The 461,373-nt window shown below is 45.6% G+C and carries 362 protein-coding genes and 1 tRNA gene (2 of these 363 only partly in view); 176 read left to right on the plus strand and 187 right to left on the minus strand.

Annotated features, from left to right (window positions below):
• Positions 1-823, minus strand: partial view of a dihydrodipicolinate synthase family protein gene (locus V144x_RS22340; protein ID WP_144988338.1) — the 5' portion only. Its footprint begins 107 nt before the window's first position; the window shows 823 of its 930 coding nt (coding positions 1-823); it begins with the start codon at positions 821-823; its stop codon lies off the left edge, out of view.
• A 165-nt stretch (positions 824-988) separates the two neighbouring features.
• Here V144x_RS22340 and V144x_RS22345 point away from each other — a divergent pair, with 165 nt between their 5' ends.
• The 3 genes from V144x_RS22345 to trxA are packed head-to-tail and all read left to right on the plus strand — an operon-like array spanning position 989 to position 3,304.
• Positions 989-1,894 (plus strand): triphosphoribosyl-dephospho-CoA synthase, encoded by a 906-nt coding sequence (locus tag V144x_RS22345; RefSeq protein WP_144988340.1) that lies wholly within the window; start codon positions 989-991, stop codon positions 1,892-1,894.
• Entirely contained in the window at positions 1,887-2,390 is a 504-nt protein-coding gene (locus V144x_RS22350; protein ID WP_144988342.1) for a 6-pyruvoyl trahydropterin synthase family protein, read from the plus strand. Before V144x_RS22345 ends, V144x_RS22350 begins: the two co-directional genes overlap by 8 nt.
• 50 nt (positions 2,391-2,440) lie before the next feature.
• Positions 2,441-3,304 carry a thioredoxin gene (trxA, locus tag V144x_RS22355; protein WP_144988344.1) on the plus strand — a complete coding sequence of 288 codons (864 nt, stop codon included), beginning with the start codon at positions 2,441-2,443 and terminating at the stop codon, positions 3,302-3,304.
• Positions 3,305-3,312: 8 nt separating this feature from the next.
• On the opposite strand, the gene V144x_RS22360 is transcribed toward trxA, so the two are convergent.
• The 3 genes from V144x_RS22360 to V144x_RS22370 form a co-directional block, all read right to left on the minus strand.
• Positions 3,313-4,473 (minus strand): hypothetical protein, encoded by a 1,161-nt coding sequence (locus V144x_RS22360; RefSeq protein ID WP_144988346.1) that lies wholly within the window; start codon positions 4,471-4,473, stop codon positions 3,313-3,315.
• A gap of 1 nt (position 4,474) precedes the next feature.
• Positions 4,475-6,712, minus strand: coding sequence for a hypothetical protein (locus tag V144x_RS22365; protein WP_144988348.1), 2,238 nt, complete (start codon positions 6,710-6,712; stop codon positions 4,475-4,477).
• A gap of 69 nt (positions 6,713-6,781) precedes the next feature.
• Positions 6,782-8,260, minus strand: a complete 1,479-nt coding sequence (locus V144x_RS22370) for a MotA/TolQ/ExbB proton channel family protein (protein ID WP_144988350.1) — start codon at positions 8,258-8,260, stop codon at positions 6,782-6,784.
• 578 nt (positions 8,261-8,838) lie between these two features.
• Between V144x_RS22370 and V144x_RS22375 the strand changes: the two genes are divergently transcribed.
• The gene (locus V144x_RS22375; protein ID WP_144988352.1) at positions 8,839-12,858 is read left to right on the plus strand and encodes a hypothetical protein; all 4,020 of its coding nucleotides are present in this window, start codon (positions 8,839-8,841) and stop codon (positions 12,856-12,858) included.
• A gap of 92 nt (positions 12,859-12,950) precedes the next feature.
• On the opposite strand, the gene V144x_RS22380 is transcribed toward V144x_RS22375, so the two are convergent.
• Together V144x_RS22380 and V144x_RS22385 are read right to left on the minus strand one after the other, a co-directional pair.
• The gene (locus V144x_RS22380) at positions 12,951-15,062 is read right to left on the minus strand and encodes an elongation factor G (RefSeq protein WP_144988354.1); all 2,112 of its coding nucleotides are present in this window, start codon (positions 15,060-15,062) and stop codon (positions 12,951-12,953) included.
• Between the two features lie 383 nt (positions 15,063-15,445).
• Entirely contained in the window at positions 15,446-16,726 is a 1,281-nt protein-coding gene (locus V144x_RS22385; RefSeq protein WP_144988356.1) for a DUF4013 domain-containing protein, read from the minus strand.
• Between the two features lie 310 nt (positions 16,727-17,036).
• Here V144x_RS22385 and V144x_RS22390 point away from each other — a divergent pair, with 310 nt between their 5' ends.
• The 16 genes from V144x_RS22390 to V144x_RS22465 all read left to right on the plus strand — a co-directional run bounded on the left by V144x_RS22390 (position 17,037) and on the right by V144x_RS22465 (position 44,264).
• Entirely contained in the window at positions 17,037-18,677 is a 1,641-nt protein-coding gene (locus tag V144x_RS22390; protein WP_144988358.1) for a DUF1549 domain-containing protein, read from the plus strand.
• 3 nt (positions 18,678-18,680) lie between these two features.
• Entirely contained in the window at positions 18,681-19,949 is a 1,269-nt protein-coding gene (locus V144x_RS22395; RefSeq protein WP_144988360.1) for a DUF1501 domain-containing protein, read from the plus strand.
• A gap of 184 nt (positions 19,950-20,133) precedes the next feature.
• Positions 20,134-21,408, plus strand: a complete 1,275-nt coding sequence (locus V144x_RS22400; RefSeq protein ID WP_144988362.1) for an outer membrane protein assembly factor BamB family protein — start codon at positions 20,134-20,136, stop codon at positions 21,406-21,408.
• 120 nt (positions 21,409-21,528) lie between these two features.
• Complete coding sequence (locus V144x_RS22405) at positions 21,529-22,404, plus strand: prephenate dehydrogenase (RefSeq protein WP_144988364.1); 876 nt, start codon at positions 21,529-21,531, stop codon at positions 22,402-22,404.
• A gap of 114 nt (positions 22,405-22,518) precedes the next feature.
• Positions 22,519-25,434, plus strand: a complete 2,916-nt coding sequence (purL, locus tag V144x_RS22410; RefSeq protein ID WP_144988366.1) for a phosphoribosylformylglycinamidine synthase subunit PurL — start codon at positions 22,519-22,521, stop codon at positions 25,432-25,434.
• Positions 25,435-25,783: 349 nt separating this feature from the next.
• Complete coding sequence (locus V144x_RS22415) at positions 25,784-26,860, plus strand: AAA family ATPase (RefSeq protein WP_144988368.1); 1,077 nt, start codon at positions 25,784-25,786, stop codon at positions 26,858-26,860.
• On the plus strand, positions 26,826-27,737 hold the full coding sequence (locus V144x_RS22420; protein WP_197998583.1) for a DUF58 domain-containing protein: 912 nt from the start codon (positions 26,826-26,828) through the stop codon (positions 27,735-27,737). The genes V144x_RS22415 and V144x_RS22420 overlap by 35 nt, the downstream gene beginning before the upstream one ends.
• Positions 27,738-27,796: 59 nt before the next feature.
• Positions 27,797-30,064: a BatA domain-containing protein gene (locus V144x_RS22425; RefSeq protein ID WP_144988370.1), complete on the plus strand. Its 2,268-nt coding sequence runs from the start codon at positions 27,797-27,799 to the stop codon at positions 30,062-30,064.
• Positions 30,061-32,520 carry a vWA domain-containing protein gene (locus V144x_RS22430; RefSeq protein WP_144988372.1) on the plus strand — a complete coding sequence of 820 codons (2,460 nt, stop codon included), beginning with the start codon at positions 30,061-30,063 and terminating at the stop codon, positions 32,518-32,520. The genes V144x_RS22425 and V144x_RS22430 overlap by 4 nt, the downstream gene beginning before the upstream one ends.
• Before the next feature lie 60 nt (positions 32,521-32,580).
• On the plus strand, positions 32,581-35,064 hold the full coding sequence (locus V144x_RS22435; protein ID WP_144988374.1) for a hypothetical protein: 2,484 nt from the start codon (positions 32,581-32,583) through the stop codon (positions 35,062-35,064).
• 216 nt (positions 35,065-35,280) lie between these two features.
• Positions 35,281-36,987 carry a coiled-coil domain-containing protein gene (locus V144x_RS22440; protein WP_144988376.1) on the plus strand — a complete coding sequence of 569 codons (1,707 nt, stop codon included), beginning with the start codon at positions 35,281-35,283 and terminating at the stop codon, positions 36,985-36,987.
• A 20-nt stretch (positions 36,988-37,007) separates the two neighbouring features.
• On the plus strand, positions 37,008-38,123 hold the full coding sequence (locus V144x_RS22445) for a hypothetical protein (protein WP_144988378.1): 1,116 nt from the start codon (positions 37,008-37,010) through the stop codon (positions 38,121-38,123).
• A gap of 59 nt (positions 38,124-38,182) precedes the next feature.
• Positions 38,183-39,349 carry an NPCBM/NEW2 domain-containing protein gene (locus V144x_RS22450; protein WP_144988380.1) on the plus strand — a complete coding sequence of 389 codons (1,167 nt, stop codon included), beginning with the start codon at positions 38,183-38,185 and terminating at the stop codon, positions 39,347-39,349.
• Between the two features lie 66 nt (positions 39,350-39,415).
• Positions 39,416-41,173 carry a S1C family serine protease gene (locus tag V144x_RS22455; protein WP_144988382.1) on the plus strand — a complete coding sequence of 586 codons (1,758 nt, stop codon included), beginning with the start codon at positions 39,416-39,418 and terminating at the stop codon, positions 41,171-41,173.
• Positions 41,174-41,262: 89 nt separating this feature from the next.
• On the plus strand, positions 41,263-42,252 hold the full coding sequence (locus V144x_RS22460) for a S1C family serine protease (RefSeq protein WP_232102606.1): 990 nt from the start codon (positions 41,263-41,265) through the stop codon (positions 42,250-42,252).
• A gap of 17 nt (positions 42,253-42,269) precedes the next feature.
• Positions 42,270-44,264 (plus strand): PDZ domain-containing protein, encoded by a 1,995-nt coding sequence (locus V144x_RS22465; RefSeq protein WP_144988386.1) that lies wholly within the window; start codon positions 42,270-42,272, stop codon positions 44,262-44,264.
• A 66-nt stretch (positions 44,265-44,330) separates the two neighbouring features.
• Here V144x_RS22465 and V144x_RS22470 read toward each other — a convergent pair whose 3' ends face one another.
• The 3 genes from V144x_RS22470 to V144x_RS22480 form a co-directional block, all read right to left on the minus strand.
• The gene (locus V144x_RS22470; RefSeq protein ID WP_144988388.1) at positions 44,331-51,011 is read right to left on the minus strand and encodes a hypothetical protein; all 6,681 of its coding nucleotides are present in this window, start codon (positions 51,009-51,011) and stop codon (positions 44,331-44,333) included.
• The gene (locus tag V144x_RS22475) at positions 51,008-54,427 is read right to left on the minus strand and encodes a hypothetical protein (RefSeq protein ID WP_144988390.1); all 3,420 of its coding nucleotides are present in this window, start codon (positions 54,425-54,427) and stop codon (positions 51,008-51,010) included. Before V144x_RS22475 ends, V144x_RS22470 begins: the two co-directional genes overlap by 4 nt.
• Positions 54,428-54,684: 257 nt before the next feature.
• Positions 54,685-55,470: an inositol monophosphatase family protein gene (locus V144x_RS22480; protein ID WP_144988392.1), complete on the minus strand. Its 786-nt coding sequence runs from the start codon at positions 55,468-55,470 to the stop codon at positions 54,685-54,687.
• A 627-nt stretch (positions 55,471-56,097) separates the two neighbouring features.
• Between V144x_RS22480 and V144x_RS22485 the strand changes: the two genes are divergently transcribed.
• The 7 genes from V144x_RS22485 (at position 56,098) to V144x_RS22515 (ending at position 63,084) form a co-directional block, all read left to right on the plus strand.
• Positions 56,098-56,667, plus strand: a complete 570-nt coding sequence (locus V144x_RS22485) for an A24 family peptidase (RefSeq protein ID WP_144988394.1) — start codon at positions 56,098-56,100, stop codon at positions 56,665-56,667.
• 53 nt (positions 56,668-56,720) lie between these two features.
• A complete protein-coding gene (locus V144x_RS22490; RefSeq protein ID WP_144988396.1) occupies positions 56,721-57,140 on the plus strand; it encodes a TadE/TadG family type IV pilus assembly protein in 420 nt (139 codons plus the stop codon).
• A gap of 132 nt (positions 57,141-57,272) precedes the next feature.
• Positions 57,273-58,364, plus strand: coding sequence for a Flp pilus assembly protein CpaB (cpaB, locus tag V144x_RS22495; protein ID WP_144988398.1), 1,092 nt, complete (start codon positions 57,273-57,275; stop codon positions 58,362-58,364).
• A 62-nt stretch (positions 58,365-58,426) separates the two neighbouring features.
• Positions 58,427-59,689, plus strand: a complete 1,263-nt coding sequence (locus tag V144x_RS22500) for a hypothetical protein (protein ID WP_144988400.1) — start codon at positions 58,427-58,429, stop codon at positions 59,687-59,689.
• Between the two features lie 14 nt (positions 59,690-59,703).
• Positions 59,704-61,056 carry a CpaF family protein gene (locus tag V144x_RS22505; RefSeq protein ID WP_144988402.1) on the plus strand — a complete coding sequence of 451 codons (1,353 nt, stop codon included), beginning with the start codon at positions 59,704-59,706 and terminating at the stop codon, positions 61,054-61,056.
• 11 nt (positions 61,057-61,067) lie between these two features.
• Positions 61,068-61,928 carry a type II secretion system F family protein gene (locus tag V144x_RS22510; protein WP_144988404.1) on the plus strand — a complete coding sequence of 287 codons (861 nt, stop codon included), beginning with the start codon at positions 61,068-61,070 and terminating at the stop codon, positions 61,926-61,928.
• Positions 61,929-61,977: 49 nt separating this feature from the next.
• Positions 61,978-63,084, plus strand: coding sequence for a type II secretion system F family protein (locus tag V144x_RS22515; RefSeq protein ID WP_144988406.1), 1,107 nt, complete (start codon positions 61,978-61,980; stop codon positions 63,082-63,084).
• A gap of 81 nt (positions 63,085-63,165) precedes the next feature.
• Here the strand turns inward: V144x_RS22515 and V144x_RS22520 are convergent, their stop codons facing one another.
• Entirely contained in the window at positions 63,166-64,479 is a 1,314-nt protein-coding gene (locus V144x_RS22520) for a Gfo/Idh/MocA family oxidoreductase (protein WP_144988408.1), read from the minus strand.
• Positions 64,480-64,798: 319 nt separating this feature from the next.
• Between V144x_RS22520 and V144x_RS22525 the strand changes: the two genes are divergently transcribed.
• Positions 64,799-65,494, plus strand: coding sequence for an FmdB family zinc ribbon protein (locus V144x_RS22525; protein ID WP_144988410.1), 696 nt, complete (start codon positions 64,799-64,801; stop codon positions 65,492-65,494).
• 4 nt (positions 65,495-65,498) lie between these two features.
• Here V144x_RS22525 and arsC read toward each other — a convergent pair whose 3' ends face one another.
• Genes arsC through V144x_RS22545 form a run of 4 tightly spaced genes read right to left on the minus strand, consistent with a single transcriptional unit; the run spans position 65,499 to position 69,639 of the window.
• The gene (gene arsC / locus V144x_RS22530; protein WP_144988412.1) at positions 65,499-65,843 is read right to left on the minus strand and encodes an arsenate reductase (glutaredoxin); all 345 of its coding nucleotides are present in this window, start codon (positions 65,841-65,843) and stop codon (positions 65,499-65,501) included.
• Complete coding sequence (locus V144x_RS22535; RefSeq protein WP_197998584.1) at positions 65,824-67,212, minus strand: sulfatase-like hydrolase/transferase; 1,389 nt, start codon at positions 67,210-67,212, stop codon at positions 65,824-65,826. Before V144x_RS22535 ends, arsC begins: the two co-directional genes overlap by 20 nt.
• A gap of 20 nt (positions 67,213-67,232) precedes the next feature.
• Entirely contained in the window at positions 67,233-68,063 is an 831-nt protein-coding gene (locus V144x_RS22540) for a sugar phosphate isomerase/epimerase family protein (protein ID WP_144988416.1), read from the minus strand.
• A gap of 40 nt (positions 68,064-68,103) precedes the next feature.
• Positions 68,104-69,639, minus strand: coding sequence for a DUF1570 domain-containing protein (locus V144x_RS22545; RefSeq protein WP_144988418.1), 1,536 nt, complete (start codon positions 69,637-69,639; stop codon positions 68,104-68,106).
• A gap of 464 nt (positions 69,640-70,103) precedes the next feature.
• Here V144x_RS22545 and V144x_RS22550 point away from each other — a divergent pair, with 464 nt between their 5' ends.
• The 6 genes from V144x_RS22550 (at position 70,104) to V144x_RS22575 (ending at position 82,341) form a co-directional block, all read left to right on the plus strand.
• Positions 70,104-72,374 carry a BatA domain-containing protein gene (locus tag V144x_RS22550; RefSeq protein ID WP_144988420.1) on the plus strand — a complete coding sequence of 757 codons (2,271 nt, stop codon included), beginning with the start codon at positions 70,104-70,106 and terminating at the stop codon, positions 72,372-72,374.
• Between the two features lie 16 nt (positions 72,375-72,390).
• A complete protein-coding gene (locus V144x_RS22555) occupies positions 72,391-74,940 on the plus strand; it encodes a vWA domain-containing protein (RefSeq protein ID WP_144988422.1) in 2,550 nt (849 codons plus the stop codon).
• Between the two features lie 169 nt (positions 74,941-75,109).
• On the plus strand, positions 75,110-79,066 hold the full coding sequence (locus tag V144x_RS22560) for a DUF4175 family protein (RefSeq protein WP_144988424.1): 3,957 nt from the start codon (positions 75,110-75,112) through the stop codon (positions 79,064-79,066).
• A gap of 36 nt (positions 79,067-79,102) precedes the next feature.
• Positions 79,103-80,143, plus strand: a complete 1,041-nt coding sequence (locus V144x_RS22565) for a prenyltransferase/squalene oxidase repeat-containing protein (RefSeq protein ID WP_197998585.1) — start codon at positions 79,103-79,105, stop codon at positions 80,141-80,143.
• 273 nt (positions 80,144-80,416) lie between these two features.
• Positions 80,417-81,712 (plus strand): nickel pincer cofactor biosynthesis protein LarC, encoded by a 1,296-nt coding sequence (larC, locus tag V144x_RS22570; RefSeq protein ID WP_144988426.1) that lies wholly within the window; start codon positions 80,417-80,419, stop codon positions 81,710-81,712.
• Between the two features lie 95 nt (positions 81,713-81,807).
• Positions 81,808-82,341, plus strand: coding sequence for a hypothetical protein (locus tag V144x_RS22575; RefSeq protein ID WP_144988428.1), 534 nt, complete (start codon positions 81,808-81,810; stop codon positions 82,339-82,341).
• Between the two features lie 30 nt (positions 82,342-82,371).
• Here the strand turns inward: V144x_RS22575 and V144x_RS22580 are convergent, their stop codons facing one another.
• The 8 genes from V144x_RS22580 to fae all read right to left on the minus strand — a co-directional run bounded on the left by V144x_RS22580 (position 82,372) and on the right by fae (position 91,307).
• On the minus strand, positions 82,372-83,550 hold the full coding sequence (locus V144x_RS22580; RefSeq protein ID WP_144988430.1) for a DUF1501 domain-containing protein: 1,179 nt from the start codon (positions 83,548-83,550) through the stop codon (positions 82,372-82,374).
• 140 nt (positions 83,551-83,690) lie between these two features.
• Positions 83,691-84,674 carry a beta-ribofuranosylaminobenzene 5'-phosphate synthase family protein gene (locus tag V144x_RS22585; protein ID WP_197998586.1) on the minus strand — a complete coding sequence of 328 codons (984 nt, stop codon included), beginning with the start codon at positions 84,672-84,674 and terminating at the stop codon, positions 83,691-83,693.
• A gap of 48 nt (positions 84,675-84,722) precedes the next feature.
• Positions 84,723-85,286: a DUF447 domain-containing protein gene (locus tag V144x_RS22590; protein ID WP_144988434.1), complete on the minus strand. Its 564-nt coding sequence runs from the start codon at positions 85,284-85,286 to the stop codon at positions 84,723-84,725.
• 149 nt (positions 85,287-85,435) lie between these two features.
• Positions 85,436-88,135 carry a BamA/OMP85 family outer membrane protein gene (locus V144x_RS22595; protein ID WP_144988436.1) on the minus strand — a complete coding sequence of 900 codons (2,700 nt, stop codon included), beginning with the start codon at positions 88,133-88,135 and terminating at the stop codon, positions 85,436-85,438.
• A 366-nt stretch (positions 88,136-88,501) separates the two neighbouring features.
• Entirely contained in the window at positions 88,502-89,110 is a 609-nt protein-coding gene (locus V144x_RS22600; RefSeq protein ID WP_144988438.1) for a hypothetical protein, read from the minus strand.
• Positions 89,107-89,685, minus strand: a complete 579-nt coding sequence (locus V144x_RS22605; RefSeq protein ID WP_144988440.1) for an RNA polymerase sigma factor — start codon at positions 89,683-89,685, stop codon at positions 89,107-89,109. The genes V144x_RS22600 and V144x_RS22605 overlap by 4 nt, the downstream gene beginning before the upstream one ends.
• Positions 89,686-89,837: 152 nt before the next feature.
• Positions 89,838-90,701: an NADP-dependent methylenetetrahydromethanopterin/methylenetetrahydrofolate dehydrogenase gene (locus V144x_RS22610; RefSeq protein ID WP_144988442.1), complete on the minus strand. Its 864-nt coding sequence runs from the start codon at positions 90,699-90,701 to the stop codon at positions 89,838-89,840.
• A gap of 108 nt (positions 90,702-90,809) precedes the next feature.
• Positions 90,810-91,307, minus strand: coding sequence for a formaldehyde-activating enzyme (gene fae / locus V144x_RS22615; RefSeq protein WP_144988444.1), 498 nt, complete (start codon positions 91,305-91,307; stop codon positions 90,810-90,812).
• Positions 91,308-91,548: 241 nt separating this feature from the next.
• Between fae and V144x_RS22620 the strand changes: the two genes are divergently transcribed.
• Together V144x_RS22620 and V144x_RS22625 are read left to right on the plus strand one after the other, a co-directional pair.
• The gene (locus V144x_RS22620) at positions 91,549-92,886 is read left to right on the plus strand and encodes an ATP-grasp domain-containing protein (protein ID WP_144988446.1); all 1,338 of its coding nucleotides are present in this window, start codon (positions 91,549-91,551) and stop codon (positions 92,884-92,886) included.
• Between the two features lie 115 nt (positions 92,887-93,001).
• Positions 93,002-94,354, plus strand: a complete 1,353-nt coding sequence (locus V144x_RS22625; RefSeq protein WP_144988448.1) for an enolase C-terminal domain-like protein — start codon at positions 93,002-93,004, stop codon at positions 94,352-94,354.
• Between the two features lie 15 nt (positions 94,355-94,369).
• Here V144x_RS22625 and V144x_RS22630 read toward each other — a convergent pair whose 3' ends face one another.
• Positions 94,370-95,065, minus strand: a complete 696-nt coding sequence (locus tag V144x_RS22630; protein ID WP_144988450.1) for a site-2 protease family protein — start codon at positions 95,063-95,065, stop codon at positions 94,370-94,372.
• 563 nt (positions 95,066-95,628) lie between these two features.
• Between V144x_RS22630 and V144x_RS22635 the strand changes: the two genes are divergently transcribed.
• Positions 95,629-96,897 (plus strand): reverse transcriptase family protein, encoded by a 1,269-nt coding sequence (locus V144x_RS22635; protein ID WP_144988452.1) that lies wholly within the window; start codon positions 95,629-95,631, stop codon positions 96,895-96,897.
• A gap of 144 nt (positions 96,898-97,041) precedes the next feature.
• Positions 97,042-97,836, plus strand: a complete 795-nt coding sequence (locus V144x_RS22640; RefSeq protein ID WP_232102607.1) for a DNA topoisomerase I — start codon at positions 97,042-97,044, stop codon at positions 97,834-97,836.
• 18 nt (positions 97,837-97,854) lie between these two features.
• Here V144x_RS22640 and topA read toward each other — a convergent pair whose 3' ends face one another.
• Positions 97,855-100,596: a type I DNA topoisomerase gene (topA, locus tag V144x_RS22645; RefSeq protein WP_197998587.1), complete on the minus strand. Its 2,742-nt coding sequence runs from the start codon at positions 100,594-100,596 to the stop codon at positions 97,855-97,857.
• A gap of 431 nt (positions 100,597-101,027) precedes the next feature.
• Here topA and V144x_RS22650 point away from each other — a divergent pair, with 431 nt between their 5' ends.
• The 9 genes from V144x_RS22650 (at position 101,028) to V144x_RS22690 (ending at position 115,008) form a co-directional block, all read left to right on the plus strand.
• Positions 101,028-103,424, plus strand: a complete 2,397-nt coding sequence (locus tag V144x_RS22650; RefSeq protein ID WP_144988454.1) for a SurA N-terminal domain-containing protein — start codon at positions 101,028-101,030, stop codon at positions 103,422-103,424.
• Between the two features lie 450 nt (positions 103,425-103,874).
• Positions 103,875-104,642 carry an ABC transporter ATP-binding protein gene (locus V144x_RS22655; protein ID WP_144988456.1) on the plus strand — a complete coding sequence of 256 codons (768 nt, stop codon included), beginning with the start codon at positions 103,875-103,877 and terminating at the stop codon, positions 104,640-104,642.
• Positions 104,643-104,698: 56 nt separating this feature from the next.
• On the plus strand, positions 104,699-107,347 hold the full coding sequence (locus V144x_RS22660) for a Gldg family protein (RefSeq protein WP_144988458.1): 2,649 nt from the start codon (positions 104,699-104,701) through the stop codon (positions 107,345-107,347).
• 103 nt (positions 107,348-107,450) lie between these two features.
• Positions 107,451-109,313, plus strand: coding sequence for a DUF4340 domain-containing protein (locus V144x_RS22665; RefSeq protein WP_144988460.1), 1,863 nt, complete (start codon positions 107,451-107,453; stop codon positions 109,311-109,313).
• A gap of 318 nt (positions 109,314-109,631) precedes the next feature.
• Positions 109,632-110,135 carry a thioredoxin family protein gene (locus V144x_RS22670; RefSeq protein ID WP_144988461.1) on the plus strand — a complete coding sequence of 168 codons (504 nt, stop codon included), beginning with the start codon at positions 109,632-109,634 and terminating at the stop codon, positions 110,133-110,135.
• Positions 110,136-110,206: 71 nt separating this feature from the next.
• Complete coding sequence (locus tag V144x_RS22675; protein ID WP_144988463.1) at positions 110,207-111,559, plus strand: hypothetical protein; 1,353 nt, start codon at positions 110,207-110,209, stop codon at positions 111,557-111,559.
• 106 nt (positions 111,560-111,665) lie between these two features.
• Complete coding sequence (gene panC / locus V144x_RS22680) at positions 111,666-112,532, plus strand: pantoate--beta-alanine ligase (RefSeq protein ID WP_144988465.1); 867 nt, start codon at positions 111,666-111,668, stop codon at positions 112,530-112,532.
• A gap of 131 nt (positions 112,533-112,663) precedes the next feature.
• Positions 112,664-113,314, plus strand: a complete 651-nt coding sequence (locus tag V144x_RS22685) for a sigma-70 family RNA polymerase sigma factor (RefSeq protein ID WP_232098698.1) — start codon at positions 112,664-112,666, stop codon at positions 113,312-113,314.
• Positions 113,311-115,008 (plus strand): anti-sigma factor family protein, encoded by a 1,698-nt coding sequence (locus V144x_RS22690; protein ID WP_144988467.1) that lies wholly within the window; start codon positions 113,311-113,313, stop codon positions 115,006-115,008. Before V144x_RS22685 ends, V144x_RS22690 begins: the two co-directional genes overlap by 4 nt.
• Positions 115,009-115,053: 45 nt before the next feature.
• Here the strand turns inward: V144x_RS22690 and V144x_RS22695 are convergent, their stop codons facing one another.
• Complete coding sequence (locus V144x_RS22695; protein WP_232102608.1) at positions 115,054-116,094, minus strand: SMP-30/gluconolactonase/LRE family protein; 1,041 nt, start codon at positions 116,092-116,094, stop codon at positions 115,054-115,056.
• Between the two features lie 275 nt (positions 116,095-116,369).
• On the opposite strand from V144x_RS22695, the gene V144x_RS22700 reads away from it, so the two are divergent.
• The 3 genes from V144x_RS22700 to gmhB all read left to right on the plus strand — a co-directional run bounded on the left by V144x_RS22700 (position 116,370) and on the right by gmhB (position 118,040).
• Positions 116,370-116,443 (plus strand) — tRNA-His (locus V144x_RS22700).
• A gap of 403 nt (positions 116,444-116,846) precedes the next feature.
• Complete coding sequence (locus tag V144x_RS22705; RefSeq protein ID WP_144988469.1) at positions 116,847-117,440, plus strand: D-sedoheptulose-7-phosphate isomerase; 594 nt, start codon at positions 116,847-116,849, stop codon at positions 117,438-117,440.
• Between the two features lie 24 nt (positions 117,441-117,464).
• A complete protein-coding gene (gene gmhB, locus V144x_RS22710) occupies positions 117,465-118,040 on the plus strand; it encodes a D-glycero-beta-D-manno-heptose 1,7-bisphosphate 7-phosphatase (RefSeq protein ID WP_232102609.1) in 576 nt (191 codons plus the stop codon).
• A 16-nt stretch (positions 118,041-118,056) separates the two neighbouring features.
• Here the strand turns inward: gmhB and V144x_RS22715 are convergent, their stop codons facing one another.
• The 5 genes from V144x_RS22715 to V144x_RS22735 all read right to left on the minus strand — a co-directional run bounded on the left by V144x_RS22715 (position 118,057) and on the right by V144x_RS22735 (position 124,559).
• A complete protein-coding gene (locus V144x_RS22715; RefSeq protein WP_144988471.1) occupies positions 118,057-121,020 on the minus strand; it encodes a response regulator in 2,964 nt (987 codons plus the stop codon).
• Between the two features lie 423 nt (positions 121,021-121,443).
• A complete protein-coding gene (locus V144x_RS22720) occupies positions 121,444-122,247 on the minus strand; it encodes a class I SAM-dependent methyltransferase (RefSeq protein ID WP_197998588.1) in 804 nt (267 codons plus the stop codon).
• Between the two features lie 29 nt (positions 122,248-122,276).
• Entirely contained in the window at positions 122,277-122,516 is a 240-nt protein-coding gene (locus tag V144x_RS22725) for a Trm112 family protein (protein WP_144988475.1), read from the minus strand.
• A 109-nt stretch (positions 122,517-122,625) separates the two neighbouring features.
• Complete coding sequence (locus V144x_RS22730) at positions 122,626-123,645, minus strand: sugar phosphate isomerase/epimerase family protein (protein WP_144988477.1); 1,020 nt, start codon at positions 123,643-123,645, stop codon at positions 122,626-122,628.
• A 179-nt stretch (positions 123,646-123,824) separates the two neighbouring features.
• Positions 123,825-124,559 carry a GntR family transcriptional regulator gene (locus V144x_RS22735; protein ID WP_144988479.1) on the minus strand — a complete coding sequence of 245 codons (735 nt, stop codon included), beginning with the start codon at positions 124,557-124,559 and terminating at the stop codon, positions 123,825-123,827.
• 253 nt (positions 124,560-124,812) lie between these two features.
• Between V144x_RS22735 and V144x_RS22740 the strand changes: the two genes are divergently transcribed.
• Positions 124,813-126,093 (plus strand): Gfo/Idh/MocA family protein, encoded by a 1,281-nt coding sequence (locus V144x_RS22740; RefSeq protein ID WP_144988481.1) that lies wholly within the window; start codon positions 124,813-124,815, stop codon positions 126,091-126,093.
• A gap of 73 nt (positions 126,094-126,166) precedes the next feature.
• Entirely contained in the window at positions 126,167-127,573 is a 1,407-nt protein-coding gene (locus V144x_RS22745) for an aspartate aminotransferase family protein (protein ID WP_144988483.1), read from the plus strand.
• Between the two features lie 88 nt (positions 127,574-127,661).
• On the opposite strand, the gene V144x_RS22750 is transcribed toward V144x_RS22745, so the two are convergent.
• The 3 genes from V144x_RS22750 to V144x_RS22760 all read right to left on the minus strand — a co-directional run bounded on the left by V144x_RS22750 (position 127,662) and on the right by V144x_RS22760 (position 131,147).
• Positions 127,662-128,639 (minus strand): tetratricopeptide repeat protein, encoded by a 978-nt coding sequence (locus tag V144x_RS22750; protein WP_144988485.1) that lies wholly within the window; start codon positions 128,637-128,639, stop codon positions 127,662-127,664.
• A gap of 194 nt (positions 128,640-128,833) precedes the next feature.
• Positions 128,834-130,396 (minus strand): ATPase, encoded by a 1,563-nt coding sequence (locus V144x_RS22755; protein ID WP_144988487.1) that lies wholly within the window; start codon positions 130,394-130,396, stop codon positions 128,834-128,836.
• Between the two features lie 67 nt (positions 130,397-130,463).
• Complete coding sequence (locus V144x_RS22760; RefSeq protein WP_144988489.1) at positions 130,464-131,147, minus strand: hypothetical protein; 684 nt, start codon at positions 131,145-131,147, stop codon at positions 130,464-130,466.
• A 619-nt stretch (positions 131,148-131,766) separates the two neighbouring features.
• On the opposite strand from V144x_RS22760, the gene V144x_RS22765 reads away from it, so the two are divergent.
• Complete coding sequence (locus tag V144x_RS22765; protein ID WP_144988491.1) at positions 131,767-134,217, plus strand: Tex family protein; 2,451 nt, start codon at positions 131,767-131,769, stop codon at positions 134,215-134,217.
• A 44-nt stretch (positions 134,218-134,261) separates the two neighbouring features.
• Entirely contained in the window at positions 134,262-134,834 is a 573-nt protein-coding gene (gene thpR, locus V144x_RS22770; RefSeq protein WP_144988493.1) for an RNA 2',3'-cyclic phosphodiesterase, read from the plus strand.
• Here the strand turns inward: thpR and V144x_RS22775 are convergent.
• The 7 genes from V144x_RS22775 to V144x_RS22805 all read right to left on the minus strand — a co-directional run bounded on the left by V144x_RS22775 (position 134,825) and on the right by V144x_RS22805 (position 140,268).
• On the minus strand, positions 134,825-135,721 hold the full coding sequence (locus V144x_RS22775; protein WP_144988495.1) for a DMT family transporter: 897 nt from the start codon (positions 135,719-135,721) through the stop codon (positions 134,825-134,827). The two genes, thpR and V144x_RS22775, sit on opposite strands and share 10 nt — an antisense overlap.
• 38 nt (positions 135,722-135,759) lie before the next feature.
• Entirely contained in the window at positions 135,760-136,500 is a 741-nt protein-coding gene (hisA, locus tag V144x_RS22780; RefSeq protein ID WP_144988497.1) for a 1-(5-phosphoribosyl)-5-[(5-phosphoribosylamino)methylideneamino]imidazole-4-carboxamide isomerase, read from the minus strand.
• A 47-nt stretch (positions 136,501-136,547) separates the two neighbouring features.
• Positions 136,548-137,153, minus strand: coding sequence for an imidazole glycerol phosphate synthase subunit HisH (gene hisH, locus V144x_RS22785; RefSeq protein WP_144988499.1), 606 nt, complete (start codon positions 137,151-137,153; stop codon positions 136,548-136,550).
• Positions 137,154-137,825: 672 nt separating this feature from the next.
• Complete coding sequence (locus V144x_RS22790) at positions 137,826-138,074, minus strand: hypothetical protein (RefSeq protein WP_144988501.1); 249 nt, start codon at positions 138,072-138,074, stop codon at positions 137,826-137,828.
• Positions 138,075-138,387: 313 nt separating this feature from the next.
• Positions 138,388-138,993: a nitroreductase family protein gene (locus tag V144x_RS22795; RefSeq protein WP_144988503.1), complete on the minus strand. Its 606-nt coding sequence runs from the start codon at positions 138,991-138,993 to the stop codon at positions 138,388-138,390.
• Positions 138,994-139,139: 146 nt separating this feature from the next.
• On the minus strand, positions 139,140-139,523 hold the full coding sequence (locus V144x_RS22800; RefSeq protein WP_144988506.1) for a hypothetical protein: 384 nt from the start codon (positions 139,521-139,523) through the stop codon (positions 139,140-139,142).
• A gap of 274 nt (positions 139,524-139,797) precedes the next feature.
• A complete protein-coding gene (locus V144x_RS22805; protein ID WP_144988508.1) occupies positions 139,798-140,268 on the minus strand; it encodes a hypothetical protein in 471 nt (156 codons plus the stop codon).
• 413 nt (positions 140,269-140,681) lie between these two features.
• Between V144x_RS22805 and V144x_RS22810 the strand changes: the two genes are divergently transcribed.
• The 5 genes from V144x_RS22810 to V144x_RS22830 all read left to right on the plus strand — a co-directional run bounded on the left by V144x_RS22810 (position 140,682) and on the right by V144x_RS22830 (position 145,749).
• On the plus strand, positions 140,682-141,674 hold the full coding sequence (locus V144x_RS22810) for a DUF1559 domain-containing protein (protein WP_232102610.1): 993 nt from the start codon (positions 140,682-140,684) through the stop codon (positions 141,672-141,674).
• Positions 141,675-141,941: 267 nt separating this feature from the next.
• A complete protein-coding gene (locus V144x_RS22815; protein WP_144988512.1) occupies positions 141,942-142,532 on the plus strand; it encodes a TetR/AcrR family transcriptional regulator in 591 nt (196 codons plus the stop codon).
• Positions 142,533-142,568: 36 nt separating this feature from the next.
• Positions 142,569-143,171, plus strand: coding sequence for a hypothetical protein (locus V144x_RS22820; RefSeq protein WP_144988514.1), 603 nt, complete (start codon positions 142,569-142,571; stop codon positions 143,169-143,171).
• A gap of 256 nt (positions 143,172-143,427) precedes the next feature.
• Positions 143,428-143,898, plus strand: coding sequence for a hypothetical protein (locus tag V144x_RS22825; RefSeq protein ID WP_144988516.1), 471 nt, complete (start codon positions 143,428-143,430; stop codon positions 143,896-143,898).
• Positions 143,899-144,012: 114 nt separating this feature from the next.
• Entirely contained in the window at positions 144,013-145,749 is a 1,737-nt protein-coding gene (locus V144x_RS22830) for a phosphate ABC transporter substrate-binding protein (protein WP_144988518.1), read from the plus strand.
• A 30-nt stretch (positions 145,750-145,779) separates the two neighbouring features.
• On the opposite strand, the gene V144x_RS22835 is transcribed toward V144x_RS22830, so the two are convergent.
• From V144x_RS22835 to V144x_RS22845, 3 genes are all read right to left on the minus strand, one after another.
• Positions 145,780-147,426, minus strand: a complete 1,647-nt coding sequence (locus V144x_RS22835; RefSeq protein ID WP_144988520.1) for a hypothetical protein — start codon at positions 147,424-147,426, stop codon at positions 145,780-145,782.
• A 249-nt stretch (positions 147,427-147,675) separates the two neighbouring features.
• Positions 147,676-148,236: a hypothetical protein gene (locus V144x_RS22840; RefSeq protein ID WP_144988522.1), complete on the minus strand. Its 561-nt coding sequence runs from the start codon at positions 148,234-148,236 to the stop codon at positions 147,676-147,678.
• Positions 148,237-148,348: 112 nt separating this feature from the next.
• Positions 148,349-148,726, minus strand: coding sequence for a hypothetical protein (locus V144x_RS22845; protein ID WP_144988524.1), 378 nt, complete (start codon positions 148,724-148,726; stop codon positions 148,349-148,351).
• Between the two features lie 210 nt (positions 148,727-148,936).
• On the opposite strand from V144x_RS22845, the gene V144x_RS29060 reads away from it, so the two are divergent.
• The 4 genes from V144x_RS29060 (at position 148,937) to V144x_RS22865 (ending at position 152,479) form a co-directional block, all read left to right on the plus strand.
• The gene (locus tag V144x_RS29060) at positions 148,937-149,101 is read left to right on the plus strand and encodes a phage integrase N-terminal SAM-like domain-containing protein (protein ID WP_144988526.1); all 165 of its coding nucleotides are present in this window, start codon (positions 148,937-148,939) and stop codon (positions 149,099-149,101) included.
• A 91-nt stretch (positions 149,102-149,192) separates the two neighbouring features.
• On the plus strand, positions 149,193-150,599 hold the full coding sequence (locus V144x_RS22855; protein WP_144988528.1) for a cation:proton antiporter: 1,407 nt from the start codon (positions 149,193-149,195) through the stop codon (positions 150,597-150,599).
• 289 nt (positions 150,600-150,888) lie between these two features.
• Positions 150,889-151,671, plus strand: a complete 783-nt coding sequence (locus V144x_RS22860; protein ID WP_144988530.1) for a helix-turn-helix domain-containing protein — start codon at positions 150,889-150,891, stop codon at positions 151,669-151,671.
• A 172-nt stretch (positions 151,672-151,843) separates the two neighbouring features.
• Complete coding sequence (locus V144x_RS22865; protein WP_144988532.1) at positions 151,844-152,479, plus strand: DUF2306 domain-containing protein; 636 nt, start codon at positions 151,844-151,846, stop codon at positions 152,477-152,479.
• A gap of 36 nt (positions 152,480-152,515) precedes the next feature.
• On the opposite strand, the gene V144x_RS22870 is transcribed toward V144x_RS22865, so the two are convergent.
• The 3 genes from V144x_RS22870 to V144x_RS22880 all read right to left on the minus strand — a co-directional run bounded on the left by V144x_RS22870 (position 152,516) and on the right by V144x_RS22880 (position 154,494).
• Positions 152,516-153,121 (minus strand): hypothetical protein, encoded by a 606-nt coding sequence (locus tag V144x_RS22870; protein ID WP_144988534.1) that lies wholly within the window; start codon positions 153,119-153,121, stop codon positions 152,516-152,518.
• A gap of 397 nt (positions 153,122-153,518) precedes the next feature.
• The gene (locus V144x_RS22875; protein WP_144988536.1) at positions 153,519-154,025 is read right to left on the minus strand and encodes a hypothetical protein; all 507 of its coding nucleotides are present in this window, start codon (positions 154,023-154,025) and stop codon (positions 153,519-153,521) included.
• Positions 154,026-154,125: 100 nt separating this feature from the next.
• The gene (locus tag V144x_RS22880) at positions 154,126-154,494 is read right to left on the minus strand and encodes a hypothetical protein (protein ID WP_144988538.1); all 369 of its coding nucleotides are present in this window, start codon (positions 154,492-154,494) and stop codon (positions 154,126-154,128) included.
• 488 nt (positions 154,495-154,982) lie between these two features.
• Here V144x_RS22880 and V144x_RS22890 point away from each other — a divergent pair, with 488 nt between their 5' ends.
• Complete coding sequence (locus V144x_RS22890) at positions 154,983-155,354, plus strand: DUF2200 domain-containing protein (protein ID WP_144988542.1); 372 nt, start codon at positions 154,983-154,985, stop codon at positions 155,352-155,354.
• A 133-nt stretch (positions 155,355-155,487) separates the two neighbouring features.
• Here V144x_RS22890 and V144x_RS22895 read toward each other — a convergent pair whose 3' ends face one another.
• From V144x_RS22895 to aroE, 5 genes are all read right to left on the minus strand, one after another.
• Positions 155,488-156,183, minus strand: a complete 696-nt coding sequence (locus tag V144x_RS22895; protein ID WP_144988544.1) for a hypothetical protein — start codon at positions 156,181-156,183, stop codon at positions 155,488-155,490.
• A gap of 1,162 nt (positions 156,184-157,345) precedes the next feature.
• Positions 157,346-159,193 carry a hypothetical protein gene (locus V144x_RS22900; protein WP_144988546.1) on the minus strand — a complete coding sequence of 616 codons (1,848 nt, stop codon included), beginning with the start codon at positions 159,191-159,193 and terminating at the stop codon, positions 157,346-157,348.
• A gap of 316 nt (positions 159,194-159,509) precedes the next feature.
• On the minus strand, positions 159,510-160,787 hold the full coding sequence (locus V144x_RS22905; protein WP_144988548.1) for a prepilin peptidase: 1,278 nt from the start codon (positions 160,785-160,787) through the stop codon (positions 159,510-159,512).
• 24 nt (positions 160,788-160,811) lie between these two features.
• Positions 160,812-161,336, minus strand: coding sequence for a shikimate kinase (locus V144x_RS22910; protein ID WP_144988550.1), 525 nt, complete (start codon positions 161,334-161,336; stop codon positions 160,812-160,814).
• An 11-nt stretch (positions 161,337-161,347) separates the two neighbouring features.
• Positions 161,348-162,844: a shikimate dehydrogenase gene (gene aroE / locus V144x_RS22915; protein ID WP_144988552.1), complete on the minus strand. Its 1,497-nt coding sequence runs from the start codon at positions 162,842-162,844 to the stop codon at positions 161,348-161,350.
• Positions 162,845-163,121: 277 nt separating this feature from the next.
• On the opposite strand from aroE, the gene V144x_RS22920 reads away from it, so the two are divergent.
• The 3 genes from V144x_RS22920 (at position 163,122) to rsgA (ending at position 165,326) form a co-directional block, all read left to right on the plus strand.
• On the plus strand, positions 163,122-163,616 hold the full coding sequence (locus V144x_RS22920; RefSeq protein WP_144988554.1) for a cupin domain-containing protein: 495 nt from the start codon (positions 163,122-163,124) through the stop codon (positions 163,614-163,616).
• The gene (locus V144x_RS22925; RefSeq protein WP_197998590.1) at positions 163,594-164,166 is read left to right on the plus strand and encodes a TetR/AcrR family transcriptional regulator; all 573 of its coding nucleotides are present in this window, start codon (positions 163,594-163,596) and stop codon (positions 164,164-164,166) included. The genes V144x_RS22920 and V144x_RS22925 overlap by 23 nt, the downstream gene beginning before the upstream one ends.
• Positions 164,167-164,276: 110 nt before the next feature.
• Complete coding sequence (gene rsgA / locus V144x_RS22930; protein WP_144988558.1) at positions 164,277-165,326, plus strand: ribosome small subunit-dependent GTPase A; 1,050 nt, start codon at positions 164,277-164,279, stop codon at positions 165,324-165,326.
• Positions 165,327-165,640: 314 nt separating this feature from the next.
• Here the strand turns inward: rsgA and V144x_RS22935 are convergent, their stop codons facing one another.
• A complete protein-coding gene (locus V144x_RS22935) occupies positions 165,641-165,874 on the minus strand; it encodes a hypothetical protein (RefSeq protein WP_144988560.1) in 234 nt (77 codons plus the stop codon).
• 491 nt (positions 165,875-166,365) lie between these two features.
• On the opposite strand from V144x_RS22935, the gene V144x_RS22940 reads away from it, so the two are divergent.
• Positions 166,366-166,944, plus strand: a complete 579-nt coding sequence (locus V144x_RS22940; protein ID WP_144988562.1) for a hypothetical protein — start codon at positions 166,366-166,368, stop codon at positions 166,942-166,944.
• An 80-nt stretch (positions 166,945-167,024) separates the two neighbouring features.
• On the opposite strand, the gene V144x_RS22945 is transcribed toward V144x_RS22940, so the two are convergent.
• Entirely contained in the window at positions 167,025-167,516 is a 492-nt protein-coding gene (locus V144x_RS22945) for a hypothetical protein (protein WP_144988564.1), read from the minus strand.
• 286 nt (positions 167,517-167,802) lie between these two features.
• On the opposite strand from V144x_RS22945, the gene V144x_RS22950 reads away from it, so the two are divergent.
• Positions 167,803-170,490 (plus strand): MGH1-like glycoside hydrolase domain-containing protein, encoded by a 2,688-nt coding sequence (locus tag V144x_RS22950; protein WP_144988566.1) that lies wholly within the window; start codon positions 167,803-167,805, stop codon positions 170,488-170,490.
• A gap of 21 nt (positions 170,491-170,511) precedes the next feature.
• Here the strand turns inward: V144x_RS22950 and V144x_RS22955 are convergent, their stop codons facing one another.
• From V144x_RS22955 to V144x_RS22970, 4 genes are all read right to left on the minus strand, one after another.
• On the minus strand, positions 170,512-170,946 hold the full coding sequence (locus V144x_RS22955; protein ID WP_197998591.1) for a VOC family protein: 435 nt from the start codon (positions 170,944-170,946) through the stop codon (positions 170,512-170,514).
• A 66-nt stretch (positions 170,947-171,012) separates the two neighbouring features.
• On the minus strand, positions 171,013-171,813 hold the full coding sequence (locus V144x_RS22960) for a hypothetical protein (RefSeq protein ID WP_144988570.1): 801 nt from the start codon (positions 171,811-171,813) through the stop codon (positions 171,013-171,015).
• Between the two features lie 181 nt (positions 171,814-171,994).
• A complete protein-coding gene (locus V144x_RS22965) occupies positions 171,995-173,542 on the minus strand; it encodes a sulfatase family protein (RefSeq protein ID WP_144988572.1) in 1,548 nt (515 codons plus the stop codon).
• Positions 173,543-173,552: 10 nt separating this feature from the next.
• A complete protein-coding gene (locus V144x_RS22970; RefSeq protein WP_144988574.1) occupies positions 173,553-174,056 on the minus strand; it encodes a hypothetical protein in 504 nt (167 codons plus the stop codon).
• A gap of 695 nt (positions 174,057-174,751) precedes the next feature.
• Here V144x_RS22970 and V144x_RS22975 point away from each other — a divergent pair.
• The 5 genes from V144x_RS22975 (at position 174,752) to V144x_RS28845 (ending at position 181,168) form a co-directional block, all read left to right on the plus strand.
• Positions 174,752-177,373, plus strand: coding sequence for an FAD-binding protein (locus V144x_RS22975; protein WP_144988576.1), 2,622 nt, complete (start codon positions 174,752-174,754; stop codon positions 177,371-177,373).
• Entirely contained in the window at positions 177,370-178,470 is a 1,101-nt protein-coding gene (locus V144x_RS22980) for a hypothetical protein (protein ID WP_144988578.1), read from the plus strand. Before V144x_RS22975 ends, V144x_RS22980 begins: the two co-directional genes overlap by 4 nt.
• 207 nt (positions 178,471-178,677) lie before the next feature.
• Positions 178,678-179,751: a carbon-nitrogen hydrolase family protein gene (locus V144x_RS22985; RefSeq protein ID WP_144988580.1), complete on the plus strand. Its 1,074-nt coding sequence runs from the start codon at positions 178,678-178,680 to the stop codon at positions 179,749-179,751.
• A gap of 176 nt (positions 179,752-179,927) precedes the next feature.
• Positions 179,928-180,134, plus strand: a complete 207-nt coding sequence (locus V144x_RS22990; protein WP_144988582.1) for a hypothetical protein — start codon at positions 179,928-179,930, stop codon at positions 180,132-180,134.
• A gap of 203 nt (positions 180,135-180,337) precedes the next feature.
• On the plus strand, positions 180,338-181,168 hold the full coding sequence (locus V144x_RS28845; RefSeq protein ID WP_232102612.1) for a Clp protease N-terminal domain-containing protein: 831 nt from the start codon (positions 180,338-180,340) through the stop codon (positions 181,166-181,168).
• A 97-nt stretch (positions 181,169-181,265) separates the two neighbouring features.
• Here the strand turns inward: V144x_RS28845 and V144x_RS23005 are convergent, their stop codons facing one another.
• Positions 181,266-182,105 carry an SDR family NAD(P)-dependent oxidoreductase gene (locus tag V144x_RS23005; RefSeq protein ID WP_144988584.1) on the minus strand — a complete coding sequence of 280 codons (840 nt, stop codon included), beginning with the start codon at positions 182,103-182,105 and terminating at the stop codon, positions 181,266-181,268.
• 125 nt (positions 182,106-182,230) lie between these two features.
• Here V144x_RS23005 and V144x_RS23010 point away from each other — a divergent pair, with 125 nt between their 5' ends.
• Positions 182,231-182,569, plus strand: a complete 339-nt coding sequence (locus V144x_RS23010; RefSeq protein ID WP_144988586.1) for a winged helix-turn-helix transcriptional regulator — start codon at positions 182,231-182,233, stop codon at positions 182,567-182,569.
• A 194-nt stretch (positions 182,570-182,763) separates the two neighbouring features.
• A complete protein-coding gene (locus tag V144x_RS23015; protein ID WP_144988588.1) occupies positions 182,764-183,249 on the plus strand; it encodes a hypothetical protein in 486 nt (161 codons plus the stop codon).
• A gap of 107 nt (positions 183,250-183,356) precedes the next feature.
• Here V144x_RS23015 and V144x_RS23020 read toward each other — a convergent pair whose 3' ends face one another.
• On the minus strand, positions 183,357-183,596 hold the full coding sequence (locus tag V144x_RS23020; RefSeq protein ID WP_144988590.1) for a hypothetical protein: 240 nt from the start codon (positions 183,594-183,596) through the stop codon (positions 183,357-183,359).
• A gap of 146 nt (positions 183,597-183,742) precedes the next feature.
• Positions 183,743-184,558: a polysaccharide lyase gene (locus tag V144x_RS23025; protein WP_144988592.1), complete on the minus strand. Its 816-nt coding sequence runs from the start codon at positions 184,556-184,558 to the stop codon at positions 183,743-183,745.
• 170 nt (positions 184,559-184,728) lie between these two features.
• Between V144x_RS23025 and V144x_RS23030 the strand changes: the two genes are divergently transcribed.
• On the plus strand, positions 184,729-185,130 hold the full coding sequence (locus tag V144x_RS23030; protein ID WP_144988594.1) for a hypothetical protein: 402 nt from the start codon (positions 184,729-184,731) through the stop codon (positions 185,128-185,130).
• A 183-nt stretch (positions 185,131-185,313) separates the two neighbouring features.
• Here the strand turns inward: V144x_RS23030 and V144x_RS23035 are convergent, their stop codons facing one another.
• Positions 185,314-185,772, minus strand: a complete 459-nt coding sequence (locus V144x_RS23035; RefSeq protein ID WP_144988596.1) for a hypothetical protein — start codon at positions 185,770-185,772, stop codon at positions 185,314-185,316.
• A 340-nt stretch (positions 185,773-186,112) separates the two neighbouring features.
• Between V144x_RS23035 and V144x_RS23040 the strand changes: the two genes are divergently transcribed.
• Positions 186,113-187,183: an alpha/beta hydrolase gene (locus V144x_RS23040; RefSeq protein ID WP_144988598.1), complete on the plus strand. Its 1,071-nt coding sequence runs from the start codon at positions 186,113-186,115 to the stop codon at positions 187,181-187,183.
• 138 nt (positions 187,184-187,321) lie between these two features.
• Here V144x_RS23040 and V144x_RS23045 read toward each other — a convergent pair whose 3' ends face one another.
• The 3 genes from V144x_RS23045 to V144x_RS23055 all read right to left on the minus strand — a co-directional run bounded on the left by V144x_RS23045 (position 187,322) and on the right by V144x_RS23055 (position 190,266).
• On the minus strand, positions 187,322-187,903 hold the full coding sequence (locus tag V144x_RS23045) for a hypothetical protein (RefSeq protein WP_144988600.1): 582 nt from the start codon (positions 187,901-187,903) through the stop codon (positions 187,322-187,324).
• Positions 187,904-188,145: 242 nt separating this feature from the next.
• The gene (locus tag V144x_RS23050; protein ID WP_144988602.1) at positions 188,146-188,565 is read right to left on the minus strand and encodes a hypothetical protein; all 420 of its coding nucleotides are present in this window, start codon (positions 188,563-188,565) and stop codon (positions 188,146-188,148) included.
• A 6-nt stretch (positions 188,566-188,571) separates the two neighbouring features.
• On the minus strand, positions 188,572-190,266 hold the full coding sequence (locus tag V144x_RS23055; protein ID WP_144988604.1) for a hypothetical protein: 1,695 nt from the start codon (positions 190,264-190,266) through the stop codon (positions 188,572-188,574).
• Positions 190,267-190,471: 205 nt separating this feature from the next.
• Here V144x_RS23055 and V144x_RS23060 point away from each other — a divergent pair, with 205 nt between their 5' ends.
• The 5 genes from V144x_RS23060 to V144x_RS23080 all read left to right on the plus strand — a co-directional run bounded on the left by V144x_RS23060 (position 190,472) and on the right by V144x_RS23080 (position 196,057).
• Positions 190,472-191,845 carry an MBL fold metallo-hydrolase gene (locus tag V144x_RS23060; RefSeq protein WP_197998592.1) on the plus strand — a complete coding sequence of 458 codons (1,374 nt, stop codon included), beginning with the start codon at positions 190,472-190,474 and terminating at the stop codon, positions 191,843-191,845.
• Between the two features lie 84 nt (positions 191,846-191,929).
• Positions 191,930-192,358 carry a hypothetical protein gene (locus V144x_RS23065; RefSeq protein WP_232102613.1) on the plus strand — a complete coding sequence of 143 codons (429 nt, stop codon included), beginning with the start codon at positions 191,930-191,932 and terminating at the stop codon, positions 192,356-192,358.
• A gap of 461 nt (positions 192,359-192,819) precedes the next feature.
• Positions 192,820-194,217 (plus strand): HEAT repeat domain-containing protein, encoded by a 1,398-nt coding sequence (locus V144x_RS23070; RefSeq protein WP_197998593.1) that lies wholly within the window; start codon positions 192,820-192,822, stop codon positions 194,215-194,217.
• Between the two features lie 261 nt (positions 194,218-194,478).
• Entirely contained in the window at positions 194,479-195,492 is a 1,014-nt protein-coding gene (locus V144x_RS23075) for an alpha/beta hydrolase family protein (RefSeq protein WP_232102614.1), read from the plus strand.
• Positions 195,493-195,730: 238 nt separating this feature from the next.
• Positions 195,731-196,057: a hypothetical protein gene (locus V144x_RS23080; protein WP_144988611.1), complete on the plus strand. Its 327-nt coding sequence runs from the start codon at positions 195,731-195,733 to the stop codon at positions 196,055-196,057.
• 54 nt (positions 196,058-196,111) lie between these two features.
• Here V144x_RS23080 and V144x_RS23085 read toward each other — a convergent pair whose 3' ends face one another.
• A complete protein-coding gene (locus V144x_RS23085; RefSeq protein ID WP_197998594.1) occupies positions 196,112-197,029 on the minus strand; it encodes an AraC family transcriptional regulator in 918 nt (305 codons plus the stop codon).
• Between the two features lie 71 nt (positions 197,030-197,100).
• On the opposite strand from V144x_RS23085, the gene V144x_RS23090 reads away from it, so the two are divergent.
• The 3 genes from V144x_RS23090 (at position 197,101) to V144x_RS23100 (ending at position 200,935) form a co-directional block, all read left to right on the plus strand.
• Positions 197,101-198,528: an enolase-like domain-containing protein gene (locus tag V144x_RS23090; protein WP_144988615.1), complete on the plus strand. Its 1,428-nt coding sequence runs from the start codon at positions 197,101-197,103 to the stop codon at positions 198,526-198,528.
• 74 nt (positions 198,529-198,602) lie between these two features.
• Positions 198,603-199,229 (plus strand): SMI1/KNR4 family protein, encoded by a 627-nt coding sequence (locus V144x_RS23095; RefSeq protein WP_144988617.1) that lies wholly within the window; start codon positions 198,603-198,605, stop codon positions 199,227-199,229.
• A gap of 302 nt (positions 199,230-199,531) precedes the next feature.
• The gene (locus tag V144x_RS23100) at positions 199,532-200,935 is read left to right on the plus strand and encodes a DUF1501 domain-containing protein (RefSeq protein ID WP_144988619.1); all 1,404 of its coding nucleotides are present in this window, start codon (positions 199,532-199,534) and stop codon (positions 200,933-200,935) included.
• 23 nt (positions 200,936-200,958) lie between these two features.
• On the opposite strand, the gene V144x_RS23105 is transcribed toward V144x_RS23100, so the two are convergent.
• Both V144x_RS23105 and V144x_RS23110 read right to left on the minus strand, forming a co-directional pair.
• Positions 200,959-201,423, minus strand: coding sequence for a nuclear transport factor 2 family protein (locus V144x_RS23105; RefSeq protein ID WP_144988621.1), 465 nt, complete (start codon positions 201,421-201,423; stop codon positions 200,959-200,961).
• 53 nt (positions 201,424-201,476) lie between these two features.
• A complete protein-coding gene (locus tag V144x_RS23110; protein WP_144988623.1) occupies positions 201,477-202,133 on the minus strand; it encodes an HD domain-containing protein in 657 nt (218 codons plus the stop codon).
• Between the two features lie 130 nt (positions 202,134-202,263).
• Between V144x_RS23110 and V144x_RS23115 the strand changes: the two genes are divergently transcribed.
• The 4 genes from V144x_RS23115 (at position 202,264) to V144x_RS23130 (ending at position 206,859) form a co-directional block, all read left to right on the plus strand.
• The gene (locus V144x_RS23115) at positions 202,264-203,226 is read left to right on the plus strand and encodes a GlxA family transcriptional regulator (protein WP_144988625.1); all 963 of its coding nucleotides are present in this window, start codon (positions 202,264-202,266) and stop codon (positions 203,224-203,226) included.
• Between the two features lie 222 nt (positions 203,227-203,448).
• A complete protein-coding gene (locus tag V144x_RS23120; RefSeq protein WP_197998595.1) occupies positions 203,449-204,480 on the plus strand; it encodes a phosphotransferase enzyme family protein in 1,032 nt (343 codons plus the stop codon).
• Between the two features lie 268 nt (positions 204,481-204,748).
• Entirely contained in the window at positions 204,749-205,777 is a 1,029-nt protein-coding gene (locus V144x_RS23125) for a phosphotransferase enzyme family protein (protein WP_197998596.1), read from the plus strand.
• A 53-nt stretch (positions 205,778-205,830) separates the two neighbouring features.
• On the plus strand, positions 205,831-206,859 hold the full coding sequence (locus V144x_RS23130) for a phosphotransferase enzyme family protein (RefSeq protein WP_197998597.1): 1,029 nt from the start codon (positions 205,831-205,833) through the stop codon (positions 206,857-206,859).
• 117 nt (positions 206,860-206,976) lie between these two features.
• Here the strand turns inward: V144x_RS23130 and V144x_RS23135 are convergent, their stop codons facing one another.
• A complete protein-coding gene (locus tag V144x_RS23135) occupies positions 206,977-207,687 on the minus strand; it encodes an alpha/beta fold hydrolase (RefSeq protein WP_144988633.1) in 711 nt (236 codons plus the stop codon).
• 379 nt (positions 207,688-208,066) lie between these two features.
• On the opposite strand from V144x_RS23135, the gene V144x_RS23140 reads away from it, so the two are divergent.
• Positions 208,067-208,450 (plus strand): two pore domain potassium channel family protein, encoded by a 384-nt coding sequence (locus tag V144x_RS23140; protein WP_144988635.1) that lies wholly within the window; start codon positions 208,067-208,069, stop codon positions 208,448-208,450.
• A 98-nt stretch (positions 208,451-208,548) separates the two neighbouring features.
• Here V144x_RS23140 and V144x_RS23145 read toward each other — a convergent pair whose 3' ends face one another.
• Positions 208,549-209,721 (minus strand): hypothetical protein, encoded by a 1,173-nt coding sequence (locus V144x_RS23145; RefSeq protein ID WP_144988637.1) that lies wholly within the window; start codon positions 209,719-209,721, stop codon positions 208,549-208,551.
• A 333-nt stretch (positions 209,722-210,054) separates the two neighbouring features.
• Between V144x_RS23145 and V144x_RS23150 the strand changes: the two genes are divergently transcribed.
• Positions 210,055-211,071 carry an AraC family transcriptional regulator gene (locus tag V144x_RS23150; protein WP_144988639.1) on the plus strand — a complete coding sequence of 339 codons (1,017 nt, stop codon included), beginning with the start codon at positions 210,055-210,057 and terminating at the stop codon, positions 211,069-211,071.
• 29 nt (positions 211,072-211,100) lie between these two features.
• Here V144x_RS23150 and V144x_RS23155 read toward each other — a convergent pair whose 3' ends face one another.
• From V144x_RS23155 to V144x_RS23180, 6 genes are all read right to left on the minus strand, one after another.
• On the minus strand, positions 211,101-211,496 hold the full coding sequence (locus V144x_RS23155) for a VOC family protein (RefSeq protein ID WP_144988641.1): 396 nt from the start codon (positions 211,494-211,496) through the stop codon (positions 211,101-211,103).
• A gap of 150 nt (positions 211,497-211,646) precedes the next feature.
• Positions 211,647-212,447 (minus strand): DUF4396 domain-containing protein, encoded by an 801-nt coding sequence (locus V144x_RS23160; protein ID WP_144988643.1) that lies wholly within the window; start codon positions 212,445-212,447, stop codon positions 211,647-211,649.
• A 125-nt stretch (positions 212,448-212,572) separates the two neighbouring features.
• On the minus strand, positions 212,573-213,310 hold the full coding sequence (locus V144x_RS23165) for a class I SAM-dependent methyltransferase (protein WP_144988645.1): 738 nt from the start codon (positions 213,308-213,310) through the stop codon (positions 212,573-212,575).
• Positions 213,311-213,528: 218 nt separating this feature from the next.
• Positions 213,529-213,888: a hypothetical protein gene (locus V144x_RS23170; protein ID WP_144988647.1), complete on the minus strand. Its 360-nt coding sequence runs from the start codon at positions 213,886-213,888 to the stop codon at positions 213,529-213,531.
• Between the two features lie 157 nt (positions 213,889-214,045).
• A complete protein-coding gene (locus tag V144x_RS23175) occupies positions 214,046-214,969 on the minus strand; it encodes a hypothetical protein (RefSeq protein ID WP_144988649.1) in 924 nt (307 codons plus the stop codon).
• A 75-nt stretch (positions 214,970-215,044) separates the two neighbouring features.
• Positions 215,045-215,971, minus strand: a complete 927-nt coding sequence (locus V144x_RS23180) for a hypothetical protein (RefSeq protein ID WP_144988651.1) — start codon at positions 215,969-215,971, stop codon at positions 215,045-215,047.
• A 132-nt stretch (positions 215,972-216,103) separates the two neighbouring features.
• Here V144x_RS23180 and V144x_RS23185 point away from each other — a divergent pair, with 132 nt between their 5' ends.
• Entirely contained in the window at positions 216,104-216,622 is a 519-nt protein-coding gene (locus V144x_RS23185) for a hypothetical protein (protein ID WP_144988653.1), read from the plus strand.
• 567 nt (positions 216,623-217,189) lie between these two features.
• Here the strand turns inward: V144x_RS23185 and V144x_RS23190 are convergent.
• The 3 genes from V144x_RS23190 to V144x_RS23200 all read right to left on the minus strand — a co-directional run bounded on the left by V144x_RS23190 (position 217,190) and on the right by V144x_RS23200 (position 221,823).
• Entirely contained in the window at positions 217,190-218,623 is a 1,434-nt protein-coding gene (locus tag V144x_RS23190; protein WP_144988655.1) for a sulfatase family protein, read from the minus strand.
• Between the two features lie 125 nt (positions 218,624-218,748).
• Entirely contained in the window at positions 218,749-220,239 is a 1,491-nt protein-coding gene (locus tag V144x_RS23195; RefSeq protein ID WP_197998598.1) for a glycoside hydrolase family protein, read from the minus strand.
• A gap of 36 nt (positions 220,240-220,275) precedes the next feature.
• Positions 220,276-221,823 carry a sulfatase family protein gene (locus V144x_RS23200; RefSeq protein ID WP_144988659.1) on the minus strand — a complete coding sequence of 516 codons (1,548 nt, stop codon included), beginning with the start codon at positions 221,821-221,823 and terminating at the stop codon, positions 220,276-220,278.
• Positions 221,824-222,037: 214 nt separating this feature from the next.
• Between V144x_RS23200 and V144x_RS23205 the strand changes: the two genes are divergently transcribed.
• From V144x_RS23205 to V144x_RS23215, 3 genes are all read left to right on the plus strand, one after another.
• Positions 222,038-223,471, plus strand: a complete 1,434-nt coding sequence (locus V144x_RS23205) for a sulfatase-like hydrolase/transferase (RefSeq protein WP_144988661.1) — start codon at positions 222,038-222,040, stop codon at positions 223,469-223,471.
• A gap of 129 nt (positions 223,472-223,600) precedes the next feature.
• Positions 223,601-224,614 (plus strand): N(4)-(beta-N-acetylglucosaminyl)-L-asparaginase, encoded by a 1,014-nt coding sequence (locus V144x_RS23210; protein WP_197998599.1) that lies wholly within the window; start codon positions 223,601-223,603, stop codon positions 224,612-224,614.
• Between the two features lie 65 nt (positions 224,615-224,679).
• Positions 224,680-225,792, plus strand: a complete 1,113-nt coding sequence (locus V144x_RS23215; RefSeq protein WP_144988665.1) for a C45 family autoproteolytic acyltransferase/hydolase — start codon at positions 224,680-224,682, stop codon at positions 225,790-225,792.
• Between the two features lie 52 nt (positions 225,793-225,844).
• On the opposite strand, the gene V144x_RS23220 is transcribed toward V144x_RS23215, so the two are convergent.
• Positions 225,845-226,951, minus strand: coding sequence for an alpha/beta hydrolase (locus V144x_RS23220; protein ID WP_144988667.1), 1,107 nt, complete (start codon positions 226,949-226,951; stop codon positions 225,845-225,847).
• Positions 226,952-227,360: 409 nt separating this feature from the next.
• On the opposite strand from V144x_RS23220, the gene V144x_RS23225 reads away from it, so the two are divergent.
• From V144x_RS23225 to V144x_RS23235, 3 genes are all read left to right on the plus strand, one after another.
• Entirely contained in the window at positions 227,361-227,753 is a 393-nt protein-coding gene (locus V144x_RS23225) for a potassium channel family protein (RefSeq protein ID WP_144988669.1), read from the plus strand.
• A gap of 223 nt (positions 227,754-227,976) precedes the next feature.
• Entirely contained in the window at positions 227,977-229,179 is a 1,203-nt protein-coding gene (locus V144x_RS23230) for a M20 metallopeptidase family protein (protein ID WP_197998600.1), read from the plus strand.
• A 4-nt stretch (positions 229,180-229,183) separates the two neighbouring features.
• Positions 229,184-230,782, plus strand: coding sequence for a GNAT family N-acetyltransferase (locus tag V144x_RS23235; RefSeq protein WP_197998601.1), 1,599 nt, complete (start codon positions 229,184-229,186; stop codon positions 230,780-230,782).
• Positions 230,783-230,922: 140 nt separating this feature from the next.
• On the opposite strand, the gene V144x_RS23240 is transcribed toward V144x_RS23235, so the two are convergent.
• On the minus strand, positions 230,923-232,425 hold the full coding sequence (locus V144x_RS23240; RefSeq protein WP_197998602.1) for a PcfJ domain-containing protein: 1,503 nt from the start codon (positions 232,423-232,425) through the stop codon (positions 230,923-230,925).
• 382 nt (positions 232,426-232,807) lie between these two features.
• Between V144x_RS23240 and V144x_RS23245 the strand changes: the two genes are divergently transcribed.
• The 11 genes from V144x_RS23245 to V144x_RS23295 all read left to right on the plus strand — a co-directional run bounded on the left by V144x_RS23245 (position 232,808) and on the right by V144x_RS23295 (position 243,885).
• Positions 232,808-234,565 carry a hypothetical protein gene (locus V144x_RS23245; RefSeq protein WP_144988675.1) on the plus strand — a complete coding sequence of 586 codons (1,758 nt, stop codon included), beginning with the start codon at positions 232,808-232,810 and terminating at the stop codon, positions 234,563-234,565.
• Positions 234,566-234,655: 90 nt separating this feature from the next.
• Entirely contained in the window at positions 234,656-235,060 is a 405-nt protein-coding gene (locus V144x_RS23250; protein WP_144988677.1) for a hypothetical protein, read from the plus strand.
• A gap of 380 nt (positions 235,061-235,440) precedes the next feature.
• Positions 235,441-236,811, plus strand: coding sequence for a radical SAM protein (locus V144x_RS23255; protein ID WP_144988679.1), 1,371 nt, complete (start codon positions 235,441-235,443; stop codon positions 236,809-236,811).
• The gene (locus tag V144x_RS23260) at positions 236,808-237,779 is read left to right on the plus strand and encodes an aminotransferase class I/II-fold pyridoxal phosphate-dependent enzyme (protein ID WP_144988681.1); all 972 of its coding nucleotides are present in this window, start codon (positions 236,808-236,810) and stop codon (positions 237,777-237,779) included. The genes V144x_RS23255 and V144x_RS23260 overlap by 4 nt, the downstream gene beginning before the upstream one ends.
• The gene (locus tag V144x_RS23265; protein WP_144988683.1) at positions 237,776-238,546 is read left to right on the plus strand and encodes a class I SAM-dependent methyltransferase; all 771 of its coding nucleotides are present in this window, start codon (positions 237,776-237,778) and stop codon (positions 238,544-238,546) included. The genes V144x_RS23260 and V144x_RS23265 overlap by 4 nt, the downstream gene beginning before the upstream one ends.
• 44 nt (positions 238,547-238,590) lie before the next feature.
• Positions 238,591-240,108 (plus strand): neutral/alkaline non-lysosomal ceramidase N-terminal domain-containing protein, encoded by a 1,518-nt coding sequence (locus tag V144x_RS23270; protein ID WP_144988685.1) that lies wholly within the window; start codon positions 238,591-238,593, stop codon positions 240,106-240,108.
• A 262-nt stretch (positions 240,109-240,370) separates the two neighbouring features.
• The gene (locus tag V144x_RS23275; protein ID WP_197998603.1) at positions 240,371-241,051 is read left to right on the plus strand and encodes a phosphoribosyltransferase family protein; all 681 of its coding nucleotides are present in this window, start codon (positions 240,371-240,373) and stop codon (positions 241,049-241,051) included.
• A gap of 447 nt (positions 241,052-241,498) precedes the next feature.
• Positions 241,499-242,479, plus strand: a complete 981-nt coding sequence (locus V144x_RS23280; RefSeq protein WP_144988689.1) for a DUF1559 domain-containing protein — start codon at positions 241,499-241,501, stop codon at positions 242,477-242,479.
• 94 nt (positions 242,480-242,573) lie between these two features.
• A complete protein-coding gene (locus V144x_RS23285; protein ID WP_144988691.1) occupies positions 242,574-242,873 on the plus strand; it encodes a hypothetical protein in 300 nt (99 codons plus the stop codon).
• The gene (locus tag V144x_RS23290; protein ID WP_144988693.1) at positions 242,874-243,641 is read left to right on the plus strand and encodes a tetratricopeptide repeat protein; all 768 of its coding nucleotides are present in this window, start codon (positions 242,874-242,876) and stop codon (positions 243,639-243,641) included.
• Entirely contained in the window at positions 243,631-243,885 is a 255-nt protein-coding gene (locus tag V144x_RS23295; RefSeq protein ID WP_144988695.1) for a hypothetical protein, read from the plus strand. The genes V144x_RS23290 and V144x_RS23295 overlap by 11 nt, the downstream gene beginning before the upstream one ends.
• Positions 243,886-244,423: 538 nt before the next feature.
• Here the strand turns inward: V144x_RS23295 and V144x_RS23300 are convergent.
• The 7 genes from V144x_RS23300 to V144x_RS23330 all read right to left on the minus strand — a co-directional run bounded on the left by V144x_RS23300 (position 244,424) and on the right by V144x_RS23330 (position 253,295).
• On the minus strand, positions 244,424-246,196 hold the full coding sequence (locus tag V144x_RS23300; RefSeq protein WP_144988697.1) for a hypothetical protein: 1,773 nt from the start codon (positions 246,194-246,196) through the stop codon (positions 244,424-244,426).
• Positions 246,197-246,726: 530 nt separating this feature from the next.
• A complete protein-coding gene (locus tag V144x_RS23305; RefSeq protein ID WP_144988699.1) occupies positions 246,727-247,035 on the minus strand; it encodes a cyclic-phosphate processing receiver domain-containing protein in 309 nt (102 codons plus the stop codon).
• Between the two features lie 249 nt (positions 247,036-247,284).
• Positions 247,285-248,031 (minus strand): 3-keto-disaccharide hydrolase, encoded by a 747-nt coding sequence (locus tag V144x_RS23310; RefSeq protein WP_144988701.1) that lies wholly within the window; start codon positions 248,029-248,031, stop codon positions 247,285-247,287.
• A gap of 219 nt (positions 248,032-248,250) precedes the next feature.
• Positions 248,251-250,206 (minus strand): DNA mismatch repair endonuclease MutL, encoded by a 1,956-nt coding sequence (gene mutL, locus V144x_RS23315; RefSeq protein ID WP_144988703.1) that lies wholly within the window; start codon positions 250,204-250,206, stop codon positions 248,251-248,253.
• Between the two features lie 130 nt (positions 250,207-250,336).
• Entirely contained in the window at positions 250,337-251,020 is a 684-nt protein-coding gene (locus tag V144x_RS23320) for a UbiX family flavin prenyltransferase (RefSeq protein ID WP_144988705.1), read from the minus strand.
• Between the two features lie 45 nt (positions 251,021-251,065).
• Positions 251,066-251,788, minus strand: a complete 723-nt coding sequence (ubiE, locus tag V144x_RS23325; protein ID WP_144988707.1) for a bifunctional demethylmenaquinone methyltransferase/2-methoxy-6-polyprenyl-1,4-benzoquinol methylase UbiE — start codon at positions 251,786-251,788, stop codon at positions 251,066-251,068.
• A 25-nt stretch (positions 251,789-251,813) separates the two neighbouring features.
• On the minus strand, positions 251,814-253,295 hold the full coding sequence (locus tag V144x_RS23330; protein WP_144988709.1) for a UbiD family decarboxylase: 1,482 nt from the start codon (positions 253,293-253,295) through the stop codon (positions 251,814-251,816).
• Positions 253,296-253,435: 140 nt separating this feature from the next.
• Here V144x_RS23330 and V144x_RS23335 point away from each other — a divergent pair, with 140 nt between their 5' ends.
• Positions 253,436-254,416 carry a bile acid:sodium symporter family protein gene (locus tag V144x_RS23335; RefSeq protein WP_144988711.1) on the plus strand — a complete coding sequence of 327 codons (981 nt, stop codon included), beginning with the start codon at positions 253,436-253,438 and terminating at the stop codon, positions 254,414-254,416.
• 4 nt (positions 254,417-254,420) lie between these two features.
• Here V144x_RS23335 and V144x_RS23340 read toward each other — a convergent pair whose 3' ends face one another.
• Entirely contained in the window at positions 254,421-254,699 is a 279-nt protein-coding gene (locus V144x_RS23340; protein WP_144988713.1) for a transcriptional regulator, read from the minus strand.
• A gap of 504 nt (positions 254,700-255,203) precedes the next feature.
• On the opposite strand from V144x_RS23340, the gene V144x_RS23345 reads away from it, so the two are divergent.
• Positions 255,204-258,143, plus strand: a complete 2,940-nt coding sequence (locus V144x_RS23345) for a hypothetical protein (protein ID WP_144988715.1) — start codon at positions 255,204-255,206, stop codon at positions 258,141-258,143.
• Between the two features lie 345 nt (positions 258,144-258,488).
• Complete coding sequence (gene fbaA, locus V144x_RS23350) at positions 258,489-259,520, plus strand: class II fructose-bisphosphate aldolase (RefSeq protein WP_144988717.1); 1,032 nt, start codon at positions 258,489-258,491, stop codon at positions 259,518-259,520.
• A 62-nt stretch (positions 259,521-259,582) separates the two neighbouring features.
• Here fbaA and V144x_RS23355 read toward each other — a convergent pair whose 3' ends face one another.
• Positions 259,583-260,461 carry a hypothetical protein gene (locus V144x_RS23355; RefSeq protein ID WP_144988719.1) on the minus strand — a complete coding sequence of 293 codons (879 nt, stop codon included), beginning with the start codon at positions 260,459-260,461 and terminating at the stop codon, positions 259,583-259,585.
• Between the two features lie 332 nt (positions 260,462-260,793).
• Here V144x_RS23355 and ispF point away from each other — a divergent pair, with 332 nt between their 5' ends.
• The 5 genes from ispF to V144x_RS23380 all read left to right on the plus strand — a co-directional run bounded on the left by ispF (position 260,794) and on the right by V144x_RS23380 (position 265,743).
• Positions 260,794-261,315: a 2-C-methyl-D-erythritol 2,4-cyclodiphosphate synthase gene (ispF, locus tag V144x_RS23360; RefSeq protein WP_144988721.1), complete on the plus strand. Its 522-nt coding sequence runs from the start codon at positions 260,794-260,796 to the stop codon at positions 261,313-261,315.
• A 67-nt stretch (positions 261,316-261,382) separates the two neighbouring features.
• Positions 261,383-262,939 (plus strand): cysteine--tRNA ligase, encoded by a 1,557-nt coding sequence (gene cysS, locus V144x_RS23365; protein WP_144988723.1) that lies wholly within the window; start codon positions 261,383-261,385, stop codon positions 262,937-262,939.
• Positions 262,940-262,982: 43 nt separating this feature from the next.
• Positions 262,983-263,513, plus strand: a complete 531-nt coding sequence (gene ruvC, locus V144x_RS23370; protein ID WP_232102616.1) for a crossover junction endodeoxyribonuclease RuvC — start codon at positions 262,983-262,985, stop codon at positions 263,511-263,513.
• Positions 263,514-263,549: 36 nt separating this feature from the next.
• Positions 263,550-264,170 carry a Holliday junction branch migration protein RuvA gene (gene ruvA / locus V144x_RS23375; RefSeq protein WP_144988725.1) on the plus strand — a complete coding sequence of 207 codons (621 nt, stop codon included), beginning with the start codon at positions 263,550-263,552 and terminating at the stop codon, positions 264,168-264,170.
• Positions 264,171-264,429: 259 nt separating this feature from the next.
• Positions 264,430-265,743: an HD-GYP domain-containing protein gene (locus V144x_RS23380; RefSeq protein WP_144988727.1), complete on the plus strand. Its 1,314-nt coding sequence runs from the start codon at positions 264,430-264,432 to the stop codon at positions 265,741-265,743.
• Between the two features lie 41 nt (positions 265,744-265,784).
• On the opposite strand, the gene V144x_RS23385 is transcribed toward V144x_RS23380, so the two are convergent.
• From V144x_RS23385 to V144x_RS23415, 7 genes are all read right to left on the minus strand, one after another.
• Positions 265,785-267,143, minus strand: coding sequence for a glycerate kinase type-2 family protein (locus V144x_RS23385; RefSeq protein WP_144988729.1), 1,359 nt, complete (start codon positions 267,141-267,143; stop codon positions 265,785-265,787).
• A 47-nt stretch (positions 267,144-267,190) separates the two neighbouring features.
• Entirely contained in the window at positions 267,191-267,748 is a 558-nt protein-coding gene (locus V144x_RS23390; protein WP_144988731.1) for a hypothetical protein, read from the minus strand.
• Positions 267,748-267,966, minus strand: a complete 219-nt coding sequence (locus tag V144x_RS23395; protein ID WP_144988733.1) for a hypothetical protein — start codon at positions 267,964-267,966, stop codon at positions 267,748-267,750. The genes V144x_RS23390 and V144x_RS23395 overlap by 1 nt, the downstream gene beginning before the upstream one ends.
• Positions 267,967-268,326: 360 nt before the next feature.
• Positions 268,327-268,968: an HAD-IA family hydrolase gene (locus V144x_RS23400; protein WP_144988735.1), complete on the minus strand. Its 642-nt coding sequence runs from the start codon at positions 268,966-268,968 to the stop codon at positions 268,327-268,329.
• Positions 268,969-268,997: 29 nt separating this feature from the next.
• Positions 268,998-269,309 carry a Rieske (2Fe-2S) protein gene (locus V144x_RS23405; protein WP_144988737.1) on the minus strand — a complete coding sequence of 104 codons (312 nt, stop codon included), beginning with the start codon at positions 269,307-269,309 and terminating at the stop codon, positions 268,998-269,000.
• Between the two features lie 197 nt (positions 269,310-269,506).
• A complete protein-coding gene (locus V144x_RS23410; RefSeq protein ID WP_144988739.1) occupies positions 269,507-270,487 on the minus strand; it encodes a lysophospholipid acyltransferase family protein in 981 nt (326 codons plus the stop codon).
• 112 nt (positions 270,488-270,599) lie between these two features.
• Complete coding sequence (locus V144x_RS23415) at positions 270,600-270,893, minus strand: DUF6868 family protein (protein WP_144988741.1); 294 nt, start codon at positions 270,891-270,893, stop codon at positions 270,600-270,602.
• Between the two features lie 228 nt (positions 270,894-271,121).
• On the opposite strand from V144x_RS23415, the gene V144x_RS23420 reads away from it, so the two are divergent.
• The 10 genes from V144x_RS23420 to mnmA all read left to right on the plus strand — a co-directional run bounded on the left by V144x_RS23420 (position 271,122) and on the right by mnmA (position 289,313).
• Complete coding sequence (locus V144x_RS23420) at positions 271,122-271,526, plus strand: superantigen-like protein SSL4 (protein ID WP_144988743.1); 405 nt, start codon at positions 271,122-271,124, stop codon at positions 271,524-271,526.
• A gap of 153 nt (positions 271,527-271,679) precedes the next feature.
• The gene (locus tag V144x_RS23425) at positions 271,680-274,493 is read left to right on the plus strand and encodes a multiheme c-type cytochrome (protein WP_144988745.1); all 2,814 of its coding nucleotides are present in this window, start codon (positions 271,680-271,682) and stop codon (positions 274,491-274,493) included.
• Between the two features lie 65 nt (positions 274,494-274,558).
• The gene (locus tag V144x_RS23430) at positions 274,559-276,457 is read left to right on the plus strand and encodes a CRTAC1 family protein (RefSeq protein ID WP_144988747.1); all 1,899 of its coding nucleotides are present in this window, start codon (positions 274,559-274,561) and stop codon (positions 276,455-276,457) included.
• Between the two features lie 421 nt (positions 276,458-276,878).
• Complete coding sequence (locus tag V144x_RS23435; RefSeq protein ID WP_144988749.1) at positions 276,879-278,177, plus strand: DUF1501 domain-containing protein; 1,299 nt, start codon at positions 276,879-276,881, stop codon at positions 278,175-278,177.
• Positions 278,178-278,303: 126 nt separating this feature from the next.
• A complete protein-coding gene (locus V144x_RS23440) occupies positions 278,304-280,760 on the plus strand; it encodes a PPC domain-containing protein (RefSeq protein ID WP_144988751.1) in 2,457 nt (818 codons plus the stop codon).
• Between the two features lie 100 nt (positions 280,761-280,860).
• On the plus strand, positions 280,861-283,548 hold the full coding sequence (locus V144x_RS23445; protein WP_144988753.1) for a DUF1549 domain-containing protein: 2,688 nt from the start codon (positions 280,861-280,863) through the stop codon (positions 283,546-283,548).
• A gap of 64 nt (positions 283,549-283,612) precedes the next feature.
• Complete coding sequence (locus V144x_RS23450) at positions 283,613-285,745, plus strand: c-type cytochrome domain-containing protein (protein ID WP_144988755.1); 2,133 nt, start codon at positions 283,613-283,615, stop codon at positions 285,743-285,745.
• A gap of 211 nt (positions 285,746-285,956) precedes the next feature.
• The gene (locus V144x_RS23455; protein ID WP_144988757.1) at positions 285,957-286,865 is read left to right on the plus strand and encodes an ATP-grasp domain-containing protein; all 909 of its coding nucleotides are present in this window, start codon (positions 285,957-285,959) and stop codon (positions 286,863-286,865) included.
• A 197-nt stretch (positions 286,866-287,062) separates the two neighbouring features.
• Positions 287,063-288,070 carry a cation diffusion facilitator family transporter gene (locus V144x_RS23460; protein ID WP_144988759.1) on the plus strand — a complete coding sequence of 336 codons (1,008 nt, stop codon included), beginning with the start codon at positions 287,063-287,065 and terminating at the stop codon, positions 288,068-288,070.
• Positions 288,071-288,203: 133 nt separating this feature from the next.
• Positions 288,204-289,313: a tRNA 2-thiouridine(34) synthase MnmA gene (mnmA, locus tag V144x_RS23465; RefSeq protein WP_144988760.1), complete on the plus strand. Its 1,110-nt coding sequence runs from the start codon at positions 288,204-288,206 to the stop codon at positions 289,311-289,313.
• An 8-nt stretch (positions 289,314-289,321) separates the two neighbouring features.
• Here mnmA and V144x_RS23470 read toward each other — a convergent pair whose 3' ends face one another.
• A complete protein-coding gene (locus tag V144x_RS23470; protein WP_144988762.1) occupies positions 289,322-292,294 on the minus strand; it encodes an MMPL family transporter in 2,973 nt (990 codons plus the stop codon).
• 617 nt (positions 292,295-292,911) lie between these two features.
• On the opposite strand from V144x_RS23470, the gene V144x_RS23475 reads away from it, so the two are divergent.
• Entirely contained in the window at positions 292,912-294,051 is a 1,140-nt protein-coding gene (locus V144x_RS23475) for a hypothetical protein (RefSeq protein ID WP_144988764.1), read from the plus strand.
• Between the two features lie 126 nt (positions 294,052-294,177).
• Here the strand turns inward: V144x_RS23475 and V144x_RS23480 are convergent, their stop codons facing one another.
• Both V144x_RS23480 and gltX read right to left on the minus strand, forming a co-directional pair.
• Positions 294,178-295,890: a glutamine--tRNA ligase/YqeY domain fusion protein gene (locus tag V144x_RS23480; protein ID WP_144988766.1), complete on the minus strand. Its 1,713-nt coding sequence runs from the start codon at positions 295,888-295,890 to the stop codon at positions 294,178-294,180.
• Between the two features lie 62 nt (positions 295,891-295,952).
• Positions 295,953-297,524 (minus strand): glutamate--tRNA ligase, encoded by a 1,572-nt coding sequence (gene gltX, locus V144x_RS23485; protein ID WP_144988768.1) that lies wholly within the window; start codon positions 297,522-297,524, stop codon positions 295,953-295,955.
• Positions 297,525-297,763: 239 nt separating this feature from the next.
• On the opposite strand from gltX, the gene V144x_RS23490 reads away from it, so the two are divergent.
• Complete coding sequence (locus tag V144x_RS23490) at positions 297,764-298,429, plus strand: hypothetical protein (protein WP_144988770.1); 666 nt, start codon at positions 297,764-297,766, stop codon at positions 298,427-298,429.
• Between the two features lie 6 nt (positions 298,430-298,435).
• Here the strand turns inward: V144x_RS23490 and V144x_RS23495 are convergent, their stop codons facing one another.
• Positions 298,436-298,810, minus strand: a complete 375-nt coding sequence (locus V144x_RS23495) for a DNA polymerase ligase N-terminal domain-containing protein (protein ID WP_144988772.1) — start codon at positions 298,808-298,810, stop codon at positions 298,436-298,438.
• 11 nt (positions 298,811-298,821) lie between these two features.
• On the minus strand, positions 298,822-299,943 hold the full coding sequence (locus tag V144x_RS23500; protein WP_144988774.1) for a glycosyltransferase family 4 protein: 1,122 nt from the start codon (positions 299,941-299,943) through the stop codon (positions 298,822-298,824).
• Between the two features lie 278 nt (positions 299,944-300,221).
• Between V144x_RS23500 and V144x_RS23505 the strand changes: the two genes are divergently transcribed.
• Positions 300,222-301,250 (plus strand): exonuclease/endonuclease/phosphatase family protein, encoded by a 1,029-nt coding sequence (locus tag V144x_RS23505; RefSeq protein WP_144988776.1) that lies wholly within the window; start codon positions 300,222-300,224, stop codon positions 301,248-301,250.
• A 12-nt stretch (positions 301,251-301,262) separates the two neighbouring features.
• On the opposite strand, the gene V144x_RS23510 is transcribed toward V144x_RS23505, so the two are convergent.
• On the minus strand, positions 301,263-302,459 hold the full coding sequence (locus V144x_RS23510; protein ID WP_144988778.1) for a metallophosphoesterase: 1,197 nt from the start codon (positions 302,457-302,459) through the stop codon (positions 301,263-301,265).
• Between the two features lie 215 nt (positions 302,460-302,674).
• Here V144x_RS23510 and V144x_RS23515 point away from each other — a divergent pair, with 215 nt between their 5' ends.
• Positions 302,675-304,504 (plus strand): UbiD family decarboxylase, encoded by a 1,830-nt coding sequence (locus V144x_RS23515; protein WP_144988780.1) that lies wholly within the window; start codon positions 302,675-302,677, stop codon positions 304,502-304,504.
• On the opposite strand, the gene V144x_RS23520 is transcribed toward V144x_RS23515, so the two are convergent.
• Both V144x_RS23520 and sppA read right to left on the minus strand, forming a co-directional pair.
• Positions 304,501-305,331, minus strand: coding sequence for a tetratricopeptide repeat protein (locus V144x_RS23520; protein ID WP_144988782.1), 831 nt, complete (start codon positions 305,329-305,331; stop codon positions 304,501-304,503). The two genes, V144x_RS23515 and V144x_RS23520, sit on opposite strands and share 4 nt — an antisense overlap.
• 42 nt (positions 305,332-305,373) lie before the next feature.
• Positions 305,374-306,408 carry a signal peptide peptidase SppA gene (sppA, locus tag V144x_RS23525; protein ID WP_144988784.1) on the minus strand — a complete coding sequence of 345 codons (1,035 nt, stop codon included), beginning with the start codon at positions 306,406-306,408 and terminating at the stop codon, positions 305,374-305,376.
• Between the two features lie 423 nt (positions 306,409-306,831).
• On the opposite strand from sppA, the gene V144x_RS23530 reads away from it, so the two are divergent.
• Complete coding sequence (locus V144x_RS23530; RefSeq protein WP_144988786.1) at positions 306,832-308,646, plus strand: hypothetical protein; 1,815 nt, start codon at positions 306,832-306,834, stop codon at positions 308,644-308,646.
• A 94-nt stretch (positions 308,647-308,740) separates the two neighbouring features.
• On the opposite strand, the gene V144x_RS23535 is transcribed toward V144x_RS23530, so the two are convergent.
• Complete coding sequence (locus V144x_RS23535; protein WP_144988788.1) at positions 308,741-309,640, minus strand: phytoene/squalene synthase family protein; 900 nt, start codon at positions 309,638-309,640, stop codon at positions 308,741-308,743.
• A 471-nt stretch (positions 309,641-310,111) separates the two neighbouring features.
• Here V144x_RS23535 and V144x_RS23540 point away from each other — a divergent pair, with 471 nt between their 5' ends.
• The 3 genes from V144x_RS23540 (at position 310,112) to V144x_RS23550 (ending at position 313,263) form a co-directional block, all read left to right on the plus strand.
• Positions 310,112-311,014, plus strand: coding sequence for a DUF1559 domain-containing protein (locus V144x_RS23540; protein WP_144988790.1), 903 nt, complete (start codon positions 310,112-310,114; stop codon positions 311,012-311,014).
• Between the two features lie 194 nt (positions 311,015-311,208).
• The gene (locus V144x_RS23545; protein ID WP_232102857.1) at positions 311,209-312,888 is read left to right on the plus strand and encodes a CehA/McbA family metallohydrolase; all 1,680 of its coding nucleotides are present in this window, start codon (positions 311,209-311,211) and stop codon (positions 312,886-312,888) included.
• A 111-nt stretch (positions 312,889-312,999) separates the two neighbouring features.
• Positions 313,000-313,263 carry a hypothetical protein gene (locus V144x_RS23550; protein WP_144988795.1) on the plus strand — a complete coding sequence of 88 codons (264 nt, stop codon included), beginning with the start codon at positions 313,000-313,002 and terminating at the stop codon, positions 313,261-313,263.
• A 5-nt stretch (positions 313,264-313,268) separates the two neighbouring features.
• Here the strand turns inward: V144x_RS23550 and V144x_RS23555 are convergent, their stop codons facing one another.
• The gene (locus tag V144x_RS23555) at positions 313,269-315,746 is read right to left on the minus strand and encodes a CehA/McbA family metallohydrolase (RefSeq protein WP_144988797.1); all 2,478 of its coding nucleotides are present in this window, start codon (positions 315,744-315,746) and stop codon (positions 313,269-313,271) included.
• Positions 315,747-315,808: 62 nt separating this feature from the next.
• Positions 315,809-316,978, minus strand: coding sequence for an aldose epimerase family protein (locus V144x_RS23560; protein ID WP_144988800.1), 1,170 nt, complete (start codon positions 316,976-316,978; stop codon positions 315,809-315,811).
• Positions 316,979-317,617: 639 nt separating this feature from the next.
• Between V144x_RS23560 and V144x_RS23565 the strand changes: the two genes are divergently transcribed.
• From V144x_RS23565 to dnaA, 4 genes are all read left to right on the plus strand, one after another.
• Positions 317,618-318,250, plus strand: a complete 633-nt coding sequence (locus V144x_RS23565) for an RNA polymerase sigma factor (RefSeq protein ID WP_144988802.1) — start codon at positions 317,618-317,620, stop codon at positions 318,248-318,250.
• A gap of 6 nt (positions 318,251-318,256) precedes the next feature.
• A complete protein-coding gene (locus V144x_RS23570; protein ID WP_144988805.1) occupies positions 318,257-318,820 on the plus strand; it encodes an anti-sigma factor family protein in 564 nt (187 codons plus the stop codon).
• 127 nt (positions 318,821-318,947) lie between these two features.
• Positions 318,948-319,880, plus strand: coding sequence for a GNAT family N-acetyltransferase (locus V144x_RS23575; protein WP_144988808.1), 933 nt, complete (start codon positions 318,948-318,950; stop codon positions 319,878-319,880).
• A 349-nt stretch (positions 319,881-320,229) separates the two neighbouring features.
• On the plus strand, positions 320,230-321,759 hold the full coding sequence (gene dnaA, locus V144x_RS23580; RefSeq protein ID WP_144988810.1) for a chromosomal replication initiator protein DnaA: 1,530 nt from the start codon (positions 320,230-320,232) through the stop codon (positions 321,757-321,759).
• Positions 321,760-321,786: 27 nt separating this feature from the next.
• Here the strand turns inward: dnaA and V144x_RS23585 are convergent, their stop codons facing one another.
• The 4 genes from V144x_RS23585 to V144x_RS23600 form a co-directional block, all read right to left on the minus strand.
• Positions 321,787-323,796, minus strand: a complete 2,010-nt coding sequence (locus tag V144x_RS23585) for a tetratricopeptide repeat protein (protein WP_197998604.1) — start codon at positions 323,794-323,796, stop codon at positions 321,787-321,789.
• 643 nt (positions 323,797-324,439) lie between these two features.
• Entirely contained in the window at positions 324,440-325,039 is a 600-nt protein-coding gene (locus V144x_RS28520; protein WP_197998605.1) for a hypothetical protein, read from the minus strand.
• A 165-nt stretch (positions 325,040-325,204) separates the two neighbouring features.
• The gene (locus V144x_RS23595) at positions 325,205-327,379 is read right to left on the minus strand and encodes a type II and III secretion system protein family protein (protein WP_144988815.1); all 2,175 of its coding nucleotides are present in this window, start codon (positions 327,377-327,379) and stop codon (positions 325,205-325,207) included.
• Between the two features lie 456 nt (positions 327,380-327,835).
• Positions 327,836-328,414 carry a hypothetical protein gene (locus tag V144x_RS23600; RefSeq protein WP_144988817.1) on the minus strand — a complete coding sequence of 193 codons (579 nt, stop codon included), beginning with the start codon at positions 328,412-328,414 and terminating at the stop codon, positions 327,836-327,838.
• A gap of 536 nt (positions 328,415-328,950) precedes the next feature.
• On the opposite strand from V144x_RS23600, the gene V144x_RS23605 reads away from it, so the two are divergent.
• Positions 328,951-329,529, plus strand: coding sequence for a hypothetical protein (locus tag V144x_RS23605; RefSeq protein ID WP_144988820.1), 579 nt, complete (start codon positions 328,951-328,953; stop codon positions 329,527-329,529).
• A gap of 28 nt (positions 329,530-329,557) precedes the next feature.
• Here V144x_RS23605 and mtnA read toward each other — a convergent pair whose 3' ends face one another.
• Complete coding sequence (gene mtnA / locus V144x_RS23610) at positions 329,558-330,640, minus strand: S-methyl-5-thioribose-1-phosphate isomerase (RefSeq protein WP_144988822.1); 1,083 nt, start codon at positions 330,638-330,640, stop codon at positions 329,558-329,560.
• A 233-nt stretch (positions 330,641-330,873) separates the two neighbouring features.
• Here mtnA and V144x_RS23615 point away from each other — a divergent pair, with 233 nt between their 5' ends.
• Both V144x_RS23615 and V144x_RS23620 read left to right on the plus strand, forming a co-directional pair.
• The gene (locus V144x_RS23615) at positions 330,874-331,557 is read left to right on the plus strand and encodes a 3-keto-disaccharide hydrolase (RefSeq protein WP_232102617.1); all 684 of its coding nucleotides are present in this window, start codon (positions 330,874-330,876) and stop codon (positions 331,555-331,557) included.
• 46 nt (positions 331,558-331,603) lie between these two features.
• On the plus strand, positions 331,604-332,893 hold the full coding sequence (locus V144x_RS23620) for a Gfo/Idh/MocA family protein (RefSeq protein WP_144988825.1): 1,290 nt from the start codon (positions 331,604-331,606) through the stop codon (positions 332,891-332,893).
• Between the two features lie 536 nt (positions 332,894-333,429).
• Here the strand turns inward: V144x_RS23620 and V144x_RS23625 are convergent.
• The 6 genes from V144x_RS23625 to glgP form a co-directional block, all read right to left on the minus strand.
• Positions 333,430-334,719: a hypothetical protein gene (locus V144x_RS23625; RefSeq protein WP_144988827.1), complete on the minus strand. Its 1,290-nt coding sequence runs from the start codon at positions 334,717-334,719 to the stop codon at positions 333,430-333,432.
• Positions 334,716-336,224, minus strand: coding sequence for a PQQ-like beta-propeller repeat protein (locus V144x_RS23630; protein WP_144988830.1), 1,509 nt, complete (start codon positions 336,222-336,224; stop codon positions 334,716-334,718). Before V144x_RS23630 ends, V144x_RS23625 begins: the two co-directional genes overlap by 4 nt.
• A gap of 74 nt (positions 336,225-336,298) precedes the next feature.
• The gene (locus V144x_RS23635; protein ID WP_315852400.1) at positions 336,299-337,330 is read right to left on the minus strand and encodes a DUF1559 domain-containing protein; all 1,032 of its coding nucleotides are present in this window, start codon (positions 337,328-337,330) and stop codon (positions 336,299-336,301) included.
• A gap of 279 nt (positions 337,331-337,609) precedes the next feature.
• Positions 337,610-338,275 carry a hypothetical protein gene (locus V144x_RS23640; protein WP_144988835.1) on the minus strand — a complete coding sequence of 222 codons (666 nt, stop codon included), beginning with the start codon at positions 338,273-338,275 and terminating at the stop codon, positions 337,610-337,612.
• A gap of 230 nt (positions 338,276-338,505) precedes the next feature.
• Positions 338,506-339,375 carry a sugar transferase gene (locus tag V144x_RS23645; RefSeq protein ID WP_144988837.1) on the minus strand — a complete coding sequence of 290 codons (870 nt, stop codon included), beginning with the start codon at positions 339,373-339,375 and terminating at the stop codon, positions 338,506-338,508.
• A gap of 402 nt (positions 339,376-339,777) precedes the next feature.
• Positions 339,778-341,931, minus strand: a complete 2,154-nt coding sequence (gene glgP, locus V144x_RS23650) for an alpha-glucan family phosphorylase (RefSeq protein ID WP_144988840.1) — start codon at positions 341,929-341,931, stop codon at positions 339,778-339,780.
• Positions 341,932-342,343: 412 nt separating this feature from the next.
• Between glgP and V144x_RS23655 the strand changes: the two genes are divergently transcribed.
• Positions 342,344-343,219: an NAD(P)H-hydrate dehydratase gene (locus tag V144x_RS23655; RefSeq protein WP_232102619.1), complete on the plus strand. Its 876-nt coding sequence runs from the start codon at positions 342,344-342,346 to the stop codon at positions 343,217-343,219.
• Between the two features lie 44 nt (positions 343,220-343,263).
• Here V144x_RS23655 and V144x_RS23660 read toward each other — a convergent pair whose 3' ends face one another.
• On the minus strand, positions 343,264-344,484 hold the full coding sequence (locus V144x_RS23660; RefSeq protein ID WP_144988842.1) for a C45 family autoproteolytic acyltransferase/hydolase: 1,221 nt from the start codon (positions 344,482-344,484) through the stop codon (positions 343,264-343,266).
• 344 nt (positions 344,485-344,828) lie between these two features.
• Between V144x_RS23660 and V144x_RS23665 the strand changes: the two genes are divergently transcribed.
• On the plus strand, positions 344,829-347,297 hold the full coding sequence (locus tag V144x_RS23665; protein ID WP_144988845.1) for an MMPL family transporter: 2,469 nt from the start codon (positions 344,829-344,831) through the stop codon (positions 347,295-347,297).
• Between the two features lie 24 nt (positions 347,298-347,321).
• Here V144x_RS23665 and V144x_RS23670 read toward each other — a convergent pair whose 3' ends face one another.
• From V144x_RS23670 to V144x_RS23730, 13 genes are all read right to left on the minus strand, one after another.
• Entirely contained in the window at positions 347,322-348,119 is a 798-nt protein-coding gene (locus tag V144x_RS23670; protein ID WP_144988848.1) for a phytanoyl-CoA dioxygenase family protein, read from the minus strand.
• A 148-nt stretch (positions 348,120-348,267) separates the two neighbouring features.
• On the minus strand, positions 348,268-349,020 hold the full coding sequence (locus tag V144x_RS23675; protein WP_144988850.1) for a HEAT repeat domain-containing protein: 753 nt from the start codon (positions 349,018-349,020) through the stop codon (positions 348,268-348,270).
• Positions 349,021-349,058: 38 nt separating this feature from the next.
• A complete protein-coding gene (locus V144x_RS23680) occupies positions 349,059-349,526 on the minus strand; it encodes an NUDIX hydrolase (protein ID WP_144988853.1) in 468 nt (155 codons plus the stop codon).
• A 240-nt stretch (positions 349,527-349,766) separates the two neighbouring features.
• On the minus strand, positions 349,767-350,150 hold the full coding sequence (locus V144x_RS23685) for a hypothetical protein (RefSeq protein ID WP_144988856.1): 384 nt from the start codon (positions 350,148-350,150) through the stop codon (positions 349,767-349,769).
• Between the two features lie 204 nt (positions 350,151-350,354).
• Positions 350,355-351,173 (minus strand): DUF2314 domain-containing protein, encoded by an 819-nt coding sequence (locus V144x_RS23690; RefSeq protein ID WP_197998606.1) that lies wholly within the window; start codon positions 351,171-351,173, stop codon positions 350,355-350,357.
• Between the two features lie 156 nt (positions 351,174-351,329).
• Positions 351,330-351,995, minus strand: coding sequence for a dual specificity protein phosphatase family protein (locus V144x_RS23695; protein ID WP_144988859.1), 666 nt, complete (start codon positions 351,993-351,995; stop codon positions 351,330-351,332).
• Positions 351,996-352,125: 130 nt separating this feature from the next.
• Positions 352,126-352,626: a GNAT family N-acetyltransferase gene (locus tag V144x_RS23700; protein WP_144988862.1), complete on the minus strand. Its 501-nt coding sequence runs from the start codon at positions 352,624-352,626 to the stop codon at positions 352,126-352,128.
• Positions 352,627-352,679: 53 nt separating this feature from the next.
• Positions 352,680-353,150 (minus strand): CYTH domain-containing protein, encoded by a 471-nt coding sequence (locus V144x_RS23705; RefSeq protein ID WP_144988865.1) that lies wholly within the window; start codon positions 353,148-353,150, stop codon positions 352,680-352,682.
• A 116-nt stretch (positions 353,151-353,266) separates the two neighbouring features.
• The gene (locus V144x_RS23710) at positions 353,267-354,004 is read right to left on the minus strand and encodes a carbon-nitrogen hydrolase family protein (RefSeq protein ID WP_144988867.1); all 738 of its coding nucleotides are present in this window, start codon (positions 354,002-354,004) and stop codon (positions 353,267-353,269) included.
• Positions 354,005-354,165: 161 nt separating this feature from the next.
• Entirely contained in the window at positions 354,166-354,654 is a 489-nt protein-coding gene (locus V144x_RS23715) for a hypothetical protein (RefSeq protein WP_144988869.1), read from the minus strand.
• A gap of 180 nt (positions 354,655-354,834) precedes the next feature.
• Complete coding sequence (locus tag V144x_RS23720) at positions 354,835-356,343, minus strand: glutamate synthase subunit beta (RefSeq protein WP_144988872.1); 1,509 nt, start codon at positions 356,341-356,343, stop codon at positions 354,835-354,837.
• A gap of 106 nt (positions 356,344-356,449) precedes the next feature.
• Positions 356,450-361,066 (minus strand): glutamate synthase large subunit, encoded by a 4,617-nt coding sequence (gene gltB / locus V144x_RS23725; RefSeq protein WP_197998607.1) that lies wholly within the window; start codon positions 361,064-361,066, stop codon positions 356,450-356,452.
• Between the two features lie 199 nt (positions 361,067-361,265).
• On the minus strand, positions 361,266-362,255 hold the full coding sequence (locus tag V144x_RS23730) for a LysR family transcriptional regulator (protein WP_144988873.1): 990 nt from the start codon (positions 362,253-362,255) through the stop codon (positions 361,266-361,268).
• 676 nt (positions 362,256-362,931) lie between these two features.
• Here V144x_RS23730 and V144x_RS23735 point away from each other — a divergent pair.
• Positions 362,932-364,182, plus strand: coding sequence for a hypothetical protein (locus tag V144x_RS23735; RefSeq protein WP_144988876.1), 1,251 nt, complete (start codon positions 362,932-362,934; stop codon positions 364,180-364,182).
• 203 nt (positions 364,183-364,385) lie between these two features.
• Here the strand turns inward: V144x_RS23735 and V144x_RS23740 are convergent, their stop codons facing one another.
• Together V144x_RS23740 and V144x_RS28525 are read right to left on the minus strand one after the other, a co-directional pair.
• The gene (locus tag V144x_RS23740) at positions 364,386-364,637 is read right to left on the minus strand and encodes a hypothetical protein (protein ID WP_144988878.1); all 252 of its coding nucleotides are present in this window, start codon (positions 364,635-364,637) and stop codon (positions 364,386-364,388) included.
• Positions 364,638-364,831: 194 nt separating this feature from the next.
• Entirely contained in the window at positions 364,832-364,990 is a 159-nt protein-coding gene (locus tag V144x_RS28525) for a hypothetical protein (protein WP_197998608.1), read from the minus strand.
• Between the two features lie 164 nt (positions 364,991-365,154).
• Here V144x_RS28525 and V144x_RS23745 point away from each other — a divergent pair, with 164 nt between their 5' ends.
• On the plus strand, positions 365,155-365,493 hold the full coding sequence (locus tag V144x_RS23745) for an antibiotic biosynthesis monooxygenase family protein (protein WP_144988881.1): 339 nt from the start codon (positions 365,155-365,157) through the stop codon (positions 365,491-365,493).
• 30 nt (positions 365,494-365,523) lie between these two features.
• Here the strand turns inward: V144x_RS23745 and V144x_RS23750 are convergent, their stop codons facing one another.
• Together V144x_RS23750 and V144x_RS23755 are read right to left on the minus strand one after the other, a co-directional pair.
• A complete protein-coding gene (locus V144x_RS23750; RefSeq protein WP_197998609.1) occupies positions 365,524-367,920 on the minus strand; it encodes a M1 family metallopeptidase in 2,397 nt (798 codons plus the stop codon).
• A gap of 164 nt (positions 367,921-368,084) precedes the next feature.
• Complete coding sequence (locus tag V144x_RS23755) at positions 368,085-369,092, minus strand: glutamate cyclase domain-containing protein (protein ID WP_144988884.1); 1,008 nt, start codon at positions 369,090-369,092, stop codon at positions 368,085-368,087.
• Positions 369,093-369,651: 559 nt separating this feature from the next.
• Between V144x_RS23755 and V144x_RS23760 the strand changes: the two genes are divergently transcribed.
• The 11 genes from V144x_RS23760 (at position 369,652) to V144x_RS23810 (ending at position 380,809) form a co-directional block, all read left to right on the plus strand.
• Positions 369,652-371,007: a c-type cytochrome gene (locus V144x_RS23760; protein WP_144988886.1), complete on the plus strand. Its 1,356-nt coding sequence runs from the start codon at positions 369,652-369,654 to the stop codon at positions 371,005-371,007.
• A 68-nt stretch (positions 371,008-371,075) separates the two neighbouring features.
• The gene (coxB, locus tag V144x_RS23765) at positions 371,076-371,912 is read left to right on the plus strand and encodes a cytochrome c oxidase subunit II (RefSeq protein WP_144988888.1); all 837 of its coding nucleotides are present in this window, start codon (positions 371,076-371,078) and stop codon (positions 371,910-371,912) included.
• A complete protein-coding gene (locus V144x_RS23770; protein ID WP_144988891.1) occupies positions 371,909-373,729 on the plus strand; it encodes a cytochrome c oxidase subunit I in 1,821 nt (606 codons plus the stop codon). Before coxB ends, V144x_RS23770 begins: the two co-directional genes overlap by 4 nt.
• A gap of 32 nt (positions 373,730-373,761) precedes the next feature.
• Positions 373,762-374,727 (plus strand): COX15/CtaA family protein, encoded by a 966-nt coding sequence (locus V144x_RS23775; RefSeq protein WP_197998610.1) that lies wholly within the window; start codon positions 373,762-373,764, stop codon positions 374,725-374,727.
• A 1-nt stretch (position 374,728) separates the two neighbouring features.
• Complete coding sequence (gene cyoE, locus V144x_RS23780; protein WP_144988897.1) at positions 374,729-375,661, plus strand: heme o synthase; 933 nt, start codon at positions 374,729-374,731, stop codon at positions 375,659-375,661.
• A gap of 72 nt (positions 375,662-375,733) precedes the next feature.
• Positions 375,734-376,747 carry a cytochrome c oxidase subunit 3 gene (locus V144x_RS23785; RefSeq protein WP_232102620.1) on the plus strand — a complete coding sequence of 338 codons (1,014 nt, stop codon included), beginning with the start codon at positions 375,734-375,736 and terminating at the stop codon, positions 376,745-376,747.
• A gap of 31 nt (positions 376,748-376,778) precedes the next feature.
• Entirely contained in the window at positions 376,779-377,189 is a 411-nt protein-coding gene (locus V144x_RS23790) for a cytochrome C oxidase subunit IV family protein (RefSeq protein ID WP_144988900.1), read from the plus strand.
• On the plus strand, positions 377,164-378,147 hold the full coding sequence (locus V144x_RS23795; RefSeq protein ID WP_232102621.1) for an ABC transporter ATP-binding protein: 984 nt from the start codon (positions 377,164-377,166) through the stop codon (positions 378,145-378,147). The genes V144x_RS23790 and V144x_RS23795 overlap by 26 nt, the downstream gene beginning before the upstream one ends.
• Positions 378,144-379,004 carry an ABC transporter permease gene (locus V144x_RS23800; protein WP_144988902.1) on the plus strand — a complete coding sequence of 287 codons (861 nt, stop codon included), beginning with the start codon at positions 378,144-378,146 and terminating at the stop codon, positions 379,002-379,004. Before V144x_RS23795 ends, V144x_RS23800 begins: the two co-directional genes overlap by 4 nt.
• A gap of 40 nt (positions 379,005-379,044) precedes the next feature.
• Positions 379,045-380,424: a DUF420 domain-containing protein gene (locus V144x_RS23805; RefSeq protein WP_144988905.1), complete on the plus strand. Its 1,380-nt coding sequence runs from the start codon at positions 379,045-379,047 to the stop codon at positions 380,422-380,424.
• A gap of 73 nt (positions 380,425-380,497) precedes the next feature.
• A complete protein-coding gene (locus tag V144x_RS23810) occupies positions 380,498-380,809 on the plus strand; it encodes a hypothetical protein (protein WP_144988908.1) in 312 nt (103 codons plus the stop codon).
• A 24-nt stretch (positions 380,810-380,833) separates the two neighbouring features.
• Here the strand turns inward: V144x_RS23810 and V144x_RS23815 are convergent, their stop codons facing one another.
• A complete protein-coding gene (locus V144x_RS23815) occupies positions 380,834-381,778 on the minus strand; it encodes a hypothetical protein (RefSeq protein WP_144988911.1) in 945 nt (314 codons plus the stop codon).
• A gap of 320 nt (positions 381,779-382,098) precedes the next feature.
• Between V144x_RS23815 and V144x_RS23820 the strand changes: the two genes are divergently transcribed.
• Positions 382,099-382,419 (plus strand): Dabb family protein, encoded by a 321-nt coding sequence (locus V144x_RS23820; RefSeq protein ID WP_144988914.1) that lies wholly within the window; start codon positions 382,099-382,101, stop codon positions 382,417-382,419.
• A gap of 20 nt (positions 382,420-382,439) precedes the next feature.
• Here V144x_RS23820 and V144x_RS23825 read toward each other — a convergent pair whose 3' ends face one another.
• From V144x_RS23825 to V144x_RS23850, 6 genes are all read right to left on the minus strand, one after another.
• Positions 382,440-383,216: an ABC transporter ATP-binding protein gene (locus V144x_RS23825; protein ID WP_144988916.1), complete on the minus strand. Its 777-nt coding sequence runs from the start codon at positions 383,214-383,216 to the stop codon at positions 382,440-382,442.
• 12 nt (positions 383,217-383,228) lie between these two features.
• Positions 383,229-384,269 (minus strand): FecCD family ABC transporter permease, encoded by a 1,041-nt coding sequence (locus V144x_RS23830; RefSeq protein ID WP_197998611.1) that lies wholly within the window; start codon positions 384,267-384,269, stop codon positions 383,229-383,231.
• Positions 384,270-384,296: 27 nt separating this feature from the next.
• On the minus strand, positions 384,297-385,289 hold the full coding sequence (locus V144x_RS23835; RefSeq protein WP_144988922.1) for an ABC transporter substrate-binding protein: 993 nt from the start codon (positions 385,287-385,289) through the stop codon (positions 384,297-384,299).
• Between the two features lie 135 nt (positions 385,290-385,424).
• Positions 385,425-387,743, minus strand: coding sequence for a 5-methyltetrahydropteroyltriglutamate--homocysteine S-methyltransferase (gene metE, locus V144x_RS23840; protein WP_144988925.1), 2,319 nt, complete (start codon positions 387,741-387,743; stop codon positions 385,425-385,427).
• 746 nt (positions 387,744-388,489) lie between these two features.
• Positions 388,490-389,569 carry a ribonucleotide-diphosphate reductase subunit beta gene (locus tag V144x_RS23845; protein ID WP_144991115.1) on the minus strand — a complete coding sequence of 360 codons (1,080 nt, stop codon included), beginning with the start codon at positions 389,567-389,569 and terminating at the stop codon, positions 388,490-388,492.
• Positions 389,570-389,640: 71 nt separating this feature from the next.
• Positions 389,641-392,490 (minus strand): ribonucleoside-diphosphate reductase subunit alpha, encoded by a 2,850-nt coding sequence (locus tag V144x_RS23850; protein WP_144988927.1) that lies wholly within the window; start codon positions 392,488-392,490, stop codon positions 389,641-389,643.
• Positions 392,491-392,535: 45 nt separating this feature from the next.
• Here V144x_RS23850 and V144x_RS23855 point away from each other — a divergent pair, with 45 nt between their 5' ends.
• Positions 392,536-392,727, plus strand: a complete 192-nt coding sequence (locus tag V144x_RS23855; protein WP_144988929.1) for a hypothetical protein — start codon at positions 392,536-392,538, stop codon at positions 392,725-392,727.
• Positions 392,728-393,278: 551 nt separating this feature from the next.
• Here the strand turns inward: V144x_RS23855 and hpnC are convergent.
• Entirely contained in the window at positions 393,279-394,247 is a 969-nt protein-coding gene (hpnC, locus tag V144x_RS23860) for a squalene synthase HpnC (RefSeq protein ID WP_144988932.1), read from the minus strand.
• A 321-nt stretch (positions 394,248-394,568) separates the two neighbouring features.
• Here hpnC and der point away from each other — a divergent pair, with 321 nt between their 5' ends.
• Positions 394,569-395,981, plus strand: a complete 1,413-nt coding sequence (der, locus tag V144x_RS23865) for a ribosome biogenesis GTPase Der (protein WP_144988935.1) — start codon at positions 394,569-394,571, stop codon at positions 395,979-395,981.
• On the opposite strand, the gene V144x_RS23870 is transcribed toward der, so the two are convergent.
• Positions 395,976-396,854: an amidohydrolase family protein gene (locus V144x_RS23870; RefSeq protein ID WP_144988938.1), complete on the minus strand. Its 879-nt coding sequence runs from the start codon at positions 396,852-396,854 to the stop codon at positions 395,976-395,978. The two genes, der and V144x_RS23870, sit on opposite strands and share 6 nt — an antisense overlap.
• Positions 396,855-397,016: 162 nt before the next feature.
• Between V144x_RS23870 and V144x_RS23875 the strand changes: the two genes are divergently transcribed.
• Positions 397,017-398,864 (plus strand): MutS-related protein, encoded by a 1,848-nt coding sequence (locus V144x_RS23875; RefSeq protein WP_144988940.1) that lies wholly within the window; start codon positions 397,017-397,019, stop codon positions 398,862-398,864.
• A gap of 35 nt (positions 398,865-398,899) precedes the next feature.
• On the opposite strand, the gene mgtE is transcribed toward V144x_RS23875, so the two are convergent.
• The 14 genes from mgtE to csrA form a co-directional block, all read right to left on the minus strand.
• On the minus strand, positions 398,900-400,246 hold the full coding sequence (mgtE, locus tag V144x_RS23880; protein ID WP_144988943.1) for a magnesium transporter: 1,347 nt from the start codon (positions 400,244-400,246) through the stop codon (positions 398,900-398,902).
• A 177-nt stretch (positions 400,247-400,423) separates the two neighbouring features.
• Positions 400,424-401,014, minus strand: a complete 591-nt coding sequence (gene rpsI, locus V144x_RS29065; protein WP_390620777.1) for a 30S ribosomal protein S9 — start codon at positions 401,012-401,014, stop codon at positions 400,424-400,426.
• A gap of 76 nt (positions 401,015-401,090) precedes the next feature.
• On the minus strand, positions 401,091-401,558 hold the full coding sequence (rplM, locus tag V144x_RS23890; protein WP_144991119.1) for a 50S ribosomal protein L13: 468 nt from the start codon (positions 401,556-401,558) through the stop codon (positions 401,091-401,093).
• Positions 401,559-401,856: 298 nt separating this feature from the next.
• The gene (gene flgL, locus V144x_RS23895; RefSeq protein ID WP_144988946.1) at positions 401,857-404,118 is read right to left on the minus strand and encodes a flagellar hook-associated protein FlgL; all 2,262 of its coding nucleotides are present in this window, start codon (positions 404,116-404,118) and stop codon (positions 401,857-401,859) included.
• Positions 404,119-404,172: 54 nt separating this feature from the next.
• Positions 404,173-405,873: a flagellar hook-associated protein FlgK gene (gene flgK / locus V144x_RS23900; protein ID WP_232102623.1), complete on the minus strand. Its 1,701-nt coding sequence runs from the start codon at positions 405,871-405,873 to the stop codon at positions 404,173-404,175.
• 65 nt (positions 405,874-405,938) lie between these two features.
• Positions 405,939-406,460 carry a hypothetical protein gene (locus V144x_RS23905; protein ID WP_144988948.1) on the minus strand — a complete coding sequence of 174 codons (522 nt, stop codon included), beginning with the start codon at positions 406,458-406,460 and terminating at the stop codon, positions 405,939-405,941.
• Between the two features lie 139 nt (positions 406,461-406,599).
• Complete coding sequence (locus tag V144x_RS23910; protein ID WP_144988950.1) at positions 406,600-406,974, minus strand: rod-binding protein; 375 nt, start codon at positions 406,972-406,974, stop codon at positions 406,600-406,602.
• 58 nt (positions 406,975-407,032) lie between these two features.
• On the minus strand, positions 407,033-408,118 hold the full coding sequence (locus tag V144x_RS23915; protein WP_144988953.1) for a flagellar basal body P-ring protein FlgI: 1,086 nt from the start codon (positions 408,116-408,118) through the stop codon (positions 407,033-407,035).
• 38 nt (positions 408,119-408,156) lie between these two features.
• On the minus strand, positions 408,157-409,095 hold the full coding sequence (locus V144x_RS23920) for a flagellar basal body L-ring protein FlgH (RefSeq protein ID WP_144988956.1): 939 nt from the start codon (positions 409,093-409,095) through the stop codon (positions 408,157-408,159).
• Positions 409,092-410,135, minus strand: a complete 1,044-nt coding sequence (gene flgA / locus V144x_RS23925) for a flagellar basal body P-ring formation chaperone FlgA (protein WP_232102624.1) — start codon at positions 410,133-410,135, stop codon at positions 409,092-409,094. Before flgA ends, V144x_RS23920 begins: the two co-directional genes overlap by 4 nt.
• 172 nt (positions 410,136-410,307) lie before the next feature.
• A complete protein-coding gene (locus V144x_RS23930) occupies positions 410,308-410,955 on the minus strand; it encodes a flagellar basal body rod C-terminal domain-containing protein (protein ID WP_144988961.1) in 648 nt (215 codons plus the stop codon).
• Between the two features lie 39 nt (positions 410,956-410,994).
• Positions 410,995-411,795, minus strand: a complete 801-nt coding sequence (flgG, locus tag V144x_RS23935) for a flagellar basal-body rod protein FlgG (protein ID WP_144988964.1) — start codon at positions 411,793-411,795, stop codon at positions 410,995-410,997.
• Positions 411,796-411,864: 69 nt separating this feature from the next.
• Entirely contained in the window at positions 411,865-412,638 is a 774-nt protein-coding gene (locus V144x_RS23940) for a flagellar hook-basal body protein (protein WP_144988967.1), read from the minus strand.
• A 385-nt stretch (positions 412,639-413,023) separates the two neighbouring features.
• On the minus strand, positions 413,024-413,224 hold the full coding sequence (gene csrA / locus V144x_RS23945; protein WP_144988970.1) for a carbon storage regulator CsrA: 201 nt from the start codon (positions 413,222-413,224) through the stop codon (positions 413,024-413,026).
• A 437-nt stretch (positions 413,225-413,661) separates the two neighbouring features.
• Here csrA and V144x_RS23950 point away from each other — a divergent pair, with 437 nt between their 5' ends.
• The gene (locus V144x_RS23950) at positions 413,662-414,318 is read left to right on the plus strand and encodes a hypothetical protein (protein ID WP_144988972.1); all 657 of its coding nucleotides are present in this window, start codon (positions 413,662-413,664) and stop codon (positions 414,316-414,318) included.
• 7 nt (positions 414,319-414,325) lie between these two features.
• Here the strand turns inward: V144x_RS23950 and V144x_RS23955 are convergent, their stop codons facing one another.
• From V144x_RS23955 to V144x_RS23980, 6 genes are all read right to left on the minus strand, one after another.
• On the minus strand, positions 414,326-415,189 hold the full coding sequence (locus V144x_RS23955) for an HDOD domain-containing protein (protein WP_197998612.1): 864 nt from the start codon (positions 415,187-415,189) through the stop codon (positions 414,326-414,328).
• 249 nt (positions 415,190-415,438) lie between these two features.
• A complete protein-coding gene (locus V144x_RS23960) occupies positions 415,439-416,323 on the minus strand; it encodes an RAD55 family ATPase (protein ID WP_144988979.1) in 885 nt (294 codons plus the stop codon).
• Between the two features lie 72 nt (positions 416,324-416,395).
• Positions 416,396-417,511: a D-TA family PLP-dependent enzyme gene (locus V144x_RS23965; protein ID WP_144988981.1), complete on the minus strand. Its 1,116-nt coding sequence runs from the start codon at positions 417,509-417,511 to the stop codon at positions 416,396-416,398.
• A 27-nt stretch (positions 417,512-417,538) separates the two neighbouring features.
• Positions 417,539-418,378, minus strand: a complete 840-nt coding sequence (locus V144x_RS23970) for an amidohydrolase family protein (RefSeq protein WP_144988984.1) — start codon at positions 418,376-418,378, stop codon at positions 417,539-417,541.
• Positions 418,379-418,417: 39 nt separating this feature from the next.
• Positions 418,418-420,409 carry a sodium:solute symporter family transporter gene (locus V144x_RS23975; protein ID WP_144988987.1) on the minus strand — a complete coding sequence of 664 codons (1,992 nt, stop codon included), beginning with the start codon at positions 420,407-420,409 and terminating at the stop codon, positions 418,418-418,420.
• A complete protein-coding gene (locus tag V144x_RS23980) occupies positions 420,406-420,783 on the minus strand; it encodes a hypothetical protein (RefSeq protein ID WP_144988990.1) in 378 nt (125 codons plus the stop codon). Before V144x_RS23980 ends, V144x_RS23975 begins: the two co-directional genes overlap by 4 nt.
• A 246-nt stretch (positions 420,784-421,029) precedes the next feature.
• On the opposite strand from V144x_RS23980, the gene V144x_RS23985 reads away from it, so the two are divergent.
• Positions 421,030-421,992: a hypothetical protein gene (locus tag V144x_RS23985; protein WP_144988992.1), complete on the plus strand. Its 963-nt coding sequence runs from the start codon at positions 421,030-421,032 to the stop codon at positions 421,990-421,992.
• 43 nt (positions 421,993-422,035) lie between these two features.
• On the opposite strand, the gene V144x_RS23990 is transcribed toward V144x_RS23985, so the two are convergent.
• On the minus strand, positions 422,036-423,103 hold the full coding sequence (locus V144x_RS23990; protein WP_144988995.1) for a hypothetical protein: 1,068 nt from the start codon (positions 423,101-423,103) through the stop codon (positions 422,036-422,038).
• A 370-nt stretch (positions 423,104-423,473) separates the two neighbouring features.
• Here V144x_RS23990 and V144x_RS23995 point away from each other — a divergent pair, with 370 nt between their 5' ends.
• Positions 423,474-424,523, plus strand: a complete 1,050-nt coding sequence (locus tag V144x_RS23995; RefSeq protein ID WP_144988998.1) for a metallophosphoesterase — start codon at positions 423,474-423,476, stop codon at positions 424,521-424,523.
• A 30-nt stretch (positions 424,524-424,553) separates the two neighbouring features.
• Here the strand turns inward: V144x_RS23995 and V144x_RS24000 are convergent, their stop codons facing one another.
• A complete protein-coding gene (locus tag V144x_RS24000; RefSeq protein ID WP_144989001.1) occupies positions 424,554-425,129 on the minus strand; it encodes a c-type heme family protein in 576 nt (191 codons plus the stop codon).
• A gap of 310 nt (positions 425,130-425,439) precedes the next feature.
• On the opposite strand from V144x_RS24000, the gene V144x_RS24005 reads away from it, so the two are divergent.
• A complete protein-coding gene (locus tag V144x_RS24005) occupies positions 425,440-427,146 on the plus strand; it encodes an FHA domain-containing serine/threonine-protein kinase (RefSeq protein WP_144989003.1) in 1,707 nt (568 codons plus the stop codon).
• A 35-nt stretch (positions 427,147-427,181) separates the two neighbouring features.
• Here V144x_RS24005 and V144x_RS24010 read toward each other — a convergent pair whose 3' ends face one another.
• Positions 427,182-428,030 (minus strand): SGNH/GDSL hydrolase family protein, encoded by an 849-nt coding sequence (locus V144x_RS24010; RefSeq protein WP_144989005.1) that lies wholly within the window; start codon positions 428,028-428,030, stop codon positions 427,182-427,184.
• A 189-nt stretch (positions 428,031-428,219) separates the two neighbouring features.
• Here V144x_RS24010 and V144x_RS24015 point away from each other — a divergent pair, with 189 nt between their 5' ends.
• Both V144x_RS24015 and V144x_RS24020 read left to right on the plus strand, forming a co-directional pair.
• Positions 428,220-428,969 carry an HpcH/HpaI aldolase family protein gene (locus V144x_RS24015; RefSeq protein WP_144989007.1) on the plus strand — a complete coding sequence of 250 codons (750 nt, stop codon included), beginning with the start codon at positions 428,220-428,222 and terminating at the stop codon, positions 428,967-428,969.
• 13 nt (positions 428,970-428,982) lie between these two features.
• Positions 428,983-429,492, plus strand: coding sequence for a GNAT family N-acetyltransferase (locus tag V144x_RS24020; RefSeq protein ID WP_144989009.1), 510 nt, complete (start codon positions 428,983-428,985; stop codon positions 429,490-429,492).
• A 10-nt stretch (positions 429,493-429,502) separates the two neighbouring features.
• On the opposite strand, the gene V144x_RS24025 is transcribed toward V144x_RS24020, so the two are convergent.
• The 3 genes from V144x_RS24025 to V144x_RS24035 all read right to left on the minus strand — a co-directional run bounded on the left by V144x_RS24025 (position 429,503) and on the right by V144x_RS24035 (position 432,387).
• Positions 429,503-430,117: a hypothetical protein gene (locus tag V144x_RS24025; protein WP_144989011.1), complete on the minus strand. Its 615-nt coding sequence runs from the start codon at positions 430,115-430,117 to the stop codon at positions 429,503-429,505.
• A gap of 147 nt (positions 430,118-430,264) precedes the next feature.
• A complete protein-coding gene (locus tag V144x_RS24030) occupies positions 430,265-431,176 on the minus strand; it encodes a CHAD domain-containing protein (RefSeq protein WP_144989013.1) in 912 nt (303 codons plus the stop codon).
• 50 nt (positions 431,177-431,226) lie between these two features.
• Complete coding sequence (locus tag V144x_RS24035; RefSeq protein WP_144991123.1) at positions 431,227-432,387, minus strand: multidrug effflux MFS transporter; 1,161 nt, start codon at positions 432,385-432,387, stop codon at positions 431,227-431,229.
• A gap of 248 nt (positions 432,388-432,635) precedes the next feature.
• On the opposite strand from V144x_RS24035, the gene V144x_RS24040 reads away from it, so the two are divergent.
• A complete protein-coding gene (locus V144x_RS24040; RefSeq protein WP_144989015.1) occupies positions 432,636-432,905 on the plus strand; it encodes a hypothetical protein in 270 nt (89 codons plus the stop codon).
• 16 nt (positions 432,906-432,921) lie between these two features.
• Here V144x_RS24040 and V144x_RS24045 read toward each other — a convergent pair whose 3' ends face one another.
• The 3 genes from V144x_RS24045 to V144x_RS24055 form a co-directional block, all read right to left on the minus strand.
• Positions 432,922-433,821: a UbiA family prenyltransferase gene (locus V144x_RS24045; protein WP_144989017.1), complete on the minus strand. Its 900-nt coding sequence runs from the start codon at positions 433,819-433,821 to the stop codon at positions 432,922-432,924.
• Positions 433,818-435,044: an inositol-3-phosphate synthase gene (locus V144x_RS24050; RefSeq protein WP_144989019.1), complete on the minus strand. Its 1,227-nt coding sequence runs from the start codon at positions 435,042-435,044 to the stop codon at positions 433,818-433,820. The genes V144x_RS24045 and V144x_RS24050 overlap by 4 nt, the downstream gene beginning before the upstream one ends.
• A 277-nt stretch (positions 435,045-435,321) precedes the next feature.
• The gene (locus V144x_RS24055) at positions 435,322-437,169 is read right to left on the minus strand and encodes a phospho-sugar mutase (RefSeq protein ID WP_144989021.1); all 1,848 of its coding nucleotides are present in this window, start codon (positions 437,167-437,169) and stop codon (positions 435,322-435,324) included.
• 678 nt (positions 437,170-437,847) lie between these two features.
• Here V144x_RS24055 and V144x_RS24060 point away from each other — a divergent pair.
• The 3 genes from V144x_RS24060 (at position 437,848) to V144x_RS24070 (ending at position 441,056) form a co-directional block, all read left to right on the plus strand.
• Positions 437,848-439,431 carry an Hsp70 family protein gene (locus tag V144x_RS24060; RefSeq protein WP_144989024.1) on the plus strand — a complete coding sequence of 528 codons (1,584 nt, stop codon included), beginning with the start codon at positions 437,848-437,850 and terminating at the stop codon, positions 439,429-439,431.
• Between the two features lie 105 nt (positions 439,432-439,536).
• Positions 439,537-440,583 (plus strand): GspE/PulE/PilB domain-containing protein, encoded by a 1,047-nt coding sequence (locus tag V144x_RS24065; RefSeq protein WP_144989026.1) that lies wholly within the window; start codon positions 439,537-439,539, stop codon positions 440,581-440,583.
• A gap of 221 nt (positions 440,584-440,804) precedes the next feature.
• The gene (locus V144x_RS24070; RefSeq protein ID WP_144989028.1) at positions 440,805-441,056 is read left to right on the plus strand and encodes a hypothetical protein; all 252 of its coding nucleotides are present in this window, start codon (positions 440,805-440,807) and stop codon (positions 441,054-441,056) included.
• 39 nt (positions 441,057-441,095) lie between these two features.
• Here V144x_RS24070 and V144x_RS24075 read toward each other — a convergent pair whose 3' ends face one another.
• The 6 genes from V144x_RS24075 to V144x_RS24100 all read right to left on the minus strand — a co-directional run bounded on the left by V144x_RS24075 (position 441,096) and on the right by V144x_RS24100 (position 452,089).
• On the minus strand, positions 441,096-442,397 hold the full coding sequence (locus V144x_RS24075; RefSeq protein WP_144989030.1) for a hemolysin family protein: 1,302 nt from the start codon (positions 442,395-442,397) through the stop codon (positions 441,096-441,098).
• A gap of 18 nt (positions 442,398-442,415) precedes the next feature.
• Positions 442,416-444,161, minus strand: a complete 1,746-nt coding sequence (locus V144x_RS24080; RefSeq protein ID WP_144989032.1) for an ABC transporter permease — start codon at positions 444,159-444,161, stop codon at positions 442,416-442,418.
• Positions 444,162-444,268: 107 nt separating this feature from the next.
• Complete coding sequence (locus tag V144x_RS24085) at positions 444,269-445,261, minus strand: polyprenyl synthetase family protein (protein ID WP_144989034.1); 993 nt, start codon at positions 445,259-445,261, stop codon at positions 444,269-444,271.
• Positions 445,262-445,522: 261 nt separating this feature from the next.
• The gene (moaC, locus tag V144x_RS24090; protein WP_144989037.1) at positions 445,523-446,002 is read right to left on the minus strand and encodes a cyclic pyranopterin monophosphate synthase MoaC; all 480 of its coding nucleotides are present in this window, start codon (positions 446,000-446,002) and stop codon (positions 445,523-445,525) included.
• Positions 446,003-446,073: 71 nt separating this feature from the next.
• Positions 446,074-449,976, minus strand: a complete 3,903-nt coding sequence (locus V144x_RS24095; RefSeq protein ID WP_144989039.1) for an AAA family ATPase — start codon at positions 449,974-449,976, stop codon at positions 446,074-446,076.
• A 100-nt stretch (positions 449,977-450,076) separates the two neighbouring features.
• Positions 450,077-452,089: a flagellar basal body P-ring protein FlgI gene (locus V144x_RS24100; protein ID WP_197998613.1), complete on the minus strand. Its 2,013-nt coding sequence runs from the start codon at positions 452,087-452,089 to the stop codon at positions 450,077-450,079.
• Between the two features lie 462 nt (positions 452,090-452,551).
• On the opposite strand from V144x_RS24100, the gene pyrF reads away from it, so the two are divergent.
• Genes pyrF through V144x_RS24115 form a run of 3 tightly spaced genes read left to right on the plus strand, consistent with a single transcriptional unit; the run spans position 452,552 to position 455,172 of the window.
• Complete coding sequence (pyrF, locus tag V144x_RS24105; protein WP_144989043.1) at positions 452,552-453,493, plus strand: orotidine-5'-phosphate decarboxylase; 942 nt, start codon at positions 452,552-452,554, stop codon at positions 453,491-453,493.
• The gene (locus V144x_RS24110) at positions 453,490-454,125 is read left to right on the plus strand and encodes a DNA-3-methyladenine glycosylase family protein (protein WP_144989045.1); all 636 of its coding nucleotides are present in this window, start codon (positions 453,490-453,492) and stop codon (positions 454,123-454,125) included. Before pyrF ends, V144x_RS24110 begins: the two co-directional genes overlap by 4 nt.
• A gap of 45 nt (positions 454,126-454,170) precedes the next feature.
• A complete protein-coding gene (locus V144x_RS24115) occupies positions 454,171-455,172 on the plus strand; it encodes a YhdH/YhfP family quinone oxidoreductase (RefSeq protein ID WP_144989047.1) in 1,002 nt (333 codons plus the stop codon).
• Between the two features lie 64 nt (positions 455,173-455,236).
• Here the strand turns inward: V144x_RS24115 and V144x_RS24120 are convergent, their stop codons facing one another.
• Positions 455,237-456,034, minus strand: coding sequence for an HpcH/HpaI aldolase family protein (locus V144x_RS24120; protein ID WP_144989049.1), 798 nt, complete (start codon positions 456,032-456,034; stop codon positions 455,237-455,239).
• A 63-nt stretch (positions 456,035-456,097) separates the two neighbouring features.
• Complete coding sequence (locus tag V144x_RS24125; RefSeq protein ID WP_144989051.1) at positions 456,098-456,445, minus strand: cupin domain-containing protein; 348 nt, start codon at positions 456,443-456,445, stop codon at positions 456,098-456,100.
• Between the two features lie 157 nt (positions 456,446-456,602).
• Between V144x_RS24125 and V144x_RS24130 the strand changes: the two genes are divergently transcribed.
• The gene (locus tag V144x_RS24130; protein ID WP_144989053.1) at positions 456,603-457,703 is read left to right on the plus strand and encodes a mandelate racemase/muconate lactonizing enzyme family protein; all 1,101 of its coding nucleotides are present in this window, start codon (positions 456,603-456,605) and stop codon (positions 457,701-457,703) included.
• Between the two features lie 174 nt (positions 457,704-457,877).
• Here V144x_RS24130 and sigJ read toward each other — a convergent pair whose 3' ends face one another.
• The 5 genes from sigJ to V144x_RS24155 all read right to left on the minus strand — a co-directional run.
• Positions 457,878-458,765 (minus strand): RNA polymerase sigma factor SigJ, encoded by an 888-nt coding sequence (gene sigJ / locus V144x_RS24135; RefSeq protein WP_197998614.1) that lies wholly within the window; start codon positions 458,763-458,765, stop codon positions 457,878-457,880.
• 69 nt (positions 458,766-458,834) lie between these two features.
• On the minus strand, positions 458,835-459,347 hold the full coding sequence (locus V144x_RS24140) for a carboxymuconolactone decarboxylase family protein (protein ID WP_144989057.1): 513 nt from the start codon (positions 459,345-459,347) through the stop codon (positions 458,835-458,837).
• 115 nt (positions 459,348-459,462) lie between these two features.
• The gene (locus V144x_RS24145) at positions 459,463-459,954 is read right to left on the minus strand and encodes a hypothetical protein (protein WP_144989059.1); all 492 of its coding nucleotides are present in this window, start codon (positions 459,952-459,954) and stop codon (positions 459,463-459,465) included.
• Between the two features lie 14 nt (positions 459,955-459,968).
• Positions 459,969-460,880: a TIGR01777 family oxidoreductase gene (locus V144x_RS24150; protein WP_144989061.1), complete on the minus strand. Its 912-nt coding sequence runs from the start codon at positions 460,878-460,880 to the stop codon at positions 459,969-459,971.
• Between the two features lie 117 nt (positions 460,881-460,997).
• On the minus strand, positions 460,998-461,373 hold the 3' portion of the coding sequence (locus V144x_RS24155) for a hypothetical protein (protein ID WP_144989063.1). Its footprint extends 5 nt past the window's final position; 376 of the gene's 381 nt are visible here — the last part of the coding sequence; its start codon lies beyond the right edge, outside the window; the stop codon is at positions 460,998-461,000.

The following is a 461,373-nucleotide window of genomic DNA, read 5'->3' on the forward strand; positions in this document are numbered from 1 at the left end:
GGCGTGGTGGACCGAAATCTGCGCCTGTCAAAGTAATCGCATATTTCAGCATACTGATATTGAAACTATCCCCTGCTCTGGCCCGATAGTCTTCAATGGGCAGAATCAGTTGTTGAATTTGCATCCCTCGATCATATTCACCCGAAGCAAAGGCAGCGTGCATAGCCAATGATAAATGCGGACAGAGATTTCCTGCACCACTCGTAAACCCACCTGAACCGGCCAGCATATAATACGGAGCAAATCGCTCGGCTGAACCACAGATCCATTCTAAACTATTTTGATCTGCGTTAACCGTCGTGCGGAACTGATGCATTTGATTCACCGAGTACTTTACTCCAATCGATCGCTTATCGGCGGCTAATTTAAGCAGCAACGAGTCGCTGGGAATGTCTGACTTTTTGTAGTACAAAGTCGGACAATCCACGGCATCCATCACACTCAGATAATACTCTTCCGCACCACGATCACTCATATAAGGGTGGGCAAATGGCATGAACATGATTCCTGTAGCACCAGCATTCATGGCATCAATCGCAGTCTGACAAGCGACACCAACCTGATACCCAATCGGAGCAAAGATAAGGGCATCCGACCCGGCTACTTCGCGCGTAATTTTCACCAACTCAATAATTTCCTCTGGAAGCAAGCTATGAAATTCACTGGTACCCGCTCCGGGTAGAAAAACGCGCATCCCTGCTTCGTATAATTTTGCAGTATGAGCAGATTGTACTTCTGCATTAATCTGATCGTTTTGATCAAAGGCCGTCAGAGTGACGATGTGAACAGTTTGCAGCTGTTGGTTCTCTATTTGGAGGCTCATAAAACAATTCCTGTTACCTGGGGAGATCGATACGCCAGAGACTTCATTTCCGGGGTTTCATCCTGCAAAATTGAAACGATAAACTGAAATCCAGCAAGATAAATTAATTTTCTTTACATACTGTTGTACGCGGAATCCCTCTCGCCATCAATCTCACCGAGGCTTATGAGCAAAAATAATCTACAACTCGAAAACTGGCTTTATTTGGCTTGTTTAATGGAAGCAACCGCCAGAAAACCGGGAAATGTACATCCCGAAGCTTCTTTCCCTAATTTAACCTATCGTGATTTTTTGAAATCTGCCAATGTGATTGCCCCCATACTGGTTAATTCATGTTCACAAAATATAGGTTCTGTTATTAAGGAATGCATCAAAGAGACGCAGAAAGCCATCCCAAGTAACTCAAACCTCGGAATCGTATTATTACTGGCACCGTTGTCAGCTGTTTCGTTAGAAGAAACTGTGGCTGAAGGAATTCAAACTATTTTGAATCATCTTTCCATTGAGGATGCCAGAGAAGTTTACGAAGCAATTCGCATTGCCAAACCGGGAGGGCTTGGAAAAACAGAAGCAGAAGATGTGTCTACTGAACCGACGGGAACGCTTCGAGAAGTGATGGGGCTGGCCGCTGATCGAGATTCTGTAGCCAGTGAATACGCAAATAATTTTAAAATTACCCTGGGCACAGCAGCGCCAGTGCTGAAAGAACTATGGAATACATGCCTTAATTGGGAAGAAGCCATCATTCGACTACAGCTTCAACTAATGTCAGAGTTCCCAGACACTTTGATCGCACGAAAATGTGGTCGTGAAGAGGCACAACAAGCTGGACAGTATGCACGCGAGGTTCAGAACTCTAACCAATTCTCCAAAAGTTTAACTCAATTCGATGCGTGGCTACGCGATAATGGAAACCAACGCAATCCGGGAACTACAGCTGATTTGATTGTTGCCGGCCTTTTTGTAGCAATGCGGGATGGTTTTATTCCCACTCCTGATCTTAGTACAATCACAAAACAGATTCCCCAAAAATATGTAACCGGCTTGAGAATGATCCCAAATCATGAATAATTCAGCACAATACAAAGTACGCGTCACCAAAGATCATCTTGTATTTAGTGCCGCTCATTTCATTACTTTCAATGGAAATATTTGTGAAAGGCTCCACGGACATAATTGGCGAGTCGCCGCTGAATTATCTGGGCCATTGGATGAAAACGGTTATGTGTTCGACTTTATTGCGTTACGAGATCGATTACAAAAAACAGTTGACTCCCTCGATCACCGCGTCTTGCTCCCGATGAAGCATCACATGATTGAAGTATCAGAAATCGATGAAGAGGTCCAAGCAACTTTTGAAAAGCGGCGCTGGGTATTTCCAAAAGAAGATTGCATTTTGCTACCTATTGAAAATACAACTGCAGAATTAATTGCTCATTGGATTGGCCTGCAATTAATGCCTGTGATAGGATCTTATGAGTCGAGTCAGCTCGAACTATTACAAATTGAAGTGGAAGAAAACTTTGGGCAATGGGCTATCTGTCAACTTACCATACCTCAAAACTGATGTTCTACCAAATTTCAAGATAAGAATATGAACCAACCAAGGAATCAAAAATGTCAGCCAATACTGCATGGATTACTGATATCACTGAAGAAAACTTTGAATCAGGTGTCGTAAAACAATCTGAACAAACACCCGTTCTAATTGATTTCTGGGCTCCCTGGTGTGGTCCTTGCCAGCAGCTAACCCCGATCTTGGAAAAACTGGTTGAGGAGTATCAGGGAAAATTTCGTCTCGCTAAAATCAATATCGATGAACAACAGGGTTTGGCGTCTGCGTTTCAAGTACAATCCATACCCACTGTAGTCGCTTTTCTAAATGGGCAACCCGTCGATCACTTCCAGGGAATTTTACCTGAAGAAACATTAAAAGAATGGATCGGTCGACTGATCCCCTCACCTGCTCAAATTCTGTTTCAGGAAGGACAGGAAGTCGAGGAGGAGAATCCTGGACTGGCAGAATCCAAATATCGTGAAGCCTTCCATTTGGAACCTGATAATGATGTGCTAAAATTACGGATCGCAGCGGTGTTAGTAAAGCAGTCTCGATTCGAAGAATGCGCGACAATCATCAATGAACTGGAAGCGAGGGGGTTTCTGGAACCAGAAGCAGAGCAGATCAAATCACAACTCGAACTTCAGGCAGCAGCAGATGAAGCAGGCGGTGTCGAGGAAGCAAGAGCGACTTTGGCTGCCGATCCGGAAAATGCGACTCTAAAAATTGCATTAGCAGATGCCCTGGCGATTGCGAATAAACATGAAGAGGCTCTCGAAATCTGTCTTTCAATCATCGAACAAGATAAAACAGGAGTTGGAGTTGAAGCCAAAGAAACAGCGCTAAAAATCTTTGACGTACTTGGCCCGCAATCGACTCTAACAAGTACTTATCGCAAAAAACTGGCGACACTGCTTTATTAATGATGTGATCATTGTCCGGCAGATCTGGTTCCCTGCGGAGAACCTGCAATCGGTACTCCAAATGGTAAAGGACGACCAGCGACTTGATAGCCTAAAGAGTGCGCATGTTTCTGTAAGGCACGATAAAGCTCAAAGCTATCAGGATAGACCCAGAATGTGAGCGTAGAACCTGTCCCGATATCCGTTAATGCCTGATAAAATCGAGATTGAACCTGAAGTGCGACTTCTTCATTCTCTTCACGCACATCATCATCGCGATCAATTTCCCATTTTGTTACTCCAACGCGAAATCCTCTACTGCCTCCATTCCTTAATTGGTCTATAGCCGAGAGTACCTGTCGTTCAACCACATACTTCATGGTATACCCTCGGATGGGTCCCACCTTACCGTGGTGTTCCCGATATTTGGCAAGCCAATTTCCACGTTTCAGGACCTGATCTCTCAAATCATCAAGTAGTTCGTTGATCGGCACATAAGATACTTTGTTTTCAGAAAGTAAAAAGTGCCACTCTTTATCAGTCACCAACTGACTAACGGGAGTCAACCGATGCTTCAATTGCTTCACTTCATCGCGCGGTACGGAAACCTGTCGAGACTGGGCCACGACCCGTTCCAGCTCTCTTTGTGTTTCTTTATTCGACTTCACTAAACCTAGTAACTTTTCATAACGCTCTTCTAACGTATCGCTTTTTTGTTCAAGCTGAGAAACTAATGATTGTACTTTTCCGCTGACAGTCTGTTTTTGGAACAATAATTCCTGCGCACCGATTTTTCGACTTTGCATCACTTGATCCAACTCTGACAACTCTGCTTCCATTCTCCGTACTTCACTAAGCAATTCTGCAGAAGGTTCTTGGTAGATAATTCTTGGTTGTTGAGGAACAATTTGCTTCGGTTCAGGTGCCTGTTGAGTAAGAAGCAGCCCAGGCGCTTCTGTTGTCGGTGGATCTGGTTCTATTTTGGGAAGAAATGTCTCTAAATCAGTATCAATAATTTCTGGTTGTGGTGGACTAAGCGGTTGGTTCTCAGTCATCGTAACCGGAGCCTGACTCATCCTGACACCAGCAATCACAATCAAAATAATGAGAATCCCCACAATATTGGCAACGATATCCAAAAAGGAATCAGAACCAAAATTAGCTTCCCCCTGTGGTGTGCGGCGACTCATGTTATTGCTCCTTCTCAGATTGGGGAGAAGAAATGGCTGGCAAAGGATCTAATGTATGTTTCGCCGCTGTCTGTAAACCCATTTTCTGGGCTGACGATTTCAATCGTTCATAAAACTGATTCCCGCCCGGACTGACCGTAAACTGAATCGTGGGAACCCAGTAAAAACCTTTTGGTGCCGGCCCCCAGTCATTAACGTGCTGATCCATCACCATAATCATTGACTGTAATAACTCTTCTTGAGTCACTCCCTGATTAAGCTTCACACTTTGATTTTCACCAACGATAATTCTGTCGGCTCCCACCTGAACCAAAATCTCTCTTTCGAAACCGATCCCTGATCGAGATTGATGGGGGCGCCAGCGTTTTTTGTTTGCAGACTCTATTTCTGAATGAGGGTTACCTTTACTTCGATTAAAAGCGAATGAACTCATACTGTTTCCTGCGCCTGAAGCAGATTTCCCGGGAGGGGCTCCTGACGAACGAGCCTGCGATTGAAGGCTTCTTCTCTCTACTTTCGAAATTTTTGATCCAGCTTGGGTTTGGTTTTCGTCATTTTGCGTTCTTTGGCTTTGAGCTCCTTCCCTTCCAAATGCGTTTTCAATCAGGCGATCTGTAGCAGACATCGTTGCGGACCTGCTTCGCTGCTCCTCTTTTCGAATGTCTGAAACGCCACTCGTTTGTGTACTATCAAGAGTAACTAAATGTTGCTCTGCCTGCTGTTTGAGTTGGTCACGTCCCATTACTTTTGCCTGCTTCAATCCGACACCATTACTTTTGCCTTGGCCCTGACCACTTTGTGCTTTTAAATCTGCAAGATCATAAACTTCAGCTCTTTGTCGACTTCCGGGGATTCGCTTGAATGTGTCAGCTTCTTTTAATGTGTCAGCTTCTTTTAGTGTTGAGACAGAGTGTTTTCTGGAATTCAATCCTTGTTGTTCAGAATCGGAAGTTCCTTCACCTTCGTCAGCTACAATATGTCGTTGATTTGCGAGTCGTTGTAAGTACTTTGCACGTGCCAGTTGCTGTCGAGCAGTTAATACGTCACTAAAACGAGACTCACCATCAGTTGCTCCACGCTTACGGGTTGCCCGTTTTCGTGGCTGTTGATGTGATCCTGCCCCCGTTCCCAACTCATCTTCAGGTTCAATAACTCGTACCATGCCGGTACGAGCATCAAATTGTAGTCTGCGGCCTCCGGAACCTGATCCTTCCTGATGCTGTTGTAACTGTGAGACAAGTTGTTTACGTTCACTTAAAACTCGATCGATAGCATCCTGACAAACCTGTTCTGCCATTAAATCTTTTTCAGGTAGCTCAAAATCCCAATCTGCATCAATAAGCTCATAACCAGAATCTAGTTTCAAATTGTTTAGCAACTTTCTCGCAACATAATAGCCCACACTTCCACTTGGTCTGATCAAAATCAAAACATAGGGTTCCTGATTAGGTTGCTGACTTTTATTCTGCCAATGTTTTACTAATGCTTGCGTACCAGCTAGCAAAGGATTGTATCCAGGTGTAAAGTCTTTTAAATCATCCGGAGTCAAAGTGATTCCTTCTGGAAGAAACGTCAGCCCCTTATCAGTACATTCGATCAGAATAGGCCGTTTCGCAGTCCCGGTTTGGCCATCATATGGAATCACAGAATATTTACTTCGAGCAGTCTTTTGTGACTGTTTTTTCTCTTTAAGTGAATGTAATTCTTCTTGAAGCAGTTCAGCAACACGGAGTTTCTGCTTCGTAATTTGCACCATTTTATCATTGAGTTCTTGATCTTTTTGACTTAACACTTGAAGTTGTTGTTTGCTCTCAATCAATAGTTTCTCAGATTGATTCAGTTCATTTTTCAATCGGATCAAATTTTGATTCTGCGATTTCAGATGAGCTAGCTTTTTTGCTCTTTCTAGACTTAAGGCTCTTAACTTGGCTTCCTGCTCTAAAGCTAGATTAATCACTTGAGGTTCTGGCTCTGTGATAATAACAGGCTCTTCCGGTCTTATTATTTGCGGTGCAGGTATTTCCGGTTCAAGAACTTCTGCAGCAAATAACACAGGAGGATAAAAGTCTTCATCGACCACCTCTTCCACGGAGACGCTTTGTACCTGCTGCAATGCCTGGTGACGGATGCGGCGCGTGGTAACGACCAACAGAAAAATCAAAGCCCCCATCGCACAAATAAGAACCGCTAAAAACGGAAATAGCGATACCGAACGTGTTTCGCGACCATGCTTACTCATGAATTAAACCGGGGAAATAGACTTCGTTCAGTATGAAATAAATAAGAATCGCAACATCCGTTTTCAATATCAAGCAGCATTGTTTCGATTTGATCGAGCTGTGAGTAGATGTACTGCCGCACTTAAACTATGCAAAGTTTCTTCAAAAGTCTCTGCTGCACGAATTGCATCCAGATTTTCATTTAATCTATTTTGTAAACCAACAAGATGCTCTTCCTGGCCAACTATTTTCAAGAGGTTTTCACTCTGCGAATTGAGAGCTTCAATCTGTAAAGTCGAAACTTCAGATGTTTCTTTCAACTGATGATTCCACTGTCTGACTTCACCAGCTATTTCTTTAGTGGCTTCCTCGATTTGTAATGTCTGTCGTGTTTGTGCCGATATCACATCCTGATGGACTTCGTTCCAAATCTGGGCCAGATGCTTTGAAAACTGACTGTTCGATTCTTTCTGTGTTTCCTGCCAGCGAGTCATCATGAGCTCAATTTGTTCGGTAGTGGATTGATAGGCACTCAGGAACTCGTTACGCAATGATTCCAATTGTGAAGAGTGAGTATCTAGAGTATTTGACATTCCTTGCTGCATCGAATGATCAAAATTGACTTGTTGCCGCTCCATTACCTCGTTCCAGCGACTCCGCAATGACTCCAGGTTTTGCTGCCAAAGCTCTGTTTGGCGCTGTATCATTTCTTCTGTACTCTGAACCAATTGCTGGGCTGCCTCTGCTTCTGCTAGCTCTAACGGACTAACAGACTTTTCTGAAACACTCATACAAGTCGCAATATTTTGAATACCAAACAGCTCAATTTTCTCAAGTTGTTTTTGTTCCATTCGTTCAACAACAAAAGTCGAAAAGACCAAAACCAAAGACAAACCCAGTGCCAATGCCGTCGTATCAAAGGCAACCGCTAATCCACCAGTTACTTCTGATAGAGAGGTATCCAGTTGATCGGGTGTCACATTGGCAATTGCGATCGTGATACCAATTACCGTTCCCAGAAATCCGATAATGGGAACTGCCCAGGTAATTGTTCGAATGAGAGAATAGCTGGCATGCATCTGCTCAGATGCCAGTTCCGCGAGATACTTGAGATGCTCATCAAGATCCTGAACAGACCTTCGTGCTTTCACATAGGAAACTACATCCTGTAGTCTTTTGCCAAGATAAGTCTCTCCAATCCAACCGGGAAGAATTTCAACCTGATCCTCAAAAACATCAATTCGCTCGTTAATGTCTTCAACTTCACCTATCGTTTCCCAATCAATGTTTGTTTCTGTTAATGATTTATTCTGGCCATGCATACCGATGCCCTTCACACCGATAATTGCCATACCAATAAAGAAGAGAGCAGTCGTTGCGTATTCAAGCGGATGACTACAAAAATACCGTTCTACGAGCGCCTGATATAAAGGAAGATGTGGAATCAGCGCGTAAAATCCAAAGGTGGCAGCTGTCCCCCAAAAAAGGGGAGATTTCAGGACTGCTTTTGACCAATTCAACAAGTGATCTTCTTTTTCACTTTTCGTCAGCAATTCTGCATGTTCCATCTGTATGCTCACATCCTAAAAGGCACGGGTGCTCTATCGAACTTAGTGTTTGGATTTAACCCCATAGGGGTCGTACCGTTTGAGGTCCATCACCTTCTTGCGAAAGCCGATAAACTCGTGGTAATACCTAAAAAACTGGTGATAATGAACTCTTATCAGAGTTTTGTGATCAGAGTCGATTTTGATTCCATTTATGGAAAATCACTCAATTACCTGTCACTTGAGTAATACGCATATTCGTTATAATCGACATATTGTGACATCCAAGTTGAAGAAAAGTTCGGTCTCACGTTGAGAAGGAAAAAGTAATCAAATCCATCCACATGAACACTATCTAATATAGGCAAAACCGATGATGAGTTCTTTGATGAATATTTTTCGATAAACTGCTTTGACAATTGAAGTTAGAATTCACAAACTGGATGCCGTTTTGACTCCAAACTACTAAAAAGAAAAATTGCTTCAGGGATTCAGTCTTTTTGGACTGTTCACGAAGGAAACAGGCTGTTTTACTGCTGATTGGTAGTTGTCTTTGTTCATTTTATTATTTTCTGATTCAAACATTCACGTTTGCTAATATGACTACATCGCGAAATCATAGCTCGGGACAAAATTCATTACCTACCGTTGATAAACTGATCACACGGGAGATTTTGGGATATCTGAATTTTTCCAATGGAAAACCTGATCCCAAGTTTCGCTTTAACTGGAATCAACTCTTTTCCGAATTAGATAGGCTTCCTTCTGCAGAAATACTCTACTCGCTTTTGTCCTCTGAACTGAATGCACTCAAAGGCACAACTCCGGCTTTCCAGGAAATCAAGCAGGCGGAAAATGTGCTTCGAATCGCTTTCAAGGAATGCCTGCCTCAATACAAGCAGCATCATCGCGATTTGTTATTTCATGTCACAGAACAAGAGTTTTTACAGCCTTATTTTTTGGCAGTTCTGTTTGAAGCGATCCTCGAACAGGAAACTCCCTGGGAATCAGACGCACATGTCATTCAAGGGGCGATTGATAAACTAAATGATTTTGTCGGTTTTCGACCTGTAGCAATTCTTGAGAATAACCAAAAAATGCAGGTTTACCCGCATGAGAAATTTCGCCCTATTCCTCTCTACTTTCGTGAAAGCGGTGTTGCCTGTGGAAGATATCAGCGATTAATCGAATTCACCCTTAAGACGTTACAATCCACCCCGAACGATCTGTTGCACCAGGCGCATTTTGGACTGGATAAAATGGATGAAATCGCTATTGATTTACGTGCACACGATCACCTGCATCCCGTTAATAAACGAACCAACTATATGTTTGGGGAATGGGATCCCCACACCATAGACAACCAGGGTTACTATCGTCGGTTTATTATCCGTAAATTAATTCTTGACTCATTGTTAGCCTGGATCGACGAAAACAAAGAGCTGCCTCTGCAAGAACGCTTACAGGATGCTGCCGCTGTCTTGAGTGGTACTATGCTGATGGCGTCTTCGATTAGTGGATCAGGGCCAGATACTCATTCTAGTGAAACCAGCTTAACGTCACTACTTCCTAAAGTCGCCCGGCAGCGTGATGACTATTACAATCGACTATTGGCTTCTGCTTCAGGACAGCGTGCAGAAAGGCTACTGAAAGAAGCAAAACAGTCACAACAACCGTTTGGACACATACGTCATTATCTGAATTTACATTTAGCACGTTACGGAGCGCAACAGGTACAGCATCGCCAGCTTTCAAGGATTTATGCACGCATGGGTTTCGCAACAGCGGCTCGTTGTGAAGCCGCTGTTATTCCGTGCACTTCAGTTCGATTCGAGTGTGAAATCCAATGGAGAGTGACCTTGGTTCACCTTCATTTAGAACGATATGAACTAGAAGAAGCCTGGAATCTCATACCCGAAATAGAGGATTTTTTAACAAGGGGTATCGAATGCGGAGCATTAATTGACCCCTGGAATATCTTAGGGTTTCAAGGTTTATTTCCGCTTTTCATTTCTCGTGAAGACAGCATACCTGATCAACGTAGCGAAGTCCTCCTTGATCTGATGGAAGAAATTTTTTCTGCCTATTCAGCAACTCTCAGTGAAGCGGCTGCTCAAGGAAACAATAAGCTCAAACTTCAAATTTCTGATCGTTTTCAAAAATTGGCAGAGAAATGGGATCGCTATGCCACAACTACGGTTGAAGATTTACCTCAGGTCAATGGTCAGGACTCATTTGAATCAGCGGCACATGTTTCGCAAATTCTGACAGAGTGGAAGAACGGAGGAGAATCTGTAGGAGATATCTCATTCTGGAGACAGCACGTTGACCGGTTCGAATCTGCAAAAGCATATGCATTAACGGTCGATGCACTCTTGCAAAAACGAGACCATGTCGCTGCTATCGGGCTAATCATGCAATGGCTCAGTCAAGTTGATCAAACCGGACTTGAATCGGGACCTTATTCGATTCATGCCGTACTACTACAATGGATGCGTCAACTCACATCCAACCTTGATCCGAATACGATCGCAGGAAACTGTCATTCCATTCGCAAGATGTTCGATTATCTGGAAGCCAATGCTGCCGATTATTGGTCGGTGCCTCGTTTTGACGCAGTCTTACCTGCTCCTGAAAAAGAAATTGAAGATCCTTTCGAAGATAATCTTGAAGATCAGGACGAGGAAGATTCTCTGTTCGATGCCGCATATGAAAATGTCACATTTCGAGACAGTGCCGACGATGGTGTCCAAGGTGAGATGATGGACTCTGGATACTCATCCAGTAACTCTGAAATCGAATCTATCAATCGGCAACTGGAACCACGACTCAAGTTTTTGAATACACTTTCTCAACTTTGGCAAATCTCAGCAGCCTTTTTCTGTGAATCAGAGATCATCCTGCATAAAGAACAAGCCGATAACTCCCAACTTAAAGAACAGCCACAGTTGTTTGACCTTTCAACCAAACAGTCCATCGAAGGCTGGATCCAACATACCGAACACTTGCAACAGGAATTAGTGGTTTTACTCAACTCAATTTGGAATTATCAAATTCCTAAACCGAGTGGAGATCATGATTCAAATATTGAATATGATTTACAGCTCCAGACAAAATTTTATTTGATGCATGCCATTATCATAACAACGGTCAATTGTCGTTCTGCAAGGTTAATGCTGCTCTCTACACTTCCAAAGTCCGAGTCAGAACCAGAACTTACGGAAAATGAGAAAATACTGGTTCCCATCTATCGCGGAGTACTCACTCGAGACATCGACCTGGTGCAAAAAGAATTTCCAACATTTTTGAGTCACATTTCAGAGACGCCACTTCTATATACTCCCCTGGATCAAGGCGGAAAACCAAATGTTGTTCTGAAAGTTCGGTCATTGCAAATGATCTTACGGTTTCTACTATCACAGTTACCCAGTTTGGGAATGCTACGTGAAACCTGGCAATTATTAAAAACCGTATACCGAATGGAGCGTTCTTCACGTCCGGAAGGGATTGCAGTGAGTGAATTTGATCGCCTCTTTAGAACGGCGTTGAGAAGTTCCCTCTCAGCAATTATTCGATCGGCACATGCTTGGGATTCTGAGCAATTGGACGATGAAAAATTGATTGATATTGCAGGAAAACTCGTCGAAAAATATCGAGAACAATGGCTCAAACATAGTCGCACAATGCGACTTTCCAGTGCCGAAGCGTTGAATCAGGAATTTGTCTGGATGGAAGTGAAACAGTTCATCCAACAGTATGGATCGGAATTGTTCCACGCCCAATATCTCACGCTGGGAAATCTGCGGGCCATTCTACATAACGGAATCGAACAATACCTGAATTACTTGGCAGAGTACCATGAACCTGCCAAGCCTATGCTTCTGCTCACTGATCTTGAAGAGGGTGAAATTGACATGGATGAAGCAGTGTCTAATCTCAAGGTCATCTTCGATTCCGTTGTTGATAAATTCGATCGATTCGTAGAGTACAATAGCACAACCACTCAATCAGACTACGGCGAAATGTTCTACTGTTTGTTAGACTTTTTACGTATCGAAGCCGCTTATGAACGTGATGATTGGAAAATGGTCCCATTGTTGATCGCCCATAAAGTTCTCGCCCAAGAAGACCGCAACGAATCAGCATTAATTTGGGAAGCCGTCTTTGAAGCAAACTCTGAAGAGATTGCAAAAAAACATTTGAAAAAACTGAAACAAACCGAATCGGAATACAAAATTAATCTCCCACTGATTTCAGATCACCTGAATGAGAGATTTGTTAAACCATTGGCGGTAAACCGAATGATGGCACTTGTACCCCGTGCCATGAAAGATGCCCGTAATGGAAACGAAGACTCTGCTGCTTTTTCGATTCTCAGAGAGGAAATCGAACGTTACCTGGCATCTACAATCGGTTCAGGAATTGATGTGCCTGACTGGATGAGAAATCTGGAAGATGAAATTGATCGATTAGACGAAAAAGTCACCAGTGAGCAGTATGACATCGAAACAGAAATTAAACTGTCACCAGTTCCAATGTCTCTCGATGATATCAAAAAACAACTGAAATTATGGAATCAACCACTGGCTCGCAATCGAAAGAAAAAGAAAAAAGAGTAAACACAAGACTCTTGCAAGCAATGAGCTGTGATCCCCGCCACAGTGAAGCAATCACTGTGGCGAGGAGAAAACTGCGTTGGACTTAAGCCATCTTACTCCTTGGGTTTGTTGAGCAGTTCGACGATTTTTCCCTGTTCATTAGGTGGAATCATTTCGTAATGACTTAATTCAATATCATAAGTGCCTCGTCCTCCGGTCATACTGGAAAGAGTGCGGGCGTAAGTCATCACCTCAGCTAGCGGGACGCGCGCCTGAATAATTTCGTAACCACCTGGAGAAACCTGCATGCCTTCCATTCGTCCTCGTCGACTGGAAAGATCGCTGCTGATATCTCCCACATTTTCTTCAGGGATGAGTATTTCGATTCGAACAATTGGTTCCAGCAAAGCAGGCCGTGCTTTTTCAAATAACTCGGCAAAGCACTTACTCCCTGCAATTTTGAAAGCTGTTTCGTTACTGTCTACGGGATGGTCCTTGCCGAAGAAGACTTCACAAATTAAATCTTGTGCTTGACAACCTGCAATCACGCCTTGTTTCATCCGCTCCCGCACTCCTTTTTCAACAGCGGGAATGAACTGATTCGGAATGGAACCTCCTGAAATCCGGTCAACAAAAGCAAAATTGAGGTCAGGATCATAATGGTATGATCGGAGATGATCAAAATTCGCTTTTGTAAAATATTCTTCCGGATTAACATCGGGCGGCATCGGAGAAACTTTGAGGTGAACCTCGGCAAATTGCCCTGCCCCTCCGGATTGTTTTTTGTGTCGATAGCTACCCTCGACAGTTCCCATAATCGTCTCTCGATAGGGAACTTTAGGCTGATGCGTAACCACTTCTACCTTGTCGCGATGTAAGAGGCGTTCTTGTACGATTTTCAGGTGCAACTCACTCATTCCCTGCATAACCATTTCATGTGTTTCTTCATCATGGACGACATGAAACGTCTGGTCTTCTTCTTCAATTTTGTGCAGTGCCCCCGAGATTTTCTGCTGATCATTCTGACTCTTCGGCTCTACTGCTAAACCTACAACGGGATGAGGAAATTTGATCTCAGGCAATGATAACCCATCACCGTTCGCATCTGCGGTAATCGTATCCCCCAGTTTTAAATCATCGACTTTAGCCACAGCGAAGATATCTCCCACGGAAACTTCTTCAACGGGTTCCTGTTTTCCTCCCTGCACATCAAGAAATTGATTTAATCTGACTGGTTTCCCGGTACGAACATTAACGACAGAGGAATCTTTACTCAGCTTACCGGAAAAGACTCTTAAATAGTTCATTCTTGAAATGAAAGGATCAATGCGTGTTTTAACAACCTGCGCGACAAACGGTTGATCAGGAGAGGGATCGAGCACCACTGAACGACCATCTTTAGTCTCCTCCATTCGTTGAATATCTTGTGGACATAATGTGTAGTTCGACATTGCATCCATAAATTCAGTAACGCCAACACCGGTTTTGGCGCTCATGAATAATACGGGAATCAAAGTTCCTGCAGCCATTGCTTTCGGTATATTCTCGGACAATTCTTGAGCATTGAGCTCATCACCATCAAAAAATCGTTCCAGTAGCGTTTCATTCGATTCTACGATTGCTTCAATCAAAGCCTGACGCGTTTCCTCTGGATCTCCTAACACGCCGTCTCCTGGCGCATTAGAGTTTTTCACAAGATCATATACGGCACTAAAATCGGCTCCCAATCCAACCGGCAGGTTAATTGGTATGCAATGAGAGCCAAATGTTTCTCGAATAGAAGATAACAAAGAATCATAATCTATATTATCTGCATCACATTTATTGAGGACAATCATACGGGCAATGCCAGCTTCCTGTGACATTTTAGAAACTCGCAAAGCATTGATTTCGACTCCATGGCCAGCGTTCAGTAAAATGATAGCCGTCTCGACAGCACGCAGTGCACCAGAAACTTGCCCTATAAAATCAGGGTAACCTGGTGTATCTATGAGATTAATATGGTGACCGCCATAGTCGAAATGAATTAGCGTCGAAGCGATGGAAATCCGATGGTCGATCTCTTCCTCATCAGTGTCCAACTGACTGGTACCATCATCTACAGAACCTAATCGTGTAGAGGCGCCAGATTGATAAAGCAAAAGGTCGGCTACAGTTGTTTTGCCAACAGCCCCGTGGCCGACCAATGCCACATTCCTTACGTCATCAACCTTGTATTCATTCATCGCTCGTCCTGCCTTTTAAAAAAATGGCGGGGCGTATTGTCTCTGTTCCGTTAAAGGCAACACGCTTAGCCAGGAAATGATGCGAACGTGTGCCGGGGAAAAGAACTTTTCCCTGACATATCCTTAAACCAGTTTTCCTTGAGAAAACTGGACCAGTCTTGCGATAAATTCTCATTTGTGTGCTACACACACTTATATTTTATCCTATTGTTCCTCTAACAAAAGGATAACTTTTGGGTTTCTAAAAGGCGAAAGGATTTTCTGAAAAATAGACTTGCAATCAGAAATAACCCTACATGCCTTAAAATAGGTAGAAGAAAGAAGCCTGCAAATAGAAAGTGGATTTTCGCAAGACGAGCTGATAACGCGGCTTAAAGGCCAATTTAGAATGGAACTGGTAATAAAAATAAATGGTGCTCAAGAAGAACTCCACTTCCATGAACTCCAATAAACTGTGTAAAGAACACAATAAATACATAGACTGCCAAAAGCGGTAGTACGATGGTGCGACTCAACCAACGCCAGCCAAACCAGGCATTTTTTGTCCGGGAAGAAGCACGATAATACACCCAGCCTAAGAGAAGTTTTGTGGGATAGATGGTCGCCACAAAAATCAAAGTAATTCCCCAAACAGCATCTCGGGGTAATGCAGCCACTTTAAACAGATACAACGGTAAAGACAAAACAAAAACCACAATGATCGCCAACATCCATGCTATCGGCGTACGTTTAAATTTGCTTCTGATCGTTCGCAATTCAAACATTGCAGAGAACCGATTCTCTGCTGCAAAATGGGCCTGCAGCAAAGGCAACCAGCCAAGTACAATCACAAGACTCGCTCCTCCTAACAAGGTGATCAAGACGGAAATCCCTTTATTACTCTCAGGAGAACTGGTAGCCGCTAACATCAACGAAGGAATGACCAACCATATGAACGCTCCCAGGAAACCTCGTAAACCCAAAGAAAAATTCTGCCCCAGTTTGAGAGAGGCAACAAATGAACTGACATTAAGCGCTGCCCTGTCGAAGTAACCACCAGCACGAATCTGTTTAATTAACCAAATCGCATTTTTGAGAGGACGAATAAAACAGGAAAAAGTCCCCCCTCTTGCTAATGCAAGACAGAGATGAATCGCGATTAAAATGGATGCCAGTAATGTGAGAGCGTGTAATGTCTGGTCAGAAGGCCCACCCAGTTCAATCAATCTGGCATCTGCAGCGGCTCCTGCCAGTAATAACAATGGTATTAACCATAGTGTCACACCAATGACAATCGTTCCCATACGAGGGGCGATGTCTAATAGAGGAAACGCCAGGCGAATCTTGCCGGTTCGCGCAACGCGTCCTTCAACATCCAACAGATACCCCAAAGCGATAAAATTGACTAAGGGAACAGCCGCAATCAGCGCTAGAAAAATAACCAGACAAACAATGCCAAACGTCATTCGCATCATCCAGAAGGCAGCTTTAATCGGATGTCGAAATAGATGGGGAAAAGGGGGAATATTTCCTACAACTTCGTCAGGATAAAACTGGTCAACCTCAATCGACGCAGTCTCAACTTCAACGTCTTCTGAAATAAAATCCTCTACTTCAAACGCAGTTACCAACTTGCCCGTTTGTGAATCCTCATAATCGTTATCTTGCGCGGAATTTTCGTTCACAAGATGCTCCGTCTGTTTCTTAGAAATTCGGGACGCTGATTTTAAATTTAAGGTTTTCCCAGAATCGGCATGGTTTTTCAAAGTATCACCTGTATATAGGTAAGTCCAACATATAACAGATATTTATCACTGTATCGAGAATTAACGCGGCAATATTCTCCGCAGCTCTCTTAATGGTACTCAGAAAAAAGTCCTAAGTTTCAATAATTGGCTGAAACTTTCGAATTACCGATCTGGTATGATTACATGAAAGCGTGATTGAGTCTCTCAACCGCTGCCTTGTCATTCACATTTATTCAGAGATCATTTCATGAAGCAGAACATTCTCAAGTGGAAAGCTGTTTGCCTGCCGCTCTGTGTTGTAGCTCTGGTTATTACTCTGGTGACGTGGGCGTCCAGTAGCCCTATCAAGAACTCTCCCAAAGCTCCCGTGACCATAGAGGGAAACCCCTTCCAAAATACTGTGAAACAAGTTGACCAGTTTTTTGAAGAGCAATGGTCAGAAAGCAACATCACTGTATCAGAAACCACAGATGACCTTAACCAAATAAGAAGACTTTCTCTTGCCTTGCATGGAACTGTTCCCTCGTTGGAAGAAATCCGCGAGTTTGAACAAATGGAGGGAAACGATCGATTAGAACGCTGGACTCAAAAACTATTAGCAGACCGACGATTCGCCGATTACTTTTCTGAACGACTGGCCCGTGCTTTTGTAGGTGTAGACCAAGGTCAGTTTATCATATTCCGCCGTGATCGTTTCAAAGCCTGGTTGAGCGAACAGATTGAAGCGAATACACCGTATGATGAACTGGCAAAAACTCTGATTTCAGGAGAGGGTCTTTGGACCGGTGATCCCGAGACAAACTATATTACTGCCGCCTCTGCTGACGGAAATCTTGATCGTAACAAGTTAACGGGAAACACAGTACGCGCCTTTCTGGGACAGCGTATCGATTGTGCGCAATGCCATGACCATCCCTTTGACCACTGGAAACAATCCGACTTTGAAGGACTCACCGCCTTTTATGGGCAAGTCGAAGTTCAACTATTTGGAGTCAGACAGAACGAAGATTTAAAATATGAAGTAGAAGATCGAGAAACATTGGAAAAACGTGTTGTTTCTCCTCAAGTTCCATTTCTTAATGAATGTCTGCCTCAAGAGGGAACGCTTCGTGAAAAACTGGCGGCCTGGGTAACACACCCTCAAAACCGAAGGTTTGAACGCGCTTCAGCGAATCGTATTTGGGGACTCTTATTTGGAGTGCCATATATTAACCCCGTTGATGACCTTCCAGCTCCGACAGACCTTTCGGAATTTCCTCCTGATGTACTCGATATTCTGGGGAAGGATTTTCGTGAAAACGGTTATGATATCAAACGGATGATTCAAATCATTGTTGCTTCAAAACCATTTCGGCTGTCTTCGCAATCAGAAAGTCGTGTATCTGAAGAAGAGGTAGAACGATTGAATGATTCCTGGGCTCTGTTTCCACTAGTCCGATTACGTCCCGAACAAATTATCGGTTCAATGCTTCAGGCATCATCGTTAAAGACAATCGATCAGAACTCCAATTTATTTATGCGAGGTCGCCGGTTCTTCTCTGAAATCAACTTTATTAATGAATATGGTGACTTGGGCAGTGATGAATTAAATGATTTCCCTGGAACGATTCCTCAAGCATTACTTAGAATGAATGGTGAATTTGCCCAAGATAACGGCACTGCTTCCCCACTGAACTCCGTAGGACGCATAGCGGGATTAGATTTTTCAGACGAAAAACGAATCGAAACCTGTTTTTTAGTCTGCCTGACCCGTACCCCCACCCCTTCTGAAAAAGACTACTTTTTAAAACAGTATCAGGCCACTCAGAATCAAAACGACCGTATTAAAGTGACGGAAGACCTCTTTTGGTCTTTATATAATTCACCTGAATTTTCCTGGAACCATTGAGCCATGTTTGATCCCATCTCTCTATCAGGCAAAATGAATCGCCGCGACTTATGTAAAATTGCTGTTGGTAGCACGCTCTCATTTGCACTACCCGGCTTCGATTTCAAAGCAGCTGAAAAACGCGGCCCAGAACGGCGGAAATCGGTCATCATCCTCTGGATGGGAGGCGGCCCTAGCCAGTTGGAAACCTGGGATCCTCATCCCGGTACAAAAATTGGTGGTCCAGGAAAAGCAATTAAAACGACAATGCCTGGACTGCAAATTTCCGATATGTATCCGCTGCTCGCCGAACAGCTCGAATCCATGTCAGTCATTCGCTCCATGGTCTCAAAAGAAGGCGATCACGAGCGCGGAACGAAATACTTCAAAACGGGTTACCGCCCTGAACCAACAACAGTCTACCCTGCACTAGGTGCGATTATCACACATCAAGCCCCTAACCCAGATCTTGAAATACCTCAACATATTTCTTTAGGTAACACCGAATTCCCAGCACGCGGCGGCTATCTCGGAGGACATCTGGATGCATTCCGTGTTCGTGATCCTGGAAAAAACATTGGTAACATGCGCGCCCGTGTTGAACCGCCAAGACAAAATCGACGGCTGAAAAACTTAAATATTGTCTCACAGGCATTCCAAAAGGGAAGAACGATCCAAACGCAAAAAACATTGCACCAATCAACTATCGATCGTGCTTTGACAATGATGAGTTCTGAACAGCTTAATGCATTAGAAATTGACAAAGAGCCAGAGTCTGTTCGTAAAGCCTACGGAGATTCTCCCTTTGGACGAGGTTGTTTGGTGGCACGCAGGCTCGTTGAACAAGGAGTCCATTCTATTGAGGTCAACCTTCGTGGCTGGGACAGCCACGCGAATAATTACACGGGACACCAAACTCAGGCCGCGATGCTTGACCCTGGATTTTCAAGCTTGTTAAAAGATCTCAAATCCAGAGACCTTTTGGATTCTACTATTGTCTTGTGTATTGGCGAGTTCGGCAGAACTCCCAAAATCAATCCGCTGGACGGTCGAGACCATTGGCCCACCGGGTTTTCCTGTATCGTGGGAGGTGGAGGAATCAAAGGCAATGTGATCATTGGAGAAACGGACCCTACAGGCAAAGAAAAGAAACCAGCAGAACCAGTTCAAATTCAGGATTTGTACGCCACTATTCTCCAAAAATTGAATATCGACTACACCAAAGAGTTAATCTCACCCATTGGTCGTCCACTGGCACTCAGCGATGGAAATCCTATCAAAAAACTGATTTAAATTTGTTAAATTAATCTCCAAAAGCTCTGTTCACTAAACATAAATTCCACCAAAACTCGAAAAAGACTTGCCTGAGAGAGTAATTCCCTCTAATTTGATGAAATAACGAAACCAGCCTGCGAGATCGTTGTTTCATTACTTAGCATGAAATCTCCTTCCTTCGACTTTTCAATGGAATTTGAACATGAACCGCGTTTGCTCTTTAGTGATTCTGTTATTCATCTCTTCAATCGGAAGTATTTCTGAGTCTCAAGCCGCAGACTGGTCACAGTTTCGTGGGCCATCCGGAAATGGCATTTCTACTTCAACTGGCCTACCCACTGAGTGGAGTGCTGACAAAAATATCACTTGGAAAACAAAGCTTCCCGGCCATGGATCTTCCAGCCCCGTGTTATTTGGCAATCAAGTCTTCCTCACCGCTTACTCAGGGTATGGCTTGAAAGTTGACGATGAAAGTAACCCGAATGAATTGCGATTACACGTGATTGCTGTTAACCGTGAGAACGGCGAAATCATGTGGGATGAATCGGTTCCTCCCTTGAATCAGGTTCAGAAAATCACAAAACGAATTGTCGACCATGGCTACGCCAGTGGTACACCTGCCTGCGATGAAACCGGAGTCTATGCATTTTTTGGAACATCGGGCGTTGTTGCTTACGACTTAAAAGGCAAACTCAAATGGAGAGCCGATGTCGGTGATGGGACAGCTGGCTTTGGCTCTGCCTCTTCACCGATTCTCTACAAAGACTTTGTCATTGTGAATGCCAGCATAGAAAGTGACACAGTTTATGCTTTACATAAAAAAACGGGTGATGTTGTCTGGAAAGCAGAAAATATTGTGAAGGCCTGGACCACTCCCACGATTGTGGATTTGCCAAATGGAAAACAGGAATTGGTTGTCAATCAGAAATATCAGATTCTAGGATTTGATCCTGATACCGGTGAAAAGCTGTGGACTTGTGAAGGAATCCAAGACTATGTCGTACCAGTTGTGATTCAAAATGAGGGAATTCTCTACTGCCTGGGAGGCCGTAGTAATCGCAGCATTGCTGTTCGCCCCGGCGGGCGTGGTGATGTCACAAAAACACACAAGCTCTGGGAAGTAAATGTCGGTGCTAATGTAACTTCACCTGTTTATTACAGTGGCCATCTCTACTGGGCCAGTGACCGTGGTATTGCCTTTTGTTTGAATGCCGAAAATGGAGAAGTTGTTTACAAAAATCGCCTTCCCACTAAAGGACGACTCTACGCATCCATTGTCCTGGCTGATGAGAAACTTTACATCACTACCCGTGATAACGGAGTTGTTGTTTTGAAAGCAGCACCTGAATATCAGGAACTGGCTCGCAACGAAATCGAGACCGATGAAAACCTGTTCAATGCCTCACCTGCCATCAGTGAAGGTAGTATTTACCTGCGAACCAATGGCTATCTCTATCGGATTGCAAATAATAATTAATAAGCAACACAAGAGATTTCGATTAAACCACTTACAGCATAGTAAGACTTTTCGATCAGGCCATTGATACTGCTATCAAGCTGCTGGAAATCCCAATTCAGGGCTTCTACAATACGAGGCATGACTGAACCAATCACCCAAAATTCATCCCTCTTTAAAACGATCGGTATTGTCGGTGTTGGTCTACTCGGAGGTTCCATTGCCGCAGCTGCACGCAAGAGAAAATTAGCAGAGACTATCTTGGGAGCAGGGCGAAATCCCTCTCGGATGCGCGCTGCTCAACACTCTGGACTCTTAGATCGTGGCACGACCAACATAGCCGAAACCTCAGCACAATCAGATTTAGTGATTGTTTGTACGCCCGTAAATCATATTGCTCATTTTATTCGAACAGTCGCACGAAATAGCCGGCCCGGAACGATTATCACTGACGTCGGAAGCACGAAACAACATATCTGTGAGGAACTCTACGGAACTCTTCCCGAAGGAGTGACGTTTGTTGCTTCCCACCCTTTAGCAGGTTCTGAAAAGACGGGTTTTGAATTCTCAGATCCTGAACTGTTCCAGAACCGCTCCTGTGTCGTAACCCCCGTCGATTCACTACCCCAAGAGGCCGTTAACAAGGTTATACAATTCTGGGAAGCGCTTGGGATGAGTGTACTCAAGACTTCTCCACAAAAACATGATCAAATCCTGGCCGAAACCAGCCATTTGCCTCACGTGGTTTCTTCTGCACTGGCAAGCACACTTGCAGATGAAAATCGGAAATTTACTTCGACCGGTTTTCGTGACACGACCAGAATCGCCGCCGGCGATCCTTCACTCTGGGTTGACATACTCTTAAACAATAGAGAGTCCGTCGTGTCAAGCATCGACAAATACACTCAATCATTGCAATCATTAAGAAACGCCATCGATAACAATGATGAAAATGAGCTTCGCATACTTCTGGAAGTTGGTAAAAGGAACCATGATGCATTAAATTCATCTCAGTAATGGAAATATCTACTCAATTCTCTCAAATACAATTCAATTCAACGGATCAGAAAAAACGGGCCTAAAAAGAGCCGCCTGTTTTTCTGACTCGATCAAACCATAATTGGAATGAACATGCTTTGCGAAGTCGAAATCAAACCTGCCAAAAACCAGAAAGACCGTGAGGGAGCTCGAATCCTTAAAGAGTGCCAAGTCCTTGGTACAAATTCAATTCGTTCGATTCAGACGGCACACTCTTATCTTCTGGAAGGTGAATTAGACCAAAACGGGCTGGAAAAAATTGCCCAGTCTCTGCTGTCAGATCCAATTGTGGAAACATTTGAAATTCGAGTTCTATCGAGCAATTCCACTGACTTATCAGATCCCGATCAATTACTAAGTGTACTCTTCAAACCAGGAGTCACAGACAATGTCGCCAACAGTGCACGGCAAGCGATTCATGACCTGGGTCTCTCTGTTGAAAACGTGGCAACATGTCGCAAATACTGGATCAATTCGGATGCAGCATCTGAAGAAATTGATCGGATGGCTGCAAAGGTACTTTCGAATGATGCCATCGAATATGTCGTTCGTGGCCCTCTGAAAATGGATAGTATCAAACTGGGTAGCGAGTATACCTTCGAACTGGTCACGGTCCCGATACGTTCGATGAATGACAACCAACTGGAAACACTCAGTCGTGAAGGACAGCTTTACTTAAATTTGACTGAGATGCAAACCATTAAAAACTACTATGTCGATCAGGGAAAAGATCCCACTGACATTGAGTTGGAAAGTCTCGCTCAAACTTGGAGTGAACACTGTTCGCATAAAACGTTGGCTGGCCGCATCCATTTTCGCGATGGTGACCGAGACATTCATTTCGAAAATATGCTTAAAGAGACCATCTTTGATGCCACAACTCAAATCCGAAAATCCTTGGGTGATCAAGATTGGTGTGTGAGTGTCTTTGCCGACAATGCCGGTGTGATAACATTCGACGACAAACAAGATGTCTGCTTTAAAGTCGAGACGCATAATCACCCTTCAGCCCTGGAACCCTACGGTGGTGCCAATACCGGGTTAGGTGGAGTAATTCGCGATCCACTGGGAACAGGATTGGGAGGAAAACCAGTTTGTAACACCGATGTTTTCTGTTTCGCTCCACCTGAAATTTCTTATGAAGATCTTCCTGCTGGCGTCTTGCATCCCAAAGCGGTCGCTACAGGGGTGGTTTCAGGTGTACGTGATTATGGAAACCGGATGGGAATTCCCACAGTCAACGGTGCCGTTTACTTTGATGAACGCTATCTCGGGAATCCGCTCGTTTACTGTGGTAACGTTGCAATGTTACCGGTGGGAAAATCAGCTAAGCAGAAAGTACAACCAGGGCATTATATCGTTGCTGTAGGAGGACGCACTGGCCGAGATGGCATTCATGGAGCCACTTTTTCCTCCGCCGAATTGACTTCAGAGAGTGAAACACTCTCCGGAGGCGCCGTACAAATTGGGAATGCGATCACGGAAAAAATGACAATGGACGTCATCCTGGAAGCACGAGATAAATCATTATTTTCCGCGATTACTGACTGCGGCGCAGGCGGTTTTAGCAGTGCTGTCGGCGAAATGGGGGAAGATACGGGAGCGGAAGTCTGGTTGGATCAGTGCCCGTTGAAGTATGCCGGACTTTCTTATACGGAAATTTGGATCTCTGAGGCACAAGAACGAATGGTACTGGCTGTCCCTCCTGAAAACTGGGAAGAGTTTGAACAAGTCTGTTCGAGCGAAGGGGTTGAAGCATCAATCATCGGAAAATTCACAGATACACATCGACTGGTGCTGAAATACCAGGATCAAGTCGTTGGTGATCTGGAAATGTCCTTTTTACATGATGGACGTCCCCCTGTAATTCGTGATGCAGTCTATAAAACACCTGCATTTATTCCGTTAACTCCTTCCGAAAAAGAGAACTACACCAAAGATCTAAAATCGATTTTAGGTTCGCTGAATGTCTGCAGCAAAGAATGGATCATTCGCCAGTACGACCAGGAAGTCCAGGCTGGTAGTGTGATTAAACCATTGGTGGGGATCCAGAATGATGGCCCCTCAGATGCAGCCGTTGTCCGTCCCGATCTCTCTTCTGTGCGTGGTCTGGTAATTTCTTGTGGGATGAATCCACGTTATGGAGATTTAAACACACACTGGATGGCGGCATCAGCGATTGATGAAGCGATAAGAAATTGTGTGGCTGTCGGAGCAGATCCAGAAAAGATTGCGATTCTCGATAATTTCTGCTGGGGAAACACAGACCGTCCAGAAACTCTGGGAAGCCTGGTAGCTGCTGCCCTTGCCTGTCAGGAATTCTCTATCGCATATGGCTCCCCCTTTATCAGCGGAAAAGACAGCCTATATAACGAGTTTTCATATGAAAACGAACAAGGTGAGAAAGAAACGGTTGCGATTCCTCCTTCGCTCTTGATTAGTGCCATCGGACAAATTGACAATGTAAGCAAAGCAGTCACGATGGATCTCAAAGCCCCAGGCAATCGTATTTTCCTCGTTGGTTCAACTCAGGACGAACTGGGAGGGAGTCACTTTGCTCTCGTGAATCATTTGGAAGGGGGTGACGTTCCGCAGGTCGACAAAGAACAAGCCCCAGAAGTATTCAAGGCGCTACATGCAGCGATGCAAAAGCAACTAATAAGAAGTTGCCATGATTTAAGTGAAGGAGGCCTGGCAGTCGCAGCGGCTGAAATGTCGTTTGCAGGTGGGTATGGAATGAAGCTGGATGTCGCTCGACTTCCTGAAGCACTGGAGCTTTCGACTGCCAGCTTACTTTTCTCAGAAAGTAATACGCGGTTTCTGATTGAAGTTGAGTCAGACAAAATTGAAGCACTACAACCTTGCTTTAATGATTTACCTCTGGTTGAAATTGGTGAAGTTGTCAGTAGCAGTCAGTTCACTGTCAAAGGGAAATCAGGAAAAACGGTCATTGATGTAGGCTTAGAAGAGCTAAAAGCAGTTTGGAAAAACCCACTGGCCTGGGACTGATGAATTCAAAAAAACTTTGTGTACAACCTGTATTTTCGATTCAGATATCATTTGCTTTAAACGTTGAAAACACGATCTTCTCAATGATCTCTCCAAGATACGCTAAAATAAGGCTTTTCCACCTGCCACATGCGAGTAAAATGAGTGAAACACACTAAAATTTTAACGCTGGTAACTTGCATCGAGTTTTGAAGTAAATCCTTCCTTTTACAGCCCTTCTTCGATTGGAAGGAAACCCCTGTAATTTATTGATTTATGGTCGCAAAGTCCTATCTCAGGCATTACGATAGAGTTAACGGAACTATCTGCGCCCTGCAGTGTTTACCTTTGTAGAAAGGTGTTAAAACGGATGTCGGAAACGAATCATCATACAAATGACTCTCATGAATTCGAGATTACTCAGGAATCGATCGATAAGCTTAGTTCTGCCTATCAACAGATTCATGGGCAGATGTCGAAAGTTATCGTTGGACAGGATCAAGTCGTAGAACAACTCCTGATTGCCCTTTTTAGTCGAGGTCATTGTTTGCTTGAAGGTGTCCCCGGTCTGGCTAAAACACTGATGATCAGTACTTTGGCACAAAGTCTGTCGATGTCGTTTAGCCGCATCCAATTCACCCCGGACTTGATGCCCGCAGATATCACGGGAACAGACGTCTTACAGGAAAATCGAGAAACAGGCGAACGAGAGTTTCGATTCATCCCGGGCCCCTTATTTCATAATGTTATTCTGGCAGACGAAATTAACCGCACGCCTCCCAAGACACAGGCTGCCTTACTGGAGGCCATGCAGGAACACCAAGTCAGTGTCGGCCAGACGCGGCACGTACTCAGTGATCCGTTTTTTGTATTAGCTACGCAAAATCCCATCGAACAAGAAGGTACCTATTCGTTGCCGGAAGCTCAACAAGACCGCTTTATGTTTAAAGTCTATGTACGATATCCTACATTTGAAGAAGAACGCCAAATAGCCAGACAAACAACTTCTGCGACAAATGAAAAAATTGAGCATGTATTAAATGCAGTAGATGTTCTGGAGATCCAAAAAATCGTCCGTCAAGTTCCTGTTTCAGACCACGTGATTGATTACGCTTTGGCGCTAGTCAGGCAAACCAGAGTGAATGAGCCAGGTACTCCCGATTTCATCAACGAATGGCTCAGCTGGGGTGCCGGGCCCCGCGCTGTACAAAATCTGTTATTAGGCGGAAAAACAAGAGCATTACTGAATGGTCATACGCACGTCTCTACTGAAGATATCAGCGCTTTAGCGGCACCTGTATTACGACATCGAATCGTAACGAACTTCTCAGCCGAGTCGGAAGGAATTTCTTCAGATCGTGTAATTGAGAGACTGATTGATGAGACTCCGTCTAAGGAAGGCGAACTGACGAGTGACCCAAGATTACAGAAAATATTTGCTGCCTGAAGCAATTTCCCGAATTTCTCGATTGGAAATTCGGGCACGTTCAATTGTCGAAGGGTTCCTGTCTGGATTGCACCGTAGTCCTTTTTTTGGTCAATCGGTGGAATTTGCTCAGCACCGTGAGTACGCACCTGGAGATGATGCGCGAAATATTGACTGGAAGGTCTGGTCAAAAACAGACAAATACTACATTAAACAATACGAAGAAGACACAAATTTAAGAACGACATTATTGGTTGATGTCAGTGAGTCGATGCAGTTTGGTACAGGTCCACTCAATAAGTATGAATATGGCTGTACCGCGGCTGCCGCTCTGGCATATCTTCTGTTGAAGCAACAAGATGCAGTTGGTTTGATTACATTTGATGATGCCATTCGTTCCAAAGTTCAGGCATTAAGCAAGCGAAACCACCTAAATGCCTTGCTCACTGCACTGGCAACAGAAAAACCTGCTCAAAAAACTGACATTTTCGACGTATTAAAAGAAGTCGCCGAAACTCGGTCTAAAAAAGGAACCATCGTTCTCATTTCCGACCTGTTTGTGAATCGGGAAAGCCTGTTTAAAGGCTTAAGACTATTACAATATCGGGGACACGATGTGATGTTGTTGCATATTCTAGATGACGAGGAACTCGATTTCAGTTATGCAGGTACAACTCGCTTTGAAGGGATGGAAGAGACCGGAGAACTTGTATGTGATCCTCGTTCTTTAAGAGAGGGTTACCTCGACGCAATGCATGATTTTTTAAATGAAATCAGAAGGCGTTGTGCCAAAAATAAATTTGACTATCAAACAATACGAACCAGTGAATATTTAGACGCAGCTTTAGCACATTATCTCAACCATCGAATTGGTATGCAACAATCCATTAGACAATAAGCACTCCCTCAACTTCAGACCTTAACAAGCTTTAACTCAATTAACTGATAACGCATTTTATGGAAACATGGTTAACACAACATTTTGTGAATTCCACGCTGGTCTACGCCGGTGCGTTGATGGTTGCTGCGCCTATTATCATTCATTTAATAAATCGCTTTCAATACAAACGTGTTCAATTTGCAGCAATGGAATTTCTGTTGCAAAGCCAGCAGACGAATCAAAGGAGAGTATTGCTCGAACAATTACTACTCTTGTTGCTACGAATTCTGCTGATTATTTGCCTATTATTATTGATTGCGCGACTGATTCTCGATCCTAATCAATTATCAATGTTTCGTGGTGCTAAATCACATCATGTAATCGTATTGGATGATAGTGGTTCGATGCAAAGTATCTGGGGGGAGCAAACTGCTTTTAATGAAGGTCTACAGGTGATTCGTAAAATTGTGGCAGAAGGAACGAATCGCCCTAACACAGAAAAATTATCTCTGATCGTACTCTCTCGTGCTGATGCACCACTTTTTTTACAAAGAGACATTAATGAAGAACTCATCAATGAACTGGATGCAAAGCTGACTAACCTTACCTGTTCACACCAGAGCCTCGATCTGAATCAAGGCTTAGAGACGGCTGCGGACTTGCTCAATGAAGACCGTGCTGTGATTAAAACTCTCCATTTGATTTCTGATTTCAGAAAGTCAGACTGGCAGGATAAAAAAGGAATTGCCTCCACCATCGAAGAATTCAGTAATGATGACATTGCCATTAATTTAATTAAAACGGTCCCCGATTCTCAACCGAATCTGGCAATTACCGAACTTTCTGGCGCAACAGAAATGGCTGCCGTTGATATTCCTCTGCGTTTAAAAGTCAGGATCAAAAATTTAGGCGATCAGGTCGCAGAAAATGTGCGGGTTGCCGCATTTGTTGATAATAACAAGCTACCAATGAGTATTGTCTTTGACAAAATTGAAGCGGGAAGTGAAATCTCCCAAGACTTTGACGTTGTTTTTAATAAGCCCCATTTACATCAAGTCAAAGTCAGTCTGACAAATGATGTGCTTGCCGGCGATAATGAACGATTTCTGGCCATTAATGTCAAACCTTCAAATCCCGTATTGATCATTGATGGTAATCCCTCTGGTAACGAGTGGATATATATTCAAACGGCGATTGCCCCCGATATTGCGACAACTGGATTTGCACCTTCAGTTGAAAGTTTAGACTATCTTCGCAGACATCCCTTAAATCAATTTAAAAATATTTATCTACTGAATGTTGCCGAGCTTCCACTCGATGCGATCACTCCTTTAGAAGAGTTCGTCTCTGCAGGTGGAGGCTTAATCTGGTTTGTTGGCCCTTCAATCCAACCAGACTTTTATAACGATAAACTATATAAAAATGGGAATGGACTCTTTCCCGCCCCGCTAGAACCATCGCCTCGAGAGTTACCGGCGCGAGAAACCAATTCCACTGTGGATATGCAAGTCAGTGATCACCCTCTCTTTTCCGTATTTGCAGGTCAGGACAATCCACTCATTGAAGCAGTCACGATCTCAAAATATTTCCCTCTTTCACAGAGATGGCTGCAAACAAAATCACAAAATGCATCGGGCGTTAATGTGATTGCCACTCTTAGAAATCAAGAACCATTTATCATTGAACATCGGTTTGGTAAAGGGCGAATTATCACTTGTCTAACATCAGCAGGTCCCTTACTTTCGAATGAAGGCGAACCCTGGAACTCCTGGGCACTCAACCCGAGCTATATTGTGTTTCAATTGGAATTGCAAAAATACCTGGTCCAATCTCAATCCCACGAACAAGCAGAAATTGTTGGCGATCCGATTGCATTTTCTCTCGACGCCTCGTTGTACTCTGATGAGATTCAAATCCAGACACCCACTTCCGAGGGCGAAAGAACCATCAGGCTCAAAGCGTCACCTAAACAAATCACAGATGCGACACAGAGTGGTTTATTACAGTTAATAACGACTTACCGAGAAACAGATCAGCCCGGTGTCTATTCCGTACAATTGAAACGACAAGATCAAACAATTGAACAAAAAATGTACGCGTATAACTTCCCAGTGACAGAAAGTAATCTGGAGTTGACAGCTTCGGATGACTTAATCAAACAGCTTGGAAATAATCCACAAATCCAAATTCAGGAACCGGGAGAGTTCCAATGGATTCAAGGGCAGGAAGCAGGTCGGGAAATCACCAATACTATTTTAATACTCCTGTTTCTTTTACTAATCTGTGAACAGCTATTGGCATACAGGTTAAGCTATCATCCTAAAGTAGCGGGTGCTGTAGCATGAGTTTTTTTTCTCTCATTCCTGATTCATTGATCTTGGCTGTAGACGAAACAACTGCGTTTCGTTCGATCGAGTATGATACGCCCGAATCAGGCTGGGGGTGGATGCTATTACTTTCTGGCCTGATTTTTGTTCTGGTTCTCTCTTTCCGAACTTCCTGGAAAGACTCTTTCCAGCTCTCTCTTCCCTGGCGTTGCTGGTTAATTGGATTGAGACTCAGCGTATTAGTCGCTTTGATGATCATCGTGTTCAATCCACATGAACGAACTCAGAAAATGTCATTTCGTCCATCGCGGGTGGCGGTTTTGATTGATACCTCGCTCTCGATGCGGCATCCAAATCAACAAATTCCTGTGAATTCAAGCTCACCCGCCAATCGTACTGTTCCCAGTCGTATGCAGGCTGTGGAAAAACTACTGTCTGAATCACCATTAATTACAGATTTGCAAAAAAAACATCAGGTCAGCGTTTATACATTCGATCAAAACTTAACTGGGCCACATCATGTCTTTCAAAGAGAACAAGCTACGGATATAGCGATTAACCAAAATCTCGAGCCTAATACCCAAAGGAAAACGACATCCCAAATCGATTGGAACAGCCTCTTGCAACCTCAAGGACTGGAGACAAGATTAGGAGAATTACTGGGACAGTTAATTCGAGAGATCAATGGGCCTACGCTCTCAGGGATCATAATTGCCACGGATGGTGCTTCGAACGCAGGTACTGATTTACTTAGTGCTAATGAAACAGCAAAGGAGTCAAAGGTTCGCCTGATCACACTCGGCGTCGGGAGTCCCACGAAACCAGCGAATGTACAAGTCTCGAAAATTATTGCTCCCACAGACGTGCAATTTGGTGACAGTTTCGAAATCACTGCACTCCTGCAAGCAGTCGGAATGCCGGGCAAAAACATTACAGTTGAATTATTGAAAAAATTAGAAGGAGAAGCACAGCCTACAGTCGTTGAGTCGCGCGATATTCTCCTGCCCACAGAAGAAGGTTTGCCTCTTGATGTGAAATTTGAACGCATCCCCAGCGAAGAAGGTGAAATCAGTTATGTGATTCGAGTGCGGGGAAATCAACTGGTACAAGATGCCAATGCAATGGACAATGAGCTGGAACATTCAGTCAATGTTTTCAGTCGTCCAACAAAAGTGCTGATTATAGCCGGCGGGCCAATGCGTGACTACCGTTTTGCACGCACGATGCTCTTTCGACATCCTTCTATCAAGTCAGATGTCTGGTTGCAAACAGCGTCTCCTGGTGTCACTCAGGATGCCGACCAGATGTTATTTGAATTCCCAGAACGAACCGCATTGTTTGAGTATGACGTGATACTTGCCTTCGATGTGAATTGGGAACTGCTTTCACAGGAACAAATGCAAACTTTGAATGAATGGGTTGCAACCGGAGGCGGGGGAATTGCTCTGGTTGCCGGCGATGTATACACACCTAAACTTGCCCGGGATATTGAACGATTTGAACCAATTCTCGACCTATATCCCGTAGCCATCAACTCATTTGTGCGTGATTACCTTGATGAAGAAGCGACTCAAATCCGCAGAATTGAGTGGACTCAAGCAGGCTTGGATATCGGTTCTCTCATGTTGACCGATGATCCGGCGACGTCCAAACAGTTATGGGAAAATTTCCCTGGTATGTACCGGTGCTATCCTTCTAATGGTGCCAAAGCTGCCGCTACCGTCTATGCCTATTTCCCTGACCCCAAAACACAGACTGAATTCGGTTTCCCAATATTGATGGCATCCCAATATTATGGCGAAGGTCGTTGCTTTTATCTGGGTAGCCCGGAACTTTGGCGTCTACGATCGATTGAAGAAGATTACTATGATCGTTTCTGGACGAAGCTTATCAGGAATATCGGGCAAGGGCGTACCAAAAGAGGTACCAAACGAGGCACATTAGTTTTAGAACGAGATGAATACTTACTTGGTCAAACTGTTTCTGTGCGTGCGAGATTACTCAATCCTGAATTTAAGCCTTTGATTCAGGAGTCTGTACCTATGGAAGTAACCGATCCACGTGGAAGACCTTTAGTTCCTAATTTATTATTAATGCATGATCGAAACCGGCCAGGAGAGTATTTCACGAGTTTCCGCGCGAGTCTTGCAGGGAAATATCGCTTCAAAATCATCGTTCCCAATTCGAAAGGACAAACTGTAGAAGGAAACCTCTCAGTTTTACTTCCCCGACTGGAAGATGAATCTTTGAGCCAAAATGTGAAAGGACTCAAAGAATTGACCCTCGATACGGGCGGTACTTATCTTGCCATTGATGAAGCAGCACAGATTCCGGCACTCTTACCTGATCTGGGGGAAGAGTTTTTAGTAGACGAACGCCTGAAAACCCTCTGGGATCAACAATGGGTTTTCTTTCTGTTAGCCGGACTTTTGGCAACAGAGTGGCTTACTAGAAAGCTATTTAAATTGTCATAAATACCACTCGTTATAAAAGATAATTAGTTTAACTCAATCACGTCAGCGTTAAGTAAACGAATGAACGAACCGTCTAATTCATCAATACCTCATGAAATCACAAACCTGCTGAACAGGTTAAGTAAGAAAATACGTAGATACATTCTACTGGAAGGAACCGCCAGACTGCTGGCAGTCATTGGTCTCATCTTTTGGTTCAGCTTCATTGTCGATTGGGTTTACTTTCAACTCAGCCATCTTGAACTACCCATCTGGTTTCGTGCTTCCTATATTCTCATTTCACTGACTACGATCCTCGTTCTGTCTGGCAGCTTCATCTTCTTGCGGCTCATGAAAAGAATGAAACGAAAAGCATTGGCTCTGGTATTGGAAAAACGTTTTCCAGAACTAAATGATCGATTGGCTACAGCGATCGAATTGAATGAAGACAACAGACCACAAAACGCTTTAACGCAAGCGATGTTGGCAAGAACAGTGAAAGAAGTTGTGCAAGGCAGCCAGCAACTTCCATTGGAAGATGTATTTGATAAACGCCCCTTAAGGCGCGCTGTTTTCGGGGCCTTTGCGTTATTTATTTCGATTCTTAGCCTGGCAGTCATTAACCAACCTGCCATGGCCCGTTGGGCTAAGGGGTATCTCGAACTGCGAAGCGATTACTGGAATCGTGAGACTGGTCTCATTGTGAAAGTGATTGCTCAACCCGGTGATCGAATCAAAGAGTTTCAGGATCTTTCGTATAAACATGGTCTTGGTAATGACCTGACACTGTTGGTAGAGACCGTTGACAGCACCAAAGCCCCCGAACGTGTGCAGTTGACGTATCGCATGCAGAACGGTCGTGGGGGTGGACGAACTGTAATGTCGCGCATGGGTGAAGGTCGATTTAAACATACCATTACTGATTTATTGGATGGGATTCAGGTCTGGGTCACCGGAAACGACTTTACAAACCCTGAGCCCTACGTTGTTGAAGTTGTTGAAACTCCTGTTCTCGACCAGATTCAATTAGATTGTTATTACCCCAAATACACAGGATTAAACCAGGTTGATTCTGATACTGGTAAGCTGCTCTCAGATATGCAAAATGTTCAGGGAACACAAATCGCTCTGCCGATTAATACAAATTTTAATATGATTTCGACCGCTAATAAACCAATCATTCGGTACTCATTTGAAACCGACCAATTGAAGCTCCAGTTAGAACGAAAAACAAGCGATCCAACTAATGCCCTCAGTAATTTCCTGGCATGGAAAAACTCAGACGGAACCGTGATAAATCAGATCGCACTCAATCGATCACAGGTTACGCAGATGATAGACTCCGATGGACGCCATTTTCGAATTCCGTTTGCTTTAATCACTGAAGAGAAACACGAAACCTCTTCTTTGAAAACAGACTCGATTCCGAAATATATTCCCCTGCTAGCAGACCAACCCATTCGTATTTATTTAGAAGACGAGGATGGCTTACTGGTAACAGAACCAATTCGACTAAGCATCAATGGCATCGTCGATCAAGCCCCCAAAGTAGATACACAACTAAAGGGAATTGGTAAGTCTGTTACCCGTAAAGCGATGATTCCGTTAGAGGGGATCATTACGGATGATTATGGAATTCAATCTGCTCATTTTGATTTTCTCGTCGATCAGGAAAAAGACTTCAGGCCGCGTCCTTTCCGTAAGAAGCCAACAGGAAAACCAAAAGAATTTACCCTGCAAAGAAGCGAAAAAAATCGCTGGGAGCGGTTTGAAGTATTACCACTTGATTTAAAAGTCGGACAAAAATTGAGCCTTACTGTTAAAGCCAAAGACGCCGATAACCTAAGTGGGCCACATCAAACTCATGGAGAAATTTATCACTTTGAAATTGTCACTGATGAAGCGCTGCTTTCCCTCCTTTATTCTAAAGAACTAAACCTACGAAAGCGATTTGAGCAAATTTATAAAGAAGTGAGACAAACGCGCGATGATCTAAGTCAACGCATCGAACAATTACAACACTCTCAAACGATCAAAGAAAAACAAAAGCAAGGGCAATCAGCGCCCGGATGGCAAGCAACACTTGTAGAAATCAGCAATGCGGTTGCTACTTCTGCTGATCGCTCTTTGTATGGGACTCGAAAAAATGCGACTGAGACTGCTTCGATTGTCGAATCATTTCATGATATTCGAGCAGAACTAGTCAACAATGGTGTTGCAACTACACAAATTCTGAGTCGCATCGATGACAAAATTCTTCAGCCTCTTACCATCATCCACCTACAAGATTTCCCTGACATTGATCAGCAGTTAGGACTGTTTCGCCTCGCAATCGAAAAAGAAGATAGTCCGTTGCAAGAAATTCAGACAAGTATTGAGCTTTTGGACGCCATGTTGGTCCGTATGCAGAATGTTCTGAATGAAATGCAGGACTTGTTGGAGTTCCATGAAGCCATTGAGATGCTGAAGAATCTGATCGAAAAGGAAAAAGAACTGACAGAAGACACAAAAAAGTTTCGCAAAAACAAACTTTTAGATCGTCTCAAAGGGCTAGGATTGGACTAAAACTCTAGAGATTAAGCAAAATAATAGATTGAAGGACTGAGCGATTACCCAAGCTAAAAAAATGTACAAAAAAACACGCTTCGGCCACAGACAATCACTTGATATAATAATAACAGGGAATTTACGTATGAGTTCTTTAAAAGGGCCAGCAATTTTACATTTATCCTCCCTTATCAGCTCTGAAATTATTATGAGAATTTTGACGGGAGAACCCGCATGTTGAATCGTCCTCAGATCGCCGTTGTACTAATGGCTCTCGTCATAAGTATCGTCACTCCGAGTTTGTGCAGTGCTCAGGATAAGAATCCGCAAGCCAATGCCAGTAAATCAAGCGGCCAAGATCAGAAACTCTCGGACAAACAAGAGGCGATCTCTCAACAGTTTAAACGATTTGAAACGACCCTGCACGATCTAGGCGAATATATGAAAAAGACAGACCCTGCCCGGGCCGATCTTCTTTTTCGTGCGTTTGGTCAAAGTAAACAAAAACAAATGACAGTGGAAATGCAGCAAGTTCTACAGATGTTGCAAAATGGCCAATTAGGTGATGCTGTAGAACGGCAGGAAAATCTTGTCAAAAACATGCAAGCATTACTGGCGCTCCTTCAAAGTGAAGACAGAATGAGCGAAGTGGAAAAAGAGAAGAAGCGTATTCAGGACCTTTTAAAAGATGTCAATCGCCTGTTAGGACAGGAAAAAGATGTCAGAGCTGCAACGGAACGTGGTGGTAAACAAGCTGATTTAAAAAAGAAACAGAAACAAACTGCAAACAACGCTCAGAAGTTGATTGAAAAAATCGATAAGCAAGACACAGAAAAAAACCGTTCGCAAAATTCTGAAAATGACCAACGTAATAAGCAGTCTCAAAAGAGTGAAGGACAGCAAAAATCCCAGAAGGGTAAATCAGGTTCCGAGTCTAAAAATTCTCAAAAGTCAAAATCGAAAGAAAAATCTCCTCAACAAGGAAAGTCGACACCTAAAAAGCAGAGTTCAACACAACAGCAACAATCTCAACAGGGGAAGCAATCACAGTCTCAACAACAGCAGGGGCAACAAAGTCAATCGCAGCAAGGAAAGAACCAAAAGTCTCAAAGTCAACAAGAGAAGCAAACCCCTGGACGAGAGCAAATAGAACAAGCTCGACAAGAGATGGAAAAAGCGATTCAGGAACTGGAAAAAAAACAAAAAGAAGCAGCATCACAACATCAGGATGATGCGATTCGTAAATTAGCAGAAGCAAAAGAAAAACTGGAGGAAATGCTACGTCAGCTCCGTGAAGAGGAGCGAGAGCTTTTGTTGGCCGCAATGGAAGCCAGACTGCAAAAGATTCTGGCACAACAGAAACGCATTTATTCTGGTACACTCTCTATCGGGCAGGTCCCTGAAAATGAACGGAACAGTCGCCATACAGCTAGAGCCGTCCAACTGGCACGCGAAGAGAATGTAATCAGTTTAGAAGTGGAAAAGGCAATGTTATTGTTAAGAGATGAAGGATCATCCGTTGCATTCAGCGAAGCATTATCAGAAGTATGGGAAGACGTTCAAACTGTTGCATACCGTTTAAATCGAACACAGGTCGGAGAACTGACTCAGGAAATCGAAAAAGATATTATCAGTTCTTTGGAAGAAATGATTGAAGCACTTCAGAAAGAAATGGAAAAGTCTGAAGAGCAAAAACAACAGCAGCAGCAACAGCAGCAAGGTTCTCCCAAAGACAAATCTCTGGTGGAACTGTTGGCAGAAATTAAAATGCTGCGTTCTTTACAGCTTCGCGTCAACAAGCGTACTCGCAGGATTGAAAAAATGGCTTTGGAAAAAGACGCAAATCAGGCAGAAATTCTTGAGCAACTGCAGCAGTTATCCGATCGCCAAACCCGAATACAAAATGCTACTTATATTCTGGCAACTGGCAAGAATAAATAATCTGAAGGCTAAAGATTAATATGAGACAATTGAACCATTTTTTGCCGAAACAACAAACATTCGATCATAAACTACGGTTGATAGTACTGGTCGCTCTCGTTTTTGCATTGGCCACCCCTCTTTCTCTACGAGGGCAAGAAAAACAGAAAAAATCGCCTGAAGCCAAAACGGAATTATTTGCGGTCCCCGGAGCTTCTGAACTCAAAATGCATTTACAGAATTGGACTGCGGAGCAAAAAATAAAAAAACCAGACCAGTTAAAGAATGTTGCGAGCTTATTAATAAAGCTGGAGTCTCCACTTTCGAGTGAAGAAAAGCTGGAACTGGCAATACAGGTATTTTCTGAAATGAATCTGGAATCAAAACAACTAATCCAGGCATACCAGATTTCAGACCGACTCCCTCAATTTTCCAGCCATCCATTGTTAGTCGAAGGTCAGGCAGAAACGTTTTACTTGTCAAATATGCGTTATTATGTCGCAAGGAATCTGACACAATTTCGAATGATCGATCAAGCTCTGGATATGTTCAATTCCATTAATCCGAAGTTCTTAATAGATCCCGCGGGTTATCTGTTTTTCAAAGCTGTTTGTGAACACCATTTGTTACAAAAAGAAGAATGTGAAAAGACATTGAAATTACTTCTAAACCATACAGAAAGTGTTCCTCAAAGGTATACACAGGTCGCCACACTCATGCAGGCAGATCTGGCCGATCTTAAAGAAGAAAGTTTGGATGAAATCTCGCGAAAAATGAGTGATGTTGAACGCAGACTCGAATTAGGAAACTCAGGAGAAAAAGTTCAAAAAGTTGAAGACGATATTATTGCCTCTCTGGATAAACTCATAAAACAAATGGAAGATCAGGCAAAAAGCGCATCCTCTTCATCATCAGGCGCAGGTCAGTCCGGATCATCTAGTTCAGGCTCAAACGAAAGCCGTGTAAAAGGTCAGACCGCCCCTGGAGAGATCGACAAAAAAAAGTTATCTGACAACGGTGGCTGGGGACAGCTTCCTCCTAAGAAACAAGCTTCCGCCAAGAACATTATTAACCGCAATTTCCCCTCACACTACCGCAAGGCAATTGAAAAATATTTCAAGAAGTTAGCAACTCAAAAAGCAAGTTCAAGCAATTAAAGATTTTACCGCTAACAGATTTCAACTTGTATAATAGTGAGTTATAAAAAGAGGTTTTCATGCATTCTCTGCTTGTAGTTTCAATGTCAACACTGCTTGCCGTTTCACCTGAAGTCGAATTGACTTCTTTAAATGGAGATTCTGCATCAGGGAATCTACAGTCATTGAGCAAATCTACCATCAATCTGAAACAGGGAGGAACAGTAAAAGAGATTTCACTTTCAGGTGTACTCAATATTCGATTTCCCAAAAACCGTTTTCAACGCAGCCTGCAATCACCAATTACAGTCAGGTTAACTGATGGATCAAAATTTCCTGTCCAGTCTTTACAAAGCAATGAACGACAGATCAAAGTAAGTGGAGAGCCGACTGGAACATTAATCTTGCCAGCAAAGAATGTCTCCTCAATTCGCTTTGAGCCACTGAACTCAAATATTCGAGAAGCTTGGGAAAAGTTACTGAGAGGTAAAAATAGTAAAGATCTGCTCATCGTTCAGAAGGAAAACGTACTTGATTTTATTGATGGTGTGATCGGTTCTGTGACAGATGAAAAAATACAATTTTTTACAGGAGATGATGAGGTCGCCGTCAATCGCAAGCGAGTTTTTGGAATCATTTATGCGAGAGAACCACTTCCAGAAACATCGTCATTTTGTACGATCCGATTAACCAACAATGGATTGATCCAGTCGTCATCAATTACATTTGCTGATAACGAATTTAAGGCAACATTACAAAACGGCATTCAAACTAAATTTGCCGCACAATCGATTGCAAATCTGGACTTCAGTCAAGGAAAAGTACGCTATCTATCAGATCTGGAGCCACGAAATATAGAATACACCCCCTTCTTCGACACTGTTTGGAAATATCGTAAGGACAAACATCGTGATGGGGGCCCACTTCGTCTAGACGGTAAAGAATATGCACGCGGACTTTACATTCATTCAAAGACACTCTTGCAATATCGCATTAGAAATCAATATCGGAATTTTCGGGCTGTTATGGGTATTGATGATTCTGTTCCCGGAATTGGATTTGTCTATGTCGAAATCAAAGGCGACGGCCGCATACTCTATTCTGGAAATGTACGCAGTGCAGACCCTCCAGTAGAATTAAACCTCGATATTCGCGGGGTACGTGATTTTGATATTTTAGTTGATTTTGGTGATAACCTGGAAATTTGTGATCATCTCGATTTATGCGATGCGCGCTTCATTAAATGATCTTTGCCAGGCGAGTTAGCGATATAATGCTGCTTACCTTACTTTTTGAAGTATTAAGGAAATTAGATGCAGAGAAAATTCTTCTGTGCTCAGATAGTAACTAGCATTGTGATAATTTTGTTGCTGCCTGCTTCTTCAAAGTCAGCAGTTGTCGATCCAGCAGTCTTAGCAGCGCAAAAACAGCGTATTGATGTCATTAAAGCAGTCTCTCCTTCAGTCGTTGCCATCTTTGGTGGATCTGGACAAGGAGGAGGTTCGGGCGTGCTCGTTACTCCAGATGGATATGCTCTGACAAACTTTCACGTCGTTTCTGGAGCTGGTAGCTTCATGAAGTGTGGGCTCAACGATGGCAAACTCTATGATGCTGTTATTGTGAGTATTGATCCCACTGGTGATGTCGCAATGATCAGGTTACTCGGGCGTAATGACTTTCCCGTAGCAAAATTGGGAAATAGTGATACGGTCAAAGTTGGGGACTGGGCTTATGCCATGGGAAACCCATTTTTATTAGCAACTGATTTTCAACCGACGATTACCTATGGAATTGTCAGTGGAGTACATCGGTATCAATATCCCGCTGGAACATTTTTAGAATATACAGATTGTATTCAAGTTGATTCATCAATCAATCCAGGAAACTCAGGAGGACCTCTGTTTAATGCGCGTGGCGAATTAATCGGAATTAATGGACGCGGCTCATTTGAAAAACGAGGACGAGTTAATTCAGGTGCGGGATACGCCATTTCTATTAATCAGATCAAACATTTCTGGGATCATCTCAAGAGTGGTCGCATCGTAGACCATGCCGCTTTGGGAGCAACTGTTTCCACGGGTGCTGACTCTACGATTGATGTTTCTGAGATCCTGGAAGAATCAGACGCTTATCGAAAAGGTCTGCAGTTGGGTGATGAGATTGTATCTTTTGCAGGCCGTCCTATGCGTAGTGTAAACCAATTTAAAAATATCTTAGGAATCTATCCAGCAGGCTGGACTTTGCCGCTTGTTTATCGACGGGATGAGAAAAAGACGAAAATCTATGTTCGCCTTCAAAATTTGCATAGCGCTTCGGAACTACAGGAACAAGCGGGACAAAAAAAAATGATTCCTGATAAGTCTCCCATGCCTGAAGACAAAAAAACTCCTCGGATTCCTAATCCACATGCAAAACCAACTGTGACACCACCTCCAGAGAAATATAAACATCTCTACGTTCCTAAAACCGGGTTTGCAAATTATTACTTTAACCAACAACACCAAGACCGATTATTACAGACCTTAACGGATCGTAGTGATTTTTCTGACCGTAAAGGAACTTGGACTCTGACCGGCAAGCAGATTGATGGCGATGAATTTATACTCACGTTAGCTGATAAAGGCGTGGGCTTTGAAATTGGCAATGAGGTGTTCCTGCAATCACTGGAGTCCGGAATCCTGGTGGATGAACCACCTGGAACTGGTGGCCTGTTGGCAGCTTTACATCACTTCCGGTTATTACTATCCGGTCAGACGAAACACTTCACCGACTTTTATTACTTGGGCAGTGAACCCCTTGACGGAAAAAATGAAATGGTTGATGTGTTGGTCGGCACACAAACAGGTGCTATTTCCCGCTGGTACTTCAGTAAATCAGATCTTTCTCTGCGAGGCTTTGACTTTTATCTCACAGAAAATTCAGAAGTTTGTACAATTCGTTTTGAGCAATTTCAAACTCTCAATGGACAAGATTTCCCTAGCGAATTAGATGTCTTTATTGGAAATCGCCCCGTCATGAAATTAAAAATTGAACGGTTGAAACTAGAAACTTTAGAAGACATGAAAAAATAGATTCCGTTAGAGATGAAAGTTAATTTTCAGTGAAAAAAGAGAACATAGTAAAAGTCATTTTCGTTTGTTTATGCCTGATAGGTTCTTGCTTGATAGTCCCGCTTACAGCCAAGGCCTCCTCACAATCAACGATCAATCATGCTTTACCGCGATTGGTAAAAATATTTGGTGCCGGCGGTGTAAAGAATCTGTATGCATATAGCACTGGTTTTCTGGTATCTCCTCAAGGACATATCGCTACAATTTGGAGTCCTGTTCTTGATACTGATCGACTTTCAGTTGTCCTTAACGATGGACGACGATTTGAAGCAGAAGTGCTTGGCGCTGAACCACATCTTGATCTGGCAATAATCAAATTAAAAACAGAACGTGAACTGAATCTGCCCTATTTCGATTTTCGCGAAAAAGTAATCGCTGGTCCAGGTACACGAATATTGGGATTTAGTAACATGTTTCGTGTTGCTACAGGGGATGAACCAGTATCTGTATTGCATGGAGTGATTGAAGCTCGAACGGAATTACCTCGAAGAAGAGGTGCTTTCGAACTCGCTTACTCAGGTGATGTCTATGTTGTCGATGCCATTACCAACAACCCGGGCGCTGCTGGAGGGGCCATTTTGACTTATGATGGCAAACTATTAGGAATGATCGGAAAACAGGTTCGAAATGCCAAAACCAACACTTGGGTCAATTACTCTCTCCCGATTGATGTATTAAGTAAAAGTATCGAGCAAATTATTACCGGCAAATTTGAATCTAGCGAAAATCAAAAAAAACCAGAAACACAAGCACCAGAACGCTATCGTTCTGTCGACTTTGGAATGGTAATGGTACCCGATGTCCTGTATCGCACTCCGGCTTATATTGATAGTGTCCTTCCTGGTTCGTTAGTCGCTAAAGCGGGTCTGAAACCTGATGACTTGGTTGTTTTTGTAAATGATGAGCTCATTAAATCGTGTAAAACACTCAATGCTGAACTAGGAAAGCTTGAGGCTGGCGATTTACTACGTCTAGTTGTTCGTCGTGATAATCAATTGGTCTCTATTGAATTCCAGGTCCCACCTGAAAAAAATAACTAATTTACAATCGAATAATTATGACTCAAACAAACACAAAATTATTTCTCACTTTGACAATGATTGTCAGCGTGCATCTTCAAGCTGTCCATGCTCAGTCTTCTCGCCCTAACCTGGAATTGCTGGAAGAACGAGCCTTCAAACAAGCTGCGGCGTTTGTGAATCCCTCTATCGTCAGAATTGAAACCGTCGGTGGGCAAGATCGCGTAGGAAAAATCGTGACCGGTACCGGCCCCACTTCCGGTGTCATTGTTAGTAAAGATGGTTTGATTATATCCAGTGCCTTCAATTTTATTGGAAAACCAACCTCAATATTGGTGACTCTGCCAGATGAACGCCGCTTTCCAGCACAGATTGTCGCGAGTGACCATTTGAAGATGCTGACTTTATTGAAAATCGAAGCACAAAACCTTCCGGTCCCTTTGGCTGTCCCTGAAAATGAAATCCAAGTTGGCATGTGGTCGATTGCCCTAGGACGAACGTTTAATTTGGAACAACCAAGTGTATCTGTCGGAATTGTGAGTGCCTTGGAGCGAATCTGGGGAAAAGCCATTCAGACCGATGCAAAAATTTCCCCGGTCAATTACGGAGGGCCACTGGTAGACATTAATGGTCGCCTGATGGGCATTCTGGTCCCGCTCTCTCCTGGAGCAACCGGAGAAACAGCGGGCGTTGAATGGTACGACTCAGGAATCGGATTTGCGATTCCCATCCAAGATGTACTAAAAATTATTCCGCGACTGAATACCGGAAAAGATCTCTATCCTGGATTATTAGGCATCACATTGAGTGGAAAAGGGAATCTGTCTACTGATATGAAACTGGATCGCGTTCGCTATGGAAGCCCTGCTCAAGAAGCTGGAATTAAATCTGGCGATGTTTTGACAAAGCTGGATGGCCACACCGTCAGTATGCATTCCCAAGTAAAACATGTCTTGATGAATAAGTATGCTGGCGAATCAGTTAGCCTCACAGTTACTCGAACCGGTTCAAAAGAACCTCTAACTCTTAAAGCAACCCTGGTAAAAAAACTAGTTCCATTTGAATCAGGTTTTTTAGGAATACTTCCCCAACGAGAATTTAACGAACCATCAGAAAGAGGAGTACGTGTCCGGTATGTGTTTTCAAAATCTCCCGCTGCACTAGCAGGCCTGAAATTAAATGACCAGATTTTAGAATTTAATCGGCAGAAGGTTACCAATTCCAAATCACTGGCATCAATGGTCAACCATTTACGTCCTGGTGATTCCGCAGAATTATTGCTGTTACGTGAAGAACAACCGTTAATAGTTAAAGTCACTTTACAATCGATTCCGCATACTGTCGAAAATACGTTGCCAAGCCAGATCGTTTCATCTAAGACTGCCCCCAAAAACAAACCAGCTTTCAAAAAAGGGCACTTTAAAGACACGCTCCCCGGCGATGAACAAAAATTTTGGGCTTATGTCCCTGAGGACTATAATCCCGACAACCAATATGGTCTGATGGTATGGATTCACCCTCACGGAAATACGATGGAATCCAATATTTTAAATAGCTGGAAGAGTATTTGTGAGCAACGTGGAATCATCATTGTTGGTCCGACATCACAAGATGTGATTCGTTGGAATCGAGATGAATCCGAGTTTGTCAAAGAAGTCGTTGAATCAATACTGGCTCAATATTCTATTGATCCAAAACGCATCTTTCTGCTTAGCCATACTGATGGTAGTGATTTCGCCTTCCATCTGGTATTTAAGTATCGAGAACTCTTTCGAGGAATTGCCGTCTCAGAATCATCCATAAAAAATAAGCCTCCTGAAACCGACCCTGACTTCCCACTTAGCATCTACTTTGCCTTAAATGCCCAAAACCCCTTTAATCAGCTTCTACAATCGCAAATAGAAATCTTACGCAAAATGAATTACCCCACGGTATTCCAAATGATTAAGAGTAAAAATCAAGCTGGGCAATATCTTGACAAACCATCTTTAGAAGAAATTGGTCGCTGGGCAGACAGCCTGGACCGAATTTAGCGTCTGTTGTTATCAACTACCACAAAATCAGGTTTTACTTGACACAACCGTCTCAAGAATTGGCTTTTATTCTTTTAAGCTTTGCGTTCCAGAGAAGTTTGTAATCGGCTGGCTTGACCTGGGCGGAATTGTTCGATTTGTTTTGAGTGCCAGGAAGACAGAAATTGAGATAATCACTATCCCAATGACTTGAGGCGATAAAAAGAGAATCCAGAGCAAACCAAGCACCAGTAATCCAACTGTGGGATGAGCATTTAACCATGCAGCAGACCGTGGCTGAATGCATTTACTGGTAATGGGAAGCAAAATTAGTAGACTCAAGCACGCTATAATCATATCCAGAAAAAGATTGGGGATATTCCATACAACTAAAGCTTCCTGGTTTGGGACTGAGTCTCCCGAACTGGCATAGTAACGTACTCTGTCTACAGGAACGGTTGCTAATTTATGCTGAAATTGCTTCACGAATGAGTGTTCTTGAGGAGTCGTTTCTTTTGCTGGTTCTACATATTGTTTTATTACAAACACCCGCTCCTTCAAAGTATCAAAACGATTCAGTTTTTCTCGAATCCCTTGGAATTTGTTCGAAGTATTAGACAGAATTAATTCCAGCTGGTTGAACTCTGTCTGAATTGCACCCCAAGTGGAAGGCGATACGCTTGCCTCTTCCCCCAATTCCAACTCAATTTCAGCAATTTCAAGATGCTTTTCTAACTTGTCTGCCACGTACGAAAAGGGAACGACATGGTTTGATAAAAATATACTGTTCTGGGCTGAAGTGATGATTTTAATAAGATTCTTATCAAGACGAATATTCGATGGTTTCGGAACTTCTAAGTTGATTTTTTCCAAAAAATATTGATGATCAATATGCTGAGACTTCCAGAACAAAGTAACCTCATAAAAAAGTGGCCCACCATTTAAGGGAACTGTCAGCAACCCATTTTTTTGTTCGATTGATGTATCAAGTTCATCGTTCATTAAAATTGCCGTCAACTTAGTATTCCGAGGCCACTCTAACTTCAGCTCTCGGTTCGTTTGATTAAATAACTTAATGTAAGTAGAACCAATAGCCGCGCCATCATTCCCTAAAAGAATTTCTGACTCCATAAATGGAATGAATTCTTGATTAGATTCACCTGTATTAGGCAATCTAGCGTTTAGTTTCCAAGGCGTCTGTGAAGAAATAAATAATCGCTCACAATCTAAATCAGGAGACGCATTACACCTGGCTTGGATCCAATCCGGAATATTTTCTGGTGCAACGATATTCCTCTTTTCTTGATTCGTTAATTCATACTCCAGAGAAGAAGATAACAAAAGAAAGTGATTTTCTGTTTTAGAGTTCTCCATAATTATGGGAATCACATTAAATTCATTGACAGGCTTTAAGATGGTAGACCTGACCGTTACTGTCTTGTCACCCGTTTCAGAGTTACCGGGTTGTAACTCAACTCTTTGTCTACCATCGGACATTTTATCCAGAATTTCGTATGGCATTCCATCTATAGCAAATGCACTACTATAATCTGCAGGGATTATCAGAGATAGTTTTTTGTTCTCACCAGGAGGCATTGAAAAATGCAAAGATTGAGACACTTCAATTTTTGAAGCTTCTAATAATTGTACAATGGTCAGAGAATCAGCAGATACTATGAAATTCCGCGGTTTGATGAGAAGTGATAGCGGCTGATGATGAGACTCAATGGCCTGAAAGCGTCCGACAAATGAATCGAGATCTGTACTTGAAACGGCTTTAGCTGAATCATCTTCAATTCGTTGATAATGCGAAGAGATGAACTTGACGTCAACTTGATTTTTTTTAAATAGTGTCAGTTGTGAGTCTTCAATTTCAGCTCCTTCAATTTGAATATTTGGAACATTCAGTTTTCCAAATTTTCGGACTGGTAGCCATCCATTTAGTGTGAGATCCTGTAACCCAGAGGTTTTATTTTTCAAAAACAATATAATTTTGTTTCCAATTCGATGCCAATGAGCCAACCTTTCTACGTCTTCTTCTTTTATAGAAAGTGATTCAATTCTGAGGCCTTCTGGAACAATGATGGAATGCCGAAAGGCAGGTGCCTGACTAACCCGTAGTTCTGCGGAAAAGTTCCAATCGATATTTTTCCTGTTCACTACAACAGACTGATTGATACGTGCTTTTCGTTCTGGTTTTTTGGATTTGAGGATCAGCGAAATAGGTACAGATTGACTAACCTGAAAGAGCAAAGCAGGAGATTTTAAAATACTACTTTCGATTTGCTTTCCAAGAGACTTAGACGAAATAGACACTACTCCATCGGGCAGTGTTCCTGCCTGCTCTATCTCAAATTCAGGGCCAGATCGCACACCTATTTGATGTGACAGCACCTTAGTCGCTGAGGTTTTAGATTTAACCTTTTCGAAACTAAAATCAATAATTGGAATACTGACTTTTTGCTCTTGAGAACTAACAGCGAAATCGAATACGGCGTCAACTACAAATTCACCTGTTTTGGATTCGGATAATTCTAAGAGCAGCTCTTGGGACCTACTATCTTGTACTGTATTCAATGATGACTTAATACTAATTTCAGGAGATTTCACACTACGTAATATCATTCCAGGAGGAAGTTTCCACGTTAGATAATCCACTTTTCCATTAATTACATTGTATTTAGCTTTTACTTCCAGATGAATTAGAGAAGGAGAAACTTCAGTATTTGTGAAAACGACTGCTTCCAGTTGTAATGGATTATCATCAGAATCTTGATTTGTCATCCATTTTATATTGAGTCGTGAACTCTCTTTAAGAAAAGTAGAAAATTGTTTTTTGCCTGATAACTCATAAATGGACATCCCATTCTCGTCAGTGATTTCGATAAGACGGATAGCATCTTTGAACTGAAAATCGAACTGATTTTTAGAGATACGAGGAATTCCTATTTCAAACTGTCCACTGGTTGGACTCAATCTCACAGCTGGATGTAAAACCAACTCGATCTGGTGATCCTGATATGTTAAAGGAAGTACTGGTTTTTGAGCTTCAACGAATTCTCCCTTTTTTTGTTGTATCTTTGGTAACTGAGTTTTTTTATTTTTTACTTTAATCAATATGCTACGCCCATCTGTGCTTAGTAAAACAGGGCTCACTTTACCATCAACCATACATGAGTTAGGTCCTCCCAAATTACCCCCACTAATAGGTAGTTGGATCATTACAAATGATTTCTCTGCGGGAACTTGAACCTGAAATACTGCCTTAATGGTCAGAAGTTGATTGTCACGCATTGAGCCTGCATAATGAGCAGAGTTCAGCAGGTATTCCGGTTGAGTAGACTCCGTTACATAGTTTTCTAATTCACGAATTAATTCAGACCTGAGATAAACAATTGATTCTGAAGTGGAGTCTGGTGTTTTCGGTATGAGAACTAGCTCTGTTCGTTGTTCCGTTGATTGATCCTTGACTGGTGAATTAGGTGCCAAGGGTAAACTTTGCGCATACACAGTCGCCGTGAGGCTAAGGATTATAAAGAAAAATAATCGGGCTGTAGTATAAATTGAAGAAACTGGTTGCTGATATGCTTTAGTACTTTGATCTTCTACTTGGATTTTACTTTCCTGCCAGAGAAATCGTCGTGGAATCAGCATTACAATTAAGATACCGGTAAAACAACTTCCAGCAATCTGCGCTAATGTAAAAGGCAATATCCAGGAAAATATTAAAGAGATTAGTGCTAAAATTATACAAAGTTTGTTACGAATACCTATACGATAAATTCGTAACAAAAGCCCAATCAAAATTGTTGCTAATAAGACAATCCAAGAGATAATTTTTGCTTGTCTTGTATTCGAAGTTTCAAGAGTTCCATACTTTACTGGAAAGAAGACAGCAGCATGCCATTTTGTCTCAGAGTTTTCAGTTTCCCCTTGTTTTTGCCCTAGGACTCCAAAGAATCTGCGGATTAATGATTCTTCAGGTAAAGCCTCCTGTAAGGCCATGTTTTCAGGGCCGCTGACAAGTTTGATTCCAGAAGGCAGAATGAAGTTCCATTCTGTTGCCAATACATGTTGGTTCACTTGAGGAAAAGGGATCTGACGGGTTACGGTCAATTGGTTTGGTGATGACAAAGTTTGATACTGAATGGTAATCTTGTAAGAATCTAACTGATCAAATAACGGAACCAAATATTGGTCCGTTAATTCTATCGGCGTGATTCTTCTCTCTCCAACTGAAGTTGAAATCAGTTTCACGTTTGCAGGAAAATGGAACGTGAATTTATCATCAAATGATTTTGACAAATCAAGCATTACTGTTGCTTGATGCACATCTGGTTCTCCATCACCGTGTCCAAATTGTGTGTTAACAGTAATTGTTGCAGTACCTTGCTCAGAACTATTATCTGGCATTTCTGAAAATCGCCCGATCGTCAATGCCCCCAATGGTTGCTCATATTCCCATTCATAATTTCTCTGTTTGCGTTGAAAAGTCTTCTTTGTCATTGGATCGGAATTCATGACAAGACCTTCTGATTTGATGCGTAAATTTAATTCATTCGAATTCAAAACACGAATCATGCCACGAAATGGTTTAGCTTGAGGAGCGTAAACCAAGGATGCTCGCACACTATTCAAAAAGGGGCGACTGCGTTCCCCTCGAATTTCAACTTCATTAAAAATCGGAGTTGAAAATGTCAGTTCCCAAAGTTCACCTAAATTGGGAACATGCCACCTTTGATGATTGGAAATGGCTAGCTTTTGACTACTTAATTTTGACTGTAGACCGCTTTCCGAAGATAGCGACCACTTTACGGGCTCACCCTCTTCGTCTTCCGATAAATAAATCAACACGCGCTTCATACCACGAGTTGAAGGCACACAATTGAGGATAAAATTTTCCTGAACCACATCGTTATTAAGTGTGATATAAGTATTAGCAACAACTTGTAACGATTGGTCCAACTCAGAACGATTTACTTGCCCCCATCTTGAACCAGAATAAGGAGAGAGATGAAAATACTGAGACTTACCCAAGCTAGCGACTGGATATTTCCAGTTTTGGGGAAGCTCGCTGGACTCTCTCTCTTCAACCTCTTTAACTGACTCAAAAAATAATTGATTTTCTGAGGTTTTAGTGAGTTCTAAAAATCGATCAATGTTGTTACATCCCAGAGGCTTAACACAGGAAAGGCCAATGGTTCGATTTGATCCAAGAATGATTCGCTTCGCTTGGATCTCAATTGAATAAGGAGAATCAGGCGATACGGAAGTGGGAAGCCGGATTCTCAAATTTTGCTGCTTCCCACTTTGTTCGACATCCCAAACTAAATCTCCAGAAGTATTCTTGGCCAGACTTTTCACTTGAGTAATTTCCCATCCAGCGGGGATGATGGACTCAAGACGATATGTAGAACCAGCTGCTGAAGACCAATGTATACGTGATTTCAATTTCCATTCTTTATCTTCTACTTGAATCTGACTGTGAACTTTTGCAGAAAGATTAAGGTCAGGTAAAGCTAATCGATATGACAAACGCGCATCAGAGGAATACTGCTTGAAATCATAGGCCTCTCCCTGTTCTTCTTGAATCAATACACCTGTTTGGCGTAAATCAGCTGATTTGATCTCATGGGTTTCTAAAGGAGCAGAAATATCAACATGAACAGTTCCCCCTAAAAAATGGGCCTGGGTTAATTTTAATCGAGGAATTATAATTTCTCCCTCTAAAGAGGGTGATGCTAGTGCACGAACCGATAAGGGACGGCTGATGCCCATAAGTGGGTCGATCAAATCAACAATGATCAGACTTTTGTCTTTCTGTTTCTTAATCTCAAATGGTAATGCCAAATCATTACCCAAAGTTACCGAATAAACTTCAAATTCTGACGCAGCTTCAAATTCCAATTTCCTGACAGGTTCATTCAAGACTTCTATTTGAAAATCTTCGCGTAATCTTAAGCCATCTTCTCTAATACCTATTTGAGCAAATTGATGATAAAGAATCTGTGCTGGCGTATTTTGCAGATTCTCTTTTTGATAAATCACAACATGAAACTGGGACTGACCACCTAATTCGATCTTCCATAAATCATAATTGGGAATATCTGATTTTGTTGGCTCAGAGACATAACCTACAGAAGTAGTTAGAATCATTCCTTGTGGAATCTTGAGATGAATCCGAGACACAACTGTTTCTGGTAATTGGAAAAAAAACTCTGTACGGCGAGGAAGCTTTCGACCTTTCAGGCTCCATTGGCCGGCTAATGGCTCATTAAAATGATCGACTAGTAGCAATTTTTTTTGATTAGGTGCCAACCCCCAAACAGCATCCTGATTGCCCCATTTGAATTCATGAATCGCAAGATTTAAATTTGAGAGTTCGACAAAACGCGGTTCGCGTTTGGAACTGTGCAGAGCATAGGTTAAACGGCCATTAATCAGGTGATCATCATCTAGTGTGGCTTCGTAAGTCGCTTCTTGAATCCAAGAACTCTTGGGAGTATTTTTTTTTAACAACGCTCTACTTATAAGCGAATTGTATTTTTTTGCAGAAAAAGGGTACCAATTCCCCTCAGGCCATTGAGAAGGATCTTTACCGGATACCTTAACTTCTTGTATCTCTAATGAAGGTGAAATCTTGAATATTTTATTCTCGGCAGCCTTTAACAAATCCGGTTGAAATAGAAATATCATTCCGAGAAAAAAGAGGTAGGCCATTTTAAGAGTAAAGCTCTGATTCATCTGTATTCTTGACTTCGCTGTCATCGATTCGCCCCGGCTTCTGATGAAGATACGGGTTTGTCAACAAGTTCAGAACCAGGTCTGACAGCTGTGATGTCTTCAGGATCAACTTCCGAAGGTTGAATACGTTCAGAATACGAAGGTGGTGGTATAAAATCGCTGTGTGCTGACATTGACAAAAGCTTGGATTCTCTTCGTTTTCTTGAAGTACCATTTATCAAGGCTGCAACAACGGCTAATAATAATCCAAAAATAGCAGGCTGCAGAAGTACTTCCACAGGAGCGGTATACCACAACGCAACAGCAGAAACCGCAGTCATCATGATCAGTAAAACTAAAACACTTCTGAGGGGAGAGATACTCATTAAAATGAACCCCAGTAGGAGCGAAGTTCCGGCACCAATGAATACAATCATCGAACGGGATAGTGCATGAAATTCCAGAGAAGTCGCTGGGCCGAGCCGGTAAAACTGATAGCTATTCATTCCAATAGAATCATTTGATTCCAGAGGTGCATTCTTCAAAGCGACAGGAATTTCATCCTGTCCTGCAAACTCACGTGACCAAAAAACCCCTTGATTCTCCCAGCGAAACTGAGGGGTATATCCACGTGGAATTGTGAAGAGATGTTGGCTGTTGGGCAGACTTACTTTCCACATTGTCTTTTCCACCCACAAATTATTAGAAAATTCAGCGGCACTAACCGAAAGGAGACTAAATTGTGATTCTCGCATGCGCCTTGTGGAATGGTATTTAATAGTAAGAACGTTTAAAGAATTTTCGTTTCTTTGAATCTGTGGCAAACTGAGTTGGTATTCAGTGGAATTTCCCGGGACTTGAATGAAGGTAACTGGCTCCTCGTTCCACCAAACCTCATCTATTTTAACGTTCGCATTTTCAGGCATTCTGAAAGAAAGAGTTTTTGGGTTAGCAGGGAACTCATATTGAGCATGAGCTTTATACAGGCCTGCTAAATCGAAACTAGAATGAATCCAAGCCTGACGGATCGCGTATGAAAATAATGATCGGGAATCACTTTTTTTCAGTTTCAGGTTGATGTCTGCCTCCGGATCAACGGCTCTCCAAAACGCATCTTTATCCATGGCTAACTGTTGTTGCCAAGCTGTATCTGTACTTTCGACTTCGATGAACTGTGCCCCCTCTTCATTCTGTATTGAAAGTTCAAATCGACTTTCTGAATAAGGAACATCGTCAGAGCGAATGAGTGGCACAGAGACTTCTGTTTCAGATTTCTGAGGTAATAAGTAAATGGCAGTGATTTTCACAGGCCCCAATTTTTTGCTTCGTAATGAAAGTCGTGCTTTTTGAATGGGATCTGTTTCATCCGAGATCCAAGTCGGCACGAGAGGGTTTTGCTCATCATCCAAATAAAAATCAACATGATTTTTCAACGACAGAGGTACAAGCAATCGGATTTCCGAAAGTGGTTCATACTCAACCAGATATTTAATTTCCTGCTCGACACGCACCTTGGAATCATCCATTTCCAGTTTTGCTGCACTTGTCGCAATAATTTCTTGACTATGAATTGAAACGACAGCAGAAAATTCATTCACACCAGGTTGAATTTGGAATTCATCCTTCCTCAATGCTTGAACTTTAGCAGGCAAAGAAAATTTTTCGATTTGCACTAACGGTGAGGAAAGGACTTGCGTTTTAGGAGATGGGGTTAGATCAGTTACGACGTTGAAATCATTGGCAATCACCAGGGAAGTCGCAGAAAGACTGGGCGCCTTGATTTCAGGAAGAGTAAAGCTAAAAGGCTCCTCATCTGCAATCACAGGACGTCGGGCACGGAAGGTAACTTCGAATTCCCCCTTAGATCGTTTTAATAAATTGATGTTAATCCTTCCTGCTTGGCCCTGATCAATCTCAATCGCTGCAGTCAATGAAGGTTCCTGCATCAATTCCAATTCCCAGCCTTCTTCAATGCGATGAGGCCAGTTAATTGCGACTTTATCCAATGCACCTTGAAAGACATTAATTTGTACTCGTGCTTCGAGTTCAGCCCGGTTACCAAACATCTGCACTAGATAAAAGGGCTTGGCAGAAAAGTATGGTTTGACTCGCTCTATTTTCAGAGGCAGTCGAAATGGCTGTTTCAAAAAGCGATACGAACTATCCAAATCTTTCTGATTTGATTTGATTTGGTAGACAAATCGATTTTGCCCCTCTTCGCGAAAAATGCGATATCCATCAAGTGTCTGAATATCAATAATACCAGTTTGTCTCTTCGCGCGGTCTATCTCGAAACCATCAATTAAAAAATGACCTTCCACTTCGGGAAAATCTGTTTCCAGTGTCCACTGTAATTCAATCGGGCCAACAGTAGGCTCAGTCAGAGATACCTCTACTAGATTCCCTTTTGTAACTTTATGGCTTTTATAACTCTCACATTTCACGTCTAGTAATCGAAATGCCTCAGGTAATTTAACTTTGACTGATTGAAAGCTCCCCGTTAAGGCTTTAATTGATTGTGATGCATTCAGTAAAACAGAGTCTGAAGTGAAATCAGTCGTAAGCAATGTTTCAGCTTGTAAAACAGTTTCAACTTTCTTCTCGTCAGGAATTGGCTGCCAGGAAAGATCCAGTTGATCACCTAATCCGAACATTTCGATCAAGCTCTGGTTAGTTGAAATTGCCTTCTTTGATACAGCAACTCCTGTCGGAACCTCAAGACTTATTTGTGGTAAGGGAATTTTTAACTGTAAATTACTCACGGCAGTCTGTGGTAATAATAACTGAAGACGTCTTGAAGGTAATTGCTGTTTAAGTGAGATGCTCAACGTGATATTGATTTTATGGGTGCCTTTACCTCGAAACCACCAGAGATATCCATCATTACGATTAAATCCACCAGGGCTTGACTCTCCATCACCGGAGTAACTTGTTTTCAGGAAGATTGATTCATTGAGCTTCAAAGGAATGCGGACCCATGTATTTGCTTCATTGATCAAAACAACAATTTGCGCCTCAAGAATCGCGCGATCGTCTTCAACCTTGCCAGAAAGAGACACAGAGGAAACCGCATACTTAGGTGAGTGTTCTGGCTGTACCGCCTGCTTCTGTTTCAGATAATCAAGTACTTGATCTAAGCTCAAGTTAGGTACGGGAAAATACTGACCGTCGTCTCCTTTGAAAAACACTTCTTGTTTGGGGTTTGTCTTTTCCTGCGGCTTCTCAATATTTGTTTCTTTGGAACTAGAAACTGATTTTGAAGATTTTGAACTGTTTTTTCCTAAGTCCACAGATTTTTTAAGATCTGTTTCTCTGTCGAATTTACTCTCACTTTTCTTAGCACTATCTGTGGGAGTGGACTTTTTTTGCGCATAAAGATTGTGAGACGCACGTTCCACGCCGAATGACAACAGCACAGACAACCCCAAAGAGGCTATAAGTAAACGAGCAAAAAATGACATAATCGAAGATCGATCCCATATTGCGGGAGCAAGAAAAGTCTGACTGGAAATGATACCTTTTCTTGAGGGAACGAATACACAACGAATCCCCCACACCCGTCCTCTAAAAGCTGAAAGAATGAGAGTCTTCCGGCCTTAAAAGCAGACAGTCACATATGTCCACATTTCATCAAAGTCAAATTCCCATCACGTCCCCTTTGACACTGTATATCATACGTCGTATTTTGGGCACATTAAAGAACGAATCTCAAAGCTGACTAAAAAAGAGGCTCAGCTAACAATGTTTGTAACTCGTTATGAATATTTGTTCCATTTGTTGCTAAAATACTAGGAATTTCAATGGAATAGGAACCGTCTTCGATGGATGTCACTGTACCTCCAGATTCACGGCAGATGAGTACACCGGCTGCCATATCCCAGGGTTTCAGATTGCCGGACCAGTATCCATCGACTCGACCGGCGGAAACATAGCATAAATTCAAAGCAGCAGACCCCGTACGTTGCACTGTCTGTGCTTCGGGTAACACTCTTAAAAATCGTTTAACGGCAATGTCTTGTGCTGAAGTCCCAACTGGTAAGCTGGCCACTACCATCGCTTGATCAAGAGACGGAAACTGAGAAGGGGTGATAGGCTCCCCATTTAACGTCGCTCCCTGCTCACGAAAGGCAGAAAACATCTCATCAGCATTAGGATCATAGACAACTCCCAAGATCAGTTCACCCTTAAATTCGAGGCCGATAGACACGCAATAGTAGGGGAAGCCGTGGACGTAATTTGATGTACCATCAAGCGGATCAATCACCCAACGATAGTCAGATTCTCCCTCCTGGTGAGCCAGTCCCTCTTCGCCTAACATATGATGAGATGGAAACTGCTGGCTGATATGTTCTACAATTGCCGTTTGTGATGCAAAATCAGCATCCGTTACCAGGTCGGCTCTTCCTTTTTCAGAGACTTGGAACTTGTCAACCCAATCCAGCAGGCATTTTGCTCCCAGTCGGGCAGCAGTCTCAGCAGTTTTTATCAATTCAGTGGAATTCAATGTGATACCTTCCTTGAAACGTGTTTTGAGCCGTTGTCCACATAGATCTCAAATCAGATTCCGAATGCCAATTCATGATGTCGCATTAGAATCAGATAAAGTCCTCAGAAAAACGTACCATTTTTTGGGTTATTACAATTATTCAATCTAATGCTATTCTAAGAATCTCATAACTGATCGTGAACCATCAGCATTTTGAATCTGTAATTCTTTTCCACCTTCATCGAATACTCAAAACTCCCTGCCTATCTGAAACACACATTCTCTGACTTCAATGATAGCAACCGCTTACGTTATTTTGCCGGGTCTATTTCACTAGTCCTAAGATTTATCTGCTGATTGGCTTGTCACCACGCAAACTATGACAGACAGATTGTAACGATTTTCACGATTGAACTAAGTAATACGATTGTAACTGATCTATCAATTCCATTAATCGGTGTTGCGTATTGCAAACAGTAAAGGAAGTCAACATGCGGAAATTTTTCAGATAAAATGCATCGGGTAAGAAACATGATGTATATTTTCAACACCTAGTAATAGGTACCAAATTGATGCACTCATATTGCTACCCATCAGTCACGGTAGAAATTTCATAACAAACAAATCTGATTGAAAAGACACCAAATGGATTTTCCGTTAACACAGCTCTCACTATATGTCATGGCAATAAGTGTGGGGATTTTCACAGTCATTGCAGCCATCACGGACCTCAAAGCGAGAAAAATCTATAACGTATTAACCGTCCCTTTCTTTGTTCTTGGTATTGTTTATCAAGCGGTTTTCAATGGCTGGGAAGGTTTGATGTATGGTGGATTAGGTTTTCTGGCAGGGTTTGGATCATTTTTCCTGATCTGGATCGTGGGTAGTGGTGCTGCCGGAGACGTGAAAATGATGGGCGCCTTATCTGTTTGGTTAGGTTTTAAAGCGACACTTGCTGTCATGATTGTTGGTACGGTCTTTGTGCTGTTTGGCTCATTTGCAATATTGTTCTGGAGTGTGATTACAAAGGGTACACGTAAAACGAAAGAAACCTATCTGGCAACTGGTAAGACCTTAAAGAGTAAAAAGAAACAGAAACCTGAAACAAGGGAACAAAAGCAAAAGAGAGGCCTGATGCCTTTTGCACTTCCTGTTGTATTGGCAACCTGGAGTGTGACGACCTGGATGGTGGTTAAATCTGTAGTACTCCAGTAGAGATCGTCTGCAGGAAAAAAAGAGATAAGAAAAACCGATGAAAGAATTCGACTATGAAATTCAAACGAATTCATAAAAGAACTAAGAAGCAAACAAAGCGAAGCGGGTTTCTGAGTATGGAACTCGTGTTGGTACTACCAATCTTCGGAATTGTTTTGTTTGCACTTTTGGAGTTTACACTCCTTTTTTACGCTCGCGCGGATGTAGTTGAAGCCAGCCGCATTGGTGCTCGCCTGGCAACGTTACCAGGTGTAACACAGGAAAATGTAGAACAAGAAGTACTCAAAATACTTCCACCACAATTAGGTCAAGGGGCTGTAATCCAAACTGAGCTGGGAGAACATGCAGGAGACGTTGTAACAGTTGCTGTTAGCATACCCATGTCACTGGCATCACCTAATTTACTTTGGCCCATTGGTTACGATTTAACAGAACAAAATTTGTATTCAGAGACCAGAATGATTAAAGAGTAAACCAAGAACAAACTTACTCAACATCATTTTTTATATATTGAAATAACCGTGTAGCCCTCCGACGAATTAACGGGAGGGAATGTTGGAAGCATTTGAATATACTGCTTCATTCAGTAATGGGAGATTGATCCGGTGAAAAGCCTGACCCCTGCAAAAGTGACTCTGTTGATGTTTGGCATCTTTGGTATCCTGATTGCAGCTTATATCGGAAAGAGACTACTGGCGGGAAAAGAAGAAGCACCGCCTGTGGCAACACGAAACATTCCTATGGCAATCAGTGAATTAGAGCCAGGTACGTTGGTTACTGAAGAGCACTTGGGATTAGGTCCGATCGCTATCAAAGATTTGAAGCCGGAAATGATGACTTCAAATCGTGTCATTGTCGGACGAATTGTGAAAGAGCCAATTCCAGCTGCTACTCCAATCTCAACCAGCCAGCTCTACCCTGCCGGAGAAACTCCACCTCTTAAAATCGATCCAGGAATGCGTGCCATCTCTGTGCCTCTTGAATCATCGGTTGATCTTGTAGATGGATTGATAAAACCAGGAGAATACGTTGATGTCCACATGACTCCCACTGGTATGACTGATGACAGACGCTTAAATGGCGGACTGACTCTCACCTTATTTAAAGGCGTACGTGTCATTGCCATCAATCGAAGCTATACACAAAGCGCTAATTCAAGACGAGGTACAAATGTGACACTTGAGTTAACTCCAGAACAGGCCAATATCATGATTCTCGCTCGTGACAAGGGTGATATCACGATGAGCTATAACCCAGAAGGCAAGGGAGATGGAGGCGTGGCTGTCAGTAGTGCAGATCGAGCAACACTGTATGAAATTCTGGGATTAAAAGCCCCCGAAAAAATAGCGGAGCCTCCCAAACCATTTGTAATCGAAGGCTATTATGGTTCCAGTCGCAGCGTAAATCAATTCGATCGTAACGGTTTGCGTATTGGTGATTATAACAATTTCAATCGTGGCAGTGGCCGTGCATTCAACTCCGGAGGATATCTCAATCCAGATTGGGGACGCGGTCAAGGATACGATTCCTATAACAGAGATTCTATCAGTGCTCCTGCAAACCGAGCATCAGGTCCCCAAGGTAATGGTCAAAGAGAAGTAGGGCCTTCCGCACAAAGAGGACCTCAAGGTACTACCAGTGGTAGACAGGCCTCGGGCACTCGTTCTTTTGCGCAAAACCGAAGAGTGGGGCGTTAAAGAACCACAGAAATTCTCGTTTTTATTATTCCAGTTGTCGTTGAGTATTGAATTTGACACTCATGAAACGTTATCCGAAAACCACCACCAGAGTATCACAGACCATCGCTGGTCGACGAGGGATCATAACCCCTCTGGCTGCGATGGTGATGCTAATTGTAATGGCAGGGATTGCACTAATTGTGAATCGCCTCTGGTTAGATGCGGCTTCTTTGGAAGTGACGACTTGTGTCGAAACAGCAGTGTTAGCGGCTGGCCATGAATTGGCATCTGATGAGTTGTTGAAGGAAAAACCTGATTTCCAGACTCTGATGAATCGAGCCGAAAAGACTGCCAACAAAGCAATTATTCTGAATACTGTCGCAGGGCAAAGAATTGGAATTCAATTGACCAAAGGTGACAATTTACTCTTTGGGAAATCGATTCCCGTGGCTGGTACCGGAGTGAGACAATTTGTTCAAACCGATAATCAACCAACGAGCGTTCAAATTAAAACGCATCATGCAAATCGACTTAATAACCCTGTGGCAGATTTCATGTCTGATTTAATGCAGACAAATCTGGGAACAGCCGGGGCGCAGATTGAAGCTTCCATTGACAACAATATTATTGGGGTCCGTCCTTTTGAAAATGTTTCTATTCCTGCATTTCCGCTGGCAATTCTGAAGAATGATCCTTCTGGAAAACACATGGAGACCTGGGAGCTTCAGATTGATCAGAAACAAGGAAAAGACGAATATCAATTCGATCCTGAAACTCAAACTGTCAAAAAAGGCTCTGACGGAATCCCGGAAATTCGACTGACAAGTAAACCACGTCGAGGAAATATTTCAGACGCGAATATGCAAATTCTGGACTTCGGCTCAAAGTTTAATTCTGAAATTGTTGATCAACAAATTTTATCAGGGTTGTCCGAACAGAATTTAAAAGACTTTCACGGTCAATTACTGTTTGATTCAGGATCAATCCAAATTGCCTGTAGCCCCAATATTGAAGATAGTGAGCAGGATGCGTTTCAGCGAATGATTGCTCAGTGCCGTATTTGTTTCTTGTATGACAAAGTCGATGCGACACCTCGATCTTTTAATGGAATTGCCGATTGCACAAATATGGTTGCCGGAAGAATTATGGCGATTAAGAGACTTGATAATCAGTCCTGCGAAATCATTCTTCAACCCGGAGTGATCACATCGCGTGCTGTGATTCTAGCAGAAATAAATCCATCTGAAACAGACTCAAATTCTGCTCAGAAAGCATCAAAAGAAAAAGACAACAAAGAAGAACGTCAAAATAAATACATTTACAAGCTTTATCTGACCCAGTAAGGGCGGAGATTAAAATGGTATTACAAAGCGAAACTACCGTTGAGACTTCAACAGTAGAAGCCAAAAAAGCCTTTCAAAGGTTGAAAACGCAACTGCATCATCAGATGGTCGACGCCATTGATTTTTCGAAAGCAGGAGAACTGCCTGAGGAAGATTTGCGTGTGAAGTTGCGAGGATTAGCAGAGCATCTCTGCATGCAACAAGATATTGAATTGAACCAAAATAATCGCGATGTGATGGTGCGCGAAATCCTGGACGAAATCTACGGTTTTGGTCCACTGGAACCATTAATGAGTGATCCTGACATCAGCGATGTGCTGGTAAATGGTGCCGACAAGGTTTTCATTGAACGTAACGGGGTTTTGGAACAAACCGATATCAACTTTGCTGACGACGAACACGTAATCCAATTGATTCACCGCCTTGTGGGTCGCGCCGGTCGCCGAATTGACGAAGTATCGCCGATGGTCGATGCCAAACTTCCCGATGGCTCCCGTTTAAACGCTGTCATTCCACCGTTGGCTTTAAAAGGTCCAACACTTTCTATTCGACGTTTCCGAACACAGGCTTTACTCTTTGATGATATGGTGCGAATGGAATCGCTAGCACCTGATATGGCAAAGTTCCTGGAAATCGCGGTTAATGGTCGCCTTAATATCCTGATTAGTGGTGGTACTGGTGCTGGAAAAACGACACTCTTGAATAATCTGAGCCGTTATATTTCTGGTAAAGAACGAATTGTCACCATCGAACAGACAGCGGAATTACAACTTCAGCAACCAGATGTGGTTTCTCTCGAAGCCCGACCTTCCAACATTGAAGGTCAAGGAGAAATTAACCAGAGAGACTTATTGAAAAACAGTCTTCGAATGCGGCCTGATCGCATCATTGTTGGTGAGTCGCGTGGCGGTGAAGTATTGGAAATGCTGCAGGCGATGAATACTGGTCACGATGGTTCGATGAGTACCGTTCACGCCAATGATACACGTGACGCCTTAGACCGGCTTGAGTTGATGATTGCACTATCAGGGGCAGAGCTTCCTAACACTATTGCCCGTCGTTATATCGCTTCAGCCGTTCACTTGCTGGTACACATTACTCGACTCCCCAATGGTAAACGAAAAGTTATGCGTATTTCGGAACTGATCGGGTTCCAGAATGGCGAATATATGGTGGAAGACCTGTTTGTCTATCGCATTACCAACGTTGATTCAGAAGGTGAAGTGCATGGATCATTTTATGCCACCGGTCATAAACCTGTTGCAATGAACTGGTTAACTCAGACTAACTTTAACGACTCCGAAGACCTCTTTCATGCACGTGAATTAGAATTAACTCAAAGACCATCAGACAAGCAGGATGAATAGGAGATTTACCGATGGCAACCGATGCCGCAATTAATACCCGTAATTCTGCAGATGATTTTTCCGAAATCCTCCGCGATCGAAATAAATATGCCACCACCGATTCTAAAGAAATTGGGAATCGTGTGAATGGTGGTTTTGATGAATTGATCGTCCAATCTGGAATCGACGCCCATCCAAGTGTTGTCTTGTTTTTCTGCTTGATGATGTCGATCCTGCTAGGCGGACTAGTCTTTATTTTACAGGAAAATTTCCTTTCCACATCGATGGCTGTAATGTTCGGGGCCATGCTACCTATCGGCTATTTAATTTTCCGACGCAGTCGACGCCAGAAACAAATCAATGAACAACTTTCGGATATGATTGACGAACTGGCTCGTTCTGCAAAAACGGGACGTAGCTTAACCCACTGTTTTATCGATGTCGCAGAAAAAACCGCAGCACCTTTAGGTGATGAACTCAAAAAGTCAGCCCGAAGGTTACAAATGGGCGTTTCGATGAAGGCGGCTTTGGATGGACTTTACGAACAAACCGGTGTAGCGAGTTTGAACATTCTTTCGATGGCATTAATCGTTCATCAGGAAACCGGGGGCGACCTGGTCAAAGTTCTTGAACGACTGGCAAGAACCATTCGTGACCGTATGTTATTTTTGGGTCGATTGCGAACAGCAACTGCCGGTAGCCGTGCGACGGCAGTTTTGATGATTGCCCTGCCCCCTTTGATTTTAGGGTTCTTCATCTTACGTGATTCAACTTATTTGACCACATTGATGGCGTCTTCCTGGGGGCGTGGAGCGACATTTACTGCTATCGCATTACAAGTAATTGGATCCATCTGGGTTCTAAGAGTCCTTAAAACAAGTCAACGTACCTGATCAAACTATAAATTAATGAGACCTGCCACAAGATGGCGAGGGCAATCCTATGTTTACACCAACAACAATTACAGTCTTTTATGCGGTTTGTGGTCTTATCATTCTGTGGATGTTGTATCGCATTATCCGAAAAAAGACTCCTCAGCCAACAGAGCAGGAAACTCATGAAGCTGTAATTGAAACTGAAGAAACGTCATTAACACCTTCAACGACTTCTTCAGCATCTGCCCCTGTAACGTGGAAAAACCGTCAGTTGTTTTCCTCTGATACTACAAGCGGACAAGATTCTGTGACCGCTCTACCACAAGTCGAAGCAGCCGATGTCCCCGTGATGGGTACTGATGACTATGTATTTGGCTCAGCGACCCCTGCCCTGGCTGAAATGATGCCGGAATCTGAAGGCAGACAAGTTCAAACGAAAAAAGAGTTACAGGCAGCGGGCTACTATCAACCACACGCTCTGCAAAACTTTTCTGCGATTCGTTATCTTTCGATTCTCGGCACACTCATGCTTTTTGGAATCGCATTGATCCTGGCACCAGAACGATTTGAAATCCCGATCCTGATTGGCATGATTCTGGTACCCATCCTTGTTTGGGCGACTCCATTCCTCTATATCACCAGCAAGGCTTCTGACCGAAGAAGTGAAATTGAACAGGGAATTCCCGATATGCTAGACATGCTCAACATGTGTGTGTCGCAAGGGATGATGGTTCCTCGTGCCTTGCAAAGAGTGAGTGGTGAATTAGGTAAAGTTTATCCAGCTTTGGCACAAGAGCTAAGAATTGTGATTGAACAGACAAATATTGGAACCTTTTCGCAAGCACTTTCGAATTTCAGTAAGCGAATTGACGTTCCCGAAGTTCATTCGTTCGCCTCTTTGTTGATTCAAACGGACCAAATGGGAACTGATGTGACATCTGCGCTTCAAGAATACAGTGATAATATGCGAGAAAGTCTGCAGCAACGTGCAGATGAAAAAGCCAACAAAGCAACGTTCAAACTACTATTTCCCACTGTTCTTTGTCTGATGCCTGCGATTTATATCTTCCTGTTGGGACCAGCGATTGTAGAACTTTCTAACTTCTTCAATTCTGGTGGAAGCGATAGTCTGAATAGTACGACTGATTTGTTCCGTGATCTTGGAAACCGTTAACCAGATCTTTGAATTCAATAAAAACTTCCTGGCGAGGTACCTCACCAGGAAGTTTTATATTTTGGTATGAATCAGTTGAGATTAGATCTGTGGCAGTTCCCAATTTTGTCGGTATTCTCGTCCCAGGAATCCATTTGCCTGTTCGTCATTGACAAAACGTGCTTGTTTTTTGTCAAAGTGAATTTCTCTACCGACTCGATAAGCAATGTTACCCAGGTGACATAAAGCACTTGAAGTATGGCCAATCTCAATATCAGAAGTTGGTCTGTTTCTTGTCTTGATGCAATCCACAAAATTGCGATGATGTGTTACAGCCTGATCACTGGTTCCGGAAGTAGCAGCCTCTTTCTGATCGTAAACTTTCCACCCCCCCCGATCGACCACAAGTGTTCCTCGATCCCCATAAAAAGCAGCGGCAGCATTACGACCTTCCATGCCATGCACGCTCCAAAGTCGATGCTCCCATAGAAGTGTTTTATCTGCATAACTAAACTGTACAGTTTGGGTATCTGGTGTTTCCTGATCGTCGTCAAAGAAATATTTTCCTCCTGAAGCGGATATTTTCTCTGGTAGTTCTACACCAAGGCCCCAGCGTGCAATATCCAGCATATGCACTCCCCAGTTGCCCATCTCACCAGTTCCATAATCCCAGAACCAGTGCCAGTTATAATGAAATCGATTTGGATTAAAAGGACGTTTCGCAGCCGGTCCCAACCAGAGGTCATAATTCACTCCGGTCGGAATTGATGCATTTTTCTTTTTACCGATTGGTTTCCGACGATGAATCATCCAGGCTTTAGCCAATTTAACGTTGCCTAATTTTCCACTACGTACAAAATCAACTGCAGATTGAAAATGCGCACCACTACGTTGATGAATTCCGGATTGAATCACACGCTGGTGCTTTCTCCCTGCCTCGATAATCTTCATTCCTTCATTGAAATTATGTGAAACGGGTTTTTCAACATAGACATCTTTTCCTGCCTGACAAGCCATGATTGCCATCAATGCATGCCAATGGTCAGGCGTCGCGATAACAACTCCGTCAATTTCCGGGTCATCCAGAACTTTACGAAAATCCGTTACGAAGTCTGGCCCTACTCCCTGTGCCTTTTCAATCGACTTCATTGCTGCAGGTATTACTGATTCATCTACATCGCAGATAGTTTTGAATCGGACATCGGAAAAACCAGCCATACTGGATGTTAAAAATTTCCCCTGCCCACGAACGCCAATCCCGGCCAAGACGACTCGTTCATTTGGCGAAGATTCTGCCAGTGATACATTACTGGCCAAGCCAACAACGCCCGCAGCCATTCCGGCAGCATTTCGCGCACTTCGATCTAGAAATTGACGACGATTCACGTCTCTTTTCAGAAATTCTTCTACGTCCACAAAAAACCTCTCGCTTAACTTACGGACTCATAAGAACTTTTGTATTTCATTCAGTTCATGGATTTATTATGCACAATTGAATGTCTATTATTATATCAGGTATAAGTACGTTTGTCAGACCTTCATTCTATGAAGGAGACCCATTTCTGTTACATTAAAATACGTGTCATCCCTAAGAACTGAACAAAAAATTCTTTGATTCTTTTTACTTGCTTTTCAACATGAATTCATTGTAGTAAAAATAGTTCTACAGACGTTATCAGTATGATGCACTAAACCAGTCCTCCAATCTTGAAAGCGATCAAAAAGAAACTTTCGAATGCCTATCAAATTTCGGTGTCAACATTGTGATCAACTCATGGGAATTTCACGTTCCAAAGCAGGCGAAATTGTAGACTGCCCGACCTGCGGTTTATCGGTGCGAGTCCCTGGTCTGGATGGTCAAATTGCCCCCATCCCTCAGCCTAAGCTGAATCTAAAAGATTCAGAGTTGTCTAATGCGCTGGATGAATTAGCGTCAATCGGTACTAACGTCACGCTTGACAAGCAAGTAAATTCCGATCTCGACCACGATCTTCAGATTCCTAATTCAACAGCCCCTGAACCTCAAGTCAAAGAGCCAGATTCAGCAGAGGCATTCAAAGCTATCCCAGTCAGAGAAATTAATCATAGTGCCCTGGTTCAACAAGTTGAAGAAATCAACCCGACTCCGATGCCGGCAACACCAGTAGCTCCCGTCAACCAGTCAGCAGCAATAGATCAAATCAACCCGACTGATTTAGACCATGAACACGAATTGACCAACCTGGCCAGCCTCGCACAAAAACGTGCCGCCGATATGCTGGTAGAAAAAAAGAAAGCGCGGTTGAAACGTTCTGCAAAGTATGAACTACCCACGGGAACCTGGGTGATTATTCTAATCACATTTGCTGCATTGACTTTTTCAATCGGTTTACTTGTAGGCAGAAATATGTCCAATGTGCTACCTGCCTCTCCAAACGCAACTCAGAATTAATACTTTATAAGAGTTCGTTGACATTCTCTGGAGGCCGTCCCAGTACAGCTTTTCGTCCCTTGACCACGATGGGTCGTTCAATCAATGTGGGATGCTCTACCATAACGGCAATCGCTTCTTCGCGAGACATCTCCTGTTCAGCAAGATTCAGTTCGCGATAAATTTTTTCTCCTTTACGCATTAATTCTTGCGGCTCTCGATTTAACTTTTTCAATATGGAATCCAACTCTTCAGCAGTCGGAGGTGATTTTAAATATTCGATGACTTGTAGTTGATTACCCGACTCTTCAATCAGAGCCAGTGCTTGACGACTCTTACTACAACGTGGGTTATGATAAATTTTGATCATGTTTTTTGCTCTGCTCAAGTCGAGAGGAAAACTGTGCTACGACTTCAGGTAGTTGTGCATGCAACTCGTAGACATCCCATCGGTCCATCGGCTTTTGATAAAGTTGCGTTGTCAGGTTATCACTCAACATTTCAGTCTCTCCAGAATCGAAAGACTCCCGATTAATTGCTAGTCGCAGATAATAAAAATCTGTCGAACGTAATGCAATAGCCTGATCACTGGCGGCATAAATTAAGGGCTCAGAAAAAGCCTTTCGATCAAGAATCACATCGAATAAATTATTTCCAAGGTTGGAATCTATCTCGAGTGGTTTTCCGAACCAGGATGATATTGAGACTGGAAGATCTGCTGGCTGCGAGAGAAATTGCCGTCTGTTACCTTGCTGTTCATTCTTAGAATCGTAAATAAACAAAGGTACGTGGCTTATTTCTTCAAACAGCCCCCAGTCCTCTGCTTGCCGAACTGGTCCTAGAAGTGCGTTTCCGCCCTTCGCTGCTGTCACTATCAATAGAAATGAATGTGTTTCTGCATAATCTAACATTTGATCGAGGAAACGTCCAAACCATTGATCGAGCAATGTTACATAACCTGCATAGATGGCCCGTGCCATCTGTCGTTCATGGTCATCGAGTTCAGACCACTCTTCAGGATTGGTAAATAACTCAGCGACAACCGTGATCAATTCCAGCCAGTCCTCTGGATCAAGATCTGGTTCTGAATAATCCGACGGTTCATCTTCCTCTGATAAGCTTTGCTCAGCATGATCTCCTACAAGATTAACTTCATCAAAATTCTCTTCTTCCGTATCTCCCTGATCGAGTACTTCATCAAGATACAACGTAGAGAAAAACTCCGGAGCTAACGGAGATAAGGGAACCCCTGTGGACCGAATCCAAATTAATCGCTCTTGAGAATCTTCCATCCACTCTGGCAGTCGTTCGATTGCAGCTTGCATCAACTGCGCTATGGGAGTTTTGTCTTCGCTGACTTTGAATCCATTTTTCCCAACTATTGTCTCGACTTGATCGAATTCTACAAAATAATTCTCTTGAGATCGATCAGTTGCATTGCGCCCCGTTTGACTATCTGATTCCACTAGCAAGCTTGACTTCACACCTTTTGTCTTAAGATGTGAAACGAAAGAAGCTCTGTTTTGTTCGCCTGCTTCAAACACATCTGGAATGGTTTTCCCGGTCCACCAGGGAAACGAGTTTTGGGTGGTGCGCAAATCATTGGCAAAATGTTGATCAAAAAGAATGGAAAGTGAAGCCAACCGGTCAAAGTTTGGTGTTTCGATCCACTGATGGCCGTAGCAGCCCAGCATACAAGCTGGCAATTGTTCAAAGCTGACGATAAACGCTTTTTTCATATCACTATATGTACCTGTCATCAACTCAGGGAGTCAAACCAAGCCTTACACCGCACAGCATATGCACGTGCGTCGGCGGCGGTCACAATGCCCTCTGCCTGATGAACTGTAAAAAAGCGATGATAGTCGACTGCTTTTAATCCGGACATCATGTACTTGAAGTCAATTCCTCGCCCGCTTTCATCCCAATAAGGTAATAATTGAAAAGGGCGATCCCCCAGACACCAGGTTTCAAGATGATCAGGACCATCCGTTGTGATCACTAAGTTCTGAACATAAACATTCATGAGCCAGGGCAGAATTTTTTTGAGTGTTGTCTCCCCGTACTCTTGACCACACATCAGTAAACTTGCCGGTTCATAAATCAGACCAAAATTGGGACGATCAATTTGATTCAGAATGACAACAGACTTTTCTACTTCCTCAAAGAGACAAGCTGGGTGGAACTGATGTACCAGTTGCATACCTCGTTCCGCAGCAAGATCGGCAGCTCGTTGTGCATGGAGAATGTCTGCTTCAGATTTCAAACAGACTCGAATCATTTTACATCCCAGCGTCTCGGCCACATTCAAACTGGGTTCGATATCTTTTAGTGCTTCAGGTGCCTGATCGTTATTTTGTGGAATATTAAAATCAGCTGTAACCATTGAAACGACTAGACCTACCCGATCCACTATGGACCGAATCTGATCCAGCTCTGACTGCGAACTCTGAGTACCTACCACACTGGCACGCATACAGAGTGCAGAATAACCAGACTCAACAGCGATATCCGCTAATTCTGTAAATGAAATATTTAACTTTGTCTTGCAAGCAGCTTCAGCAATTCTCACTGAAAGTGAAAGCTTCATCTTTTACCTTTCAACCAACCATAGAGTGCAATCTCAAACATTAATTTGAGGGAGTTATCGTTCTGCGATAAAAAACAGGAACCGGTAAGTTACCCTCGGCCCATTCTTTTGCAGTTTTACTGTTCGTATAAGCAGATTCCACCTCAACATGGTATGTTTTCCAATTGCCTCCTAAACCGCCCTGCATCAATTGCTTAGCATTCTGTGGCTTCAGCTTAATTTTCTTACGAATTCCGACATTAGGCAAGTACCACTCAGCATAAGTACCAGCATTTGTCTGCACTGTGACATGAAAGGTCATGGGACGAAAGGGAGAAATGTTCTGCAGCCAACCTTCTATTCGCGGAGGAGCAAGCCGAGAGTATGATGTCGCCTTCATTTTCACGATGGCCATCTCCTGCTTATGTTTTTCCAGATGAACGGTTCTGTCGTCTAAGGGAGGGAGCTTCAGCTTCTGCTTTAGAATCGATTGCACTAATTCGACTTTAAATTTAAGTTGCAAAGACTCCGGGCGGACTTTCATAATTTCAACAAACTCTTCGTATTGTTGCTTTGGCGATGACACTTCGAAAGGTTCTTTCGCTGAAAGATTCTGCACGTAAGTGAGATACTCCTTCGGATACTGGTTGACCAACATCCAATGCAGACCCCAGGCATGCACATAAGCATCGCCTGATAAAATGCTACCGCGAAATACTCCATTGAGGGCAACCACTTCTCCCCAATTCAACAATTTTGCGACGCCTGACATCAGAGCATAATGTGAATTAATTCGCTCGGGACTTACATTGATTCGATCCCCTTTACCTTCAAATCCGGTTGCAATCCCCTCCATAAACCAGGTTGGAATCGGCGCAAATCGCTTCACAACACCTCGATTGGATGTCTGTAAATGAATGGCTTCATGTAAAGGAGTTTCAAAAGAACTACATTCACTCATTCGAAGAATCAAATTGTTAGAAACGCTTGAATAATAGGCTAATACATTCTTGACACCAGCCCCAAGTGAAGTTGTTTCTTTAGCATAAGCTTCAAAATCATCATCTGATTCGAAGATGAGCATTGCCATTGGAAATTCATAATCAGTTAATTCGATGCCCATTTTTTTACTATAAGTTTCGAAGATGACTTCCACATTTTTTAAGAATCGCCCTGCTTTCTCCAGAAACGTTTTTACGCGGAGTTCTGTCCTGTCAGACCCATCCAATGGTGCAGCCAGTACAACCCCCACAAGGAATGGGCTCTGCAAATGAAATCGAAATTTTTCAGTACCAAATTTCTTTGATAACTCCTCAGACATCTCTTTCACTGTCAGAGGCCTGGGGGCTTCTTTCAGCATGCGTTTTTTGATTTTTCCCTGTGGAACAAGACGGATAGACCCATCGGGTAGTATTAAAGCATGCAGCATCTCTCCCCGTCTCTTTCCAGATCCATAGAGCATTGCCTCAACGGTGACTGACTGGCCAGATTCATCTACATAGGTAAAGAGATCTGCCTGAAGATTCTGACTATAGAGATTGTACGAAGACACAAAAATGAAGAGGCTCAGGATATGTTTGAAAACACGATTCAACATGTATTTACCTTATCGCGTCAGGAACGCTTTGACCGTTTTTATATGATTGAATATTTAAGCTGGGGATTTAGATCGAAGATTTAACGTTCAATCTGAGCTGTTCAGCACTTAAACATTTCCTACTTACTATGTTGAAAGAGACGATAAACAGAATCATTACTAACAAAGACCGGCTCAATTTCGTATTAGCTATGACTATGGATTTAAGTTCATCAAATCATTTCGTGTTTTTTAGTAGAAAATAAAAAAACACTTCACATGCTTACATGAACTCGTTCAGTCCATCATAATCAATCATTCGTCAATTCCAAACCTTCCGCCGCAAATCTGTTTTTATCTCCGACTTAGAGTGTTAATTATGTAAGCAATACCATTTACGACGATTTCAACATATAATTATATACGAACCAGATTTTAAACGATTCCCATGCAAACTCTTCATCTCGCACATAGTTTCAGCGATAATGACATTTGATTTCCTCAATCCGATGATGCTGCTAGGCCTGTTGGGCATTGCGTTACCCATCTTAGTACATTTACTAAGCCGTAAACGCTATGACGTTGTTCAGTGGGGCGCTATGCAATTTCTGCAATTGGGACGGCGCACCAGACGTAAAATCCGGCTGGAAGGTTGGCTGCTACTAGCAATTCGCATGCTGCTCATTGCACTCATCGCATTGGCATTGGCCCGTCCCTGGGTTTCTGGCGGCTTTTTATCAAAATATATTTCGACACAATCTCGCGATGTCGTCTTCATCATTGACGGCTCTTACAGCATGGGGTGGGAGGGTGAGGCAACAACTCCTCATTCTGCTGCAATACAGTGGGTTCACCGCTTTATGGAAGAATTGAATCCTGGCGATACGGTTTCCATCATCGATGCCCGCAATCAACCACGGCTGGTAACGGAGTCACCTACACATCAGTTTGCAGCAGTACGAGAAAAATTAAATCATCTCCCCCCGCCTTCCGGCGCATCGAATCTGGCAAATTCGATTTCCAAAGCCATTCAAACTCTAAGTACAACAACTAACCTGGAACGGGAAATCATCATTCTGACGGATGATCAAGCACTATGCTGGACTCCAGAAGATCCGATCCTCTGGGAACAGGTGCAGGATCTACTGCAGCAATCAGCAATTCCGATTGACCTGTGGGCCACAAATGTTTCCGGGGAAAGAAATCAGGGATTACAATCAAATTTACGAGTAGGACAACTGGCTGTCTCACGCGAAGTCTGTGTCAAAAACCTCCCTGTAAAAATTTCGACGACCATTCGTTATGATGGGCCGGAGCCTACTCTGATCTGTCCGGTGTATTTCGAGGTAAATGGACAGCGTATCAAAGAAAAAACCCAATCTGTGAAAATCGAAAATCACGGAGAAGCAGCTATTGAATTCCAACATCGATTCGAGAATGAAGGTACTCATGTGGTAAGCGTCGTACTCGATTCGGATCAGCTACCGGGTGATGATCGATCTGATGCCGCATTACACGTCACTAGCGCGCTACCTGTTCTGCTGGTTGATGGGACCCCCAACTTTGATGCAACAAGAAGCGAAGTTTTTTTCGCCAATTTAGCATTAATGGCTCCCACTAATCGTACCCCCTGGATCCAGACAACCATTATCGAAAAAGAACAGCTAACAAGCGAGATCCTAAAAAACCAGGCTGTTGTCATTCTGGCAAATGTTGATGCACTCACGGAAGTCCAAGCAGGAGCGTTGATTGATTTTGTCAATCACCAAGGTGGGGGAGTGATGATCACGTTGGGCGATCAAATTGATGTTGAACAATATCAGAAGTTATTGTTCCATCCTGAGGGCTTAATCCCTCTCAAATTAAAGACCCGTGAAACGAGTAGCGGTGTCGAATTCGGAAATCTGACCCAAATTAAGTCAAATAGTTTACAGACACCCTGGTTGACACGATTTCGTGGAGAATATGCAAACGGACTCACCTCAGCCCGCTATAATCAGTGGTGGGATGTTTCGATTGCAAATAAAAAACCTCTGCCAGATGATAAGACAGAATCAGAGACGAAACTTCAAACGGCTCCCATTGAAATTGCCCAGCTCTCTAATGACAAACCACTGATGCTCTTGATGAATCATCAACGCGGCCGCGTGCTCTTAATGACATCATCGCTCGATGCAGATTGGAATAATTTACCTGCCAAACCTGATTACGTCCCCTTCTTACATGAAGCAGTTTTTGAACTTTCATCCGGCCGTGTGTTTCGCAATATCAATACTGACGAACCGATTGTCGTAGGAGTGCCAGCCAAAACAACCATTGATGAATTAGAATTCCTGGATCCCAATAGTGAACCTGCGACAGGAACGATCGACGAATCTACTAATGGCTCAACCTTTCATTGTTCACAAACATCGTTGCCCGGCATTTATGCTTTGAATCCGAAACCTGGTTTTAAGACAGAACTCAAGCCAGACCGCTTTGTCGTCAATTTTGACCGCAGTGAATCAAATTTGACTCCGCTCTCTGAAGAACAACAGAAAACCCTGACTGATGAATACAAACTAACATTTTTTAAAACACTGGATGAACTGAAACAGGCTATGTTTTCCGACGTCTCGGAAACGGAGTTCTGGAGAGTTCTCTTATTGTTCTTTCTGCTTTTAATGATCGGAGAGTTATTTCTCACCCGGCGACTTGTACAAGGTGGCCATAGTGCGCTCCCTGATGGTTTAGAACAATCAAACAATACACTGTAGTAAGACCTCTACTAATATGAGTGAACGGCACTTTCAGTTTAATGGATTTGAATTAAGCGGGTGGACTATCGTCGGAGTCTGCGCTGTAATTCTGGCGATCTTCACCATCGTTCTGCTGTTTCGTTATGAGCGTCGTTTAGTCTCCCACTCAGTTGGAAATACGCTTATCGCTCTCAGAGTGGTCGCACTTGTATTAATCTTGTTCACGTTTCTGGAGCCCGTTCTTACCTGGTCTTTCAATACCGAAAAGACGGGACGGCTCATCGTAGCCCTTGATGTCTCTGACAGTATGAATACCCAGGATCGACACGCTACTGATCTGGAAAAACTGCGATTGGCGCGTGCTCTGAAAATGATCGGCAACAAAAAAGTTGATAGTCGGCTTGATCGCTGGGAAGCCGCTTACGCTGCGAATAAGGAACCAGAATGGGTTGACGAAAATGAAACCGCCAATCCCGAAAAGAAGGCGCAATTAGCCAGTAGTCGCAAAAGCAACCTTCAATCCATTTTTGAAGAACTTGATCAACTCTCCCGTAAGGAAGTTGCGCAAAAATTGCTCTTGAATCCCGCGAATCCCATTCTGGAGAAATTGCAAGAGCGAGGACAAGTTGATCTGGTCCTCTTTGCAGGTGATGCCATTTCTACAGAAAAGGAAATCTTGAATACCACACTGACTGATGTGCCTGACCAGGTCCACATGGAACTATCGAATCTCTCGCAAGCGCTCAAATCTGCCCCGAGTAATTCAGATACAGGTGCTGCCCCCATCTCCAGTTATATTCTGCTGACCGATGGACGAGATAACAGCCAGCTTGATCCTGTTTCTACGGCAGAACAACTGGGGCAGATGCAGATCCCCGTTTATCCGGTTGTACTCGGGTCAGCATATCAACCAAAAGATATTTCTGTTTCCGCACTCGATTTTCCTCAGACTGCGTTTAAAGATGATCGACCATTATTAAAAGCTCGTATTGGCACAAATGGGTACGAAGGCAAAGACGTCCGTGTCATCTTGAAACAAAATGATCGTGAGCTTGACGTAAGAAATTTCACCGCTCGGGGCAAGAGCAAAACTCTTGAATTTGAATTGAAGGCAGACAAACTTGGAAGACAGGAATTTACGCTGCAAACAGATATCTTGCCGGGAGAAACTCGTGACGATAATAATGAAAAAAACTTTGCCATTAATATCGTTGATGATAAGTCCCATGTCTTGCTGGTTGATGAGACGGCTCGCTGGGAATTTCGTTTCTTGCATAATGCTTTGCAGCGTGATAAGCGAATCGATCTGGAACAGGTTCTATTCGAGCAACCTTATCTAGGACTCTTACCAAAACCGTTCTTTCCAAATCAATTATCAACAAAAAAACCTCCTGAAAACGAACCACCAAACCAGGATAAAAGTTCAAATCCGTTTGGTGAAAAGGATTTGATTATCATTGGAGATGTTTCACCCAATCATCTCAAAGAGGAGAATTGGAATCATATCAAAAAATTTGTCGCAGAACAGGGAGGCACTCTGGTGCTACTGGCAGGGAAAAAATATCTTCCCTTAGCACATCGCTCTGAAATTCTGGAAGAATTACTACCACTCGATAAAATGAAAATGGTGAACTGGAATCAGGCGAATTTCAAAGTACCTCCTGCGGAACGAGGTATGCGTCTCAGACTCACTCCAGAAGGAGAAAAAGAGTCACTGTTCCAGTTTGATGTGACTCCGGAATTCAACCGTGAGATCTGGGATCAACTACCAGGACACCTCTGGTTCATCCAGGGAGATCAAAAACCAGGAACAACAGTCTTAGCCTACGGCGTCTCTCCATTCAACGCTCCCCTGGACGAAAGCAAAGATGGCGTCATCATTCATCGTCATTATGGAGCCGGTCAAGTGATCTGGATTGGCATCGATAGTACTTGGCGCTGGCGGTTTCGTGTAGGCGACCGCTATCACCATCGCTTCTGGGGACAATTAGCACGCTGGGCTGCGCGTAACAAAGCAGCCGCAGGTAATGAATTTGTCAAATTCAGTTTGAGTAAAACAGATATCTATGCCGGCGAAATCTCGACCGCCACCGCGCGTTGGACGCAGGCGTATCTTGATCAATTCCCGGATGTGAAATCTACCGTTGCGATTTACAAAACCACAAACCCGGAAAAAGTCATTAATTCATTCGAATTAATCAGACAAAAGAACCAGCCACTCATTCATGAAGCCAACATTCCACCGCTTCCGGCGGGTGAATATGAACTCAAACTAATGACCTCCACTGAAGTAACCCAAGGAAAGGAAATCACAACTCCTTTGTTTGTTCATGAAATTAAAACGATTGAGTTGGGTAATTTGACTTCGAACCCGCAATTACTTACAGAAATCGCTGAGTCCAGTGGAGGGCAATTACTGACTCCCCAGACCATGGACCAACTCTTGGAATTATTGCCCTCATTAAGCCAGGAAACGACGAATCAGGACGAAATATCGCTTTGGGATCACTGGTTTATTCTCGTTTTGATCATGGGTATTCTCACCGTGGAATGGGCCATTCGCAAATTGAATGGTTTGCCTTGAAAAGATTTTGGGCTGTAAACCATTTTTTCATCACTATTTACCACCAAATTTTGTTACAATATCGGGGTATCTGGTCTGCGAAGTCATTCTGATGATACAATAGCTAGAGGTACAGGCTCAATAATTTGCAGCTTTCAATTTGAATAACCACTTCCCGCAGAGATCAACTATGGATGGGCAGTTAACTCTTTTTGTGAACGAACTGAAACGACAGTTAAATCAGCTTGACCGCAGAATCCGTTCGTTGGCTCTGTTACGCGGACTCGGTTTGGTAATTCTCGTTCTGATTTGTTTGATCACGTTACAAATCAGTCTGGATTTTCTGTTCTCATTAGACACAACCGCACGCGTTGTCTTGAGTTCTCTCTCTCTAACGGTTTTGGTCGGCTGTATTTGGTTTGCGATGCTACGCAGGGTATTTCATAAAAGGACGCCTGTCGAATTGGCTGCGATTGTGGAAGAATCGCAATCGACGCTCAACGAGCGACTGACATCTGTACTGGAATTGTCATCGGTTCAAAATGAATCCAGCTCGATTTTAATGCGGGAGCATTTAGCAAAAGAAACGATTGCTTCGCTTACAACATTCAATATCACAGATTCTGTCCCCTCTGATCGTGCCATGCGGTTTATCATGAGTGCGGGAATCGCCATCCTCCTGTTTTTAACTCCCTTACTCGTCTGGCCTGATGCGTACAAACTGTTACTTTCGCGAAGTGTGATTCCCTGGGGTAATTTTGCAACCGTCAGTTCGCTTTACTTTGAAGTTCAACCGGGAGACGAAACAGTTGCGCGCGGCAAAGATTTGCAAATATTAGCAACTCCTCGCTGGCACACAAAACAGCCTGAAACAATCAAAGAAGTGTGGATTGAATGGGAAGACTCACAAGGCGAACCCTTTTCCAGACGTATGGATCTAAACGAGACAACAGGGCAATACACTACTCAGTTTCCGCGCCTGCTGAGTGGATTCCAATATATTATCACTACTGAACGCAGCCGGAGTAAGCGATATACAATTCAGATTTCTGAGCCTCCTTCGATCACTGATACTCTTTTGACGATCACGCCACCTGGATATACGCACGAAAAACTACAAGAGTTCACAGTGCTACCCAGCGAAATCAGCGTTCCTGAACAGAGTCAATTTAAAATCAATCTCACCTTTGACCGCGCTGTTAAAGATGCGACGCTTCAATACCAGCATTATTTAGCTGGCTCCGATAACCAACAGCGCCCCCCAGTTGAACACCAAAAATTTGTATTGAGTGAAGACCGGTTATCAGCACAACTCGAACTTCCTGTCCATAAAAAAAGTTTTGTGTTCCATATTGAATTCATAAGTGAAAAGGGAAATTTGACGACGAAAACATCGGAACATCTTGTAAAAGTGATTCCAGACCGCGCCCCTGAAATTGAAATTTCTCTTTATAACCAGTCAGAATTCTTTAAGCCTGACCAAACACTCTCTGTTCCCGTCAAAGTCATCGATGATTATTCTGTCAAAGAACTGGAAGTCCATGTTCAAAAATTGGATGAGAAACCGATCCTGATCAAAGTTCCTGCGGAACAGTTGGAAACAAAATCGGTCAGTCATGAGTTTAAAATTGACCTCAAGGAAATCAAAGCGAAACAAGCTGATATCTTTACTTATCGAGTCCGTGCTGCTGATAATCGAGAAGTCCCCTCACCAAATGTTGTCTGGTCAACTCCACGTGTTTTCGGAATTGATAAAAATGCCGAAGAGCAACTTTCAGCAGGAGTGATCTCTCGCCAACAGAAACTGCGAGATGAACTTAGAAAAATTCAAGAGGATTTTAAGAAACATCAGAAAGCCGTTGATCAAAAAATTGCAAATTTAAAGCAGCCAACGGAAAAAGGAAAACTAAAAGGAGAGGATCAACAAGAATTACAAGAGTTGAGCAAAGAAGAACGCAAAATCGCGCAACGCCTGGAAACCTTAGCCAATGATTTTCTACAGCTGCCCCTCTATCAGAAACTGGCAGAACAAACGCAAGAGGTTGCACGTCATGATTTCGTCAAACATCATGACACACTGAAATCAGCGGCTGATAAAGAAACTGTTGAACAGGCTCGAAAAGAATTGAGTTCAACTCCTAAGGCGATGTCTGCAACAGACAAGAAACTCGATGATCTTGCTCAGCAGTACGAGAAACTGGTTGAGTTAGAGAATGATTTACTCAATCTGAATCGGCTAGCCGAAGAGACAGACCATCTTGCGAATGATTTGCTTGCCTTTAACAACAAAGTAGAGTCTGCGACTCAACAGCCAGATACAAAAGCAAATGAAAATCAAAATAATCCGAATTCACAAAAAAAACAGCATGCGGAAAAGCAAAAGTTGTCGCCCGAAATCGAACAGGATCTGGCTAATTTTCAAAACGAACTGAAACACCGCCAGTCGCGACTTTCCGAGGATTTAAACAACTTACTGAAACGCAGGCCGGAGTTGGTAGATGCGGCTCGTAATTTCCAATTAAAGCAGCTCGATTCGCTGGTAAATCAAACTTCTCAGCTTGTCGAGCCACAAAGACAGCTTGCTCAGGCAATGCAACAGCAGGCACCTTTAGCGGCCAGTAAACCTGCTACGAATGAACCTCAAACTGTTTCTACCCCTGGAAATGAAACCGCTAAAGGTCCTGAGATCCAAACGGCAGCAGCCGGTCCTGGGGATTCTGAACCGGTGAAAACAGCACAAGCAACCGAACCCCAAATGAGTCCCAATAATCCCCCTGCAGCTCAGAATCAGTCAGAATCTGTTCTGGATTTACAAAAACAACAACAAGATCTAGCCGCAGCTGCAACAAATTTTGTGTTGGAAGCAGCACAAGAATTTGGCCCCCAATCTGAACCGACTCGCAAAGCGACTCAATTAGCCGAAGAGTCAATCAAGGCGCAAAAAGAAGCCAATGCCGGTCGCTTACATGAAGCTAGCCAGGCTGCCAATCGTGCCGCCAAAATCGCCGAAGAAATCATGAGTGCACACGAGGCGCAAAATAAAGATCAGACAGAACGAGACGCCTTTAAAGAACAAACTGAGAAGCTTGCGAATATGCAGCAAGAGCTCGCAGGAAAACTGGAAGAAGCTTCCACATCAGAAGCTTTGCGTCAGGAGGCACTTAAAAATTCACAGCAAGCCTTGGCACAACAAACGAAGGCATTGTCGGAACAACTGGCAGAAACTTCACAAAAGCTAAACACGAATCCGATTGGATTGAAAAAAGAGGGAAAACAAGCGGAACGCACCCAACAGAAAACTGCAAAAGCCGAACAGCAAATGCAGAAAGCAGTAGAAGATCTCTCGAAAGAAGACCTCAAACGCGCGTCGCAACAAGCCCAACAAGCAGCCAGGACCCTGCAAGAAGCGGCACAACAGGCTCAAAAATCGAGGCCACAGCAACCGACAGAGACTCCCGTTCCTGAAAAGGTCGGTAATCAGGTTACCGATGCCGCGATGCAACTACGTAACGCACAAAAACAACTTGAACAAACCCCTGAGTTTAAAGCTGGTGACCAAACACTGGCTCAAAAGAGCCAGGCGAAATCCGGAGAATCGAACTCAAAATCAAATCAAACTCAGTCATCACAACAAGAAGACTCTCAAGCCAGAGATCAAAACAAATTGGAGGACACAAAGCGCGGGAATGACGCACAATCCTCGAAAGAACAGGTCGCCCAGAATTCAAAAAGTCAGAGTCAACAATCGAAATCCGGAAAACCTTCTCAGTCCTCGTCATCTAAAAAAGCGGCAGAAGCGCTGAAACGTGCAGCAGAGTCGCTTTCACAGGCAGCGACAGAACTGAAATCAAAAGCTCAACAAGGCTCGAATCCCGGAAAAGGACAGGAATCACAGACCGCATCCAAAAATATGGCTTCTGGAAAGGGGCAAGGCCGAAGTGAAGGCGGTGGCGCCAGAAATAGTGTCGATTTTTCGCAACTCAAAACGAAGTTAAAAGCAATGTCCAGTCGAAACTGGGGAGAACTCCCGGGCAACCTGGATACGGAAATTTTGCAAGGCTCGCGAAGCAAAACGGATCCGGAATACGCGCGTTTGATCAAACACTATTTTGAAGCAATTGCCAAATCGAAACCTGATAACAACTAAGCCTTAGATTCAAAGCTCAATAACAGGAAATTTTCTATGATGCGCTGGTTGATAGTATGCATTGTTCTTGTTTTTTCTGTATCTACGCAAACTCGTTGCTGGGCTCAAGAACTCGATCAACAAAAAAAACAACTTGATGAAGGTATTCAACGGGCAATTCAGTTTTTATCAATCTCACAACAGCCTTCAGGAGCTTGGTCCTTCAATTCCTATGGTGAATCAACGGCTGCGACTTCGTTGGCAATCATGGCGTTTATGGCCGCAGGCTATGTTCCAGAAGAAGGCCCCTACGGCGAGCAGATGAATAAAGGAATCGACTGGGTCCTGTCTCATCAGGCAGCGAACGGCCTGGTCGTACATCATAAAAGTCACGGCCCGATGTACAGCCACGGCATCAGCACACTGATGCTGGCAGAAGTAGCGGGAATGCTAAAAGGAGAACGAGAGAAAAAATGCCGTCAGGTATTGGAACGCGCCGTGAAAGTGATCATCTCTGCGCAGGATGTTGCCAAAGATAAAAGGAACGCGGGTGGCTGGCGTTATTCTCAAACGAGTAAAGATAGCGACCTGAGTGTCACAGGGTGGCAACTATTAGCACTACGCGCCGCAAAAAATATTGGATGTGATATTTCTGCTGACCATATCGACCGGGCAGTCGCCTATGTGCGTCATTGTCGGGGACGAAATAATGTTGGCTTTGCATACCAACCCGGCGGAGCTCCTAGCGCAACAAGAACGGGTACAGGAATTCTGGCTCTGGAAATCTGTGGAAAACATCACACAAGAGACGCACTGGAAGCAGGCGATTACCTGGTCCAGCATCCTTTGAGACCGGACGAATTTTATTACTACTACGGTGCCTATTACTGCAGTGTGGGCATGTTTAAAATGGGGGGAGAGTACTGGAAAAAGACACGAGCAGCAATCATTCCGCAATTACTGGAAATGCAGAAACATGATGGAAGCTGGCTCGCCACGAAAGGCAGCGAAAAGGGAGCGGGCAAGGTTTATTCCACATCTCTCGCGGTCCTGGCTCTCGCCGTCGAATATCAGTACCTGCCGATCTACCAACGTTAAATTGAGCCTGATTCCCATGCTCGAGACCCTTAACGTGTTTTGGTTCAAACGTAGATCAAGTGATTTCACTCAGCCTAAAAGCAATGAAAACTGCCCTCTTTCTTTAACTACTATCTCCTGCTCTCTAGCATCTGTTTGATATCATTAGAGTTAGCGTATTCTACCAAATCCGACTGGCTTCGAATTGACCTTGGAGAACCAGCGGATTACTCTTAGAATTCGTTTTCGAAATTTTCCAGATCCCCCAAATATTAACACGCTTGGATACTGACTGTGCGGATTGCCTATTTAGATTGTTCTACTGGAATCAGTGGTGATATGACGTTGGCGGCACTGGTTGACGCTGGTGTGAATGCAGATCAGATTTGTGCCGGTATTGATTCGCTTGGACTGCCTGATGTGAAGCTGACTTTTTCTTCCACTATGAAAGGTGGCTTTCATGCAACGTCAGTTCAAATTGATCATCCGGAGCAACACGCTCATCGCCACTTAAGCGATATCGTTAAAATCCTGAAACAATCCAATCAGCTCACTCCGAAGCAATTTGAAATTTCACTCTCGCTGTTCACAGCAATTGCATCAGCGGAGGCCAAGGTTCACGGTTCTACAATCGATCAAGTTCATTTCCATGAAGTCGGTGCTATCGATTCGATAGTTGACATTGTAGGAGTGGCAATTGGTTTCGACCTGTTGAGTGTCGAGCAAGTGATTTCAAGTCCTGTTCCCACAGGTTTCGGACAGATAAAAATCGATCACGGAATTTGTACCGTTCCTGCGCCAGGCACAGCTGAACTCTTGAAAGGGATTCCTCTTGCAGACATTTCTATTGAAGCAGAGCTAACAACCCCCACAGGTGCAGCCATTATTTCGACACTTGTTGATCGCTTTTCAATGATCCCCCCCATGACGATAGAAGAAATCGGATACGGAGCAGGTACGAAAACATTTCCCGAAAGAGCGAATCTCTTGAGAATCTTTGTCGGAGAACTCGCTACAAAAAGTAATACTGACAACGTTACGCTACTGGAAACCAATCTCGATGACGTTTCGGGAGAAATTATAGGCTATACAAAACAAAAACTATTGGAATCGGGGGCGCTAGATGTCTACTCCACTTCGATTCAGATGAAAAAAGACCGACCTGCCACCCTGCTCAGTGTCATTTGCAAACCGGAATCATCGGATAAACTCGAATCGATTCTTTTTCAGGAAACAGAAACACTGGGGATTCGTCGGCATCAATTGCAACGTTCGATTCGGCCTCGCCAACGACACACTGTGAAAACAGCTTGGGGAAACGTCGAAGGCAAAATCTCTCTGACACAACATCAGCAATCACAATTTACTCCAGAATATGAATCGTGTGCACTGATTGCAGTAGAGCAAGGAGTTTCATTGCGAACCATTTATCGTGCGGCTGAAGCAGCTTTTATGATTGAAAGCAAATCAAGTAACAGCCCCAATCTTAACGATGCAAATGTGCCCCACGACCACGACCACGACCACGACCACGACCACGACCACGACCACGACCACGACCACGACCACGACCACGACCACGACCACTAAAAGTCTCTTTAAAGATGATCAGGAAGATCATCAAGAGATCACTTTTGGATCAGCACGTCTGATCTTGTTTGGAAGTAAAGGATGACTTACCAATCATGTTTAATTTAAGTGACCCCAATGTCATACTGACAGGTATATTATTGATTGCAATTGCATGGTCATTAAAGAAGAATTTTCGCATGCAAAAGCGCGTACGCGATCGTGATCCGTTACAAGAAGCAAAACACGAAATTGCCCAAACCGAGCAAAAGCAAGTCAACCGGCTCAACCAACTCGAAGTCAAGCTCTTTGATTACGGTCGAGAAGTAGAAGCGCGTTCCGATGACCGCCTGCGAGTCCTTGATGAATTATTGCAGGATGCAGACCGAGAGATTAATCGACTACGTCAGCAACTGACTCTCACCCAACAGAATTCCAGCGAACCTACCAATCAACCGGGACCTGATATTTCAATGTATGAGAGCTCTCGAAAAATCAGTGCATCACTTGAACAGAGATCAATGATCGTTTTCCTCAGCCAGGCAGGATTTTCAGTACAGGAAATCAGTAACTGTTTTCAACACAGTGTGTCTGAAATAGAAACCATCCTGACTGAAGAAAATGAACAACACAATACAGATGTTGCATGAGTCGCTATTGACTCAAATTTTGAATTCTGGTCACGCGGTTACTAATTCCTGAACCGGTGCTGCTTCTATCAGTTTGATTTCCTGATCATCCGTGTGGGCAAGCAGGCTCTCAGGATTTAAACCCAAATGATGATAAATCGTTGCCGTCAATTCAGACGCATGAACGGGACGATCCACGGGAGCACTGCCCCGCGCATCACTTGCCCCCACAACCTGTCCTCCAGGTGTGCTGCCGCCAGCAATCAATGCCGACCATACATGAGGCCAATGATCCCGACCGCCATAAGCATTGAGTTGTGGGGTGCGGCCAAACTCTCCTGTCGCAACCACAAGCGTATCATCAAGCAACCCTTTTGAAGAAAGATCATCAAGTAATGTTGATAATGCTTTATCAAAGGCGGGCCCCAGTGAATCCCGATAATCATAAACTTTTCCGGATGTTCCCGCTCCCGTGCCATGACAGTCCCAGGACAATTGCTGATGCAGATTATCAAACAAATTGACAATCACACACCGCGTCCCCCGTTCGACTAGCTGCCGAGCCTGAAGCAGTAACCTGCCGAATCGCTGTTTTCCGTATTGTTGCTGGATCGCCATCGATTCTCCGGCGACTTCAATTTCATGTTCGCTCGTAGCCGATAAGTCTCCCATTGATGTTGCAGGCTCGAATTCTTCGCCTAAAAATGTTGCCTGCTGTCCACGATAGGTATTCACTCCTAATGAACCAACCAAACGTGGTAAAACAACAAAGGGAGGCGCATCACCACGTGGCCCCCATTGCCTGGATACGACTGAACCAAAACAAGGATAATTGATTGCCCCTCGCGACAATCTTCCTGTCTGAATGAGTTGATGCCCCGTCTCGTGAATGGGAGCAGCATCGTGATACATTGATCTTATTATCGAGAACTGTCCAGCTCGCTGGGCCAATTGAGGAAAGCACTCGCTAAGAAAAACACCAGGAACAGACGTCGAAATTGCTTTTAGTGGACCACGAATTTCAGAAGGCGCTTCAGGCTTAGGATCAAATGTTTCCAGTTGGCTGACGCCACCTGTCATCATGATCAAGATACAGTTTTTCTGTGAACGATCTCTCTTCGAAGCTGATAAGGCAGCTCGCTCAGACATTGACAATCCGGCGAAGCTCAGGCTTCCGACACGCAGGAAATCTCGCCGCGATACCTCGGAGTGATTTTGCTTGGAACGCATAAAAGACAGTTCTCACTACTTTATGGATTACTTTGTTTTATTTCGGGATGGTAGCATTATAACAAGGTTCGACTATTGGCGAAGATTTCCTCTATTAGATTTCAAAATGTTTCAAGATCTTAGAAATCTAAATCTAATGTTCATGCAATGTTTCTCAACTGAGTATAAGCACCACGGTTTAAAGGCTTTACAATTTTAATCGAACAAAATTCTCCGTAACCATTTTCAAATATTATACTTGAAACATATTCAGCGTGTGTTGAATCCCGGCAAACGACCGATAAAGTCGGCCCCCAGGAGGTCTGGGTAATTCCCAGAATTCCTTTTAAACTCAGTAAATTTTCTAGCTCGGCCATCTGGGGATGAGCAAAGATTCCCCCTTGAGCAGGCTGAAAAAACTCACCTACAGCGTGTCCATACTCTGTCAAACCCGCACTAAAACCTTCAAAATCCTGTACCCTTATTGACGGAATAAGCTGCATCAGAACAAGGCGACAAAGCTTGTCGGTAAGAGAAACAGGCATAGAGCCTAACTTCTGAATGGCTTTCGCTTCTAGGTTACCGGAAATGCCTGCCCGATCGGTGGGCGTGATCAACAAAACTTTCCAGTCTACGGGAAAATCAACGCTCAGAACCAAGGGGCTGATTTCACTTGAATCGATTTTGCCTCCTTCTACAATAAATCCACCCGATTCAAAACCATGTATCCCGAGGGCAGAGCGTGCCCCACGTTGAACGCGCTGTGCCAACTCCATAGAAGAAAACTGGTCTTCATCATTTAACATCAAAATGGCGCGCGCGACTGCCAAACTCAATTGAGTTCCCGAGCCAAAACCACAATGCTGGGGAATTTCAGATTGTACTTCTACAGAATAATAACACTCACGTGATGGACCAGTCAGATTTCGGCGAGTCATGTTGATCACATTTTCAATTTTTGAAATGTAATTCTCACTACACACAACATTATCTTTTTCTTCAGATAATACCTTGACTGAGAGTGTCAATCGCGGTTCATCTACCATTAAACCAATGCCACCAAATTCCCGCCCTGCTAACGGGGCAATCGACAGCAATCCCCAATGTAATCGGCTTCCCGTTGTTACGATGACTTCGCGTGACATGACAGATAAGTGCTTCTGAGAGTTGTTGAGTTTTTGGTTCACGATCATCTAAGCATACGCTTTGGAAATATACTCTTCCAGTAAGTGGAAAGCCGTGTGTTCTTCCGGACCGGCAGTTTTTTTCACAATCTCTGCCAAAGCACGATACTGTGTCTGCAAATCATGTTTCTCTATTATATGAATGCGTGTTGCCAGAATCGCTGCTTCCAGCACAGCATGCTTAGCCCGGTTAAGGCCAAAATAATCCCGAATTCTACCATGATGGACTACTGAAGCCTGCATCACAGTGCGATCGGCAGATTCATCAATCGTATCGATTTGAAATTCATACCAGCGACAAGCTGAGGATATCACATCACCTTCAATTTGCTCCGCAGGAAATGTGTTTGGGGTCTCATCCAACTGACTGATAGCCGCTTTTGCCAGCAATAACACATCATCAACAACGTGGAATACTCCGCAACGGGTCTCCTTCAGATTATGGAAGGTTCGAGACGTCTGAAATGGTCGTAACACAAACTGGCTCATCTCAGGATTGACCAGTGGTCCCATCGGGGCAATATTCAATTCTCCCTGTCGATTTCTACTGCTGACAATGCCTTCCAAAATCATCTAAGCTGCTCTCTGAACGAACAATCTGCCACATAACAAACCACTATCATAGCCCAGAAGAAAGCCCGATGAAACTGGTGGCGACGTAGAAATTCCGTCCTGTCAGCAGTTATATTCACACAAAAGCATTATCGGGAAACATTGATCAATTAACGGGTGAACCCAACGTAGAAGCTGAAGACCTGTGTTTCGTCGAATGTCTCTTTTGCCAATGGAACAGCAAAATCCAAAGCTACTGGAACAGGTCCCATTGCAGGAACTGTTAAACGAAGACCGGCACCCACAGAAACACGGAACTGATCGAGAGAAACACTTTCTTCAACGGTACCAAAATCACTGAAGAACACCATTTGGATCATCTCATCGGCAGTAATCGGAACCATATACTGTGCACTACCGAGGAAGCTCCATCGACCACCTACAGCAATTCCATTTTCCCGTGGTGTGACTCCACGGAATTCAAAACCACGGAAGGTCTGGAAACCACCGGCATAGTATCGTTCAAATACGGGAGTATCTGAATCGGTCCAACCCAGCGAGGCACTGATAGAGAGGATATGACGTCCGCCACCATCGGGGCGACTGAAAAGAGTAAAATATTGACTGGCATTGGTTTCCAGGCGACTATAATCAAAATCTCCAACAGCTTGCTCGACTGCAGCTTCGAAAATATGTCCTTCTGCCGGTAGAAACGCTGCATCACGTGTATCATGTGTGGCAGCAATTCGGAATGTATTCAGCAAATTATTACCCACAGACTGTTGAACGATGGGAGGAGTAGGTGTGCGCGGGTTTCGCAGGTCGACATTTTCCAGTCGGAACTGTCCGTTAATTGACCACTCTTGAGTCAATTGACGCCCCAGAGTCAAACGTGTACCTACGCGTTCTTCATCCCAATCTTCATAGAATCGTGTGAAGTAAAAACCACTGACTCCCAAACTGAAATTGGTATCCAGGAAATAAGGATCGGTCCAGTTGAGTAAATACCGGCTGACCTGATCACCGGGAACTGCTTCCGCACGGAAACGTTGTCCGCCACCACGCCAAGCAGTACCGTCCAGCAGATCTTCTATGCTACGGGGAGGTCTTAGAATATCAAAGTTTTCTTCCTGCAGAACGATTGAACCAACAACCCCAGCATCACTGTTGACGCCGACTCCAAACATCAAACGGCCAGTACGGCTTTCGGAAGCATAAACATCCAAATCCACCCAACCCGGTTGTTGCTGGGGAAATTCGGTTCCCATTGGGTCGCCGAGTGGGCTGTTGCCAAATAAAGGATTCAGAGGTTCTGGAATGCCATTATCGTAATTTTGTCCGCGAAATATTTTGTTTTGTCCACGAAATATTTTCTGGGTTCGATTTTGTTCGTTTAAAATACCGTCATCGTAAATTTGCCCACGTTCATAATCTTGGTCAAGTTCGTTGTATCGAGTACGTTTTATATTTTGGTCACGTTCATTATTTTGACCTCGCAAAACATCGTTTTTGCGACTGCTAATCACTTCGCGTTGCGGGTCGACTTTTGTTACGTTAATCCGTGGCCCATTTTGACCTTTTTCAAAAACATGTCCCCCTTCGATACGACGTTTACTCTTTTGAATCAAACGTTGATTCGCCAGATCACCGGGTGCGACAAGCAGAGGATTTGTCAAAACAGAACTCTTAGTACGCGGATTATCACCAGCGATATGTGGTGTAATACGTCGAATTCGATACGGTTTATCTTCATTGATCTGATAGACCAAATCGACTTGGCCTGGTGCTTCCAAAAATCGGGGAACCGGATTCACTTTTGCAAATAAATGCCCTATTTCTCCATATCTTGTGGTTAGTTTATCAACATCCTTTGAAAGAGTACGACTGTTGAAAAACTCTCCCGAGACTAATTTAAAATCGTCGCGAATTTCTTCTTCCGAGAAAATCCGATTTCCCTGAATCAGAATTTCACGAATTTTGTAGCGTTTACCCTCGTTAACCGTATATTCAATTTGAACGCGAGAACGATCTTTGTTATAGCCTACCTTTTCCTTAATTTTCACATCGAAAAAACCCAGACCGTTGTAGTATTGCTTCAGAGAAATTAGATCATCTTCGACTGTGGAAGGATCATATTTTCCTCCCAGAATACTCAGACCAAGAGGCGCTTTTTTGGTTTGCAGTTTTGTTTTAAGCACACCTGAGCTGACAAATTTGTTACCTCGGAATTTGATTCCCGAAACAACAACCTTGGGGCCTTCTTTGATCTCGAAAATCACTTCACGATCATCGGCAAGACCTCCTTTGACGAGTGTAATCTCGGCAAAACGATATCCGCGTTCTACATAAAGCTGCTTAATCCGATGTACTGATTCCTGATTTGCAGAAACATCAAACGGGGAACCGACTTTTAAACCGGTTGTCGCTTCCAGGCGTTTGGTTTTGACTTTCTTATTACCACGAAATTCGACCTTCTCAACAATGGGACGTTCTTTGACCTTGAAGATCAACACCAAACCTTGTTCCGTTTTTCGATAAACGGGCTCCACGCTGGAAAACCAACGGGTCGCAAAGAGGAGTCGCATATCTTCAAGAACTTGTGTGCGTGAGGCAGGTCGGCCGCGTTGGCTTTTGGTCTTTTGTAAAATCGAGAGTGCTGGAATGGACTCATTTCCTTCCACGCGGATGTCGAAAAGAGGTTCATCCAAGGATATGGTGCTCTTTTTTCCTTCCTGCGCAGAGGCTGACTTCATCACAGGAATATTCCCGTTGATGCAGACTCCGAACAAAATAATCTGTACCAGGATCAGGCTTGATGCCCATCGCAATGCGTTACCGCATCTGGTGTCAGATAAGACACCTCTTATCATGTCGAATCCAATTGTAATTTTTGCGAGAAAAGATACGAGGTTCACTTCTGTGTGACAGGTTGAAAATCTCTTTTTCAATGGCCCTGTGATCTCAGGGAGGAAATGAGAAAAGGGAGTGTTAGACAGGAAATGTTCCCTCCGGTTAACAGTGGGTTGCGTACAAATAACGAAAATTGAAAACAGCCGCAAGATGAGTTTCTCAATGACGATCAGAATTGATGACATCAATTGAAAAAAGTACCTTTTGAGGCGCAATTACTTGTAAGACTTACAAATTTTGTTGCGCTTAGAGCACGAGAAATGGAGACCGAAAAGGCGAAGTGAAGTGAATTGACTGAATTGATTGACGATAATCAGATCCACTTGCTAGTCAGTGTTTGAACTTAAGTGACAGGCAACACAGGACAAAACCACATTGCTGGCTGATATTTTATCCATTTCTGTCCGGAAAGTTCGATTCGCTTTCTCTTCACGCTGGGTGATCCAGAGGCAAGACTGTTGTTTCTGTAAATTATTTGCTCCTATGGGGATGTGATTTTCGGGAGCAAATGTAGAAACTCCCCACCCCATTAGAATTCCAGCAAATAGAATCAATGCTGCGTTCATAAGCCGTCTTTGATAAAGCTTTGATTTTGCAGACCGTTTTGTAAGTTGAGGCGATTCTGCTTCTGCCCTTAAACGTGTTGCCGCTTGATCCGCCATCCGTACAGATTCTGCAGACAAAAATGGATGCCCAGCTTGTGGGAAAAGATCGGACGAATTCTGATCCTGAGTCTGATGAAGATCAGTACCGTACTCGTTAAAATCATCGACTGCCATATCAGCATCTAGAATCTGATGAAATGTATCCAATGCTGGCGCAAGAGTTTCTTTCATCTGCCGACAGCGAGAGCACAATTGAAGATGCCATTGCAACTCTTCGCAATTGTGATCAGTGGGATGAGTAATTAGATCAAACGCTTCGTCACAGTTCATGATGCATCTCCTTCCGAAGTCGAAGCTTCAGAAAAACGATGAGCCAGTTGAAGCAATCCGTTTTTCACACGTATTTTTGCTGCAGACAAACTACAATCCATGGTTAAAGCAATCTCAGTAAATTTCATTCCGCCGAAAAAACGCAATCGCAACGCATCGGCTTGCACTTCCGGCAATTCATGCAGGTATCGCGCCAATAGCGCAAATTGTTCCGTTTTCAAGGCAATTTGTAAGGGAGTCTCTGACGAACTGGGTTCTGGTATCACAACATCATCAGTCATTGACGAATGACTAATTTCACGCGGCGAACGCTGTTCTCGCTTATAATGACGACGACACAAGTTTAAAAAAATAGTCCAGAGCCACGTCGAAAATGCAAATGAAGGGTTATAGGTCTCACGGGCAGCGAATGCAGACAAAAATGCTTCCTGCACCAAATCTTCAGCCGCTGAAAATTTTCCGAATTTACTCCAGGCAAATCGTAACAGACGCTTACGATAACGTATCACCAACTCATCGAACAGAAGATACTCTCCTGCACAGACGCGTTTCATAATGGTGGCATCGTCATACATGAAAATGATCCGGAAGTTAAACTGCTATAGCTCCAAGAGCTTACAAAACGCATTTCCCTTATTTGGAAGTGTATTCTCAACTCACCAATTCTATCGAGACTCAGAGAGTCGATGCAACCTGAATCGTTCATTCTCCAGTTCTTAAGTAGCATTTATTCTTTGAGATCAACGCCAATCTGGTAAATTTCTTCGGTGTCAAGCAGGAGATCATTCGATTCAAATAGCTTTTGGATGGCCGCTTTATGAATCTTCATCTTTGTACCTCCTGCTCCAATCGCTCCGTAACAGAGAACCCCTTCCCGATCTGTAGCCTTATCCATCACGTCAACTTCCTCTATCCCCGCTGGTGGAACCGCATTCAAATCAATGATAACTTTAAGCTGCTTCATCGGCTTCCAACAGGCTGCCGGGAGCAGTTTCACCCCCGCTGCACCAGCGGAAATAATGAGGTTTGTATCCTGATTGACTGCTTCAATCTGCTTGTGGTCTTTTAAAGAGAGGGCTTTTAATTGTGCTCCTTCCACAACAGTCGTAATTGCATCACAGGTAGCCTGAGCGCGCTCTTCAGAACGGGAAGCCACAATCACATTTGCCCCGCGTTTTGCCAGCAATTGTGCTGCACGCTGACCAACTGGACCGGTTCCTCCCAAAATCAATGCAGTCGTTTCAGAAAAGTTGAGATGCTTCCCCGCCGCCAAGACTGCAGCGGCCGCTGTCGTATTGGAGCCATTGGAATCAATCATTACGGAGACACGAACCGGGCTGAAAAACAACTCTTGAACTCTTTGAAAGAGTGTCTCCCCTTCCTGAATCTGGCTCCCCCCCACAAACAACGCCGTGTGATGCAGGTCTTTAGCCCCGCGAGTAAACATCGCTCCATGTACCAACGGTGTCACATTTTCAGGCGTGATATTACCGTAACTCATCAACTCATCAACACCAGCGTCGATGGCGACAACACGATCAAATGTGCTGGGCTGCGCATCAGTATCCAGTTGAATCAAAATCTTTTTCATGTTAGTTCTGAAACTCATCAAAGCCAGGAAATTGTAATAGACAGAACGAAAAACCCCTGCTCTAAATGAACAGGGGTCTGAATTCGATCTTTCCACCTCATCAGAAATTTATCCAGCGTAGAAGGGATGCGAGGCTTCACTCTTCTTGGCTAGCATTTCGTCAGCAGAAGGCTCGCTTTTCATGGCGCGAGCAATTGCTTCCTTGGTGGCTTCATAATTGTAATCAAAGATCTTCTTGTCATCATCTGCTTCCCAGTGAATGAATACACCACAGACAATCACGAGATCTTCACACTGGTCTTTGGGAATGACACCTGCTTCAACACTGTCTGCAACAGCTTTTGCAACAGCGTACTGAGCGGGTCCAAACATTTGAACTGCTTGCTTAGCCCCTTTAATAGTTACCTTTGTCACCATAACTGTAGCAGGTTTCACAGCCAAGTTAGGTGAGAGTACCGCAAGCAGATTGCTATGTCCCATTTTCTGGCTGGAGAGAGCATTTGCAAAAGCCACTCCGACAGGACCATTTTTGTCACCAATCAATAAATCGATATGAGAAACTTCATTACCTTCACCAACAAGTGACTCACCGACAAACATTGACATTCTTCGTTCTCCATTTCGTATTAGGTTCTTACAATTATGTGCAGTGCACAAATTAAAACGGATCACGAATACCGCAGTCCTGGAGGGACGACGAAGCAAACTCTCGTTTTGATTCGCCTTGGATCATTCGTAGCCTGTCCTATTTAATAACAATTTAAGAACAGAATTGCCAGTAATCCGCTAGAATTCACACTAAATCCTCATAAAATTATTATCTCCTACTCCCCCAAATCACAATTTGATGAATAAACAAGAACAAATAGAAATTCCAAAGAACCCTGAGCTACTCATTGTTGGAGCGAGCACACGAGCTGCCGCATGTTCTGCCCTGCGTGCCCAATTCCAACCGCTCTGTGTAGATCAATATGCCGACCAGGACCTTCGTGAAATTGCGCAAGTACTCCCCAAAACAAGCGATGACTCAAATTGGTTGCAGGCCCTTGACGAACATACTTCAATGGAGTGGATCTATACTGGGGGAATGGAAAATCATCCGAACTTCATCGAGCAAATCAGTCGAAAACATCATCTGCGAGGCTGTGATCCAGAAAGTCTATCTTATGCCCGAGATCCTTTTTTTCTGGAAGAAATCCTGGCGCGAGCAAAAGTCCAAACCCCCACCTGCTTTAAGGCTGATTCCAAGCCAGATGGTAATTTGAAATGGTTGAGTAAACCAATACATGGTTCAGGAGGCCACGGAATCCATTTTGTGGACGCTAACTCTTCAAAGTCTCTTAGAAACAAAGCTTGCTATGTACAGCGCTACCAACCTGGAATTCCACTTTCGGCCCTGTTTATAGCATTTCACCACATCTCTGTTTTAGTGGGTATTTCCATGCAATTTATTGGAAATGCCGCTCTCAATGCGAAACCATTTCAATTTTGTGGCGGAATGACTCTCAAAACGGTTCCTGCCTCATGGAATCAAGCAATTGTGGAACTGGGGCAAACGATTGCACAGAAGTGTCACATACAGGGCATTTTTGGCTGCGATCTGATCCTGGATCCAATGCAAGAAAATCGGATCTGGTTGAATGAAGTTAACCCGCGCTATACAGCGATAACTGAATTATTTGAACTACAATCTCAGCTTCCAATCCTATATTGGCACATGGCCGCCTGTCGCACCTTTGAAGAGCAAAAGATAAATCTTGAGACACCGTTACAACTACGGAAACTGCTCCTAAAAGCCCAAAACCAACCGCAACCACAAATTGCCAAAGGGATTCTCTACGCGGCTCAGGATATGACTTGCCCTTACATTGATTGGAACCACAATTTGTCAAAAGACCTTTACCAAATCCCGGAACTCGCTGATATCCCCCATCCAGGAACAGACATTCAAAACGGTTCTCCTATCTGTTCAGTTTATGGAGTCGGAGAGAACCACCAATCCTGTCTACAGTCACTGGCTGAGAGAATCGTCCAGTATTCGCGGCTTTTTCAAGCGGATTCCCGGAGAGAAAACAACGCGAAAGCTGTCTTTAACAAGCTATGGCCTGAAATGAAAACAGAAAACTCCCTTTTTTCCCGTTTTTTCACAAGCGAGAATGAATCGCATTCGTTTCTTGAAGATTGAACGAAATGGTTATAAAATCAACTTAGGAATTGACATTTTAGCAGATGATCTACAAAACAAAAAATAAACCATTGCAATGGTTTATCACGCAGCATGAAGGATTAATTACAGAGCGATGTCCAAGTCAACTGATATCAAAATTGTTGAGGCGAAATTTTCAACTGAAGAAGTTCCATTTCGTACCCCTCTGAAATTCGGTGGACGAGTAATGGACAGCAGTGTCCTGTTAAATGTGGAAGTCGTCGTTGAAACACGCAATGGAAAACAGGGTATCGGAATTGGCAGCATGCCTGCTGGAAACATCTGGGCCTGGCCATCAACTGTTGTCAGCCCCGATGACGGCCTGAAGGCCATGATAGCTTTCCTGGAAGAAGCTGTCGAAATTGCAAATATCTGTCCGGAAATTGCGCACCCGATTGATCTGATGTATCACATTTCGGCTGAATACCATTTCATGGGAAAAAAACTTTCGAAAAAACTAGGCCTTGAGGAGGAAATTCCTGAGCTGGCCCAGCTTGTCGCATCCAGTCCACTAGATGCAGCTATTCATGATGGTTTTGGACGCGCGAATCATATCAACAGCTATAATGGCCTCTCCTCGGAATATATGAATTATGATCTGACGGAATACCTGGACGATCAATTCCAGGGAGAATACCTGGATCAGTACACACTCCGAGATCCCAAACCAACGCTGCCGCTCTACCATCTTGTGGGAGCGCTAGATCCAATTACTGAAGCCGATGTTTCTGAACGCATTGATGATGGTTTACCCGAGACACTGGGAGAGTGGATCAAAGCAGACGGGCTGACCCATCTCAAAATCAAGCTCTCTGGCGATAATCTCGACTGGGATATCAGCCGTGTGATTGCTATTGAAAATGAAGCAGTCAAAGCACAAGGAGAACGAGGGCAAGATACCTGGTTTTACTCGCTGGATTTTAATGAGAAATGTGAAAATGTAGATTATGTTCTCGACTTTTTAAACAAGATACGCGAGCAGACACCGGCTGCCTTTGATCGAGTTCAATATATCGAACAACCCACAAATCGGGACCTCAAAGCCAATCCGGAAAATAAAATGCATGAAGCAGCCAAGATCAAACCAGTGGTTATTGATGAATCTCTGGTCGACTATGATTCGCTGTTACTAAGTCGCGACCTGGGTTATTCAGGTGTCGCTTTAAAAGCCTGCAAAGGTCAAACGGAATCTCTGTTTTTGGGAGCTGCCGCGCAGAAGTTTGATATGTTTCTCTGTGTGCAGGATTTAACTTGCTGCGGTTATTCTTTCCTGCATTCTGCCAGTTTAGCGGCTCGGATTCCAACCATTGCTGCAATAGAAGGTAATGGACGCCAATATTGCCCTGGCCCAAACAAAAAGTGGGCACGCTCTTATCCTGGTATGTTTAACATTACTGATGGCACAGTCAAAACAGCCGAACTCAACGGTGATGGTCTCGGATTCTAAGCACAAGAAACACTTCTACCAGGGATTGTTCCGCTGTTGGTATGCCTGAAAGTTAAAAAAAGCAAATAAGGCAAACATAATGCCTGCAAAGCGGTATTGCTCTTTAAAAAAATAAAAGGCCAGTGCACCTGCAGCAACCATTGAAATCTGTATGGCCAACACATCACCTCGGTAACGTTTGACGGCTTTGCAGATATCCTCACAAATGTGCCCCCCATCCAGTGGGAGAACGGGAGCGAGATTAATCAATCCCCAATATAAATTGATGAAATACAAGTAATGAAATGTAGTACCAACATAGACTGCCCCTTGTTGACCCAAGTTATTCCAAAAACCAAATCTGATGGAAATGTATTTAAAGAACATGACTGCTCCGAGCAGTCCGAAACCGGCCAATGGCCCTGCTGCTGATACAATGATTGATCGCTGGGTTGTCATTCCCGAATAAGGCTGAAACGTAGCCAGACCACCAAAATGATACAACATAATTTCAGGGGGCCAACCAAAGTGTTTTGCCATGACGGCATGACCCAACTCATGAATCAAAATTGATACAAAAACACAGGCAATCCAGATCAGCGTCATTTTCGGATCATTGGCGTTCCACCCCATGAACGCTGACACCGCCCAGAATAATGGATGTACGCGGACTGGAATCCCAAACAGAGAGAAACGTAAATCAAATTCGGTGGGATTAACGTTTCCCAGCATCGTCTTATCTTTCTATTTTTACTTTTGCAAAGCGAACTCGCAGCCAGCAGAGATCAAAGAATTATCAGTCAGCGTACTACCGTTCTACTGAAAATGCACATCGCTGGAACCTCTTAATTCTGTTTTAAATGTATCCTAGCCATAAAATCAGGGCAATTGCAGTTCACGTTGCACTCATAAAGACAATTTTTGTATCAGTTTTATAAAACCAGTTTATAGTACTGAATCGTGTTGGAATATAGGGGCTTTATCCAGATTCACAAGACTTAACATTGACGCAGTTCACGAAAAGGATACGATTTGCAGTCTTGATGGGCAGTGGGTCGCACAAGTTCTGACTCTAACTGAATCCTGACGGATCACTTAGAGTACTGCGGGGATACCCCGTGGGAGAAGTATTGACCATTCTACGAAATGTGAAGGGTCGCTACGATAGACTCTTATCGTAGCAACCCTTCGCCACAGGATCGGTTGTGCGGCCCGCTGGCCATCTTTTTATTATTTTTATAAAGCCATATTCCTGCTGATAATCGCAGTAAACAGAATGACCACGGGATTTTTGAATGGGCTTATTTCAATTCATACGCCGGCTCCTGTTTGGTTCATCATCAGGCCGACCTGTCACTCCCACTGATTCCTATTCGAAACAGAACAAGACTCAACGTGCGTACCGAAAACCTCGATTGAAACCTTTTCGATATCGTCAAAACAGACGAACAGATACAACCGAACTCGAAGAAGTTTCATCTCCTCCTTACGAACTCGCTCGCTATGCATCTCGCACTGGTCATTATTTTGATATGGCTCAGGATACTGATTTTGAAAAACTCGATCAGTACAACTTACCTCGGTTTTGCACACCACTGGAACTTTCCCAATGGTTGGAGTTCCCTCTCGGAAAGCTTGCATGGCTGACACACCGGTTTAATCAATTCGATCGCCCTGATGATGTCAAAGAGTCGCACTACGTTTATCACTGGTTACCCAAACGAAATGGTTTTCGGTTGATTGAAGCACCAAGACCATTCATAAAAATAGCTCAGGAACAAATTCTAAAGGACTTACTAAATAGAATCCCCGTTCATCCGGCTGCACACGGATTTGTTGCCGGCCATTCTTCCGTGACCAATGCATTACCTCATACCGGTAAACGCGTGGTTGTCAAATTTGATCTGGAAAATTTTTATACAAGCGTCAAATTTTCAAGGGTTGTTTCTATTTACCGTAGTATTGGCTATTGCCGCGAAGTCTCACTTTGGCTCGCACGTTTAACAACTTCTGCCATTCCCATGAGCATGCCTTTTCCTGATGGGAGTCTGAGACCACTTTATCCTTATCTCTCTCGCCATCTTCCACAAGGAGCACCAACATCCCCTGCACTGGCGAATCTGTCTGCATTTTCCCTGGACGTCAGGCTCTCAGGTTTAGCGCGATCGTTTGATGCAGAATACACACGCTATGCCGACGATTTAACCTTTTCCGGTTCCGATCAATTTTTGCGTGCTCTGCGTGTCTTTATCCCACTGGTGGAGCAAATCATTCGGTCGGAACGATTTCAGGTCAATCAATCGAAACGACGCGTATTACGAAATAACCAACAACAAAAAGTGACTGGCGTTGTTGTGAATGAACACACGAATGTGCCGCGCAAAGAATTCGATCTGTTGAAAGCGATCCTCACAAATTGCATTCGAAAGGGGCCTGCAAGCCAAAACCGGAAAGGTCACCCCGATTTCGCCAGTCATCTTCGCGGTCGCGTGGCCTATGTTCAACAACTGAACCCAAATCGTGGCCAACGTTTACTCCAGCTTTATCAGCAAATCCGCTGGTAGACTAAACCACTGAGAAGTACCTTGTCTTACTGATAGTTTTTGATACATAATAGATCATCAAATACCCCATAGACTTGGAAAAGTGAAGTCTTTTTTGATCCCTGATTGAGGTGTTTTCGTTTCATCAGTCAGGGAGTAAAACTCGTGCTATTACCATTCGATCAGTTAGGAACTATTGTGGGTGGATTTTTTCGTATCCTGTTTGCAAATCCCTACTTTAGAAACCTGTTAAAACCATTAACACGTTTCTTTATCGGGTTGATTGCGATCCCCATTTTCCATCTGATTCTCAGTAAAGTCATCCGCGTTCAAGAAATTGACGAAGAACTGGAAAAAGACCTCGAACAGTGGTTTCGTGGTTCCTTGCTCCTGCTGGCTGCGACAGCCAACATGGAAGCCGCCTTGTTTGGGTGGGTTCCTATGAGTCTCCAGGGAACTGAAGGCTGGATCTTAATGGGTTTCCGCATCATGTTGGCCATTGGTGTGATTGAAGCCATGCCCGATCAGGAACTGTTTTCGATCATTCATCCTGGTCCACCCACTTTAAAATTATCAAAAGAATACGGAATCTTTCGGGAGCTGAAAGAACAATGGCGCGCTATCCTGAAAGGGCTTGTGTGCCAACATATTAACCGTTCCTCTCCCGTATTTGCGATCCTCTCTGCCATTGCCATTGATGCGGTAGGTTGGGTCTGTTATGGAATTGCGATTACACAGTATTTGATAATCGGCCTGGTGACTTCGCGTGATCGTGCGCTGGATGTACTCTCAGAGTTTGACCGTCAGGTGACAATTCGGCGTCGCGAACTGATTGAGGAATTTGATCTGAGCGATAAAGAAGTCAATGCAGCAAACCGAGAGAAGTGCAAAGAAGAAGACCAGCAAGAGATAAACAACCCAACCACAGACGACCTGGATCAGTCTAAGGCGTCTGCCTGAATTTGATCTATTCCGTTATTATTCAGCAGTTTTTTTCTTGGCGGATTTCTTCTTAGCTGCTTTTTTCGTTGTCTTCTTTTTGGCTGCCGCTTTTTTTGTGGTTTTCTTCGCAGCTGCTTTCGCTTTCTTGGCAGGTGTTTTCTTTGCGGCTGTTTTTTTCGCCTTGGTCCCCGCTGATTTCTTAGTTGTCTTTTTCTTGGCGGCCTTCTTCTTTGTACCTTTTTTAGCTGCTTTCGCTTCCAACCATTCGAGCGCCTGTTCTAGCACCACATTTTCAACTTCGTACCCCTTGGGAATGGTCGCATTGATTTTGCCATGTTTCACATAAGGCCCATAGCGACCATCAAAAATGGCAACCGTTTCTTCGTCTTCCGGATGTTTTCCTAATTCACGAATGGGTGTCGGTGCACTTCGTTGACGCGCCTGCTTTAAGAGTTCCACAGCGCGAGGTAACTCAATCGTCAGAATGTCATCATCCTTCGTCAGAGATTTGTAGACCTTGTCGTGCAAGACATAGGGACCGAAGCGACCAATGCCCGCGTTGACTTTCTTTCCTGTTTCGGGATGCTCACCTAAAAAACGCGGCAGGCTCAAGTATTTGAGCGCCTCTTCCAGACCGATCGTGTCCGGGTCGACCGTCTTAGGGATACTGACGCGTTTTGGTTTTGGTCCATCCTCAATCACATCTCCCAATTGCAGGTAGGGACCAAAAGGACCAAATAACTTGTAAATGGGCGTGTTTTCTTCAGGATGCATCCCGAGTGACTTCGGCCCTTCGCTTTTCTGACGAATCAATTTTTCTGCAAGTTCATTGGTGAGATCTGCTGGTGCGATATTGTCGGGAATCGAAGCGGAAACAGGTTCTTCTTCTGCGCCATCGGTGACATACGGTCCATAACGACCGACACGCACTGCCGACTCAATCCCTTCCAAATTAAGCGTACAGATTTCCCGCGCATCGATTGTTTCTTCCTTGGATTTGACCTGTTCATCGAGGCCTTCTTTTCCGCGGTAGAATTGGTTCAAATACGGTAAACGATCCCCTTCGCCGACGGCGATATCGTCTAATTCCTGTTCCATGGCGGCCGTAAATTGTAGATCCACCAGATTGGGGAAAAACTGTTCCAGTAAGCGAGTGACTGCCAGTGCGGTAAACGTAGGCACAAGTTGGCTACCTGACTTTTTCACATAGCCGCGATCCTGAATGGTTCCGATGATGGAAGCGTACGTACTCGGTCGACCCACTCCTTCACTCTCCAATTTCCGCACGATGGTCGCTTCTGTATAACGCGCGGGGGGTTTTGTTTCGTGCTTGAGGGGATCAACCTGGTTGGCTTCGAGGGCCTGATTTTCCTCCAGCGGTGGCAGCATCGATTCACTGTCGTCTAAAGCGGCTTCCGGATCGTCAACCCCTTCAACGTAGGCACGGAAGAAGCCAGGAAATTCCACATGGCGTCCTGTGGCACGAAACTCAGCATTATCGGCTGTGATGGTCACTGTTTGAAAACGCAGCTTGGCTTCTTCCATTTGTGTGGCCATCGTCCGTTTCCAGATCATCGCATACAGTTTGGCTTGTTGTCCCTTTAGTCCGATTTCTTCGGCCGTTTTCATCGATTTACCGGCGGGGCGAATCGCTTCGTGTGCTTCCTGGGCGCCTTTGGACTTCGTATCAAAACGCCTTATCTCCGGGTTGAGATAATCTTTACCATATAAATCTTCAATCCGATCTCGCGATGCAGAAATCGCTTCATTCGAGAGATTCACGCTGTCAGTACGCATATAAGTAATGTGGCCATCTTCGTATAAACGTTGCGCAACCTGCATCGTTTCACGGGCCGACATGTTCAACTTGCGGTTCCCCTCCTGTTGCAACGTGCTGGTAGTAAACGGCGCAGGGGGCTTGCGTGATTGCAGTCGTTGTTCGACTGAAGTGACAGTCCAATCAGACTTTTTGACACGTTCGAGCAATTCGTCTGCCTGCTGCTCATTCAACAACAACACATCCGCATCGGCCTTCAGCTTGCCTGTGGACTCGTCGAAATCTTTACCGCTGGCAACTTTTTTGCCTCCGACCGCTGAGAGCATCGATTCAAATTCGGCTCCATCGGAAGTCTTTAATAATGCCTTCAAGTCCCAATAGGTACCACTTCGAAACGCAAGTCGTTCCAGCTCTCGCTGGACCAGAATTCGGACCGCGACAGACTGCACACGCCCGGCAGAGAGTCCACGGGCAACCTTTTTCCAAAGTAGGGGGCTTAATGTAAATCCATACAAACGGTCCAGTACACGTCTCGTCTCCTGGGCAGAGACCAGATTCAAATCAAGTTCACGCGGATTAGCAATCGCTTCCTGAATGGCATCTTCTGTGATTTCAGAGAAAACCATGCGTTTTACGGGTACTTTTGGTTTCAATAGCTCAGTCAGATGCCAACCGATACTTTCACCTTCACGGTCTTCGTCAGTCGCAAGAATGAGTTCTTCGGCATCCTTTAGAGCGTCTTTGAGTTCCTTTACCGTCTTTTTCTTCTCTTTGGGTACCAGATAATAAGGCTCAAATTCTGACTCGGTATTGACCCCCAAGGTGGCCCATTTGTGCTTTTTCTTGAATTCGGAAGGAACATCAGAAGCCTTTGCAGGCAAATCACGTACGTGCCCCATACTGGCCAGGACCCGATATTTACTGCCTAAATAGCCACCGATTTTCTTGGCTTTGGCCGGTGATTCAACGATCACCAATGCTTTCAGCTTTTTCTTTGCCACCAGACCTGCCCTTCCTGAGAAACCGACGTAAACCTTGTCACCAATGTAATCTTGGATACAATACGCGGCTTAATTTCTGCCATTATTTTCGTACTTTGAGAACTTTAGCCGGATCAGTTTGAAACTTTATCTCGGCAATCCATAACCGCCACAAAACTCTCTGTCAAGCCTGTATTTATTTTTTCATTCCTAATGTGCGCTCAGAATGAGGTACTTTTTGCCTTAAGATCAGCCAGGAAACAACAGGATTCTTTGAGAGAAGACTTTCACGAATGGCCCGAATAAATTACAACACATAAAATAAACAGAAAACTCTTTTCCAATTTGAAGATACGAAAAGTAGTGATCTCGTCAATCAGACATGGTTGCAGTCAAATTTTCACTACCAAAATTCGATTTCATTCGACTTGCAGACTGAAGAAGGAAACAGAATGGCCTCGCCACTGGAATTGTTTCGTAAAAAACAAAAAGTGTTAATGGTTCCGCTCACCATCCTGGCAATGTTCGCATTTATCGTCATGGACCAGTTGAAACCTGAGCAATTTCCACCGATTTTAGGAATGCTGGTCTTTGGCGCCCTATTCTGGTACCTGGGAAAAGATCGCGGCAAGGGAACGTTATTCGCTGTCATCGGTATCATTATCGGCTTCTTTTTGGGCTATGCATATATGCCCCGACCTGGTGCTGCGATGGTTGTGACCACTACGGCAGGTGACATCGACCAACGGGAATTTCAGGAACTCATCAGGAATCGGCAAATTGCGAATCAGTTCATTGTCAGGACTTACTTTGAGTCATTGACCGAAGAAGAACGACAGCGTGCTCAACCGCCACGTGGATATATGTTTGGTTTTGGTCGGGATACAGAAGATGACATCATTCTGGAATTCCTGTTCCGCAAAGAAGCTGACAAAATGAATCTCATCGTTTCTGACGATGCAGTGACTCAATATATTTCACGCTATACCAATAATAAACTCAGCAGTGAATCCTTTCAAAAAACCTGCCTAAGCATGGGGATAACGGAAGGGCAGATCTATACGATTTTCAAAGATCAACTCAAAGCACGTCTCGTATTTCGATTACTCATGCCTGAAGTTTCACTGACTCCCGATCAATACTGGAACTTCTACAAAAAGTTCAACGTGCGCGAAGAATTAGAAGTGGTCGCGTTACCAGTCAAAGACTTTGAAGATCAGGTCCCTGCCCCTACGGAAGCAGAAAAACAAGCATTCTTTGAGAAATACAAGGCGGTCTTCCCTAATGAAACAGGCCCCGGATCTCCAGGATTACGTCAACCACAAAAAGTGGAAGTAGAATATTTAATGGCCGACTATGAAGAGACTGAAAAGTTGGTCCCCCCTGTGACTGAAGAGGAAATCACCGCATTTTATGAAGTGAATAAAGAGCGGCTGTATAAGAACAATCCGATTCCGGATATGCCTGACATGGAGGCGCCCTCTGCACCAGACCAACCGATCGAAGCAGTGAAACCAGTCAACGATGATCAGAAATCAACGAAAGAAACGACTCCCTCATCTAAAGCAGATAAAGAACCCTCAAAAGAAACCAAACCCAAAGACCCCACGCCCCAAAATGCGACAGAAAAGAAAGCGGAATCGAGCGCTCTTGATTCCGATCTCACCACATTTGTTTCTCTATTAGATGAAAAGCCCTTAGAAAAACCTACGGTCGCAACGAAACCTAATACACCGCCTGTTGAGGATAAGAAAGAAAATCCTACGACAGCACCAGCACCACTCGAACCTTATCGTCCACTAGACGACGATTTAAAAAGTGAAATTCGTGATCAATTATTAAGAGAACGTACTCTCGCTCTGATGAAGGAAAAAATTGCGGCTGCTGTGATCTTCATGAACGATCTTAGCTACCTCATTAATAGCCCTGCGGAAGGTACAACACCGCCCACACCAAAAGAAATCACAGAAAAATTGAAGGCCTATGCGGCCAAACACCAGTTGATCTACAACATTACTCCTCTGATGTCGGCTCAGCAAATTGAAGAGTCTGAAAAATATCCACTGGGAACAGCAAAAGAACCCAGCCTCAATCAATTTACTGCGCAACCCAGAACCGTCATTGAACAATTGTTTGAGACACCCCTTGAGTTGCTTTACACGACCTATGAAGCAGAAGACTCATTTTCAAGTGCGTTAATTGCTTACTGGAAAGTGAAACATGTTGATGCCACGATTCCAAAATTTTCCGACCCGGAAACTCAGGAATCGATTACTCAGCTATTAAAAATGGAAGGTGCCCGCCCTATTGCCACAAAACGGGCAGAAGAACTGAAAAAGTTAATTACCGATGCCGGTGATAAAGAAATGGCCGAAGCGCTCAAAGGTCAAACGATAACTGGTCAAAAGGAAGGAGAAGAACTCTTAACTCAAACGACTGAGTCATTCAGCTGGATGCGAACTTCCACTGCTGGAGCCAGTAATCCGTTTTCAATGCCTCGTCCCGAGTTATCCAGTATTAGCGCCATTGATGGTGCCGGGAATGAATTTATGGAACAGGTATTCGATAACATGGACAACGGTGATGTAGCGGTTGTCATGAATGCAGATAAATCAATCTGCTACGTGGTAAAAGTAATGAATCGTATCCCTTCGACTTCGGGCGGGCTCACTGCCATGTACCAGGAATTTCTAAAAACAGACTTATTCTTCTTTTTCTCTCCTTATCTCCCGCTAGCTCAGATGGAACAACAGCAGACGAACTACGAATGGAGCCGTGGCATTGAAGAAAAATATCAGGTTCAGAAATTCTTTGAGCAGGTGGAAGGACCTGAAGAAAACGTCGAATAAATTCTAATTTTTTGCTAACAGAAAAAGGTTTGCCTCCGTATTAATAGGCATATGCCCTTAATTTCTGATGTTTTGATTTTTAGATTTATGAGAAACTATTTTTCAAAAATCACCAGCGAAAAGACTGGACATCATGAAATTTGTATATTAATCATATAGGAAACCGCTGGTCGTATTTCATTGAAAATAGACCATAGGTAGTCAAAGAGACTTATCAGTTTTTTTGATTTATGATTTTTTACACAAAAGAAATTCAGTTAAGTCAAAACGTAGACTCCCTCTTACGTTGTGTTTTTAACGCTATCAAGTTAAAAATGGACAAGTTCGGTAAATTTGCCATGCCATCCTCACTGGCTACGAATCGAAGACTTTTGAGTTTCAACGAAACCCTAAACATAGACTTATTCTGTTGAATCAACCCACAAGACAATCATCGGGAGTATTATTGCAATGTCGGAACAGGTTCAGCAATCTCCTGCAGAACAGTCAAACAGTTCAGCTCAGGAGATGATGATCGAATCCATTGGATTGAGCAAATTCTATGGTCAGTTCACTGCAACAAAAGATGTCACATTTTCTGTCCCCCGCGGTCAGGTGGCCGCCTTCCTCGGTCCCAATGGCGCGGGCAAATCAACCACAATGAAACTGCTCTCGGGCTTTCTTTCTCCCAGTGAAGGTCACGCGCGCGTGGGTGGTTTTGACGTGAGTACGCATCGGATTGAGGCTAGTCAGAAACTGGGCTACCTTCCAGAAAATGGACCACTTTATGAAGAAATGACACCTCGAGGCTTTTTGAAGTATGCCGGAGGTGTACGAGGAATGTCAAAAGCGGAACTCAGTAACAGGCTAGAGTTCGTGATGGATAAATGCGACTTGAGCAGTGTCTGGAAGAAACCCATTCGGAAATTGTCACGTGGTTTTCGACAACGTGTAGGCATGGCACAAGCATTACTGCATGACCCGGATATCTTAATATTGGATGAACCAACGAGTGGACTCGATCCGAACCAGAATCAGTCAGTGCGCGATTTGATTCGCAGCCTGGGAAAAACAAAAACGATTCTGCTTTCCACGCATATTCTCCAGGAAGTGAAAGCTGTCTGTAGTCGTGTGATTCTGATTAATCAGGGCTCCATTGTTTTTGATGGATCTGTATCAGACCTCGGTGGCAGTCAGGATGATATGGAAACCAGCTTCCACAAATTGACACACGCGTAAACTCTAAACCGATTCATTCTAATTCATGATAAAGCTGACGTAAGGACCCTTCTATTATGTTGCGGAACAACGTTGTACTGGCCATCTTCAAGCGAAACGTACAAAGTTACTTTTCTGGAGTGCTGGGTTATCTGTTTATTGTCGTCTTCGTAGTTGCTGGTGCTTTTGCCGCCTTCAATCAACAATTTTTCGCGAACAACCAGGCAAATCTGGACCAACTGACTCTCTGGTACCCCTTATTGCTGCTATTCATTATCCCGGCAATTACGATGAGCGTCTGGGCTGATGAAAAGAAAATGGGCACCGATGAGTTGCTGTTTACACTCCCTGCTTCCGATGTCGAAGTCTTACTTGGCAAGTTCTTTGCAGTGCTGGCAGTCTATACGATCGCGCTCCTGTTTTCCGTCACACACATCATGGTATTATTGAGAATTGGTAATCCGGATATCGGTTTAATGTTTACCACGTACTTTGGATACTGGCTCGCCGGCGCGTCTTTACTGGCGGCAGGGATGTTTGCTTCAGCATTAACCAGTAGCACCACCGTTGCCTTTGTTCTGGGAACCGCCATCTGTGCGATCCCCATTTTTATCGGTCAGGTCGCCCCCAGTAATAATCTGATTCAGGGTTTGAGCCTTGTCACACAATTTCAAGATTTTGGTACAGGGGTCCTGCCATTAGGCTCGATCCTGTATTTCATCTCGCTGGCTGTGATGATGCTTTATTTGAACCGAGTGCTGATTACCCGCAGACACTGGAGTTCTCAAGAACAAAATTCCATGGGATTGCAATTTTTGGCTCGCACGGTTTCTCTGGCAGTCATCTTGATCAGTGTGAACGTCATCGTCTCTTATGGCAGCAGCCGTATCGACATGACCAATGAAAAAGTATTCAGTCTGTCACAAACAACCAAGGATCTGATCTCGAAAATCGATGATAAGAATCCCGTCACAATTGAAGCATTTATCAGCCCCGATGTTGCACGAGAGTATGTCCCCATTCGCAAACGCTTAATTGGCCTGTTGCGTGAATACAATCAGATCGGTGGGAAAAAATTACAGGTCCGGTTTGTTGATGTCGTACCTTTCAGTAAAGAAGAGGAAGAAGCCAGACTGCTCAATATTACTCCACAACAAGTACAAACAGAACGCGGCGGTCGTGCTTATGTCGATACGATCTTCATGGGAGCTGTCGTTAAAAGTGGTACCGATGAAGTTGTCATTCCATTCTTTAACGTGGGAACTCCCATTGAATATGAATTAACGCGTTCGATTCGTACCGTCTCCAAAGATGATCGGCTGACAGTAGGAATCCTGAATACCGATGCCAACATCTTTGGTGGATTTAATATGGCAGCAGGCGGTAACCAGCCCCCCTGGCTCATTGTCAGTGAGCTCAAGAAACAGTACCGCGTACAACAGGTTTCTCCCGACTCGCCCATTAGTGATACGGAATATGATGTATTGATTGCTGTTCTGCCTTCCTCGTTGACACAACCACAATTAAAGAATCTGGTCGACTACGTGAAAAAAGGAAAACCAACGCTGATTTGTGATGACCCACTGCCTGTCTTTGGCGGTGGTCGAGGTATTCAAGCCGCTCCACGTATGCCCAAACCCAGCCCGGGCGGAGGTATGATGGGAATGCGGCAACCTCCTCCAACCCCTAAAGCAGATGAAGGCAGATTGACCTCGCTGCTCAACGTATTACAGATTGCGTGGAATAATGGTGAAGTTGTATTCGATTATTTCAATCCTCATCCTGAATTTTCTGAAGTCGTTCGTCCTGAGTTGATTTTCATTACCCCGAAAAGTGGTACAAGGGGTGCCTTTAATTTAGACAGTAACATTACCAGTGGGTTACAGGAAATCTTGACGTTCTTCCCCGGTAGCATTCGTCCTCGTAAAGGCAGAGACCTCAATTTTGAACCGCTACTGAGAACGGGGCCGAACTCGGGACTTTTAGATTGGGGAGAAATCACCAGCCCCTTCTTCAACTCGATTAGGATTGCTCAAGATCCACCGCGGCAGATTGATTCTGACGCCCATGTGCTGGCAGCCCATATCACTTCAACACCGAAGTCAAAAGAGAAGAACATTAATGTCATCTTTGTCGCTGATGCCGACTTGATTTCTAATGAGTTATTCAATATTCGTGAACGACAGGCATTCGGCTTAAAGATTGATAATGTGACATTTTTACTTAATTGCGTCGATCAATTAGCGGGCGATGATTCCTATATTGCACTACGAAAACGTCGTTCGAAGCATCGCACACTGACGCTTGTGGAACGGGAAACCTCGGTCTTTGTTAAAGAACGTAACGAGGAACGCGAAAAAGCGACGAAAGATGCAGAAGCAAAACTGCAAGATGCCCGTGATCGTTTGAAAGCCGAGCGTGACAAAATTGAGCAGGATAAATCTCTAGACAATCGTACAAAGCAGATCATGTTACGTATGGCTGAAGAAAATGAAAATCGACGCCTGGAAGTTGATGAAGCAAAGATTGAACGGGAAAAACAGCAACAAGTTGAGAAAATCAAAGCCAGGACAGAGCGTCAGATACGTGAAATTGAGGATCGTATCCGCTGGTATGCGATTCTTGTGCCTCCCTTCCCGGCAATTCTGTTAGGAATCTGCTTTCTGTTTTTCAGAATGAGCAATGAAAACCAGAACATTTCTCCTGATCGAAGATTAAAGAAATAATCACAGGTAAATTGAAGAAATAAGCCTGTAATTGGAAATAGAAGTTAAACTGTGTCCTATTGAATTCAATTGAAACCACCGTTTTTAAGTAAAATCGTTTACCATGAATGAAACGACCAAAACACTGACCTTTGTAGGGATTGCTGCCGTTGCTTTAGTAGCGGCTTTCATAACTGATCGCGCATCTCAACCGGCTCAATTAACTGGCTATGAAAATGTGGGAGAGGAATTCTATCCTGATTTTTCTGATCCAACACAGGCAAAATCGTTGCGTGTTGTGAGCTACAATGAAGATTCTGCTACCCTGAAAGTCTTCAATGTCGAATTCAAAGACGGCGTTTGGAAAATCCCCTCGCATCACGATTATCCAGCTGACGCGGAAGACGAATTGGCTGAAACCGCAGCGTCACTGGTAGGCGTTGTGCGGGGTGCTTTGGAAAGCAGACGAAAAAGTGACCACGAACGCTTTGGTGTGATTGACCCGCTGGACGAATCGAATACGAATCTCAAAGGTCGCGGGCAAAGGCTGACGCTCGCAAAAGAAGGCGGAGCACCACTGGTCGATTTTATTATTGGTAAGGAAGTTCCTGAACAGCCAAACGAGTATTACGTCCGCAAAGTGGACGAAGACTCCGTGTATCGGACCAAACTCAATGTGGATCTCTCCTCAGAATTTTCTGACTGGATTGAACCTGATTTGCTGAAAGTGGAACGAGACCGGCTGGTTGAAATCATTGTCAATAAATATTCAATTGACGAACGACAACGGCGGATTGTGAACCGGGAACTGGCCACACTGAAACGTAAAAAATCGACTGATCCCTGGGAGTTGGAAGGTTTGAATAAAGAAACCGAAAAGCTCAATACCAGTGATGTCAACCAGATGATCAATACGTTAAGCGATTTAAAAATCCAGGGTATTCGTCCCAAACCTCCTGGCATTGCCAAGGAATTGAAAACGTCTGGAAACCTGAGACTTGATCCTCTCGATTTTGTAGATCTGCAAAGTAAGGGTTTTATCCTGGCCAGTGACCCCCAGGGAAATCAACAGCTGGTCTCTAATGAAGGCGAAGTGATTGTCGCCACAAATCAAGGCGTCTTGTATTCACTCTACTTCGGAGAAATATTTACTGGTAGTACTCTGGATATTGAAGCAGGAAACAGCGCTAAAAAGAAAGAAGAAAAACCAAAAGAAAAAGCAGACGCTTCTGATTCAGAGGAAAAAAAAGACTCGGAGGAAAAAGAAGACGAAAAGACGGATGATGGTGCCTTAAAAACCAGTCGCTATTTATTCGTGACTGTTTCGTTTGATCCTTCCTTTGTTGGTGATCCTCCACAAAAACCAGAAGAGCCCCAAAAATCTGCGGGGCTCAAAGAAAAAAAGGCGGAAGATAAAAAGAAAGTCGATACCAAACCTGCTGACAAAAAAGAAGACACCCCTAAAGAGAACACAAAGAAAGAAGAAGAAAAACCGACACCTGAAGAAGAATACGAAATCGCGATGAAAAAGTATCAGTCAGAACTCAAGACTTATGAAAAGAAGTTGAAAGAGTATGACGAGAAAGTGGTGAAGGGTAATGAAATCGTACAAAAACTGAATGAACGTTTTGCAGACTGGTATTATGTGATTTCTGCTAAGAGCTTTGAAACTCTGAGAATGTCACGCAAAGCACTAATTGAACCCATTGAGAAACCCAAGGAGGAAAGCAGCAAAACAACTCCTCCAGCGGGTGCTGGCAAACCAGCAGCCAAGAATGGTAAACCAGCCCCAAAACCAAATGCTGGTTCTAGGAAACCCAAACCATCACCCAACAAGAAACCAGGTCCTTCGAAGAAGGAATCTGACCCCCAACCGAAAAAGAAGCCAGCCAAACAGCCCACGGAGACAAAAGAGTCTGGCACAGCAAAAGATCCCAAAGCAAAACCAAAAGGACCGTCTCAACCCAAAACGCCTCAAAAAAACTGATCTTATATTCAGTATTTTTGTAAAGCCGAATCGATGGTGCACTTCCGTCTGCAAGTGTTTCCCTCAGATACGGCTTTTTTTATAGGCGTTTGAGCCCGCGCTCTACCGGTTAGATAAACTTTACTGGCCACGTCCATATTATGCGGAAATTTCGGATCGAATCGTTCATGAAAGATCCTCATCTCCTACCGATAAAGCTTAATGGATGAGTTATAACGATTTTGTAAGTTCAGCTCTCTTAACCGGGTCATCAAATTATCACTCATATGAGTCAGTTGCAAAGGAATTGCAGCTTGTACTTGTGAAGGAGTCACAGAAATGCAAAGACTTCAAACTAAAAATCAATGGATCCTGACTTGCTTATTGACTGTCCTGTTAGTGGGATTGTTTTTCGATCTCTCTCAGGCAGAAACGAAAACGCGTTCAGCAAGTCAGACGGAAGATCCTATTAACTGGCATACGGATCTGGAAACAGCACATCAAGCTTCATTAAAAAGCAATAAGCCAATTTTTATTGTCTTTGATGCCAGTTGGTGTACTTACTGCCGAAAGCTGGAAAAAGATACACTTTCTGACCCCAGAATGGCTAAATACCTCAATCAAGCCTTCGAGCCAGTTCATCTGGATTTTGATAAAGATCGAGAAATTGCCAACGTTCTGAAGGTAAAATCGATACCCTGTACTGTCATTCTCAGCTCAGAGGCAGATCTCTTGGCACGGCAGATCGGTTATTCGAAAGTCCCTCGATATCACGCGATGCTGGAAAAAGCCCGTAAATTACAGGCCGTTATTCGACACATCGAATACTCAAAAGGACGCTAATTTCGCTGAGAAGCTTGATTCACCCCGGGGCAAATCTTGAAAAATCCTCGGGGAACGTGTACTTTGCGCATATGAATAAAAGCAAAGAGCCTTTTGGCATCAATCCGTCAGGCGAAGGTGACTCTTGGGAGTCTCTCGCCGGTGATCTGTTTGGAATCGATTTCAACCAAGAAGTTGAGCCTGTACCTACGAATATCGAAGAGGAACTGACGGATGAGGGCGAAGAAGCATCCTCTGAAGAACAGACTCCAGCAGAAGAACCTCCGGTTGAGCAACCGGTATCAGAGACTTCATCAGAAGCATATATAGATGACAATCATTTCGGTTCATCCATATTTGAAGAAGATGAGGAATTCAGTCCCTCAGTTCCTGAAACAGCCGACAGCACAGAACAAGATCTTGATTCCGAGGCTGACTTCGAAATTGAAGAGGAAGAGCTGGAAGAAGAGTTCATCGAGGTTTTTGAAGCCGAAGAGGAATTAGAAGAAAGCGAGGTTGAGTTCTCCCCTGTTTCAAATATGACTGAAATAGAAGAGGAAGATGACGCCGAAGAAGAAGAAAAAGATACGTACTGGGACGCGCTTGATGGCTGGAATTGGGATGAAGATGATTCTGCTATTGTAAGTACTGACGTAAAAGCAACCGAAGAAGATGATGAGGCCATAGACGAAACTGTTGAATCTAAGCAACCTGCTCAGAAGAAACCTGCGAAGCCTCGAGCGAAAAAGTCTCGTCCTAAACCAGCAAAAAATAATCAAACACGAGCAGATGAGCGCCTAGACGATGACGATTCCTTCGGTTTTGGGCTCATTTCTCAAGAAGTCGAATTTGAGGAAGTTGCCTTTGATTCTGATGAAGACGAACTCGAATCAGAAGAAGAAGCTGTCGCTGAGGAACGTGAAGAAGAAGCAGAATCAACGGAAACAAAACGTCCTCGCAGGCGTCGACGACGCAGGCGTTCCCGTTCTCGTAAAAATCAGGAGACCATCGAGGGTGCTGAAGACGAACAAGGTGAAGAAGACGAAGATGTCGAACTCCAGACTGATAGTGAAGATGAAGAGTTAGAGGAATCTGAAGAACACAAATCGAAGAGACCTTCACGAAGACGCTCCCGTAGACGTAAAAAAGTGTCCCGTTCGGATTCAACTGACTTGGAAGAACTTTCTGAAGACGAGTCCACTTCACACCCAAATAAAAGTGAAGCAAAAAATAAATATCCCAACGTTCCAAGTTGGGAAGAAGCAATTTCCTATCTTCTGAATCCTAAACTTGTTGATAGTAAATCAGGTAAAGAGGACGAGGGGGAAAAACAATCTTCATCGAAGTCCGATAGTCCCAATCGAAGACACCCTAAACGATCACGACGCTCGTCTAATAAGCGTGGTGGAAATCGTTCACGGTCTTCTAAAAAGTCTTCGACATAACGGTTCTTTTAAGATGGCTGAGTTGTCTCAGTCACTTGAAATAGGCTAATGACTTGACACTCCGGTTTAATCAGGACATCTAGCACATCCTGAAAGTTTTGATCTCATGTCGGAACCATTCACCTCACCTATCAAAACTGTCCAGGAAATTCCCGAACTACGAACGTTAATCCAGTCACAACGTAAACAGGACGCTTCGATTGGTTTTGTTCCTACAATGGGAGCACTTCATGCCGGTCATGTCAGCTTGATTGAAGCAGCACGTCAAGATTGTGATTTTGTCGTTGTTTCCATTTTTGTGAACCCGACTCAATTCGGACCAAATGAAGACTTTGACAGCTATCCTCGATTGTTAGCACAAGATCTGGAGAAATGCCAGACAGCAGGAGCAGATCTGGTCTGGGTACCAACGACCGATATTATGTATCCGCCTCATTTCTCGACATATGTTGAAGTGAAAACACTTTCTGAAATTCTCGAAGGGGCAACACGCACAAATCATTTTCAGGGTGTCACGACGATCGTTACCAAACTCCTCCTGAGTTGTCTGCCTGACAAAGCGTTTTTCGGAGCGAAAGACTATCAACAGCAGGCAATCATTCGACAGATGTGTCTCGACTTGAATATCCCTGTCGAAATTAAAACCTGTCCCACTGTTCGAGATGCGAATGGCTTAGCTCTGAGCAGTCGAAACGCATACCTCTCTGAGGCAGAACGTGAGTCAGCCTTATCGCTCTCACATGCTCTGAATCTGGCGAAAGAAAGAATACAAGCTGGTGAAACTAACCTGAACCACATTAAAACCGAAATGCAACGACTTTTAAAAACAACCCCGTTGGTAAAACTAGACTACGCCACCATCGTGGATGCACAGACTCTGGAAGAGCTTGAAACTCCTCAACCCCAAATGGTCGCTTTGGTGGCTGCTTTTGTAGGAACCACCCGTTTGATCGACAACTGCACCTTAAATTGAGCCTCAATAGACTAAAATCGGCTTTCCTGGTCTGTATTTATCATCTGGTATTGACGTAACGTGTTAAAAAATAAGAAGATACTTACAAATCTCCTAAAATCCCCGTTTTCTTTTGAGAGCGGGAACTTATTTTGTCCCTCATTCGTCAATTAGATACTGTGACCAACAATGATCAACACCTGATTCAAGAATGTTTGGCAGGTCGTACAGAGGCGTTCGATCAACTGGTTCTGAAATATCAGGATCGCCTGTTTCGAACGTTAGTGCGGATTCTGGGTTCGAATGATGATGCGCGCGATGCGGCACAGGAAGGTTTTACACAGGCTTTTTTTAAATTGAACACATTCAGAGGAACAGCCGCATTTTATTCCTGGTTATTTCGCATCGCCTTCAATGCCGCGATTACTCAGAAAAGAAAAATTAAACGAACTTCCACCACACTGGATACACAAGACAACCCGGCTGGCAATTGGCTGGTTGATACACACCCTGAAAACCGCCCCTCCGATGTTGCCGAACTCTCCGAACGAAAAAAAATGGTCCATCAGGCCTTAAATGAATTACAAGAGGAATATCGTACCCCTCTGATACTGCGAGAACTGGAGGGGATGTCATACGGGGAAATTGCAGAGATCACGGAAATTCCATTAGGAACTGTAAGGAGCCGCATATTTAGAGGAAGGAACGAATTAAAACAGAAATTGAACACGCTTTTCCAGACCGAACCAGTCTCGCGTGCTTTCAAATCTGACCACGAGTCATCGGTAAGTGAATCAAAATGAGTAGTCAACAACCATCAAACGAAGATCTTTCTGCTTACTTCGATCATGAAGTCTCACCTGAGGAGCGCAGACAATTAGAGTCGCTTTTAGAGAATTCAGCTGAAGCACGGCAGGAACTACACGAAATCGGAGAACTTTCCCGACTTCTTCAGGAAACTGCTACGGAATCTGCGCCACCTGAACTGGCACCTTCCATTCGTAAACGAATTGAGCAGGAAACTCTGCTGACTCAAACAACTCACGCTGCAGTAAAACATACTCCCTCTGTATTTCGTTATCGTCTTGCTGTTGCAGTTAGTACCTGTTCTTCACTGGCGGCACTCGTTTTATTCGTATTGTTGATGAACTCTTACGTAACTCCTACCCAACCAGAATTCAGCCAAGGTTTTGCTATATCACAACCGTCTACTCCGCGCTCCAGCATGGAAACTGCAGTTAAAACAACAGAACTCGTTCGAGAAGAAAACGCCAGTGCCGATGTGAGTGCAGACGGCGTTAGTGCAGACTTAGAAGCCCACCAAAATGAGAAGGTCACAGCATTACTTGATGTTCTGATGGCCGACAATCAGACTAATCGTCTTGGTCTTAGAGGAAATGTCTCGTCTGGTAAAAAGGAAATGGTCGTCGAAAGTTTGAATGCACCAACGGCAGCTAAATCATTGGGTAAATTCTCGGTCATGAATAAACTTCCTGAGGGTGTTAATTTTAGTGACCATTCTAGCAATAGACTCAGGACTTCTATGGTCCCTCCTTCACAAGGGATTCCCGCTCATATTCCTCTCGACACCATTCGTATTGGAGACGTTTTACCTTACATTGGTGATATTGATGGAAAAGTGGCAGTGATTGAAGTTCGTGTTGTCGATGTTCAACAGGCTCTGGGAACGATGGAATTGCTTCTGGCGCGCAACAATATTCCCATTAATCAAAAGAAACAGTCTGAGGTGGAACGCCAGCTTCAGAATCCTCAATCCAGTTCTAAAAGTGAACTCAAAGCCAAAGGGCAATCACTGGCTCAGAGAAGTGACGAATCTGAAAATGAATTGTTTGCTGTCTACGTGGAAGCCACTGACAATCAATTATCTACGGCACTCCAGGAGTTCCAAAACGATCTCAAACGAGATCAGCTTGTGAGCCTCTCATTACAGCCTGCGATTAGCGAACGGTCTCTCACTGAGAAGATTGAAGAACTGCCAAAACTTCTGGCATACAAATCCAACACGCCACGATCTAATCATGATGCTTATTTTGAAGCCAAAAATGGAGCAAAAAAACCTACTTATACTCCAAAATCCAATGGAGCGGCACAAGAAAATCGTTCATCCGCAAAGTTCAAAAAGACGATTGCCGATTCAAAAGTCGATAAGGATTTAAAACGGGATCTTTCGCGTTCATTTCAGACTCGTTATCGCATGCAACTCCCTGAAGAAACCTTAGTGCGATCTAAAGCCACCAAAGGCAGAAAATCCAAGCTACTGGGGTCATCAGCGGGGGCACTGCCATCACCGGAATCTCCTCTCGCTGCCTCAAAACCGACTGGAGATGAACAGACTGATAAACTGACTCACCTTGCTCAAAACCGTTCTCTGCCGTTCTCTAAATCGCGGAATCTCAATCAAACGAAAACACCAATCAAAGTGCTCTTTGTGTTTAAAAACTCAGCGGGCACTCCTACTCCGGCAGCTCCTCGCTAAAGGAACTACCTGAGGACAGGAAATATGATACTTTTGTGAAATCAACTATTGAGCAGCGCCAATACGGCCTTTGGTTTTGGTTGGTATGCGTACCAGATAAGTGTCAGCAGTCAGATAGAGTGTTGAACCATCACCACCCCAGGCGCAGTTGGCTGTACGCTCACCGGTACTAATTCTGCCCAATAAATCTCCTGACGGGGTGAATACATAACAGCCACCTGGCCCTGTTGCAAATATGTTGCCTTTAAGATCCGTTTTCATACCATCGGGTAAACCCGGCAGTTTACCAACGGCTGAAGTGGCATCATAAAGCACTTTCCCTTTTTCCAACGTTCCATCTTCGTTCACAGGGAATGCTTTCCAGATTGCCGCCTTGGGATCTGATTGTGCTACATATAATGTTTTTTCATCGGGGGAAAAGGTAATCCCATTTGGACGCGTCATTTCCTTCGTTAATAAAGTCAACGTGCCATCCTTTGCCAGTCGATAGACACCACAGAAATCAAGTTCTCTGCGAGGATCGTCATAGCGATTCGGCAGACCATAAGGCGGGTCTGTAAAATAGAGATCGCCATTTGACTTATAAACCCCATCGTTGGGACTGTTGAGACGCTTACCCATATAGTTATCGACGAGCGTCCGCTTTCCTCCGTCTTTAGTAAGAACAGATACACGACGATCGCCATGTTCGCAGGAAACAAGACGCCCTTTCTGGTCTAGTAAAAGACCATTCGATCCGGGTTCTCCCCCATATTTGACTACTCCGGTGTATCCAGAGGGCTTCAGAAACAAAGAGGCACCAACTCCCTCTTTCCATTTCATCACGGAGTTCTTAGGAATATCCGAAAATAGCAAATATCCATCTTTAGCACCTCCGATCCAAACAGGACCTTCGCTCCAATCAAATCCAGAGGAGAGAACTTGGATCTGTGCATCTTTGTCAATGAGTTCATCCAGCCGCGGGTCAAGTCTGACCACTTCTCCAATGGTTGGAAAATTCACGGAATCCTGAGCCTGAGTTCTAGATTGAAAGAGGCTCAATACGAAAGTGATTAGAATCATGCAGGTGAGTCTAAGTGTTTTCATGTTTTTTTCCCTGTTTTCATTGTGTTAGTTCTGGGATGATTTCATAGGGAAATCTTGATGCATCAATTCTACAGATTCTTGACAGGAGATGCACGTATAGAGGGAATTTTACTGAATCGAGGCCATAGATTCGTTGCATCTCTAAATCCGCTTTGATAACGTAAAAATTGAACCTTTTGTCTCAACGGGAGTCTTTTCAGACGTACAATATTTGGTTAGAATCAGATCAATTCTGACAGAAACTGGTAAAATCATCAGCCAGTAGACTTCATGTGGTGGGTATAGCTCAGTTGGTTAGAGCGCCGGATTGTGATTCCGGAGGTCGCGGGTTCGACCCCCGTTACTCACCCCTTTTCCTTCAATCAGAACCATATTTCCTCTTCTCTGACCCCTGTCCTCTTTCTTTCCTGCTTTAAAAACTCAGGCTTTATCAGGATAGATCTTATCAATTGACCACCAAGTAGATGGATGGCATTGGATGAATCAGGCCATTTTGATTGTAAGCACATCAAATTTTTGCTTATTCTCATGAAATATTGAATAGCCAATCTTTCTATGACGGGCTTTTGAATCAATGTTGCCAATTTTTTTCTGATTCAACTATACTCCTAGCTCAGATAATCATTTTATGCAACCTATTCAAAGTTTGTAGCAATCATAGGAAAATCTCGTCTGGCTCATTTTGCCGATGATCATTTTTCGAGTCTTATCAACTTCGAGAAGTGAGACATAGAGATTTCGGAGCGAATCATATGAAAAAGGCAATCAAAATCATCTGCCGCAATTTGGAAAGATCGATTGAAGCCAAAAAGCTGCTTCTGGAAAATCCAGATATCCAGAATGAGTTTTCCAAGTCCGTTGATTTAGTTCTCAACAGTTACCAACAGGGAGGCCGAATCTATATTGCAGGAAACGGTGGTTCTGCCGCGGATGCACAACATCTGGCCGCTGAATTTGTGAGCCGACTGGCAAAAGACCGAGCTCCACTGGCCGCTGAAGCATTAACGACAGATTCTTCTATTTTAACGGCGATCGGGAATGATTATGGTTACGATTCTGTGTTCTCTCGCCAGATAACCGGTAAGCTCACACCACAGGATGTTTTTTTGGGAATTACCACATCAGGTAATTCTCCCAATATTGTAAAAGCTCTACAGGCATGCAAGGAAAAGGGAATTCCCAGCATTGTTTTTACGGGGCACGAGGGCGGCGATGTTCGTAATTGGAGCGACGTCTGTGTCATTGCTCCAGGAGAACTTACAAGCCAAATCCAGGAAGTACACTTAGTTCTTGAGCACACCCTTTGTGAATGCGTGGAAGCTGAACTGTTTGGCTTTGATATTTAAACCTTGAAAGAAAGATTTTTCATTTTGCAAAAAGCGTTTTTTCTTGATCGTGATGGTGTAATCAATATTGAAAAACACTATCTGCATCAGATCGAAGACTTCGATTTTATCGAAGGAATCTTTGAGTTGTGCCATGTGGCAACATCAGCCGGATATTGTTTAATCATTGTCACAAATCAATCTGGAATTGCGCGTGGGTACTACACAGAACAACAACTCATTGACTTGATGTCCTGGGTTGTGGATGAGTTTGCCAAACGGAATCTTACGATTTTAGACTTTTTTTATTGCCCACATCATCCAGTGCATGGAATGGGAAACTATCAAATTGACTGCAATTGCCGAAAGCCTAAGCCAGGAATGTTGCTGGAAGCGGCAAGAAAGCACAATCTGAATCTCTCAGAGTCAATCTTAGTGGGAGATAAATTGTCTGATATCAAAGCAGGAAAGGCCGCTCGGCTGAAGACAACGGCGCTCGTAGGAACCGGGCATCGTGTTAGCGAGCAGGATATCAATACGGCAGATGTCTTTGCACAATCTTTAAAAGAACTTAAAAACCAACTGTTTCCTTTCACAGTCAAAGCCAATCATGGAATTTGACAAGCTCGGATTCAGATCAGTTCGAAGTTTGTGCCTGTTCTCGCATAGTGTATTTACAAATCAGACTCAGTAACTGTTTACGATTGATCGGTTTGCTTGTATAGGCATCACAGCCCGCTGCAATACATTCCTGCAATTGGGTATTCATTGCATGGGCCGTGATAGCAATAATTGGTTTCGAATAACCGGAAGCTCTTAGCGTTTTCGTAGCAGTATAACCATCCATCACCGGCATCTGGATATCCATTAAGATAATATCAAAAGGAGTTCCCTTCTCCTCCGCAGACTGTGCTGCTTCTACAGCCACTTTTCCATTTTCAGCAAGTTCATATTCGCATTGCCATTTTTTGAGTATGTAAGAAAGTAAATGTTGATTATCAGCCCCATCATCTGCTACGAGTACTCGTGGAGAAAAACCAAAGTATTCTTTCAGACTGTCTGGTATAGTGTGTGAGGCGACTTCTTCGGTCACCAGATCCTGCCCTTCAGAATCATACTGAACCAGATTCACATCTGCTGAGACTCCTGTTGGAAGTTTAATGACAAAAGTAGAACCTACTGCAGAAACACTAGTCACTGAAATTGATCCATTCAACATTTCGACCAGTTTTTTGCAAATCGTCAATCCCAGTCCCGTTCCACCAAAACGTCGGGTCATTGAGACATCTGCCTGGATGAAGGGTTGAAATAGTTGTTGCATCTGGTTGTCTGTAATACCAACTCCGGTATCAACGACTTCAACTTGTAAGAATGGTACCTGATCTTCAATCAGGTAGCGTGCAATGACACTGACCGCCCCCTGGTCTGTAAACTTGATGGCGTTCCCGACCAGATTGACCAGTATTTGTTTGAGTCTGGTAGGATCTGTCTGAATATACTCTGGTATGGCGCCATCAAATTCTGTCGTGTACCCAATTTTCTTCTTGTCAGCGCGCACTTTAAGCAATGACTCTACATTGAATAAAATTTGTGTGGGAGAACATTGCATCAATTCCACTGTCATTTTTTGTGAATTGATTTTTGAGAGATCGAGCAAGTCATTGATCAAACAAAGTAAATAATCGCCATTTTGTTTAATGGTCTCGATCATTTTCACTTGAGACCTGGACTCCAATTGCTCCGTTAATATTTCTGAATACCCTAAAATAGCAGTCATAGGAGTTCGGATTTCATGGCTGATATTGGCCAGGAATAAATCCTTGGAGATGTTTGCTTCCACTGCTTGCTGCTGAGCCGCTTTCAGATCTTCAGTCAATCGATCATTAATAATGGCCATACCAATCAAATCACCAATGGATTGCAGGAACCGTATCTGGTCAGGATCATCATCCGGAAATGTTTCACTGGATAAAACCATTGCGCCGAGAGACTCTCCCAGATGCGAAATGGGAACCAGGTAATGGCCATGCGATCCGTCTGATTGACGTTCTTCTTTAGTTTTGGAGTCACAGTGACATTGATTAATGATATGTGTCTGAATCACCGAATGAGGATATTCTGCATACTCTTCTTTAAACCAATACTCATGATAGGTGAAGGGAGGAGAGACAACAAAATCTCCAAAACGAGAGAGCAGTTCACATTGTTTAGTCTTTGTATTATTCAGATATAGACACCCCTGCTTCAGATGCTGGAATTCAGGAATGTCAATCAGTGCACTCAATACCTGATCCATTTTTTCTTTCAAAGACGTCTGTTGTTGTAAGCTTTTTGCAACTCTGGCTCGAATGACAGCTTGAAGATGTTTCTGAGACTGCTTTTTCTCGCTCAAAACCTTATTCGTAATATCTCTCTGCACCGCCACGTAGGAGATACATTCTCCCTGTTTATCATAGATCGGGGAAACCGTCATGTGTACCCAACGATATTGTTCCAGCCAGTTTTTCTCCTGCCGTGAACTCTGACCTAATAAGGGTAAACTTGAAACCGTTTGACCTACCTTGCGGCGATTAATTAACGTTCCCTTCCAGGTCTTTCCTGAAAGTAGTTGATTCCATATTTCCTGATATGTTTCTTCCGGATTGAGATGACTCTTGAGACAACGCGGAGTCTGCCCGAGAGCGTCTGCAGCCGACCACTCATAAAGTTCAGAGAAAGCCGGATTGACATATGTAATCATGCCTGTTGTGTCTGTAATAAAGACTGCATCAGCACTTGATTCAATAGCGCGTGCCAACCGCTCGACCTGCTCTCGTTCCTGTACCAATTTGGTGATATCCATCACCAGAGCCACAATCGCCGGTTTAGAAAAAACGGTAGTTCTCTGAAGATAAACTTCAGCAGGATAACAAGTCCCTCCCTTTCTCTTAAATTCTGAATTGAGAAATGTTTGGGAATCTTGGCTCTCTAATAATGAATGAAATACCTCTTCAAGTTGCGCTCTGAAATCTTCCTTCACTAATTGAAAAGGAGTCATCGAATTGAGTTCCTGCGAAGTATAACCCAGATTTTTTGTGGCACCCCGACTCGCATAAAAAAGCTGCAGAGATTCGGCGTCAAAAATATAAATCTCGTTTAATGATTCTTCGAGCACATTGCTCAGTGCCATCTGAATTCGGTCAGACTTCTGATTGGCAATGATCTGGAGTATATTTCGAATGCGTTTGTGAACAAGTGCCGGGCAATAAGGTCGCAGCAAAAAATCATCGACGCCATTCGCAAGCGCGATGGTTATTTTCTCCGATTCCTGGAACTGAGATGTAGCCATAATCGCAGTATTGGCGAGTACTGCGTGTGATTTGTAAAACCCGATCACCTCAATCAAATCCATCTCCTGGATTTCGAGGCTTAAGATAATAATGTCTGGCTTAAGTTCTAATGCCTTCAACAATGAATTTTTTACATCGAGACAATGATGTATTTCATATCCCTCTTCAGTATTAATTCTCTCAAATTCAACAAAATGGTTTGCCTGGTCATCCACATACAGAATGCACGGAGACCATTGCCTCTGCTCATCGAGCAAGTTCAAAAGCTGCATACTGAACCTAAACCTATCTATTCTTCAGTGCCAAAATCATAGATGGACGTATTCACATTTTCAGATATTTTCACACGTTATTGCTTGTTTTTAGCGCGTCTTATAGTAGTTCTACCTACTCATACTTTTGTTGATCGGACGCTTTTTCGCTATAAATCCAATATTTTGCCATGAAATTGGAACACGAAAGAATCGAAGTAAGAGGTCTCTCAAGCAAACTATTCCAAACAGAACAAACGGTTTTATCGGTCCTTTTGGATTCATCGCTTTGAGAAGGAGAGAGGCAGGAGGGATAGTGTTGAAACGATACAGGATTCAGCTTGATCTTCACCGGTTAAAGGAGCTTGTCTCAGCGAGTCGATCTCAGCCAGGAATTTGTTTTCAGTGTGTGGAGTAGACTTGATATGATCTTCAGATCAGATTTTATTTTGCTGCGGTTTTCTCGAAAACCAGAATATGCTGCCGAGGCAGGATCCCGATAGTCTCTTTCCATTTCAAATTCAGCTCTGGTCGGGAAACTTCTTTCTTCGCTTGTGCCTCAGACATTTTATGTACGAGTTTGATCGGCACAGCGGGGTCTTCTTTGCGATATTCCACCAGCACCACACGCCCTTTCGGCTTTAATGCTTTTGAAATTTCCTGCATCATTTCAAAGGGAAATTCAAATTCATGATATACATCTACCATAATCGCTAAATCAATTGATTCTGGCTTGAGTCCAGGTGATTTCTGAGTTCCCAACACGGGATGAATATTCTTGACACCTTGTTTTTCAAGTTTTTTGTTAAGCAGTTCCAGCATCTCTTTTTGAACATCCACTGCGTAAACTTTACCGTCAGGGCTCACATGATCGGCTAGAATCACGGAAATGACGCCGCTGCCCGCACCGATATCTGCAATCGCCATGCCGGGCTTCAGCTTCAATGCTTTCGGGAGCAAAGACAGTCGTTCTTCCTGCTCGCGTGCTTTGCGTTCCAGCCAGGGAGCTCCCTGATAACCCATTACACGGGCGATTTCGCGTCCCCGATAGAATTTACCGATACCATTCGGGTCATGATCCCGCTGATAAGTATAGAGCGTTTTTTTTGAATCCTGCTGGCTCTGCTTCTGAGTTGCTGTCGCAGGTTCATCTGCGATCAGAGGAAGCGTTAACCAACAACTTACCAGAACATAAAATGAGAATCTGATGAAACAATTCCAAGCTAGAAATTTCTGCCATGCATCCATCAGTTTCTCTCCTCTGTTAGGAATTTAGTTCAGGAAACTAACTCTCCTGAAACAGGATTTCGGTCATTGCGTTTCATGATTTCAGCCCACTCTTCCTGAGGAACTTGGGTCGCTTCCTCCACCAGCATCACCGGAATCCCATCTTTGATAGGATACCTCAATCGCGATGCTGGATCGATAGAAACTAGAAAATCACCATCACACACCAGTTTTGCTTTTGTTTTCGGACAGGCGATAATGTCCTGCAAATGCTGAGGATCAAAAGACATTGTTTTTACTCTTGAACGACTTTAGTGTAATTGTAACAAATACAGCAGGCAACCACGGTTTTCTCTTGAACCAGGAATACCTACCATTCGATACTCATTGAAAGGGGATTTAGAAACCGCGTAAAATCTGGATATCTTTGAAGGTTCGTAGATCATAATCAATGCCGACATAATCGAGAACCGAACAAAGGGCTCTTACCGCCACTCCAATGCCGTCGGGTCCACTAAACCCGCCAAATTGTCCTCCACCCTTCAAATGTGGTTCTACTTCCAGGAAGACGCCGGGCGCCCCCAGCTTCTTCATTTTTTTCTCCATTTTTGGAAGAATCGTACGCAGTTCACGTAACACAAATTCGTGCCCGGCATCACCAACGTTTGCAGGTACAAAGTTTTTCAAGCGTTCTTCATCGACAACACCGGTCCATTCCAAATCAGAATCGACGGCATAGTCTTTGATATGCAGCCAACCCATCGATTTGCTCATATCATGAAACTCGCTCAAACACTGCATTGCGTCTTTATTCTGCGCCGCGATATTCCCGCCGTCATAAATGGTTACCATGTTAGCGCGTTTGACTTTGCGCGCCAGCTCAGCCAGCAATGGTCCGGTTTCTCCTATTAAGTTCGGCTCGATTTCGAGACCGTAAATCAAACCCTTTTTCGCACAAAGATCGGCAATCTGACCAATCTGGTCGACGGCCTGATTCATGTAGGGCTTGGGATCTTCTCCTTTGGGAGGATAAAAAGAAAAACCTCGAATCAACTTCGTTCCCAACGTGGTGGCGGCATTAATGGTATTTGCAACTTCTGTTTTCAAGTACTTTTTGAAAGGTACAAACACATTATGAGAGCCATCATCTTTATCAACCAGTTTGATCTTTCCAACACGGGCTCCAATGCTGGTGACGCTCATGCCATACTCATCATGCAGCTTGAGTAGCTGTTTATATTCCGCTTTATTCAAATCCACGACATGTTTGACGTTTCCATCACCTTTCACATCGATAAACCGAGGACTGTAATATTTCAGCCCTAAAGCAGAGAGTGCCACCATTTGTTCAATTGCTGTTTTATGATTTGCTGCTTCATCTGCAAATGCACTTAAAATCACACGTGGGTTGTCTGACATGACGAATTTTTGCCTTTTGTTTCAAAATCTAAAGCGGATAATAGAGTAAACCAACGAAACTGTCTTCGTCGGAGCCATTTTTGACAGGTTTGGGATAACTTTCAAGAGCCAGGAGAAGATCGCACTCGCTTTTCAACTGCATTTCATCATTTTGATCATCGAACTACCAGTTGCACCTGTCAAACAATCAAGCGATCGGGTCGCATTCGAGAAGCATTTCGTAAATGCATCTCCATGGCAACAGAAGCGGTTTCAGAGTCGCGATTCTTTAAGGAATCCAGGAGAACAGTATGATCATATAAGCCCCGCGTCATAATTTCTGGAGTTTCTTCAGCTGCGGAATAGGAAACCCGCTTATAACTCCAGCATTTATGAATGGCTTCAGAAATTGGTAAATTCCCACAATATTCGGCAATGGCCAGATGTAAAGCGTAGTCAAACGAACGAGATCCAGTACTCCACTTCTGTAAGTGTTCGCTAGAACGGTCTCCCGTTTCATACTGCTGCTGACAGGCTTTGACTTCAGCCGCCTGGTTTTCCAAGCGTGACAATTCTGCTTCAGTAATCCTTTGTGCGGCCATCGCAGCAGCGGAGGGTTCTAATAACAATCGCAGTTCATGGATTTCGACTAGCCAGTTCTCAGCCCCTTCTCTGACAACGGCACGATGGTTCTTTTGCTGAATCACAATTCCATCAGCCTGTAAACGGGCTAAAGCTTGTACTACTGGAGTTCGGCTCACACTAAGTTCACGTGCTAATTGCGTACTTTTCAGTTCTGTCCCACCGGGAAGTTCACAACGAATGATCCTGAGTAACAGTTTCTGATAAACCTCATCGACAAGAGAAAGACTCTCATCGTCTTCACGAACATTTTGTTCACTCAAATCGGATAGTAAAGAAACGTCATTAGTCACGCGAACCTCATTTCATCTGAAACGTTCGAAATCGATCGATCACTAAAATAGCCAGAACGGACATTGCGAGATCAGCTTCTTTGATTGACAAAGCCCTCTGATTGACTTGACAATCCCTCAGCAAACGCATAAAGTGCATTCACTTCAAGAGAATAACATTGAGCGAAAGATTCACACAACCCTGATTATAACAGATTATATGAATTTTACAGACTTTAAATCCACATAATCTGAATTCACTTAGGAATATTTCATGAGTTCAAAAACACAAGAAAACAAGCTGAAAGCTGGTTTGGTCGGATTTGGGATGATTGTTGATGAGACATATCGCCCCTTCTTTGAAACAGCCCATGAAACGGGCATCTACCAACGCACCACAGGTCCCATTGAGATTTCACTGGAGGCGGTCGCTACGCGAACCGGTGCTCGTGCCGAGAAGTATCTGGCTGAACGCGGTGAAAAAGTGGGAGGATTTCAAAGCTTCTCCGGAAACAATGCGATTGAACAGATGGTTGCTTCAGGACTGGATTTTGCCTGTGTTGCTTCTCCCGATGATCGCCACTTTGATTCCTGTAAGAAAGTTCTCGAGTCTGGAACACACTTGATCGTTGAAAAACCCTCGGTTCTAAAATTGCAGGAACTGGATGAACTGACTGCACTTGCTCAGGAAAACAATGTTGCTGCCAAAATTGTTTACCATAAGCTGCTCGATCCCGATCATAAAAAACTGAGAACGCTCGTCCATGACGATGTACTACAACACGTCAATAATGGTTATTGCTCTTTACTGGAGCCCAAGTCTATCTCTGGCAGTCAATTTGCACAGTGGATTACCGGCCGTAATCCGGGTACTTATGTTGCCGTTCACTATATCAAACTGATTGATTTTACGTTTGGTGGAAAACTCAAGACGATTACCGCATCAGGTCAACGTGGTTTGGTTGGCGAGAAAGATGGTCCTACCTGGGATAGTTGCCAGATGCGGATGGTTTACGAATATGACTCCGGACGCGAAGCCGCCTTTGATATTCACACGTCATGGGTCACTCCGGATAATTTTCCCGGTTATGTCGAACAGGAAGTTCAATTTCGTTTCGACAACGGGTTATGGAACGGCCATTCCCGCAAACGTGGTGTTGAGTGTACGGTAGAAGAGAAAACACCATTCACACTCAAAAACTCGATGAACAACCATTATAACGGCACTTTTGTCGAACCTTGGGGAACCCGTTCACAGCGTGGTTATGGCATTGAGGTCATCGAACGTTTTGTTCGTGAGGTCGCTTTCATTGAGCATGGCGGTCCCTCAGCGGAACGCCAACAGCGTCTGGAAGAAGTACGAGGATTAAGTTACAACGACTTATCGGCTGACCGCCAGACAGTTGCAGCCGTGCAGGCATTGGAAGCGATTCTCGAAAAACACGTTCAAGGTGAACCGGATTGCGTCGTCCGTGTTAACGACAAACGTGGCGGCCTGGTCCTCTTCAGTCCAGGCTCATCGGAGGCAGAAGTGCTTTACGAAGGTACGGTTTAAACTTTATGGAATTTTTCACTCTTTAAAACATTCTTTAGTGTCCCTTTATCATCCTAAATCAAAAGAGAAAATTATGACCACAGCCATTCAATTTGATAACGAAAATCAATCGAACGCGATTCGTCAGGATTTGTTTCAGACAGAACCCTTGGCCTTACGGACATTCACTCCCAGTCAAGCGGTGCTCGCAAAATCAGCAGGTTGCTTTCACTGGACGCCTGAAGGACGTCGTCTGTATGACTTCACCTCGGGTGTGCTCGTTGCAAATTTAGGGCACAACCCTCGACGCTGGATGAAGCGGTTCAGTGAGTATCTTGGCTGGAAACCCGAACACATTACCGGCGAAGGGGAAGGTGATTACTTTGAAGCAGTCACACTCACCGCCTATAACGCCGTCACTGAAATTGAAACGGAAGCCAGCAAACGGCTCATCGCCAATATTCAATCCTTCAAGGGAGGCAATCGTTGCGACAAGGTCATCTGGGCCGCTTCAGGTTCAGAAGCAGTGCAAAAGGCACTTTGGGCTTGTTTGCACCGGGATCCCGAGCGAGACATTATCCTGGCAACACGTTATGGATTTCACGGTAAAAAAGGGTTGGCTGGTGCAGTCACCGGATCAGAGACAGATCCAGATCGAGATCCCCATGTGAAATTTATCAGTTTCCCTCGGACGGAATGTGATGATATCACCAAATGTGATCAACCTCTGGATACAAACAAATATCGGAATGAGCTGGAAGAACTCTGGAATGCCTATGGCGACCGGATTAACTGTTTGATCACCGAACCTTATCTTGGTGGAGGAGGAAGTTACCATCCACAGGTTGAATACCATCAAGTATTGCAGGATTTCTGCCGTGAGCATGATATCATGTTAGTTCTGGATGAAGTTCAAGCGAACTTTGGGCGTACCGGATGCATGTATGCCTTCGAAAAATACCAGATTGAACCTGACTTCGTAGTACTCGGAAAAGGGCTGGGAAATGGAATTCCTGTCGCTGCGACTGTGGGACGCTCTGATGTTATTTCCTGCCTGAAGTATGGGGAAGCATCCGACACCTGGAGTGCAAACCCCGTCTCCTCTGCTTCCGTGTTAGCGACACTTGATGAATTCGAAAATACGGATGTAATGGAGAATACTCAGAAACTTTCGAAGATCTATATCGAAGGCCTGCAAAGTCTGAAAGAAACAGGGGTCATCGCCAAAGTTCGCGGAGAAGGAATGGTGTTTGGAATTGAGTGCGCCGAACTGGGTGGTAAAACCAGCCAGGAAGTCGCTATCGAGTTTGTCAAAGCCTGTTACCTTGGTGAAGAGGGTGGAGACGGCATCCACCTGCTGGGTGCTTTGGCCGGCAACGTATTACGCGTCAGTCCCCCCATGACGATGACAGAAGAACAGGCGCGAGACTCAATTGCACTTCTACAACGCTTGTGTGGAAAACTGGCGATAGAACTTCAGGCTGCAACTGCTTCCGCCTAATTGAAAATCACTGGCCATCAACGCAACAAACCCTGGTAATTACCAGGGTTTGTTTTTTTTGATACAATTATTATTCGATGTCTCTGAATTAAAACTTTCGTTGATTACGCCACTGTTCCAGTTGTTCAGCAGTCAAATTCGCAGGTGGCGCGGCTGATTTCGCATTGGATCCCAATTTATGTTTTTGTGGTGATACGCTTGCTCGGCTCATGCCTTGTACAGCACCCGATTTTTGTTGCCTGACTTGAGCTGACCTTTGTTTTTTTGCTTGTGAATTGGAATACGAAACCTGTTTGGCTCCCGCATTGAGGCCTTTCGTTTCACCTGATGTCACTCCTGCTAACATCAGACGATTTTCTTTCTCTCGACGAATTTCGTCGAGCCAATACTGCGCCTCGTTGAATTCCGGTTTCAATAAGACTGCCTGGAGGAACTGCTGCTCACTCGCCTGTAGCTGTCCTCGATCTCTTAAAATGTAGCCAATGTTATAATGGGCTTCTGCTTCACCCACAGCACGAATCAAATGGGGCATTGCTCCCTGATAGTCACCAGAAGAGGCCATTGCGATTCCCAGTTGATAACGAATGTTTTTATCTGCTGGAGCAGACTGCACTGCTTCATTTAATAGAGCGACCGCTTGATCCCACTTTTTCTCAGCCGCATAAAATTGACCGATGCTGGCACGGACATTGGGATCCTTTGGCGCCATCTCGAGCGCTTTTTGAAATCCTTTTTCTGCAGAAGCTTTATCACCGGCAACCTGATCTAAGCGGGCGAGTCCCAACACAGCTTCTACTGATTTTGGGTTTTGCCCCAAAGCAACTTCATAGGAAGAACGCGCTGTTTTCACATCGCCCATTTTTTCCTGAAGCTGACCATGCGTAATGTAAAACTTGTCTGGATCTTTCAGTTTTTGTTTCGCAACAAAAATTTTATCTTTCAAACTGGTCGGTGCTTCATCTGTACTGGCAACTGATCCCTGACGCATCGAAGAACAACCATTACAGAGTAGTAAGGCACAGGCAATTCCAGTAATCCATGTTTGTTTAGTCATCCGTACTGACATTTCATTACCTCCATGAGGTGCACGTGAAAGACGTGAATTGCGAATCAATCATTTTCTGATGGGGCACTACCCATTCGTATTGTGATTTCCAATTGATGGAAAAACAGCAATTGGCAGGTACGAATAAAATGAAAGAATCCAGTTGCTTTATGACCTTATCTGAAAGGTTCAATCAAGCGATGTAAGAAAGGAACTTATATTTGACAGAAGAAACGTTGCGCTGCTTCTGAGATTAGTTGGGTGGAAATGATGGGTTTCTGTCCTTTAAATCGGCAGATTGACTGAATAATCTCCAGTAAATCTCGCGGGTCGCTTGATCTGGGAGCTTTTCCCTGACGATAGCAATTATCATATAGGTAGTTTACAAAAGATGGATCAAATTCGATGTCGCGCTGACGACAACACAGCTTGCAAATTTCGGTAAAGATCTGCCGGGAGGGAGCGCTGATCTGAATTTTATGTCGAATCCGCCGTAGAAAGGCTTCGTCTACAAGATCCTTCGGATCCAAATTTGTTGAGAAGACAATCAGCTGTTCAAAGGGAACTGAGAATTTTTTACCTGTTGCCAGCGTCAAGTAATCCACTCGGTCTTCAAGCGGCAAAATCCACCGGTTGAGAAGGTTTTTGGGGCTGACCAGCTGTCTCCCAAAATCGTCTATCAGAAACACTCCACCATTCGCCTTGATGTGAAGTGGTGCCGTATAATAATTGCTGGATTGATTGTAACGTAAATCGAGCATCTCTAAGGTCAGCTCGCCACCGGTAATCACAACCGGCCGTCTGATTCGTCGCCAGCGCAGGTCACATTCTGGCTTATCCCAGCCTTTCATTTTTGAAATTCTGTCGGCATTTTGAGTTTCAACCAAACTCCGTTCCTGTAATTCAAGATCGTCGGTTGTTTGATGAATCGTTGGGTCAAACAGCGTGATAATGCTGTTTTCCATCTGCAATGCATAGGGCACGTAGATATCTCCGCCCTGACGATTCAGAAATTGCCCCAATCCTTTTGCAATCAATGTTTTACCATTCCCGGGTGGACCATAAATAAATATCGAACGTCCACTGCAAACTGCGGGACCCAATTCGTTCAAAAGTCCTTCGCGCAGGATGAAATCCTCAAATGCATGCTCTAATTTCTCGGGAGTACAATCAATGCCTGTGACAGTTTGCAAACGACACTGACGCACATAATCATGGAGTGGAACCGGAGCAGGTCCGACATAGCGACATTGTTCAAACGCTTCCCGTGCGCGAATACGTCCCAATTCAGTCAGATTAAAACGATACGAAGATCGACCGATCATCTTACCTGAACTCACCTCAATACATTTATCTTCTTTCAGAAAAATCAATGCTTCATCGATAATCCCAAACGGAAGGTGTGCGCTACGAGAGATTTCAATTCCCAGAGCACTGCCTTGCAAATAGAGTTGTTTCAAAACCAGATTGCACAACTGCATTAAGGACAAGCCACTCTCTTCCAGCGTCTGTGGTGCTGGAATCGACTCGCCCTCATATTGGCCATCATCTAAAGGAATGGCCTCTTCCGGTTGCTCTTTCACAAGGACTTTTTGTGGGTCCTCAGTCGGTTTTTTTTTCTGAAACAAGTCGTTATACAAATCAGAGAGATCGTGGTTCTTCGCAGTATATCGAGGCTCCTCTTCTGAGCCTGTCTCTTTCGGAGTGCCTTTCATATACTCTAAAATGGAATCATCGGGTGGATTCTGAGATTCGTCTTCCGTAGGTCGATCAATCATTTTAGTTAACGTTTACACTAAAGTGAATTAGAAATACCAACGAAGTCGCAGCAGAAAAAAACAGGAGTTATTCCCCCCCATTAGCGGCTGAACCTCCACCGGCTGTGTACTGAATTCGCGGCGCTAAAATAGAACCCACATAGGCTCGGTATTTCAGGTCTTCTTCACGTGCCGGACGACCATATGCAGGAGTGACTCTTAGCATTGCCGAGGGAACACTTTGACCACCTGACATCTCAGAAGCCGCATATTGGACATTTGCCAGTCGTTCCTGACTCGCAATGGAATGATCTGCTGTCTGAACAAAAATCACGCGACGGTTTTCAGGAGCATGCTCCAAAATCCAACGTAAATGGATTAAACCTGCTTCTGTCAACTTGTTTCCATCTTTATCAAAGTGATAAGCATAAAGCGTTGTTTGATCGGTCCATCCATTGTGTATCTGTCGTGCCATGATGTCACGCACGTAAGCCTGGTCTTCACAATTATAGGGATACGGCCAATAGTGAGCATGATGGTATTTGTTCCAAAAGTGCCGTTTTGGTCCAGTAGGTCGGGGAACTGGCGGCCAAAGCTCACCAAATTTGTATTTTTGTCGGGAGCCAACAGGGCGAGCAGCTTTCTCTGCCCACTTCGCTTCTTTTTCTTCTTTAGAATGCCAAGGCCAGCCTGCTTCGGCTTCGGCAGTAGTTGCTAAGCTAACCACTAATAAGATAAGTAGATACGTGTTTACTTTGACGGCAGTCGTCATGCCATCTCCCCCTTAATTTGATCGTGGTAGAATCACTCGTCAGTACGCGAAGGCCCCTCTTGCGCATGTCAGACCGATAACCATTTGAGGTTATCCCTTTGTCTTTGTATCGGCAGACAAAAGGTTCGGTCCTAACGAGAAAAACGATTCTATCGAAAGAATAAGAGAGATAATTACATACACTAAAAGCAAAAGGCTTGAGATGGCTTACTCACAACATGTTAAGCGATGTCACCCTAATTCCTGTTACAGACAATCAGCAGAAAAAAGTTGGCTGAAATGTGATGCGCAAATTTGTTTGTACTGTTAAGTAACCACACATGTTAAAGACATAAGAATTGTGAAGCACAAAAAGCGGATGAGTCACTTACTTTCAAAGTGGAATCCGGTTTCGCAAGGCATCTTTTGGGCCACTTAAGCCTATCAAACTTGAGCATTCCCCATTACACTCTCCAGAAATGTCGCGCAGTCCTCTCATTGGATGATACCGTGTTACCGTTTCTATTTTTTCTTAAAATCGTTATTCTTAATAAATGGTTTGTCAGTAGATCCTGTTATTGAATCAAATTCAAAATCTGAGTTTAATAAACTTAATTGATCGGAACGAATCGAGATCGGGATGGATACGATTGAGATAAAATCGAATCAGTCAAACAAGCATTTCTCTGAACACGATGCAGAGCAAATGGCTTTGGAGTTGAATCTCTCCTCACAGCAAATTCTCAATGTGATTGCATTGCTGGATGAAGGGAATACGGTTCCCTTTATTACACGCTACCGAAAAGAACGAACTGGCAATCTGGATGAAGTTCAGATTCGCGATATTCAAAAGCGGGTACAATCAAAACGACAAATTTGGGAACGTGCTTCCACAATCCTGCGTTTAATTGAAGCACAACAACAACTCACTCCTGAGTTAAAAGCAGAAATCGAAAAAGCCGATACACTCAAACGTCTTGAAGATCTATATCGCCCCTATCGTCCCAAAAGAACCTCCCGTGCCGCGACTGCCAGAAAGCGTGGTTTCGAACCATTGGCTGATGCGATCTGGAAAGGTGACGCTCACATTGAGGATCTCTCAAAAGAAGCGTTAAAATATACGAAAGGTGAAGAAGGAGCCCGCACAACGGATGAGGTATTAAAGGGGGCTGCTGACATCCTGGCGGAAAAGATTGGTGAAGATGCCGACGTACGTGAAATCTCGCGCAAGATTGCCTGGAAATCGGGACGTCTTGTTGCGAATGCCACCAAGAACGCTGAAGAGTCTGGTCAGGAATATCGCGATTACTTTAAGTTCTCAGAGCATGTTGTCAAGGTGCCTCATCATCGCACATTAGCGATGAACAGAGGAGAAAAGTCAGGCGCACTGCGCGTCCGCTTTGAATGGGACGAAGAGTCTGCCTGCACATCAATCGCCCGCCAATTGAATTTAAGTCATCATCGCTTTGCAAAATTTCTGACACAGGTGATCAACGACGCGCAACAACGTTTGATCCTGCCCAGCCTCGAACGCGAAATCCGCCGCGAGCTAACCGAAAAAGCAGAAAAACATGCTGTTTCCGTTTTTGCCAGTAACCTAAAAAACTTACTGCTCCAGCCTCCCTTGCGAGGCGAACGCATCCTGGCCATCGATCCCGGATTACGAACCGGCTGCAAACTCGCAGTACTTGACGAACTGGGAAATTGCCTGGCGAATGACTTGGTATATGTCACGGGTTCTGCAGAGAAAAAAGATTATGCACGCAACAAATTAGCTGAGTTCATGCAGGAACACGAATGCAAACTGGTTGCCATTGGTAACGGCACTGCTTGCCGCGAAACGGAAGAAATCATTACAGAGATGATCGAGCAGAACTTACCCGAAGCACGATATTTAATCGTGAACGAAGCGGGGGCCAGCATCTATTCTGCCAGCCCGGTGGCACGTGAAGAATTCCCCGACCTGGATGCGACAATCAGAGGTACCATTTCTATCGGGCGACGATTACAGGATCCTTTGAGTGAACTGGTAAAAATCGATCCTCAACATCTGGGCGTCGGCATGTATCAACACGATGTCAATTCGAAGCGTCTTAAAGAATCACTGGATGAGGTGATTGAATCGTGTGTTAATTATGTCGGCGTGAATCTGAATAACGCCAGTGCGTCATTACTGAGACATGTTTCAGGTATGAATCAATTGATCGCCAGACGAATCACCGAATGGCGCGACAATCACGGTTCTTTTCTGAATCGAAAACAACTTCTCGATGTCGCTGGAATTGGGGAAGCCACTTTTACACAAGCAGCTGGTTTTTTGAAAATTGATGAAGGCGATGAACCTCTCGATTCGACCTGGATTCACCCAGAGAGTTATGAACATGCTCACAAAGTTCTCACACAACTCGATCTACCGCAAGACAGCCTGAAAACGTCAGCCAACGATCGCGCTGCGATTATTGAAAAGGTCTCTCAGGTAGACAAAACGCAATTGAGTGAAAGTCTCAAGATTGGCTTACCAACTCTGGAAGATATTCTGGAGGCGATTGGAAAACCAAGGCGCGATCCCCGTTCCGACTTACCCGGACCAATTTTCAAGAAAGGAGTTTTAAAACTTGAACAACTGGTCAAAGACATGGAGTTGCAGGGAACCATTCTGAACGTCGTTGATTTTGGTGCGTTTGTCGATGTTGGTTTAAAAGACAGCGCACTCATTCATGTGAGCGAAATGGCTACTCACTTCATTGAAAATCCCTATCAGTTTGTATCCGTGGGTGATGTGATTACCGCCTGGGTTTTGGGTGTAGATCTGGAACGGCGCCGGGTGTCTTTGACACTGATCAAACCAGGCACGGATCGCCAATCGAAAAAAGAATCCTTTTCGAAACCGAAGGCTCCTCAAAAACAGTTCGACAAAAAAAAGACTACTCCCCCTGGATCGAGTCAAACTGAGCAGAGACCCAAAAAGAAACGAAGTCCGAAAAAGAAGAAGCCTCCTGCGGCTAAACTTTCGGATGAAATGAAATCGGGCGAGCAGCCATTACAAGGTTTCGATCAATTGAAAGCACTTTGGAACCAGAAAAAGAAATAGGGAAATCGAATTTCTGCGATGCTGACAGAAATACAAATTGACTCATGATGCATACGAATCGTACCCGCACTTTTATCGCAATCCCCATTCAACCTCCGCGCGGCCTCAAAAAACTAATGCCCAAGTTGGAAAAACTAGGCTCAGGCGTAAGACCCATTCCCGTAAATCAGATGCATATTACATTGAAGTTTCTGGGTCCGACTGATTTAGATGACATCATGCCCCTTAGTTCGATTCTGAAAACAATGCGAACTCAATTCTCACGTACAAAACTGGCATTCAAAGGCCTGGGTGCATTCCCCCGCCCTGACCGCCCGAATGTGATTTGGGCAGGTATCACTGCCAATGCTACGATTTTAACAGACATGGCAGAGTATTTAGAAACAGAAACAGGGAAACTGGGCTATGCTCCTGAACGCAAAAGTTTTCATCCACATCTCACACTGGCCCGTATCAAAACTCAACCGCCGGATGAACTGTTTCAAATTTTAGAGGATCGGCGAAACGCAGAATGGGGTGAAACCACGATTGATACAATCAAATTTTATCAGTCGGAACTCAAATCGCAGGGAGCACGCTACCATGAGATGCAAACAGTGAAGCTCTCTCAAGGCTGATTCGGATTCGGTTCCAAAATCAACTTTGGTCTGAAAAACAAAAATCGCACTACTAACCCCAGAACAATCAACGTACAGCCAACAAGCGTTGTGAACGAGACAGTCTCACCCCAAAATATCCAGACCCAGATCGGATTCAAAATCGGTTCAGCCAGCACCAATAGTGCCGCTTCCTGTGAATTGACTGTTTTGACCGCGTGGGAAAAGATCACATACGGGGCTCCCATCTGAACCACACCCATTAAAGCAATCAGACCAAATTGCACACCAGTGAGAGAGATTCCCAGTGTCAGCGCCCAGGGAGCGACCAGTGCGGAAGAAAACAACAGACATAACGCAACCAGCCAGGCGGGATGTTCATCTCTCAACATTCGAAAGAAAATAACAACCAGCGCATAAGTAATCCCACTCAACAACGCAAACAGATTTCCCATAAAATTTTTGCCCGCGCCATCGGCAAACACGATAAAACCAATCCCTAACATTACAATCAAAATGGAGAGAATCGATCCTCGTTCAATTCTCTCTTTCAAAAGCAGAAAACCAAACAGCATCGCCCACGCCACACTTGTATTCTGCAGAAAAATCGCGGCCGCCGCTGATGTCTTGGTCATTGCGACCATAAACAGTAGATTCATCAAACCAAAGGTAACCAAGAGAGGTATCAAAACAGGGCGCCAACGGATTTGGTTTAATTTGACAAACGGCAGCAGGAATAACCCTGCAAAGAAGACTCGATAGCAAGCCAGAATCAGCCCGCGGTCTGCCTCAGGTATGGACAAGAAAGGTGGCGACTTAATAAACAGACCGCTCAGACTCCACAATACGGAAGCCAAAAGTATTAAGAGTCGGGCTCGGAACAGCTTTCTACGATCAACGTCATTCATGATTGAAGGCAATCTGTTCCTGCTACTGCCAAAATCGATTACTGATTTGTGGCGGCAATGGCGGCGGGGACTTCAATGGTTCCTTCGTATAAGGCACGACCAATGATCGCTCCCACTAATCGAGGATGTTGTTGATTGACTTCCGCCAGACGTGAAACATCTTTGAGAGTAGTGACTCCCCCCGAAGCGATGACGGGTAACCCGAGTTCTGTCAACTGGATCATGTCCTGAATCGTGGCTTCATCGACACCCTGCATCATGCCATCATTGGCAATGTTTGTATAAATGACGGCAGCCAGCTCGACGCCAACATACTCTTTCGCCAAATCAAGGGCTGAAGTTTCAGAGACATCCAGCCAGCCCTCGGTAGCAACTTTCGAATCGCGGGCATCCAGACCCAATGCCAGCCTTTGGGGATAACGCTGTACCATTTCTTTGAACCATTGCGGGTCTTTCAACGCCTGCGTTCCCACAATCACCCGATCAATGCCAACGTCATCCAGCATCAATTGAATCGCGGCTTCATCTCGGATTCCACCTCCCATCTGACAGGGCACCGAAACCGCATCCACGATCTTCTTGACAACGTCATGATTGACGGGTTTCCCAGCCTTGGCGCCATCGAGGTCCACCAGATGCAAACGTTGTGCGCCTCCCTCTGCCCAGCGGAGTGCCATTTCGGTCGGATCATCACCGAAGACGGTTTCCTGGCCATAATCGCCTTGTCGCAAACGCACACACTTGCCTCCTCGAATATCGATGGCGGGCAAAATTTCCATAGCTGATCAGTCTTTCTAGATTCCTGTTTAATTCGAATTGTCTCGAACTAGAATGAAGCAAAATTTTCCAATAGTTTCAATCCTGCACTTTGACTTTTTTCAGGATGAAACTGGGCAGCGACAATGTTATCGCGGGCAACCATCGAAGCAAAGCGACAGCCATAATCAGTGTAAGCGGCGACAACCGATTCCTCTTCAGGGGCAACATAATAACTGTGCACAAAATAGAAATATTCCTGTTCAGGAATGCCCGCCAGAATGGGATGAGGGGCCGTTGGTTCAATCTGATTCCAACCCATGTGTGGAATTTTCAGACCGGGCTGATCCTGAAAACGGACCACCTTTCCCGGAATCACGCCCAACCCTGCGTATTCTCCGTCTTCATAACTGGTTTCGAAGAGCAGTTGCAAACCCAGACATATTCCCAGAAAGGGTTTGCCGGATTGAATCTGCTCCAGAATGGGTTCGACTAACGACTGCTCTTTTAAAGCATGGATTGCGTCTCGAAAGGCTCCCACACCAGGGAGCACCAATTTAGACGCCTGCGAAATTTCTTCCGGTCGGCAACTGATGACCGCCTGTGAGCCCACCTTTTCAAAGGCTTTCTGGACACTTCGCAGATTTCCCATTCCATAATCGACAATCGTAATCATAGCTGCTTCTAAGTTAAGGTCTTATATTAAGTTCTGGCAAATTTACTACTACGGATACTTAAAGAGACACATTCAAAATGAATGAGTTCGATATATGCAGCCGATTCTAGTCTCTGAACCGGTTTTTGTGAATGATGCGTACAAAAATGGTCTTTTAAAAGCACATTTGAGGAAACGTTTGAGTATATCGTAAGAGGGCAAGAGTAACGACCAGTACACCGGGCCACCTCGCAATGCGGGTGGCGAATCTCGGTTCAAAGTGTTGAGTCCAATTGAAACGCATCGTCTGTACAAGCCGTCGATGTCTGAAACACGAACATAGATTTTGCCACCAAATACTCCATCGCCTTCGTGAGACGAAAGATGCAAGAGATAACCACCATTTTCCAGTATGGCATGCTTAGAATCGAATGACGTCGGATCAGAATTTGGTGCCACCTTGACCGCAAAGTAGAGAACTGCCGTGTAGAATTCCAATGATCGCGAAAGATTGCTGCATTTCGTAAACGATTCAATCAATTCGTTTTCCCAAGCGGCATGGTAAGCTCTAGTCGAATAACGTCTGTATTCAAGAGATCGCGGTAAACAGTATTGATTTCAAAAGCCGCGCGACCCGTGACTCCGATATAACATTTTGTAATTTCACGTTTTGGCGTTTGAATGCCATGGTCATTAGCGTGGAGTACCATCAGGTTGACGCATGGGATAAAGCGTCACCGCCAATGAACATCCGACGTCTGAGACAGCCGCTACTGCGTTGTGCGGTATAGAATGCATGAAAGCCCACGAGTCGCCACAATGAAATCCTATATTGAATTCACGGAGGTAACAAGCATCAAGTTCCGCCTTCGCGGCATCAGAGAGCATATTGAGAGCGTTAACGATTAGCAGGATGTCGCGCTCCGCCCCAGATTCAGACATTTCGCCATCATCGTCTGATTCGAAGCATGCATAATAATGACCATCGTCGCCTTGCGTGTAATGCAGGCCGTGGCATCGTGATGAAAGCTCCCTGTTCAATATGTCGAACGATGATTCGGATTTCAGATCGAAATCTGTGTTTACGTACTCGCTGTCGATCGTTACCATTTGAGAGTTCGGTTAAGTGGAAGAACTATTGATAAACAGAATTTAATTCTGTCTAAAACTATCAGGATTCCTGTCTATTATCAATTGCAAGTTTAAAAGTCGTCGACCGGGACTCCGATGCAACGGATTGTTCTATTACTAGATACTAGAAGCTGTTATCCACAACAATCTCTTCGAGAGGTAACTGCCCCGGTTTCGGCCATGCATCTTTGAGGCCTTTGCCAATGGCAACCATCGGTCCCATGACATGATCGTCCGGTAGATTGATGAGCTCTGCCACTTTTTCGATGTCAAAGCCAATCATGGGACAAGACTGATAACCAAGTTCCTGCGCCGCAAGCATCAGCGTTTGCATTGCCATACCGATTGACCGTTGAGCTTCATCCCTTTGCAGCCATTCTCGTCCTTCATGAAACGGTCCCATCCAGCCCACAAGCAGTTCAGCAACCTCTTTCGGAGCATTGACCCAATATCGTTCCGGTTGCTTTTGCCATGCTTTCATATCTGCCGTGAAAAGCACAAGCAGGGACGCATCGGTCATCTGCGACTGGTCATTCCCAAATTCCGTGCGAATCCGTGATCGGAGCTCCGGATCGCGCAGAACGACGAAACGCCAGTGCTGAATATTAAAACTTGTCGGAGCGAGTATGGTTGCCTCGAACAAGCTACGTTCCTCAGCTTCGGAAAGAGAGTGTTCCGGGTCAAAATGCTTGATCGCACGACGATTGCGAATGGCTTCCAATGTATTCAAGTGAGATCCTCCCTATTTGCAGTAGAATGTCCGACAGAACGCAAAAGTCGGTACACAGAACGTTACAGATGATAGAAAAAAACTGTTTTCTTTTTCAACAAATCAACATACGCGCCTTTGACGAACAAAGCCACATACGTGTTAGGTTATTCGTCGCAGTTTGGATACGTGGTGAAAGAAATAGTGAAATTAAGATCTACGATCCTTTTGAGTGTTGCGTGGTCGATACCAAGATTAAAACCGTGAATGTTGCCAGTTTCTATACCGATATTAAAATCTTTAACATGACAAGTATCTAAAATCGCTTTGAGATCAGGCTCCAAATTTTGAATCACATCAAGAAGATTGTTGATATTGTCAGTTGGAAGTGCGTTACGATTTGAATGGGAATCTTCAACTACCGCCCACCAAACACCATCATCATTTTCACAACGGATCAAATCAGCGTGTTTATCAAAATACTTACCGAGCAGCGTAATTTCTTGATAACTTTTTAAATCTAAATCAGTGTTTAAATATTTTGTATTCATTAGTATCAAGATATCTAACTCTAAATAGACAGAATCAAATTCTGTTTAAATCTATCAGGACTTCTGCCTATTATCAATTGATACGATATGGACTTGCGTCCCCAATTGGAGTTGATCAGGAAAGACCGACATGACAGCGGATTTAAAATCTTGTAACCATCCAAAGCAGGTCACGCGCGGCCACGACCCTGGGCAAAAATGGAATCAGTCAAGATGGGTTATGAGGTGAGTTCAATATCATAGTCTAAGTATGAAAACCCAAAAACAACCGCCCTTACTTGGGAGCACCCGAGTCAGAATTTTCCGTATCAGAAGCTGGCTTTTTTTGATCAACTTCTTCTTTTATAATTTTATTTCCACTGAAGGGAGCTTTCAGCCGCCCATCTGGCGATTCAATAATGATAAATTCATTCGGATCCTTCTCCTGTTGCACAAGCGTTAGCATGTCGATCCCCCAGGTAACCTTATAACCCAGCGACTGTAGTTTCTTGATTGCATCTAGAGCTTTTTCTCGAGCCGGGCTGCTCAAACTGGAGGCATGCTCTTCAAGCACTTCCCAACCCTTGGGACCAGTTTTATGCTTCATCGCACAAAATCCATAAATTGTTGCAACAGTTCGCAATGCTGCTTCTTCAGGATCTTTGGGTGTCGAACTTGTGGGAGCTGATTGAGTAGCAGGTCTGCCACAACCCACAATCAGCGAAATGACTAGAAGTAGAATACAAGCAAACTGGACACGAACCATTTGATTTCTCAGCTTTCCTAAAATTATTTCTTTAATCTTATCTAAATCTAACTACAGTAATTTGGAAAAAATCATAAACAGAGATTTCCTATATGAATCAGCTTGGAACCGCTTCAGACATAGACTGCCGTGATTATAACCGCTGCGGTTCGCTCTTGTCTAACGCGTGGTGATTTTTCTCCATTTTTTCAAGATGGACGACGTTGATTTGGAGATCTTGTGCAAAATCATCACCTGAGAGAAAGAATAAGGTGTCAGGTCCATTAATTGTTGCTGATGCGCATCGTAGCGTACCAGACAAAACTCACAACGTCGAGAGGCTCAAATTCATCCCGACGAGCGTTCTGTTGCTCAGAGATCCTCATGCCTCTACAATGTTCGGTTTGGAGAGAAAACAGGATGATTAGATGATTATGGGTAATCGAATTCGCGGATTTACACTGGTCGAATTTCTGGTCGTGATGGCGATCATCGCCATCCTGATCGCGTTGATTCTGCCAGCCGTGCAGAATGCGCGCGAAGCGGCCCGGCGAACGCAGTGTAAGAATAATCTGAAACAAATCGGGCTGGCATTGCATAACTATCAGTCCACACATTCACGGTTTCCGCCAGGATTCTGTGCGGACCTTGCGACCGATGGTGGTGAATGGTCGGTTCACGCGCGGCTGCTGCCTCATCTTGAGCAGGCGAATCTCGCATCTCTAATCGACTTTGCGGACACGCACGGAAGCGGTGACAGTGCCACTGTCGCCGTCAGGAAAACTCGTGTGGCACCGTACCTGTGTCCGAGCGAGATTCAGGACCGTGTTCGAACCGACGGCAGCGGAAATCCCACTGACTATCCAGTCAACTACGGCTTCAATTTCGGAACGTGGCAGGTTTGGGACAACGCAACGCAGAAAGCCGGCGACGGGGCGTTCACTCCGAACTCGGCATTCGCGCCAGCCGATATCACCGACGGACTCAGCAATACTCTCGCCGCATCCGAAGTCAAAGCATTCACACATTATCTGCGGGATGGTAGTGGCGGCGGGCCTACTGCTCCGACACCATCGGGTATCAGTGCGCTCGGAGGTCAATTCCAGCCCACGGGTCATACAGAGTGGGTAGATGGTCGCGTTCATCAGACCGGATTTACGACGACGTTTACACCAAACACGGTGGTGACTCACGCCGACAGCGGAACAACTTTTGACATCGACTATACCTCGTGTCGTGAGGATAAACCGACTGCAACCTGCATGGGACCAACGTACGCAGCAGTCACCTCGCGAAGCTATCACCCGGGCATTGTGAATGTGTTACTGCTTGACGGATCAAGCCGCAGCGTCAGTGATTCCATTGATGCGACCGTCTGGAAAAACCTCAGTGCCCGGGCCGACGGTGCGACCATCGGCGAGTTTTGACCCGGGTGCTGTGGGCGGGCTATTCGAGTCCATTGCGAGTTTATGCTTTTCCGAAGCGAGCTTAAAATGATGGTAGGACCAACGAAACCCATGCAACCCGGTTCTCGGACAGACGGTATAGGGGTCTGAACCCTTTTCATCTACCACTTCAGTCTCCTCTTGACAGCAATTGGTTGCTTTGCAATAATATACCGACCGGTCGGTTATTTATATTTTGAGATTCGTGTCTGGCCGTACTTGCTTAATCGAAATACACGCAGGACCATCATGCCAAAACCGGACGTCAGCGATGAACGAAAACCACAGATTCTGTCGGCTGCGGCTGAGCTGTTCAGCAAATATGGAATTCACGCTTCCAGCATGAACGAAGTTTCCAAGGCAGCGAAGCTGAGTAAGGCGGCGGTCTACCACTATTACGACAGCAAGGATGCGCTGGTGGAAGCACTTGTTCGTCAGCTTTTTGATAGTGATCAACCCGAGGTGAGAAATTTGATTGCGAGTAAAGGTCCTGCCCTGGAACGTCTCGACACTTATGCAAAAGGGCTTGTGCGCCTTCTTGAGAAGAATAAGGTCCTGTATCCGATTTTTGCTGAGTTTAAGGCGATGGCGTCGAGGAACAGGAACGTCCTAATGATTTTGAAACCGTACTTTACTGAATACATCAAAGTATTCACTGCGATTGTCGAGGAGGGCATCGACAAGGGAGAAATTCGAGGAGAAGTAAATGCCGTCGACGCGGCTTGGACTCTTGCATCGATATTTGAAGGCAGTATTACGATGCGTCATGCAACTGGTCGCCCACTGAAGAAAATCCTTCTACCGAGTGTTAAGCTGTTCTTGGAAGGCATTGAGAAGTGAATCGTTGGGACTACATATTAACAAGAGAGGCGTATAGTGAAAATTGATTGGGAACTGCCTCAATTCCGCAAGGGTTTTTACGGCCAAATTGACAAACTTATTGGCCCGGGAGCAACAAAAGCTGAAAAAAACCTCCAACTATATTTACCGCTACTTGGAATAGCTATCGTTGTACTTCATGGTCTGTACATGAATTTCAACTGGTCAATAGGGCAATACGTGGTAGCAGCAATACTTATCGGGGATATGGTCGGTGGCGTTGTCACTAACGCAACTTCAACTGCCAAGCGTTGGAATTTCAGAGAAGGAAATGATTTTAAGGCACACATGAACTTTGTAGGGCTGCATATCATTCAAGTATTTCTGGTAAGCTATTTCTTTCTGAACTTTGATCTTCTTTGGATTGGACTTTTTTATGGGTATTTGATGATCACATGCGCCTTCATTCTCGCCATGCCCTTGTATTTACAGCGTCCTGTGGCAATGACTGTTTGCGCTGTTAGTTTAGTTCTCTCAATATACGTTTTTAAATCACCAGAACATCTAGAGTGGATTATTCCGCTTTTCTTCCTTAAGTTGCAGGTTTGTCATGTCTTGCGGGAAGAACCATACCGTCCCGAAGTTGAAGATAAGAATTAAGAAGCAATTCTAGTCGTCATTCAGGTCTGACACCTTAAATTCATTCATAATTCCGTTTTACTGATTCGAGTCATTCAACCTGACTTCTTTCTTTATCACATCATCTTGAATTTTATCTTGACAATTCATTTCTAGCTAAACAAAATTTTACGAACTCTATTGTTGATGGATAACACCAAAATAATTTAGTCTAAATTCAAGTTATCCGCCAAATCGAATTCTCCTATACGTCGGGAGCAGTCTTGGGATCATCGCTATGGCCATGTCGAAAACTCGACGAGCATTTGTAGCTGGACTTCTTGCTTCATTGGGTATTGCATCGATCGTCTTTGCTCTATGGTGTGCAAAGGACAGGGAAGCCAAAGATCGGTACACGAGGTTTTACGATCGTGTTTTGCATCAGCAGACGAACGACAGCGGCCTTCCGATAGTAAAAGTGCTTTCTGCTGATCGTGGTGAGCCCGTCTCAAACGTCATTATTGGTATGACGTTGATCGGTCCCGATGGAGGAGATGGGGGCTTTCAATGTCCCGTCACAGACGAAGCCGGTGTTGCCCATAACCACCTGCATTTAGCTCCTGGGCGGTATCAGTATCAACTGATGCCTGATCCAAAATCTAGGTTCGTTCAGACAAACTGGATTCGTGGCCAGCCGTGCGTCGTAGTTTCAAACGACGGCACGACCTCGATCCCATCATTACGATTGGAAGTCGATAACGGTGGATAACAAAACAATACTGCGCCGAGAAAAAGCTGGCAGGTCCATTTATTGTTGCAGTCGGCATAGGGATCTGACACCTTAAATTCATTTCACACATCAGCACCAGGATCCTCATTCAGAATGAAGCCACTTACACTTTTCGTCGTCGTCATGGTTTGGTCGGTCACCGACTGTTTTTCCGAAGAGAGACCGCAGCCAGCTTCGGATCGGCCTCTAATCAAGCGTGATATTGTTGGTCTCTGGTTAATGGGGCAATCTTTATGTGAAGGTGCCGAGTCACTGCCCATTGTCACGCGATCGAATGGTGACTGGGGAAACTATATGTTCCAGCGTGGTGTGCGCACCTGGTCTTATGGTAAGTATTGTGACAAGCCACACGAGCGACCTGCAGAACAGTTCTCTTTTGTGCCACTCACTGCAACTGTCAACGGTGGACTGGGTGAGACAATCGCCAATGGTCTGGCTGATCATTTGAAATCCAGTTTCACCAGTTCTCAGCGGGACCTAAAAGAGAGACAGAAAAAAACGCCTCATTATTTAGTAACTTATGCAGGTCAGGGCGGACGGTTGATTGACGAACTTTCCAGCGTTGATCAATCGACTGATCCTCGTACACCTGAATCCAGGCAGCATGGCGGCGGCTATTATCAAACGAGTCTTGATGATGCCCGCCGTGCCAAAGCGCAAGCGGCAGCCAAGGGTGAAAATTTTGGAATCGCGGCTTTAATCTGGATGCAGGGGGAAGCCAATGCCGGACCAACAGAAGGTATTAATCCCAGTCGATGGGGGAAAGAAATTCCTCGTCCCGCAGGACTGCACTGGTATCGGGATCGGCTCATTGAATACCGAAATCGATGGTCGCATGACTTGCAGCTAATTACCGGGCAAACCACTGAGATTCCACTGTTTACCTATCAGACATTGAGCAGTGCCGGTGAGGCACAACTGTTGGCTGCGGACAAGGATCCGCACATCACTATGGTCGGCCCGCATTACATGGTAGCGAGTGCTTTGAACAGTCGCTATTCCGGCAGATATGGTGACCCGATCCATATGTCAGCCGACGGCGAACGCTGGTTTGGCGAACAGGTAGCCAAGGTGGTACATCGTGTCCTGAAGTTGGGTGAAACATGGCAGCCTTTGCGTCCGTTGAAAGCCTGGGTTTCGCCGGATCGTGCCAGTGTGCTGGTCGAATTTCATGTGCCACGACCACCGCTGGTATTGGATGAAACATTTCTTCCGCGAGAACAGTTAGTAAGAGGCCAGGGTTACCACTCCCTCTATGGATTCCAGATACGGAACAGCGCCCGTGCTGTCTCAGCGATCAAGGCAATTGAAATGGAATCGCCTTCACGCCTGCGAATTCAATTGGTGTCTCCGCTCAAAACAGGCACACATTTTACGCTCAGCTATGGACTACCTTACGCGGGGCAAGTCGGAAAAATTACTCAAATCAGAACTGGACCTGTCATCGAAGGTCAGTCCACAACTGAACTGATCCTCAATCAAAAATTCGATCCTCAACTCAAACCACTACTGGCTGAAGGTGCGTTCTTCGTGGCCAACATGCTGGCCGGCGATGCTTACGCACAGGCACCCATTCGACACGTGACTGAAAGTGAGGGAAAAACCATACTTCGCTTTGAGAATCGGGAACGTCGCAAGAAGAAAAGTTTCGATACCGGGCAAACACTCACAGCATATCGAGGTTTCTCGTTTGGAAATCTGCGAGATTCTGATCCTGAAAAAGCCATTTATCAATTTGCTGACCCGGGTTATGGCACGCGTGCAGGGGAACCTTATCCCCTCTGGAACTGGTGCGTCCTGTTTAAGCAGTTCCCCATTTCAGATCAATGATCAAAACATGAAGAAAGGTTCCAGCCCCCCTTAAATCTCACGATTTCCCACCCGGTCCGCCTCCTCAATTAGACGCTCTTGAATCTCTTTGATGCGCTCCTCGAATGACTGGATTATCGACGGGGTACTTTTGATTTCAGCCTTGATCTGCTCAACTTTCTGAAGGGGATGCAGTGGATTCATCAGCCATTCCGTTTCCTTCTCGTTTTTTCTGTTCTGGGCAGTGATGACAGTAGGAGCCACTGCCAGATAAACAGAAAGGGACAGCAGGACTGCGACCAGACAAAGTTTTGCCCCCCAACGGCCGGTCTGCATGAAGAAGCGTCGTGTTCGGGAGAGGGATGGATTCTCATACTTTTTTAGCATCCAGAGCGTCAGCACAGCGATCAGGCAGAACGGGAGCAGTATCAGCGTCCCGGTCTGGCTGACAAACGTCAGCATTACTGCGAGGGGTGTTTCAGGAGACGGCTGAGCATCCTGCTGTGCATGATAACGATCAAGAGCTTCCATAAAAATATTCCGTCTCAGCCAGGCTTGGTGCAGATCCTGTTCGATTTCTACTGTTTCCGCAGGAGTGAATGAATCGGGCTGCAGCTGCAGCACCTGAAATAAATGCCCCAGACCCGAAGTGCGGAAGCTGTATTTGAAATACGTCAATTCATACAAGTTATTCTCCCCTGCCAACTGGTCTGCGATCCGCAGTTCCTGACGTGCGTTGCGAATCACTGCGGAATACTTTTTCTGAGACAGATTTGATTCACAGGCATAGATCAACCAGCGTTGCAGTTTACTGGCGATGATGAGAGCTGGAAAGGTACCGTTCCTGCTGACTGCAGCTTTAAACTGGTCTTCCAGTGGTAGCGATGTCCGTATTAAAAATTCCAGGGTCGTCGACCAGGTGATCGTGCCAACGTTCAGGGTTGGCTTTTTCAGACCTGTTCGGAGCCGTTGTTCGGCCTGTTCGTAGACCAGGGGATTGGTGATTTTTAGAGTCAGCCGATCTTCCTCATCCCAGACTGGTTCGGCTGACTGCTGGTAGAACTGGATCGCCGCCAGATAGTCGTAGAGCGAGTTTTCCGGATCGTGGGCAGCACCTTCCTCAAGTACCTGCAGCCAGTCCTCAGTATGCAGCTCCAGTTCCGAATCATCACGGACCATAAACAGAAGTAATGCCCGTTGTCTCCAGAAGTCGACATTCTCCGGGTTCAGACTCGTGGTGATGGCCGCTTGTTTCAGACAGGCATCTCGGCAGATTGTCTGGTATTCCTCTTGGGATTGATCAATCGTTTCTAAAATTTTCTCCGATCGTTCCACTAGTTCTAGTAGATCCTGACTGGATTTCTTATTCCGTTCGAGGAACCCATACTGCGGCTCGGTCAGCATCCAAGCCGCTCCCAGCGCTACCTGTGGATTCGTTTGCGTTGCAGGAATTTTGTTGATCTGACTGAGCCAATACTCCGCCTGAACCGGGGGGGGCTCCTCACCGATCGACGTCGTCTTACCCAGTAATCGCAGCGTTCTGTCTTCCCAGTCATTTTGGAGCGACCGCCAGCCTGAGGGAGAACAACTGACGACAACAATCAGACGTAGGCAGAGTACCGACAGAACCAGAATCAGTAACATCCGGAGCCAGTTTGTTTTCAGTTGCCTGATTTTTTGAGATGAAAGTATTGCCATGTACAATAAGAAACGTCAGATCCAGCAGCCAGGATCAAGAAGTTTTCATTTTTCATCCCGCGTTTCCAGAATTTCTTCGATCAGTTACAGTTTCTGCTGCTGGTATTTGAGCACGCGCAGTCGTCATAGATACCCAGCAGCGATATCAGAATCGCAATCAGATCACAGACGATGCGTGAATAAAAAATTCCAGACACCTTAAATCCGTTTGCACCGGGCCCTCTCGTTCACCGATTTGGTATTTGCCGATCATTGCGGTGGATCAATCTTGAATTCCGCGTAGATCATTGCAATGTCACCAAGTTCTGGAAATGAGCATTTGCCGCCAAACACTGCCCCAACGAATGCATCTTCCAAACCATCAGCATTTGTCAGCGAAGTCGATTTGTCAGTTAGAAACATTCTAACAGTTCCATCGCTTTCGAGCCGAAACCTGCCTACGAAGGTTCCAGCGGCAGATTTCAATTCTCCTGTTTCAAGTAAATCGTTGAGTACAGATGTGGCAGAGTCCAAACCTGTTTGGACGGCAGAGTCATTCGGGTTACCGGCTTCGACCTTCTGGGCGACAAGTGATACGCGTCCATGCTTGATAGTTTGTGTTGCCAAATCTTGGGTCCCATTTTGTGTTTCAGAAGAATCATTCGATTGAGAGCACCCAACGATGCAAGCAACACAAAGAGAAAGGAATACGCGTGCCACCCCCACCAGTTCCGCTTCTGCCAACCGAGATAACGTCAATGCATGCAATCGCCCAAACCGACCCAGGCCAATGACACCTATTTTCACCGGTTGAAAACTCTTCACAGCCATCGGTTATCCTCAGATTTGATTGATTGATTATCCGCAGACAGTCACAGATTTTCAGATGGCTTTTCAATATAGAAAATTTGGCCGAATTTTATAGTCTGTGTTCATGCAATAGTCAGGAGCGCTCATGAGAAATTCTGAAATCGGATAGTAGCCAGAAATATGAGCTGATATATGCGCTAAGAAAGGATGCCATAAATAAACGAAAAAGTAAATTTTCTTGATTGAATTTTTTTTCAAAAAGAATGAATATGACGATAATCAAAACAGCACACACATTCATTATTTTTCTCGTTAATTCAACGTAGTCAACCAATATATTTCGGATCATATAAGTAGCAAAAAATAATATTGCCACTGATGGTATCGTATAAATAGCAATTCCAAGTCTCATATCTTTGCTGAGAGCTGAATACAATACAAATAAAATGATACAGACTTGGGCAATTCCTAGTAGACCTGCATTTTGATGAAATCTTTCAAGCCGATTCATAAAATCTTCTAACTATTGATAGACAGAGTTTGATTCTGCCTAAATCTATCAGGATTTCTGTCTCTTATCAATTGACGCTATTTAAACCTGGGTTCACAACGGAATGGTTCAGGGAAGACTAACATGGCAACGGATGATGATCCTCTCCTCTCTATCAGGATCTCGCAGCATGACCACTGCGGCTCAGCGATCGTCTAGCTCCTTGCTCAGATGCGAAATAAGTTGCGAGTGAGGCACTATGTATGGAAGACCGAGCAGGCTTACGTGATGTGGATCGAGAGATTCTTGTGTTTTCATCGTGAACGCAATCGGCGCCGGTGGAGGAATCCTCGTCAGATGGGAAAGATGGACATCGAGCAATACCTGTCGGCATAGGTGTCTGACCCTTTAATTTCATTCCAGAAAATGACAGGTCATTCAGGCCAGCCTACTTTTCTTCCGGGTGAAGGACCGTATAATAACGGCCATGAATTTCTTCGATATCGCTGGCATCCTCGTGGCCCTCGCAGCGGCCTTCGCATTCATCAACCATAAACTGCTCAAGCTGCCAACAACGGTAGGCCTGATGCTGCTGGCAATGCTGCACGCAATCAGCCTGCTGCTGATTGATCGGATTGTACCGGGGGCAAGCGTGCTCACCGCGGCCGAGACGCTCATCGGCTCAATCGACTTCGACCAGACGCTGATGCAGGGCATGCTCGGCTACCTGCTCTTTGCCGGGGCGTTGCATGTTAACCTCAACGACCTTAAGAAACAAACTGCGGTCATCGCCCTGCTCGCGACCATCGGCGTCCTCGCCACGACGTTCATCGTCGGCGGGCTCACCTACGTCATCACCGGCTGGCTTGGGATCAAGGTCCGCTTCATCTACTGCCTGATCTTCGGCTCGATCGTCGCCCCAACCGACCCGATCGCGGTCCTGGGGATCTTCAAGAGCCTCGGTGCACCCAAGTCGCTGGAGACCAAGATCGCGGGGGAGTCGCTGTTTAACGATGGCGTGGGCGTGGTGGTATTTATTGCACTCCTGAGTATCGCGGGGTTGGGGGGGCATGGCGAGTCCCATGAAGACTTAACGAATAAGGATGAGTCTAATCGTGTCGTTCAGCAGAGCGAACAAGAACATCCGCACGAGGTTCAAGCAGGCAGCGAGATGGCAGAGACGAACGCAAGCGATGTCGCGAAGCTCTTCGCCCTGGAAGCTGGTGGCGGAATTGCGCTGGGCTTTGTGCTGGGGCTGCTCGCGTTCTTCCTGTTGCGATCCATTGATCACTACGCGACGGAGATTTTGCTTTCGCTGGCGGTGGTGACGAGCGGGTATGCGCTGGCGATGAAGCTGCACCTTTCCGGGCCGTTGGCGATGGTGGTCGCGGGGCTGATCCTGGGGAACCATGGCCGAACGCTGGCGATGTCCGACAAAACGCGCCAGCACCTGGACACGTTCTGGGAGTTGGTGGACGAACTTCTAAATGCGGTGCTGTTTGTGTTGATCGGGCTGGAGGTCCTGGTGCTGTCGTTCCAGGAGCAATACCTGCTGGCCGGGGCGCTGGCAATCCCCGCTGCGTTGCTAGCAAGGTTCCTGTCCGTTGGCACGGTGATGACCATCTTGAAGAAAGCTACCGGCCAGGAATTCACGCCGCACGCGATCAAGGTTATGACCTGGGGCGGCCTTCGCGGCGGGATTAGTGTTGCACTCGCACTCTCGCTCAAGGAAGAGATCCATGCTCAACAATCGCAGTACGACAACATCGGTGAACTCATCCTGACCATGACCTACGTCGTCGTCGCCTTCTCAATCCTCGTCGGCGGCCTGACCATCGGCCCGATGCTGAGCAGATTGGGCCTCACGGGGCAGGGCAAAACAGAAGCCCATTAACGACTGATAGCGACCTGCTAGCGGGGTTCACTACGGCTCAGTTCAGTTGTAAAAGGGTAGGACTCTTATTTTAAAGAGACGCTGACCCCTTTTCTATCTTCAGGTAGGCTTGTCGCAATACTATTAGACAAGGTTCATTAATTGAGCGAAGTGACTTCCTGCAGTTGGCGATTTCCAAGCTAATGCATCGAGTTTGAATTAATGGTGTGTTGTGCTTAGCGAATTGGCAAGTACATTTGCAGAAATCAAGAGGACTGGCCAGGTAGTTTAACGTCGTTATAATGGCTTTATGACTAACAATTCGAAGTCTAAATTTGGCTATTTACTTACATTTTGGCGTAAGAAATCATCCCTGAGTCAGCAGCAATTGGCACTTACTGCCGGGACAACTTCCCGACACCTGTCCTTTATTGAAACCGGGCGGTCACGTCCAGGACGCGGCCTAGTGTTGCGTTTAGGGCAGGCACTCGACCTTTCCATTCGAAACCGAAATGAGCTGTTGGTGGCAGCAGGATTCGCCCCAAGTTACCCAGAGCGCGACTTGCGAGATGAACGAACTAAGCCATATCTTCGGGCTGTTGAGTCGATACTTGAACAGCACGAGCCCTACCCTGGCGCGGCCTTTAATTCGCTGGGGTGCATAGTGCTGGCTAATCGACCATTTCGCACTATGTTTCCTGACTGCCTGCGTCTGTCCCCCGAAGAGGCTGTAGACGTATGGTTTGCCCCAGGGCTACATCGAGACCGCATGGAAAACTGGGCGGAGGTTGCTTGGGCTTGGATAGACCGGCAGCAACATGAGATCGTCCGAACAAATAATATCAAACTTGCCAAATTAGTTGAGCGTGCATTGGTCCACCTGAGCGACGTGGAGAGGCCCGAGCCACCGCAGAACTACCCGGACGTAATTGGCCCTCGTTTTCGAATTGGCGACAAGGTGATTCAAACATTCTTCACCGTAATGAAGTTTGAATCCGCCCTTGAGATTACGCTCAACGAATTGAGAATTGAGTTGCTCTTTCCGCTCGATGAAACGGCTACTGAATTCTTTCAAACTCTTGATTATTCGTAGTCCAGCCCATTTGCTTCGTCCAGAATACTTGCGCTTCCCTAATCGGGAATTGTTGCCAAACACAGAACTGGTCAATAATTACTTGTTGATGAACGGTCCGACTAGCATCACTATAGCTGCGTGCTGAAGATGATTGAGCACGGACGCAACCCAATTAGGAGTCTAAGAAATAATGGGGTACATTAGCAGGAAAGAATGGGCGCTCTTAATTTGCTTATTTGTGTTTAGCTTCGTTCCGGTCGTTGGCGGTGCACTTCGAATTGTTGAGATCGCAGGCGGTCCAGCTATCGCACCTAACAACCTACGTATAAATGCCGACCCGCTGCCAGCTTTGTTACATCTGCTTGGAGCGATTCCCTTTTGTATTCTCGGTGCATTTCAGTTTCTTCCGAGCATTCGTAAGCATGCACCGAAATGGCATCGATGCAACGGATGGATTGTTATCCAGGGAGGAATCGTATCATCTATAACCGGCTTATGGATGACGCAAGTCTATGATCTTCCGGTTGAGTTGCAGGGCGGTTTTCTTTACTTCGTCCGAATGGTGATGGGGACGGCAATGACATTTTTTATACTACTCGGCCTAGCGGCCATTAGAAAACGACGAGTTGACGTACATAGTTCGTGGATGATACGCGCATACGCAATCGGACAAGGAGCATCCACTCAGACATTGATAGGTTTAACTTGGATGGCGGTGATGAAAGAAGAGCCGGCTGGTTTTCCCAGAGATGTGATGATGACGTTAGCTTGGGTGGTCAATTTGATGGTGGCCGAGTGGATCATCCGGAAACCGAGCAAAAACTGAATTCAACTCATAATTCCTAGTATCTTAAGGGGATAATTACTTTTTGACAGGTGCAACAAAAGTGTCGTCAGGGCCCTGATTTTCCGGTGGTGCGCTGCCAATGAAGCATTGTCCTGAGGGATCGGGAGCGACTTTGGGTTGTTTCACAAATGATTTAACGTTTCCGATTTCCAGCACCCAGCTGCCATCGTCTCGACTCGCGTTTAACGAATATTCATGCAGCTTGCCATCCACTGCTGTGCCGTACCAACTGATCGAGTTATAACCTGTCGGTACATTTTCGTAGAGCGTTCCTTCCCAGGTCTCACCGACGTCTGTCACCAGGTTTTGACAGGTCGGGTTGTGGCGACGTTCCGGAATACAAAATGTCCTGATGTCATCCAGCGACCAGCGGTCTTCCAGTGCAGCGGTGACTTCAGCAGGGGAAGTGAGCTGCTGCTGGGGCTCTGTAGTGACATCGGAAGCGCTTCCGGAATGTGTTTCGGGAGCCGTCGGTTTGCAACCCCATACCAACATCAAGATGGCCGAGTGGAGAGTGAGTTGACACATAATGCAGTGAAAAGAAATCTGATACCCCACAGATTTCACATTGAGCATCGATGTGGTTTTGGGTTCGCGCATTCGCTTAACGATTCCAGCCATGAAAAGGACCTCAAACGAGATCTGCCTGGCGCGGTTTCTGCCCCTCGATCGGATTTCGCTTGAAGAATACAGAACTACTTGCCCTGAATTTGCACATCTTTTTTATGACCAAATAATCATTAGTCACAAGAATCTAATATTAGACGGACCGCATCGGAAATACAATATGTAGCATACGATTCGCAATCGTACTATAGTGAGCCAACCAGTCAATGGAGAGCTTTTATCTATAACGAAGTGACCGGGTAATATCCGGGCCTATTGCAAAAGTCTTTACAGTAACCGTAAGTCCTTAAGCCAGGTTGTGCGATCATTGTCCATCTTGCCCACTTCGATGAAACAAGGGGTTTTTCAACAAGCCCGTTCGTTACCCGGTCACTATATCTCGCTCAGTGCTTTATTTGGCATCATTACCAGAGTGAAGCTGGAGAACAAATTGGTTCCACACATCTGGTGGGTCAATGCACGCGTTACCGTAGATCAATCCATTTTCCACGATCTTGATTTCAACACCGTCAATTGCAACCGTTCGACGCCACTGTTCAACTCCATTCATTGAGATTGCAATTATATCGGAGTATGTCGAAAGCAGCGCTATATTACCTCGTGGTGTAATGATGCAGTCAATTCCAAGGTCATCAAAAAATTTCCAATCTTCTGGGTTTCCAGGGCGGATGAAGTAGGATGCACCCTCGGCGATGACGAATATCACATTTGCGATATTCCATTCGATGAATTTTGTAGCGTATCCATATCCTGTCTGCAGATTACCAATCCATGATGGCCCAGTTTCTGACTCGAAACGAACAACAAATCCCTCTGACCACGGTGTCGGTCTGCCCATATGGATATGGATTGGTATTGGGCCAGTTCCAGACAAACCAGCTTCAATAGTCGCCTTCATTTGCTTGAACTCCGTATTTGTAATTATACAGAAACATTCCGTTTATGATTCCACAGGGATCTCGTATGCTACGATATCGGGAAATCATACAAAACAGGAGTTACTTATCAACAGTATGATTCGTACTTTCAGTGTCTGGGTAATGACTTCTTCGTTCGGTTTCACCTTCATCAAGTCCAAGAGTTTTCTCAAGGTTTAAATCAGAACAATTACTCCAGAGAGTCTCGTACGCTTGTACTATCAGACTCCATAGCGCGGCTCGCTGCTCTGAGTTAAGATCGTCAACAGAGAACCACATAGCCTTCCCCAGCCAACCAGCCTGATTGTATGAGTGGTCAACGAAGTACCCGAAAGTATCCTCACTCTCAGCCACATCCGCAGGTAAGCCTGCAGTTGCGACAAGCGATTTACGTTCTTGAAGCCACTTATACCACTCATGCATTTTCTTGCCGTTTCGTCGGTAGCTCAAGATGTTTCCCCCTAACTTGTTATTCAACGGAAACAGTCCACATATGATGCTGTAGAGACTTCATATACTTCAAGATAGATAAACCATACTAAACAGGAGCTTCTTGCCAGCAGAAAGGTTCGTATTTTTAGTGTCCGGGTAATTAGCGTTACCCACCCAATCTTTTAGATGAGTTTCTCTCTAAAGGGTGGTTTGGTTTTACTGTCTTGCATTTCACAAATTACGCAAGAAAAATCGAACGTTTGCGACTGAAGGTCACCACCGCTCCTGTGCAATCGATAGTGAAATGGCGATAGGTTTTGTTCTCTTCCACATAGGCTGGTGCAAAACCATTTTTCTGGTGTACAATCGCAGATCGGGCCTGTTGGTATATCACTAATATGATTAAGGTTACTTTCGACCGCACTTACACGGTCTATTATAAGTTATCCGGCTAATGTTGAACCGATCACCAACTTTTTCAATACCTGACTGAACACTGAATTGCCATGAAACAGCCCCCTCCCGGTACAGAAGAACGCATTGCAAAAATGACCTTCGCGTTAGTCTACCCTCACTACGTTGCGAAAATTGAAAAGAAAGGCAGAACCAAAGAAGAGCTACACGAAGTCATCAAGTGGCTGACTGGCTACGATGCAAAAAAGTTGAAATCCCTGATCGACAACGAAGTGACCTTTGAGACTTTTTTCAAGAAATGTAAGCTGAATCCGAATGCACACCTCATTAAGGGGGTCATTTGTGGCTACAGAGTTGAAGAGTTGAAAAATCCATTGATCCAAAAGGCTAGGTATCTAGACAAGCTGGTCGACGAGTTGGCCAAGGGAAGGAAGATGGAAAAAATACTGCGTGTCGATGAATAACGCACGATGATATTTAATATGGTTTACCAGTCCCTGAGTTGATTTTTTTGTTGACCCGGTAATTACGGTTTACCGGAGACCTTCAATTAACTTGGCAAATTTCTCAGCTCGTGAGCAGTCGTTTCCAATCCGATCAGCTTTCATGCAAGCTCTTGTGAAACGTAAACTCGCATTTAGTCACCATAGTTTCGAACAAGCCGCCTGAATCGTAAGTAACGACGAATTCTAAATTCGTTTTATCTGGTGGATCGACATCTAAGAATTTTGCCCACCAACAAAAACCGAGGCAGCCAGAATACATCTCAGACGATTTAATTATTTCACCAGTCCGTGCGTCAAGGATTGCCAGCGTTGGATTTGAAGACAATACCAATTTCTTCGATTTTTTGTTTATTCTTGGAAAGTCGCGATACTGCATGCGTTGTGTGATGTTGCCGGTATAGCGAATATGTCCAGGCCCGCCAAAAATAGGCCGAATCAATGGTTTGGGTGCGTCAAGTTTAACATTGATTTTTCGCGGTTCATCAAATAGATCTGGAGACAATTCGATCGAAAAGAGTATTCCTTGGTCACTGCGAAATTCCACAATCCAGATCCGCTTTCCAAACGTTGTTGAATCGAGTTTTTGAGGAAAATCTCCAACCGTATACTCCTTAACGATCGACGGCCTCCCATCGTAGTAGTAGGGCGACCACATTCGAATTGCAGTATCAGGCGTAAGCTTGCGTGCGACGACGCCCGCAAAGTGCAAGCTAAAGTTTGCATCCTGAGCGATCGCATCGCTGCAATAAAAAAGCGCCATGATTACGAGTTGTAGTAGAGTTTTCATAAGCGACATCATTTGAACTAAACTGAATTATTTCAGTATTACCTATTACCGATAGTATTAGTGAAATTTTGTTTAACCAAAAATGAAGAGTCAAGAGAAAATTGAAGAAGTTGCTATCAACAAAGAAATAAGGTCAAATGAATCAAATCGACTTCATGCAACCGAAGCACACTGAAATCGAAATAGGTTTCTATGGCTAGCTTTTTCATAATCTGGCTCCCTTTCTAAAATTAAAAATGATGGGTGGAAAAGAACAATTTCCCGGACTCATTCTTTCCAATTGATTTCTCGATGCTCTTCTAAGGTTTTCTTCCGAGACTTGTTTTTCCCACGCTCTGGCTACCTCAAAAAAATGTTGATGAAACTAACTTTTATTGACAGGGTGAAACGATATCTATCTTCGAATTAAACTGGAGTGCTAATCTGGTCTGGTTTTTTGAAAGCCAAAGAACTCTTCTACTGCTTTTCACGTCATCCTCCCATGAAATTTCGCTCACTGCTCTTACATCATCACTGGCCGATTTTCATCTCTATGTTGCCGGGTGATATCGAGTAGAATCTTTTTTCACACGAGATTTATCTCGTCTGTCTGCGAGTGTTTGTTCTGTTCGTGCATTGATTTTATTTGATTGTTCGGGAAGGGAATTTGGAGATGTGGTGTTTGGTTTTTATGTTGTTAGGTTTGTATTCACATTGGTGGAAGGTTTGTTGGTTGAAATTCGGCAACCGTTGCAAATGGGGCGAAGTGGGGAGGTTTATGATTTGCGCAGTTTTGTCTGAGAGTTGGTCAATTCGTGACCGATTGCGGCCTCATTTTGTCACAAATAAGGTCAAATTGGGTGCAAAAAGTAGTGAAGATTGGGAAGCGGTTTTTGCGTTGTCGCTGGAAATCTTGCTGAAATCAGTGGGTTTTATACTGCTCAGATTCGCAGGCGAGGATCAATTCAGTATCGAGAAAAACGGTGTTCGCGCAAAAAATAAGAGTGATGTATCGCGTTCCAGGTGGAAGGCGCTGAAGATCATCATGAGATGGACACAAACGAAATTGGCTCGCCTCTCTCTCGCGCCACCGACCAGGTTCGGTTTTATCTCCTGACGGCAGCTCAACGCACAGCGCATGCCATCCGGGGTTTAGTGTTTCACATCAAAATGCAAATACAGATTAATTTGGAGAATAGAAAAATCGGACCACCCAAATTCCTCCTTCTAAAGAAGGGCTTTCACTGAGTTCCCAATTGTCTGCTTCGGGACCGGTTTTGGAGGGAATGATTGTAATCCCACTTTGCCCGGAAAGATTGCATTCAAAACCTAATAATGTTTTCCCGTTATCCGGTGAATAAGTCCACTTCGCCTGATAGGGAGTTTTAGACGACTGCGTACTATAACCTCCGGCAGTCGAACCAGCGGGAATCGTTTGTGGAAGATCAAGTTCTGACGAACTGCTAGAACCAGTTAACTCACTGCTGATGAGGGTTAAGTTTTGAGAAGTATCGTTATTGGTCAACAGAATTGCCATCGCCGCTGTGGTGACAGTTCCCAAGTACAAATTAACAAAACCAACCGTCTCATAATTGCCGCCTCCACCTGGAATCACAGGTGGATTCGCAGTGTACCAATAAGTGTCCGGGTTAGAGTAGCCTTGCAATCGATCTGTAAAACCACTGCCATACGCTTCGCTATTCAAAGCAATGGCATACAGGTATTGATCGTAATGGTCGGTATTGGAATCGAGGGCGGAACCGATCCAGTCATTCAATGTTCCCTGGGCACCTGCGAGGGAAAGGAGAAAAAACAACTCGCCTGTCATTAAGCCCCCAACCGTCGGCGAACTGAAGGTCGTCCCGTATAAATTGGTGTTGGTCGCATTGGCATGCGCATCAATATTCACAGAACTGGCAGACCAACCGAAAACCATACCCGCCATCAAATCGCCGACAACTCTTCCTCCTAAGTCGTTCTCAATGCCTGTAGTGGAATAAGCGGTTTCCGTTCCACTTACCGTGTATGCAACACTATAAGGTGGATTGTTACCATAGATTCCTGTTCCCGCATTTAAATTGGCCTGCGTGATATAAATGCTGAAAGCACCTGACACACTCCCGGTACCACTAATCACAACACCGGGTGTACCATTCGTGATTCCAACACCAGTTAGAACCGGATCATTATTGGGATTCAATTTGGTTGTGAATGTGGCTGTCGTATTGTAGCTCTGAGCCTGATCAAAACCGGGAACCTGAGGAGTATAAACGAGACCACCACTATAACCGAACAACGCACCACTGAGAGCATAACTGGGGGGGATTCCTGTGGAAGGGCTAGTATAGCTGCAGACATTGAGCGGATTCGTTGCCGTCGTTGATTGCAACGTGGTCATCAAACTGGTCCAGTTATGATAGGCGGAAGGATCAGCCGCCGATGACTTGATCCGCACGGTTTTCGAACCGTTCGAAACCGTAGCGCCACTTGGAACCAGGTCTTTCACATTGGAAAGAATATCGATTGCCGATGTCACGGGATTCACTGAAGTTGCTAGCAGAGCTGCACCACTTGTGGCATTGCTAACCATCGTCGCCGCGGGTGCAGAAACACCATCCACATATGATAGATCCATGTTACTGGCTGTGGGGGTTGGTGCTGGTAAGGTTTCGCCATCCACCGTTGGTTCAAAAACAATATAGGGGCTTGTCCCCGGGTCCCCCGGATTGGGGGCTTGTGTTAGTGCCGTTGGTCCGTAGTTGATATAGACGCGACCAGAAAATCCATTGAGAGAAAATGTATATTGTGCTGTATTTCCAAAGTAAGGCAGGTTGGGAACAGGGGCTAATAAATCTGCAAGGTTAAATGACCGCCATGTCGAAGTAAAATCCGTAATCACATTTGGCCCAATGGTCTGATCTGTGCCTGTATTGGTAAAAGTACCTGCAAACGAAACCCAGATTTGGCTTTCAAGATACTCAGTCTGATTGTTGGTAATGACAAAAGGAGTATTAATATATGTACCAGACATGTTGAGCCTCTCTAAATAAGACAAAGGGAGATTGCTAACGGGACTGAATAAAAATGCGACATATCGTGAGTCGCAAATCTTTGCAGCATCAATGTTTTTAGTGCTTTACAAACGAGACTACGAACCAAAGCAATTAACATGGTATCAGATAATGTTCATATATAAACTATTACTGAGTAAAAATACATTGATTCAATTTAAAAGAAATTGAGGCGGTTAAAAACAGGAAAGAAAGGCCCCCTCAGAATGAGGGGATGGAGTTGATGATGAAGACAATCATCCTGGTCGGGACCAGATGGGATTCTGGAGTGAGAACCTAATGCCCTTTTTTCCACTGATGGTAGTTTTGCGTCCCCCGACCTGATCGGGTACCAGGCCAACCACTGAGATCCCAACGTCCCTGAGTTTCATCTGCGTTCTCCCCTTCCTGATAGCCCAACTGATCGGCGGACGTCCATTCTTCAATCCAGATAGTTTCCGAATGCATGGGAATCCCTAATAGCTTCTTCATCAGTTGGGTTGTCAGTAAACAAGCTGCCAGCAGGACTAACATCACGATGGCTAAGATTGGCAGAAGAGGACCTAAATGGCAAATACGTTCCGTGAAAGGCCAGATTTTGGGCCAGCCCAACAGCACGAGTAACGCTCCTAAACTAAGGTAAGGGCCAAACGGGATTTCGCGTGTCTGTCGAAAAAAAATGGAAACCGCCACAACGGCCAACGCACAAAGGGGCGAGATTACAAAAACGGTCACAGTTGCCTGCCAGCCAAGAAAGCTACCGATAACAGCCATCAGAATCACATCACCAAAACCCATTGCCTCTTGTCGTAGAGTCCAATAACCTATAATTCGAACTGCCCAGACCACTCCCCCGCCCACAATCATTCCGACCAGACTGACGGCCAGACCATGTAGATGCGGATACTGAGTCACCCACTCTGGTACTTTCTCGACGATAAAGTAATCACTATACTGCTTCGGAAAATAAACTGCCATTAAACGAACGACCGATGGTTCCTGAAACCAGACCGGAACCAGATAAAACAGACCAAACAAAAAAGATCCAATCAGCCCAATCCATAACGCGGGCATCGTAGCGCCATCGGGAATAATTTTAAGATCAAAGTCGATGAAAGTCGCAATCATCAACGATTCAATTAAAACGAGATGGAACAGATAGCGCAGGTTGAGCAACATCACCGGCGTCATCCATGAATCTACCACTAATGGATCGGGTGCATAATTAGAATACAGGCCGCTTGCCTGTAGAGTTGCCTGATCCCCAAATGGAACTTCTGCACAATATAATAATACGAAAATCACACCATTTAGCAGTTCCACAAACGCTTCACGATGCGAACGCTGATAAGAAAATGTAGATTTGGGAGACCGTGTTAAATAGACACCGATAATTGGAATATGGTAGCGAGACCAAAGGTGACGCATTCTACGTCCCACGCGTTTCCAGGCTGCCCCTACTCTTTCTTCGCGAGGAATTTCTTCAATGCAAATATTGATCACACGCCCCAAACCTGCTCCCAGTAGAAACAGCAAAAATAAAATAATGTTGGGGTCGATTCCGAAGGGGGTCATATGTGAGAAAACTTTCGTTGTGCTTTAAGAGTGAGATTCCAGAACTGTCATAATCTCATCGACAATTTCTGAAACGGTTTTTGAATCCGTCTCGATAGTAATTGTAGCACACTCCTCATAAACGGGTTCACGCTGACTGAGCAGATGTTGAATTTCCTTATCCCCCTTGAGAGGAGTTAACGCGGGACGACGACTTGTCGTTGTGTCATCCTGAGAAATGCGTTGTGTCAAAGCTTCCGCGCTCGCCTTTAGCCAGATCACAGGACCCGCTGACTGGACTTCACCGCGCGTCTCTGTATTCAAGATAGCACCTCCACCGGCGGCAATAATCAGTTTTTTTCGAATAAGCAAACTCTGCATGACTTCACGCTCAATCTCGCGGAAGTATTCCTCTCCCTCCTCAGCAAAGATCTCTGTGATCGATTTAGCAGTGACCCGCTCAATTTCATCGTCGGCATCAATCCAGGCAAAGCCCAACTTTTCCGCTAAAGGAACAGCAACACTACTTTTCCCGCTGCCTCGATAGCCAATTAACGTGATAACCGTCATTCCCGAATTCCCTAGAGTTTACCTACTGCCGAAATTCCTTTTCGCAGCGTTGTTCGCATAGCTTCCAAGGGCGCTTCTCTTCCGGTAAACAGCTTGTACTGGGCAGCTGCCTGACGCACAAACATTTCGATTCCTGAAACGGTTTTACATCCGCGTTCGCGCGCCTGTTTCAATAAAAGTGTGTTTTCCGGATTATAAACTGTATCGAATACGAGCATATCATCCATGAGGAGATTTTGTGCAAATGGTGTCTCATTCACATTGGGATGCATCCCGACAGCAGTACCATTGACCACAATATCGTAACGTCCTCCTCCTCGATTTTCCCAAGTGGTATAAGAGCAACCTAACTCATCAGCCAGCTTTTCTCCTCTAACGCGACTTCGATTCGAAATCGTCAAAGCACCACCTGCATTCATAATTCCAGCCCCGATGGCCCGCGATACTCCACCCGCGCCTAATAAGAGAACTTGCTTACCATTAATCGGATCACTTTCCAATTCTCCCTTGGGATCAAGCCCCAGTCGAATGCTGTCGAGCGCTGCCTCGTAGTCTGTATTACGGGCCTGCCATGTATTGTCTTCATCACGAAACAACGTATTAGCAACTTTCATTGTCTGGGATGCTTCATCCGCCTCACCAGCCAATTTGAGTGCCCCGGCTTTATGTGGAATCGTGACGCTATAACCTTGTACGTTGAGCCAATCAAATTCCTTCAGTGTCTCTGCCAGCCTGTCTTTGGGCACTCGAAACGGAACATAAACGGCATCGATTTTATCATAACGAAACGCGGCATTGTGAATTAAGGGGCTCAGACTATGGGCAATCGGATCGCCAATCACACCATACAAGGGTGTCTCCGGACCAATTTGATCGTATCGATAAATCTGACTCATCTCGGAAAATGACAATTGCCCGGGGGCTAATTCTCGTTCACGACTAAATGTAGCATAGGTAAACGGAGAACCATATTTTCCACAAAGGATTCGACTCATCACGCCATATTCTCCCATGCAGAAACCGATCGTCGGTACTTTGGCATTCGCTACCAGTTTCAACATGCGAACCGAATCATCAGGAGAATTGGCCATCGTGACCAATTTCACAATATCGGGATCTTTCTCACAAAGAGAAGTATAAATCTCTTCGAGGTTGTCGGGTGTTTCATCGAAATTGTGATGGCTGATGATGCGTTTTGTTTTTCCATAGCGCGGAATTTGATCTGCGATGTCGTCTTCCAGATCGACATATTCGACTTCGGAGACGATGGCGGTTCTGAGTACCGCCTGCCTCTGTTCTTCGGAACGTTTCCAACGCCCTTTATCTTCCGGCCTGCGACAAGTGATAACCACCGGCGTAGGACGATCTTTAATGAGACGGTTTACATCCGGTGAGCGCGCGACCCAATCCAGGCGTAACTCCACGAGTTCTGCCCCCTTCTCTGCCAGGGAACGATGTTCCATCATCACCATTTTGTGCCGGGTTCGACCGATGCTGACACAAATCATTGATTCTCTTCTACTTTCTTCTTTGATCTTTACTATCGGCAAGTGAGGGATCAGTTCTCTTTCCCCCTCTGAATTAACAATTATACGATTTAGCGAGGCCACAGTGTAACCAATATCGTACCTTGACTCAAACAAGTGTCTAGCTGTCTCAATTTTTAACTCCAAGCTTGAGAACCATGCACATTTTCTTGTCGTAATGAATTACGATTGACTAAACATAACGAACGTTATATAACGATCGTTATGTTCTAAATGATCATCAAGAAAAGGAATCAAAATGAAGAACTCAATACATGAGCAAGTAACTCAAGGTCGGGGATTTGACATTTTTGAAGCAGGTCCTCACAACAGCTGGAATGATTACCGACTCGCCCCACCAGAGACTCCTTTTCCCGTTCGCGGGAAATATTTTCTTAAAAATTTGTTGAAGTCGGAGGGGCTTGAAATGTCGATTAATGTTCTCCCTCCCGGCAAAGGGATGCCTTTTGTGCACCGACATGCTCTGAATGATGAAATCTATTTCATTATTCAAGGCACAGGTCAGTTTCAGCTCGGAAACGAAGTTCTGGATGTGTCTGATGGTTTCTTTCTTCGAGTTTCACCAGAAGTTCCTCGTTGCTGGCGAAACCATTCCGATGAACCATTATACTTTCTAGTGATTCAATACAATAAAGAAAGTCGAATCGCAGGAGGTACTTCGGATGGCGAAATCGTCGATCAGCAAATCATCTGGAAACAAGGGCCACAGGATGAATCAACCCTCGGACCGTAAACAGCGTTCACGTAAAAAAATATTAGAAGCCGCTTTGCACGTATTCCAACGTGAGGGTTATGTTGGGAGCGGCGTGGATGGCATCATGGAAGAAGCCGGCATGACGTCCGGCGCCTTCTACGGGCACTTTGATTCAAAATCCGAAGTGTTGGGTAGTAGTCTGGTGCAGTTCTTCATCGAAGATCAGGCCGCTATGGGTGGAGCCTTGAGTAAAGCTGAGACACCAGAAGAACTCATCAATATCATGCTCCGTTATCTCTCCAGCAAACATTGCGAACAGGTAGAAGCAGGTTGCTCGATTCCTCCTCTCTTATCTGACTTGGGTCGAGCAGACGAGCAAACCAAGGCCCAATTTGAAGAAGTCATTCTCTGGATGACTGAGCAATTTGCCGAACGCTCCCAAAACAAATTCACGAAACAAGAAATACTTGCATCACTGGCCCTCTGTTTTGGTGGGCTTGCACTGGCACGCGCCGTTGAATCTCCTGCGCTTTCCCGACAGATTCTCTCTGCCTGTCGTAAAAATTTACCCTTAAAGAAAACAGAATGAGCTATAAACTAAGGGTTTAACACGTTATTTTCTCCAAAGCGAACCTCATGCCTCAGAATGGTGTCCTCTGCTCACCAACGAATCTCTCTTGAAGTTTGGAGTGTCGCTTGATGGATTTTGAAACACCCCACGATCTTGGCTGGAAGCGCTGTTTCGAGCAACAATTATCAATTTCGGAAATGCAGGATTGCATTGTCTCTCGCGTCGGTTCGCACCTGGGGAGTCAAGTGCTGGTTCTGGCTTCAAATGCGGAGATGACGCTGCCGATATCATTGATTGAGTCGTGCGGCGAGGTGACTGTCGGTGACTGGTTACTACTCGATGCAACTACTCATCGGGGTGTGCGACGACTCGAACGAGATTCACTCATCGCCAGAAAAGCAGCCGGCGAACAAGCAAAGTCACAACCAATTGCGGCGAATATCGATACTCTGTTCATTGTCAGTTCGTGTAACCATGATTTCAATCTTTCCCGATTAGAGCGTTATCTTGCACTGGCCATTGAGGCGCAGGTAACCCCCATTGTAGTGTTAACAAAGTCTGATTTAGCTGAAGATGCAGAACTGCTTCGGCAACAGGCAACACAACTCAAATCCGGTTTAATTGTGGAACTGGTTGATGCTCGCGATTCTCAGCAAACCAGCGTGCTCTCAGACTGGTGTCGCATCAATCAGACCGTGGCAATTGTCGGTTCGTCGGGAGTCGGTAAATCTACGCTGGCAATGTCACTCGGTGCAGAGACACTGAAAACACAGGGAATTCGTGAGGATGACTCAAAAGGCCGACACACCACCACTACACGTTCCATTCATCGGCTGAATTCCGGTGGTTTACTGATTGATACCCCCGGAATGCGTGAGTTACAACTTGCTGACTGTGAAGAGGGTGTCTCCGAAGTATTTGATGAAATTATTGAATTGGCACAGTTCTGCCGCTTTCGAAATTGTAATCATAACGGCGATCCCGGATGCGCCGTCCAGGAATCCATCGAACGTGGTGACCTTTCTCCTCGACGCCTCAAAAATTATCTCAAGCTCCAATCAGAACAGGCCCGCAATTCTCAATCGCTTCGCGAACGTCGACAGGAATCACGCAAACTCGGCAAATTCTACAAATCAGTCCAGGCTTCCAAACAACGCTATCAGAATCGAGATGAATGATCAGCTAGGAAATGTGTGGTGATCTCCGATGAATATAAAGTTCCCATCGCGGAAAAAAAATCCTGCTTCGAGTCCAACGTGGCTTCGAAAACGATATGCAATCACCGAGTTTCCGATTGGAGGAACGACTGTTAGTTCCCCGTACTGACGTAACCATTTGAGTTTGGTTTCATCGTCTAAACCCGAAAGTAAACGGTTTACTTCGTTGCGCTGGGATATCAGGTCAATAACTATGAACTCGTTCAAAGGCGGGTTAGACACTTTTTTCACACTCGTTAGTCCACTTTCAATCACCGATTATATAAAACTGAAGTTTAATCGAACAACTTATTATTTCGCCTGAATTTCAATCCTGTCACTCCTGCTTCTCGCAAAGCCTCTTTCAGTTCCAGTCGAACATATGCCTCCACACCCATTCTTCCCATGCCAAAGATTACAGGTTTGGGAGCACGCCCCGCCAGGATACTTATTTTTTTATATGCGAGCTGATTAAAACACTTGCTTCCTTCGAGCTCACCTTTAATCGCCTGCTTTTTCTTCAGCTTCAAATCGTCAACCGATGTAACCTCGACCAAATGTTTTGCGATGCGAATCGCTCGCCAATAATTCGATCGATCTCACTTTCCATTTGAAAGTCAAGTTCGTTCAGCTCAGAGTGATCTTCCATATGTGTTCCCTTGTAATTTGAGCACGGAGAGAATCTTTCAGCTGAGTCATAAACGTTAGACGTCCACTTCACTCGAAATTGTAATCTTGCGTCTCCACTGCGTCTAGCGCTTGTTTTTCACTATTATCTTTCGACCGTGCTAGATCTCCTTCCGAATAGAAAATTAGTTGCAGTGGTCGGTGGGATGAGTAAATCATCTAAATTCTTTACAAAAATTCTTATGCTGGAATTATCAACCAGTTTTCAGCATAGACAAAATTTGAACTTTCAGATAAATAGCATTGCAAGTATGGATCGATGAGTGCTAATTCTGTAGATAATCTCAAGGGCTTTACAATCAGAACTGTTTTTTAAGTGGGAGCAAATAAACAGATGAAACAGGTATTTTTTCTGATCCTTGTTTTTTATGCCTCAGGTGCAACAGTGTCAGCCAGTGAGCAGTATCTGCTCCGTATTGACACGGTGGGATACATCAAATCTATTGAGGAAAGTCCGAAAAGGAAGGTCTTGCACAGCATCGAAGTTGTAACCCGCCCCAACGAAACCTTCCACTGCAAAGTCCAAACCGGGGGATTTACCCGGACGATGTCCGGTAAACTCGTTTACGAGGATGGTGAATTTACCGCACATATTCATTATCACCGAACATTCGATGATGGAACTAAAGTGCTAGGCAAATCTCTATTAGATGAAACTGGAGTTAAAACAAGCACTGGAGTCACTCTTGCCAAATCTGTATTGATTGGTGGAGCTGAATCAGAAGGCGAAACAGTATTTGCATCGCAGACCAAGACTAAAACCAAGGGCAAGAAACATTTTGTTCCACTCCTCTCCAAAGTGATTGACGGATTTGAAACAAAGGAGAAGGCCGCGTCACTACAGTTAACTAAGACTAAGACCAAAGAACATTTTATCCTGTTTCTCTCCAAATATGAACCTGCAACCGAATGAGGAGAATAACAAAGGATCAATCTCTTGAATTGATCCGTAAAGAAATAGAAATCGGTTCCGAAGAAACAAGTCAACGCCGCTTAGACATCTCCTGTACTCGTGACATTTTCGCCATCAGAATCACGACCTTGTTGGCCAAAGAGTTCGTTGAAAATGGTCAAATTGTACATTCGGCAATCCGTGTCATGAAGCCAGACACCAGGACACTTTTTTTGTATTAGACGCCAAACGAAGAGTATTTCATCAACCGTGCAATGATTTTTAAATTTTGAGCCGCCCCAATGTTCCGAAAGCCCTGGGCGTAATTCATTTTCTGGATCGAACTCACATTCCGTAATGTCGAACTCAATAAAGTGGCCACCTTTTTCCCAGCGCGCCACCCACGAATCCCAATTTGGTGATGCGTCATGAATGAGTTTGACGCCGGGTACAGACAGAATGGCATCACCAATTTCTTTGGCAGTATAGATTTCGGTCTTCCAGTCGTCAGCAAAACTATATGCAAGATCTGGCAATTGAAGCGGGCCATCGACAAGGTACAATTCTGGCAGGTTAGGTAGTTGTTCCGACATGTTTTTCTCTGCTTGAAAAGTAATCGAGGTAATCTGCAATTCTTTCTATCACACCTTGAATCGTGTAATCTTGCATGCATGATGGCTTTCATGTTTGATTTTCGCAAGATAGAATTTTTTCAGTGGAACACCCCAACAAGATTTAAATGCTAGAAACTATACCTGCTATATCGCATTCTACGAGAATCAGAACTATATTACGGGTATTGAAATACAGATTCCTGCGTCGGAAAACAGATTTCTCAGGCACACCAGCCTGACTAAATATTAAAGAGTTGGAACATCTATGTCTGAAATGGAATGGGAGCGTCTTGTCTCAGAAGCGCGTCGTGATCCGGGGGCCAACTGGAAACGCTGGGGGCCCTACTTGGCAGAACGGCAATGGGGTACGGTGCGCGAAAGTACCGGTGAAGAAGATCCGTGGCTCAATTTCACGCACGAAGAAGCAACCTGGCGCACCTACCGTTGGGGGGAAGATGGTCTCCTGGGGATCTGCGACCGGCAATGTCGGCTCTGCTTCGGACTAGCTTTATGGAACGGTAACGATCCCATTCTCAAGGAACGGCTGTTTGGTCTGACCGGTCCCGAAGGCAATCATGGAGAGGATGTGAAAGAGGCGTATTACTATCTCGATTCCACACCCTCCCATTCGTATCTGAAAGCACTCTACAAATACCCGCATGCCGAATTTCCGTATGCCCATCTGCGGGAAGAAAACGCACGGCGCTCTCGTAACGAACCTGAGTTTGAATTGACCCATACCGGCATCTTTAACGAAGGCCGTTACTTCGATGTCCAGATCGAATATGCCAAGGCAGCGGATGACGACGTCTTAATCAGAGCCACCATTTGTAACCGGGGACCGGAAGCAGCTTCGCTTCACTTCCTCCCTTCATGGTGGTATCGCAACACCTGGGGCTGGGGGCCCATCCTGGATCGTCCCAATCAAAAACCGAGCCTGTCCCAAGCGTCGGAAGATCAGCTCATCGCCAGTCACGAAACACTCGGCGACTTTCAGCTCTACACCGACGTCGGTCCCGACGGGAAGCTCCCTCAATGGCTGTTTACCGAAAACGAAACCAACACCTGGCGATTCGATGATCCCAACAGCAGACGCCCGTCGTGTAAAGACGCTTTTCATTTAGCAGTCGTCAACGGCATGGAAGGAGTCATCAACCCTCAACCGAAGGGAACCAAAGCTGCCGCCCATTATCAATGCACGATTGAAGCCGGTGATTCAATCCAGTTTCGTTTACGGATGTCGGGAACCCACAGCCTGCCCGCGGATGCGTTTGGCGCTGAGTTTGATCGTACTTTTGAGCAACGTATCGAAGAGGCAGATTGCTACGCGAAGTCTCTCGTTTCACCGGGTCTATCCTCGGATGAAGAACAGATTCTGAGGCAGGCCGATGCCGGGTTACTCTGGACAAAACAATTCTATCACTACGCCATCGCCAACTCCTCACAAAACGGTAATGGCGAAACGGAACTTGCTCCGCCCTCTCCTGGTGCACCGCATGCTCGGAATGCTGACTGGGGACACTTATACAATCGCAATATCATTTCGATGCCTGACAAATGGGAATACCCCTGGTATGCAGCCTGGGATTCCGCCTTTCATTTAATTCCGTTTACGAAGATCGATCCCTTTTTCGCCAAGGAACAGGCGATCCTGTTTCTCCGCGAATGGTACATGCATCCCAACGGTCAGCTGCCTGCTTACGAGTGGAACTTCAGCGATGTGAATCCGCCCGTTCATGCCTGGGCGTGTTGGCACGTCTATAAAATGACCGCTTCTAATGGGGATCGCGACCGCAACTTTCTGGAACGTGTGTTTCAGAAACTGTTGCTCAACTTCACTTGGTGGGTGAATCGAAAAGACATCCGCGGTAAGCACGTCTTCAGTGGTGGATTTCTCGGACTGGATAACATCGGAATCTTCGATCGCTCGAAACCACTACCCACCGGCGGTCACCTGGAACAGGCAGACGGAACCGCCTGGATGGCCTTCTTCTGTTCCAGCATGTTGTCGATTGCCTTTGAACTGGCCGATGACAATCCCGCTTATGAAGACATGGCCTCGAAATTCTTCGAGCACTATGTCTCGATCGCCGAGGCCATGAACTCGCTCGACGGTACCGGACTTTGGGATGAAGAAGATGGCTTCTACTACGATCACCTTTATCTGGATGGCCGCAGTATCCCGCTGAAGATCCGCTCGATTGTCGGTTTGATTCCCCTCTTCACGGTCGACGTGCTATTCGATAAAACGATCAATAAGCTTCCTGGTTTTAAGAAACGCATGGACTGGTTTCTGCAGAACCGTCCCGAGTTCGCCAAGTTCATGACCTACATGGAACATGATACAGAAGACTCCGAAGACGGACTACGCCTGCTGGCCATTCCCACCCGTGATCGTCTTTTGAGAATGTTACGTTACCTGTTGGACGAAGATGAATTCTTATCTAACTACGGCATCCGCTCCCTTTCCAAGTACCACGAAGAGCATCCGTTTGAATACGAACTCAATGGCGAACTGCTGCGCGTCCAATACCAACCTGCTGAATCCGACAGTGGTTTGTTCGGCGGTAATTCCAATTGGCGCGGCCCCATCTGGTTCCCTCTCAACTATTTGTTAATTGAAGCGTTGGAACGCTATCACATCTTCTACGGCAAGTCGCTCCGAGTCGAATGCCCCACTCGGTCGGGCAATTACATGGACCTGCAGGAAGTCGCCGATGAAATCCGCAAGCGACTCTCGCGGCTGTTCCTCTCAAAAGAAGATGGCGACCGCCCCTGTTATCACCGCACCGACGATTTATTGAACGACCCGCACTGGTGCGAACTGGTCCTGTTCTATGAATACTTCGACGCAGAAACGGGACGCGGCTTAGGCGCCAGCCACCAAACCGGTTGGACCGCCTTGATCTCACCCATCCTTGGCACATTGGCCAGTCGTAATAATGGTTCCTGATACTTCCTCCGTTTCTTAAAATCAAGTGGCAAACAATTGTGTTTCAACATCGCGAAACGCTTTGAATTCCAGAGCGTTCCCGCTGGGATCCAGAAAGAACATCGTAGCCTGTTCTCCCGGCTGGCCCTCAAATCGCAGGTAAGGTTCGATCACAAATTCGATCTTCTTGGCTTTCAGTTGTTCCGCCAGTGACTTCCAGCGATCCATCGTCAACACGACACCGAAGTGAGGAACGGGAACACCGTGACCATCCACGGGGTTGGCATGCGAAGCAATTTTTCCTGTGGGACCCATCTCCGGATTCAAGTGGCACACCACCTGATGCCCAAAGAAATTAAAGTCAACCCATGTCTCGGCACTGCGACCTTCGCTGCAACCAAGCAGGTCGCCATAAAATGCTCTCGCTTCGGCAATGTCACGCACTTGAAACGCAAGGTGAAAAGGATCGAGTTGCATAATCGAACTCCATATCTTAATGAAGACTAAATGAATAAACGCAAAACGGATCAGGCTCCTTGAAGATTATCCCGAAATTTGATCTGCATACGCTTTGGCATGCAGATATGCCTGGGAATCGTTGGCTTTCAGATCATTCACTCGAGTGATCACAGAAACGAAATCCTTCCCAGCATAGGGTTCATCAGAGGAAATGATTTTGCAGATCTCATGATGTTTCTTGAGCAACTCAACCTGCAAGGTTTCCTCAATCGCACCACCTCCTAACGCATATCCATGAACGGGGTTTAACGCCTCTTCCGCATCATCAACATCTTGTTCAAATGCGGCTAAATCCTGTTCCGCGTTTTTTCTGATCTCTTCAAACACGTTCAACAGATGGTTGAAGCCAACATCCAACAGCATCAGTAAAACGAGCCCTACGGCAGCTTCAATAAAAAATGATTGCCGAACACCGGACGAGAAAAATCCAATCACTCCGAAAATCAAAGCCGCAATAATAATACACGTATAAGTTGGTTTCGTTTTCTTTCTCGCGATAGCAAAGACAACGGGAAACAGAGCAAAGATCGCCATCCCTGCGGCAACTTCGATACAAATTGATTGTGCGAAAGAATCTGCCGGAAGTTGAAATGCCCATGCCCCCAACCCGATACTGACTAACGCTAATCCCAGGTAAGACAAGATGGGGAGCAGCTTCGCGTTTCCCACTTTGAGAGTATGTTTATAGCGAGTATAACCTGCAAAATTTAAGAATTGTGCTGCGGCATAAGCTTTAAACGCAGGATTTTCATAATCAGGATTTCCCGATCCTGGAAAACTCCAACCGTTAGAAATCGTTGGTTCCTCTTCCGAATCTGCTACCACTGATGTGACCTCCCCTGCCTTTCCCCTCAAGCCTGACTCTTACAAGCTTCACTGATCAATGTGTCATCCACTATGAAACAATTTGGTGCGGACACAGAACTCATAGTACACCACTCCCAATCACAAAAAATCGTACCACACTGAATCAACCTGTCAACGGGGAGTCTCCTCACACTCGAAATCATTGCCCGCCGTTACTTCTCCCCTCGCGTACATATTGTTTGAGCAAGGCATGCATTTCCTTTACCTTCTTGAGGTGCTTGCGGGAGACGTCGGTGGTCTCTTCAGCATCGTTGCTCAGATCATGCAGCACAACAGAGACCGGGAAGTCGTCATCTATCACCTGCTCGGTGGTTTTCGGACCATTAACAGTCAGCTTAAACGCTCCCTTGCGGATGGCAAAAGTCCCCTTGCTGTTATTGTGCACGATTGCTTCATGAAACGACGCGGGACGCGCTTTTCCCGTCAGCGCTTTGAAGAAACTTTGGCCGTCTTCCGCAGTGTTCTGATCCAGATTGAGCTTCAACATCTCCGCCAAAGTAGGCAGAACATCATTGAATACAATCGTTGTCGAACAACGTCCACCTGCTTTGATTTTTTCCGGCCAGCGAACACAGAATGGCACCCGGTGTCCGCCTTCCAGTAAGCCCCCCTTCCAGCCTGCGAAAGGCCCGGTGCTGTCGTGCCCGTAAATAGCGGTATCCCCCCTGACCCAGCGTTGTCGATATCCCTTCGTCCGATTCACCGGCCCGTTATCACTGGTAAAAATGACCAGCGTGTTCTCTGCAATTCCAAGATCGGCAAGCTTGCGCAACAGCTTGCCAACATGGTGATCAAGTTCAACAACGAAATCTCCGTACGCTCCGGCGCGGCTCTTACCGACAAATTCCTTGTTAGGGACAATCGGATTATGCGGCGTGGTCATCGCGTAGTACAAAAAGAACGGCTGATCGGGCGAGGTACGGGTCGCCTGCTCGACGAACTCGCACGCCTTATTCGACAGAGTCGGCACAAGACGATCCATCGTGTATCCGTCAGCAATAATATTGTCATCCCGGCCATACCATTCGCCATACTTTTTTAATGCTTCCGATGAAGTCAGCGTGGGAATAACCGTCGTTCGGTTGTTCTCGATGAAGGCGGCGGGATTCATCTCCGCAGATCCAGCGGTGCCGAAGGAGTAATCGAACCCAAAGTCTTTGGGCCCTTTCAGTGCAGGTGAAGCGAAATCGATGTTTTGAAAATCCTGGTAGTTGGGATTAACGCGAATGTCTTCTCGCGCACTTTCATCGCGCAGCTTCCAATCGATTCCCTGATGCCACTTGCCCACCAACCCGGTCTGATACCCCGCCTCTTTGAGCACACTCGCAATCGTCTTGCGTCCCGGTTCAATCAGCGTGCCACCAAAGTTAGCCAGGTTCCCCCCCGATCCCAACCGGGTACGCCACATATACCGACCCGTTAACAGCCCATAGCGAGAAGGAACACAGTAAGACCCCGCGGCATGCGCATCAGTAAACACCAGACTCTCTTTCGCCAGCCGATCCAGATTAGGCGTGGGAATTCGACTGTCACGATTGTTGGCAGTCATATCACCATACCCCATGTCATCGGTGAGGATGATCACGACGTTAGGCCGATCTGTCTTACTCGCCGCCGAAACTTCTTGCGGTGTGGCAAGCGATGCCAAAATTAATAAACAGACCAGGGTGAATAAAATACTTCTCATGGTGTATTCCTCAGTTGACAGCAGCCGCTTTAAAAGTAGTGCTCACATTCAACCGCTTCCACAGACATTGATCATCAGATCGCTTAAATGATCGACGTCTGAAAGCGGCGTTTGTTCTCTCACTTATACAGGAAGCAGAGACCAGATGAAACACTCGCTCCATCACGCAGCCGCCGACGGGTGGACTCATTTCTTGCGCGAAAGCCGTTTTCTCAATACTGAATGTTTTTTCGCTTGCGGATCTGAGTAGTATAAAACCCACTCGTTTCAGCAAGATTTCCACCGGCAGCCCAAAAACCGCTTCCCGATCTTCACTACTTTTTGCACCGAAATTCACCTTAAAAGCGACAAAATCAGCTCCCAATCGGTCACGAATTAACCAACTCTCAGACAAAACTGCGCAAATCAGAAACTTGCCCACTCCGCCCCATTTGCAACGGTTGCCAAAACTCAAAGCACAAACCCTCCCCCAACCAGAACAAACACGCAACAAGATGAAAACCAAACACCACATTCCAGACACCTTCTTCACTGACAATCAAATAAACCAACCGCGCAGCAAGTACAAACACTCGCATACAAAAGATACAAATTCTGCGCGAAAAGATTCTATCTGATATCACCCGGCAACACAGAGATGAAAACTCGACAGTACTGTTTAAAAAGCAGTGAGCGAAATGGTATGGGAGGATGAGGTGCGGCAGGTTGCATCCGACATTCTCTTGAGTGAAGTCTCCTTCCTCGACACGCTTGTTAAAAAGAGGCCTGACTCGAATGGTACTGTCGAGTTTTAACATGTTTCAGGTGGTAAACTCAATTGGGAGGTTGACGTCTTTACTACTCCCTAGCTTAGAAGTTGTAAGCAACTCATTCCAATTTCCTGCAATCAATTATCTGGAAAGATGATAGTCCAGATGATTCCCATCATGATTCTTATTAAATTTGTAAAACTTTAGATTATTCGCGTGATATTGTGACCATTCTCCCGCCTTATTCAGTAACTCTACTCAAACGTATGTTCAAAAATTGAAATCGTTGTCTGATGGATGAAATCAACAAAGAAGAATCGAATGACAATTACTACTGCTTTATTCGAACTGTAGATGAATTTCTGTGAATATGTTACTGTCGTGAAGCATGTTAAGTGATCTGGCATACAATTCACTTCTTTAAGTTCAATCGAATTCAGCATAGAAATACGCTCTGAATATGACTCAAATCAAGAGGTTATCACAAACGCTTCCCGTAAGTTACCTTCTCCTTACATACTGGGGAAGAATCAGTCGTCTTTCCTACTTGAATGCTCAACTCTTCATCTGGCTCACATTTTACATTCTTTTTAATATTATTGATTATCTGCTGGGTTATTCTTTTACGATTATCATTTACCCACTTCTGTACTGGGTGTTGTTTTGCACTGCTGCAAAACGTTTGCATGATACAAACATATCGAGCTGGTTTTTGCTGGCAATGCTGATCCCGATTATTGGCCCTTTGTGGTTATTCTATCGATTGGTGTTGAAGAGGAGTTTTCGTCAAGATAATAAATACGGAACGGTTCCCGGTTCTACAGAAGATTATTTAACTAACGATGATGCGCAAGAAATTCCTCTTCTAAAAACAGATGAACGGATTGTGAATGATGTAACAGGATTAAACCCGATTATTGTTTCTCAAGTTATCAAACCTCAAACGATTGAGGAGATACAACATCTGGTCAAATCAACTAACCGAGCAATCTCTGTGGGAGGTGGTCGATTTAGCATGGGGGGGCAAACTGCCAGTCACCAAAGTTTGCATATCGACTTGCGTGGTATGAACAATGTTATTGAGTTCTCAAAAGAAAACAAAACAATCAAAGTACAAGCAGGGATTCGCTGGTGTGATATTCAGCAGAATATTGATGAGCACGATTTAAGCATCAAAATTATGCAAACATATGCGAACTTTACGGTGGGAGGTTCGTTGAGCGTGAATGCTCATGGCCGATATATGGGGCAGGGGCCGTTGATTCTGTCGGTCAATTCGATAGACATTGTTTTAGCAGACGGATCGCTGGTGCATGCAACTCCTGATGAAAACTCGGAGATATTTTACGGGGCGATTGGTGGCTACAACGGCCTGGGCATTATCGTTCAGGCAGAATTGCAATTATCAGACAATGTGAAAGTAAAAAGAGTATTGAAGAAAATGCCTCGCAATGAATACCACGACTATTTCACAGCAAATATCAGAGATAATCCCAAAGCGGTTTTTCATAATGCAGATATGTACCCGCCACACTACTTAAAGCTAAACTCAGGAACGTGGGAAGAGACTTCCGATAAACTGACTGTCGCAACACGTTTGATGCCGTTGAAAGATTCTTATCCGGTTGAACGATATTTTTTATGGGCATTTTCTGAGACACCATTTGGAAAATGGAGACGTGAACATATTATTGAGCCGATCTTCTTCTTCAAAAAACGAGTGCATTGGAAAAATTATGAAGCAGGGTACGACGTTGCAGAGCTAGAACCAAAATCAAGAATAGACCAGACTTATGTTTTGCTCGAATATTTTGTTCCGGTCAATCAGTTTGAGAAATTTTCTGGATTGATGGCAGAGATATTTCAACGGCATCGAGTGAATGTTATTAACGTTTCGGTCAGGCATGCTCAAGCAGACCCCGGCAGTTATCTGGCGTGGGCACGTGAAGAAGTTTTTGCGTTTGTTATTTATTACAAGCAAAGCACAGAAGAGAATGCCAGACATGCTGTTGCTGTTTGGACAAGAGAGTTAATTGATGCAGTCATTTCAGTCAATGGGACGTATTATCTGCCTTATCAGGTACATGCAACCCCTCAGCAATTCCACGTTGCCTACCCCAATGCAAAAAAGCTGTTTGCATTGAAAGACAAATTTGACCCCAACTTCAAATTTAGAAATATTATTTGGGACACCTATTACAAAACGGAGAAGAAGATGATGGTAGAAACAGAATCAGAATTTATTAAAGTGTTCTCAGACACAAAGTGGAGTGACAAATTTTATAAGTTTTTACAGGTCATTTTCCATCTTTATCCTGAAGATAAATTTCACCATCTGATCAAAAAATGCTGTGAAGAAAAAACAGACGATGAATCGATTTACAAATTAGTTCAAAGCAAACTTCCACAAATCAAACCTTTTTTTTCTCTACTTACATTGGCTTTGCCCGCATTAAAAAAACAAAAAAAAGAGATGACAAAACAGACGCTACAAATACTAGACAACAAAGCCCCCCTCAACGGCTACTTGGAAATTGGCTCCACGGGGCGGTACATCGGTCATTTAAAAAAACACCATTCAGTCAATGGAAACATATATTTAATGAATGATCGTGCTCCTGATAATTCAATTGGTGAAATTTTTGAAAGAGGTCAACTCAAGCAAATTGGAACATTTTTTGACCTTGATTATGATCCGATTAAAGAAGAACAAATACCAAGCGAGAGCTTAGATGTTGTCACTTGCTTTATCGGGTTACATCACTGTCCCGAGGAAAAACTGGAAGCCTTTGTGAAATCGATTGTCCGTATTTTGCGACCAGGTGGAAAATTCATCATGCGCGATCATGATGTGACAACTCCAGAGATGGCGACATTTGTTTCTCTTGTACATACCGTTTTTAATTTGGGATTGAATGAAACATGGGAATTCAATAATGATGAATACCGTAGTTTTAAATCGATTGATGACTGGTGTCAGTATTTGTCTCAATTTGGGTTTGTAGATTCTGGTAAGCGTATTTTGCAAGAAAACGATCCTTCGGACAATACTTTAGTTCTACTTACGAAAGAGTCCACATGAAAAGACTCACAATATTTAATCTAATCTGTTTAGTATTAGCAGCATTTATCTTCCTCTTAAAAGGGGATGATCAATCGACAAACCTGGCAGGTGTGGGGCTGGTTGTTAATAAAGCATGGCTTGTTGAAAACAAAAACGTGCAAACTCCTGAGCCAGACAAAAGACCTGCTGACCAGACTTTTTTAACCTATCCAGAATGGTTTTTGGTCTTCAGCCCTGTCGAACAAGCGGATTACTATCAATCACACACTTCAACAACATTCCCAATTATCAAACATATTCACCAGGTTTGGGATGGTTACGAAGTTGTTAGCGATCAAATTGAAGAAGATTTTGAATATAACGACGACTACCATACCATGATTAAGGTGATCAGCATCAGCACAACAATTGAATATGGATTAAAAGCCTGGTACGAAAAAATTGTGGGCAGGGTGACAGACACTCATCCCCATGAAGCACTTACCGAGGAAGACCAATTTAACGGTAAGTTCACTCGTGATTACTCAAATTTTTTAGGAGCACAACCCTGGTACGAATTTGACTTCACCTCTCGATTAATCAGCTTATGGACGGAAACAAGTTTTTTTGGTCCTCATTTAATGAGAAAGGCAGAAAGAAGATACTTTTTGACAACCGAGTTGTTATGCAAAATTGCATATGCAAAGTTGATCAAAATGGGAACGCAGTCAATGTACGAAAAACCGGTTCTCACGACTGTTATTGTTCTCGATAAATCGCCTGAAGGAATTAAAGGTGATTCTGCTATTGAAGAGATTGGTAAAACAGAAGGCGGTGACACGATAGTGAGAGTTCCCCGATATGCTGAATTTACTCCTGCAGCAGTTCAGCTTGCCAAGGCTGGTTTATCATTTAAAGAAATTGCAGGCAATAATTCAGCAATTTTGCTAACGGTACTTACCCCGCAAGAATACAAGTTTAAAGATGAAACTGTCCAGGTGATTTTTGAACAACTAATCACAACAAAGGAAAACCAAAAAAGAGTTGCGGTTGTTACCACAGTTCCTCATCTTAGTGCTCTGCTTGTTCAACTTGTGGACAACAACATTACAATTGAGCATATTTATGATTATTGAATGAATTCAAGAAACAGTAAAGGGGTCAGACCCACTGCTGTTTCCTAATACAGTTGAACCTTTCGGAAAACCGTGACTTTGTATATTCTTGATTATGTCTGGTTATGTCTTACTGAAGTACGTGGGAATACGACTTGCGAGATCTCGGATGTAGAATTTGCGGGTGCAACATGAACGATCGCTGTAGCGGCGTGTGGAGGACTCTAGATGGGTGATCATTATCCGACGGTGCGTTTGGCTGCAGCGCAGGCTTCACCGGTTTTCTTAGACCGTGAGCGGTCTACTGAGAAGGCCGTGGCCCTCATCGCCGAGGCAGCTCAACAGAAGGCTCAACTTATCGCGTTCGGCGAGGCCTGGTTACCTGGCTATCCATGGTGGATCTATCTGGGATCACCCATGTATTCAGCCCCATTTACACAACAGCTCTATGCCAACGCAGTGAAGATTCCGAGCGACACGATCACGCAATTATGCGACGCTGCCCGCGAGAATCATATTTACGTCGTGATGGGACTGACCGAACTCTCCGGCGGGAGTCTCTATCTGGCTCAGATCACGATTGCACCGTCGGGAGAATTGATCGGTCACCGCAGAAAGCTCAAGCCAACGCATGCGGAGCGTACCATCTGGGGAGAGGGTGATGGCAGCGATCTGTTCGTCTTGCCCACGGACCTTGGCCAGGTCGGCTCGCTGAATTGCTGGGAGCACTTGCAGCCACTCACTCGTTACGCGATGAACTGCTTCAACGAACAAATCCACATTGCCGCCTGGCCCGCCTTCTGTCTTTATACAGGAACCTTGTACTCGTTTAGTGGCGAAGCCAGCGTTGCCATCTCGCGCAGCTACGCACTGGAAACGCAGACCTTTGTGATTCATGTTGGCGGGTTGTGTGATCAGGCGACACTCGACCTGCTCGCCGACGACGATGAGAAACGCACGCTGCTGCGTGTCGGCGGAGGGATCTCTCAGGTAATCGATCCCAACGGGGAGACGATTGCAGGTCCGCTGGGCGATAACGAAGAGGGAATCCTCATCGCCGATTGCGAAATGTCGAAGATTCCTGCCGCCAAGATGGCAAACGACCCGGCCGGCCATTACGCGCGTGCCGATGTCACGCAGCTACTACTGAACCGAAGCCCCCGGCGACCGGTGGTTTTTAAGGACCCGGAATTTCAATCGCTCGCTGCTGATAGACTTCACGGTAACATTGCGGACGACGATGATTCTGCCGAGGTCCAACAAAACGAGTTCTCTGCGGAAGAGTCCGAGAAGAACAAGTAAAGCAAAGGACTTTAAAGCGATCAGCCAGACAACGTTACATGACACATAAATCAAAGAGAGACTTGCCCCCTCAATTACTTCTCAAATTCTACCGTGACTGGGTGATACCAAAATAATTCAGTTTAATGATAAGTTGGGCCTTAAAGAATGAATGCTTTTCACAAAAGATATCTGTTATGGGTGCTTGGAACGACGGCACCGATATACACGATGATCACCGTTCTCATGCCGAAGGGCTTTGCTGGTGTGCCCTGGATGCTACTAGTGACGGCTATTTTTCTCCTCATGTTTCTAGCGCTCCTTGGCTTCGAATCGTCTCCCATCTGGAACGGTTTGATCGCATTTCTCTTCTGGCTCCCAATGATAGTGATACATCTTCATAATCCAGGAACGGTGGCCATTTCACGCGGGGAAGTACATAAAGGTGTTATTGAGATTTTGACGATCGGCGCTATTCATGCATTGATTCAATTTACGGCTCGGTACATCATTAATATAAAAAATAATAAACTACACACAGAGAAGCATTAAAGGAATAAAACCTTCAAATCGATCTTGGAGTGAACCATTAAAGCAGAGGTGAACTTTGTACGAACGATTTTCCAACCGAGCAAAAAAAGTGATAAACCTGGCTCACAAGGAAAGCCAACAGTCCAATCACGAACACATTAGTACCGAAGATATTTTGTTAGGTTTGACTAGTGAAGGATCGGGAGTTGCTGCCGTCACTCTTAAAAATTTTAATCTTACTTTTCGTCGTATCCGAATGGAAATTAAAAAACATAAACAAGCGGTGCCTCGAGCATCAGACGAGAAGAAAGTCATCGAAAACGCGATGGAAGAAGCCCGTCTTCTTAAGCACAACTACGTGGGAACAGAGCATTTACTCTTAGGGCTTTTGCGGGAAGAAGATTGTTTAACAGTTAAAGTTTTACGTGACCTGAGACTGAGTATTGAAGAAATTCGGAATGAAGTATTGAATCTCCTCGATCTGCGAAATGTTTATGAACGATTTACTAACCAAGCAAAAAAAGTGATGAACCTGGCTTACCACGAAAGCCAACTGTTCGGTCACGAACACATTGGTACCGACGATATTTTGTTAGGTTTGATTAGTGAGGGATCGGGACTTGCTGCCGTGATTCTTAATAACTGTAATCTTACTTTTCGTCGTATCCGAATGGAAATTAAAAAACACAAACAAGTGGTGCCTCAAGCATCAGAGGTGAAGAAAGTCGTCGAAAACGCGATGGAAGAGGTTCGAACCCTTAAGTATAACTATTTAGGAACTGAGCATTTACTCCTAGGGCTTTTGCGGGAAGAAGATTGTTTAGCAGTTACAGTTTTACAGGACCTGGGACTGAGTATTGAAGAAATTCGGAATGAAGTATTGAATTTCCTCGGTCATGGTTTGTAAATGTTTAAGCGATCAGACCGCATACTTGCTCAGCAAGTATTTTAATTTGAATATAACGCGATTCACGTTGCCAAGGTTCTGAAGGCTATGGGATACACTACGTGACATCATCAGCGACGGACTCCGATTTCGTTTTCGTCTCGGCACTCGTGCTGGCCATGCCATGCATCACATGGCCCATGATCTTTACTTTTGCCCACCGCGGCAAACCGATCATCACATAGACAAGGAGTTTAGAAAGAAAACCAGGCAATACGGTGTGCCGTCGACCAAGTTTCCTAAGCGTGTTGATGGCCACTGATTCCGCAGTCATTGCCATTCCCATTTTCAGTTTCGCGCGATCGGCAAACCCGCTTGAGGTAGGGCCGGGAGCGGTGGTCAAGACGTCGATTCCGTGCGGGCTTAGTTCAACGCTTAACGCTTCCCCCAAATTTTGAATGTATGCCTTCGTTGCCGAATAGTGTGCCGCGTTTGGTGCCCCTTGAAATCCAACAATCGAGCTGAACAGGATGATGCCGCTCTTGGTACGTTCTTGAAATCGGATCGCGAAATGATGGACCTGTTTCAAGACTGCCAGACAGTTGACGTCAGCCATGTTCAATTCTTCGTCTAGCTGAGACTCGATAAACTTCCCCGAAGTCCCAAAACCCGCGGCGGCAACTAACAGCCCCACTTCCAAGTCTTGTGTTTGCGCTATGAGACGCTGGAACGATTCTGGATCGGATAGATCGGTGGCGACAAGACGGGTCTCGATCTTAAATTCATTCTCCAGGTCACGACACATCTTCGACAGGATCGACTCTTGCCGGGCAACAAGCACAAGATTCAAACCTTCTTCAGCCAGGCAGACTGCCATGGCTTGTCCAATTCCCGACGACGCACCTGTGACAACAGCCCATGGCCCGTAAACGTGTAGCGAATTGTTTCTTGAAGACATGGCAACTCCCCCCAATGTGGCTCGATCTGGTACTTGCAAATTGCAAGTACTAATAGTTGCATTATGCAAGTATACAGATTATAGTCAATAGACGTTCTGAGAAATTTCGAGACAAAGGGGAAATCATGAAAGAGAAAAGGTCTTGCTGTCCCGTTGCCTGTTCGCTTGACCTGATTGGCGACAAGTGGACGCTGCTGATTGTTCGAGACCTCTTGTTAGGACGATCGCATTTCAAGGAATTCGTGAGTTCTCCGGAAAAAATTGCCACCAATATTTTGACGGATCGGCTCACCAAGCTTGTCAAACATGGCCTCGCCGAAAAGTTTCCTTCGCCATCGGTCTCAGGAAAGGACGCTTATCGGCTCACAAAAAAGGGCAAGACACTGCGGCCAGTCATAGAAGCGATCGCGAATTGGGGTTTGAAAAATCTAGAAGGCACGGAAATGCGATTAGCGGAGAAATGAGCTTCTATGCGCAAATAAAGGTGTCAGACATCTTTATTATCCTCCAGTCGATGGTATCTTAGGAATCCCATTAGGATTGAAAGCCTCACACGATTGTCTGCCGACACAATTTCTGCAGACCATAATTGACGAACTCAAACTGCTTGGGCATAATTATTTTGTCAACAATTACTCTGGCCAACTCAAGTAATCCTATGAATGATTCTGATGACAAAACGAAGTTTGACGATACCCGATGGGACGACAATTTTGAGAGCTTCGTCGCAAAGCGCACTCACGATGGTCGCAAAATCGATTTCACCTTCGATACGCAACAAACACGTTCCGACGAATTACTGGCAAAACTAACACCAGCGGCTCACCATATATGGATGGCACGCCAATCCTGGTTCAAGAAGTTTCGAGATTTTGTGGCGAGTGATCGTCTTTCACAGTTCAATACTTTGTTGAACCAGGAAGACCCGCCACTGTCGATAACGGCTAAGCAGATACGTGATTCTTTGGTTTGTCCATATATGATTACAATTCGCCCTCTTGACGACTTTGATCATCTTCGGATCGACTTCCACGGTGGCGGAAATGACTGGGGCGGCAAGGACGAACGACTCTCGGACTACCATGTTGAAGCCTCTGCGACACTGGAAGAAGGTTTCGATGATGCGACAATTTACACATATTGAATCATGTCGGGTAACCATCGTTTTTTTATTCAAATCAAAGAACAACTCCACTACCGCTTTCCCAACTCTATAGCTACTAGTATCACCTGTTTGTCGTATTACTGATTTCAGCTATCGCTCTTTTTCTTGTTGCGTCGCTCCAGGTATTGTCCAGCCCACATGACCCCAAATATTCCGATACAGACAACAACTCCAACAATCAATGCTCGAATAAAATCATGTGAACGATACAAGATAAATCCAAAGGCAATGAGTCCCAGCAACGCACCGCCTGTAATCGGTGACATTTGCTTATTCAAAGCCGAATCTTTCGGATCATGACGACTACTTTCTTTCTCTTCCGTCATTGCGTTAAATCCAATCAATTATTTTTTACCGTATTACTACATTACTACTTTGGTCCAAAGGAAAGCTCAAAAAGTTAGCCCTTCATACTAACTACCGGGCATTATCCAGGCAAAAACAACATGAATCAAGCCAATACAAACGATTGTTATCTGCCCGAACGTTGTTTCGAATCGATACTTTGCGTCGAGATGTCGCTCAACAGTGTAAAGCTGGGGCGTCGTGGAGCCCACGATTTGTTGCTGCCTCCATAAAATGTCTCAAAGCGCAGACTGTCAACAAGAATCTCGCTCGTTGCCCGCCATTCCATGTCAGAGCGATTGACGACATGTCGGAATTTGCGGGTTGAGGCATTACCAATCCAGACGTCCAATGTGCCATTGGCGTGACCGGGCGTATTCATGCCGACTCTGAGCCGCACCAGCACAGGTTTTCCTCGCTGAAAACGAACGTCAGCTGGAAAAGGAAAACTCTCTCCATATTTTCCCGTTTGATTCATGTGGTAAATATACGCTTCGCCGCGACCATTCGCCCGCCACATGAGCCTGGCGGAAAACCCATTCGTCCCATTTGCCCGATTACCACCGGTCACAGACTTGGGGCCTCCACATAATCCGGGTAACTTGCCACCTTTGACCCAGTCGAAATCCTTGCTGAATTGAACCTTGTAATTCAGTTCCACGACTTCCGACGGCTGAATCGGCGAACGCCATCCGACGCCTCCCTTCTCAGGGCCAATTTCGCCTACCACATAATCCACCCGATACGCGGCTGCCCCGTTGAACTTCACAATCGAAAGATGTCCCTCACGGACACCATCTTCGTACTGACAACCGGGCCAATCTCGCTTCCATTTGCTCACCGTGTAAACGCCGAAATCGGGACGGATCACGACCTTCTGAATCTCTTGTGCCAGCGCAGGTTGGGCAAGCAACAGCATCAGTAAGACAACGGCAACACGCATACTCGGCCTCAGTAGATCATTTGGGCAACGAAAAGGAGTCAGAACCCCATAATCTCTGACCGATACTCTTAAATGGGGTTTTGATATTTATAACGAGATATTAACCTGTAGATATAATTAACGGTCAGCAGGTTAATAACAAGTTATGTTGACGAGGAACTCTTGAAATAATGTCGCCAAAAACTTTTTCAGTGCGTATTATTGGCTTCACCGCGGTCATTGGCGGCTTTTTCGGGATTTATTACTTGCTAGCGACACCACTTGCGATTGCACACATCGAACACCTGGGTGGTTCGGTTCTTCACGACACCGCTTGGTGCGCAACGGTCTACGAAAAGGTCTATCTCAACGACACTACAGCTACAGATGACGATCTAAGATATGTTCGTCAGCTTCAGCCATACCGAGGTATATACCTAAGGAACACGAGCATCACGGATGATGGGCTCAAACATTTACACGGTCTCGAGGTTTACGAAATCGACCTGACTGGAACAAATATTTCTGATTCCGCAGTCGATGAATTTCTTTCCACAATTCCAGCTGACTTTAATTGTCAAATCAAACGTTAACCGTAGTATGACAAAAATATTCACCGCCGATTGGCCTGCTTCCTCTCCACTCCAAGAGGTAAATCACAATTCCAGCCTTACATCAGTGAATCATTAGCGACTGAGAATGGTAATGGGGTCAGATCAATTCAAAGCCGCCCCAATTTGGGCGGCTTATCTATTGATGGAGAAGTACGCCGTGAGTCAGAGTTCCGATTGCTGTGGCGTGCGGGTCCAATAGAAGTAGGTCTGTAGCTCACCGGGTTGATCCCAGTCCATTTTCCAGATCACACGGCAGCGCCAGATCTTCTGCTGGAGTGCTATTCCCAGCGTTTCGTAGATTGCCGAACCATAGTGCCCGGCCTCCTGGACGTTTCCCAGAATCAGGTGCGTTCCTGCTGGCACATTGAATTCTCGAATATGGACTCCACGTCCAATCGGTCCCCAATCTTCAATACCTGTCGTCGCATCGGTCACATCGTTGTCGAGAATCTTATGAGAGGTAACGGAGAGTTCGTTTCCACAATGATAGGGCAAGCGTGACTCTCTTGCAGCAGCTTCATTTCTAACGGAACTGCTCCGAAGTTCGCCTCGGAATTCCTGTCCCAGTAAGAAAACACCCGTGCCTAATAGACCTGTCCGAATGGCGTCTCGTCGTTCCATGTTTCTCTCCCAATTTTTTGAAGTACGGAAATTGATCCTGGTATTTATAAGACGATCAGGTTTCGTGATTGTTCCCAAAAAATTGAAGTCTTTATGAACTGGTTCACTGATAATGCCCCCTGATGTGAACGACTTATCCAGACAAGCAAAGGAGGCCAGCCCCCTTCTCAGCTTGCAATCCTTCGTTTGATCCCGTTCGAACTGGTTCACGAATCATAACAGGCAACTGGAAAGGACTTTATCCTTGATCCGGGGTAGGCACCTCAAATAGAATCATGTGGTAGAATTAACAAGAGTTCGATGCTGATACAAATCTCAAAACAGAAAACGAGTCACAGAAATGATGCACATTCCCACTGTTCCGTTTGGCTTACGAATCCTCGTTTTATGTAGTGCAGTATTGCTGTTTCAATCTGTGTGGGCTGCAGATGAAAAACCGCAGGCCGACGAACGTCTGCAAAAATTATTGAAGCGATTTCCGGCGGCCGACAAAAACAAAGATGGCACCCTCACGCGCGCCGAAGCAATAGAATACCGCAACAACATCAGAGGTGTGAATGGCAATGGCGTCAAGCCGACCTTGGGAGATATGAAATACGGCGATCACGCGCGGAACGTGCTCGACTTCTATCAAGCGAAGTCTGACCAGCCGACTCCGCTGGTGATTTACATTCATGGCGGCGGTTTTGTAGGCGGTAGTAAGCGAATGAATCCCCGACAGCTTCAGAAGTTCCTCGATGCCGGCATCAGTGTTGCCGCGATTCACTACCGCTTTATTAATGGTAAAGACATCCTGCTTCCCGAACCGCAGCGCGACGGTGCGCGGGCCGTTCAGTTTCTGCGCAGCAAAGCGAAGGAATGGAACATCGATCCGAAACGGGTTGCCTGTTACGGCGGTTCTGCCGGGGCCGGAATTTCGATGTGGATTGGTTTTCACGATGATCTCGCCGATCCAAAAAGCGACGATCCCGTCGAACGCGAATCAACCCGCATTCAGGCCATCGGCACCTTTGGCGGACAAAGCACCTATGATCCGATCAAGATCAAAGCGCTGATCGGCGGACGGGCCTGGGAACATCCCTCAATCTTCAAAGCCTACGGCGTCGAGACCGCAGAAGAGGCACTGCACCCAACACCGGAACAACAGAAACGGTACAATGAGTCCTCAGCAATCACCCACCTGACAAAAGAGGACCCGCCGTTGTACATGGTCTATAGTGAAGCCGACGGCCCCCTGCCCGAGAACGCACGGCCCGGCCAGGGCATTCATCACCCCAACTTCGGCCGCGATCTGGTCAAAAAAATGAATGAACTGCAGATCGAAAACGTGTTCGTCTACAAACCCAAAGACCGCGACCCCCACCGCGAAATGCTGGAGTTCTTCCAAAAACAGTTCGCAAAGGTGGAATAAAAGAGTGGGATATTTAGTCGGAACTGGAAATAAAAAGGGCAGACACTATACTGCCTGCCAAATAATCTTTTTTAGGCGTTTTTTAAATAAGAGAACGATCATCATTTGTCATACTTGGAGATGTACTTGACCAGCTACTTATTTCATCGGAGGAATTAATAAAATCGTTCCTGTCCAGCCCAATTGATCTACCTTAAAAACATCTCCGGCCTTAAACCTTCTTTTCACGATAACCATACGTTCTTTCTTTTTACTTGTATAAGAAAAGAAAGCATCTTGATCCAAAATCCAGCCGGTCATTTTTTTCGCAGCCTCTTTGAGTGATTCAGCTTGAATGGCTGCATAGATAAAGCCATCACTAGTTACATTCACTTTCATGTCAGCATAATCACCACCATTTTTTTGTGTGAAACGCCAACCTGCAAATTTTCGAGGGATGTCGTCTAATTTATAATTTCGATTTGAAAATGCTTTCAGCCCATTTGAAAATTCTTCTACCTGGTAACCGGTGCCCGAGACGACAAACGTAGCATCGAGTGATTTCACGAGCGATACAACGGAACCTGATGGAGGAATAATTCCTTTGGAAAGAAATTCTTTCCTCTCGCCACGAAGTTGATTTGCTCTACTGATCTCACCTCGGCTAGTGTATTTGCGGATGGCTTTGTCATATGCGGCAAGAAGCTGTTTTCGTGCTTCACTAACCTTTTTTTCATACATAATTTTTGCACGATTCAGAGATGCGTCCGAAGTATCACCATATAGAAACGAGTGACTCGTTAAAGCTACCAATATCATTACCAGTCGAAGAACCATCTTACCTCCCTCTGCTATATTGGAACCCTCAAGAAAAACTGTACAAATGTAATCGTATAAGGTAATCATCAGTAAGGCAAGCAGAACGGAGGAGGAGAAAACCAAAAGAAAAAAGGGTTGAAATCTTAAACACAAGTTGGTGCCTGTTATGTTGGTGCTTGTGAGCTAGAAATGGATTTGCTTCCACTGGGTGAAAGGCTGTCAGCACGATCAACGATCTGTCGTAACGTTTCTTCTGCGCTCGGATCGTTTTTCCAGATCTCGTAAGCGACATTCAGGGCAATCTGCATTGGAGGATGTGTTTCATATTGACTCACCAACCTGGTTAATACCTCTTGATCATAATTCGCAAGCCGCAACTCCTCTTGTGCATTGGCAAATTCCACACTATTTTTCGTTTCATCAATAAATTCGTTGATGACCTTCTCTACGATGGGCATCATTCCAGGAATTGCCTGTAGCATATAGTGGTTCCGGCACCCCTGAATATCACCAAGCGTTTTTTTCAATCTGACTTTAATCTGTCCTGCTTCACCTTCGACAAAGTCGTTTTCACTATGAATCATGATCGTTCATGCTCCCGGATGTGTGTGTGATAATTTTCTGAATATCCGTTTCAAAATTTCTTGAAGTCGGTCCGACTGTACTTCTGCTGAATATAATTTATCAAAAGCTCGTTTTGATGAAAGACGAATTGCTTCTTTTTGATTGCGCAGGATCTCAGTTGCGGCAGAAATTTGGACAGATTGACCACTACAAACACGAGATAACTTCTGCATGACATTCTCAGAACAGAGAGTGACTGCGTTGACATGAGAGATTAATTCGACGCCAACTCGAAATTCCGGTTGATACAGTTCGATGACGGGGTGTAATAATTGTTGATCCTGTCCCAGCGAAGATTTATTAAACAGAAATCCATGAAATCTTGCGATGAGTTCCGCCAGGAGATCTTGAAAAGAGCGTTTCAACATCTCCTGGCGTAGCGTTTGAGTTCCGGCAGAAACGTTAAATGAAAGCAGACCTATAAATTCTTTTCCGCAATCCAGCAATAAAACATAAGCCAAGAACGCTTGGATACGGTACAAAGTAGACACAGGGCACCTCATTCCCAACAATGGTTCAAGATAAAGGTTATCGACAATTGTTGATTGCTCCCCTCTCATTTGCAAGGCGATTTTTTCTTTCTGTTCTTTAGGAATGTTCCATTCATCACTAAGGATAAAATCAAGAATCTTTGAATTGACAATTGCAATCAGGGCTTCGCCGAGATGGCATTCGCTTGAGGTACTGAGCGTTTGAATTTGACGGAGAAATGTGGTTAAGGATTTCAGTTGCCTGAGTTGGTTCACACGTTTGATCTTTGTTTCAGAGCGAAAATCAGCGCTGAAAATTCCCTGTCGTCTATCTTGACTCTCTTTCTCAATCTGAGAAATTATTGCTGTATTTTGATATGTGCCAAAAACTTTGGCGTGAGGATCGATTAATGCCCAGCGAGCAGGACTGATTTGAAACAGTAATCCCATATGAAACATAGGAGGCCGTACACGATCAATTTCAGGACGTGAAACAATAAATTGTAAGAAAGAAATCAGTTCTGGTTTCAGTTTGACGTTGTGTCTCTCGGCGTGCCTGAGAATAGATCTTGCTACGCGACCATCGTGCTTGATTGCAATTTCTGAACTGGGAACCAACGGAGTTGCTCCCAAAACAGTTGCATTAGCGAGTTTAGCAAAAGCAAGCATCATCAACGCACGTCCCAAACAATTGGGATTTCCATGTTTAGTGAATTGCCGCGCGAAAATTCGGTTACAGGATTGATTCGAAAGGTCGTCCCAAATGTGTTCCAGTAATTCTTTTTGAGAACGAACAGGCTGTGACTGAGTTAATAAAGATTGATAAAGTTGGTCACAGATTTCATGTCGTCTGTCATGGGAACGACTTGCATACTCAGATGCCAGTTTTTTGAGGTGGGGATCAAGCAATTCTGCCGTGTTTTGTATTGCGCGTTGTCCAAGTCTGCTTAACTCGAAAATCACTTTTCGTGATTCTTCATCATGACATAGGTAGCGAGTTCTGAGTTGATGCCATTCGTTTTGGGAAGCGATTTGAAATTCGAGAAGTTCAGAATTGTTAAGAGTCGTTCGTTTCAGACAAAATGAGAGGATACGATCAAAATCGGATTTGTGATTGCATTCATTGTATGCAGTTATCAAAGGGACCATCCCGGCCCACTGTTTATCTTGATAAATTTTCTGTTTTTTCATATCTGCAGATGACTTGCTATAACGATTCTATCCCAATGCAATTTTTATTTTTTTAATGTGATTTCCACCAAATATCATACAAAATTTGCTGATATCAAATCTAAATGGTATCTGATCAGTTTGTATGTTGTGCCCCATAGCAACATCATATACAAACAAAGATGAGCAGGCGAATAATAAGTTTTTTTTACAGAGAAGAAACGTAATGAGCGATCTGTTAGCATACCGCGAATTCAAGTTGGGAGTACCTATCTGGGACATTTCTGATGATGATTGTGATTCTCCCTTGATAAGAACACTCTTCACCATTCTTTCGGTGACTCCGCTCAAAACTTCACTGCTGAATAATTACGACTCGTTCTATGACTATTCAGCCGCTCGGTACAATGGTGATCCTAACGCTCGATGCGGTCGTGGGGACATCCTCATTTTCGTCAGTGATTCAGACGACAATTCGTTCATTGCTATCGATATGTTCGAGGAAGCCACAGACTCAATGAATCTAATCGGAATAGAAATTTGTGCCCCACAGACTTGCGCGGACGAGATCGCAGGCATAATGCAATCAATCAGGTCGTCTGCAGAAGTTTCTACAGCCTTGTTGGATGGCAACCTTGGACTGCGAGAAGATCTTGCGATTGATAATTTCCCAAGACTTGTCCCAAATCATGACACTGAAGTATTGCAACATGCTCAAGTCTATCGAGGCGGAAGTTTGATTCATGCAACAAAACGGATCGGAGATGTCAATCAGGCTGAATTTGAAACCAACCTCGCTGGGAGCAGCCTGGTGACTGAAGACACTATAAGACAAAAGGCTCAAATAATTGGCACTCAGATATTCCAGGTTACCGATGCGATTTGGTGTATTCGTCGACCGTCATACCAAAACTGCTCGTATCTCGTCCTGACGTCAAAAGGGCCAGTGCTCATCGACGCCGGAATGGCATCAGACGGTCGAGATATTGACCTCGCACTTGCCAAACTGAATCTGTCTCATTCTGACATTCGTGCGATTCTTCTCACACATTGGCACAACGATCATGCTGCTGGCGCGGCAGAAATACAAGCCCGTTCCGGAGCCCCAGTCTATTGCCACGTACTCGACAAACCAAATCTCACGCGAGTGACTTCCCACAACGGTTTCCGTGGATGGCTCGCCAATCACATTCCAGAGTGGGGCATCTTCGTCTTGTTCATTGGACTACTTGGCGAAGCGGTACCCAGAGCAGTTGAGTCACCAGAAGTGGTGTGTGACAGTGACACAATTCTCGAAGGCTTCACGGTTATCGAAACTCCCGGACATACTCCCGGACACATCAGCTTCTACTACGCCCCTGAAAAGGCGCTCTTCGCTGGTGATGCACTCGCCGTGATCGGTGAACGTATCCGCTTCATGGCACGTCCAGTTACGCCAGATCATGAGGCTGCACGCGATTCAATGATTCGGTGCTTGTCCATGGATATCGAGGTACTTTGTCCGGGCCATCGCCATCCCCTGACTCAAAATTGTCAGCAAAGATGTGACGAAATGCTACAATATATCAAAAGCGGCGGACGATGGCCGATTCTCGGTTGAATAACCATGAGAACTAAAAAGAGGTCAGACTCCCATACAGTCTGTCCAACACTATGCAGGCGAATGAAAAGTGATCCATAACTGATGAGGGCGCAACCGATTAATCACATTGTTTTTCTAACTCGGGTATTTTGGGCGTCACCGAATACGCTTCTCGGTCTGGTAATCGGCGGCGTTGGAATGTGTTTCGGCGGTCGAGCACGAATTCGTGGTCGCGCTATCGAGTTTTACGACGGCGGCACAAAGTGGTTCGTACAACGACTGCCGCACGGCCAATTCACCCTCGCGTTGACACTCGGCCACACAATCCTTGGTCAAACGGACGCGTCTCTGGACATTTCACGCAAACATGAAACCGTTCATATCCTTCAGTATGAGCGCTGGGGCCCCTTTCTTTTGCCTGCCTATTTTCTTTCGTCAATCTACATGTGGCTGGTCGGTCGCCGGTTCTATCGCGATAATCCATTCGAACGCGAAGCATATAATACCGACGGTGAGGAGTATGATTTGTAAGTCAACGGCTGATTCCCGCACTCAGTCATTATTGGGGGGGGATAAACACAAGCAAAAATAGATGAACCTGGCATCTTAAATTCCCTGAACCTCGCGTCATCAAACGTAGACAAGGCACCTATCCTCTGATGCAGCAACCCAAACAAGTTCTCAGGGAGCGTTTACATAACAATGCTACTTGAAATAACATACAACTCGACAGCACCATTCGGGTCAGCTCCCATTCCAATCCTCACCCAGTATATCGAAGATGAATATTCAGCAGTTGTGTTTTATGAACAATGAACTAAATAACTTCGGAATACTCCTACCCTTCGGATCGACAAGTTGTGGTATTCTTCCAACGTTTTTTATATCTTGACTCAGGCAAGGGCTCATCAGAGAATAAATGAGTCGGTTAATGTCTTCCACCTCTTTAGAGTAGAAGTGGATCGAACGTTATCTTCATGGGGATGATTCAGATGGTGCGCATGTGTGGTCTGTATTACTTACTCTTTAGTATCTGCCCTCTCATACCAATTACGGAAGTTGCGGCTGACGACGTTGCTGATTTGGTTACGTTACTAAAGTCCGATCAACCTAAAGTGCGGTACGACGCAGCGCGTTCATTGAATAAATTCGGCGCGAAAGCAAAACCCGCCATCAAACCACTGATAGCTGCTCTCAAAGATGACGGAGCACCAACAGAATTTGGCATTCAGATTCTTGGCCCTCGTGTACGGGACGCTGCGTCTGACGCACTTGTTCGGATCGGTCGTCCCGCCGTTCCAGCACTAATTGAAGCGCTGAGCCACAAGAATAATACTACTCGTGAAATGGCCGCGAAAACCCTTGGTGAACTTGGTCCACTCGCAAAGAATTCCATTTCTACACTAACCAAGACTCTGGATGATCCTGAAGACGAGGTTCGATGTAGCGCCATTGGTGCGATTGTAAGAGTGGGAGCAGAGCCGAAAGTTGTCGTGCCTCTTCTTGAACAGATTTTCCGCAGCAGTCAGAATAATGACTTTATTCGCGTTTGGGTACTCGAAGCGCTTCATGACGCTGATCCTCAAGGAACGATGGTTATCCCGATCCTTGTGGAAGGATTGAAGGACTCCAACGGCGATGTCATGTCTGCAGCTGCACGGACATTGGAAATATTCGGTGCTAAGGGGGGGTTGGCGGCCAACGAATTGAATAAAGCTTTAGCCACAACAAAGGTTCGATGGGACATAGTTGCCGATGTTGGATTCACAGTGCCGGTGCGCATTGATGTCGTTCGCGCACTAGCGGCAATCGGACCAGATGCAGCAGTTGCAGAGCCGTCGTTAATTCGGCTCATGGAACACGACAAAAATGAAACGATACGAATCTGGTCGGCAGCCGCACTAGTGAGAATCACACCAGATAAACCTGCTGCCAAGCAAGGAATGACTCTTCTTCTCCAGACTCTAGAAGATGGCTACCAGGATATGGCAGCAGAAGCATTGGGTGCAATCGGAAATGAAACTGCCATAACGGCTCTTATTGATGCTTTGCAAACTCCAGACATGTCTAAGTATGGAACGTTCAGGGTGACAGTGGCAAGTGCGTTGGGAAAGATTGGGCCTCCAGCCAAAGCGGCTGTCCCTATACTGCGGACAGCATTATTGGAAAAAAGAGAATCGCATTTTGGAGTCCGATGCGCGTCAGCGATTGCTCTTGGCAAGATGGGCGCTGCTGCGAAGTCGGCGATCCCTGATCTCTCTGGTTTGAGCCACTCCGACGACGAGTATCTACGTGATGTTGCAGCCGAAGCCATCGAGAAGATTAAAAAAAAGTCTGCTGGAAGTAATACTTCTGACGGCGTGGAGAACAAACCGTCAAACATCAAGTAGTTGACCATGTCAAACACGTGGAATCTACATGCCTATTCTCATATGCCCCGAAAGACTTTAAAGGAAGTAGAACTCCCCCTACCAATCCTTTATTTCCCGGTAAAATCAGATCAAAATACATAAAATGAGACGAAACCCACCCAAGTATACAGTGTTGAATCAACGTCTGGTGATTTCCATACAACAACGTTCAGATCTCTGAAAAATAACCATGACTGACGCCACAACTGCTTTGATGGCGGCAGCGTTGAGAAAGAGGAAATGATGAAGCTTCTGCAAATCAGTCTGTTTTTAAGTGTTTGTCTGCTCTTTTCCGAACGCAGTTCTGCTCAGATCGAAAAATACAATCCGCTGGAAAAAAGTGACAGCCGTGCGCAACAGCCGGTTGAAATCACCATGCAGGATCAGAAACGAAAACGAGACATTCCCTTGCGGATTTTTTTACCCGACCAGATGCAGGCCGCTCCCGTGATCCTCTTCAGCCACGGACTGGGAGGTTCAAGAGATGGCTGCAGTTACCTGGGAAAGCACTGGTCGAATCGTGGTTATGTTGTCGTTTTTCTACAACATGCAGGCAGCGACGAAGCGGTCTGGAAAACAGTGGATCGGCGAGAGCGACTCAAGGCATTGAGAACAGCCGCGAATGTGCAAAATACGCTGGACCGTTATCAGGACGTGAGTGCCGTGTTGAATCAGCTGGCCAGTTGGAATGCCGACGCCAAACATCAGTTTCACAAAAAAATTGACATGCAACGCATCGGCATGTCGGGCCATTCGTATGGTGCGGTCACAACACAGGGCGTCAGCGGACAGTCATTACCACTTGTAGGAAAGCGTTATACCGATCCACGTATCAAAGCAGCAGTCATGTTCAGCCCCAGCTATCGGGGACGGTTGGATCGCAAACAGTCGTTTGGTCAGGTTTCGATTCCCTGGATGACGCTGACAGGTACAAAAGATAAATCGGTCATTAATGACACCACTGTCGAGGATCGCCGTAAAGTGTATCGCGCCTTACCCGATTCCATCGATAAATACGAACTGGTTCTGTCTGGTGCTCAACACTCTGCGTTTACTGATGGACCAGAACGTCTCGGAAAACCCCGCCGGAACCCCCAACATCATCCGAGGATCCTGGCAGTGACCACTGCCTTCTGGGACACATACCTTCACCAGAATCGGGACGCCGGCAAATGGTTGCAGGGAAAACAATGCCGCGAACTGCTTGATTCCGAGGACCAATGGCAGACTCAAATTCCCACTAAGAGTGAATAAGCGTCAGCCCCACATACAATCTATTCCTCCAGTTGACTGACTGTTTCAGTTTGGTACGTTTTTTTCTCTTGCAGTGACATGCATAAAAATATGTAGCATCGCTTTGACATCATGTTTGAAAAATAAATTATTCTTTGTACATATTGATACCTGATGGTTATCATCTACTGTATTGTACAAGTGAGTAATAAATTATTTTGAATCGGCAAGATCACGTGTAAGTTCAACCGGAGGACTCATGGCCAAAATCACTGGAAAACAAATCGCAAAATCAGTCGTATTTACGGCCATCGGTGCAGCACCGGGAACGATCTGGTTCTTCAATGCTGGAACGACCCAATCCATTGTGATCGCTTGCCTCGGCGCATTAGTCGCATTTGGATTATCACTACCTGGAGTTTCTGCGGCACGTGTCGCAGGGGGGACTGTGGGGGTGATCGCCGCTAACAATGCGCCACGTCCATTACAGGGCAAAATTATAGATACATTCGTTGGTGAGAACGAATCAACTGAAAACGAACAAAATACCGACCCAGACAAAGACGCTGATTCCTCAAAAAATTAAGTGGCAGGCCCAGAAAACGATTCCTGACACTTTTTAATACACGAACAGGTCGATTTATGTTCGTTGCTGCTTTCGGTACTCACGGGGATTCATTGAGTAGATTTTTCGAAAGGCACGGTTGAAGGCTGAAAGGGAGTTGAAGCCGCTGCTCAGGGCAACTTCGGTGATACGATTTTGGTGATTATGAAGCATAGCTGCCGCTGCCTGTACTCGACTTTTCATCAGATACCGTTGTGGCGTCATTCCCATTTGCGCGGCAAAGTGTGCCTGGAGACTGCGGACACTCAGGTCACATGCGGCAGCGAGTTCCGTCACCGTCAGTGGTTCATGAAAATGTTGTGCTATCATGTTCAATGCCGGTACGATCCGTGAAAGGCCTGTGGCGTCGGGAGTTGTCTGATCTTTAGTGCCGCGACGAGGAAAGCGGCGATGAAGTTCGTTGATCAACAGTAACAGGAGCGAGCGAAGGTTGCTGTTTCGATATTCGTCCTCTTGCTTCGCTTCGTCAATCAGCATTTTCATCAAGTCATGCAGCGAAGAGTTCTCGCCGTTTGGAATGACATTCATGAACGGCGCGCCACAGAATCGTTCTGATTCCCAAACGAATTCGCATGCGGCATGGGGAATCAGTAAACGAATCGGATCAAGAAAAAACCAAACCCATTGACTGGTCGTACCCGGTGTGCTGTGACAGCGATGATATTCGTGAGACGTGATGACCGTCATGTCACCGGCGTGAAATGGCAAGATCTTGTTGCCGACATAGAACGTACCTGAACCAGAGGTACAATACCCGAGTTCCAGCCCGTCATGCACGTGCAGCTCAGTCACCGGTTTATCATCACGATGGCCATCAAGGTATACGTTTAGCGGAAACTCAGGATTTAGATTTAGCCGAGATGTTCCCAGTTGAAGATCGAAATCCTGCGTATTGAGTGCTATATTTTGCGTTTTTAGACGAGAAACAGCCATAACACGCAGCATACACTACCCAAACAGAACTCGCAACAAGTCACGCGAAACCAACCATTGGATATAGAATCATGACTTCTCAATTGAAACTCGTCGACGCCACACTCCACCGAACGGAAACACAGACACGAATGCCATTTCGTTTTGGTATCGCTGTGATGACGGAAGCCCCGCACGTATTTCTGCAGTGCTGCTACGAAATTGGTGGCAAAATTGTCACCGGAATTGCAGCGGAAGGCCTGCTGCCGAAGTGGTTTGACAAGTCGCCTGACAAACCTGCCGCTCAGGAAATCGACGAGATGCTGCTTGTCATTCGTCAGGCTGTCAATTTTGCTCGACAGGCGTCCTCAGCATCCGTGTTTGATCTCTGGCGACAAATCTATGACGCACAAATGCCATGGGCCGTTGAACAGAATCTGCCACCGCTGTTGGCGCAATTTGGAGTCAGCATGGTCGAACGCACAATGCTTGACGGGTTGGCCCGCGCAGAGAACTGCAATCTGTCGACATTGCTGCGAGAGAACAATGTCGGGATTGATTTAGGCGCGATTCATCAGGAACTCGCCGGCCGCGCGCCAAACGAGTTTCTTCCAAAACAACCTCTGACAAAAGTGATCGCGCGCCACACGGTGGGACTCTCAGACCCGTTAACGGCAGCTGACCTGACGCTTGCGAACAAGATCGACGATGGGCTTCCTCAAACTCTGGAAGACTGTATTCGTTTCTACGGGCTTCAGCATTTCAAGTTGAAGGTGCAGGGAGATGTCGAACGTGACCTTGATCGATTGCGATCCGTAGCAAAAGTTGTGAGCCAGCATTGTGGAAATAATTATGCGTTCACTTTAGATGGTAACGAACAATATCGTGAGTTCCTCAAGTTCGTCGAATTGTGGGACCGCATTCAGGACGACCCTGTGCTAAAGAAATTCTTCGAGCAATTGATCTTCATCGAACAGCCCCTGTATCGTGATGTGGCCCTCGATCCTGCGATCGCAAAGATTGCCGACTGGGAAAACGGTCCCCCCGTAATCATTGATGAATCTGACGCTGAGATCGGCTCGCTGGAGCAGGCACTCAAACTGGGTTACGCGGGTACGAGTCATAAGAATTGCAAAGGTGTCATGAAAGCAGCCGCCCATCGCTGTCTGATCAACCATCGCAACGTGATGGAAAACACAAGTCGCTATCAAATGAGTGGCGAAGACCTGGTGAATATTGGTCCGGTCGCTTTACTGCAGGACCTTGCGGCTCAGGCAGCGCTTGGCAATGCGACAGTTGAACGAAATGGTCACCACTACTACCACGGCCTGTCAGTGTTTCCAAAGTCGCTGAGTCAATCGATGCTCAAACAACACCGAGACTTGTACACACCGATGGATGACGGATTCGCGCGAGTCAACATCACCGGCGGCAAACTGGATCTCACGTCGGTAAACGCCGCACCATTTGGTGTCGGTGTGGAAATTTCAATGGACACGTTTCAGGAGTTGTCTCTCTGAGTAATAAAAGATAAAACAAGATAAGTGCATATCAGTTTATCGAAATTTTGTATGAGTCATAATTGAGAAGAGAAATGAATTCTGAAATAGACTTGGAATATGATTTAGAAAGTCTTGTTCCTGCTGTAGCTTCAAATGAAATAGATAATTGTGAGAAATCTTTATCAAACCTCTTTGAAAAAGAAATAAATTTACCGGTTAAATTCATACAACATATATTACGATTCCATGGTGGTATTCCAGGAAAACAGTGTTTTAAGATGCCAGATGGTGAAATCAGAATGATTTGCCGTTTTTGTAATATCTTAGACTCACGTAGAGATGAAAAAATTTTGGAACCATATATAAGATCCTGGAGACCTGGAGGAGCCTTTGATATCCGACTTGATTATTCGATACTAATGCTTTGTAATAGATTTGATTATTCCGAACGGCTTTATGAAAGTGGGGGAGTTTTAGTCCCTATCGCAGTCATTGATACAGCAGGAGGCCTTAATGCAAGAGGTATGAGTGAAATGGATCTACTTTGTCTAGACTATCATAATCCTGGTGAACCATCTGTCGTTACATGGAACTTTGAGATGTCCTGGAGCACGCCAGAAATGACAGTCAAAGTAGCAGACTCTTTTGACGAATTTCTCCTAATGCTTTTTCACCGTCCTGATAACTTCCCGATCACAAATGAGTGTGATAGTTTTTAGTGAAACTAAACGCCCAGATTTGGAAGCATTTAATTACGTCAATCCCCATATCAAACCTGCTTGCATCAGTGCCTGCTGAAACCCAAAATAATGGTACCGAGTCCATTAATGATTGGCGCTTCCACTTTTTTCTCCTCACAAAAAACTATGGGATGGGTTTCATTTTCGTGCTTTTTGTGTCTTTCGTGGTAGAAAAGAAAAGGATCATTCTCAGATAACTTTAAAATTGTGTTGCAACTCTACAGAAAATGATATAATCCATACATCAATTTTGGTTTATACGAAATAGAGCGAGTTTGAGCATGAACGAATTCGAAATGAACCGACGGCAGGCCCTGATTGCGAGTGGCTTAGGTACGCTGAGTCTTGGTATGCCGGGAATGGTGATGGGAAGCGACAAGGTGGATGCCTCGGGCAATGCTGTTGCCTCGGAAAAGTCTTGCATCTTTGTCCTGCTCTGTGGTGGACCGAGCCACCTTGATACCTGGGATATGAAACCCGAAGCGCCCGTGGAATACCGCGGACCATACATGCCCATTAACACTAAGGTGCCGGGCATGCAAATCAACGAGATGCATACCGAGCTGGCGAAGCTGACCGACCAATTCACGCTCATCAATTCCATGTCGCATCCGGGTGCCATCAGTAATCACTTCGATGCGATGCATAATTTGCTGAGTGGCCAGTCGAATAAACGTGTGCAGCAAGGCTTGCCAAACGAACAACCCTACCTGGGCTCGTACGTCGCCAAACACAAACCGAGCAAACGCAATTTTGTTTCCAACGCATGGCTCATCAAATGCGTGGGTCCGCCTGTCTTTTGCGCGCCCAACATTGGCATCGGCGGCTATCTCGGTTCGGCTTATGCCCCCGTGTTTGTCGGCTCGGCCAACAATCATCCGGCGATGAAAGGCTTCAAACCGCCAGAGATCTACAATCCCTACGACGAGCAACGATTTGAAGAACGCAAATCTCTGCTCCGCGGCCTGGAGTCCAGCAGCCTGGATAAGGACCAAAGTGTAAAGGACTGGTCTGACCTCCGCGAGAAAACCTACGAAGCCCTGACGCGCGCCGAAGGTCGGAAGGCGTTTGAGATGGACTCCGAGCCCGTCAAAGTCCGCGAACGATATGGGATGCATCCCCTCGGGCAGAATTTGTTACTCGCCCGGCGCATGGTGCAATCGGGTGTTCGCTTTGTGACAGTCAACGGCTGGACCGGACAGGCAGAACATGACAAGAAAGGCCCCCCGAGCAGCAGTTGGGACATGCATGGCGGAAACATGGGCATGGGCAACGCCTTCGGCAACGGTTCTTATGGCATGGGATTCTGTTTGCCTCGTCTGGATCAGGCGCTTTCGGCACTGCTTTCCGATCTCAAAGAGAGCGGCATGCTGGAGAACACACTGGTTGTTGTGACCGGCGAGTTTGGTCGCACTCCCCACGTTCTGAAACAGGATCCGCCGGGACGACAGCACTGGCCACGGTGTTTCTCCTCGATCATCGCTGGCGCGGGCATCGCAGGCGGAAACGTATACGGCAAATCCAACAAGTACGGCCAGTATCCCACCAAAAACCCCGTTCGCCCCGAGGAGCTTGCTGCGACCATCTACCACGCGCTCGACATTCCTATCAACGATCCCCAAGACCCGACCGGAATTTTACGCGAACTGACAACGGGCAAACCGATCATGGAGTTGTTCGGATAGCCGTAGTACGATCTAAAAAAAGACTACATGCCGAGTTCGGATAGTCCTGGATGGTCGTCGGGCCGAGGACCGGGTGCGTCCCAGAAGAATCGACGGTCAGTCTCCTTAATGGTAACATCATTGATGCTTGCTTCTCGGCGACGCATCAGGCCCGATTCGTCAAATTCCCACTGCTCATTTCCGTAGGCTCGATACCACTGCCCAGAGTCATCGTGCCATTCATATTGAAAACGCACTGCAATACGGTTCTCATGAAAGGCCCAAAGTTCCTTGATGAGTCGATAGTCGAGTTCCTTTTGCCACTTCCTTGTAAGAAAATGTTGAACGGCATCACGACCTGCAAACATCTCTGCACGATTTCGCCACTGGGTTTCGACGGTGTAGGCCAGAGACACTTTCTCTGCATCGCGCGTATTCCAGGCGTCTTCTGCCATGCGGACCTTCTGCGTTGCGGATTCGAATGTAAAAGGTGGTACGGGAGGTTTCATATTGCTTTTCCAAAATATTGAATTGTAAAAAAACTAAGACTTTCAGGTTGGCTTTAGCTGGCCCAATTCGAGTTGAGAATCGTACTACAGAAGTTGATTGGCTTAAATTGCGGGTCATTCAACGCCAGAACGTCAGCTTTTACGTTTCCAAAAGTTGAATCCGGCTTATGTTTGATTCCGTCATAGAATGCGCTAATGATATCTTGCTTGAATTGGTCACCGCGTGGATGAGCAGTGACAACAGCATTCCTATCAGCGTCATCGAAATCTGAATAGCCTATTCCAAGGACATCCATTTCAACCCCGGCTGTCACGAGCGCAATTACGGGATGCATATGGCAAGGGATTCCTGGAGTCGTGTGCAAGGCAATCCCGCTCCAGACGAGATCAGCGTCTTGTTGTGAAATACCTTGTTGCTTCAAAAAGTCACGCGCGGCATTTGCTCCGTCGACTTCAAATCGCTCGTTCGTACTATGGCTCGGCATCAGGCCGAGATCATGAAACATTGCTCCCACGTAGAGTAACTCGGAGTCAAATTCGAGTCCGCGATGTTTCCCCGCTAATGCTCCGAAGTAGTAAGTCCGAGTAGAGTGATGGAACAGGAGCGGTGTTTCTGTATCCTGAATATATTCTGTTACCTCTTTGGCTAGTTTACTGTCCGGAATGGAAACCCCACCAGACAATTCTAATTTCTCTGCCGCATCTCTCATGAAATTCTCCTTCAAGCCCTTTTAAGAAAAAAACTGTTACTTGACTTGATTGTAGGTATAAAAGATAATGTCTTCAATTAACGTTTTACGTCACTTTAGGCCATTTCATTTACTTTTGGGACGTGCATCAATGATACGCACTAAAACGGTTTCCATTCTTGCTCTTGATGGGGTCCAGTTGACGGATGCCTGTGGCACCCTGGATGTGTTTGCTGAAGCCAACAAGCAGACCGGCAAAACAATCTATAGACTCGAAGTGGTCGGAACGAAGCAAGGCCCCATACAAAGTTCATCTGGAGTAAGGTTGATGGCAGATCGGGTGATAGGCTCTGACAGCTTAAACAAAACTCATACTTTCCTGGTGGCAGGAGCGCCTGGTTTACCTGACTTTCAACCAACTCAAAAGCTATTGGATGCATTAAAGGAAGAACTGAGACAAGCCAGACGTTACGGTTCTATATGTACGGGAGCTTTTCTACTGGCTGCGACGGGTAAGCTTTCAAAACGTCGTGTCACAACACATTGGGCTGTCGCAGACGCTCTAGCTCAAAAATACCCATCGTTATCAGTTGAAAAGGACGCACTTTACGTCCGAGACGGTCCGGTACGAACAGCAGCGGGAGTCACTGCGGGGATGGATCTTGCCTTGTCGCTAGTTACTGAGGATGTCGGGCGGGAGATCGCAAAAAGCGTCGCTTCGCAATTAGTCATGTTTTTCAAGCGGCCCGGTGGACAGCTTCAATTCAGCCGTGATGAGTCAGTTTCTCCGAACTGCCGCACGACATTTCAAGAGCTGCAACGTTGGGTAGCTGCAAACCCAGCAGAAGACCTAACTGTACCGCAACTTGCTGAACGTGTTGGCCTCAGTACACGCCACTTCACACGATTGTTCCGTGCAGAAACCAATACTTCACCGGCGGTCTGGGTCGAAGCAGCACGAGTAGAAGCAGCTCGTGCAATGTTGGAATCGTCAGATAGCAGTCCTAAACAGGTGGCAATACAGTGTGGCTTCGCAGATGTAAACGTGATGCGTCGCGCGTTTAGACGTCAAATCGGCATAACACCATCCGAGTACAGCAAGCGTTTTCACTGATCGTTTCCTGTATCAAGTTCTTTTAAGGCTCTCCAACAAACCCAGTCGCATGAACCAGTTCGACTCATATCCTATTCAGCAGGATTATGAGACCAATACTTGTGCGATTGCATATGTGAAACGTTCAGATAACCGGATTGCGATCTAACAAATTCGGCTGTTTCAATCTATAATTGTCATCAGGACCGAACTTATTCCAACAGGGAACTTGGAAAGCCAGACGTGAATCCGAATCTTTTACCGGTAGATGACTCCTCACCCTATCACGATGCGCTCGCACAATGTATTGATCACTGGGGACTCGTTCCCGAGAAGACGGAGTTAGTCCGCGATGGCGTCAATCATGTTTTTGCCACGGAGTTCGCGGATGGTGCTCCGGTTATTATCCGCATCAGCGATGGTGCGCTGCGCGGACGAGATGAGATCTTGGGAGAATTGCTCTGGCTCGATCACTTGATCCGCCATGGCTGCACGGTCACCACACCCATTCCTTCACGTGGTGGAGACCTGCTCGAGACCATCGAACTGGACGCGGGCACAATGCATGTCTCCTGTTTCGAACGTTTCGCGGGTCGGCAACTCGACCCGGCAACCGATGCAGAGTGGAATGACGAGCTCTTTTTAAAACTGGGTCGCGAGATCGGTCGTATCCATCGCATTTCGGACCAGTTCCAGTTACCTGTCGACCACGATCGCCAGCCCTGGTATGAGAGTAAACTCGGACAGATTCCAGATCTGCTCCCCGATGTCTTCAACCCGCAAGTAGCCGAAGCCATGCGCGCCTTTACAGACGAAATGCGCAGGCGACCCACACCATCTCGTCACTATGGACTGATCCATCGGGATCTTCATGCAGGAAATTTTCTTGTTGAGAACGGTAAGGTGCAGATCATTGATTTTGACCTTGGCTGTTATTGCTGGCGAACGATGGATTTTGCTGTCCTGCTCTTTTTATACTATTACTATCCCAGTCTCCGAATACCGCATGCTAATCCTGAGTCATCCGGACATGTTCTGGCAAAGATGGTGCAGGGCTACCGCGACGAATACACTCTCGACCGCGAACAGTTAGACACGGTGGGAGACATGATCTTGTTACACACCGTTTTAAACTACTTCCTCATGGCACCCACAGTGGAACATTGGCAGATCGCGCTGCGCAACCCAAAGACCTCTATCAAAGAGAGCCTGGCGTGGATTGAGCAGCTCTGGCTTAATGGCCACGAACTACATGTCGACCTCAGCCAGTTATAGCCGGGCAAGAAACGCCGCGATATCAGCATTGGCCTGGGTAGACACCACTTCACACGATTGTTCCGTGCAGAAACCAATACTTCACCGGCGGTCTGGGTCGAAGTAGCATGTGTAGAAGCGGCTCCTACGATTTTAGAATCATCAGACAGGCAAACCGATTATGGAACTGTTCGGATAACCGGATTGTGATCTAACAGAATCGGCTGCATTAATCTATAATCGTCATCAGAACAAGAAACACTTAAACAGGAAACTTGGGGAACCAGATGTGAATCCGAATCTCTTACCGGTAGATGACTCTTTGCCCTATCACGATGCACTCGCACAATGTATTGATCACTGGGGACTCGTTCCCGAGAAGACGGAGTTAGTCCGCGATGGCGTCAATCATGTATTTGCCACAGAGTTCGAAAACGGTGCTCCGGTCATTATCCGCATCAGCGATGGTGCGCTGCGCGGACGAGATGAGATCTTGGGAGAATTGCTCTGGCTGGATCACCTGATCCGCCAAGGTTGCACGGTCACCACACCCATTCCTTCACGTGGTGGAGACCTGCTCGAAACCATCGAACTGGACGTGGGCACAATGCACGTCTCCTGCTTCGAACGTTTCGGGGGCCGGCAACTCGACCCGGCAACCGATGCAGAGTGGAATGACGAACTCTTTCTGAAACTGGGTCGCGAGATCGGTCGCATCCACCGCGCTTCGGACAAGCTGCAATTACCTGCCGACCACGACCGTCGGCCCTGGTATGAAAGTAAGCTTACACAGTTTCCAGATCCGCTTCCTGAAACCTTCAACCCGCAAGTCGTGGACACAATGCGTGTCTTTATAGACGAATTGCGCAGGCGACCCACACAGTCTCGTCACTATGGACTGGTTCATCGAGATCTTCATGAGGGGAATTTTCTTGTTGAAGATGGTAAGGTAGAGATTATCGATTTCGACCTGGGCTGTTACGGCTGGCGAACGATGGACCTGGCCGTCCTGCTCTTCTCGAGCTACTACTACCCCAGTCTCCGAGTGCCGCATGCCAGCGAGTTGGCCGGTGATGTTCTGGCAATGGTAGTTCAGGGCTACCGCGATGAATACACACTCGATGGCGAACAGTTAGATACGGTGGGAGACATGATTTTGCTGCACACCATTCTCAACTATATCGTCATGGTGCCAGCTGTGGAACATTGGCAGATCGTGCTGGGCGACCCGCATCCAACCGTAATAGAAAGCCTGGCGTGGATTGAGCAACTCTGGCTTAATGGCCACGAACTACAAGTCGACCTCAGCCAATTATAGCCGGGCGAGATCAGAACCGAACAGACTCCAACAGGAAGCTTGGGAAACCAGACGTGAATTCGAATCACTCACCGTTAAGCGATTCTTCGCCCTATCACGATGTGCTCGCACAATGTATCGATCACTGGGGACTCGTTCCCGAGAAGACGGAGTTAGTTCGCGACGGTATTAATCATGTATTTGCCACAGAGTTCGAAAACGGTGCTCCGGTCATTATCCGCATCAGCGATGGTGCGCTGCGCGGACGAGGCGAAATATTGGGGGAATTATTCTGGCTAGATCACTTGATCCGCCATGGCTGCACGGTCACAACGCCGATTCCTTCACGCGGCGGGGAATTACTTGAGACCATTGAACTGGATGAAGGCACAATGCACGTTTCCTGCTTCGAACGTTTCGGGGGTCGGCAACTCGACCCGGCAACCGATGCAGAGTGGAATGACGAACTCTTTCTGAAACTGGGCCGTGAGATCGGTCGCATTCATTGCGCTTCAGACAAGCTGCAATTACCTGCTGACCGAGATCGCCGACCTTGGTACAAGAGTAAGTCCATGCAGTTTCCAGATCCACTTCCCGCAGTCTACAACCCGCAAGTCGTGGACGCAATGCGCGCCTTTATAAATAAATTGCGCGAGTGGCCAACACCATTTCGTCACTATGGACTGGTCCATCGAGATCTTCATAAGGGGAATTTTCTTGTTGAGAATGGCAAGGTGCAGATCATCGATTTCGACCTGGGCTGTTACGGCTGGCGGGCGGTGGACTTGGCCGTCCTGCTCTTCTCGAGTTACTACTACCCCAGTCTTCGAGTGCCGCATGCCAGCGAATTGGCCGGAAACGTCCTGGCAAAGGTAGTACAAGGCTACCGCGAAGAATACACACTCGATGGCGAACAGTTAGATATGGTAGGAGACATGATTTTGTTACACACCATTCACAACTACATCGTCATAGCGCCTGCTGAGGAACATTGGCAGATTGCGCTGGGTGACCCTCAACCAACCGTCACAGAAAGCCTGGCGTGGATTGAGCAGCTCTGGCTTAATGGCCACAAACTGCAAGTCGACCTCAGCCAATTATAGCCGGACGAGAAACGCCGCGATGTCAGCGTTGGCCTGGGTGGACGCCTCAGGTATCACACTGGTCATTCATCCGGCAGTCCGTCTCGCTTTGCCCACAGAGTTCACTGTAATTTTCAACTAAGAAGATAGTAATATCTCTACCAGTTCTTGCGGCTTAGTCAGCATTGGATCATGGCCAGTCTCAATCACAAACGTTGGCCAATGATTGTCTTTCGCGTATTGGTAGAAAGGGAACATTAAATCATAACAATAGGTCTTTTCGCTACAATGAATAAAAGTTTTCTCAGCATGATCAAAAGCTTCAGACAATTTTATTGGCGCCTTTAAGAAATTAATCGAAAAGTCGGTCAGCTTGGGTAACATCATTTTTCGTAAATGTTGATCTTTAATACCCCATGAATCTAAAGAACGTTCATCTGCATGGTTTAGCCAACCATCACCATATTGATCAGCTGCTTGTGTCCAGTCAGTCACAAAAGATTCGCCAATAATTTCAAAACCAGTTTTACCGTTTTGGGGGATATACGCATCTAAAAACACCAATTGCTTTATCTGTTGCGCGACAGACTCAGTAGCGCCTGCAATCACTAAACCGGCATAACTATGCCCTACCAAAACAACCTCGTTTAAACCTTCGATTTGAATGAGATTGGAAATATCATCGACATGGGTTTGCGCAGTAATATCAGGGGTTAACAAATGAGCGCGATCACCCATGCCGGTCAATGTTGGACTATAGACTTCATGACCTCGAGACCGCAATAACTTTTCAACAGGCTCCCAACACCAACCACCGTGACAGGCGCCATGAACTAATACAAAATTCATAATTTTTATCGTCTTGAGTTAATATCAGGCAGAAGCTTTTGATTTTGGTACCAGCACCATTATTATTCAGCCGCTCGTACTGCATCATAAAACACTCTCACTTTATCAACAAGTAGGAGCTATGCAGGTTGCTCGATGAAGTGACCGCTTCTGGTCAACGCAGCCGCACATCAGTAACCAGGCAGGTTCATTTGATCTACTCCCCTTTGGTTAGGAATGGTTCGCCTGAGTTTACGCTCTGGTCTGGTTCCTGTTGACCGACCGCGTTAAACTACGCAAGTACTGCGTGCTCGATCCGACTGTTGCCCCTCTGTCGGCAGAATATTCTGATCTAGTTTCAACATGACGAAACTGAACGAATTCAAGGAAGTATTAAAAAATGATGAGTGAGCCTCATAAACGGCGATCGCCTCGTAGGCGATTTCTTCTGCGGTTAATCGTCTTCACAGTCGTTGCCATGATTGTCGATGCCATTGCATTAGGGATGGGGGCATTTGGTTTTCACTATTTTGAAGGACTTGACTGGTTGGATGCGAGTCTCAATGCTTCCTTAGTGATGACCGGTAATGGCCCCCTGCATCACCCCCAGTCCGCAGAAGGTAAACTGTTCGTGACACTCTACGCGATTCTGGGCGTGATCCTGTTTGCTGCAGTCATTGGCGCCTTTCTGACTCCCGTGTTCCAATGGGTGCTTCACGGATTACAACGCCAAGGTAGAAATGGGAAAAACAAAAACGAACAACACAATACTGAGAATGGCTAACTTCATCTGATAGAAGATCACTGAGAGCTAGATTATATAAAAAAAGGTGCCAGGGCTGTTGACTATTAGCCCTGACACCTTTGATCATAACACTTTATTTACAGCGCACCTTCAGCTTTCGCCAGGGCATCCTTATAGGCGCTAACGGCATCCTTAAATTCACCGAGTAAACGTAGTGCGTCACCTTCGTCCAGGAATTCGAGCGCTTCGTCGATTTCGTCGGGGTCTCCTCCGAGGTCGACGGCAGTCGTGATGGCTTCATCCGCCAACTCTCTTGCGACTTCGGTCAGCTGATCCATGAGATCGAAACCCACTACAGCGTCTACAAGTTCGTCTTCGACTGCCGCTTCGAGATCACCGACGGCTCCCTCAATCTTTCCGACTGCCGCCTGATTGTCGGGTGGAGTCTTTTCGAGTTCGTCCAAGGCGTCCATTAGTTCGGAAAGCACATCCTCAAGCTTGTCGGCCAATTCTTCGTTGTTGGGATCGGCGGCGATGAGATCAAGTATGTCTGCAGCGGTCTGCATAATCTGCTCTTCGGGTGAGAGCTTATCGATCTCCGTTTCAATAATTACCGCGTCGAGAAACGAACCATCGGGTGCAGCGATCTCGTTCAGAAATTGAACCTCATCTACTTGTGTGGGGTTCCCACGAAAATCAAGTGGGTCCGGCGCATTGAACTGGACCCCATCCAGAAAGAATATCCAGGTCTTCGTGACAGGATCGACTTCCACAGTCACATTATGGAACGTCCCGGGAGTGAGGAAGATTCCCGTTTCCTCGGCACTGCCTCCATCGACAACACGCACTCGAAAATCGCTTTCGACATTGACCTGTACGGCGATGGCGTTAATTCCTCGGCCCGTACTATCCTGCACACGGAAGATGACGTCGCGCGTAATTGGCCCCGGAATCATGACGCGAAACGTCACTCGAAATCGACTTTCCAGAGGGGAGGCGACTGCCCGCGTTGCCGCAGCGGTATTTCCGAAGAATGCGGCAGCGCCATCACCTTCAAATCCGCCGGAAACAGAAAGCACTTCCGCAGAACCGGGAGAAACAACCCAGGGTGCTGCCCAGCCAGGTTCAGCGCCCCCTTGCCCCTGCAGTGAGGAATCTAAAGTGAACGGCGAATTGGGAGTACCATCACTGTTGATTCCTGTAGCATCATTAAAGCCCGATTGAATCGTATCAGCTTGCACAGTCGATTGCTGGAAAGACAGCAACACCGCTGTCAAAAATGTGAGTGCAATTCGAAAAGGGTGTGGCATTGTCATGCTCCTTCAAGATAACCATTTGTGAGTGAGAAGTTGAAACAGCCCCGTATTTCCATTGGTTTAGAGTTATAGGTCCGTTTATGCAGTAGTATTCACATATACAATTTTACGAGATATATGTCAACTACCCAGTAAAGAGAAACCCCTCAAAGCCAGTAAGAATGGCTTAGGAATTTTGCCCCTCAAGCAACAACTTGAAAGAGACAAGTTGGAACAAACTCTGCTATTCAAAACTGGTGCGCTGTCATTGAACTTTTTAAAATCGGGAATCTGCCAAACCCCCTGTCTCAATTCACTGGTCAACGAAGAATCGAGTCACGAACCGCGATGCCTGCAGCCACGTTTTCTTCAAAAATAGCCTGTGATTTCATCGAGTATGTACGCAAACAGGGACATGATGTCACGAGCCTCTATGAGCTGCTTGGCCTGCCTGATTCCTATCTGAACCGGGAAGATATTCGGATCCCTGCCAGAAAAATGAGCCAGATCTGGATGCAAATGATCGAGCTGACAAACGATGAAGACATTGGTTTTCATATGGGAATTGAAATGAGTGCCGCGGCAGCACTGCGTACGACATCTCTCATCATGCAGAGCAGTTCTACCGTCCGAGACGCACTTGCGCAGGGGATCAAATATAGTGAACTGATTGCGAATGTTCTCTCAATGAAGATGAGAGAAGACGCAGATAACATTTTCATCGAATTCACTCCGAAAACAGAATGGAATCTCGAACCTGCCCTCGTCGTGAAAGATTGCCTCAACATTACCTTTATTTCCATGCTGATTTCCGTTCAACAGATGACGGGACAATTTCATTCCCCTTCCCTCCTCTGCTTCACTTACCCCAAGCCGGAAAATTTAGCGGAGTACTATCGTGCGTTTAATTGCTCTATTGAATTTGAACAGCCTTATAACCGCATCGGGTTTCCGAAAAATTTAGGAAACACGGAAATTTCTACGAGAGATCAGGGATTGTTAGCGGTCCTGGAGAAGTATGCGAACGAGATCAAACAGTCTTACTCTCATGATCAGCATTTTGTCTCAAGAACTCAGGCACTGATTATCGAATTGATGGATCCGCAACCTCCCACTCTGGAGGAAGTCGCACGGTCTCTTAACCTCAGTTCCCGATCCTTACAACGGAAGATCAAGGAAGAACAAGACTGTTCCTATCGGGATCTGGTTGATGAAGTCCGAAAGAAATTGTGTGCCCGGTACATGGAAGATCCTCAAAGAACCGTTGATGAAATTGGTTATCTCTCAGGATACGCCGACACGACTTCATTTATCAGAGCATACAAACGCTGGTATGGAAGTACTCCCAGGCAGACGAATCAATAACATCACCCGGGAGTATTCCCCTGACTTGTCTAAAGTGCTTTGTTGAACGCGAGCAGGTATCCATTACAATCGCGAATCGTAAAGGAACGATCTCCCCAGAATTGATCCTTGATCTCTTCGACCACTTCGACGTTCTTTTTGACCAACTCCTGGTAATAGTCATCAATATTCTTGTTTTCGATTCGAATCCAAAAATAAACACCGCCCCCCTCTTTTCCTGAATCTGCAGGGTTGAGGTTGAACATCAGGTTACAGTTCTCCAGTTGAACCTGTGCATTCAAAGCGACTCCCTCTTCGCTCGCCTGCTGAAACAGCTCGCTAAACTCAAGCGTCTCTGTAAAGTACTTGAGTGTTTCCGCCACGTTCCTTACGGGGAGAACGGGCAAGGTTCCTGTAACATTTTTTTTGTGATCGTAATCTGACATGGTTTTCCTTTATTGAAGAGTTCACGAGATTTTTATTTTCTATGAATTTAATCTGTGATCTCGATCGGAAACATTGCCGAACACGACAAAAAATGCGCATTTGATGACAGGCGCTTCTATAGATTGATCTGACTCGTTTGATGACGCTGACTACATCTTTTCTTTGATGCCCGCGCGAATCAACCACCAGTTCATTGGGAAAGTAGTCAGAAAGCCACACAGCATGGCAATCTGCATCATGAACCAGAAGACCGGGTTGGTTTTCGCCATCTCAATACTCTCGATGCCAAATATCACAAACAGACAGATACCCATCCAGCCATACATTCCGATCTGCCAGAAGGTCAACGATAGAAAATCGACCTTGAATGCCGTCACAAGTCCTTCTCTAAACGCAAGGTGCCGCATGGGGACGATACTGAAATACTGGAAGGCGACACCAAACAGCAGCGCCAGTAAATAGTCGATTCCCCAGGCGGTGAATACAAGTGAGACTCCCGTTAGACTGATCACGGTCGGCACCAGAAAATGCATGCCCCCTTCCGCGATAATGTCGCCCACCGTGCAACCACTGCCGCAGTGGGTCGACCCGACAACCACGCTTTGCCAGAACGGTTTTTCCGGCATCGAAGACATCGTATGACCTCCCATGGACGGCATCTCATCTGCGTGCTGCGCGCCATGCATGTCGTGCTCACCATGCATACTATGGTCCTGGTGCATACTTTGTTGGTCGTGCATGCCATGACCCTCGTGCATCGAATCGTGCACGCTCATCCGTCCAAACCAGTAATAAATCAGCAATGCCAGCGGTCCTGCATAAAGGGCCGTCAAAGGCCAGACAACATTCATGATCGCCATATGCTGGGGATGTCGAATGACATCGATCAATAGCCAGAATGCACACAAAACAGCGAGGACTAATGAGACAGTGGCAATGGTTGTCAACATATCAGAATTTCCCAGGAGTAAATGGAACTTCGATCGTTAAACTCTATGGGAACGTATTCTAGTGATTTCTCGCTGATACGTCAGTATCAAGTCTGGTAACGTTTAAAATACCTGACTTCGATTTTTTATGTCTTGATCGCTTCGATCATGATCGCCGGTGGCTTGTCGATCATGTCCGCCCAGTAATCCGCTTCGTCGGCTGCGTCAGGAGAAAGACTTAAGGGATGAAATACAACATCACGAAAACCTGCGTCTTCCAAAGCCGAGGAGTACGCTTCTTCCGGCAAGTAGTAGTTGTCGACTTCAAGCAGTGTGGAATCTTTTAAACGACCACTCCATCGGATCAAAGCCCCTTCTCGAACATGATCTTCAAGCTGAATATGGAATCCATATTTCTGGTAATCAAAATGGTCGAAGAAATAGAGTTGAGGATTAGTAGTAAGAGTCACTAACCGACCTCCTGGCCTGAGTTGCCGCGCCAGACCACGACAAATGGCAGCTAACTCCTCTCGGTCGTGCGCATAGACCAAAAGCCATGCTGCGATGGCAAGATCATAATCCAACTGAGGGCCCTTCGCCCGTACGTCCTCGACAAAGTAATTGATTCCAAGAGACTCCACTTGTTCCCTGTCGATTGCCAGCGCAATCATCTCCTTGGAGAGATCGGTTCCCACAACGGTCGCAGCGCCATTCATCTTGAGCTTGCGCGTAAAAAAACCTTCCCCACAGGCGAGATCGACTACCTTTTTGCCCTCAAGAGCGCCGATCAGTTTCAGCATTGAATATTCTTCGACCAGTGACCGCCACGGTCGCTCTTTGACTTCACGATACTGTTTGGCGATCTTGTTATAATCAGTTGTCATTTTCGGTTCTCATAATGTGGTTCCACTGATGATCACGATCCTATCGAGTTTGATATTCGTAGTTAACTTCCAACGATTCGGCAGTGTTCTCACTGTTCGACCGCATGCCATTCAACAAGGATTACCCGTTATTTTTATCTTCCCAGGATCTTTATGAAACACTTTAACTCAAAGGCTTGGGGGATAATTCTGTGACACCTTTTTTTGTTCGCATCGATTTATTTTTTTGGAAACTTTGCAATCAATTGTTGACAGGCAATCACAAATACAATGTTTATAAAATATGACCAGAAAATAATCTTAAAAAGTTCAATGAAATGTGCCTTCGACATAGCTAAATCAAAAAGAAAAATAAAAAACCAAAAAAAGAAAATAGCCAAATGAGGAATGATTTGCTTTTTGGTGCACTTCACCATCAGAACATTTAAAATCAAATACACACAAACGATAATTAGTGTTGGTTTAACGCTTCCAAGGCCCCACTTAGAGACAACCAGCGCCAAAAAACAATAAAGTGAAATAAATGTAATTAAAAATGAAACACCGACCAGAATGTCGCGTGAATTGATTTTTAACATCTTCTGATTCACCTTATTGTATCTGACATATCAAGTTTAAGGAGCAGGAGAGCCGAATGGATACCCTTCTGGCCATACTAAACTGGATAAAAAAGTGTCAGGCCATTTCCAGTGGGACCGTATTTACTGTGGTAACTGTCTCTTTTTATCCCATTCGTTACCGAGGTGGACGGCCTGCGATGAGGACCATCTTTCTTCCATACCAAACTAATTCCCGTCCTCCAGCGGCCAATGTTGCTACTTTGCCACGGCACAAGAGTGTCCGCTTCCCTCCCGCAGTATGGTAATACCAGTAAAAACTCGTCTTATAATCTGGGATGTAACTCGGAGTATTCATTCGATTATTCGTGTAGAGAACAAAGTCCTTATTGTCGTTGGTCTTATAGACGGCCTGCCGTTGCACACGGGTAAAAGTGACTTTCCAATACTTTCGGTTCACTGGTTTCCCTTTTCCCGAAAGAACATTGTCCTGTTTCTCCATCAAGGCGATGCGGCCGAATTGCGGGTCAACGAAATTCACAATCACGGCCCGTTTTTGAAATTCGTAGGTCCCGATTTTGCGGTCGCCGTCCAACACAAGATGATCCGGTGTGAAATAGCATGTCAGCCGGATGAATGTGTTCGTTCCGGGAAGAACGGCAGCCAATTCCCACAAATCGACAATCGAGTCCTTCAATGCAATGGTCGGCTTAGTGCCAACCATTGATTCCCCTGCCATTTTTGGAATCACAATGGGAGCGACGGATTCCGTCTTGAGTGTGGCATTATTCATTAAAACACGGGCATGCAGGTTCCAGCCACCGACCCAGTTCCCTTTGTAAAAAGTTCCACCTGCATGAGGAGCCGCTTTGCCTTGACTGCCGAAGTCGACAGTGCCACGATTTAAGGTCCAGGGATATCCCTTGTTGGTCTTGCCATCCGACATCAGTGTGAGACGGCCATTGTCCAAAAATTTACGATAGGTGGTCGCAACTTCCCAGACGGAGATCTGATCTGCGGCTCCCACGGTTGCCGTTCCCAGGCTAAGCAGCATCCCCAGAATCAAACCAATTTGTTTCGTTTTTAAAAATATGCCTATCATACATTCACACTTTGACTCGTCTGATGTCAATTTTTTATTTATACTCAAATAAACTTGAACCGTAACTCTAACTCATTACCGAGGTGGACGACCTGCGATGAGGACCATCTGTTGCCCATTCATGGTTACCCCTCGTCCGCCTGCGTTTATTTGAGCCTCGGCGCCCCCAAACACAAGTTTTCGCTTCCCACTTTCAGTGTTAAAATACCAGTAATATGTTGTCCAATAATCTGGCGTGTATCGCGGCGCATTGATTCGATTATTGGTATAGAGAATATAATCTTTATTGTCGGAAGTCTTATAAACAGCCTGTCGTTGTACGCGGGTAAATGTAAGTTTCCAGTACTTACGGTTCACTGGTTTCCCTTTTCCGGAAAGGACATTGTCCTGTTTCTCCATAAAGGCGATGCGGCCGAATTGTGGGTCGATGAATTTCACGATCACCGCTCGTTTTTGGAATTCATAGGTCCCAATTTTGCGATCGTTGTCCAACACAAGATGATCAGGCGTGAAATCGCATGTCAATCGGATAAATGTGTTCGTTCCAGGAAGAACGGCGACTAACTCCCACAAGTCGACGATCGAATCCTTCAATGCAATCTTCGGCCGAGTACCGATCAGTGATTCTCCCGCCGTCTTCGGCATCAGAACAGGGGCAACGAATTCGGTCTTAAGTGCGACGTTATTCATGAGAACACGAGCGTGAAGATTCCAGCCGCCAATCCAGTTTCCTCTATAAAAAGCCCCACCAGCATGAGGAAACGCTTTACCTTCCCTACCAAAGTCGACCGTATCGCGGATTAAAGTCCAGGGATATCCTTTGTCGGTCTTGCCATCCGACATCAGTTTGAGCCGTCCATTAGCATCCAGAAACTTGCGATAAGTAGTGACGACTTCCCATTCCGAAACCTGATCAGCGGCCCCCGCGGTTGCCGTTCCGATGCCTAGCAGAATTCCCAGGATCACACTAATTTGTTTCGTTTTTAAACTCATGCCTATCATAGGTTCGCATCTCGGCTAGTCTGAAACAGGTATTATGTTATGCTCATAAAAATACTAAGTGGACATACTATTTTGACCAGTATGCAGATAACATGCAACGCACGTTTAGCTGTATTACCTCTTTGAGAAAAAATGATGTCAACGCGCTGCCGATTATGTTTTCAAATCATCCCTCTGGCTTTGCTGCTCCCGTTCGGTTGTCAGCAGGCAAACAATCCTGTTCCCCTTGATATAGCGATGAAACTGCAAAAAGCAGGAAAAACCGATCAAGCCATTGCTTTGCTAGTGCTGGAAGACATCGAGAAAAACTGTCAAGCGTCATCTCTCAGAACGCTTAAAATGAGTGAGAAACAATTTATTTCGCTGAATCGATGGAGTCGGAGTAACGCTCATGAGGAATCAGTGCTGATGCTACCATTAATCAAAAAAGCTGCCTCTCTTCAAATTGAAAACATGCAGGCAGCACAAGCAGCAGGCTTATCAGCCGAATCAAAAGAAATACAAAAGCAACTGCAACGTTTGATTCGTTTTCTACAGGACAAAAACAGACTTCTGATTTATCAACAACTGGGAATTATCATTGAAAAGAAATTGAATCAGGCTCCTGCAAACAAGGAGACAGGCAAAACAGATTCGACGGACGCTGATTAACGCCAAGATAAGACCGGCGTTGAGACCTCATATCTTTGAGGTCAAGATACTTTCAAGAAATCGCCTCACATTACGACACAATTTAATCCTCACAAACTTCGACTTGATTGTGATGTTTCGAAATCTGTTGCCAAATTCATACTTATTATTTTGTCTCGTGGTATCAATATTGGTGATCGTAAGCTATTGAGAAGTTTTATTTCTACCCAATCATTATAAACTTTTACCCATGCTATTGGCTTGGGCTGGGGAGTAGTTACTGACATACCTTCTTTCGTTGCTGGTACATTTTTTTTGACTGACGAATACCCTTCAACAGCATGTTCACTTCCTTCCCAGTAGACTGAGTAAACATGACCACTGTAAATTAATGGCTCAGAAATTTTTATGTAATAGAATGTCGCCCATATACCACACAGGAAGATAAATAGACAAAGAACTAAAACAACGCCGCTCAATAATCCAGTTTTTCTATTAATGAAAGCACTCCTCTTATCTCATTTTATAGAACGATCTGTTTTCTAAAAGAACGTTTAAGGGTCAGGTCTCGGTTTTTCTACTGTTCGTCTATTTCTGTTGATAATCTTTTCCGTTGAGGCTTCGGATAACAGAACGCATCCATGTATCCAGCTCTTTCTGCATCCGTTCGCGTCGTTGGGTGTGTTGGGGATCTTTGGAAAGATCGGTTTTTTCCATCGGGTCGTCGGTCAGCTTGTAGAGTTCGAATCTGGTGCCGCCGATACGATGCAGCTTCCACGGCCAATCGGTCCAGGCGGCATGCCCGGTCGAGGTGTGTTCCGGAAACTGCGGGAATTCGTCGACGTCTTTGCGCATTCTAGGTGGATCATGCGGTAACGGTGCGCCGGCATGCTGCTTTTCCATGATCGCTTTCTGAATCCGGTCGCTCCAGGTTCCTTGCCCGCCCTGGATTTTGTGCCAGAATCCCATCGGCTTACTACGTTCTGCAACTGTTCCCGCAATGATGCCGCTTACATCCATTCCATCGAGCGGATGCGGCGCATATAATTCCACACCAGCCATGGCCAGGAGGGTCGGATAAATGTCACAGGTCGTCACCGGTACCGAAGTTCTGCCTATGAGCTTACGTGCCGGCCATTCGATGATCCCTGGAACGCGCAGCCCCCCTTCGTAGATGCTCCCCTTCCTCTCGCGGCCACCGGAAGTCTCCCTGACCAGCCCGCCGTTATCACTGCAGTACCAGACAATAGTATTATCCGCGATCCCCATTTCCCTGATCGCTGCCCGAAGACGTCCGACTTGCTGATCAAGCAGTGTAATCTCGCGGTAGTACCCCGCATGCGGTTTGCCCTCGTAAAGGCTCGGGCCTTCCGGCACTTCTGCGTGCGGGTCGTGCGGAGAGGGGAACCAGACGACCGTGAATATCGGACGATCACCATCCTTGTGTTTCTTGAGAAAGGCGAGCGTATCATCCATCAGAATGACCGAGCCCTTACCCTTGCGATGCTCGATTTTTCCCTTACGGCTCAAGTAGGGATCGTTGTCAAAAAAGTTGAGGCCGATCACCCATTCATCGAATCCCATGCCACTCGGATTGCAGGGCGAGTCGGGTTGTCCCGAACCCAGGTGTACTTTGCCGAAAATTCCGGTGACGTATCCGTTGGCTTTTAGTGTTTCGGCGATGGTCTGCTCATGCGGGCGCATGTAGCGGCCATGGTTGGTGACTTTTGTCCGTATCGGGTTGCGGCCGGTCATCACGCTGGCGCGGGTCGGAGAACAGACCGGCGCACCGGCATAGAACCGATCAAATACGAACCCGTCCTTCGCCATGGCATCGAGTGCGGGTGTCTGCACAAACGGGTGACCATTATAACCAGTATCTCCCCAGCCCTGGTCATCAGCCATCACAAGAATGATGTTGGGCTTACCAGAATTTTCCAGTTTTGCCGCAAAGGATATTCCGGTAGCGGACAAGCAAAATATTGCTCCCAGCGCTGCTAAAAAGTTACGTCGATTCACAATAACCTACTCTTTTCTGTTTTGTAGCCGAACTATTGATAGAGTTGTTTCCTGTATTTCAATAGCAAGACCGATCCTCATTTCCACAACAGGATAGCAATCACGATATTAAAGGCGACACCTTTTTATTAATCAAACGTCAAACTCACACGATCTAGCATCGGCTTCGACTTGTTCGCGGTGGTGTCGGTCATTCGTAGTTCGAATCCGAAACCGGTACCGGCGGGTAAGTCTTTCAAATTGAGCTTGGCGGGCGTTTTTTTGACATGTTTCGACAAACCCGGAGTGTAATCGTAGGTTTCTTTTACTTCGGTCCAGTCGGTCCACTTGTCGAGCTTGCCGTCGTTATCCGTATCAACTCCTACGCGGACTTCGACCTTTTCAACCCACGGACCGGTGCTAACGTAATCGGTCTTCTGTTGCGTGAATAAATAGAAACGACCTTCTGCAAATCCGATGTCGGGGTCGGGGTGGCCGTTCCCGATCTTATCGCACCAGGTGAAAGGCCCATCGATACTGGGACTGGTAAACCAGCCTACGCTCATGTGGCCGCCGCCCGCAGGATCGTAGTCGCCGAACAGGTAATATTGTGAGCCGACACAGATCGCCGCCCAGTCACCGTATGCTTCCTGCTCTGGTTCATGGACATTGTATTTGCCGATGTTCGTCTTCCAGTCCGGATGTTGTAACCAATGCGGGTGTTTGTATTCGGCAACCTTGCCGGTATCTTTGGTGCGATTGTCGACAGGGGGCGCAAGGAACTTCCAATCTTTGACACCATCTTCACTGACCGCGTGCGCGGCGAGCGGTGAGTCCCAGGACCGCTTGCTGGCATTGATCGGACTCCAGTCTTCGAGAATCACATGGAACCGCCCTTCTTTGTCACGGATGAATCCGGCGTCAGAGCCGTGCGACGGATCTTTGACTGCCAGACCCATATTCTTGCCAGGCTTGCCATCGGTCAGATCTTCGTCGATATAGACATGCGGGTCCTGGTCGTTGGGGTAGTCGTAATAAATATAGACCTTACCGTCTTTGTACTCGGCGCTGGTCACCCAGCGAGAAAAGCCTTCGGTGACCGGGCCGTGATGAACCCAGTTAACCATATCGCGACTTTGCCATGCATGATATCCGCCGAGTCCTTTTTCCAATCCGCCCGGCGCATCATATTGATTTGGCCAGGGTGTCGTTTGCAGTTTGATATCGAAACCGTCGAGTGTCGCAGGCTTCGGTTGGAATTTCTTCTTTCGTTTGCTGCCGCCATAGCGTCCAAACACCCAATAGTTCTTCGGCCCGATCGTCAGAAAGACCGGCGCGTCCTGCAGATTCGCCGGACCAAGATTGGCAATCGGTTCCCAGTTCTGCCAGAGGGGTGACTGATCAATGACAATTGACTGAGCCTGACGCTTCTTGTCAAAGCGTTTGATTTTGCTGGTGAAAGTGGCAACCTTATTAGTCGGGATCGCTGTACCCTCTTTGATTTCCAGCTTGGATTGCTTCGCCGTAGCAGCCTTCCAATCATCTTGAGAATCGATCACCCAGTCATCCGCTGCAAACGCTGAGACCGCGACGGCTGTGAACAGAGTATTTAGTAACAGGAATGTATTGATGTTTTTCATATGTATCATTTCCAGATTGTGTCCTGTGTCTCAGGCTTAGTCTTGCTGAGGTAATTTAACGCCCGCCGGCAGGAACTGCACATCGCGGTCGTTCTGTAATTGTGGACCTGAGGTACAACGCCCGTTGCGAATCTGCTCCTCCAGAAGGACCAGCAAGGCTTTGACTTTTTCAGGTTCGTCGTCGATTAAGTTTCTCGTCTCGGCAGGGTCAGTGGCGAGGTTAAATAGCTGCATCGGCGGTAATCCTTTTTTCTTCGCTTCACCTTCCCGCGGTGCACTCCAACCACCACTGCCTCGGCACAGGCAGAGCTTCCATTCCCCTTGACGAATGGCAAAGGAACCGCCAATGGAGTGACTGATCAATGTATCTCGCCCCGAGGTCGACTTGCCTTCAAAGACGGGAGTCAGATTGAAACCATCTTCACCACCACGAGCCTGTTTCTTCTGACCGGTGATCGCCGCGAGTGTGGCATACACATCGGTCAAACAGACCAGGGCGCTGGTCTGACGCCCTTCCTCGATTTTCCCAGGCCAACGTACGATGAACGGAACTCGGTGCCCCCCCTCGTAGATGTCCGCCTTATGACCACGGAACTTACCACTGGGATGGTGCCCTTTATCTTTCAGAAGTGGAAAGTTAGCCTGTGGAGAACACCCGTTATCACTGGTAAAAATGACCAACGTGTTCTCATCTAAACCCGCCTCTTTCACTGCTGCCAGCAACCGTCCCATCTCATAGTCCACCTGCATTACAAAATCCGCGTACGGATTCAGGCCACTGGCATCTTTGAAGGGAGCAATGGGAACGATCGGCGTATGTGGCGCGGGTAATGGAAGATACAGGAAGAACGGCTTACCGGCCTTCGCTGACTCGGCTCTGGTTTTCACATGGTCGATCGACTTGGCAAACAGATGCGGCAGCACTTCCGGGATCTTGAAGTCCGAGCCGATCGGTCCTTTTCGATACCACCCATACTGATCCTCTTTTGAAGTGACACCTTCGATGCGATCAGGCTGGGCGGTAACCTTGCCAGTTTCAACCCAGACATAGGGTGGCATATCTAATGATCCGCAATGTCCGTAGTACCGGTCAAAACCATTAATGTCCGGGCCGTTCGTTACCGGCTTTGTAAAGTCGATCGTTTTGCCGTTCTTGTGCCAGTCCCAGCCCAGATGCCATTTACCAATCATCGCAGTATGGTAGCCTGCGTTGCGCATCAAATGGCCGAGCGTAGGACGATCTTTGGGAATCAAGTGCGAACTCGTACCGCTGAGAACACCTCGGGCGAGTCGCGATCTCCAGTTATAGCGTCCGGTAAGCAGTCCGTAGCGGGTGGGCGTACAGACGGAACTCGGCGTGTGTGCATCCAAAAAGGTGAGTCCCTCATTGGCCATATTCTGAAGGTGCGGAGTCTTGATTTTGCAATTCGGATTTGTTGGTGAAATATCGCCAATGCCTAAATCATCTGCCATCACGACAATCACGTTCGGTGGGGCTGCAACGCCAATTTCGACATTTAATCCAATCAGCACTGCGGCTACGAAAATCGACAAGACTGACTTCCAAAATCTATGCTGATTCATTTGATGTTTCCTGCAAAATTGTATATCCGGGACAACCACGAAATACTGAAGAGAAAGCAATTCGTAGGCAGTATTCAGATTAGCCTACCGAGTGACGGATTACAACATGCGTCTCTCTGTCTGGTTAGAGTTCGTTGCGATGGTATACGATCCGAGCTAGAATCAGACTACACATCTCAACAAATGGCTTCAATAATGCAAAGAGGATTCTGCCATGCTTCGCGCTCTTCTGTCACTGACCGCCACCTTGTTACTGGTACAGCCTGCTAGTTCCGCGGAGCTCAAACAACCGAATATTTTATTCATCATGGTCGATGATCTGGGCAAGGAATGGATCAGCTGCTACGGCGCAGAGGGCATCAAGACACCCGCGATCGACAAGCTCGCGGCGACCGGGATGAAATTCAACAATGCGTGGTGTATGCCTCAATGCACGCCTACCCGCGTGACTCTGCTGACCGGGCAGTACCCATTCCGGCATGGCTGGACGAACCACTGGGATGTGCCCCGCTGGGGAGCGGGCGGACATTTCGACCCGAAACGAAACACGACTTACGCTAATGTGCTTCGCAAAGCCGGTTACAAAACCTGTGCCGCGGGGAAGTGGCAAATCGACGACTTCCGCGTTGAGCTAAATGCGATGCAGGAAGCCGGTTTTGATGAGTGGTGCATGTGGACCGGATACGAAGCACACAATCCACCCAGTGCGAATCGTTATTGGGACGCATACATCAACATCAAAGGGAAAGGCAGCCAAGCCTACACCGGTGAGTTCGGTCCCGATATCTACTGCAACTACCTCGTTGACTTCATCCGCAGGAATAAGGACCAACCGATGTTGTTGTATTATCCAATGGTACTGACACACGGCCCTTTGACAACAACCCCTGACAACAAAGACGAAACCAATAAACGACGTCTATTTGCGGGCATGGTACGCTACACCGACAAACTCGTCGGCAGACTGGTCGCGGCACTCGACGAAGCCGGCATCCGCGACAACACAATCATTGTCTTTACCACAGACAACGGCACCGGCGGCCAGAGTAATAAACGCATGGGCCATATCGTGCGGGGTGGAAAGGCGAAAATGACCGAGCAGAACGGCACCGCCATGCCATTCATTGTCAACTGCCCGGGCACGGTGCCTGCAGGTGTGGAGACCGACGCACTGGTCGATTTCACCGACATACTCCCCACATTCGCGGAGCTGGGAGGCGGCAAATTACCGACAGGTCGCGAGGTAGACGGAACGTCGTTCGCACCATTGATCCTCGGTAACACCAAAGAGGGACCACGAAAGTGGATCATGTCCATGGGCGGCGGGCCCGCTACATTGCGCGACGGTCGCGTGGTGCCCAAACTGGCGTATGACGACCGTGTGATCCGCGACAAACGATTCAAATTGTGGATCGACACGAATCGCAAACCGATCAAACTCTTTGATCTCCAAACAGATCCATGGGAAAAACAAAACCTGATCGACTCGAAAGAGCCAGAAGCCAGCGCGGCGTTGGAACGACTGAGCGCGATCGCGGCTAGTTTTCCTGCAAAAGACGGGGCTCCCGTATACGACAAAAACCCACCGCAAAAGTGGGACAAGAAGCCAGGTAGTTCAGGAAAACGCAAAAGAAAAAAGAAACCATAGGTTTCTCTCTTTTTGAACGCCGCTCCTTGGTCTGGCCCGCACAATAAAAAACATTAAGAATGCGGGAAATGTTTGGAATCTGAAAGATCGTCTCTCTATAATCGGTTTATGTCAAATCGAAGAAACTTCATGAAAAACGTAGCGGGGCTGGGAGCTTCGCTGTCACTGTTCACAACTCTGCCGGGACGTGCGAAAGAGAAACGCGCACCTCGCCGACCTTTGATGCTCTGCAGCCGCGGGGAAGAGTGGGCTGAAAAAGTACTCCGCCCCGGCTGGAACGCATTGGAAGCGGGCGGCGATATTCTCGATGCGGTGGAGAAATCCGCGCAGGTGACCGAGCTGGACCCGGAAGACCAGTCCGTGGGATACGGAGGGTTGCCAAATGAAAACGGAGTCGTGCAGCTAGACGCTTCCTTCATGGATGGCAGGACGCACAATTGCGGATCAGTGGGCGCGCTGGAGAACATTAAAACGCCGTCGTCCGTGGCTCGACTCGTCATGGAACGTACCGATCATATTCATCTTGTTGGAGAAGGGGCCCGAGAGTTTGCCAGGGCACACGGATTTAAGGAGGAGAACCTCCTCACAGACAAATCCAGAAAGATGTGGCTTCGCTGGAAGGAAAACCTGAGTGACAAAGACGACCGGTTCCCCCCCAAAGACGGAGATTACAAACTGGACAAGCGGCCGACTGGTACTATTAATATTCTGGCGTTGGATGCCAAAGGCGATCTCGCAGGATGCACGACCACCTCGGGGTTGTTCGGGAAGCTTCCCGGTCGAATTGGCGATTCTCCCATCATCGGCGCGGGGCTCTACGTCGACAACGAAGTCGGTGCGGCGGGCGCAACTGGACGGGGTGAAGAAATCTTGCGCACCTGTGGCAGTTTTTTCGTGGTGGAACAGATGCGTGCGGGTAAGAGTCCCCGCGAGGCTTGCGAGGCACTGTGCCAACGGATCGTAAAAATCAACGGAGGTGCGGACAAAGTCGACTTCAACGACAAAATTGTCGCCATCAATAAAGCAGGAGAAGCCGGCTGTGCGGCAATCCGCGCTCGAAAAGACAAGCCACCCAAGGCAGCCATCATTACGACCGCGGGAGTGCAAATCATCGAAGGCTCCTATCTGATCGAGATCAAATAATTTCTGGAGACGCGACTTTTTTGTGAACTGTTCTTTAAACATAATCTCTGTTGGGAAACTCCACAATGATCAGATACTGCCAGGTTATCATCGCCTTTACCATTGCCTGTTTCAGTCTTTCTGGATACGTACAAGCAGAAGGCTATCTGACGTCGATCGGCAAAGGCGATCATCAGATTCCTGTTGTTGTGGTGAAAGGCACACCTTATGAAATGGGCAAGAAACAGGGAGAGCTGATCAAACAGGACGCATCGCAAATGATTCACTCTCTAATGAAAAAAGTGCAAACCGCGGCTCCAGACCGTTGCTCCAATGCGCATCTGGATGCGGCCTGGAAATCGATCGCACCACATACAGATCCCCGTTTTAAAGAGGAGTTGAACGGTTTTGCCGAAGGGACGGGCATGTCGTTGAAAACGCTGCAACGGGCGCATGCGATGCCTGTGGTGATGGACTATTCCTGCAGCAGTATCGCGGCCTGGGGTGCCGCTACAAAGAATGGACATCTCTATCAAACAAGAAACCTGGACTGGACGATGAGTTTAGGTGTGCAAGACTATCCTTGCATTTGCGTCTACATTCCCAAGGAGGGCGTTCCACACGTGAATGTCACCTTCGCAGGATTCATCGGCGCGAACACCGGTATGAACGCGAAGGGAATTGTCCTTTCGGAGATGGGAGATTCTCCTGGTAAAGATTATCCGTTCGATATGAATGGCGTGCATTTCACGACTCTCTTTCGGCACGTCATGTACGACGCCAATAGCCTGGAACAGGCGATCGACATTTTTAAAAATGCGAAACGGATGAAAAAGTATCACTATGTCGTGGGAGACGGTGCCAATCTGCGTGCCGTGAAGATGCTGGCCCACGCTCCCAATCTCGTAATCTGGAGCGATAATGATCCCAAAGACGAGCTGGCGCCTCAAGTCATGAAAAACCTGGTCTACCAGGACGAAGGCCGCGGCGCGTTTCAGCCACTGCAAAAAGTGTATGGCAAAATCGGCGCTCCGGAAATGATTGACATCGCCTGCCAGATTCCCATTAAAGGCGGAAACGTTCTCGACGTGGTTTATGATGCGACAGCGCTGGAACTCTGGGTCTCTTACGCCAAAAAGCAGAAGGAAGCCTATCAACGCCCCTTCGTGCACTTCAAACTGAAAGACTATCTTAAATAAGCATTGCTCACGAGGAATACAGGTCGCTGGAACAAAACCAGCGCGCTTTGATTCAATCTTTCAGGACGGAGTCGAATAGCTGGTAGGCACGATTGCGTTGTTCCAGCGGAAAGTTGTGATTACTGTCGGGATGATCGATGACCAGCTTTCCTTTCGATCCCAGCATCTCATATACCGGTTTGGCGATCTCAGCACACTTGTCGACACTTTTCCAACGAAAATTGGAATCGTGCAGTGGTGCGTTGACATAGAGAGGACGTGGTGCCAGTGCACCGAGCAGTTCGGGAAAATCAAAGGGAATTTTGTCCAGCTTTCCGCGGTAGTTTGACATGCGAGGCATGTAACGGATCTGGCACCAGCCTTTACCAAAATACCAGACACGTTCGGCCCCGTCATAATAATCCCGATAAGAATCAAAGCCACAACTGCTGACGATGGCGGAAGCGCGGGGATCAAAGACGGCCGTGTAGATGGAATTATGACCGCCCAGAGAATGGCCGATAGCGCCGACTCCCGGTTTCAGGTTCACATAGTCCAGTGATGCGAGCAGGTCAATGGCTCGAGAGTTGTCCCAGATCGCTTTCATCGTTCCGCTCACAAATCCCAGCTTTCCCAGGTTAGGCCAGTAATTCGCCAGATGGGGGTAGGCAGGTGCAATGGTCACATAGCCCCGCTCCGCCAGTTCGGCGGCGTACTGCCTGCCTGCACGTCCCCCCAGTCCCACAACGACTTTATGGCCCACTCTGTTATCGGTGGGATGCAGACAAAGGACTGCAGGAACTTTCGTTCCCGCTTTAGCAGTGTGGGGAATACAAAGGTAGGCTGGCGTTCTGGAACCGGGCGACGACTGATAGGTTATCAGTTGGCGCGTGTATTTCTCCAGCTTGACCTCTTCGAGGATTTTCACATCCAGAGCAACCCGCTGGTCCTCTCCGGGGAACGGTCCCATGACTGTTTCCATCCCGCGAATGATTTCTTTCCGCCGCTTTTCCCAGTCGGCTTTTGTCTGGACCTGATTAACCTTACCTGCTTGATCCCGGTACAGGAGCAGATTATCGGGGTTGAGCCGAACCGGTTGCTTCTGAGCATAAACAGAGACCGAGACGAATGCGGGTAGAATCATCGCGGTGATGAACGTTTTCTTGAGAGCAAAGGTCATTTATGGCTCCTTGGCTTGGTGGGTATCATTGGACGGAAGAAGAGGTGTCTCCGTCGCACAGGCACGACAGGCTGTATCAGACACCGTTCAGGTCAACCGAGGAATTGAACGACGTGTTTCGAAACGACACAGATTCTGTCTCATTCAAAAGTAACATGTGGAACAGGACGAATCAAGCAGCTTTACTGTGGTTTGAAGTCAAACGGGAAAGGTGTCAGAGAAAAGTATCTGCCCTGTTTTCTTTCTACCTAAGGGCACGTAACGATCGAAGATTAATCTGTTCACCGCACTTTGAAAACGGTAACATTCATCACATCGAATAAGACGAGAGCAGGCCCCGGTTAACGCATCTGCATCCTATCTCTCAAGCCTGACTTCATTTCTCATTCCTTCATCAGAGAGAGATCTCATGTTAAAGCACTTACTTCGCAAACGCCTTCCTCTTTTTGTTGAATTCTTCAGTGCCTTTGTACGTTATGCCTCTTATGTGCGCGAGGTCTTCGTGGCACTTCTGTTAACCTTGTTGCTGGGCGCGATTCTGATCTGGAGATTTGAAAACCTCGACTTTGGAGACGCAATCTATTTTACATTGATCACCGGGCTCACGATTGGCTATGGCGATATTACGCCAGAGACGCCTCTGGGAAAACTGATCAGTGTCTGTATTGGTCTGATCGGAATGGTCGTGGTGGGGCTCACAATTGCCATCGCGACGCGAGCTTTGAATGAGACAGCCAAACGACACATGGATCTTGAACGGGAAGATCAGGTGGCCCAAAAAACGCCTTCTGTTTCACCATAGATTCGACTGGCAATCATCGATTGAGAAAATAAAAAGGGGAACGGGACGAATCAGTGAGTCCTACTCCTTTTTTAATTGTTTGCTGGATAACACATCTCAATAAGCAATGGAATCACTCGATTCAAAACGTGAATTGTACGCTCCGATTTGGTACAATAAAGAATGTGAAGTGATGAATTTAATGAGCACCGGATCCAAACATCATGGGCGATGATTCCGGGCAATGACACAAGTCAGCAGAGGTGTAACCATGACGGGACTCGATTCGAAACTGTTTGAGCAAATTGTGTCATTTCGACGCGCGATACATGCTGAGCCCGAGCTAAGCTGGCATGAGTATAAAACCTCTGATCGAATCGCAGCGTTTTTAGATGAGTTAGAAATTCCTTACAAACGAGGCGTCGCTGGTACCGGGATTGTGGCGGAACTCCCGGGAGAGCATGATCTTCCCTTTGTCGCGTTGCGTGCCGATATGGATGCGTTGCCGATTCAGGAAGAAACCGGATTACCTTTTGCCTCTCAGGTTCCGGGTGTGATGCATGCCTGCGGACATGATGGTCACACAAGTATGTTGCTCGGAGCGGCCGCGTTATTAGTTCAAGAAAAACACCGACCGGCGCCCATTCGTTTCCTTTTCCAACCTGCCGAAGAAACCGGAAAAGGGGCAAAATCGATGATCGAAGCCGGCGTCCTGGAAAATGTCGCGCTGATTTTCGGCGGTCATTTAGATCGACATTTTCCGGCGGGGACCGTGGCAGTCACCGATGGTCCCGTGAATGCGTCCAGCGATCAATTTCACATCAAAATCCAAGGTGCGGGTGGACATGCCGCCCGTCCTCACGAAGCCATTGATTCGGTGGTCGTCGGTTCGCTGTTGGTGATGGCGTTACAAACGATTGTTTCACGGGAAGTCAACCCGGCCCATCCGTCGGTGGTGACAGTCGGTCATTTCAAAGCAGGCTCGGCTTCCAATGTCATCGCCTCAACTGCCCAGCTCGATGGCTCGATTCGTGCACAGGAGCAGTCTGTTCGTGAAGATCTTCAACGCTCGATTGAACGCATCGCGCGATCGATTGGAGATTTACATAATGCGAAGATCGAAGTCACGATTGACCTGGGGACACCACCTCTCTCCAATCCACCGGACATTGCTGAACTGGCCCGGGAAGCAGTACGGGAATCACTGGGAGAAGCGACTTTGCGCAAACTCGAAATCGCCAATATGGGGGGAGAAGATTTCGCGTATTACATGGAGGAAGTACCCGGCTGCTATGTGAGATTCGGAAGCGTGCTGGCAGGGAAAGAGGGATATCCGGCCCATTCCAGCCGCTTTGACTTTGACGAGCAGGCTTTGAATGTGGGCGCAACATATTTTCACGCCATCGCGCTCGCCGGTGGCCGCCGACTCCTTGAAGAGGGAGAATGAAACCATGATCGTGATTCGAAGAGCCTGTGAGTCCGATGTCGAAGCAATCAGCGAGATGTTTCAGATTGCGTATGGCGACGATTATTTCTACCCCCAGTATTATGACATCCAATCGCTCAAACGAATGATCTTGAGTGACGACACGCTGTTTCTGGTCGCAGAAGAGTCTGATACGGGTGCGGTTCTTGGAACTGCGTCTGTCCTGTTGGAGGTCGGTGCGCATGCCGATCTCCTTGCCGAATTCGGTCGTCTGGTTGTCCATCCTCAAGGCCGCGGTCAGGGGATTGGCGGAAAATTGATGAAGGCGCGCGTGGAATTCGTTCAAGACCGCTTGCATGTGGGGATTGTCGAGAATCGGAGTGCCCATGAGTTTTCCCAACGCATCTCCCACCAGCATGGTTTTCATCCAGTCGGCTTGCTGCCCAACAAATTTCAACTCGGCGATCGGGAATCAGCGGCCTTATATGTCTGTCACTTCGGACATGCACTCGAACTTCGACGTAACCATCCGCATCTCATTCCAGAAATCTATCCGCTTGCCAAACTCGCGCTGGAAAATTGCCAGCTGAATTGTGATGCCATTATTGAAGCGGAACCACGGGCCTATCCGCATGTCAAACAGTTTCAGATCCAGGAGATGGAGTCTGAATTGTATCCCGTACTACTCCGTTTTGAACGGGGCCGGATCAAACACCGGGAAATCTTCGGACGGATGCGATTGCACTATGGTCTGTTTCAATTACGTGTCAGTCAGGGACAATACCTGCTCGCGTATCGCGATGGTGTGATGGTGGGTGCCATTGGATTCATGATTGATGAACACGAACGAACCGGAAAAATCTTTGAACTGGTTTCTCTGGATGATTCGCCTATTTACTATCTGGTCTCCGAACTTGTCAGGCGCTGCCGGGAAGAGTACGGCATTGACTATCTGGAAGTAGACGTCAGCGCATTCTCAACGCAAATGCAGCAGACACTGTTGGAGAATGGATTTCTGCCTGCCGCCTATATTCCGGCAATGGTTTTTCACGATGTCGAGCGTTTGGATATCGTGCGTATGGTCTGCCTCCTGACCACCTGGAATGGGGATGCATTACAAGTGTTTGAACCGGGGAAGCCCATTGCAGACCTGGTGGATCAATCACTCAGGTTGAGAACGGCACTTCCCAAACTGATTCAGGCCGTGAAGACGGCCCCTTTGTTTGCAGGTTTGTCGGAAGAGCAACAACAGTATGTCGCTGCTTCAGCAGAACTGGAAACACTGCCAGAAGGGCGTGTCTTGTTTCGCCCGGAGGATCCCGCTGACAAAATCCGCGTCATCATCTCCGGAGAAATTGAGATTCAGAATTGTCATGCAAAGACCGTCGGCTCCATCGGGCCTGATGAATCGCTGGGCGATCTGGCCTCGGTTTCGGAACCCTCTCATCGCGTCCTGGCTTATGTCAAAAGTCCGGGGCAGGCGATGCTTTTTTCCAGAGATGCACTCCTGCAACTCGTTCATACTCGTCCCGACATCGGCATGATCCTGTTCCGCAATCACGCGTGTGAGTTGGCTGACAAGTTACAACGCATGAATGTGCACGCCCTCTTCAAACAGGAGTGACCACGAAACAAGTGGAATCGATGATAAAAAGCATGAGTTTGATTTTTGTCATTTAAAGTCGGACTCGACATTTTTTAATGAGTGTGCGATTTAAACAAAAGGGCTCCCGACGGATTATCGAGAGCCCTTTTTTAATTTTGCTATGCTTGAAGAGAAAAATTCAAACCTGCTTGATTAGCCCAGCGTTTCAGGATTTGATTTTCGTATGCTGTCGCATCTCGGTTAGATTTCCCTCTTACCTCACATATCGATTTTGTGGAGTTTGCCACTTCAATCGTCAACACTTTCATACGTCCATCGAAGGTTTCACACTCCAGCGACCAGATCGAACACGATCCCTGTTCACAGCGAGCAGCATACGATGAAACGCAATGATTCAACGTCTGACCTTCGAAATAAAGCGAATCTGCGTCCAATAATTCATGGATTGTCCAACATACAAGAATATTGCTTTCATCCGATCCTTCATACATTTCAAACTCATCGATTGTGGAAGGGTTCCATACTCCGGTTAGATACTTGTCCTCTTTTCGCAATTCGATTTCACGATGCCAATCCTCTACTGCGTCTAACAATGTTTCCGGACGACGATCTCTTATTGTAAAATTAGGCAGCAACGGAGGATGTTGATCACGTTCTTCCTGAACCTGCGAGTTCGCATGAGAACCAAAGCGATGGTATTGAATGTACTCCATGATGGATTCATACTTGGCAGGATCCAACATCGGATGTGCAATAAACCAACGAATCACGGTAACCCAGAACGACTCGTCTTCGAAGCTTCTTCCCAGACGAGTTGCCAACATGGCATCAATTTGCTGCTCGCTACCTCCCATGTTTTTTATTTGACCATAACGTATCGCCTGATAAATATTCAGACGATGCGGTGCCTGTAAAAACTGATGTAACATTTTTCTGGTGTAGGGAATCGGGAATTCACTGATGGGAATTCTGATTCCCCTGCCTGCATTTAGGTACCATTTCTGCATCAGCCTTGCTTCTTTGGAAGGTTTCAGAAACCAAACGCTGTCAAGGAAACGAGGAACCTCATACTTCGCAAACAGATGACGTAACAACGAAGCAAACATCTGATGTGCATTATTCGTTTGTGGTTTCCACTTTTCAATGGGTCGGATCCAGTCAGCATGACGTCCTGTGATCCAAATCAGTCCTCCCAGATATGTATTAAAGGGTGAAGTTTCCAGTCCAGGAATTACACTCTCTGCCCTGAAAAGTTGATTCCAGGGTTCCAGATGCTCAAGCACACGTTCCAAAATACGAGTTTTTACTCTGGGACGGCGTCTGCGTTTTGAATTTTCTTGAATTAACGCACACAGAATCTGTTGTTCTGGTTGGCTGACATCTTTGGCTAACAGGTGACCGCGACAAATATCTTTTATCACGCCGTTCAGTTTATTCTGTTTTCGCTTTTCCTGAATCCGTTTCTCTTCCTCCACCGTTCGCTCATAGAATACTCGTTCGCGATAGAGAACTTTCCACGTTTTATTCGTCCTATTACAGAATCCATGTTGATCGCACCATTTACGATACTCCTCAACCGTTCTGAGGTTGAGTGCCTGAATGTGTTCTCGAAGATCGGGCGAAATGTCTCCTCTTTTATTTTTGAACTTTTTCTTACTCATGGTAAACACCATTCATGGATCGCATGTTTTAATTGATACCGGTAAAAGACCGTTACTTAGCTTTAAGTTTAAAACAGGTCGCGGATATATTTTTCTTTCTCTAAAAAATAGATAAGAGTTTCTGGTATCAAAAGACACGGAACGGAAAATTGGGTTCGTTAAAACTTGAGCAATAATACGAATCAAAAAAGATCAAATTCATCGAAAACAACACTCTGCAAAAACGAGTTTTATACTTTTTTTAAATTTCGAGCGCCGATCATTTTTTTATCAAACCATTTAAACAATTTTGGTATAATGCCATTTCTATAGAAGTGAACCCGTCTTTTTTCCCCTGTTCTTGGGGTCTTATATTTTATTTCATTTCTGAGAGGAGGCTGATATGACTGCTTCTACTTCTCACCGCTCGGTCTTGCGCTATCTCTACAACCACAATCCGTTCTATGTCATTAGTGCGGTGTTGATGTTGTTTGCCGTGCGGTCTGCTTACGGGACCATTGAGATTGGGTCCATCAACTGTTGGATCATGATGGGAGTGTTGGCTGGGTACACCCTGCTCTTAGCAGGGATCGGCGTGCTGATTGTGCGTTGGGGCAAGGTCTGGGAAGATGCGCGGTCGATTCTGTTGCTCTTGCTGCTGCTGTTTCTCGGGGTCTCAGTCAGTATGGATGATCTGTTTTCCCGCATTACTCCTGATCAGGGAATGACCCTGATGATCGCCGGCTTTCTCTTTTCGGTGATTGTTTCCGAAGCCGTCTTGTGGGGAACAGGCATTCGTCTGGGGTTACGTTATCGCATTCCTTATCATCTGTTTCTGGCACTGTTTTATGTGGCTCCCTGGTGGTGTTCTCCAGAGATGCATCCGCGTTCGTCTGCTTCGCTGGAATGGATGCTGTTTCTCTTCCTGGTCGCTGCCTCCCTCCTGTTTTTGTGCCTGCTGCCTGCAGTTCGTGGCGGCGTTGCTTATGTCAAAAGGAACGGAACTCCCTGGGGCTGGCCCTGGTTTCCCTGGATTGCGTTTGGCGTGATTGCCGCTTGCGTCAGTTTAAGATCGTTTGCACTCTGTCTCACGTTCGGGCCTGCGGGACCGATGTGGGTCCAAGGTGTAAGCGGGCCCCCCTTGATTTCCTTTGATACCTTGTGGGGATTCTATTTTTTAATTCCGCTCGGGTTCGTCTTACTTCTGTTACTGTTGGAGGGAGGGCTGGTTACGAACAATAAAGCCTTTCAGGCAGGCGTGATTCGATTTTCTCCGTTGTTACTCTTACTGGCAATGCCTGCGGGAACCGGACCAGTTCACAATGGTTTTCTTTTCAAAGTGACAGATGTGATGGGCTCTCCCATTTGGATGACACTCTGGTTGCTGCTGGGCTTTTATCTCTGGGCGATGGTTCGTCGAGTGCCAGGCGCAGTCTGGGGCGTGCTGGGAGCGTGCGCGCTTTTCTCAATTGTCGGGCCACAGACGCTCGGTTCGCGGACGCTCATTGAGCCCATCCCCTGGCCGTTGCTCATTGATGGAATCGTACTTTTAGGATTGGGAATTCACAAGCGTTCTTCAGGAATCTGCACGGCAGGGATTCTGGCGGCGACACTGGGGATCTGGATTGTAGTACCGGAGACGATCCTGTTCCAGTATCGCTTTACGACCTGTTTTCACATGTTGTGGATTTCCGCGCTGATATTAGGACTGACTTTGAATGATGATTTCAGCCGGGTACTACTTTGTATCAGTGCTCTGCTGGTCCCGCTGGTATCGATTATCTTGATCGTCAATGAACGCGCGGCCGAAATCCCGCTGATCTGGCGACTTGCTTATGTGAGCGTGTGGGCCATTGCCTGTTTATTGATCGCCCGCCTCTGGTCCCAGCGCTGGTTTTTGTATTCCTTTGCAGGCACGCTGAGCATTTTATTTTATGCGTGTGCAACGTTTGGATTTCGGCTGGCAACGCAATCGCTCAGTCGCGAGGCGGTCACCGCATTTATCTGGTCTGTGGGCGCCTTATTGATCGCGTTTCTCATCAGCGCCCACAAAGCCCGCTGGCTTCCAGAGTATGCCTGGTTGTCCTCCAAAAAAGGAACTCAGCCAGAAGAAGATTCGCCGCCGCACTTACCAGAGGAATCTCCGGTTGATGAGGAGTGATGAAAGCCTGGAACGTGATAATTGGGGCAGGTCCCGATGATTTTGGACCTGCTCCTTTGATCTTTTCCCTTTTAATCTTTTAATGACAAAATGAATATCAATTTCAATTTTTCGTGGAAACGTGAGGCCGACGGTTATACTCCCGTCAGCAACTCAACTTTTCTCAACCAAGACGGTGTCAGCCTGTTGGATTGTGTTATAACGGATAGTGGAGGGCTGTGTAATTTGGAAACAATACCATGGCCGGATGAAGGCATAAAAAAGATCAAGTCTGTGGCAACGGGAGAATTAGAATCTTCTGACTGGCACCGAGAAACTTGGGGCGTTGAGTTCAGAAAAAACAAGGCGAAGATTTATTCGTTGCATGACGAGGAGTACTTTCAAATTCTCAGCATTGATGGGTTCTTAAGGGTGTTGCAAGAGTGGAAAGCCTTTCTTCAATCAAAACCAGATGACTTGAAAACGAAAACACGCAACTTTTCAATTACCGGATGAAGATATTTCATCGACCTTGAAAGAAAGGTACTGATTGAAATTTCGGCTTGTACCACACCCCCTACAAGAGCTGTGGCAGCTTGAATGCAAATAGCTTGCCTCTTGAGCAGAATTCGGTGGCTTGAGAGCATTGTAAAAGAAATCGGTCTCGATAAAAATGAATCCACCTCTTAAGAGAAATGTTTAATGAGGCAAGATTCGATTTTCTGTACTTGCCCATTTTTGTTCTCTCTAGATTCAGAATCTCATATAGAGAACCATATTTTTGGTAATCCAGAATTAATAAACAACCGCTTGACTTAGTGTATTATACACACTATTATATTTGCAATTCTTAATGTGTCTTAAAAGATCTTGGTGAGTCAAGCTGGAATAGTAAAATGGATACATTTGATTTGAAAAATAGAAAAAGCACTACAAAACCATCGAGTACTAGTGTTGTCTCACGGTTTCATGTAACCGTACTCTCTAATTTTGCACGTGGTTACGATAAATATAGCCAAGAATATTCTAAGTCACGTATCGCTGAGAGTACGTTTCGAGACAAGTTCCATTTGCTTGAATTCGATGACTTATCAATTGGAATTGAGAAAAACTACAAGCTGTTGGCAAAACTCGATTTGCCGAATAATGAACTGGTTGTCATGGAGACAAGAGTCTTAGAGGAGGAATTGTTCGTCACTGAACTTACAGGTCTGGGACAATATGTCAAAAATAGCGGCATTCGCATCCATCGTGTGTATCTCCTTAATGAAGATGGCTCACTGAGAGAATTCTCAGTAGAGGAGTTGATGGCACGTTCATTGATGGTGCTTCAAAACGAACTGATGACCTATAATCAACTCACACCAAGGTCAATTTCTGTGCTACCCGTTGCAATTGGATGCCAGGCGAAATGTTCCTTTTGTTTTTCCAAGTCGTCAGCATCCGTTGATCAAGATCTTGGAGTGTTGTCTTTGGAACATATCGAACTCCTGTTTGAAAGAGCTAAAAGACGTGGTGCAGGTCGGGCAGTCATTACTGGCGGAGGAGAACCTACGCTCTACCCTCGCAGGAAATTATTAGATCTCATCCGACTTGCGTCTCAATATTTTCCTGAGAAAATCGTTCTGATTACCAATGGTTATGTCTTAACTGAATTACCGTTTGTTGAGCGCTTACATTTTCTTGAAGAGCTTCAGTCTGCTGGTCTGACCACACTCGCAGTTTCCCATCATCACTGGAATCCCGAAACCAATCGTCAAATCATGAATCTGGATATCGATGTTTCAGGGATTACAGATGTTATAAGTACATTCAAAGATCGCTTTCCGACACTTTCGATACGGTTGATCTGTGTTTTGCAGAAAGGGGGAATTGATAACCTTGTTTCGATCCAACGTTATGTTGACTGGGCAGCTTCATTGAATGTGCAGGAAATCTGTTTTAAAGAATTGTATGTTTCAACCAGTGTCGAGTCAGTATATTATTCTAAGCCAGCTAACGATTGGAGCGAAGCACATCAAATATCCTTGAGCCTTCTTTTGGAGTACCTGCAATCTGAAAATTGGAATCGGATAGAAAAATTGCCGTGGGGGTCGCCGATTTATAAACGTACCATCAAGGGAGTTCCAATGAAAATAGCCGCATATACTGAACCAAGTTTGCTTTGGGAACGAAGTAATGGTCTCTGTCGAAGCTGGAACATTATGGCCGATGGTCGCTGTTTGACTTCATTAGAAGATCGTAGAAGTGAAGTGCTGTTGCCGTGAATTACCAAGAATACAGGGCAGCTAAGGAGTCGTTTCTTGAATCTAATCCTCTGCGCCTTGATTGTATGAACACTCAGAAAGCGCTAAGCGAATTTGTACCTCTGGCTATCACGCCTCGAAAAGAATATACCTTTACCGAAGCAATTTCAGCATGGCAGAACGCCACAAGATTGAATCTTGAGAATAGGCAAGTGATCACAGATTGCGGTATTCGCAGCCTTCTCTCGAATCTGTTTGAGATGTTTAAACTCAATCAAATGACAATCATCTTGCCTAAGGATGTTTACCCAGTTTACGCTCAACTGTTAAAGGAATACCCTTATCAGCAATACCAAACGATTCCTGATTTGAACCTAGAATTTTTAGATGAAAGAAATGATCAAACAGCTGCCATGCTACTCACGTTACCGTTGATGCCATTGGGACGTTATCTTAAGAGGAAAGAAGTCAGTACTATCATGAACTGGTTAGCCACTGATCAATCACGATTGTTGATTATTGATGCGGCATATGCCTTTGAAAAAGATTATCGGATCTATGAGCAATTCATACGTACCGATCAGTGTATATGTCTCTTTTCGTTATCAAAGCCTTGGCTGATGCCGAGCCAGTTTGGGATGGCAGTTGGAGCAAACAAATTAATCGAACTGTATTTTCAACAACAAATCGAATTGACTACTGATTGGGTAGGGACATTCTGTGAACACCTAGCCTTACCTCAAAAACTGCAATCTGTATTTTTTGCTGAGTGGAATCGGTTGAGTGCATCTATTAATGCCTTTCAACCTAATTGGCAACCACCAGAAGTAGGATATTTTTCAACAGTCAATTTTACCTTTGATCAATTATTGAAGGAATATAACGTACTTGGTGTACCCGCGAGTGTTTTTGGCTCTGATTGTTCTGATGTTACTGTAATCTCGTGTCTCTTTGATATTCAATCAATGTTGATGGAATTCTTTAAATGAATCGTGCTCTAGAAAATTGTTTACGCATCTATGAGGATGCAAATTTTTATGACGAGGAGTTCCGCAATAGACAATTCGATATCTCTTTTTTTGTGGAAACTGCACAACAAATCGGATCACCCGTACTTGAATTAGGATGTGGGTCTGGCAGAATCGGAATTCCTATTGCAAATGCGAGCATTGAAATTGATGGAATTGATATCTCTCAACCTATGATCAATAATGGCAGATTACAAGCTAGGGAATCGGCATGTAATAATATGCAGTTTCACTTGGGCAATTTTAGCAATTTTGACTTGAACAAATCTTACAAATTGATTTTTTGTGCTACGAATGCGTTTCAGCACCTTTGGGATGATGAGCAAATCAGCAGCTGTTTTGAGTCTGTTCGAAGAAACTTAGCACCTACGGGAATTTTTCTCATAGACATCTTCAATCCGGATTCGAATAAATTGTTACGAACTTGGGAACAAGTTTATGTTTTTAAAGAAATGAATACTCGAGAACATGGGACTTTAGTTGTATCTGCCCGCAGTGAATTTGATCCGACAAATCAAATTCTTCGTTTTCAATTGGATTATCGACGTAAATTAGATGATGCACAAATCAAAGTCAAAGATATTGAAATGAAGTGCCTCTTTCCGGACGATATTTCCCAATTTTGTACGAAGCATGGATTCAAGATAATTGAAAAGTACGGAAATTACGACCGAACACCGATGACTCCCAACTCTCCTAAGCAAATCATTTTTTGCACACCACATTAGATTAACATCCTTTTTCTAAGATTCTTTACACTGGGACAAGGCACATGAATGAATTTGAACATAATAAAGACCCTGCTCTAGATATAAATGCCCCCCTTATGATCTACCGAATTCTGATCGTCGTGTTAGTTCTTCCTGCGGCAGCTATGGCACAACCGAATCAGCCAAACGTGTTTCGTGCTGGCGCAGCGACGAGTAATATTACACCCTTTCTGGGAACCGACCTGATTGGTGGCTTTCACCCTCGTGGCTCAGTTCATATCCATGATGAACTGCATGCGCGGTGCCTTGTCCTTGATGATGGGAAGACACAACTGGCGATAGTCATCATTGATAATGTCAAATTTCCCACCGAACTCCACAACCCGACGAAGAAACGCATCCAGCAGACAACGGGCCTCGCTCCCGAAAATGTGTTGATTGCGGCCACACATACGCACTCAGCACCGAGCCTGCGGGGGACCAGCTATCTCAAGCTCAACGAACCACTGGATGACTACCAGAAATTTGTCATTCGCCGCATTACAGATGGTGTGCAGCGGGCGTTTCATAATCTGGAACCGGCCCGCATCGGCTGGGGCAAAGGGAAAGTGCCTCAGCATGTGTTTAACCGCCGCTGGCTTCTGAAAGATCGGCAGACGGGTTCCAGTCCGTTTGGTGAGGTAGAGCTTGCTGTCATGAATCCCGGCGGCTATCTGAAAGTCCTCGACAAGCCAGCGGGCCCTGTCAATCCCACAGTCTATGTGCTGTCTGTTGAATCAACTTCGGGTCGTCCGATTACCCTCCTGGCCAACTACTGGCTCCACTATGTCGGTGGCGTCGGCAAGGGGCATATTTCAGCGGATTACTTTGGCATGTTTGCCCGACAGCTCGCGCAGCTGCATTCAGAACCAAATCAAGATCCCCCGTTTGTCGGCATCCTCAGCAATGGTGCCAGCGGCGATGTGAATAATAATGACTATGCAAATTACAACAAGCCTGGCCGTAAACGCTACGCGCGTTATGAAAAAATGCGCGAGGTAGCAAACGACGTCGCCCGGGAAGTGCTTCGCGTCGAAAAATCCATTTCATATCAGAACTGGGTTCCCTTAGATGCGGCCGCAGAGAGGGTGACTCTGAAGCGTCGCCGTCCCACAGAGGCGCAGGTGCGGCGCGCAAAGGAATTGCTCAAGAAGGCCACTCCTGAAGCCCAACAGGATCGTCAGTTCTCACGACGCGTTACCTTTGCCCGCCGGGCCATTGAAGCCTCAGAATGGCCGGAAACGGAAGACGCTTTCGTCCAGGTTTTACGCATTGGTGATCTGTGCCTGGCCGCACTCCCCTTTGAAGTGTTTGTCGAAATCGGTTTTGACATTCAAAAGCAAAGCCCCTTCAAAGAGACATTCGTATTTGGCCTCGCCAACGGAGATCTCGGCTATTTACCATCGCCGCGCCAGCATGAACTGGGCGGATATGAAACGTGGCTCACCGTCTCACACGCCGAGGTCGGTGCCTCACCGAAACTGGTCAAGAAGCTGATCGAACTATCGCGTCGCATTCATCCTGATTCAATGAAGAAGTAGTGTTCTAAAAGTAGTGTTGTTTCTGCCTGCGGAGTACCACTATATCAAACTCAATGAATGGCTCGACGACTACCGTAATTTGTCATTCGACGGCCTAAGATCAGGTGCGCAATCTGTGGACACAGTTGCAGTCGCAATACGAGGCAGATACACTCTACACGACCTTAAGTGAATGACTGTGCCTTGGGTCTTCATTCTCAGCACGTCAGAAAGTACCCTCGATTTCGTGCACGCGTTGCCCGCTACGAAACAGGAGTCGACGATGATCCAAAACGAGATCGACGAAGCTGCTCAAGAAACTCTCAAAATCTTTCGGGAATCGGGAGCCATCGTTGAGAATGTGCATATCGTGCACATCTCGGGGCTGCATTTTCCGATGACGATTAACAAAGACGCCATCTTTCCCCATCTCGACCGTATCCAGCGACTGACACACCTGCTGGCAAAGAGGCTCGAGAATCACTCCATCGAGATCGTTTGTGGACCTGCGATGGGCGGACTGATCGTCGGTGAATGGTTGGCGCATGAGCTTGGGGCAAAGTGCGTCTTTGCGGAACACGACCCGAATCCGCAACCCGGTGAGATACGTGGCCGCTTCGTGCTCCGCCGCGGCTATGACCAACTCGTGGCGAATCGTAAAGTGCTGGTTGTCGATGACATCGTGAACACCGGACATTCGATTCGACAAACGATTGACGCCGTTCGCGCTGCTGGTGGCCAGGTTGTGGCACTGGCGTCTTTGCTCTTCGTGGGTAAGTATGACGCCCAGGAGGTCCATGGAGTGGACGATTACTTCTATCTCCTCCAATATGACGTGCCATCGGGATGGCCAGCGGAGCAGTGTCCTTTGTGCCGCGATGGAGTTCCCATCGATACTCGTTACGGTCACGGCAAGGAGTTCCTAGCGAGCCAAAAAACCAGCGACGACGAAGGGAATGCGTGACAACTGGGACAACTACAGGGGATGCTTAAGGAGCCAGCACTCCATTTTCCTGGCTCTGCACTACCCTTTTTCTGTCACCGGAAAATGAAATTCTTTTTTTTCATGATTCCTTGTGTAAAACATCTTGATTTATTTTTGCGACTTGATATCATAAGTGAAATTGAGACTCAGTCTCAAATAAATTGCCCCATTTTGCCCTATACATAGCTTTTTTTAGTCTGTGGATGGGTAATCAAACCTGGTTTTTTAGACCGGAATAGCCCGCAAAAGGTATTTGTGTTGCCGCCAATAGTTGAAGTGAGAAACAGAATTCATCTGCTCCCTTTCACTACAACCACTGCTACAACCTCTCCTCAGTAGCCAGCCATTCATCCGGTGAGTTTCACTCCCAAGAGGGATGTGATTTCTGTCACTTTGTCTGGTTTCTTAATGAAGGAGATACCCACCATGTTGTCACGTAGAACGCGTCTGGATCGTTCCACAGCACACAAGCGGTCCGCTTTTACCCTCATCGAATTACTCGTTGTAATTGCGATTATTGCAATTCTGATTGCCCTGCTCTTACCGGCAGTCCAACAGGCGCGTGAAGCCGCCCGACGGAGTTCGTGTAAGAATAACCTGAAACAGATTGCTCTGGCGACGCATAATTTTCACGATACATTTCGCGAGTTTCCTTATGCAACTTCAGATTATGAGGTAACCGAAGATCTCTCAGATCCATCGAATCTTCCCTCAACAACCTGGGTCACAGGACATATTCAAATTATGCCGTTCCTGGAACAGGATGCCATTGCCTCTCGCTGGGATCCGGAAGAGAGACGTAACAGTACTGTTGACACAGATGGCGATGGCTTTACCAACGCGATGCTGGTGCAGATGATTGTCCCCACTTTTCTCTGCCCTTCGATGCCGATGCCTGCTCCCCTCACAGAAAACCGTGCTCCCTGTAGCTATATCTTTTCAGCGGGAACTCCGGAAACGACTCTTTTGCATTACGCAACTTACTATGGAGTACCTGAACCTGCATTTGATGGCGCGATTGTCCCACGAATTTTGAATCCTAATAGTTCAACGAGTCCCAGTTATGAAAAAAAGACCAGAATGCGTGACATCACTGATGGAACAACAAATACATTCTTAATGGGAGAAACCGACTTTTCACCAACAGGATCACCCTCAACTGGCACATCAGTTGTCGGTAGTGTCTGGGCATTTGGCTATGCGGGTTATACCTGGGGTACAACCCACCATCCGCCCAACCGGCACAACGGTACGACTAGTTATGGGTCATTCCGCAGTTTGCATCCAGGCGGAACTCACTTTGCGATGGTAGATGGCTCAGTTCACTTTATCTCTGAGAACATCAACATGGATCTGTATCGCGCACTTTCTACTCGTGCTGGCGGAGAAATCGTTGAGTTTCCTTAGACCATTTAATGTTTAAAACCACGCGGTCATCCACTTTTCCGAGCTATCGGATCGACCGCGTGACTCTCTATCAATGATGCTTCTGGAGTAAGTCATGTTTCGCGTATTGTGCATGTTATTAATGCTTTTCCCAATAATGCTATCCGTTTATAGCTGCTCTTCCGGTTCTGATATTGAAATCGGAAAGCCAACAGAAATTTCCGAACCAGTTCCCCTCTCACTTGAGGAGTGGAATGCAATAACGAATGCAACGGAAAAGTATGACGTCGACACACTCGAACGTTTAAGAAAAAGTGACCCTGCTTTGAAAAGTGAAAAAGCCTGGAAAAAATTCATGGGTGAGGTAGTAGGACCTCAAATGGCTAAAGACAAACCGATAAAGGAGCCAATCTAGATGCATGTACTTGAAAGTGAGTTGCAGAACCTGACTTTTTTTTATGAGGCAAAGCGTTGGGAAGAAGGGCTCTATTTAACTCAAACCCTTTTGCAAGAATATCCCGACGATGGTCGAATCTGGGAATTCAGCGGTTTAATCTGCCGGGAATTCAATTGCTTTCAAGGTGCCCTGCATGCCTTCGAAACAGCTAATACCTTAATCCCACTTTCAGAGAATGCACAAATTGCATTAGCCGACTGCTACATCCATTCCGAAAAACAGGAGTTAGCTCTTGAGATCTTTAAGTACTTGTTCCAAAAAAATGGCATTCAACCTTCGTTGCTTGCTTTAGTGAAGAGCCGTTTAAAACTTCTGCATGAATCGGGAACAAAAATGAACGACGTCGTTTCCGTCATGGAAAATTCAGAAATCACAGCGGAACAACACTATAACCTGGCTTTCTATATGGGAAATACAGGCTACCCGGTAAAAATCATCGAGCAGGAAATCAAAAAAGCCATTCAGCTGGCACCAGATCATCTCGAATACCGAGTTGGGCTGGCTGGATTTTTGAGTCAGGTAGATCGAGCCAAAGAAGGCTATCAATATGTGGCACAACTCACATCGGAATACATTTCTGAGCTGACTTGTGAGTGTTGTTTAAAACGACTCGTTAACGTTTATATTGCTGCAAACGATCAGCAGAAAGCAGCTAGCTGTCTCGACAGGTTAAAAGAAATCAAAAGTGAAATAAGAAAAGAAAGTTTGAGTCAAGATGGCCATTGAGTCACATTTATTATCAGTACCAATCAGAAGCAAATATTACGTCACACTCCAGGCGGCTGCAAAAGGTTTCGATCAATATCAAGGTAAAGTTGGCATCATTCGTTCGGTCCGTGCTGATGGATTTCTTGAAGTCGACTTTTCCTGTTCTGGTGGCACTGAATCAGTTCATTTGGATTCTTATCTCATGGAAGAGTATGCTCCTCCCATGGATGGGGGGAAAGAATCCCTGAATTTTCACTGTTAAAACAATCGACAGGAATCAATAGTTATTCTCAATGCATGCTTCATTAAGAACAATTTCAAGTCAGTTAAAAAGGTATGTCCAATGAATTTGTTTCAACTGCTTGTGATTCATATAGCAATTTTTTGTGTTATTGGATTGTGCTTAGCATGTTTTCAGCTTCTGTGTTTGTTCCTTAAAAAAGTGATTCACCATTACAGGAGTGCCCTCAAAGTGTCGACTCAAAAGAAATCATTCCCAAAGTCTCGCTCTTGCCTGGCATCTTAAAACAGCCGAACAGACTGACAAGCTCTTTTTAACAATTGGATGTTTATGGGATCGATTTTACTGGAACTGCCCCTTACCTGATATTTTTCGATCCTAATTGAACGAACTTGAAACTCAAGAGTACTAATAGTTCCAAACACTTTTTTAGCTTACTATCTCAATCTGGAAAAAAATTTTGTGTGATCCACAAAAAATGAACTTTAAAGCCAGTCAAGAAATGATATCCAAGGAGGTCTGATATGAGTATTGCTGTTATATAAATCTGAAAACGATTTCATTGATCTGGCGTTACACAATATTTTTTGAGTTGAATAATCACCATATCTTTTCGCTCGAGAGACCAGTCGCTGTCGAATTTGATCTTGTCGGTCGTATGACTGATCGCTGTAGCTGCTCGATCACAGACTCGCATGGAGGATTCAAAACCTGTGAGATTTCGACGATCATCGAGTAAGGGACCGAGAATTTCTTTCGATAATGAACTGCCATACCACAACACATTGCACATGGTTTTGGCACGATCAACACTGCCTGTAGCAAGATAATTCTGATAGACTACTTTTGCACGATCAGGAAATTGCTCACCGATCATTTCTAAAATCCCCTCCTCATAATATGATGTTTCGGAAGAAAGTTCTAGAATGTGTTTGGCCTGCTTGAAGATCGATTGGGAATACGGTTTTTTAACACCATCAAGTGCCTTCAAGAAATATCCGGGGTTTGTAGTCATTTCGGCAATTTCGAGCAGCTTGTCTTGAACTAATCTGTCTTTAGACGTGCTGATCGATGCTAGGCATTCCCAATAAAATTCATTGTGTTTGGTATTAGTGAAATCAATTCTTCTTAGTTGATCGATTAAAAATTCTGCATAACCACGATTTGCCAGTGCAAGCAAACACGCTGGTGCAATCTCTGCTTCTTCCGAGTCTGCAAGATAAATTCGCTGCAATACTTCACCCACTTTTTTACTTTTGTCATACCTCAGCGAGCGGATGAAACTTATACGTTCGGATACAGGCATAGATGACATATAAGGACGATCAGCGAATTTGATATTTGCCGGTTGATCAAATAGTTGGACTAGTAACTCGCGCGGATGAGTTTTAAATCCCGATGAACGAAACTCAAGATCGTCTTGACCGACTTCTTCTAAATACTTGAGATCATAATAGAGAGATTCCATGATTCCGCCAGCATACGTTTCGCCATTTATACGAATAAACTCGTCAAACAATTTTTGTTGTTGTTCTTTGTTCCCAGCCTCGTAGAGCTTGTCGCTAACAAAATTTGAAATTTTGTCAGCATCATACACCGGTTTGTTGAGCTGTTTGAGCACAAGCGTTTCGACAAACTCGGGATAATAAAATGACAAACGAAGATACGCCCCAAATTGGCGACCTTCATGATCTGGCATCTTGAAATCCTGAATGAGTTGCTGAATATGCTGTTCCCGCGTAAGATCCTGCCAATCTTTAATCACAACCTCGCGTAGCTGTTTGGAATATGAAGGCGAACTGACAGCCAGTATTCCTGTAGGTACATACTTAGTTGCCGCGAATCGACGATTGACAATTTGTCCCAACGCGACAAAACAAAGATCACCCACTGTGATCGAATGTTTGTTTGGATGGTTTTCATCTTTCTCGAAAAGGTCGAGATTTACATTGCTGGGAACGTCCTTCCGAGTGCGATTGTTGAAATCATACAGATCGATAAATCCTGTAAACGAGAAGCCTTGCACTGGTTTCATATTAATCTTACGTTCATCGCCGATGTGTTTGATTAAGGTGGGTATAGCATCGATTCCCTGTTCGACAATCTTGCGGAGTGGCTCGCTCCGAACAGGTTGACCGGCACCGATCACCTGTGCTCCCATCATTCCAGTATCTGCGTAAGGCAAAAACTCTGTTCCGGATGAGTATACTAAATATCCAAAACCAGGCTCAGAAACTGTGACCAGTTTGTCAATCAACGTTTCAATTTTTTCACTCGCGCGACTGGTTTGCAAGATACTCAGACAAAACATAATGACAAGGATAATGCGCACGGCAACTCCTGAATGTGATCATTCAATATGATGACTTAGCCACGAGATTCTCATCAATTCTTCTAATTTAGCAGATCCTCAGTATCCAATCTACTAAAAAAATACGTTGCCACAGAGAATCGAGTACCGGAAATTAGGGCTACCCCTCAATTCTTTTTATTTATGGAATTCTATAAATCAATTAAACTCTTTGATTAGCTGACGCGTTTATAGAATAGCCATGAAAAGTTCTCATACGCTTAAGTGCCCCGCATACCATCGTCCTCTGTTGAACAGGTTATCTGATCAGTACCTGTATTGCTGCGAGTTTCTCCCTGACCATTTAAAACTGACTGATCATGATAAAAACAGCGATTGGAGCAGCAGCCAATCCAATTAGAGCATCATCGTCTCAGACGCTAATAGAAAAAAGCGGAAGAAATAGAAAAACAAGAACGGTTTCTAAAAAACGCAGATGATGGTTGGTGTTTTTTCCTAATGAGAAGCTTAAGGGGCACGACTCGATTTTCCGTCCTTGGCCCTTTTTCTATTCAATCCGCGCCGCAGTAACACTCGGTCAGTCGCTGGATTGAAACAAGGGCTGAAAGCATCCGGTTGCGGGCCGGTGGGTTGGCGGTGTGCACGTGAATCGCCGGAGGATCGAAGTCGCGCGTGGCGACGGCTTCTTCAATCCACAGCAGCACATCGTAACCCGTCCCGCGTGTGTCATCGCCCAGATCATGGTCTAGACTGATTTCTCTGACGTTGCCTGTCTCTAAAAGTGTTATCGCTTCTTCAGGCCAGCGTACCTGCCGCCAGCCCGGCGGCGCCGGTCGTACATCGTCCAGATAGATTCTCATGAATTCGCTTTCTATTTTGTATCAAGAACCAGTCTCTCCTGAGAAAAAGTGCTTTCTCCCAGACAGACACGCTCCCCTCTAAAAAGTTCGCCTGCAGCGCGTAAGACGAGCCGACAACAGTAGAAAAGGCTGTTTCGATCCTAATAAAGAATTCATAGGTCAGGAGATAGTGAGAACCGGATTTTTCTGTCTCTGGCCCTTTTATGATGGTCCTTTTTGAAATGCAGACAAAAAGGCAAGACGGTGTGACTAGTCAAGCGTTCTGAACTTCAGTCTTCTGACTTCAAATCGATAGGCACCGTTGGGTCGAAATTGTAGTGCAATTGCATCGCCAGATGGTCGCTTCTCGACAACGCGATCGACAATCTCATTGGCCAGCTTTCCGTTTAAGTAGAGCTGAACCATATTGCCTTTGACTCGAACCAGACAGTTATTCCATTCTGGTGGCTTCCGAAAGACCTTAGTCGCTTGAAATGAATGTGGGAGAGGTACAATCTTTTCTTTTTCATTTGCCTCGATTCTGACTCGGTTGCCACGTTTAAACATTCGGTGTCGTTTTCCATCAAAAATGTGACCGAATAACTTGCCCTCGCGTTGCCATCGATTGGTGCTATAAAGGTTTGCGGTATCTAATTCGGCCTGATATCCGGCTAGATTCCCCTTCTTATTAACCTTTTGACTTCGATCCACAAGAAAATAGACTCCAGCATCCTGTGGCGCCCTACTTATGATTCGATATTCCAGTCGGAATTCGAAATTATCTTTTAGCTTGCCGTCCCAAATCAAATGGTGAATTTTCGGTAGCGATTTCCCGCCAACCGACTCAGCGACGATGACTCCCTTTTCTGATGACCACCATTTGCCTGGATCGCTCCAATCATCGAGACCATCAACACTGATTGATTGCCAGTTTCCGGGTGCCTGGGAATCAGCAGTCTGAGGTAGTGAGAGGAATATGATTAAACAAGCAAGAAGGCAGAAATAATGTGGTTTCATCAATTACATGCCTCAAAAAATGAGATTCTGAAAATTGCATACTTATGATTAACTATCTGGCTTGATTCAATCTTAACCAATGAGTTCCAGGATAGATTAGCTATTATGCTAGCAGAATGATTCAGCAATATCCAAGGTAGAGTGACTTCAGCATCTCTGCTATTTGATGATAGCTGGTAAATTTTGGGGATACCATTTTTTCTTACAGGTATTGCGAACCTAGCCCATACGACCGAATTGTCGGTCGAGTTCGGCATGGCTGAGTACTAATGCCGAGGGTCTTCCATGTGGACAATGATGGGCGTCATCGATGAGATGGCGTTGTTCGAGCAGGCTGAAGATTTCTTCCTGTGTCAAACGCTGCCCCGCTTTGATGGCGGCTTTACACGACATCATCGTGATTAAATCATCCAGCAGGTCCCGTCGGGAAGGCTGTTTGGATTGATCGAGGTTATCGGCAATGTCGCGAACTAACTGCTCCAGATTCACCCGCTGTAACATCACAGGATAGCTGTTTACCAATAGAGTGTTGCCGCCGAATTCTTCGATGCCCAGACCAAAGCTGTTGAGCATTTCCGCATGGTCCAGAATGAGAGCCGTCTCTTTGGGACTCATCTCAACCGTCAAAGGGACGAGTAACTTCTGTGATTCGACAGACTGGGCCAACACACGCTTCCGGAAATATTCATACATAATTCGTTCATGGAGTGCGTGTTGATCGATGATTGTCAGCGCCCCTTTGATCTCAACGACGATGTAGCAGTTCAATACTTGAATCGGTCGTAAATCTGCAGTCGCGACTTCCGCAAATTGATCTTCCTGTCGATCACTTTCCGGAATCAGAACGGGCTCTGTACTGACCTCTTCAGATTGTGACAACGCACGTTCGGCAGCTTCCTGAAACCTGGCAAGTGTTGTGCTCTCACGGGCAGTCGTACCCTGACTGCTAAATGGTCTGGCTGGATCGGGTCTGCTGGAAATTGAACGCGGTGTAGAATTCACTTGTATCGGAGGACGCTCTTCGGTCGCTTGTCCCAATTGTTCCTTCGCCCAGCTGGTCAGGTCCATTTGTGTTTGTTTTTGCTGAGGTATTTCAGGCGGTGTGATTGAACCAGAATCAATGTCACCTTTTTTGGTCAGTGACATCTGCGTTTGCAAGTCCATACTCAGAAACTGGCTGCGCAACGTCGAAAGTAACTGACGATACAGATTCTGGCCGTCCCGAAACCGCACTTCCGATTTCGTCGGATGCACATTCACATCAACCATCGAAGCCGGCATATCCAGATAAAGGAACGAGATCGGTTGTCGCCCCACCATGAGTAGTCCTCGATAGGCTTCGGTCAACGCATGCTGCAACGTGCGATCTTGAATCCAGCGACCATTTAAAAACAGGTACTGCCCTTTGCGAGTCGATTTATTTTGACTGGGATGAGACACATATCCCCAAATGCGAATGTCATCCACTTCTGACTCAACCCAGATCAAGTGATCGGCCAGTTTCTTTCCATAAAACAGACGCAGGCGATCGATCAGATTATCTGAAGGGGGCAGATCAAAGATGACTTTATTATTGTGCCGTAACACCATGTAGAGTCGAGGATGTGCGAGTGCCGCGCGGGTAAACTGTTCGCTGATATGCCCAAACTCGGTTTTGGTCGTTTTCAGGAATTTTCGTCGCACTGGTGTATTGGCAAAGAGCTGCCTGATTTCAATCGACGTTCCTAAAGGGCAGCCGCAGGGCTGTGGTTTACCAGCGGCTCCCGTATTGACTTCAAATTCGAGACCCTGAGATTGATCGGCTGTGCGTGTGCGAATACGAAACTGGCTGACTTCGGAAATCGAAGCCAGCGCCTCGCCGCGAAAGCCCATGGTCTGCACGCTGAAGAGATCATCGGCTGAAGTAATTTTACTGGTGGCATGGCTGGAAACGGCGAGCAATAAATCGTCAGGGTGAATGCCTTCGCCGTTATCGACGACGCGAATCAGGTCGGCCCCTCCATTCATGATGTCGACTTCGATTCGGGTAGCCAGTGCATCGACACTGTTATCGAGCAACTCTTTGACAGCACTGGCTGGACGCTCGATGACTTCCCCCGCGGCGATCTTGTTAATCACGCTGGTATCGAGTTGATGAATGCGGGAAATCGATTCCACAGAGGCCTTCCGTTCCATTTGCTGATCAGTCCGACTGATGAGTTGGGTTTGTTTATCTCTATCGTTATTTTTAACCGCTCAACGAAAGAATCGCAATGAAACCCACTCGCAGAAGTCAGTTACTCAATACATCTAAGAACCTTGATTCCTAGCTGCCCCAGCGTTGATGAATGTCGTGCTTGATTCCCAGATGATCACAAATCCGCCCTGAAATGAAATCGACCAAATCATGAATCGTAACCGGATTATGATAAAAGCCAGGTGCAGCCGGCATGATCGTCGCACCGGCTTGCGTCAAACGAACCATATTCTCCAGCGGAATCAAACCGAGTGGCGTTTCGCGGGCTACCAAAATCAGCTTGCGTCGCTCTTTCAAATGCACATCGGCAGCCCGATGAATCAGGTTGTTACAAGCCCCCGAGGCGATACTTCCCAGGGTTCCCATCGAACAGGGACAGATCACCATGCCGGCAGTCAAAAAAGACCCGCTGGCAATACCCGACATAAAATCCTGGTAATGATGATAAATCAGTTCTCCCTGTTTCACATCGGATTCCCCCAGCACAGAACTCAACGCAAAATCTTCGTTGGACGCATTCTTCATTTTGCTGATCGCGCTATCTTCCGGGAGGTTCGAAGGATCGGGAAGAAGTTGCTTGGGGTCGAATTCCTCTAAGTCGATCTTGAGTCCGAGTTCCTGCTTTAACACATAAGTCGCAGCCGGGCTCATCGTAAGGTGTACGGTGCGGCCGGCAGCCATCAGAACTTCGACCAATCGTACGGCATAAATGGAACCACTGGCCCCTGTGATTGCAACGACAACGTTAGACATGCGGATGCACCTTATTTACTACATCTGAGTTGATTCTGAAACGGGTTACTTCCTCTCAGTTGAGAGTTCCGGTTTCGTACCCACATACAGCGTGGCAATTCCGAATGTGAGTGGATACCAGCGCGTTCCCTGTAATCCACACTCATCCATCAAATCGGCCAACTCCTTGCCATAGGGAAACTCTGATACCGACTCCGGCAGATAGTTATAGGCTGACTGTCTGTTGCGGGCCAGTAATTGTCCCATTTTTGGTAAAATATGTCGAAAATAAAATTGATAGCTGGCTCGAAATAGAGGATTGGTGGGCATCGAAAATTCCAGTACAGCAACCTGACCACCGGGCTGACAAACGCGAATCATTTCTTTGAGCCCCTGTCTGGTATCGGATACATTTCTCAATCCAAATGAAACAGAGACAATCTGAAACTGATTATCGGCAAACGGTAGCTGCTGCGTATCTGCTTCAAGAAAATTCAGAGCTGCACTGTTGTTTTTCTTCAGTGCCAGCTTCAGCATATCATGCGTGAAGTCGGCACCAATGACTTGTGTTTTGCCGCCGGTCTTTTTGAGATACGAAATAGCAAGATCACCGGTTCCCGTACAGACATCCAGAATCGGTGCTTCTCCCGCCGGTGCGACTTTCCGCACCGTTCGCCACCGCCAATAATAATCTACACCTCCCGAAAGAAAATGGTTCATAAAGTCATAGCGGGGCGCGATCTCGCCAAACATCTGCTGCACACGTGAGCCGGTTTTATCTACATTCATAACTAAGGTATCTGTTCAATTTCTTTCAGGAAAGGCCTAATTCATCTAATCGGCTACGTACGCGCTGTTGTATGTCTGATGTCATTTTGAGTGCAGCGGGCCATTCGCGGGAATGGCCTTCTGCCGTTGATTTCCGGGTCGCATCGAATCCCAGCTTATGGCCGATACCCATCACATTTGAACTGTGATCATACACATCGCCGGGACCTTCTGAGTAAATCAAATCACGTCCGGTATTCACATTCGTACTGACATGATACCAGATTTCCTGCTCATCATGCACGTTCACATCCTGATCCACGACGAAAATCATCTTTAATGAGAGTAAGCGTTCCAGACTCCACAATGCATTCACAACGCGGCGTGCCTGCTGTGGATAGGATTTCTGAATACTCACAAACATCAGATAGCGCCCCACACCTGCTGAGGGAAAATGAACATCTACAATTTCCGGTACTATTAATTTCAACAAGGGCAGAAAGATCCGTCCGGTTGCCTGAGAAAAGATGCCTTCTTCCGCGGGCGGTGCGGCAGGAATCAAAGCCGGCCAAATCGGATTCGCGCGATGCGTGACGGCAGACAAATGCAATGGGAACACCATTTCCGCCGAACTATAAAAACCTGTGGGGTTGGCAACCACACTCACTTCCTGTGGTTCTGTTGTGGTATCAATGAAGCCTTCCATTACAATTTCGGCCTGTGCGGGAACATCAAGATCGATGGTACGACCTTTGACCAGTTCCAAAGCGCGATTGCGAAGAAAACCGCTGAAAGCATAAGGATCCGTTGGCGTTGGAAGTGGTGCGTGAGCTGTATAGAGGCAAACGGGATCGGCTCCTAATACAACCGCCACTGGCATTTGCTGCGCGCGAGACTGATACTTCTGCAAGAGCTGGTGACCCGCGTCATGTTGGCTCCAGCGAATGGCCAATTGCTGATCTGAAATGACTTGAATCGGACGTGTGTTGACAAATCGGGTATTGGTATCGGGATCAAAGGTCACAATTTGCGCCGCCGTGATTGTCGAATATTCTTCATCCGGCCAACACTTTAGGAGAGGAAATTCTCTGAGATTGACATCGCGACCTAATTTGACCACCTGTTGGCAACTGGCTGTTTTGACAACCCGCGGTTTGATATTGAGTAACTGCGAAAACTGCGGAATCATCTGCAAAGAATCGAGCCAGCCTTCCGGAAGGTCAGGCTGTAACAACCCCGTTACTCGATCGGCAATCGTATCGAGAGAACCAGTACGCAAAATCTGCAGCATCCGCGGCAGACTACCATACAAGTTTGTGAGAACAGGGATTTTATGCCCGATCACGTTATCGAACAACAGGGCTGGTGCAGTACCATTCTGGTTCGACTTGATGACATATTCTGTAATCGCAGTGATTTCCAACTCCGATTCCACCGGAGCAGAGATGCGTCTTACCTGCCCCGATTCTTCGAAGTCTGTTACAAAATCGGCCAGATGGTCCGCATTCATCATTATGGTGTTATTCATAGAAATTCAGAAACGATTCGATTACATTCAGGAATCATAACCGATTTAGAACATCCCACAAATGATCGCAGCAGTGATCCTCTCAGAATATTGGGATCCCAAAACAACACAGACCTTTGAATCTTCCGGACTTATCAATCATGCTGCAACGCTTTCTGCTATTCTGGCTGATTCTATTATCTGCTGTCGCTGTCTTCTGGGATCAACTCATTCCCTTCGATTTCCACCCCTTTCATGCTTCGAAGCCTTATCTTTCGTATTTATTTGCTTTGACGATGTTCGTTATCGGCGCACTGCTTCCCGCCGATGAAGTACGGGAGGTCTTCCGCCGTTGGCATACCGTATTAAGTGGCACATTTGTGCAATATACTGTCATGCCGGGATTGGCTTATCTGATGAGTCTGTTCTTTTTGAACAATCCAGAGTTGCGCATTGGTATTATTCTGGTAGGCTGTGTTCCCGGTGCCATGGCCTCGAATGTATTAACCCTGGCTGCACGAGGGAACGTCAGTTATTCGGTCTGCCTGACCACAACAGCGACCCTGCTCTCCCCCCTGATCGTCCCGCTGTTCTTGTATCTCGCAGTTGCGGGTACTGATATTGACGCAGTACAACTCGCGATCGACACATTTGTGAAATTACTACTACAGGTTGTCATTCCCGTGATTGCCGGGCATCTGCTCGCTCGCAAAAATCAACGATTCAGTCGATTCATGCAGTTAATTGGACCGACGTTCGCCAATCTTTCGATCTTATGGATCATTGCGACCATTATCAGTTTGAATCAGAATCGTCTGCAACAGGTATTTTTGTCTCTCGCGGCGGCTTTACTGGTGATTAACATTTTGGGATATCTGTTTGGATATCTCGCCGGTGCGGTCGTCAAACTTGATGAAGCAAAACGAAGAGCACTAACACTCGAAGTGGGCATGCAGAACGCTGGTTTGGGAGCAGTTCTGGCGAGCGATTTGTTTCCGGGCAAAGAATTGATTGCACTTCCGCCCGCCCTTTACATGTTTGGTTGTATGTTGACGGGAACCATCCTGGCGCAAGTCTGGTCACGGAAACAAAAGTTTAAAGAAACAGCAGAAGATCAAAGTGAGGAAACGTTATCAACGTAATTGATTAGGTTTCTTCGAGGCGTGCTTTCAATTCGTCACGTTCTTTTTTGGTAGCATCCAAATCGAACATCAGATATTTGACATCCAGACGTAGCTGAGCCAATGCTTCTTGAATCAGACCCAGAATACGACGGCGGCGTTTCACAGATTCCACAACTCGTGAATAGGAAACTTCCAACTGCGACTGAAGCTCTGGTGGAAGCTCTGCGATTTTCTTACCCAGATCGATTACTTCACGGGGTAAACTTGCACTATCTGATTCGTCGGAAAGTCGCGTATTCATAATGTATCATTTCTCAGTTTGCGCCTGTGCCTTCTCCATATCCATGAATCCACATGGAAAACTTCGTAACTAATAGAACAGATTTTGTGCCGATTATAAAACTTTAAAAAAGAATTTAATGTAAGTCTTATCTAATAAACAACTTATAAAACATTTTCACACAGACGTCCCTTTAACCAGTTTCGCAAAAATGGAAGGCTTCGTCTTGGCTCAATTTGAAGATTCTTCTAAAATCTCCAGCGATTCAAGCTGTTTTTAGCTACTTCAACGCTTGGTTGAGAAAAAGAAACGCTGACGTTGATCAAGTGAAACGAAAACCGTTTGTAATCAACAATTTGTAAAGAATGCTGAACGATGTTCGGTTTAAAGAAACTGGGAAACATATAAGCCCAGCAGTAGTTGATCACTTTTAAAAACCCTCCAGACTTTAGTATGTAAATTAGTCTAGATTGTGACATTTCCACAGCGTTTTCTACCCCAGGATGGGCCAGAGTTTGGGCATTGATGCCACACAAAATTTGTGAGTTAATTCAAGGACGAATTGGTCTGCTGGCGGTTCTGATTCTGGAACTGTGCAGCGCATCGCTCTTGCGCGCCGAAACCTATCATGCTAATTTTGATGATACGTCAAAAGTCAGTTGGCAGGTTCGCATTGATCCTTCTCAAGCACAAAAAAAGTGGCATGTCCGAAATACGACGACACCCCATGAAGGAACGGCCGCCGAACATTTGCAAATCGTCACTGGCAATGTCGGTTCCATCATTGAACTGTCACACCAGCTACCTTCCAGTCGTATTATTAATGAGTTGACGGTTTCACTCTGGTTAAAGTCCAACAGACGGGGTACTCGAATTGGTCTCGAGGCGGTACTGCCACATCAAATCGATCCGGAAACGGGGACGATGGCCAGAATCTATTTGATTGGTGATACTTATACCGACGAAGAAAAGTGGCAGCAACTTCGTTGTACTACCTCCGAAGGGCTCGTAAATCAATCCATTGGATTATTACGAGGACGGAGCAAACTCCGTCAAGTCGATACACGAGATATGTATGTGGAACGAGTTCTGATTGTGACGCGTTCCTCTTCAGATCAAGTGGAATTTCTTCTGGACGACTTAAAACTATCACCGATTGTAAAACCCAGCCAATCAGTAATGGCTTCAGCGGCTGCGATGCATAAAAAAAGATCGAAGCCGATTGTGGAATTTCTGCTTGATCGAATCCAGGTACAGGGAAAACCAATGTTTCCCCGGATGACCCGCTTTCATGGAGAGAATCTGGCCGAACTCAAACAGACCGGCCTGAACGTAGTCTGGGCACCTCAATTCGATGATTATGAGTTTCTCTCGCAATTACAAAACCAGGGTCTATGGGCCATGGCAACGCCTCCTCGTCCTCAAGATGAACATGGCTCATTCCTCCCGTCACGAGATGCGACACTGATTCCCTTCGAGGATCAGACAGCCCCCATCATTTTCTGGAATCTGGGAACACGCATTCCAGGCAAACAGGGGGTCGAACTACTCAGCCGGGTTGGACAAATTCAAAGTGCTGATCGGCAATTCAAGCGGCCGATTATGGCAGACGTCCTGGGGAATGAACGACAAATCGCACGTGAAGTTTCAATGATCGGCTCTAGCCCTCATATACTAAATAGCGATGTCAGTTTGCTGCAGTATCGAAATACCCTGATCGACAAAAGTCGGATTGCGCCGGGTCGCTTTCTCTGGACCTGGATTCAAACGGAACCGACATCTGCAAACAAACGCTGGAGAAGTGGATCCAACAAAACACCCATTGTAATTGAACCTGAACAGATTCGTTTACAAACCTATGCGGCGCTCTCAGCAGGTTGCCGTGCTACCGGCTATTGGACAACGAATCGACTTGATGATACCACCACTCCGGGGGCCTTAGAACGGAAACTGGCTATTCGTCAGTTAAACATGGAAATTGAACTGATCGAACCCTGGCTGGCAAGGGGAACGGTCACGTCTCACATTCCCTTTAGTTTGAGACAACGCTCGACTCCACGCATCAGACAATTAGGCGCTGCCTTTAAAAATTCTGGTTCGAAACGACTACTACGTGATGAACTTCTGGCAGAACGGGAACTACAAATTCAACAGGACAAGCAAATCGGCCAGGAGTTGCAGGCAGCCATCATTCATTCTGAATATGGCGTTCTCATTCTACCGGTCTGGTATCGCAATAATGCTCAGTATGTTCCCGACCAGATGGCCGGAAATGAAGCCACGATTATTGTACCTGGCGGAAATGTCTCTGCCTCAGCCTGGGAATTAAGCACGACAGAAATCCGAAATTTAGAGCGGAAGCGTGTGAATGGGGGCGTCCAGATTACGATTCCCAAATTTGATATGACTTCAATTATCATTATGACTTCGGATCAGGGTCTCATTGAAAAGCTGAGAAAAAAAGTTGGTACACTTAGCCAGCTTTCTGCTGAAACCAGTGTGCAATTATGTCAGGCAAAACTGGAACGCTGTCAGAAAACAAATGCGGAACTCGTTCATTTAGGCGTGAGCCAGATTGCACGCATGGATGGACCGGCGATTCTCGAACGTTCTCAACGATTGGCGAGCGAGGCGGAAACTGCATTAGCCAGTCGGGACTATCGTACCGCGCGTATGCGTGCTTGTGATTCCATGCAAATGCTCCGTATTTTGCAAAGAACTCAATGGCATGAGGCGACACGCACTTTTTCCTCTGCTCTAACAAGCCCGTTTACAATTTCGTATAGCACACTGCCCGACCATTGGAAGATGATCGAACGAATTGGACGCAGTTCAAAGAACATTGAACCCAACATGTTACGTTCTGGTGACTTTGAAGATATTGATACAATGGTTGTTGAACGTTGGAAACACGAACAAAACTCGATTGAGGGAACCGAAGCGATTGCCGAATTGTATCCACGAGATAAAAAGTCTGGCAACTTCAGTCTGAGATTATTGGCGGCCCCATTGAAACGCAATGAGATCCCTTCAAATATCAAGGGGCCGTTAGTCAGAGTCACGACTCCTCCCCTTGCGGTTCGCAGTGGTCAAATTGTGCATATTACCGGTTGGATCAAAGTAACGACTTCCATTACCGGTAACCAACAGGGTGCTACTCTGCAAGACAGTATTATGGGGCCAGGCGGTGCACTTCACTGGAGCGAAAAGAGCGACTGGCAAAAATTTGACCTCATACGCGAAATACCGCAAACTGAGAATTTGGTCCTCACAATGTCACTCAATGGACTAGGCTCCATTCTACTTGATGATTTGCGCGTTATCGCCTATACACCTGAGCCTAAACTCTACGAACACACAAATGCCACCCTCTCCCCTGATCCAGAAAACACTCCCTCGGAGCCATCCCGATTCAATCTGTTGAAAAAATTGCCGAAACTGCCTCCATTTCCTTTGAAAAAATAGGCATTTTAGCAGTTGAGCTACCCTGCATTCACTATTCCGGAATCGCTTCACACTTGAATGACGGGCCGGAACTTGCTAATAAACTGTATAAAAGCAGCGTCAAAAGCCGACTCAAAGTTCGAATACTCTGAGCCATGAGTTGGAAAAGGCTGGAGCCTTACAATTGTGCTCTCTGAAATAACCATATCCGGTTCCATGCTGCTCGCTTTCAGTGATGAAGAAATCGACACTTCAGACTCATCTGAACAATAACCCTGAATGGGTAAAATGTACGCTGTCATTCTGACTTTAAGTATTCAGAACAATAATATTTTTAACTACTTTTAAACTGAACAGGAAAAACCAATGCCGATTGCAACCCCAGCTCAATACGCAGCGATGCTGGATGCCGCTCAAGAAGGTAATTATGCCTATCCCGCAATGAACGTGACTTCTTTAGTCACAATCAATGGTGCATTAAAAGCGTTTGCAGAAAAGAAATCAGATGGAATCATTCAGGTTTCCACAGGTGGTGGCCAATTTGCCTCAGGCCTGGAACAGAAAGACGCCGTCCTGGGGGCAATCATTTTAGCAGAAGCAACTCACCGATTGGCAGAACGATACGATGTGCTGATTGCCCTGCATACAGACCATTGCCAACCAGGAAAAGTTGATTCATTCCTGAAACCATTAATTGCCGAAACAGCCCGACGTCGTGAGGCCGGACTTCCAAACTTATTCCAGTCGCATATGTTGGATGCATCGGAATTACCTTTAAAAGAAAATCTGGAATTGTCTGTCGAACTCTTAAAGCTATGTGCAGCAAATGAAATCATTCTTGAAGTAGAAGCCGGTGTTGTGGGTGGCGAAGAAGATGGAGTCGACAACTCGGATCAGCCTGCCGACAAACTTTATACTTCCCCCGAAGACATGGTTGCCGTCTATGAAGCACTGAATGGTCTGGGCCGTTATATGTTTGCGGCAACTTTTGGAAACGTGCATGGCAGTTACAAACCGGGTTCGGTCAAGCTACGACCAGAAATTCTCAAGCTCGGCCAGGAAGCAGTAGTTGCCAAATATGGTAAAGAGGCAGCGTTCGATCTCGTGTTTCATGGTGGATCAGGTACCCCTGAAGATCAACTGCGTGAGACTCTGGAATATGGTGTCGTGAAGATGAATATTGATACTGACACACAGTATGCCTTCACTCGTCCTGTAGTAGATCACATGATGAAGAACTACGATGGCGTCTTAAAAATTGAAGGAGAAGTTGGCAACAAAAAAGTTTACGACCCCCGAAGCTATCTGAAAGCGGCAGAACAGGGTGTCGCAACTCGAATGGGCGAAGCTTGTGATGACCTCTATTCCACAGGAAAGACGATCTTCGGCAAGGTTTAGATCTGCCACGATTCATGATGAAAAGATAAGAAGGCACTTCCACTGGGAGCTGCCTTCTTTTTTTATTTAGAACGAACGACATCCATTTTTGACATATTCGCCAAACGCACAACCAGAATTTTTTGAACGTCGGATTTTTGACCGGTTCCACGGAAGAAATGATGACCGGCTGAATTGGGTTCCGGATCATCTGTAGCGGTGATGATTGTCATCTCTCCCACATTGAGTGTCACTTCAAATTTCTGTTTATAAAACGGTGTCGTGTTCTGCCGGTTTTCAAGTTGCCAACCGATGTTCGTGGGTGTGCGTCTTAATTGTTGCGCACCGTAATGAACTTCGGGAGTAAATTCGAGGCGTGCCCAGCCATCTTGAACTTTGTGAGCCTTCACCCGCATTACACAGCGTGCCTGTTCAAATTCTTTTGTTTCTACTTGTGCTTCATCTTCAAATAAATCAAGACTGCACTGCTCATAGAATCCACTGGTTTGAATGTCTGTGGGTACTCCGGATCGCAGCATCAATCGTCGCCCAGAAAGCAATAGAGATTCATCTTCATTTTCCACTCCCCCCAGATGAGACTTCAAACCGAGTAAAGTCTGTAGTGCCATTGGAGGAACAGAGCTAACATGTCCGACTCGAAACCCGTTCAGCTTCAAATTCTTCTGGTCCATCAATTCGACGGCACCAATTTCATCAACTTCATTCCAAAGCGTTGAGCCGAGCAGCGGATCTGTGACAGGACGCTCAATAAAAACAATCTCTACCTGCATCGCATCTTGAGATATAGGGATTGCCGGTAATTTATTAACTGTTTTTTTCGTGGCGTGCTTGTGCAGACCCAACACAGCCCCTTCTTCGATCAGTGCGCACCCTGTCACCTTGACTACTAGAAAAACCAGAGCCACAACCAGAAACCATGATTTGTGGTGAAGTAACTTCATGTGTGAATTGGGTAAGAAAAAAACGGAGAGGAATGCTGACGATGTGACATCGTTTTGTAGATCAGAAGGGGTGGGGAGTCTAACGGACATCAGAATTTATGTCAATTTCGAATTGTGCACCTCGTGTTCTTCAAAGATCCAGGGGTTCATATGTCAATTTTCCGCTACTCCCGAATCAGGCAGGACTTCCGAACATTGGCTCATATTGCCAAGTTATCCCAGTCCGGCTATGATCTCCGTGCTTTGGTCTACCACACGCAATCATATATTCACATGAATAGTTTCATTCTTGTCGTTGGATCAAAATTTAACAATCACGATGATCAAAACTCATGGCATCACAACAGATATCTGACAATTTACCTGAAATACGAATTGGTTCCGGCCAGGACTGTCACCGGCTTGAATCCGGTTACCAACTCATTTTAGGAGGAGTCCCCATTGATTTTGATATGGGGCTTGTTGGACATAGTGATGCGGACGTCTTACTCCATGCGATTACGGATGCTTTATTGGGAGCAGCAGGCCTTGGTGATATCGGTGAGATGTTTCCCAATACAGATGATCGCTGGAAAGATGCTGATTCAAGAAATTTACTTATGACAGCCTACCAGGAGGTTCAGAAGGCGGATTGGCAAATTGTAAACCTGGATTGCACAATTTCGGCAGAACGACCTAAACTAGCCGGTTACAAACCATCAATTCGAAAATCAATCGCCAAAACACTCAACATTCACGAGCAGCAAATTAACATCAAAGCCAAGACAGGAGAACGTGTGGGCCCGGTGGGAAGACAAGAAGCGATGACGGCAGATGCCATCGTGCTTTTAACACGTGAGAAACAAAATAACTAGAACCTGTGCTTGCTTTAGCGAGCGAATCCTTATTTGAAAACAGAAAGTAATTCAGGTATTTGGGACAATGACACTAAGAATTTACAATACTCTGAGTCGAAAAAAGGAAGACTTTCAAACACTCAAACCAGGGAAGGTAGGTATCTATCTCTGTGGCCCTACAGTTTATAAACATGCTCACATCGGTCACATGGTGGGACCGGTGATTATCGATACCATCGCGCGCTACTTAAAGTACAACAACTACGAAGTCAAATTCGTTAATAATATCACAGACATCGATGACAAGCTGATCAACAGAGCCGCCGAACTGAATACCACGGTGGACAAGTTAGCAACTGAGATGACCCAGGATTACTTTGAAAACCTGGAAACAATGGGCGTCGATTCGATTACTGATTTCCCCAAAGCAACCGATTACATCCCGGAAATGCTGGAGATCATTCAATCGTTGATCGAGAAAGGGAATGCCTATCCTCTCGACGGGGACGTCTATTTTTCTGCGGAGTCAGATCCCAATTATGGTTCTCTCAGCGGCCGCAAAATCGAAGAAATGATTGCGGGCACTCGTGTGGAAGCCAATGATAAAAAGAAGAATCCTGCTGACTTTGCTCTTTGGAAACGATCGCGCGAGGGAGAACCTGCCTGGGACAGTCCCTGGGGACCAGGTCGTCCCGGTTGGCACATTGAATGCTCTGCTATGAGCCGCAAGTTACTCGGTGATTCGTTCGATATCCATGGTGGCGGCCTCGATTTAATGTTCCCACATCATGAAAATGAACGCGCCCAGTCAGAATGCTGTACAGGAAAAAATTACGTGCGTTACTGGGTGCACAATGGGTTAATGCAGGCCAGTGATGCTCCCGGGAAAGTGGGAGGACAACATGACCGTCACGGAGATGTGGTTGTAGACCAGGAGGCACAGGAAGCCGATAAGCTCTCGGGTTCCAAAGGTGCCGCCTCGGTGAAGGAGCTATTCGCCATTCATCCCCCAGAACTTGTGCGTTTGTTTTTACTGTCGACTCATTACCGTAGCCCCATCGCCTTCAGCGACGAAAATATTCAAGAAACCGGGAAAGGTGTCGAAGGATTCTACCGCTTCTTTGAGACGTATGAGCGGATCACGGGAGAAAGCTTTTACCATCTTCCTGCATCAGAAAAACGAGAACATTCGGTTTCTCTGGAAGGAACGCCTGCGGAATACTTTCAGCAACTATCAGAATTGCGTCAACGATTTCTGGAAGCCATGGACGATGACTTTAATACTGGTGGAGCGATCGGCGTACTATTCGAGTTACGCTCGACATTAAACGCATTAATCCATGCACAAAAACTGGATGGTGAAGGAAAACAGAACCAGCCTATGATTGATGCATTGAAATCGGGAGCCTGCCTGCTGAAAGAATTGTCGAATCTATTGGGTGTATTCCGCAAAGCACCTGAAAAAGAAGCAGAGGCCGATGATGGACTCGCCAATCAGTTGATGGAACTGGTTTTGGAAATCCGAGAAGAGGCACGTGCCAGCAAAAACTGGGATATCGCTGACAAAATTCGCGACGGATTAGCAGCGTGTCAAATTACTGTCGAAGATCGTCCTGAGGGTAGTCTGTGGCGTCGTGGCTAGAATTGGAATTGTTAGATCAATGCACTGATCGATCGAGCCAAACATGAATTTAAACTCGACAATGGATGATGAAGAGTTAAGAAATCCCACTCGGTTCCTGGGAATCGACCCCGGTCTCAACCGGACGGGCTACGCATTACTGGAACATTCGTTAAAAGGCCCGGTGCTCTGTGAAGGAGGAATCATTCGTTCCACTCAGGAATCGAATCTGGCAAATCGCGTGCATGAAATTGCATCTGGAATTCGGGAAGTCATTGAAGAATATCGACCAGATGTGATGGTCATTGAGCAGGTTTTTACGACACCCAAATTTCCCAAAAGTTCGATCATCATGGCTCATGCCCGTGGTGCAATCATCTATGTGGCTCACGAGGCAACTGTTCCTGTTGTGCATTATACACCAACTCAAATTAAAAAACTGATTACCGGCAGTGGTCGCGCCTCCAAGGAACAAATGCAACACGCCATCAAAACAGAACTCGGGCTGAATACGGTTCTGGAACCTAACGATGTCGCTGATGCATTTGCTGCGGCTTTGTGCCATTACCATACAATTCGCATTGCCTGCATCTGACAGTGTATTCACAAATCAATACTCAATCGAGCAACTATGATTACTAATATTCGCGGACAACTTGTTGAACTCAATCTCACTGAAGCGATTATTTCAGTTGGTGCCTTTGATTATCAGGTTTTTATTCCTGAATTTGTTCGCCGACAGTTACAATCACTCATTGGTCAGGAAGTCAGTCTTAAAACAATCCAGTACATTGAAGGTAATCCACAAAAAGGCAGGCTCACACCTCGCTTGATCGGATTTATGAACCATGCAGAGAAAGAGTTCTTTGAACTCGTCTGTTCGGTCGATGGAGTGGGTGTTAAGAAAACCTTGCGTGCCATGGTACGTCCAGTAAAAGAAGTCGCGACGGCCATTGAAGAAAATGATCTCAAGCAACTCACAACACTTCCTGGCATTGGTCCTGCTGTTGCCGAGCGAATTGTCGCGAAACTCAGACGCAAAATGACGAAATTCGCACTGATTATAGCGAAAGAGTTTCCCGCCGATGAGCAGAGCCCCGATGTGTTCGGAGAGGCTTATGAAGCGTTACTGAGCTTAGGGTATTCGGCAACGGAAGCCCGCACAAAAGTGGAAACCATCGCTGCAGAAGGGAAAAAATTCAAAAACATCGAAGACTTCTTGACGGCACTCTATCAACAGGAACGCGGATAACAGCCTGAAACAGGTGTAAATTCATTTCCGCTAAAATCATCATAACCGATAGATCAGTTATGTCTTTACTCTGAAGTTCTTTGTAAAGCACCTAAAAAGGTTTACCATCAGTTCTGTTGCTGTATCTAAACTAAATTTTAACATTCCTGCTATCTTCCTGCGCGGTTCACAAGAATTGGAGTGAACCAGTTCAGCGCATGACAAATTAAATTGATGTGACAGAAACTGAACGAAAACAAAGAACTACGGCGTTAATTTTATGGTTGCTCAATCAGTCAAAAATAAAGCCAGTCAATACACTTCTCTGGATATTGACCGACTCCGCATGGGAGTCAAATTACAGGCTCCCATTTTTGATGCTGACAGTGAAAATAATATCTTACTGTTAGCCAGCGGTAAAACGATCACAAAAGGTACGATTGAAAACCTGAAAAAACGTGGAATTCGTAGTGTGCGGGTCCATGAACGTGACCTGCAAAATTTAATGCTCCCTCCTGGTGAGAGCCAAAATTCTGAACCGAAATCGAACCAGAATAAGAGACGGCAGAAAATTCGGCTCCAATCTGTGCAGGCCGCTTCGCAAAAACAGGAGATGGATACCCAACGCACAGATTCTCCCTGGCACATTCAGACCAGTTCTTTCTTGCATGAAATCAAACCGGTTCAAAACAGTAGTTATTCTACTGAAATGAAAAATCAGTATCGGGAACAGTTTACTGCCTTAACTAAAATTACGGGCAGTGTGTATAAACAATTGCTTTCAACTAAACAAATCAGTATGCGACAGATCTATGACATCACTAATATTTCATTCGTGCAAATGGCAGAGGACATGGATCTTTTTGTCTTAGAAGGAATGACGCCAATTGATGTCGGCAATTTCTGTAGACATGGGCTGCAAATGTCGAGTCTCGCAATGGCAATTGGCACGCAACTCGGATTAAGTCGTGAGAATTTGATAAAGCTTTCCATTGGTTGTCTATTGCATGATACCGGAATGGGTCGCGTGAATTCCCAGGCACTCTGGAAAACAAAACCCCTCAATCCGATTGAGATTCTCGAGCTGAAAAAACATCCCACGATTACTTATGATTTATTAAATCAGGTCACTGAAGTTCCGACAATTTCCAAACTCATCGCATATCAAATCCACGAACGTTGTGATGGATCAGGCTATCCCAGAGGCCAAAAAGGGCACCAAATTCATCCTCTCGCGAAAATTGCCAGTGTGGCAGACGAATTTATTGAGCTTGTGTCGTCGCGTCCCAACAAACTCGGGCTACTACCTTATCAAGCTGCTGAAAAACTCGTCTATGAAGCTTCGTTGGGAAAATATGACTGCAACTCCGTTCGCGCCTTATTGCAATCCATTTCTCTGTACCCGGTCGGCTCTCTCGTTGAACTTAACAACGGAAAACAGGCTATTGTGATTCGGACAAACCGAACATATTACGATAATCCGATTGTTGAAATCCTGGAACAAGATGGTCTACATCAATTGACAAATCTTCTTGAATATGACGACGTGCATGTCGTTCGTGCCGTGTCTGAACAAGAACTACAAATGGCTTGAGTTCCCAGTTAGCTCACCACTCAAGTAAGTCCTTGAAATGATCATTGCACTAAGGCCACTCTTAAATCCATGACATTGGTCTGTGTGGCCCCTGTTTTCAATAAACCATTACAGGCTGCAAGACAGGGATAAGAGTTATGTTCTTTCAAAAAAACATCAGGATCTAACTGAAGTGTATGCGCCTGTTGGAGAATGGCGGTATCAAGTATGCCACCTGCTGCATCGGTGGGGCCATCTTCTCCATCAGTTCCTCCAGATAGTATGCAGACATTAGAAATTTCCTCATTCCAAAGACGCTGCATTGCAGCCAACACTACTTCCTGATTCCGCCCACCTTTACCTGGATTCTGCGTGGAAGACAAATCGACTATAGGTTCGCCTCCACTCAAGACACAAGCTGGTTTCATAATAGGTCCTCTGCCCGCATAAAACTCGAGGCAAACTTCTGCCAGTTCTACCCCAATTTCAGCAGCAATACCTTCGTTCTCAGAGCCCATCGAGTAGATTTCGTAGCCCAACTCCAGCGCTGTCTGTTTTGCTGCTTCCAATGCTGTCGCGTTGCTGCCAATAATCTGATTGATGATTGTTGTCTGATCAGATTTTTTCAGTTCAGAAGATGGTTTCCGATTATTCTCCAAAACTTCCCAAACAGTGGCAGGTACTTGTTGCGGATCTTTTACAAGTCGTTTTAATACTTCTGCTGCTTCATCCGGTGTTGAAGAGTCAACAACTGTTGGCCCGGAAGCAATGAACTCCAATGGATCGCCAACAACGTCTGAAATCACCAGTGCGATTAAAGTCCCGCAAGTGGCGGCCTCAGCTAAACGGCCTCCCTTGACTTCGGAAATTTGTTTACGAACACAATTCAGTTCCTGAATACTGGCGCCTGATGACATCAGCAACCGTGTTACAGCCTGTTTGTCTTCCAGCGTCACGGGAGGGAGAGGAGCGGGTAATAACGCACTGCCTCCCCCTGAGATGAGTACCAGACAAATGTCATCCGGTGATAAGTTGGAAACCTGCTGAAGGATTTGCTTTGAACCAAACACCCCTTCGGCCGTTGGTTCATTTAAACTCGCAGGTCGTGCCGCATGCAGATGGATTCGTTCCAGAGAACGCACACAATCAGCGGGTACGTTCACCCAGCCAAAAAGCTGCTTTTCAAGAATTGAACCTTTGAGAGCCGCTTCCACACCAGCGGCCATACCGCTACCTGCTTTACCAGCTCCAACAACAAGTAACTTTTTCTGGTCATGTAACGGTATGGAATGACCACAAATAGTAAGTTCGTTGACTGTAACCTGGATGGCGTTACGAACGAGTGCTTCTGAATCGACTGCCCTGACTCCTGCATGCCAAATCTGCAATGCATGTTCAGAAATTGAAGGAGTTTCAGACATAGCGACCTCGGAAGAAAAAAAGCGTGCTCTCGAAGAATAAAAAACCGTTATGGATCTACTTGCCCCGAAGAAGATTCTGTAACGGTTGTATTTAAAGCACGCGCAAGCTTTTTTGCAAGGACACGGCCTTCTACCTCAGTCGAAGGAACACCTTCTTTGATTAATTCTTCTCGATAATGTCGATCTTCTTGATCATGCCAAAGAGGATCAACCTTGGCCTGGGAAATGGAGCTCACTTTCCAGACGCCTGTCGAACTTTTAATAAGGTGGATATCGGGCTTAATGGCATATCCGGTCTTCTGAATTTGAATTCGAGCCTCGGCGGTACTGCCCGTCAATCGAACTTGAAGAAAACGATAATCGAGGGGTTCAAGACTCTCCTGCGAATCTTGTTTCAATTTTGCAGCCAGTTCTGCTTTCTCAGGTGTCAGCAGAGCGCGAATTCGATTTTCATTCCCTGTTTCCAAAGCCTTCACAAACTCTAGCGCAACCTGCTTCACTTTATAACGATCGTAAAACCGCTGTGCACCCCAAACGACCAAAAAGAGGCCCATGGCGATGAGCGCTATAATCAGAAACTTTTGAGACAGCGGCCGTTTGACCATTAGGCGCCTGGGCGAAGATGACTGTAGGCTGAAAGAATCGCATATAAATCAGAGGGAATTTTTACTTCGTCGTCGGAGAAGTCAGAGACCCAGGTACGACGATAGTAAACCGCTTCTGCTAAAGCGTCTGCAATTTCCCCAAAACGGACATTGACTAAAGAGTCTGCCTGTTCTGGTGTTTCTTCCTCACCGGTGAAAATTCGAAGTCGATGTTGCATTGAGAATCCTTCCCTATATCGAACTCATTAATTTTTGACTGGTTAAACTCTAACCAGGCAGAGGTATTTCCCTGCACACAAAAATCATTTCATAAGCACTGAACATACTAAAAGCCAGAATCCGACCTGGCGTACTATCTATTATCGGCTTAATCAATTTAGCATCTTGACCGAAAAGTTCAGTTTTTTTTGATTTTATCGACTGTAAGATCTACTCATTTTACTCAGTGTGAAATTGAGTCTGTAAAAGTTACCAGTCGATCGGCGATTTTCGCGCATTGAAATTGATCGTGGATTTTTCAAACAGCAATCTTTGCCGGGTAGAGATGCCTCTCACTTCGAAGAGGTTCAGGAATGACATCATTCAAAACCGAGCAAGGCCGGAAGTTCGCGCATGGAACGAAAGGATTTCGCGCCGAATGCTTCCAGTTCTGTTGGTGAACTATGGTCGGCATAACCAAGTACTGGAATCCCCGCAGCGACCGCTGCCTGGACTCCCAGATGACTATCTTCCACGACCACACATTCTTCCGGATGGACTCCCATTTGGGAAGCCGCATAGAGATAAAGATCCGGTTCCGGTTTCCAGACTCCCAGAGTATAGGCAGAATAAACTCGTCCTTCAAAGAAATGAAGCAATTCCGTAATTCCCAATGTGAGCGCCATCTTTTCTTCCGGACCATTCGAGGCGACACACTTTGTGACAGGAATCGACTCCAGGGCTTCGCGAACTCCTTGAATTGCCTGTAGTTCCACTTGAAATACTTCTGCCATCTGCGCCCGCACTTGAGTAGCAAAATCATCCGGTAATTTTTTCCCCATTTGCTCTTCGACGACCACAATGCAGTCTGCCAGTTTGCCTCCTTTAAATTGCTGGACTGCCTGCTCGGGTGAGAGTGGATAACCCATTTGAGTAATCATTTCCGCTAATACACGATTTCCCAGGGTTTCACTGTCAACCAGCACTCCATCGCAATCAAAAATCACAGCTTTACAAATCATTTCGCTCAATTCATCTCTCTGCTGGCTAGTTACTCGGGCAATTCAATATAAATACCATCATCTTCCACAAAGACGGGAAACGTGGGATGACACAAACGCTGATTCAGGCAATGCTGTCCGGAAGTCACATCAAACTGCCATCCATGCCAGGGACAGGTAACAATCGTTCCATTTAATGTTCCCTCGCCCAACGGCCCCCCCGCATGTGGACAGACTCCATCCATCGCATAATACTGCTGATCCACATGAAATAACGCGATGACTTGATCTTCGACAACAAACTCTCCCGCTGAACCTGCAGGAATTTCATCCTCAGCTGCAATCCGTACTTTTTTACCCATTTGCCCCTCCGATCCGCTTCCTCAAAAGTCCAGATACAACCCGATGACCAAGGTAAACAGGATCTTGATGTCAAAGCGATCCATTCAATAGTCGTTCGAAAAAACGGCCAATGAAATGCGACAGTAACGACTCGACTCGCACCTTCAGAAATCAGGCTCTGAGAGAGGTTGTAGTAGACTTATGCGCCTGAATCAATTCAAGCAGCCTTTTTTTCCGGAAGAGACTCGGACAGACGCTTCTTTTTTGCACGGACACGCGGCTGACTTTTCCAGCGGCGATGAACCCAGAAATACTGTTCCGGTGATTTTCGAATCGCTCTTTCCAAGGCCGTCGTAAACTGTTGAGTAATCTCACCCACGGGATCATTCGAAACACATTGAGTAGAATCGATCAGTTGTTCACAACCCAATTCGAAATGGACCCATTGACGATTCTCAAAGTGATCGGGAAGCCGACGAGAGTAACCAACACATATATAGGCCCGATACTCAAGAGCTAATAATGCGATTGACTTAAACGTGGATGCCGGTTTGCCAAAAAAGTCGACAAATAATCCCCGTTTTCCCGCATCCTGATCACCAAGTAACGCCAGATGCCCGCGGCGCTCGATGGTGGCAATCATGTCATCATAGCCTCCACTTTTTGCCATGGCGCGATGTCCGGTAGATTGTCGAAATTTCTCAAACCATTTGTTCAAAAAGGGATTATCTAATTCGCGGGCGACGACGCCCATCGGAAATCCAAACAGGCCAAATACGGAAACCGCCATCTCCCAGTTGCCATAATGACCACTTAACAGGATCACGGGTCTACCAGAGCACAAAGCGGTAATTAATTCTGGTGGATAATCAAACTTCATCACTTCATAGATATTCCCACGATGTAACTTACGTGGTAACTGGATGATTTCGACGACCATTCGAAACAGATGCACCCACATTTGATAGATGGTCTGCTCAATTTCTTTTTCAGATAGTTCCTCACCAAAGGCGGTTCGCAAATTTTCGGAGGCGACCTGATAACGCGTCAGCTTGCGAGGCAGACAATAGTGGATAAAGAATGCAAGACATTTCGCGAGCGCGACTGATTCTCGAACGGGTAGACACCGCACGATGCAAACTAACGTGCGGAAGACCAGATATTCCAGACGGTACCTTGCCATTCGCCAATTGATCATACTACCAATTCCTCAAGCTTCCCTGCTTTACTTTCACGACTTTGTCCGACTATGCAGACTAAAGTCGTGAAAGTGTCTTCGGAATCGGAATTTTCGTCAACCCCCAATTCCATTATGCTGAATTCATCGGCCGATTTCTCTTCAACTGCCATTTGATGGCCAGACAAGGGAAGAGGAAAAACAGAAAGGCACACAGCTTCAAGAAGGTCATCCCATAATAATTGATTTGGATAAACTCTGGCTTACTTAACTCGTTAAACCATTGCGATTGAAATTCCCAGGCCCAATCTCCAGCTTGAGTAAAAGCGGCAAACCAGACCAGGAGCACTCCCATGGTCATTAAAAAGCACTTGAAGCAAATTCTTCCTACATCACTTAACAATTCACGATTATCAGACTGGCTCATTGTGATACTCCTTCCATCTCAACATATGATTTGACTCAATTTTTGGCTTTTGAGACACATTAGTGATCACAGTGTCAGACAATAAAACGACCAAATTCGCCTGAGCGATTACTTTTTTTCTCGGATTTAAAACCGTTTTTGTATATATTTATGTATATACTTATAGCAAGAGATCTATTTCTGACTGATTCTATCACGTTTTCTCAGCTTCATTTCGTAGTAATGAGTATGTTGCACCGATCACATCAACAATCTGCAATGCAAGTTCTACTGACTGCAGTCACGGTGTGCGCATTCACTTTGCTAACGAGTGAATCGGCGAATGCCACGTGTGGTGATTATCTTTCCCACGCTGGTCAGCAAAATGAGAATCCAACAATCCTGTTGTATGCACCAGATCAAAGGCCACAATCCTATCCCTGTTCGGGTCCGGAATGTGGCAATCAACAATCTAATCCGCAACCGCAAACGCCTGCGACTACGCTTACAATCTTAAAGCCCGCTTGCTCTCTCTTTTTAGAAACAGTTCCTGCCCACACTCTTCGGAGTGAATCAATGTGTTATGGAACATTGATTCTACCTGAGAGCCATGGAAGACGTGTTGATCGTCCTCCACAGGCTTTGGCCTCTTGAAACGCATTTGTCACAGAAACAATGTTTCTGTCGTTTCATGAAACTTGTCAGTGCGCAGCCATTCTCAATTCAGAGATGGTCTAACGCCGATCATTGAGTCATTGATGGGACGAGTTTCGATTGCAGCCATTTTTTGCAGGATCTATTGTCACTATGACATCCTCCGATTCATCAGTGGTTGAATCACAACCACGCCGCGTTGTTCGCCGCGCCGTCGGTCCGAAATTGCGCAAGGTATTATATCTGGTTTTGTTTCTAGTCGCGTTACTGGGCGCCAATTCCATTTACCTGGTCAGTATCACTGTTTACGACTGGTTGAGTGGTGAAACTCTGGAGAACTGGTTTTATCAATATATGTTTCTAGGACATTTGATCCTGGGACTATTACTACTGGCTCCCTTTGTTCTGTTTGGCGTAGTGCATATCTTTAATACGAAGAACCGTCTCAATCGCCGCGCGGTGCGTGTGGGTTATGCGCTGTTCATCACTTCCTGCCTGTTATTGATCTCCGGAATCCTCTTATTACGGATTGGCTCATTCGACTTAAAAAACCCGACCGCACGGTCGATCACTTATTGGTGCCATGTAATCTCTCCACTATTTGCCATCTGGCTTTACTGGCTGCATCGGCTGGTAGGCCCCAAAATCCGCTGGAAAGTTGGCATCACATATATGGGTTTCATTTCCGTCATGGTGGCTGGCATGTTAATGTTCCATTCGGCTGATCCCCGCAAGTGGAATGTCGCTGGTCCCCAGGAAGGTGAGAAATACTTCTTTCCTTCACTGGCTCGTACTGCAACCGGCGACTTCATTCCGGCAAAAGCATTGATGATGGATGACTATTGTCAAAAGTGTCACCCTGATACTCATGCTGACTGGAAAAACAGTGTGCATCATCTCAGCTCATTTAATAATCCCGCTTATCTGGCATCAGTTCGTGAAACACGCAAAGTGGCTTTTGAACGTGATGGCAACTTACAAGCAGCCCGCTTCTGCGCAGGTTGCCATGATCCGGTCCCTTTCTTCAGTGGCGCCTTTGATGATCCCAACTTTGACGATATCAATCATCCCACAGCTCAGGCAGGGATTACCTGCACTTCTTGCCATGCCATCACTCACGTCAACAGTGTGCGCGGTAATAGTGACTTCACAATAGAAGAACCAATCCACTACCCCTTCGCTTTTAGTGACAACCCGTTTTTACAATGGGTCAATAACCAGTTGGTAAAAGCAAAGCCTGCGTTTCATAAAAAAACGTTTTTAAAAGATTTGCACAAATCAACTGAATTCTGTGGCTCTTGTCACAAGGTGCATTTACCCGAAGAGCTAAATCAATATAAATTTCTACGTGGGCAAAACCATTATGACTCTTTTTTACTGAGTGGTGTTTCTGGTCATGGCGCACGGAGTTTTTATTATCCGCCGCAAGCAGAAGAAAATTGCAACAAATGTCACATGCCTGCGAAAGCCTCAGATGATTTTGCAGCCAGACACTTTTACGATTCTAAAGAACTCAGTGTCCACAACCATTTGTTTCCCTCCGCCAATACAGCGATTGCCGCCCTGCGCAATGATTCGAGCACAGTAAAGGCCCATCAGGATTTTCTCAAAGATAATCTGCGTGTCGATTTATTCGGCATCCGGGAAGAGGGAACCATCGACGGAAAATTGACTGCCCCCTTACGTCCCGAAGTCCCTGTGTTAAAGCCGGGTAAAACATATCTGTTAGAGACGGTACTCCGTACCCTGAAAGTAGGACACCATTTCACCCAAGGCACTGCCGATTCGAATGAGGTCTGGCTGGACATCGTTGTCAAAAGTGGTGACCGCATCATTGGCCGCAGCGGTTCTCGGGAAGAAGATGGGACCGTTGACCCCTGGTCGCATTTTGTGAATGCGTTTGTGATCGACCGCGAAGGCAATCGTATCGCGCGTCGTAACGCAGAAGACATTTTTGTCGCCCTCTATAATAATCAGATTCCCCCCGGCGCCGGGCAAACCATTCATTATGAGCTCAAGCTTCCCAAGAATCTAACGGCTCCGGTCACCGTTGAAGCCAAACTGCAGTATCGAAAATTTGATACACACTATATGCAGTTCATCGCATCCTCTCTTGAATCCAAAGGACAGAAACTCCCTGGAAAGCAGCCGGGCGTCCCTTATGTGAATACGTTGCCAATTACCACAATTGCCTCTGATACGATTACGTTTCCCGTAGAAGGAGTTACAACCAAGGTCACAAACAAGCCAGTTGAGATTCCGGAGTGGGAACGTTGGAACGATTATGGCATCGGACTCTTTCTCAAAGGCAAAGCAGAATTAAGACAGGCGACTGAAGCATTCGAACGAGTCGATCAACTGGGCCGCTATGACGGCTCTTTGAATCTTGCGCGCGTTTACTTTCGTGAAGGACGATTATTGGACGCTGTAGATATTCTGAAAAAAGCCACTACATTTACTGATCCCCCCGCCCCTGCCTGGACGCTCGCCTGGCTAAGCGGCAAGGTAAACCAGCAGTTGGGACATCTGGAAGAAGCAGAACGAAACTTTCGCAGTGTGCTGGAAGATCAGACCGAAGAGCGAATCCGCCGCGGATTTGACTTCAGTAAAGATTATGTCGTCATTAATGACCTGGGGCAAAACTTGTTCGATCAGGCCAAGCGCTTCCGTACCAAAGCCCAGCAAGACCAGCGCGATCAACTTCTGGATCGGGCAAAGGCGCAGTTCTTAAAGACACTTGAACTGGATCCGGAAAATGTGACCGCGCATTACAATCTCTCATTAATCTATGAGCAACGGGAACAAGCAGAACTAGCAACCAAACATCGTAAACTACATCAGAAATACAAAATCGATGATACGGCAAGAGGGCTTTCCGAACGAAAGGCTCGTGAAAAGTACCCGGCGGCTAACCACGCGGCCGAACATCCTGTCATTTATTCACTCAATCGAACGATAAAACCATAACGCAACAATTTTCACTTCTCTAAAATCAGCAGAGTCTTTGAACGAGAATTAGCAAAGGTCATTCGATGGCAAAACCAAACGACGCTAATCTGGAAGAAGAAACACAACAAAACGACGAATCCATTGGTCGTGCCTTTTGGTATTCCCTGATCGTGATGGCGGTCGTCGCGCTTGTTGGAGGGGCAATTTTTTTCATTACACAACAAGGTCAGCCTCAAGAAATAGTAAAGGAAACCCCATTAACCTTACCCAAAGAACGTGATGTTGAAGAAATCATTCTCCCCAAGATTCCCTTTACTGACATTACAAAAGAGGCAGGCATCGATTTCGTTCACAACAATGGCGCTGCGGGAGAAAAACTGCTTCCTGAAACGATGGGAGGTGGCGCTGCATTTTTTGATTATGATAATGATGGTGATCAGGACTTACTGCTGGTCGGCGCACAAAATTGGCCATGGGATCAAAAACAGGAAATACCAAGTACAGGATCTTCATTGACCTTGTACCAGAATGATGGCACTGGCAACTTTAAAGATGTGACTGCCGACATGGGCTTGAATGTTTCGCTCTATGGAATGGGAGTCGCCTGTGGAGATTATGACAACGATGGACGCGTCGATCTGTTTATTTCCGCCTTGGGAACCAATCGTCTCTTCAAAAATGAAGGGAATCGTTTCAATGAAGTCACGAGTCAAGCAGGTATCGGCGGCCCCTCAGAGCTTTGGAGCACTAGTTGCGGCTGGTTTGATTATGACCGTGATGGCGATCTGGATCTCTTAGTCTGCAACTATGTGGAATGGACTCGCAATTTTGATCGCGCGCAGAATTTTACTCTGAAAGGTGGCATTCGCGCTTACGGTCGTCCACAAAATTTTAATGGCGTACATCCCCTGCTCTATCAGAATCAGGGAAATGGAAAATTCATTGAAGTGTCTGAACAAGCCGGTTTGAAAATTTTCAGTGCAGGCACAGGAGTCCCATTAGGAAAATCACTGGGGTTGAATTTTTATGATTTTGATCAAGATGGATATCTTGATATCTTCATCACCAATGATACCGTTCAAAATTTTCTGTTTCATAATCAGCAAAATGGTACTTTTTCAGAAATGGCCGCAATCTCTGGCGTTGCGTTTGACATGGATGGCAACGCGCGCGGTGCAATGGGCATTGACATCGCCTCATTTCGTAACGATGACACCATCGGAATCGCCATTGGAAACTTTGCCAATGAGATGACAGCCCTCTATACCTCTCCCGGAAAAGAAATGCAGTTCATTGATGAAGCGGTCTCAAACGGACTGGGTCCGCAAACACGGTTGGCTTTGACATTCGGCGTCTTCTTCTTCGATGCCGATCTTGATGGTCGCCTCGACTTGTTCTCTGCCAATGGTCATCTTGAAGAAGACATCAACATTGTGCAGCAACGGCAGCACTACAAACAAGCGCCGCAATTATTCTGGAACTGCGGTCCCGAACATGCTACTGAGTTTCTCCCCTTAGATGAATCTCTTGTTGGCTCTGACTTCGTGCGACCTCTGGTGGGCCGTGGCGCCACATTCGGTGATATCGATGCAGACGGAGATTTGGATATATTAATAATGACAACCGGAGACAGACCCAGACTCTTACGTAACGATCAACAAACGGGTCATCATTGGGTCCGTTTCCAGCTCACGGGAGATCCGAACAATGCAAGTCCGGAGAATCCTCTGGTTTCCAGCAGAGATGCACTGGGCGCCCGAATTCAAATCAAAACCAAATCGGGTCTACAAAGCCGAACTTTAACTCCCGCGCGCAGTTACTTATCCCAAACTGAGTCACCCATTACCTTTGGGTTAGGTAATGACAGCGAAATCATCTCTGTCTCGGTTATGTGGCCATCTGGAAACATCTCGACATGGGATAACCTCGAATCGGACCGGTTGTATCAGATTTCAGAGCAAAAAGGACTTGTTGAGAAATAAAACCAGACGTTTTACCAATGTTAATATTTCCAGTGAGATCCTGGAAATAGGAAAGAAATCCTTGACAAAATCGCATCAACCATGTTTGATATATGCGTTGTTAAAGAACGCTCTGAGTAGATAGTTTTAAATTTGTCTTGAAAAACGAAGAGCAGATTTGGCATAATACGTTACAGGTGGTTTTTTAAAAGATTCCTACCCCAACTACATTAATGTGTTACAGTTAGAAAACACTACCAGAATCACCTGCAATTAAACTCTACTATTTTATACAAATTTTAGAGCCATCCGCTGAGTAATTCAGCTTTTATCCAACCTGAAAAGATTTGTGCTCAAACCAGACAATAAGTTAATACTCTGACAAACAAGAGCCCTTAACAAAACACCGCTTATCCCCACGAACGAAAATGGAGATTTCACTATGAGCTTGAAACAATCACGTCGTGACTTTTTGCATGTAGGTTTTGCAGGTGGTATCGGACTGACTTTGCCACAGTTCCTGCGAATGAAAAGTGCACAAGCGGAACTGAAACATTACGAAAGTAAAGAAGGTGTCGCAAAATCGGTCATCTTCATTTATCTTCCAGGGGGAGCCGCCCATCAGGAAACATGGGATCCCAAGCCTTATGCTCCTGTTGAGTACCGCGGGCCCATGAATTCGATCGACACAAATGTTTCGGGAGTTCGATTGAATGAGAAGATGGTGAAAACTGCACAGGTTATGGACAAGCTGACAATTTGCCGTTCCATGTCACACGGTGAAGCGGCTCACGAAAGGGGCACACACAATATGTTCACCGGATATCGTCCTAGCCCTGCTCTGCAATTCCCCAGTATGGGAAGTGTAGTCACACACGAATTCGGTCCTAAGAACAACATGCCACAATATGTGTGCATTCCTAATCAGCCCAACACATTTGCAGGTACAGGATACCTTAGCTCTTCCTTTGCCCCATTCAGTGTTGGTTCCGACCCAGCATCTAACGGTTTCAAAGTACGTGACCTGAATCTGCCCGGCGGTGTTGATACCAACCGATTCACACGTCGTCGCTCGATATTGGGAGCCGTTAATGATCACTTTGTTTCCAAAGAAAAATCGGATGCATTGGAAGCCGTTGACACCTTCTATAAGCAAGCCTACGACATGGTTTCTTCCAAAGCTTCGCAGGAAGCTTTTGATCTCAACAAAGAAGATGCCAAAACTCGTGACGCTTATGGTCGTAATTCCGCAGGAGCTCGCATGCTGCTTTCACGGCGTCTTGTTGAAGCGGGTGCTCGCTTCGTAACCATGACATACGGCGGCTGGGATATGCACGATCGTATTCAAGATGGAATCAACAGAAACGTGCCTTCGTTTGATCAAGCATTCGCTACTTTGATCTCAGATCTTAGCACACGTGGACTGCTCAAGAGCACTCTAGTGTGTGTCTGTAGTGAATTTGGTCGAACACCAAAAATTAACGCGACATCCGGACGAGACCACTGGCCAAAAGTCTTTAGTGTCGTAATGGCTGGGGGAGGCATCAAAGGTGGAAACATCTATGGTGCATCTGATGCCATTGCCAGTGAACCAGAAGACAACCCACTTTCTGTAATGGATTGGGCAACAACGATCTACCATTGTATGGGAATCGTTTCTGATAAAGAACTCATGGCACCTGGTGACCGACCCATTGAAATTGTCAATGGCGGTAAAGTCATCAAGGAGCTTCTTGCTTAAGCAAGCGTTATATAATTTGAAACCGAAATGTTAGCACGTGAGAGCTTCTCTCGTGCTAACATTTCAATTCAGGCGAAATAAAAAACAGATATTCGAACATCTACTTTTCCAAGGGGGGGAACTGTGATGCCGCAGAAGTATACCAGCTCTGTCTGCACCGGAGTTTTGGCAATCGCATTTAGCTTGTTACTCGTGGATCTATCCGAGGCAGCAAGCCCTGGCTTAAATTATGTTCGTCCTCGGGGTGGACAACGTGGCACGGAAGTCAGCCTGACGTTCATTGGGGCTCGATTATCTGATGCCGTTGAAATTCTTTCCTATAAAAAAGGGTTCGAATTTAAAGAAATCAAAGGTAACCCCAAAAACGCGAATGTCTGTACCGCAATCGTAAAAATTGCACCAGACTGTGCTTTGGGTGAGCATACTTTCCAGGTCCGCACGAAAAGTGGTGTTTCCGACTACAAAACATTCTGGGTCGGACAGTTTCCCGAAGTCGCCGAAAAAGAGCCCAACAGTAAATTCGAAACCCCCCAGGCCATCGAGTTAAACCATACGGTAACCGGTGTCATTCAAAATGAAGATGTTGACTATTTTGTAGTAAACGCAAAAAAAGGTCAGCGTATATCAGCCGAAATTGAAGGCGTTCGTCTGGCAACCACTCTGCTCGACCCTTATGTCGCAATTCTTGATGAAAAACGATTTGAACTGAAAGCAGAAGACGACCTGCCTCTGTTAAGAAATGATACTGCTGTTTCCGTCGTTGCTCCCGCAGATGGAAAATACACGATTCTTGTTCGCGATAGTTCATATCGTGGAAATGGCGCCGCCTTCTATCGCCTGCATGTGGGAACCTATCCTCGCCCTACAGCCGTTTATCCGGCCGGTGGTCAGTTAGGAACAAAGCAGAAAGTCACTTTCAAAGGCAATACAGTCAATAATCTGGTTCAGGAATTTCAGCTTCCCAATAAACCAGATGATGATTTCCGTCTCTTTGCTTCCGATGCAGGAGGCAGTGCTCCCTCTGGTAATGTCTTCCGCTTGTTCCCGCATGGTAACTCATTCGAGAAGGAACCCAACAATGAATTTAAACAAGCATCAGTAGCAACTCTCCCAAATGCTTTTAATGGCATTATCGAGAAAGCCGGTGACATTGACTACTTTAAATTCCAGGGAAAGAAAAACCAGACATTAGAAATTGAATGTTACTCACGTCGGATCCGATCCCCCCTTGATCCAGTGATGGCCCTTTATAATGCCAAGTTTCAAAGACTGGCCGCCAACGACGATTCACGCGGTCCCGACAGTTACTTCCGTTACAAGTTTCCAGCGGATGGTGAATATTATCTATCAATTACTGACCACCTCGCCCGTGGAGGTGAAGATTTTATCTATCGAGTTGAGATGCTGCCTGTGACTGCCTCATTAGATCTGGGTATTCCCAGAAATGCACGCTACTCTCAGGAACGTCAACGAATTGTTGTTGCCCGAGGAAATCGCTTCGCCGCTGTCATTAGTGTCGCTCGGAAAAATTTTGGGGGTGAGATTGTTCTTGATCCTAGTAACATTCCCAAAGGCATCAAAATGATTGCAGAGCCCATGGCCGCGAATTTAACCACCATGCCGGTTGTGTTTGAAGCTGCCGCCGATGCTCCTGTAGAAGGCGAGCTGATTGCGCTCAAAGGTCGACATGCCGATCCAAAACAAAAAATTGAAGGTGTCTTTAAAAACCGGGCTGACCTGGTTCGAGTTCGTAATAACCAATTGCTCTGGTTGAAAGATGTGGCTCAAATACCTGTAGCCGTTGTAGAAGAGCTTCCCTTTAAGTTAGATATTGTAGAACCTAAGGTTCCACTCACACGTAGTGGTTCGATGCAACTCAAAGTAGTTGTCACTCGAAAAGAAGGTTTCGATAAACCAATCACTTTACAATTTCCCTTCCGACCACCGGGAGTGGGCGCTTCCAGTCGCGTCACCATCCCGAAAGGAAAGAATGAAGCGTTCTATCCTCTCAATGCTAATGGAAATGCACAAATTAAAAAATGGAAGGTTTTTGTGATTGGTTCTGCTGATGTTGGTGGCGCCGCCTGGGTTTCATCTCAGTTGGCTTCGTTGGAAGTTGCCGACTCGTTTGTGGATCTCAAACTGGCACGTTCCGCTGTGGAACAGGGAAAAGAAACAGAAATTCTCTGCACCGTCAGCATGAAAAACCCATTTGAGGGTGATGCAAAAATCAAACTGGTAGGACTACCCCCCAAAGTCACCACGACAGATATTTCGTTTAATAAAGAGAGTAAAGAGGTTGTATTCAAAGTGAAAACGGATCCCGCATCACCACAGGGACGGCATAAGAGCCTTTTCTGCCAGGTGGAAATTCCTATGAATGGCGAAACCGTTGTGCATACAACGGGACGTACCGAACTCCGAATCGACAAACCTGCCCCACCCAAAAAGAATGAACCGCCCAAACCGAAACCAGTCGCGAAAAAAGCGCAACCCAAAAAAGAAGCGCCTCCGAAGCGGCTGACTCGACTGGAAAAACTCCGATTAGAAGCCCAGAAACGTCTGGAATCTGGTTCAAAATAACGTAGATTTAAAATAGTTCGCTCAATTCCGAATGAGTAGAACTCAAACTTAATATCACTTTCCTCAACGAAATTCTGTTGACGAAAAAAGGTTTTTGATTATGTGGCGTCACCAATTAGTATTTCGCAGCTTTTTGTCTCTGGTTTTTATTGGTAGTGGACTCTCTCTCTCCACGGCTGATGATAAAGCGAAACCGGCACCAGCCAAACCTGCTCCAGCCAAACCTGCTCCAGCCAAACCTGCACCGGCCAAACCTGCACCGGCCAAACCTGCTCCGGCCAAACCTGCTCCGGCCAAACCTGCTCCGGCCAAACCTGCTCCGGCCAAACCTGCTCCGGCCAAACCTGCTCCGGCCAAACCTGCTCCGGCCAAACCTGCTCCGGCCAAACCTGCTCCGGCAAAGCCCGTTGCTCCTAAGCCAGCACCTAAGTTGGTCAAATTAAATGTCTATCCACAAAATATTCAACTGACTACCAGTCGTGATCGTCAATCAATCATCGCTCAGGTCGTGTATGACAATGGCCTCACTCAGGATGTCACAGCACAATTACAATTGAAACCTGCAAAACCTGGTATTGTGCGTCTAGACAAAAATGTACTTTACCCAGCCGCCGATGGTGAAACAGATTTAATTGCCAGCTTTGGTGGTGCGAATGTAAAACTGCATGCAAAAGTTGTGAAAGCGAAAGAAGATCGCCCCATCAGCTTTAACCTAGACGTTATGCCCACGTTCATGCGGGCTGGTTGTAATACAGGAAGCTGCCATGGCGCCGCCCGAGGAAAAGATGGATTCCGATTATCTCTATTCGGATTCGATCCCAAAGGTGATCATCACCGTTTAACACGCGAACTCAGTGGACGGCGTATTAACCTCAGCCTGCCACAGGAAAGTCTCCTGATCGAAAAAGCCATCGGTGCTGTACCGCACACTGGCGGAAAGCTTTATGAAAAAGGTTCGGAACATTACACAGCCGTACTTCGCTGGTTACAAGCTGGTGCCCCCTACGATGCGGGCGTCATTCCGACTGTCACCAAAGTGGAAATTTACCCTAAAGGTGGAGTCATGGATGGAAAAGGAACCAAACAACAGGTTTCTGCTGTGGCTACTTATTCCGATGGAACGACACGTGACGTAACTTCCCTGGCATCATTCTCCTCTAATAATGACAATTCAGCGACGATTACGAAAAAAGGACTGATTACCGCCAACAATCGTGGTGAAGCATTTATCATGGCCCGCTTCGATACACACACTGTGGGATCGCACTTTGTCGTCCTGCCTAAGGGACTTAATTTTGAATGGCCCAATGTCCCCGAATCGAATTATGTAGACACACTCATTCACAACAAATTAAAGAAGTTACGAGTCATTCCTTCCGAGCTCTGCTCTGATGCCGAATTTCTGCGTCGTGCCAGTCTCGATATCTGTGGGATCCTTCCCACAATCGAAGAGTTCAATCAGTTTGTCGCTGATAAAGATCCTAAAAAACGGGACAAACTTGTTGATAAACTGTTGAACCGCAAAGAATTCGTAGAAATGTGGGTCATGAAATGGTCGGAATTACTGCAAATTCGAACGGTAAATAACCGTATCAGCTATAAATCTGCCTTGCTCTATTACAACTGGTTACAGGAACGGATCGCTTCCAATGTTCCTATTAACGTGATGATTCAGGAACTTCTTGGTTCTACCGGTGGTACATTCGCCAATGCAGCAACCAACTACTATGAAAATGAACGCGACACGTTAAAAGTTTCCGAGAATGTAGCACAAGTTTTCATGGGTATGCGAATTCAATGTGCCCAATGTCATAATCATCCTTTCGATCGCTGGACGATGGATGATTACTACAGCTTTGCTTCTTTCTTCTCGCAAATTGGCCGCAAAAGAAGTGAAGATCCTCGTGAGTCTATTATTTATAATCGCGGTAGCGGAGAAGTTCGGCACTTAGTTGATAAACGCGTCATGAAACCAAAGTTTCTAGGCGGTATTGAACCTGATACCCGTGGTAAAGACCGTCGTGTTGTTGTTTCACAATGGTTAGCTTCAAAAGAGAACCCTTACTTTGCCACTAACTTGAGTAATATTGTCTGGGCTCACTTTTTTGGTAAAGGAATCATCAATGAAGTCGATGATGTCCGTGTCAGTAATCCGCCAGTGAATCCTGAATTGCTCAATGAGCTTGCAAAACGCTTCACCGACTACAACTATGACTTTAAGAAACTGGTACGCGATATTTGCACTTCGCGAACCTATCAGCTTTCGACTCAGACAAATACCACCAATGAGAAGGACCTGACTAATTTCTCACACGCATTACCCAGGCGCATGCGTGCTGAGGTGTTACTAGATTGCATCAGTCAAGTTACCAATGCACCTAATAAGTTTCGTGGCTTGCCTCTGGGGGCTCGTGCAGTCCAAATTGCCGACGGAAATACTTCAACTTACTTCCTGACCACATTTGGTCGTGCGAAACGTGATACCGTCTGTTCCTGTGAAGTACGTATGGAACCCAGCCTTTCACAAGCTTTGCACCTGCTGAATGGTGACACCGTCAACAACAAAATCGTCCAAGGTAAATTTGTTGACTCCAGACTCAAAGCTGGCAAGAAGCCTCTGGAAATCGTTGATGAAATGTATATTTCCTGCATCTCGCGTAAACCAACTGATAAAGAATATTCTTCGCTGGTTCAAGTACTTGATGCAAACAAAAAAGATCAAGCGAATACCTTAAACGATGTATTCTGGTCATTATTGAACTCTCGAGAGTTTCTGTTCAATCACTAAATGAGAACTCGGCTTAGCAACTTAAGAGTTTCAACTGGAAGCTCGCTTTTAATATGGTATGACTATGAAAAACTCACTCTCTAATCATTGGTGCTGTCAATTCGGCAAACGACTCATTGTCGCCGGTTTGTTTGTCTCCATGCTATCTACAGGACTGCATGCTGAGGATAAAAAGCCCGCGCCCAAGAAAAAAGTAAAAATCACTTTTGACGAACACATCAAGCCTATTTTTCGTGCGAAATGTTTTGCCTGTCATAACACGGACAAAAAAGCATCTGGCCTGGATCTGACTAACTACACCGGATTGATGCAAGGGGGAGCGGCTGGAGAGTCACTTGAACCTGGTGATGCTGACGGCAGCTATTTATACATGCTGGTCACACATGAATCTGAACCATTCATGCCTCCTAAATCAGATAAACTCCCCGACAAAGATCTCGCCTTAATTAAAGCATGGATCGATGGTGGTGCCCCTGAAAACGCAGGCAGTAAAGTCGTCATCAAGAAACCAAAGTTCGATTTTGCACTCAAAGGTGCGTCTTCAGGTAAGCCACAGGGACCTCCTCCTATGCCTCCCCGTATGAGTCTGGAACCTGTCGTCCACACCAGTCTGGGGACGGCTGTGACTGCCTTAGCTACCAATCCCTGGTCTCCTTTAGCCGCTGTAGCAGGTCAAAAACAGATTTTGCTATACAATACCAAAACACTGGAACTGTTAGGCGTACTCCCCTTCCCGGAAGGTTTTCCACAGGTCTTGAAATTCAGTCGTAATGGCAGTCTTTTGCTGGCCGGTGGAGGTCGCGCTGGTGCCAGTGGACGAGTGGTCGTCTGGGATGTGAAAACAGGAAAACGCCTCTTTACAGTCGGCGATGAACTCGATTCGGTTCTGTGTGCTGATATCAGTTCAGATCAGAGATTTATCGCCTTGGGTAGTCCGAGTAAAGTCATTCGCGTCTATTCCACCAGCACAGGAGAACTCGCTTATGAAATTCGAAAGCATACAGACTGGATGACCTCACTGGCCTTCAGCCCGGATTCCGTTTTGCTTTGTTCTGGTGACCGTAATGGTGGCGCCTTTGTCTGGGAAGCGGCCACAGGTAGCGAGTACCTGACTCTGAAAGGACATAAAGGTGGAATCACAGGAATTTCCTGGCGTTCTGATTCCAATATCGTTGCCACAAGTAGTGAAGACCAGTCAGTCAAACTCTGGGAATTGGAAAACGGCGGGAACGTCAAATCCTGGAATGCACACAACCCCGGAACCTCAAGTATCGAATTTGCCCGTGATGGTCGGATCGTGACCTGTGGCCGTGATCGTGTGACAAAGATTTGGGATCAGGCAGGAAAACAGCTCCGCGCTTTACCTGCTTTTGCAGATCTTGCTGTCAGCGTCACCATTTGCGATGAAAGCAACCGTGTGATCGCCGGCGATTGGACGGGAAAAATCAAAGTCTGGAATGCAGCCGATGGAAAAGAAGCGGGTGAATTAACCGCAAACCCACCACAGTTGTCGCAGCGTCTCACGACTGCAACAGCCGCACTGAAATCCACTCAGGCGAATCATCAAAAGCTCTTAGCTGTCGCTCAGACTGATAAAGCAGCAGTCGCAAAAGTGAACGCCGACATCGCTGCTACACAGAAGCAACAAACCGATCTGCAAAACAAGTTGAACGCGCTCAATGCAAATTTAGCGGCCAGTCAAAAAGCATTAACAGGTGCGCAAGGTAATGTTACAAATTCAACCAAAAAGATTGCTGCAATCAATGCACCTTTAGCAGCCATCAAAGAGGCACATGCCAAAGCAGATGCCATCAGTAAAAAAGTAGCCGGAGATAAAGACCTAGCCGAAGCAGCAGCAAAGCTGAAAGCGGCACTGGATAAAAGAGTGGCAGCAAATGCGGCTGAGCAGAAAAATCTGGCTACGCATCAGGCTGCAGTCAAAGCCAATCAACAAAAGATTGCACAATACACACCACAAATCAAACAGATGACTGCAGCTCTGCATGCTGCAAAAACTAAACTGGCCGGATTACAGAAAGCTCTGAAGCCCGCAACCGATAAAGCAACCGCTTCACAAAACGCGGCCAATGCAGCTGCAAGTGCTTTCACCGCGTCTCAAAATCAAGTCAAACGCTGGCAAGCTGAAATTGAATTCGCCAAGAAATTTAACGAAACTCAAGCAAATGCTTCAAAATAAGTGAACCCCCATACTCACGACCAAGTCCCTCAGGCATTCAGCTGTTTGAGGGACTTTTTTTATGGAACAAATTGACTTAAAGCCCTAAAAGTGAGCGTTACAAAAACTAGTGTTTCTTCAGTCACTCACTGATGTTTCAATTGATTAATTCTTTTTAAACAGTCACATACAAAATCAATACTATTCAATTCCAGAGGAACTATGTAAGGCAATGATAGGACAGACAACGGCCTCTATTCTTATATTCTTTCCACACGAACCATTCTCGGTATCCAGAGTTGACTCAGAATTTGCTTCGGAATATGAGGCGGCAAAAACAGTCGGATTCACCACTGGCTTCTATGATCATGACGTACTTGAACAAGGTGATTTAAAAACGGCACTGAAACCTTTACCATTTTCTGAGAATAAACAAAGGTTAATTCTGCGTGGCTGGATGATCCCTGGAGAAATCTATACCTCTCTTTTTGAAGCTTTACAATCGAAGGGCTATAAGCCAGAAACCACACCCGAAGCATATGAAGAAGCTCACTACATCCCACACTCATACCCACACACTAAAGAACAGACATCAAGATGCTCTTGGATTTATGGAGATAATGTAAACGCAGCATGGGAATTATATTCTGAGTTCTCAAACTCAAATGCAATAATCAAAGATTGGGTTAAGTCAGCAAAAAGCCGATGGAATGACGGATGTTTTATCCCAGCAAATACCAATGAAAAACGCTTTAGAGAAATTTATAAAGTATTTAGGGAAGAGCGGGGAAATTTGTTTAATCGTGGAATAGTCTTACGAGAATTTATGCCAATCATTGAACACGGAAAAGACATGCGAGGAATGCCTATTGTTGAAGAAACACGTCTTTTTTTCTGGAACGGAAGTCTCATAGTCCCTCCGAAACCCAGTGATCCATCGCCTTTAGATAATTGTAATCAATGGGAGCAGATCGCGAGAAAATTTAAATCGCCATTCATAACAATTGATGTTGCATATTTAACGGATGGAACTTGGAAAATTGTAGAGGTGGGTGATGGGGGAGTTTCAGGGTTACCTCTCGATCTTACTCCAGATAGATTCTATAAGTGCCTTTGGGAGCATACTAATAATCAAGTATAAATCTACCTCATTCACAGTATTATACGATATCTGTTGTCTAACATTTCTTTCTTACCGAATTGAACAGTAGCGTTAAATCTGTAAATGTATGATTTATTAGAATGATCATACTAGTGAATGGCATGCAGATTTACATTTTGCTATTTTATTTCACAATTCAACTCATAAGATCTTTTGTCATCCAGAGGTAAAAAGATATGGCGCAAAGCAATTCCCGGTTTGCGGTGGTCGCAGCAATCGTAGGTAACGCGTCGATTACTCTCGCCAAAGGAGCCACATTTCTTATTACCGGCTCGGGAGCTATGCTTTCAGAAACAATCCACTCGATTGCCGATCTCTTGAATCAGATTCTATTACTCATTGGAATAGTACGTGCTGATCAAGCCCCTGATCAACGATTTGAATATGGTTATGCGGGGGAACGATATGTATGGGCATTAATCTCCGCTGTTGGAATCTTCTTTCTGGGCTGTGGCGTGACCATCTATCACGGCGTGCAATCACTCTTTCATCCTCCGGAATTAGCGATGGGAGAAATGAACTGGGCCATCGGGGCACTGTTGTTTGCGCTTGTTATTGATGCAATCGTTTTTTACCTGGCGATCAAAGGGGAATGGAAAAACGCGGTTCGTTACAATAAACCCTTTCATAATTATCTTCGATATGAAGCTGATCCGGCTGCGGTTGCCGTCATTCTTGAAGATGGTGCTGCCTGTCTGGGTGTGATTATTGCACTCGCTGCAATCTTGCTCACTCAAATAACAGGACATCACTATTGGGACGCCATCGGTTCGATCGGCATTGGAGTTTTGTTGGGTGGGATTGCCGTCTGGCTCATCATTCGTAATCAGGAATTACTGGTTGGCCCCAGTATTCCACGTGAAGAAAAACAACAAGTCGTTCAGATTCTAAAAAATAATCCCCTGATTGACGATGTCATCGACCTCAGATCTCGCGTGCTTTCCATCGATAATTATCGAATTAAAGCAGACCTCAGTTTTAATCCTGCAGAACTGTCGAAACGACTTAAGAAAAAAGCGCTTGCCGCTTATCCAGATATAAAAAACGAACAAGAGTTCGAGAAGTTTTGTCAGAATTATACAAAGGACCTACTTGATACTCTGACGGAAGAAATCGATAAAATCGAGGAAGAGATTCAAAGGCAAATTCCCAAAGCACAGCATCTTGACCTGGAAGCCAACTGATGTCCCTGATTTCATTTGAAATCAGAAGTTTCTCAATCCTTAATCCCTGTGATCAGCTTCAGAGCCGTCTATAATAAAATATTGTCTCTGGCAGTTTTGATTCTTTAGCAAATCGAGTTGAGTTTTCTTAGATATGTCTACGCGTGTTGTATTGGCGATGAGTGGCGGGGTCGATAGTTCCGCAGCCGCCCATTTATTACTGGAGCAGGGTTACGAAGTGATCGGGCTGTTCATGCGGTCGGGTGCGACAGAAGAAACAGTCTGCGCAACGGACGATAAAAATACACTGCCCATACTCAATTCGAAACCACACAAACAAGGTTGCTGCTCGGCCAGTGACGCCGCTGATGCCCGCCGTGTCGCTGATATGCTGGACATCCCGTTTCATGCACTCAACTTTAAAGACGCCTTCGGACGTATCAAAGACTACTTCGCCGATGAATATCTTGCCGGTCGCACACCCAACCCTTGTGTCATGTGTAATAACTGGCTGAAGTTCGGCAAGCTCTGGGAGTTCGCAGAACAAGTCGGCGCTTCCTATATCTCAACCGGACACTATGCACAGTTGAATTCTGTTCCCGGAGAAAGTCAGCCGGCACTGGTACGCGGTCTCGATCGATCAAAGGATCAGTCCTACGTTCTCTTTGGTATCAATCGCGGTTTGCTCGATAAAATCATTTTCCCAGTGGGAGGATTCGTCAAACCGGAAATTCGCGAACTGGCGGGAGAAGCCGGCTTGCGAACAGCTAACAAACCAGATAGCCAGGAGATCTGTTTTATACCCGACAATGATTATTTTGGCTTTCTCAATCGCTATCGTGGTGAGCAGGAAACCGCTGGCGAAATGGTTGATACTCAGGGTAACGTCGTCGGCCACCACAATGGTTTCGAAAATTATACCATCGGCCAGCGCAAACGGCTGGGTGTTGCCTTTGGAACACCACGGTTTGTCATCAAAATTGAACCAGAATCAAAACGCGTGGTAATTGGAACGCGCGAGGATCTGGCTCGAAAAACGTTAGAAGCCAATCGTAGCAACTGGTTGATTGACAGTCCCGGTTCTGAAATACGCTGTCAGGCTCAAATCCGGTATCAGCACAAGGAAGCAGACTGCACCGTTGAAATTCTAGACGAAGATCGCTTCCGTGTTTCGTTTGATAATCCGGAATATGGTGTTGCACCAGGTCAAGCGGTGGTACTTTATGACCAGGATCGAGTGCTTGGCGGCGGCTGGATCATGTAAGCACCCAATCAAGCGGCGGCTTCCATTTCGTTGCGGTTTCGCCGCTTCTTACCATGCTTGTTTTGCCTGTCATCTCCACTATTGACGCTTACTGAATCGGTCGCTTGTTCGCGATTGGAAATCCAGGTCAAAAGAGCTGGTAAGGTGACAAGGGAAACGAACAAGCAACAGGCAACACCAATCACCAGCACCAGACCAACACTATAGAGCCCCCGATGCGTTGCGATCATCATACTTCCAAAACCGATCATGGAAGTAAGCGAAGTCAAGACGATGGCATTAATGGTACTTGGAGATGTTTTATAGGCGCCTTTTTTCATCCGATAATCATGAACGACATGCACGCCGTCATCGACGCCAATCCCTAAAATCAAGGGTAACACAATCAGATTTGCCGGATTGAGATCGATCGACATCATTGCCAGAATCCCAAACATGACAATACCACCAACGACGGGAGGCAGCATTGTCAAAAAAACGTCGTAAAGACTTTGTCGATCTAAAACAAACGCAACTCCGATGCACATCACCAAAAACATGCCTATAGCTGCTTCAATACTGATGGGCGTTCCTCGATTGAAGAGAATAAACCAGGTGCAAGTTGCAAGAACTAACGCAGGAATCATCGACATGGCAGCGTGTCGACGGCTTAAATAGTCAAACAATAAAACGATGCAAATAATAGCCAGAGCATAAACTGAAGCTGTTTTGTAACTGACCTTGATCTGCTGCGAAGCCTCATAATTTTGTAATGGCGTTCCAGTGACATCGGGGTCAACGGAGCGAACCTCTTTTACAAATTCTTCCAGCGGACCAATCTCCCAGATATGATCGCGGGGATATACCTGAATCAACCATTTCCCCTCTGCACTCACAAAGCGAGAAGTCAAAGACCGAGGAAGATCTGAAAAACGAACAGGAGCCGGGTCGGAAGCCCCTCGTAACGCTTTAAATTGACCTAACAGAGAAGCCGTTGTGCGATACTGAAATTCGTCAAGAAAACGTGATTGCTGAGACAGTGTCATCGACTCAAATCGATTCAGAAATTGATCGAGTACACGTGCCGTTGCCTGAGCTTTCGGATGGTTATAGCGAGACAAGAGCACATAAAACTGTTCCAGTTTTCGTCCAATAATGAGAGGATTCAATCTGTTAACATAGGGAACAGTATCGGGCAATTGCTCTAACTGAGCCCGAAACGATTGAACGAGCAGATTTGTCTCACGTGGCGAATGAGCGGGAACGCGCGAAGCCAGCTCTTCAACATGATGTACGGTAGGCAATGCTTCAAACTTCCTGCGGAGCGCATGGGCTTCGTCGACGCTATCTGCCACCGAAACCGCGAACAAAAGAGAATTTTGAGCATCATTAAAAATGCGTTTTTGAACTTCCACCGATTCCAGACCGGAAGCTTGCAAGTTTAGCAGGTTATAATCATAAACCACACGAGACTTCCAACCGTCGTCTGTTTTTTGCAGCATCTGAACCGCACAGAAAGCAACCACACCCAAAGAGCACAAAGCCACACTCCGTGGAAATCGGATGATAATTTTCTGTAACCATTTCCCCTGAAAGGGGGTGGGCATCTGCTTGACTTCGATATTCCGATCAGCCCGTGATAACAGTGCAGGCAAAACAATAAATGTCGCAACTGCACAGAGTAGAATTCCACCACCGGCGATGAATCCTAACTCGGCAATTCCCAGAAAAGGTGTCAACCCAGCACAGTAAAAGGCCAACGCTGTCGTCAATGCTGCAGTAACAATACCGGTTCCTACGGTACTCGATGTCTTAAGAAGTGCCGCTTCCAGATTTTCCCCATGATGACGTAGTTCGATGTAACGAGCCAGATAATGTATTCCAAAATCGATCCCGAGCCCGATCAGAATCACAGCGAAAGAAACCGAAAGGATATTTAAGTGACCAATGGTTAACGTTGTATATCCAAACGCCCACGCCATGCCTGCCGACAGCATGATCAACGCTAGGATGGGATGTCTAAAACCTCGAAACCCGATAAATAACAAGAGTCCCACACCGAGACAGGAGATGATTGATGCATTAATCATATCGGACTGTGATTTGCGCATCTCATCGTTCTCAAGTACCGGAATTCCAGTCAGGCTTATCTTTGCCTCAGGGTTTTCGGCTGCCACTTCTCCAATGATACTGCGCATTTTTTCAATCGCACTAGTCGCACCATCAAACCCGTTTTCCTGATGTACGGGGAATACTTTGAGAAATCCCATCGTCCCACTTTGGTTCAATAGATAGATCACTTCTCGTGATCGCTCGCGCATTCGTTCATTCACGGGAACAATTGAAGGCCAGGGAGACTGAAAATCACTCTGATTCGCCAGATAACGCGACATACTGTTCGATAGAATCGCAGCGTGGTTGAAGAGAGGCTCCAGATGTTCTTCGCGTTCTGCCCCACGATAGCTCGTGGATCGCGACTGAATCTGATATTTCAGTCGATCATAGAGTAAATCAACCTGTGTTAGATCCCAACGTCCACCACGATAGATCGGGCCATATTCATCCAGTCGATCTAATCCCGTCTGTAACTGCTGGGGGGTCAAATATTGTAATCCCTTCGACGGAAGATCACCGGGATCAATTTGATAGAGCGGATTTTCAAATAACTCAGGATGTTGTTCAATCCGCTTTCCCAGAACGCGTAGTACATACTTTATGGCTTCGGGAGTATCCGACTCAACGACACACACCAGGTCAGAGGAACTACCAAAACTCTCTGTATAATTGATCCATTTTTTATGAAAGGCGGCTGTGGGATCAATTAAATCAGCACGATCTGTTTTGAATTCCAAACGGAAGACCGTCAGTAACACACAACCAATGGAAATAATGAGCGCAAACGCCAGACTAAACTTAGAGTGGGTGACCACAAACTGGGTCATCGCGCACAATGTCTCGCTGAGGAATGAGCGTTCCTGATTGTCTGAAGAGAGATTGTCCACAGAACAACTTCCATGTTGCTACTTAATTGGTCTCTCATTCGATCTTAACAACCGGGCAGGAGTGAAGGGATCGAGCAAATGAGATGATTATTGTATTATGAAACGACAGATCTTATAGCAATATCCATATTGCCAGCAACAGGAATCTTATCGGTATTGAAGATGTAAGTCTATTAAAATTAAATCTTTAATACACGTTAGATAGATCCGGATAATGTCATTTCGTGAATACGGTGTTATCGAGGAGGAATCTCTGAAAAAGAAGGAATTACTTTGCCCGATAACAGGGATTTCATCGGCAATTTCGCATTCCAGAGATCAGTTTTCTCTCGTAATCCACGCAAACCTGTCTTTATTTTTTCCTCGTTCAGCAAACTCTCAAAAAGATTCAATTCCGCTAACTCTATTGAAAATCGCTAATTAAATCCATTTTTGTAAAACTCAGGCAGCACCTTATCGGCATTTTGCCGAATACGACTTGACCCCTTTTTCAAATTTTCATAAAAACCGTGCCCCATCGCAATGGTTTTGTAGCGAGCCTTAGCTATCAAACCTTGCACACTTCACATTACTCTTTCAAATACCCCTCTCAAAGACTCTCTTTGTAGGACATGCTCATGTTAAAATGCGTCATTCGTTCAATTCCCGTAGTGGGGATTACATTGTTTTCTTTGGCTGCCGGTACTGCCCAGGCTCAATGGCGGCCCTTTGACAACTGTAATACCTGTGCACCACCACCCGTAATTCAAAATTGCTGTCCCCAACCAGTGGTACAGTGTCCGATTCCGGTTACACAAACAACCTATCGACAGGTACCGGTAACAGAGTACCGCCCCGTCAATCAGACTGTGATGAGGCCGGTTACGGAAACCAAATATGTTGATCAACAGGTGACTGAGTACCGGCAGGTACTTGAGCCCAGAACCGTTGATGTGCCTTACACGTCATATCAGAATGTGACGGAGTGTCGGCAGGTTCAAAGAGACATGGGTCGCTGGGTAGCACAACGTCATTGCATCCCACGTGTGTCTCCTTGTGACTACGATAACCGCCCCAACTTAATGGGGTGGATGAATCGAACCGGTTACTCGATGAGAATGGCATTCACGCCACGATACCGTACCACTAGACACTACGTTCCTAATGTTGTGACACAAAACGTGCCTGTCACTCGTCAGGTTGCCGTGCATCAAACTCGGAAGGTGACATACAACGTCGCTAAAATGGTTCCTTATACAACGACTCGCAAAGTTGCCGTTAACTCCACACGATATGTGAAGACAACAGTCACTGCCATGAAGCCGGTCACTGTCATGCGAACGATTCCCACCACCCGTACTGCTTATGTCTATCCATCTAATGGTGGATTTGGTGGAACGGCCACAGCTTTACTTCCCACGCCTGAACCTTATACTTCAGCGGGAGCCCCCGAGCCAATTCGCCAACGATCTGCATTAAACAAAAAGAAAGATGACACATTTGATGCAAACGGCGACAAATACAAACGGGATCCTGCTTCTGATCCACGGAGATCCAGCTTAGATGATGATCCTGCGTTCCGACGTTCGTCTTATCAGGAATCAACCGAGTCGGCATTCCCTCCCACACGCCGAGCCGGTTATAAGCCGAAGTCTTCAGGAAACTCACTACCTTCAATCGTTCGTGCCAGTGGCTGGACTCGTCGTGTTCCACGCTCTGAGCAATCAGCGCCTGCTACATCCAACAGCGATTTTTCGGTAGCTCAACGAACACCATAATTCAAAGTTTGAAAACATGAGCACTTTGAAGTGCATGGGCTCACTCGTCGGATATCAATCCGACGAGTGTTTTTTTATGCGCTCTTCAGGATTGACTGTTAGTAGCTCAGAATCCCTTTGTTTTTCTCACTTCTTTTTGGGTTGGTTCTGAAGCTGCTTTTCGACCTTGGCCCAGGCATCCCGCAATGTCACAGTTCGATTGAACACCGGCTTCTCAGGTGAGGAATCCTGACGATCCACACAAAAGTATCCCAGACGTTCGAACTGAAAGCGGCTGCCCGGCTCGGCCTCTCTCAAACTTGGCTCCAGCTTGCACCCCGTTAAAACCTGCAACGAATCTGGATTGAGATTCGTTTTATAATCAACTCCTTCAGGCAAATCTTCAGGATCGGGAGTCTTGAAAAGGTGATCGTAGAGTCGGACTTCCGCATCAACGGCATGTGATTCTGAAACCCAGTGAATTGTTGCTTTAACCTTTCGACCATCGGGAGCATTTCCCCCCTTTGTCTCAGGATCGTAAGTACAACGTAATTCTATGACTTCACCTGTATCATCCTTGATCACATCGACGCAGGTCACAAAATAAGCATAACGCAATCGAACTTCTTTGCCGGGAGAAAGCCGGAAGAACTTCTTTGGTGGATCTTCCATAAAATCCTCTTTCTCAATGTAAATGACTTTTGAGAAAGGTACTTTCCGTGTTCCTGCAGATTCGTCGTTGGGATTGTTTACCGCATCCAACTCTTCGGTCGTATCCTCGGGATAATTATCAATCACCACACGTAAAGGATTCAATACTCCCATCACACGCGGAGCAACCTGATTCAAATGTTCTCGAATGGAATTCTCCAGTACGACTTTATCGGTCATTGAATTAAACTTCGTCACCCCGATCGTCTTACAAAATTCGCGTAACGATTCTGGTGTCACACCCCGACGTCGCATTCCACAGATTGTCGGCATGCGGGGATCATCCCAGCCAGAAACGTAGTTACCCTGGACCAGTTCCAATAGTTTCCGTTTACTCATGACTGTGTAAGTCATGTTTAAGCGTGCAAACTCAATTTGCTGAGGATGAAAAATTTCCAGCTCATCCAGAATCCAATCATAAAGTGGCCGATGGTCTTCAAATTCGAGTGTGCAAATGGAATGTGTGATCTTTTCGATTGAGTCTGAAATACAGTGCGTATAGTCATACATCGGATAGATACACCATTTGTCCCCCGTACGATGGTGGTGCACATGTCGCACACGATAGATCACAGGATCGCGCATATGGAAGTTTGGTGAAGCCAGATCGATTTTGGCACGTAAGACAAATTCGCCTTCCTTGAAATCACCATTTTTCATACGTTCAAAGAGTTCCAGGTTTTCTTCGACCGACCGGGAACGACCCGGACTTGGTTTACCTGGTTCAGTAGCAGTTCCTCGATATTCGCGCATTTGATCCGCGGGTAAATCGCAGGCATACGCTTTTCCTTTTTTGATCAACACAATCGCGTATTCATAAAGCTGATCGAAATAGTCAGACGCAAAATACTCACGATCCGCCCAGTCAAACCCCAGCCAGCGAACATCTTCTTTAATCGAATCGACGTATTCCACGTCCTCTTTTTCAGGATTGGTATCATCGAACCGCAGATTGCAAAGGCCACCTGGATTCTCACCGGCAATACCAAAATTGAGACAGATTGATTTGGCATGCCCGATATGCAGATAACCATTCGGTTCAGGCGGAAAACGTGTATGCACACGCCCGTCATGTTTGCCTGTTTGATTATCTTCTTCGATGATTGTCCGAATAAAATCGGTTGGTGTTTTTTCTTCGGGAGTCGACATCCCTTACTCCTTAAATGATTTCATCAATCACAGGACCAGCCTGTCTCGATTCTACTGCTTAATTACTCACTCTGACTAAGAGAAATCGCATGATCAATTCGCTGAACGCAACTTTCTTTCCCTAGAATGGCCAGACAATCAAACATTCCGATTCCCGTCCCTTTTCCACTGACGGCCACACGCAACGCATGAATAATCTGCCCCATCCCAATCCCTTCCTGTTCCACAAAGTCGTGCAACAGTTGATCTAATGCCTCCGCATTAAAGTCGCTGGCCTGAGCTAACTTTTCTTTCAGTTTTTCTAACAGAGTAACTGCTTCTGCGGATTTTTTAATTCGTTTTTTGAACGCTTTTGCATCATACACCAGTTGATCGTCGGCAACAAAAAATTCATCGAAGTCCAGAATGTCACTGGCGATTTTCAAACGATCTTCCATCCCGATAATCACATGGCTGATCCTTTGTTTGGTTTCGGGAGCACTCGCGTCTTGAACCAAACCTGCTTTTTCCAGAAAAGGACTGCAGCGCTCTACTTTTTCATCCATGGATAATTGATTCATCCAATGAGACTGAAAACTGAGCAGTTTATCCGGATCAAGGCCTGCAGCAGATTTGACAATGCGATCAAGGGTAAAGTTCTCGATAATCGTGTCCAGCGACATAATTTCGGTCTTATCGTCCAAAGACCAGCCCAATCGGGAGAGTGCATTTAAGATTGCTTCGGGAAGATAGCCAATCTTCTCATAATATTCGACCATCACAGGATCAAGGCCTCCGGCATTTTCCAGACCAATCCGTGGAAAGACAGCCTCTGCTTTATCAAACATTTTTTTGAATTGAGGGCTCTTTCGGTACTTATCGAGTTTTCGTTTACTCAGTTTTTCTTTTCCCCCCGGCGCTGCGACAAACGGAATATGAGCAAATTGCGGCAGTTGATAGCCCAATGCCTGGAAAATCAAGACCTGCACTGGTGTGTTTGAAAGATGTTCTTCCGCACGAATCACATGTGTGATCTTCATTTGTGCGTCATCAATCACGGTCGCTAAATTATAGAGAGGTGTTCCGTTCGCCCGCAGGATCACCGGGTCTGACATCAAGCCCGCGTCAAACTCAACATGACCACGCACGGCATCATCAATCTGAATCTTCTGATCCCGGGGAACCAACAAGCGTACTACGGGAGCACGTCCTTCTGCTTCGTATTGTTCTTTGTCACTTTCTGAAAGCTCCAATGAACGGCGAATATTCAGATAGTTTCGCTTTTCATTTTGAGCCGCTTCTCTGTCAGCCTGAATTTGCTCAGGTGTGTCATAACAGCGATAGGCTTTACCTTCGGCCAGTAGTTGATCAACGGCGGACCGATAAAGGTCATTTCGCTCGGACTGAAAGTAAGGTCCGTTATCGCCTCCCACTTCGGGTCCTTCATCCCAATTCAGTCCCAACCATTTAAATGCTTGTAGAATGGGATCGAGTGCTTCGGAAAGATTGCGTTCCTGATCAGTGTCGTCGATGCGAAGAATAAATTGCCCACCGTTGTGCCGTGCCCAGAGCCAGTTAAATAAAGCAGTCCGCATACCTCCAATATGCATGTAGCCTGTTGGACTAGGGGCAAAACGGGTTCGAACGGTACTCATAAAAATGCTCTTATTATTTCTCTTGGCTGCCAAAAACGAGAGGATTCCTGCAATCTCAAACGTACGATACTAGAAAGTTTCGCACGGTAATCAGGATCGGGACGACCGATCATAAAAGACCTTCGCGCGTTCGACAAGTATCTTTAAGGATTCAACTTAGCGCAATACTGCGTTTTCCGCAAATTCTCTCTCAGCGTAACGGTCTTGACGCTTCTCTCAAAGCGACCTAGCATTTCCTTATGAAACGTTTTTTACTACTTCTCTTTGTACTACTCCTCCTGTTGGGAGGAGTCACAGGAGGCCTTTATTGGTCTTCTGCTCAGGTCCCTGAATTTTATCAGGCAGCACTTCAGGCCGAATCGAAACCGGAAGTCCGGCAGCAAAAAGCCAAACAGTTCGTTCAACGTTCGATGCAACTGGTGAATGATGTACACAATCATGAACCACAATGGTCACAGGAATTTAGCGAACAACAGATTAATGCATGGCTGGCAGAAGAATTGCATCAAAAATACAACGAGTGGGTACCAAAAGGAATTTCTGATCCAAGAATCAAGTTTGGAAACGATCAGGTCGAATTGGGATTCCGTTTGTCATTGAAAAAATGGTCGGGCATCATCAGTCTGAAATTCAAGCCCTGGTTACTGGAAAAAAATCGCCTTGTTCTTGAGCTGGAAAACGCGCGGGCTGGGTTGCTCCCCATACCAATCGAAGAAGCAATCGCAGATTTGATCCAGGAAGCACGTAAGGATGGCTGGCATATTGAATGGGGGCAAAATAATGGCAACGACGCGTTAATCGTGAACCTGGATCATGGCAAAAATGAATTACCCGACTTGACGGCCTTGGAAGTTCAACCTGGTCTCTTTCGCATTGCCGGAAAAGCAGTTGCTGAAAACCAATAAACCACATTAAAAAAACGCGGTGTAATTGAACGACCACTGGTTTTCCTGTTCCGTTTTTTTGAGTGTGACCCGTCCCGCCAGTTCTTCCCCTGTCAACAATGCCACAATTAATCCATCGCTGCGTTCCAGAAGTGAAAATGTACCGCGGTCCCACTGCTGAACCTCACCACGATCTCCAGAGACTGGTCCCTCGTAATCCAGATAAACCAGCCGATGATCGGGCAGCGCTTCGGCAACCAAGTCAATCGATGATTCATCGGATGCCGGATCTATGGCTGGTAGCTCATTGAGACGCCAGGTTTTAAGCACGCCTTCTTCTTCCAACATCAGGTCCCAATGCAATTGGGGATGGTCATGGCGAAGTATGACAAATTGTCGCATAACATAGCTCTTCAGGAAATCGATTGATTGATGAGTTGATCCCAGTGCTGAAAATATTGTGTCACAGAAAACCGCCGTGTCACTTCCAGCGCATTGACAGCAAATTTCTTTCGTAGTGTTTTATCGCTCATTAAATGCTTGAGGGTATTAGCCATTTCAGAAACATTTCCCGGTGGTATCAATAACCCATCGATTCCAGAGCGAATGATCTCCGTTGGTCCACTTTCGCAATCAAAACTGATACAAGCCAATCCACGTGACATCGCCTGTAACAATGCATTAGGAAACCCTTCATATCGCGATGGAAGTACAAACAGCTTTCCCTGGTCCAGAATGAGTTCAGGATCTCCCACCCAACCCTTCAATTCGACCTGATTTTGTAATCCACGTTCATCAATAGTCGCTTGTAATGATTCACGTAACGGCCCCTCTCCTAAAATGCATAACTTCCATTCGGGAAATTCAGCCGCCAGTAAAGCAAACGCATCGATTAACAAATCAAAACCCTTTTCATAAGAAAGCCGACCCATACCAAAAATCACATTCGACTCCGGCCGTGAGTTAAGCGATCGTTCTGTGACAATTGGAACTTGTGCTGAACGAGGAATGGGAACGGCATTCGGAATGACTTCAATTTGTGAGGGTCGCATCCAGGGCTTGAAATATTCAGCAACTCCTTGAGTTTGAACAATCAATTTGATCGCTCGTGGATATGTTCGTTTTCGCAAAAATGACCACAGTCGCCCGATCGGATGATGCCGCGGGTCAGAACGTTCTGAGATTAGAACAGGCCAGTTCGCTTTTCGCGCTGCAAGCAACGTCAAAACGTTCATGCGATCAGTAAGACTGATGACAACATCGGGTCGAGACTCCGTAATCATTTCTCGCAATCGTCTGACACGCAGCCTGTTATTAAACACCGCTTGAATCAGATGATCAGAGTCCTGCATCACACCTAAAGCGTACCGCTGGACTGATTCTGAAAACGTAAACGTATCAGTTTTCGCAGAATCCAAGGTAATGAGAGTGACTGAATCCCCGATGTGCGCCCAGTGGTTTGCCATCATGGTGGCAACACCTTCTGCACCGCCGAAGCTGAGAGAAGGAACCGTAATCGTCAGTCTTCGACACAAAGTATTCGATGCCCTTCATGTAAGCTGTTGTCAGAATAAGAGATACAACAGCGAAATATGTACACGGTCCACGGAATTAAGCGTATCGGATCTGAGTTAGATCGGCAAGGGGGATACGTTCCAGCGAAACTTTCTCTTTAAAATTTGATCTACACCATCATTCAGAAATCTGTTAAATTTCGGCTCCTTTCTTCGGTCTCTCTTCTCCAGAGAGGCTGGCATATTTATCCACAGATTCCTACTTCATTTCCGTCATACACATTACCACGGATGGTACTATGGCCCTTATACCCAAATTCAGACTTCCGTTCCTTAGATCATGGAAATCGCGTGGGCTGACATTATTACTGGTCAGTCTGCTCGGTGGAGGAATGTTTCATTTCGGAATCAAACCGAAGCAGGTCACGAACTGGGTTACTGACTTCGTCTCTTCTACGATTTCCAGTTCGACGCCATCAGACTGGGATTCCACCGAAATCGACCTGCCACAATCTGAAAATACCATTCGGATTGCTACATTTAATATTCAGGTGTTTGGTCAAAGCAAAATGAAAAAACCAAACGTACCTCAAATTCTGGCACGTATTATCCAGCAGTTTGATGTAGTCGCAGTCCAGGAAATTCGTTCGCAGGATCAATCATTTATGGACGAATTCTTGAGCATTGTTAATTCTGGAAACCACCGTTATGCCTACCTGATTGGTCCCAGATTGGGAAGAACTGCCAGTAAGGAACAGTACGCCTACTTCTATAATACCGAACGAATTGCTGTGAACGATAAATGGACTTATACGGTGATCGATAAATACGACAAGTTGCATCGCCCCCCTTACATTGCTCATTTTCAGACATTGAGCTCTTCCAGTAAGCAGCCGTTTACGTTTTCTTTAATCAATATTCATACCGACCCGGATGAAACGAAACAAGAACTGAATGTTCTGGACGATGTTTACCGAGTCGTTTCCAACGATGGCAGCCAGGAAGACGATGTCATCTTGCTTGGCGATTTGAATGTAAATGATCGGAATCTGGGAGAGCTGGGATTGGTCCCCGATCTCATGTGGACCGTCTCCCAAACCCCCACGAATACCCGAAAATCAAAACAATATGACAATATCTTGTTCAGCCGTCACCGTTCACAGGAATTCACCGGAAAGTCTGGCATTTATGATTTCAAAACACGCTTTGGACTAACGGAAAAAGAAGCCCTGGTCGTTTCCGATCATTTACCGGTTTGGGCAGAATTTCATGTTTCGGAAAGTGGATTTGCGCGTCAAGCTTCGGCAAGGCAATCTGAAGCACGTTGAAACCAACGTAGTTCATCGATCTTTTGAATCGGTTGTGTGTAATGTTAAAAGACTGATTTCCGGACGGCAGAACAAGCGTAACGGATGAATCCCCGACACACCACGGCTGACGTGCAACACGGTCGAACCACGGGCAAACGTCCCACTTGCATAACGCGTCCCGTGCAAACTCGGCGTAAAGACCGGGCCGATCAAAGGGAAGCGGACCTGTCCGCCATGTGTGTGACCGGAAAGCACCAGATCATACCCCTGGCGAACAGCCCAGTGAAAATTATCGGGGGTGTGACTAACGAGCAAGAGGAAGTCAGACTCTGCTCCACTACCTTCCTCTATAGCTGGTTGCTTGAGTTCCGGATGCGCTCCCATCCAGGGGACTTCGGTTCCCGCCAGTTGCAGCGTGTGTCCTTCATGCTCCAGAAGAAATGGCTCAGTAGTGAGATCGATCCAGCCTGCTTTCATCATAGTCTCTCGAATCTGAAGACTATCCTGATGCCAGTCATGATTACCTAGAATAAAAAAACACCCCAAAGGTGCTTGCATCGGGCTCAGTGTGTCGTCCAGCCAGTCGAGACATTTCATTTCGTCTATGAGGTCACCAGCGAAGATAATCAGATCAGGCTCTGTTTCCTGAGCAATCCGACATAGCTCGATAAAATACTCACGTTTCAATGTGCCAGAAAAATGGAAGTCGCTCAAATGCAAGATTCTCAGACCTTCCCAGTTCGCAGGTAGTCGGGGGAGTTCGAATTTTTTCCCCGTGAATTCCACACTGAAAATCTGGTTAAAGGGAAGACCGGCCAGATAATGATAAGGCCCCTCTCCGATCAGATCCTGATTGAGTCGCTGGCGGATGTGGATCAGTTCAGACTGGTGTTCGGTCTGCTGGCGGGGTGGTTTATAAAGCAGATGGCGAAACCCGGAATACAAGAAGCCCAGAAATCCCAAGGCACACACGAATAGGACAGGCTTCCACCAAAAAGGGAGTTGATTCCAGTCCCCACCTACCAGAACCCCTGGCGTGTACAGCCCCACAGAGAGAAAAAGCACTATGGGAAACAGAACCATTAATAGCTCCAGCACATGCCTCAGTCTCTTAAGGCGGACATCGTGTATCGGCAGAGCGTGTGTGCGATTGATGACCACGATCCAGAGCTCAGCATGGCCGACTGATAGCACCAGCAATATCAATCCATTGGCTATTGCTTCCATAATGATCTTTACATAATTCGCTGAAAACGGATCTTAAGATAAGAAAAAAATACGACTGCAGGCGAATCATAGAAGATCGATGCCGGAATGCAAATACAAACGGATCAGCAATCCAGTGTTCACTGGACTTCTGCGTGGTATAATTCTTCAGCAACCGTTAATCTGCTGATGGCAACAACGAATAATTAATTTTGCATGAATGGAACAGGGCCCCGATGGGATACCGAGGACTGCGTGAGTGTGTCAACGATCTGGAACGGACGAACCAGTTAATCCGAATTGAACAAGAGATCGATGCCAATTTAGAGGCGGCGGAAATCCAACGCCGTGTCTATCAGGCAGGCGGCCCTGCCATTTATTTTGCCAATGTTCGAAATTGCAAATTCCCGATGGTCAGTAATCTGTTTGGTACACTCGAACGCACGCAATATATTTTTCGCGATGCCTTAGCGGCTGTGAATCATCTCGTCGAATTAAAAGTAGATCCTTCCCAATTCTGGAAGCACCCCCTGCGCTATCTCGATGTTCCTTTCTCTTTGTTACACATGCTGCCGCGTTCTCGCTCCCGTGGTGCCGTCATTGAAAATCAAATTCAGCTTCAGGACCTGCCCCAACTCCGAAGTTGGCCTGATGACGGTGGCCCCTTTGTCACTCTGCCTCAAGTTTATACAGAATCGCCCAAGCGTGGCGGCTTGATGAACTCCAACTTGGGGATGTACAGAATTCAATTGGCTGGAAATGAGTATCAACCGAATCAACAGATCGGATTGCATTACCAGATTCATCGCAGCATCGGCGTTCATCACGCTGAAGCGATTGAAAAAGGAGAGCCTCTCAAAGTAAACATTTTTGTCGGTGGCGCTCCCGCGATGACGCTCTCTGCTGTGATGCCATTGCCGGAAGGCCTTTCGGAACTCACATTTGCGGGTGCTTTGAGCAAACGTGCCATTCGTATGATTCGGAATAAAAACGGCCTGCCGATGTACGCTGATGCCGACTTTTGTATTACGGGCTGGGTCGATCCGGAACAATTACTTCCCGAAGGTCCGTTTGGCGATCATCTGGGTTACTATAGTCTGGCTCACCCTTTTCCTGTGATGAATGTGGAAGCCGTCTACCATCGCAATGATGCCATCTGGCCATTCACTGTCGTCGGCAGACCTCCTCAGGAAGATACCGCTTTTGGCGCTATCATCCATGAAATCACAGGACCTGCGATTCCCTCGGTCATTCCTGGTGTGCACCAGGTACATGCTGTCGATGCTGCTGGCGTCCATCCATTACTACTGGCAGTGGGGAGCGAACGTTACACCCCTTACGATAAAGAGCGTAAACCACAGGAAATTCTGACTAACGCCAATGCCATTCTGGGACAGGGCCAATTGAGCCTGGCTAAATACCTGATGATTGTGGCCCATGAAGATAATCCTCAGTTAGATGCTGAAAATATTGGAGCATTTTTTTCACATTTACTCGAGCGAATCGACTGGAAACGCGACCTGCATTTTCAAACCTGCACAACGATGGATACACTTGATTATTCGGGAACAGGTTTTAATTCTGGCTCTAAAGTCGTGATGGCGGCCGCTGGTCCGACAAAACGTGCCCTACCGACATCCATTCCTGACAGTTTCTCACTTCCGACCGGATTTTCTGACCCGAAACTCTGCCATCCTGGTATTCTGGCTATCAGGGCACCAGCATTTGAGGAAAACAATCAAGACCTCCCTCGTTTTTGTAACGAATTGCCGTTAGCTCATCCCATCAATGAATTCCCGCTGACTGTACTCGTCGATGACAGCGACTTCACCTCCACCAGTCTGAATAATTTTTTGTGGACGGTTTTCACCCGCTCCAATCCCGCCAGTGATATTGATGGCATAGAAGCATTTACAGAAAACAAACATTGGGGCTGCCAGGGTTCGCTGGTGATTGATGCACGCATCAAGCCACACCATGCGCCTCCTTTAATTGAAGATCCTGAAATTACCAAACGAGTCGATCAACTTGGTGCGCCGGGTGGCCCCTTACATGGGATTATTTAAGACTTTGGTAAATGCTTAAGTAATCGCCGCGCCTTACTTTTCCAACGAACGAACTTGCGAGCGATTCCCCGCGGACTTCCGTTAATATCAAGTAACATACCTTGCAAAGTTTTACGCGCGGCCTGGTGGTCACCTGCTTCTGCTTCCAATGTTGCCAGCATAAACATGGCCTCAGGTTGTCGCCAACGTTTCGTATGTTTTATCAGATGCTCTCTGGCTTTGTCTGGAGTGTCTAATTGACAAATCGTTTTACAATACAACAGCGATACGTCGCCAAACTTATATTCGGGATCGGCTTCCAGAATGAGGTGACAACGGGTTTTTGCGCTCTCATATTTCTTAAGCTGCATTTCAATTTGTGCGACCCCCCATAACGCTTGCAGATTATCCGGTTCTTTATTCAATGCTTGAAGATAGGCATCTAAACTTTTCTGCTGAATACCTGCCTCTTTCAAAGCGTCTCCCCAACGCACAAACTGGTAGGCATTACCAATTTGTAACGCCGCTGTCTCTAGTTCATTGATGCGACGCTGATGAAATAAGGGTCTGGCAAATTCTGGAAGCTGAAATTGATTGGTAGGCAACCAGCGAATAAAGAAATAAATGAACGCTCCAAAAGGCTGGAATACCAGAATCACCCAAAACCATAAAAAGCGATCCGGATCTTTACGGACACAATCGACCAGCATCCAGATCATAAATATAAAATAAAGAAACCAGAAGGCGTCCCAAACAAATCCCATCACAGGTGACGGCGCACCATAAGAATAGGAATCGTTCAAATAAGGATTTGAAGGAGGAACTGAAGGTTCTTCTTGCGCAAACATATACTCGCTTTACATCTGATAGACATTAGAGCCTAATACGAATTATTGCCAGCCAGGCAAATCTCCCAACCACGAAGCGAGATACATCGCCCGTGGAACAGTGGATTCCAAAAGTGCCTGCTTGCGGTTCTCCACCTGACTTGCTTCAGCAGATCCCAATAAAATATCAGCCAGGGATGCTGGATGATTATACTTGATCACGCGAACTTTTTTGAGTCCGATTTTTTCCTGCAAACGAGCTAAAGCATCCTCCTGATAACCAATCTCGTCTATCAAGCCGTTCTCTTTTGCATCGGCAGCGGGATAGATCTGCCCTGTTGCCAATTTTTTTACCTGTTCGTAATCAAGATTTTTCCGATTGTCCGTGATGACATTTAAAAAACGTTGATAAGACTCATCCAGAATATGATCCCAGATTGCTCGTTCCCGTTTGGTGAGATTCCGAAACGGATTCAATGAGTCTTTGAATTCACCCGTTTTGAGTGGATCTGACACAACACCTACTTTTTCAGCCAGCCCACTCATATCAAAACGGGGAATAATCACTCCCAATGAACCGGTCCAGGTGGTCGGTTCTGCAAAGATGACTCCATCCTCACCGGCCCCCATTGCAATGTAATACCCTCCCGAAGCTGCCATCCGCTTCATGTAAACGAAAATCGGTTTCTTCTTGCTCAATTCAGATAGACGGTGATAGATTTGTTGACTATCGGCAACAAAACCTCCTGGACTGTCAATTTCCAGCAAGACACCTCTGACCTGATCATCTTCATGTGCTTTTTTGATCGATTTTAAAATTCGCTCGGTAAAAGGGGGCATGATTGTTCCTGAGACAGAAATAATGGCAATCTTTTCTGTCGCAAATCGATCACCAGCTTCAAATTGCTCAGTGGGACCACCGCTTGAGCTAAAATATTCCTGATACAAGGTATAAAAGCCCAAATTGAAGATCAGCGAGATCATTAAGAGTAAAACCAATCCACGTACCAGCCAACGACGTCTGGGGGGACCTTGTTTCTCACCCTGATGAGTGGTGACAATGCTCTTTGAAACAGGCTTCTGCTGAGGATCATCCATATGAGTAACTCTCTAATATTAAGGTGTTTCCTGTGGAGGAATGAGCTTCATTCATTGATTCCATCCTGAAATAGTACTGAACTCACCAACTTTAAAATAGGAAACCTGCAAACGATGGCAACCCTAGAGCAAGATTATCAATAAAAACGGTCGTTCGGGTTATTTCAAAGATCCCGGCGGAATCTACTCCTACAATCGACATAGGCATCAAAACAGGACCAGATTCACGACGATAGAAAACTCAGCAGGGCTAGTCTGCATAATTATGTCGATTATGCGGAACTAATCATTTGAAAGCAATATTCCGAATAAATGAAGACTCGTCAATACGAGAAAACATTCAGAATGCAACTTTATTGAGTGCTTCCTCATGGATTCCATTTGGTTAAGGCTCAAGACTCAGGAAGCAGGAGATTTCAGGAGATGAAGGCAGGAACAAGCTTCTCCGCTCGCGTTTTAATTTTCAGCGCGATTTCTGGCTTAATGCTAACGAATTTGAACTTACTGTCTGCGGATAAACCTTCCGTTAAAGTAAATTCAAAAAAAGTACAAAGCAAAAAACCAGCGCGGAACCCGCAAAGTACATTATTAGATGCCATTCAACGTGAAATGCATTCAGCACGTCGTGGCACAAAACCACGTGCCATTTTTCCAAAACAGGAAAAGAAAAATACACAGATACAACAAGTCGGTTTGACTTTGAATCCAAAATCATTATTTCAAAAAAGAAGCACTGGTTCTACAAAAAAGAAACCAGAACAGAAACGCCCAGTCATCGTTCGTGGTGGTCAAAAACCAACTGCTGCAAATCCGCAATATCAGACTGCAGTTCCACGACCTAATGCAAGGTCAGGCCAAAGTGAGATTCAACGCCAGTTGGAAGCGTTATACCGCCGAGATGGCCGGGTAATGCCTCCCATGCAGCTCAACGCTTTGCCTCAAACAGCCGGAGCCAATTCTGGCAGCGGACGGGGTGTTATCAATCAGTCTCAACCTTCAAACGTACAGACAACTCCTCAGAATATTGTGAAAACTCCATCTCAAAATCGTTTTCAGCAACCGAGTGAACAAAGAAAATGGTATGAAAAGTTCTTACCTAGAAAATCAAACCAAACCCCCAAGCGTCTTCAACAATCAAGTCAGATTGTCAAAAAAGCACCACTCAGTTCGCCAGTAACCAAAAAACCAGTTTCGCCGGCACAGCCTCAATTACCAGCTGCACCAGCTCCTGAAACTCAAACAGTTGTAACAACCCCACAAAAACCAGCTGAAAATAAAGCATCTGTTGCGAATACTGTAGCTCCATCGACTGAGAAACTGAGTGATGAAGAACTGGAAGAAGCAGCCAATGGGCTTGAAGAACAAAAAATAGCTGAAACGAAGGAAACCGATGAAACTCAGTTTGCTGAAGAAATAACAACAGAAACCAGTCCTGAAAACGTAGTTCTCGAAGATGAATTTAAGAATCTGTTTCCAGATATGTCTGAAGAAGCTGCCGATAATTTCGTCAAACCCAAGGCCGAAAAGAAAGAGAAGGAAGCAGTCAAAACTCCCTTCAGTGGTTTGGTGCTTGAAGAAGAAGGCTTGAAGAAGTCTGATGAAAAACAAAAAACAAAAACGACAACTCCTGAGAAGGAAGCGACTCCTCAGATTGCTAAGGAAGAGCCCAAAAAAGAATTTAATCCCTTTGAGCCGCAAACCACACCAGTAATTGAACCTGAAAAGAAAACCTCTTCAGATAAAAAAGTGGTCAAAAAAGAGTTGGAACTACCCGAAGAGAATCCATTTAAACCACAACCAGAACAAAAGAAGAAGACTCAACCGGCACCAATTCCCGCCAGTAAGATTGCGACCAGCGACTATCATGATCCGATTGAAAAGAAATTGGCACTCATTGCCAGTCGCGGCAATATTAAAGGTTTAAAGGGATTCTGCCCCGTTGCCTTACGAGAGAATCGACTTTTGGTCGACGCACGACCTGAATTCAGCTCTTCCTTTAAATCAATGAACTATCAGTTTGCTTCACTGGAGAACAAAGTGAAGTTTGACCGTGAACCTGCAAAATATGCTCCGGCTGCCGGAGGCAGTGACATCGTCCTGTTAGTTGATCATCAGGATGACAAAGAAGGGACTTTGGATTTTGCATCCTGGTACAAAGGTAGACTCTACTTGTTCAGTTCCAAAAGCAATATGGATCTATTCATGAAAACGCCGGCTCTCTATGTTGGTGTCGAATAATTTGTGAGCTTTGTTCCTGCTGCTCCTAGTTAGCTCCCGATAATTGATGTGATTATCGGGAGCTTTCTTTTTGAACCCCAAAGCTCATTTTGTTTCACCTGGCAGAGCGAACAGAAAACCAACGCGAAGAAACGATTGCTTCGCCTGCGATTAATAATTTCCGCCAGCGAGGTAATCCTGCTCGGGAAGAGTAAACATCGAAATCCATACGCTCAATTTCATTAAGAATGCCACCATAAATTCGGTACATGGCTCTTAATATCCCTTGTCCGGCAGGCGAGATATAATCAATCAGACGTTCCGAATTTTGGTAAAATTCTCGCGTCCTTTGCACCTCAAACTGCATTAAATCTTTAAAGCGTTCATCATAAATCTGTGCCTGGATATCGGAACGTGAGTAATTGAACTGCTCCAAATCATCCAAAGGCAAATACACTCGTCCCTGATCGACATCCTCTGTCAAATCGCGCAAAATATTTGTCATTTGAAACGCGAGTCCACATTCAATTCCCGCATCGAATGCACGGTCATCATGAAACCCCCAAATGTGTATACAACACAACCCCACAACGCCAGCAACGCGATAACAATATTCTGCTAATTCATCAAATGTCTGATAAGAAACGGGTTGTAAATCGGACTCGACACCTGTAATCACATCAAAAAAATAGTGTTCTGGAATTTCATAACGTTGAACGATATCGAGCAACGCGGGGAAGCAGGGATGGTAAAATTCATCTGAGAATTGCTTTCCATTTGCTAACGCCTGCTGGAGTTCTGATCGCCACTCCCTTAATGATGCGAGACGTTCCTCAAACGAACGTTGTGGATCATCACCCAAATCATCAACGTTTCTCATATAAGCATACAAGACGCACATCGCCCGGAACTGTTCTTTACGCAAAGCAAGAAATGAATAGTAGAAATTCCCTGCTGTCTGTTTTGCCAGTTGCTGGCAGTACGCATAAGAATGAGAAAGAGAGAGAGCGGTCATCGAATCTATCGGATCGTCGAAGAAGGTGCAGGATATCTAACAGACGTCAACCATGATAACCAGAGAACTCTCAAATGAAAATCCGTTTGTTTTCAAGTAGCGTCTCTTGATTCATTAAAAATTAAAGAAAATTCAACCCATGAAATAGGGTTTTTGCTCGTAAATAATACGGCGTTTCCTAAGGAGAAATAACAAAGATGAAGTCGATATTTCTACAGTAATTTTGCACCATTCACCCTAAAAATAGACAAAAAAGCGTATTTGCTGGCTCACTCTCTTGATGTAATGAAATGTAAAAACCACTCGAAAATCTTGAGAAATACGACCGTTCAGGCACGGCATATCCACACCCTCAGAAACTGTTGCAATTAATTTGCATTAGAGATTGACTTCCGCAAATCATTTGCAATAATGATTGCATTGTTACAAAATTTTATATCTTTATACCGACTAACGTCCCGGAGTTTAGAGATGAAGAGACTCAAGAAAACTCAGCGTGGCTTCACTTTGATTGAGCTTCTGGTGGTGATTGCAATCATCGCGATTCTGATTGCGTTGCTGTTACCGGCCGTACAACAGGCACGTGAAGCAGCCCGCCGCAGCACCTGCAAGAATAATTTAAAACAAATAGGGCTGGCACTTCATAATTATAATGAGACCCACAATATCTTACCTTCAGGTTGGATTGGCGTTGAACCCGGGGTTGGATCCAATGTTGAGTTTGGTAGCGGCTGGGGTTGGGGAACCATGGCTCTCCCTTATCTCGATCAATCACCTCTCTACAATCAAATCGACTTTAATCTCGATATTAATGATCCTGGTCAAACTGCTGGTCTAATCGATCAAATTTTACCAGCGTTCCGTTGCCCTTCTGATCCTGCCCCTAACACGTTTGAACTAGAAGAAGAGGGAAATCCAGGAAATGTTTTAGCGGTACTGGCGCTCGCTAATTACATTGGAGTCTTTGGAAGCGATGAATTAGATGACTGTGAGATTGTTCCCGCGGGCTCAGCCTGTCAAAGTACCGGGCTTTTCTTTCATAACAGTAACACACGCTTTCGCGATATTACCGACGGCCTCTCACAAACACTGTTTGTAGGTGAACGAAAAACAGACCCGAATTTCGGCTGGTATACTACTTGGGTCGGAGCCGTCCCTGAAGGCGAAGAAACGTTTGCTCGCGTCCTGGGGGCAACAGACCATACTCCTAACGACCCCGCTTCTCACTTCGATGACTTCAGCAGTAACCACACAGGTGGTGCCCAGTTTGTCTTCGGAGATGGACGCGTCCGATTCATTTCTGAGAACATTGATTTGGGAGTCTATCGGGCTCTCTCAAGTATCAGAGGCGGAGAAGTCACGGATTTCGACTAAGATCAGAACATGATATAAACAAACACGTGTAATTGAAGGTGCCGTGCGAGGCGACCAGACATTTTGTAATGGTCTGGTCGTTTTTTATTTCCAGAAGAACACAAACAGGCTTTGCAGGCACTCAATAGCCGGGTAACCTAGAAGTAGACTGTGACTGTTGTCTTTTCTATTTCCAAGGGGATCTCGTGATCAACATGATATGGAACCCAAAACACACTCTTCAATTGTTTTCTGTTTTGCTTGTCACATGCTGTTTTGTTTTCCCGTCTAACAGAGTTGCTGCAGATCTGGCTTTGTTACTGGCTCCCGTAAAAAATCAAACAACCTCCGTTCCACAGTGTACTCTGACGCTACGTCTGGTGGAACAAAATGAGAATGGTGGTAAACAAAATGTTCCTGGGATGCTCCGTATCTTGGACACAAACGGAAAGCCACTCACCTTACCCGAATTACTTAACCGTGGGACGGGCATTAGTAAAAAGTCAACTTCAAAACGAGGAGGCATACACAGTTGGTATGTCGTTCCTGAGGAAGTACAACTGAAACTGCCAAAGGCAAAATTGATCTTACAGGCGTTTTCCGGTCTGGAAACAGAGCTTACTCAGAAATCCATCAATCTCACTGATAAAACATCGAAAAACGTTACACTCAATCTCAACCGCTTTTCCAACTTGAGTCCAGAGTACAAAACGGCGAACACACATCTCCATTTGATGCGGCTTACCAAACAGGAATGTAATGAATACTTAGCACAAATTCCTTTCGCAGATCGACTTGATCTTGTATTCATCTCATATCTGGAACGCGCTGTCGCTGATAAAACTTACATTACCAATCGATACTCGATGGCAGATCTGAACGCATTATCTAAAGCATCAGGCGTTCTATTTGGCTGGGGTGAAGAACATCGACATAATAGTTCAGGATATGATGAAGGTTATGGTCATGTCATGCTGCTGGATATTAAAAAACTGATTCAACCGGTGAGTATTGGTCCTGGTATCATGAAACAGGGAACCGATGGTATTCCCTTATCACGGGGAATTAAAACAGCGCTTCAAGATCAGGCCACTGTCATCTGGTGCCATAATGCCTGGGGAATGGAATCGACTCCTAACATCGTTCAAGGTAAAGTTCACGCCTTGAATATCTTCGATGGCGGAACCCGTAGCTCCTATGAAGACAGTTTTTACAAATATCTAAACGCAGGCTATAAAACTCCTTTTTCAACCGGAACAGATTGGTTTCAATACGACTTTTCCCGGGTCTATGCAGCCATAAAATCTCCCTTATCAACTTCAACCTGGTTAGAAAGCTTGAAAGCAGGTCGGACTTTCATCACAAACGGCCCGTTACTGGATCTGCGAATCAATAATAAAACAATGGGAGACCAGTTAAAGCTTTCGACAAAAAAGAATCAAATCACAATTCGCGCTACCGGGACAGGCCGGATTGATTTTGAAAAACTGGAGTTGATACATAACGGAAAGGTCATAGCCACGCAGAAAACCTCGCCGCTAAAAAACCATTTTGAAGCACAAATCGACCTGAAGTTAGAAATCGACCAACCCGGCTGGATTGCTTTACGAACACCATCTCCCTCCGTTCCCAAGGATCCCAACCGGCAGCAGATGACACCACTCAATGAGTATGGTCGTGAATTATTTTCGCATACAAGCCCGATTTATCTCGAATGGGAAGGCCGTTCGATATTTGATCAGAATCAGGCTCAAGTGTTTCTGGAAGAGATGAAGCAAAATCGAGAGAAAATTACGAAACAATTCCGGTTTGCTGATGACCTGGAACGAGCCCATGTTTTAGATGTCTACTCAGATGGAATTGAGAAACTCACTGGTCAAATCGAATCACCGTAAATACCGTTAAATCGGTGTCTTGAGTCTCAGAGACTTATTGCCTAAAATAGAGCAATCGAGCAGGAACGACATTAAAGCCTGCCATATTTGACTTCAGAAAGTTCTTTTGAAATGATCCGATTCAATCTCACTTTAGTTTCTCTTATTGCTCTGTTTAGTTCTTCACAGCTCTATGCCCATCCCGGACATGGAAATGAAGTCGCCAATAATCCCCATGGGCTTCTGCATTATCTGACCGAACCGGTTCACTTTATGCCGGTTGCTGCAATAGGAGTGATCGTTCTCCTGTTCGTGACAGGGAGAAAATTTCTACAACGTTTTCGCAATCGTCAACAGGCAGTGATCATTTCCCGCGAAATCGAAAAAGAGAAGTAATTGATTCAATTGATTTCGGCAGCTTCCTCAGCACGTTGAAGATAAGTGCGAATCGCCCGTTGATATGTTTGCTCTGCTTCACCTCTTTCATGTTCGGCAATTTTTTTATGCCGATTTTTCCACAGCAGCTTGATGGATTCTGCACACCATAGCGCGCTCTCGCGCGAGGCACGAATGGGACGTTCTTTCACAATAACATTCACCGGGTTGGTATGCAGTTGAGGAAATTGCCGTAATGCAATCCAACTGCTTTGTGTTACAGGAACAGTGAATTTGAGTTGATGAATTTGTCCATCAGCGGGAACAGATTTTTTGGTCACGACTTCGCCATTGCAAACAATCTCTACCAATCTTTGTCCCCCCGTTACATAATCGGAATTTCGTGGTGCATGCAAGATACGCGTATCTCCCTGTGCGCGGCGACCCTCGGGGGGATTTAATAATCCGTAGGCAACTGCTTTAGGAGTCTCTGGAGCAAAAGAAACTGTTGCATTGATTTCTACTGTTGCCGGCACTTGAAGTGCGACATCTTCAAAACCCGGGGACTGACCATTCACCTGAAAATTCAAAGCATGAGCAAAACCATCGGACACATATGAACGTCCCTGTTTGATTCCCAGGCACCATTGGCTGAAATCAATTTCGTCTATCTCTCCCAATTGTACGTAAACTCTCCCCTGCCCCACGCGACGACTACTCATACAAGGAAAATCCGTTTCACCACTGACTTTGAGCGGATAGCCGCAGTTTAATATATGGTACCATGTGTTCCATTCTGGAATACGTTCCGTATCCATCGCGCTGACAAAGTCACAAACGCCTTCCGCAGTGCTCACACAAATTTCCATGGCACCACCTCCATTCATCTCCGGTACTGCCAGATTCGGCAATTCATCAGCCGCCTGTTCCAAAGCAATCGTTAATTCTTGCACATTCAATTCAGCGTTCTTATCTTTATCAATATTAGTGAATGGCTTAGGCAGTAGCCCCTTCGCTGCTTCAGTGGAATTCAACGTTTGCGACTGGTTTTGATCAAGATTCTGTATCAGTCTCTGTGCTGCCTGCGGCGGGTTGACTCGCAGAGCGGAATGCGGAAAGCCGGTTACGCCACCTTGTTCCTGACACCAGCGCATGACAGGTACTGTCCAGCTTGGCCAACCCTTGGTTGTCCCCAACGTGCCTGGATAGGTTTGATTCTGTAAGTTGAGTAAACAAACATGTCCCAATGCAGCTGAACCAAAACCACTGATTTCCAAATCATATTTCAATAAAGTCAGCGGCTCGCTCACACGATCGGCGGTAGAACCAAAGAACTGTCGCTGTGCCTCAAAACAAGGTCCCCAGGTTAATACGCATCCTACATTCAAACCCTCACCCTTGACCTGGTTGAACATATCGCGAGGAGTGACTCCTTTCGTCGGATTATCATAGTGCGCACAACCGGCTGCGTGGATATGGTGATCTCCAGAGTAAAATCCGAATTTGCGAGGATTAACCCAACGCTTCAATTGAACCTCAATTGTCTGAGGAGCATCTTTTGATACAGTCACTTTTTTGGTCAATCTCTGATATTCCGGCCCTCGGCTAAATTCCAGATCTAAAACTCCTGAAGGGAGCAAAACGGTGTCGCCGTCTTGTCGATAGATTTGTGGTTGAAAAAAGAAATCGGGAGCCAGCCGCTTTGCCTGTAAAGGATAAACTCGTCCTTGTGAATCGCGAAACTCCAGCCGTGCTGCCGAGGGTTGACCGTCATAATCTTTGATCGAAAGTTTCACGGGCACAGCTGGTTGAACATGAAACAAAACAGGTACCTCTCCGCGAAAGCCAATATCCTGAGTTCCCGCACCCACATCGAACCCCAAAGTCGCTTCCCGTTTACCAGATTCGTGGCAATAAATTAAAGCGATCGCATATTCCACCTCGAGACCACTTAACTTGACTGTCATAGGGCTCGCCTGAAACATTTCCACTTCCAGAAAACGATCCTTTTTGCTGTTAATATTTTGATTCCGATTTAATTCGGTTTGTGCCTGCCGCTTCAAACTGTTTAATGCGGCTCCCGAATAGACGGGACCTGCTTGAGGACTGGAAATCTGTAACTGGCGAGTGACAGTGCTGTGGTTAATGATCTTGATAATAAAAGGCGTGAACCCTCCCTGCTGTAGATTTGCCTGCGCGGGTCCTCGGGCTACTTTAGTGCGTACTTCGGGATTCAAAGAAACAATACAAAGAACCTCTAAATCAAGTAATTGCTGAATTGCCTTGGAATCGCGTTGCTCACAAGCGGATATCAGTTTTTGAGTCAACGGTTTGGAAAGTGGTGAACCCAAATAATTCAATGCATTGATGAGCCGTTTCACATTGGCCCCAAGTGGCTGCCCTTCCACTTCTTCAAAAACAGCCTGTTGTTGAGCCGCCCAGAGTATATGACAGGGGACCAGAGTTAATACAAGGCAGAATGAAATTCGACAAATAAAAGCCATTCGCTACACCTTTGGTTCAGTTTTCGAACAACCATTCAGAATTGCTATTTAGTTTCAGATAACTATTCGACTGAAAATTTATGAACTGTCGTCTGCTCGTAGACTTTTCCGGGTTTAAGAATCGTGTTCGGAAATTCCGGTTGATTTGGCGAGTTAGGAAAATGCTGTGTCTCCAGGCAGAACCCACCATGTTTCTGATGCCCACCACTGGCTTCGGTTCCATCCAGGAAATTTCCTGTATAAAATTGAACGCCGGGTTCGGTAGTAAAAATTTCCATGACTCTGCCAGATTGTGGATCTTTGACCCGCGCACAGAAGGCAGGCTGTTTTTCTGATGGATTGATCACCCAGCAATGATCATATCCCCCTTCCACCTGCTCGATACGTTCGCCAATTTTGTGTGCTGTGGTAAAGTCCATCGGGGTGTCTTTCACAATTGCCAGCTCTCCTGTAGGAATAGCAACCTCTGAAACGGGGAGATAGCGATTGCAATTCAAAACCAGTTCATGATCCAGAATATTCTCTTTCCCGGCCAGATTCCAATAACAATGGTTTGTAACATTTATCGGCGTTGCCTGATCACTGGTCGCCGTATAATCGATTTTGAATTCATTCTCATTATTGAGGGAGTAAACCACTTTTAATGTCAGTTTTCCCGGATACCCTTCCTCACCGTCTGGACTCACATAACTTAAACGTACTCCAACTTCATCAGGATCGGAAAAACTCTCAGCAGCCCACACTTTCTTATCGAAACCCTGTTCGCCTCCATGCAAATGACTGGGAGGATTATTCTGGGCGAGCTGATACTCTTTTCCATCCAGAGTAAATTTTCCCTCAGCGATTCGATTCGCATATCGACCACAAATCGCACCGAAATAAGGTCCCTTTTTTTCATACTCTGCTAAAGTATTAAATCCAAGGGTCACGTTTTCAGTCTTTCCCTCACGATCCGGTACGTAAACGGCGGTAACAATTGCGCCGTAGTTGATGATATTAACGCTCACACCTTTCTCATTTGAAAGTAGAAACTGAGTAATCTCCTGGCCATCAGCAGTCGTACCATACGGTTCGCTTTGAACAGCCAATTGAAATTCACTTTCTGTATTCATCTCAGTATCCTTCTCTGGAGCAGGCTCGATAGACTTTGTAGATTGCGGTTGTTCCTGTGAACAACCAGCGAACACGATTAATAGACCCAACAAACAAGTACATCGTTTCCAGCGATTCATCAAAGTATCCTCTTCTTGAAAGCCAGTGCCATTGATAGACTCAAACCTCGACCTGCATCAAACCAGAATAACAAATCCCACAACAAATGTAATCCAGAAACAAAATTTGAATTAATAAGCCATCTATCGTCGAAAACATTACATTTTCAATACGGTACGTTTTTTTCAAATGCGAACAGCAATCCCTCATTCTGATGAATTCAAGTCCGTTCATCAAAGCGCACACCTCTGGGTTTACTCGGCATGGAAACCGAACGCATTCCCCCGCCATTTGTGGCAATTGACTTTAATTACATAACTGATTTCGCAATTTGGACTTCAAAAGTCAAATTGTCATAGCTATGTTGGCCACATCTATCTCAAGCATTCATATGGACACTATCAATTCTTTAAAATTTGAAGATTATGGACTAATATTTGATTTAAACAAATATATGCTAATCACTTAAGAGAATATTAAAATGACGCCCAAAACTACGTCAAAACCAATGTTTTACTAGCTATAATTGAGGGTAGGTGAATCAAAGAAGCAGAAATTTTAGTTGAGACATCAAAAATTTCAGCAATTTTCCATCATTTCTCCTCTCTTTTGCGTAATGAAAATATAGCGTGTCATTAACGCGGAGAGGGGAGGTAGACATGCAGTTGAAAATGGTCGATAAAAAAATAGAGGAAAAAGAATCTCTATCATCTGGCGGCGTAACCAGTGACGCACGTTTGGTAGAGGCAGCTCGCAAGGGTGATGACAGTGCATTCGGTGAGTTAGTCCTTCGCTATGAGAGACGACTTATTCGTGTGATCATTCAGTTTGTCAAAAGCCCGGAGTTAGCTGAAGATCTGGCGCAGGATACTTTCCTGAAAAGCTACGAGCGGCTTGATCAATTCGATACATCCAGACGGTTCGGCCCCTGGTTATTTCGAATTGGGGTCAATCATGCGTTAGATTATCTTCGTAAACAAAAAAGAAGAGGTTGGTGGTTATTGTTTAGTGATAGCCCCTCCGATTCTCCCTTTGACCCGGCTGTTCCGGATCCGAGGGCCAAAATTGATATTAATCAAGAAGTGCAAGCCATTCTGGAAGAGATTCCTGAAAAGTACCGAACTGTGCTTGTGCTTCGAGATCTGGAAAACTTTTCTACTTCTGAAATAGCCGCCATTCTGGATCGAAAAGAAGCTACAATTCGCTGGCGACTGGCTGAAGCAAGAAATCGTTTCCAAAAACTATGGTCTAGCCGACAAAATGTTGATACCTCCATGTCGAGCAAGGAATAAAGAGACATGTACTGCGCACAATGCAATGGTTTGAAATCACGGGTCGCCCTCGCAGTTGGTAACGACTTATCTGGTTCAGAACTTGAACTTTTAGAAAAACAACTCAAGAACTGTGATCAATGCCGCTCTCAATACGAAGAGTTGCAAAAAAGCTATGACGCACTTCAGAAACAGTTGGACAGTGCACCTGTGCCTTCCTTACAAGACAGTGTCTGGCCTAAAGTCTCAGCTAAGATTGCTGCACAACGCCGAAAAAATCGTCCTACCCGGTTCAACTTCTTGTTGCCTACCTTGACGACGGTTGCCTGCTGTCTGGCTTTGCTTCTGGTGACAAATTCGCCTAACCCTGTACAACAAACTTTCCCTACTCCAACGAAATCTTATCATCCCGTTTTCATCGGTGATCAGAATCTGAGTCCCGTCGATAATGTGATTCGTAAATTTCCGGAAAGACAGTGGGGATTACCTGAAACATCACCCGCAATCGACACGAATCCTTACGGATATAATCTGCCTCGTTTAAGGCACGATTCAACAAATTTGAACGACTTACATTCCATTAAATTTTAAGATAGCTGTATCTTTCCAAACTAAGGCTGGTCAATCGACCAGCCTTTTTTTTATGATGATGAGCAGTAGAGCGCCTTTCACCACCAACCTGATGTAAATCATGTGACACGGGAATGTATAACTACTCATGTCGATTACCATCTCTTTAGCAACCAAAGCCGAACAATCAGAGGCTTCGGCTTTTATCTTTGCGGACGCAGCAGAAGCTGAGCGAGAGTCACAGACTCAGGATTTCATGAAATCGATTTCTTCAGGAGAAATCGATAAAACTCAAATTCTGATCGCGAGAGATTCAGGTGCGCTGATTGGAGTAGGAGTTCTGATATTCACAGATTTAACAACGGCATTCTTATGGCCTCCTTTTACGCAGCGTGACGACTGTGCAGAAGCAATTCTACAGGAAATGGCTACACGTATCGACCAATCCGAAGCCAGTATCGGTCAATCCTTGCTGGAACCAGGACAGATGAATCATCGACGGATGCTGAGCCGTAATGGATTTCCTCATTTAACCAACCTGATGTTCATGAGACATCCTCTGACCAAACTGAGTCAAGCCACTTTAAATGATGAGCATTTGCTGTGGATCAAATTTGATGAACACAAAAACCGCAAACGATTCCTGGATTTGCTGGAGCTAACACATCAGTCTTCTCATGATTGCCCCGCACTGAATCAATCTCGAACTGCTGAAGAATCATTAGAATCTCACCGGAGTTCAGGAGATTCTGACCAGAATCACTGGTATCTGTGTCATCGAAACGGAGTCGATCTAGGCGTACTACTGATGACTGAACACAAAAAAGATAATGTCTGGGAAGTCGTCTACATGGGAGTGGCTCCAGAATATCGGGGAAATGGGTACGGTGCTACTTTGATTCAACATGGATTACTGGAAGCCCAGACCCACAGCCAGACGGCTGTCATACTAGCCGTTGATTACAAAAATTCCTATGCGATAAAGATTTATGAAGAATTGGGATTTGTGAGTCAATACACTTTGAGTGTTCATGCGCGGATCTGTTCTCGTTTTCCCGAAAAAAAAACAACAAATCAATAAACAGGTTTTGAACAAACAAGCGTTCTCTTTCTGTGAATTTTTTTCTGCGAAATTTGTCATTTTCTACTGGTAAAACAGCTTTTGATTTCGGTCTCAAAAATCTGAAGAAAATCCTCTCCGTTTCTGTTTGACTCTTTGTTAAATCAAGCTAGTATCAGAAGCACTGAATGAGTTAACGCAGCGGGCTGGAAGACAATTGCCTGAAGATCTTCCTGATGCTGTTCACAATGGAGCTTTTTAGCGCATCATTTCCCTATAAATTTCACGACTATGATTTTTACAGAAGAGCAGGATTTCGCTTTTCTTGTGTTATAGCAAGGGGATTGTGCGCGCAAGGGGAGGGTGCAAGATGCAACCCAAGTCTTTGGCAGTGGAGGGTACGCTTTGTGGGTCAACACAAAAGCAACCAACGGAAGCCAAGCTGGGGCCTGTAAATACCGAAACAAGTGAGCAATCGATTACGCAATTGCTCGCGCAGCAGGTCGGTGAACGCAGCTTCCAGAACTGGTTTGCAGGAAAAGTCAGCTTCAAAATAGAAGGCAATCTTCTCACCATAGGCGTTGCCAGTCCATTTTTGCTGAGCTGGATGCAAAAAAAGTTTTCTTCCCAAATCTACGCGACGGCTCTTGCCTGTATTGGTCCCTCAGCGGAATATCGGTTTGAAGTGAATCCTGATCTGGTTCAAGTTTCAAATAACAAAACCTCAAATATAGAGCCAACTCACTCGACTACTGTAACTTTAGAAACAAATCCCTCTTCTTCGAGTTCAAAAAAGACATCAGGCGCGCACAAACGAAGTGATCAGAAGAAATTAAAAAAAGAAACATCGCGTTACAAAGGCAGGCTCTTTTCGAACCTTTCAACATTTGTAACTGGCAAGTCAAACCAACTGGCGTATACGGCAACGCTTCAAGCCAGCGATCAGCCGGGAGTGCTTTACAACCCACTCTTTATTCACGGTGGAGTCGGTGTAGGTAAAACTCACCTTTTAGAAGGATTCTATCGCAAAGTCCGACAACTCTATCCTTCATTGCAAGTCGTTTTTCTTACAGCAGAATCATTCGGAAACTACTTCTCGAAAGCATTACAAGAAAGGTCTGTTCCCAGTTTTCGTCAGCGATTCCGAAATGTTGATGTGCTCATCATCGATGATGTTGATTTTTTTGAATCCAAACGGATCTTTCAGGAAGAGCTCTTACACACGATCAAGCATTTGGAAAGCCATGGCCGACAACTCGTTTTTTCGTCAGACAGACACCCACGCCTGCTAACGAAAATGAGTGAGGAACTTACGACTCGGTTTCTCTCAGGACTAGTCTGTCGTGTGGAATCACCTGAAATCGAGTTGAGACTCGAGATTACCCGGCAACGCGCTTTGAAATTAAAGACTCCTATCACAAAGGGGGCTTTGGAATATGTTTCCAGACGATTTACCAATAATGTCCGGGAACTGGAAGGCGCCATGAACTGTCTGCAAACGTATCACGTCATGACGAAGCAGAAAATCACGACTTCAATGGCACGTCAGATTCTGGCTGATCTGGAACGTGATTGTATCCGAATTGTCAAACTTGACGATATTAAACAAATCGTATGCTCTACCTTCGGCATCTCTGAAGCAGATTTGAAATCATCTCGCAGAGCCAGGAATATCAGCCAACCTCGAATGCTGGCTATGTTTCTTGGAAGAAAATTAACGCAAGCGGCATATAGTGAAATTGGAGAGTTCTTTGGAGGCCGTAATCACAGCACTGTGATGTTCGCAGAAAAACAGGTCAGAAAATGGCTTGAAAATCGATCTTCGATTCAAGTTGCCTTACAAGAATGGCCTATGGAAGAAATCATCGAATCTCTCGAACAACAGCTCTTAGCCAGTTAAGTTCCTCAACCTGGTCGTGAGCTCTGATCAATACTGACTTTGTTGCGCTGGAAAGTGGTAAGGTGATGCTTGTTGTTGTGCTCCCCATTGAACGGGAGACGATATTTGCTGGTTTGGACCCTGATGGTTTAAGACTGGCTGTCTTTTGACGGCGGTAGGTCTGTTACCACGACCATACCCGTTTCTCTGGATTTGCTGGTTTGGTTCCAGGTTATGAGAACGCACATTCGCAGGCGCAAACGCAGGGTTATTAGAAAACATTGCAGACTGAGGTACTGATGAAGGAATTTCATGAATTCTTCCAAGATTCCGATTCTGCGTATCAGAATTGAAACCATTCATCTGCGAAGTTTGTTGATTTGAAAACTCGTAACCAGCCTGACTAATTCCACGAGATGTCTGCTGCTGATAGGTTGGCTGCCCTGTGCCGACCTGGCGAATGCTTTGACCACCTGTTTGATAAATATTCTGTTGGGGAACTTGTGCGGAGGAAGGTATTGGATTGCTTGTCGGAATTTGTGAAGGCATTAAAGGTGAACTATTCGGATGATTCGGCTTACCGTCGGCAATTGGAAACATTTGGCCGGGTCCCATGTTCATACCAGTACGGGCAGCTTCCTTGACCAACTGCTGCTCATGATTCTGCGGAATGTTTTCTGAATGCGATCTCTGTTGCTGTGGTGGAGACTGGGTTGAATTGATTTGATAGTTGGGGAATTGTCCGGGAGACTGATACTGTCTGCCGTACATCGGTTGACCTGCACGCGGAACATTCGCAGGTGCCATTTGCTGCCTTCGCATCTGCTGTTGGATCTGCGATGGAGAAAGTGGACGCGCTGTCCGGTTTTGAATCTGCTGTTGTTGGTTTTGTTGTTGCTGTGCTTTCGATGCCCAATAATTCGAAGCTTCAACTGCCTGGGCGATGCCTGGATCACCTGCCGGTGGCCAGGCTTGAATTTGAGGTGCTTTGGCTCCAGATGTAGGAGCGGTTTCTGAGGGATTCACCATTAAAGGCGGAGTATCCTGAACATTCCTGGTCGCTTGATTGGGGTAACCAGCGACTTGCTTTGTCATCAGTTGATTCGGACTGATTGAAGGCAACTGCTGATCACCTCGCGCCTGAATAGCGCGGTCTCTTTCCCGCTTCATCATTTCTGCGATCTGCAATGTAGGATTATTTCCTGCTGGGTTCACCATTTGATGGGATGAGGATTGTCCACTGCCTCCGCCACCCACATGTTGGATATTCTGACCATAGTCTGTCTGAAATTGACCCGCAGTTTGAATTCCCCCCATTGTATTTTCCGGTCCTACCATTTGTACGTTATGCGACTTTACGCCTCCTTGGGCCAAAGTAGTATTCGGTTCAACGCCCGGGAAGAGTTGGGCAAATTTCAACTGCGCTTGAGCCTCTCCCCCCGTCATACGAAACAGAGACAACGCCTGATCATATTGTCCCATTCGTCCGTAGTACCATCCGAGATGATCGAGAGAGCGTCTGTGACCTGGTTGATATTTGAGTGCTTCATGCAAGTATTTCTCTCCATAATCATCACGTCCCTGTAACATATAGGAATAGCCAATATCACTCAGAAGATCAGCATTCGAGGGATCTAGTTTTAATGCTTTCAGATAATAAGCTTCAGCCGTAGGAAAGTTGTTCTTTTTATCTTCAATAATTGCGAGTCGATGCAAGGCCCCAAAATTCTCAGGGTCAAGTGTAAGAACACGCTGATAGTACCCTTGCGCTTTCTCAATATTTCCACTGCGGTCGGCATCATAAGCCAGATTTAATTCACGAATCACTGTGGTATCGTTTGACTCCAAGGGAGCTGGTTCTGTGGAACTGATAGGTAAAATTTTGGATTCCGTTGGACGAGTAAGGTGGTTCTGATTTTGGTTGGGTGTCGAAAGTTCTGCCAGGCTGGCCGACGGATCTGGTTGAGAATTCCGCCGGTTTCTCTCAGATTGTCCTTTCTGTCTCTCAACAGCCATCGCTTCTCTTAAACTTTTCTGTATATCAGACTCATTCTTCATTTCAGATGAATCTTGAGCAAATGAATCCGATAATTGAGAACTTCTGGCGAAAGGACCAGACTGGCATCCATACAATAGGATGGAGATAACTGGTAGGAATATTACATGTTGAAACATACGAGTTTTCATCGGGTATCAACCTTGACTCAGCGAATACAGATCGCGCTGCTTCATTTAAATTTATGATTTGTTTAAAGCCAGCAATCTGGATGAAGCACAATCGACTCAATTCCAAGTGCACTAATGAAATCACATATTTTTAGACGGATTCCAGTCTCGGCCTGCATTAGATTGAATATTGATTTTGCTTCTTTTACTGGATTGTCAGCAAGAAAAGTATATTTGTGGATTGAGGGACATTGAGAGAGAAATGGTTTAATGTGAGATGTGAGGCGAGGATTTTAAGCTGATTCCCGAATCGTGTCGATACGAGTTTTGAAAATAAATTGAAAGACAATATTCGATCGACATCCCAAGATCTGACCGCTGTTTGAACAAAATCAATAAGAACAACTCTTCTTAAATTCCTATCAAATATGAATTTAAAAAACGTCACAGGAGAAATGATTCTCTTGTGACGTTTTGATTGTCCTACTTGAAAAGCCGGTGACAGGGCCTGTGAAGATAGCTAATTCAGGCGAAATTAAAATCCACCACCGCCAAAGCCACCACCACCAAAGCCGCCGCCGCCGAAACCGCCACCACCGAAACCGCCACCGCCAAAGCCGCCACCAAATCCACCACGAGTAAAGAGAAATCGGTAGTAGTCGATTTCCGCTTCTCGGGAATTCAATGACCGCCCATAAGGGGTTGCAACAAAGGTGCGCTGATCAGCATCCTGGTTTCCCAGATCTGTTAAAATCCGAGCAACCAGTTGACGTCGAAATGCATCAAGTTCCGGGGCATAGTTATTATCACTGCGTTCAACAATTACCGGATAAGGAGCACTTCTCATCCGTGCTCCGATTTCGAGAATGTGATCTTTTCCGTTTGTGGTAAGTTCTGCACTATTCTCGACAAATTCATTTCGGTTGATAATAAAATCGACCGCTTCAGCATTGGACTCCATTGTGTGATAATGCGCTCGATTCACACTACCCAGTGGATAGACTTCAGGAATTGCTAATGAGCGTTTGTGTAATCCCCACTGGCCACCACCGCCCCAACCACAGCAACCTGCTACCAACAGTATGCAGAATGAAGCAAGAACTAGTTTTTGTATTATTGGTAATCGGGCCATCATGTCCCTCAATTGTTATTTTATACGACGTTTTATCTTATATTGATTTTCAAAATACGAAATTCAGTTATAAGATTCAGACAAATCGTATTTCAGTATCAATTCTATGATTCACGTTCCATGAGCTGAAAACCCATTGAACAATATTTAGTTCTCGTACTTCGAGAGTTAATTCCCTCGACCGATCCAGGGAAATTTTGATTGACTCTTTGGTGATTCAGAAGAATCAATTCGTTTTTTAGGATCCACATAACCTGCTGGTTGGACCCAATTATTGTTGTTTCTACCAGCCTTCGTGTTCTGGAATCTATCTTTGATCATCTGAGTAAAGCGCGGCTGATTTTGTTGTGATAGATTTCCTCGATTCAAATTCTGAGCCTGAGGTCCACTTGCTGCCGGTGCGGGTGGCGGAAGTGATGGCGGCTGATTTGAATGAACCGGCCTCGGTGGTCTTACTGGCCTCGTTTGACTCGGAAACGGACGACTGGGAGGAATAGGCTGTGCTGCTGCACCGTTCTGATAAGTTCCCGTACTCACTGGAGGATAGTAAGGTGAAGCGGGTGCTGGATTAAATGGCTGATAACCGACTTCGACTCCCTGTCCTGCTCCTCGTCCATAAGGCTGCAACTGATAAACGCCTCTGTCTGGGGCCCCTTCTGTCATATTGTATTTGTATAACTCTTTATCATGAGGCACTGTCACCTCGAAACCTGGATAAGGTGGCACTTCATCTTCTTCCATTGGCCTGACCAGTTGAGGAGTCACTGTAATCAGTAATTCAGATTCCCCCTGACTCGATTGTTTCGAGCTGAATAAATAGCCGCCAACAAGAGGAAGTTCTCCTAACCAGGGAATACGTGTCACTCCAGTCGTTGTATCATGCCCGAACAAACCTGCTAGCACGATCGTCTGGCCTTCGCGTAACTCGACAGTTGTTTGGGCTCTTCTGGAATCCAAACCCGGAATACCAGAGACTGCGTTATTGTCGTTGATTTGGCTATATTCCGGAACGATTCGCATACGAATCAAATCTTTGTCAATCACAATTGGTGTCACTACGATTGAGGTACCAAAACCTCGGAACGTAGTTGAAGTTCCCTGGGCTCCCCCTACCCCCACAATCGTAGGTACCGCAAATTCACCACCGGCCAGAAAACTCGCCGAGTGCCCACTTAATACGGTTAAAGTCGGCCGAGCCATAATTTTTGTTGTGCCATTCTGAGCCAATGCATTAATGAGCACATTCACTTCACCTGCTTCGAAAATACCGGTCAAAGTCGAAGGAACGCCACCCATCGTTGAACCAATAAAATGTCGACCATTGTCAAACAGAACACTTAAATCAACACCCAGTTGTCTCAACATCGTTCGGTTCAGTTGCGCAATAGTCACATGAATCATCACTTGAAATTCTCCAGGAATCTCAAGCATATTAACGATTAATGAGGATGCATAATCGAGATTGACGCCACTATATGTGGAGTCAATGCCAGCTCCCCCGTAGCCAAAACCATTTGAATAAGGCTGCGGCCCACCAAGATTCCCATCCAGACTGATCACTTCTCCCCGAATGACAGAAAGAATATGGGCAGCCTCTGTTGCATCGGCAGCTTCTCCTTTAACAATGATTTTCCGTGAAAGTGGGATCAAGTACACTTTGCTGTTCGGAAATAAGACTGCTAATTTTCGTTCCAGTTTGCCGTAATCAATTCGTCTCTGATCACCATAGTCAGGATCCTGTATGGTATGCACAAGATAGGTAATGGGCGTTTCATCACCTTCAAACCAGAGCGTGAGAGTGGTTGTTCCCAGTTCCAAACCAACAATGGCCACTTCCGTAGGTGAGTAAGTAACAAATTCGATGATCGAGGGATCTGCAATTGCATATCGCCGAATTCGGGAGTTCGTAATCACCAACTGACTACGGCGAATAATGATTTCCATTTCATCAAAGATTCCGGGAGTAGACCGGATCTGTGATGGTAGTGGTTTTCTGGTAATACGTCCTGTATCCTGAACCATACGAATACTTGGACCATGCGCAGGTACTTGCGCATTCTGAATTGGTACAATTCCGTTTTGTACCGGCATCACTCCCTGAGGTTGCTGAACATAGGGACGTTGCTGGAATTGTCCAGACTGATTTGGTTGAACTTGCGCTGGTACGTACTGATCTCCCCTTGGAACAGGCTGAGGCAGTTGGATCATCGATGGGCCCTGAGCGAGTACCGACTGCGCATAAACGACATTTGCCAGTACAATAGCAATCAACTTTGTGAGATCTTGAAATCGATTCTTTTCAAAATTTCGAAGTGCCCGTCCGTGGCAGTTCTGCTTGAACATCCGCAGTCGCTCCCCAATTACCTACTCAGAGGAAAATGGCAATTTGCGTTATCATTGAGCCCTTGCTCATGTCAGAGAACAACCCGAGGGCTCTTAAAAACATGACTTAGAATCAGTGATAACGTTTATCAAATGTCAGCAAATTTTCCTTAACTTGCTGTATATCAATCATTTCAGTGTATGATTCAAAATGCCCCAATCGACTTGGATCTCGAAAAGTTGTTCCGAACTTCAAATCCAATGAACGCAATTTGGGTAAATACATACCACATTGTATTGTTTGTATCGGCTAATCATGAAAAGAGGATTAGAGTGGATCGACTTATTTTTCCTCTTCTACGGAACGTCACACCTTTTACGCCGCTATTTTAGTAGCAATAAAAAAACCCAGGCATGAAGCCTGGGCGATGGGATGCAATCAAATCAGTCTTAAAGACTGTTCATTCTACTAGTGAATCACCAGCGGTAGTTAGTGTCACGATTATAAGTAGGAGCCCCTGGATTATACCAAGGTCGCCTGTAACTGTATGAGGGAAAACGGAAATGCCCGTATTCGTGCGACCGATAAAACCCGGGTCCAAAGTGCCTTGTATAAGGATCAGATGACAGAGCCTGGTCTTGCATTCCTGTATTCGCACTATGGTACCCACCATACCAGGTCTGTCCCGCATGCATACCCACGCTAGGTCCAGTCATTCCATAAGTACTTCCTGGGCCTTGAGTAGCGCTATAGTAATAAGGTGTTCCCACTTGGGGAGCAATATTGTTGGGTAACCAATATTGATTTCCACCCCGCACATAAGGCCCACCCTGATAACCAGGGACAGGACGTGTAATCGCATCAGGATTTTGATTCTGCGGAGTATTTTGAGGTGCGACGTTCGCAGCGGGATCTGGACTGGGTGAAACTGAGCTTGGTGGAGGAGGTAATGTCGATGATTTCCCTAAATCAGCCCCTGGTATCACGGGATCATCAGCGTATAGAGGAGCAGCACCGATCAATAATATCGTTATTATAATTTTAAGTTGTGGCATGGTTAGTCCCTTACATCTCGTGTAAGAATTTCAGAATATCATCAAACGATGACTAAAAAACGCATCAATCACAATTTTGAAAAGCTTTTATTGTGAATCCATGCTGAATCTATCAATAATCACGATTACTGCCTGGATATCTGAACCGGGTCGACTTTTGAATTATCTGAACCACTTGAGCGTTCAATCCGCTCACAGAACTGCCAGTCACTTCTCGTGTCTACCATTAAACCTACACCATTTTTAGGTAAGTCGAGACGAAATCCGTAAAAAAGGATTCGCTCCTCTACCGGATTCGGCAGATATTGCCGTTTCATTTTGACTGGATGATCTAACCCGATTTAAAAATATTCAGGTTATAGCGCGCTTATGTGATTTACATCTTACGATTTTTATGATGAACCTGAAGGAACGGGTATTTGATCATCCGATAAATAAGTAATGCGAGGAAATGATTCAACCTACTAAAATTAATCATTGTTATGATTCACAAAACAGAAACAGTCACTGTTGAGTGATGTAGAGGAATTTCGGATATGTCTACGACTTTTTTTGCAATTGCCATTACAGCTGCCCTCGGTGGAGATCCTGCGATTTCTAATGGGGCCTATTATGGTGCCGCCGAGATTCCTGGGGGAGCTTATTATCCAACAACAGGCGGCCCCGTTACGAGCGGCGGAGTCACTGGTGGAATCTTTGGAGACGAGTTATATCCCTTCGATTCACAACACCCCTGGCAGCATGGATATTTTCAGGAAATTTCACCTTATAGCGGCTATCATTTTTTCAGGCCCTATAATTACCGACACGTTCTCTCACAAAGTCAGGTGGCTGCGGGATGGGGAATCACCCCACAACTTTCTTATTCACAACATTTCTGGAATCGATACCAGGAACAAGCTGCCTGGAAGAACTATGCACTTCCTCGGCGAGAGAAGGATTTGGAACGAATTCAGCAACGAAAGGAAGCCCTCAAACGGCAGACTTCCTACTATCAACAACAACCTGTGATGGTCCCCGTTCAATACCAGCAGCAGTTTCAACCACAACAACAGTTTCAGCAACAGCCGATCCAGATCCAAAGCCCAGAACTCAGTCAAGCTCCGAGATATTAATCATCGGTGCTACTCAGCGTTGGCAGAATCAAGCGTCAGCAGTAGAAAGCACGCGAGAAACTTCCTCTTTCGTAACCGGCTGAATCAAACCCCGTTCTGTGATGATTCCCTTGATATACTCCGCAGGGGTCACATCAAATGCAGGATTGTAAACATCGACTCCTTCGGGGGCAGTCTGTTTGCCAAATCCGTGTGTGATCTCTTCAGCAAGACGTTCTTCGATCGGAATTTGATTGCCACTCTCTAAACTCAGGTCAAATGTGCTGGAAGGTGCAGCAATATAAAAAGGAATTCCATGCGCATGCGCCAATAAGGCCACCGAGTAAGTTCCAATTTTATTCGCAGCGTCTCCATTGGCGGCAATACGATCTGCACCGGTAACTACCGCCTGGATTTTCTTTTCCTGCATCACCCAACCAGCCATGGAATCACTAATTAAAGTGACGGGTATCTCACGTTGCATGAGCTCCCAGGTCGTCAGGCGTGCTCCTTGAAGCAACGGTCTGGTTTCATCTGCATATACGTGAATCTCTTTTCCCTGCCGCGCCGCTTCAAAGAAAACAGAGAGCGCAGTACCACCTCCTGAAGTTGCCAGCCCCCCCGCATTGCAGTGTGTGAGAACGCCATCCCCTTTCGACAACAGTCTGGCTCCTACTTCACCAATTTTATGGCACATCTGCAAATCTTCCTGCTCAATTTTCAGTGCGTCATCCAACAAACGCTGATGCATTTCACCGCCGGAAAGTTCTGGAGAAAGATCGGCCAGTTTTTGCAATCGTTCGAGTGCCCAGAACAGGTTGACAGCCGTGGGGCGACTTCCCGCTAAGTATTCTGAAACCTCTTTCAGTCTCTGATCAAAGCAGCTACGGTCTGAACCAGCAACGGTCTGCAATCCCAATACCACTCCGTAAGCAGCGGCGATTCCAATTGCGGGTGCCCCGCGAACTCGAAGCTTTTTAATTGCTTCCCAAACGGTCTCAACGGTGCGGCATTCAATCTCTCGAAACTCAGTCGGGAGTAAGGTCTGGTCGATCATCTGAAGATATCCATCTGTTCCACCGATCCAGCGCAGTGTTGCAACCTCTGCCCGTGTTTCATTTTCAAATTTCATAACCGTTCATCTTCCTTGTGATGCAAATCCTAAAACTAAATTTGATGTCATATGCTGATTTTAATCAAAATCAGTTCAAACAAAAAACCCACTGCTTTCACTCTGTTTTCCATTGATTCTGGTAATCTCACTTTGGTATGCTCAAGTTGACACGCCTTCTTTAAGATCCCTAAATATCACAGGGTTTCCTACCTGAGTCACTTTCAATAGCTGAATATCAAGGAATCAATGCCATGTTTCAATTATCTGTTAAGAGTTTCACTACACTTTGTTTGTTTATGAGTGCCTGTTTCTGTGTCACTCAGACCGCTGATCTGATTGCTGAAGAGCATTGTGATAGCGATTTTGTAAGTATCTTCAATGGGAAATCATTAGATGGCTGGCAAGGTGCCACCAATGGTTATTACGCCAAAGACGGTATGCTCATCAGTAAAAAGGAAAGTGGTGGTAATTTATTTACCAACAAAGAATACAAAAATTTTATTCTACGATTTGATTTCAAACTGGAACCCGGAGCCAATAATGGGATTGGCTATCACGTTCCTCTCAAACCCAAAACCAGCCCCGCCTACGCAGGCAAGGAAATTCAAATCCTCGACGATACTGCGGAGAAATATGCCAAGCTGCAAAACTATCAGTATCATGGCTCATTATATGGAACCGCACCAGCGAAGCGAGGGCACCTCAAACCAGTGGGTGAATGGAATTCCCAGGAAATTATGGTTGATGGAAATAAGCTCAAAGTGACTTTGAACGGAACGACCATTGTCGATTTCGATATGACTGATGCTAAGAAAAACGGTACGATTGATGGCAAGGAGCACCCCGGTTTGAAACGGGATTCAGGACATATTTGTCTGTGTGGTCATGGTGCCAAAATTGAGTTCAAAAACATGCGTATCAAAGAGCTTCCCTAGTTTGCTCGCATTATTCTAATTAGATATAGAAACAGGATTGGTACTAATGAATTCTGAAAAGAAAGAGTCTTTGTCTGAAGTGACTCGTCGAAGTTTTCTCCAGGCTGGTAGCACCGCCGCTGCCGGTCTGGCTTGGACAGCACAAAGTTATGGAAGTATTCTTGGTGCCAATGACCGGATTCGCATCGGTTTCCTTGGCGCTGGAGGAATGGCGAATGCCCACATGAATACGTTCAATGCGATTCGCGAAAAGAACAATCTGGAAGCAATCGCAGTCGCTGACTGCTGGAAAAAGCGCGCTGAGGAAGGCAAGGAAAAAACGGGAGCTAAACACGCTTTTTCTGATTATCAAAAAGTTTTGGAAATCAAAGACATCGACTATGTCACGATTGCGACTCCAGAACATTGGCACGCGCAGATGACAATTGATGCTTTGGATTCTGGTAAAGCCGTCTATTGTGAAAAACCAATGACACACAGTATTCCAGAAGCGCAGGCGGTCATCAAAAAACAAAAAGCGACTAAGCTCCCGATTCAAGTCGGCGTGCAAGGCATGTCCGATGATTCCTACAGTTCTGCCGCGAAAGCAATCGAACAAGGCGTTATTGGCCAGGTCGTTCAAGCGCAGATCGAGTACGTTCGGCGTTATGGATCACAGGGACCGTGGCGTCGTCCCGGTCTGAAGGATGATGAACCGAAGCCTGCCGATTTGAACTGGAATGCCTGGCTCGGAAAGGCTCCGAAAACAGACTGGAATCCCCATCATTATTATGAGTGGCGAAACTACTCTCAATATTCGGGCGGGATTTGTACTGACCTCTTCATCCACCGCATCACACGTATTATGAAAGCCTGTAATCTGCTTTATCCACGTCGTGTTGTGGGTATGGGAGGTATCTGGCAGTGGCGCGATGACCGCAACCTGCCGGACAACTTTGAAATGATTTGCGAGTACCCACGCGGTATGACGGTCTATGTTCTTGGGACGATGAGTAACCGTGTCGGCATCGATCACCTCATTCGTGGCTATCGTGGCACACTCTACTTCACTTCGTCCGGCTGGGTCGCTAAAGATAAAGATGGTAAGGTCCTGGCAGAGCATAAAAAATCCGGTGCAGAAGATACGAAGCTGCATCATACGAATCTGCAAAATCACTTACGCAACGGTGAAAAATTGAATTGTCCCAGTGAATTAGGGTTAGCAGGTGTTGTCGCTGTCAACATGGCAAATGAGTCCTGGAGATCCGGGCATATGATGGGCTGGGATACCAAAAATGAAAAAATGGTTCCCGCAAACACACTGAACCTCAGCCACTATCCCGAGAACGATTCCTGAGCAAACACATGTCAGTCTCGCCATGATTCCCATCCGAAATTGTGATTGACAAATTCAGGAACATTGAACTTCACGAAAACGACCTGTATTCAGGTCGTTTTTTTATTTCTTGACTTACTGCTGCCCCTCCTTAAACTGCGCGATTTGCGTCGCGCGCGTGGGAATGTTTTCTAAACAGTGAAAATGGTTGCCCCTGTTGATCTCAGCACTATCAAAAACCAGTTGTTTTTTCATTTTGTACAATGAACAAATTAAAGACGTTCAAAACCATCAGTCGTTTTTTTGCTGCTATCAAACCACATCACAAACATTTCGCGACATTTCAGGTTAGCATCATCTGTGTTTCATCTCGTATCGCGTGCCAATCAACGCTTGACTCATTCACGCCATTGAAGATGATCCCACATTGAAATCACTCAACGGTAAAACAACTCTGATACTTCAAATGGCTCATGCACGACTCAAGTCCCATTTTACTTGATCTTGAAGCGATCGATAGAGATGAAAATCCGTCATTAGTAAACGCGCATGAATCATTACTTCTCAGACTCCAATAAAGGCAAGCTTTCCCACACTCGTTTTAATTCTGGCACCGTTTCCGGGAGAATCGATAACAAATTCTGACGATCAGAAGACAAAAGCTCCGTGAACTCATTCGACCGGTCAATTCCCTTAAAAACCTGGTGCAGTCGCTCATACACGTGGGAACGAACCGGTAATGGTAAGGATTGAAACGCCGCAGAATAAATCATATAGCTACACGGAAACGCGAACAGTCGCTGCTGCAAGTCAAACTTTCTCAGGGACCGACCCTGTGAATCAAAAGGGCCGCGTCCGGTGAACTGACTCGCAAAAGCAGATGTGCCTTGAATCGGAAATTTGAGCTTTGCTTCACCCACGAACAACAGATGCTTAACAAGCTGTTCGGCATCTTGTTTCCAAACCGCATCCTCTTTCAGCTCTTCACCACGGTGCTTATCAATCTGCCACGCATAGTTCGTCCGAATCATAAAATTCTGGGCATCAATTTGATGTTCAAAGACCATCAGTGCCACGAGATCACTATGAGGAGCAGGATAAGCGGCCACATTTGTCAGTTTTGTCAGATCTTTAACATTCACACCGGTCTTGTTGACGACAGGTTTTTTGGGCCGCTTTGATGATGGCAGATGGAAATTTCCCATATGCGGTGTTTCGCCATGTGTTCCCGTCACATACCAGCCTCCCCAGCGTTTGGATAAGGGGCTGGAGTGGTCCGTTCGAAAGCTTCCCGCTGATAGAACCGGCAAACCTTCAGGATCAACAAACATCGATCGTACTAAAAGTCCGGGAACATTCTTTGTGCGTGTTGAAGAATGACAGGTCATACAGCGCGCCACCTGTCGCTGAAATTGAGGTTTTGCTGGAGTTTGTTCAAGTGTGTAAAACACCAGTCCCAGCTTTTCATCGGAAACCATCATCTCAATCAGCCCATCCTGAACATAGCCAACGTAGGCTTCATCATTAAAGTAAATAGAACGTGGCCGTTCCCTTCCGATTAAGGGACGTTGCATGCTGGTTTTCCCAAATGTCAACATCTGTGAAGAGACAGGAATTTTCAACTCCTTGAGTAACGGAAGCAGATACCCAAAATCGTCGGCAAACTTCCATGTCTTTCGGTTTGTATCCAGTTCTTTCTGTAGTTCGGTAATGACATTCTGAGGAGTCGCATCGCTGTAGTTGATCGGTGCCGCTTCAAAATCGAGGGGAGGAGCAGCCCACAACAGGCTGCTCCTGACACCAATAATAAAAGTCATCATCACAATGATTTTCAGGTGATCGCTCATTGAGAGTCTCCTTCTCTGGAACTGACCTTCACCGTTTTTTCCTGACGATCTACGGGAACCAGCTTCCGAATGCAATACAATTTGCTGCCCGTTCTCATCACCAAAGATCCATTCACGGCAGCATACCCGTATTGGACCGGGTCAGCAAAAATCAATCCGTTACGAGTCCGCGACCGTCCTCCAGAGTTTCGTTCAGATCGCTGTGTTGAGCGCGGCTTGCGAGCTGCTTCCTCACGCCGTTTAAGATCAGCGTCTCCGGCTGCAGTGGCACCGTCAAACAGTTCATTTTGAGCAAGTTCCTGAAACTCACGTCCCGCGGCGATCACCGTCGTTAAACCATCCTTACCAGGAAAATAGACACGATCACCGAGTCCGAATGGTGTTGCCCAGCAAGACTGCCGTAAACGTTTGATGTAAACCTGCTTGCCTGTGGCGACATCAAAACAATAAACAACACCGACTTTATTCACCCAGTACGCCAACCCCTGATGTACCATTGGCGAACCGAATGAAGGCATCGCATTATTCGTTTTCCAGAGTATCGTCTGTTGGTATTCCTCTCCCACCCGTTTCACCTGCATGGCGAAGTTCGATTTCTTGGCATCAGCCAGCCGCTCATCATGCATGCCAGGTGAGGCACTGATGAGAAACTTACCATCACCAAAAGAAATCGGCGTGCAGGCCCTGTTGCCGCCGACTTCTTCAAACATCCACAACTGCTTACCAGTTGTCGGGTCGTAACCATCAATGCTGCCACTTGAACTACAGACTATATGATCTGCCTGATTGACCTTTAATACTGTGGGCGATGCATAACTCTGTCGGCTGAAACGTTCGGTTTTCCATTTCGTTTTGCCAGTCTGTTTATCAACAGCCAGTAAATAGGAGGGTCCTTCGTGATCAATCAGCACAACAACTGTGTCTGCAGTCTGTGTCAGAGAAGCGGCCAGGCCGATCCGCACTTCAAATTCACCATAATCATCGGTCAGCGAGCGAGACCAGATTTTCTTGCCCGCATGATCCAGCGCCATCAGATTTCCGGTTTCAAAAAAAGCATAAATGTGCCTCGCATCAACGACGGGAGTCGGAGCGGAACGGCTTTGAAAATAGTTGGCACGCACCGGTTGTGAAGACGCCGTTTTAAAATCCCAGACCAACTTCCCTGTTGCAAGATCCAAGGCAACAACGTGACAGTCGTTTTTCATTGCTCCTTCAATCGAAGTCACAAAGACACGATCTCCCCAGATCACCGGACTCGACTGGCCTTTACCGGGAAACTCGGTCTGCCACGCAATATTTTCCTGGGGAGACCAGACGAGGGGTATGGATTCAGCGGCAATCGCGGTCGCTCCTGCCCCCTGAAAGGCGGGCCAGCGTTGTATTTTTGAATCTTCAAATGGTGTCTCTTCTGCTATGCAGAGTACACAAGTCAAACATACGATACCGGCAGACAGAATGGCCGTTTGCCAACCTGTCAGTTCCGGTTTAAATCGATTTCTATTCATCTCAGTTTCTCCTGGAAACATGGAATTTAAGATTAATTGGATTAAATTTTGAGTAGTACGTGTCATGTCATTAGCTAAAACTCACCAATCACTTCCCCACCATTTTTGGTGCCGAGTGCACGCCAGAGATTGAGATCGATATTGTTACTGACAAATCGCACCGAGGCATCACCCAGGCCGACATGCACACCCCCCACATGCATACTGCGTGCAGCAAACCATCCGTATCCATTACGATGCACGTCGGGAGTTTGAGGATTTGGCGTCATATATGTATTGAATGTCGTCATGTGTTCTCGCCCCCAGATCCAGGAACCACGTCCACGACCATCAAAGTTCCCGGCGGCGGCTGCTGCTGCGGCAATATCCGGATTATGTCCTGGCGCACTTGTGAAGCCTTCACCGGGAGCTCCCAATCCGCCACCTCGATATCGTGCCATTTGGCGTTGAGGGTCAGAGACAAGACCACTGCCGTCCAACTTGTTCCCCATCAGAGACTCTGAAAGGATCAATGTATTCGTTGAGCCGTCAGTCAGATCCCGAAATCGGCTGGCCGATCCCATAAAAAACATTCCATTCGTTTGTGCGCGGGTGTCGTAATTTGTATCTATTCCATCACCAGAACAGACCACATAATTCGTCCCGGCAAACTGAGCACTGCCTGTATTAGCATTTTGAAAAATGGGAGATTCTGGCTCACTCGGGCAAAGAAACAAAGGTAATACCTGACCCGCAACAGCAGTATGCACCGGGTTCAGGGACTGGCTACCCCCGGATCCCAACATCAGTGGAACTTCAAAATCGATCAAATTCTGTAAGTTCGCCTGATCAACAAAAGGGAGAATCCGCGCTTGAACGGAATAGCCATACGTGCTTGCTGAGGACAGCCCGGGAAACACAGTGTAGGCACTCTCATAATTATGAATCGCCAGGCCGATCTGTTTCAGATTATTCTTACACTGCGCACGTCGGGCCGCTTCCCGCGCCTGTTGCACGGCAGGTAACAGTAACGCAATCAAAATCGCAATGATGGCTATCACCACCAACAGTTCTATTAAAGTGAAGCCTCGGCTCCCACGCCGAGAACCTCTCATAGGGAATAACATTGTGTTCCTCGCAAATATCAAAGAGTGAAGTTCGTACGTTCCAACTGGCCGCGCACAATTTTTGCGCAGAACTGAACGAGAGCTTTTAAAAAGTAATCAGTAGTCTGACTCCGCGAGGTCGATGCGGCCGGTGGTAGCACGCTCACAGCAGGTCTTAACCCTTCTTTGTGGAGAACGAGCCGCGTCCCACCGTAAGCGTACTAGCACAAGCCGCACGCCAATCCGAGAGCCTGGTTCTCAGCGCGCAGCAGCGCACTGGAATTTAGAGCCCGGGCGAATTCAGGCAACAGAGGTGGAATTCACCATCAGGCGAGGCGGTGGTTCAGGTGGTTCTGCCGCAGATCGTGGAGCTGTGGTAGAAGTGGGACGCGTCCACACCACAAGATCAGAGTAGGAAACCATTGCTTGAACTTCGGGCAAAATTGCCCAAGGCAGGCTGTTCCAGAAAGGCCCCTGTCCCTGACACTTCTGAGCGAATACTCCAATGACAAAAAAAGTTTCATTCTCTTCAGCTGAAACTTCAAAAGAAGTTGTTTTCTCTGGTTCATCTGAAGAGGTACAGCAATTCTCTGAACTCGATACGACAATTTCCTGCTGGGAAGATTTTTTTTGTTTCGTGCAACATCCCTCGGTCTGACACACAGATTCAGTTGCCTCTTGCTTCGCTGCAGCAATCACATAAGTCGGAGGTGTGACACGATTTGCCTTGGACCAGGCAACTTTTTCCCTGTTACTGAAACAGCAGCAACTCTTCCAGCACTGTTCCGCAGAGCGACAACCACAAGGTCGATTCTGACAGGGATAAGGCGTCGATAGGTCTTTTTTAAGAGGTGATTTCGAATTGGTTGGCAGGGGAACAAATGAAGCGCACAAAGCAAACAGTACCAGCAGGCTAACCAACCTGCGTACACTGACGTTCCTTTTTAATCCGAGCCAAACAAACATGAATGGACCTCGCGCCGACTGACTTTGACGCTGCAAAAACCCTTTGTTGACTCGCTCTCCACAGATTCAAGACTATCAGGAACCCCTCTCCAAAGCAAGGAAACGCCTGGAAATGACTTCAAATACACTAAGCAATTAAAGAAATCATCGGAGCGAAAATTGATTGCAAGAACGCAAAAGAAATGAATCAGACAACCCAAAAGGCAGGACAGTAACTCAATGTTGAATTCTTATAACGCACCACTACCAGTCAGGATGACACGGATCGTTCGAAACAGGATCTTCAGGTCATTCCAAAAACAGCAGTTTTGTAAGTACATCAAGTCCAGCGAGACTTTTCTGCGAAAGCCTTCCACATTGTTATCGTACCCGTTCACAATTTGAGCCACTCCAGTCAGCCCGGGCTTCAAACCAAGACGATTGAGATAGTTTGGAATTTCTTTGCTCAAACCTTCGATGAATTCCGGACGTTCGGGACGCGGACCGACTAATGTCATTTCCCCTTTGAGTACATTCCAAAGTTGAGGAAGCTCATCCAATCGCGTTTTACGCATGAAGCGTCCCAGCCCTGTGACGCGCGGGTCACCCTTAACGGCAAATTGAGCACCATTCTTTTCGGCATCTACCGTCATCGTGCGGAATTTATACAGAGTGAAAGGCATCCCATAGCCTGTTTCATCACGACGATCAGCATGCGTTCGACGATCAGTGGCAATTCCGACTTCAGACAGATCAAGTTGTTCTTTGCGACGATCAGTTTTCGTTTGATTTCTCAGATTCAGGCCGACTCGGGTCTGCTTGAAAATCGCAGGTCCCGGAGAGCTGAGCTTGACCACGATCACCAGAAACAACAGTAATGGAGACAGCACTATCAGCATGATTGAAGAGACGATGATATCGAGTATTCTTTTGCAAAGTCGAGTTCGCTCGGATAAACAACGGACATCGACTCGTGGTTCATCCAGATCGAGACGAGTCAGCCAATCCGTGGAGCGCCAGACTTCCACATCCATGTACCCTTTGACCAGATCCGATAACTCTCCCTGAGGAATCGCACTTTTAAAGGGCATACTCGATTGGCCTGCTGTCGCTGAACTCATTGGGAAAACGCTTTCATCTGAAACGAACAACCTATGATCAAAAGCCCCTGCACATCGACTGAATCTGTTCCACCTGCGTTTTTGTAGAAATCACCACAGGCAAATATCATACACTAAGTGCTTTAATCTATCTTTGACTGAAACTGTTGGTAACTTTTGCCTCGGGGCCGAGAGTACAAGTCCAAAACTCACCTGAGTTTACTTTTAAAGTCATTACGCTTAAAAGTTAGCTCGTAGTTTTAGTAGCGAATCCCGATGTTTCTAGAATTCATCAAGTAACCCTTGCTCAATTGCATTCTGAAGCAAATGACACAAAAAAAACGGCCACAGGAAAGATGATGATTCTGTTTCCTGTAGCCGTTATGACGATTATAACGCTCAATTACCCTTTACGCGTAGATCTTAGAGCGAAGAGTCTCCCTTGATTTGGCTTGAAAGTCCGCCGGCTGCAGGCAGGTACATTTTTTCTGCATAGTCCATCACCATCCGGTCTGCATTGAACCGCCAGCCTAAAGTTCGAATGGCACGCTTCATTCGTGAAATCCAACCCAGGGGAAGGTCATCCTCATTCCGGTCATAATAAAGTGGAATGACTTCTTCGTTCAATACCTTCATCAGATTGAGACCATCCCGATCATCCTGGATTTCCTGATTGACATGCGTTCGTCCCTTTCCAATAGCAAAACCGTTTTGACCATCGAAAGCTTCTGCCCACCATCCATCCAGGATAGAACAGTTGAGACCACCGTTTAATACCACTTTCTGCCCACTGGTTCCGGATGCTTCAAGTGGACGACGCGGGTTGTTCAGCCAGACATCAACGCCTTGAACAAGATGACGTCCCAGATTGATGTCATAATTTTCAAGCAACACAATTTTTCCACGGAACGGTGGTTCTTGTGTTAATTTGAAAATTCGCTGCACAATCTGCTTACCACGTTCATCGGCTGGATGTGCCTTACCCGCAAAGACGAACTGTACAGGTCGATCTGAATCTTCGATAATCTTGAGAAAAGTATCCATATCCTTCATCACAAGGTCAGCACGTTTATAAGGGGCAAAACGTCTCGCAAAACCAATCAGCAAAGCATCCGGACTCAAAGCGGTTTTCAAGTGGCTGATTTCGCTCTCAGAAGTACCTCGTCGATGCGCCTGCTTGACCAATGATTCACGAGCATAAATAATCAGGCGATTTTTTAATGACTGATGCGTTTCCCAAAGATCTCCGGGGGAAATCTCTTCAATTCCAGACCAGACATTTGACTCCCCTGTATGGTAATACCATTGAGTCGGCAATACACGGTCGTAGATCACACGCATCGGCGCAGCCAACCAGGTTGGCATATGAACGCCGTTTGTAATGTGACCGACCGGAATTTCTTCCTCACTTCGCCAGGGCCACAAAGAAGCCCACATACGACGGCTCACGACTCCATGCAGGTTTGATACCGCGTTCGCCAGACGACTCAATTTGAAGGCGAGCACGGTCATACAAAAAGTTTCTCCCTCATTCTGAGGATCGACCCGGCCTAAGCTCATCAACGCATGGTGATCCAGCCCCAGTTGATCTCCCAGCGGTCCTACATGTTCTTCGACCAGGCCTGGGTCAAACCGGTCATGACCTGCCGGAACGGGAGTGTGCGTTGTGAAGACACAGGCAGCAGCAACATCGCGTAACGCATCATCAAAAGAGAATCCATCCTCATGCATTCGGTTGCGTACACGCTCCAAGGGAGCAAATGCAGAGTGGCCTTCATTCATGTGAATGACGCTTGGCTCAATTCCGATGGCCTCCAGGGCCTTCACACCACCGATTCCCAGCATGATCTCTTGACGAATTCGCGTTCGCTGATCGCCACCGTACAACCGTGCGGTCAAGTGCCGATCTTCTTCACTATTTTCAGAAATGTCAGTATCGAGTAAATAAAGGGCAACACGTCCGACATCAATCCGCCACACCTTGGCAAAGATTTCACCGGTGCGTGTGACAACCGAAATCACAACCGGTTTTCCCTCTGGCGTGAAGGCTGGTGAAATTGGCAAGTGACTCGTTTTTGCTTCGGTGTAAGACTCCTGCTGCCAGCCCTCTTTATCAATATGCTGAGAGAAATACCCTTCTCCATAAAACAAACCGACAGCCACCAGAGGCAGACCAAGATCGGATGCACTTTTCAGATGGTCACCTGCCAGCACACCTAAACCACCAGAATAAATATGTAATGATTCGTGAATCCCAAACTCAGCCGAGAAATAGGCGGCACAGCGGTGCCCCAGAATTGTGGCATTCGTTGAACCCCACGTATCCGATCGCTCCATGTATTCCTGCCAACGGCGATAGGCGACATTCACACGGGAATGCAAACTGAGATTACTAAGTTTGTCTTCCAGTTGTTCTGGCGAATACTCTTTCAGTAATAAAACTGGATTATGATCGAGTTCAGACCATTTCTCCGGATCAATCAGATGAAAAATCTGCGTCACATCAGGCTGCCAACTCCACCAGAGATTCCCGGCCAAATCACATAGTTTCTCATAAACTGTTTTTTTTATTGACATTAAAAACCCATCCAATCCATTACGATTTATGCAGTTCTGCTTTTCCACAGATTCTTTCAGTGGTTAATGATCATTCCATTCTCACAACTTTGTTGAACCAGCAGAAGTGAGTACTGAGCGTATCATAGAAAAAACGTTTCATTCAAAAAAGGGACTCAAAGTATACTTAACCACCCAAAAACGGGGAGCCTTATTGGTCACCGATTCGGTATGTTAAAGCGAACTTCCCATTATTCCCTCCATCCCAGTTATCCCATCCATCCTATGCTAGCTCTAAAAATTCCATAGACTTCCCAAGTACAACAGAAAAACAGGTTATACTAAAATAATAATCTGTTGATATCTCCTGTTCAGCGTCCAAAATGATACCTCATTTTAGTGACGTTGTTTGAATTTGAAAGAAGTTTTTGCGATGAATATTCAGCGAGTTTCCGATCTTCCTTCACCACCTGTCCGTCCGGAAAACTCTCATAAGGGAACGTTCGGTAAAGTACTGGTTATCGCTGGCAGTTCCGGTATGAGTGGCGCTGCCTGCCTCTCTGGCTTGGGTGCATTACGTGGCGGATCGGGGCTGGTTTTTCTGGCCATTCCTGAATCGATCCAATCGATCGTCGCTACTGTGAATCCCTGTTATTTAACCATTCCGTTACCGACCGATCAACAAGGCAATCTATCTGAGGCATCCAAAACACATTTATTCAATCAACTTCATGATTTTGACGCCGTTGCCATCGGACCCGGTTGTGGGCAACACACATGGGTCCAGGAAATGACACTCAAGCTTTACACAGAACTCAAACAGACATTGATTGTTGATGCAGACGGCCTGAATGCAATCGCCACTTCAGGTAAACCGTTACCAAAAGCGGCAGGCCCCCGGATTCTGACTCCGCACCCGGGTGAGTTTTCACGTTTGATCAATCGATCAACCACTGAAATTGCCCAACAACGAGAGGAGCTTTCCATTGCGTTTTCAAAACAACATCAAGTTGTGTTGTTACTGAAAGGGTCACACTCACTCATTACAGACGGCACTCGGATCGCCGTCAATACAACGGGCAACAGTGGTTTGGCAACTGGTGGTAGCGGTGATGTACTTACCGGATTAATCACTTCACTGGCCGGTCAGGGACTGGAAGCTTTTGAAGCCGCACAACTGGCCGCACATTTGCATGGACGCGCGGGAGATCTCGCCGCACAACAACTATCGCAACCTGCCCTGATCGCCTCTGATCTTCCCGACTACCTGCCTGAAGCCTGGTTAGAATTACTTCAAAGTCAAAATTGACGATGTATCCACAGTCTTACCACCTGTAAATCGTCTTGATCCGCTTACTTTGTTTTTTGCGTTACAGACTGATTGGCTGGCATGGGATATACAGGTGCATTCGCATCCGGCGTTCGTTTCAATAGTTCGGAGAGTTGAAACCCATAATATTTCTGATTCGCAGCAGGGCTGCCATCACTGCTCGCATTGGCTACCCATAATTTCGTTGATTTTGGCTCGAATAACACATTATGTAAATTCGATTTCATCGCGACAGGACGGCTCATCAGCTTGATCGCAGATTCGGCGGTGAACGAGCCATGCCCTTGTTTGACTCGCTTGGAAAGCTCTTGATAGCGATCTCCGGCTGAGAGCAATGCGGCATCCTTCACTGCATTCGGTAGCAGGGGATGAGCTTCCCCGGGCTGAATCAGTTCCATCTTCTCCCAGGAAGTCGCCATACCAACCGCTCGATTGGTTTTGCCATCGGCAATCACATAATAATACTCACAAGTACGATAGTTATCGCGAAACACGGCAATCGCCTCATCCAGATCTTTGGCAGTTTCTAAAACTTCACGCACGAGAAACGCCATCGGCACCCCAGACCAATGCCCTAAACCTCTTCCTCCCATTTCTCCAATGGAAACGGATTTCATGTTCATCCCGGTCACAGATCCGATGAATCCGGCGTACGAAACGTTCACAAACGGGATGCCGCCCTTTGGTTCTGCGACGACTAATACCGCATGATCCTGTAAGCCCCAGTCACAGGCATAATCCAGAACACGTCCGTGATAGAGAGTTCCATCTTTCGTAGCAGAATTCGCAATCGAAAACCCACTACAATGAAACATCTCCGGAATAAAATTCGTGGCCCGCACATCTTCGAAAGCAATCTCTGCCCCTGCTGCCAAACCTTTCATTTCCTCTAAATATTTTTGAGGAGTGTAAGGCTTTTGAATTTGAACGATCGTTTCAATCGCCTGCCGTGGCTTTAATTTCACAAGCCCCAAATCAACGAGTGTCGTGTCTCCCTTATCATTTAAGAGAGTATACATATTCTTGCGAATACTCTCTTTAAGAAGGACTCCCTGTTGATACCCCATTTCATAATGAGTTCCTTTAAGATGGAGCACCAGATAGCCATCAACATTCTCCAACCATCCCTCACCACAGCGTGCAATCGTCTTACTCTCAGCAGAAGCTGTGACAGATGAAAACAAGACCACAGCCAGTAGTACTAATGAGCATAAATCTGAGAATTGGCGCGGGATACGAAACATACGAAGATCCTTTTCACTTTTCAGAACCATCATTGAAAATGGAAAATGAGTTGATTTCAGACAAGACCCTTATTATGACAAATCAGCAGAAAGTTACAAAATCAATTCTTCCTGTTGTCAACAAAAAATGAACATAAAAACACATTTCAGACTCGCATCGTAAATCAGATGCTCATAGACTTGAAATAGTCCACCTGAATGTGTGAAGATTACGGCTTGAAGACCCGCAGTAACTGTAAATACCTCATGTGTTTCTCTCCAGTTTCAGGAAATGCTGCGGGAATCGTTAGTATCTTCACACGTGGATTTTACGTCTTTTCACTCGATCTTTGTTAGTAGTCTTTATGTTCCGAGTTTTAGGCAACACTGTTGTCCGGTATTGGCAAATTTTTCTTACTGGCTGGATTTTGGCATTAGTAGGAATTTCGTATGCTGCCCCCGAATGGTCAACAGTAGTACAAAATGGTGAGTTCGCATTTCTGCCGGGGGACTCTCCCAGTCTCTTGGGAGAAAAATTGTTTAAGCGCGCTTTCCCAGATGATTTACTCGCCAGTAGTATTGTGATCGTTGTTCGCCGTGAACACGGTGATCAGGGACTAACTGAAAAAGACCTCAAGTTTATTGAGGAAGATCTCAAACCACGACTTGAAGAGATTGCAGAAAGTGAGGGAGGCTACGCAACTGAGGATGATGGATCTGGCACTCCTGAAAAGACATCTAATATTTCGCGTATTCGGACTTATACAGACAAATCCATCGGTGATTTACTGCAAAGCGAAGATAACAAAGCTTCGCTGGTGATCGTCGAGCTCTCGACAGAATTTCTCGACCAAAGCAATGCGAAAACAGTCGCGAATATTGAGCACTTGATTCAACACGATGATGAATTCAAAAAGGAAATCGAGCCAGGCTTAGACATCACACTCAGCGGTATTGCTACGGTCGGTCGCGATATGATGCGCGCTGCAAATCAAAGTGCGGAAGCAACCGAACTCTGGACTGTTTTACTGGTTGTCCTGTTACTCATCATCATTTACCGTGCTCCGATCTTGGCGTTAATACCATTATTCACGGTTTTTGTTTCTGTGAAGATTGCCCTTTCGGTTCTGGCGATTCTGGGAGACTGGGGGTATGTCGGGCTCTTTTCCGGGATTGAGGTCTACGTGACAGTCATACTCTACGGAGCGGGAGTGGATTATTGCCTGTTCCTGATTGCCCGTCACCGTGAAGAACTCGATAAGGAATGTACTTTCAAGGAGGCGATTTCCAACTCCATCGCCACGGTGGGAGCCGCGCTGGCCGCCAGTGCAGGAACCACCATGTGTGGAATCGGGATGATGGTTTTCGCACAGTTTGGTAAATTCCAACAGGCTGGCATTGCGATGTCGTTGAGTCTGTTTTTTGTATTGATGGCTTCATTGACACTGAGCCCTGCGCTACTCTGTCTGGCTGGACGATTTGCTTACTGGCCACAATCGTTCAATGAACGAGTCGCGATCTCCGCAGGCTGGCTGACTCCCTCCAGCGTCATGGCGCGACTCATGCAACGCAATTGGGCCGGTTCTCTCTGGGAATCAGTCTCGAACGCTCTACTTAAAAGTCCGGGTAAAATTTGGCTGTCAACATTTCTGGTTCTGTTTCCGTTTGCACTGATCAGTATCGCCTGTTACGGGAATTTGAGTTATGGCCTGCTTTCAGAACTTCCCAGTGAAGACCCCAGTGTTGTGGGAACCAAGGCAGTACAAGGACATTACCCCGCTGGCGCAACCGGACCTCTGACTTTATTATTTCAAAACCCGAATATTGATTTTTCAAATTCCCAGGGTCGCGAAGCAATCGAAACGCTCACAGAGGCATTACTGAGCCAAAAAGAAGCTCTGGGCATCGCAGACATTCGCAATATGATCAAGCCGTTTGGCATTGATGCGGAAGATGAAATGGAAAAGGCCAAAGATTTGCGAGGACTAGCAAAAATAAAGGCCATCAGCCGTATTAAGGTCATTAAAAACTATTATGTCAGCTTAGAACCTGATCTCGAAAATCATGTGACACGCATGGACCTTGTGCTCGAGAAAGATCCTTTTTCACACGACAGTATGATGCAACTCGAACGTGTGAAAGCTGCCGTCAGTAAATCTCTTCCCAAAGATCTGCGCAACGACACAAAGCTCTTTTATATCGGTGCCACCGCGAGCATCAGCGACCTGAAAGAAGTAACAGACGAAGACCAGGCCCGCATCGATATCCTCGTACTGGGTAGTGTATTTCTCATTCTGGTGATCTTGTTAAGACGCCCTGCGATTTCTGCCTATCTGATCGTGAGTGTCTTTTTCAGTTATCTGGTCACCCTGGGAGTGACATTTACTGTCTTCTGGGCGCTTGACCCGGAAAACTTTGCCGGACTGGACTGGAAAGTTCCCATGTTTCTCTTCACGATTCTGATCGCTGTCGGTGAAGACTATAATATCTATCTCATTACACGTATTGATGAAGAGCAAAAAACCAAAGGTCCTGTAGAAGGTGTGATCTCTGCTCTCAAGAAGACGGGCGGCATCATCTCCAGTTGCGGGATCATTATGGCGGGTACGTTCTCATCGCTTATGGCAGGTACCCTGGTTGGAATGCAGCAACTCGGTTTTGCACTCGCGTTTGGAGTGTTGCTCGATACGTTTATCATCCGGCCGATCATTGTGCCCGCGTACCTCATCATGCTCTATCGCGGCTACTTCGGTTCCTGGGGGAAATATCTTGGCGCTGCCCAATTTCTGGAAGCAAAGCCTCAACCCGAACTCGATTCAACCCACGCCAAATAACGAATCGGAACAGGATCATTCCACTCAGCGAGGTGTATGAATAATCAACTCGGGCAAGGCAGCCGAACGGGAACCACAGACTGGTGGATTATCGGCAGGACGAAACGTGAAGACGGCAGAGAATTTTGGTTGATCGGTATAATTGCGGGTGGCTGCATGAAATGTGCGACAGTGGAAGAACAAGACATCCCCCGGATGTAATTCCGCAGAAATACCCGTCTTTATCAATTCCTGATTCTCTGGAGCATCGGGGCTCAGGAAAATACGATCATCCAGACGGTGTGGTTCGAACTCCATCCGATGGGTTCCAGGGATGACTTTGAGACATCCGTTGTCCAGAGTTTCCTCTCCCAGAGCAACCCAGACGCTGATCAATTCTTTCCGTTCAAAAGACCAGAACCGGATATCCTGATGCCACATCGTATCGCTGCTGAATTCGGGCTGCTTGGTCATAATACAATTATGATGAGCCAACGGCATCACATAGTCGGGCCCCAATAACTGAGCCAGCCGTCCTACCAATACAGGATGGTTCACCAGTTCCGTAAAACACATGCCCCGGCTGTGTGCCTGCTTCAATCGACGCACTGTTTCCCCACCCATCACATTCCGAGAAGGAGGTGAGCCCGGGTATTCCACATCGGCCTCATACTCCACAGGTTCGACCACATTGGCTAACCCCTCTTTCGTCGTCGCAAGCATTTCTTGCCTGAGTGACTCGGGGCAAAGATTTCGCAGTATGAGATAGCCATCGTTATCGAATTTGCTGACTTCTTCCGGAGTCAAAAGGTCATGCGTAATGGATCTTGATGATGAAGACATTGACTTAACTCTTATTATATAACACTCAAACCGAAACCAAATCCAATAACATATTCACCGGCTTGACACACCTGCATATGATACAGTTCGCGACTAAAAAATCAAAGGTGGGGCTTATGCTCCAATGTCATATTCCTGCCGAACTAGGCTATTTCCTGATCTGGGCAGAAATTCGGAGAGCATGTTCAACCGCCTCACGTACGCCCGCGTCATTTTCAATCAATTCATCAAGTTGTGCTTGAACTTCGACCGGTAAGGGCTGAAGTTTTGTAAGCGCAACAGCGGCTTCCTGCTGAAAATGCCAAGGTGAGTCCTCCAACAGTGCAGCGATATCTCCCGCAGTGTCTGTTGCGCCAATGTCGCCAAGTGCACGGGCTGCCACATAACCCATACGCTGATCCGTCAGACATTTTACCAAAGCCTCAGTCGCCCGTTTCGCGTCGATACCTCTAGTCCCATAAGTTGAAATTGCGTGAGCAGCACTAAGGCGAACTCTACTATTTTTATGCGACAATGCGTAAATCAGCGAATCTAAGACGTCTATCTGATACGCCTTGTCATCGTCAGTAGGTTCGTTGATCTCCACAAACCCCAAAGACCATGCCGCTGATTCCGCTACTCGTGGAACATCGGTATCCACTTTCGTGATTAGGTCAGAAATTGTCTCTGCATCCGCCTGACCAATTCTGCCAAATCCGCCAGCCGCAGCGGCACGCACTGCGATGTCATTTGAATTGAGATACTGTCGAGTCTGCGGGATCGCTTCCACATCACCATATTCAAGACGATTCAGAGTCCACACACGATACATAATTCCTATTGTTCCAAAAACTCCAGTCATCTGTAAAACAATGAAAATGCAGGCTGCTACAACCAATGCCAGAATAAAGCGAACCACCATAACACCTCATTTTCTGTTATTGTGTTTTCATAAGCTTTCTAATCACGTTCACTGAACTCTCTATGAATTACCAATTCAAAATGGGCGTTTGGCTTGATGATGTATTTTTTGATCAAGTCGGGTTTGAGATTAATATCACTTACCCCATTGCGCGGTATCCACTCAAATATTTCACTGCTACTTTTCTCTTTACTATGAATCTCATCTGAAATCCACTCGACCTCATAAATGGTGCATATCTCATGAAAGTGCGTGCCGTCCAGATCAAAAAAATTCTCGACGATGACTGCAGGCCGAATCACCTCGAACCCCACACCGATTTCCTCGGTCAATTCCCGCCGCAACGCTGAGTGAGAGTCTTCATTCGTTTTAATCCGTCCCCCCGGAAGAAACCACCAGTCCTGCCCCCGGAAACGGCATAACAGCACATCTGCCCCGCGCGTCACAATCGCCGCCACCCGCAAATTAATTCGATAGCCATTCAAATCAACACTGATGTCACTCATTCGAAATCCTTGAGCTGAGGAAGTTTTTTTTCAGTTTGTAGAGAACACAACCTCAGAGCGTTTTCTCCTAAACGATCATGCCTTCTTTTAATAAGGACACTTGAGCAAAGATACCGACACACTGATTCATTTTTTTGTCTTCGCAGACATACATTATATTGAATTTCATCAGATGATTCTGAACCAAAAACATAAGGCAATTACTTTAATTCAGTACCTGGTTGCGCAGTCGAGCCATGCTCAATAATCAACCTCAAAGTGCCATTTAATACCATGCTTTGCCGCTAAATTTAGGAGTCTTTCACACTCTTGTAAGTCGTCTGTGACCCCCTCTGTTTGCCCTGCAGAATGCCCTAGTAATGCTCGAACTGTAGTTAGGCCTTCTTCAGCTGAGAACTGTTGAAGTGCTGGTAACTCAATATTATCTGAGTCCACTCCTTCATCTGCCAAAAAATCTGCGGCGTGTTCGGGATCAATACTGAAAAAATCGGAAAGGGGACACACTCCAAGATCGCGTGCCACTTGATCAAGTGAATCAGTAGCACGGGCCAGACATTTCCCATCCATGAAAGAATCGACCCCCTCAATTTCGCGTTCTAAGACTATGAAATATGCTACTCCCATATCATTTCCTCGTGTTGTGTTGTCTGACTGATAGCAACATCACACACTGTTATTGATACATGTTGTATCCAGACAAAAAAGGGAAAGTTCGTTTTATAATATAGCTCTGATATCACAACGGCAACATAGATAACGACATAACCATTCGCTTTGAGTGACTTGAAAATTGATAATAAAATCTCTTTGCCGAAACCTATGATCAAATCATTTCGACAACAGCGAAATCACATGTTTCCAGCCAAAGATGCGGGCCAAATCCAGGGCGGTATCGCCGTCCGGTGTTTTTAAGTTTTTATCAGCGCCATGCTTCAGCAGAATTTTGACAATCGTGGCATTCCCCGCCAGAGCATCGCGGTGCAGCATCGTCCAGCCGTCTTCATCAGTCGCGTGTAACGGCTCCTTCGATTCGCGCAGGGATTCCTTTAGTGATTCCCCCATGTTGATACTCATCGGATGTTCGATCATGGCCCGCCGTTGCGTTTCCGGGTCAACGACGGACTTTTTGCCAAACAGGCCCAGGAAACCCGATTTTTGCTCTGGTTGTACATAAACCACTTCGATCTCTTCCGGATCGCCAAAATCCAGACCCCAGGCCTGATCATGTTCTTTTCTCTCTCGAGGCGACATCCGTGAGCGAAGCAGGTTCACGGTATAAGCACCATATACTTTTCCCTGAATCGCAAACATCCAGTCGGTGATTTCTGACAGGGGCTCACAGACGGGATCTCCGGCACTCATATTCGTCAACCATGCAGGCGAATTGAGTAGTGTGCCCGTGAATTCCTTGCCGTCACATTGAATATCGCTGACCCACATATGCTCGGTATCTGGATCACCGGGAGCAACATCAGGATCGTGAAAGGCAAATTTCACGGCAGCCAGATCCAGTCCCGGAACGATACGACGGTATTCCCACGACATCTCCCGCCAGAAATAACGGAATGATTTTCGTGCCCGTTTACTGGTAGCGAGCATCTCCGGATCATCGCCTTGATACATCACGATATTCTCTTCATTACTCATGGCCCATTCCTTTCCTCAAAGATTAAGTTGTGTCTCTCGGTTAACAGAACTGCCACAGTTCACTCATTTAATTACCATATGGAGTTTCCCAAACATGCTGCTGACAAAAGCCTATTATGGCAATTTGCACTTCACAATCACAAGCAGATTCTCAAATTACCTGCTCGAATGGATTTCCTTTAGCATTCGCAGTTGCTGTGAATTGAGCCTGACTAACGGTCGTTTTGTTTGAATCAACTGCAGTGCAGCATCCGTTGTTTGTGAATGACCTAAGTAAACAAGTAGCATGGCTGCAAACATACCAGTCCGGCCGTGACCTTCAGCGCAGTGAATCAATATCGTACCATCAAGGGCAGCAGTTTGTTCGATCCATTGGTTGAGCTGTTCCAGGGGAGGGACCAAGCCATCAAGAATTGGATAGGAGAAATATCCTCCTGATCGCAATCCATTAGGTTCATTGAATTCACAGGTCAGATCAATCACATAATCAATATTGTCCGGTCGTTCGGTAGAGAACAATCTACGACCAATGAAAAGCTTCTCAGTCAGTTGATTGACAGGAGGTTCGTGTCTTACAAGGCGGAGTAAATACCAGATCGACCACAGATAAACCAAATACGGCAGTAATACGAGTTGATTGATGGGAGAAAGTAAGCCACTTTCCGACTTTCCAAAGACGCGTGCCCCCAGTAAGAGATATCCAAGCGCAACAACGCCAAAGCTAAGAGCCGGCCAAAGCAACAGGCACCACCATCCACGATGAATAACAGCAATGGCTGCCAGCAGAACTGCGACGATAAGAAAAAATATTCCGTATTTCATGAGGAGCGTGTCTTTGGCTTCAAATTGCTTTAACAGTTGATCATCACATCACAGAAATGAGACTGGCTAAGCTCGATCATCCATGCATCCGTCTTATAATCAAAGAAATAGTCTACCTGAATATAACACGTTAGCAGATAGTTTTCTCGTATTCGTCACGCCTCAGACAATAGACAAAACAATCCTCGTCACCGAAGCGGCGTCGTTCTGAAAACTGAAAACCGAGCCGTTCGTAAAATCGATGTGCGCGGGTATTTCGAGCGAGTGGATCTACGAGCACGGCTTTGACTTCGGAATTTGAAAAACACTGGTCAAGGGCCAACCGCATCATGGTCGTTCCATATCCCTTTCCCAGATCGCCTGGTTCTCCAATCCAGATGTCAATCGCTCGAAAACCTTTTTGAATATCGCCCCAATAGTGGGTCTCCTCTATGGCAGGATCAATAATTTGCAGAACTCCGATCGACCGCTCGTCAACTACGGCGATCAGTTGTTTTCTCCATACGGGGTCTCGATCAAGTTCCTGTTCCCAATTCCAATCACTATCAGGATCGCAGGCAATCACATGAGGTTGTTGATCCCAGTGCTGCAAGAGTGCTAAATCTGAAAGACCGGCTTTGCGTAAATGCATTTAGAATAATTCCACTAGCTCATAACAGAGGATTTCAATTAGTTTTCGGTTCTTTAGATAGCAAATCTGACCGCTTCATAACTACTGTCGGAACTGACTTCCTGAGTGCAAAATAGAGGCGGCTCGCACTCGTAAGCATCGGCTTCGCTTTCAAACTCGGCCTCGACGATGACCGGTGCCTTTTTCCCAACAACAACATTGATGCTGAAATCGACTCCCTGACAGGAATAAGAATACCGCTCCCTGATAAGCTCCTGTCTGGGAATGTGAGCAAGGGCATGATATTCTTCTCTGCTGAGGTAAAGATTGGTAATCGGCTCTGAGATTTCGCTCGTCTTTCCGTATTTTTTACAGAGCTTGTACTGTAACTCCCCCCGATATTCTACTTTTCTCAGTCTTAGTCGTGAGTTGTCGAGATACTTATCAGTGATGAGCCGCATTGGTAGTGAGTCGAGTTCTGGCAACAGTGTTTCATCCACCAACCAGCGACGTTCTATTTCTAACTCACTGTACTTTGGCTTCATAGATCACCAGATTCGCCTGAGATACATCATTTGCTGTTTTTCCGCATACGCGCATTGATAGAAGATGCCGCTAGCGATACCCACGATTAATTCTATATTCCTTAAAGATTACAATATCAGAAAGTAATCTCCTGCACGATCATCCCTTCTTCCAGCAAGGGGACTTGAGTTACGACTGAACCATACGGATCAATCAAAGCGGTGGGACCATAGGAAATCTGTCCGTCCCTCTCACCTGTAACGTCAGCAGAGATTAACCACAGCCCCGTTTCGACCGTTCGTTCTGCACGAATTGCATTGTGTTTGAATCTCCACTTTTCCGCATTATTATAGCTCAGCATGTTATAACAGGGGCAGACCATCAAATGTGCGTTCTGGTTCGCGATTGCCGCGGCACATTCTGAAAAGTTAGTATCATAACAGATATTGATTCCAAACCTCAGCCCTTCGACTTCAAAGATAGGAAACTTCTCACCTGGCTCAAAAACTGATTCACCTGGTGCCAGCTTTGTCTTGCGATAACAGCCCAGTAACTCGCCCTGTTTGACGACAATCGCGGAAATATAGAGTTTGTCTCCCTCTTTCTCGATCATGCCGATGACGAGTATCGGTTGAACCTTTGCAAGCCTTTTGAGAATGTCGGCAAACGAATCGGAAGACACATCGACCGCGCGCTGCTGGGCTTGTTGTTCTTCAGCTACATATCCTTGCAGATAACTCTCCGGAAAGCAGACTAACTGTGCCCCCTGCTCTGCCGCACGATCAGCATATTCAATCATCTTGTTCAAGGACTGTTCGATATCATCCTGGACATCAAGCAACTGACAAGCGGCAACGGTAGCACTCTGGTTCATTTTCTTTGCTCACAGTTATATTGATACGACTGAAAAGAAAAAAATGAAGGACAATGGATTTTACTTATCTCACATATATTTTAAATCCGACAGGCGTACTTTACATAAATGCATTTTTTTAACGTTTGTCTTAGCCATTCGACCATCTCCAGTTCCAAAAACTATGACGAAGTTACCTTTGAACGTCCATCAGATTCGCTGATAGTATCAACATTGTGTGTAACCGAAGATCTGAAGGCAATCATCACACAAGTGATCAGGAGCGGCGGAAGAAATAGCAACAAGAATTCAGAGAAATACGCATTAGGAACTTCAATGGTTTTATATTGAGGAGTAGGCTGTCTCAGAACCCTGATAAATAAAGTCAGCGGAATTGAAAGAAAAAAGAGGATCGCCAGAGTTTTAGTGAATCGGTAATTTCCCTTTGGTGTGTATGTGGCCCATGCTGCGAGTCCAAAGTAGATAGCAACACCGAGAATTGGGTAGACCACCTCGTTTCGCCAATATGCAATGTCTGCTTGACGATCAATTTCATAGGTATTATGAAAGTACCATGAAGTTATCGTATAGAGACTTATTAGAACTAGCGGGACGACGCCTCCTACCAATGCACCAATCAATCCGGCGATCATTCCCCTCATGATGATCATGTCACATTTCCGAATCAAAAAAAGGACCCGAGCGAATTAAATCATTTTTACCCACCTGCCTATACATAATGACAAGTCAGCTTCCTACCATGCAACAAAAAAATGTAATGGGAAGCAGATAATCAGGTGCGCAATATCCTCCTTTAGATACAAATTAAAGTTTTATTGAACTGAACTCACCTACGGCAGCTCAGTTGCACCCATCAAGTAGCGATCGCACTCGCGGGCCGCGCCGCGGCCTTCGTTGATGGCCCAGACAATCAGGCTCTGGCCGCGTCGACAGTCGCCGGCAGCGAACACACCTTCAATGTTGGTCGTGTACTGCTCATGCTCGGCTTTGAAGTTCGAACGGGCATCGGTTTCCAGATTGAGCTGCTCACTGATGAGATGCTCAGGGCCTAAAAAGCCCAGTGCCAGGAAGACCAGATCACATTCCAGGACTTTTTCCGAACCAGGCACAACACTGAACGGAGGACCGTTCTCGACCGGTTTGGACCAGTCGACTTCGCAGATCGTAAGCCCGGTTAGATTACCCTGCTCATCACCGGTAAACTCGACCGTCGACATCTGGAACAGACGCGGATCTTTACCGAAGACGGCGGCCGCCTCTTCGTGACCGTAATCCACACGGAAAATTTTAGGCCATTGAGGCCAGGGGTTATTCGCAGCCCGCTCAGCGGGTGGCTGCGGAACAATTTCCAGGTTAATCAGACTTTCACATTTCTGTCGCATTGCGGTTCCCAGACAATCCGTACCCGTATCACCACCGCCGATCACCACAACTTTCTTGCCTTCGGCATTGATGAAGTTTTCCACGGGCGAATTCTGATAGTGCGTATTTTCCAGACCCGATTCCAGCAGGCTCTGCGTATTCGCAGTCAGATATTCCATCGCAAAATGGACCCCTTTGAGATCGCGTCCGGGAATGGGCAGATCACGGGGCTTTGTTGCACCAGTGCAAATGACGACGGCATCAAAGTCCTTCATCAATTGATCGGCCTTAATGTCGACACCAATTGAAGTATTGGTGACAAACTCGACTCCTTCGTCGGCTAGTAAATCAACGCGTCGCTGTACAATCCACTTTTCCAACTTCATGTTGGGAATACCATACATCAGCAGCCCGCCGATGCGATCGGCTCTCTCATAAACGGTGACGCTGTGGCCCGCGCTATTGAGTTGAGCGGCCGCCGACAATCCTGCGGGACCGGAACCAATCACAGCCACTTTCTTGCCGGTACGCACTTTGGGAGGATTCGCAACAACCCAGCCCTGATCGAAAGCATGATCGATAATCGAGTTTTCAATGTTCTTAATTGTCACAGCCGGTTCGTGTATTCCCAGCACACACGAGCCCTCACAGGGAGCCGGGCAAACGCGACCGGTGAACTCAGGGAAGTTATTCGTCTTATGTAGACTCTCAATCGCATCCTGCCAGCGACCATGATAGACATGGTCGTTCCACTCCGGAATCAAGTTATTGATCGGGCAGCCCGACGCCATCCCTGCCAGTGTTTTCCCGGTATGACAAAAAGGGATGCCGCAATCCATACAACGTGCGCCCTGGTTTCCGAGTTCTTCTTCGGTCATATGCTCGTGGAACTCGTTCCAGTCCAGAATACGCAATTCAGGTTTTCTATCTGCACCCAGTTCTCGTTGAAACTCCATGAAGCCTGTTGGCTTACCCATAATTCTATCTCACTCTAAAAATGTGTTCGCTCTTCTTACAGAGAAGGAAATGTTCCTGGAGACGTTACTGTTTGTGTTTCAATACGGCAGCAGCATCAGTTCCAGGCTAGACGCTGGCTGCTGCCTCAGCTTCCTCCGCCGCCATCTCCAGCAAAGCTCGTTTGTAATCGATGGGCATGACCTTCTTGAACAGCTCAAGTTCCTCATCCCAGTTATCGATGATCGATCTGGCAACGGTCGAACTAGTAAATTTCCGATGATTATCAATCAACGTTTTCAACTCTGCGATATCATCGGCATCTTCTACCTGTTCCAGTTCAATCGTTTCCAGATTGCAGTTTTGCAACAACAGACCATGAGGATCGTAAACATATGCGACTCCGCCCGACATGCCGGCTGCAAAATTTCGACCGGTTTCACCGAGAATCACAGCACGACCGCCGGTCATGTATTCACAACCATGATCGCCAATGCCTTCGACCACCGCCCTGGCACCTGAGTTCCTGACACAGAAGCGTTCGGCAGCCTGACCACGAATATACACCTCTCCTTCAGTGGCTCCGTAAAGATTTACGTTACCAACGATAATGTTTTTCTCGGGAGAAAATGTGGAATCCTCCGGCGGATAGATCACAATTCTTCCACCACTCAGACCTTTACCAACATAGTCGTTTGCATCGCCCTCGTGCTCAATTGTAATCCCATGTGCTAACCAGGCTCCCAGACTTTGTCCGGCAGACCCTTTACTGTTGATGTGAATCGTTTCATCGGGCAGCCCTTCAGCACCATGATGTTTGGAAACTTCATGACTCAACATTGTGCCGAAGGTACGATCTGTGTTTTTGACTTTCACATCCACCACCACCGGCTCGCCATTTTGAATTGCGGGCTGACATTGATCGATGAGAATGTTATCGATGACCACTTCCAGGCCATGCTCTTGATCTCGAGTACAATAGGTCCCCACGTTGGGATGTGGCTTCTCAGCAAGCTTCAGAATGGGTGTCAGATCCAGATGCTTTGCCTTCCAGTGAGCAATTCCCTCATCCAATTCCAGAACATCACTACGACCGACCATTTCATCCATCGTGCGGAAACCGAGTTCAGCCATGAGCTCACGCGCTTCTTCTGCCAGGAGGAAGAAGTAATTCACCACGTGTTCGGGCTGACCGGCGAATTTTTTACGCAGTTCCGGATTCTGTGTTGCGATACCCACAGGGCACGTATTGAGATGACACTTACGCATCATAATACAACCCATGGTAATCAGCGGCGCGGTTGAGAATCCGAATTCTTCGGCGCCCAACAAACTGGCAACCACGATATCTCGACCTGTTTTTAATTGGCCATCCGTTTGTAATCGCACACGGCTACGCAGGTCATTCATGACAAGCGTCTGATGGGTTTCAGAAATTCCCAACTCCCAGGGCAGACCGGCATGCTTCACGCTGGTCAAAGGAGAAGCTCCGGTACCACCGGAGGCACCTGAAATCAGAATATTATCCGCATGCCCTTTCGCGACACCTGAGGCAATCGTTCCCACACCGACTTCAGAAACCAGCTTGACGCTGATCCGGGCAGAAGGATTCGTATTTTTCAAGTCGTAGATCAACTGTGACAAGTCTTCAATCGAATAAATGTCATGATGTGGGGGCGGACTGATCAATCCAACACCGGGAGTCGAATGACGCACGGAAGCGATGATTTTATTGACCTTGTGACCGGGTAATTCACCACCCTCTCCTGGTTTCGCACCTTGAGAAATCTTGATCTGTAATTCATCCGCATTGGTTAAATACCAGCTGGTCACACCAAACCGACCTGAGGCAATTTGCTTGATCGCTGATCGCTTGGAATCTCCACCTTCCAGAGGCTTAAACCGCGAATAGTCTTCTCCCCCTTCTCCCGTATTACTTTTCCCGCCCAAACGGTTCATGGCAACAGCCAGCGCTTCATGAGATTCAGCAGAAATCGAACCATAACTCATCGCACCGGTACAGAAGCGTTTGACGATTTCCGTAACGGGTTCGACTTCATCCAGCGAAATCGATTCTCGTTTTTTGAATTTCAATAGACCCCGCAAATGACATTCGCGAGTTGTCTGTTCGTTAACGGCTTTCGCAAACTGCTTGTAGGCATTTTTATCTCCGGAAGTCGCTGCAGCCTGCAGGTTGGCAATGTTTTCTGGTGACCACGAATGCTTTTCTCCATTCGCACGCCAATGATAGACTCCGGGATTGGTCAGACTGGATACCCGAACCTGATCCCTGTGAGGATAGCCGATGTCGTGTCGCATTTCGCTTTCTTGGGCTACGACATCAAAGCCGATTCCCTTAATTCGGCTGGCGGTACCCGCAAAACAGGTATCGATGATTTCCTTATTCAGACCGACGGCTTCAAAAATCTGTGCGCCTTTGTAACTTTGTAGCGTCGAGATGCCCATTTTGGCCATCACTTTTAACATCCCCTTACCAACCCCTTTACGGTAAGCGGCAACGATGGAATCCCGAGTCCATTCTGTCGCATCCAGTTCGCCAGCTTCGAGAGAATGCCATAACGATTCAAACGCCATGTAAGGATTGATTGCGTCGGCACCGTAACCAAATAGCAGACAGTGGTGATGAACTTCGCGGGCTTCACCCGTTTCCAGGACAATCCCGATTTGAGTACGCTGCTCATTTCGTACTAAGTGATGATGAATGGCACCACAGGAAATGAGCGTCGGCAAACCAACTCGTTCCGCATTCACAGCACGGTCGGATAAGGTAATCAAACTAAAACCATCGGCAATCGCCTGAGACGCTTCTTCTCGAATCCGATCTAAAGCAGCTCGGAATCCCGCTTCGCCTTCTGATTTAGGATAAGTGACATCAATCGTTTTATTTTTCCAGCCACGATAGTCCATCACTTTAATCGCAGCCATCTCTTCATTCGTAATGATTGGCTCAGGAATCAATAAACGATGACACTGCTCTTCAGTGGAATCTAATAAGTTCCCTTCCGGACCGATATAACATTCGAGTGTCATGATCACTTCTTCACGAATCGAATCGATGGCCGGGTTCGTCACCTGGGCAAAGAGCTGGTGGAAGTAATCATACAGTAAACGAGACTGATCGCTGAGGCAGGCCAGAGCCGCATCATTACCCATCGAGCCAATGGGATCTTTCTTGGCTTTGATCAGCGGAATCAACATGAACTTCAAAGTTTCAAATGTAAATCCGAAAGCCTGCATTCGCGACAACAATTCAGTTGTAGGAACATCCTCTACTTCATCTGCGGGGGGAATATCGTGCAAATGAATGCGCTGATTTTGTAACCATTCATGATAAGGTCGCTCAGTGGCATATTTTTCTTTGAGTTCTTCATCAGGAATCAGACGACCTTCTTCAAAGTCAACCAGGAACATTTTTCCTGGCTGCAAACGCCCCTTTTCTTTGACGATTTTGGGATCGACTTCCAGTACACCGACTTCACTGGCCATGATGACACGATCATCGTGGGTAACATAGTAACGACTGGGGCGTAAACCATTCCGGTCCAATACGGCCCCAATACACTGACCGTCAGTAAAGGAAACCGAAGCAGGTCCGTCCCATGGCTCCTGAAGTGCAGAATGATATTCATAAAACGCACGCTTCGCGACAGAAATAGAATGGTGATTCTGCCAGGCTTCCGGAATCATCATCATCATGACTTCTGGTAACGGACGACCGGACATCAACAACAATTCCAGTGCATTGTCAAAGTTACCAGAATCGGAACAGTGAGGCTCAATGATCGGGAACAACTTCTTGAGATCAGCACCAAACAGGTCGCTGGACATCATCCCCTGTCGGGCATACATCCAGTTTGCATTACCACGCAGGGTGTTGATTTCTCCGTTGTGTGCCATAAATCGACATGGCTGAGCACGATCCCAACTGGGAAAGGTGTTGGTAGAGAAACGCGAGTGGACCATCGCCAGGTGACTGGTAAAATCCTCAGCCTGCAAATCCGGGTAGAACGGCATGACCTGATCGGGAGTCAACATCCCTTTGTAGACCACAACTTTGCTGGACAGCGAACAGAAGTAGAACATCAAGCCCTGAGGTAGGCTCCCTTCACGTAACTGTCGGCTGGATGACTTCAATATGATGTAGAGTTGTCGTTCCAGATCATTCTGATCTGCAATTTTTCCGTTGGGAGTCGAGATAAAAACCTGCTCCATCTGAGGCATAGCTCGTCGCGCGGAGGGACCGATGTCGGCTTTATCCGGATTAACTGGCAGTTCACGCCATCCCAAAACAACGAGGCCCTGATCCTGGGTGATTTCTTCAACGACCTTTTTGCAATGCTCACGCTGCGCAACATCGGTCGGTAAAAATACCACTCCCATCCCGTAGTTGTTCTGCTGAGGTAAGTCTAGATCCAGGTCCTGCTTGACAACTCTGGTCAGAAAATCGTGAGGAATCGAAACTAAAATTCCGGCACCATCACCGGTGTTTTCTTCGCAACCACAGGCACCTCGATGTGTCATATGACGCAGCATTTCGTCGGCATCGAGCACAATTTGATGCGAACGATTGCCTTTGATGTGCGCGACAAACCCGACACCACAGCTATCGTGCTCGAATTCCGGATCATAAAGTCCGTGTGCTTCCGGCAGACGCCCCACTTGAAAAATGGAGTTTTGATTATTGTTTTCGGAATCAGTTCCACGCCGAACAGTTCGACTTGTCATCTTACTTCACCATTTAAACTAATGTTTGACAAAATCAATGCCGAATGGCATTTTGGTTTTTGCGAATGAACTTCGCACTCTTTCGGGATCGGCACTTCGCCTCCATCAGAATGATGGCTCCCTGGTCGGGATTTCTCCCACTACTTTCAATCGCTGGATCCCACCAACGCAGAAAAACACTTATCAAGAAACAACCAGATTACTCACGCGCTATCAGAGGACCGAACGAAAATGCATCATTATCGGGAGAGTTTTCGCTTTTTGAGGCTGATACCTCGGTCGATTCTCTGCGAGCGATAGAGAAATTAGCGGGGTCTTCGTGTAAGAGTTCTATAAATTTCGAAACCGCATCGGGTGTCGACTTCTGCTTTCTTTGAATGATTCCAATTGGACGAAACCACTCGATTTGCTCCAGGTGCACTACATTTAATGACTGATCCTGAACTTCCTTATCAACAGTAGGTAAAGGCAGAATTGCAATACCTGCTTCTGCCTCGACAGCGCGTTTGATATTCTCAATGTTGTCAAATTCGTGAACCACTTGCGGATGGACCCCGGCTTTTTTCAACCAGCGATCAATCTTTTGTCGAACGACTAATTCAGCGGTAAATGCCACAAAAGGTTCGTCTTCAATTTCACTGACCGAGCAACTTCCCCGATCAGACAAACGATGATCAGGAGGCACCACGAGTACAAGAGGCTGTTCCTGCCATAAAATACTTGTGAGTTCTTTGTCTTCCTTCGGAAATGAAACCAGTCCCAAATCTGCCTGATTTTCACAGATCCTCTGATAAACTTCGTCGGGATGTAAATAGTCCAGACTTACTGACACATCTGGATAGAGTTCCTGGAACTGTTCCACGTATTCATGCATCTGAGCCAACCCTACCGAGTAGATGGCGGCAATTCTGACTCTGTTTTTGGTTTTGCCCACGGCACTTCGAACTTGCTCTTCGACATCTTCAAACGACTGTAACAACTGCTGGCAACCATCAAAATAGATCTCGCCAGCAGGAGTGAGCTCAAAAGGCCGTTTGGAACGATCAATCAACTGAGTACCTAATCGCTTTTCTAATGTATGTACTGCCTGACTGGCGGCTGACTGAGACACACGTCGAACCTCAGCAGCTTTGGAAAAGCTACCGTGAATCACAACGTCGCAAAAAAGTTCAGCATTACGCAGGTGCATGGAAGTAAAACCAACCCCATTTATAAGGAATACTAATAATAGACGGCCCTAAGTATTTCAATTTCGAATACGAGACAGTGTAGGCTTCAAACCTTCGAGAAGTCAAGCGCACGCATTTCCTTTCGAAAGTCCTTCTTAACCTTAGGAAAAACGTGATTTTCCCAAAACTTTTCTTTCAAAACACTTATGAAGAAAGCACTTAAAAAGATCAGCAGTCATCGATCTGTCTTAAACTTCTTCCCCTTATGGCCGAAGTACACAGAATATTAATACAATCCGGCCTGTATTCAAATTTATACAAGCGTTTGTCAAATTGCTTCTGCATAACGAACGAAGCACCTCTTCTCGTTCAAATTCATCGATTTTCGTTACTCATAATCACTTTTCTTAATCCAGATACCAGTGATTCGCGTTGGTTGTGTTATGTTATTGATGGAAAATGGGATTTCCCGATGAGTGATTTTTGCTCGATCTCCAACCAGCAAAGCGAACCTCAGCGAACCTCAATGTAATAGATTTACTGGGCTTGGAATTTTTGACTACTGAAGCACAATCATGTCTGCAAACCTACTCAAGTCCCCCAATCAAAGATAAGATCAGCATTTCCTGCTGTAAGGGAATGCACTTAAGAATACGCCCATCTTCACTTTATCTTTCAATCTGAAAAGGAACTCTGATGAAGAAATTAAGCACTTTTTTGACTCTACTTTTCTTAGTCGGAACGCTTCCCCTTCTCTCCGGCTGTGGAAAATCAAAAGAACAACCAGGTCAATCGTCAGCAAAGCCATTAGGACCTGCCGAGTCGATGACGGTTATGATAGATGGTGTCAGTAACCAAAAAATGGAAGCCGTCTGGGAGTTCCTTCCCGCCAGTTATCAGACAGACATCAATGGTCTGGTAAAAGAGTTTGCCACCAAGATGGATCCGGAAATGTATAATGGTACGTTCCAGACAGCCCAACGCCTGACTAAGCTGCTCAAGGACAAAAAAGCATATATCCTCAAAAATCAGACCATTAAGGGACTGCCCGTACCACCCGACAAAGTCGATCAATTCTGGGATCCAACAATTAGCTTATTGAATACCATTGTTCAAAGTGACATTTCCAATCTGGATAAACTGAAAGACTTTGACGGTGGAAAATTCTTATCCACAACCGGCAACCAATTGGCGAAATCTGTCATTTCGATTTCTGATCTAATCCCTACCAAAGAAAATGAGCCCAGCTTTTCTGAGAAAATGAAGCAGACTAAAGTCACTGTTGTCTCCACGGAGGGTGATACGGCCACAATTAAAATCGAAGCCCCGGGTGAAGAGCCAAAAGAAGAAACTATGGTCAAAGTCGAAGGCAAATGGATTCCCAAAAATTTGGCAGACAACTGGAAATCCAAAATGGAAGAAGCGCATCAGAAACTGGCCGAACTCACACCAGAAAAAGTGACCGCTCAGAAGGAACAAACACTGGCTGGACTCAAAAAAATGAATGAGGTTTTAGCTCAATTGGAAAACGCGAAAACAGAGGAAGAATTCAACCAAACTCTGACTCCGATTGTTGCTCCCGTCGCCATGTTTGCACCGATGCTCATGATGCAAATGGGACAATCTATGATGGGAGCCCCCCAGGGAGGGCCAATGACCTTGGGAGGACCTCAGAGTCTGGGGGAAAGCAACGCTGCTGATCCGGAAACAGTTGTGACCATTGTCATTGATAAAAAATTATCAAATGCTGAGCAAGATCCTATTATCGACGAATTAATTAAGGTCGTTGATGGGGCAAATATCCTACCGAATGTTGTAGGAGAAACGACTGTCATTCGCGTTTCACCAGTTAAGAACGTGGAAGAATTTGCCAAGAAAATCAAATTTGGAAAAACGACCAAAGTGGATCCCAAAACACGTTCCATTAATGTGGAGCTGGCAAAATAGCCCGTATCCAAGTTTATTATAGCGGCTCAAGGATTGTTTGAACCTCGTATCATCACTCTTTGAAGCCGCTATGGTTACATTGGAAGCGCTATAGTATTTGATTTCTCTGTCGAACATAAAAAAGGCCACTTCCCTAGTTCACGGGAAGTGGCCTTACATTTTTGCTGGTTTGCGCAGCAAGCATTCAAACTTTTCTGGGAAAATTAAGCAGCTTCTGAGACGTCTTCGTCATCTTCAGCACAAGCTTCAATTTCTGTATCCCATTCTTCTTCACCCATCGCTTCTTCAGCCTCTTCTTCATAAACGAGATAATAAATCTCATTCATCGCTTCTTCGAGGTAAGAGCGAATATTTTCACTATTGGTAGTCTCAATCAAATTTTCCAGTTGTGCGACCACACGATCCACTTCTTCACTGGTGATTTCTTCGAACTGTTCTTCGTTTTGTTCTGACATTGTTACCTCCCTGTCCTGTGTTTGATAACCATAAGCACGAAAAGCACGAATTTTATTATCGGTTTTCCAAGCTTAAAGCATTAGCACTGCCCTGTGCAAAAATTACCAGACGAATCAACAAATCCTAAATATCCGCAGTTCGTCTACCAGATCAATTTTTCAACTCACTCTAATCAGAAAAGAAGTAAAAACACTCACGACTTCTTTTTCTTTTTCGATTCTTTTTTTGCGGTTGTTTTTTTCTTGGATTTCTTCTTTTTTTTCTCTTTATTGACGGACTTATCACTAAAAATTCGGTCCCAGCCATTTGAGAAATCTTCGGTCGAACCTGTGTGGACCGTATACCCCGTCACTTGAATCTCCTCCCTTATCAAAAATACAATCAAAATCAGATGAGCGACTTAGGTAAATTATTTATGAAACCAGAAATTGTGGCAAGCCTAAAAAACGGGTCTTAAACAGCAGATGTCCCGATTTTGGTAGACTGAATCCAGGTTTTAAAAAAGTGAGCTTTCAAATGGCCCCGAAACGACAACCTCCGTATTACGCTGTCATATTCACATCCACCCAAACTGATGATTTGGATGGATATGCGGAAATGTCTGCCCATATGGAAAAGCTTGCCAGCAATCAATCCGGATTTCTTGGCATAGAGTCTTTTCGTTCACTAGATAAAAAGGGCGTCACGATTTCGTACTGGAAAGATTTGAGCGCCATTCGTGCCTGGAAAGAAAATCCAGAACATCTGACTGCACAACAACTTGGAAAACAGCAATGGTATCAGGACTATACTATCGAGATTGCTAAAATCGAAACAGCTTACGACTTTCAGACCGGCTGCCCTCCTTCGGAATAGGGCGGGACGACGTTCTCCTACTCAAACCGATTACTTTTTCTTCGTCGGTTTCGAAGTCGGTTTTTCCTTGGTTTGTTTCGTCTGCTGCTTTTGTTTCTGCATTTCGTTTTTTGATTTTTTCGATTTTTGTAGTTGGAAATAGGATTTTCCAATTGTTCTGGGAAATTCGTTGTTCGAAAGCTGAGTATCGGCAGTCTCCCGATGTGGGTCCAACGTCAGACTTTTCAGAGGTTTGTCAGTCAAAATCAATTTGGACACACTTTCATTGTTCAAACGCCAGATTTCTGCGGGGATCCGGATCATCTGAGTCGAATCATCTTCTAACGTCAGTTTTAAAATCACCGGCATCACAAGACCACCGTTGTTTTTGAGGTCGATCAGATAAAAGTATTTCTCTGTTTCCAAAAGCTTTTTTTCTTCTATATTCAATTGCTTTATAAGAGCTTCAAACTTTTTCCGATCGGCGTCAGTCACATCTAAATCATCAAACTCGTTATAAAAATCCTTCAATTCCGGATATTGATCGGTTCGCTTGGGAAGTTTTTTGTTTCGCATCTTGGAAAGCGATTCGGGTTCTGCATCTCTCTCTTTTTTGCGTCGGACTTTGTCTACATAAGGGTCGCCTGTTTCCAGCGAATACTGCTTAACATTTTCAATAGCAATATCAGTATGATCGGTGGTGTAAAACCAACCCCGCCAGAACCAGTCTAAATCAACTCCCGACGCATCTTCCATCGTGCGGAAAAAGTCTGCTGGTGTCGGTCGCTTGAACATCCATCGCCGGGAATATTCTTTGAATGCATAATCGAACAATTCCCTGCCCAATACGGTTTCACGCAAAACATTCAGGGCCGTTGCAGGTTTACCATAGGCATTATTCCCAAACTGTAAAATCGATTCTGAATTGGTCATGATGGGAACCTGATAATTACTTTTCATATAGCCCACAATCGCACGCGGCTCTCCACGACGCGAGGGATAATCGGGTTCCCACTCCTGTTCTGTCAAAAATTGCAGAAACGTCGTAATACCTTCATCCATCCAGGTCCATTGCCGCTCGTCACTATTCACGATCATGGGAAAATAGTTGTGCCCCACTTCGTGAATGATCACGGAAATTAAACCGTATTTGGTTCGCTTCGAATAGGTCCCATCTTTTTCTGGCCGTGGTCCATTGAAACAAATCATAGGATATTCCATACCATACACAGGACCGTTTACAGAAATTGCAACGGGATAGGGATAAGGAAACGTATACTTTGAAAACACATTCAGCGTATGAATGATGGCGTGGGTTGAATATTTACTCCATAATGGTTCCCCTTCGTTCGGATAAAAGGACATAGCCATGACCGGCTGGTCCGGTTTGCCTTCCACCTGATGCCCTTGAGCATCCCAAATGAATTTTCGGGAACTGGCGAACGCAAAATCACGAACGTTATCAGCCTTAAAAATCCAGGTCTTCTTACCTTTCGGCTTTGAAGATTCGTTCTGTTTGGCTTCTTCGGGCGTCACCACAAACATCGGCTTTTTCGCCGTTTCTGCTTGCTTGAGTCGTTTCTGCTGCTCGGCTGTAAGTACGTCTTTAGGGTTCTGTAAAAGTCCCGAAGCCGCAACGATGTGATCATCGGGTACAGTAATCCGTGTTAAAAAATTACCAAACTCAAGCGTGAACTCGCCACGTCCTAAAAATTGCTTGTGCTGCCAACCGGTATTGTCTGTGTAAGCTACCATGCGAGGATACCAGTGCGCAATTTCGTAGAGAAAATTCTTATCGTCTTCGAAATATTCAAAACCGGTTCGCGCAGGCCTGCTTTTGGAATCGTTGATCAAATAGCTCCAGTCCACTGAAAACTGTGTACTTTCATCTGTTTTTAGCGGTTGAGGTAAATCAATGCGTAACATCGTCTTGATGACTGTGTAGGGAAGTGGCTCTCCTTTCGCGTCGCGAACCGCTTGAATTTTCATACTGCCATCGAATGTCTCTTTCGCCAGTAATTGCTTCATCGATTTAAAGCCGACTTTTCCCAAGGGAGAACTTGTTCCCGAGCGATGCGCGTCTGAATCAGAAGAAAGAATATTGGTATCAAGCTGTAACCAGAGATAACTCAATGAATCAGGAGAGCGATTCGTATACGTGATCTTTTCCGAGCCAATAATTTTCTGCAGTGCATCATCGAGTTCTACATCGATTTCATAATCGGCTTGCTGCTGCCAGTATTCTTTGCCGGGAGCCCCTGAAGCGGTTCGGTATTCATTGGGAGTCGGCAAAACTTCTTCTAACTGCCGGAATTTATCCTGCTGTTTGAACTTGTTGTTATTGACAACCTGACCAAAAACAACGGGGCCGGTGAAGGAGAACAACGCAATAGAAACAGATGCGGCAATGGACAAGAATCGATCACGTTGAATAGGTTTTGTTTTCATGAAGTTCGTCACTGTTTGCTCGTTTGCGGTATAAGTTTGAAAAATGATTCTAGAAACAAAAAGGAACTAAAGGCCCATTCTAACCAGATTTACACAGGAAATTGCAAGTGATTTCTATTAACAGGCAGACTTCCCCCTTGATGTCTTACGTAGAAAGGCCTGTTTTAGCGGGCAAGAAATTTCAGGATTCCTTCCCAGGGCTGCATATATGTCAAGAATGGAAGTCCATCAACGGTTGGTTCACGTTGTTTTGTCACACCATCGACGGCGTTTGCCTCATTGACGATTGATTCCAGAACCTGTTGTTGTTCGGCTCGTTGCCACTGAAAAAGAGCGTCAGATTGTCCCTTCAATAATGCCACCGCAGCAGCCAGAGCAGAGGCTCCCCAATTACTGGTTCCCGCTACAATATTCCAGTCGGTGGCAATGCGGCAGGGAATCAAACCGGAACTGTCTGAAGCGATTCTGCGATCCAACTCTTCCCAGGGGATGATCCCCATTCCAATTTCATTCCCACCATCACCAACGCCAATCGTTTTCGCTTCCGGGAAAAATTCAGAAAGTCGTTCAAATAAGAGATGTAGCGGAGCGGTATACTGATCGATTATTTCGCCCCGCATATTATGACAGCGATCGAAATGAGCTGGAGTCACCTTGCTTTGAAAATCAGCATATGCGGTCTCTGCTTGACCCGGTTGTTGTGTGAAAGAGTCTATTGTGTGGCTGGGCCCCACACGCTCGACGGAGATTAAATGGCTGATAGTCTGTTGATGGAAAAATGATTCTATCCATTCTTCGTTCTCAGTTGACAAAACGTTCATTTTCGAAGCGGGGTACGAAAAAGCCTCCATGGTTGCTGCAACCACGGGAGCACACAACTCATCAGTCACGACTGATGTATTGATTCCACATTCTTCCAGCAGCGAAGCCAGCAAAATGGCGCCTGGTGGACCATCAGTTTCTGCTGAGGGAATCACTGCAGAGGGAACATAAAAACCTGTAGAAATGACGACTTGTGAAGCGTTCTGAAACAGGTGATTCGCAGAATTGAGTAAATGGTCGCGACAGAGAGGTCCAAACTCAGATTCCGAGCTAATTAGTCCTCGCTTTCCCGGATCTCTGCGAATGAGACGGTCAAACTCTCGGATTGTGTCTATTTGTGTGCTGTCCATTCAGGACCATTCACTTCGACGAACATGTGAATTATCAGGATAGTGAGAACCTTGCACCTCCAATTTGTCAAAGCCAAACAGGAATGGAATCTGAAAATGCAAAAAGAACTCTATTTTTGATCAGTTTAGTCAGGTTCTGAGCGAAACAACAGGCTATGCCGATTGAAAAAGCATGACAAAGAAAATACGATATTATTATGTTTGATTCCCGCTATTGGGACCAATCAACATTTGAACCTTCCTGCTTGTGAGAAAAGGCACTCTTAAGGGAAACGCTGGTTGTCATAACGCCTGAGCATTGCCAAAATTACCTGGGTATTTTAGGCTGGAGAGCCTCCCGCCCCGCACAAGCAAACCTGTCAGAAAACTATTGCGGATTTGAGCAGATCAGCCACGGTATTTTTCTTTTAGTAATGAAATTGTTGGCGTTGCCGTAGCGCATGTGGACAGATGGGATTAGAATTGAGCCCGTGATGCCCCAGGATACCCAGATGGAGCCGTTTCCATCTCATCCAGATTTGTTCATCTACCATATTCATAAAATTGAGGATTCACTTCTGTGAGATTTGGGTTTCGTCGTCTTATTTTGTTGTCGCTCATCCCGCTGATCAGTTTCACGGGTTGCGAACAGCCGCAAGTCAAGTTTGTGTTCTCCCAAAAGACCAATGAACTCATTCCTGAAGCTGCCAAACCCGTCAAAGAGGCACTGGTCAGACAGTTTGGCAACCCTTTTGAACTCACCCAATTTGAGGGTCTTCCAACTGACTTCGGCGATGTCCAGGGAACGGTAAAATCGGTCGAGTCTTCCGGAAAAGACCAGCCCTTGATCCGGTTTCAGGCAACAGGGCTCGAAAATGCTTACGATAAATTATTAGGTCTCCCTCTGGAATGGACGTCCGGCAAAGGACAAGGGCACATTTCACGGATCAAAGAATATGATTTTGAGACAGGTACCATCGCTGTTGAAAAATCTCCAGAAATAGATCCTCAGTCGGGTGATACATTTCTGATAGAATGTGTTCGCCTGCAGTTTGGTCGTGATCTTTACAACCGTCACTGTATGCACTGCCACGGCATGAGCGGTGAAGGAACCGGCCCGACTTCACGCTATCTGAATCCGCCTCCCCGCGACTTCCGCCTGGGCATTTATAAATACACGTCGACCAAGCCAACCAGTAAAGCACAAGAGGCTGACCTCGCACGTACGGTCAAAGAGGGTATCGCAGGTACCTACATGCCGTCCTTCAAGTTGTTGACAGATGACGAAGTCTCTGCCATCGTGAACTATGTGATCTGGCTTTCGATTCGCGGAGAAACAGAAAAGAAACTCGTCGATGAGCTTTACCTCGATTATTCCGAAACCGCGATGGCGGAAAGAACGAGTGAAGAGGGCGGCGAAACACGTGAAGAAGTGCTTGAAGAACTTAAAGAGTACATGGAGTTGGACTTTCCCGATACACTCGAATTTGCCACATCGAGCGTGGCAGAAGCTTGGGAAGAAGCCAATCTGGAAGACGCGATTGTCATTCCCCAAAAACCTCGCGTCGCCGACACACCCGAATCGCGCGAGCGAGGACGCAAACTCTATCTGAGCCAAAAAACCAAATGCGCTTCCTGCCATGGCCCGCAAGCCCGAGGCAATGGAACAGCGACTCAGGATTTCTGGACGAATCCTGCAACGAATGAAAAATACTCTGAGCGAGGATTACACGATATCTGGGGAAATCTACTCCCTCCGAGAGATTTACATCGTGGAATTTATCGTGGTGGTCGAAGACCTATTGATACATACCGTCGTCTCTACTCTGGAATTAAAGGGACCCCCATGCCTGCGTTCGGCGGTTCTCTGACAGATGAAGAATTATGGGACATGGTTAATTATGTCATGAGCTTGCCTTATGATGGGAATCGCTGATTTTAAAACGATCAAATGAATGAAGACGAATTTCATCCTCAACATGAAAAGCAAACAGGAGACCTGTAGTGGGTAAAGGGTGGTGTTTATTTTTTCTATTCTGGCCGATAGCAGCAGTCGTGTCCTGCGCGATGGCGCCATTCGTAGGCTGGTCGTTTCCCTACAATAATGCGCAAGCCGCCAGTAACCTTGGAATTCGCATTGATGACTTGTTTTATATCATACTGATCGTCACCGCTATCGTATTTGTCGGCACACAGGCTGTTCTGGTTTACGCTCTGTGGCGAGGTGCCAATAATCGTGAAGAACGCGCTACCAATATCCATGGAAACCACAAACTGGAATTGATCTGGTCAATCATCCCTGGTGCCATTTTGCTCTTTCTGGCAATCTACCAGATGAATATCTGGGCAGATTTCAGAATCAAGAAATACTATCCCGAAGCGGCAGTAAAAGACCCGCTCGCAGAAGTCACGGCCCGCCAGTTTGAGTGGCGTTTTCGTTATCCTGCGATTGGTAAAAAACTTCAACAAAAACCACAGCCAGATGACCTTTATTCTGTAAACGAACTGCATGTCCCGTTTGGAAAGCCGGTCATGATTCAGTTGCGTAGCGACGATGTACAACATTCATTCTTTCTACCGGCTTTAAGAATTAAACAGGATGCCCTCCCTGGCTTACAGATACCGGTCTGGTTTGAAGCAAATAAACCCGGAACTTATGACCTGGTCTGTGCCGAACTTTGTGGCTGGGGTCACTATAAAATGAAAGCCCATGTGATTGTGCAACCGGAAGACGAATATCAGGCCTATCTGAAAAACCTGACTCAAAAACAGTTTTACGATGGCTTAGGAAAAATCGCCGCCAAGGATACCGGCACAGAGAGTGAGGCCGTAGAGAAATGACCACATTGAATCCCTCACCAACCGGTCTGCAACCGATTCTGAATCCACAGGCGCACCACGCCCCTGGAAACTTTATCACAAAATACATCTTCTCCACTGATCACAAAATCATCGCGATTCAGTTTATGTTTACAACGTTACTGATGATGATTGTCGGTGGTGTTTTGGCACTCGCTGTACGCTGGCAACTCGCGTTCCCATGGGAATCGATGCCCATTGTCGGACCCTGGTTATTCGCAGCTGAGGGAGGGCAGATTTCTCCCGAATTCTATACCATGCTGTTCACAATGCATGCCACGGTGATGATCTTCCTCGTCATCATCCCCATTCTGGCAGGAACATTCGGTAACTTACTGATTCCACTAATGATCGGTGCAGATGATATGGCATTTCCCAGGCTCAACATGTTGAGCTACTGGTTTATGTGGCCCGCTATTGCCTGCTTTGGAATGAGCTTCGCATACGCTGGCGGCCCTGCTGCAGGCTGGACTTCCTATCCGATTCTGGCAGACCTGGCGCAAGCGGCTCCCGGTTCTGGAACCGCTCAAACTCTCTGGCTCCTGGGTGTGACTTTCATTGGCTTCTCATCAATGATGGGTTCGATCAATTATATGACAACCATCATCAATATGCGTGCACCGGGCATGACATTCTTTCGCCTCCCCATGACCATTTGGGGATTGTTCATCACCGCAATCCTGCAGGCATTTGCACTACCTGTGCTGACCGCCGGCGGTTTCATGCAAGTCACCGACCGTTTACTGGGAACCTGTTTTTTTTATCCGTCAGGCCTCGTAATCAATAACGCTGCTCCCACAGTCGGCGGGGGACAGGCACTGTTGTGGCAACACTTATTCTGGTTTTATTCCCATCCTGCCGTTTATATCATGCTACTTCCTGTGATGGGCATGGTCTCTGACATGTTAAGCTGCATGTGCCGCAAACCGTTGTTTGGTTATAAACCGATGGTCATCTCCATGTCGGCAATCGCCAGTCTGGGATTCATCGTCTGGGGCCACCACATGTATACAAGTGGAATGAATCCCGCTGTCGGCATGGCATTCATGGTCGCCACCATGATGATCGCACTCCCTTCCGCCGTGAAAACGTTCAACTGGACCGCCACGATCTGGGGCGGAAAAGTAGAATTTAATACGGTTACTTTGAACTGTATCGCCTTTTTATCGATGTTCATCGTGGGGGGACTCAGTGGGATTTTCATGGCCGCGGTGCCCGTCGACGTCTATTTTCACGATACTTATTTCATTGTCGCCCATTTTCATTACGTATTGTTTGGTGCGACTCTATTTGGTGTTTTTGCTGCGATTCATTTCTGGTTTCCAAAAATGTTTGGTCGCATGATGAATGAAAAGCTGGGCAAAACGCACTTTGTGCTGACCTTTATCGGTGCCAATGGAACATTCTTCCCGATGCACTTTCTGGGAATGCAGGGCATGCCCCGACGTTATGCAGACCCTTATCTACATGGATATTTGGAGCATTTGCTGCCAATGAATCAGTTCATGACGATCTCTGCGATCGTCATGGGATTCGCACAAATCCTGTTATTCATCAATATCTTCTACAGTATGTTTTTCGGCCCCAAAGCGGGACGGAACCCTTGGAACGCCACCACTCTGGAGTGGACAACACCTTCGCCCCCCGGACATGGAAACTTCGATTTTATCCCCATGGTCTACCATGGCCCTAATGAATATGCCGTCGTGAATGGAAACAAAGATTTTCTAATGCAAACAGAAAAAGAAAGTCTTCCCGCGAACGAAGCTGTCGCTACAAATACTTTAGACGAAACCTAAGCAACTGTTTGAGGTATATGAGAGCAATCGTTATGAACAAACAACAATATCATCCCTGGCTTTTCAAAATCGCATTGGCAACCACCATCGCCACGTTGCCCCTGATGATTGTTGGTGGTCACGTTACCACAGAAGGCTACGGCATGGCGTTTCCCGATTGGCCGACTTCTGATGGAGAGAACATGCTGACCTACTCCTGGTTGCATGAAGCCTCAGATAAGTTTTATGAACACGGACACCGTTTACTGGGGATGCTCGTCGGATTCTTATCAATTGCCCTGGTCATCATCGCCTTCAAAGTCGAAGAGAAAAAATGGATCCGAAATACCTGCCTCCTGGTCCTGGCATGTGTCATCATCCAAGGAGTTCTGGGAGGTACGCGGGTCACTGAAAACAGCAAAGCATTAGCTATGGCGCATGGGATCTTTGGTGCCTGTGTGTTTACTCTGATGGCATTTTTAACGATGGTCACGGGGAAACGCTGGATCGAAATCAGTAACGATCCCCCCCAATTAACACCCGGTTATGGACGTCGTTTGGCGATTACCGTTCCCTTAGTGGTCCTCTTCCAATACTTCCTGGGGGGCTGTCTCAGGCACTTTAACGTCGGACTACATCCTCACATGAGCTTTGCTTTTGTGGCGTTAATTTTTGTGATCATAGAATTTCGCAGCGCACGTAAATCCGGGATTAAATGGCTGAAGCGTCCCGCGATGGGCATGCTGCATATTGGCATCTTCCAGATTCTCCTGGGGTTCGCTGCCTGGATTACAAAATTTGGTCTTCCAGCAGCAGGATTTGTCGCAACTGCGGGTTCATGGGAACAATCTCTTTCACGCACCGCGCACCTGATTACCGGAATTCTGTTCCTGATGACGACTATTTTATACTCAGTCAGGGTGTTTCGACTTCACCAATTGAATAAAAACAATATCATAGACGCGGGACAAAATCTGTCACCGACTGATACTTTACCGAATGCTGAAGGTAACGCTTGAAATGTCTACAACACAACAATCTTATATCGCTGTCGAAGAATCAAAACCTGCTGCCAAACCGGTCAGTTTGGCACGATTCGGCGATTATCTCGAATTAATCAAACCCCGTATTTCGACGATGGCTTTGATTTCTGTTGCTTTAGGCTACACGCTGGCCAGCGCACATTCCTGGTCAGTGATCCCGCTGATCCATGCCCTCTTAGGAATTGGTTTTGTTGCCGTTGGGTGTAACTCTCTGAACCAACTGCTTGAAGTCAAGAGCGATGCTCTCATGTCTCGCACAGCCAGTCGGCCATTGCCTTCCGGTCGAATTTCGGTTTCGGAAGTCTTAATTTTTGGCGTCGTGGCTGCTCTGTCGGGCATCTTCTATCTGGCGATCATGGTGAATTTATTGACCGCCTTTTTATCAATGCTGACTCTGGTTTTATATGTTGTCGTTTACACACCACTGAAACGCTACACTTCATTTTGTACAACAATCGGTGCAATTCCCGGAGCTATGCCTCCCATCCTGGGCTGGACGGCCGCGGGAGGAAATTTAAATACGTCATCCTTTACAATCTTTGCCATCATGTTCCTCTGGCAATTTCCTCACTTTCTGGCCATCGCCTGGTTATACCGACATCAATACCACCAGGCCGGACTGAAGATGCTACCAACGGCAGATCCTGCTCGCGGTATTGTAGGCTGGATGTGTGTCATTTATGCAATTCTTTTGATTCCAGTGAGCTTATTGCCCCAATTTGTTTCTCTCGCAGGAACCTTTTATTCAGTGGTCGCTTTCATAATCGGTATTGGCTACTTAATGTTTTCGATTCGATTTTTACGCGATGAAACCCCCAAAACAGCCCGTGAATTAATTTGGTTTTCATTAATTTATCTTCCCGTACTGTTATTAACCCTCACCTGGGATCGCCTGCAACTATTCAATTGATGATTCAACAAGAGATCGAATTCAGGAATCAACGATTCGTTGTTTGCCTGTGATGTGAAGTGAAAGAGTACAATGAGTCACGATAGTCATTCGCCACAATATCGAATGGGACTTCCCATACCACACTCCAAGTTAGGGATGTGGCTGTTCCTGGCGACAGAAATCATGTTCTTTTCTGCCTTTATTGGAGCCTACATCGTCCTGCGTGCCGGCTCTCCCGGTTGGCCCACCGATGCCGAGGTCACACATATTCGCGTTTGGGCAGGCGGACTGAATACATTCGTCCTGATTTTATCCAGTTATTTTGTGGTACTTGCACTGGAAGGCATGAAAGCGGAAAACTTCGCCAAAGCACGTCGCTACCTCGGACTGACGTTACTACTGGCCTGCGTGTTTCTCGGAATCAAAGCTTACGAGTATTCCGGCAAATTCTCTCATGATATTTTGCCGGGACACATTCCCGAAACACCGCGCATGGCAATCACAAAAGCCATGACAGAAATGAACCAAGTTGTTGATGGTCGCATAATCGCTTTATCTGACGTAAAACCCCCTGAAAAATTGGATCCTGCGAAGCCGGAAGAAACGGCTGTTCTGCCCGAAACGAATGGTGCGGAAACCAAAGAACTAGAGACTCCCATTGAGGAATTGCGACAACTGCTACAAACAGAATTAGATTCACCTGATACTTCTGAAAAACGGAAAAAAGAACTGACCGCTTTATTCGCCCTCGATTCCAAGTTCCGGGAATTAAATCAAAAAGCACTCGATGAATCGATCACATTATCAGAAATGAATGAGGAACTGGCTACCCTCAAGAAAGACCCACAATACGGGGCGTTCCTCGCACCAGTCCATCACCTGCAGCCCATTATTTACGGAAACCTGTTTGCTTCAGTTTATTTTCTGCTCACAGGCTTTCATGCCCTGCATGTCGTCATCGGTATGCTGCTATTTATTATTGTTTTGGTCCAGGGTAAACGTCTCTGTGAGAAGTGGAGTGACTATGTGGAAAACATTGGCCTGTATTGGCATTTTGTTGACCTGGTTTGGATCTTCCTGTTTCCTTTGATCTATATTATTTAGCCAAGCGTACCGCCTGAGAGCAATTCATAACATGTCCGATCAACAATCTCACTCTTACGTCAAATATTCCTCAATCTTTATCGCACTTTGTATTTGCACAGTGCTGTCAATCATATTTGATATCATCGATTTGCGGGAAAAAAATCTGCTGGGCTTAAATGGGGTAATCTTACTGACGCTCATCGTCCTGGCAATTGCCTGTGCCAAGGCGCTGTTTGTCATGATTTATTTCATGCACTTAAAATTTGAAGGAAAATGGAAGTATGTTCTGCTAAGCCCCACCATCATATTGGCGATGGGACTGACCATTGCAATGACTCCCGACATTGGCATTCATTATTACACAAATGAATCTCCTCAAGTAGACTATCTCAAACAGGCAGAGCGGGCCGCTTTGGAAAGTGGATCTGCCGATCATGCCGAAAACAGTCATGTTGAGTAATACACTAATTCAGGAAACAACATCCGCATCAAGTATCGGTGTTACTGAAATATCACACCGCTACGGTGATCGGCTTGCCCTCAATCAACTCAGCTTTGAAGTGCATCCTTCTGAAATCTTTGGATTGCTGGGGCCAAACGGTGGTGGTAAGACAACGCTCTTTCGCTTGCTCTCCACCTTACTGCCGCTTCAATCTGGTACGGCAAACATCGCAGGTCTCGACCTGGCAACAGAGTCACAACGAATCCGGAATCTCATAGGCGTGACTTTTCAATCTCCCAGTCTGGATGGCAAATTGACCGTTCAGGAAAACTTGAAACACCAGGCGCACCTTTACGGCATTTCCGGTGCATTGATGCGCGAGCGTATTGAAAATGCACTTCAACATTTAGGGCTCACCGATCGCAAGCACGACCTTGCCGACTCATTATCTGGTGGATTGAAACGACGTGTTGAAATCGCCAAAGGCTTATTACATGCACCACAAGTCTTACTACTCGATGAACCAAGCACAGGTCTCGACCCAGGTGCGCGGCACGATCTTTGGAAATACCTGAAACAGTTACAGCGAGAGGATGGCGTGACCATACTCATTACCACGCATTTAATGGAAGAAGCAGAACAATGTGACCGGCTGGGCATCCTGCATCAGGGAGAATTGGTCGCATTGGGAACTCCCGACGAATTGCGTGCCTCAGTCGGAGGTGACTGCTTGACCATCCATTCAGAATATCTCGAAGAACTGCAAACAAAAATCACTGAAAGATTCCGTGTTGTCCCGCAAATCGTGAACCACAGTTTGAGATTAGAACACCCAAGAGGACACGAATTCCTCAAAGAACTGATTGATGCCTTCCCGCAACTCGTGACGTCCGTATCACTCGGAAAGCCGACACTGGAAGACGTCTTCATCCACGAGACCGGACATCAATTCTGGCAGGCGGAGGAGGCTGTATGAACCAGACCTCCTCTATATCGGCGGCCGGACCTGCAAAACAGTTTTTGTTACCAGTCCTGACACTCGCCCAACGAGAAGTTGTTCGATTCCTACGTCAACGAACTCGCGTGATCGGTGCATTAGTCCAACCGATTTTGTTCTGGATTCTATTTGGAGCCGGCCTGCGAGGTTCATTCAAACCACCAGAATGGGCGGCGTCAGGCATGACCTACCAGGAATACTTCTTCCCTGGTGTGACTGTCATGATTTTGATGTTCACTGCCATTTTCTCTACAATCTCGATCATCGAGGATCGGAAAGAGGGATTCCTGCAAGGAGTATTGGTCTCTCCTGTACCTCGTACTTCCATTGTTCTGGGAAAGCTGCTCGGCGGCACAATCCTGGCGGTTTTACAAGCTGTCCTGTTTATTTTGCTCGGGCCTCTATTAAAAATTGTAGGGCTCGCCCCTGATTTTCAAACGGGTGTTTCGCTAGCCACTTTCATACCACTGATCCTGTTTCTGTTTCTGCTTGGCTTCAGCCTGACAGCTCTCGGCTTTGTCATTGCCTGGCCCATGGAATCCACACAAGGCTTTCATGCGATCATGTCAGTTTTTCTGATGCCGATGTGGTTACTCTCCGGCTCTTTTTTCCCGGCGGGAGATTCGGGATGGCTCTCGTGGATCATTCGAGCTAACCCGTTAACCTATGGGGTGACCGGATTGCGCCGCATATTAACTCCCGAGCCAGGTCTGTCCAGCACACCGGGAAATCCTTCGATGATAATCTGCCTGACCGTCACAAGCATGATGTGTATAATTTATATAGCTCTTGCCATCTGGATGACACAAAAACGATCAACCAGAAATGCCCGTTAACCCGGGAAAGTTACACTCTTAGAAATTAAAGATATTCAGTATGAATGAAAATCAATCAATTCGGCGCATACCTCGAATTTTAATTTTGATGCTTTGGGTACTGGTCGCCATCAGTGCGATTGCTACCTGGAAGCTGAAATCCCAAAGCGATCTGGCATTGAAAAAAATCGAATCAGAAAAAGCGGCGGCTGCAAAGTCAGATCCAGACAAAGCCCCAAACGGCACAAATAATAATACGGATAAAGTTTCGAAAGGTCCCATCTGGCCTGAAGAGGGAATCGAGGATTTTTCACTGACGGAGCGAAGCGGCCGCAAGGTGACAAAGAAAGACCTTTTGGGAAAGCCGTGGGTAGCCTGCTTTGTGTTTACGCGTTGTGCTGGTCCCTGCCCGCGTGTCTCCGGCCAGTTTTATCAGCTACAAAAGGACTTAAAAGATACAGACTTCAAACTGGTAACAATTACTGTTGACCCCAAAAACGATACACCTGAAGTATTATCCCGTTATGCGGAATCTGTGGGCGCTGATCCGGAAAAGTGGCTCTTTCTGACGGGAGATCAAAAAGACATTTTTCATCTGATCGAGAAAAGTTTTCTAATGCCCGTTCAGGAAAACACGGGGCCTGCCAGAAAACCCGGCTTTGAAGTGATCCACACCACAAACGTGATGCTGGTTGATAAAGACGGTCGCGTCTTAGGAAAATATAACGCAGTGAACGACGCTGAGATGGCTGCATTGAGAAAAGCCGTTCGTGAACAAGTTGATTCAGAAACTAAAAAAAAAGAAAAGCAGGAAGCTAAGCCAAAACAAGCCACTCCTCCTAAAGCTGGTATGATTTCGCTCACTCCTTTGTTGACTCATCAGATCTCGGACCGATTGTCTGCGCTATTCCTGAGTCAGACAGAACCAGAGGCTGAAGAGCCAACAGCAGCAGCAGCAGCGGTGGAGGAAAATCAAGTCGAAGCGAAACAGGCCCCTGACTGGGTTCTGCAACTCCCGACTGTGAATGCCGTACTCAACGGGTTGGCAACAATTTTGTTGATCCTCGGTTACAGTTTCATTCGCAAAGGTGAAAAAGAAAAACACAAAAAAACGATGCTCACCGCGTTTGGAACTTCGATTTTGTTTCTGGTTTTCTATCTGCTCTACCACTTTGCGTTACAAAGCTACACAGGTAATGCTTCACGCAAATTTGAAGGGGAAGGCCCGATTAGACCCGTTTATTACTTTATTTTGATTACGCATGTCATTCTGGCAGCATCTGTGCCGCTACTGGCCTGGATCACCATTCGACGTGGACTAAAAAAACAGTGGGAAGCACATCGCCGTATTGCCAAAATCACATTTCCGATCTGGCTATATGTCTCGATTACTGGCGTTATTATCTATTTCATGCTTTACCATTTACCGGGAGCGGCCTGAGTCATCTTGAATTTTCTCTGAAATTTGATATCGTTTAGTTTAACAATCATAACTCCTTACCAGAGTTACAATCATGTTGAAACGTTTTTCCTCTATTCGAACCTGTTTACTTGTTGCCTTGATGCTGAGTTTGTTCTCCTTTCCCCCAGTCATCAATGAGGCATCTGCGTGCCCAATGTGTAAACAGTTGAACGAAACAGACGACAAAAAACCAAAGGCCTACATGTACAGCATCACGTTTATGCTGGCAATGCCTGCGATCCTCTTCTCCGGTTTCGGAATCGTCTTCTATAAAATGAATCGCCGTGAGCAGGAAGCACTGCTCGAAAATGAAAACAGCCAGAACCCGCACGTGCCCAATGCAGATCCTGGCTTGAATGACTGATCATCATGTGATCACAATCATGATCTAATGCAGTTTTCTCCGGCGCGGTGTATTCCAGACTGTTGCAGCTGAGGGAGCTGGAACAAAAGCTCCTTTGGCGCTAGCTGATGGTCTTGGCGAATACTCATCATACGCGGCCGTCTGTGGTGTCACTGTCGATTGCGTTTTCAAATACGCATTTTGTGACTGGATCACCTGCCACTCTGAATTTGCCTGGGCAGCCTGTGGTATCTGAAGCACGGCAGGATTTGGTGGTAAGGCAGGACCGGCACTCACAGAAACAGGATTGGGACTTCCTCCCCAGACTGCTGTTGGTCGTGCAGCCAATGTGGGAGCGAGCGTCGGAGTCGTCCCTAAATCCAACGAAGTTGAAGACATCGGCGTGGGATTGGGAACCGTTAAAGGAGCAGGAGTTGTGGAAGGAGTCGACGGTACGATCTGAGGCTGCAACGTCGGAGTTGAATTCATGATAGAAGGTTGTGTTCCCAGACAGCCTGGGCAACTCGGTTGCGGAGACATCACTGGCACACGACGCCTGACTTGGTAAGGTGTTCGTACATAGCTCGTCTCCCGACGGTACTCAGTGCGCGGGATTTGTTTTGTCACCATACGTGGAACCCAGACTCGCTGCCAGCAACCTTCATCAACAGTAACCTGTTGATAGGTGGTCACAGGAACGGTTCGAGTTTGAGGTACCATTCTATATTCGGTGCAAATAATATCCTGATAACAAATCTTGGGAGGAGGAGGCATACAAACACCCGGGCAACATGAAGTGACCGGTGCACATCGTCGGAAAAAACGCCGGGCTAACTTTCGACAGCGATGTCCACAACGCTTATGCTGCGGATAGTAGCATCTGGTACCACATTGATCGAAGAGTCTTCGAAATAAATGTGCGTCAGCCTCGCTGGAAAAAATCAAGAATAATGATGCTACGACGATACTATTTCGAACCCAGAGGGACATCGAAAAACTCCTTTTCATTTTATGTGCTTCCTGGCACGATCTTGTTTCGTTTCTGTCTTTCAGTGTTGAAAGCTACGCCTCAAAATCTCGGCTGAAACGAATAACCCACTTTCTTCATTTATCGGCATAATCGTTAAAGTCTCTTCATCTTAAATTTTGTAATTTATGGAATTCCCTCCCCCCTCATTCGAGTGACATTTAACGCTAATTCTGAGAAAATAGGAACTCTATGCTTAAATATGGTTTTATTAGATAATCTCTCTAACATAATAATTTGTAACAACTTAATTCGATCCAGAATAAACTAAGGGAAAATAGAAATGGCAGACGCACAATTAGCTCATATGGTTTACTTCACTCTCAAAGACACATCTCCTGAAGCTTCAGAAGCGATGGTGGAAGCCTGCCATAAATACCTAAAAGATCACCCGGGCGTACTTTATTTTTCCGCAGGTGTCCGGGGTACGGAATTTGAGCGTGATGTCAACGACCAACAATATCATGTGGCTTTAAACGTGGTCTTTGATAACAAAGATTCCCACGATAAATATCAGGTTGCGGCAGATCATCTTGAATTTATTGAGGAAAATAAGGCAAAGTGGGCTCGGGTCCGTGTCTTTGACAGCTATGTACGTAGCTAACGAATAACGAACGTTTTAGATCAGAGAACGGGAACCACAAATGGTGTCTGATACTCCGGATGCGGTAGCACCTTAACGGCCGTTTGATAAACGGCAGAAATACGATCTTCCGTTAAGACTTCCTGTCCGGTTCCCGCAGCCTCAATTCGTCCTTGATTCAATAAAACGATTTGGTCGGCAAAGCTACTGGCCAAATTCAGATCATGCAGCGTCAGAATCACTGTCAGATCTCGCTCGTGCGCCAAATCGCGTATTAAAGTAAGGATTTCGACTTGGTATTTCAGATCCAATCCCGTCGTTGGTTCATCCAGACAGAGGACCTTCGTTTGTTGAGCCAATGCACGGGCAATTAAAGTGCGCCGCCACTCGCCTCCTGAAATCTCGGTAATTTTCCTCTGACGAAGTTCCACCAACCCTGTTTGCTGAAGTGCTGTATCTACGTAGCCTGCATCATCTGTCTGAAAGGGTTGAGCCCAACCACGATGGGAACTGCGTCCTAACTGAACCGTTTCTTCAATGGTCATCGGCCAATGCGGTTCTTCCATCTGTGGCGAAAGCGCCAGCCTTTGAGCAATCTGTTTACGTGAGAGTTGGTCAACGGCCAAGTCTTCAATCAGAATTTTCCCTTCTTTCAACGCAATCAAATTGAACAACGAACGTAATAAGGTCGTTTTTCCCGAACCATTTGGCCCCAGTAATACAAGCACAGTTCCTGCCTGAATACCAAGGGAAACCTGTTTTAATACTTCGCGTTCTGCGTAACCACAGGAAACATGTTCCATTTCGATTTGATTCATGACAGTTGCCTCTTATAGCTTTGATTGCTGCCCACGACTGACTAACAGGAATAGAAAAAACGGGCACCCCATCATAGCCGTCACGATTCCCACCGGCATTTCCGCTGGTGCAATGACTGTTCTCGCCAACGTATCTGCAAAGACCATTAAGGCGGCTCCCAGTAGACAACTCCCTGGTATCAATAATCCATGCCGGGGTCCGATAAGGATTCGCATCATATGTGGGGCCATTAATCCTAAGAACCCGATGACTCCGGAAACAGCCACGCATGCAGCAGTACACAATGTCGCTGCAATTAGAATCACGAAACGAAACTTTCCGATGGAAAGTCCCAGCGTCAACGCCGTCTCATCACCAAAAGAGAGCAAATCCAAAGGTCGCGATAGTAACCAGAGTACTCCCCCACTGAAAAAAATGACGGGGCCTGCGATCATGATTTCATTCCAGTGCCGACCGGAAAAACTGCCCAGAAGCCAATTAAATATGGTAGACAACATTTCGTGATTTAAAAACATAATCAGGGAAACCAAAGCACCAGTAAAACTGCTTAATGCCATCCCTGCTAATATCAGAGTGAGTAAGTAAGAATTTCGCCCTGCTTTGCTCAAAGCAGCGATAATAAATACAGCCCCTACGATAACAACCGCTCCAGCAAAAGCAGAAAGAATCAACCAGGGAATTTGCCAGGTTGCAGTCATGGTGATCGTGCTGCCTGCGATGAAAGTCAGCGCCAGGGTGGCCCCTAAAGCAGCACCGCTCGAAGCACCAATGATAAAGGGATCTGCGAGAGGATTACGAAACACTCCCTGAAATGCTGCCCCGGCCACCGCCAAACCTCCCCCGACGCAGGCAGCCAGAATTACACGCGGCATACGAATTTGCCAAAGGATCGTGTTGACATAGGAATCGTCTGTCGGATTCCATAATGCGTCCCAAATTTCATGTAGGGAAAGTGACACTGCCCCCCAATGCATGCCCAGAAACAATGCGGCAAACAAAAGACCGATGAGCGGTATCATTCTCCAGGCTAAAAAGGGTTGCCGCGACTGCATGACCGGAAGCATCCACTCTAATTCTATTTATTTCTGAAATGCTTCAGGGTACAACGCCTGAGCCACCTTCTCTAATCCCTGTACCACACGCGGGCCAGGTCTCGAAATAAAATCTTCCTCAATAAGATAAATCCGTTGATTTTTGACTGCATTCATTTGCTTCCATCCGGGTTGCTCACTCATTTTTTTTACGATCTCCGTGGCATCTGAGTGGTCTTTTTTCGAGCGTGGTAAAAGAATCACATCCGGATTCCGCTGAATCAGAATTTCTTCACTCACTTGAGGGTAAGCAAGATCGACATCATCAAAAATATTCTCACCTCCGGCCAGATCGATAAGCTCACCAATGAAAGACGTTGGTCCGGCTGTCATGAGGGGCTGATCCCAGACTTGATAGAACACATGCGGACGACCTTCTTTCTGATATGGTTTTATTTTTTCCTGAATGGATGTCGTTTTCTGCTGAAGCTTCTGGATTAATTTCTCTCCTGCGTCGACGTGCCCTGTAGAACGGGACATTCCGCGTATCGAACGTTCAATCTCAGCCATCGATTGTGATTCAAATGATAACACAGGGATCTTCAGTTTTGATAGTTGTTCGCGGATGCGCTGATGGTAGTCTCCTCCCAATAAGACCAGATCCGGCTTTAACGCGACCAGAGTTTCCAGATTTATACTTCCCGGATTCGAAAGGCTTACTTTTTTTAACTTCATTGTTTCTGTGGGATAATCACAATTTGTAGTACAACCTACCATTTGCTCACCCGCACCAATGGCAAATAGAATTTCGGTATGTGAAGGGAGGAGAGAAATAATCCGTACCGGTTCTTGAGCGATACTCGTTTCTATCCCTTCGGAATCCTTCACTGTCACAGGAAACGTTGAGACAATCTGCAGTTCTGTTGATGCAGGTGCGGTTTCATCAACGGCTGAGTTTTGTTGTGCCGTCCGGTAATCGCAACTTGCACTCCCTAAGAGTGCCAGCAGAATCAAGATCAGTTTGGAATTGATTTTTTTCATGAATCTATCGGTATTATCTCAATGAGAAAAGAGAAGGTGGTATCAGCCACTCATTGTAACATCAGCCCGGAATGCCTCACAATGAGCATTCCGGGTCTGATGACCGCGACAGGCTTTAAATTCCTAAAAACGATATCAGTGAGCCGTAGCCACTTTTTCGCGTAGAGATTTGGCAGCTTCCACCATGTTTTTCAATGATGGTTCTACTTCTTCCCACTTGCGAGTCTTTAGCCCACAGTCTGGATTGACCCAAATTTGCTGAGGCTCCAGAACATCCAACGCTTTTTCAAGCAGATCTTCCATCCATTTGACCGTCGGAACACGTGGTGAATGAATATCGTATACTCCGGGTCCAATTTCATTGGGATATTTGTATTGCACAAACGCGTCGAGCAATTCCATGTTACTACGTGATGTTTCTATGGAAATCACGTCTGCATCCAGGGCAGCAATGGCTTCAATAATATCATTGAATTCAGAGTAACACATATGCGTATGAATCTGTGTCTCGTCCCTGACTCCCGCTGAAGCCAGACGGAAACAATCGACGGCCCATTTCAAATAGGCGTCCCAATCTGCACGACGCAACGGTAACCCCTCACGTACAGCCGGCTCATCGATTTGAATGATCCGAATCCCGCTTGCTTCCAATCCCTGCACCTCATCTCGAATGGCAAGTCCGATTTGTTGACAGGTTTCGCTTCGAGGCTGATCATCTCGTACAAATGACCATTGTAGAATTGTTACAGGACCAGTCAGCATTCCTTTCATCAACTTCTTTGTACAAGATTGAGCATATTGCGACCACTTTATGGTCATCGGCCCTTTACGGCGTATATCACCAAAGATGATCGGTGGCTTCACACAACGGGAACCATAACTTTGTACCCAGCCATTCTGCGTGGCCAGAAATCCTTCCAACTGCTCCCCGAAATATTCGACCATATCATTTCGTTCGGCTTCACCATGCACGAGCACATCAAGCCCTGCCTCTTCCTGGTATTTGATGTCTCTGGCAATACACGTTTTCAGAAACTCTTCATAATCTGCATCCGAAAGTTCCCCTTTTTTGTAAGCGGCACGTGCCTTACGAATTTCATTTGTCTGAGGAAACGATCCGATTGTGGTGGTAGGAAATAGTGGAAGTCCCAATGTTTTCACCTGTTTTTTATATCGATCAACATAAGGACTTTGGCGTTTCAGGATTGATTCCGTCACCGAAGCACAACGCTCTTTCACATCCTGCCGATGAACTTTGGGAGAAGTACGGCGGGCTTCCATCGCAGCATGGTTCTCAGCCAATGCGTTGGCAACACTCTCATTGCCTTGATTAACACATTGAGTCAGCACTCCAATTTCCTGCAGCTTTTGCTTGGCGTATGCCAACCATTGTTTGATCTCTACATCCAGATCCGTTTCATTATCGAGATCAACGGGACTGTGTAATAAAGAACACGAGGGACCAATCAAAGTTCGTTCGGAGCCAATCCGGTTGATCGTTTTTTCAATAAGGGATAATGACTTTTCGAAATCATTTTTCCAGATGTTGCGACCATCAATCACGCCAACTGAAAGTGATGTTTCTGCAGGCAACTGGTCTAAAACTTCATCTAATTGTTCTGGCGCACGTACCAGATCAATGTGGAGTGCAGCAACCGGAAGTGAGACTGCTGTCTTCAGGTTATCTCGCAAATGACCAAAATAAGTGGCGAGAGCAATTTTTAAACCACCAGCTTTTTTGCACAGACGATCATAAGTCTGCTGATAAGCTTCACGCTGGGCTTCTGTTAGATCGAGTACCAGACAAGGTTCATCAATCTGTACCCACTCTGCACCAGCTTCTTTCAGTTGCGAAAGCACCTCTTCATAGACGGGTAACAGACGATCCAACAGACTCAAAGGATCAATCTGTTCTTCCCAGGTCTTGCCGAGTAACAGAAATGAAACAGGTCCCAGTAATACGGGTCTTGTTTCAATACCCAATGCTTTGGCTTCCAGGTATTCATCCACAGGCTTGGTGGATGATAGCTTGAATTCCTGATGCACCTCAAATTCGGGAACAAGATAATGGTAGTTTGTATCAAACCACTTGGTCATTTCTAATGCGGAAACACCTTCAGTTGATGCCGCAACCGATTTTCCTCCTTTTCCACCACGGGCCATCGCAAAGTAAGTCGAAGAATCGACGGTTTCTCCTGACCATTGATAGCGTTTCGGAACAGCTCCCACCATCGCCGACGTATCAAGCACCTGATCGTACATCGAAAAATCATTCGATGGAATATGTTCAATGCCTGCGGCCTGCTGTAGTTTCCAGTTTGCAGCCCGCAGTTCGCGACAAACTTCTAGTAACTTTGCGCCTTCAATTTTACCAGACCAGAATTTTTCAATAGCCCGCTTTAACTCGCGCTGGGCTCCAATACGGGGAAATCCAAGATTTGTTGCAATAGCCATGCGTTGGCTCCTTTATTTTTGATTGATGATTTCTTGAAACGAAGTTACCGATACAGTTCACTTTGGAATTCGCGCACCGGTAGCGTGAACGAGTCTGTGATTTTTTTGCAACGAGCTTAGCGCACGACGCGCAGAGACGATCGCTGTTTTCACAGACCGTGATAAAAAACATAAAGAGACTCTGACCAAAGCAGATAAACTATGGCAGAGTATTGCACCACCTTTTAGACAATACCCGGTTCAAATTGGTTACCAGGTTCTTATCCGTAACGCGCAGGTACAGACATGGTTTAGCAACTCCTAGAAGACATACTTCTCAAAACCAGGCTCGATTGACACTACAATCAAAGGGATTTGAGACAGATTATCTCAAGAGCACTATGCGCGCAAAGGAGGTGTCGTTTTAGACCGAGCAATGGTCAGACTCTGACTCGTCTGCGTCTCCAACCCGTCTATATTCGGGTGAGACATACAGTCGATCGCACCAATGAATGCGCTGCATGTAAAGAATCATACCTGTTTTCCTGTGAAAACGAAAAGGCGAGTAGAAGCGGGCTTACCGGCAAGGCACCCCAGCAGCTTCAAGTGGGGTGAGGTTAACAAGGACGCTGTATTACGTCAACCTGAGCATTCAATAATTTATTTGATCTTTCTACAAACAAAAAAGGGACCACCCGGAGTAGCCCCTTCTCTCGTCATCATGGGCTCACCGTCCCAGTGAGCCCATGATGCTTATAACTGCTGAATCAGTCCCAGCTTAAAGAACCAGAACTTTGATATTCCGTTACTCTGGTTTCAAAGAAGTTCTTCTCTTTAGAAAGGTCCATTGTTTCGCTCATCCAGGGGAAAGGATTCGAAGAACCGTACTGGGGAGGGAGGCCAATACGCTCCAATCGACGGTCAGCAATGTGCTGCACGTATTCACGGAACAGATCGCCGTTCAACCCGAGAATTCCGGTTGGCAGGCAATCCTTGGCGTATTCAATTTCCAACTCAGCAGCATACTTGATGCGGTCAATAATGGTTTGCTGGAATTCAGGAGTCCAGACTTCAGGGTTTTCCTGTTTAATCCCGTTGATCAGATCGATGCCGAAGTTCAAGTGAATCGTTTCATCCCGAAGGATATATTGAAACTGTTCGCCAATGCCGGTCATCATATTGCGGCGATGGAATGAAAGGACCATCACAAAACCGGTATAAAAGAAGAGTCCTTCCATGACCAGATAATAACCGATCAGATTCTTCAAAAAGGCCTGTGTCCCTTCAAAAGAATCAGTCGTAAATTCGGGATCGAGAATTTCAGAAGTCAATTCCATTTCCAACTGATCTTTTTTGGCGATCGCGGGAACTTCATGATACATGTTGAAGACTTCAGACTCATTGAGTCCAAGGCTCTCTACAACATACAGAAACGTATGAGAGTGCACGGCTTCTTCAAAAGCCTGACGTAGTAAGTATTGGCGACATTCGGCATTAGTTACATGCTTAAAGATAGCCAGCACGATATTGTTTGCTACCAGGCTCTCAGCTGTCGCAAAGAAACCTAAGTTTCGCATGATGACGAACCGCTCACCCTCACTGAGTTTATTGGAACGCCACATCTCAATGTCTTTGGTCATTCCGACCTCGGTCGGCATCCAGTGATTGGCACAACCATTGAGATAATGTTCCCAGGCCCAATGATACTTTAAAGGCATCAATTGATTGACGTCGACCTGAGAGCAATTAATCAGTCGTTTATTATCTGCTTTGAAACGGCCCTGCGGAGTATCGCCTACGGGAGGAACCGATGTTGAAGAAGCTGTATTTGCATTGAGAATTGTCATCATAACACCTCTTTAAAATCCATTATTAAATTTAAAGTGAGCACAATTGAATTGAGGATCAAAATTTACGATTACTGACACGCTTCGCAATCGCCATCAAGATTACAGGATTCACCAGGAGTCACCAGCGTTGCTGCCGCTTCTCGATCAACCTGAATATCGCCTGATGCACTTGTGCTTTTCATCCAGCGAGGCTGAATTCCAAACTTATTAACATCCACAGTTGATTTCTCAACTTGAGTGGCTGCCAGCGTTCGCAGATAGTAGGTTGTCTTCAACCCACGTTCCCAAGCCAGCATATACATTTCATTTAGCTTTTTGCCGGAGGGTTCTGCTAAATACAAATTCAGTGACTGTCCCATATCAATCCATTTCTGGCGATGGGCGGCACACTCAATGACCCACTTAGGATCGACTTCAAATGCCGTCAGATAACGGGCCTTCAGATCATCGGGAATACGATCAATTTCTGAAACTGAGCCATCATAATACTTGAGTGCTTCCAACATGTCTGGGTCCCAGAGTCCACGCTCTTTTAAATCATCAACCAGTTGACGATTAACCTGAGTAAACTCTCCAGACAAGTTGCTCTTCACATACAAATGTTTGTAGGAAGGTTCGATCGATTGAGAAACACCAATGATCGTTGAGATGGTGGCTGTGGGAGCAATTGCCATCACGTTACTGTTACGCATCCCCTTTTGAGCAATGGCATCCCGGACAACCTGCCAGTCCAGGCGAGTCTGTCGGTCCACTTCAATTGGATATCCTCGTTCTTTTTCATGTAGATCGAGCGTATCAATCGGCAGCAGGCCACGATCCCATTTAGAACCAGCATAAGACCCATAGCTACCACGTTCTCCCGCCAATTCGGAAGAAGCCAGAATTGCAAAGTAAGAAATCGCTTCCATACTAGCATCAGCAAACTCAACAGCCTGCATGCTGGCATAACTAATTCCCTGCGCGAGAAGAGCATCCTGGAAGCCCATCACTCCCAGCCCAACTGGACGATGGCTGGTATTAGAATTCCGTGCTTCCGGAGTCGGATAGTAATTGATATCAATCACATTATCGAGCATCCGCATCGCAGTACGAACGGTCTCTTCCAACATTCCCAGATCAAGCTGACCATCCACAATATGCAACTTCAGGTTTACCGAACCCAGGTTACAGACCGCGGTTTCATCCCGTGATGTATTCAACAGAATCTCAGTACACAGGTTACTGCTGTGAACAACCCCCACATGATCCTGAGGCGAACGCAGGTTAGAAGGATCTTTCCAGGTAATCCAGGGATGACCTGTTTCGAACAGACGGGTCAGCATCTTACGCCACAGTTCCACAGCCGAAACGCGACGGAAGAAATCGATTTCACCGGTCTCTGTCATTTTTTCATATTCGACATAACGCTCTTCGAACGCATGACCATAAAGATCATGCAGATCAGGCACACTGTCAGGGCTAAATAAAGTCCAATCGCCATCTTCACGTACACGACGCATAAACAGGTCGGGAATCCAGTTAGCAGTATGCATGTCATGGGTACGTCGTCGATCATCACCTGTATTCTTACGCAGGTCGAGAAACTCTTCGACATCCATGTGCCATGTTTCCAGATAGGAACAAACAGCGCCTTTGCGTTTGCCTCCCTGGTTAACAGCAACAGCTGTATCGTTGACGACCTTCAGGAATGGAATCACTCCCTGACTTTGCCCATTCGTACCATTAATGTGCGAATTTGTTGCCCGGATTTGAGTCCAGTCATTACCCAGACCGCCGGCCCACTTAGACAGCTTGGCATTGTCGGCGACACATTTGAAAATATGATCCAGGTCATCATTGACTGTTGAGAGATAACAGGAACTCAACTGGGGGTGCAACGTAGCAGAGTTAAACAGTGTCGGCGTTGCCGATGTGAATCGGAACGTGGAGAGAATGTTATAAAATTCAATTGCACGTCCAGTCGCATCTTCTGACTCCTGAATAGCCAGTCCCATCGAAACACGCATCCAGAAATATTGAGGGGTTTCAATACGTCGCCCATCAATGTGCAACAAATAACGATCAAAAATCGCCTGTAGCCCCAGGTATTGAAACAGGTGATCCCGTTCTGGTTTCAGAGCAGCAGCAATTCGTTTCAAGTCAAATTTATTTAGATCGGGAGTGAGTCGCTTCGCTTCAATTCCATCATTGAGGAACTGCTCGAAACGATTTATGTATAATTGATTTAATTCATTGACATCAGCGGGCGCATTTCCCAAAGCGTCGTTGTAAATAATCTTCAGCATCAAACGTGAGGCTACGGTATCGTAGGCAGGATCACACTCAATACGGGTTCGAGCGGCCAGAATCATGGCACGATACAACTCTTCGACAGAAATACCATCGAAAATAGAACGCATGACCTCTTCCAGCAGTTCTTCAGCCGAACAGGCTTCTGTTAATCCGCGGCAGGCTTCTGAAAGACGAGCCAGGATACGTGCTTCATCAAAGGGTGCTTTAGTCCCATCTTGAAGAACTACATGAAACCGGGGAGTTGCTGACTTGATTGTTTCTGATTCTTCTGCCAAATCAGAGGAAGCCCGCAGAGCACGCAACTTGGCGCGTTCTGCACGGTAAACGATGTAACGACGGGCAATTCGATAGTGCCCCTGTCGCATGAGTGTCATCTCGACAACATCTTGAATTTTTTCGACTTCAATACCAGATTCACTACTGGCTGCTGATGCTATTTCATTGGCAACCGACTCAACCATTTCCGGAATCTCCATCCGGATTTCATCATCAAGTGGCTGATTTTCTGCAAGATTCAGTTCCGCGCGGAACGCGTTGGAAATTGCCCGACCGATCAGTGAAGCATCAAATGAGGCTGTTCTACCTCCACGCTTCGTGACGATCCATTCTGTTTGCGCTCGAATCATTCGATTGCCTCCTTAAAATGGAATACTAAAAATCTGGCTGCGTCCATGCCGACAGCAGCTTTAATTACATTCAACCAGGAACGCTGTCATCAATCAGCGCCCCCACAAATGGTGCTCTCAGATCAGAAAATCAGAAATGGTGTCACAGACAAGATGGGAAACATGAAGAGAAAGGGGCGCGTAGACAGATTCATACATGAACTGGCAACTCCCTTTGCTCTTACGAACCCTCACTGATCTGAAATTCGATTTCTGAATACCATCTGAAAATGTGAGAGCCACTAGTCCATCGAACTGTGAAAGACTCGTTTTTCAATTAAAAAATAGGCACCGCGGGCGCTCTTATCAGAGACTCAAAGCAGGCCACATCTATTCAAAAAACCACTACCACGAGGTTCGATAAAACCAACGTTCATTTCGGCTCAAACATCACTTTTTGTACATTGTTTTGTCTGAGTCACTCACTCACAATACCCAATATAGTGTGTATATTTCAGTAGTCAATACTAAATGTTGGACATCGTCCAAAGATGTCAAGAATCATTAACGAGACTCAAGAAAACCCTTTATTTGTAGAAACTACACGCAATTTTCATGCAAATCCAATCGACAGGTGATGAAAAAATGCAAAAGATTTTTTTCTCAACTTGCTAATCGTCAAAGTTTAAAAAGCCCGTTCAGCTTGCACGAAGACACTATATTGAGAGCGAGCAAAGATGGTTTGAAACAAAATATACTTTGTGAATCCCAGAACAGAAAAGTATTAAGAATGTGTGAAGCCTTGTTGTTTAACGCCGCATACCCCAAAGCTGTCTGAACGAACTTTGTAGTAACAACACTACAAAATCGAAGCGTGTTACAACCGGCCTCTGTTGCCAAACATTGAACTGCAAACGTTCGATATGATCTAGAATTTTCAAACCACCTCTCGCAAACAGATCAATATCAATTTGCAATCGTCCGGGCAGATGCGATATCAACGGCAGGCCATCTAAAAGAAACTGCCGCGCGCGCTGGACTTCAAAATCCATGAGTTGCTGGAATTGCTGGTTGTACTCGTTTTGTTCTAATTGTGCTCTAGTATAGCCAAATCGCTCACGGTCTTCTACAGGTAGGTAAATTCGTCCGATAGCAAAATCGCGAGCAACATCTTGCCAGAAGTTTGCGAGTTGCAACCCGGTGCAGATGGAATCAGACCACTCCAAATGAGCTGGTGAGACAGTGCGACAAAGATGGAGCACAAGTCGCCCCACAGGATTGGCACTCTTTTGACAATAGGCCAGCAGTTGCTCAAACGACTGATATTCGACAACATGCTGATCTTGCTCAAATGCCTGAATCAGATCATCAAACGCTTGTTGAGGCAGTTCAAATTCCTGAATTGTAGGGGCCAAAGCAACGAACACAGGATGCAGGCGGGGTACAGCGTGTTGACCATCATCAGAAGCACCGGAAAGCAACTGATAGCAACTGGTTAATTGTGACCGCCACCAGGCGAGCAGAGCCAGGGAAGCCTCTGCTTCCTGAACTTCATCACCCAAGTCGTCAGCCCAACGACAAAACGCATACACGTTAAAAAAGTGCTGCCGCAAATAACGTGGTAAGGCACAGGAAACAACGGGAAAATTTTCGTAATGCCCCAAAGCGATTTTCCGACAGTAGGCCTGAGCCTGCTGCAAACCAATAAGAGCATCCGTTCCCTGAAAATAGCTGGATTCAGGCCCCCAGATAGCCAATTCTTGTTCAAATGCTGTCATTTCACTGGAAGTTCCCAAACGTATCGCTCCAGTAGATTAACAAACCGCTGCCAACTGGATAACCTATAGAAATCTGACTTTGTCGATGAAATTGCTACGACCGTCAAAATGGCCAGCAGAGTTCTATAAACTGCCGCCCAACATGAGCACTGACGAGTGAATTAGCATATAATACCAAAAAACTGAATCGACGGACGCTCTATCTAATTCTGATACCAACACACTCTGGAATACAAGCCTTGTGTTGGGAAATCAAGAGAGCAAAACCGATCCTGTCTGATTTCAAACGCAAGAACGCATTCTTTAGAAAACGTGTAAATCATGGCTGTACCCAAAATTGCCATTGTGGGACGTCCCAATGTTGGCAAAAGTTCAATTTTCAACTGGCTTGCCGGCCATCGTGTTGCCATCGTCGACCCCACGGCAGGTGTCACCCGGGATCGTGTGACGTATCTGGTGAACGAACAAGATCGTTACTTCGAGCTGGTTGATACAGGTGGAATTGGCATTACTGACAGTGATGATTTATCAGAAGATATCGAACGCCAGATTCAAGTGGGAATTGACGAAGCAGACCTGATTCTGTTTGTGGTCGACGGCACAATGGGAGTGGCCCATTTGGATGAAGAGGTCGCTCAACGATTGAGATCAATAGAAAAACCAAAAATTCTCTGTATCAATAAATGTGATTCAACAAAAACAGATGATGAAGCGGCACAATTCTTTCGCCTGACCAATGCACCGGTCGTCTTAACCAGCGTCAAAGGAAATCGGAACCGCAAAGAACTTGTTAAAGCCCTCCTCGATCACCTGCCACCTGCTGAAGAATTCGAAGAAACAGAGGGAGAAGCGCTTTCAGCCGAGCCGGAACTGAAGATTGCCATAGTAGGGCGCCGTAATGTAGGCAAGAGTACCTTTATCAATGCACTGGCAGAATCAGAAAGAATGATTGTCAGTGAAGTTGCCGGCACAACCCGGGATAGTGTCGATATTCGTTTTGAATTTGACGATAAATCATTCCTCGCCATAGATACCCCTGGAGTACGCAAACGAAAAAGCCTGGCTAACGATATCGAATACTATGGATTGGCACGTGCCAAACGCAGCATTCGGCGGGCCAACGTAGTGTTGATGTTTTTTGATTCCCAGGAAACGATTTCCAAAGTCGACAAACAACTGGTCGCCGAAATCGACGAAAACTACAAGCCTTGTATTTTTGTGATTAATAAATGGGACCTGGGACGTGAAAGTCAAATGACGTCTGAAAAGTGGGATGAGTATTTAACCTCGGAGTTTCGTACAATGCGACATGCTCCAGTGGCTTTTGTGACCGCCCGTGATTCGCGAAACATCAAACAAGTTATCAATCTGGCACAAACCATTTATAAACAATCCCGCCTCCGAATTTCGACGGGTCGCTTGAATAAAATCGTTCGCGCAGCAATCCATAATAATCAACCACCCTATTCAAAAAATCGACGCCCCAAAATCTTTTATGCCACACAAGTCGCCACCGAACCACCGACGATCGTACTGAAGTGCAACGACTCTAAACTCTTCACGGAATCCTGGAAACGTTACCTGAGCGGTGTTTTACGTGAGCAACTTCCTTTCAAAGAGATCCCCGTTAAACTTTACTATCGATCCAAAGACCTCAAGGAAGAGACCGGTCCCAGCCTGGATATGATCGACAGTGATGAATTCCTGGAAGATTTTTCACAAGAAAAATTATAGAGAATTGAGACCATAAAAGGCCTGTGCATTATCGTGAAATAACTTCTGCTGAAATGTGGAAGAACGTTCCCGAACAATCCACTTCAATGCGTTGAACCAGGAATCATATGTTGCACTCAGCGTACAGACGGGCCAATCGCCTCCAAAAAACACACGGTCTTCTCCAAATGTGTCCAGGCAGAAATCAATATTCTCTTTTAAATCAATGGGTTGCCATACTCCAGGTGTGGCCGTCACCACGATTCCCGAAATCTTGCACATGACCTGCTCACGTTCAGCCAGTAATCGCATTCCCTGTTCCCAGTCAGAACGACTGTCCTGCTCATGAGGCTGCACACTCATATTGCCGCAATGATCGACAATAAAGCGGGTTGACGGACAGGCATCAACTAATTCAACTGCATCCTTAATTTCTCCTGGTCGCATACACAAGTCAAAACTCAAGCCCATTTCTCCAAGCAGTTTGATATTTTCCTTGAATTGTGGTTTGAGGCACATACCTTGTGGTCGGTCTGGATCATGTAAAACCGTCCTGACTCCTTTCAGAAATGGATTCTCAGCAAATTCTTCGAGATATTGACCAAAGCCTGATCCTCCCGGCATCCCACCAATCACAGCTCCTGACATGGGATTCTCTGCCTGACTGCATAATGCCAATACGTGCCTTGCCTCCTGCCGCTGAAGATCTGGATGAACATTCACTTCCATATACACAGTTTGTGTGATGCCGCAATTCTGTGTTGCTTCGAGATAATCAGACATTAGAAAACTACGTCGTAAAGACGAGATGCCCGGGAGTTCAAGCCAAGGAAGCTGAAACAAGTCCAAATCCCAGAGATGCTGGTGGGTATCTATGACTGATATCTGTTCCATGCTGAGCATTCTTCCTATAAAAAATTAAGTATCCACTTTTTTTACACTGTACGGAGAGTCTTTGCAAACAAGAATTCCTCTTTGTTTACGCTGGCAATGAAACCTCCAATAGGTTAGAAGTGAGCTTTTCCAGATGGGCGTTCTCGATAAAATATTAACTCCATGCAACCTTCCCCAATTAAGCAATCCCCCCAATTAGAATACGAACAACGGCTCGAGAGTCGTGCGAGCAAGGTACGAGCACTCACAAAACAAAGCGACCTCTATTCAAATCTGCGAGGTTTCGTATTTCTAGCCGCGGTGGCGATCTTAATGGCATCTACAATCTGGGGACTTTTCAGCCTACAGTTGATTTGGCCTCCCATTTTGACGTTTATTTTACTCATTATTTTACACGCACGCTGTGTTCGTCGTTTGAGACAAGCTCGACTTGCAGAAGTATATTACCGAACTTCACTTGATCGTCTGAACGATCAATGGATCGATGTCCGTCCGACGGGTGAGGAATTTTTTGATCCACAGCATATGTATGCCGGTGACCTCGATCTCCTCGGGCGAGGATCACTCTTTCAGCTCATGTGCAGCGCGCGAACCAAACTAGGTGAAGAGACACTGGCGCGCTGGTTACTTTCTCCTGCTTCAACAAAGGAAATCAAAGAACGCCAACAGGCCGTTGAAGAACTTCGAAACGAGTTGGATTTTCGCGAAGAACTTGAATTGCTGGAAGCGGAAGTCCACAACGATATCGAGCAAACACATTTATCAGAGTGGGTGCAACAACCGCTGACAACAATTCCCGCTCCGTTACAATGGGCATCGGTAATTATGGGCATCTTTGCTGCCTGTACTGTCATCAGTTGGATGCTTTCCTATACCGGCATCGCCCCCATTTGTGTCGCAATTATCATTCAGGTCTGCTTATTATTTTTTATCGGACCTCGAATCCGCGAATTACTGAACCAGACTGATGAAGTCCGTAACGGCTTAGCGGTACTCTCGGATGTATTGTCTCTGATAGAACAAAGACAATTTGAAGCCCCTCATTTAAAAGCCATCGTTTCAGCATTAGAAACAGACGGGATTCCTCCATCACAAAGTATTGCTCAACTACGCCGACAGATTCAGGGATTGAATAACTGTTTTCGTAATCAATTTTCTGCTCCATTAGCCATCTTATTGGGGATTCCTTTTCACTACGTTTACGCCATCCAGCGCTGGATCATTCACTTAGGGCCACATTGCCCCGATTGGTTGTCAGCCGTTGGAGAATTCGAAGCCTTGTGTTCACTCGCCGGGTACGCTTACGAACATCCCGAAGATCCTTTTCCTGAAATTATTGAATCAGAAGTCGGACCATGTCTGGAAGCAACTGAGCTGGGACACCCCTTAATCCCACTCAATGAGGTCGTTCGCAACGATGTTACATTGAATGCAGAAAATCGATTGCTCATGATTAGTGGCTCGAATATGTCAGGCAAAAGCACACTGATGCGAACAGTAGGTACAAACTTCGTGCTTGCAATGATCGGGGCGCCAGTGCGCGCTGCCAAGTTCACTGTTTCGCCAATGCAGGCAGGAACTGCGATGCGAGTTCAAGATTCGCTACAACAGGGAGCCTCGCTGTTCTATCAATCAGTTGCACGACTTTCGGCTGTCGTCCATTTGGCGGACGATCCTATGCCTGTTCTATTTTTACTCGATGAAATCTTGCAAGGCACCAATTCCCATGATCGCCGCATAGGTGCGCAAAGTGTGATTGAAACTCTGATTGAACGAGGGGGAATTGGAATCGTCACAACTCACGATCTGGCACTGACAGAAATTACGACCCAATTCGGAAATCAGGCAAAGAACGTTCATTTTGAAGACCAGCTCATTGATGGCGAAATGACTTTTGATTATCGCATGCGGCCTGGAATCGTCGAACACAGTAATGCTCTGGAATTGATGAAAATGATGGGGATTGAACTGAAGGCGTTGAATACTGAATCCGATCAAAAAAAAATCTGAAACCACTTCGGTTCAGCACTAAAACAATAAGAACCTTAACTGACCAGATAAATGGCTACCTGGAAGTAGATCACCAATCCCAGGATATCGACCAGTGCCGTGATAAAGGGATTCGACATCAGCGCCGGATCCATACCCAACCGACGGAATCCCATTGGCAACATGCCACCCGCTGAGATCCCCATCAATACGACTAAAAAAACAGCTAATCCCACTACAGTTGCCTGAATGAGGTACGCGGTAAAAGCCCAGGCAATGATAAAACTGATTGAAGCAAGAACCCCTCCCAACATCAGACCCAGTTGGATTTCTTTACGCAATAGCGCAGTCAAATCACCTTGCGGGATATTCGACTCTAGCGCCATGGCCCGAATGATTAAAGTCGCTGACTGAGAACCGGCGTTACCACCACTGGCGAGAATAAGGGGAATGAATAAAACCAGCCATTCATACCTGTCCGAAAGTCCTTCATAGTGCTGCAAAACTTTCGCAGCCAAAAATGAAGGTACTAATAAAAAAATCAGCCAACCAACACGTTTCTGGACCACAGTCCGCAACGATGTGGAGAGATAACTGTCTTCCAAAGGTTCGACAGCCGCCAAACGATATGTGTCTTCGGTCGCTTCTTCCTGCATAATGTCGATAGCGTCATCATGCGTTACGATTCCCACTAACTGGTTCTGATGATCAACCACAGGAATGGCCACGAAATCGTACTTTGCCATTTGCTGGGCTACAAATTCCTGGTCATCATCTACACGCACGGAGATCACATCCCGATTGGTCAATTCTGCCAAAGGGCGAGTCGGACGGGCAAAAATCAATTCACGCAAAGACACAATGCCCTGCAAACGACGCGATTCATCAACGATATAAATATAGGAAATAATTTCGCTGTCTGGTGCCTGGAGCCTCAATTTTTCCAGAGCTTGTGCTACAGAAATATTCTCTGGCAGTGAAGCATATTCCGTCGTCATGATGGCGCCGGCACTGTCTTCCGGATAAGAAAGCAGTTTACGGATATCACTTCGCTCCGCCTGCGCAATCAAAGGCAATAGTTCCTCGACACGCTCTTCATCCATCCGTGACAACAAATCGACGCGGTCATCAGGGGCCATTTCCTCAATCAGCTTCGAAAGCGGACCACGTTCAATAACATCTACAATTTCAATCTGTTGAGGTAAGGCCAGGAACTGGAATATCTCAGCCTGCTTCTCAGGCTCACAACAAGAGAGCACACGCCAGACATCCTGACTGTCAAGCTCTTCCAGAATCTCTGAAGTCACCGCAGGATAGAGGGCATCGCAAAATTCCTTGATTCCTTCCGTATCATTTTCTTCCAGCAGTACTTGAAGTTCCGGAAGCAATAATCGCCCATACATTATTCATGCCCCTTTCATTCAAGATGTTGAGAATTCAACAAATATGATCACCAGATACAAATCAGCGGAAAATTGCGATAAAAAAACACCCTAACTGGAATAGGTCACCAGTCAGGGTGTCGATGACTTCATACAGACAACAAATTTGAACGTCGTCTGAAAATAACGACACGCAGATCATCGCTTGGAGAACTGAAAACTCTTACGGGCTTTCTTATAACCAAATTTCTTGCGTTCCACCATACGACTATCACGTGTCAGGAATCGTCCGGCACTTAGAGTTTCGTGGAACTGATTATTGTAGGCTTCAAGAGCACGAGCAATCCCCAAAACGATGGCCCCCGTTTGCCCTGTTGTTCCGCCTCCATTCACACGTACCCAGACATCGACTTTACCATATGTCTCAGTTGCTTTGAGAGGAGCTTCCACCATTTGCCGGTCGCGCTCCACTTTGAGGTAATCATCCAGAGAAACCCCATTGATTGTCAGGCTTCCGGAACCAGATTGAATACGAACTCGTGCTACTGCGGTTTTACGACGGCCTGTTCCCATCGCAACGCCGTGTTTATCCAGTTTTCCTCGAATAATTGGTTCTGGTTTTACAACGTCGTCTTCTTCTTCAACATCTGAAGCCAGAGTAGAACCCAGGGCCAATTCCGGGACGCCTGAATCAACAGTTTCTTCTGCTGGTACATCTGCTGCTTGCTCAGCAGCTTCTACTTCTGGCGTTTCTTGCGTTGTGTCTTCTTCCGGAGTCTCATTTTCCATAACTGTTAACTACTTTTTAATTCTGAAAAAAGGATAAGTAGAGCAATTTTTATTTTCACTCACGTAACGTGTAGCACTACGGCAGCAGATAGTCTGGCATGTCCTGAGGCTTTTGCGATTGATGTTCGTGAGTAGGTCCTGCATATAATTTCAGTTTTTTCAACATTTGGCGGCCCAGCTTATTTTTGGGGAGCATCCGCCGAACGGCCTCAGAAAGGACCTGAGTCGATTGACCACGCTCCAACTTCTTTTCTGCGGATACAGATTTCAAACCACTGGGATAGCCACTATATGAGGAATAGGTCTTTTGTAACATTTTCTTCGAGAAATAGGGGTGAGTCTCATGAGCAAGTGATTTGCCAGAAAACCTTACCTTGTCACAGTTTACAACAACAACGTAATCCCCGGTATCAACGTGAGGGGTATAACTTGGCTTGTGCTTACCCATTAAAACAGTAGCAAGCTTCGTGGCGAGCCGCCCCACAATCATGTTATCTGCATCAACAACGAACCATTGAGGGTCAATCGTTTTTGCATTTGCCATATAGGTTTTAGTCGTAGACACCAGTATTTCCTCAAACGTAAACGATTCAATATTAAAGACTTATATCAATATGCACTACAAAAAGGCATGTTCGATTTTGGTCATACTCCTGCTCATTGATCAGAAAACGCCGACAAAATGTGCGCATACCAACCGCAGGGAAGCGGATAACAGTAACCTTTTTAACTCACATCTTCAACTTATGTGAGACGGAAAATTTGAGCTGGACTATAAAAAGTCGCAGAAAAGCTACTTTATCGCTCAGAATTTCGAACCCGGCAGAGGCCCCAGAATCTGATTAGAGAAACGACAAGAGGGTCAATTGGAGCGCTTGAGAGGTCACCTGCAGATTCGCTTCGAAGGCTGTTTGCCGTTGTGTGATTTCAACAATCACTTCGGTCAAATCCACTTCAAATTCCTTTGAAAGTGTGGCTTCCAGTTCCACAGCCTGGTCTTTGAGGCGATTGTCAGCTTCCTCCAGAACTTTAAGACGCGAACCGATGTCGCCACGGACGCGTGTCATGCGACCAATTTCGACATCAATCAACGCTCCGATTCGCTCAATCTCCTGGTCATTCCCATTCCTTAAACCAGTTTCCAGCCGAGAGAGCAGACTTAAAACCCCCGTAGACTCTTTAGGATTGGGGTCTTTGCCGACCAGCCCGACTAAAGGATCATTACCCGTTTCTACACCATCGATTCCCAGCGCAAATGCAAGTTCGATCGGAGGAATCTCTAAAGGTCCCGTTCCTGATGCATCAAAAATCGTAAGTCCGTTACCTGTCGTATTGAGTGTCGCCTGGAGATGAATGGGAATAAAATTTCCTTGCAATGGAACCGTATTGTTTGTTCCCGGTTCAGTCACCGCCAACCCCAGAGCCTGAGAGACGACATCACTGGCAATACTTAATGGACCTGCTCCCGAATTATCGGTAATCTGAATCGCATTTGTAGTAGGATCAATACTGGCAACCAGATTCCCCGGATCGATGGCGTTGATGGAATCCAGGACGTCCTGGACCGTCGTATCACCGGCTAAATTAACATTGACGACCGAAGCATCTCTGCGCGTAATATCCAGTGTTGTCGCACCCACAGGGACTCCCTGCCCCAGATTCAAATCCGCCAGCAGCGTCGTACCATCGAATGTTTCAAAATCGTTAATCTTGTCAATCACATCCTGTACTGTAACTGAACCGCTGAGATCAATATCGATCGTCGATCCATCGCGGCGAATAATTTGAAGCTGGTTAGAAGAATCAACGTCAACGCCACGACCATAATTCAATTCAGACAGGGGAGTACTCGCTGAAAATGTCGCAATTCCCAGACCTGCTGCGTTGGCACCTCCATCGTTCTCACCAATTGAAAAATCGGCACCACTAATGCGACTGGAAATCGCTAAACCATTCTGATTTTTGTTGATTCCAAGAGTTAAGTTGGGATCGAGCGTACGTATCAGGTTAAATACATCTTCAATCGTATTCGCTGTTGAAAGGTCGATTGTTTCCGTTTTTCCACCGTTGTTGATCACTAATCCTTTACCGGTCGTCGTACCAATTCCGGTTCCTCCATTGAGAGAAGCCAATGTAGTCTGCAGAGTGATACCTGGATCAATATCAGTTCCATTGACTTGAGCCACAGCGGCACTGGCAATTCCCAGATCTGTAGCAAGTGTTGACCCTGCCACATTTGAGACAGCGACAGTACCAGCTGAAGGTGTCAAGCGAAGACCATTTAGGCTAGCCGGGTCAACATCAACGGTCAAAGTCAATGGGCCACCTGAAAATGCATTTTCCAGAAGCGTCTTAAGATCTTGGATTGTTTCCGCGCCAGAAACATCCACCGTTTGTGTCTGGGGAGTTCCATTATCCAGGGTCACCGTAATTGAATCCAGGTTCACTCCACGGCCACTATTCAGATCAGAGATTTTCGTTTGCAGGGTTAATGCAGGATTGATGTCGTTTCCAACTTCAGGGGTGCTTGCAGAAAACGCGGTAATCCCGTCGAAGTTGTTGGGTAATAATATTTGTGAATCAAGATAAGACTGGATCTGATGGGTGTCGCCCCGATAAACGACCTGCCCATTCGCCAGTTCTTCAAACGGAGCCACTTCTGTTTCACTGCCGGAAAAGAGATACTGACCTCGAAATTGTGTATTGCCAATATTCACAACCTGAGTTCGCAAAGAGGCAACCTCATCGGCCAGTGCTTGTCGCTCTGCATCGGTTACTGTGGAGCCAATACCTGTCAGAGATAACGATTTCGCCTGATTCAGCGCATCACCAACACCTAGTAGTGCAGACTCACTTGTTGTTAATAAACTTGTATTGGTGGCGATATTCGTCTGATACTGTTCCTGTCGTTCGAACGCACTCTGCAAAACAATAGTACGTAAGGCCGCTGCAGGAGATTCGCTGGCAATAGTAAATTTCTGCCCCGTAGCAACTTGCTGCTGAAGTCGCGCTAATTCCAAAGAATTATTATTCAGCGAAACCTTCAGCCTCTCTGAGAGCATTGTAGAGGGCAGGCGACCTGGTAATATGGGACCAATACTCATTGTTCAATACACCAAAAGAAAATTGTGACGGGACGGAATCGATTCCGCTCACGATCAAATATTAAGCAAAATGGTAAATAGTTCATCGACGGTACTGACCAATCTCGCAGCAGATTGAAACGCACGCTGAAATGTTAAAACTTTAATTGTTTCTTCATCGATACTGACTCCAGAAAACTGCTCGCGTTGTCCTAACAGAGAATCTCGAAAGGCTTGTGCCCCCTCAGAGAGCGCTGCCTCGGACGCAGAAGACTGTGCAATATTCCCAACAATCTTTTCATAGTAGCCATCCAGATTGATACCCCCTAATGCATCAATGGGATTCTCGGCAAATGCTGCTAGCAGAACGGCATTACTCCCATCAGAAGGACCTCCTCCCTGACCAGTTGCCAGGAATTGCTGGTTTTGCATGATAACCGAGTTAATCTGAATGTCGCTGGAATCGCTACCCGTAAACAATGTATTAATGCCAATCGTAGCCAGAGCACCACTTGTATCGTTGGCAAATTGAAATTCGAAATCTGGACTCGCGGTAATTGTAAGATGCCCATCCGTCGTCACGGTGGAGTTCAAATTGGCAACTCCTCCGATGGCCGCTGAGATACTGTTTAAAGTAGAATCCGCACCAATCCCATCTAAGTCCACATTAATGGTTGAAGTATTTGTGATCCCCGTTGTTTTGTTAGTGACTTTGATTTCAAAACTACCATGCGTCGGCTGAAATGGAAGACCGGACTGGGTTGAATTCAGCGTAGCAGCAGGATCCAATGCACGTGATGCCGAAGTCAACTGTTCAAAACCAGCAGTTCCCTGGCCTGAAGCGTGTATTTTATTGAATTCAAAAATCAGGTTGGAAGCATAGGTATCGAGCTCATCAACAAATCCACCAAGGATATCATCCCGTCCTTCGATAATTCCCTTCAGTTCTCCGCCTGTACGTGAGATTGTACTATTCGTCTGTGAGAGGGATACTTCGTGGACTACAACGCCTCTATCTGTGTCAGTTTGTAAAGTCAGCTTCTGTGAAGTCCCTGCTAACACCAAAAAATCAGAACCGGTAAAAACATCAATCGCACCATCAGTCCGTTCCCGATATCGGATGGGGACCAATTCAGAAAGACGATTCAAAGCTGTGTAACGTTGTGTTCTCAACCCACCCGCATCACTTTGTAATAAACCAGATGCTTCTAACCTGGAAATCTTGGGATTTAAATCGATAATGGTATCGATCAACTCGTTGGCTTCTTTCACCAGATTTTCAACGTTAACCGATTGTACTTCTCTAAGCTCATTCACTCTTAAACGAAGTGAACTGATCTCTGCAGCGAACTTTTCGGCCTCGTTGATCACAAACTCACGGTCGGGAATTGAACTGGGTTGATTCACGACATTATTAATCGTCGCTAGAAAGTCATTTAGTCCGGTGGAAAGGTCTCCTGACGAGAGTTCTCTTAACTCACCCTCTAATTGTTTATAAATCAGGTTCCGTTCCTGAATAGAGGAATAATCGGTATTCGCAGAATGAATTCGCGTTTCCAGGAACAGATCAATCTGTTGCTGAATTCCAGAGATCTCTGCCCCTGTTCCCAGAACAAGCGCACCCTGTCGATACGGATCAGCCGCATTAACCACCATTTCTTCGCGGATATAACCGGGAGTCCCCGCATTTGAAATATTCTGGCCGGCAACTTGAATACCAGTTCCGAACATTTCAAGCGATTGCTTAGCCATTGCTAGCGTTGCATTAAGTCCCATGGCAACAATCCCGTAAAAAAATACACGAATTTAACGCATCAGATTCAGCCCCTTATGGGAATGAATTAAGCCGATGCGTCAAAAATCGCCCCCCCCGTATTGTTTTCATTTTGACCGCGAGAGTAAGTAGGCACTTTTTTCCCCGCGTGAGCAATCAGTTCCAAAATCTGAGAATAATGGTGATAGGACCGTTGCGAGACAATCCATTGCACCCAGCTCTCATGTCTTAAAGCCTGAGAGCGTTCTTGTGCTTCAGAAACACGTTGAAAAATCGGATTTGATTCATCCAGACCCAATCCGGAAAGTAAGCTTTGCATCGAATCAGAAGGTAACCCCTGCTTCTCTGCAGCTTGCAACAGTTCCTGCCGCCTAAGCAATACAAATTGAAGATCTCTCGTCAGCTGTTCTTCGACAACACCAAATTGTTCGATGCGTGTCACATCAACCTGCTTGAGTGCTTTCGATTTCTCCTGATAGAGATTCAGCAGTTGTTTTTGAATGGGTTCTAAATCATTAAGAATCCCAGTTGCCTGCCCTAATAACTGCCGTTGAATGGTCTGCGTAGACGCAGCCTGTTCTGCATGCATGGGAGCCCCCTTTCTCCCTGATTACATAATTCGCCCTCACGAGCGGTAAAAATCGCCTATCGTTATAATCGACATAATCGGACTATCTCTCGCGTCTGATTTAGTCAGAATCTTTCAAAGATGCGCAAACTCTTAATTTTCAGGACGTTGCACCAGAAGAAAGTTTCAGCGAATCTACAGAGACAGCGTTCATTTGCCGCGCAAATGTAGAAAAGAGGGTGTCGGACAAGACACTGCCGTGTTGCTTGGCCAGATCTTCGGAAATCTGTTGATCCATGTGAGACTGAAACAGCTCCTCAGCTTGTCCACCATGAAAATACGCGGGCTTATTTTGTCCAGACCTTAAAGCTTTGAACATTTGCTTGTAAAAGGTCCCCGCCACAAAATCCTGAAACGCCTCTTTCAATTCAGAAGAATTTTTCTGTGGCTGAATTAACTGCGTGGGCGCAGTTGCCTCGTTCTTAGTAAGCGACGTTTGCTTGATTGCGGGTTGAATGGCAGACACGGGGGACATGACTGGTTTTCCCTTTTAGAAAATAAAAAACAGGTAGCACAAAATTCTGTCGGTAAGATCAATGCTCATCGTACTCTGCGTGCAGTTTTCCTGACCGATGCAACTCACGAATAATACTGATGACATCCTCTGTAGGAACTCGCAGTTGATTCAACGCCTCAACTAATTGCTGCAATCGTTGTGTACTTTGTTGACCTTGCTGACCAACAATGGGTACAAAGCCCCCCGGTATCCCCCCCTCTGCAGCATTACCAACACCCACAGTAAGATTCTTATGCGAAATCACAACCGGACTGATTTCGACTTCACCAGTGACAACCACTGTTTGTGATTTTGGATTGACGACCACGCGAGCTTGCTGGTGAGGACGATCAATGCCGACTTCCATCACTGCCGCAATAAATTCGACTGGTGATTCTGTATATTGTTTGGGAATTCTAATAAAAACCCTGCCTGGTCCCTGGGCAATCGCCAACTGTCGATTCCCGGCTTCGAAGCTAAACTCAGAGTTAATCACACGCGAAACCTCACTGGCAGTATGAAAGCCTGCGTGTCGCTTATCGATGAGTAAAGTAATGGAACGCGTTTTACGGTCTATGAAGGGAAGTTCGAAATCCCGTTCCATGACCAGACCATTGATGATTTTCCCCGTCGCAAGTGAAGTTTCATCTTCCAGAATGACAGCTCCGGAACAGAGCCCCGCGCCCACTCCATTGCCGATTTCAGGAGTAGCAACTGGTGCAACTAATAAACGTCCGCCTCGCAAACTTTTGGCCCCCAACATCGAACTGACAAAGCAGTCCAGTTTTTGGCCTTTACGGATACCACTGGCTGGAATCGTGGCTTCAATCATCACTAGTGCCACATTGTTAGCTGCATAAAGATCTTTTAAATCAACAACAGGATTATTTAAATGTTTTAAAGCCGCTGCCAAACTTCGAATAGCTGGTAGATTTTTCCCACCATCACCCGTTCCATCCAAACCAACAATCAGACCCATACCTGTCAGTTTGATTTCCTTCATTCCATAAACGCTACAAATATTTTCGACGCGTGTACGTGCCCATAAATCTGCGATAGAACATTGCAGGATTATCATGGAAACAATCATTAAAAAAACTGATTTGGATAACCAGGCTCGCATAATATCTTCTCGTGATTGATCAACAAAAAGTAATGGGATTAAAATGGAAAGAACCAATCGTACAAAACAACCCCCCATGGTCTTTTCGTGCTCTGATAGACTTTGCCTCTCTGATGTTTCACAATATCCAAATTGGCAATATTCTCGCTTAATGCCGTGTTGTCACGGTTCACATCTTTACTGCGAATTTCACCAGTTAATCGATATTCCCAGACATCACGATTCGTGCGAATGCTTTTTCGCGCTTCGAGAATCAAATTTCCGTTGGGTCGAATGTCAACCACAATCGCCGCAATTCGATATTGAATTCCTTCGCGATCCGCCAACTGCCCTGTACTTTGTAACCGTCCTTGAAGCTGAGTATCGATCTTGGGACTATTCAAGGCGGCAGGCGCCAAATTTCCTTTCTCATCAATTCGTAAAAATTCTTTCAACTCAGCTTTCAAAATTTCAGTTCGATTTCGATTAAAACGGGAATCAACGGTCACACTCGATTTTTCATCAACCAAAATAGTGACGATATCGTGTACCTTCACCACAATGGGCTCCAATGGTGGAACATAAATCAACGAATAGTCTTTGATTAGAGGAGGCTTTGGCGAATACGAATATAAATCTCCTTGACCAAATGTATTTGCCAGCGACTCGGTAACTTGAACCGCTTCAGAAACAGCGCCGAAATCATCTATTTGAGCTGCAATCCTTTCAGTTTGTTTTAATCGCCTGCGTTGTGATGGCTGCTTTTCTTTCTCAGTACCGGACACGGAAGTACCCTGGGGTGATCGTATTGTTGTGGTCGAGTTCGCCTGCACTGCTGGAGACTGTGCCTGCGCAACTGAAGAACATAACAATACGATACATCCCAGAGAAATCGCCTCCCGTAATACTGCCAACATCCAATCGCGTTGGCAGTTTCGCTCACTGAGTCTCTGATTCCCAACTAGATTTGAGTACCTTGTTATCATATTTTTTTTCATCGAGTCCCCCCTACTCTTCGAATCACTGATTGAGCAGCGCCTCGACGCACTCTAGCACGATTGGTAGAACCCCTTGATCCTATTGCACCAGAAATAAATTGAACTCGAGAATCACGTTGGATTTCATTTGCAGGCCGATAATTGACTTCAGCCTGGTTATATCCAGATACTGTTGCCGTCAATCGATCGCGACCTTCTAATGCGATTAGTGTAATAGGATCTCCCAAACCACCATTACCGCGCGCTCTCATTTCTCTTTTAACCGTAATCCCTCCACGACGAGCGGAAACAGTCACGATGGCTCCATCACGAATCAAAGGGACTTCCATCAAATCCTGACTGCGTATTGCATGGGATTGATGTACCGTACGTGTTAATTCTCTGCTGATTACAAGTTGCGGATCAGTGATTCCTTTTTGGTTTTTCTGAGGTTTAACCCAGACAAGATCATCGGCACGGATTACCGTCCCTTTACTCAAAGTATATTTTGCTGCCAGAATTTCTGGAATGTTCTGAAGCTGACAAAACACGCGTGTCTGACGGACTGCCCCTTTGGAATCAATTAAGTCCAAAGTCAATTCCTGCTCGGTACCTAATATTCTGTCGATCTTAGAAAAACGATACGATGCAGGGTTACTCGCACGAATCATCTGCACATCGTCGTGTGGTACTCGAATCATAATAGAATAGCTATTCGCATCTCTGAAAGTTTTCTTCAACCAGTCTGATAATGCTCGATGAACTTTTTCTTCCGCTTTTTTCATGTCCTGCTGTGTTGCGTGAGGTAATCGGTGTTTACGTTGAACTGTCTGCTTTGAACTGACCTGGACTTGGCTTTTGCCTGTGAGTTCCAGTTTGCTTAGATCCACTCCTAATGCCTGTAAGCGACTTCGAATGTGAGAAATCGTAATCACCTGGGTTCGCCCCTGAGGTGGTGCAGGTTGTAATGCCATCGCTTTCAAATGGGCTACCTGTTCTACATCGGCATTTAAAACATCTGCAATATCTCCTAAATGAACAACTGGTGTGTCAACAACCACGTTAGCCTTCAGTCGAAGTATTTCAGCATGTAGAGCGCCTACACTACTCAAAGAGCAGATGATTAGCGACAATATCAGTTTTAATTTGGTCCAAAGGCGAAACATAATATGAACTTTATCTAATTGGTTAACTTCTATATTTTAGGTTGGAATCACGGATGTAGATTACTGCTTACAATACCTCATCAACAGCAACTTGCATGATCCGGCTATCAGGTTTTACAACTTCAGAAATCGAATCTTTATTTGACTGTTCAAGAAACCCTTGAAGCAGTTGCCCTCGGCCTTCTTTTCCAGGATTTCCCACGGAAGGACTGCCAGAATTTTTTGTTTCTTTAAACAAGTTATCATCTAGTCGTATTAAACCCTTAGCGTTTTCAAATCTGGCAAGTTGAATTTGGCCTGCATGTTGAGCTTTCGTTTCTCCAAACCGCTGATAGCTGACCAAACCGTCTCTTGAAATGAAAACATGAATTGCATCCTTAGGAATACTAATGGCTGGTTCAATAGAATGACGCTTTACTTTTGAAGCCATTACAAACTCACCATTCTCATCAAGGGTAAAATTTCCCGAACGAGTATATACAGTTTGGTACTCATCATTGATTTGAAAAAAACCTTCACCTTCGATTGCGATATCAAACATACCATCAGATGGCAATAGCGCGCCCTGAGCAAATTTTCTGTCTGTTCCTTGAGCACTTGGTTCTACATCTAAGCTGATGACTGTTGTATCAACAGTAGTTAGAAGTGCTCCGAAACCAAGACAAAAAAGGAGTGATAATAATGCCAAAATCGAACTGATCCAAAAGCGAGACATAAAAGACAACTTTATTAGAATGAAGGACTGTTTGCTAAATTAGAAACGACGCATGTTGGCAACGGTCTGCAAAGCCTGATCAGCCGCTTGAACGACTTGACTATTCAACTCAAAGTTTCTCTGTGTTTGAATCAAGGCGACTAATTCACGCACCGGTTCCACATTGGATTGTTCAAGGAAAAACTGACGCAAGCTTCCGCGGCCTTCCACCCCCGGATCTCCCACTTGTGGACTGCCGGAACCCGTCGTTTCTTGATACAGGTTATCGCCCTGACGCAGTAATCCCTGGTTATTTATGAATCTGGCAATCTGAATATTACCGGCAGTCTGAATTTGATTGGAGCCCTGTTGCTGATAGCTCACAACTCCATCCCCGGAAATAGAAATATTGATTGCATCCTGTGGAATCGAAATCGTGGGTTCTAGCAGATAACCTGTGTCTGCAGAGGCCATTACGACATCACCATTGGCATTGAGACTGAAATTTCCTGCGCGTGTATATAAGGTTTGAATCCCATCATTCACTTGAAAAAAACCTTCGCCTACAATCGCCATGTCAAACTCACCAGTTGTAGGAATAATTGAACCCTGGCTGAAGTCTCCTTCAGTACTCTGAACTCGAGTACCCAAACCGAGACTGATTCCAGTCGGTGTAATATTTCCGGCATTGTCTTGAACTCCGGGCAATTTGAAATGTTCGTAAAAGATATCCTCAAAGTTGGCTCGACTTTGCTTGTAAGCAGTGGTCCCAGCGTTCGCCAAATTGTTGGCAATCATATCGAGATTGAAAGCATTTGCCCCCATTCCTGAAGCACCTGTATACAGAGCTCTTATTGCCATAACTTGTCTCCTTACTCTCTAAACTTCTGTAATTGAATTCAGCAAAATCACTTTTTGAAAACGGATGTCCTAACGACGAGGCATACTTTGTAATAAGCGCCCTAAAGAGTCATCTTGTAACTTGATCATATTAATATTTGATTCAAACAGCCTGGATGCCGACACCAGTTCCATCATCTCTTCGATAGAGTTTGTGCCGGACGCTTCCAGAAAACCCTGCTGAATATTCACAGGTCCCTCGAGAGGCGTAACACGGCCTTCTGTCGTATACAGACCTTCGCCAAGTTTGACTAATTCTTCGAGTGATGTCGGCATGACAACAGCCAACTGACCTACCGAACCCAATGATTGGCCATTCTGATCATAGGGAGTCACGACACCATCAAGAGAGATTTCGATGCGAACCGCCTCGACTGGAATCTCGATTTCGGTTCCCCGTTCATCCAAAATCGGTAAACCATAGTCGGCTGTTACAAGTTGGTGATCAGCATTGAGCGAAAGCGAACCATTACGTGTCAATAAGGTTTCATTATCGCGAACCACTTGAAAAAAGCCTGGTCCTTTGAGTGCCAGATCCAGTTCACCTTCTGTGGCAATAAATGAACCGTTCTCAAAATCGGTGCGAATCTCTTCGAGAGTAATACCTCCCGTATGATTCTCCAAATCACCGGGCAAGCCATTTAAGGGTCCCTCTTTCGCATCATGTGGAGGGTTCATACGAAAGATGGGAATATCACGCTTAAACGAGGTCGAATTGGCATTCGCCATATTGTTTGATAACACATCAAGCCGAACCGAATTGGAATCAGCTCCCTGTGCTGAGAGGTACATGCCGTAAATCATCTTGATACCTGTCTTGAACTGCTGCAACCAGATTTCATAATCTTTGCACAACGAGAACAATGAGTTCCGATAGACATTCCCCCACTCGTCCTATCGGATCGCTACAACAGATATCTTTAATTTAATCGGTAAATATAATGTACTTCCTCTAAATTCACAAATTTAAAGATAGAACGGAAAATACATATATCACAAGGGAACAGTTAAACGATGTGGCAACGCCAAAAACAATGAATAGAGATGAGTTTTGCTGCTTAGAGTCATAGAAGTAATTGGGTTAAAACTCATAGCCTGCTGGTTTGAAATGAAAAATTAGCAGGCTACTTAACTGACTCTGTAAAGATGTAAGACTGTCGACTGATCTACAGAGTTCCCAACAAAGGGATCAAAAGCCACAACTTGGGACTGCGGGACATTCTACTTCAAACTGCTTGACAAGCTTAGAAATTTCGGCTCGATTCACCTGCACATCGTCAGGTGCTTCCACTCCCAACCGTACTCGGTTTCCCTTTACAGATAGCACTTTGATGGAGATGTTATCATTGATAACAATCTCTTCATCCTTACGTCTAGTGAGCACTAACATAGCCGGACTCCTTTCTTCTGAGGTACATTCCTTTGAAATATCTATCTGTTTTCAACCTTCACTCTGACAAGTCCAATTGCCATACATAGTATACGCAGCAAACAGGGTTCCGTTTGATAGAAAAATCAGATTTTTTAGAAAATTTATCATAACCCTTAAAGCTTCATGAAATTTCCATTTCTCTCACACATAACAACAAAGCTACCTATTTTTACATTAGAACTCCAGATAACGCAGCATCATACACTTTTGTTCGAAAAAAACGCCGCATTTTGCAACAGTGGGTTAGAATTATACTGAATGACTAAGTCAAACCGAGTGGTGCGATTCGCTTGTGATCTCTTGAACCATTCAGCCGATAAAATCTCATAGTGCATAAGATAGATAAAATACAAATTCTAATGTTTCATCGACAATGATTAGGAGTACACTCACTGATGCGATTTTTTCATAAGCTATTTTTCAGCGGGATACTCTTAGGAGGTCTTATTTTGACGGGACCCGCGTTTTCCGCTGATCCTAAAGCAACGAATCAGCTACCTGAAATCATTCCCGGGACTCAAACTCCTAAAAAACTTCCCACTCTCGGTGAAGTCACGAAAATCATTCAGGAGCAGTTCGCTGGCTTAAAATATTACCAGTCAGGCGATTTGATTACCCGTAATCAGGTCAGGCCGATATTCAAGCAACTTCAGAAAGCGGGTTGGGATGTGAAAGAACAGAAAGAAATCCTGAACCGCGTACATTCAGACAATGATTTTCTGGCCACGCAACTGAGGACGCCCAAGGGAATCAAATTTATGAGAAAGATTTCAAAACTGCCAGGAGGTTATGATCGGTTGGACCATATCCTGGTAATGCCTTATGGAAAACGTCGCATCAAGGAATTCATCAATTCTCCCGGCGGTAATCTGATGATTGAATATATGACGACGACAAAGGGAGGCAAAAACCTTGGTAAGTACCTGTCTCAGACAAAAACTGGTAAAGGATTTAATGCCCCCACACGTCGTATCTACACCGAAGCCCAATTGGTCCAGGTGCTCCAAAAAGCTTATGTCAAAGCGACTCAACAGAACAAACGGAAGAACTAAATTCTGATTACCCTTCCAGGTTCACACCAAATAGCTCCGCACTTTCGGCCACATCCTGTTTGCATGCTTCGATCATTGTTTCGATTTGCTCTGGATTGAGTTTGAAAAACGAATCCAGAATCTCTTCCGCTTCCAGATACTCGACTGAAGAGAAGTTCCATAATGAACCAGCAAGCAGACTACCTGTCCGCAAGGCAATTCCTAGCGGACATCCATGCTGTGCCGTCCCATGATGATTTTCGACGGCTGTCACAACCTCTTGTGGAATATCCCAATGATGAAGCAAACGGGCTCCCAACAAAGCATGATCAAAACCAAAATATTGCTGTTCGCCTTTTATGAGAGCATCTCCATGAGGATAGCTCTCATAGATCAGGCTGTACTGTTCACGCTCCACTTGTGACAAAACCAGGATTCCTACATCTGCTAATAAGCCAGCTGTGTAAGCTTCATCTTTTTTCAAACACTTATGATGATCGGCTAGAAACGAAGCAATGGAAGCCGTTGTTAAGGCACGCTGCCAATAGTCAGCGAAGATGCGCCCCTTACTTCCTTTAGTCAGTGACTCAACCATTGAAAAACTGATCGTCAGCATGCGAATCGTATCTTTTCCAAGGTAGGAAACGGCATGTTTGATACTCGTAATTTGCCTCGCAACTCCATATTTGGCTGAATTCACGACCTGCAGAATCTTCGCAGCGAGACCCGGATCATGCTCGATACATTTTACAATATCATCAATCACACTTCCGGGATCGCGTGTCAACTTTAAGATTTGTTGGGCTACCTTAGGAGCCGAGTGCAATCGATCCAAACGTTGTACGAATTTATCAGCAAGATCAACAGAATCAGTATCGTTTTCGACTAACATGACCATCCTCTTTTCATTATTACTATTTTGCCAGCTAGAAAGCCCGATTAAATATCACTGAACCCAAGTGAGGCGGTGATATATTGAGAATCTATCTTTAAGAAAAAGAGGGAAGAGACTTAAATTGCAGTTCGAAAACGAAATTCTCGATTCTCTGATTCATCAGTTCCAGAAGTAGCGGTCAGGGCAGTTATAGCGATAAAAAAGTAAAATCGAGACAAAGGATATACCTCCTTTCCTCTTCCTGCTTTATCTGAGGAGTTGAATACCTGATTCCCGAATCTCGTACGGCACAAGCGATTCATCAACAGCACTGCCACGGTGCTTTGCGATATGTAGTGCACGACTCATCTGATTTCCTTCGCGAATTTTTCCCATCAGGATAATGGTATTCGCGTTTGATAACACGTCGCCACTTTCGATGGGACGCTGGATCAGATCATCCAGCATGACCTCATGCGTGGTTAACAACAAGAGGCAACCGATATCCTGAAAATCATAGCGGTGATGTTCGACCTGCTCTTGATTGTTGCGGAACTGGGCCCGAAACAGGTCGCGGGCAACCCAGTCGTATTCTTTTCTTAAAATCTGATGGTACACATATTCAAATGCATGGAACTGAAAGGATTCACTGGGACGCTCTGTAGGCTCGATTCCATCGATTATCGTTCTCCTCACACCATGCACAAAATTGGAATAAAAGTAAGCAATCGCGGCATCCAGCTTTTTGACAAACACCAGCTTCCACTCTTTCCACTCATCCAATTCCATATCACGTCTTGTGACCCTGCGACCACTTTGACGAAACAGATGTTGGTAATCTTTCCGCGCCTGCTTCTCATCCCAGATCGTTTCTACATTGAAAGGCGTATCGACGCTCTGCTCAGTAAGATTCCATTGAAAAAGCCGCTCTGCATATTCACTATGGCTTTGAGAATCACCTCGGGTTGCCATATCGAATAAAATTCCAGTTTGCCCTTCCTGCGAGAGTCCTGTCCGCGCATATTGCAGTCCCAACTGGGTTTTGCCGATACCCGTCGCTCCCAGCACGACGGTTAATTTACCAGGCAGAAGGCCCCCCGCCAGCATGTCATCCAGTTGTGGAATTCCCGTTTGTTGTCGCGGCTTTGACATATTTAGTAATCTCGCGGACAGACAATCCACGCCTTATATTTGCGATCTCAATAGCTGATCATTGATCAGAAATCAAACAGAAAGAAAACGATCTCGGGCCGCTACATTCCAATGATCTACCACCTGACCTTCACTGACAACCGTTACTGATTTATGTAACGCCGAAGTCGGACAAATGTGCCGAGGTATTGCCAGTAGTTCATCACCCGGCTGAAATTCATTGGCAAGCGCGCTCATAACCACCAGATGTTCTTCATTTTGCAGCACAGCTTTCGCGTCTGGAAGGTCAGGAAACCGGCAACGATTTTCCATAGCCGGATCAGAAGCTATCGCCTTATATCCTAAATCCAACGTAATCCGATCCGGATCAGGACGACTGATCACACGCGTTAAAACTAAACCAGCAGGAGTAAATTTCAGGTCGGGAAATAATTCCCCATAACCCACATCATGTAACACACAGGTTCCCGGACAGACTTCGATATCCGGATCATCAATACTCGCGAAAATCGGAAACGATCCTGTAGCACCTGCCACGATGCGAGGTACTGCTAAGCCTTCCGTTATCAATTGATCTCGTAATCGACTCACATCATTCCAGACTGCTTTGACGGCTGCTTCGCGTTCCTGAAAATCGATCTGATGGTTCTGCCCGTCATACACGTGCAATCCAGCGGCAATTAATCCCGGTGTATTTGCAATCATTTGATACAATTCAACCGCCGTTTCTCCCGGTTCGAGCCCGGTTCGATTCTGCCCGGTATTCAAATCAAGAAGTACTTCAATCTCAGTACCTGCGGCCGACATTGCTTCACCCAATTGCACAATCGGTCCGGGGTGATCTGCTGTCACTTGCAGCGAAACATCGGGCCAGCGTTTACGAAATTCAACTGCTCGAGTGATATTAGGTCCCACCAAATTATACGCCAGACTGATATCTTTGACTCCCGTATCCGCCAGCATTTCCGCTTCGGGAAACGTCGCCGCCTTATGTTTTTCAATCCCCATCGAAAGTTCCAGCGCAATAATTTCGCGCATTTTATGTGTTTTACAATGAGGACGTAAGCGGGTAGGATCTCCTACAATTTCAACCATCTTCTGCAAATTATCTTTGACTAAATCCTTAAAGATAATCAAGCCCGGAGAAATAATCTGACTTGTGTCGTCAATCTGATAGCATGCATCCATGAGAGAATCGGATCTCATTTCTAAAAATTAAATACCCTGGAAGAAAACGTTTTCCGCTGTCTGTTCCAAAATCCATTTTTTATCATTTTGAGAAAGAAACAGCAAACCATTCTGAATCAAATCAATGGATGCTTTATAAGTATGATCGCCTTGAACCTGGTAAGGACAGTCAGTCGCCCACATTAAGCGATTCGCACCAAATGCCTGATACACTTTCTTAATCATGGGAGCCAAGTCGTGATATGGCATCTTCTTTTTTCCCAGTGCGTAAAACGCCGAAGTTTTCACATAGACATTGGGATGCTTCGCCATCTTACATAACATATCGACCTCTTGAGGATCAATTTCACCTGTAACTCCGATTCGAGAAAGATGATCGATGACCACTGTTGTATCGCGGTGTTTCTGACACATTTTATCCAAAGCGGGCAAACCAACGGCATCCATCAGACAGCACATCGCCAGACCTTCTTTGGCACCCGTTTTCCACATCTGCTCCATACATTCCCCATCCAGCCACTCATCAACCTTTTTGGTTTTGGGAGCGATTCGGAATCCGCGCACACCTTTCTTTTTTAATGCCAGCATTTCTGGTGTCGGATTTTCGCCGTTCTGATTGATTACAGCAACACCTGAGAACATCCCCGGATATTTGGCCATTGAATCCAACATATAACTGTTATCGAATCCATAGAACGACATCTGAATCAGAACAACCCGATTCACCCCAACCGCCATCATCTCTGCCTGTAATTGCTCCGCTGTGAAGCTGGGAGGCCGCATTTCAGAAACTTTTCGTCCTGGCGCCAAAGGGTATTTTTTAACGTCAGGAGTCCAAACGTGCGAATGTGCGTCAATATATTCCATAGTATGATCCTCTGATGTAAATCGAATCGACAACTCAAATCAGGAACTGGTCTTGGTTGTGTAAAAATATTTTTGTACTAATTCATCCGGAGGTGGTGCGGTCAGTTTCGTTACGATAAATCCAGAAACGAAAGACACAAATAGCCCAATGATAATGGGATCGAAGTTAAACAATTGATAAGGACGGAAGAAACTCCCATTCACAAAATATCCGGTGACATACATGGCAAGATGCACGGAAAACCCACCGATCATCGCCCCCATCGCCCCCGCCGCATTGACCCGTCGCCAGTATAAGCCATAGACAATTGGTGCCAGAAAACTGGCTGCTAAACCGCTGCCTACATAAACAATAATATCCTGCAAAAATTTCGGCGGATTAATCGCCACGACCATCGCTGCTGTTCCGATCACAAATGTGGCAAGATAACTCAAAAGCTTAATCGTCTTCTCACTGGCTTCAGGATTGATATTCCGCTGATACACATCGCGAACCCAGGCCGAAGAGATCAGAAGCAGAAAACTGTCGACCGTTGACATCACAGCTGCGAAGGGGGCAGCCACCAACAGACCTGCTAACCAACCCATGCCAATATTCTCTGTCAGAAAAACCGCCATCGCCGGCATAATGCGGTCTGACTGGCCTTCCATTCCCGGCAACAGAACACGAGCACAACAGAAGATGATCACGAGCGGAAAATAAATCAGTGTGTAATAAATGGCGACCGTACAAATCGATCGCTGTAGCGTTTTTGTATTATTAAAGGCCATCAACCGGACCATGTTCGCCGGTTGTCCCGTACCGGAGATCGCCCACATGAAGAAAAAGGAAATCGCCAGACTCAAAGGCAAAAAACCACTGGAACGATTTTGGCTTGGTCCAGGACCTACCACATACGCCCCCTGTTGACTACCCTCTTCACCATAAGCGTAGGCTTTCAAGTCAATGTTTGAAACACTCACATCATCCAGAAAATTTTCTTTGTCTCTACGGCTCAGTATGCGTTCAATATCATCAAGTGTGGTCAGTTGAAGTACCTTAACTTCATTCACGGTAGTCTCGCCTGCCGGGATTTCTGTCGCGCGAATGACACGAAATAAAAGTGGCACCTTTGAACCAGGAATTGGCTCATCAGTAATCCAGGCACCGGCATCAATATTGACAATCTCCTGGCTGGGTTTATTCAGTGTGAGAGTAATTCCCCCTTTATCTGGATCTGAGACACGCGGTGGTGTCATTTTAGCCATCAGTCTGGTGGTATTTTCCAAACCCCCTGCCTGTGAAATTGCCAATGGCAGCATGATGATCACGCCAATAACCATCACAATCCCCTGCATGACATCGGTCCATACCACAGCATGAAAACCACCATAGGTGGTATAGAGGACGACTGCGATACCAAAGACTAACAAACACAAAAGATACTCAGGGCTCTCTGCAGAAGAAAGAAGTGGTAGACCTGCAACTGCATTCGCTAATCCATCTGCAGTGCTTTCAAACAGTGACACACCATCCAGCAGCGTTTGTAAGATTAAGCTACCGGCTTTAAATTGCGCAACCAGATTGAACGACATAAAAAAGACAATCAAAGAAACTGCCATCAATCCAAAAGCGGGGCTTTGAAATCGGTCACGAATGACATCAGGTACTGTGATGGACCCGGAACGGCGTGCTACCTGATTGAGCCGCTTGCCGATGAAACCCATCGTACAGATTGGCACTACCATATAACTCCCAATCCAAAGCGCGAGGATCCAACCATGAGAGTAAATTTTCGAAGGAAATCCGGTAAAGCTTCCACCAGAACTACTGGTTGCAGCAAACGTCAACGCAAATGCCCAGACGCCTAGCCCACGACTTCCCAGAAAGTATTCACTGATAAAGCTTTTACTCTTCAGTAAACGATTTGATAACGCAGCCAATACAAACACGGCAGCGGTATAAATCAAAAAAGCAACCAGTGCCGCATCAGAACCAGATTCGGCAAATACGACCGGCAAACTGGTATTGGGATTGAATAGAAAGCTCAAGACTGATTCTCCCCGGCAGTGGCGTCATTTTTAGCTGCATGCATTTCTGCAATCTCTTCTGCGAGATCTTCACCTTCATGAGCGACTCCAAGGTCGTCTTCTTTCATGTAAAAGAGACAAAACCAGATTGTAAACACGTCAGCGACAACCCAGGGAAAGGCAATTCCCCAGAAAACCCAACTGGGAATTCCCAGCGTGGTTTCGACTGTCTCGGGATTCAGACCTGATTGAAACCCATTCAGATAACAATAAGGAACAGACCAGAGTAACGCGACCACCCATAAACCCAGGATAATCCAGGCTTCACGCTTCGCGTTTAAAAAGACAGGATCAACTTCCATTGACTCTGTGTCGTCCGATGGTGTGGTACTCATGGTACGGCCCTCACTTCTAAACGAAATAGTCATCGATAACTGTTAAGCGAACGATTGTACTCTCGAACCAGATGATACACAAAGGACCTCTGCAGGAATGCAGAAATTTTATTAGAACTGAATTCCCAGTGACAAAAACGTGAACAGACTGTTATACTATTTCATCAATAAAACATTCCTGTTTTACCAGTAAAACCAAATGCGATTTGAATCGCAAACCTGGTCCATCTTTGGGAGTAATCTGAAATGTCGCGGCGTCACACTTTTCCTGCACTTGTTTGGGCATTGGCTTTAGTCTTCTGTGTCAGTTGTAGCTCTTCGGAAGCACCGCAAAATGTACCAGAGGAAGTCACCGTCGATCTGGGAGGGAGTGGAGTTGATTTGGGTTCTGCGAGTTCTCTTGAAATAGAAGGCGATCTGGCAAACGAAGAAAAACCGACAAGACGTTTTCAGCCGATTACCTTAGGTAATAATTCGAAATCTACTGTTACAAAAACTGAAGTTCCCGACGAACAGAAATTTGATAATGTACTTGAAGCACTCAAACCACTTCAAATTATGCTAGGTGACTGGGGTGGCACTACTTTTAAAAAAATTGGTGGATTCAGTTCGGTGGAAACATTGGATTGGGTTTGGGATTTACAAACAGACCCGGCTCAACCAGCGCTGGTGATGAAGGCAGACAAAAGCCGCTACTACAAAAACGCGCGTTTGACCTATCTGACAGGCAAACAAAAGTACCAGTTGATACTCACAAATAAAGCAGGGCAGAAACGAGTTTATGAAGGCGACTTCTCCGTCCCACTTAAAAAAGTACCCGGAGACGACAATCCTAATGTTATGCACTCGACGTTTAAGTTGAGTCTCTCACTGGTCGAGCCCGCTGATGAAAAGAAGTATGCACAAATCATTTTCAATCAGCAGAATAACGACCGCTACATGTTTGAACTATACGATTTACGAGGGGAGAGTTACACTCGCTTTGATACGATCAATACACGACGCAAAGGAACGTCTTTCGCAAAAAGCGACTCTGATTATGGTGACAAAACCTGCGTGATTTCTGGTGGCCTTGGAACATCGCAAGTCACATATCAAGGTAAATCCTATTGGGTTTGCTGTAGTGGCTGCCGCAAAGCCTTCGACGCCGACCCTGAAAAATGGATTGCCAAATATGAAGCCAACAAAAAAGAAACCAAGACACAATAAGTTAATTGATCGATATTTGTCATCATCTTCAAACACGTCTGTACTATTTCGAAGATTTACTCTTTTTCCAGCGTGCGGTGATTTCATCCCAGGTAGGTTTTGTTGCATTGGGAAGGGTTTGCAAGTACGGTACTCGTTCTATGACTTGCTCAAATAATACAACAATTGCTTCTCCCATTTCCCACAAGGCATGACGAAATTGTGCTCTGTCTGCCGCTTCAACCATTTCTTTATAGGTGAGCCCTCCTGTCTTGCGACTGAGTTCCTCATCACACTTCCAGCTTGTTCCCGACTGTATCAGCGCATATTTTTTAATGAGTCGTGGATTACGTATTTTTTGATAACGGCGATTCTCTTCCAGGACACGCAATAAAAGTGGTTCATATTGAGGTGCCCAGGCATCAGGAAAGTCTGCTGCCAACATGCCCCGCGGCTGCCCCACACGCATGTAATGTAACTGTACCGGTTCAATCGGTGTCTCCGCTAGATCGGTCAGGAGATTGTACCAGTCAAGGCGTAGTTCTTTACGTCCGACTTCATGAAATGTCACCAGATCCTGAATCGGACGATTGGCTGGTGTGTACTTTCCTCCCAACATATCAAGCGTAATACCAGACCGGACTGATTTGATCAGACTGTCTCCTACAATATGGGCCAGCCAGCCAAACAAATAAGCCAATTTACGTTCGCCAGGACCATACAGGTCTTTGGCATCCTGAAAGACCATTGCTGCATAGTCAGGCAAATGATCCCAGGGAACCGTGTTTTTTCGCTCTGCTGGCGTCCAACCAAACACTAGATGTGCACGGCCATAAAACTGACGATGAATCTCACGGGGACGATACTCCCGGGTTTCAAATTTTAACAACCACGGTTTGACCTCACCACCTGTCAACGGACTTTGGTTCAAAGGCGCGGTTCCAAAGCCGACCTCCTGTCCGGTATCAACGCAAACCGCTTCCGGCATGATTTGAATATCACAACCCAAATATGAACCTGCAAGGTAACTGGCATAGTTCCTGTAAATGACAGGTACAATCGGCAACTTCTTTTGAGTTGCCGCTTTGCCTGCCAGGATCGCATACATTGTATGACCAATAATTCCACTCATAAAATCATTTCTAATTTTAAACTGGAAAAAGCGGACTGCATCCAGATGACTTTACTCGAATTCATGATACAGTTATGGAATAAGAATGATATCAAAATTTTCATCAATTCTATCTAAAACCACCTTATCTTTTCATAGTCAGCTTGAATAACCATTGAAAACGATATGCTATAAAATTATCAGATGAAACGCTCTTTGGATTGATTGCATCATTAGAAAGTTTGAGTAAACTCAAACAAACAGCATTTGCTGATCCGCCATTAATTAAAGACTGAGAATCAAACTGTACGATTAGCAAAAGCGTGATACACGCTTGCCTATCCCTAGTCTACTAGTCACTATGACCGTCTTCACCTGGAAATAAACAGAGATGAAATTCTTAAAGAGATTCGCTACGATCCTCGCCATTACAGCATTTGTCCTTCCCGTTTACGCAGAGCAACTCCCCCCTGCAAAAGAAGGAACGTTCAGCATTGCCATCATCTCAGATACACAACATTACACAGGCAAAGGAACTGGGCGTAAAACTCAAACTCAGTCTCCCACAGCCAATCCGTTTTTTGAATCAATCACAGACTGCATTATCAAAGAAAAAGATCGACAACGCATCGTTTTTGTCAGTCATGTCGGTGACATTGTCGATATCAACAATGACGAACAATGGGCAGTTGCCTGGAGATGTATGAATAAGTTACATGGCAAGGTTCCCTATGGAATCAGTGTGGGCAATCATGACATGATCACAAAAAACGGCGATTCTTCTCTGTTTCAAAAATACTTTCCCAAATCGCGTTTCACTCAGTTCGACTGGTACGGTGGTTGTTATGAACCCCTCATGGGGGAAACCAAAATTTCGGGTAATAATGCCAACAGCTTTCAATTGTTTTCTGCTTCCGGCATGGATTTCATTATAGTCCATCTGGAATGTAACGCACCCGATCCCGTACTGGCCTGGGCAGACCAGATTTTGGAACAATACTCCAACCGAAGAGCCATGGTCACCACCCATATGGACCTGGGACCACTCAATCGCCCTCAAAATTCACGCGATTATTTTGATGCTCCCAAAGGACGCATGACATGGAAAAAATGTCATGGTGCCCAGGGCAATACATCTCAACAAATGTGGGAGAAGTGTTTTCGGAAACACAAAAATCTCTTCCTCATCTGCTGTGGCGACCAAAGTCGCACTCAAGCTCTACACCAGACTGTGAAAGGTGCACAGGATAACCCGGTCCATGAACTTCTTTCTGATTACGGAGTCCATGGCTTTCGGCTGATGAGGTTCATTCCCAATCAAAACCGGATTGAAGTCCGTACCTGGAATCCCGTCACTCAAAAGTTATGCGAGAAAACCAAAATTGTTCCGAACCGTGATCGACACCAATTTACATTGGAATATTCAATGACGTCGAACTAAGGTCAAGTCAACTCCTCGACTACATTATTGTTATTTCTGAACCGGAAGTGAGATAATCAGACCCGCAAAACGGGTAGCAGAACTGCGGCGGTTGGGCATGTGGCATTTGAGGCACTGGGAAGGCAGGCAGATCACTCCTGCATGGCGATAGGTTCCTTTTTCAACTTGTTCGAATTCTTTTTTGCCAGAGGAAAGTACATCAGCTGCCCGTTTTTCAAACTCGGTTTTGGGTTCGTGATCAATATTCATTGCTTCGGCATTGACTGAAATCCAGCGAAACTGGATCTTCCGCTTACGTTGCATTTCCTCAAACACGTCATCCAATACGCTGGAAGGAATCGGTAGCTTTTCATCTTCACGGTAATATTTGCGATGTACAATCAAAAGTGTCGAATGCAGGGCTTCGTGCAAGAGCCGCGCCTGCTCTCGAGCCTCTTTGACGGTCGCCAGTTTCTGCTCACTGTTTTGCTTGTGGGGTGAATCAGTTTTCTCAACACAGATCTTTTCTTTTGTCGCTTTTTCAGCAGCAAATCCAACTATCGAAAAGCTCCCTGCGATCACCCCTACCAGTAATAGTAATCGCAATGGACTGAAATTTAACTTCATGGATGCCTACTCTCCTGTTGATCTTTCAGACAATTGTGGATATTTTTATCCAATATAGAGACTATTAAAGTCCTTTGTCAAGAAAAACCTGTGAGGCCGTTTCATGTTGAGTGAAGAAAGATTCAATTCGGAAAGTAAATGATGACGTTTCTCGACCATGTAAACCGCATCTACTACAGGAATTGTTTTTCAATACCAAACAGTTCCTAATCTGCTCTCGTTCATTCTCGATTTTGAAATAGCTACCATCGCTCTATGTTTATGTATATAATAGCTGTAATATAAAAACCATTTCTCGCGCTTATGTGTTATGTCTAAACCTCACGATATCAATTCTTTTCTCGAGTTATTAAGGAAGAGTAAGCTTCTCTCAGAGGATGAAGTTCGCGCTGCCATTGACGAATTGAAGCTGGAAAGCTTTGCTACTCCCAAAGAAGCAGCTCAAAAACTGGTGACCGAGAACGTATTGACCCGCTATCAAGGTGAGCGTCTGCTTTCAGGACGGACCCGTGGCTTTTTTATTCATAACTATAAAGTCCTGGAAATCCTCGGATTCGGGGGAATGGGTAGCCTGTATTTAGCTGAAGATGTGGAAACGTCTGTGCCAGTTGCATTGAAAGTGCTGAATGAAAAATGCCGCAACGATACGGGAATGCTCACGCGACTGAAACTCGAAGCCACTGCTGGTAAACGTTTACAACATCCGCATGTGGTACATACAATTGATTTTGATGATACGGGCGCCATATGTTACATCGCGATGGAGTTTATCAAAGGAATCAGCTTGCTTGAGTTGGTTTTACTCAAACAGAGATCGCTGCCGACTCCGCAGGTTTGTGATGTCATCTATCAAGCGGCATTGGGTCTTGAAAACGCACATCAGGCAGGGATTGTGCATCGCGATCTGAAACCGGAAAATTTGATTATCGACGCGGAAGGATTCGTAAAAGTTCTGGATTTTGGTCTGGCTCTTCTGAAGGATAACCCCGAGGCAGAGTTCTCGCTGGCGATGATCTTTGGACATGGCTGCGTAGGCACACCCGATTATATCGCTCCCGAACAATCCAGAGACGGGCAGTCTGTAGATGCCCGCGCTGATATCTACGGTCTTGGCAGTACGATGTATTTTCTGCTGACTGGAAAACTTCCGTTCCCTAAAGGAACCGCTTCTCAAAAGATTCAAGGACATCGTGAGCAATCACCGAGGTCAATTGCTGAAATCGCACCGAAAGTTCCAAAGGAAGTTGTCGCGATTGTAGAAAAAATGATGGCGAAAAAGCCAGATGACCGTTTTCAATCGATGGCTGAATTAGCTGCCGCATTAAAACCATTTGCCAAACGAAAACCAGTCGAGTTTCGGTTTAACAAAGTTGTCTCACAGCGCGTGCGTGAAGCGAAAGCGCGAAATGCAATCGCTCAGTCGAGTATTGCCAGTCCCCAACTTTCCTCGCAAATTGCAACAGCCAGTCGTGTTGCTGAACAGGCACACGAAAAAACGGTGGGGCTCGAACGCATGAGGGGTGGCGATTCAGAATTCTCGAAGAGTGGACTGCTACGTCAAGCTATGCCAATCACATCCACAGACTTGATGGCGCAACAAACGACTGCAGCCATGAATGATCAGATCGACTCAGCAGAACTCGTTTCCCTCGATGACCAACAACGCTTCGCACTTGCTCAGAAACGGCTCGTGCTAGGACGGAATGCGAACTGTGATATTCACGTGGATCGCCCCGGCGTTTCAGGAGAACATTGTGAATTCCGCTTTGAGAACAGTAATTGGGTTGTAACGGACTTAAACAGTAAAAATGGGATTGAAGTCGGAGGCTCTCGGGTTCAGGAACAAATCCTTTTTCCCGGCGATACGCTCACGATTGCTGCTACATACCACTTCGAATTCGCGGATCCCAATCAAAGTCCCTCCAATGGCAAACACAAAAACATGCTTATCGCTGCTTCTGTCCTGGCCGGTGTTTGCCTGATTGGTGGGATCGGGTATTGGCTGCTGTCGAAGTAATTTCCCTGGAAAGTATTGAATCGATGCCGAGAAATTTATTTCGATGTTAAACTAGCCGCTATCTGTTTTGCCACCTGCTTACCTAATAGATCGTAACCTTTGCTGTTAAAATGGACGTCCTTGGGATTCTGTGTCTCAGACAAATGAGGAGTAATAAAGGTAAATAGGTCGTCAATCTCAACACCTTGTTTTTTCATCACACGCGCTGCAATCGCGTTCTTTTCTTCGAGTGCCATTTTCATCGCTGGCCCCTCTTTCCAATCGGCGGGAATCGGTGTACTGCTGGCCCAGATCAATTTGGCTCCTGTTTTCTTTAAACGTTCTACAATTGTTTCCAGACGCGATTCATAATCGGCCGGTGGTGTGCGTCGATCGTGAATACCGAAGTTGAAGTGAATCACATCCCAGTTCCCCTTGCCAAGCCATACATCGAGTTTTTTCAAGCCTGTCGCCGTCGGTCCACAATTGGCCGGTGCGCGATGCACGTTTGCTTTGCCTGCAAGTGCTTTTCGTACGGCCAATGTGTATCCTCGTGAAACAGAATCGCCAATCAATAAGATACGAGGGAGCTGGGGATCATCGGCAACATAATCCCAGGCAGTCACTCTTCCCGCTAGTTTTTGTTTTTTATAAATTGGCAGATAAAAGGAACCCAGATTTTCTTCCAGTACCGTTTCCCAAGCTTGTTGCTCAGGTGATAAAGTGATTTTCCAGGCCGCAAACTTTTTGTTCAATTCGGCAGTTTGTTTTGCTTTTTTCGTAGCCGCTTCCCTGGCATTTGTCGGTTCTGATTTCTTGTCATTACCCCAAATTGGAGATACGATGCAGCTAGTGCATACACAAAACAAAAGATATAACCGCAAATGCTGAATTTGTGTGGACATGAAGCGTTTCCTGAATTCGATCTATATCATTAACAAGACGATTAATTACTCTTCATTTCAGAATACCGTGAGTGTCCAGTCGTAACAATCTCGGCTGCAAAATTCTTTTCAAACCGGTTCTATCAAGAACCATCTCAACGGAATATTAATCAATAAAAGTCTGCTTCATTTTAAATTGAGGATTTTATCGTGTCACACAATTTTCGCTCGAAACTGAAACAGGGTGAACTACTGATATCACCAATGGTCACGCTATCTTGTCCCGAAACTGCAGAGATCCTGTCTGAAGCAGGCTATGACTGGTTATTTCTCGATGCTGAACATAGTACGTATGCCGCATCTGATTTGCAGACAATCATAGGACGTGTGGCACATACCTTACCCTGTCTCGTCAGGCTCGCTGCACCAGATGAAGTGCTCATCAAAAAAGCCCTGGATCTCGGTGCAGCCGGGATTATTGCCCCTCAAGTGAATACTCCTGAATTAGCGGAAAAAATAGTTTCATATGCAAAGTACTCTCCTCAGGGAACACGGGGGGTCGGACTGGGTCGTGCACACGGTTATGGTTTTGCCTTCGATGACTATCTCAGTTCTGCTAATGACAATATAACTGTGGTTGTGCAAGCCGAACAGATTGACGCAGTGAATAACATCGAACAGATTGTAAATGTTTCTGGAGTCGACGCCGTTTTGATCGGCCCTTACGACCTCTCTGCCAGCCTCAAAAAAATCGGCGAGATCGATCACCCGGATGTGGTGAATGCCATTCAGCATGTGACCGAAGTTTGCCAAAAACAAAACATGCCACTAGGGATTTTTGGAGTCACCGTAAATGCAATAAAGCCCTATATTGAAAAAGGGTTCACACTGATCACAGTCGGCGTTGATACGGTCATGTTAGGACAGGCAGCGCGAAAAATGCTGGGGCAATTAAAGTAAATCGGAATGAATCATGATTAAGACACGCGATGCGACTACAGCAGATCTTCCAGCGATCGTCGATATTTATAATCAATCGATTCCCGCCGGTACAGCAACGGCGGATACAAAACCCATCGAGGTCGCTGACCGCATACAATGGTTTGAGCAATTCTCACCCCAAAAACGTCCGATCTGGGTTGCAGAGGATGAAGCGGACCAAATCGTGGGCTGTATTTATCTGACTTCTTTTTATGCCGGTCGTCCCGCGTATGACAAAACAGCAGAAGTCAGTCTCTATCTCGCCAACTCACACCAGAAACAGGGACTCGGTTCGTTTCTGTTACAAAAGATGATTGATGCCTGCCCTGCCCTGGGAATCACAACACTGGTTGGCATGCATTTCGACCATAACGAAGGTACCAAGCACTTAAACAAAAAATTCGGCTTTGAAGTTTGTGGCCACCTGCCCGAAATCGCTGAAGTCCACGGACATAAACGTGGGCTGTTGATTTCACTTCTGCGAATACCACAAGCGAAATAAAAGTGGGAATTTACTCGCTCTCTTCTTTATTGGAATCACCTGGCTGGATTTCCATTTGATCTTCACTTTTTGCTTTGGTTGTGACCAGTGGATATGCTTTAAATGCGTCTGCTGCAAGTTCGAAGGCGCGGCCTGCTGCAGTAAGCACGAAACCACCGTTCGTTGCGGAATCCTTCTCATAGGCAAGCAGATATTTATCATTTTCCTGACCGGAGTTTGTTAAATATGCATCCCAGATCACAACGAGCTGTCCCTTTCGAACCATTTCCTGTATTGATGGCGGAATCTCGACAATAGAAACGGAATCAGGAGGAACAATGCTTGTTTGCTTGGGTGGTGGCGGTGGATTGTTCATGAAATCGATTAATGCATCGAGGTTTGGTGGAGATTGTTCCCGCATTCGATGAAATTCATGATAAGCCAAACCCAATTTTTGTAACTCGCCTTTGAGAGAACTTTCGTTCTGATCTGGCTGACGGGTTTGTTCTAAATAAACTCCTATGCAAACAACGATCAGTAACACAATTACCAGTGTTCTGACCATCAATGGCGTTCGACTTGAATTTGTTGCTGGATCTGATTGAGGAGGAGTTTCTTCTATTTCTTCATGTTCCTTCGAATTCATAACGGCTCTCAAATCGTAATCACAGAATACATCAGTTAAAGAATAATACTGTTATTAATCATAAATATAACGGCTCAATTTACTGTACTCAGAAATCTGTCTGAATACAAGAACAAGAAAATAAAGCTTGAGTACATCTAGCACAGACTAACGGGAGCATTGATTTTGCCAAAGATTCCAATAAGTTCGCATACGATGAGCAAATGCCTTTGACTTTTCTGCATAGACACGGTCTGCGATTTTGAAAGCCGCTGATTGCAGTTCTTTTCGCTGTTGTTTGATCATTTTTAGAAGCAGATCGATATCAGTAGAAGTTTCAAGTACTCTTTCTTCATTTTGTACAAGTTGAGTCATGACTGCTAAATCATGGTCGTCTCCCAACAGATCGTTTAATCGATCCAATTCAACGATACGAGCTGAAATCACCGGTTGCCAGACATCGACTATGAGCCTCATATGATAAAGATGATTTTTGCTTGCCTTGCGACAATCGTGTAACAGTTCATCATTCGGACGGCGATGGATTTTTTTTAAAGCTTTCGCGCCTTGTTGGTATGTTTGTTTCAAACCATGTGAGATGATTTTCTCCACCGCTCCTTCGATCTTCCAGTTTCCAACTGAGTCTCGAGCTTCTTCAAGTTGCTCCGACAGTTTTTCTAACTCTCGATCCAGATCAATCCATTCTTCAACAATATTTTGCCTGCGGATTAGCAACTTCTTTTCGAACTCAGAGAACAACGCTTCGTATCCAGAATCACTAAAACGCTTACTTAATTTTTTAAGCGATTCTAACATTGATTCCGCATCTCTCACACGAGACAGCCTGCGCCCAGCAGCACTATACCAGATATTGAGGCGGGAAAAGTCATCACCTAATCCTGAACAAACAAGGCGAATCAACCCACGCAGTTTCTTAAACTGTTTTCGAACCTCATGTATGGCTTGATGCCGGTCCCGTTTGGGGTTCTGTAACTCACAAATGGCCTGGCTTAGTTGCTCTTGTGCAATCCGATGAACTCCACTCGCCAGAGATTCCTCTTGTTTGAATTGGTATCCCATTACAAAATCCGCATTTTAAAATTATTAGGACAGAATCAATAGAAAAAATCTCATGAATGCGTTGTTGATTCTACCCAGTGCATCACGCACACAATGAGTACGCCCGAGATGGCAAACCCACTAATGACAGGGATCACGGTACCATTATAACTGTGTCCGATGAGTATACCGCAGGGTACGGAAATTAAAGTTGAGATTGCTCCTGTCACAGCGGCTCCCATTCCGGCAATATGCCCAAGAGGTTCCATAGCCATTGCGTTTAAATTTCCATACATAATACCAAAGCAAAACAGAATTATCATCATGTAGAGCATAAGAGACCATAGCGGAGGATGACCTGCCATAGAAATGACATATAGAAAAAAGATCAGAGAGATTGTCGTGGAAAAACGCTTAGACCAACGCGACAGGTTCTGCATCCCAAAACGCATGACAAGTCTTCCATTTAGAAAGGAAGCACTGCCGATACAGAGAGCCAGAATCGCAAAATAAAGTGGAAACATCGTCCCTAATTGATATTGCTTTTGAAAAATCAGTTGAGCCGAACTCAAATATCCCAGAAACGCACTGGAAATCAAACCCAACGAAATCGTATATCCCAAAGAAACTCGATGAGAACAGACTTCCAAAATTCCTTGTTTGATTCGCGTAAAGGTAAATGGGATCCGACGATCGACTGTCAGGGTCTCTGGTAACCTCGAAGCGAACCAGATTAATGTCAGAATTCCACAAGATAACAATGCAGCAAAGATAGCCCGCCAGTGCGCCACAAATAAAATTCCTTGTCCCAAAGCCGGTGCAATCGCAGGCACAAAAATAAAAATCGTCATCACAAACGAGAGCACCCGAGCCATTGCAGGGCCTTCATATTGGTCGCGGACAATTGCCACAATCACACATCTTGGTGCTGCCAGCCCCAGCCCCTGTAGAAACCGTCCACTGAGCATGACGATGAGATCTGTTGAAAACAGAGAGCACAAACATCCTGTCAGAAACAGACTGAAGCCCAAATAAATTGCTGGCTTGCGACCCGTTGTATCCGAAAGTGGCCCATAAATTCCCTGCCCAAACGCCAATCCCAAAAACAAAATTGTGACAATCAATTGGCTATCATTGACTTTCTTTGCACCCAGGTCCTGGCCAATTTCGGTTAATGCAGGCAGCATCGCATCAATTGACAACGCTACCAAGGACTGCATCAGTGCCATCATTGCCACAAATTCGCCAAATGGTAATGCCTTTGTTTTAAGTTTGTTGTTCAAGAAAAATGATTCTCTGAAAAAGGCTCACATATGTCAAAACACATGCACGGCGCATGCTGTTGAATCATACAGGCTCTCTCTAAAAACGAAAGACACTCAAGTTCTTTAAAGGTTCCTCTTGCTCAATTAATGGCGAAACCTTATCTTTCGCGTTGACAAGCTGTTCTATCATCAACCACGAATTAAAGAGAGATCAAATGCAAAGTGCAGAAGGTTGGCGTTCGATATTGGAGAATTGGCCGGAAAGTATTCCCAAACAGGGAATCGTTGTGACTACGTTCCAAGAATCGATTCCTTTTCAGAATTTTTTACTTTCAAGTGGAATTGTGTTATTGGAACGCGATAAACCAGACTCCTTGGGCGCAAGAAAAGTCATGCTTTCATACGAAGCGATCAGCGCGATCAAGCTCGCGGACACATTGGAACTAGCACGCTATCAGGTAATGGGCTTTCAACCTGCCATGTAATTCACTGGCAGTGGAGCTAAGTGACTGACATCCATCGAGAAAGTACGATTGTAGGAATCAGCAAAGCAGCCGTGAGAATTGCGTACTGCGGATTGGTAGTCCAGACAAAAACGATAATCGCGTTCAACATCACGTAGGAATAGAGCATTGTCTTCACAGCGATTTGAACATTTTGAGGAACCGGATTCAATATTGCCTGTATCAGACGGCGATTGATTGTCAACACAACCACTCCCAGCGCTGTCAGCAACATCGTCAAATTAAGTTCACGTGGCCAGGGATAAGTTGCAATCATCCACACCAGTGCTGCCAGCCCCGCATTGATAACCAGAGTACCACCGAGCAAGTGCCCGCGATGACTGTTTTTTGCTTCCATTCGTGCAAACCAGGTAAGGCCGACAACATACATTCCTAAAATGGCGGCGATTCGTAACTGGGGTTTGACCCAAAGATTAATCTCGCGCGCAACAGCGCTGGCGCCTAACATGACATTTAGAAATCGACAAAGTCCCATCGCAAGTGGGCCGAGAATTGTTCTTTTCAATATGCTATCGTAACTCAGTATAGCGACAACCAACAGGCTGGCAACAATCAGGCTCTGTTTCCCTACCGCCTGTGCAGCCCCGACCCCCGCCAACATCAGCAACCCTCCCAGAACTGCCGCGTGCTGTGTCGAAATTCGTCCGGAAGGGATAGGGCGTGAAGGTCGTTCTTCTGCATCGACCTTACGATCGAACACATCATTAAACACCATACCAGACAGATACAAGCTGGTTGAAGCGACAATCAACAAGGCGAATTGAATGGGAAGCTCAAATGAGTTGTGTGTCAGTAGGTAGCCAAGAAGAATATCTGACATCGCTGTAAATACAGCGGGTAGCCGCATTAGTTGAAAATACGCAAGCCATTTTTTCATGATGATTGAGATTCTTCGGAAACTTTGTTAGCCCATTCCTCAAGTTGCTGGTATTGACGTTCGAATTCTGGTGTGGTTGCCTGCATGGGGCTTTTAAAGAACGAACTTAAATGTGACATGACCCCAGATCGATCTCCGCGACGCCATTCCCGCTCAGTAAACCGTACTAAATCGAGCACTAAAGGCGCTGCGAGAATTGAATCTGTTCCCTGCCAGGTAAATTGCAGCGACATTTTAGTATCCAGGAATCCTTGAAAGTGAATATGATCCCAGGCGGTTTTCCAGTCTCCCATCGATTCGATATATTCGATCGACACCAGGGTCTGTGGCTTATAACCAAGGATTTCTGTCAATAGATGATCTTTGGAATGAACTTTGTTTGATTTATTGACTGGGTCATCGAGGACTTTACCGTCCAGATTTCCGAAAATATTGTGCCCCACCCAACTCATCACGTTCAAATTACGGTGTGCAAACATGGGCGCGAGAACACTTTTCATCAATGTTTCTCCCGTCTTTCCATCGCGTCCCGCATGCAACACATTCTTCTCTTCAGCCAATTCAACCAAAGCTGGCAAGTCAGTACCTGCCGAAGGTGTGAAGTTGATGTGTGAACAGCCGGCATTCATCGCAGCGATGGCATAAAGCGTGCTGGCGGGAACCGGAGACGTTTCTGCCGACGCCAGCGCTTGTTTTAATTCATCCAGACTGAGTGTCTTTGCAGACTCCTCGACGGGAGGTTCTGTCGAAGCCAGATTGACAACAATGACATGTGCCAGATCGTGCTTTTGCTGGAATTCAGAAATATCAGCTGACAAACGTGAAATCGTGTCTTGCAAAGTTTCCTGATCGTACTGTTTCACCGAATTACCGGCCAGGGATCTAATCGTATCTCCGACATGGATGAGTGTTCCTGGTTTTACATTTTGATCGAATGCCTTCAATTCCGATTCAACTGACTGCAATAAAGCAGGATGAAATACACCGGATGTTTCGCTGAAATGTTTGGCAGCGTCAACAAAAGATGTGTCGCGAATTTCATGACCGCCAATGACAAACTGATCCCATTTTGCCAAATTCAACTTCTCAAAAAAAGGGTTTTCTGAGACGAGCCCACTCGCACCCGTAGTACCTTTCTGAAGTGCTGATAAACCAACGGCGGCGGTTGTTGAGACACCACCCCATGCTCCAATGATCCAAATCCCGATACGCTGTTTCGTCATGATGTTGCCTGAAAACTGATAATACTAGATTCAATTGTTATCGCTGATGATATAGAGGTAGGTGGGAGCAGACAGATATAAAACTGCTCAACTTGGAGTTGGTCAGAGTGCATTGCTGCTTTCACTTGATGATTATTTCTGTGAGGAAAACTGACTAATCCCGTTCTCATACAACGAAATCAACCATATTTATCATTTTAGTTTCATCTCGACTCGTCACAATCTAAGAATAGTGATTCGTCCGAAAAAATTCCTTAGATAGTATCTGGTAAATCTTCTAACTGGTTTCCAGAGTCTTGTCGATCCAGCCCATCAAAGCCTCTTTAAAAGATTCAATGGTTGAGAAAGCCTCGCCTTTTGTTTTTGCGAGCTGATCAGGATCGGACACCTCTGCCTGTGCAAAATAATAGAATTTAATCTTAGGCTCCGTACCCGAAGGGCGCACACCCAGTTGTACAGTTAGAGGCAATCCTTCGCCTTTCGCTTCAAACATCAGAACATTTCCCTCTGGTTTAGAAAAGGTCGCAGAGGGGGTATTTTCCGGCAATGAGCGAATTTCAAGGTTTTGATAGTCTCTTGCGCGGGTAAATGTAAGATTTCCCAGTTTTTGCGGAGGAGTCTGCCGAAATGCTTTCATCAATTCTTTGATTTGTTGATTTCCCTCTGATCCTTTACAGGTCTTTGAAACCTGTCCTTCCAGATGGTATCCATGTTCAATATACAGCTCATCCAGGCGGTCAAATAAAGTCTTTGACTTGCTTTTCAATTCTGCCAGCAGTTCGCAAACCCAAAGTGCCGCGATCGCTGCGTCTTTGTCCCTGCAATATTCCCCAGCCAGATATCCCAGAGACTCTTCCGTACCAAAGACAAATCGCTCTGGGCCCTCTTCGTCCATTGTTTGAGCAATGTACTTAAATCCAACCAGCAGGTTATTGATGATACGAACATTTGATTTTCGTGTAATGGCCGCAATTAAGGGGGTCGTGACGATTGTTTCTACGACAAAATGCTCAGGTGTGAGTGTTTGTTTTTCCTTACGCTTTCGGAGAATATAATCGGCCAGTAAAGCACCGATTTGATTTCCCGTCAGATGAATGAATTCTCCAGCAGTATTTTTAGCACATACTCCCAACCGATCGGCATCGGGGTCACTGGCAAGAATGATTTCTGAATCGATTTGTCCGGCTAATTCGATCGCCGGTTGATAGACCTCAGTCCGTTCCGGGTTAGGCAATTGGTCGGGAACATTGGGAAAATTCCCGTTTTGCTCGCACTGGGGCTCAAAACGCGTAATTTTTTCAAAGCCTGCCTGTTGTAACACCTGAAATACAGACGTTTCCCCTACTCCATGCAGCGGAGTAAATAGACCTTGAAGGTCTCTCGAAGTCGAGTGACTGTGTGAAATCACCGCGTTTCGATATTCGCTGGCAACATCCTCATCAATAATCTTGATTAAGCCTTGCTCCACGGCTTGATCGAAGTCAATGATCGGGATTTCGGTCGCTTGATACACTTCATCAATAATACCTTGATCGTGCGGGGGCAGAACTTGTGCTCCTGCTGACCAGTACGCTTTAAAACCATTATCAGAAGGGGGATTATGCGATGCGGTAATCATCGCCCCGACATCACAGCTGAGGTGTCTGACCGCAAACGAAAGCTCTGGTGTAGAACGAGGTGTTTTGAAAAAGTGAACTGTCAAACCATGGGCTGCGATCACACTAGCAACGATTCGAGCAAATCGTTCTGAGTTGATACGAGAATCATGAGCAATGGCTGCTTTGCCGGTATCGGAACCCGAATATTTCTTAAAGTAAGCCACCAACCCATGAGCCGATTCAGCGATGGTTCTTTCGTTTATCGTGGCTGAGCCCAGATCGCTCATCAATCCACGTCGGCCTCCGGTCCCAAACGGAATCACTTCCCAAAAGTAAGTATCCAAAGTAGCAAAGTCTTCTGCTTCAATCAGCCTGAGAAGAGATGGCAAATAAGAAGCGTACTGAGGTTCAGTAAGCCAGCGTTGTAAGTTTGTGAAAGCTGACTCAGAAAGCTGTTTTTCGGCAATAGCAGCATGAGTCGTTTTGATTGCCTGTTGGACATCTATTGTTGGAGATGGTTGATTCATCCGAGGGTTATTTCCGGTTTAAAATCGTTGAACTTGTTTTGGTTTGTGTTTATAGACTGAAATTCGTCAACTTTTCCATTCAAAACAGATAAAGCGCAATAAGCACGTATTTACCTGTCCTTTGCCCCAGTTCAGTTGAGTTGGCATAAAACAGAACCTGGTTTTGCTGAGAAACAAAGCTCTCATAATGGCATAAGATTGTAGAGTGAAATAGTCTGAGAGCCAACCCTCACACGATTTCCGGCTCCTGAAGCTATGAAGCCCTCAAAAGCAGGGATCAGAACGCCAAGCTATTTTATTTGGCTCAGCACGTTTTAAACCATTATGGCCTCTTATCTCTTACTAAGTTGAGTAAGAATATAGCAATTGTTCTGAATATAATGCCCCCCATGCGACACTGAATTTATGCCCAGAATAGAACCAGTTCAAGAAGACTGAAATCATTAAGACTTTGTCAGTTTTCAGTTTCCCGCCAACCAAGTCCTTGATTCCCCATCACATCAGTGGCAGAATAGGTGAATTAAGCCGGTTACCAATGAGCCGGTAATCCGAAGTTTAATTTTGGAGTCACGTGAAATGGGAAGGAATTCTCCTGTCTTTTTTACTGATTTCCCCTGTTCCGCTCTCGTGTCCTGATCCATGATGAACCTGCTAGGTCAATGAAATTAAGGTAATACTATGAAGTTTGTAGAAGGTCTTACTGTTGGCGTTGATTTGGGAACGACGTATTCAGCCATTGCCCAACTTGACAGTGAAGGGCAGCCCATATCCTTAAAAAACACCGATGGACGATCGATTACGCCTTCTGTGGTTTTGCTGGGCGAGGAAGGCCGTGTTGTGGTTGGTCCTTCTTTTGAAAGAACCGCTATTGAAGATGACCCATCCCGCATTATTGAAGCTGTTAAAAGGCATATGGGAGATGATAACTTTTATGTTGTCTACCAGGAAAAGAAGCTGACTGCTGAGTTTCTTTCTGCCTTGATTCTGAAGAAGATGAAGCAGGATGCAGAGAAAGAAATCGGCCCGATCGCTAATGCTGTCATCACAGTTCCCTATTACTTTAACGATGTTCGACGTAAAGCAACTCAGGACGCTGGACGAATCGCTGGCTTGAATGTGATTGATATTATCAATGAGCCTACTGCGGCAACACTGGCTTATGCGTGGAAACGAGATGAATTAGGAAATCCCGATGCGATGCCATCGGGTGAGCGAACCATTCTGGTGTATGACTTGGGTGGTGGTACGTTTGATGTGACAATTGTGCGTTACTCACCAACTCAATTCCGTGTTCTGGCAACTGATGGTGATGTGATGCTGGGGGGCCTCGATTGGAGCCAGCGCATTGTCGATCATGTCGCTGAGCAGTTCAAAAAGAAATTCGACAGTGACCCTCGAGAAGATCCGGTTACAATGCGAACCTGTGTCCAGGAATGTGAAGACGCAAAACGCGAGTTAAGCCAAAAAGCGCAAACTCCTGTATCGATTTATCACAAAGGCAACACTTTAACGGTTGCATTAACGCGTGGTGACTTTGAACGGATGACAGCAGATTTGCTACAGAGAACCCGTGACACCACGGAACTGGTGATGCAACAGGCGGGAGTTGAAAAAGGACAACTAGACGATGTTGTGCTTGTGGGTGGTTCTACACTGATGCCTGTTGTGGAAGAAATGTTGAAAAATGTGTGTGGTAGAGAGCCTTCACGCAGTATGAACCCGGAAGAGGCCGTTGCTCAGGGTGCAGCGATACACGCTGCAATTCTTGAAGCACGGGCAACCGGTGGTGAGAGCCGAATGGCACAAACGGTTATTAAAAGATTGCGCAATGTCAGCACGGCTGATGTTAACTCACATTCACTGGGTGTAAAAATTACAGATCCCAATGATCGGACTCGTAAAATCAATCATATAATGATTAAACGCAATACCGAGATTCCCACAAGTGTCAGCCAGAAATTCGTAACGACATCAGAAAATCAGCAACGGATTCATGTCGTCATTCTCGAAGGAGATGCCAGTGATCCTGATGCCTGTTCTACCATTGGCGATTTCCGTATCTTAAATTTGCCCGCTAATCTTCCCAAGGGATCTCCTGTAGAAGTGACGTATCGATATGATGCCAATGGACGAATTCATGCTTCAGCAAGGGAACTGACGGGAAATAACGAAGCTGCCACCGAAATTGTTCGAGATTCCGGACTGGATAAAGAAGGCGTTGACCGATTCGAAGTTCTGGCCAAAGACTACATGGTCGAATAATAGCACATTGATTGGCGATTGATCGCATCTAAAAAAAGACATCAGGATTTGTTGGTTGTTCTATAAAAATAGTTCTCTTGATCTAAGAGCAAGGAGTTCTCTCAGGTGGCAATTGATGTTTATAAGGATTGGCTGGGCATACCAGAAGGGGACCGACCTCCACATCATTATGATTTACTGCGATTAGTCAAATTTGAAGATGATGAAGAAAAAATTCGTGCACACTATAAAAAGTTAAATTCGCACGTACGAAAATATGCTTCAGGAAAATATTCAAACGAATCTCAAGATTTGTTAAACGAACTGGCCAAAGCCATGCTCTGTTTGACAGACCCGGAACGCAAAAGAGAATACGACGAAAGTCTGGGACGTGAATTTGAGGAGGAGGAATCAACGGGCCCTCTACCGGTTGAAAAGGTCCTCGTTGAACAAGGCCATATCGATAAAGCGCAAGCGAATGAGTTGATCGATTTTGCTGAGAAACGCGGTTTGTCAGTTCGTGATGCAGCCGTCCAAATGCGCTTTGTCGATGCAGAAGTGGCAACACAGGCACTCGCACGCTCTCAAGGTGTACCATATATTGATCTAGAAGAAACAATCCCTGACGAATCGATTTTGGATCAGTTGCCAGAACAGGTAGCAAAACGAAATACCATTCTACCATTATTCATTGACGACAATGTATTACTGGTCGCATGTGCTGATCAACCCACGCACGATTTGGAAGACGAACTGCGTTTACGGTACCAGGTTCCATCTCGCTGGGTTTTGGCAACTCCTCGATCAATCAGTCAGGGAATTGCTGAATATTATGCAGTGGCAGCGCAAGCAGATGACAGAAATCAGGAAACCAAAGCGGACTCTGCCGATGAATCAGTGAAGAAGTCTTCTTCAAAACCAAAGCCAGAGAAAAAAACGAAACCGTCTAAGCCCTCTCGGGGCAAGCCTGAATTATCTCCGGAAGAACTGAAAGAAAAGAAACAGCTGGCGTTCATTTTTTGTGGCTGGGCCTTTTGTGGTGCGATCTTAATCGACCAATTTGTTTTGAAAAATAATGTTTTCCCACAAACATGGCCTTGGAATTTTATGTTAGCGACAATCAGTGTGCCCTTCATCGCCTTTTATTTATGGTCCGGCATGTGGAAGAAGTAAAATCGATTTTATTGTTATTTCCAGAATATACGGGATAACCTCTCTCAACTTACCAAATTTGAGACCTTCTTTCTTTTGATTCGCTCTTACCTGTTTGTCTGCCGTCAGGCTTCCGATGAAAAGCTATATATAAGGGAGAAGGCTGGTCATAGTTGGAATCTTCTCTTTAGATCAGCTTAATTCGATTCTATCTGAAGCTGTCAAAAACCCGGAGTGCCTTGATGGCGATTTCTTCTGTCACATCTACTATGCATACCGCTTTATCAGGCATTGATCGCATAGGTCAGCGCATCGAACAGATTGCAGGTAATGTTGCCTCTGGTATTGAAAGTGAAGCTGGCGAAAGCAGCCAAGTGATCAAGAGTGGAATCATAGACCTACCCCAGCTCAAACATGAGGCCGTAGCCAACATGAAAGTGTTTGAGACTGCGCAAAGCCTATTAAATCCACTCCTCACTCAAAATCGAAAATAGATTGTAGTATCGGCTGAAGCCCCTTCTCTTCACACAACACTATTCTTCTATAAGATTTTCATTCACTGGCTCTGCTTCTTTGAGCTCAGCAACCAAATGCCCCAGTTTGCGAACTTCAATCACTTCCAACTGAAATCCCTGCCAATCACAAAGATCACCAACCTCTGGAATGCGTTCCAGTTTTTCATGAAACATTCCGGCAACCGTTAATAATCCATCGTCAGCGATTTCATAATCCTGCTGTAATTTGCGGCAAAGGTAGCGCAGCGTTGTGATTCCCTCAACATGATAAACGCCCGGTTGCACTTCTCGAACTGGTTCACGTTGTAAAATTCGTTTTGCCCGACTTGGTTCTGGCGAGACAATCGTGTCAATGATGTCTTCGAAAGTCACTATGCCAATCGTCTCTCCGTATTCATCAACAACTGATGCAAAGTGACAGTTTTCTGTCTGAAATCTCGAAAAGACATCTGAAAGGTTTGCACACCAGGGCACATGAATGATCCTTTGTGAATTCTGGTTTAGCGTCTTTTCTGTAAACGAAGATAAGTCGGAAAGAGATATAATACGATCAATCTCATCTGAATCGTTCTCGCTTTTTCGTAAAATGATATAGTCTGTATTGGGCGTAATTTTCTTTAAGTCGTCCAGTTTCAAAGGTGCATTAAACGTGAAATAGGTTCCTCTGGGACGCATCGCTTCTTCAACTAATATTTCTGAAAGATCTAAAATATTGTGCAGAATTTGCCTTTCATGGCGAATCACTTCTTCGCTGGCTCCTGAGGCATCGACGGCACGTTCCAAATCTTCAGAATGTAAATAAGGCTCTTTCTCAATACTTGGCCAAAAAGTCCGCCGCATTAATTTACTGACATTCTGTAGCAAGGGAATTACGGGATCAAGCAATCGAACTGAAATGGCTAAAGGCCAGCTTACGCTGACTGCGATTCTTTTACGAAAGACAATCGAAAGGCTTTTGGGAAGCACTTCGCCAAACAGAATAATTGCCAGTAGACTCCCCACGCTGAAAAAACCTGCGGCTGCCGTCATTCCAGCATCGGCCAGCCTCTTGGCAATCACACCTGCGACCGCAAAATATGTCAGATTGATCAATAGATTCCAAAAGAGAACAGCCGTCAATAATCGGTCTGCATCAGAGGCCAATGTCGCGACAATCTGCTCACTAGGCTTACCTCTGCTGAACTGTCTGAGTTCATCTCGTGAAAGATAAAAGATCGCAGTTTCACTGCCTGAAAAAAAACCGGAAGCACATGTCAAAGCAAATAATGCTAATGATCCTGGAAACCAGATTGCGACTGTATCAATAAATGCGATCATCATGATTCAGGAGTGACCACTCTAACCTTTATCAAAAGTGGTTTTTCCCAAGGCAACATCAAATTCAGAAACTGCCGGAATATACATCGAAAGAACAGGAAGCCCATACGCAAATAGAATCGTGATCAAAACTCCCAGAGTCCCTCCCAGCAAAAATGAAGTAATGGCATAAAATGTCAGGAAGGGAAGCAACCAGGCCGATATCGCTAATGCGTGAGACGGGTTACGATGCGTCATAACAGAGTGCAGCGCTGCACTTCCTACCACGATAAAGACCAGAAAACTCTGGAGCTGCAGAGCAAACGAAGAACGCGCTTGAACCAGGAGAATCATAAAAATAGCAATTCCAACGAAAAGAAAAAACATGGTTCCCAGACTACCACCGATTGCTGAACGGCTATTATCATAGGTAAGTCCCATATGCAATCCAAGTACGATCGCAAAAATCATCAATGCGAAAAAGCCCAGGAGCGTGCATAGAAATCCTTCTAATGAAAAAACACCCTGAAAGACAAGATAGAACAAAATGAGCGTTGGAATCAGGATGATTTCTTTACTGTTATAGAAAATCCCACCTAATTTTCCTAACACAAATTCTTTGGCGGAAATATCAGTGACGAGTAATAGCTCTAATGTTTTACTGTCTTTTTCTGATGTAATCGAGGTGACTGCCTGAGTATTCATGAGCATCAGGCTCAACCAGGCAATCCCAGCAAAAGCAAGTCCCTGTGGTGGAATCACACCTAAATAGCGAACTCCCTCCACTGCAGCATTCGATGTTGAAGCAGACCAGAGAGTGAATCCAGCGAGTAGAATATATGCCAATTTAATCACGAAAATTTTTCTACCGTAAGCTTTTGTCATGATTTCGCGCCAAATCACAGGATTTGACCAAATTGGACGCGACTTCTCTTTGATAATGACTGCTTCTTCCACTTCCTCCTTAGCCGTTGACTTATACACTGAACGTGAAGGGTTCCAAACACGTAAACGAAGAATCGTATAAGCCTTTAAGGCAATACCCAACATAAATAAACTAATCAATGATGGCCAGGCACTGACTGTGATCACTTGCAATCCAGAATTGAGAGAAAGAGGGTTCAAGATTTCATAGAGAGAACGAAATGGGTTCAATCCGGCAATCCAGGCGCGTCCTCCAAATTGCGGACCAATCAAACTGACGACCAGTTCCACGACTCCCAAAAAAACGACCATGCCTAACACACTGATTGCCAAGGTCTGGAATGTTTTTTCTCGCCAAAATGCTACCAGTCCGGCCCAACTTCCGGTCGCAAAAACTGTCATCAAGCACAACAGTTCCATCCAGATGATCTGTGATAACTCAACCCCTCCCAGCAAGTACAAGAAAATACAGACTGGTATGGAGGCAGCCAGCAGGACATAAACAATGAGCAGACTGGATTGGATTTTTCCACTTACAAGCTCACGGTCTTTGAGCTCAGTCATTAACAATAGAATGAGTGTGCCGCGGTCTTTTTCCTGCGCAATACTTCCTGCCGAAAATAATAGCGTAAAAAACAGAACGAGTAATAATTGGAGAAATGCGATTATTTGGAAAATCAAATTTCCCAGGCGCGCAAATTCTCCAATCGTAACGGTTTGAATTTGCTGAGTTCCCAAGATCGTTTGGCCCGCTGTGAAAATCAAAATAAACACGGCTGCGACATATCCAGAACGAATCAGGTAATGACGAAGCTGGCGAGGAGAAGTCAATGCTTCCCGAATAAATATTGGATTGCTAAACAATGTTCTCTAGCCTCTTAATCCGATTCATAATAAAACTGCTATCTTAATAACACCCTGCTGTTCACCAGCGATCAAGTCGATCCTGAAGTGTAGTTACTTCGATGATATTAAATCGATCTCTGGATAGCAAATTCTGTTAGTTCTTCAAGAATCTGTTTGGCTTGTGAAGGGGGACACCCTTTGAGAGATTCCCTGGCCTTGATTGCGAAATCGCGGGCACGATTTGCTGCATACTCGATGGCATCACTATTTTTAATAAATTGATCGAGCTTCGATTTAGTTTGTTGATCTGGTTGAGAGAGAATTTCCTGAATTGCAATTTGATCCTCTTGACGACTTTGACTCAGGAGCCGAATTAAAGGAAGCGTGAGTTTTTCCTTTTGTAAATCCGAGCCAAGAGACTTGCCCATTTGTTCTTCCGTACCGAGTAAATCCAGTAAATCATCGGTGATCTGGAAAGCAACTCCTAACGCACGACCGTAGTCATCCATTGCCTGAATCATTTTTTCATCGGCGTCAGAATACATGGCTCCTAGTTGAGTACTAATCGCACAAAGCTCGGCCGTTTTCCCATTGATGATTTCCAAATATTGCGATTCTGAAAGATCCAGGTTGCCACGTTCGTAAATCTGCGCTAATTCGCCTTCACAAACCAGATTGGTAGCTCGACCAATCAAACGACACGCACGAGCATCTCCCAGGCTGGCAGTAAGGTGAAACGCGTGTGTGAAGAGAAAATCACCGACCAGTACGCTCGTTTCATTGTTCCAACGCGCATTGACAGTTGCGACATGACGGCGGATCAATGCGTCGTCCAGTACATCATCATGCACCAGAGTTGCCAAATGAATCATTTCTACTACAGAGGCAAGTACAAAGTGGCTCTCTTTGATTCCCCCTGAAGCCGCAGCAGAAAGCAGCAACAAAATCGGGCGTAGTCGCTTTCCCTGAAAACGAGTGATGTGCTGTAAAACATCATGGACATAGGGGTGCTTCGAATTGACTTCGTTTAAAAAAACGCGTTCTGCCTGTTCCAGCTCATCGCCTATTAATTCTTCGACACGTGCCAACAGGTCATGCGTCGTAAGATGGTCCCCCATTACAGCCTCACCACAATCTTGAATCGATATCCCAGGTTTAGACTGGAACTCGGTTATTTTTAAAAAACACGGAACATATGAACTGTAAGATCAGATCACTAAGCCGAGTCATTGTAAGCATTCTACCGGCAGATAGGAATGCAAACAGGGCGCCACCTGTATGATTTCATAAGTCGAAATCAATCTTTCTTGAATTCTGGGAACAAATCAGCTGGTATCCATATTAAATAGAGGAAACCAGACCTGTATGGCCCCGGAAAATCAGCCTTTTTTCCTGATATAGTGGCCGCTTTTTCCACCTGATTTTTCAACAAGTTGAGTGGGTCCCAGGCTCATGGCACGATCGATGGCTTTGCACATATCGTAAACTGTTAATGCCGCCACGCTGACTGCGGTCAATGCTTCCATTTCCACACCGGTTTTACCATCAATTTTCACAGTGGATTCAATGCGAATTGTTGTTTCATTCAGAGCTTCAAAATCAAGACGCACACTGTTAATACTCAGGGGGTGACACAAAGGAATCAGGTCTGCCGTTTTTTTCGTTGCCATAATTCCTGCAATCCGGGCAATTTCCAGCACATCTCCTTTGGAAACCCGTCGGTCCAAAATACGCTTTTGTGTTTCGGGTTTCATTGTGATAAAGCATTCTGCAACGGCCATACGAGCGGTGATTGCTTTGGCACCGACGTCCACCATCCGGCTGGCACCATCTTCATCGAAATGGGTAAAATCAGACATCGAAACCTCAACTGGATCTCTGGTGAAAATTCGGTCTCCCAGTGACAGGCAAGCTTTCAGGTTTACATTCCTCAAGCCGCCTCTGAATCACTATCAGACGAATTTGACTGCTTGAAGTTTCCATCTTCAGTGATGTCATCAAATCGTACTGACATCCGCTTGGAAACTCCCGATTGCTCCATTGTAACTCCATAGAGAACATTTCCAACAGTCATAGACCGCTTATTATGCGTGATCATGATGAACTGCGTTGTTTCTTTGAAGTCGTCAATCAGCCCGGCATAACGCTCGACATTCGCTTCATCCAAAGCAGCGTCCACTTCGTCCAAAATACAGAATGGACTGGGACGACTACGGAAAATCGACATTAAAAGCGCGACTGCCGTTAATGTTTTTTCACCACCACTCAGCAATGTCAACCCTCGTAACTCTTTTCCCGGCGGACGGGCTACGATTTCAATTCCGCACTCCAGAATATCTTCCGGATCTTCCAGAATGATATCGGCCTCGCCTCCTCCAAACAGCTTGCGAAATATTTCTTGGAAATGGATACGAATGACTTCAAAAGTATCTACAAATAAACGCCTGCTTTCCGTATTGATTCGACGAATGATTTCTTCTAAAGCAGACTTTGCTTCGTCCAAATCATCCAGCTGTGACTTCATGTAGTCAAAACGGCATTCCAGTTCATCCAGATCTTTAAGGCTATCTGAGTTAATACTACCCATCATTTTTATTTTGCGTCGTAGACGATTAACTTGCGCTTCGATTTCCGGTCGAATTTCGAGGTAGAGATCGATATTAAAACCGGGTTGAATAGATTCTCTCTCCTGTTCAACGAGTTCACTCTCGACCTGTTCATTGATTTCATCAACACTCGACTGTTGCTCGACCTCGCTTTGCAAAGCAAGAGGTTCAGATTGATTGTCAAGTTCGGTTATAGAATCACTCTGCTTTGAATTTTTCTCGGTTTCCTCTTCCAGGTATTGCTTTAGAACTGACTCTCCCGAAGTAACAATCTCTTCTAATGAGAGTTGATATTCTTCCTCGATTCGGTCACTTAGAGAACTGATTTGATGTTCGATATCTCGGGTCTTGATTTCTTCTTCGTGTTTCTTTTCACTCAGTTCACGCCGCTCTTTGCGAACTGTTGCTTCTTCAGAACTTAACTGCTTTTTGAGTTGTCGTTTTTGCTCACGTAGTGAGATGAAATTACTCGCCTGCTCTTGTAATACATCCTGTAATAAAAACTGTTCATCCAAATTAGCACGAGTGTTTAAAATATGCAGTTTAATTTGTGAGTTTTTTTCCAGTGATAATTCATAACGACGATTGGATTCTTCCTGTTGTTGTTGTCGTTGTTCAAACTCCAACCTTAAACGACCAAAACGTTGCTCCAACCCGGTTAACCGTTCTTCATGCGTTGCTAATTCCAGTTGTCTTGAATTTTGCTGTTCTTTGAGCTCCTGAACTTCGCACTGCTTATTTAGTAAAACGGATTCATCCTGCTGAATTAATAAGTTCAAATTTTCCAGTTTTTCTTCTGTCGTTTGCTTCTCAAATAACACTGCTTCTGATTCGGAATGTAACTTCAGAGTGTGACTTTCCAGGTCTTCCAGATCATTTCGAACAGTCGTTAACTCTTCGTTTAACTGCGCCAGATTATGTGTGGCTGCTGCTTTCGCCGCCTTTTCCGTAGAGAGCGTTTCTGACGCTTCTTGCATTTTTTCTTGCCAGGAACTTCGTTCTGAATCAACAGCCGACAGTAACTCATCTAATTTTTCGAGAGCAGACTCATTCTCGCTTAGGGTCCGATCAATTCGAATCAAATCGTTTTTCAGTTTTCGCAATTCGCTCTTACGAGTGAATAGCGCCGACTCGCTACGTACTGCACCAACAAAAACGGATTGATTTTCTTCGATCAATTCACCTTGAAGTGTGACAAACCGGCAATTGTGCCCTTCCATACGCGACAGATTTACTGCAGTCTCTAATGAGTCAACAATCCACGTATCAGCCAACAGTATCTGGGCAAGTAATTTGTTTTCTTCTGTGAGATTAACTAACTGATCGGCACGATAAATCACACCACGATGTGATGATAAATCTGAAATGACCTGATTTGGTTCCGTATGAAAAGACTCGGTATTTGTGGCATTTCCTTCTACAGAAAACCCATTCACGGCTGACATTGGCTGATCATTCTCATTTTTTAGAGAAGGCTGGGTAATAAACCCAACCCGGCCAGAAATAGAATATTTCCCTTCTTTCAAAAACTGGTAGAGTGGCTCAAACTCTTTGATCACTAATAATTGAGACCGAATTCCCAAGGCAACTTCCAAGAGAGCCGCTTGTTCCAAATCTACATCCAAAAGATCAGCAACGCTGCCAAGAATCGTGTTCCACGGCGAATGGTTTGAAGTCTGTGCACGATTCAAAATTTCCTTGACACCGATACTGATTCCCTCTTGCCGACGTTCAAGGTCTTCTAAGACACTCCTGCGTGCCTGATACGCACTACGCTTTTCACGAAGATCTGAGAGTTGTTGTGTTTTTTGATCTTGCTCGCTTAAGAAAGACTGTTGTTTTTCATCAACTTCCGACAGGCATTGTGCAAACTCAGCGACTTTTTCTCCAGCAATTCGAAATTGAACCTCGCATTGCTCAACCTCAGATTGTGCTTCCTGAATTTTGGCTTCCAGTTGCACACGTTTCTCATTTGACTTCAGGCTTGAAGTATTGAATGTCTCCAGTTGTGTCTTTACAGAAAAAAGTTTGTTATCCAGAGCCAGAGACTGCTTGGTCAGCTCATGAACAAGCTGTTGTTTTTGTTGAACTTGTTCATTGGCCGCATCCAATTCTTCGGTCACAGCTATGATTTTTGCATGAATTTCTTCCAGGTTCTGGCGTTGAAGCTGAAACTCAGATTCAGACTTGTTTTTTTCGTTCGTAACGGCTTCCAGATCATTTTGAATCTCCGATGTTCTTTTCGCCATCAGGATTCTCTGTTTACGTAATCGAATTATTTCGGCTTCAAATTCCTGTTTACGTTCGAGTTGGTGTTCTATCGATGTTTGATTTCCCGCAATCCCTTCTCGATGTGAAGCAAGTTTTTTCTCAACCGTTCTTACTTGATCTTCAATTTCTGCAATCTCTAAATCTATCGCTGACAGTTTGTCTTCGTACGTTTGATATTCGGCGTTCAGTTCATCAAGACGTTTTTGATTCTCATCGATTCTTTCCTGAATGGAAGATTGCTGTGTAGTCAGGTGTCGCCAGTCATCTGCTGCCATCCCCATCCATAACTTGCGAAGCTCGGTGGAAGCTTCGCGGTATTTCGCTGCTTTAGAAGCCTGGCTTCGAGTTGAGTTCAGTTGTGCTTCTACCTCATCGACAATATCTGTGAGTCTGAGTATATTCTGGCCAACTCGTTCCAATTTTCGTTCAGCGTCAATCTTTCTCGATTTATAGCGACTGATGCCGGCAGCTTCTTCAAATACAACACGACGCGTAGCCGCATTTGCCTGTAAAATCTGATCAACACGCCCCTGTTCAATAATACTGTAGGCAGACGTCGCCGCACCGGTGCCCATGAATAAATCACGGATATCTTTGAGTCGTACCGGATTTCGATTAAGCAGATATTCTGAATCGCCGTTTTTCCATAACCTGCGGCCGATATGCACTTCCTGCGCATCAATATCCAGAAAACCATCTTGGTTGTGAAAGGTCAAAGTGGCTTCCGCATAGGCATTCGCCTTACGACCTTTTGAACCATTAAAGATGACATCGGTCATATCCTTGCCGCGCAGGCTTTTGGGGCTCTGGTCTCCCAGAACCCACTTAATGCCATCTACGACATTGCTCTTACCACTCCCGTTAGGACCAACGACGCAAGTGATGCCATCCGAAAATTCAAATATGGTCCGGTCGGCAAAACTCTTAAAGCCGAACAGTTCCAATGACTTCAGCATCACTTAACCTTATACGTAAAAACAGACGATGGGTGTCTGACTTCGAATCGACAAACAGGAATCAAAAGTAACAGATCTTGAATTGAGATATAGAAGGAGATTATTTGTTGAAATACCGAAACCAGTCTTTAAATGTGCTCTGTTTGATGAATTTTCCATCATCGTCTGATGACTTGGACTTTCGTGAATCAGACAAAGTCACTTCTCCTATTTCTGAAGAGTCAGCAGATGATTTCGAGCTTGTCTTTTTCCGAGGTGCTCCAGAATGAAATATGTTGGGAACCATATTCTCGTTACCTACGCGGGCACTCTTTTTCTTTTTAGATTTGGAAGATTTCATTTCACCTGACTTCAAAGCCATGAGAGCATCTTCTTCAACGGGACGATAATAGAGGCGACCACCTTCCGGTAAAGCATCAATTTCGACTTGCCCTTCGATATTCCCCTGTTGATGCGCCTGTAAGATCATTTGAGCAATATCGGGATAACTAGCTCCCATTTCTACTGCTGTACGAATCACAACGGCAATATTTTTAGATACTTTCTTCCGTTGGTCTTTCTCACCAACAGCGTACTTACTAACAATCAATTGATCGACACCAGGCGCGCCTGTAATTAACACATCACCCGCTCGTACAGCGATAGGAACTCGAAACTCCTGCTGAGAACCAAAGAGTACAACTTCGGGATGTTTTCGATGAGTGATATGGACCATGGGACCACCATTCTTCGGAGCACCCTCTTTTTGATTTGGATCGTCTTGAGACGGCGACTCTAATTCAGTTTGTAAAACATGCAACATGAATTGCCCATTCATATCTTCTCCACGAATGAATGGATCATTTTTATCCAGTGTCCAGAGCGCGCGAAACGCGCCATAACGGGTTTCTGCGCTGGTCATACTCATCAATTCACGTAAATAAATGTGTGCCTCTGGTTCATCAATGGCAGACATTGCTGCTAACGCATACACGCGAAACGCAGGTTCCTCTCTGGCAGCCTCCGCCAAATCTTTAAGGCCTGATCCATCATCCAGATAGGCCAAGGCGACAGCCGCATGGAAACGAACTTCTAACAAGGGGCTTTTTAACGCAGATTTGAGAATGGGAATCGATTTTTTACCAATCGCTTCTAATTGAATCGCCGCTCTTTCCGACAGCTCCGGAATTTTGATTTCTTCTGTCAGCCTTTGCATCCGCACCCGTTGTGCCACATCAGTTTCTCGAAATGCAATTTTTCGTACGACTTGCAAATACCGTGAATCATTGTGTTTGTAACGGGGCTTCAGTTTCAGCACGACTTTTTTATCAGTCTTTGCTTCGGCTAGAGGTTCCTCAATTCCATATCGATCAAAGTGGTGAAATCGTCCACCAATTCGATCGGCAATACGCATCGCATTTCGAATACTCTTAAAATCATTACGCAGGTATAAAGCCAGATTTCGGTCTTCTGTGACCGATACTCCCCCCGCGAGGATGCGACCACGGCGCAAGATCCCAGCGACCGCTTTTTTACGGTCTTCATTTGAGATCGGAGGAATTAAAATAGAGCCCCGCGCCTTGGCTAGAATGTGACCTTTCAAGAGACCACGGCCTTGAATCATCGCCTGTTCTGCAAGGTAGGATTCCATTAACCAACCCCCTTCCAGACTGGTTGCTTCACTATTTCCAGGCAGATAAACTTCAACATCAAACTTTTCTCCTTTTCGAATCAAAGGAGGTAAATATGCTTTAACAATAACTAGTGCCGTCGAAGGACTTCGTAAGATGTGGTTTGGATTTTTCACATTCCGACGACGCATTTCTCGAAGTAATGCTTCACGATGAACCGAAGGAGGAGGATTACCGCCTGTCCCTTTCAATCCAGTGACCAGACCAACACCTTCCAGGGCAATCAGGTTTTTACCGGTAATTTGTGTGTAATCTCCGATGAAGGGAGTCTCCACTTTGGTCTCAGCAAAGTCTTCTATCTCAGAGGTTTCCTCATCAGGGCTCTGCGAGCGCAGGCTGGCAGGATGCAGCCAGTCTGATGGACTCAAATTGAGTTTTTGACAACCGGAAATCCCGGCTGCTACCACGAGTACGATTACGAACAAGTTGACAGAGCTTTTCACAGCACGACCCCGTTTGTGAGAGAAATAGTCATTTTCGAATGGCAGCTTTTCTACTGAAATCATCTTCGGACAGCATTCGATCATCAAACGGCCAGGAATTAATACAAAACCTGCCCTTTTCAGTTGAACGACTGAAAATAAATTGAGTGATCAAACATTGCCAGAACTGACAAAGCAGAAAACCTGAAGAGAAATTGAGATATGAGTTGAGAGAGATAATTGTGGAGCGGGAGCTTAGTTCATGGTAAAGATCTGGTCAATACCATTTTTGTCCCGATGATTCTCACTCTCACATGTGAAAAAAACTCTTCGATTTTATACGGAAAATGGAAAACCCTCTCATCGAATCCAATTCAAAAACCGGTTTCATTCCATTGTGAGCTGATTCGTGTATGATTGAACGCAGAAATCACGTTCAAGCTACTCCGACACTTAAATCGAAATTCTGAAAGCAGTTAGCAGATGCACCACTTTTCCGATCGTTTAAACGCAGCCATCCAGAATAAAAAAACACCGGCACTCGTCGGTCTTGACCCCCGCTTTGATTGGCTTCCCGCCGAAATTGTCCGTTCTGCAGAATCTCGACATGCAACAAAAGCAGAAATCGTCGCGGCCGCGTTTGAAGAATTCTGTTTCCGCATGATCGATGTTGTCGCGCCGCTGGTTCCCGCAGTGAAACCACAGGCGGCATTCTTCGAGGAATGGGGGCCCACAGGTTGTGCGGCCCTGCAACGAATTATCAAGAAAGCGCGCAGTGCAGGATTAGTCGTCATTTGTGACGCCAAACGAGGCGACATCGGCTCAACCGCGGAAGCGTATGCGCGAGGTTATCTCGCTGGAGAGAACCCAGAGAGCGCCATCTGGGCTGCCGACTGTCTGACCGTCAATCCTTATCTCGGCAGTGACACATTAGAACCGTTTGTGAATGTCGCCACCGAACGCGGGGCCGGAATCTATGTGCTGGTCCGTACCAGTAATCCTGGTGCAGGAACGTTTCAGGATCGAAAAACCGATGGAACAAGCCTTTATGAATGTGTCGCAGGGGTTGTTGAAGAACTCGCTTTGAAAACAAAGGGAGCAGGCAATTATGGCGCCATCGGTGCCGTCGTCGGTGCGACGTATCCTGAAGAGTTAAGCCAGCTCCGCTCTCTCATGCCACACACACCTCTTTTGGTTCCCGGTTATGGAAGTCAGGGCGCAGGAGCCGGTGATGTGGCGGGAGCCTTTGACGAGGGAGGGCTTGGAGCGATTATTAACAGTTCCCGTGGTATTAACTTCGCGATCCGCAAATCTCCCTACTCAGAAAAATTCTCGCCTGCAGAATGGGAGCAGGCGGCCGAAGCAGCCACTCATGATATGATTTCAGATTTAGCCACACACACTCCCGCTGGTAATTTACAATGAACAATTACGTAGCGACTTTCAAAAAAGCCTCAACGCACTTGAAAAAAGCAGACCCGCGTTTGAAGACGGTGATTGAGTCGATTGGCCCCTGCCCGCTCAAACCGTATCGCTATCGTTTTGCATTACTGCTGCGCTCGATTGTCTCGCAACAAATTTCGACCTCGGCAGCCCGCACCATCTATAAACGTCTGCACGCACTCTCAGGAAAAGGGCAACCAACGGCAGAAAAAATCATTCGCCTTTCTCATGAGGAATTACGATCAGTCGGTTTGTCCAACCAGAAAGCCACCTACGTGCATCATCTCGCAGAAATGGTGTTGGAAAACAATGTGCGTCTGCACAAAATGCATCTCATGTCTGATGCAGAGGTCACTGAAGAATTGATTCAAGTCAAAGGGATCGGTAACTGGACCGCACAGATGTTTTTGATGTTTGGTCTCTGTCGCCCTGATATCTTCCCGCACGATGACCTGGGAATCCAAAATGGCATTCAAGTGATATATGAACTCAAGACACGTCCCGACAAGCAGACCTGTATTGAAATTGCCGAACGCTGGCAACCTTACCGTACGGTCGCCAGTTGGTACTGTTGGCGCTGTCTGGAAATGGAAACTCCCGATGGTCCCTGGTAACATTACATCTAATCATTAAACATTGCATTCACGATCGAACGCACCATGCAGAAATCCTTTCGCTGCTATCAAGTTAACAAACAGGAACCAAAGGAAATCATCGCCGGAGTTCACTCGGCAGCCCATGATGCATTACCCCCAGGCCAAGTAACAATTCGCGTCGTCTATTCTTCAATCAATTATAAAGATGCACTGGCGGCTACCGGACATCCGGGAGTCGTCAGAAAATTTCCTCATGTCCCTGGTATCGATGCAGCTGGCATCGTGGAGCAATCGGACTCTGATCAGTTTACAGTCGGTCAGCCTGTTGTTGTGACAAGCTACGAACTCGGCGTTGACCGCTGGGGAGGCTGGTCTGAATTCATACGCGTTCAACCCGAATGGATTATCCCTCTGACTGAAAAACTTACGCTTAAAGAATCGATGATTCTAGGTACGGCTGGTCTGACCGCAGCCATGTGCGTCAGTAGCCTCCTGCAGCATGAAATCAGCGTTGATTCAGGTAATATCCTCGTCACGGGAGCATCGGGAGGCGTCGGTTCCTTCGCGGTTTCCTTACTGAATCGACTCAGCTATCAGGTAACAGCCGTCTCAGGCAAAGCGTCGATGCATGATCGACTGATTGAGCTTGGTGCCAAACAGGTCATTGATCGTAGTGCCGTCGATACAGGTTCCAAGAAACCACTACTCAAAACCCAATGGCCGGCTGCCATTGATACAGTCGGTGGTTCCCTCTTGAGCCATCTCATCCGCTCGATAGAGCATCAAGGTTGTGTCGCCGCTTGTGGAAATGCCGGTGGGGCCGAACTCGATTTAACCGTGTTCCCATTCATCCTGCGGGGTGTGACGCTCGACGGCATTGACTCTTCCTGGTACCCCATCGCAAAACGAACCGCACTGTGGCAGAAACTCGCAACCGACTGGAAACTGCCTGACCTCGAATCGCGCGCCAAGACGATCACCCTCGATCAAATTCAAGAAACCGTTGGCAGTCTGCTTGAAGGTCGCCACCAGGAACGAACAATCATTCAAATCGGCGATGAGTAGTCGACATAAAAAAAGGCCACTCAATTCTGAATGGCCTCATTTATGAATACAGACTCTATGATGCTTAATACCGAGCCAAATCGGCGGTTTCTGCTTTCAAGTTCAAGCCGCTGACGATCCGTTGTGCCTCATTCACCATGAATTTGACTTCACTACCACAGGCGATAAAGCGCCAACCTTCTTCAATCCGCTGTTCGACCGCTTCGATCGTCTGCACATGTAAGCCAACCGGTGTACCCGTTTTCTTACCTGTGGCCAGGATTTTCTGTAATTGCTCCTCCAGTTCATCAGGCGAAGGATGCAAGCCCGTCTTTTTGCTCATCTGAAAAGTCAGATCATTGGGACCAACAAAAATTGCGTCAACGCCAGGCAAACTGTAAATCGCTTCCGCGTTTTCCACTCCTTCTGGTGATTCTGTTTGAAGAATCACCAGAATTTCATCATTGGCGTGTTTATAATAATCGCCGGCAGTCGCATCGAAATTCATCGCATGTAACACGCCACCGACAGAGCGATTCCCTTCAGGCGGATACTTCACTGCATCGATGACAGTCTTTGCTTGTTCAACGGTGTTAATCATGGGTGCGATGATTCCGTGAGCACCAGCGTCCAGAGCCCGTTTAATCAATTCATATTTTCCTAAGGGAACTCGTGCTAAAGGCACACAGCCTGCATCCGCAATGGCACCGAATAATAATCCTGCTTGTGACCAGTCAATAGGAGAATGCTCCATATCAACCGTGAGCCAGGGAAATCCTACGCGTGCCATCAAACGGGTCATCATCACATCCCCTGATGAGAGCCATGTTCCCACCTGAGGTTTTCCTGCACTTAACGCCGCCTTGACCGGATTCTTTTTCATCAGTCTGAACTTCTTTCCTGAAATCTATTTTAAAATGGTAAATTGCTGAAATCGCTTTACGATTCATCTATTCTCGACAGGCTCATAGTGGATTGCAAGCCAAACGGTTTCCTGATCCGCAGCCGTTGCTTCGACGCGGTGCCGACAATGCGCGGGAATGTTCACTGCATCACCGGGAACCAGCGTCCGGCCTGCTTCAGATTCTCCTTCAAATCGTAATACCGCAGAGCCCGACAATAAAACTACCCATTCTGCCTGTTCCTGATCATACCACTCACCGGCAGGAGTCGCCTGTCCTGTCGACACGATCTTTTCGACACGAAATGAGGAACCACAAAACAGTTCCTCAAACACTTCCGTTGTGGGTGGTGTCTTAAATGGAGTGAATAGATTAAAAATCTCAGGAACCATCGTTATTTCTCCTGTCTGGTATCGTGCAACTTCTACTTTACGTTAGCATTCTCATAACAACAAGCCTCCGGAATTATGCACCTGCTTGCTGCTCAAGTTAACAACTGGTAGCATAAATAGTCTCTGCGACTGATCCCACCTTTGAACGGAGAGTTCTATGAAAATCACAGCCGTTGATACCTTCCTGGTTGATGTACCACTGCTAAAACCAGTCTCTCCCTATCAATCACGCTATATTTCATCTTCAACGACAGGCGCCCTGTTGATTCGGATTGAAACCGACGCAGGTATAACCGGCTGGGGAGAAACACCACAACGGCTCTCGTTTCAAAATGCAACTTCCTTTACAGGAGTGGAAGCCAACTACTTCAGACCCATTCTCCTTGGTAAAGACCCGACTGACATCTCTGCACTTTACGCAGACTGGGGAATGGAAGAACCCTATCTGCAGAGTCTGGTTGAGATGGCCTGCTGGGATATTCTTGGTAAGCAGAGTGGGCAACCTTTGCATCGTCTACTGGGAGGCCTGTATCGAGAGGAAGTCGAAGTTACCTGCTGCATGGGTATCCGCGGTCCAGAAGAGGCGGCCGCGATTTCCAAACACTATGTGGACCTGGGATTCTCGACGCTCAAAACCAAAGCGGGTCGCTCCCCGGAAGAAGATCTGGCAATGGTCCGCGCTATTCGGGAATCGGTCGGAGACAAACTGAATCTCCGCATCGATCCCAACATGGGCTACACACCAGAAGTTGCCCTGCAACTGGCCCGTGATCTGGAACCGTACGAATTGCAATACTTCGAGCAGCCGATGCATAAAGATCTGTTGCAAGAATCGGCCGACATCAGACAACAGACCAGAACCCCACTCGCGCTGAATGAATCGGTCACCACGATGGAACATGTGCGTAAAATTCTGGAGCTAAACGCTGCGGACTACTTGTTGCCCGATACCTACCAGTGCGGCGGCATCTGGGCCGTAAAACTTGTTGGTGAAGTGGCCGCCTCGGCCAAAGTGCCTTGTATCTTCCACTGCTCCCACGATCTGGGCTTGCGCACCGCCACCATGCTGCACATGGCGGCTTCATCACCCAATTTCCCCCTGGCTAACGACTGCACCTATTATAGCCTTGAGAATGACATCATCACGGAGCGTTTTGAAATCAATGTGGGACGAATCAAAGTGCCTAAGAAACCAGGCCTGGGAGTTGACATTGATGAAGCGATGTTGAAGCGCTATCTGGTAAAAGGATCAGTTTAATCGATCCCCAGCCTCTCTCTTACGATTCGCTTGCACGCTAGGAATATTCTTCCATCTCTCTTGTGTTTGAAAGTACTGACGCTACATAAAGAAAAAACAAAAGTCATAACTCGATTTCCCTCTATACACGCAATAGATTGGTAATCCCAGAAGCCTTGGACGTCTCTCAAACGATCAACGAGCACCAAACAAACGCAGCTTGTCCGGATTGCGCAGGGCGTGGATGATTTTGATTACCCCCGCTTCCAGTTCAAAATTGAATGCGGTGATTGGCTGACCTGCCTGCCGTACGATCATGCCGGGCGCACCGTTGAACCAGGTTGCGCTGATCGTCATCTCGCTTGCTTTCTTTGAAAGCCAGTCGGGTCTGACGACTTTCAAGAAGAATTTGGCAATCACGTCTGAGCCATGCAACACTTTACGTGATGCGGCAGCTTTACCTCCTCCATCTGAATGGAATGTCGCGTCATCCTTGAGTAGTGCGACAAGCTCCGTCATGTCACCCTTTTTGACGGCGTCAGAGAATGTCGACAGCATCTGAATGTGCTCTGCCTTGTCTTGCGTTGGCTCTAAAGTGTCTCTGCCAATTTTCGCGCGGGCGCGACTGGCCAGCTTGCGACAGGAACTTTCCGTTCGTTCGAGGATGTCTCCGATTTCATCAAAACGGTATTGAAACAGATCGTGCAGAATGAAGCTGGCTCTCTCCGCGGGAGAAAGTTGCTCCAAAAGGACCAACAGCGCCATCGAGATCGATTCATCCATTTCCAGTTCATTCGCGGGTGTTTGCTCGTCGGTGATAAATGGTTCGGGCAGCCAGGGACCAACATAAGACATGCGTTTGACTTTGGCACTTTTGAGATAATCGAGTGACAACCGCGTTGCAACTTTCATGAGCCATGCTCGAACTGAAACGATGGAACTCTGATCAGCGTGCATCCACTTCAAGAACGTTTCCTGTACGATATCCTCCGCCTCGGTACGAGAACCGGTAATCCGGTACGCCAGACCAACCAATTCTGAACGATGGAATTCAAATATGTCCAAGCCCGATGCTGATTTCACTGTCAACCATTCTTTCATTATCATTGCAGGATGACAGCCTGGAATGCTGCCTGTTCGTACTATTCCCTCTCAGACTTTGATTTCAATCAGATTACAACTTTTGGCATAACTCAAGGCACGTTTAATGGTAGGAAACACTTTCGCTGATGCAATACACAGCCCCAGTTCCAACAGTGACGCTTTATCAAAACGCGCTTGAATGCGATCTTCTAACGCTTGCTCAACAGAGGTTGCGCTGGCAACGTTGACAGAGAAATCATACAAATCGCGCGCGTCATCTGACAACCCGCTGCCACCTTCCAATACAGACTCGATTAGCTGCCGGGAGACCTCATTTTCCAGAGCCATACGCACACAGAGTTGTAAACATGCGCCACAATCTTCAACCTGCATGGCGGCCAATTTTGCAATCCAGTACGTTTCAGGGTCCAAGTTCTCTCGATGGCTTGCCAGAGGCATGAAATCGGCAAATTTCGCATACGCCAGCGGGGAGTGTTCTAATAGTTCCCGCATATAGGTTGTGTCGTACTGATAATGTGCTTCAAATTCGGCCAGTTCATTTAAATAATCACGTTCACTCATTTGTCTTATCCTTTCATGTTAATGAGGCGTTCAAGGATATGACGATTGAGTACTTTCGAATGTGACGCATTCCAGGAAAATTTCTGAAAGGATTCAATTTCAGTAAAAAAAACAGTCAATTCCTGTTTGGTTCTTTATCAACTTGTAAAGGAAACATACTGATTCGCTGAGCATCGTCTTCAAATATTATTATTTCCTTACCTTGATAAATCACTTCTTTCTTCGTTACCACCTGATTGGGCTGGTCGTGTGGAAAGCTTCTTTCAAAACGGTAATGGTCACCCTTTTCGTCAGTACTTAGATATTCCCAACTCAACTTGGAAACGGCACCATCATGCCCGCATGACAAACCATATTTTATCTTAGTATCAGGAGAACTTGTTTGAGGTGTGAATGTTGATGTGCATCCACTTCCCTCCCCATTTTTGTGATTATTCATTGATACAATGACTGGTTTATATTTCGGTGGTAAGCTAACGGGATCAGAATTCGTTTTTCCCGTTTGGGACGCCGTCTTCGCTGTCTTGTTTGCTGGTTTGGGCTTGGTCGAAGTTTCACAACCAAAGACAAAAATCAGTAACATGAATGTCAGTACTTGGTATCGCATTGAACGTATCCTTTTCATTGGTAAATTTCTTGAAACGCCGATGCCAGATTCGAAAACGAAAATTCAAAACCTTCTTCTTTTAAACAACGCGAGATGCAATATCGACCATAAAGTGCGAGTTCCGGATCCGTGCGCATAACTAATGGCGCGCCGATCCGCACCATCCAGCTGGTAGCAGGCAAACCGATGGGCATGTGAAGTGCGCGTCTTAATTCGCGCATGAATTCGGCATTTGAAACCGGTTCGGGAGCGGTTGCCAGATAGGCTCCCTGCATAGATTCATCAGTGATGGCTCGGATAAATAGCCGATTCATATCCTGCACGTGAATCCAACTCATTCCCTGCCGTCCACTTCCCACTGTTCCACCCAATCCCCAGCGGACCAGTTTTGCCAGTCGCTGTAAGGCACCGCCATCGCGTCCCAGAACAAAACTGGTCCGCAAGATGACTTGTCGCATGTTGGGAAGCACAGCCCGCGCATAGGCGGCCTCCCACTCCTGAGCAACGAAGGGCGCCAAACCGTAGCCAAAGGCAGAATCTTCGTCACACACGCAGTCAGGTGGATCGCCATAACGGTGTGCCGTCGACATCTGCACCCAAACGGGCGGTGGTGACTGAACTTCTCTTACAGCACGCCCCAAGACTTCCGTCGCCTCAACCCGCGAGCGTAATATTTCATCACAATGATCGGGGGTCTTAATGCAGTCCACCGTGCGGCCAGCCAGATTCACCAGCGCACTGGCTCCCTCCAACTCGCGTACCCACTCTTCTGTGGTACGTGCATCCCAGACAACATGTCGCCACCGAGAATCTTCAGCAGTACACCGACGTGACAACAAGACGACTTCACTGCCTGACTCACTCAACTGGCGTGCGAGGTTCAATCCGAGAAACCCCGTTCCCCCGGCGATTACAATTCGGCCCATGATGTTCTCTCACTGATTTTTCATTGTTCTGAATTGACCTTGTTTATTTTAAACTTTTTTTGTTTAGCTTCCGCTGTGAGCAATTGGTACAAACTATTCCTTCCGAATTACAGTTTATCAAACATAGAGTGCCCAAATCAGATATAAACCGGCTGCAATAAAACCGATTCCGCTGAGTGGTAAAATTTTCATACTGAACTGGTTGGACTTCAGAATCGTGCCCGGAACCATAATTAACAGGCCTCCTTTGAGCAAAAACGCCATACCAATTAATGAAACGGCAACCTCTAAGTGAGTGCTCCAATAAAAATGGTTTAACAGAATAGCCATGCCAATAAAAAAATGAACCATACCTGACAAATTTATGGATATCGGATGCTCTGATTGAGCGTCATTTATCATTCTTAAATAGAATTCTCTTGAAACGAAAAAACCGATTCCCGTCACAAGCAGATACAATGCCATCATTTTAGCAATGAATGATGTCATTTCA

The sequence above is a fragment of the Gimesia aquarii genome (assembly GCF_007748195.1).
Taxonomy (GTDB): Bacteria; Planctomycetota; Planctomycetia; order Planctomycetales; family Planctomycetaceae; genus Gimesia; species Gimesia aquarii.

Excerpts from the sequence above, each read along its gene's own strand:
- V144x_RS22900 (WP_144988546.1), bottom strand. The coding sequence starts at position 159,193 with ATGTCTGGTACATATATTAATACTCCTTTTGTCATTACCAACAATCAG.
- V144x_RS22550 (WP_144988420.1), top strand. The coding sequence starts at position 70,104 with ATGACATTTGATTTCCTCAATCCGATGATGCTGCTAGGCCTGTTGGGC.
- cyoE (WP_144988897.1), top strand. The coding sequence starts at position 374,729 with ATGTCTACAACACAACAATCTTATATCGCTGTCGAAGAATCAAAACCT.
- V144x_RS22400 (WP_144988362.1), top strand. The coding sequence starts at position 20,134 with ATGAACCGCGTTTGCTCTTTAGTGATTCTGTTATTCATCTCTTCAATC.
- V144x_RS23545 (WP_232102857.1), top strand. The coding sequence starts at position 311,209 with ATGATATGGAACCCAAAACACACTCTTCAATTGTTTTCTGTTTTGCTT.
- V144x_RS23980 (WP_144988990.1), bottom strand. The coding sequence starts at position 420,783 with ATGAGTACCACACCATCGGACGACACAGAGTCAATGGAAGTTGATCCT.
- mtnA (WP_144988822.1), bottom strand. The coding sequence starts at position 330,640 with ATGAAATTTGAAAATGAAACACGGGCAGAGGTTGCAACACTGCGCTGG.
- V144x_RS22690 (WP_144988467.1), top strand. The coding sequence starts at position 113,311 with ATGAGTAGTCAACAACCATCAAACGAAGATCTTTCTGCTTACTTCGAT.
- V144x_RS24025 (WP_144989011.1), bottom strand. The coding sequence starts at position 430,117 with ATGAATTCGAAGGAACATGAAGAAATAGAAGAAACTCCTCCTCAATCA.
- fae (WP_144988444.1), bottom strand. The coding sequence starts at position 91,307 with ATGTCAATGTTTGTCGGTGAGTCACTTGTTGGTGAAGGTAATGAAGTT.
- V144x_RS22455 (WP_144988382.1), top strand. The coding sequence starts at position 39,416 with ATGCAGAGAAAATTCTTCTGTGCTCAGATAGTAACTAGCATTGTGATA.
- V144x_RS23305 (WP_144988699.1), bottom strand. The coding sequence starts at position 247,035 with ATGAGAATCTATCTGGACGATGTACGACCGGCGCCGCCGGGCTGGCGG.
- sppA (WP_144988784.1), bottom strand. The coding sequence starts at position 306,408 with ATGGATGATCCTCAGCAGAAGCCTGTTTCAAAGAGCATTGTCACCACT.
- V144x_RS23170 (WP_144988647.1), bottom strand. The coding sequence starts at position 213,888 with ATGTTAAAAATCAATTCACGCGACATTCTGGTCGGTGTTTCATTTTTA.
- V144x_RS23635 (WP_315852400.1), bottom strand. The coding sequence starts at position 337,330 with ATGTTATTCCCTATGAGAGGTTCTCGGCGTGGGAGCCGAGGCTTCACT.
- V144x_RS22450 (WP_144988380.1), top strand. The coding sequence starts at position 38,183 with ATGCATTCTCTGCTTGTAGTTTCAATGTCAACACTGCTTGCCGTTTCA.
- V144x_RS23600 (WP_144988817.1), bottom strand. The coding sequence starts at position 328,414 with ATGCCACAACTTAAAATTATAATAACGATATTATTGATCGGTGCTGCT.
- V144x_RS23625 (WP_144988827.1), bottom strand. The coding sequence starts at position 334,719 with ATGAGCGATCACCTGAAAATCATTGTGATGATGACTTTTATTATTGGT.
- V144x_RS23255 (WP_144988679.1), top strand. The coding sequence starts at position 235,441 with ATGGATACATTTGATTTGAAAAATAGAAAAAGCACTACAAAACCATCG.
- V144x_RS22765 (WP_144988491.1), top strand. The coding sequence starts at position 131,767 with ATGGATACGATTGAGATAAAATCGAATCAGTCAAACAAGCATTTCTCT.
- V144x_RS23690 (WP_197998606.1), bottom strand. The coding sequence starts at position 351,173 with ATGAGTAATGAAGAGAATATCGTGATGTATCAAGGCGATGATCCGGAG.
- V144x_RS22845 (WP_144988524.1), bottom strand. The coding sequence starts at position 148,726 with ATGAATCGGCTTGAAAGATTTCATCAAAATGCAGGTCTACTAGGAATT.
- V144x_RS23745 (WP_144988881.1), top strand. The coding sequence starts at position 365,155 with ATGGCCCCGAAACGACAACCTCCGTATTACGCTGTCATATTCACATCC.
- V144x_RS24060 (WP_144989024.1), top strand. The coding sequence starts at position 437,848 with ATGAAGTTTGTAGAAGGTCTTACTGTTGGCGTTGATTTGGGAACGACG.
- V144x_RS22425 (WP_144988370.1), top strand. The coding sequence starts at position 27,797 with ATGGAAACATGGTTAACACAACATTTTGTGAATTCCACGCTGGTCTAC.
- V144x_RS23185 (WP_144988653.1), top strand. The coding sequence starts at position 216,104 with ATGATGTCAACGCGCTGCCGATTATGTTTTCAAATCATCCCTCTGGCT.
- V144x_RS24020 (WP_144989009.1), top strand. The coding sequence starts at position 428,983 with ATGATTAAGACACGCGATGCGACTACAGCAGATCTTCCAGCGATCGTC.
- rpsI (WP_390620777.1), bottom strand. The coding sequence starts at position 401,014 with ATGGAAAATGAGACTCCGGAAGAAGACACAACGCAAGAAACGCCAGAA.
- ubiE (WP_144988707.1), bottom strand. The coding sequence starts at position 251,788 with ATGAATGTAGATAAAACCGGCTCACGTGTGCAGCAGATGTTTGGCGAG.
- V144x_RS22860 (WP_144988530.1), top strand. The coding sequence starts at position 150,889 with ATGACTAACAATTCGAAGTCTAAATTTGGCTATTTACTTACATTTTGG.
- V144x_RS22955 (WP_197998591.1), bottom strand. The coding sequence starts at position 170,946 with ATGCAACTCGATCCTTTTCACCTTGCGTTTCAAGTGCGTGACATTGCC.
- V144x_RS22540 (WP_144988416.1), bottom strand. The coding sequence starts at position 68,063 with ATGAAGCTTTCACTTTCAGTGAGAATTGCTGAAGCTGCTTGCAAGACA.
- V144x_RS22535 (WP_197998584.1), bottom strand. The coding sequence starts at position 67,212 with ATGAAAAAAGCGTTTATCGTCAGCTTTGAACAATTGCCAGCTTGTATG.
- V144x_RS23730 (WP_144988873.1), bottom strand. The coding sequence starts at position 362,255 with ATGCACCTGCGTAATGCTGAACTTTTTTGCGACGTTGTGATTCACGGT.
- ruvA (WP_144988725.1), top strand. The coding sequence starts at position 263,550 with ATGATTACTAATATTCGCGGACAACTTGTTGAACTCAATCTCACTGAA.
- V144x_RS23795 (WP_232102621.1), top strand. The coding sequence starts at position 377,164 with ATGCCGAAAACAGTCATGTTGAGTAATACACTAATTCAGGAAACAACA.
- V144x_RS22855 (WP_144988528.1), top strand. The coding sequence starts at position 149,193 with ATGAATTTCTTCGATATCGCTGGCATCCTCGTGGCCCTCGCAGCGGCC.
- flgG (WP_144988964.1), bottom strand. The coding sequence starts at position 411,795 with ATGGCAATAAGAGCTCTGTATACAGGTGCTTCAGGAATGGGGGCAAAT.
- V144x_RS22665 (WP_144988460.1), top strand. The coding sequence starts at position 107,451 with ATGAATGAAACGACCAAAACACTGACCTTTGTAGGGATTGCTGCCGTT.
- V144x_RS23815 (WP_144988911.1), bottom strand. The coding sequence starts at position 381,778 with ATGTCCCTCTGGGTTCGAAATAGTATCGTCGTAGCATCATTATTCTTG.
- V144x_RS23045 (WP_144988600.1), bottom strand. The coding sequence starts at position 187,903 with ATGTATGAAAAAAAGGTTAGTGAAGCACGAAAACAGCTTCTTGCCGCA.
- ruvC (WP_232102616.1), top strand. The coding sequence starts at position 262,983 with ATGAATTTAAACTCGACAATGGATGATGAAGAGTTAAGAAATCCCACT.
- V144x_RS23070 (WP_197998593.1), top strand. The coding sequence starts at position 192,820 with ATGGTGCGCATGTGTGGTCTGTATTACTTACTCTTTAGTATCTGCCCT.
- V144x_RS23835 (WP_144988922.1), bottom strand. The coding sequence starts at position 385,289 with ATGAAAAAAATCAATTCCAAACTGATCTTGATTCTGCTGGCACTCTTA.
- V144x_RS22890 (WP_144988542.1), top strand. The coding sequence starts at position 154,983 with ATGAAACAGCCCCCTCCCGGTACAGAAGAACGCATTGCAAAAATGACC.
- V144x_RS23435 (WP_144988749.1), top strand. The coding sequence starts at position 276,879 with ATGAGCTTGAAACAATCACGTCGTGACTTTTTGCATGTAGGTTTTGCA.
- dnaA (WP_144988810.1), top strand. The coding sequence starts at position 320,230 with ATGCAACCCAAGTCTTTGGCAGTGGAGGGTACGCTTTGTGGGTCAACA.
- V144x_RS24140 (WP_144989057.1), bottom strand. The coding sequence starts at position 459,347 with ATGAGTGAACGTGATTATTTAAATGAACTGGCCGAATTTGAAGCACAT.
- V144x_RS23960 (WP_144988979.1), bottom strand. The coding sequence starts at position 416,323 with ATGTCAAAGCCGCGACAACAAACGGGAATTCCACAACTGGATGACATG.
- V144x_RS23790 (WP_144988900.1), top strand. The coding sequence starts at position 376,779 with ATGTCCGATCAACAATCTCACTCTTACGTCAAATATTCCTCAATCTTT.
- V144x_RS22465 (WP_144988386.1), top strand. The coding sequence starts at position 42,270 with ATGACTCAAACAAACACAAAATTATTTCTCACTTTGACAATGATTGTC.
- V144x_RS23570 (WP_144988805.1), top strand. The coding sequence starts at position 318,257 with ATGTACTGCGCACAATGCAATGGTTTGAAATCACGGGTCGCCCTCGCA.
- V144x_RS28520 (WP_197998605.1), bottom strand. The coding sequence starts at position 325,039 with ATGATGGCCCGATTACCAATAATACAAAAACTAGTTCTTGCTTCATTC.
- V144x_RS23020 (WP_144988590.1), bottom strand. The coding sequence starts at position 183,596 with ATGACGGAAGAGAAAGAAAGTAGTCGTCATGATCCGAAAGATTCGGCT.
- mgtE (WP_144988943.1), bottom strand. The coding sequence starts at position 400,246 with ATGTATGGGCGATTATTGCTTCCGGAACTTCAAGTACTGCTGGAAGAA.
- V144x_RS23340 (WP_144988713.1), bottom strand. The coding sequence starts at position 254,699 with ATGAATACGCGACTTTCCGACGAATCAGATAGTGCAAGTTTACCCCGT.
- V144x_RS23385 (WP_144988729.1), bottom strand. The coding sequence starts at position 267,143 with ATGTCTGAAACTCCTTCAATTTCTGAACATGCATTGCAGATTTGGCAT.
- V144x_RS22345 (WP_144988340.1), top strand. The coding sequence starts at position 989 with ATGAGCAAAAATAATCTACAACTCGAAAACTGGCTTTATTTGGCTTGT.
- V144x_RS22720 (WP_197998588.1), bottom strand. The coding sequence starts at position 122,247 with ATGGATGCATGGCAGAAATTTCTAGCTTGGAATTGTTTCATCAGATTC.
- V144x_RS23875 (WP_144988940.1), top strand. The coding sequence starts at position 397,017 with ATGCAACCTTCCCCAATTAAGCAATCCCCCCAATTAGAATACGAACAA.
- V144x_RS23705 (WP_144988865.1), bottom strand. The coding sequence starts at position 353,150 with ATGAAGCCAAAGTACAGTGAGTTAGAAATAGAACGTCGCTGGTTGGTG.
- V144x_RS22945 (WP_144988564.1), bottom strand. The coding sequence starts at position 167,516 with ATGTCGGAACAACTACCTAACCTGCCAGAATTGTACCTTGTCGATGGC.
- V144x_RS23450 (WP_144988755.1), top strand. The coding sequence starts at position 283,613 with ATGAAAAACTCACTCTCTAATCATTGGTGCTGTCAATTCGGCAAACGA.
- V144x_RS22905 (WP_144988548.1), bottom strand. The coding sequence starts at position 160,787 with ATGACCCCCTTCGGAATCGACCCCAACATTATTTTATTTTTGCTGTTT.
- V144x_RS29060 (WP_144988526.1), top strand. The coding sequence starts at position 148,937 with ATGCGAAATAAGTTGCGAGTGAGGCACTATGTATGGAAGACCGAGCAG.
- V144x_RS22975 (WP_144988576.1), top strand. The coding sequence starts at position 174,752 with ATGACTCAAATCAAGAGGTTATCACAAACGCTTCCCGTAAGTTACCTT.
- V144x_RS23150 (WP_144988639.1), top strand. The coding sequence starts at position 210,055 with ATGCCTGCAGCCACGTTTTCTTCAAAAATAGCCTGTGATTTCATCGAG.
- V144x_RS23710 (WP_144988867.1), bottom strand. The coding sequence starts at position 354,004 with ATGAACCAGAGTGCTACCGTTGCCGCTTGTCAGTTGCTTGATGTCCAG.
- V144x_RS23770 (WP_144988891.1), top strand. The coding sequence starts at position 371,909 with ATGACCACATTGAATCCCTCACCAACCGGTCTGCAACCGATTCTGAAT.
- V144x_RS23055 (WP_144988604.1), bottom strand. The coding sequence starts at position 190,266 with ATGAAAAAACAGAAAATTTATCAAGATAAACAGTGGGCCGGGATGGTC.
- V144x_RS23135 (WP_144988633.1), bottom strand. The coding sequence starts at position 207,687 with ATGAATTTTGTATTAGTTCATGGCGCCTGTCACGGTGGTTGGTGTTGG.
- V144x_RS23555 (WP_144988797.1), bottom strand. The coding sequence starts at position 315,746 with ATGGCTTTTATTTGTCGAATTTCATTCTGCCTTGTATTAACTCTGGTC.
- V144x_RS22910 (WP_144988550.1), bottom strand. The coding sequence starts at position 161,336 with ATGACGGTTATCACGTTAATTGGCTATCGAGGCAGCGGGAAAAGTAGT.
- V144x_RS23215 (WP_144988665.1), top strand. The coding sequence starts at position 224,680 with ATGATCAGATACTGCCAGGTTATCATCGCCTTTACCATTGCCTGTTTC.
- V144x_RS23235 (WP_197998601.1), top strand. The coding sequence starts at position 229,184 with ATGATCGTGATTCGAAGAGCCTGTGAGTCCGATGTCGAAGCAATCAGC.
- V144x_RS22555 (WP_144988422.1), top strand. The coding sequence starts at position 72,391 with ATGAGTGAACGGCACTTTCAGTTTAATGGATTTGAATTAAGCGGGTGG.
- V144x_RS22440 (WP_144988376.1), top strand. The coding sequence starts at position 35,281 with ATGTTGAATCGTCCTCAGATCGCCGTTGTACTAATGGCTCTCGTCATA.
- V144x_RS23970 (WP_144988984.1), bottom strand. The coding sequence starts at position 418,378 with ATGGAATATATTGACGCACATTCGCACGTTTGGACTCCTGACGTTAAA.
- V144x_RS24150 (WP_144989061.1), bottom strand. The coding sequence starts at position 460,880 with ATGGGCCGAATTGTAATCGCCGGGGGAACGGGGTTTCTCGGATTGAAC.
- V144x_RS22350 (WP_144988342.1), top strand. The coding sequence starts at position 1,887 with ATGAATAATTCAGCACAATACAAAGTACGCGTCACCAAAGATCATCTT.
- V144x_RS23520 (WP_144988782.1), bottom strand. The coding sequence starts at position 305,331 with ATGTTTGCGCAAGAAGAACCTTCAGTTCCTCCTTCAAATCCTTATTTG.
- V144x_RS23005 (WP_144988584.1), bottom strand. The coding sequence starts at position 182,105 with ATGTCTTCAAGAAACAATTCGCTACACGTTTACGGGCCATGGGCTGTT.
- V144x_RS24115 (WP_144989047.1), top strand. The coding sequence starts at position 454,171 with ATGCAGAAATCCTTTCGCTGCTATCAAGTTAACAAACAGGAACCAAAG.
- glgP (WP_144988840.1), bottom strand. The coding sequence starts at position 341,931 with ATGTCAATAAAAAAAACAGTTTATGAGAAACTATGTGATTTGGCCGGG.
- V144x_RS23335 (WP_144988711.1), top strand. The coding sequence starts at position 253,436 with ATGCTGCAACGCTTTCTGCTATTCTGGCTGATTCTATTATCTGCTGTC.
- V144x_RS22525 (WP_144988410.1), top strand. The coding sequence starts at position 64,799 with ATGCCTATCAAATTTCGGTGTCAACATTGTGATCAACTCATGGGAATT.
- V144x_RS22895 (WP_144988544.1), bottom strand. The coding sequence starts at position 156,183 with ATGAAAACTCTACTACAACTCGTAATCATGGCGCTTTTTTATTGCAGC.
- V144x_RS23110 (WP_144988623.1), bottom strand. The coding sequence starts at position 202,133 with ATGAGAGATGCGGCAGAGAAATTAGAATTGTCTGGTGGGGTTTCCATT.
- V144x_RS22695 (WP_232102608.1), bottom strand. The coding sequence starts at position 116,094 with ATGAAAACACTTAGACTCACCTGCATGATTCTAATCACTTTCGTATTG.
- V144x_RS24095 (WP_144989039.1), bottom strand. The coding sequence starts at position 449,976 with ATGCTGAAGTCATTGGAACTGTTCGGCTTTAAGAGTTTTGCCGACCGG.
- V144x_RS23035 (WP_144988596.1), bottom strand. The coding sequence starts at position 185,772 with ATGGAACGACGAGACGCCATTCGGACAGGTCTATTAGGCACGGGTGTT.
- V144x_RS22760 (WP_144988489.1), bottom strand. The coding sequence starts at position 131,147 with ATGACGACTGCCGTCAAAGTAAACACGTATCTACTTATCTTATTAGTG.
- V144x_RS23425 (WP_144988745.1), top strand. The coding sequence starts at position 271,680 with ATGACATCCTCCGATTCATCAGTGGTTGAATCACAACCACGCCGCGTT.
- V144x_RS23145 (WP_144988637.1), bottom strand. The coding sequence starts at position 209,721 with ATGCCACACCCTTTTCGAATTGCACTCACATTTTTGACAGCGGTGTTG.
- purL (WP_144988366.1), top strand. The coding sequence starts at position 22,519 with ATGCTTTGCGAAGTCGAAATCAAACCTGCCAAAAACCAGAAAGACCGT.
- V144x_RS22660 (WP_144988458.1), top strand. The coding sequence starts at position 104,699 with ATGTTGCGGAACAACGTTGTACTGGCCATCTTCAAGCGAAACGTACAA.
- V144x_RS23280 (WP_144988689.1), top strand. The coding sequence starts at position 241,499 with ATGTTGTCACGTAGAACGCGTCTGGATCGTTCCACAGCACACAAGCGG.
- V144x_RS23010 (WP_144988586.1), top strand. The coding sequence starts at position 182,231 with ATGAAAGAGAAAAGGTCTTGCTGTCCCGTTGCCTGTTCGCTTGACCTG.
- V144x_RS22395 (WP_144988360.1), top strand. The coding sequence starts at position 18,681 with ATGTTTGATCCCATCTCTCTATCAGGCAAAATGAATCGCCGCGACTTA.
- V144x_RS23390 (WP_144988731.1), bottom strand. The coding sequence starts at position 267,748 with ATGGTCAAACGGCCGCTGTCTCAAAAGTTTCTGATTATAGCGCTCATC.
- V144x_RS23575 (WP_144988808.1), top strand. The coding sequence starts at position 318,948 with ATGTCGATTACCATCTCTTTAGCAACCAAAGCCGAACAATCAGAGGCT.
- V144x_RS23085 (WP_197998594.1), bottom strand. The coding sequence starts at position 197,029 with ATGGCTGTTTCTCGTCTAAAAACGCAAAATATAGCACTCAATACGCAG.
- V144x_RS22505 (WP_144988402.1), top strand. The coding sequence starts at position 59,704 with ATGGTATTACAAAGCGAAACTACCGTTGAGACTTCAACAGTAGAAGCC.
- moaC (WP_144989037.1), bottom strand. The coding sequence starts at position 446,002 with ATGTCTGATTTTACCCATTTCGATGAAGATGGTGCCAGCCGGATGGTG.
- V144x_RS22560 (WP_144988424.1), top strand. The coding sequence starts at position 75,110 with ATGGATGGGCAGTTAACTCTTTTTGTGAACGAACTGAAACGACAGTTA.
- V144x_RS23270 (WP_144988685.1), top strand. The coding sequence starts at position 238,591 with ATGAATGAATTTGAACATAATAAAGACCCTGCTCTAGATATAAATGCC.
- V144x_RS23030 (WP_144988594.1), top strand. The coding sequence starts at position 184,729 with ATGTCGCCAAAAACTTTTTCAGTGCGTATTATTGGCTTCACCGCGGTC.
- V144x_RS22415 (WP_144988368.1), top strand. The coding sequence starts at position 25,784 with ATGTCGGAAACGAATCATCATACAAATGACTCTCATGAATTCGAGATT.
- V144x_RS23285 (WP_144988691.1), top strand. The coding sequence starts at position 242,574 with ATGTTTCGCGTATTGTGCATGTTATTAATGCTTTTCCCAATAATGCTA.
- cysS (WP_144988723.1), top strand. The coding sequence starts at position 261,383 with ATGACACTAAGAATTTACAATACTCTGAGTCGAAAAAAGGAAGACTTT.
- V144x_RS22445 (WP_144988378.1), top strand. The coding sequence starts at position 37,008 with ATGAGACAATTGAACCATTTTTTGCCGAAACAACAAACATTCGATCAT.
- V144x_RS24035 (WP_144991123.1), bottom strand. The coding sequence starts at position 432,387 with ATGATGGCACTGATGCAGTCCTTGGTAGCGTTGTCAATTGATGCGATG.
- V144x_RS23640 (WP_144988835.1), bottom strand. The coding sequence starts at position 338,275 with ATGTTTGTTTGGCTCGGATTAAAAAGGAACGTCAGTGTACGCAGGTTG.
- V144x_RS23775 (WP_197998610.1), top strand. The coding sequence starts at position 373,762 with ATGAACAAACAACAATATCATCCCTGGCTTTTCAAAATCGCATTGGCA.
- V144x_RS23400 (WP_144988735.1), bottom strand. The coding sequence starts at position 268,968 with ATGATTTGTAAAGCTGTGATTTTTGATTGCGATGGAGTGCTGGTTGAC.
- V144x_RS24055 (WP_144989021.1), bottom strand. The coding sequence starts at position 437,169 with ATGAATCAACCATCTCCAACAATAGATGTCCAACAGGCAATCAAAACG.
- V144x_RS23820 (WP_144988914.1), top strand. The coding sequence starts at position 382,099 with ATGGCAGACGCACAATTAGCTCATATGGTTTACTTCACTCTCAAAGAC.
- V144x_RS23965 (WP_144988981.1), bottom strand. The coding sequence starts at position 417,511 with ATGGATGCATGCTATCAGATTGACGACACAAGTCAGATTATTTCTCCG.
- thpR (WP_144988493.1), top strand. The coding sequence starts at position 134,262 with ATGATGCATACGAATCGTACCCGCACTTTTATCGCAATCCCCATTCAA.
- V144x_RS23940 (WP_144988967.1), bottom strand. The coding sequence starts at position 412,638 with ATGATTTACGGCATGTACCTCTCAGCACAGGGAGCTGATTCCAATTCG.
- V144x_RS23505 (WP_144988776.1), top strand. The coding sequence starts at position 300,222 with ATGGCCCTTATACCCAAATTCAGACTTCCGTTCCTTAGATCATGGAAA.
- V144x_RS23585 (WP_197998604.1), bottom strand. The coding sequence starts at position 323,796 with ATGAAGAATGAGTCTGATATACAGAAAAGTTTAAGAGAAGCGATGGCT.
- V144x_RS23230 (WP_197998600.1), top strand. The coding sequence starts at position 227,977 with ATGACACAAGTCAGCAGAGGTGTAACCATGACGGGACTCGATTCGAAA.
- V144x_RS23480 (WP_144988766.1), bottom strand. The coding sequence starts at position 295,890 with ATGTCGACTCCCGAAGAAAAAACACCAACCGATTTTATTCGGACAATC.
- V144x_RS23345 (WP_144988715.1), top strand. The coding sequence starts at position 255,204 with ATGCCACACAAAATTTGTGAGTTAATTCAAGGACGAATTGGTCTGCTG.
- V144x_RS22940 (WP_144988562.1), top strand. The coding sequence starts at position 166,366 with ATGAAACAGGTATTTTTTCTGATCCTTGTTTTTTATGCCTCAGGTGCA.
- V144x_RS23195 (WP_197998598.1), bottom strand. The coding sequence starts at position 220,239 with ATGAAAAACATCAATACATTCCTGTTACTAAATACTCTGTTCACAGCC.
- V144x_RS23330 (WP_144988709.1), bottom strand. The coding sequence starts at position 253,295 with ATGAATAACACCATAATGATGAATGCGGACCATCTGGCCGATTTTGTA.
- V144x_RS23995 (WP_144988998.1), top strand. The coding sequence starts at position 423,474 with ATGAAATTCTTAAAGAGATTCGCTACGATCCTCGCCATTACAGCATTT.
- V144x_RS23535 (WP_144988788.1), bottom strand. The coding sequence starts at position 309,640 with ATGACCGCTCTCTCTCTTTCTCATTCTTATGCGTACTGCCAGCAACTG.
- V144x_RS22430 (WP_144988372.1), top strand. The coding sequence starts at position 30,061 with ATGAGTTTTTTTTCTCTCATTCCTGATTCATTGATCTTGGCTGTAGAC.
- V144x_RS22600 (WP_144988438.1), bottom strand. The coding sequence starts at position 89,110 with ATGAACTGTGACGAAGCGTTTGATCTAATTACTCATCCCACTGATCAC.
- hisH (WP_144988499.1), bottom strand. The coding sequence starts at position 137,153 with ATGATTACGATTGTCGATTATGGAATGGGAAATCTGCGAAGTGTCCAG.
- V144x_RS22835 (WP_144988520.1), bottom strand. The coding sequence starts at position 147,426 with ATGGCAATACTTTCATCTCAAAAAATCAGGCAACTGAAAACAAACTGG.
- V144x_RS22800 (WP_144988506.1), bottom strand. The coding sequence starts at position 139,523 with ATGAATACAAAATATTTAAACACTGATTTAGATTTAAAAAGTTATCAA.
- V144x_RS23805 (WP_144988905.1), top strand. The coding sequence starts at position 379,045 with ATGAATGAAAATCAATCAATTCGGCGCATACCTCGAATTTTAATTTTG.
- flgL (WP_144988946.1), bottom strand. The coding sequence starts at position 404,118 with ATGAGTATTGGTCCCATATTACCAGGTCGCCTGCCCTCTACAATGCTC.
- V144x_RS23040 (WP_144988598.1), top strand. The coding sequence starts at position 186,113 with ATGATGCACATTCCCACTGTTCCGTTTGGCTTACGAATCCTCGTTTTA.
- V144x_RS23200 (WP_144988659.1), bottom strand. The coding sequence starts at position 221,823 with ATGAATCAGCATAGATTTTGGAAGTCAGTCTTGTCGATTTTCGTAGCC.
- V144x_RS24085 (WP_144989034.1), bottom strand. The coding sequence starts at position 445,261 with ATGGGGGACCATCTTACGACGCATGACCTGTTGGCACGTGTCGAAGAA.
- mutL (WP_144988703.1), bottom strand. The coding sequence starts at position 250,206 with ATGGAACGGAAGGCCTCTGTGGAATCGATTTCCCGCATTCATCAACTC.
- V144x_RS23420 (WP_144988743.1), top strand. The coding sequence starts at position 271,122 with ATGTTGCACCGATCACATCAACAATCTGCAATGCAAGTTCTACTGACT.
- V144x_RS23950 (WP_144988972.1), top strand. The coding sequence starts at position 413,662 with ATGCGATTTTTTCATAAGCTATTTTTCAGCGGGATACTCTTAGGAGGT.
- fbaA (WP_144988717.1), top strand. The coding sequence starts at position 258,489 with ATGCCGATTGCAACCCCAGCTCAATACGCAGCGATGCTGGATGCCGCT.
- V144x_RS23250 (WP_144988677.1), top strand. The coding sequence starts at position 234,656 with ATGAATATCAATTTCAATTTTTCGTGGAAACGTGAGGCCGACGGTTAT.
- V144x_RS23870 (WP_144988938.1), bottom strand. The coding sequence starts at position 396,854 with ATGGAACAGATATCAGTCATAGATACCCACCAGCATCTCTGGGATTTG.
- V144x_RS23380 (WP_144988727.1), top strand. The coding sequence starts at position 264,430 with ATGGTTGCTCAATCAGTCAAAAATAAAGCCAGTCAATACACTTCTCTG.
- V144x_RS23655 (WP_232102619.1), top strand. The coding sequence starts at position 342,344 with ATGAATATTCAGCGAGTTTCCGATCTTCCTTCACCACCTGTCCGTCCG.
- V144x_RS23530 (WP_144988786.1), top strand. The coding sequence starts at position 306,832 with ATGAAGGCAGGAACAAGCTTCTCCGCTCGCGTTTTAATTTTCAGCGCG.
- V144x_RS22825 (WP_144988516.1), top strand. The coding sequence starts at position 143,428 with ATGGCCATGTCGAAAACTCGACGAGCATTTGTAGCTGGACTTCTTGCT.
- V144x_RS24125 (WP_144989051.1), bottom strand. The coding sequence starts at position 456,445 with ATGGTTCCTGAGATTTTTAATCTATTCACTCCATTTAAGACACCACCC.
- mnmA (WP_144988760.1), top strand. The coding sequence starts at position 288,204 with ATGTCTACGCGTGTTGTATTGGCGATGAGTGGCGGGGTCGATAGTTCC.
- V144x_RS24145 (WP_144989059.1), bottom strand. The coding sequence starts at position 459,954 with ATGCGATACCAAGTACTGACATTCATGTTACTGATTTTTGTCTTTGGT.
- V144x_RS23510 (WP_144988778.1), bottom strand. The coding sequence starts at position 302,459 with ATGGAAGCAATAGCCAATGGATTGATATTGCTGGTGCTATCAGTCGGC.
- V144x_RS22715 (WP_144988471.1), bottom strand. The coding sequence starts at position 121,020 with ATGCAGCTTTTGAACTTGCTCGATGAGCAGAGGCAATGGTCTCCGTGC.
- V144x_RS22790 (WP_144988501.1), bottom strand. The coding sequence starts at position 138,074 with ATGTCTGAATCTGGGGCGGAGCGCGACATCCTGCTAATCGTTAACGCT.
- V144x_RS23830 (WP_197998611.1), bottom strand. The coding sequence starts at position 384,269 with ATGCAGTCGCGGCAACCCTTTTTAGCCTGGAGAATGATACCGCTCATC.
- V144x_RS23750 (WP_197998609.1), bottom strand. The coding sequence starts at position 367,920 with ATGAAAACAAAACCTATTCAACGTGATCGATTCTTGTCCATTGCCGCA.
- pyrF (WP_144989043.1), top strand. The coding sequence starts at position 452,552 with ATGCACCACTTTTCCGATCGTTTAAACGCAGCCATCCAGAATAAAAAA.
- V144x_RS23850 (WP_144988927.1), bottom strand. The coding sequence starts at position 392,490 with ATGATTCGAGCGCAAACAGAATGGATCGTCACGAAGCGTGGAGGTAGA.
- V144x_RS23990 (WP_144988995.1), bottom strand. The coding sequence starts at position 423,103 with ATGAGTGGAATTATTGGTCATACAATGTATGCGATCCTGGCAGGCAAA.
- V144x_RS23225 (WP_144988669.1), top strand. The coding sequence starts at position 227,361 with ATGTTAAAGCACTTACTTCGCAAACGCCTTCCTCTTTTTGTTGAATTC.
- V144x_RS23090 (WP_144988615.1), top strand. The coding sequence starts at position 197,101 with ATGACTTCTCAATTGAAACTCGTCGACGCCACACTCCACCGAACGGAA.
- V144x_RS22405 (WP_144988364.1), top strand. The coding sequence starts at position 21,529 with ATGACTGAACCAATCACCCAAAATTCATCCCTCTTTAAAACGATCGGT.
- V144x_RS23810 (WP_144988908.1), top strand. The coding sequence starts at position 380,498 with ATGTTGAAACGTTTTTCCTCTATTCGAACCTGTTTACTTGTTGCCTTG.
- V144x_RS23290 (WP_144988693.1), top strand. The coding sequence starts at position 242,874 with ATGCATGTACTTGAAAGTGAGTTGCAGAACCTGACTTTTTTTTATGAG.
- V144x_RS23065 (WP_232102613.1), top strand. The coding sequence starts at position 191,930 with ATGAGGGCGCAACCGATTAATCACATTGTTTTTCTAACTCGGGTATTT.
- V144x_RS23665 (WP_144988845.1), top strand. The coding sequence starts at position 344,829 with ATGTTCCGAGTTTTAGGCAACACTGTTGTCCGGTATTGGCAAATTTTT.
- V144x_RS22965 (WP_144988572.1), bottom strand. The coding sequence starts at position 173,542 with ATGAGAAGTATTTTATTCACCCTGGTCTGTTTATTAATTTTGGCATCG.
- V144x_RS23275 (WP_197998603.1), top strand. The coding sequence starts at position 240,371 with ATGATCCAAAACGAGATCGACGAAGCTGCTCAAGAAACTCTCAAAATC.
- panC (WP_144988465.1), top strand. The coding sequence starts at position 111,666 with ATGTCGGAACCATTCACCTCACCTATCAAAACTGTCCAGGAAATTCCC.
- V144x_RS22515 (WP_144988406.1), top strand. The coding sequence starts at position 61,978 with ATGTTTACACCAACAACAATTACAGTCTTTTATGCGGTTTGTGGTCTT.
- V144x_RS23105 (WP_144988621.1), bottom strand. The coding sequence starts at position 201,423 with ATGAAACCTCCCGTACCACCTTTTACATTCGAATCCGCAACGCAGAAG.
- V144x_RS22980 (WP_144988578.1), top strand. The coding sequence starts at position 177,370 with ATGAAAAGACTCACAATATTTAATCTAATCTGTTTAGTATTAGCAGCA.
- V144x_RS22370 (WP_144988350.1), bottom strand. The coding sequence starts at position 8,260 with ATGGAACATGCAGAATTGCTGACGAAAAGTGAAAAAGAAGATCACTTG.
- V144x_RS24130 (WP_144989053.1), top strand. The coding sequence starts at position 456,603 with ATGAAAATCACAGCCGTTGATACCTTCCTGGTTGATGTACCACTGCTA.
- der (WP_144988935.1), top strand. The coding sequence starts at position 394,569 with ATGGCTGTACCCAAAATTGCCATTGTGGGACGTCCCAATGTTGGCAAA.
- V144x_RS23410 (WP_144988739.1), bottom strand. The coding sequence starts at position 270,487 with ATGATCAATTGGCGAATGGCAAGGTACCGTCTGGAATATCTGGTCTTC.
- metE (WP_144988925.1), bottom strand. The coding sequence starts at position 387,743 with ATGGCTATTGCAACAAATCTTGGATTTCCCCGTATTGGAGCCCAGCGC.
- V144x_RS23620 (WP_144988825.1), top strand. The coding sequence starts at position 331,604 with ATGAATTCTGAAAAGAAAGAGTCTTTGTCTGAAGTGACTCGTCGAAGT.
- V144x_RS23405 (WP_144988737.1), bottom strand. The coding sequence starts at position 269,309 with ATGGGTAAAAAAGTACGGATTGCAGCTGAGGATGAAATTCCTGCAGGT.
- V144x_RS23050 (WP_144988602.1), bottom strand. The coding sequence starts at position 188,565 with ATGATTCATAGTGAAAACGACTTTGTCGAAGGTGAAGCAGGACAGATT.
- V144x_RS24030 (WP_144989013.1), bottom strand. The coding sequence starts at position 431,176 with ATGGGATACCAATTCAAACAAGAGGAATCTCTGGCGAGTGGAGTTCAT.
- V144x_RS23180 (WP_144988651.1), bottom strand. The coding sequence starts at position 215,971 with ATGATAGGCATGAGTTTAAAAACGAAACAAATTAGTGTGATCCTGGGA.
- V144x_RS22375 (WP_144988352.1), top strand. The coding sequence starts at position 8,839 with ATGACTACATCGCGAAATCATAGCTCGGGACAAAATTCATTACCTACC.
- V144x_RS23845 (WP_144991115.1), bottom strand. The coding sequence starts at position 389,569 with ATGACAATTCTCAATGCAAATACAGCTTCTTCAACATCGGTTCCTCCC.
- V144x_RS23680 (WP_144988853.1), bottom strand. The coding sequence starts at position 349,526 with ATGAGTGACATCAGTGTTGATTTGAATGGCTATCGAATTAATTTGCGG.
- V144x_RS23755 (WP_144988884.1), bottom strand. The coding sequence starts at position 369,092 with ATGGACAGCACACAAATAGACACAATCCGAGAGTTTGACCGTCTCATT.
- V144x_RS23075 (WP_232102614.1), top strand. The coding sequence starts at position 194,479 with ATGATGAAGCTTCTGCAAATCAGTCTGTTTTTAAGTGTTTGTCTGCTC.
- V144x_RS23080 (WP_144988611.1), top strand. The coding sequence starts at position 195,731 with ATGGCCAAAATCACTGGAAAACAAATCGCAAAATCAGTCGTATTTACG.
- V144x_RS23430 (WP_144988747.1), top strand. The coding sequence starts at position 274,559 with ATGGCAAAACCAAACGACGCTAATCTGGAAGAAGAAACACAACAAAAC.
- V144x_RS23645 (WP_144988837.1), bottom strand. The coding sequence starts at position 339,375 with ATGAGTTCAGCGACAGCAGGCCAATCGAGTATGCCCTTTAAAAGTGCG.
- V144x_RS22990 (WP_144988582.1), top strand. The coding sequence starts at position 179,928 with ATGGGTGCTTGGAACGACGGCACCGATATACACGATGATCACCGTTCT.
- V144x_RS22870 (WP_144988534.1), bottom strand. The coding sequence starts at position 153,121 with ATGGCTGGAATCGTTAAGCGAATGCGCGAACCCAAAACCACATCGATG.
- flgK (WP_232102623.1), bottom strand. The coding sequence starts at position 405,873 with ATGGGACTTAATGCAACGCTAGCAATGGCTAAGCAATCGCTTGAAATG.
- V144x_RS23825 (WP_144988916.1), bottom strand. The coding sequence starts at position 383,216 with ATGAATCAAATCGAAATGGAACATGTTTCCTGTGGTTACGCAGAACGC.
- V144x_RS24110 (WP_144989045.1), top strand. The coding sequence starts at position 453,490 with ATGAACAATTACGTAGCGACTTTCAAAAAAGCCTCAACGCACTTGAAA.
- V144x_RS23855 (WP_144988929.1), top strand. The coding sequence starts at position 392,536 with ATGCCGACAGCAGCTTTAATTACATTCAACCAGGAACGCTGTCATCAA.
- V144x_RS22390 (WP_144988358.1), top strand. The coding sequence starts at position 17,037 with ATGAAGCAGAACATTCTCAAGTGGAAAGCTGTTTGCCTGCCGCTCTGT.
- V144x_RS23245 (WP_144988675.1), top strand. The coding sequence starts at position 232,808 with ATGACTGCTTCTACTTCTCACCGCTCGGTCTTGCGCTATCTCTACAAC.
- V144x_RS22705 (WP_144988469.1), top strand. The coding sequence starts at position 116,847 with ATGAAAAAGGCAATCAAAATCATCTGCCGCAATTTGGAAAGATCGATT.
- V144x_RS23415 (WP_144988741.1), bottom strand. The coding sequence starts at position 270,893 with ATGAGCCAGTCTGATAATCGTGAATTGTTAAGTGATGTAGGAAGAATT.
- V144x_RS23560 (WP_144988800.1), bottom strand. The coding sequence starts at position 316,978 with ATGAATCGCTGGAAACGATGTACTTGTTTGTTGGGTCTATTAATCGTG.
- V144x_RS24000 (WP_144989001.1), bottom strand. The coding sequence starts at position 425,129 with ATGAAGTTAAATTTCAGTCCATTGCGATTACTATTACTGGTAGGGGTG.
- V144x_RS22610 (WP_144988442.1), bottom strand. The coding sequence starts at position 90,701 with ATGAAAAAGATTTTGATTCAACTGGATACTGATGCGCAGCCCAGCACA.
- V144x_RS23100 (WP_144988619.1), top strand. The coding sequence starts at position 199,532 with ATGAACGAATTCGAAATGAACCGACGGCAGGCCCTGATTGCGAGTGGC.
- V144x_RS22750 (WP_144988485.1), bottom strand. The coding sequence starts at position 128,639 with ATGTCAGTACGGATGACTAAACAAACATGGATTACTGGAATTGCCTGT.
- V144x_RS23720 (WP_144988872.1), bottom strand. The coding sequence starts at position 356,343 with ATGGGTAAGCCAACAGGCTTCATGGAGTTTCAACGAGAACTGGGTGCA.
- gltB (WP_197998607.1), bottom strand. The coding sequence starts at position 361,066 with ATGACAAGTCGAACTGTTCGGCGTGGAACTGATTCCGAAAACAATAAT.
- V144x_RS22725 (WP_144988475.1), bottom strand. The coding sequence starts at position 122,516 with ATGTCTTTTGATCCTCAGCATTTGCAGGACATTATCGCCTGTCCGAAA.
- V144x_RS22840 (WP_144988522.1), bottom strand. The coding sequence starts at position 148,236 with ATGGCTGTGAAGAGTTTTCAACCGGTGAAAATAGGTGTCATTGGCCTG.
- V144x_RS22620 (WP_144988446.1), top strand. The coding sequence starts at position 91,549 with ATGAATAAACAAGAACAAATAGAAATTCCAAAGAACCCTGAGCTACTC.
- V144x_RS22755 (WP_144988487.1), bottom strand. The coding sequence starts at position 130,396 with ATGATTGATCGACCTACGGAAGACGAATCTCAGAATCCACCCGATGAT.
- V144x_RS23015 (WP_144988588.1), top strand. The coding sequence starts at position 182,764 with ATGAATGATTCTGATGACAAAACGAAGTTTGACGATACCCGATGGGAC.
- V144x_RS22590 (WP_144988434.1), bottom strand. The coding sequence starts at position 85,286 with ATGATTTTGGAAGGCATTGTCAGCAGTAGAAATCGACAGGGAGAATTG.
- V144x_RS23675 (WP_144988850.1), bottom strand. The coding sequence starts at position 349,020 with ATGGTGGTTCGCTTTATTCTGGCATTGGTTGTAGCAGCCTGCATTTTC.
- V144x_RS24010 (WP_144989005.1), bottom strand. The coding sequence starts at position 428,030 with ATGTCCACACAAATTCAGCATTTGCGGTTATATCTTTTGTTTTGTGTA.
- V144x_RS22500 (WP_144988400.1), top strand. The coding sequence starts at position 58,427 with ATGAAACGTTATCCGAAAACCACCACCAGAGTATCACAGACCATCGCT.
- V144x_RS22510 (WP_144988404.1), top strand. The coding sequence starts at position 61,068 with ATGGCAACCGATGCCGCAATTAATACCCGTAATTCTGCAGATGATTTT.
- V144x_RS22380 (WP_144988354.1), bottom strand. The coding sequence starts at position 15,062 with ATGAATGAATACAAGGTTGATGACGTAAGGAATGTGGCATTGGTCGGC.
- hpnC (WP_144988932.1), bottom strand. The coding sequence starts at position 394,247 with ATGACAGCATTTGAACAAGAATTGGCTATCTGGGGGCCTGAATCCAGC.
- gltX (WP_144988768.1), bottom strand. The coding sequence starts at position 297,524 with ATGAGTACCGTTCGAACCCGTTTTGCCCCTAGTCCAACAGGCTACATG.
- V144x_RS23670 (WP_144988848.1), bottom strand. The coding sequence starts at position 348,119 with ATGTCTTCATCATCAAGATCCATTACGCATGACCTTTTGACTCCGGAA.
- V144x_RS23785 (WP_232102620.1), top strand. The coding sequence starts at position 375,734 with ATGAGTCACGATAGTCATTCGCCACAATATCGAATGGGACTTCCCATA.
- V144x_RS22625 (WP_144988448.1), top strand. The coding sequence starts at position 93,002 with ATGTCCAAGTCAACTGATATCAAAATTGTTGAGGCGAAATTTTCAACT.
- V144x_RS22740 (WP_144988481.1), top strand. The coding sequence starts at position 124,813 with ATGAGTTCAAAAACACAAGAAAACAAGCTGAAAGCTGGTTTGGTCGGA.
- V144x_RS23310 (WP_144988701.1), bottom strand. The coding sequence starts at position 248,031 with ATGAAACCACATTATTTCTGCCTTCTTGCTTGTTTAATCATATTCCTC.
- V144x_RS23115 (WP_144988625.1), top strand. The coding sequence starts at position 202,264 with ATGATACGCACTAAAACGGTTTCCATTCTTGCTCTTGATGGGGTCCAG.
- V144x_RS23540 (WP_144988790.1), top strand. The coding sequence starts at position 310,112 with ATGAAGAGACTCAAGAAAACTCAGCGTGGCTTCACTTTGATTGAGCTT.
- V144x_RS24070 (WP_144989028.1), top strand. The coding sequence starts at position 440,805 with ATGGCGATTTCTTCTGTCACATCTACTATGCATACCGCTTTATCAGGC.
- V144x_RS23160 (WP_144988643.1), bottom strand. The coding sequence starts at position 212,447 with ATGTTGACAACCATTGCCACTGTCTCATTAGTCCTCGCTGTTTTGTGT.
- V144x_RS23475 (WP_144988764.1), top strand. The coding sequence starts at position 292,912 with ATGTTAAAATGCGTCATTCGTTCAATTCCCGTAGTGGGGATTACATTG.
- V144x_RS23735 (WP_144988876.1), top strand. The coding sequence starts at position 362,932 with ATGAAGAAATTAAGCACTTTTTTGACTCTACTTTTCTTAGTCGGAACG.
- V144x_RS22365 (WP_144988348.1), bottom strand. The coding sequence starts at position 6,712 with ATGAGTAAGCATGGTCGCGAAACACGTTCGGTATCGCTATTTCCGTTT.
- V144x_RS22970 (WP_144988574.1), bottom strand. The coding sequence starts at position 174,056 with ATGTGGTGTTTGGTTTTCATCTTGTTGCGTGTTTGTTCTGGTTGGGGG.
- V144x_RS23550 (WP_144988795.1), top strand. The coding sequence starts at position 313,000 with ATGATCCGATTCAATCTCACTTTAGTTTCTCTTATTGCTCTGTTTAGT.
- V144x_RS23460 (WP_144988759.1), top strand. The coding sequence starts at position 287,063 with ATGGCGCAAAGCAATTCCCGGTTTGCGGTGGTCGCAGCAATCGTAGGT.
- V144x_RS22730 (WP_144988477.1), bottom strand. The coding sequence starts at position 123,645 with ATGTCAGACAACCCACGTGTGATTTTAAGTGCATTTGCAGATGAAGCA.
- V144x_RS23095 (WP_144988617.1), top strand. The coding sequence starts at position 198,603 with ATGAATTCTGAAATAGACTTGGAATATGATTTAGAAAGTCTTGTTCCT.
- rplM (WP_144991119.1), bottom strand. The coding sequence starts at position 401,558 with ATGGCAAATGCAAAAACGATTGACCCTCAATGGTTCGTTGTTGATGCA.
- V144x_RS23615 (WP_232102617.1), top strand. The coding sequence starts at position 330,874 with ATGTTTCAATTATCTGTTAAGAGTTTCACTACACTTTGTTTGTTTATG.
- V144x_RS23455 (WP_144988757.1), top strand. The coding sequence starts at position 285,957 with ATGATAGGACAGACAACGGCCTCTATTCTTATATTCTTTCCACACGAA.
- V144x_RS22635 (WP_144988452.1), top strand. The coding sequence starts at position 95,629 with ATGGGCTTATTTCAATTCATACGCCGGCTCCTGTTTGGTTCATCATCA.
- V144x_RS24120 (WP_144989049.1), bottom strand. The coding sequence starts at position 456,034 with ATGAAAAAGAATCCGGTCAAGGCGGCGTTAAGTGCAGGAAAACCTCAG.
- ispF (WP_144988721.1), top strand. The coding sequence starts at position 260,794 with ATGGCATCACAACAGATATCTGACAATTTACCTGAAATACGAATTGGT.
- V144x_RS23440 (WP_144988751.1), top strand. The coding sequence starts at position 278,304 with ATGCCGCAGAAGTATACCAGCTCTGTCTGCACCGGAGTTTTGGCAATC.
- V144x_RS22475 (WP_144988390.1), bottom strand. The coding sequence starts at position 54,427 with ATGTCATTTTTTGCTCGTTTACTTATAGCCTCTTTGGGGTTGTCTGTG.
- V144x_RS23985 (WP_144988992.1), top strand. The coding sequence starts at position 421,030 with ATGTCGCGGCGTCACACTTTTCCTGCACTTGTTTGGGCATTGGCTTTA.
- V144x_RS23605 (WP_144988820.1), top strand. The coding sequence starts at position 328,951 with ATGTCTACGACTTTTTTTGCAATTGCCATTACAGCTGCCCTCGGTGGA.
- V144x_RS23660 (WP_144988842.1), bottom strand. The coding sequence starts at position 344,484 with ATGTTTCGTATCCCGCGCCAATTCTCAGATTTATGCTCATTAGTACTA.
- trxA (WP_144988344.1), top strand. The coding sequence starts at position 2,441 with ATGTCAGCCAATACTGCATGGATTACTGATATCACTGAAGAAAACTTT.
- V144x_RS23930 (WP_144988961.1), bottom strand. The coding sequence starts at position 410,955 with ATGTCTCGCTTTTGGATCAGTTCGATTTTGGCATTATTATCACTCCTT.
- V144x_RS22865 (WP_144988532.1), top strand. The coding sequence starts at position 151,844 with ATGGGGTACATTAGCAGGAAAGAATGGGCGCTCTTAATTTGCTTATTT.
- csrA (WP_144988970.1), bottom strand. The coding sequence starts at position 413,224 with ATGTTAGTGCTCACTAGACGTAAGGATGAAGAGATTGTTATCAATGAT.
- V144x_RS23140 (WP_144988635.1), top strand. The coding sequence starts at position 208,067 with ATGATGAGTGAGCCTCATAAACGGCGATCGCCTCGTAGGCGATTTCTT.
- V144x_RS22470 (WP_144988388.1), bottom strand. The coding sequence starts at position 51,011 with ATGACAGCGAAGTCAAGAATACAGATGAATCAGAGCTTTACTCTTAAA.
- V144x_RS23445 (WP_144988753.1), top strand. The coding sequence starts at position 280,861 with ATGTGGCGTCACCAATTAGTATTTCGCAGCTTTTTGTCTCTGGTTTTT.
- V144x_RS23355 (WP_144988719.1), bottom strand. The coding sequence starts at position 260,461 with ATGAAGTTACTTCACCACAAATCATGGTTTCTGGTTGTGGCTCTGGTT.
- V144x_RS23205 (WP_144988661.1), top strand. The coding sequence starts at position 222,038 with ATGCTTCGCGCTCTTCTGTCACTGACCGCCACCTTGTTACTGGTACAG.
- V144x_RS22360 (WP_144988346.1), bottom strand. The coding sequence starts at position 4,473 with ATGAGTCGCCGCACACCACAGGGGGAAGCTAATTTTGGTTCTGATTCC.
- arsC (WP_144988412.1), bottom strand. The coding sequence starts at position 65,843 with ATGATCAAAATTTATCATAACCCACGTTGTAGTAAGAGTCGTCAAGCA.
- V144x_RS23210 (WP_197998599.1), top strand. The coding sequence starts at position 223,601 with ATGAAAAACGTAGCGGGGCTGGGAGCTTCGCTGTCACTGTTCACAACT.
- aroE (WP_144988552.1), bottom strand. The coding sequence starts at position 162,844 with ATGATTTGTGTCAGCATCGGTCGAACCCGGCACAAAATGGTGATGATG.
- V144x_RS24075 (WP_144989030.1), bottom strand. The coding sequence starts at position 442,397 with ATGATGATCGCATTTATTGATACAGTCGCAATCTGGTTTCCAGGATCA.
- V144x_RS22675 (WP_144988463.1), top strand. The coding sequence starts at position 110,207 with ATGAATAAAAGCAAAGAGCCTTTTGGCATCAATCCGTCAGGCGAAGGT.
- V144x_RS23060 (WP_197998592.1), top strand. The coding sequence starts at position 190,472 with ATGAGCGATCTGTTAGCATACCGCGAATTCAAGTTGGGAGTACCTATC.
- V144x_RS22435 (WP_144988374.1), top strand. The coding sequence starts at position 32,581 with ATGAACGAACCGTCTAATTCATCAATACCTCATGAAATCACAAACCTG.
- V144x_RS22545 (WP_144988418.1), bottom strand. The coding sequence starts at position 69,639 with ATGTTGAATCGTGTTTTCAAACATATCCTGAGCCTCTTCATTTTTGTG.
- V144x_RS23165 (WP_144988645.1), bottom strand. The coding sequence starts at position 213,310 with ATGACAACTGATTATAACAAGATCGCCAAACAGTATCGTGAAGTCAAA.
- V144x_RS22485 (WP_144988394.1), top strand. The coding sequence starts at position 56,098 with ATGGATTTTCCGTTAACACAGCTCTCACTATATGTCATGGCAATAAGT.
- V144x_RS23175 (WP_144988649.1), bottom strand. The coding sequence starts at position 214,969 with ATGATAGGCATATTTTTAAAAACGAAACAAATTGGTTTGATTCTGGGG.
- V144x_RS23220 (WP_144988667.1), bottom strand. The coding sequence starts at position 226,951 with ATGACCTTTGCTCTCAAGAAAACGTTCATCACCGCGATGATTCTACCC.
- V144x_RS22565 (WP_197998585.1), top strand. The coding sequence starts at position 79,103 with ATGATGCGCTGGTTGATAGTATGCATTGTTCTTGTTTTTTCTGTATCT.
- V144x_RS23800 (WP_144988902.1), top strand. The coding sequence starts at position 378,144 with ATGAACCAGACCTCCTCTATATCGGCGGCCGGACCTGCAAAACAGTTT.
- V144x_RS23155 (WP_144988641.1), bottom strand. The coding sequence starts at position 211,496 with ATGTCAGATTACGATCACAAAAAAAATGTTACAGGAACCTTGCCCGTT.
- V144x_RS22630 (WP_144988450.1), bottom strand. The coding sequence starts at position 95,065 with ATGCTGGGAAACGTTAATCCCACCGAATTTGATTTACGTTTCTCTCTG.
- V144x_RS23240 (WP_197998602.1), bottom strand. The coding sequence starts at position 232,425 with ATGAGTAAGAAAAAGTTCAAAAATAAAAGAGGAGACATTTCGCCCGAT.
- V144x_RS22875 (WP_144988536.1), bottom strand. The coding sequence starts at position 154,025 with ATGAAGGCGACTATTGAAGCTGGTTTGTCTGGAACTGGCCCAATACCA.
- V144x_RS23910 (WP_144988950.1), bottom strand. The coding sequence starts at position 406,974 with ATGTCCCCCGTGTCTGCCATTCAACCCGCAATCAAGCAAACGTCGCTT.
- V144x_RS22605 (WP_144988440.1), bottom strand. The coding sequence starts at position 89,685 with ATGTATGACGATGCCACCATTATGAAACGCGTCTGTGCAGGAGAGTAT.
- V144x_RS23955 (WP_197998612.1), bottom strand. The coding sequence starts at position 415,189 with ATGTTAGTCGAAAACGATACTGATTCTGTTGATCTTGCTGATAAATTC.
- V144x_RS22985 (WP_144988580.1), top strand. The coding sequence starts at position 178,678 with ATGGGTGATCATTATCCGACGGTGCGTTTGGCTGCAGCGCAGGCTTCA.
- V144x_RS23515 (WP_144988780.1), top strand. The coding sequence starts at position 302,675 with ATGGGATACCGAGGACTGCGTGAGTGTGTCAACGATCTGGAACGGACG.
- V144x_RS23715 (WP_144988869.1), bottom strand. The coding sequence starts at position 354,654 with ATGATCATCATGAGGGGAATGATCGCCGGATTGATTGGTGCATTGGTA.
- V144x_RS23630 (WP_144988830.1), bottom strand. The coding sequence starts at position 336,224 with ATGAATAGAAATCGATTTAAACCGGAACTGACAGGTTGGCAAACGGCC.
- V144x_RS22650 (WP_144988454.1), top strand. The coding sequence starts at position 101,028 with ATGGCCTCGCCACTGGAATTGTTTCGTAAAAAACAAAAAGTGTTAATG.
- V144x_RS23905 (WP_144988948.1), bottom strand. The coding sequence starts at position 406,460 with ATGCATGCAGAACAGGCTGCGTCTACGCAGACCATTCAACGGCAGTTA.
- V144x_RS22805 (WP_144988508.1), bottom strand. The coding sequence starts at position 140,268 with ATGGTTCGTGTCCAGTTTGCTTGTATTCTACTTCTAGTCATTTCGCTG.
- V144x_RS23595 (WP_144988815.1), bottom strand. The coding sequence starts at position 327,379 with ATGTTCAAGCAGAACTGCCACGGACGGGCACTTCGAAATTTTGAAAAG.
- V144x_RS23700 (WP_144988862.1), bottom strand. The coding sequence starts at position 352,626 with ATGCATTTACGCAAAGCCGGTCTTTCAGATTTAGCACTCTTGCAGCAC.
- V144x_RS22655 (WP_144988456.1), top strand. The coding sequence starts at position 103,875 with ATGTCGGAACAGGTTCAGCAATCTCCTGCAGAACAGTCAAACAGTTCA.
- V144x_RS23685 (WP_144988856.1), bottom strand. The coding sequence starts at position 350,150 with ATGGGAGTAGCATATTTCATAGTCTTAGAACGCGAAATTGAGGGGGTC.
- V144x_RS22575 (WP_144988428.1), top strand. The coding sequence starts at position 81,808 with ATGTTTAATTTAAGTGACCCCAATGTCATACTGACAGGTATATTATTG.
- V144x_RS23025 (WP_144988592.1), bottom strand. The coding sequence starts at position 184,558 with ATGCGTGTTGCCGTTGTCTTACTGATGCTGTTGCTTGCCCAACCTGCG.
- V144x_RS22815 (WP_144988512.1), top strand. The coding sequence starts at position 141,942 with ATGCCAAAACCGGACGTCAGCGATGAACGAAAACCACAGATTCTGTCG.
- V144x_RS24040 (WP_144989015.1), top strand. The coding sequence starts at position 432,636 with ATGCAAAGTGCAGAAGGTTGGCGTTCGATATTGGAGAATTGGCCGGAA.
- V144x_RS23695 (WP_144988859.1), bottom strand. The coding sequence starts at position 351,995 with ATGAAATACGGAATATTTTTTCTTATCGTCGCAGTTCTGCTGGCAGCC.
- V144x_RS23265 (WP_144988683.1), top strand. The coding sequence starts at position 237,776 with ATGAATCGTGCTCTAGAAAATTGTTTACGCATCTATGAGGATGCAAAT.
- V144x_RS23490 (WP_144988770.1), top strand. The coding sequence starts at position 297,764 with ATGAAACGTTTTTTACTACTTCTCTTTGTACTACTCCTCCTGTTGGGA.
- V144x_RS24050 (WP_144989019.1), bottom strand. The coding sequence starts at position 435,044 with ATGACGAAACAGCGTATCGGGATTTGGATCATTGGAGCATGGGGTGGT.
- rsgA (WP_144988558.1), top strand. The coding sequence starts at position 164,277 with ATGGATTTTGAAACACCCCACGATCTTGGCTGGAAGCGCTGTTTCGAG.
- V144x_RS23495 (WP_144988772.1), bottom strand. The coding sequence starts at position 298,810 with ATGCGACAATTTGTCATACTTCGCCATGACCATCCCCAATTGCATTGG.
- V144x_RS23915 (WP_144988953.1), bottom strand. The coding sequence starts at position 408,118 with ATGCGAGCCTGGTTATCCAAATCAGTTTTTTTAATGATTGTTTCCATG.
- V144x_RS23920 (WP_144988956.1), bottom strand. The coding sequence starts at position 409,095 with ATGAAAAAAAATATGATAACAAGGTACTCAAATCTAGTTGGGAATCAG.
- V144x_RS22585 (WP_197998586.1), bottom strand. The coding sequence starts at position 84,674 with ATGTCACGCGAAGTCATCGTAACAACGGGAAGCCGATTACATTGGGGA.
- V144x_RS22925 (WP_197998590.1), top strand. The coding sequence starts at position 163,594 with ATGAATCAACCCTCGGACCGTAAACAGCGTTCACGTAAAAAAATATTA.
- V144x_RS23395 (WP_144988733.1), bottom strand. The coding sequence starts at position 267,966 with ATGCAACATCGACTTCGAATTTTCACCGGTGAGGAAGAAACACCAGAA.
- V144x_RS22670 (WP_144988461.1), top strand. The coding sequence starts at position 109,632 with ATGCAAAGACTTCAAACTAAAAATCAATGGATCCTGACTTGCTTATTG.
- V144x_RS24005 (WP_144989003.1), top strand. The coding sequence starts at position 425,440 with ATGTCTAAACCTCACGATATCAATTCTTTTCTCGAGTTATTAAGGAAG.
- V144x_RS24045 (WP_144989017.1), bottom strand. The coding sequence starts at position 433,821 with ATGAAAAAATGGCTTGCGTATTTTCAACTAATGCGGCTACCCGCTGTA.
- hisA (WP_144988497.1), bottom strand. The coding sequence starts at position 136,500 with ATGGAAATTTTGCCCGCCATCGATATTCGAGGAGGCAAGTGTGTGCGT.
- V144x_RS22810 (WP_232102610.1), top strand. The coding sequence starts at position 140,682 with ATGGGTAATCGAATTCGCGGATTTACACTGGTCGAATTTCTGGTCGTG.
- V144x_RS22490 (WP_144988396.1), top strand. The coding sequence starts at position 56,721 with ATGAAATTCAAACGAATTCATAAAAGAACTAAGAAGCAAACAAAGCGA.
- V144x_RS22595 (WP_144988436.1), bottom strand. The coding sequence starts at position 88,135 with ATGATAAGAGGTGTCTTATCTGACACCAGATGCGGTAACGCATTGCGA.
- V144x_RS22745 (WP_144988483.1), top strand. The coding sequence starts at position 126,167 with ATGACCACAGCCATTCAATTTGATAACGAAAATCAATCGAACGCGATT.
- V144x_RS22950 (WP_144988566.1), top strand. The coding sequence starts at position 167,803 with ATGTCTGAAATGGAATGGGAGCGTCTTGTCTCAGAAGCGCGTCGTGAT.
- V144x_RS23295 (WP_144988695.1), top strand. The coding sequence starts at position 243,631 with ATGGCCATTGAGTCACATTTATTATCAGTACCAATCAGAAGCAAATAT.
- V144x_RS22775 (WP_144988495.1), bottom strand. The coding sequence starts at position 135,721 with ATGAATGACGTTGATCGTAGAAAGCTGTTCCGAGCCCGACTCTTAATA.
- V144x_RS22920 (WP_144988554.1), top strand. The coding sequence starts at position 163,122 with ATGAAGAACTCAATACATGAGCAAGTAACTCAAGGTCGGGGATTTGAC.
- V144x_RS23320 (WP_144988705.1), bottom strand. The coding sequence starts at position 251,020 with ATGTCTAACGTTGTCGTTGCAATCACAGGGGCCAGTGGTTCCATTTAT.
- V144x_RS22580 (WP_144988430.1), bottom strand. The coding sequence starts at position 83,550 with ATGCGTTCCAAGCAAAATCACTCCGAGGTATCGCGGCGAGATTTCCTG.
- V144x_RS23565 (WP_144988802.1), top strand. The coding sequence starts at position 317,618 with ATGCAGTTGAAAATGGTCGATAAAAAAATAGAGGAAAAAGAATCTCTA.
- V144x_RS23740 (WP_144988878.1), bottom strand. The coding sequence starts at position 364,637 with ATGTCAGAACAAAACGAAGAACAGTTCGAAGAAATCACCAGTGAAGAA.
- V144x_RS22830 (WP_144988518.1), top strand. The coding sequence starts at position 144,013 with ATGAAGCCACTTACACTTTTCGTCGTCGTCATGGTTTGGTCGGTCACC.